Source organism: Leuconostoc kimchii IMSNU 11154, from assembly GCF_000092505.1.
GTDB lineage: Bacteria > Bacillota > Bacilli > Lactobacillales > Lactobacillaceae > Leuconostoc > Leuconostoc kimchii.
On sequence record NC_014136.1, the window covers coordinates 346,029 to 807,401 of the forward strand.

General features: G+C 37.7%; 467 protein-coding genes, 5 tRNA genes, 3 rRNA genes, 2 pseudogenes, 4 riboswitches and 3 other annotated features (2 of these 484 running past the window's edge). Of the genes and pseudogenes, 204 read left to right on the forward strand and 273 right to left on the reverse strand.

The features are described from left to right. The 35 genes from LKI_RS02135 to LKI_RS02300 form a co-directional block, all read right to left on the reverse strand. On the reverse strand, nucleotides 1-101 hold the 5' portion of the coding sequence (locus LKI_RS02135) for a phage tail tube assembly chaperone (protein ID WP_013102493.1). The gene continues 310 nt to the left of window position 1, outside the view; only the first 101 of its 411 coding nucleotides appear in the window; the start codon lies at nucleotides 99-101; its stop codon lies off the left edge, out of view. A 77-nt stretch (nucleotides 102-178) separates the two neighbouring features. Beyond that, a complete protein-coding gene (locus tag LKI_RS02140; RefSeq protein ID WP_013102494.1) occupies nucleotides 179-820 on the reverse strand; it encodes a phage tail protein in 642 nt (213 codons plus the stop codon). A gap of 3 nt (nucleotides 821-823) precedes the next feature. Then, the gene (locus LKI_RS02145) at nucleotides 824-1,201 is read right to left on the reverse strand and encodes a DUF806 family protein (protein WP_242651980.1); all 378 of its coding nucleotides are present in this window, start codon (nucleotides 1,199-1,201) and stop codon (nucleotides 824-826) included. After that, nucleotides 1,198-1,611: an HK97 gp10 family phage protein gene (locus LKI_RS02150; protein WP_013102496.1), complete on the reverse strand. Its 414-nt coding sequence runs from the start codon at nucleotides 1,609-1,611 to the stop codon at nucleotides 1,198-1,200. The genes LKI_RS02145 and LKI_RS02150 overlap by 4 nt, the downstream gene beginning before the upstream one ends. Beyond that, entirely contained in the window at nucleotides 1,601-1,972 is a 372-nt protein-coding gene (locus tag LKI_RS02155) for a phage head closure protein (RefSeq protein WP_013102497.1), read from the reverse strand. Before LKI_RS02155 ends, LKI_RS02150 begins: the two co-directional genes overlap by 11 nt. After that, the gene (locus LKI_RS02160) at nucleotides 1,965-2,291 is read right to left on the reverse strand and encodes a head-tail connector protein (RefSeq protein WP_013102498.1); all 327 of its coding nucleotides are present in this window, start codon (nucleotides 2,289-2,291) and stop codon (nucleotides 1,965-1,967) included. Before LKI_RS02160 ends, LKI_RS02155 begins: the two co-directional genes overlap by 8 nt. Nucleotides 2,292-2,301: 10 nt before the next feature. Then, on the reverse strand, nucleotides 2,302-3,465 hold the full coding sequence (locus LKI_RS02165) for a phage major capsid protein (protein ID WP_013102499.1): 1,164 nt from the start codon (nucleotides 3,463-3,465) through the stop codon (nucleotides 2,302-2,304). Between the two features lie 13 nt (nucleotides 3,466-3,478). Continuing rightward, on the reverse strand, nucleotides 3,479-4,168 hold the full coding sequence (locus tag LKI_RS02170; protein WP_013102500.1) for a head maturation protease, ClpP-related: 690 nt from the start codon (nucleotides 4,166-4,168) through the stop codon (nucleotides 3,479-3,481). Next, entirely contained in the window at nucleotides 4,165-5,307 is a 1,143-nt protein-coding gene (locus LKI_RS02175) for a phage portal protein (RefSeq protein ID WP_013102501.1), read from the reverse strand. Before LKI_RS02175 ends, LKI_RS02170 begins: the two co-directional genes overlap by 4 nt. 3 nt (nucleotides 5,308-5,310) lie before the next feature. Further along, nucleotides 5,311-5,499 (reverse strand): DUF1056 family protein, encoded by a 189-nt coding sequence (locus LKI_RS02180; protein WP_013102502.1) that lies wholly within the window; start codon nucleotides 5,497-5,499, stop codon nucleotides 5,311-5,313. Further along, on the reverse strand, nucleotides 5,496-7,379 hold the full coding sequence (locus tag LKI_RS02185; RefSeq protein ID WP_013102503.1) for a terminase large subunit: 1,884 nt from the start codon (nucleotides 7,377-7,379) through the stop codon (nucleotides 5,496-5,498). Before LKI_RS02185 ends, LKI_RS02180 begins: the two co-directional genes overlap by 4 nt. Further along, nucleotides 7,363-7,884 (reverse strand): phage terminase small subunit P27 family, encoded by a 522-nt coding sequence (locus LKI_RS02190; RefSeq protein ID WP_041773569.1) that lies wholly within the window; start codon nucleotides 7,882-7,884, stop codon nucleotides 7,363-7,365. Before LKI_RS02190 ends, LKI_RS02185 begins: the two co-directional genes overlap by 17 nt. Before the next feature lie 568 nt (nucleotides 7,885-8,452). Continuing rightward, nucleotides 8,453-8,986, reverse strand: coding sequence for an HNH endonuclease (locus LKI_RS02200; protein ID WP_013102506.1), 534 nt, complete (start codon nucleotides 8,984-8,986; stop codon nucleotides 8,453-8,455). A 6-nt stretch (nucleotides 8,987-8,992) separates the two neighbouring features. Next, nucleotides 8,993-9,496: a hypothetical protein gene (locus LKI_RS02205; protein WP_013102507.1), complete on the reverse strand. Its 504-nt coding sequence runs from the start codon at nucleotides 9,494-9,496 to the stop codon at nucleotides 8,993-8,995. A gap of 5 nt (nucleotides 9,497-9,501) precedes the next feature. Next, nucleotides 9,502-9,762 carry a hypothetical protein gene (locus LKI_RS02210; protein ID WP_013102508.1) on the reverse strand — a complete coding sequence of 87 codons (261 nt, stop codon included), beginning with the start codon at nucleotides 9,760-9,762 and terminating at the stop codon, nucleotides 9,502-9,504. 14 nt (nucleotides 9,763-9,776) lie between these two features. Further along, nucleotides 9,777-10,112: a hypothetical protein gene (locus tag LKI_RS02215; RefSeq protein WP_013102509.1), complete on the reverse strand. Its 336-nt coding sequence runs from the start codon at nucleotides 10,110-10,112 to the stop codon at nucleotides 9,777-9,779. A gap of 2 nt (nucleotides 10,113-10,114) precedes the next feature. Continuing rightward, nucleotides 10,115-10,312 carry a hypothetical protein gene (locus LKI_RS02220; protein WP_013102510.1) on the reverse strand — a complete coding sequence of 66 codons (198 nt, stop codon included), beginning with the start codon at nucleotides 10,310-10,312 and terminating at the stop codon, nucleotides 10,115-10,117. A gap of 484 nt (nucleotides 10,313-10,796) precedes the next feature. Then, complete coding sequence (locus tag LKI_RS02225; RefSeq protein ID WP_013102511.1) at nucleotides 10,797-11,216, reverse strand: DUF722 domain-containing protein; 420 nt, start codon at nucleotides 11,214-11,216, stop codon at nucleotides 10,797-10,799. Between the two features lie 99 nt (nucleotides 11,217-11,315). After that, on the reverse strand, nucleotides 11,316-11,528 hold the full coding sequence (locus LKI_RS02230) for a hypothetical protein (RefSeq protein ID WP_013102513.1): 213 nt from the start codon (nucleotides 11,526-11,528) through the stop codon (nucleotides 11,316-11,318). Beyond that, complete coding sequence (locus tag LKI_RS02235; protein WP_013102514.1) at nucleotides 11,525-11,797, reverse strand: hypothetical protein; 273 nt, start codon at nucleotides 11,795-11,797, stop codon at nucleotides 11,525-11,527. The genes LKI_RS02230 and LKI_RS02235 overlap by 4 nt, the downstream gene beginning before the upstream one ends. Nucleotides 11,798-11,799: 2 nt before the next feature. Next, nucleotides 11,800-11,952, reverse strand: a complete 153-nt coding sequence (locus LKI_RS10955) for a hypothetical protein (RefSeq protein WP_187286361.1) — start codon at nucleotides 11,950-11,952, stop codon at nucleotides 11,800-11,802. Nucleotides 11,953-12,019: 67 nt separating this feature from the next. Further along, nucleotides 12,020-12,331: a hypothetical protein gene (locus LKI_RS02240; RefSeq protein WP_013102517.1), complete on the reverse strand. Its 312-nt coding sequence runs from the start codon at nucleotides 12,329-12,331 to the stop codon at nucleotides 12,020-12,022. Next, complete coding sequence (locus LKI_RS02245; RefSeq protein ID WP_013102518.1) at nucleotides 12,315-12,536, reverse strand: hypothetical protein; 222 nt, start codon at nucleotides 12,534-12,536, stop codon at nucleotides 12,315-12,317. The genes LKI_RS02240 and LKI_RS02245 overlap by 17 nt, the downstream gene beginning before the upstream one ends. A gap of 8 nt (nucleotides 12,537-12,544) precedes the next feature. Beyond that, complete coding sequence (locus tag LKI_RS02250) at nucleotides 12,545-13,609, reverse strand: site-specific integrase (RefSeq protein ID WP_013102519.1); 1,065 nt, start codon at nucleotides 13,607-13,609, stop codon at nucleotides 12,545-12,547. Further along, nucleotides 13,590-14,255 (reverse strand): N-6 DNA methylase, encoded by a 666-nt coding sequence (locus LKI_RS02255; RefSeq protein ID WP_242651982.1) that lies wholly within the window; start codon nucleotides 14,253-14,255, stop codon nucleotides 13,590-13,592. The genes LKI_RS02250 and LKI_RS02255 overlap by 20 nt, the downstream gene beginning before the upstream one ends. A gap of 250 nt (nucleotides 14,256-14,505) precedes the next feature. After that, nucleotides 14,506-14,904, reverse strand: a complete 399-nt coding sequence (locus LKI_RS02265) for a dTDP-glucose pyrophosphorylase (protein ID WP_013102522.1) — start codon at nucleotides 14,902-14,904, stop codon at nucleotides 14,506-14,508. Nucleotides 14,905-15,045: 141 nt separating this feature from the next. Further along, nucleotides 15,046-15,219 carry a hypothetical protein gene (locus LKI_RS10960; RefSeq protein WP_013102523.1) on the reverse strand — a complete coding sequence of 58 codons (174 nt, stop codon included), beginning with the start codon at nucleotides 15,217-15,219 and terminating at the stop codon, nucleotides 15,046-15,048. Beyond that, entirely contained in the window at nucleotides 15,206-15,895 is a 690-nt protein-coding gene (locus tag LKI_RS02270) for a putative HNHc nuclease (RefSeq protein ID WP_013102524.1), read from the reverse strand. Before LKI_RS02270 ends, LKI_RS10960 begins: the two co-directional genes overlap by 14 nt. A gap of 123 nt (nucleotides 15,896-16,018) precedes the next feature. After that, nucleotides 16,019-16,660, reverse strand: a complete 642-nt coding sequence (locus LKI_RS10595; protein ID WP_013102525.1) for an ERF family protein — start codon at nucleotides 16,658-16,660, stop codon at nucleotides 16,019-16,021. Continuing rightward, complete coding sequence (locus tag LKI_RS02280; protein WP_013102526.1) at nucleotides 16,660-17,556, reverse strand: DUF1351 domain-containing protein; 897 nt, start codon at nucleotides 17,554-17,556, stop codon at nucleotides 16,660-16,662. Before LKI_RS02280 ends, LKI_RS10595 begins: the two co-directional genes overlap by 1 nt. Nucleotides 17,557-17,569: 13 nt before the next feature. Continuing rightward, on the reverse strand, nucleotides 17,570-17,755 hold the full coding sequence (locus tag LKI_RS02285) for a hypothetical protein (RefSeq protein ID WP_013102527.1): 186 nt from the start codon (nucleotides 17,753-17,755) through the stop codon (nucleotides 17,570-17,572). 94 nt (nucleotides 17,756-17,849) lie between these two features. Continuing rightward, nucleotides 17,850-17,999: a hypothetical protein gene (locus LKI_RS10965; RefSeq protein WP_013102528.1), complete on the reverse strand. Its 150-nt coding sequence runs from the start codon at nucleotides 17,997-17,999 to the stop codon at nucleotides 17,850-17,852. Then, nucleotides 17,996-18,769, reverse strand: a complete 774-nt coding sequence (locus tag LKI_RS02290) for an ATP-binding protein (RefSeq protein WP_013102529.1) — start codon at nucleotides 18,767-18,769, stop codon at nucleotides 17,996-17,998. Before LKI_RS02290 ends, LKI_RS10965 begins: the two co-directional genes overlap by 4 nt. A 3-nt stretch (nucleotides 18,770-18,772) precedes the next feature. Continuing rightward, complete coding sequence (locus LKI_RS02295) at nucleotides 18,773-19,564, reverse strand: conserved phage C-terminal domain-containing protein (protein WP_013102530.1); 792 nt, start codon at nucleotides 19,562-19,564, stop codon at nucleotides 18,773-18,775. Between the two features lie 2 nt (nucleotides 19,565-19,566). Beyond that, nucleotides 19,567-19,773, reverse strand: a complete 207-nt coding sequence (locus tag LKI_RS02300) for a helix-turn-helix domain-containing protein (protein ID WP_013102531.1) — start codon at nucleotides 19,771-19,773, stop codon at nucleotides 19,567-19,569. Between the two features lie 96 nt (nucleotides 19,774-19,869). On the opposite strand from LKI_RS02300, the gene LKI_RS02305 reads away from it, so the two are divergent. Beyond that, on the forward strand, nucleotides 19,870-20,418 hold the full coding sequence (locus tag LKI_RS02305) for a TIR domain-containing protein (protein WP_013102532.1): 549 nt from the start codon (nucleotides 19,870-19,872) through the stop codon (nucleotides 20,416-20,418). A 106-nt stretch (nucleotides 20,419-20,524) separates the two neighbouring features. On the opposite strand, the gene LKI_RS10970 is transcribed toward LKI_RS02305, so the two are convergent. Genes LKI_RS10970 through LKI_RS02315 form a run of 3 tightly spaced genes read right to left on the reverse strand, consistent with a single transcriptional unit; the run spans nucleotide 20,525 to nucleotide 21,769 of the window. Continuing rightward, a complete protein-coding gene (locus LKI_RS10970; protein WP_013102534.1) occupies nucleotides 20,525-20,698 on the reverse strand; it encodes a hypothetical protein in 174 nt (57 codons plus the stop codon). A gap of 10 nt (nucleotides 20,699-20,708) precedes the next feature. Next, nucleotides 20,709-20,969, reverse strand: a complete 261-nt coding sequence (locus LKI_RS02310; protein WP_013102535.1) for a hypothetical protein — start codon at nucleotides 20,967-20,969, stop codon at nucleotides 20,709-20,711. Between the two features lie 56 nt (nucleotides 20,970-21,025). Next, nucleotides 21,026-21,769 (reverse strand): phage antirepressor KilAC domain-containing protein, encoded by a 744-nt coding sequence (locus LKI_RS02315; protein WP_013102536.1) that lies wholly within the window; start codon nucleotides 21,767-21,769, stop codon nucleotides 21,026-21,028. A gap of 90 nt (nucleotides 21,770-21,859) precedes the next feature. On the opposite strand from LKI_RS02315, the gene LKI_RS02320 reads away from it, so the two are divergent. Next, a complete protein-coding gene (locus tag LKI_RS02320; protein ID WP_013102537.1) occupies nucleotides 21,860-22,120 on the forward strand; it encodes a hypothetical protein in 261 nt (86 codons plus the stop codon). Between the two features lie 91 nt (nucleotides 22,121-22,211). On the opposite strand, the gene LKI_RS02325 is transcribed toward LKI_RS02320, so the two are convergent. Next, a complete protein-coding gene (locus LKI_RS02325) occupies nucleotides 22,212-22,448 on the reverse strand; it encodes a DUF739 family protein (protein ID WP_013102538.1) in 237 nt (78 codons plus the stop codon). A 169-nt stretch (nucleotides 22,449-22,617) separates the two neighbouring features. Between LKI_RS02325 and LKI_RS02330 the strand changes: the two genes are divergently transcribed. The 3 genes from LKI_RS02330 to LKI_RS02340 all read left to right on the forward strand — a co-directional run bounded on the left by LKI_RS02330 (nucleotide 22,618) and on the right by LKI_RS02340 (nucleotide 25,592). Next, the gene (locus tag LKI_RS02330) at nucleotides 22,618-23,310 is read left to right on the forward strand and encodes an XRE family transcriptional regulator (protein WP_013102539.1); all 693 of its coding nucleotides are present in this window, start codon (nucleotides 22,618-22,620) and stop codon (nucleotides 23,308-23,310) included. Between the two features lie 66 nt (nucleotides 23,311-23,376). Further along, complete coding sequence (locus LKI_RS11120) at nucleotides 23,377-24,384, forward strand: hypothetical protein (RefSeq protein ID WP_013102540.1); 1,008 nt, start codon at nucleotides 23,377-23,379, stop codon at nucleotides 24,382-24,384. Between the two features lie 137 nt (nucleotides 24,385-24,521). Beyond that, a complete protein-coding gene (locus LKI_RS02340; protein ID WP_013102541.1) occupies nucleotides 24,522-25,592 on the forward strand; it encodes a tyrosine-type recombinase/integrase in 1,071 nt (356 codons plus the stop codon). A 64-nt stretch (nucleotides 25,593-25,656) separates the two neighbouring features. Here the strand turns inward: LKI_RS02340 and guaA are convergent, their stop codons facing one another. The 9 genes from guaA to leuS all read right to left on the reverse strand — a co-directional run bounded on the left by guaA (nucleotide 25,657) and on the right by leuS (nucleotide 37,699). Next, nucleotides 25,657-27,204, reverse strand: a complete 1,548-nt coding sequence (guaA, locus tag LKI_RS02345; protein ID WP_013102542.1) for a glutamine-hydrolyzing GMP synthase — start codon at nucleotides 27,202-27,204, stop codon at nucleotides 25,657-25,659. Nucleotides 27,205-27,257: 53 nt separating this feature from the next. Next, entirely contained in the window at nucleotides 27,258-28,238 is a 981-nt protein-coding gene (locus LKI_RS02350; RefSeq protein WP_013102543.1) for an IMP dehydrogenase, read from the reverse strand. A 23-nt stretch (nucleotides 28,239-28,261) separates the two neighbouring features. Next, the gene (gene guaB, locus LKI_RS02355) at nucleotides 28,262-29,434 is read right to left on the reverse strand and encodes an IMP dehydrogenase (RefSeq protein ID WP_013102544.1); all 1,173 of its coding nucleotides are present in this window, start codon (nucleotides 29,432-29,434) and stop codon (nucleotides 28,262-28,264) included. A gap of 170 nt (nucleotides 29,435-29,604) precedes the next feature. Further along, nucleotides 29,605-29,701: riboswitch (purine riboswitch) on the reverse strand. Nucleotides 29,702-29,865: 164 nt separating this feature from the next. Continuing rightward, nucleotides 29,866-30,759 (reverse strand): zinc metalloprotease HtpX, encoded by an 894-nt coding sequence (gene htpX / locus LKI_RS02360; RefSeq protein ID WP_013102545.1) that lies wholly within the window; start codon nucleotides 30,757-30,759, stop codon nucleotides 29,866-29,868. After that, entirely contained in the window at nucleotides 30,759-31,307 is a 549-nt protein-coding gene (locus LKI_RS02365) for a LemA family protein (protein ID WP_013102546.1), read from the reverse strand. Before LKI_RS02365 ends, htpX begins: the two co-directional genes overlap by 1 nt. Nucleotides 31,308-31,381: 74 nt before the next feature. Further along, complete coding sequence (locus LKI_RS02370) at nucleotides 31,382-32,299, reverse strand: hypothetical protein (RefSeq protein ID WP_013102547.1); 918 nt, start codon at nucleotides 32,297-32,299, stop codon at nucleotides 31,382-31,384. 3 nt (nucleotides 32,300-32,302) lie between these two features. Continuing rightward, a complete protein-coding gene (locus LKI_RS02375; RefSeq protein WP_013102548.1) occupies nucleotides 32,303-33,154 on the reverse strand; it encodes a hypothetical protein in 852 nt (283 codons plus the stop codon). 120 nt (nucleotides 33,155-33,274) lie between these two features. Continuing rightward, on the reverse strand, nucleotides 33,275-35,221 hold the full coding sequence (locus tag LKI_RS02380) for a putative polysaccharide biosynthesis protein (protein WP_013102549.1): 1,947 nt from the start codon (nucleotides 35,219-35,221) through the stop codon (nucleotides 33,275-33,277). Between the two features lie 66 nt (nucleotides 35,222-35,287). Further along, nucleotides 35,288-37,699: a leucine--tRNA ligase gene (leuS, locus tag LKI_RS02385; protein WP_013102550.1), complete on the reverse strand. Its 2,412-nt coding sequence runs from the start codon at nucleotides 37,697-37,699 to the stop codon at nucleotides 35,288-35,290. A gap of 360 nt (nucleotides 37,700-38,059) precedes the next feature. On the opposite strand from leuS, the gene LKI_RS02390 reads away from it, so the two are divergent. The 3 genes from LKI_RS02390 to LKI_RS02400 are packed head-to-tail and all read left to right on the forward strand — an operon-like array spanning nucleotide 38,060 to nucleotide 40,004. Further along, entirely contained in the window at nucleotides 38,060-38,686 is a 627-nt protein-coding gene (locus LKI_RS02390) for a phosphatase PAP2 family protein (RefSeq protein ID WP_013102551.1), read from the forward strand. Further along, the gene (locus LKI_RS02395) at nucleotides 38,683-39,204 is read left to right on the forward strand and encodes a hypothetical protein (RefSeq protein ID WP_013102552.1); all 522 of its coding nucleotides are present in this window, start codon (nucleotides 38,683-38,685) and stop codon (nucleotides 39,202-39,204) included. The genes LKI_RS02390 and LKI_RS02395 overlap by 4 nt, the downstream gene beginning before the upstream one ends. An 11-nt stretch (nucleotides 39,205-39,215) precedes the next feature. Beyond that, nucleotides 39,216-40,004 (forward strand): peptidylprolyl isomerase, encoded by a 789-nt coding sequence (locus LKI_RS02400; RefSeq protein ID WP_013102553.1) that lies wholly within the window; start codon nucleotides 39,216-39,218, stop codon nucleotides 40,002-40,004. 83 nt (nucleotides 40,005-40,087) lie between these two features. On the opposite strand, the gene LKI_RS02405 is transcribed toward LKI_RS02400, so the two are convergent. From LKI_RS02405 to LKI_RS02415, 3 genes are all read right to left on the reverse strand, one after another. Then, a complete protein-coding gene (locus LKI_RS02405; RefSeq protein WP_013102554.1) occupies nucleotides 40,088-40,525 on the reverse strand; it encodes a universal stress protein in 438 nt (145 codons plus the stop codon). Nucleotides 40,526-40,637: 112 nt separating this feature from the next. Next, nucleotides 40,638-41,333, reverse strand: coding sequence for a ribose-5-phosphate isomerase RpiA (gene rpiA / locus LKI_RS02410; protein WP_013102555.1), 696 nt, complete (start codon nucleotides 41,331-41,333; stop codon nucleotides 40,638-40,640). A 51-nt stretch (nucleotides 41,334-41,384) separates the two neighbouring features. Further along, nucleotides 41,385-42,119 (reverse strand): amino acid ABC transporter ATP-binding protein, encoded by a 735-nt coding sequence (locus tag LKI_RS02415; RefSeq protein WP_013102556.1) that lies wholly within the window; start codon nucleotides 42,117-42,119, stop codon nucleotides 41,385-41,387. A gap of 138 nt (nucleotides 42,120-42,257) precedes the next feature. Here LKI_RS02415 and LKI_RS10975 point away from each other — a divergent pair, with 138 nt between their 5' ends. Beyond that, on the forward strand, nucleotides 42,258-42,398 hold the full coding sequence (locus LKI_RS10975) for a hypothetical protein (protein ID WP_013102557.1): 141 nt from the start codon (nucleotides 42,258-42,260) through the stop codon (nucleotides 42,396-42,398). Between the two features lie 98 nt (nucleotides 42,399-42,496). Here LKI_RS10975 and tuf read toward each other — a convergent pair whose 3' ends face one another. The 3 genes from tuf to LKI_RS02430 all read right to left on the reverse strand — a co-directional run bounded on the left by tuf (nucleotide 42,497) and on the right by LKI_RS02430 (nucleotide 46,707). Continuing rightward, nucleotides 42,497-43,684, reverse strand: coding sequence for an elongation factor Tu (tuf, locus tag LKI_RS02420; RefSeq protein WP_013102558.1), 1,188 nt, complete (start codon nucleotides 43,682-43,684; stop codon nucleotides 42,497-42,499). Nucleotides 43,685-43,847: 163 nt separating this feature from the next. Further along, a complete protein-coding gene (locus tag LKI_RS02425; RefSeq protein ID WP_013102559.1) occupies nucleotides 43,848-44,777 on the reverse strand; it encodes a hypothetical protein in 930 nt (309 codons plus the stop codon). A gap of 109 nt (nucleotides 44,778-44,886) precedes the next feature. Further along, nucleotides 44,887-46,707: a ribonuclease J gene (locus LKI_RS02430; RefSeq protein ID WP_013102560.1), complete on the reverse strand. Its 1,821-nt coding sequence runs from the start codon at nucleotides 46,705-46,707 to the stop codon at nucleotides 44,887-44,889. A 209-nt stretch (nucleotides 46,708-46,916) separates the two neighbouring features. Between LKI_RS02430 and LKI_RS02435 the strand changes: the two genes are divergently transcribed. Continuing rightward, nucleotides 46,917-47,591: a hypothetical protein gene (locus LKI_RS02435; RefSeq protein ID WP_013102561.1), complete on the forward strand. Its 675-nt coding sequence runs from the start codon at nucleotides 46,917-46,919 to the stop codon at nucleotides 47,589-47,591. Between the two features lie 99 nt (nucleotides 47,592-47,690). Here LKI_RS02435 and rplT read toward each other — a convergent pair whose 3' ends face one another. The 8 genes from rplT to larD all read right to left on the reverse strand — a co-directional run bounded on the left by rplT (nucleotide 47,691) and on the right by larD (nucleotide 54,572). Beyond that, on the reverse strand, nucleotides 47,691-48,110 hold the full coding sequence (gene rplT / locus LKI_RS02440) for a 50S ribosomal protein L20 (RefSeq protein WP_013102562.1): 420 nt from the start codon (nucleotides 48,108-48,110) through the stop codon (nucleotides 47,691-47,693). A gap of 83 nt (nucleotides 48,111-48,193) precedes the next feature. Next, nucleotides 48,194-48,391, reverse strand: coding sequence for a 50S ribosomal protein L35 (gene rpmI / locus LKI_RS02445; RefSeq protein WP_004900365.1), 198 nt, complete (start codon nucleotides 48,389-48,391; stop codon nucleotides 48,194-48,196). A gap of 62 nt (nucleotides 48,392-48,453) precedes the next feature. Beyond that, a complete protein-coding gene (gene infC / locus LKI_RS02450; protein WP_220730313.1) occupies nucleotides 48,454-48,993 on the reverse strand; it encodes a translation initiation factor IF-3 in 540 nt (179 codons plus the stop codon). A gap of 173 nt (nucleotides 48,994-49,166) precedes the next feature. After that, nucleotides 49,167-49,802 (reverse strand): DUF1361 domain-containing protein, encoded by a 636-nt coding sequence (locus LKI_RS02455; protein ID WP_013102564.1) that lies wholly within the window; start codon nucleotides 49,800-49,802, stop codon nucleotides 49,167-49,169. A gap of 87 nt (nucleotides 49,803-49,889) precedes the next feature. Next, on the reverse strand, nucleotides 49,890-51,263 hold the full coding sequence (locus tag LKI_RS02460) for an amino acid permease (protein ID WP_013102565.1): 1,374 nt from the start codon (nucleotides 51,261-51,263) through the stop codon (nucleotides 49,890-49,892). An 81-nt stretch (nucleotides 51,264-51,344) separates the two neighbouring features. Then, on the reverse strand, nucleotides 51,345-53,309 hold the full coding sequence (gene thrS, locus LKI_RS02465) for a threonine--tRNA ligase (RefSeq protein WP_013102566.1): 1,965 nt from the start codon (nucleotides 53,307-53,309) through the stop codon (nucleotides 51,345-51,347). A 91-nt stretch (nucleotides 53,310-53,400) separates the two neighbouring features. Beyond that, nucleotides 53,401-53,608, reverse strand: a binding site (T-box leader). A 37-nt stretch (nucleotides 53,609-53,645) separates the two neighbouring features. Continuing rightward, entirely contained in the window at nucleotides 53,646-53,771 is a 126-nt protein-coding gene (locus tag LKI_RS11175; RefSeq protein ID WP_278183709.1) for a hypothetical protein, read from the reverse strand. 81 nt (nucleotides 53,772-53,852) lie between these two features. Next, a complete protein-coding gene (gene larD / locus LKI_RS02470) occupies nucleotides 53,853-54,572 on the reverse strand; it encodes a D/L-lactic acid transporter LarD (protein ID WP_013102568.1) in 720 nt (239 codons plus the stop codon). A gap of 250 nt (nucleotides 54,573-54,822) precedes the next feature. Here larD and LKI_RS02475 point away from each other — a divergent pair, with 250 nt between their 5' ends. After that, nucleotides 54,823-55,272, forward strand: a complete 450-nt coding sequence (locus LKI_RS02475; protein ID WP_013102569.1) for a flavodoxin — start codon at nucleotides 54,823-54,825, stop codon at nucleotides 55,270-55,272. Between the two features lie 49 nt (nucleotides 55,273-55,321). On the opposite strand, the gene LKI_RS02480 is transcribed toward LKI_RS02475, so the two are convergent. The 4 genes from LKI_RS02480 to serC all read right to left on the reverse strand — a co-directional run bounded on the left by LKI_RS02480 (nucleotide 55,322) and on the right by serC (nucleotide 58,905). Further along, complete coding sequence (locus LKI_RS02480) at nucleotides 55,322-56,044, reverse strand: YebC/PmpR family DNA-binding transcriptional regulator (RefSeq protein WP_013102570.1); 723 nt, start codon at nucleotides 56,042-56,044, stop codon at nucleotides 55,322-55,324. Between the two features lie 101 nt (nucleotides 56,045-56,145). Then, complete coding sequence (locus LKI_RS02485; protein WP_013102571.1) at nucleotides 56,146-56,631, reverse strand: phosphatidylglycerophosphatase A family protein; 486 nt, start codon at nucleotides 56,629-56,631, stop codon at nucleotides 56,146-56,148. Between the two features lie 13 nt (nucleotides 56,632-56,644). Next, nucleotides 56,645-57,823, reverse strand: coding sequence for a 3-phosphoglycerate dehydrogenase family protein (locus LKI_RS02490; protein WP_013102572.1), 1,179 nt, complete (start codon nucleotides 57,821-57,823; stop codon nucleotides 56,645-56,647). Continuing rightward, nucleotides 57,820-58,905 carry a 3-phosphoserine/phosphohydroxythreonine transaminase gene (gene serC / locus LKI_RS02495; protein ID WP_013102573.1) on the reverse strand — a complete coding sequence of 362 codons (1,086 nt, stop codon included), beginning with the start codon at nucleotides 58,903-58,905 and terminating at the stop codon, nucleotides 57,820-57,822. Before serC ends, LKI_RS02490 begins: the two co-directional genes overlap by 4 nt. A 261-nt stretch (nucleotides 58,906-59,166) precedes the next feature. On the opposite strand from serC, the gene LKI_RS02500 reads away from it, so the two are divergent. The 4 genes from LKI_RS02500 (at nucleotide 59,167) to LKI_RS02515 (ending at nucleotide 62,294) form a co-directional block, all read left to right on the forward strand. Next, nucleotides 59,167-59,250 (forward strand) — tRNA-Leu (locus tag LKI_RS02500). A gap of 144 nt (nucleotides 59,251-59,394) precedes the next feature. Further along, nucleotides 59,395-59,898, forward strand: coding sequence for a hypothetical protein (locus LKI_RS02505; RefSeq protein WP_013102574.1), 504 nt, complete (start codon nucleotides 59,395-59,397; stop codon nucleotides 59,896-59,898). Nucleotides 59,899-60,259: 361 nt separating this feature from the next. Further along, nucleotides 60,260-62,056 carry an ABC transporter ATP-binding protein gene (locus tag LKI_RS02510; protein WP_013102575.1) on the forward strand — a complete coding sequence of 599 codons (1,797 nt, stop codon included), beginning with the start codon at nucleotides 60,260-60,262 and terminating at the stop codon, nucleotides 62,054-62,056. Nucleotides 62,057-62,060: 4 nt separating this feature from the next. Continuing rightward, complete coding sequence (locus tag LKI_RS02515; protein ID WP_242651983.1) at nucleotides 62,061-62,294, forward strand: phosphate acetyltransferase; 234 nt, start codon at nucleotides 62,061-62,063, stop codon at nucleotides 62,292-62,294. Between the two features lie 71 nt (nucleotides 62,295-62,365). Here LKI_RS02515 and pta read toward each other — a convergent pair whose 3' ends face one another. Together pta and LKI_RS02525 are read right to left on the reverse strand one after the other, a co-directional pair. Next, complete coding sequence (gene pta, locus LKI_RS02520) at nucleotides 62,366-63,355, reverse strand: phosphate acetyltransferase (protein WP_013102577.1); 990 nt, start codon at nucleotides 63,353-63,355, stop codon at nucleotides 62,366-62,368. 109 nt (nucleotides 63,356-63,464) lie between these two features. Further along, complete coding sequence (locus tag LKI_RS02525) at nucleotides 63,465-64,124, reverse strand: uracil-DNA glycosylase (protein WP_013102578.1); 660 nt, start codon at nucleotides 64,122-64,124, stop codon at nucleotides 63,465-63,467. A gap of 45 nt (nucleotides 64,125-64,169) precedes the next feature. Between LKI_RS02525 and LKI_RS02530 the strand changes: the two genes are divergently transcribed. Then, entirely contained in the window at nucleotides 64,170-64,700 is a 531-nt protein-coding gene (locus tag LKI_RS02530; RefSeq protein WP_013102579.1) for an LURP-one-related/scramblase family protein, read from the forward strand. Between the two features lie 66 nt (nucleotides 64,701-64,766). Here LKI_RS02530 and LKI_RS02535 read toward each other — a convergent pair whose 3' ends face one another. The 22 genes from LKI_RS02535 to LKI_RS02640 all read right to left on the reverse strand — a co-directional run bounded on the left by LKI_RS02535 (nucleotide 64,767) and on the right by LKI_RS02640 (nucleotide 89,055). Further along, the gene (locus LKI_RS02535) at nucleotides 64,767-66,023 is read right to left on the reverse strand and encodes an MmgE/PrpD family protein (protein ID WP_013102580.1); all 1,257 of its coding nucleotides are present in this window, start codon (nucleotides 66,021-66,023) and stop codon (nucleotides 64,767-64,769) included. Then, on the reverse strand, nucleotides 66,016-66,756 hold the full coding sequence (locus LKI_RS02540) for an amino acid ABC transporter ATP-binding protein (protein ID WP_013102581.1): 741 nt from the start codon (nucleotides 66,754-66,756) through the stop codon (nucleotides 66,016-66,018). The genes LKI_RS02535 and LKI_RS02540 overlap by 8 nt, the downstream gene beginning before the upstream one ends. Nucleotide 66,757: 1 nt before the next feature. Then, complete coding sequence (locus LKI_RS02545; protein WP_013102582.1) at nucleotides 66,758-67,426, reverse strand: amino acid ABC transporter permease; 669 nt, start codon at nucleotides 67,424-67,426, stop codon at nucleotides 66,758-66,760. Nucleotides 67,427-67,434: 8 nt separating this feature from the next. Next, nucleotides 67,435-68,253, reverse strand: coding sequence for a transporter substrate-binding domain-containing protein (locus LKI_RS02550; RefSeq protein WP_013102583.1), 819 nt, complete (start codon nucleotides 68,251-68,253; stop codon nucleotides 67,435-67,437). Then, nucleotides 68,250-69,596: a class-II fumarase/aspartase family protein gene (locus LKI_RS02555; RefSeq protein WP_013102584.1), complete on the reverse strand. Its 1,347-nt coding sequence runs from the start codon at nucleotides 69,594-69,596 to the stop codon at nucleotides 68,250-68,252. Before LKI_RS02555 ends, LKI_RS02550 begins: the two co-directional genes overlap by 4 nt. A 113-nt stretch (nucleotides 69,597-69,709) precedes the next feature. Beyond that, nucleotides 69,710-72,007, reverse strand: coding sequence for a 5-methyltetrahydropteroyltriglutamate--homocysteine S-methyltransferase (gene metE / locus LKI_RS02560; RefSeq protein WP_013102585.1), 2,298 nt, complete (start codon nucleotides 72,005-72,007; stop codon nucleotides 69,710-69,712). 206 nt (nucleotides 72,008-72,213) lie between these two features. Continuing rightward, nucleotides 72,214-73,233, reverse strand: coding sequence for an ABC transporter substrate-binding protein (locus LKI_RS02565; protein WP_013102586.1), 1,020 nt, complete (start codon nucleotides 73,231-73,233; stop codon nucleotides 72,214-72,216). A 10-nt stretch (nucleotides 73,234-73,243) separates the two neighbouring features. Further along, nucleotides 73,244-74,017: an ABC transporter ATP-binding protein gene (locus tag LKI_RS02570; protein ID WP_013102587.1), complete on the reverse strand. Its 774-nt coding sequence runs from the start codon at nucleotides 74,015-74,017 to the stop codon at nucleotides 73,244-73,246. Continuing rightward, a complete protein-coding gene (locus LKI_RS02575; protein ID WP_013102588.1) occupies nucleotides 74,011-74,928 on the reverse strand; it encodes an ABC transporter permease in 918 nt (305 codons plus the stop codon). The genes LKI_RS02570 and LKI_RS02575 overlap by 7 nt, the downstream gene beginning before the upstream one ends. Before the next feature lie 103 nt (nucleotides 74,929-75,031). Beyond that, nucleotides 75,032-75,339, reverse strand: a binding site (T-box leader). Nucleotides 75,340-75,383: 44 nt separating this feature from the next. Then, the gene (locus LKI_RS02580) at nucleotides 75,384-76,271 is read right to left on the reverse strand and encodes a methylenetetrahydrofolate reductase (RefSeq protein ID WP_013102589.1); all 888 of its coding nucleotides are present in this window, start codon (nucleotides 76,269-76,271) and stop codon (nucleotides 75,384-75,386) included. Between the two features lie 195 nt (nucleotides 76,272-76,466). Next, entirely contained in the window at nucleotides 76,467-77,387 is a 921-nt protein-coding gene (gene mmuM / locus LKI_RS02585; protein ID WP_013102591.1) for a homocysteine S-methyltransferase, read from the reverse strand. A gap of 14 nt (nucleotides 77,388-77,401) precedes the next feature. Next, nucleotides 77,402-78,793 (reverse strand): amino acid permease, encoded by a 1,392-nt coding sequence (locus tag LKI_RS02590; protein ID WP_013102592.1) that lies wholly within the window; start codon nucleotides 78,791-78,793, stop codon nucleotides 77,402-77,404. Between the two features lie 392 nt (nucleotides 78,794-79,185). After that, nucleotides 79,186-79,902, reverse strand: a complete 717-nt coding sequence (locus LKI_RS02595) for an ABC transporter ATP-binding protein (RefSeq protein ID WP_013102594.1) — start codon at nucleotides 79,900-79,902, stop codon at nucleotides 79,186-79,188. Next, nucleotides 79,902-80,684, reverse strand: a complete 783-nt coding sequence (locus LKI_RS02600) for an ABC transporter ATP-binding protein (RefSeq protein WP_013102595.1) — start codon at nucleotides 80,682-80,684, stop codon at nucleotides 79,902-79,904. Before LKI_RS02600 ends, LKI_RS02595 begins: the two co-directional genes overlap by 1 nt. Continuing rightward, nucleotides 80,656-81,630: a branched-chain amino acid ABC transporter permease gene (locus tag LKI_RS02605; protein WP_013102596.1), complete on the reverse strand. Its 975-nt coding sequence runs from the start codon at nucleotides 81,628-81,630 to the stop codon at nucleotides 80,656-80,658. Before LKI_RS02605 ends, LKI_RS02600 begins: the two co-directional genes overlap by 29 nt. Before the next feature lie 4 nt (nucleotides 81,631-81,634). Further along, nucleotides 81,635-82,513 carry a branched-chain amino acid ABC transporter permease gene (locus LKI_RS02610; RefSeq protein ID WP_187286362.1) on the reverse strand — a complete coding sequence of 293 codons (879 nt, stop codon included), beginning with the start codon at nucleotides 82,511-82,513 and terminating at the stop codon, nucleotides 81,635-81,637. Nucleotides 82,514-82,525: 12 nt separating this feature from the next. Next, nucleotides 82,526-83,698 (reverse strand): ABC transporter substrate-binding protein, encoded by a 1,173-nt coding sequence (locus tag LKI_RS02615; RefSeq protein ID WP_013102598.1) that lies wholly within the window; start codon nucleotides 83,696-83,698, stop codon nucleotides 82,526-82,528. A 33-nt stretch (nucleotides 83,699-83,731) separates the two neighbouring features. Further along, complete coding sequence (locus LKI_RS02620) at nucleotides 83,732-84,874, reverse strand: PTS sugar transporter subunit IIC (RefSeq protein WP_013102599.1); 1,143 nt, start codon at nucleotides 84,872-84,874, stop codon at nucleotides 83,732-83,734. A 358-nt stretch (nucleotides 84,875-85,232) separates the two neighbouring features. Then, nucleotides 85,233-85,862 (reverse strand): uracil phosphoribosyltransferase, encoded by a 630-nt coding sequence (upp, locus tag LKI_RS02625; protein WP_013102600.1) that lies wholly within the window; start codon nucleotides 85,860-85,862, stop codon nucleotides 85,233-85,235. Between the two features lie 130 nt (nucleotides 85,863-85,992). After that, nucleotides 85,993-87,381, reverse strand: coding sequence for a branched-chain amino acid transport system II carrier protein (brnQ, locus tag LKI_RS02630; protein ID WP_013102601.1), 1,389 nt, complete (start codon nucleotides 87,379-87,381; stop codon nucleotides 85,993-85,995). Further along, nucleotides 87,381-88,172, reverse strand: coding sequence for a 2-keto-4-pentenoate hydratase (locus tag LKI_RS02635; protein WP_013102602.1), 792 nt, complete (start codon nucleotides 88,170-88,172; stop codon nucleotides 87,381-87,383). The genes brnQ and LKI_RS02635 overlap by 1 nt, the downstream gene beginning before the upstream one ends. Nucleotides 88,173-88,440: 268 nt before the next feature. Next, complete coding sequence (locus tag LKI_RS02640; RefSeq protein WP_013102603.1) at nucleotides 88,441-89,055, reverse strand: ECF transporter S component; 615 nt, start codon at nucleotides 89,053-89,055, stop codon at nucleotides 88,441-88,443. A gap of 90 nt (nucleotides 89,056-89,145) precedes the next feature. Between LKI_RS02640 and LKI_RS02645 the strand changes: the two genes are divergently transcribed. Further along, nucleotides 89,146-89,218, forward strand: a tRNA-Arg gene (locus LKI_RS02645). A 20-nt stretch (nucleotides 89,219-89,238) separates the two neighbouring features. On the opposite strand, the gene LKI_RS02650 is transcribed toward LKI_RS02645, so the two are convergent. The 18 genes from LKI_RS02650 to LKI_RS02735 all read right to left on the reverse strand — a co-directional run bounded on the left by LKI_RS02650 (nucleotide 89,239) and on the right by LKI_RS02735 (nucleotide 107,417). Continuing rightward, entirely contained in the window at nucleotides 89,239-89,853 is a 615-nt protein-coding gene (locus LKI_RS02650; RefSeq protein ID WP_013102604.1) for an ECF transporter S component, read from the reverse strand. 147 nt (nucleotides 89,854-90,000) lie between these two features. After that, nucleotides 90,001-90,324: a PTS sugar transporter subunit IIB gene (locus LKI_RS02655; protein ID WP_013102605.1), complete on the reverse strand. Its 324-nt coding sequence runs from the start codon at nucleotides 90,322-90,324 to the stop codon at nucleotides 90,001-90,003. A 175-nt stretch (nucleotides 90,325-90,499) separates the two neighbouring features. Beyond that, nucleotides 90,500-93,295, reverse strand: a complete 2,796-nt coding sequence (gene ileS / locus LKI_RS02660; protein WP_013102606.1) for an isoleucine--tRNA ligase — start codon at nucleotides 93,293-93,295, stop codon at nucleotides 90,500-90,502. Nucleotides 93,296-93,587: 292 nt separating this feature from the next. After that, nucleotides 93,588-94,286 carry a DivIVA domain-containing protein gene (locus LKI_RS02665; RefSeq protein ID WP_013102607.1) on the reverse strand — a complete coding sequence of 233 codons (699 nt, stop codon included), beginning with the start codon at nucleotides 94,284-94,286 and terminating at the stop codon, nucleotides 93,588-93,590. A 37-nt stretch (nucleotides 94,287-94,323) separates the two neighbouring features. After that, nucleotides 94,324-95,118 (reverse strand): YlmH family RNA-binding protein, encoded by a 795-nt coding sequence (locus LKI_RS02670; RefSeq protein ID WP_013102608.1) that lies wholly within the window; start codon nucleotides 95,116-95,118, stop codon nucleotides 94,324-94,326. Next, a complete protein-coding gene (locus LKI_RS02675; protein WP_013102609.1) occupies nucleotides 95,115-95,384 on the reverse strand; it encodes a YggT family protein in 270 nt (89 codons plus the stop codon). The genes LKI_RS02670 and LKI_RS02675 overlap by 4 nt, the downstream gene beginning before the upstream one ends. 4 nt (nucleotides 95,385-95,388) lie before the next feature. Then, on the reverse strand, nucleotides 95,389-95,847 hold the full coding sequence (locus tag LKI_RS02680; protein WP_013102610.1) for a cell division protein SepF: 459 nt from the start codon (nucleotides 95,845-95,847) through the stop codon (nucleotides 95,389-95,391). A 108-nt stretch (nucleotides 95,848-95,955) separates the two neighbouring features. Beyond that, the gene (ftsZ, locus tag LKI_RS02685) at nucleotides 95,956-97,260 is read right to left on the reverse strand and encodes a cell division protein FtsZ (RefSeq protein WP_013102611.1); all 1,305 of its coding nucleotides are present in this window, start codon (nucleotides 97,258-97,260) and stop codon (nucleotides 95,956-95,958) included. A 21-nt stretch (nucleotides 97,261-97,281) separates the two neighbouring features. Then, nucleotides 97,282-98,628 (reverse strand): cell division protein FtsA, encoded by a 1,347-nt coding sequence (gene ftsA / locus LKI_RS02690; RefSeq protein ID WP_013102612.1) that lies wholly within the window; start codon nucleotides 98,626-98,628, stop codon nucleotides 97,282-97,284. Between the two features lie 85 nt (nucleotides 98,629-98,713). After that, nucleotides 98,714-99,448: a cell division protein FtsQ/DivIB gene (locus LKI_RS02695; protein WP_013102613.1), complete on the reverse strand. Its 735-nt coding sequence runs from the start codon at nucleotides 99,446-99,448 to the stop codon at nucleotides 98,714-98,716. 31 nt (nucleotides 99,449-99,479) lie between these two features. Next, complete coding sequence (gene murG, locus LKI_RS02700; protein WP_013102614.1) at nucleotides 99,480-100,589, reverse strand: undecaprenyldiphospho-muramoylpentapeptide beta-N-acetylglucosaminyltransferase; 1,110 nt, start codon at nucleotides 100,587-100,589, stop codon at nucleotides 99,480-99,482. Nucleotides 100,590-100,591: 2 nt separating this feature from the next. Continuing rightward, nucleotides 100,592-101,938, reverse strand: coding sequence for a UDP-N-acetylmuramoyl-L-alanine--D-glutamate ligase (gene murD, locus LKI_RS02705; protein WP_013102615.1), 1,347 nt, complete (start codon nucleotides 101,936-101,938; stop codon nucleotides 100,592-100,594). Nucleotides 101,939-101,992: 54 nt separating this feature from the next. Then, a complete protein-coding gene (gene mraY, locus LKI_RS02710; RefSeq protein ID WP_013102616.1) occupies nucleotides 101,993-102,955 on the reverse strand; it encodes a phospho-N-acetylmuramoyl-pentapeptide-transferase in 963 nt (320 codons plus the stop codon). A 9-nt stretch (nucleotides 102,956-102,964) separates the two neighbouring features. Then, entirely contained in the window at nucleotides 102,965-105,145 is a 2,181-nt protein-coding gene (locus LKI_RS02715) for a penicillin-binding protein (RefSeq protein ID WP_187286363.1), read from the reverse strand. A 2-nt stretch (nucleotides 105,146-105,147) separates the two neighbouring features. After that, nucleotides 105,148-105,510, reverse strand: coding sequence for a hypothetical protein (locus LKI_RS02720; RefSeq protein ID WP_013102618.1), 363 nt, complete (start codon nucleotides 105,508-105,510; stop codon nucleotides 105,148-105,150). Between the two features lie 19 nt (nucleotides 105,511-105,529). Continuing rightward, nucleotides 105,530-106,471 carry a 16S rRNA (cytosine(1402)-N(4))-methyltransferase RsmH gene (rsmH, locus tag LKI_RS02725; RefSeq protein ID WP_013102619.1) on the reverse strand — a complete coding sequence of 314 codons (942 nt, stop codon included), beginning with the start codon at nucleotides 106,469-106,471 and terminating at the stop codon, nucleotides 105,530-105,532. Nucleotides 106,472-106,489: 18 nt separating this feature from the next. Continuing rightward, nucleotides 106,490-106,921: a division/cell wall cluster transcriptional repressor MraZ gene (gene mraZ / locus LKI_RS02730; protein ID WP_013102620.1), complete on the reverse strand. Its 432-nt coding sequence runs from the start codon at nucleotides 106,919-106,921 to the stop codon at nucleotides 106,490-106,492. 154 nt (nucleotides 106,922-107,075) lie between these two features. After that, nucleotides 107,076-107,417: a DUF3397 family protein gene (locus LKI_RS02735; protein ID WP_013102621.1), complete on the reverse strand. Its 342-nt coding sequence runs from the start codon at nucleotides 107,415-107,417 to the stop codon at nucleotides 107,076-107,078. Nucleotides 107,418-107,587: 170 nt separating this feature from the next. Between LKI_RS02735 and LKI_RS02740 the strand changes: the two genes are divergently transcribed. Further along, entirely contained in the window at nucleotides 107,588-107,794 is a 207-nt protein-coding gene (locus LKI_RS02740) for a DUF4044 domain-containing protein (protein WP_013102622.1), read from the forward strand. A gap of 63 nt (nucleotides 107,795-107,857) precedes the next feature. On the opposite strand, the gene LKI_RS02745 is transcribed toward LKI_RS02740, so the two are convergent. The 21 genes from LKI_RS02745 to pepV all read right to left on the reverse strand — a co-directional run bounded on the left by LKI_RS02745 (nucleotide 107,858) and on the right by pepV (nucleotide 132,046). Further along, nucleotides 107,858-109,555: a DAK2 domain-containing protein gene (locus LKI_RS02745; RefSeq protein WP_013102623.1), complete on the reverse strand. Its 1,698-nt coding sequence runs from the start codon at nucleotides 109,553-109,555 to the stop codon at nucleotides 107,858-107,860. A gap of 7 nt (nucleotides 109,556-109,562) precedes the next feature. After that, nucleotides 109,563-109,922, reverse strand: a complete 360-nt coding sequence (locus tag LKI_RS02750) for an Asp23/Gls24 family envelope stress response protein (protein ID WP_013102624.1) — start codon at nucleotides 109,920-109,922, stop codon at nucleotides 109,563-109,565. 261 nt (nucleotides 109,923-110,183) lie between these two features. Beyond that, nucleotides 110,184-110,384 (reverse strand): 50S ribosomal protein L28, encoded by a 201-nt coding sequence (gene rpmB, locus LKI_RS02755; RefSeq protein ID WP_013102625.1) that lies wholly within the window; start codon nucleotides 110,382-110,384, stop codon nucleotides 110,184-110,186. A gap of 87 nt (nucleotides 110,385-110,471) precedes the next feature. Continuing rightward, nucleotides 110,472-110,786, reverse strand: a complete 315-nt coding sequence (trxA, locus tag LKI_RS02760) for a thioredoxin (RefSeq protein WP_013102626.1) — start codon at nucleotides 110,784-110,786, stop codon at nucleotides 110,472-110,474. Nucleotides 110,787-110,828: 42 nt separating this feature from the next. Next, nucleotides 110,829-111,473: a thiamine diphosphokinase gene (locus LKI_RS02765; protein WP_013102627.1), complete on the reverse strand. Its 645-nt coding sequence runs from the start codon at nucleotides 111,471-111,473 to the stop codon at nucleotides 110,829-110,831. After that, nucleotides 111,473-112,129, reverse strand: a complete 657-nt coding sequence (rpe, locus tag LKI_RS02770) for a ribulose-phosphate 3-epimerase (protein WP_013102628.1) — start codon at nucleotides 112,127-112,129, stop codon at nucleotides 111,473-111,475. Before rpe ends, LKI_RS02765 begins: the two co-directional genes overlap by 1 nt. A 16-nt stretch (nucleotides 112,130-112,145) precedes the next feature. Continuing rightward, on the reverse strand, nucleotides 112,146-113,051 hold the full coding sequence (gene rsgA, locus LKI_RS02775) for a ribosome small subunit-dependent GTPase A (protein WP_013102629.1): 906 nt from the start codon (nucleotides 113,049-113,051) through the stop codon (nucleotides 112,146-112,148). A gap of 46 nt (nucleotides 113,052-113,097) precedes the next feature. Then, nucleotides 113,098-115,029: a Stk1 family PASTA domain-containing Ser/Thr kinase gene (gene pknB, locus LKI_RS02780; protein ID WP_013102630.1), complete on the reverse strand. Its 1,932-nt coding sequence runs from the start codon at nucleotides 115,027-115,029 to the stop codon at nucleotides 113,098-113,100. 2 nt (nucleotides 115,030-115,031) lie between these two features. Further along, nucleotides 115,032-115,778: a protein phosphatase 2C domain-containing protein gene (locus tag LKI_RS02785; protein WP_013102631.1), complete on the reverse strand. Its 747-nt coding sequence runs from the start codon at nucleotides 115,776-115,778 to the stop codon at nucleotides 115,032-115,034. A 91-nt stretch (nucleotides 115,779-115,869) separates the two neighbouring features. Continuing rightward, on the reverse strand, nucleotides 115,870-117,243 hold the full coding sequence (gene rsmB, locus LKI_RS02790; protein ID WP_013102632.1) for a 16S rRNA (cytosine(967)-C(5))-methyltransferase RsmB: 1,374 nt from the start codon (nucleotides 117,241-117,243) through the stop codon (nucleotides 115,870-115,872). Further along, nucleotides 117,233-118,204 carry a methionyl-tRNA formyltransferase gene (gene fmt, locus LKI_RS02795; RefSeq protein WP_013102633.1) on the reverse strand — a complete coding sequence of 324 codons (972 nt, stop codon included), beginning with the start codon at nucleotides 118,202-118,204 and terminating at the stop codon, nucleotides 117,233-117,235. Before fmt ends, rsmB begins: the two co-directional genes overlap by 11 nt. Before the next feature lie 164 nt (nucleotides 118,205-118,368). Continuing rightward, a complete protein-coding gene (gene priA, locus LKI_RS02800) occupies nucleotides 118,369-120,786 on the reverse strand; it encodes a primosomal protein N' (RefSeq protein ID WP_013102634.1) in 2,418 nt (805 codons plus the stop codon). Nucleotides 120,787-120,864: 78 nt separating this feature from the next. Beyond that, nucleotides 120,865-121,449 (reverse strand): ribosome biogenesis GTP-binding protein YihA/YsxC, encoded by a 585-nt coding sequence (yihA, locus tag LKI_RS02805; protein ID WP_013102635.1) that lies wholly within the window; start codon nucleotides 121,447-121,449, stop codon nucleotides 120,865-120,867. Continuing rightward, on the reverse strand, nucleotides 121,449-122,699 hold the full coding sequence (clpX, locus tag LKI_RS02810) for an ATP-dependent Clp protease ATP-binding subunit ClpX (RefSeq protein ID WP_013102636.1): 1,251 nt from the start codon (nucleotides 122,697-122,699) through the stop codon (nucleotides 121,449-121,451). The genes yihA and clpX overlap by 1 nt, the downstream gene beginning before the upstream one ends. A gap of 201 nt (nucleotides 122,700-122,900) precedes the next feature. Continuing rightward, entirely contained in the window at nucleotides 122,901-124,196 is a 1,296-nt protein-coding gene (tig, locus tag LKI_RS02815; protein WP_013102637.1) for a trigger factor, read from the reverse strand. A 185-nt stretch (nucleotides 124,197-124,381) separates the two neighbouring features. Beyond that, nucleotides 124,382-126,952 carry a peptidoglycan amidohydrolase family protein gene (locus tag LKI_RS02820; protein WP_013102638.1) on the reverse strand — a complete coding sequence of 857 codons (2,571 nt, stop codon included), beginning with the start codon at nucleotides 126,950-126,952 and terminating at the stop codon, nucleotides 124,382-124,384. Nucleotides 126,953-127,211: 259 nt separating this feature from the next. Continuing rightward, the gene (locus LKI_RS02825; protein ID WP_013102639.1) at nucleotides 127,212-127,988 is read right to left on the reverse strand and encodes an SDR family NAD(P)-dependent oxidoreductase; all 777 of its coding nucleotides are present in this window, start codon (nucleotides 127,986-127,988) and stop codon (nucleotides 127,212-127,214) included. Between the two features lie 117 nt (nucleotides 127,989-128,105). After that, a complete protein-coding gene (locus tag LKI_RS02830) occupies nucleotides 128,106-129,248 on the reverse strand; it encodes a nicotinamide-nucleotide adenylyltransferase (RefSeq protein ID WP_041762724.1) in 1,143 nt (380 codons plus the stop codon). Between the two features lie 43 nt (nucleotides 129,249-129,291). Further along, nucleotides 129,292-130,059, reverse strand: coding sequence for a nicotinamide riboside transporter PnuC (pnuC, locus tag LKI_RS02835; RefSeq protein ID WP_013102641.1), 768 nt, complete (start codon nucleotides 130,057-130,059; stop codon nucleotides 129,292-129,294). 67 nt (nucleotides 130,060-130,126) lie between these two features. Further along, nucleotides 130,127-130,567, reverse strand: a complete 441-nt coding sequence (gene msrB / locus LKI_RS02840; RefSeq protein WP_013102642.1) for a peptide-methionine (R)-S-oxide reductase MsrB — start codon at nucleotides 130,565-130,567, stop codon at nucleotides 130,127-130,129. A gap of 60 nt (nucleotides 130,568-130,627) precedes the next feature. After that, a complete protein-coding gene (pepV, locus tag LKI_RS02845) occupies nucleotides 130,628-132,046 on the reverse strand; it encodes a dipeptidase PepV (protein ID WP_013102643.1) in 1,419 nt (472 codons plus the stop codon). Nucleotides 132,047-132,297: 251 nt separating this feature from the next. Here pepV and LKI_RS10980 point away from each other — a divergent pair, with 251 nt between their 5' ends. The 3 genes from LKI_RS10980 to LKI_RS02855 are packed head-to-tail and all read left to right on the forward strand — an operon-like array spanning nucleotide 132,298 to nucleotide 134,199. After that, nucleotides 132,298-132,468 carry a hypothetical protein gene (locus LKI_RS10980; RefSeq protein ID WP_013102644.1) on the forward strand — a complete coding sequence of 57 codons (171 nt, stop codon included), beginning with the start codon at nucleotides 132,298-132,300 and terminating at the stop codon, nucleotides 132,466-132,468. 42 nt (nucleotides 132,469-132,510) lie between these two features. Then, entirely contained in the window at nucleotides 132,511-133,335 is an 825-nt protein-coding gene (locus tag LKI_RS02850) for an NAD(P)H-hydrate dehydratase (protein ID WP_013102645.1), read from the forward strand. Nucleotides 133,336-133,380: 45 nt separating this feature from the next. Then, nucleotides 133,381-134,199 (forward strand): exodeoxyribonuclease III, encoded by an 819-nt coding sequence (locus LKI_RS02855; protein ID WP_013102646.1) that lies wholly within the window; start codon nucleotides 133,381-133,383, stop codon nucleotides 134,197-134,199. Between the two features lie 31 nt (nucleotides 134,200-134,230). On the opposite strand, the gene LKI_RS02860 is transcribed toward LKI_RS02855, so the two are convergent. Genes LKI_RS02860 through tsaE form a run of 3 tightly spaced genes read right to left on the reverse strand, consistent with a single transcriptional unit; the run spans nucleotide 134,231 to nucleotide 135,717 of the window. Further along, on the reverse strand, nucleotides 134,231-134,764 hold the full coding sequence (locus LKI_RS02860; protein WP_013102647.1) for a 3'-5' exonuclease: 534 nt from the start codon (nucleotides 134,762-134,764) through the stop codon (nucleotides 134,231-134,233). Between the two features lie 3 nt (nucleotides 134,765-134,767). Next, nucleotides 134,768-135,271, reverse strand: coding sequence for a GNAT family N-acetyltransferase (locus LKI_RS02865; protein ID WP_013102648.1), 504 nt, complete (start codon nucleotides 135,269-135,271; stop codon nucleotides 134,768-134,770). After that, nucleotides 135,268-135,717: a tRNA (adenosine(37)-N6)-threonylcarbamoyltransferase complex ATPase subunit type 1 TsaE gene (gene tsaE / locus LKI_RS02870; RefSeq protein ID WP_013102649.1), complete on the reverse strand. Its 450-nt coding sequence runs from the start codon at nucleotides 135,715-135,717 to the stop codon at nucleotides 135,268-135,270. Before tsaE ends, LKI_RS02865 begins: the two co-directional genes overlap by 4 nt. Nucleotides 135,718-135,789: 72 nt before the next feature. Between tsaE and pncB the strand changes: the two genes are divergently transcribed. From pncB to LKI_RS02885, 3 genes are all read left to right on the forward strand, one after another. Further along, a complete protein-coding gene (gene pncB, locus LKI_RS02875) occupies nucleotides 135,790-137,139 on the forward strand; it encodes a nicotinate phosphoribosyltransferase (protein ID WP_013102650.1) in 1,350 nt (449 codons plus the stop codon). A gap of 1 nt (nucleotide 137,140) precedes the next feature. Continuing rightward, nucleotides 137,141-137,974: an ammonia-dependent NAD(+) synthetase gene (gene nadE / locus LKI_RS02880; RefSeq protein ID WP_013102651.1), complete on the forward strand. Its 834-nt coding sequence runs from the start codon at nucleotides 137,141-137,143 to the stop codon at nucleotides 137,972-137,974. A 118-nt stretch (nucleotides 137,975-138,092) separates the two neighbouring features. Next, nucleotides 138,093-138,782, forward strand: a complete 690-nt coding sequence (locus LKI_RS02885; RefSeq protein ID WP_013102652.1) for a MucBP domain-containing protein — start codon at nucleotides 138,093-138,095, stop codon at nucleotides 138,780-138,782. Between the two features lie 51 nt (nucleotides 138,783-138,833). On the opposite strand, the gene LKI_RS02890 is transcribed toward LKI_RS02885, so the two are convergent. The 7 genes from LKI_RS02890 to LKI_RS02920 are packed head-to-tail and all read right to left on the reverse strand — an operon-like array spanning nucleotide 138,834 to nucleotide 144,273. Then, the gene (locus LKI_RS02890) at nucleotides 138,834-139,925 is read right to left on the reverse strand and encodes a SepM family pheromone-processing serine protease (RefSeq protein ID WP_013102653.1); all 1,092 of its coding nucleotides are present in this window, start codon (nucleotides 139,923-139,925) and stop codon (nucleotides 138,834-138,836) included. Beyond that, nucleotides 139,925-140,401: a pantetheine-phosphate adenylyltransferase gene (gene coaD / locus LKI_RS02895; RefSeq protein ID WP_013102654.1), complete on the reverse strand. Its 477-nt coding sequence runs from the start codon at nucleotides 140,399-140,401 to the stop codon at nucleotides 139,925-139,927. Before coaD ends, LKI_RS02890 begins: the two co-directional genes overlap by 1 nt. A gap of 24 nt (nucleotides 140,402-140,425) precedes the next feature. Further along, nucleotides 140,426-140,983, reverse strand: a complete 558-nt coding sequence (gene rsmD, locus LKI_RS02900) for a 16S rRNA (guanine(966)-N(2))-methyltransferase RsmD (protein ID WP_013102655.1) — start codon at nucleotides 140,981-140,983, stop codon at nucleotides 140,426-140,428. Nucleotides 140,984-141,032: 49 nt separating this feature from the next. After that, entirely contained in the window at nucleotides 141,033-141,320 is a 288-nt protein-coding gene (locus tag LKI_RS02905; RefSeq protein ID WP_013102656.1) for a YlbG family protein, read from the reverse strand. Then, on the reverse strand, nucleotides 141,317-142,501 hold the full coding sequence (locus LKI_RS02910) for an FtsW/RodA/SpoVE family cell cycle protein (protein WP_013102657.1): 1,185 nt from the start codon (nucleotides 142,499-142,501) through the stop codon (nucleotides 141,317-141,319). The genes LKI_RS02905 and LKI_RS02910 overlap by 4 nt, the downstream gene beginning before the upstream one ends. 7 nt (nucleotides 142,502-142,508) lie before the next feature. Then, complete coding sequence (pepA, locus tag LKI_RS02915) at nucleotides 142,509-143,585, reverse strand: glutamyl aminopeptidase (RefSeq protein WP_013102658.1); 1,077 nt, start codon at nucleotides 143,583-143,585, stop codon at nucleotides 142,509-142,511. Between the two features lie 19 nt (nucleotides 143,586-143,604). Further along, nucleotides 143,605-144,273 (reverse strand): 2,3-bisphosphoglycerate-dependent phosphoglycerate mutase, encoded by a 669-nt coding sequence (locus tag LKI_RS02920; protein ID WP_013102659.1) that lies wholly within the window; start codon nucleotides 144,271-144,273, stop codon nucleotides 143,605-143,607. Between the two features lie 306 nt (nucleotides 144,274-144,579). Between LKI_RS02920 and LKI_RS02925 the strand changes: the two genes are divergently transcribed. After that, nucleotides 144,580-145,887, forward strand: coding sequence for an NCS2 family permease (locus tag LKI_RS02925; protein WP_013102660.1), 1,308 nt, complete (start codon nucleotides 144,580-144,582; stop codon nucleotides 145,885-145,887). 65 nt (nucleotides 145,888-145,952) lie between these two features. On the opposite strand, the gene recN is transcribed toward LKI_RS02925, so the two are convergent. The 20 genes from recN to LKI_RS03025 all read right to left on the reverse strand — a co-directional run bounded on the left by recN (nucleotide 145,953) and on the right by LKI_RS03025 (nucleotide 170,924). Further along, nucleotides 145,953-147,629 (reverse strand): DNA repair protein RecN, encoded by a 1,677-nt coding sequence (gene recN / locus LKI_RS02930; RefSeq protein ID WP_013102661.1) that lies wholly within the window; start codon nucleotides 147,627-147,629, stop codon nucleotides 145,953-145,955. A 40-nt stretch (nucleotides 147,630-147,669) separates the two neighbouring features. Beyond that, nucleotides 147,670-148,125 (reverse strand): arginine repressor, encoded by a 456-nt coding sequence (locus LKI_RS02935; RefSeq protein ID WP_013102662.1) that lies wholly within the window; start codon nucleotides 148,123-148,125, stop codon nucleotides 147,670-147,672. After that, nucleotides 148,118-148,960, reverse strand: a complete 843-nt coding sequence (locus tag LKI_RS02940; protein ID WP_013102663.1) for a TlyA family RNA methyltransferase — start codon at nucleotides 148,958-148,960, stop codon at nucleotides 148,118-148,120. The genes LKI_RS02935 and LKI_RS02940 overlap by 8 nt, the downstream gene beginning before the upstream one ends. Beyond that, nucleotides 148,957-149,877, reverse strand: coding sequence for a polyprenyl synthetase family protein (locus LKI_RS02945; RefSeq protein ID WP_013102664.1), 921 nt, complete (start codon nucleotides 149,875-149,877; stop codon nucleotides 148,957-148,959). Before LKI_RS02945 ends, LKI_RS02940 begins: the two co-directional genes overlap by 4 nt. Then, nucleotides 149,870-150,094, reverse strand: a complete 225-nt coding sequence (locus LKI_RS02950) for an exodeoxyribonuclease VII small subunit (RefSeq protein WP_013102665.1) — start codon at nucleotides 150,092-150,094, stop codon at nucleotides 149,870-149,872. The genes LKI_RS02945 and LKI_RS02950 overlap by 8 nt, the downstream gene beginning before the upstream one ends. Next, nucleotides 150,087-151,373 (reverse strand): exodeoxyribonuclease VII large subunit, encoded by a 1,287-nt coding sequence (gene xseA, locus LKI_RS02955; RefSeq protein ID WP_013102666.1) that lies wholly within the window; start codon nucleotides 151,371-151,373, stop codon nucleotides 150,087-150,089. The genes LKI_RS02950 and xseA overlap by 8 nt, the downstream gene beginning before the upstream one ends. Before the next feature lie 53 nt (nucleotides 151,374-151,426). Then, nucleotides 151,427-152,569, reverse strand: a complete 1,143-nt coding sequence (locus LKI_RS02960; RefSeq protein WP_013102667.1) for a CamS family sex pheromone protein — start codon at nucleotides 152,567-152,569, stop codon at nucleotides 151,427-151,429. Next, nucleotides 152,566-154,611 (reverse strand): NAD-dependent DNA ligase LigA, encoded by a 2,046-nt coding sequence (gene ligA, locus LKI_RS02965; protein ID WP_013102668.1) that lies wholly within the window; start codon nucleotides 154,609-154,611, stop codon nucleotides 152,566-152,568. Before ligA ends, LKI_RS02960 begins: the two co-directional genes overlap by 4 nt. Nucleotides 154,612-154,697: 86 nt before the next feature. Beyond that, complete coding sequence (gene pcrA / locus LKI_RS02970; RefSeq protein ID WP_013102669.1) at nucleotides 154,698-156,947, reverse strand: DNA helicase PcrA; 2,250 nt, start codon at nucleotides 156,945-156,947, stop codon at nucleotides 154,698-154,700. 99 nt (nucleotides 156,948-157,046) lie between these two features. Continuing rightward, a complete protein-coding gene (locus LKI_RS02975) occupies nucleotides 157,047-157,676 on the reverse strand; it encodes a glycoside hydrolase family 73 protein (RefSeq protein WP_013102670.1) in 630 nt (209 codons plus the stop codon). Beyond that, entirely contained in the window at nucleotides 157,677-159,404 is a 1,728-nt protein-coding gene (cydC, locus tag LKI_RS02980; protein ID WP_013102671.1) for a thiol reductant ABC exporter subunit CydC, read from the reverse strand. It lies immediately after the preceding gene. Further along, on the reverse strand, nucleotides 159,404-161,122 hold the full coding sequence (gene cydD, locus LKI_RS02985) for a thiol reductant ABC exporter subunit CydD (RefSeq protein WP_013102672.1): 1,719 nt from the start codon (nucleotides 161,120-161,122) through the stop codon (nucleotides 159,404-159,406). Before cydD ends, cydC begins: the two co-directional genes overlap by 1 nt. A gap of 97 nt (nucleotides 161,123-161,219) precedes the next feature. Continuing rightward, entirely contained in the window at nucleotides 161,220-162,233 is a 1,014-nt protein-coding gene (gene cydB / locus LKI_RS02990) for a cytochrome d ubiquinol oxidase subunit II (RefSeq protein ID WP_013102673.1), read from the reverse strand. After that, entirely contained in the window at nucleotides 162,233-163,705 is a 1,473-nt protein-coding gene (locus tag LKI_RS02995) for a cytochrome ubiquinol oxidase subunit I (RefSeq protein ID WP_013102674.1), read from the reverse strand. Before LKI_RS02995 ends, cydB begins: the two co-directional genes overlap by 1 nt. 197 nt (nucleotides 163,706-163,902) lie before the next feature. Next, on the reverse strand, nucleotides 163,903-164,199 hold the full coding sequence (locus LKI_RS03000; RefSeq protein ID WP_013102675.1) for a DUF1292 domain-containing protein: 297 nt from the start codon (nucleotides 164,197-164,199) through the stop codon (nucleotides 163,903-163,905). A gap of 138 nt (nucleotides 164,200-164,337) precedes the next feature. Next, nucleotides 164,338-164,769 (reverse strand): Holliday junction resolvase RuvX, encoded by a 432-nt coding sequence (ruvX, locus tag LKI_RS03005; protein WP_013102676.1) that lies wholly within the window; start codon nucleotides 164,767-164,769, stop codon nucleotides 164,338-164,340. Beyond that, nucleotides 164,769-165,020 carry an IreB family regulatory phosphoprotein gene (locus LKI_RS03010; RefSeq protein ID WP_013102677.1) on the reverse strand — a complete coding sequence of 84 codons (252 nt, stop codon included), beginning with the start codon at nucleotides 165,018-165,020 and terminating at the stop codon, nucleotides 164,769-164,771. Before LKI_RS03010 ends, ruvX begins: the two co-directional genes overlap by 1 nt. Nucleotides 165,021-165,152: 132 nt before the next feature. After that, entirely contained in the window at nucleotides 165,153-167,834 is a 2,682-nt protein-coding gene (gene alaS, locus LKI_RS03015) for an alanine--tRNA ligase (protein WP_013102678.1), read from the reverse strand. Nucleotides 167,835-168,091: 257 nt separating this feature from the next. After that, nucleotides 168,092-169,426, reverse strand: a complete 1,335-nt coding sequence (locus LKI_RS03020; protein WP_013102679.1) for an aspartate aminotransferase family protein — start codon at nucleotides 169,424-169,426, stop codon at nucleotides 168,092-168,094. A 64-nt stretch (nucleotides 169,427-169,490) separates the two neighbouring features. After that, nucleotides 169,491-170,924, reverse strand: coding sequence for an APC family permease (locus LKI_RS03025; protein ID WP_013102680.1), 1,434 nt, complete (start codon nucleotides 170,922-170,924; stop codon nucleotides 169,491-169,493). Nucleotides 170,925-171,421: 497 nt separating this feature from the next. Between LKI_RS03025 and LKI_RS03030 the strand changes: the two genes are divergently transcribed. Then, nucleotides 171,422-171,934 carry a DoxX family membrane protein gene (locus tag LKI_RS03030; RefSeq protein WP_013102681.1) on the forward strand — a complete coding sequence of 171 codons (513 nt, stop codon included), beginning with the start codon at nucleotides 171,422-171,424 and terminating at the stop codon, nucleotides 171,932-171,934. A gap of 159 nt (nucleotides 171,935-172,093) precedes the next feature. Here LKI_RS03030 and LKI_RS03035 read toward each other — a convergent pair whose 3' ends face one another. The 3 genes from LKI_RS03035 to gnd form a co-directional block, all read right to left on the reverse strand. Further along, nucleotides 172,094-173,476: a gluconate:H+ symporter gene (locus LKI_RS03035; RefSeq protein WP_013102682.1), complete on the reverse strand. Its 1,383-nt coding sequence runs from the start codon at nucleotides 173,474-173,476 to the stop codon at nucleotides 172,094-172,096. A 62-nt stretch (nucleotides 173,477-173,538) separates the two neighbouring features. Then, a complete protein-coding gene (gntK, locus tag LKI_RS03040; RefSeq protein WP_013102683.1) occupies nucleotides 173,539-175,077 on the reverse strand; it encodes a gluconokinase in 1,539 nt (512 codons plus the stop codon). Nucleotides 175,078-175,182: 105 nt separating this feature from the next. Beyond that, complete coding sequence (gene gnd, locus LKI_RS03045; protein WP_013102684.1) at nucleotides 175,183-176,091, reverse strand: phosphogluconate dehydrogenase (NAD(+)-dependent, decarboxylating); 909 nt, start codon at nucleotides 176,089-176,091, stop codon at nucleotides 175,183-175,185. A gap of 204 nt (nucleotides 176,092-176,295) precedes the next feature. On the opposite strand from gnd, the gene LKI_RS03050 reads away from it, so the two are divergent. After that, complete coding sequence (locus tag LKI_RS03050) at nucleotides 176,296-177,147, forward strand: MurR/RpiR family transcriptional regulator (protein ID WP_013102685.1); 852 nt, start codon at nucleotides 176,296-176,298, stop codon at nucleotides 177,145-177,147. Between the two features lie 55 nt (nucleotides 177,148-177,202). Here LKI_RS03050 and udk read toward each other — a convergent pair whose 3' ends face one another. The 4 genes from udk to ccpA form a co-directional block, all read right to left on the reverse strand. Then, on the reverse strand, nucleotides 177,203-177,844 hold the full coding sequence (gene udk / locus LKI_RS03055) for a uridine kinase (protein ID WP_013102686.1): 642 nt from the start codon (nucleotides 177,842-177,844) through the stop codon (nucleotides 177,203-177,205). Between the two features lies 1 nt (nucleotide 177,845). After that, a complete protein-coding gene (budA, locus tag LKI_RS03060) occupies nucleotides 177,846-178,559 on the reverse strand; it encodes an acetolactate decarboxylase (RefSeq protein ID WP_013102687.1) in 714 nt (237 codons plus the stop codon). A 170-nt stretch (nucleotides 178,560-178,729) separates the two neighbouring features. Further along, nucleotides 178,730-180,580 carry an acyltransferase family protein gene (locus LKI_RS03065; RefSeq protein WP_013102688.1) on the reverse strand — a complete coding sequence of 617 codons (1,851 nt, stop codon included), beginning with the start codon at nucleotides 180,578-180,580 and terminating at the stop codon, nucleotides 178,730-178,732. Between the two features lie 120 nt (nucleotides 180,581-180,700). Then, entirely contained in the window at nucleotides 180,701-181,708 is a 1,008-nt protein-coding gene (gene ccpA, locus LKI_RS03070) for a catabolite control protein A (protein WP_013102689.1), read from the reverse strand. Nucleotides 181,709-181,927: 219 nt separating this feature from the next. Between ccpA and LKI_RS03075 the strand changes: the two genes are divergently transcribed. Further along, on the forward strand, nucleotides 181,928-183,025 hold the full coding sequence (locus LKI_RS03075; RefSeq protein ID WP_013102690.1) for a M24 family metallopeptidase: 1,098 nt from the start codon (nucleotides 181,928-181,930) through the stop codon (nucleotides 183,023-183,025). 73 nt (nucleotides 183,026-183,098) lie between these two features. Here LKI_RS03075 and LKI_RS03080 read toward each other — a convergent pair whose 3' ends face one another. The 12 genes from LKI_RS03080 to LKI_RS03135 all read right to left on the reverse strand — a co-directional run bounded on the left by LKI_RS03080 (nucleotide 183,099) and on the right by LKI_RS03135 (nucleotide 192,342). Further along, the gene (locus LKI_RS03080) at nucleotides 183,099-183,836 is read right to left on the reverse strand and encodes a CPBP family intramembrane glutamic endopeptidase (protein ID WP_013102691.1); all 738 of its coding nucleotides are present in this window, start codon (nucleotides 183,834-183,836) and stop codon (nucleotides 183,099-183,101) included. Between the two features lie 2 nt (nucleotides 183,837-183,838). Continuing rightward, nucleotides 183,839-184,048: a hypothetical protein gene (locus tag LKI_RS03085; RefSeq protein ID WP_013102692.1), complete on the reverse strand. Its 210-nt coding sequence runs from the start codon at nucleotides 184,046-184,048 to the stop codon at nucleotides 183,839-183,841. Then, complete coding sequence (locus LKI_RS03090) at nucleotides 184,041-184,880, reverse strand: Cof-type HAD-IIB family hydrolase (protein WP_013102693.1); 840 nt, start codon at nucleotides 184,878-184,880, stop codon at nucleotides 184,041-184,043. The genes LKI_RS03085 and LKI_RS03090 overlap by 8 nt, the downstream gene beginning before the upstream one ends. A gap of 48 nt (nucleotides 184,881-184,928) precedes the next feature. Beyond that, nucleotides 184,929-185,378 (reverse strand): SprT family protein, encoded by a 450-nt coding sequence (locus LKI_RS03095; RefSeq protein WP_013102694.1) that lies wholly within the window; start codon nucleotides 185,376-185,378, stop codon nucleotides 184,929-184,931. After that, nucleotides 185,375-186,889: an ABC transporter permease/substrate-binding protein gene (locus tag LKI_RS03100; RefSeq protein WP_013102695.1), complete on the reverse strand. Its 1,515-nt coding sequence runs from the start codon at nucleotides 186,887-186,889 to the stop codon at nucleotides 185,375-185,377. Before LKI_RS03100 ends, LKI_RS03095 begins: the two co-directional genes overlap by 4 nt. Before the next feature lie 86 nt (nucleotides 186,890-186,975). Beyond that, on the reverse strand, nucleotides 186,976-187,455 hold the full coding sequence (locus tag LKI_RS03105) for a GAF domain-containing protein (protein WP_013102696.1): 480 nt from the start codon (nucleotides 187,453-187,455) through the stop codon (nucleotides 186,976-186,978). Nucleotides 187,456-187,745: 290 nt separating this feature from the next. Then, entirely contained in the window at nucleotides 187,746-187,994 is a 249-nt protein-coding gene (locus LKI_RS03110) for an acyl carrier protein (protein ID WP_013102697.1), read from the reverse strand. 17 nt (nucleotides 187,995-188,011) lie between these two features. Further along, entirely contained in the window at nucleotides 188,012-189,058 is a 1,047-nt protein-coding gene (gene plsX, locus LKI_RS03115; protein WP_041773492.1) for a phosphate acyltransferase PlsX, read from the reverse strand. Nucleotides 189,059-189,246: 188 nt separating this feature from the next. Next, on the reverse strand, nucleotides 189,247-190,629 hold the full coding sequence (locus tag LKI_RS03120; protein ID WP_013102699.1) for an amino acid permease: 1,383 nt from the start codon (nucleotides 190,627-190,629) through the stop codon (nucleotides 189,247-189,249). Nucleotides 190,630-191,027: 398 nt separating this feature from the next. Then, nucleotides 191,028-191,101 (reverse strand) — tRNA-Lys (locus LKI_RS03125). Between the two features lie 190 nt (nucleotides 191,102-191,291). Then, complete coding sequence (gene rpoE, locus LKI_RS03130; RefSeq protein ID WP_013102700.1) at nucleotides 191,292-191,867, reverse strand: DNA-directed RNA polymerase subunit delta; 576 nt, start codon at nucleotides 191,865-191,867, stop codon at nucleotides 191,292-191,294. A gap of 25 nt (nucleotides 191,868-191,892) precedes the next feature. Next, nucleotides 191,893-192,342, reverse strand: coding sequence for a YwiB family protein (locus LKI_RS03135; protein WP_013102701.1), 450 nt, complete (start codon nucleotides 192,340-192,342; stop codon nucleotides 191,893-191,895). A gap of 149 nt (nucleotides 192,343-192,491) precedes the next feature. On the opposite strand from LKI_RS03135, the gene LKI_RS03140 reads away from it, so the two are divergent. Then, the gene (locus LKI_RS03140) at nucleotides 192,492-193,847 is read left to right on the forward strand and encodes an HD domain-containing protein (RefSeq protein ID WP_013102703.1); all 1,356 of its coding nucleotides are present in this window, start codon (nucleotides 192,492-192,494) and stop codon (nucleotides 193,845-193,847) included. Nucleotides 193,848-193,875: 28 nt separating this feature from the next. Here the strand turns inward: LKI_RS03140 and LKI_RS03145 are convergent, their stop codons facing one another. The 4 genes and pseudogenes from LKI_RS03145 to LKI_RS10725 form a co-directional block, all read right to left on the reverse strand. Continuing rightward, complete coding sequence (locus LKI_RS03145; RefSeq protein WP_013102704.1) at nucleotides 193,876-196,260, reverse strand: Xaa-Pro dipeptidyl-peptidase; 2,385 nt, start codon at nucleotides 196,258-196,260, stop codon at nucleotides 193,876-193,878. A gap of 123 nt (nucleotides 196,261-196,383) precedes the next feature. Further along, nucleotides 196,384-197,664, reverse strand: a complete 1,281-nt coding sequence (locus LKI_RS03150; protein ID WP_013102705.1) for an MFS transporter — start codon at nucleotides 197,662-197,664, stop codon at nucleotides 196,384-196,386. Between the two features lie 132 nt (nucleotides 197,665-197,796). Continuing rightward, nucleotides 197,797-198,717, reverse strand: coding sequence for a tyrosine-type recombinase/integrase (locus LKI_RS03155; protein ID WP_013102706.1), 921 nt, complete (start codon nucleotides 198,715-198,717; stop codon nucleotides 197,797-197,799). Then, nucleotides 198,714-199,223: pseudogene (locus LKI_RS10725) on the reverse strand (restriction endonuclease subunit S); the annotation flags it as partial. The pseudogene LKI_RS10725 and the gene LKI_RS03155, both read right to left, overlap by 4 nt. Nucleotides 199,224-199,291: 68 nt before the next feature. On the opposite strand from LKI_RS10725, the gene LKI_RS03165 reads away from it, so the two are divergent. Continuing rightward, nucleotides 199,292-199,888, forward strand: a complete 597-nt coding sequence (locus tag LKI_RS03165; RefSeq protein WP_013102708.1) for a restriction endonuclease subunit S — start codon at nucleotides 199,292-199,294, stop codon at nucleotides 199,886-199,888. Between the two features lie 2 nt (nucleotides 199,889-199,890). Here LKI_RS03165 and LKI_RS03170 read toward each other — a convergent pair whose 3' ends face one another. Beyond that, on the reverse strand, nucleotides 199,891-201,435 hold the full coding sequence (locus LKI_RS03170; RefSeq protein WP_013102709.1) for a type I restriction-modification system subunit M: 1,545 nt from the start codon (nucleotides 201,433-201,435) through the stop codon (nucleotides 199,891-199,893). A gap of 294 nt (nucleotides 201,436-201,729) precedes the next feature. Between LKI_RS03170 and LKI_RS03175 the strand changes: the two genes are divergently transcribed. Both LKI_RS03175 and LKI_RS03180 read left to right on the forward strand, forming a co-directional pair. Next, the gene (locus LKI_RS03175; protein ID WP_004912700.1) at nucleotides 201,730-201,972 is read left to right on the forward strand and encodes a transposase; all 243 of its coding nucleotides are present in this window, start codon (nucleotides 201,730-201,732) and stop codon (nucleotides 201,970-201,972) included. Between the two features lie 45 nt (nucleotides 201,973-202,017). Next, nucleotides 202,018-202,824, forward strand: coding sequence for an IS3 family transposase (locus LKI_RS03180; RefSeq protein WP_187286364.1), 807 nt, complete (start codon nucleotides 202,018-202,020; stop codon nucleotides 202,822-202,824). A gap of 101 nt (nucleotides 202,825-202,925) precedes the next feature. On the opposite strand, the gene LKI_RS03185 is transcribed toward LKI_RS03180, so the two are convergent. The 7 genes from LKI_RS03185 to LKI_RS03215 all read right to left on the reverse strand — a co-directional run bounded on the left by LKI_RS03185 (nucleotide 202,926) and on the right by LKI_RS03215 (nucleotide 210,489). Beyond that, nucleotides 202,926-203,525, reverse strand: coding sequence for a restriction endonuclease subunit S (locus LKI_RS03185; protein ID WP_013102712.1), 600 nt, complete (start codon nucleotides 203,523-203,525; stop codon nucleotides 202,926-202,928). A gap of 114 nt (nucleotides 203,526-203,639) precedes the next feature. Then, entirely contained in the window at nucleotides 203,640-206,171 is a 2,532-nt protein-coding gene (locus LKI_RS03190) for a M1 family metallopeptidase (protein WP_013102713.1), read from the reverse strand. Between the two features lie 87 nt (nucleotides 206,172-206,258). Then, nucleotides 206,259-207,200, reverse strand: a complete 942-nt coding sequence (locus tag LKI_RS03195; protein WP_013102714.1) for a phosphoglycerate dehydrogenase — start codon at nucleotides 207,198-207,200, stop codon at nucleotides 206,259-206,261. Between the two features lie 2 nt (nucleotides 207,201-207,202). Next, a complete protein-coding gene (locus tag LKI_RS03200) occupies nucleotides 207,203-208,165 on the reverse strand; it encodes a sugar kinase (RefSeq protein ID WP_013102715.1) in 963 nt (320 codons plus the stop codon). 24 nt (nucleotides 208,166-208,189) lie between these two features. Continuing rightward, a complete protein-coding gene (locus LKI_RS03205; protein ID WP_013102716.1) occupies nucleotides 208,190-209,467 on the reverse strand; it encodes a hypothetical protein in 1,278 nt (425 codons plus the stop codon). An 8-nt stretch (nucleotides 209,468-209,475) separates the two neighbouring features. Beyond that, a complete protein-coding gene (locus LKI_RS03210) occupies nucleotides 209,476-210,219 on the reverse strand; it encodes a sugar phosphate isomerase/epimerase family protein (RefSeq protein WP_013102717.1) in 744 nt (247 codons plus the stop codon). 12 nt (nucleotides 210,220-210,231) lie between these two features. Continuing rightward, nucleotides 210,232-210,489, reverse strand: coding sequence for a hypothetical protein (locus LKI_RS03215; RefSeq protein WP_013102718.1), 258 nt, complete (start codon nucleotides 210,487-210,489; stop codon nucleotides 210,232-210,234). Between the two features lie 112 nt (nucleotides 210,490-210,601). Between LKI_RS03215 and LKI_RS03220 the strand changes: the two genes are divergently transcribed. Further along, complete coding sequence (locus LKI_RS03220) at nucleotides 210,602-211,588, forward strand: LacI family DNA-binding transcriptional regulator (RefSeq protein WP_013102719.1); 987 nt, start codon at nucleotides 210,602-210,604, stop codon at nucleotides 211,586-211,588. Nucleotides 211,589-211,653: 65 nt separating this feature from the next. Further along, nucleotides 211,654-213,831 carry a cation:proton antiporter gene (locus tag LKI_RS03225; RefSeq protein WP_013102720.1) on the forward strand — a complete coding sequence of 726 codons (2,178 nt, stop codon included), beginning with the start codon at nucleotides 211,654-211,656 and terminating at the stop codon, nucleotides 213,829-213,831. A 155-nt stretch (nucleotides 213,832-213,986) separates the two neighbouring features. Here LKI_RS03225 and solA read toward each other — a convergent pair whose 3' ends face one another. The 3 genes from solA to LKI_RS03240 are packed head-to-tail and all read right to left on the reverse strand — an operon-like array spanning nucleotide 213,987 to nucleotide 216,781. Then, entirely contained in the window at nucleotides 213,987-215,111 is a 1,125-nt protein-coding gene (gene solA / locus LKI_RS03230) for an N-methyl-L-tryptophan oxidase (RefSeq protein ID WP_013102722.1), read from the reverse strand. Nucleotides 215,112-215,151: 40 nt separating this feature from the next. Next, nucleotides 215,152-216,033: a tRNA (adenosine(37)-N6)-dimethylallyltransferase MiaA gene (gene miaA / locus LKI_RS03235; protein WP_013102723.1), complete on the reverse strand. Its 882-nt coding sequence runs from the start codon at nucleotides 216,031-216,033 to the stop codon at nucleotides 215,152-215,154. Further along, on the reverse strand, nucleotides 216,026-216,781 hold the full coding sequence (locus LKI_RS03240) for a glycerophosphodiester phosphodiesterase family protein (RefSeq protein WP_013102724.1): 756 nt from the start codon (nucleotides 216,779-216,781) through the stop codon (nucleotides 216,026-216,028). The genes miaA and LKI_RS03240 overlap by 8 nt, the downstream gene beginning before the upstream one ends. Before the next feature lie 88 nt (nucleotides 216,782-216,869). On the opposite strand from LKI_RS03240, the gene LKI_RS03245 reads away from it, so the two are divergent. Continuing rightward, on the forward strand, nucleotides 216,870-217,052 hold the full coding sequence (locus tag LKI_RS03245) for a DUF3042 family protein (RefSeq protein WP_013102725.1): 183 nt from the start codon (nucleotides 216,870-216,872) through the stop codon (nucleotides 217,050-217,052). Nucleotides 217,053-217,193: 141 nt separating this feature from the next. Here the strand turns inward: LKI_RS03245 and LKI_RS03250 are convergent, their stop codons facing one another. The 16 genes from LKI_RS03250 to menB all read right to left on the reverse strand — a co-directional run bounded on the left by LKI_RS03250 (nucleotide 217,194) and on the right by menB (nucleotide 234,255). Next, the gene (locus LKI_RS03250) at nucleotides 217,194-217,982 is read right to left on the reverse strand and encodes an alpha/beta fold hydrolase (protein WP_013102726.1); all 789 of its coding nucleotides are present in this window, start codon (nucleotides 217,980-217,982) and stop codon (nucleotides 217,194-217,196) included. Nucleotides 217,983-218,056: 74 nt separating this feature from the next. Next, nucleotides 218,057-219,466 carry a dihydrolipoyl dehydrogenase gene (gene lpdA, locus LKI_RS03255; RefSeq protein ID WP_013102727.1) on the reverse strand — a complete coding sequence of 470 codons (1,410 nt, stop codon included), beginning with the start codon at nucleotides 219,464-219,466 and terminating at the stop codon, nucleotides 218,057-218,059. 3 nt (nucleotides 219,467-219,469) lie between these two features. After that, complete coding sequence (locus LKI_RS03260) at nucleotides 219,470-220,753, reverse strand: 2-oxo acid dehydrogenase subunit E2 (protein ID WP_013102728.1); 1,284 nt, start codon at nucleotides 220,751-220,753, stop codon at nucleotides 219,470-219,472. Continuing rightward, entirely contained in the window at nucleotides 220,746-221,726 is a 981-nt protein-coding gene (locus LKI_RS03265) for an alpha-ketoacid dehydrogenase subunit beta (RefSeq protein WP_013102729.1), read from the reverse strand. The genes LKI_RS03260 and LKI_RS03265 overlap by 8 nt, the downstream gene beginning before the upstream one ends. Nucleotide 221,727: 1 nt before the next feature. After that, nucleotides 221,728-222,864: a thiamine pyrophosphate-dependent dehydrogenase E1 component subunit alpha gene (locus LKI_RS03270; protein WP_013102730.1), complete on the reverse strand. Its 1,137-nt coding sequence runs from the start codon at nucleotides 222,862-222,864 to the stop codon at nucleotides 221,728-221,730. Beyond that, entirely contained in the window at nucleotides 222,857-223,867 is a 1,011-nt protein-coding gene (lplA, locus tag LKI_RS03275; RefSeq protein WP_013102731.1) for a lipoate--protein ligase, read from the reverse strand. The genes LKI_RS03270 and lplA overlap by 8 nt, the downstream gene beginning before the upstream one ends. A 163-nt stretch (nucleotides 223,868-224,030) precedes the next feature. Further along, nucleotides 224,031-224,435, reverse strand: a complete 405-nt coding sequence (locus tag LKI_RS03280; RefSeq protein WP_013102732.1) for a rhodanese-like domain-containing protein — start codon at nucleotides 224,433-224,435, stop codon at nucleotides 224,031-224,033. Nucleotides 224,436-224,500: 65 nt separating this feature from the next. Then, entirely contained in the window at nucleotides 224,501-225,208 is a 708-nt protein-coding gene (locus LKI_RS03285) for an adaptor protein MecA (protein ID WP_013102733.1), read from the reverse strand. Nucleotides 225,209-225,268: 60 nt separating this feature from the next. Then, nucleotides 225,269-225,703, reverse strand: coding sequence for a transcriptional regulator Spx (gene spx, locus LKI_RS03290; RefSeq protein WP_013102734.1), 435 nt, complete (start codon nucleotides 225,701-225,703; stop codon nucleotides 225,269-225,271). 115 nt (nucleotides 225,704-225,818) lie between these two features. Then, nucleotides 225,819-225,935, reverse strand: a 5S ribosomal RNA gene (gene rrf, locus LKI_RS03295). A 94-nt stretch (nucleotides 225,936-226,029) separates the two neighbouring features. Beyond that, nucleotides 226,030-228,945, reverse strand: a 23S ribosomal RNA gene (locus LKI_RS03300). A 185-nt stretch (nucleotides 228,946-229,130) separates the two neighbouring features. Continuing rightward, nucleotides 229,131-229,203: transfer RNA gene (locus tag LKI_RS03305), tRNA-Ala, on the reverse strand. Between the two features lie 112 nt (nucleotides 229,204-229,315). Continuing rightward, nucleotides 229,316-230,865 (reverse strand): 16S ribosomal RNA (locus LKI_RS03310). The 16S, 23S and 5S rRNA genes sit together here with 1 tRNA gene alongside, the layout of an rRNA operon. Nucleotides 230,866-231,327: 462 nt before the next feature. Beyond that, entirely contained in the window at nucleotides 231,328-232,518 is a 1,191-nt protein-coding gene (locus LKI_RS03315; RefSeq protein WP_013102735.1) for a pyridoxal phosphate-dependent aminotransferase, read from the reverse strand. Between the two features lie 8 nt (nucleotides 232,519-232,526). After that, nucleotides 232,527-233,318 (reverse strand): carbon-nitrogen family hydrolase, encoded by a 792-nt coding sequence (locus tag LKI_RS03320; protein ID WP_013102736.1) that lies wholly within the window; start codon nucleotides 233,316-233,318, stop codon nucleotides 232,527-232,529. Nucleotides 233,319-233,421: 103 nt separating this feature from the next. After that, entirely contained in the window at nucleotides 233,422-234,255 is an 834-nt protein-coding gene (gene menB / locus LKI_RS03325; protein WP_013102737.1) for a 1,4-dihydroxy-2-naphthoyl-CoA synthase, read from the reverse strand. A 36-nt stretch (nucleotides 234,256-234,291) separates the two neighbouring features. On the opposite strand from menB, the gene LKI_RS03330 reads away from it, so the two are divergent. Beyond that, complete coding sequence (locus tag LKI_RS03330) at nucleotides 234,292-234,663, forward strand: PaaI family thioesterase (RefSeq protein WP_013102738.1); 372 nt, start codon at nucleotides 234,292-234,294, stop codon at nucleotides 234,661-234,663. Between the two features lie 8 nt (nucleotides 234,664-234,671). Here the strand turns inward: LKI_RS03330 and asp3 are convergent, their stop codons facing one another. The 13 genes from asp3 to LKI_RS03395 all read right to left on the reverse strand — a co-directional run bounded on the left by asp3 (nucleotide 234,672) and on the right by LKI_RS03395 (nucleotide 246,804). After that, nucleotides 234,672-235,715 carry an accessory Sec system protein Asp3 gene (gene asp3, locus LKI_RS03335; protein ID WP_013102739.1) on the reverse strand — a complete coding sequence of 348 codons (1,044 nt, stop codon included), beginning with the start codon at nucleotides 235,713-235,715 and terminating at the stop codon, nucleotides 234,672-234,674. Nucleotides 235,716-235,721: 6 nt separating this feature from the next. Beyond that, entirely contained in the window at nucleotides 235,722-237,254 is a 1,533-nt protein-coding gene (gene asp2, locus LKI_RS03340) for an accessory Sec system protein Asp2 (RefSeq protein ID WP_013102740.1), read from the reverse strand. 94 nt (nucleotides 237,255-237,348) lie between these two features. Next, nucleotides 237,349-238,827 (reverse strand): accessory Sec system protein Asp1, encoded by a 1,479-nt coding sequence (gene asp1 / locus LKI_RS03345; protein ID WP_013102741.1) that lies wholly within the window; start codon nucleotides 238,825-238,827, stop codon nucleotides 237,349-237,351. Nucleotides 238,828-239,234: 407 nt separating this feature from the next. After that, on the reverse strand, nucleotides 239,235-239,810 hold the full coding sequence (locus LKI_RS03350; RefSeq protein WP_013102742.1) for a xanthine phosphoribosyltransferase: 576 nt from the start codon (nucleotides 239,808-239,810) through the stop codon (nucleotides 239,235-239,237). A 55-nt stretch (nucleotides 239,811-239,865) separates the two neighbouring features. Further along, entirely contained in the window at nucleotides 239,866-240,789 is a 924-nt protein-coding gene (locus tag LKI_RS03355; protein WP_013102743.1) for a magnesium transporter CorA family protein, read from the reverse strand. Next, nucleotides 240,773-241,231, reverse strand: coding sequence for a GNAT family N-acetyltransferase (locus tag LKI_RS03360; protein ID WP_013102744.1), 459 nt, complete (start codon nucleotides 241,229-241,231; stop codon nucleotides 240,773-240,775). Before LKI_RS03360 ends, LKI_RS03355 begins: the two co-directional genes overlap by 17 nt. Beyond that, nucleotides 241,200-241,805: a signal peptidase I gene (lepB, locus tag LKI_RS03365; RefSeq protein ID WP_013102745.1), complete on the reverse strand. Its 606-nt coding sequence runs from the start codon at nucleotides 241,803-241,805 to the stop codon at nucleotides 241,200-241,202. Before lepB ends, LKI_RS03360 begins: the two co-directional genes overlap by 32 nt. A gap of 67 nt (nucleotides 241,806-241,872) precedes the next feature. After that, nucleotides 241,873-243,537 carry a glycerophosphodiester phosphodiesterase family protein gene (locus tag LKI_RS03370; protein ID WP_013102746.1) on the reverse strand — a complete coding sequence of 555 codons (1,665 nt, stop codon included), beginning with the start codon at nucleotides 243,535-243,537 and terminating at the stop codon, nucleotides 241,873-241,875. Nucleotides 243,538-243,668: 131 nt separating this feature from the next. Next, a complete protein-coding gene (locus LKI_RS03375; RefSeq protein ID WP_013102747.1) occupies nucleotides 243,669-244,508 on the reverse strand; it encodes a YidC/Oxa1 family membrane protein insertase in 840 nt (279 codons plus the stop codon). Then, on the reverse strand, nucleotides 244,508-244,855 hold the full coding sequence (gene rnpA / locus LKI_RS03380) for a ribonuclease P protein component (RefSeq protein WP_013102748.1): 348 nt from the start codon (nucleotides 244,853-244,855) through the stop codon (nucleotides 244,508-244,510). Before rnpA ends, LKI_RS03375 begins: the two co-directional genes overlap by 1 nt. 146 nt (nucleotides 244,856-245,001) lie before the next feature. After that, complete coding sequence (rpmH, locus tag LKI_RS03385; RefSeq protein ID WP_002816117.1) at nucleotides 245,002-245,136, reverse strand: 50S ribosomal protein L34; 135 nt, start codon at nucleotides 245,134-245,136, stop codon at nucleotides 245,002-245,004. Nucleotides 245,137-245,480: 344 nt separating this feature from the next. Continuing rightward, on the reverse strand, nucleotides 245,481-246,197 hold the full coding sequence (locus LKI_RS03390; RefSeq protein WP_013102750.1) for a YebC/PmpR family DNA-binding transcriptional regulator: 717 nt from the start codon (nucleotides 246,195-246,197) through the stop codon (nucleotides 245,481-245,483). Nucleotides 246,198-246,270: 73 nt separating this feature from the next. Next, nucleotides 246,271-246,804, reverse strand: a complete 534-nt coding sequence (locus LKI_RS03395) for an rRNA large subunit pseudouridine synthase E (protein ID WP_013102751.1) — start codon at nucleotides 246,802-246,804, stop codon at nucleotides 246,271-246,273. Between the two features lie 491 nt (nucleotides 246,805-247,295). Here LKI_RS03395 and dnaA point away from each other — a divergent pair, with 491 nt between their 5' ends. The 6 genes from dnaA to gyrA all read left to right on the forward strand — a co-directional run bounded on the left by dnaA (nucleotide 247,296) and on the right by gyrA (nucleotide 256,328). Next, nucleotides 247,296-248,642, forward strand: coding sequence for a chromosomal replication initiator protein DnaA (gene dnaA, locus LKI_RS03400; RefSeq protein WP_013102752.1), 1,347 nt, complete (start codon nucleotides 247,296-247,298; stop codon nucleotides 248,640-248,642). Between the two features lie 188 nt (nucleotides 248,643-248,830). Further along, a complete protein-coding gene (gene dnaN, locus LKI_RS03405) occupies nucleotides 248,831-249,964 on the forward strand; it encodes a DNA polymerase III subunit beta (protein ID WP_013102753.1) in 1,134 nt (377 codons plus the stop codon). Between the two features lie 140 nt (nucleotides 249,965-250,104). After that, nucleotides 250,105-250,566, forward strand: coding sequence for a S4 domain-containing protein YaaA (gene yaaA, locus LKI_RS03410; protein WP_013102754.1), 462 nt, complete (start codon nucleotides 250,105-250,107; stop codon nucleotides 250,564-250,566). Then, entirely contained in the window at nucleotides 250,548-251,666 is a 1,119-nt protein-coding gene (gene recF / locus LKI_RS03415; protein ID WP_013102755.1) for a DNA replication/repair protein RecF, read from the forward strand. Before yaaA ends, recF begins: the two co-directional genes overlap by 19 nt. Nucleotides 251,667-251,703: 37 nt before the next feature. Continuing rightward, nucleotides 251,704-253,713, forward strand: a complete 2,010-nt coding sequence (gyrB, locus tag LKI_RS03420; RefSeq protein ID WP_013102756.1) for a DNA topoisomerase (ATP-hydrolyzing) subunit B — start codon at nucleotides 251,704-251,706, stop codon at nucleotides 253,711-253,713. 65 nt (nucleotides 253,714-253,778) lie between these two features. Further along, nucleotides 253,779-256,328 carry a DNA gyrase subunit A gene (gene gyrA, locus LKI_RS03425; protein ID WP_013102757.1) on the forward strand — a complete coding sequence of 850 codons (2,550 nt, stop codon included), beginning with the start codon at nucleotides 253,779-253,781 and terminating at the stop codon, nucleotides 256,326-256,328. A gap of 175 nt (nucleotides 256,329-256,503) precedes the next feature. Here gyrA and LKI_RS03430 read toward each other — a convergent pair whose 3' ends face one another. From LKI_RS03430 to LKI_RS03445, 4 genes are all read right to left on the reverse strand, one after another. Next, the gene (locus LKI_RS03430) at nucleotides 256,504-256,770 is read right to left on the reverse strand and encodes a PspC domain-containing protein (RefSeq protein WP_013102758.1); all 267 of its coding nucleotides are present in this window, start codon (nucleotides 256,768-256,770) and stop codon (nucleotides 256,504-256,506) included. Nucleotides 256,771-256,845: 75 nt separating this feature from the next. Further along, entirely contained in the window at nucleotides 256,846-258,186 is a 1,341-nt protein-coding gene (locus LKI_RS03435; RefSeq protein ID WP_013102759.1) for a DUF4097 family beta strand repeat-containing protein, read from the reverse strand. Then, on the reverse strand, nucleotides 258,183-258,533 hold the full coding sequence (locus LKI_RS03440) for a PadR family transcriptional regulator (RefSeq protein ID WP_013102760.1): 351 nt from the start codon (nucleotides 258,531-258,533) through the stop codon (nucleotides 258,183-258,185). Before LKI_RS03440 ends, LKI_RS03435 begins: the two co-directional genes overlap by 4 nt. Nucleotides 258,534-258,643: 110 nt before the next feature. Then, nucleotides 258,644-259,537 (reverse strand): LysR family transcriptional regulator, encoded by an 894-nt coding sequence (locus tag LKI_RS03445; protein ID WP_013102761.1) that lies wholly within the window; start codon nucleotides 259,535-259,537, stop codon nucleotides 258,644-258,646. 151 nt (nucleotides 259,538-259,688) lie between these two features. Between LKI_RS03445 and LKI_RS03450 the strand changes: the two genes are divergently transcribed. The 8 genes from LKI_RS03450 to LKI_RS03485 all read left to right on the forward strand — a co-directional run bounded on the left by LKI_RS03450 (nucleotide 259,689) and on the right by LKI_RS03485 (nucleotide 265,786). Beyond that, nucleotides 259,689-260,483: a DMT family transporter gene (locus tag LKI_RS03450; RefSeq protein ID WP_013102762.1), complete on the forward strand. Its 795-nt coding sequence runs from the start codon at nucleotides 259,689-259,691 to the stop codon at nucleotides 260,481-260,483. Nucleotides 260,484-260,576: 93 nt separating this feature from the next. Then, a complete protein-coding gene (locus tag LKI_RS03455; RefSeq protein WP_013102763.1) occupies nucleotides 260,577-260,945 on the forward strand; it encodes a hypothetical protein in 369 nt (122 codons plus the stop codon). Nucleotides 260,946-261,410: 465 nt separating this feature from the next. Next, complete coding sequence (locus tag LKI_RS03460) at nucleotides 261,411-261,716, forward strand: hypothetical protein (protein ID WP_242651985.1); 306 nt, start codon at nucleotides 261,411-261,413, stop codon at nucleotides 261,714-261,716. A 22-nt stretch (nucleotides 261,717-261,738) separates the two neighbouring features. Continuing rightward, nucleotides 261,739-262,014: a hypothetical protein gene (locus LKI_RS03465; RefSeq protein WP_013102766.1), complete on the forward strand. Its 276-nt coding sequence runs from the start codon at nucleotides 261,739-261,741 to the stop codon at nucleotides 262,012-262,014. A 338-nt stretch (nucleotides 262,015-262,352) separates the two neighbouring features. Next, a complete protein-coding gene (locus LKI_RS03470; RefSeq protein ID WP_013102767.1) occupies nucleotides 262,353-262,859 on the forward strand; it encodes an MFS transporter in 507 nt (168 codons plus the stop codon). 33 nt (nucleotides 262,860-262,892) lie between these two features. Further along, the gene (locus tag LKI_RS03475; RefSeq protein WP_013102768.1) at nucleotides 262,893-263,936 is read left to right on the forward strand and encodes an efflux RND transporter periplasmic adaptor subunit; all 1,044 of its coding nucleotides are present in this window, start codon (nucleotides 262,893-262,895) and stop codon (nucleotides 263,934-263,936) included. Beyond that, complete coding sequence (locus LKI_RS03480; protein WP_013102769.1) at nucleotides 263,929-264,618, forward strand: ABC transporter ATP-binding protein; 690 nt, start codon at nucleotides 263,929-263,931, stop codon at nucleotides 264,616-264,618. The genes LKI_RS03475 and LKI_RS03480 overlap by 8 nt, the downstream gene beginning before the upstream one ends. After that, entirely contained in the window at nucleotides 264,605-265,786 is a 1,182-nt protein-coding gene (locus LKI_RS03485) for an ABC transporter permease (RefSeq protein WP_013102770.1), read from the forward strand. Before LKI_RS03480 ends, LKI_RS03485 begins: the two co-directional genes overlap by 14 nt. A 197-nt stretch (nucleotides 265,787-265,983) precedes the next feature. On the opposite strand, the gene LKI_RS03490 is transcribed toward LKI_RS03485, so the two are convergent. Further along, on the reverse strand, nucleotides 265,984-266,361 hold the full coding sequence (locus tag LKI_RS03490; protein WP_242651986.1) for a hypothetical protein: 378 nt from the start codon (nucleotides 266,359-266,361) through the stop codon (nucleotides 265,984-265,986). Between the two features lie 117 nt (nucleotides 266,362-266,478). Here LKI_RS03490 and LKI_RS03495 point away from each other — a divergent pair, with 117 nt between their 5' ends. The 4 genes from LKI_RS03495 (at nucleotide 266,479) to LKI_RS03510 (ending at nucleotide 270,962) form a co-directional block, all read left to right on the forward strand. Then, nucleotides 266,479-268,161 carry a glycoside hydrolase domain-containing protein gene (locus LKI_RS03495; protein ID WP_013102772.1) on the forward strand — a complete coding sequence of 561 codons (1,683 nt, stop codon included), beginning with the start codon at nucleotides 266,479-266,481 and terminating at the stop codon, nucleotides 268,159-268,161. Between the two features lie 81 nt (nucleotides 268,162-268,242). Then, the gene (locus LKI_RS03500) at nucleotides 268,243-268,824 is read left to right on the forward strand and encodes a hypothetical protein (RefSeq protein ID WP_013102773.1); all 582 of its coding nucleotides are present in this window, start codon (nucleotides 268,243-268,245) and stop codon (nucleotides 268,822-268,824) included. A gap of 1,492 nt (nucleotides 268,825-270,316) precedes the next feature. Continuing rightward, nucleotides 270,317-270,517, forward strand: a complete 201-nt coding sequence (locus tag LKI_RS03505) for a helix-turn-helix transcriptional regulator (RefSeq protein WP_013102777.1) — start codon at nucleotides 270,317-270,319, stop codon at nucleotides 270,515-270,517. Between the two features lie 4 nt (nucleotides 270,518-270,521). After that, nucleotides 270,522-270,962 carry a hypothetical protein gene (locus LKI_RS03510; protein WP_013102778.1) on the forward strand — a complete coding sequence of 147 codons (441 nt, stop codon included), beginning with the start codon at nucleotides 270,522-270,524 and terminating at the stop codon, nucleotides 270,960-270,962. A gap of 211 nt (nucleotides 270,963-271,173) precedes the next feature. On the opposite strand, the gene LKI_RS03515 is transcribed toward LKI_RS03510, so the two are convergent. Further along, nucleotides 271,174-272,511: an amino acid permease gene (locus tag LKI_RS03515; protein ID WP_013102779.1), complete on the reverse strand. Its 1,338-nt coding sequence runs from the start codon at nucleotides 272,509-272,511 to the stop codon at nucleotides 271,174-271,176. A gap of 111 nt (nucleotides 272,512-272,622) precedes the next feature. Between LKI_RS03515 and LKI_RS03520 the strand changes: the two genes are divergently transcribed. Further along, a complete protein-coding gene (locus tag LKI_RS03520; RefSeq protein WP_013102780.1) occupies nucleotides 272,623-273,504 on the forward strand; it encodes a LysR family transcriptional regulator in 882 nt (293 codons plus the stop codon). A gap of 72 nt (nucleotides 273,505-273,576) precedes the next feature. On the opposite strand, the gene LKI_RS03525 is transcribed toward LKI_RS03520, so the two are convergent. Together LKI_RS03525 and LKI_RS03530 are read right to left on the reverse strand one after the other, a co-directional pair. Then, entirely contained in the window at nucleotides 273,577-274,038 is a 462-nt protein-coding gene (locus tag LKI_RS03525) for a GNAT family N-acetyltransferase (RefSeq protein ID WP_013102781.1), read from the reverse strand. A 225-nt stretch (nucleotides 274,039-274,263) separates the two neighbouring features. Further along, nucleotides 274,264-274,779: a helix-turn-helix domain-containing protein gene (locus tag LKI_RS03530; RefSeq protein WP_013102782.1), complete on the reverse strand. Its 516-nt coding sequence runs from the start codon at nucleotides 274,777-274,779 to the stop codon at nucleotides 274,264-274,266. Nucleotides 274,780-275,092: 313 nt separating this feature from the next. Here LKI_RS03530 and LKI_RS03535 point away from each other — a divergent pair, with 313 nt between their 5' ends. Then, the gene (locus tag LKI_RS03535) at nucleotides 275,093-276,175 is read left to right on the forward strand and encodes a GntR family transcriptional regulator (protein WP_013102783.1); all 1,083 of its coding nucleotides are present in this window, start codon (nucleotides 275,093-275,095) and stop codon (nucleotides 276,173-276,175) included. Nucleotides 276,176-276,230: 55 nt separating this feature from the next. Here LKI_RS03535 and fba read toward each other — a convergent pair whose 3' ends face one another. Further along, complete coding sequence (fba, locus tag LKI_RS03540) at nucleotides 276,231-277,106, reverse strand: class II fructose-1,6-bisphosphate aldolase (protein WP_013102784.1); 876 nt, start codon at nucleotides 277,104-277,106, stop codon at nucleotides 276,231-276,233. Between the two features lie 496 nt (nucleotides 277,107-277,602). Between fba and araA the strand changes: the two genes are divergently transcribed. The 7 genes from araA to LKI_RS03575 all read left to right on the forward strand — a co-directional run bounded on the left by araA (nucleotide 277,603) and on the right by LKI_RS03575 (nucleotide 285,328). Beyond that, nucleotides 277,603-279,027, forward strand: a complete 1,425-nt coding sequence (gene araA, locus LKI_RS03545) for an L-arabinose isomerase (protein ID WP_013102785.1) — start codon at nucleotides 277,603-277,605, stop codon at nucleotides 279,025-279,027. A gap of 18 nt (nucleotides 279,028-279,045) precedes the next feature. Beyond that, on the forward strand, nucleotides 279,046-280,026 hold the full coding sequence (locus LKI_RS03550; RefSeq protein ID WP_013102786.1) for a glycoside hydrolase family 43 protein: 981 nt from the start codon (nucleotides 279,046-279,048) through the stop codon (nucleotides 280,024-280,026). Next, on the forward strand, nucleotides 280,023-281,285 hold the full coding sequence (locus LKI_RS03555; RefSeq protein WP_013102787.1) for an oligosaccharide MFS transporter: 1,263 nt from the start codon (nucleotides 280,023-280,025) through the stop codon (nucleotides 281,283-281,285). The genes LKI_RS03550 and LKI_RS03555 overlap by 4 nt, the downstream gene beginning before the upstream one ends. Nucleotides 281,286-281,355: 70 nt before the next feature. Next, nucleotides 281,356-282,978 (forward strand): xylulokinase, encoded by a 1,623-nt coding sequence (locus LKI_RS03560; protein ID WP_013102788.1) that lies wholly within the window; start codon nucleotides 281,356-281,358, stop codon nucleotides 282,976-282,978. Between the two features lies 1 nt (nucleotide 282,979). After that, complete coding sequence (locus LKI_RS03565) at nucleotides 282,980-283,684, forward strand: L-ribulose-5-phosphate 4-epimerase (protein WP_013975422.1); 705 nt, start codon at nucleotides 282,980-282,982, stop codon at nucleotides 283,682-283,684. A 10-nt stretch (nucleotides 283,685-283,694) separates the two neighbouring features. Continuing rightward, nucleotides 283,695-284,729, forward strand: a complete 1,035-nt coding sequence (locus LKI_RS03570; RefSeq protein ID WP_013102790.1) for an aldose epimerase family protein — start codon at nucleotides 283,695-283,697, stop codon at nucleotides 284,727-284,729. 188 nt (nucleotides 284,730-284,917) lie between these two features. After that, on the forward strand, nucleotides 284,918-285,328 hold the full coding sequence (locus LKI_RS03575; RefSeq protein ID WP_013102791.1) for a flavodoxin: 411 nt from the start codon (nucleotides 284,918-284,920) through the stop codon (nucleotides 285,326-285,328). Here LKI_RS03575 and LKI_RS03580 read toward each other — a convergent pair. Next, complete coding sequence (locus tag LKI_RS03580) at nucleotides 285,323-286,255, reverse strand: helix-turn-helix domain-containing protein (protein WP_013102792.1); 933 nt, start codon at nucleotides 286,253-286,255, stop codon at nucleotides 285,323-285,325. The genes LKI_RS03575 and LKI_RS03580 overlap by 6 nt on opposite strands. A 99-nt stretch (nucleotides 286,256-286,354) precedes the next feature. On the opposite strand from LKI_RS03580, the gene LKI_RS03585 reads away from it, so the two are divergent. Continuing rightward, nucleotides 286,355-287,548 (forward strand): MFS transporter, encoded by a 1,194-nt coding sequence (locus tag LKI_RS03585; protein WP_013102793.1) that lies wholly within the window; start codon nucleotides 286,355-286,357, stop codon nucleotides 287,546-287,548. Here the strand turns inward: LKI_RS03585 and LKI_RS10735 are convergent. Next, on the reverse strand, nucleotides 287,545-288,474 hold the full coding sequence (locus LKI_RS10735) for a helix-turn-helix domain-containing protein (protein ID WP_013975421.1): 930 nt from the start codon (nucleotides 288,472-288,474) through the stop codon (nucleotides 287,545-287,547). The genes LKI_RS03585 and LKI_RS10735 overlap by 4 nt on opposite strands. A 99-nt stretch (nucleotides 288,475-288,573) precedes the next feature. Here LKI_RS10735 and LKI_RS03595 point away from each other — a divergent pair, with 99 nt between their 5' ends. Continuing rightward, nucleotides 288,574-289,818, forward strand: coding sequence for an MFS transporter (locus tag LKI_RS03595; RefSeq protein WP_013102795.1), 1,245 nt, complete (start codon nucleotides 288,574-288,576; stop codon nucleotides 289,816-289,818). 281 nt (nucleotides 289,819-290,099) lie between these two features. Here the strand turns inward: LKI_RS03595 and LKI_RS03600 are convergent, their stop codons facing one another. The 4 genes from LKI_RS03600 to LKI_RS03615 all read right to left on the reverse strand — a co-directional run bounded on the left by LKI_RS03600 (nucleotide 290,100) and on the right by LKI_RS03615 (nucleotide 293,362). Beyond that, the gene (locus tag LKI_RS03600; protein ID WP_013102796.1) at nucleotides 290,100-290,654 is read right to left on the reverse strand and encodes a hypothetical protein; all 555 of its coding nucleotides are present in this window, start codon (nucleotides 290,652-290,654) and stop codon (nucleotides 290,100-290,102) included. A 507-nt stretch (nucleotides 290,655-291,161) separates the two neighbouring features. Then, on the reverse strand, nucleotides 291,162-291,923 hold the full coding sequence (locus LKI_RS03605; RefSeq protein ID WP_013102798.1) for an ABC transporter permease: 762 nt from the start codon (nucleotides 291,921-291,923) through the stop codon (nucleotides 291,162-291,164). Beyond that, the gene (locus LKI_RS03610) at nucleotides 291,904-292,668 is read right to left on the reverse strand and encodes an ABC transporter ATP-binding protein (RefSeq protein WP_013102799.1); all 765 of its coding nucleotides are present in this window, start codon (nucleotides 292,666-292,668) and stop codon (nucleotides 291,904-291,906) included. Before LKI_RS03610 ends, LKI_RS03605 begins: the two co-directional genes overlap by 20 nt. Next, nucleotides 292,661-293,362: a HesA/MoeB/ThiF family protein gene (locus LKI_RS03615; RefSeq protein WP_013102800.1), complete on the reverse strand. Its 702-nt coding sequence runs from the start codon at nucleotides 293,360-293,362 to the stop codon at nucleotides 292,661-292,663. The genes LKI_RS03610 and LKI_RS03615 overlap by 8 nt, the downstream gene beginning before the upstream one ends. Before the next feature lie 43 nt (nucleotides 293,363-293,405). Between LKI_RS03615 and LKI_RS03620 the strand changes: the two genes are divergently transcribed. Beyond that, nucleotides 293,406-294,104, forward strand: a complete 699-nt coding sequence (locus tag LKI_RS03620; protein ID WP_013102801.1) for an ArsR/SmtB family transcription factor — start codon at nucleotides 293,406-293,408, stop codon at nucleotides 294,102-294,104. Nucleotides 294,105-294,474: 370 nt separating this feature from the next. Here the strand turns inward: LKI_RS03620 and LKI_RS03625 are convergent, their stop codons facing one another. From LKI_RS03625 to LKI_RS03635, 3 genes are read right to left on the reverse strand one after another with little or no spacing between them, the layout of a single operon-like run. Next, nucleotides 294,475-295,434, reverse strand: coding sequence for a nucleoside hydrolase (locus LKI_RS03625; RefSeq protein ID WP_013102802.1), 960 nt, complete (start codon nucleotides 295,432-295,434; stop codon nucleotides 294,475-294,477). A gap of 2 nt (nucleotides 295,435-295,436) precedes the next feature. Then, nucleotides 295,437-296,369, reverse strand: a complete 933-nt coding sequence (rihC, locus tag LKI_RS03630; RefSeq protein WP_013102803.1) for a ribonucleoside hydrolase RihC — start codon at nucleotides 296,367-296,369, stop codon at nucleotides 295,437-295,439. Between the two features lie 30 nt (nucleotides 296,370-296,399). Beyond that, nucleotides 296,400-297,623: a NupC/NupG family nucleoside CNT transporter gene (locus LKI_RS03635; protein ID WP_013102804.1), complete on the reverse strand. Its 1,224-nt coding sequence runs from the start codon at nucleotides 297,621-297,623 to the stop codon at nucleotides 296,400-296,402. 155 nt (nucleotides 297,624-297,778) lie between these two features. Here LKI_RS03635 and rbsR point away from each other — a divergent pair, with 155 nt between their 5' ends. From rbsR to rarD, 16 genes are all read left to right on the forward strand, one after another. Further along, complete coding sequence (gene rbsR / locus LKI_RS03640; RefSeq protein WP_013102805.1) at nucleotides 297,779-298,774, forward strand: ribose utilization transcriptional repressor RbsR; 996 nt, start codon at nucleotides 297,779-297,781, stop codon at nucleotides 298,772-298,774. Nucleotides 298,775-298,895: 121 nt separating this feature from the next. Next, entirely contained in the window at nucleotides 298,896-299,834 is a 939-nt protein-coding gene (rbsK, locus tag LKI_RS03645; RefSeq protein ID WP_013102806.1) for a ribokinase, read from the forward strand. A 12-nt stretch (nucleotides 299,835-299,846) separates the two neighbouring features. Beyond that, nucleotides 299,847-300,536, forward strand: a complete 690-nt coding sequence (gene rpiA / locus LKI_RS03650; RefSeq protein ID WP_013102807.1) for a ribose-5-phosphate isomerase RpiA — start codon at nucleotides 299,847-299,849, stop codon at nucleotides 300,534-300,536. Between the two features lie 113 nt (nucleotides 300,537-300,649). Next, nucleotides 300,650-300,894 (forward strand) — a binding site (T-box leader). 86 nt (nucleotides 300,895-300,980) lie between these two features. Further along, nucleotides 300,981-301,820 carry a MetQ/NlpA family ABC transporter substrate-binding protein gene (locus tag LKI_RS03655; RefSeq protein ID WP_013102808.1) on the forward strand — a complete coding sequence of 280 codons (840 nt, stop codon included), beginning with the start codon at nucleotides 300,981-300,983 and terminating at the stop codon, nucleotides 301,818-301,820. Between the two features lie 65 nt (nucleotides 301,821-301,885). Further along, on the forward strand, nucleotides 301,886-302,647 hold the full coding sequence (locus LKI_RS03660) for a VOC family protein (protein ID WP_013102809.1): 762 nt from the start codon (nucleotides 301,886-301,888) through the stop codon (nucleotides 302,645-302,647). A gap of 89 nt (nucleotides 302,648-302,736) precedes the next feature. Next, the gene (locus LKI_RS03665; RefSeq protein WP_013102810.1) at nucleotides 302,737-303,903 is read left to right on the forward strand and encodes an amidohydrolase; all 1,167 of its coding nucleotides are present in this window, start codon (nucleotides 302,737-302,739) and stop codon (nucleotides 303,901-303,903) included. Nucleotides 303,904-303,927: 24 nt separating this feature from the next. Beyond that, a complete protein-coding gene (locus LKI_RS03670) occupies nucleotides 303,928-305,079 on the forward strand; it encodes a trans-sulfuration enzyme family protein (protein ID WP_013102811.1) in 1,152 nt (383 codons plus the stop codon). An 11-nt stretch (nucleotides 305,080-305,090) separates the two neighbouring features. Further along, complete coding sequence (locus LKI_RS03675) at nucleotides 305,091-305,906, forward strand: transporter substrate-binding domain-containing protein (RefSeq protein ID WP_013102812.1); 816 nt, start codon at nucleotides 305,091-305,093, stop codon at nucleotides 305,904-305,906. A 16-nt stretch (nucleotides 305,907-305,922) separates the two neighbouring features. Further along, nucleotides 305,923-306,636, forward strand: coding sequence for an amino acid ABC transporter permease (locus tag LKI_RS03680; RefSeq protein ID WP_013102813.1), 714 nt, complete (start codon nucleotides 305,923-305,925; stop codon nucleotides 306,634-306,636). Beyond that, entirely contained in the window at nucleotides 306,629-307,384 is a 756-nt protein-coding gene (locus tag LKI_RS03685) for an amino acid ABC transporter ATP-binding protein (RefSeq protein WP_013102814.1), read from the forward strand. The genes LKI_RS03680 and LKI_RS03685 overlap by 8 nt, the downstream gene beginning before the upstream one ends. 50 nt (nucleotides 307,385-307,434) lie before the next feature. Beyond that, complete coding sequence (locus tag LKI_RS03690) at nucleotides 307,435-308,181, forward strand: cyclase family protein (protein WP_013102815.1); 747 nt, start codon at nucleotides 307,435-307,437, stop codon at nucleotides 308,179-308,181. A 1-nt stretch (nucleotide 308,182) separates the two neighbouring features. Then, complete coding sequence (locus tag LKI_RS03695) at nucleotides 308,183-309,517, forward strand: APC family permease (protein ID WP_013102816.1); 1,335 nt, start codon at nucleotides 308,183-308,185, stop codon at nucleotides 309,515-309,517. A gap of 392 nt (nucleotides 309,518-309,909) precedes the next feature. Beyond that, entirely contained in the window at nucleotides 309,910-310,824 is a 915-nt protein-coding gene (locus tag LKI_RS03700) for a PLP-dependent cysteine synthase family protein (protein ID WP_013102817.1), read from the forward strand. Between the two features lie 10 nt (nucleotides 310,825-310,834). Continuing rightward, entirely contained in the window at nucleotides 310,835-311,977 is a 1,143-nt protein-coding gene (locus LKI_RS03705; RefSeq protein WP_041762856.1) for a trans-sulfuration enzyme family protein, read from the forward strand. Nucleotides 311,978-311,989: 12 nt separating this feature from the next. Beyond that, on the forward strand, nucleotides 311,990-312,490 hold the full coding sequence (gene epsC, locus LKI_RS03710; RefSeq protein ID WP_013102819.1) for a serine O-acetyltransferase EpsC: 501 nt from the start codon (nucleotides 311,990-311,992) through the stop codon (nucleotides 312,488-312,490). 104 nt (nucleotides 312,491-312,594) lie between these two features. After that, the gene (gene rarD / locus LKI_RS03715; RefSeq protein ID WP_013102820.1) at nucleotides 312,595-313,497 is read left to right on the forward strand and encodes an EamA family transporter RarD; all 903 of its coding nucleotides are present in this window, start codon (nucleotides 312,595-312,597) and stop codon (nucleotides 313,495-313,497) included. 528 nt (nucleotides 313,498-314,025) lie between these two features. Here rarD and LKI_RS03725 read toward each other — a convergent pair. Beyond that, nucleotides 314,026-314,766, reverse strand: coding sequence for a helix-turn-helix domain-containing protein (locus LKI_RS03725; RefSeq protein ID WP_013102822.1), 741 nt, complete (start codon nucleotides 314,764-314,766; stop codon nucleotides 314,026-314,028). A gap of 806 nt (nucleotides 314,767-315,572) precedes the next feature. On the opposite strand from LKI_RS03725, the gene LKI_RS03735 reads away from it, so the two are divergent. The 3 genes from LKI_RS03735 (at nucleotide 315,573) to LKI_RS03745 (ending at nucleotide 317,550) form a co-directional block, all read left to right on the forward strand. Further along, the gene (locus LKI_RS03735) at nucleotides 315,573-316,250 is read left to right on the forward strand and encodes a CPBP family intramembrane glutamic endopeptidase (RefSeq protein ID WP_013102825.1); all 678 of its coding nucleotides are present in this window, start codon (nucleotides 315,573-315,575) and stop codon (nucleotides 316,248-316,250) included. Between the two features lie 85 nt (nucleotides 316,251-316,335). Then, complete coding sequence (locus LKI_RS03740) at nucleotides 316,336-317,181, forward strand: CPBP family intramembrane glutamic endopeptidase (protein ID WP_013102826.1); 846 nt, start codon at nucleotides 316,336-316,338, stop codon at nucleotides 317,179-317,181. 183 nt (nucleotides 317,182-317,364) lie between these two features. Beyond that, nucleotides 317,365-317,550, forward strand: a complete 186-nt coding sequence (locus LKI_RS03745) for a hypothetical protein (protein ID WP_013102827.1) — start codon at nucleotides 317,365-317,367, stop codon at nucleotides 317,548-317,550. 144 nt (nucleotides 317,551-317,694) lie between these two features. On the opposite strand, the gene LKI_RS03750 is transcribed toward LKI_RS03745, so the two are convergent. Further along, entirely contained in the window at nucleotides 317,695-318,474 is a 780-nt protein-coding gene (locus tag LKI_RS03750) for a CPBP family intramembrane glutamic endopeptidase (protein ID WP_013102828.1), read from the reverse strand. A 131-nt stretch (nucleotides 318,475-318,605) separates the two neighbouring features. Next, a complete protein-coding gene (locus LKI_RS03755) occupies nucleotides 318,606-318,914 on the reverse strand; it encodes a hypothetical protein (protein WP_013102829.1) in 309 nt (102 codons plus the stop codon). Nucleotides 318,915-319,319: 405 nt separating this feature from the next. Between LKI_RS03755 and LKI_RS03760 the strand changes: the two genes are divergently transcribed. The 8 genes and pseudogenes from LKI_RS03760 (at nucleotide 319,320) to LKI_RS03795 (ending at nucleotide 323,671) form a co-directional block, all read left to right on the forward strand. Further along, on the forward strand, nucleotides 319,320-319,601 hold the full coding sequence (locus tag LKI_RS03760; RefSeq protein WP_013102830.1) for a helix-turn-helix domain-containing protein: 282 nt from the start codon (nucleotides 319,320-319,322) through the stop codon (nucleotides 319,599-319,601). A 266-nt stretch (nucleotides 319,602-319,867) separates the two neighbouring features. Then, nucleotides 319,868-320,011 carry a bacteriocin gene (locus tag LKI_RS10740; RefSeq protein WP_013102832.1) on the forward strand — a complete coding sequence of 48 codons (144 nt, stop codon included), beginning with the start codon at nucleotides 319,868-319,870 and terminating at the stop codon, nucleotides 320,009-320,011. Nucleotides 320,012-320,014: 3 nt separating this feature from the next. After that, nucleotides 320,015-320,665 (forward strand): CPBP family intramembrane glutamic endopeptidase, encoded by a 651-nt coding sequence (locus LKI_RS03770; RefSeq protein ID WP_013102833.1) that lies wholly within the window; start codon nucleotides 320,015-320,017, stop codon nucleotides 320,663-320,665. A gap of 287 nt (nucleotides 320,666-320,952) precedes the next feature. Then, nucleotides 320,953-321,615, forward strand: a complete 663-nt coding sequence (locus LKI_RS03775; protein WP_242651987.1) for a stage II sporulation protein M — start codon at nucleotides 320,953-320,955, stop codon at nucleotides 321,613-321,615. A gap of 586 nt (nucleotides 321,616-322,201) precedes the next feature. Beyond that, a pseudogene (locus LKI_RS10745) lies at nucleotides 322,202-322,399 on the forward strand (cysteine peptidase family C39 domain-containing protein); the annotation flags it as partial. A gap of 162 nt (nucleotides 322,400-322,561) precedes the next feature. Further along, nucleotides 322,562-323,050, forward strand: a complete 489-nt coding sequence (locus LKI_RS03785; protein WP_013102836.1) for a helix-turn-helix domain-containing protein — start codon at nucleotides 322,562-322,564, stop codon at nucleotides 323,048-323,050. A 55-nt stretch (nucleotides 323,051-323,105) separates the two neighbouring features. Continuing rightward, entirely contained in the window at nucleotides 323,106-323,381 is a 276-nt protein-coding gene (locus LKI_RS03790; RefSeq protein WP_013102837.1) for a hypothetical protein, read from the forward strand. 23 nt (nucleotides 323,382-323,404) lie between these two features. Beyond that, nucleotides 323,405-323,671 carry a hypothetical protein gene (locus tag LKI_RS03795; RefSeq protein ID WP_013102838.1) on the forward strand — a complete coding sequence of 89 codons (267 nt, stop codon included), beginning with the start codon at nucleotides 323,405-323,407 and terminating at the stop codon, nucleotides 323,669-323,671. A 125-nt stretch (nucleotides 323,672-323,796) separates the two neighbouring features. On the opposite strand, the gene LKI_RS03800 is transcribed toward LKI_RS03795, so the two are convergent. The 3 genes from LKI_RS03800 to LKI_RS03810 form a co-directional block, all read right to left on the reverse strand. Beyond that, the gene (locus LKI_RS03800; RefSeq protein ID WP_013102839.1) at nucleotides 323,797-325,350 is read right to left on the reverse strand and encodes an oligosaccharide flippase family protein; all 1,554 of its coding nucleotides are present in this window, start codon (nucleotides 325,348-325,350) and stop codon (nucleotides 323,797-323,799) included. A 204-nt stretch (nucleotides 325,351-325,554) separates the two neighbouring features. Further along, nucleotides 325,555-325,863, reverse strand: coding sequence for a bacteriocin immunity family protein (locus LKI_RS03805; protein ID WP_013102840.1), 309 nt, complete (start codon nucleotides 325,861-325,863; stop codon nucleotides 325,555-325,557). 122 nt (nucleotides 325,864-325,985) lie between these two features. After that, complete coding sequence (locus tag LKI_RS03810; RefSeq protein ID WP_013102841.1) at nucleotides 325,986-326,612, reverse strand: hypothetical protein; 627 nt, start codon at nucleotides 326,610-326,612, stop codon at nucleotides 325,986-325,988. 147 nt (nucleotides 326,613-326,759) lie between these two features. Between LKI_RS03810 and LKI_RS03815 the strand changes: the two genes are divergently transcribed. The 9 genes from LKI_RS03815 (at nucleotide 326,760) to LKI_RS03860 (ending at nucleotide 333,304) form a co-directional block, all read left to right on the forward strand. Continuing rightward, nucleotides 326,760-327,092, forward strand: a complete 333-nt coding sequence (locus LKI_RS03815; protein WP_013102842.1) for a helix-turn-helix domain-containing protein — start codon at nucleotides 326,760-326,762, stop codon at nucleotides 327,090-327,092. A 315-nt stretch (nucleotides 327,093-327,407) separates the two neighbouring features. After that, entirely contained in the window at nucleotides 327,408-328,196 is a 789-nt protein-coding gene (locus LKI_RS03820) for a CPBP family intramembrane glutamic endopeptidase (protein WP_242651988.1), read from the forward strand. A 235-nt stretch (nucleotides 328,197-328,431) separates the two neighbouring features. Next, the gene (locus LKI_RS03825; RefSeq protein ID WP_013102844.1) at nucleotides 328,432-328,872 is read left to right on the forward strand and encodes a GNAT family N-acetyltransferase; all 441 of its coding nucleotides are present in this window, start codon (nucleotides 328,432-328,434) and stop codon (nucleotides 328,870-328,872) included. After that, a complete protein-coding gene (locus tag LKI_RS03830) occupies nucleotides 328,862-329,302 on the forward strand; it encodes a helix-turn-helix domain-containing protein (protein WP_013102845.1) in 441 nt (146 codons plus the stop codon). Before LKI_RS03825 ends, LKI_RS03830 begins: the two co-directional genes overlap by 11 nt. Before the next feature lie 333 nt (nucleotides 329,303-329,635). Continuing rightward, nucleotides 329,636-330,262: a hypothetical protein gene (locus tag LKI_RS03835; RefSeq protein WP_013102846.1), complete on the forward strand. Its 627-nt coding sequence runs from the start codon at nucleotides 329,636-329,638 to the stop codon at nucleotides 330,260-330,262. Continuing rightward, nucleotides 330,249-330,434 carry a hypothetical protein gene (locus tag LKI_RS03840; protein ID WP_013102847.1) on the forward strand — a complete coding sequence of 62 codons (186 nt, stop codon included), beginning with the start codon at nucleotides 330,249-330,251 and terminating at the stop codon, nucleotides 330,432-330,434. The genes LKI_RS03835 and LKI_RS03840 overlap by 14 nt, the downstream gene beginning before the upstream one ends. A 447-nt stretch (nucleotides 330,435-330,881) precedes the next feature. After that, complete coding sequence (locus tag LKI_RS03845; protein ID WP_013102848.1) at nucleotides 330,882-331,103, forward strand: hypothetical protein; 222 nt, start codon at nucleotides 330,882-330,884, stop codon at nucleotides 331,101-331,103. Nucleotides 331,104-331,453: 350 nt separating this feature from the next. Beyond that, on the forward strand, nucleotides 331,454-331,750 hold the full coding sequence (locus tag LKI_RS03855) for a bacteriocin immunity family protein (protein WP_013102850.1): 297 nt from the start codon (nucleotides 331,454-331,456) through the stop codon (nucleotides 331,748-331,750). A 336-nt stretch (nucleotides 331,751-332,086) separates the two neighbouring features. Continuing rightward, entirely contained in the window at nucleotides 332,087-333,304 is a 1,218-nt protein-coding gene (locus LKI_RS03860; RefSeq protein ID WP_013102851.1) for an ATP-binding protein, read from the forward strand. Nucleotides 333,305-333,336: 32 nt separating this feature from the next. Here LKI_RS03860 and LKI_RS03865 read toward each other — a convergent pair whose 3' ends face one another. Continuing rightward, nucleotides 333,337-333,960 (reverse strand): TetR/AcrR family transcriptional regulator C-terminal domain-containing protein, encoded by a 624-nt coding sequence (locus LKI_RS03865; protein WP_013102852.1) that lies wholly within the window; start codon nucleotides 333,958-333,960, stop codon nucleotides 333,337-333,339. Between the two features lie 124 nt (nucleotides 333,961-334,084). Here LKI_RS03865 and LKI_RS03870 point away from each other — a divergent pair, with 124 nt between their 5' ends. The 4 genes from LKI_RS03870 to LKI_RS03885 all read left to right on the forward strand — a co-directional run bounded on the left by LKI_RS03870 (nucleotide 334,085) and on the right by LKI_RS03885 (nucleotide 338,945). Next, entirely contained in the window at nucleotides 334,085-336,838 is a 2,754-nt protein-coding gene (locus LKI_RS03870; RefSeq protein WP_013102853.1) for a YhgE/Pip domain-containing protein, read from the forward strand. 210 nt (nucleotides 336,839-337,048) lie between these two features. Next, nucleotides 337,049-337,939: an XRE family transcriptional regulator gene (locus LKI_RS03875; RefSeq protein WP_013102854.1), complete on the forward strand. Its 891-nt coding sequence runs from the start codon at nucleotides 337,049-337,051 to the stop codon at nucleotides 337,937-337,939. Between the two features lie 3 nt (nucleotides 337,940-337,942). Next, the gene (locus LKI_RS03880; RefSeq protein WP_013102855.1) at nucleotides 337,943-338,689 is read left to right on the forward strand and encodes a multidrug ABC transporter permease; all 747 of its coding nucleotides are present in this window, start codon (nucleotides 337,943-337,945) and stop codon (nucleotides 338,687-338,689) included. Beyond that, nucleotides 338,682-338,945, forward strand: coding sequence for a hypothetical protein (locus LKI_RS03885; RefSeq protein ID WP_013102856.1), 264 nt, complete (start codon nucleotides 338,682-338,684; stop codon nucleotides 338,943-338,945). Before LKI_RS03880 ends, LKI_RS03885 begins: the two co-directional genes overlap by 8 nt. Nucleotides 338,946-338,991: 46 nt before the next feature. On the opposite strand, the gene LKI_RS03890 is transcribed toward LKI_RS03885, so the two are convergent. Further along, the gene (locus LKI_RS03890) at nucleotides 338,992-339,753 is read right to left on the reverse strand and encodes a DUF975 family protein (protein WP_013102857.1); all 762 of its coding nucleotides are present in this window, start codon (nucleotides 339,751-339,753) and stop codon (nucleotides 338,992-338,994) included. Nucleotides 339,754-340,255: 502 nt separating this feature from the next. Between LKI_RS03890 and tyrS the strand changes: the two genes are divergently transcribed. From tyrS to LKI_RS03910, 4 genes are all read left to right on the forward strand, one after another. Continuing rightward, on the forward strand, nucleotides 340,256-341,503 hold the full coding sequence (tyrS, locus tag LKI_RS03895) for a tyrosine--tRNA ligase (protein ID WP_013102858.1): 1,248 nt from the start codon (nucleotides 340,256-340,258) through the stop codon (nucleotides 341,501-341,503). Between the two features lie 70 nt (nucleotides 341,504-341,573). Further along, nucleotides 341,574-342,563: a D-2-hydroxyacid dehydrogenase gene (locus LKI_RS03900; RefSeq protein WP_013102859.1), complete on the forward strand. Its 990-nt coding sequence runs from the start codon at nucleotides 341,574-341,576 to the stop codon at nucleotides 342,561-342,563. Nucleotides 342,564-342,567: 4 nt separating this feature from the next. Beyond that, nucleotides 342,568-343,431: an NAD(P)-dependent oxidoreductase gene (locus LKI_RS03905; protein ID WP_013102860.1), complete on the forward strand. Its 864-nt coding sequence runs from the start codon at nucleotides 342,568-342,570 to the stop codon at nucleotides 343,429-343,431. A gap of 195 nt (nucleotides 343,432-343,626) precedes the next feature. Then, on the forward strand, nucleotides 343,627-344,829 hold the full coding sequence (locus LKI_RS03910; RefSeq protein ID WP_013102861.1) for an MFS transporter: 1,203 nt from the start codon (nucleotides 343,627-343,629) through the stop codon (nucleotides 344,827-344,829). An 86-nt stretch (nucleotides 344,830-344,915) separates the two neighbouring features. On the opposite strand, the gene LKI_RS03915 is transcribed toward LKI_RS03910, so the two are convergent. Further along, nucleotides 344,916-345,281: a carboxymuconolactone decarboxylase family protein gene (locus LKI_RS03915; RefSeq protein ID WP_013102862.1), complete on the reverse strand. Its 366-nt coding sequence runs from the start codon at nucleotides 345,279-345,281 to the stop codon at nucleotides 344,916-344,918. A gap of 79 nt (nucleotides 345,282-345,360) precedes the next feature. Between LKI_RS03915 and LKI_RS03920 the strand changes: the two genes are divergently transcribed. The 3 genes from LKI_RS03920 (at nucleotide 345,361) to LKI_RS03930 (ending at nucleotide 348,215) form a co-directional block, all read left to right on the forward strand. Beyond that, a complete protein-coding gene (locus LKI_RS03920) occupies nucleotides 345,361-345,732 on the forward strand; it encodes a MerR family transcriptional regulator (RefSeq protein WP_013102863.1) in 372 nt (123 codons plus the stop codon). A 31-nt stretch (nucleotides 345,733-345,763) separates the two neighbouring features. Continuing rightward, the gene (locus LKI_RS03925) at nucleotides 345,764-346,618 is read left to right on the forward strand and encodes an alpha/beta hydrolase (protein WP_013102864.1); all 855 of its coding nucleotides are present in this window, start codon (nucleotides 345,764-345,766) and stop codon (nucleotides 346,616-346,618) included. Between the two features lie 220 nt (nucleotides 346,619-346,838). Further along, complete coding sequence (locus tag LKI_RS03930; protein ID WP_013102865.1) at nucleotides 346,839-348,215, forward strand: FAD-dependent oxidoreductase; 1,377 nt, start codon at nucleotides 346,839-346,841, stop codon at nucleotides 348,213-348,215. Between the two features lie 91 nt (nucleotides 348,216-348,306). On the opposite strand, the gene LKI_RS03935 is transcribed toward LKI_RS03930, so the two are convergent. Further along, complete coding sequence (locus LKI_RS03935; RefSeq protein WP_013102866.1) at nucleotides 348,307-348,966, reverse strand: SDR family oxidoreductase; 660 nt, start codon at nucleotides 348,964-348,966, stop codon at nucleotides 348,307-348,309. Nucleotides 348,967-349,130: 164 nt separating this feature from the next. On the opposite strand from LKI_RS03935, the gene LKI_RS03940 reads away from it, so the two are divergent. The 4 genes from LKI_RS03940 (at nucleotide 349,131) to LKI_RS03955 (ending at nucleotide 352,490) form a co-directional block, all read left to right on the forward strand. Beyond that, on the forward strand, nucleotides 349,131-349,904 hold the full coding sequence (locus LKI_RS03940) for a Cof-type HAD-IIB family hydrolase (RefSeq protein WP_013102867.1): 774 nt from the start codon (nucleotides 349,131-349,133) through the stop codon (nucleotides 349,902-349,904). 43 nt (nucleotides 349,905-349,947) lie between these two features. Next, the gene (locus LKI_RS03945) at nucleotides 349,948-350,520 is read left to right on the forward strand and encodes a TetR/AcrR family transcriptional regulator (protein ID WP_013102868.1); all 573 of its coding nucleotides are present in this window, start codon (nucleotides 349,948-349,950) and stop codon (nucleotides 350,518-350,520) included. Nucleotides 350,521-350,578: 58 nt separating this feature from the next. Continuing rightward, nucleotides 350,579-351,388, forward strand: a complete 810-nt coding sequence (locus LKI_RS03950) for an SDR family NAD(P)-dependent oxidoreductase (protein WP_013102869.1) — start codon at nucleotides 350,579-350,581, stop codon at nucleotides 351,386-351,388. Between the two features lie 202 nt (nucleotides 351,389-351,590). Further along, on the forward strand, nucleotides 351,591-352,490 hold the full coding sequence (locus tag LKI_RS03955; RefSeq protein WP_013102870.1) for a PhzF family isomerase: 900 nt from the start codon (nucleotides 351,591-351,593) through the stop codon (nucleotides 352,488-352,490). A gap of 83 nt (nucleotides 352,491-352,573) precedes the next feature. Here LKI_RS03955 and LKI_RS03960 read toward each other — a convergent pair whose 3' ends face one another. Beyond that, nucleotides 352,574-353,446, reverse strand: a complete 873-nt coding sequence (locus tag LKI_RS03960; RefSeq protein ID WP_013102871.1) for a YfgM family protein — start codon at nucleotides 353,444-353,446, stop codon at nucleotides 352,574-352,576. 216 nt (nucleotides 353,447-353,662) lie between these two features. Here LKI_RS03960 and LKI_RS03965 point away from each other — a divergent pair, with 216 nt between their 5' ends. Beyond that, a complete protein-coding gene (locus LKI_RS03965; protein ID WP_013102872.1) occupies nucleotides 353,663-355,351 on the forward strand; it encodes an LPXTG cell wall anchor domain-containing protein in 1,689 nt (562 codons plus the stop codon). A gap of 75 nt (nucleotides 355,352-355,426) precedes the next feature. Here LKI_RS03965 and LKI_RS03970 read toward each other — a convergent pair whose 3' ends face one another. Both LKI_RS03970 and LKI_RS03975 read right to left on the reverse strand, forming a co-directional pair. Further along, nucleotides 355,427-356,383, reverse strand: coding sequence for a D-2-hydroxyacid dehydrogenase (locus tag LKI_RS03970; protein ID WP_013102873.1), 957 nt, complete (start codon nucleotides 356,381-356,383; stop codon nucleotides 355,427-355,429). 47 nt (nucleotides 356,384-356,430) lie between these two features. Further along, on the reverse strand, nucleotides 356,431-357,135 hold the full coding sequence (locus LKI_RS03975) for an SDR family NAD(P)-dependent oxidoreductase (protein WP_013102874.1): 705 nt from the start codon (nucleotides 357,133-357,135) through the stop codon (nucleotides 356,431-356,433). Nucleotides 357,136-357,309: 174 nt separating this feature from the next. Between LKI_RS03975 and LKI_RS03980 the strand changes: the two genes are divergently transcribed. Beyond that, nucleotides 357,310-358,134 (forward strand): CHAP domain-containing protein, encoded by an 825-nt coding sequence (locus tag LKI_RS03980; RefSeq protein ID WP_013102875.1) that lies wholly within the window; start codon nucleotides 357,310-357,312, stop codon nucleotides 358,132-358,134. Between the two features lie 54 nt (nucleotides 358,135-358,188). Here the strand turns inward: LKI_RS03980 and LKI_RS03985 are convergent, their stop codons facing one another. Next, nucleotides 358,189-359,631: a glutamate--cysteine ligase gene (locus LKI_RS03985; RefSeq protein ID WP_013102876.1), complete on the reverse strand. Its 1,443-nt coding sequence runs from the start codon at nucleotides 359,629-359,631 to the stop codon at nucleotides 358,189-358,191. 283 nt (nucleotides 359,632-359,914) lie between these two features. Between LKI_RS03985 and LKI_RS03990 the strand changes: the two genes are divergently transcribed. The 4 genes from LKI_RS03990 to LKI_RS04005 all read left to right on the forward strand — a co-directional run bounded on the left by LKI_RS03990 (nucleotide 359,915) and on the right by LKI_RS04005 (nucleotide 364,789). After that, the gene (locus tag LKI_RS03990) at nucleotides 359,915-361,228 is read left to right on the forward strand and encodes a sensor histidine kinase (protein WP_013102878.1); all 1,314 of its coding nucleotides are present in this window, start codon (nucleotides 359,915-359,917) and stop codon (nucleotides 361,226-361,228) included. Beyond that, nucleotides 361,225-361,932 (forward strand): LytR/AlgR family response regulator transcription factor, encoded by a 708-nt coding sequence (locus LKI_RS03995; protein WP_013102879.1) that lies wholly within the window; start codon nucleotides 361,225-361,227, stop codon nucleotides 361,930-361,932. The genes LKI_RS03990 and LKI_RS03995 overlap by 4 nt, the downstream gene beginning before the upstream one ends. Nucleotides 361,933-362,038: 106 nt before the next feature. Next, nucleotides 362,039-363,895: an FAD/NAD(P)-binding protein gene (locus LKI_RS04000; protein WP_013102880.1), complete on the forward strand. Its 1,857-nt coding sequence runs from the start codon at nucleotides 362,039-362,041 to the stop codon at nucleotides 363,893-363,895. Between the two features lie 84 nt (nucleotides 363,896-363,979). Continuing rightward, entirely contained in the window at nucleotides 363,980-364,789 is an 810-nt protein-coding gene (locus LKI_RS04005) for a Cof-type HAD-IIB family hydrolase (RefSeq protein WP_013102881.1), read from the forward strand. Nucleotides 364,790-364,833: 44 nt separating this feature from the next. Here the strand turns inward: LKI_RS04005 and LKI_RS04010 are convergent, their stop codons facing one another. Beyond that, nucleotides 364,834-365,724, reverse strand: a complete 891-nt coding sequence (locus tag LKI_RS04010) for an alpha/beta hydrolase (RefSeq protein WP_013102882.1) — start codon at nucleotides 365,722-365,724, stop codon at nucleotides 364,834-364,836. Between the two features lie 280 nt (nucleotides 365,725-366,004). Here LKI_RS04010 and licT point away from each other — a divergent pair, with 280 nt between their 5' ends. The 3 genes from licT to LKI_RS04025 all read left to right on the forward strand — a co-directional run bounded on the left by licT (nucleotide 366,005) and on the right by LKI_RS04025 (nucleotide 370,306). Further along, nucleotides 366,005-366,862 (forward strand): BglG family transcription antiterminator LicT, encoded by an 858-nt coding sequence (licT, locus tag LKI_RS04015; RefSeq protein ID WP_013102883.1) that lies wholly within the window; start codon nucleotides 366,005-366,007, stop codon nucleotides 366,860-366,862. 107 nt (nucleotides 366,863-366,969) lie between these two features. After that, complete coding sequence (locus LKI_RS04020; protein ID WP_013102884.1) at nucleotides 366,970-368,856, forward strand: beta-glucoside-specific PTS transporter subunit IIABC; 1,887 nt, start codon at nucleotides 366,970-366,972, stop codon at nucleotides 368,854-368,856. Next, the gene (locus LKI_RS04025; protein WP_013102885.1) at nucleotides 368,849-370,306 is read left to right on the forward strand and encodes a glycoside hydrolase family 1 protein; all 1,458 of its coding nucleotides are present in this window, start codon (nucleotides 368,849-368,851) and stop codon (nucleotides 370,304-370,306) included. Before LKI_RS04020 ends, LKI_RS04025 begins: the two co-directional genes overlap by 8 nt. Nucleotides 370,307-370,649: 343 nt before the next feature. Here the strand turns inward: LKI_RS04025 and LKI_RS04030 are convergent, their stop codons facing one another. Then, nucleotides 370,650-371,189 carry a YagU family protein gene (locus LKI_RS04030; RefSeq protein WP_013102886.1) on the reverse strand — a complete coding sequence of 180 codons (540 nt, stop codon included), beginning with the start codon at nucleotides 371,187-371,189 and terminating at the stop codon, nucleotides 370,650-370,652. Between the two features lie 377 nt (nucleotides 371,190-371,566). Between LKI_RS04030 and LKI_RS04035 the strand changes: the two genes are divergently transcribed. Beyond that, entirely contained in the window at nucleotides 371,567-372,628 is a 1,062-nt protein-coding gene (locus LKI_RS04035) for a BMP family lipoprotein (RefSeq protein WP_013102887.1), read from the forward strand. Between the two features lie 311 nt (nucleotides 372,629-372,939). Here the strand turns inward: LKI_RS04035 and LKI_RS04040 are convergent, their stop codons facing one another. Continuing rightward, nucleotides 372,940-373,491 (reverse strand): ECF transporter S component, encoded by a 552-nt coding sequence (locus tag LKI_RS04040; protein ID WP_013102888.1) that lies wholly within the window; start codon nucleotides 373,489-373,491, stop codon nucleotides 372,940-372,942. A gap of 302 nt (nucleotides 373,492-373,793) precedes the next feature. Between LKI_RS04040 and LKI_RS04045 the strand changes: the two genes are divergently transcribed. The 5 genes from LKI_RS04045 to LKI_RS04065 are packed head-to-tail and all read left to right on the forward strand — an operon-like array spanning nucleotide 373,794 to nucleotide 377,650. Beyond that, nucleotides 373,794-374,183: a GntR family transcriptional regulator gene (locus LKI_RS04045; RefSeq protein WP_013102889.1), complete on the forward strand. Its 390-nt coding sequence runs from the start codon at nucleotides 373,794-373,796 to the stop codon at nucleotides 374,181-374,183. Then, a complete protein-coding gene (locus LKI_RS04050) occupies nucleotides 374,180-375,085 on the forward strand; it encodes an ATP-binding cassette domain-containing protein (RefSeq protein WP_013102890.1) in 906 nt (301 codons plus the stop codon). The genes LKI_RS04045 and LKI_RS04050 overlap by 4 nt, the downstream gene beginning before the upstream one ends. Next, on the forward strand, nucleotides 375,082-375,948 hold the full coding sequence (locus LKI_RS04055; protein WP_013102891.1) for a hypothetical protein: 867 nt from the start codon (nucleotides 375,082-375,084) through the stop codon (nucleotides 375,946-375,948). The genes LKI_RS04050 and LKI_RS04055 overlap by 4 nt, the downstream gene beginning before the upstream one ends. Before the next feature lie 25 nt (nucleotides 375,949-375,973). Next, a complete protein-coding gene (locus LKI_RS04060) occupies nucleotides 375,974-376,879 on the forward strand; it encodes an ABC transporter ATP-binding protein (RefSeq protein ID WP_013102892.1) in 906 nt (301 codons plus the stop codon). A gap of 3 nt (nucleotides 376,880-376,882) precedes the next feature. Beyond that, complete coding sequence (locus LKI_RS04065) at nucleotides 376,883-377,650, forward strand: ABC transporter permease (protein WP_013102893.1); 768 nt, start codon at nucleotides 376,883-376,885, stop codon at nucleotides 377,648-377,650. A 50-nt stretch (nucleotides 377,651-377,700) separates the two neighbouring features. Here LKI_RS04065 and LKI_RS04070 read toward each other — a convergent pair whose 3' ends face one another. The 3 genes from LKI_RS04070 to LKI_RS04080 form a co-directional block, all read right to left on the reverse strand. Next, nucleotides 377,701-378,561, reverse strand: coding sequence for an aldo/keto reductase (locus tag LKI_RS04070; RefSeq protein WP_013102894.1), 861 nt, complete (start codon nucleotides 378,559-378,561; stop codon nucleotides 377,701-377,703). 134 nt (nucleotides 378,562-378,695) lie between these two features. Further along, nucleotides 378,696-379,577 carry a metal ABC transporter solute-binding protein gene (locus LKI_RS04075; RefSeq protein WP_013102895.1) on the reverse strand — a complete coding sequence of 294 codons (882 nt, stop codon included), beginning with the start codon at nucleotides 379,575-379,577 and terminating at the stop codon, nucleotides 378,696-378,698. Continuing rightward, nucleotides 379,574-380,014 carry a MarR family winged helix-turn-helix transcriptional regulator gene (locus tag LKI_RS04080; protein ID WP_013102896.1) on the reverse strand — a complete coding sequence of 147 codons (441 nt, stop codon included), beginning with the start codon at nucleotides 380,012-380,014 and terminating at the stop codon, nucleotides 379,574-379,576. The genes LKI_RS04075 and LKI_RS04080 overlap by 4 nt, the downstream gene beginning before the upstream one ends. 193 nt (nucleotides 380,015-380,207) lie before the next feature. Between LKI_RS04080 and LKI_RS04085 the strand changes: the two genes are divergently transcribed. The 6 genes from LKI_RS04085 (at nucleotide 380,208) to LKI_RS04110 (ending at nucleotide 385,932) form a co-directional block, all read left to right on the forward strand. Next, the gene (locus tag LKI_RS04085; protein WP_013102897.1) at nucleotides 380,208-380,960 is read left to right on the forward strand and encodes an ABC transporter ATP-binding protein; all 753 of its coding nucleotides are present in this window, start codon (nucleotides 380,208-380,210) and stop codon (nucleotides 380,958-380,960) included. A gap of 1 nt (nucleotide 380,961) precedes the next feature. After that, nucleotides 380,962-382,953, forward strand: coding sequence for an FtsX-like permease family protein (locus tag LKI_RS04090; RefSeq protein WP_013102898.1), 1,992 nt, complete (start codon nucleotides 380,962-380,964; stop codon nucleotides 382,951-382,953). A gap of 7 nt (nucleotides 382,954-382,960) precedes the next feature. Further along, entirely contained in the window at nucleotides 382,961-383,614 is a 654-nt protein-coding gene (locus LKI_RS04095) for a response regulator transcription factor (RefSeq protein ID WP_041773579.1), read from the forward strand. After that, nucleotides 383,601-384,479 carry a sensor histidine kinase gene (locus tag LKI_RS04100; protein ID WP_013102900.1) on the forward strand — a complete coding sequence of 293 codons (879 nt, stop codon included), beginning with the start codon at nucleotides 383,601-383,603 and terminating at the stop codon, nucleotides 384,477-384,479. The genes LKI_RS04095 and LKI_RS04100 overlap by 14 nt, the downstream gene beginning before the upstream one ends. A gap of 87 nt (nucleotides 384,480-384,566) precedes the next feature. Continuing rightward, complete coding sequence (locus LKI_RS04105) at nucleotides 384,567-385,322, forward strand: hypothetical protein (protein WP_013975398.1); 756 nt, start codon at nucleotides 384,567-384,569, stop codon at nucleotides 385,320-385,322. 16 nt (nucleotides 385,323-385,338) lie between these two features. Then, on the forward strand, nucleotides 385,339-385,932 hold the full coding sequence (locus tag LKI_RS04110; protein ID WP_013102902.1) for an ATP-binding cassette domain-containing protein: 594 nt from the start codon (nucleotides 385,339-385,341) through the stop codon (nucleotides 385,930-385,932). A 53-nt stretch (nucleotides 385,933-385,985) separates the two neighbouring features. Here the strand turns inward: LKI_RS04110 and zwf are convergent, their stop codons facing one another. Then, nucleotides 385,986-387,446: a glucose-6-phosphate dehydrogenase gene (gene zwf / locus LKI_RS04115; RefSeq protein WP_013102903.1), complete on the reverse strand. Its 1,461-nt coding sequence runs from the start codon at nucleotides 387,444-387,446 to the stop codon at nucleotides 385,986-385,988. A 106-nt stretch (nucleotides 387,447-387,552) separates the two neighbouring features. Here zwf and LKI_RS04120 point away from each other — a divergent pair, with 106 nt between their 5' ends. The 3 genes from LKI_RS04120 to LKI_RS04130 all read left to right on the forward strand — a co-directional run bounded on the left by LKI_RS04120 (nucleotide 387,553) and on the right by LKI_RS04130 (nucleotide 390,788). Further along, the gene (locus LKI_RS04120; protein WP_013102904.1) at nucleotides 387,553-387,888 is read left to right on the forward strand and encodes a hypothetical protein; all 336 of its coding nucleotides are present in this window, start codon (nucleotides 387,553-387,555) and stop codon (nucleotides 387,886-387,888) included. A gap of 52 nt (nucleotides 387,889-387,940) precedes the next feature. Beyond that, entirely contained in the window at nucleotides 387,941-389,152 is a 1,212-nt protein-coding gene (locus tag LKI_RS04125; RefSeq protein ID WP_013102905.1) for an MFS transporter, read from the forward strand. 280 nt (nucleotides 389,153-389,432) lie between these two features. Next, on the forward strand, nucleotides 389,433-390,788 hold the full coding sequence (locus tag LKI_RS04130; RefSeq protein ID WP_013102906.1) for a Na+/H+ antiporter NhaC family protein: 1,356 nt from the start codon (nucleotides 389,433-389,435) through the stop codon (nucleotides 390,786-390,788). 657 nt (nucleotides 390,789-391,445) lie between these two features. Here LKI_RS04130 and LKI_RS04135 read toward each other — a convergent pair. The 3 genes from LKI_RS04135 to LKI_RS04145 form a co-directional block, all read right to left on the reverse strand. Continuing rightward, entirely contained in the window at nucleotides 391,446-392,435 is a 990-nt protein-coding gene (locus LKI_RS04135) for a restriction endonuclease (RefSeq protein WP_013102908.1), read from the reverse strand. Between the two features lie 137 nt (nucleotides 392,436-392,572). Further along, nucleotides 392,573-393,322, reverse strand: coding sequence for a LytR/AlgR family response regulator transcription factor (locus LKI_RS04140; protein WP_013102909.1), 750 nt, complete (start codon nucleotides 393,320-393,322; stop codon nucleotides 392,573-392,575). Nucleotides 393,323-393,336: 14 nt separating this feature from the next. Beyond that, a complete protein-coding gene (locus LKI_RS04145; protein ID WP_013102910.1) occupies nucleotides 393,337-394,164 on the reverse strand; it encodes a sensor histidine kinase in 828 nt (275 codons plus the stop codon). A gap of 621 nt (nucleotides 394,165-394,785) precedes the next feature. On the opposite strand from LKI_RS04145, the gene LKI_RS04150 reads away from it, so the two are divergent. The 6 genes from LKI_RS04150 to LKI_RS04175 all read left to right on the forward strand — a co-directional run bounded on the left by LKI_RS04150 (nucleotide 394,786) and on the right by LKI_RS04175 (nucleotide 399,855). Beyond that, nucleotides 394,786-395,694, forward strand: coding sequence for an ABC transporter ATP-binding protein (locus LKI_RS04150; protein WP_013102911.1), 909 nt, complete (start codon nucleotides 394,786-394,788; stop codon nucleotides 395,692-395,694). Next, nucleotides 395,691-396,437 carry an ABC transporter permease gene (locus LKI_RS04155; protein ID WP_013102912.1) on the forward strand — a complete coding sequence of 249 codons (747 nt, stop codon included), beginning with the start codon at nucleotides 395,691-395,693 and terminating at the stop codon, nucleotides 396,435-396,437. The genes LKI_RS04150 and LKI_RS04155 overlap by 4 nt, the downstream gene beginning before the upstream one ends. 4 nt (nucleotides 396,438-396,441) lie before the next feature. Next, nucleotides 396,442-397,191 (forward strand): ABC transporter permease, encoded by a 750-nt coding sequence (locus LKI_RS04160; RefSeq protein ID WP_013102913.1) that lies wholly within the window; start codon nucleotides 396,442-396,444, stop codon nucleotides 397,189-397,191. Nucleotides 397,192-397,275: 84 nt separating this feature from the next. Further along, nucleotides 397,276-399,087 (forward strand): DNA helicase RecQ, encoded by a 1,812-nt coding sequence (gene recQ / locus LKI_RS04165; protein ID WP_013102914.1) that lies wholly within the window; start codon nucleotides 397,276-397,278, stop codon nucleotides 399,085-399,087. A 50-nt stretch (nucleotides 399,088-399,137) separates the two neighbouring features. Continuing rightward, a tRNA-Ser gene (locus LKI_RS04170) sits at nucleotides 399,138-399,225 on the forward strand. Nucleotides 399,226-399,537: 312 nt separating this feature from the next. Continuing rightward, nucleotides 399,538-399,855, forward strand: coding sequence for a hypothetical protein (locus tag LKI_RS04175; protein WP_013102915.1), 318 nt, complete (start codon nucleotides 399,538-399,540; stop codon nucleotides 399,853-399,855). A gap of 435 nt (nucleotides 399,856-400,290) precedes the next feature. Here the strand turns inward: LKI_RS04175 and LKI_RS04180 are convergent, their stop codons facing one another. After that, complete coding sequence (locus LKI_RS04180; RefSeq protein ID WP_013102916.1) at nucleotides 400,291-400,584, reverse strand: hypothetical protein; 294 nt, start codon at nucleotides 400,582-400,584, stop codon at nucleotides 400,291-400,293. Between the two features lie 150 nt (nucleotides 400,585-400,734). After that, entirely contained in the window at nucleotides 400,735-401,313 is a 579-nt protein-coding gene (locus tag LKI_RS10600) for a helix-turn-helix transcriptional regulator (RefSeq protein ID WP_013102917.1), read from the reverse strand. 130 nt (nucleotides 401,314-401,443) lie between these two features. On the opposite strand from LKI_RS10600, the gene LKI_RS04190 reads away from it, so the two are divergent. The 16 genes from LKI_RS04190 to LKI_RS04260 all read left to right on the forward strand — a co-directional run bounded on the left by LKI_RS04190 (nucleotide 401,444) and on the right by LKI_RS04260 (nucleotide 413,048). Then, on the forward strand, nucleotides 401,444-401,644 hold the full coding sequence (locus LKI_RS04190; RefSeq protein ID WP_013102918.1) for a helix-turn-helix domain-containing protein: 201 nt from the start codon (nucleotides 401,444-401,446) through the stop codon (nucleotides 401,642-401,644). 100 nt (nucleotides 401,645-401,744) lie between these two features. After that, on the forward strand, nucleotides 401,745-402,614 hold the full coding sequence (locus tag LKI_RS04195; RefSeq protein ID WP_013102920.1) for a bifunctional DNA primase/polymerase: 870 nt from the start codon (nucleotides 401,745-401,747) through the stop codon (nucleotides 402,612-402,614). Then, nucleotides 402,614-403,870: a virulence-associated E family protein gene (locus LKI_RS04200; RefSeq protein WP_013102921.1), complete on the forward strand. Its 1,257-nt coding sequence runs from the start codon at nucleotides 402,614-402,616 to the stop codon at nucleotides 403,868-403,870. Before LKI_RS04195 ends, LKI_RS04200 begins: the two co-directional genes overlap by 1 nt. A gap of 270 nt (nucleotides 403,871-404,140) precedes the next feature. Further along, the gene (locus LKI_RS04205) at nucleotides 404,141-404,332 is read left to right on the forward strand and encodes a hypothetical protein (RefSeq protein ID WP_013102922.1); all 192 of its coding nucleotides are present in this window, start codon (nucleotides 404,141-404,143) and stop codon (nucleotides 404,330-404,332) included. A 3-nt stretch (nucleotides 404,333-404,335) separates the two neighbouring features. After that, nucleotides 404,336-404,749 carry a DUF722 domain-containing protein gene (locus tag LKI_RS04210; protein ID WP_013102923.1) on the forward strand — a complete coding sequence of 138 codons (414 nt, stop codon included), beginning with the start codon at nucleotides 404,336-404,338 and terminating at the stop codon, nucleotides 404,747-404,749. Nucleotides 404,750-404,824: 75 nt separating this feature from the next. Continuing rightward, nucleotides 404,825-405,325: an HNH endonuclease gene (locus tag LKI_RS04215; protein WP_013102924.1), complete on the forward strand. Its 501-nt coding sequence runs from the start codon at nucleotides 404,825-404,827 to the stop codon at nucleotides 405,323-405,325. Between the two features lie 316 nt (nucleotides 405,326-405,641). Continuing rightward, a complete protein-coding gene (locus tag LKI_RS04220; RefSeq protein ID WP_013102925.1) occupies nucleotides 405,642-406,118 on the forward strand; it encodes a phage terminase small subunit P27 family in 477 nt (158 codons plus the stop codon). Then, nucleotides 406,115-407,950 carry a terminase large subunit gene (locus LKI_RS04225; RefSeq protein WP_013102926.1) on the forward strand — a complete coding sequence of 612 codons (1,836 nt, stop codon included), beginning with the start codon at nucleotides 406,115-406,117 and terminating at the stop codon, nucleotides 407,948-407,950. Before LKI_RS04220 ends, LKI_RS04225 begins: the two co-directional genes overlap by 4 nt. Before the next feature lie 12 nt (nucleotides 407,951-407,962). Beyond that, the gene (locus tag LKI_RS10985; RefSeq protein ID WP_013102927.1) at nucleotides 407,963-408,127 is read left to right on the forward strand and encodes a hypothetical protein; all 165 of its coding nucleotides are present in this window, start codon (nucleotides 407,963-407,965) and stop codon (nucleotides 408,125-408,127) included. After that, a complete protein-coding gene (locus LKI_RS04230) occupies nucleotides 408,124-409,197 on the forward strand; it encodes a phage portal protein (protein ID WP_013102928.1) in 1,074 nt (357 codons plus the stop codon). Before LKI_RS10985 ends, LKI_RS04230 begins: the two co-directional genes overlap by 4 nt. Continuing rightward, complete coding sequence (locus LKI_RS04235; protein ID WP_013102929.1) at nucleotides 409,194-409,763, forward strand: HK97 family phage prohead protease; 570 nt, start codon at nucleotides 409,194-409,196, stop codon at nucleotides 409,761-409,763. Before LKI_RS04230 ends, LKI_RS04235 begins: the two co-directional genes overlap by 4 nt. A gap of 11 nt (nucleotides 409,764-409,774) precedes the next feature. After that, a complete protein-coding gene (locus LKI_RS04240) occupies nucleotides 409,775-410,917 on the forward strand; it encodes a phage major capsid protein (RefSeq protein ID WP_013102930.1) in 1,143 nt (380 codons plus the stop codon). Between the two features lie 55 nt (nucleotides 410,918-410,972). After that, nucleotides 410,973-411,272 carry a head-tail connector protein gene (locus LKI_RS04245; protein ID WP_013102931.1) on the forward strand — a complete coding sequence of 100 codons (300 nt, stop codon included), beginning with the start codon at nucleotides 410,973-410,975 and terminating at the stop codon, nucleotides 411,270-411,272. Then, on the forward strand, nucleotides 411,265-411,609 hold the full coding sequence (locus tag LKI_RS04250; protein ID WP_013102932.1) for a phage head closure protein: 345 nt from the start codon (nucleotides 411,265-411,267) through the stop codon (nucleotides 411,607-411,609). Before LKI_RS04245 ends, LKI_RS04250 begins: the two co-directional genes overlap by 8 nt. Nucleotides 411,610-411,623: 14 nt before the next feature. Then, nucleotides 411,624-411,812 (forward strand): hypothetical protein, encoded by a 189-nt coding sequence (locus LKI_RS04255; RefSeq protein WP_013102933.1) that lies wholly within the window; start codon nucleotides 411,624-411,626, stop codon nucleotides 411,810-411,812. A gap of 108 nt (nucleotides 411,813-411,920) precedes the next feature. Further along, entirely contained in the window at nucleotides 411,921-413,048 is a 1,128-nt protein-coding gene (locus tag LKI_RS04260) for a tyrosine-type recombinase/integrase (protein WP_013102934.1), read from the forward strand. Between the two features lie 162 nt (nucleotides 413,049-413,210). Here the strand turns inward: LKI_RS04260 and LKI_RS04265 are convergent, their stop codons facing one another. After that, on the reverse strand, nucleotides 413,211-413,870 hold the full coding sequence (locus LKI_RS04265) for a GIY-YIG nuclease family protein (protein ID WP_013102935.1): 660 nt from the start codon (nucleotides 413,868-413,870) through the stop codon (nucleotides 413,211-413,213). A 96-nt stretch (nucleotides 413,871-413,966) separates the two neighbouring features. Beyond that, a complete protein-coding gene (locus LKI_RS04270; RefSeq protein WP_013102936.1) occupies nucleotides 413,967-415,076 on the reverse strand; it encodes an SLC13 family permease in 1,110 nt (369 codons plus the stop codon). A 189-nt stretch (nucleotides 415,077-415,265) separates the two neighbouring features. Here LKI_RS04270 and LKI_RS04275 point away from each other — a divergent pair, with 189 nt between their 5' ends. Continuing rightward, complete coding sequence (locus LKI_RS04275; protein WP_013102937.1) at nucleotides 415,266-416,228, forward strand: cation:proton antiporter; 963 nt, start codon at nucleotides 415,266-415,268, stop codon at nucleotides 416,226-416,228. 81 nt (nucleotides 416,229-416,309) lie between these two features. Here the strand turns inward: LKI_RS04275 and LKI_RS04280 are convergent, their stop codons facing one another. Beyond that, nucleotides 416,310-417,140 carry a VOC family protein gene (locus tag LKI_RS04280; RefSeq protein ID WP_013102938.1) on the reverse strand — a complete coding sequence of 277 codons (831 nt, stop codon included), beginning with the start codon at nucleotides 417,138-417,140 and terminating at the stop codon, nucleotides 416,310-416,312. 239 nt (nucleotides 417,141-417,379) lie between these two features. After that, nucleotides 417,380-417,477, forward strand: a riboswitch (TPP riboswitch). Nucleotides 417,478-417,570: 93 nt separating this feature from the next. Here LKI_RS04280 and thiE point away from each other — a divergent pair. The 8 genes from thiE (at nucleotide 417,571) to fabI (ending at nucleotide 425,135) form a co-directional block, all read left to right on the forward strand. Further along, a complete protein-coding gene (thiE, locus tag LKI_RS04285) occupies nucleotides 417,571-418,206 on the forward strand; it encodes a thiamine phosphate synthase (RefSeq protein ID WP_013102939.1) in 636 nt (211 codons plus the stop codon). Between the two features lie 39 nt (nucleotides 418,207-418,245). After that, on the forward strand, nucleotides 418,246-418,446 hold the full coding sequence (gene thiS, locus LKI_RS04290; protein ID WP_013102940.1) for a sulfur carrier protein ThiS: 201 nt from the start codon (nucleotides 418,246-418,248) through the stop codon (nucleotides 418,444-418,446). A 23-nt stretch (nucleotides 418,447-418,469) separates the two neighbouring features. Beyond that, entirely contained in the window at nucleotides 418,470-419,117 is a 648-nt protein-coding gene (gene thiF, locus LKI_RS04295; protein ID WP_013102941.1) for a sulfur carrier protein ThiS adenylyltransferase ThiF, read from the forward strand. 18 nt (nucleotides 419,118-419,135) lie between these two features. After that, on the forward strand, nucleotides 419,136-419,912 hold the full coding sequence (locus LKI_RS04300; RefSeq protein ID WP_013102942.1) for a thiazole synthase: 777 nt from the start codon (nucleotides 419,136-419,138) through the stop codon (nucleotides 419,910-419,912). Next, on the forward strand, nucleotides 419,909-421,135 hold the full coding sequence (locus LKI_RS04305; protein ID WP_013102943.1) for an MFS transporter: 1,227 nt from the start codon (nucleotides 419,909-419,911) through the stop codon (nucleotides 421,133-421,135). Before LKI_RS04300 ends, LKI_RS04305 begins: the two co-directional genes overlap by 4 nt. 5 nt (nucleotides 421,136-421,140) lie before the next feature. Then, a complete protein-coding gene (locus LKI_RS04310; RefSeq protein WP_013102944.1) occupies nucleotides 421,141-422,346 on the forward strand; it encodes a Zn-dependent hydrolase in 1,206 nt (401 codons plus the stop codon). A gap of 219 nt (nucleotides 422,347-422,565) precedes the next feature. Continuing rightward, complete coding sequence (locus LKI_RS04315; protein WP_013102945.1) at nucleotides 422,566-424,191, forward strand: leucine-rich repeat protein; 1,626 nt, start codon at nucleotides 422,566-422,568, stop codon at nucleotides 424,189-424,191. Between the two features lie 188 nt (nucleotides 424,192-424,379). Further along, on the forward strand, nucleotides 424,380-425,135 hold the full coding sequence (fabI, locus tag LKI_RS04320) for an enoyl-ACP reductase FabI (RefSeq protein ID WP_013102946.1): 756 nt from the start codon (nucleotides 424,380-424,382) through the stop codon (nucleotides 425,133-425,135). A gap of 133 nt (nucleotides 425,136-425,268) precedes the next feature. On the opposite strand, the gene LKI_RS04325 is transcribed toward fabI, so the two are convergent. Continuing rightward, nucleotides 425,269-426,267: a YeiH family protein gene (locus LKI_RS04325; protein ID WP_013102947.1), complete on the reverse strand. Its 999-nt coding sequence runs from the start codon at nucleotides 426,265-426,267 to the stop codon at nucleotides 425,269-425,271. Nucleotides 426,268-426,375: 108 nt separating this feature from the next. On the opposite strand from LKI_RS04325, the gene LKI_RS04330 reads away from it, so the two are divergent. The 3 genes from LKI_RS04330 to LKI_RS04340 all read left to right on the forward strand — a co-directional run bounded on the left by LKI_RS04330 (nucleotide 426,376) and on the right by LKI_RS04340 (nucleotide 428,605). Continuing rightward, complete coding sequence (locus tag LKI_RS04330) at nucleotides 426,376-427,200, forward strand: LysR family transcriptional regulator (RefSeq protein WP_013102948.1); 825 nt, start codon at nucleotides 426,376-426,378, stop codon at nucleotides 427,198-427,200. A gap of 82 nt (nucleotides 427,201-427,282) precedes the next feature. Then, nucleotides 427,283-427,416: riboswitch (THF riboswitch) on the forward strand. Between the two features lie 42 nt (nucleotides 427,417-427,458). After that, entirely contained in the window at nucleotides 427,459-428,040 is a 582-nt protein-coding gene (locus tag LKI_RS04335; RefSeq protein WP_013102949.1) for a folate family ECF transporter S component, read from the forward strand. A gap of 88 nt (nucleotides 428,041-428,128) precedes the next feature. Continuing rightward, nucleotides 428,129-428,605 (forward strand): DUF805 domain-containing protein, encoded by a 477-nt coding sequence (locus tag LKI_RS04340; protein ID WP_013102950.1) that lies wholly within the window; start codon nucleotides 428,129-428,131, stop codon nucleotides 428,603-428,605. A gap of 48 nt (nucleotides 428,606-428,653) precedes the next feature. On the opposite strand, the gene LKI_RS04345 is transcribed toward LKI_RS04340, so the two are convergent. Beyond that, on the reverse strand, nucleotides 428,654-429,334 hold the full coding sequence (locus LKI_RS04345) for a DUF6198 family protein (RefSeq protein WP_013102951.1): 681 nt from the start codon (nucleotides 429,332-429,334) through the stop codon (nucleotides 428,654-428,656). 158 nt (nucleotides 429,335-429,492) lie between these two features. On the opposite strand from LKI_RS04345, the gene LKI_RS04350 reads away from it, so the two are divergent. The 4 genes from LKI_RS04350 to LKI_RS04360 all read left to right on the forward strand — a co-directional run bounded on the left by LKI_RS04350 (nucleotide 429,493) and on the right by LKI_RS04360 (nucleotide 431,371). Then, nucleotides 429,493-430,263: a (S)-acetoin forming diacetyl reductase gene (locus tag LKI_RS04350; protein ID WP_013102952.1), complete on the forward strand. Its 771-nt coding sequence runs from the start codon at nucleotides 429,493-429,495 to the stop codon at nucleotides 430,261-430,263. Between the two features lie 67 nt (nucleotides 430,264-430,330). Continuing rightward, nucleotides 430,331-430,606, forward strand: a complete 276-nt coding sequence (locus tag LKI_RS04355) for a helix-turn-helix domain-containing protein (protein ID WP_013102953.1) — start codon at nucleotides 430,331-430,333, stop codon at nucleotides 430,604-430,606. 60 nt (nucleotides 430,607-430,666) lie between these two features. Then, on the forward strand, nucleotides 430,667-430,816 hold the full coding sequence (locus tag LKI_RS10890; RefSeq protein WP_013102954.1) for a lactococcin family bacteriocin: 150 nt from the start codon (nucleotides 430,667-430,669) through the stop codon (nucleotides 430,814-430,816). Nucleotides 430,817-430,885: 69 nt separating this feature from the next. Further along, a complete protein-coding gene (locus LKI_RS04360) occupies nucleotides 430,886-431,371 on the forward strand; it encodes a GtrA family protein (RefSeq protein WP_013102955.1) in 486 nt (161 codons plus the stop codon). Between the two features lie 103 nt (nucleotides 431,372-431,474). On the opposite strand, the gene LKI_RS04365 is transcribed toward LKI_RS04360, so the two are convergent. Further along, nucleotides 431,475-432,419 (reverse strand): sugar-binding transcriptional regulator, encoded by a 945-nt coding sequence (locus tag LKI_RS04365; protein ID WP_013102956.1) that lies wholly within the window; start codon nucleotides 432,417-432,419, stop codon nucleotides 431,475-431,477. Nucleotides 432,420-432,679: 260 nt separating this feature from the next. Between LKI_RS04365 and LKI_RS04370 the strand changes: the two genes are divergently transcribed. The 18 genes from LKI_RS04370 (at nucleotide 432,680) to LKI_RS04455 (ending at nucleotide 453,662) form a co-directional block, all read left to right on the forward strand. Next, nucleotides 432,680-433,825, forward strand: a complete 1,146-nt coding sequence (locus LKI_RS04370; RefSeq protein WP_041773500.1) for an NAD(P)-dependent malic enzyme — start codon at nucleotides 432,680-432,682, stop codon at nucleotides 433,823-433,825. Between the two features lie 14 nt (nucleotides 433,826-433,839). Further along, the gene (citC, locus tag LKI_RS04375; RefSeq protein WP_013102958.1) at nucleotides 433,840-434,901 is read left to right on the forward strand and encodes a [citrate (pro-3S)-lyase] ligase; all 1,062 of its coding nucleotides are present in this window, start codon (nucleotides 433,840-433,842) and stop codon (nucleotides 434,899-434,901) included. Beyond that, nucleotides 434,891-435,184 (forward strand): citrate lyase acyl carrier protein, encoded by a 294-nt coding sequence (citD, locus tag LKI_RS04380; protein ID WP_013102959.1) that lies wholly within the window; start codon nucleotides 434,891-434,893, stop codon nucleotides 435,182-435,184. The genes citC and citD overlap by 11 nt, the downstream gene beginning before the upstream one ends. After that, nucleotides 435,184-436,095 carry a citrate (pro-3S)-lyase subunit beta gene (citE, locus tag LKI_RS04385; RefSeq protein WP_013102960.1) on the forward strand — a complete coding sequence of 304 codons (912 nt, stop codon included), beginning with the start codon at nucleotides 435,184-435,186 and terminating at the stop codon, nucleotides 436,093-436,095. Before citD ends, citE begins: the two co-directional genes overlap by 1 nt. Further along, nucleotides 436,085-437,623, forward strand: coding sequence for a citrate lyase subunit alpha (gene citF, locus LKI_RS04390; protein WP_013102961.1), 1,539 nt, complete (start codon nucleotides 436,085-436,087; stop codon nucleotides 437,621-437,623). The genes citE and citF overlap by 11 nt, the downstream gene beginning before the upstream one ends. Before the next feature lie 61 nt (nucleotides 437,624-437,684). Further along, nucleotides 437,685-439,082 (forward strand): triphosphoribosyl-dephospho-CoA synthase CitG, encoded by a 1,398-nt coding sequence (citG, locus tag LKI_RS04395; RefSeq protein WP_013102962.1) that lies wholly within the window; start codon nucleotides 437,685-437,687, stop codon nucleotides 439,080-439,082. Beyond that, entirely contained in the window at nucleotides 439,079-439,867 is a 789-nt protein-coding gene (locus LKI_RS04400) for an alpha/beta fold hydrolase (protein WP_013102963.1), read from the forward strand. Before citG ends, LKI_RS04400 begins: the two co-directional genes overlap by 4 nt. A 108-nt stretch (nucleotides 439,868-439,975) precedes the next feature. Further along, complete coding sequence (locus LKI_RS04405) at nucleotides 439,976-441,301, forward strand: 2-hydroxycarboxylate transporter family protein (RefSeq protein ID WP_013102964.1); 1,326 nt, start codon at nucleotides 439,976-439,978, stop codon at nucleotides 441,299-441,301. Nucleotides 441,302-441,557: 256 nt separating this feature from the next. After that, nucleotides 441,558-444,260, forward strand: coding sequence for a bifunctional acetaldehyde-CoA/alcohol dehydrogenase (gene adhE, locus LKI_RS04410; RefSeq protein WP_013102965.1), 2,703 nt, complete (start codon nucleotides 441,558-441,560; stop codon nucleotides 444,258-444,260). A 113-nt stretch (nucleotides 444,261-444,373) separates the two neighbouring features. Beyond that, the gene (locus LKI_RS04415) at nucleotides 444,374-446,788 is read left to right on the forward strand and encodes a YhgE/Pip domain-containing protein (RefSeq protein WP_013102966.1); all 2,415 of its coding nucleotides are present in this window, start codon (nucleotides 444,374-444,376) and stop codon (nucleotides 446,786-446,788) included. A 65-nt stretch (nucleotides 446,789-446,853) separates the two neighbouring features. Next, on the forward strand, nucleotides 446,854-447,360 hold the full coding sequence (locus LKI_RS04420) for an RrF2 family transcriptional regulator (protein ID WP_013102967.1): 507 nt from the start codon (nucleotides 446,854-446,856) through the stop codon (nucleotides 447,358-447,360). 118 nt (nucleotides 447,361-447,478) lie between these two features. Next, nucleotides 447,479-448,381, forward strand: a complete 903-nt coding sequence (locus LKI_RS04425; RefSeq protein WP_013102968.1) for an ROK family protein — start codon at nucleotides 447,479-447,481, stop codon at nucleotides 448,379-448,381. 109 nt (nucleotides 448,382-448,490) lie between these two features. Next, a complete protein-coding gene (locus LKI_RS04430; RefSeq protein WP_013102969.1) occupies nucleotides 448,491-448,946 on the forward strand; it encodes a MarR family winged helix-turn-helix transcriptional regulator in 456 nt (151 codons plus the stop codon). After that, nucleotides 448,947-450,287 carry a dihydrolipoyl dehydrogenase family protein gene (locus LKI_RS04435; RefSeq protein ID WP_187286369.1) on the forward strand — a complete coding sequence of 447 codons (1,341 nt, stop codon included), beginning with the start codon at nucleotides 448,947-448,949 and terminating at the stop codon, nucleotides 450,285-450,287. A gap of 17 nt (nucleotides 450,288-450,304) precedes the next feature. Further along, nucleotides 450,305-451,261 carry an NADP-dependent oxidoreductase gene (locus tag LKI_RS04440; RefSeq protein WP_013102971.1) on the forward strand — a complete coding sequence of 319 codons (957 nt, stop codon included), beginning with the start codon at nucleotides 450,305-450,307 and terminating at the stop codon, nucleotides 451,259-451,261. Then, complete coding sequence (locus LKI_RS04445; RefSeq protein WP_013102972.1) at nucleotides 451,262-451,621, forward strand: DUF1304 domain-containing protein; 360 nt, start codon at nucleotides 451,262-451,264, stop codon at nucleotides 451,619-451,621. Nucleotides 451,622-451,829: 208 nt separating this feature from the next. Next, nucleotides 451,830-453,077 carry a chloride channel protein gene (locus tag LKI_RS04450; protein ID WP_013102973.1) on the forward strand — a complete coding sequence of 416 codons (1,248 nt, stop codon included), beginning with the start codon at nucleotides 451,830-451,832 and terminating at the stop codon, nucleotides 453,075-453,077. A gap of 180 nt (nucleotides 453,078-453,257) precedes the next feature. After that, nucleotides 453,258-453,662: a helix-turn-helix transcriptional regulator gene (locus LKI_RS04455; RefSeq protein ID WP_013102974.1), complete on the forward strand. Its 405-nt coding sequence runs from the start codon at nucleotides 453,258-453,260 to the stop codon at nucleotides 453,660-453,662. A 53-nt stretch (nucleotides 453,663-453,715) separates the two neighbouring features. Here the strand turns inward: LKI_RS04455 and LKI_RS04460 are convergent, their stop codons facing one another. Next, nucleotides 453,716-454,048: a VOC family protein gene (locus LKI_RS04460; RefSeq protein ID WP_013975348.1), complete on the reverse strand. Its 333-nt coding sequence runs from the start codon at nucleotides 454,046-454,048 to the stop codon at nucleotides 453,716-453,718. 82 nt (nucleotides 454,049-454,130) lie between these two features. Between LKI_RS04460 and LKI_RS04465 the strand changes: the two genes are divergently transcribed. The 7 genes from LKI_RS04465 to LKI_RS04495 form a co-directional block, all read left to right on the forward strand. Beyond that, the gene (locus LKI_RS04465; RefSeq protein ID WP_041773503.1) at nucleotides 454,131-455,687 is read left to right on the forward strand and encodes an ABC-F family ATP-binding cassette domain-containing protein; all 1,557 of its coding nucleotides are present in this window, start codon (nucleotides 454,131-454,133) and stop codon (nucleotides 455,685-455,687) included. A gap of 124 nt (nucleotides 455,688-455,811) precedes the next feature. Next, the gene (locus LKI_RS04470) at nucleotides 455,812-456,792 is read left to right on the forward strand and encodes a biotin--[acetyl-CoA-carboxylase] ligase (protein WP_013102977.1); all 981 of its coding nucleotides are present in this window, start codon (nucleotides 455,812-455,814) and stop codon (nucleotides 456,790-456,792) included. A 35-nt stretch (nucleotides 456,793-456,827) separates the two neighbouring features. Next, complete coding sequence (locus tag LKI_RS04475; protein WP_013102978.1) at nucleotides 456,828-457,364, forward strand: biotin transporter BioY; 537 nt, start codon at nucleotides 456,828-456,830, stop codon at nucleotides 457,362-457,364. Between the two features lie 37 nt (nucleotides 457,365-457,401). Continuing rightward, on the forward strand, nucleotides 457,402-457,884 hold the full coding sequence (locus tag LKI_RS04480) for a P-loop NTPase family protein (RefSeq protein ID WP_013102979.1): 483 nt from the start codon (nucleotides 457,402-457,404) through the stop codon (nucleotides 457,882-457,884). Nucleotides 457,885-457,903: 19 nt separating this feature from the next. After that, nucleotides 457,904-458,073, forward strand: a riboswitch (Lysine riboswitch). Between the two features lie 77 nt (nucleotides 458,074-458,150). After that, nucleotides 458,151-459,263, forward strand: coding sequence for an alanine racemase (gene alr / locus LKI_RS04485; RefSeq protein ID WP_013102981.1), 1,113 nt, complete (start codon nucleotides 458,151-458,153; stop codon nucleotides 459,261-459,263). A 48-nt stretch (nucleotides 459,264-459,311) separates the two neighbouring features. Further along, nucleotides 459,312-460,409 carry an aspartate-semialdehyde dehydrogenase gene (locus LKI_RS04490; RefSeq protein WP_013102982.1) on the forward strand — a complete coding sequence of 366 codons (1,098 nt, stop codon included), beginning with the start codon at nucleotides 459,312-459,314 and terminating at the stop codon, nucleotides 460,407-460,409. A gap of 17 nt (nucleotides 460,410-460,426) precedes the next feature. Beyond that, on the forward strand, nucleotides 460,427-461,373 hold the 5' portion of the coding sequence (locus LKI_RS04495) for a YdcF family protein (RefSeq protein WP_013102983.1). It continues 7 nt past the right edge of the window; the window shows 947 of its 954 coding nt (coding positions 1-947); its start codon is at nucleotides 460,427-460,429; its stop codon lies beyond the right edge, outside the window.

The window sequence follows — 461,373 nt, forward strand, 5'->3', positions numbered from 1 at the left end:
GTCTCTTCTAACTTTTCGAATAAACCAAACGTTAAACGAACCCCTACTGTTTTGCGGATGCCAAACTTGTTTAATTTAATCTTTTCTGTGTTAACTGCCATTTTTAGGCTCCTTTTCTATATGTACAAAACCGCCCATTTTCATGTATTGTTTATTTATATGGCGAATTGGTTCTTTTTTATCCTTGACCACCAGCTGGCGGAACAGTTGCAGCAGTATATCCAGGGAATGTTTCTACGAACAAATCATCTAATTTGAATGCAGAAATCAAATCCGTGTACACTGCGTAAGGTTCCCCATCAAACTGTGCATCAACAATTGGATCTTGGGTGGTCAACGTCATTGTATCGTTAGAATCTGTTTCGGCAGCATTATTAGTTCCCATAGTCTTGTTGCCTTCAGTGATAATTCCGTTTGCGAATGCGTAATAAATCTTATTACGCTTGTCCAACGTACGTGTTACTGCAATAGCGGCAACGTGGGCATCTTCAATACCGTTAACAAATCGTCCCTTACCATTAGTCACCTTACCAAGTAACTTTTGCTTGGCCTCGAATCCAATATCCAAAAGTGTAAATTCTGCAGTTGGATAAGAGCGTGGATGCGTTGAACGCTTTGCTTTGTCGTTTGCATATTGCAAAGTTGGCGCTGTGTCCATAGAGTTAATTTGAATTTGTGTCGCACCTTCGGCGGTAGCTTCTGGGTGTCCATCAACCTCATAGATGCCGGTTGCGCTTAATCCATCGTCTCCTTTAATCAATTGACCTGTTTTGTCGTCAATTAAACCAAAATACGATGTAACAATACCTTGTGTTGCCATGAATTAATCCTCCAATAGATAATTTTTTTCAAAATAAAAAACCTTAGTCACTTGATCAGTTTTCGGGTCATTTATGTGTGATTTTGATTGAGTAATTACCCAATCGTTTTTTTCTAGTAATCTTGCTAATTTTATTTCAACGTCAAGTATTGGCTGATTAAAATCAGTCCCGTAAAATATTTGTACCTCAACGCCATAATTCATATTCCTGAAACGGTTATTGGCTCTCTTATCCAAATCATTAACCGTCTCCGCGATCAAGATAACAGTTGACTGCACGTCTTTTTGATATTCTTCATCAATACTTGTCGTAAAAACAGCGTCAGCAATTTTCAATGATTCAATTAAATCTTTAACCTCATAAGTTGGTAATATCATCATTTACCACCTTTCAAAAGCCTTTGATATTCAGCATATTGCGCCACTAAAACAGCATGACGTGAATTACGCCGCGTTTCATCAACAAAGTGATCTGCCGGTATAAATTTTGTCCCATCGTTGAGCAATCGAGCAATACGTGCATGGTTAATACCTTTGGCAGTGAATCCAACCAAAGAAGATCCGTCGACGATGTAATCGATATTGGCGTTTGAAACTTCTATTGAATCTGCTAAATGATCAACCTTGCTTGTATCACGATCGCCACTGTAGTGTTTTGTCTTAGTAACATCATGCAACGCTCGTTTATAAACTTCGGCGCCTACCAGCGTAATTTTTTTACGTTGTTGCAAGTTAGGCACTAGGTTATTCACTTCGTTCAACCAAACATCCAATGCAGCATCAAGTTCCATCAAACGCTCCCGACGGTTCTTTCGTGATCGTGACATAGTCAAACGCGATGGGTCCGTTTGATTCGTCAGATGATACATATTTAATATCATGAACCTTGCCAGTTTTGATGAACCTAACTTTTAGGTTATCTGTGACGCTCTCATTGTGCCTGACAGCGATTATTTTAGTTTCTTGAATATCTGTCCCAAAAATAGAATCAGACTGTGTGGTGGAACGGCTACGCGGTGCAAAACGCAACTGTTTAGTCGTGGGGACGAATACTTGTGTTTTTCTGCCTGTATTTTTGTTGTCAACTGATTTAACAGTACCGAATTCAACTTTTCCAATAAAATTACTAGGTTTTAACTTACCGCTAACCATTTGTCCTACCTACTTTCCACCTAATTTTGTTAAGCATGTACTGATAGGATTTTGGATAGGATATTTGTTGGCCAGATAAGGCACCACGCGAGTAATAATTAAAATCGACTAATGTTCTAATTGCCTGATTGAAAATAGTTAACTTGCGATATTCTTCGATGTTAATTGAAGAATCTATTGAACCGCGAGCATCTTCTTCGGCATATTCAATCAAATTATTAAGAACGTCATCATCACCATCAATAGCTAAATAATCTTGCATATCAGCCACCGTAACGCCTATTGAAGGTGCACGAGGCGAATTTGTTTCATCTGCCATAAATTACTCCTTATTTACCGTCGCTGCCTGCGGGTGTTGCTGTGTTGGTGATAAAGTAACCAGCTTTATCATCCGCTTTCTTAACACCGAAACGGAATGCAGCACCTAAGTAACGGCCATAAATCTTACTGTCCTCCCAAGCCAAGATAATTTCCTGACGGTTAGGGAATAGAACACCACGCTTTGTATCACCGATAAACGCCTTTTGGTCACCTGCGTTGCCGAACAAATCGTCGCCAATTACATAAACAGGCACACCTAACAAAGTGTGTCCAGAAGTTTGTGCTAACGATGCTATTGATTCTTGAAGCAAATAACGTCCATTCTTGTCTTTCAATGTATCAACGGCGTTGTAGAACGATTGGCTAGCGATAATTACACGAGTATAGGCTGGATCTAAATCAACATTCAAAATGTGCTTGATTTGGTCAGCCAATGTATCACTCGTAGTTGCCTTAGCAGTAAATGATTGTAACACTGGCGCAATTAATGCATTGTATGTGTTAACCTTCTTCTCGCCGATTGATTGGCCCACCAATGCTGTCAAATCAACTTTTGTATCGGCGATTGATTCTTCTGAAAGAGGAATCGCACCACGGTATGTGGCAACTGACCAATCTATTTCCTTGAAAGTTGGTTCGGCCAACTTAGGATTTTCAGCAAGTTCAGCAACAGAATTGAAACGATCAGTAGCACGTTGCAAAATTGGGTACTTACCACTTGGCGTGGTAACAGGTGTCTTGTTAACCAAAGTTGACAGGTCAACAACCGAATCAACTTCGGCAGATGGATCATAAATAATTTCTTCTGGAATCAACACGCCGACTTCTGATGAAGTAACTTGTGAAGAAACCGCATCAGAAATTTTTGAACCGCGAGAATGAATGAAGTCGTTGATGCCTTGCTTTTTCGCAGCGAGATCAGCAGTTTTATTGTCCAAAACGTTAGTCTTTTTACCATCATTTTTCGGCTCTGACGCAACGTCTTCAAAGCTCTTTAGTTGAGAGTTCAAAATATCGCGGCGTGTTTTTGAATCCGTTAATTCATCTTGAACTTTATTGATGTCTTCCAAACTTGCGGAATCGTCTTGAACCATGTTGTTCAATTTAGAATTTAAATCTGACGCCTTAGTGCTAGCATCACGAAATGCCGCTTGTAGTTGTTCTTTATTCATTTATTTTTTCTCCTCATTTACGTAAAATAGCCAACTTGGCTTGCACGAGTTTGTCGTGTTCGCTAGGCTGACTATCAGTTTTGTTGTTTTTTAGTTCTTTATTTTCATTAACCAAATCTTTAATTCGATTAATCGTCTTACGCGGCAGTACATTGCTGATTGAATTTGTCACAGGTTCGGTTTCGAACGTCATAATTTCATCAGCAAGCCCAAGTTCAATTGCATCATCGGCATTGATCCATGTCTCTTTATCCATCATGGCGAGGAACTCATCAACTGGACGACCCGTCTTGACAGCATAAGCCTTAGCGATAGCTTTATCGGTAGACTTTAAAGCATTAGACGTCTTGTCTAAATCGTTGTGATTGCCGCCCGCATAAGTGGATGCATTATGAATCATCAGTTGAGCAACGGGCGAAATTTGAACAGTATCACCAGCCATGGCAATAATCGAAGCAGCACTGTATGCGGAACTTTCAACTTGAATAATAACCCTACCCTGGTAATTTCGTAACCCGGTGTAAATCTCGTTAGCCGCATCAACCTCACCACCACCAGAGTTGATGGCAATTTCTAAATCAGAACCATCATCAGGCAATTTACTTAAAACATCAGCTGGTGATGTGACGCTCATGCCGAGCCAATCACGATAAATATTTGCATCATCATCGTTTGTGATCATGCCTTTAATGTTTAATCTCATTCACTCTCTCCTTTCTCCTGAACAGGTGGCACGTATGCAGGTAAATTAATTGGCAGCACGCCATATTTCTTGAGCATGAACTCTCCTTGCGCTTGACCCAAGGTGCCGACTTTTACCATGTCGTTAATTTGACTGACACGGGTAGCATCATCGACATATTGCAAGTCGAGTGACAAGTCATCGGCGTTCATTTTCAAAACAATTTCATCAATAACCGGTGCTACGTAACTAATTAGATTTTCGTAGTAAAGGTTTTTAATTTGCGTGCTGTTGCTGTGTTGACTCTCGGTACTATTACCACCCCCTAACATGTCTACTGGTACACCAAACGCCTTACTAATTTGGTTAGCGGAGTATTCAGCGTTGTTATTCAAAGCCTTAAATACATCTGCCTTCATTTCGAATTGGTTAAACGTAGAATTGGCATCCAAAACCATCAAGCGGCCATTATTATCGCCGTTATTTGCTTTTTCAAATGCGTCTCGTGCAGCATCGGCATCACCTTGTTCAAGCAAAGCATTACTAATTTGCAGTACGGATGTTGGCGTGATGCGGTTTTTAATTAAATTCAAACTTTGATCCGCGCTTGCTGTCGAAACCGTCAATTCTTTGGTTAAACTTTCCAAAGGCGACATCCCCACCAAGTACTGATAAGTTGCATCAGGCATCAGTCTAAAATGCAACATTTCGCCCTGGGTTAATTTTCGTTCTGGATGGTTGTTGTATTCAGCTAGAGTATAAACAGCTCCCTGATTTGAGCTGTCAATATCAATACTGATAATCGAAGATGGTGGTATTTGTTCCAAATAATCCAAATCTAACGGCACGTAAGCATTACCGCTTAGCAACAGTTGGATAACAACTCCCTGCCAAAACGAAAAGCGACCAATCAACTTTGATGGTTGATTAAGTCGCTCATTTACATATGTGTTTTCTGAATTAAATCTAGCACTCGCTATGTCACTCGCAATTCGATTAATGACACTGAATATATCACTGTTTTTAAGCGCGTTTCCGCCACCAACATATCCTATAGGTAGTCCAACGATTTTAGAAATGACGGGGTCGTATCCACGAGTAGCAGGATAACTAACGTCACTTATTTTATGGTGTCGATTTCTCGAAGTCATTAATCCCATTCATCATTCACCCCTTTCATTTTCAACAATTACAGCCATAACAACCAGACTTATTCCAGTAACGATAAAACCGGCAATGAAGTTAAAACTAAAAACGCCAATGTCAATCATTACGATGCCTGAAATAAAAAGAATGACGCCTAATAGGTTCTGCCATAATGTATTAATTAATTTTGTAAAATTTTTAATCATCCAAACATCCTCTTGAAATAATCTTTCTTTTCTTCTCGACTCAAGTCATTAAAGGGATTATAGTCCGCGTCCTTAAAGCCCTCAAAGTAGAATTGAGCGCCCGTATGTGCATTTATCAGCGCATCAGACGTGTCAATGTGGTCACTTGTTCTGTTCAATCGGTCAATTTTAACGGCACCACCTCTATCCTCAACCAAAACAGAATTTGTGAACCCGTCAATGATTAATGGGTCATTTAAAATTTCAGCATTGCCGTTAATAAATTGCCCCTGTAAGTCCTTGGTTGGGTTAGATAAAACCTGTGAAGTTGGTCTAACAGTAGATACCGGCCACTCATCATGATAATTTTCAATGCGCTTCAATAACCAATCAGACAAGTTGGGGTCAAGGGCTATCATTTTAACTTTCAAGTCGTTATCAGCAATAAAACTTTCTAACCAGTGATAAACTTGGTCCTTATCAATCGTTCCCTCAGGACTTCTAGTTATTGCACAAAAGCCCTCATTTTCCAATTCACGGTAATTAAGTCCGTCTTGTTTTTCTTTAGCCTCGATAGATTTAGCTTGAGAAAACGGAATAAAACTGAACTGTTTACAAAAGTATTCATCTTTGTTTACTTCTCGATGCGGAAAAATAAACCCAAATGATGTATTATCATTACTTTGGCTGCCATCGAAACCGATATAAACATCATGACCATAAATGTCAAAATATTCAATGATGTTTTTTTGAATATTCTCAAGAGACAAGTAACTGTTCTGAAATTTACGACTCCAAATATTCAGTGACTTGTTAACGAATGTAGCCAGCTCGCCACTTCTGTCAGCATCATCCCTGTCTTTGATCAAACTGCTAAGCTCTGATTTATATTTTTCTTCGCTTAATTCATTTAAGTTTGGGTTAGATTTATGCCAAATATCCTCATCGAATACTTCGTTTTCGCTGTCTTGGGCGTAAATAATCTGAAAGGTATTGTCTGCCTCGCGCAAATCATCTTGTTCGATAATCTTGCGCATTAAGTCTTGGTCTTTTTTGAATTTAACCTTAGCATTTGGATAAGCGGTTGAAATTTTAACAAACATACGGTTTTTAATACCGTTTTGTCCTGACGTTATTTGCCGCAAAGTTTCATTTTTATCAGGCTTTAGATTGCCAATCTCATCGTAAACAGCAATAACGTTGTGAAACGAGTCAAAACCACCGCCTTCTGATGTACCCTTACGAATAGTATTCTTACTAATACGTCCTATTACTTGCTGAGTTTGCGCATCGACATCATTCTCTTTAGCCCACGCTTGAAACTCAGGCATCTTAATGAGCCTACCGGCTTGAATCGACACATCGTTGAACAACTTAGTAGCATGTTCGCTATCATAACTAGCGACAAGGAAATCTTGTGATGTTGCTTCAGCGGCTACCATGAAGTAATAAAAGTTAACTAGCATAGATGCAATGAATGTTTTACCTTGTCTACGAGCAACGCTAATGTTAGATGTCGTGAACCTTGTACCATTTTCTTCTGTACGCCAACCTAACAAGCTATCTAATATGAAAGACTGCCAATTATAAGGTTTTAGTGTCACTCTGAAATTATCCGGATTCGGTAGTATTCGTGTGAAACTTTCGATCATGTCAACATAATCTATTTCATAATGATAGGGAAAATCACTATTTCCTTGTCTGCCCAAGTCTTGCAAATGTCTAAAACAAGCGAGTTGTGAGTCTCGACCAGTGATATATTTATCAGTAAACAATACATCATAGGCATATTGAGTAGCTGGATCATTGTATTTATCTAAATAGCGTTTGTATCGTCTTTTTTCGGACTTAACAGTTCCTTTAATATCTGTAACGCCAACTAAATTAAATGTCCGTGCCAAAGCTTAACCTCCTTATGTTGCTTACGCCCTTTTCGGATGCCAAAGGCTCGCTGGGAGCTATCTGACCAGAACGTGAGTCAAAAGATAACCCTAGGTCTATAGCCAACGATTTCATCGTCTTGATGCTATCGTTCATTATTGAGTATGCAGGATTCTTCTTACTAAAATCTGTTGTTTTATTACCCTCATTATCAAAATTATAGGCAAATATACCGTTTTCTGATATTTCTTTTTCTGCAATTATATAGGTTGCGTATGATGAACAAAACGATTCAAGATTAACTGTATCAATTTGCTTTATGGTGCCTAATTTTAGTAACTCAGGAACTATTTTTTTCCAAATTGTCACTCCGCTTCCTTTTAAATGATAAGGAGGGGTATCTTGTAGCTCGGTAAGTCCATTTTGTTTTTCCTGAAACTCTAAATTACGTTCTCGTTGGTCTGCTCTGACAGACTCATCGGTGCTAGTCGTTCTTTTTCTTCCAGCATTACGTTTATTTACCAAACAAACACCCCCTTTCACCAAAAGTTTGTGGTATATTAAAAGCATGTTTAAAACTCGTTAAACGTTGTTATATCAACGTTTTAAATTTAAAAATAGCCCATGTAAAAAGTTTTAATTTCTGCATTCGTAATAAATCAGGACGCCACTTAGTGACGCTCTCTCCATCAACCCCTACCCGGGGGTATTTTTTATATATACACGAACATTAAGCTAACATTCTCTTTATTTTTAAGCATATTGTTATACTTTTTGAGAATATTGATCAATCAACACTCCGCGCTTATATACGCTTACAGAATTGAATGCTACTGAATCACCAGCAAATATGAACGGCTCTTTTATAATAACTTTCTTACTAATTTTCAACCTTCTTAAATAACTTGAATTAACTTTAGATTTATTAAATCGTTTCGCTACTTTCATTTATATTTCCTTTCAACTCAAAATCATTTGTTTATTGCTTAATCATCAACTTACCAACATCAATCAATAATTTTTGTAAGTTGTCAATAAGAAAACGAATCAACAATGTAAACAATTGAAAAACTTATTTGAGTTATAATAACAATCAATCTTCATTCAATCTTTCATCGTGTTTCTTAATCGAATCCAATATCCAATCACGAACATCATCACATTGCCACGCCTTGCTTGTATCAATGTTCTCTATCGAAGTTCCATCATCATAAACATCATCTTCAAGCACGCCCTTGTACCAGTGACACCTCTTGCATATGACCCACAGGTTGCCCTTGTCTAGCTGCTTACGCTTATCTACCTTTCTGGGGATGATATGATCTACAACTAAGTAACCTTTGGATGTACTTGTTCGACCGCAACACTCACACGTGAACATTGCTTGTTGCTTCATTCCTAATGCTAAATGCTTCCATGTTGTCGTGTGATAGAACGCATTGGCTTCTTTGTCACGACTATGCATGTTGTAATCTTTGTTCTGTCGCTTGCGTTCATACGTTGACTTAGGTTTGAACTCTGGCTTAGGTCGATACATTCCTTTGTGCGTCTCACAGTATGGATTGTTTTGTACATAAGGTATAGTGTTGTGGCAATCAGGCTTACGACATATCTTTACTCTAGCCATTGGTTACTACCATTTTACAGGTCTTATACGCTTTGAGATCGGCGTATCGAATGTTTCTTTTGAGACTGATTGGACATATTTAAGACTGTCAAATTCCTGTGTCAGTATGATGATTTTATCTAAAGTTTCATATAATTCAAAAGCACCAACGTGCATCTTGCGAGCTTTTACGTTTCCTTTGTGGTTGTCGTAACTGAAATCATATCCTTCTGGGTCACTAAGCAACTTATCTGAATTAACAATGATAAAACTTCCATCGTGCAGGACGATGATATCCTTATCCGGATTTGTTTCTTGAAACAAAATCGTATCTTTTATATTCGTTTCATAAACGATTTCTTCCCAAGCAAAGTGATAATCACGGAAAAACTTACCACCTTTACGAGGTTCTGAAATATCAAGAATATAAACACCTCGTTCATCTGCACTGTCAACCGTATATCCCTGATCTAAAAGTATGTTTAACTGTTGAACACCTTGAAAATCTTCTACTAGAATTGCTTTCTTCATGTTACTCACCCTTTCCTACTGAATTTATTTACAATATCAACCAGCCGCTTATAAAACATATGTCTGTCTGATATTCTTTCGTTTTCAATGTGTTCATCAAGTTTGTTAGCTGGATTAGAATAGAACTCTTTAACATGCAGCTGTTCGTTAGCATTGAAATAGATATAAGTCCCATCGTGCGCTTTGATTACGCCATCATAAACATTATCAAGGTGTATGCTTTTATCTTTACTGCATTTGATTATTCCGGTTCCGGTAGTCCTCATTCGTTCTCTCCTCCTTAACCAATCATGAAGTAGCCAATGATTACTAATAAACCAATTAACCCAATATATGACATGAGCATAAGACGTTCAGCTATCTCTATGCGACGTTGTTGGCTTACGATAGTTGATTTCAATGAGCTAATCTCCGACTTAAGCGAATGAATCTCTTGCTCATTACTTTCAATACGTGTTCTCAGTTGCGTCACTTCGTATGCCGTATTTACCGCGTGTTCTTCAACATCGTCACGCAAATGCATTATTTCTAACGTATGATTTGCGGTAACGGATTGTGTGTATTCTTTGCCAGCCTCATCAATAATGTTGGTTATCGTTTCAATATCAACCGTCATAGTCATCTCCTCATCCACATCATATGGCTCTTGTAGTCTATCTGCCTGTTATCCAACACTTCTGATACAATCTGCACTCTTGCTCTCGCATGTCGTGCTGCACTCTCACGTTTCAAGTCATCAGCGTGTTGTTTGTTAATTTGTGTCGCTGTCTTGATATGGCGCTTGCGTTTGCGAGCTGTTCGTTCTGATTCATTCATGGTTAACTCCAATAAAAAAGCACCCGTTAAGGTGCTAAATAATATGTACGAGCATTCCTGCTCATATAACATTAAGTGCTAGTCCGTCTTCCTTGGCTAGCAATGTGAATGGCAGGACTCGAACCTACTGTAAGCCACACTAAGTATTACATTCACCCACAGAAATCACCTAACTAGTATAAAGTCGCTTTCAATTGAATTAGCAACTATGGCGATAACTGAATTGACAGGGTAAGGATTTGCACCTTGCAAGATAGCCTCGGAATGTTCGGCCAGCTCCGACTTTTAAAACCCAATTGTTAACTATCAACATTGTCTTTTTGCGTCTACCTATTCCGCCACCTGCCACGATAGATATTCCAACCTATCTATTTAACCCAAATACTTATCTGTTCCTTCAGGCGTGTTCTTCGTTTGATAATTATCAACACTACCATTATTGCACCTTTTTCAGGTCAAAAACTCGCAAAAAACTCGCATGTTTTCAGGGGTGTGAGTTATCCACAGCCTTAAACATTGACTCTCGATATATCTTTTTAATGGCAGTCATATCTCGATAACATTGGCTCTCTGACTTAGACAACATACGCGCCACCTGATACCAACTCCGTTTTCGCCGTCTATCGTACTTAAGTTGCAACATGGCACGTTCTTCACTCGTTAGTATTTTCAAGAAGTTAGTCATCAACCACTCGTCACGTATGAACGATTGTAAAATGTAGTCACTCTCTTGAATGATTAGACCATCATCCACTGGACGTGTATGTTTGTTCTGCGCACGGCCACCACCAATATTCTCATCAATCATATCTGGCAACTTTAACTCTTTTTTGCGTTGCACGATCTGCATGTCAATTATGCCTGAATAATAATCGCTTAAGAATTTATCAATCTTATCTGCCACGCGTTACTCCTTTCTCAACCAAATGTAGTTAACATCACTCCACCTCCAACTCAACCGCGTGTATTTTAGGTTTTGACCGCTTATTAACTTCTGATTCTGTCATAATTTTTTAGCCTCATATATTTTAAAACCATCACGTACAACAGTATATCCGTAGAAGTCTTCTAAAATATCTTTCGCGCGATTTATATCAATACGAATTGTTTTGTCATCCAGTTCGTATTCATGTCGATATTCTCTGATGTCGATGCGCCTTTTAAAATAAAAATCATGAACCAAATGACCGACACGATAATCTTTTCTAACTTTCATTTCACTACCTCTCCATTCCTGTAATGAAATCCAATCTCGGATAAACTTCTCTTAATTGTCGATAGCGACACGTTGCAATGCTTCGCGATTAAATCAAGTTCTAATACATTGTCTTCCTTAATCAACTTCCTGATTTTGCTGTTTCGCTGGTATCGCATCTGGCGCTGTTGCACTGTCCGTTTGTCAAATGCTTGTTTGTATTGCCCGCGCTGTTTCGCAGTTTGACGATACGAGTTTTCAGAATCGTCTAAATAATCTTCTAGCTTCATTGTTATTCCTCCACAACCTTAATCACGTTTGGATCTAACCATGCACGCATTGCGTTTGTTGCTGTTATATGTTCATCTTGTGCCCATTCTGCACAGTTAGTCATATTCCAACCTGCTGTATGGTACTTCCATTGACCATTTCTTGTGCCGCCCATTCAGGCATTAGATCCACCCTGTATTGAAATTCTTCAACTACTACTGGCTTCGCTCTGTATTTAGCCATTAATTTTCCTCCGTATATTTTCCAAATAACTCATCTTTTAATAAATCAAAAATTTTAGAGTGACCTACAACATCAAATTTATTACTGTTTTCAATATTTTTTAAATCATCTTTGTAAAATGCTTGATTATCAATTTCTATTTTTCCGTGCAAATGAATAGCTCTCACATATCTTCCATTAACACCCATGTAAATGAAATTTCTACTCCAGTATTGATTTTCTTTTTCAAAATATTTGTCATGTGAAGCCATGTTATTTCTAACAATGTCGCCGATTTCAGGATATGCTCTAAACTTAATCTCTCTGCTCATCTGTAACCTCCACTAATTCAATTGCGTTCTTTGATGATAGGTAATTGTTGAAGTAATCTACAAATTCTGATAATGTGATAACCCAATTTTTACCTTTTAGTAGTGAATATCCCTCGTTGACTAAATCTCCGTTTTTATATCGCGTGTCATAGTACGCATTGAAATTGTCTAGTGCACCCGGGATTATTTCTTTTATTCGTTTCATCTTTACTCCTAAGCAAATACCAACTTAACTTTATCGACTTCTCTATCTTCGATTTCTTTTTGCAGATGACCATAAATCTTATTGATCATATCCGTGTTTGAATGCCCAACCTGCTTAGCAATGTAATTTATTTGAATGCCGTTTGAGATTAGTGTTGAGATGTAGCTGTGGCGCAATTTGTGTACTGAAATCGCGCCAATGCCTCTCAATTTCAAATATTGGTGCAACTTCTCGTTGACTGTTGAATTAAAGATATGCTTATCTTTCTCATGAAGTAGTGGTAAGTCGCTATCGCTAAGATTATTTTTTTCTGAATACTCATGATATTCGAATAATAGTTTTTCGATTGTTGGATCAATATTTACGGTGCGAATGCTGGACAGATTTTTTGTCGGCATAAAGCCGCCTGTTCTGGTCTTGTAATTCCACGTCTTATTAATTGACAATTTGCCATCAGAAACATCAGATATTTGAATTCCCATAACCTCACTAATACGTGCCCCTGTATGAATTGCAACCGCTAGTATCATCAAGTAGGTTTGCTCAGATATTGGACCATTTTTAAATATTGGTTCCTTGTTTAATACTTCTTCTAGTTTGAAATCCAAATAATTTTTAAATCCCACGAACTCCTTCATATCTAGCCATTTCTTTTCGTTCTTTTTGTCGGAACGTTTTTCAGGACTCCAACTGTTTTCAACTGAGTGAATGACAATGTTTGTCTTACTAAATCCAGTGATGAAACCGTCATCAACCGCATAATTCAGTGATGAATATATCAAGTTTTTAAAATCAGTTACTGTTTGATGTTGTCTTGTCTTTCCGTACTCATCTAACATAAACTGCAATACTTGCCGATTATTCTCTAAATCAGTTAACTTCAACTCGTGTAAATTATTTTCCAACCACTTTTTTGTAAGTTGGTACTTGCAATAAGTAACTTTAGTCACGAAATCCTTTTTGTAATTTACTGCAAACCATTCAAAATATTCCCAAAATTTCATCTTGCTAACAGATGATACTATTTTCTGTTTTAAACTTTCAACTTCAACATCAGATGTCAAATATTCCATATGTGTTTAACTCACTTTCTATATGCGCTTCGTATTTCTCGCCTTCCCATTTTTGAATACCGAAATATTTTTTGACTTCATCAGAATAGGGCATGATATTCACGCTTGAAAAACCCAAAAAGTCATCATTATCATTTTGAATAAAGAAAACGCCACGCGCTTCTCTGGTCAACACATCACCGTGTACCACGGCAGCGTTTATTCCGCGTATTGCTAGGTTAAAAATCAAGAATGGTAGCGCCCTGTCTGACAATTCTTCCGCGAAGAACAGGTAATTAGACGGCTTGTAATCAAACGGACTAGTAGCCATTTGGTCTTGATGCCATTTTCTGATTAGCATGCCACCTGTTCCAGCTGTTGGTTCGTAGTAACTGTTACTAGTGCCGACAATCTTTGACAATATATCTGATATTGAATCAGGCGTAAAATCTTGTTTGTTTTTCTTCCGTTCCGCCTGTTCCTCTTCGTAATATTCATGAAATCCGTCATATGATAAATCTCTAGTATATTCGTCTAAATATCTCATCATTGCCGTTTCACGTTTTTCTTTGTCGAGAACGATCTTCATCATTTCATCTGGTAGTTTAAACGACTCTTTAACTCCAAATATCTCGTGTATTGTTTTACTGGCTGTTTTAATCATCATTTCTCCTCTATGAATTTTTCTAGTTTTAAATCAAGCGCTTTGGACAATTTAACAATTGAGCTAAAATACGGGTCGCGTCTCCTGCCACTAACGATCATAATGACGTTGTTCCCATCGTTAAATCCCCCCCTGCGAGCCACATCTGCATATCTGTAATCCAATGCCAACATCTGTTTAGCAACTAATCTACCAATATGCGTATTTTCAGGGTCTTATGAAAAGAAAATTAAATTGTCGTGTCTGAGTTCTCTCATGTTCTTGCCTCTATTTCGTAAATTTCAACTCTTGGCTCGGCTTTGTCGATGTAAAAATCGTGGTCAAATCCGTTGATGTTTTTAAAATTGTCATTATCCAGAAACGGACGTCTGTGCGTGATGGCCTTTTGCATGCCATCAAATATAAATTTTTGTGTAAATGCCCAGTTGTCTGGGTCAATTCTCTTGTCTGGTAAATACCAGTCAAACTTTAATTTGCACGGCCAATTAAATGCCACGCCATCGACCATTGCTTGAAGAAATATTGATCTTGCATACAAAGTCCCTTGCTTTTTCAACTTAGCTGCAATGAATTTATTCTTTCTTTCAGCTTCAATATATTTGTTTAGTGTCAATGGTTTCAAAACCGTTAACCCTAACGTAACTTTTTCCATTGTTTTTTACCCTCTAAAACGTTCACTGTGATATTTTAGCTTTCAAACGTCTATTTATACCAGATGACTATTTAAATGTGTTATTCGCTAGTTTAACTAGTAAATAATCGTCTTAGAACTCACACGCCATCGTTAGCTCGCTTAAATAATCTGCAACGCTTCATCAAAACCAAATTCACTACGCGTCTTTTCAGAACGTCCCTTGCCTGTGTGTTTCACAATGCTGTTGCTGTTAATGTATCGACGGCATGCAATCGCGTTGCCAATAAAATAAATAACTTGCGTCTTGATGCCAATCACTTTATGATTTTCCAAATTTCCGTCCTCTGATTTCTAGTTCTTTTAATATTTCTGGCGTGACCAACACGCCGTTAATGTGATATTTACTTTTAAATTCTGACAGTCCAACGCTGTGCAACTCCATATGATGCGCGTGGCTCAAACTAAACACCGTGTTGCCAACGTTACTGATGGCGTTTCTATCTCGTCCCATGCCAACCGCGTGTTCGCCGTGAGCTAGCTCAACTGGTCGTGAACCGTCAATAACATCAAAACCCTCAATCAGAGCCTTGTACTCCCAATGTTTTATTTCATCGGGTTCTAACGCATCTAGTGGCTTAAAACTCAATGGCACATCGTGTTCTGCCACAAAGTCCAACATGAATGTGATGAGCTCCGCTGCTACTGATTTTTCGACATCTCGTAACGAGAACTCGTCTAAGTCCTTCCATTGCTCGAACCACATCTTAAACATTTGCTTGACGTATTCCGGCATGTCGCCTGACCAATTAGAGATGTCACGGAACAGTGCGTATATGAATTTGCGTTGCTTGCTGCTAATCTCACGGTCATCAGTCACTTGTATCTCAACTAATGTCTGTTTAAACAACTGATAGGTTGCCAAGAATTGATTAGCGCTTGTTTCATCTTCAAATCTAAATATGATTTCATTACCCGCTTTTTTAGTTGGGTACGCTTGAAAAATTTTCATTTGTTCACCTCATGGGCATCTCACCCATCTGCATGGTTACGCCATGTCGAGCGGACGCAGGAAATTCTGACAAACCTCTTCCACTGGACTAATCAGTTTTACGACGATGATTAGGTCGTAAGGTTACTGTTGTTCTTCTGTTTCTGCTTTTTGATGCCACTCTGTAACTGTCGCGAGTAACTGCTTATAATTGTCTTCATGAACAAATTTAAGCGCTGGTACTCCTGCTGCTTTCAGGGCGAATGACAGTAGTTCTTTGCCGCTCATTTTGGAAGCTTCGTCAATCATTCTGACTAACAATGACAATTGTTCTTGAGTGATCAACTTCGCCTCTGGCTGCTTTGGCGGTTGGCTGTTACTTTGGCGGTTGGCTACTTTTCCTGCACTGTTGCCATCGTCATCAACATCACTCGCAATCCCAAAAGCCATGGATAGGCTGTATCGCCTGGCATAGGTTAGTGCTGACCCTTCCGCCTGCGCCGAGTTTGTGCCACGGTTCCCTAAATCATCAGCCACCCGTGAGCCAACTAAATCCAATGTCTCACCATAGCCAATAATTCGTGTTAACATTACGCCATCTTGAACAATGTTCGTGAAGAAAAAACTAGCACCTGCTTTTTTCTTGGCATTAATAATCGAATTGATGACTGCATCTAGCGTGACGTAGCTAGATTTAAACATCGGGTTGCTCGCGTCTTTCTTAGGCTGTTCAATGTTGTTCTGCGTTTCTGCCAACGCTTCAAATAGATTCTTAAAATCTGCCATCATTCACCTCTAAATTTAATACCACGTGATTTCATGAAGTCAGCTAAATCATTCAAATCAGCCACTGTGGCTTCAAGAATGTGCACTGTACGGTTATATCGTTTCTCAACCGGCTTTGGTTGAATGACTTCACCATCTTCATCAACTAGCTTGTCGCCCACTTGTTTAGCATTAGATTCACGTTCTTGTTGGCGCTTAATCTCAGCCTCTTTAGCGCGTTTATCTTCATCTTCTTTAGCTTGCCTAATTTCAATATCACGATGAATTTGTGCTTTGACGTCCGCCAAGTCGCGATAATCAAGCATTGAAACATATGGTGAAGCTTCCACGCCAACGCTACTAGCCTCAATCTCTATTTGATTGATTTTCAACGCGTGTAATTCGTCATCTTTTTTGATTTGGGTAATCTGTGCATCAATCTCGCTTAACATGTCATTACGGCTGTAAGTCTTGTTTAGCCACTTTTCATTGAACTGGATACGCGCCCAATCAACACCCTGTTCACTCGCTAGGGTTATCACATCATTCATGATTACCGCACGGCGTCGTTCTTTGATTTCGTTTTCAATCGGCAACATTTGTGATTTCAACAAATCAGATGCCTGCTTACCTTGCTTTTCAATCGACATCATCTTCTTTTTGACATCAGGCCAATTACCTAATACTCGTTCTTCAATGTTTTTTCGTTGGCTGCTGATGTCCTTAATTGTTTTGGCGATTTCGCTGCGCAAATCTTTTGCTTTGCCATAACTTTCTTCAACAACTGGAAACTCTTTGTATTTATTCAGCATCTGGTCAGTGTTTTCTACCAGTGCATCTAAATCAGGCACTTCAATATTTGCCGGCGTTAGCTCAGCTATTTCTAGTGCATTAATTGTTGCTACTTCATTTGCCATGTTGTTCTCCTGTCTAATCAATGCTTAAAATTAAATTACTAATCTCTTCGTTTAACTCTTGAATGCAGTCGTTGGCTTGATCTATCTTTTCGTATGCCTTACTGCGTTCGGATTCCAAATATTCAATACGCGACTGCATACGTTCCCAATTTCTGTCTGGCTTATCAGGCTTGTAAAAATCAATTGCATCTTGAACCATTTGCCTTATTCCTCATTTCTTGCTATATTTGAGGTATTATTTTTGTGAATAATTTATACCTCACGTCTAACCACGCCAATGGCTAGGCGTTTTTTTACTGTTCAATTTCTTCAAAGCCCCAGTCGCCACCAAAGCATTTCAATGCCCTGACGCGTGCATCTATCCAACTAAATCTATCGGACGTTTTCACGTCGCGTTCGACTATTTCGCCGTTTTCCGTGCGCACTGCTTGATATTTTGTCATCTGATATCCTCCAATCCAGCAAACAACAACACATTTTCTGTTTTCTTAGTCACTAATCGACTAATTAACTTGTCATTGTACATGCCCTCTAATTCGCTCCTGACGTTATTTGACGTCACGATGGTACTCTTAGTCCTTTTATCGTTTTCGTCCACCTCATAGCGCGCATCAGCCACTCTCATGTAGAACTGCTGTAAACGTTCGGTTGCTTGCTTGCCATTTCCAGACATGCCTACTTCTGAACCAAAGTCATCAAGTATCAAAACGTCAACCTCTTGCATCGACTTTGCGATACGATCTAATTTAGCTCTGGCACCCAAATCACTAAATTCATACATGACTGATTCACGTAACGCCACAGTACTAACAAACATCACTGTCTTGTGGCTGTATCTTTCCAATGCATTGACTAGCGCTAAGGTGATGGCTGTTTTACCAGTACCGGCATTGCCAAGAATGAAGATGTTGAAGTTATCAGACCTTAGTCGTTTGAAAATATCCGTTGCTTGATTTTTGATTTTTGTAGCCAGCTTCACGTTTGTTTGTCGTTCTGGTAACCACCTCTCAAATGTGAATGTTGCCTTTCGGTTCGATGGCCATAGACTATCGCGGTCATATACCTTACGTTTCAATGCGAGATAATCAGCTGCTGCTTTTTCTTCTGCTTGTTTGTCGATGTCCGCTAACTTAGTTGCTAGTTCTTCCTCGCTAAGTAACGTGCCACCGTGTGATTTAATCCATTCAGTTGCAAAGTCTGATACGTTATTCATAATCTATTCCTTGTAGTATTTACCCAATGCTGCTCGCATGCCTTCTTCCTGTGTCATGTTGCGCATATCAGTATTATTTGGTTTGACATTGTTCTCGTTGAGATAACCCTCAAACTTATTGCTAAATAATGTTTCTGGTCGTAAGAACTTGTTCATTTTTTGATCATTAACCCATTGACTACTCTTAACATCAATCACTGCTTTGAAATCATCTAAGCTAAACCCCTCGTTAAAACGTGCTTTAATCAGTGATTTTGTTTTTGAACCGCTACTTCGGTATTTATTTCTAGTCTTTTTATTCAAGTAATCAACAATTTCTTTGTAGGGCACGTGGTCGGGTTCGTCAGAACCAGACAATATATCTTTACTATCCTTACCTAACCTATCCTTACCTAACCTATCCTGTGCGGACATTTGGTTGTCGTCTGGTTGCGAAATGGTTGTCATTTTGTTTCTAATGAAGTAAGACCCATCTACGTCAACGTTTAAAATACTTTTTTCAGAACGGTAAATTGTTGGTTTCATTCTGTCTTTTCGTATTTTATTGTTCAAATTCCAATCTTTTACAACGCTGACACCGTTCTCAAACATGATGATAAAACCCTTAGCTTTTAATAGTGATAAATCATCGCTGTTTGCACCATAAGCTCGGCTTAACATTTTTGCATTACCGATAAACCCCTCATCATCTGCTTCCATTCCTAAGTGAAAGTACAGTAGTTGACTCGACATTGGCATATCTACAAATGTGTCACTTGTTGTAATTTCTTTGCTAAACATTCTTCTTTGCGCCATGACTACCCCTCTTCCTTACTTCTAAATTCATCTAAGCTGACATCTAATGCATCAGCTATTTTTTCCATTGTGTTGAAATCTGTACCAGCACTTTCATCATTTTTAATTCGATAAACTGTACTCATATCAACACCTGAATTTTTGCCTAGCCAATACCATGACTTGCCTTTTTCTTGTAACAATTTATTCAATTTTTCATTTATTTTCATGTACAAATACTGTCCTTTCAGTACTAGTTTTGATCTTATTGTTCTTTTATTCTGGTATGATTGAGTTATCAAATAATTTTAAAAAAGGTGCATTTAATGACTAAAAAAATTTTTTTCGTTTCGCCCATTGGATCAGAAGGTTCTGCAGAAAGACGCACCTCTGATTTTGTTTTGAAATCTATTATAAAACCAGTGTCTGAGAGATTAGATTATGAAACACTGCGTTCAGATTTAATTAACAGTACAAATACTATTGATCAAGACATTATTAACCAATTAAATAGCGCTGATTTGGTTATTGCTGACGTTACTGGTACTAACGCAAATGTCATGTTTGAATTAGGTTATCGGTTTTCATTAAAATCACCGTTAATCGTAATCGCTCAGTCAGTTGCTGAACTGCCGTTCGACATACATAATTTGCGTGTAATGATTTACGAAAAAGAGTTACCAGACCTTGAAAAAATGCAATCACAACTAGAACAAATGATTAAAGTTTTTGAAAACTTTAAGCCTGAATCAGAATCTAAAAATTTGGGTGAAGAAATGGGAGAGAAAATGGCTCTCGACGCTATTTCAAGTGGTGATTTTTCTAAAATAAAGGAATTTGCAGAATTAGCAAAGACTTTTGGTTTGGATAAATAATTATTTTTTTGAATTCAACCCATCTACAAAACCTAATAAGAAGTTGACTTGTGCCTTTAACTCGTTAATTTCTTTTTTTAATTCCATAATTTCTTTATTCATTTTCCTAATCCTCCACTACATTGTTAATTAAGAACGCTGCTTCTTTTTCTGTGTAACCATTCTTGATAAGTTCTTCGTAATCGTGTTGCGCTTCTCGCTCATTAAACCGGTTCTCATCCCATCTGAACAGTGCGATGCCTGCTGAGATGATGATGAACCATGTGATTGCTGTTGCCATTTGTTACCTCCTAAATTTCACCATCATATGTTTTTCCAACGGATACGGCTGCTTTGAACTTCTCCCAAGACAGCAACGGAATAATCCCGCCACGGTCAAATGGAATAAATGGTGCGTCTGGTCTACCCAATAGATACTTACGCAATGTTGCGATATTTGTTCGTTCGTACAACTCTAGTTGGTTCATTGTTAATGAAGGTGGCCAACCAATTTCGTGATAAAGTCGTAACTCTTCAATTCTTTCTGGTGTTAATTGATATGCTGTTGCCATAATTTCTCCTTAATTGTTTAAAAACCGATCGCGACACTCGATAAAATCAATCATGCTCATGCCGCGCCTCCTTTTTCTTGCAAAAACTTGTTCACGAAGTAAATTTGACCTTTTCCAGTAACCTTAGGCGTACTAGTTGTACGTACTGAACCATCAGGGTTATTAACTGTTCGTGTCTTTGTTTCCATAATTTCTAAGTCCATACTCTTTTGAGTTGGCAAGTTATGTTGCTCTCCTCGTACGCCTAAATATTCATGTTCGCGTAACCAAGTGAACAAACGATTTTGACCAATGTTTACGCCATTTTGTCGCAGTATTTTCGCTAACTGTCCAATCAGAATACTGTTGTTGCTCGTGTCAACTGCATCAGCAAATAGTGCTTTAGGTTTCATTTCAGCAATGATTTGGTCTTTCTGATCAAGTAATAACTGTGACGCTTTCAAGCCAAGTGCCATTTGATAAGATGGATCTTGTGAAAGTTGCTTATATCGCTTTTCAACTTGAATGAAATAATCACGAATTTGTTGACTTTTTTCAGTTTTTGACATCATAGCCACGTTCTTGGCCATGTCGACCGTGAGTGAATAATCTTGAATATTTTGAAGCTTGTCAGGGTTAGCTTTGTTATAGGGCGTACCTGTAAGTACACCCTTAAAATCAACTCCGTCAACGTACATTTCTTGGTATTGTTCAAACCAAGCGCTAAAACGTTTCTTAACACCAAGTTCTTTATATAATTCCCGAGCACTTACTCGTGCCTCGCCTTGTTCGTTTTGGTTAATCTTGATAATTTCGTTCATGTGTTTACCTTTCTAATGTTGTAAATTGTGATAAGTGCTATCCTTTAGTTACTGGCTCATTTGCCTAGTCTTATGAAAGGAGAAAAAATAATGAATGAATTTGAAAATGTTCATTTAGAACATGAGTACTCACTAGAATCTGGAACATTACACGTTGATACACCAGGTTCTAAACATTTCAAAGATATTTTTATTGAAGAGACCCCATCTCTATTAAGAAAAATATCTTTGTACGATAACGGTTTGATTATTTATTTTGAGCAGACATCTTCAAAGATTGTCTTACGTACCAATCGCCCACTCTACCAAATCGGCGACGGTAAGTTTTCAATTGAAGACCCTGAGAAGTAACAATTGAAATCGATCCCGTCTGGGTACCAGTCACTTGCGTGATTTGGTACCTTTTTCTATTGATTGTTTTTGTTGCCATGCTTTCTTCCTCCTATGTTAGTTGTTCAGTTTTCTGAACTTTAACTGTAAAAAAATAAGCCGCCATTTCGTTATCGCTAATATCAAGAACTTTGCAGATATTCAATATTTCGTCTTGACGAAACGGAACACCTTTTAATTTATTGGTTAGCGAAGCCGCTGAAATTCCAATCTCTCTGGATAGAGAGCTTTGATTGAATCCCTTCGACTTAATTCGTCCATACAGACGCTCATAATCAAACTTTATCATTTTGCACCTCCTTTACTTTTAGTTCAGTTTTCTGAACACCCTTATAGTAACACCTATATTTTCATAATGCAACAAATTTGTTTAGTTTTTCTGAACTTTTTTTATTTTATAGTTGAGTTTTACTGAACTTTAGTTTATACTTATTTATGACCTATTAAGGAGAAAAAATATGGAAAGTTTTAATTCTAGACTTAAAATAGCTATGGATCACAAAAACATAAAACCTGCAGATTTAGCAAAAATGACGGGAATTGGAAAGTCTTCTATAAGCCAATGGCTTGCTGGAAAATATTCTGCAAAGCAAGATAACATATTTGTTATCGCTAAAACATTAAATATTAATCCAAGCTGGTTAATTGGTGCTGACGTCCCAATGAATGACGAGTCTATATTAGATAAAATATATAATGTGGCTAACAAAATCAGCAAGGAACGTCAAGAAAAAGTTTACAAATACACAAAGCAACAGTACAATGAGCAAAATAAAATTGTTCAGATGCCCATAAAACGAGAAGTTGTTATATCAGGAGCCGTTTCTGCTGGTACTGGCGAGTATTTGGGAGACGGTCATGAAGAAACAGTCGCTTATGAAGGCGAAATACCACCACACGACTTTGCAGTCATCGTAAACGGCGATTCGATGGAACCTACTTTTGCAGACAAGCAAATCATATTTGTCGATAAGACTAAAGAAGTGTTCAACGGTCAGTTCATCATTGCTGATTATGATCAACAAGCCTACGTCAAAAAATTCATGAGTGATGAAAACGGCGCACGCCTTGTGTCGTTAAATCCAAAATACAATGATATGCCGTTAGATGAAAATCATGAATTATCAGTATTCGGGGTCGTCGTTCTATAAACCGCTATGCGGTGTACATATATGTGCTAAGTGTTCACATTAAACCGCTGGTGGAGATAAATAGATATGTCACAGGAGAATGGTAATTTTTATAAGAAACCGTGGTTGTGGGTATTAATTACGATCGGGGTCGTATTGTTGCTGATTGCGCTAATATCGGCAACAAACAAAAAGGACTCCAATGTTAAGGCAACGGATAGTTCAAGCAAACAAAAAGTCTATAATTTGAAAGTTAGCAGCGTCAAAGCAAATGATACGTCTGACTGGGAAATTTCAGGTACAACATCAGCGCCGGATGGAGCAAAGGTGTTTGCGACATACGGAGACTCTTCTGATACTGATTATTTTGGAGTAAACGCAGCTACTTCAAAATCTATGACTTCTTGGGCAAAGGTAAACAATGGAAAATTTACCATGCTTGTTGATCCTTTGACATTACATTATTACAGCGAATATAAAACAGATACACCCATTAAAGCGTACCTTTTTGCTGTCACTGATTTAAAGGGAAGTCTATCTAAATACAATGTAGAGTCTAAAATAAGTGACGATTTACAATACGACATTGCCAAGAATATAAAAAAGACTAATCTAGTACTGAACAAGTCACAAGCAGACTACTACAACAGCTTAGGCTCTTCTAGTTCTAGCGAGAAACCAGACGATGATGAAACTTCATCGTCAAGTAGTGAAGCTACCGATGCTAGCTCATCAGACGATGCATCATCATATCAAACAGGAATTACATATGATCAAATAGCAAGGACGCCAGATGACTACAAAGGCAAAAAAATGCAATTTACCGGTAAAGTAGTCCAAGTAATGGAAGATGATGATGAAACCCAAATACGATTAGCGGTTGACGGAAATTCAGATAACATTATTTTAGTTGGATATGATCCAGATACATTGAAAGGCTCACGAGTTTTGGAAGATGATTTAGTAACCATATCTGGAGACAGTGTTGGAACAGTTTCATATAAATCTGCTATCAGTGGCAAAATAACCGTGCCAGCGATATATGCTAAAATCGTTAACGACCAAGGAAAAGCTAGTGATGACTATGGTTATTAAAATATAAAAATAGACAAATAAAAAAGCACACCCAACCGGCAAAAGTTAGAGGTGTGCTAAAGACAAAAATAAAAACGCACGGGGCGTTCTTGATAATTATATCAGATATAAGCCCCTTTTTAAAGGAGGCTTTTTATATGGCGAGTTTTGAAAAACGTGGCAAAAAATGGCGGGCTGTTGTATCCGTTACCGGTAACAAAGGCATTAGAAAGAAAATATCGAAAACTTTCGATACCAAAAAAGAAGCCTCTGCTTGGTCTATTGAACAAGAAAACAAGTCAAACAACGGCTATGATGTGTTCAGTAGTAAAATACTTTATAGTGATTACTATATAAAGTGGGTAGAAACGTATAAGCGCCCTATCATCAGAGAATCTACGTACATAAGATATAAATCATGGATAAAAAATGTACAGAATTTGTTTGCTGGTATCCGTTTAGATCAACTAACTAATTATCGGATTCAACAATTAATCAATCAATACGGAGAAACCCATACTTTGAAATCCACACAAGGCTTTCTGGTTTCTGTCAGAAGTTCCTTGAAAGATGCCTTATTAGATGGCTATATAGATAAAGATATATTTAGCAGAGTTAGAGCAAACAGTCACTTTGAAACACATAAATCAGAAAACTATCTCAGCGCTGAAGAATTTGAGAGATTGCAGACTTTTTTGTATGAAAATCAAAATCAAATGGTTCAGAATTCAAAATTGCTAATGGTATTAATTGCTTTGGAAACTGGTGCAAGACTAGGTGAAATATTCGCGTTACGAACATCAGATATACAACCAAATAAAATCATCATTGATGAATCATATTCAGCATCTTCTCATGAATATACCGCTCCGAAAACCAATTCATCTATTCGGTCAGTCAGCATATCACAAAAATTAAATAGCGCAATAGAAAATTATATAAAGAACACCGCAAAAACTGACTTACTTTTTAAGCCGCAATATAGAGCTAATGTGGGTCACACTCTTGAAACAATTCTAAAACATGCTGGTGTACATCAAATTCGCTTTCATGGTCTGAGGCACTCACACGTTTCTTATCTATTGCATAAAGGTGTAGATATAGCTTACATATCAAAACGAGTTGGCCATTCTAATACGACTATCACGCTCCAAGTATATGCACATCTACTAAAAGAAAAAGAACAAGCGCAAGATGCACTCGTTCTCGATATACTTTCTAACCATTAAATATTTCTCTTGTCCCCAATAGTCCCCAAGAATACTATTAAACAGCTATTTTAAAGGGTGTAAATTATTCCCATTCAACCGTAGCTGGTGGCTTAGCAGTAATATCATAGACCACGCGGTTAATATGTCCAACCTCATTAACAATACGTGCTGAAATTTTCTGGAGCAATGGCCAAGGTAGCTGCGCAAAGTCAGCCGTCATGCCATCAACTGAAGTAATCGCTCTTATAGCAATTGTATAATCATAGGTACGATAATCACCCATGACGCCCACTGAACGAACACCAGTTAAAACAGTAAAATACTGCCAAACATCAGCTTCGAGACCAGCTTTTGAAATTTCATCACGCAAAATCCAATCAGAATCTCGTACAATTTCGAGCTTATCTTCTGTAATATCGCCCAATATACGAATGCCTAACCCAGGGCCTGGAAATGGTTGTCGCCAAACCATTTCATGAGGCATATCGAGTGCTTCACCAAGTTCACGTACCTCATCTTTGAATAACGTATTAAGTGGCTCGATTAACTTAAATTGTAAGTCTTCTGGTAAGCCCCCAACATTATGATGTGATTTAATTGTTTGAGCAGTATCTGTTCCTGACTCAATCACATCAGTATATAAAGTGCCTTGTGCTAAGAACTCAATACCATCCAACTTTGTTGCTTCATCATTGAACACTTGAATAAATTCATTACCAATGATTTTACGCTTTTGTTCGGGATCTGTGATACCTGCCAATTTTGACAAAAAGCGTTCTTGGGCATCCACTTTGATAATATTCAAACCAAACTGTTGCCCCATCATTTCCATAACTTGTTCAGCTTCATTTTTACGCAACAAGCCATGATCAACAAAAATAGATGTTAGTTGGCTTCCTATGGCTTTATGCAATAAAACACCAACAACTGATGAATCAACACCGCCAGAAAGACCTAACAAAACTTTTTTATCACCAACAACCTCACGAATATGCGCTATTTGTTCATCTATAAACCCACTCATATCCCAATTAGCTTCAGCATGCGCAATATCGAAAACGAAATTGTGCAAAATTTGTTGACCATGTTCAGAAAGTGTCGTTTCCGCATGAAATTGTACACCATACAATCGCCGTTGATCATCAGCAATGGCAGCAATCGGTGTTGCATCAGAACCACCAGCCACCACAAAGCCATCCGGTAAGTTCACGACATTATCTGAGTGACTCATCAAAACCGTTTGAGAATCTGGTGTATTTGCAAGTAACAACCCAGATTTTTGCTTTTGATGCAAAATTGTTTGTCCAAACTCACCATTGCCAGGATTAGCTTCGACTTTTCCACCTAAGGTTTGTGCCATTAATTGCATACCGTAGCACACACCAAGAATTGGTAGACCAAGATCAAAGATAGCCTTATCCACTGTAAAAGCATTTGCTTCATATACAGACATTGGACCGCCAGACAGAATAATTGCTTTAGGATTATACGCTTTAATTTCCGCTATTGTCATATTGCGAGACTTCAGCTCTGAAAAAACACCCATCTCACGTATTCGGCGGGTAATTAATTGGTTATATTGACTACCGTAGTCCAATACCAGGACTTTATCGGCATTTACTTCAGCCATTGTGTTACTCTCCTTCAAATTCAAAGTAAATTTCATCTTTGTCAGAATAATTATTACTTTGCATAGTTTGGTGCAATTTTAGTAATTTCAACATCATGTGGATGTGACTCACGAAGTCCATTATCAGTTATTTGAACAAATTGTGCTGTTAATTTCAAGTCTAATACGGTTGATGATCCTGTATAACCCATACCAGCTCTCAGACCACCATCTGCCTGAAAAATAGCATCATCTATAGACATATCGCCACCAGCAAATGTGCCATCTGCCTCTAAAACCTCACCCTTGAGTAGATCTGTCACTAAAACAGCGTCTGCGCCAGCTGAAATGGCTTTTACAACATCACCAGAATAGTGTACACCACCAGATGAAATAACAGCTTTATCAAAATCAGCTGCTACTTCAGCAATAGCCATTGTAGTAGTTAAAAATGGATAGAATGTGTTATTGGGTAAATCTGAATTGACCGCGCGACCAGCAATCACTGCATCAACACCATCTTGATATAGCGCACCCGCAATACCTTGGTCTTCAACAGTACCAACCGCGATAAACACTGTTGGATAAGCTTTTCGAACATCTTTTACAATAGCATTTGTTTCTGCATCCAAATCATCTTGTAAATAAAAGAATATAGCATCTGCGCCTGCTGATACAAGCTTTTCAACGCGTGCTTGCGCATCTGTGATCAACCAAACCTCAGCAGCAACACGAACTTTCCCAAGTGCATCCAAAAAGGCATTCGGATATTTTTCTAAGTCAACTGGCACAGCTTTTGCAGTTTTAACAGCCAATACTTGTGCGGCTATATCTTCTTGTTCTGCAATAACGCCCAAACCACCATTCAACGCTGTAGCTGCTACGCGTTGATCCGTTGCCACACCTTGTGCCTCAGCAATGACAGGAATATTTAAAACAAAGTTCTGGGCAAGTGTTGTTGCTAAGGATACTGTATGTGGTAAAACATTTGAAGCGCCTGGTACAAGCAATACTTGATCATAACCAAGGCCATAATTTTCATTATTTTCAGGCATATTTTTTCTCCATTATTTTAACATTAAAAGGTTGGTATGATAACTGGTTGCTTGTCTTTGGATAGCTCGGCCTCGTAATCAACCACATTGATATCGCGTACAATATAATCTTTTGATACGAGATCTGTAATTGTTTTGGCACCTATTTCAACCATATCATGACGGACTTGTGTCATGATGATGTTCAAAACATCAACCAAAGCACCCTTATATGCAACTCGTGCTTCAATACCTTCTGGTACCATTTTTTTGGCTTCATTAACCTCACCTTGGAAGTAACGATCCTTAGACCCTGCTTCCATGGCAGCGATTGATCCCATACCACGATATGTCTTGTACTTTTTTCCTTGATCTTCAAAAATAACGCCTGGTGTTTCTTCTGTGCCAGAAAACATCGAACCTAACATCACTGCATTACCACCAGCAGCAAGCGCTTTAACGATATCCTCTGGTGTCTTAGCGCCACCATCAGCAATAATTGTTTTACCACGGCGAGCAGCTTCTTTAGCTGCATCACGAACAGCTGAAATTTGTGGTACACCAATACCTGCAACAACACGCGTTGTGCAAATTGATCCCGGTCCAATACCTATTTTAACAACGTCAGCACCAGCATCATATAATGCTGCCGCGCCATCGGTTGTTGCAATATTACCAGCAATAATATTTAAATCTGGAAATGCTTCCCGTACTTCTGACACCTTACGTAACACACCTTCAGAATGACCATGTGCAGAATCCAAAACAATTGCATCAACACCTGTCGCAACCATAGCTGCCACACGCTTAACAGTATCAGAAGTTACACCTACTGCGCCTGCGACTAACAAACGTCCTTGTTCATCCACTGCAGCATTCGGGTAATTATCAGCATCCCATGTAGCTGTCTTAACGGTCTTAATCTCATCTGCTTGCTCTGCAATGGTCATATTTTTATGAACGACACCCAAGCCGCCAAGCTTAGCCAACTCTATGGCAAAACGTGATTCCGTCACTGTATCCATCGCAGCTGAGAGTAATGGTAACTTCAATTTCAAAGTTGGTGTGAGCACTGTTTCAACGTGTAACTCATTATTTTCAACATGATCAATTTGGTCATGTACTAACTTGACATCGTCAAATGTTAAGCCCATTTTTGCAAATTTATTGCGCGAGCTAAACTTAGGTTTTTCATCATCTATGAAAAATTTTTGCATGAGATCCTCCATTATTAAACGTATGAACATTGTTTTATTGTGCCATACTTGTTGTCTAGTAGCCTTTTTGTTAACACCATTGTCAACAGATCCGCCGTCATATCATTTTTGGTACAAAAAAAGCATCTGGGATACACAGATCCACAAATGCACGAATAATATCACTTTGATATTTTCTGACATTTGCGAATAGTCACGACTTTTGGGACGTGGTAGAAACTGCTGGCCATTTTCCAGCGATATATCTGCAAACAAATGATTTAGTTGTTGGTATAACTTTAACGGTTTTTATGAGAAAAATCAACCCTTAATTATTTAGTTTAAAATCATAACAATGACTCACATGAATTATTATCTACTGCATCTAAAACACACGCGAGCTAGACACAATAATCATATAAAAAGCCAGACATTAACTGTCTGGCTTAACTTTACATTTTTTCTAAACGTAAAATACGTTCTTCAATCGGTGGATGTGTCTCAAATAAGTGGGTTTTCTTTTTTAGAGGATTACTAATATATAAGGCAGCTGACGATGGATCGACATCAGCCATTGGTTTTGCCGACCCTAGCTTACGTAACGCAGAAATCAGTTCTTGTGGATTTCTGGTTAACTCAACACTACCCGCATCCGCAAGATACTCACGATTGCGTGAAATAGCCATTTGAATGACACCTGCAAGTAATGGTGCCAGTGCCATGACTAAAATTGAAAAAATCAACAAAACAACTTGTAGCCCGCCACTATTATTATCTCGATCATTACGATTGCGATTCCCACCACCAAAAAACCACCAATTACTACCGAGATTTGTTAACAGTGTAATAGCCGCCATTAACGCTAATGCAATGGTCGAAATACGAATATCATAATTTCGGACATGGCTTATTTCATGACCAATCACACCTTCTAGTTCATGACGATCCATTATTTCCAGCAACCCAGTTGTTGCAGCAACGGCTGCGTTTTTAGGACTATTTCCAGTTGCAAACGCATTTGGACTTGCATCCTGAATCACAAATACGCGTGGCATAGGTACCTGCGCAACCATAGCCATATCCTCAACGGTATGCCACAATTCCGGTGCTTGATCTGCCTGTGTAATTTCTTTACCATGATTCATTGCCATCACAACATTTGTTGAATTACTAATCATAATAAAAGTGTAGACACCACCGATAATTAAAGCACCAATAACCCCATACTCCAAAGAGCCAAGTAATAAATAACCTACTGCAGCGCCAACAATGCCCACTAAAATAAGGAAGCCAACCAATAGCACAATCGTTCGACGCTTATTTGATTGTATTTGTTCAAATAACATTAAAATTTAACCGTTGGTACTTCCTTTTCATTTTCCGGTACAGCAATAAATTCACTTGGCTTAAAATGGTGCACGCCAGCAATAATATTACTAGGAAATGATTGTAATTTCGTATTATATCCTGCAGTTGTTGTGTTAAATAATTGACGTGAATAGGCAATTTTGTTCTCTGTGTTTGTTAATTCTTCTTGTAACTTTGTAAAGTTAGCACTAGCCTTTAAATCTGGATACGCTTCTGCAACGGCAAACAGGTGTGTCAACGCACCTGTTAGTTGATCAGAAGCAGCCATTGTTTCAGCTGGTCCCTTCGCACTATTCACATGTGTTCTTGCATCTGTGACCGCTTGTAGCGTTGACTTTTCGAAGTCAGCATAACCTTTAACTGTGTTCACAAGGTTTGGAATTAAATCATTTCGACGCTTCAATTGTACGTCAATTTGACTCCACGATTCTTGTGTTTGCATACGATACTTGACCAAGCTGTTGTAAATGCTAATCCAAATAATCGCCACGATTACGACTACCACGACAATAATAATTAATGCCATATGTTTTGCCTACTTTCTTTTATTAACCCTTAATTTTCTCGACATTTTGGTGTTCATTAGATGTTGTCAGGCACCTAATCAACAAAGACCTCCCGCTTATCCTTTAAGCCAACCATTTTGAAATGATCATCGTACCATTGATAAAAAAATGGCAACTGCTGAAATAAAGTATAGATGGTAACCGCTTTGTTACTATCTATAATATCATATGTCCACTGTTCATGACCATTGTTTGTGGAATGTTGCGTCAATTGTAACCTGATCTCTCCGATTTCAATTTCAACCCCTATGACCTCATCTTTGATGCGTTTTAAAATAAATTGCTGTTTAACTGCTTCAACAAACAAGCTATCCAACAAGCTGTTTGATAAGCCTTCTTGACTCATTTTTAGGTTGGTTTGTTCAAACTGTGATAATCCTGGCAACATTAAATCATAAGATTCTTCTGAAAATTGCGCAGCGATTGCCGTTAACCTTTTTTGGAAGCTAGCTAAGGCATTAACACCAGCTAATTGAATGGCGTCTGTTTGCACGAGTTTGGCAAATTGTTGTGTATCGAGATAAAAACGTTTCTGAGCGATATCCCAATAGAGTACTCTTAAATTTTGTGCCGTTTCTTCTAAATAATAACCACCTGCAGCAAGGGGGGCTTTCATAAAACGAAATGAGGCATTAGGCCACTCTGAAAAATGTAATTCAACCACTTTTTGTCCATTAGGTAAGGACACATCAGTTTGCGATAAAGATGCCCATGTTGCAAATTTTGCAAACGCTATGGTAACCCAATGTGTACTTGGAAACCAATAATCATTGGCAATACGAACCATCTGCGACTGATGACTATCAAAAGCCAAAATTTTCTGCAAAATATCTAGTGATTCTGCCATGCTCTGTGTTTGGTCCAATGCTTTAATAAGTGATTGCCAACCCTCAAACAAATTCAAATCTTTTTTTAATTGCTCACTATAGTTTTGTATATTAAAATCATCCATACGCTATTTTTGACCTAAATGTGTCATATACGTGACATATATATTATCTAACTGTGCTGTAAAGGTTGCGACATCTTCATACTGTTCTAAAATGGCTTGTAATTCCAGATGACGTAAGGCATCTTCTTTTTCGAGTACTAATAATTCCTCCTGTTGGTCGATCAATTTTTGTTGTACTTCAGGTACCCGCTTCTGTGTTGCCACTAACAAATCACGTTTTTTAGTTAGTGCTTCCCGTGTCGCTTTATCAGAACGACCAAATAATCCCGACTTATTTGCTGTAATCTCTTCTAATTGGTCTTCAATAACTTTAAGTTCAAGTGATCGTTTTGTATCGTCATCTAAAAACACCTTTAGCCCTGTTATAATTTGAGTTAATTCGGCAATTTTTGACTGATTAAGTGTTTCTCCTTTAGGTAGTTCAGAGGTAGTTGTTAACTCTGATATCAAAATATTATCTACTTTTAAAGTGACTGAAAGTATATTTAGTGTGCCTAATTGACGATGATCCCACCAATCACCAATATAGATACGATAACTTTCTGGCTCATCTACCACGGCCTCATATGTCAAAAAATCAAATTGTGTCACGATATAGGACAGTAACTCAGGTGCTAAATATGTCGCAATGTCTTGTTGTATATCAGAAACCAAAAAAGCTTGTTGATTATTAGGACTTGAATCGCTGATTTTTAAAATCAGTTGTTCAAATTTTTTTGAATCAAGTAATTGATAAACCTGTAATGACCGATTACCTGTAATCGCTGATTGTAGTTGATTCAAATATAGAATTTTTTTATCGAGCTGATTCACAAGTTCTGGATTCAATATTGTTTGTGTATCTTGATTTGTCATATCTGCATCTCCATTTAGCACAAAACTTATTTTTAGCATACACCAACTTTGGAAATAAGCATACCCTATTAACTATTCTTTATCTACTTCATTTAAAAAGACAGAAAAAGCGATGATTAATCATCGCTTTGGTCGTAATTTTTGTGGTACATAACTTATTTTGCTACCTAATAAGTCATCCCCAAATCCCATACGTAAGTATAACAAGATCACGACAATACCACCCACACCGGCACTCAGTAATGATGTAATCGTAACAGATATTTTTGTATCAACTGGGAAAACAAAATTCCCAAATATAAACACAACTAAGTAAGCTATAATCGCCATAATCACAGCACCAATAAACAACTGCCATAATTCCTTCTCGACTGATGTAAGCGATACGCCATAGGCTTTTTTTAAGAAGTCTAACATGTACGCAATTGCTATTGCCATACCAACCATGCTAGCCATTAAAGCGCCCATGCCTTCAAAATAACGAACTAATGGTACCTGTAAAGCTATTTTAACTAACATACCAAACACAAAAGATTTTATCACAATAGATACTTCCGACAAAGCTTGTAGCACAAACGCTAATAACATAAATAGACTAAAAGCAATAGCCAGTATTGTTGAGTATTGTAACAAATAAATACCTTCTTGGTTTGAAACATCGATTGGATAAAACATTTTATAAAGCGGTCCAGCAATTGCAAACATGCCAAGTGTGCTTGGCAACATCACAAGCGCAAACAATTTAATAACCTGCTTCAATTGTTCTTGAATGTTTTCACGTGTCAGTGTTGCTTTTTTACCTGACAACATAGGTAATATTGTTGCCGCTATACTCGTTGAAAAAGGCACAATAATCATGATCAGTTTATTTGGATTAGCACTAAATAACGCAAATTGTGTTTGTAATTGCGCGTTCGTATTAGCGAAAAAATGTGCCATAATGTCAAAATAAGTATATTGGTCAACTAGCTGGAACAAAGTGATCGCTGAACCAATGATAATAAATGGCCATGATTCTTTTAAAATATTAAAAATCAACCGCAACGTTGGCGTTTGTTCCTCTGGCGCAACTTGAGGTAGAGCACTTGATAGAAAGACATGACGATACCTTAGCCAACCCCAGATCAGCACGAGCATACTAAATATGGCACCAATAAACGCAGCAAAAGTAGATTGCACAACAACGCCGCTCCAATTACCTGGATTAGCTTTTAAAATAATCACTGCAGTGACCAACATATAAATAACACGTGCAATTTGTTCCACAACTTGAGACAACGCTGAAATACTCATTAGTTGGTAACCTTGAAACACACCACGAAGCATTGACATAACTGGGAAAATTGCCACTGCTGGTGCTAACGAATGCAAAACAGGTACAAAATTAGCATTGCCCATGGAAAGCACTGGCGTAAGCACGTAAATAGCAGTACCAAATACAATTCCTAAAAATACACCTAGCCACATTGATTGACGGATTAACTGGCGCGATTGATAAACATTTTGACGTGCATTATACTCGGCCACCAATTTTGATATTGCCGAAGGGACACCAAATGTAGCAATAGCTAAAAATATAGCATATATCGTGTACCCTTGCGTAAACAAACCATTGGCACGATTGGAGTTAGATCCTAATAATGCCATCCAAGGTACAATATAAACAGCGCCTAAAATGCGCGATAACATGTTACCAGCTGATAACCAAGCAGAACCCTTTACTAATGTTGCTTGTGAATCATTCTTCACCTGCTCAGATGATGCCTCATTTTTGGGTAACACATCTGCGTCAAAGGGATCGGATATCGATTTCTGCTTCAAGTTTGGCTTTTTCTGGCCTATTTTTTGACGAGACCTTTCATTTTTTGCTTTAATTACTGCAATTTGTTGAGCGCTTGGTTCTTGAGCACGATTATCTTGCTCCGGTTGCATCTGCTGCTTCTGCTGTACGCGTTGCCGTGCTCGTGCTAGTATTTCCTCTGCACTTAATATTTGACCGTCAACATTAACTTTGTCGACATGTTGTCCACGCATTTTCAGATCATCTGGATGTTGTTCACCCGCCATTTGTGTACTCCTCTTAACTTATGTACGCTGGCATACACCAGCTTATTAGTCCTTTAAAGATTAATTTTATCCAACGACAATATTAACAAACTTTCCTGGAATGGCAATAATCTTACGAACTGTCTTTCCAGCAATAAAATTCTGAACATTATCATCTAATTTTGCAGAAGCAATCATACTATCTTTATCAATATCACGTGTAACAGTTGCCTTACCACGTACCTTACCATTGACTTGGAAAATAATTTCAACCGTGTCATCAACAAGTTGCGCTTGGTCGTACGTTGGCCAAGTAACATATGATATTGATGCCTCATTTCCCAGACGAACCCACAGTTCTTCAGCTAAATGAGGTGCAAACGGTGCTAACAATTGGATAAAGCCATTCATATAATCAAGTGGTAGTGCGTCTGATTTATAAGCCTCATTAACAAACACCATCATTTGAGAAATGGCAGTATTAAAACGCATGTTTTCTAAATCTTCAGTCACTTTTTTAACTGTTTGATTATAGATTTTGTCTAGATCACCTGGATTATAAGTCGTCACGTGGTCGCGTAGACGATCGTTGTCATCAATTAACAAACGCCAAACACGATCAAGCCAACGCCGCGATCCTGTGATGCCTTCTTCAGACCATGGTTTATTCTGTGTTAAAGGTCCCATGAACATTTCATAGACACGTAACGTATCTGCACCAAAAGCCGCAACAATATCATCTGGATTGACAACATTACCCTTTGATTTTGACATTTTTTCGTGGTTTGCGCCTAAAATCATTCCTTGATTGACTAACTTTTGGAACGGTTCTTTTGTTGGTACAACACCTAAATCATACAAGAATTTGTGCCAAAAACGAGCGTACAATAAGTGTAACACAGCATGTTCTGCACCGCCAACGTACAGGTCAACATTCATCCAATACTTTAGTTTGTCTGAATCTGCTAATACTTCATCATTATGGGGATCAATATAGCGTAAGAAATACCACGATGAACCTGCCCACTGTGGCATCGTATTTGTTTCACGACGCCCCTTAACACCGTCCTCACGTGTCACTTCTAGCCAATCAGTCAAGTTAGCAAGTGGTGACTCACCACTACCTGACGGTCTTAGCTCCGTTGCACGTGGCAATAAAAGTGGTAATTCTTTTTCAGGAACTAAAGAGGTTGTGCCATCTTCCCAATGAATAACTGGAATTGGTTCACCCCAGTAACGTTGACGCGAAAAGATCCAATCACGTAATCGGAAGTTAGTCTGGGCATGCCCAGCTTGATGTGATTCTAGCCACGATATAGTCTGATCAATAGCTGAAGCTTTATCCAAGCCATCTAAGAAACCAGAATTAATATGTGTTCCATCACCCATATAGGCTTCTTTTGTGCTGTCCCCACCAGCTATCACTGGCTTAATATTCAAATCAAACTTTTTCGCAAAATCAAAGTCACGTGTGTCGTGTGCAGGAACTGCCATAATTGCGCCTGTACCATATGACGCCAAAACATAATCAGCAATCCAAATTGGTAACTTTTCACCATTAATGGGATTAATCCCATATGCGCCTGTAAAAACACCTGTTTTATCTTTATTTAAATCGGTGCGTTCCAAATCAGACTTCGCCGCAATGTCTGCACGATAATTTGCTACAGCTTGTTTTTGAGCATCAGTCACAATATCATCAACTAAAGTATGTTCTGGTGCTAAAACCATATATGACGCACCAAATAATGTATCAGGTCGCGTTGTATAGACTTCAATCTGCTTATCAGTATTAGCGACTTTGAAAAATACCGCAGCACCTTTTGAACGGCCAATCCAATGCCGTTGTTGCTCTTTAATCGCCTCTGGCCAGTCTAGATCATCTAAGTCATCAACCAAACGATCTGCGTAAGCTGTTATTTTCAAAACCCATTGACGTAAAGCTTTACGTTCAACCTTATTACCGGAACGCTCCGACTTACCATCAATGACTTCCTCATTAGCCAAAACAACACGATCAATCGGGTCCCAATTAACCATCATATTTGACTCATAAGCTAAACCTTTTTCGTACAACTTCTCAAAAATCCATTGTGTCCATTTATAAAATTTAGGGTCGGTCGTATTAATTTCACGATTCCAATCATACGACAAGCCCAAAGATTTGATTTGCTCACGAAAATGTGCAACGTTTTGACTCGTAAAGTCAGCGGGATTGTGTCCTGTTTTCAGAGCATATTGTTCTGCTGGCAAACCAAAAGCATCCCAACCCATTGGATGCAGTACATTAAATCCTTGTGTTCGTTTAAACCGACTCATAATATCAGTTGCCGTGTAGCCTTCGGGATGCCCAACATGTAAGCCTTGACCTGATGGATATGGAAACATGTCCACAGCATAATACTTTGGTTTATTTGTCTCGTCACTTGTTGCAAAAGTTTGATATTCATCCCAATACTTTTGCCATTTTGTTTCGATTTTTTGATGCTCGTATGCCATACTAATCGTTTAGTACTATCAGGATCATAAGTTTCACTGATCTAAACAGCACTTCCTCCTCATTATTTTGATAATTAAAATTAAAAAAGTTCGCTCTACGTCACACTAAAAGTATGACATAGGGCGAATTATCGCGGTACCACCTATGTTCACGTACCAAAAATACGTCTCATCTGTCTTATCGCGACAACACGTCGAAAACTACTCTGATTTCACTTTCAAACAATTTCGCCGAGTTCCACGGGTTGATTGATAAACTTGCATTCCCGTTTATTTTCTAATACCCCTCACCATGTACTACTGCCAAATATAATGACCTAATTATATCACGTTTTATTAAAATCAGGTATACTATATATTATGCTCAATAAACAAAAATTACAACTCTTATGTGCGTCAATTGCTTTTAGTATTTTTCTAGGACTTGCGTTAGGTGTTTTTCTTCAGTCAGAATGGATTGATACAGTAAACCATTTTGGCCAACAATTAATCCAAAAACGTTCACCTATTGCAGATACTTTCTTTACTAACATCACACAACTAGGAAGCGTCACATTTACATCATTTGTAACGCTTTTACTCTCTGCGTTCCTTATTTCCCAACGCCAATACCGTTTGTTCCTTTTTTTAATCGTAAATATTGCTATTTCTGCTGGATTAATGACACAATTAGTAAAATACACCATTAAAAATCCACGTCCTTCAGCACAACTGATACCCGAATATGGTTACAGCTTTCCGTCTGGACACACAATGGTATCGATACTACTCTACGGCACAATCATTATTTTCGTTCGACTTTATATCACAAATACTTGGCTTAAGAATAGCATGCAATTTCTTTTTCTAAGCCTAATTGTTATCATTCCAGTCAGCCGAATCTACATTAATGTCCACTATCCTAGCGATATTTTAGCCGGCTTAGCACTTGGTTACAGTCTACTGATGTTATCCCACTACATTTTTAATATTGGAGAACAAACATGATCCCTACAACGCAAACTTTTATTCACCAATTAATTGAACAAGCAGTCCACGTGGGTGACATCGTTGTAGATGCTACAACCGCAAATGGTATTAATACACGATTTTTGGCGACACGTGTTGGCAACACCGGTCGAGTAATTAGCTATACAACAACAAAAGACAACGCTAACGCAACGGCAGCTTCGCTTTTCATGAGCGGCTTATCAGAACGTGTTACTTTACTGAGTAAAACGATAGACCGCCAATTTATTGCTGAGCTTGGCCTTCAAAATCAAGCACGCATTGTCATATTTGATTATTCTAGTGATTCTGAAAATAGTCATGACCGACCAGATGATTATCTCGATCAAATTGATCGTGTTATCCCTCGTTTAACACACGGTGGTCTATTAATTATTAAATTCGATGATGTGCCTGAAAACTGGTCAGTCTATTCTCAAAGCTTATTAACAGCCGATTTTCAACAAGCAAATTATAAAACAAATACAACACAAACCTATCTCATCGAAAGAATTTAAAGGATGCCAGCATGAATAAGAAAAAACAATATATCATACTTACAGCTATGGGTACAATCTTAATAATCCTTATCATTGGTATTGTGATACTAACATCACACGCTAACCAAACACCTACAAGTGATGCCAGTACTAGCACGCCTTCTCAAACAAAAAAAGATCCTAATTTAGACAAAGTTCCCTTGCCTCAATTAGACACCCAAGTGGCATCTAATGAAAGTGAAGTTAAAATCACAACAACAGATGGCGATATAACAGTGAAATTATTTAACCAGTATGCACCTTTAGCAGTGGAAAACTTTCTAACACATGCTAAGCAAAATTATTACAATAACACGATATTCCACCGAGTTATCGCTGACTTCATGATTCAAGGTGGTGATCCTAAGGGCAATGGTAGCGGTGGACACTCAATATGGTACGATAAAAATAACAGCATTGATAGTGGTCATGGCTTTAAAGATGAAATTAGCTCATCTTTGTATAACATACGTGGTGCGTTGACAATGGCTAATTCTGGTCCAAATACTAACGGATCACAGTTTTTCATTAATCAAAATGTAAAAAATCAAACACAACAGTTAGACACAAATAATTACCCTAAAAAAATAGTTGATGCTTATCAAAAGGGTGGAAACCCCTCACTTGATGGCAGCTATACTGTATTTGGACAAGTCATTTCTGGCATGGCATCCGTTGATAAAATTGCAACTGCAAAAGTAAAAACTGGTGGCGAAGGTTCTACCCCAGTTAAACCAGTCAAAATTATCAGCATCAAAATCTTAAAAGAAGCTAAATGATATAATCAAAGTAATACAAAAGAGATGTTAAACTAAGCTCAAAAATTGAGGGTGAGTTTAACATCTCTTTTGTATTGCGAAAACTATTTTTCTGATGTCCGCATAATTAATACATCAACAGCCGACGTTTGTGTAACAAATGATGGTACAGTACCTGCCATTGCACGCTGTAAACGACTTAGACCCGTTTCGCCAACTACAATCATATCATTCTTATGGTCCTTTGGAAAATCACGTGCGATTACTTGTTTAGGAGTTCCAAAACGTACGTGAATATCCGTATTAGCATGACCTATAGCCTTCGCGTAGGCATATGCTTCGTTGATCATATCTTCAGCATCTTGCTCCATTTGATAAACAATATCCGCATTCATAACAACAGTACCAAAATAGCCACCGCTCGTATCCACAACAATCAAAATATCCATGTGTGCTTCTGGTGCAAATTCATGTACACGTTTGATCAATAAGTTTGATACTTTTGATCCATCCACTGCTACCAAAATATTTTTGTATGCCATATTATTTGTTATGTTGCGCAATCTGCGCGACACGCTCCTTCACTTATCTTATTACAAATCTATTATACCGCTTCTTAATAATAAATGTAAGCGCTTTTAAATTAAGTTACATTTATTTCTGTAACGCATCACGTTTTAATTGTCTTACGCCAGAAGACGTACCAATAATAATTTCATCTGCAACACCTAAAAATAATCCGTGTTCAACTACACCAATCCTACTATCTAAATACTGCCCCAATTGATAAGGTTGATCGATTCTATTTAATACCAAGTCAACGATAAAATGACCCATATCCGTAACAACAGTTTTCCCGTCTTGTTGTCTTAAGACTGGATGTAAATGACGTTTTTTAAAATCAGCAATTAATTTACCACTACCAAAAGGAACAATCTCTACTGGCAAGGGAAAACGTCCTAATTGTTGATGTCGTTTTTGACTATCTATAATCCAAACAACACGGTTTGAATTATGAGCAACAATTTTTTCCATTAAAAAGGCTGCCCCGCCCCCCTTAATGCCATTCATACGATTATCTACTTCATCTGCACCGTCTACTGTTAAATCAATCGCTGGTGCATCATCAATATCAATGATGGTGATACCCAACGATTCGGCTCTATTCGCTGTTTTAAAAGACGTTGTTACACCAACAATTTTTAAATTTTCTTGTCGTATACGTGTTGCAAGCGCATCCAAAAAATAATTAACTGTTGATCCAGTACCTAAACCAACCGTCATACCATTTTTGATTAACTGTGATGCCGCTACCGCTGCATGCTTTTTCTCTAAACTAATATTTTCCATATCTTTATCATAACAAAAAAATCGCGAACTTATGCGCACGAAATTTAACTATTACAATATTTTATTCAAAAAATCTTTTGCACGGTCTGTTTGTGGTGACGTGAAAAAGTCTTCAGGTTTTGAAATTTCTTGCACACTACCATCAGCCATAAACCAGATTGTATCAGCTACCTCACGTGCAAAGCCCATTTCATGCGTAACAACCAACATTGTCATGCCATCCTCTGCCAACTTTTTCATAACTCCCAACACCTCACCAACCATTTCAGGATCCAATGCACTTGTTGGTTCATCAAACAGTAAGACATCAGGTGACATAGCAAGCGCTCTGGCTATTGCCACACGCTGTTGTTGCCCACCTGATAAACTAGATGGGTAAACATCATATTTATCAGCTAAACCAACTTGTGTTAACAATTTTTTTGCCAACTCAGTGGCATCATTATTAGATACCTTTTTAACTTTCATAGGCGCTAATTTCACATTTTCAATGACAGACAAGTTAGGAAATAAATTAAAGCTTTGAAATACCATCCCCATTTTTTCGCGTAATGTATCTAACTGCTTCTCACCAAGATTTGTTAGTTCATTACCTTCAAATATAACCTGACCGCTGGTTGGTGCATCTAATAAGTTAATAGCACGCAAAAAAGTCGACTTTCCAGCGCCTGAAGGGCCTAATATAGCAACTACCTCACCTTGCTTTACTTGCGTATTAATGTGATCAAAAATAAGTTTAGAGCCATATTGCTTTTTTAAGTTACTTACAGTCAATAATTCAGTCATTGTTCTATTACTCCCTTTTATATCTAACTTTAATTATACAGTAAATTCTATCTTATGCTTATTATATACATTATTTTTTTGAATAACTGTATATTATTGCATATAAATTGCGTTATACTGAAATAAAGGAGACTGTGTATGGCAAAAATTGTTAATCGCGAAGAGCAACTTGTAAACTCTTTAGATGATCTTATCTCATTACCTAATGATGATGCTAGTGCAGAAGCACGAGCTTCTGCACTAGGACGTAACACAGATGAGAAATCAAACCTAAAATAAAATATAATTGACGCATGGTGTTGACCATGCGTTTTTCATTGTACTTAAACCACAAAAAAAACACGCAAAAGCGTGCTTTCGTAAAAACAATTATAAAATTAATCTTCGATTTCTGTAACAGTTCCGGCACCAACAGTATGACCACCTTCACGAACAGTAAACTTCAATCCTTGTTCAATAGCAACTGGTGAGATCAATTCAATTTCGAATGTCACTTGATCACCAGGCATAACCATTTCTACACCTGCTGGCAATTCAACAACACCTGTAACATCAGTTGTATGGAAGTAGAATTGTGGACGGTAGTTAGTAAAGAATGGTGTGTGACGTCCGCCTTCTTCCTTAGAAAGGACATAGACTTCAGCCTTAAACTTCTTATGTGTCTTAATTGAACCTGGCTTTGCCAAAACTTGACCACGTTCAATTTCGTTACGATCAACACCACGAAGAAGTGCACCGATGTTATCACCAGCTTGTGCTTCTTCCAATGTCTTACGGAACATTTCGATACCAGTAACAGTAGTCTTTTGAATAGCTTCTTTCAAACCAACAATTTCAACTTCTGTTCCAGTAGTCAATACACCACGGTCAACACGACCAGATGCAACTGTACCACGACCAGTAATTGTGAAGACGTCTTCGACAGGCATCAAGAATGGCTTGTCAGTTTCACGCTTTGGTTCTGGAATGTATGAATCAACAGTATCCATCAATTCTTCGATAACCTTAACTTGTTCAGGATCACCTTCAAGAGCCTTCAAAGCTGAACCCTTAAGAACTGGAATATCGTCACCTGGGAAGTCATATTCTGACAACAATTCACGAACTTCCATTTCAACTAATTCAACTAATTCTTCATCATCAACTAAATCAGTCTTGTTCAAGAACACAACAAGGTAGTCAACACCAACTTGACGTGCCAACAAGATATGTTCACGTGTTTGTGGCATAGGACCATCAGTTGCAGCAACAACTAAGATGGCACCATCCATTTGTGCAGCACCAGTGATCATGTTTTTAACATAATCGGCGTGGCCAGGGGCGTCGATATGAGCATAGTGACGTGCTTCTGTTTCATATTCGATGTGTGAAGTGTTGATCGTGATACCACGTTCTTTTTCTTCAGGCGCGTTATCGATTTCAGCAAAATCAGTAGCTACGATACCTTGCTTTTCAGCCAATACCTTTGAGATTGCGGCTGTCAAAGTCGTCTTTCCGTGATCGACGTGTCCAATAGTACCGATATTAACGTGGGGCTTAGTGCGAACGTAAGTTTCCTTAGCCAATGTAGTTTCCTCCAAAATTCATTTTACAGATTACTGAAAAATGTTTATATATTTATTTTACAACGCAAGCCATCAAAAGACAACAGTTAATTGCGTTTTTCTGGCTCTTGAAGCCAAAAATTATTATACCGAATTATTAAGAAAATGTAAACCGTTTTCTATACTAATTTTCAAAGAAATTCTCAGTCAAAGTTCTGACTTTTTGATGCCATTTCTTCTGTGTTGCCATTTCAGTCAAGTTTGAACGTTGGTAATAACGATCAATGCTTGATTCAACCCAGCTCTCAGGATCTGTTACAACCTCTTCTACACGTGGGTAGAGTAAGGTTAATTCAAATCGAACTTGCTGTGCCAACATGTCCATTGCAATTGGATCATCATTTTCTAGCTTTTCATCGAGTAAATCAGCAATATCTTCAAATATTTTGAGGTTTGTTAGTATTGGTAAATCATTCAGATGAATTGTATACAATTCATCATCTAACCAACGGTACGCAACTTCTTCTGATAAACGTAATTTTTGAAGATCTTCAAGTAAGGTAGCTCGAATAATAGGCGTTGCATAAGGGTCTACTAATAGATATTTAGCGCCAACAATAAACTGAGCCACAGGTAGATGCCTAGCAGATTCATATCTATCCCGCTGCTCAATAACACTATAGTCACTCAAGTGATAAAATTGTCGCGCTATCGTTTGAAATGTGGCTGACATAGCTGATTCTGCGCGAATTTCAGCATCCCTTATTTCTTGAAGTACAGTCTGCCTCGTATCTAAATTATCCCATAGCATGGCTAATTGTTGTGCGTAAACAAAGCTTTGATTTTGAACCGCTAACGCAACGATCATTCGAAAATCGTTTTCTTCTTCCAGATAATTCATTAGAAAATCATCAGCATAAGACGAGGCTAATTGGTATTGTTCATCCATAAATAGTGCCGTCACTAACCTATAATTCACTTCATACGTAGCTACCGAACTATACAATTTCCCTAAGGTTTCCGATGCATCATGCCAATTTTCTTGCGCCATTTCAGTATGCGCCCGTGTAATCATTGCTTTTATTTCAGGTGTTACATTATTGTCTGAGGTCATAAAATATTTGTGATAATGTCAAAACAATCAAGACATTAGCGCATTACCTTTCTAGGTTCATATTAAAAACCCTTTTTGATAAACTAACATTAACTGAGTTCGTCTAAAGTTATTCTGCAGCTTTTACAATCGTTTTTTTACCGCGTTTTTTTGATGATTTTGTTGTAATTGAGTTGCTTTTTTCATTTTTTACAACTTGACGTGTACGTGTTTGCGCCCCTGTCTGCACAGATTTATGTGCCATAGGACGACGGTTTTGATTCACTTCCATAACAACTGGCATAACCATAGGGCGTCGACGTGTTTGCTCAAACAAAAAGCGTGACAGAACCTCGCGCACACCATTTTTCAGTTCGTTCCAATCAAAGTTTTTAGTTGTGGTAAGGTAAGTTTCAATCTGTTTCACCGTTATTTCAGAAGCTTCCTTCATCAAATCACGGTTTGCCTTAACATAAACAAACCCGCGAGATGTCAATTTTGGTTTAGAAACAACTTGTCGTTTCTTACGATCAATCGTGACAACAGACACAAAAATACCGTCTTCTGACAAAATTCGACGATCTCTCAAAACAACATTACCAATATCGCCAATACCTGAACCATCAATCAGTGTTTCGCCAACAGTAAAGGAGTCTTGCAATTCAAAATGATCGCTTTGCCATTTGAATTGATCCCCTTTCATGGCCATCATGATGTGATCTTCCACAATATGAACTTCTTCAGCAGCAGCTTTGGCAGACGTCATAACACGATATTCACCTTGAACGGGCATAAAATACTGCGGTTTTAACAGATTGATCATCATCTGTAAATCATTACGTGATGCATGTCCACTAGAACGCAAATCACTACTTATTTGTTTAACATCTGCACCTCTTTTAAAGAGCATATCACGCGTTTTAGCAACAACACTTTCCATTGCTGTTGATGGTGTCGTTGTAATAAACACCAGATCATCTACACCGATATGAATATATGGATCTTCTCCGTTAGCCATACGATTTAAATGCTTAATCGGTTCTCCCATACGTCCAGTTTCAAGGATAACAGTCTCTGAGATGGGCAAATTTTTAGCATTTTTCAAGTTAACAAATAGCTTACTTTCAGGAATTGGTAAATTGAGTTTACGTAAACGAATAGCTGTTCGAACGACATTTTCGATATCATTACCAGATAAAACAAGTTGTCGTTTTGTCGCTACAGTGGCATCAATAACTTGTTGAATACGCTGAATATTTGAGGCAACTGCTGCCACAATGATTCTTTTTTGTTTATTCTCTCGGAAAGTTTCAAGAATATACTCGCTAATTTTAGATTCATTAACAGAATCTAAATCATTGCCTGTACCAGCAGCATCGGCTAACAACGCAAGTACTTTCCCCCGTCCGACTTCTACAAGACGTGGTATATCAGTCTCGTAACCTGCATCTGAGGTCTGGTCAAACTTAAAATCACCAGTATAAACTACTTGTCCATAAGGTGTGCCTAACACGATACCTAGTGAATCTGGAATAGAATGCGTTGTGTTAAAAAATGACACCGTTACTTTTCCAAAATCAATTTCTGTTTTTTCGTTGATAATGTGGTAATCGTTATAATCTTTTAATGCCTCTTGTTCTTTAATAGCTAATTTTGCCAATTCAATGGTCAATTCGGAACCAAAAATAGGTGCTTGAACCTGCTGAAGAAAGTAGGGCAATGCGCCAATGGCATCTGCGTGGCCATGTGTTAAAAAGACACCTGCAATTTTGTCACTATTTTTAATAAAATACTCAAAATCAGGTACAACAACATCAACCCCAAGTTGATCTGTTTCTGGGTATTTTAATCCTGCATCAAAAATAAAAATCTCGTCTGCCACCGTAACGGCATACATGTTCTTACCGTTTTCGCGTACGCCGCCAAACGGAATAATACTCAAATCTGTCATGTTTTTTCCTTTATAAATAGACTTATACTATAAGTCATCATTTTTCGTAAATATAACAAGTGGACACTACTGGTTTCTAAAACGCTGAGGTAGTCCTATTTTTTGTCTCGATACGTAATTATATCTATTTTAACACACTTTAACGCTTTTCTGTTATCATTATGTGAGGAAAGGAATGTATAGATGCTGTTTGTCTATACTCAATTATTATGCAACGTAAACCATTTAAAAAGTCGCACCGCGCACGCAACATCGTTATCGCAACTCTAATTGCTATACTTGTGATATTTACTATTTTTGCCATAGTAGGTCATAATCAACAATCAGTACATAAGATTGCGCAAACCAAATCGACTGTCACGTCAAAAACAAAACGCGCTAAGTCAAAATCATCTCATCCTAAATCTAGTTCGTCAACAACGCTAGCCAGTGCCAGTGAGTCAACCAGTGTGGCTGAAGCGCCCGTAACTGCAAGCTCCGCCGTATCTTCTGTCATTAACACAGTCACAAATGATGCCACACAAACGCCAATTACTGACAACAGCACAGCAGACAATAACATCACAGCAACCTCTTCGTCTGATACTAACTCTGAATCTGTTTCTTCAGGTCAAGTTCAACAGTCTAATAGTTCAAGTGCTGCCTCCACAACATTTGGTAATTGGTCAGCTTCAACATATGATGCTGTTGCTATAGGAACCGTGACATACGATGAAGTACGCGCAACTTATGGTAATCCAACATACTTAACCGCCAGTGACCAATTATATGCCACATGGCAAAGTACGAGTGGTGCTAAAGTAGCAATTGTTTTCACACCGACAGGTGATGCTAATAATTTGAAACTCGTTGCTAGTAGCAAGTCTCAAAGTGGTTTACAGTAACACAAAATAAAATGGTGATCGACTTAATCGATCACCATTTTTTAGATATAAATCAAATTAATAAAACACGTAAAGCTACGTGTTTTATTAATTTAAATATTAACGATCAACCTTAACAGTTGTCTCCAAAGTTGCAGCAACACGTTCATGTACTAAGACGTTATCTGATGCTAAGGCAGCCTTTGCTTGGTCAGCTAGCTTTGAAAAAGTATCAAAATCAGTTACAGCAATCTCAGCCAACATTTTACGGTTGAGTTCTACACCTGCAAGTGTCAAACCATGCATCAACTTCGAATATGACAAGCCATTCATACGGGCTGCAGCGTTGATACGAGCAATCCATAACTTACGAAAGTTACGCTTCGTGTTCTTGCGATCACGGTAAGCATACAAATAAGACTTCCATACTTGTTGCTTAGCAACCTTAAAATTAATACGACGTTGTCCACGGTAACCCTTGGCCAACTTAACAATTTTTTTACGACGTGCGCGTGAAACTGTACCACCCTTAACTCGCATGGGTAATTCCTCCTAGAATTCTAAAAAATAACTTACTGAATTTTAAATCTAAAATATAGATAGCTGAACTATCGCAACACGAATTAGATATTTGACAACATCTTAGCGTATGTTTTAACAGTCGTTGAATCCATCATACGTGTACCACGCAATTGGCGACGTTGTTTCTTTGTCTTACCATGGAAACGGTGTGAAGTATAAGCTGAGGCTGACTTCAAGCCACCGTTTGCTGTCTTTTTAAAGCGCTTTGCTGATGCGCGGTGTGTCTTCATCTTTGGCATGTGACTAATTCTCCTACTGTGTGATTTTGTTTAAGTTTGCAAGCAAACTGATAAACCTTTAATTACTTGGCATCTTTAGGTGCCAAGACCAAAAACATTTGGCGGCCGTCCATTTTGGCACGTTGCTCAACCTTGGCAATATCGTCAAGTTCTGCAGCCATACGGTCTAATACTTGTCGTCCGATGTCTTGGTGCGTAATCATACGACCACGGAAACGTAAATTAAGCTTAACCTTGTTCCCCTGTCCAAGGAACTTGATAGCAGCTTTCTTACGTGTTTCGAAATCGCCTGAATCGATAACCGGTGACATACGAACTTCTTTAAGTTGAACGATTTTTTGGTTCTTACGTTGCTCTTTTTGTTTCTTTTGTGCTTCGAACTTGGCTTTTCCCCAATCCATGATTTTAGCAACCGGTGGTTCAGCGTTAGCTTGCACCAATACTAAATCTTGGTTTGAATCGTTAGCAATTTGTTGTGCATCTCGCGTAGACATTTCTGTCTGCTTACCATCATGGATGAGCAATACGCGGGGTGCACGAATATTATCGTTGATTAAATCAACTTGTCGTGGTTGACGTGCTATTGTCAGGCACCTCCAAATTTATTTTGCGAACTAAGCAGAAAAAAAGTGAGTAAAGAACCTAATCTTCACCCACTTCAACACTTGCAATCCATACGGATAACTGTATCTGCCAAGAAACATTGTCACTTGGCGAGAAGCGGGCGCCTCTACTTGTTCAACATGTATAATTTTATCGTATTAGGCAGTCATTGTCAAGCATTTTTTTGATCAACATTAATCAAGCGTATACCGTAATGAAAGACAACTAGAACAGCAAATTGTGCTGCAGCAAACAAAATCACAAAAGTTATCATATGATAACTCAGAGAGAAAATAATATTTTCCATTACCTCGCCAAAATTGGTAAATATATCCCAAGAGTTTAATCTTAAATAACGGCCAAGATAGATGCCAAATGACGATAATACTGAGACAATGGCTGTAATCGTGAAATAAACGATATGTGTGTGCCTTTGAAAAATTGTACGTGTCTCTATCTCTAAACTTAAGATACCTAACCCGACACCAATAAATATACCTGTCGCTAAAATAGCATAATTAAAGTATTGTGTCGGCTGATCTAAATCCGTTCCAATAGCATAAAGATGAATAAAGTCGGTCATCATGTACATCGTATTTGGAAAAAATAGCAGCCAAAGCCCACTGAAAATTACTTTAATTGACTTTAATTGTGTTGATGCCACTATAAGCGCAAAATCGAAAGGTAATAGCGCCAGAAAAACATTCCAGTTTAAAAAAGTAAAACGCGTTGGTGTGATAGCAACGAACACGAAAAACAAACATACCATGACATGAACAATAGCTATATTCAAAATTTTATTATGCATACGTTACGCCCCCTTTTTACAGTATTTATAGTGTAACATAAGCAATAAAGGCTGTTCAATCTTTTAGATTAAACAGCCTTTATCATTTTATTTCAATGCTTTTTTTGGTTGACGTGCAGCAATAGAACCAAAAACAATTAACCAAATTGTGGAACCGATTGCTGGTATTCGTGATTCTGGATTAAAAAATAACGTAATATATACAAACATAAAGAAAATTATCGCCAATGGCACAACGATTTTTGGCGCAATTACCAAAAAACCGTCTGACAAGTAATCGTCTGATTTACGATAATTAATATAAGCAATTAACACCAAGATGTAAATCATTAAAAACAAGTCTGTAGAGGCGCTAGTGACAAAACTAAATGCATTTGTCACAGCAGGAATAACAGAAATAACTGCAGATATTGCAATCATCAATGATGTGAATAAGACAGCATTAACCGGCAATTGTGTTTTTGACATCTTTCGAAATGGTTGTAAAAAAGGTGCTTTTGACTGAAATGCCAGGGCATAGAAATTACGACTTGCACTAAACAAAACTGAATTCAATGCTGAGGCAGCACTTGTTAAGACGACAAAGTTTATCAATGCAGCTGCCCACTTAATTCCAACTAATTGGAAAACCATCACAAATGGGCTTTGATTAGCTGGTATTTTCTGCCAGGGATAGATCGTCATAATGATAAATAGCGCACCGAGATAGAAAAATAGTATACGCCAAGGAATTTGATTGATTGCCTTTGGCAAAACCTCACGCGGATTTTCAGTTTCGGCAGCGGTCATACCAATGAACTCCATACCCACAAAGGCAAACATAACCATTTGAAATGCATTGATAAAGTTACCAAAACCATTTGGAAATAAGGAAAAATGATTGAAAACGTTGCCAAATGAGACATCACCAACAGGTGTCTTAAAGCCTGTAAGAGCCATCATAATTCCAGTCACAATAAGCGCCAAAATAGCGACAATTTTAATCATCGAAAACCAAAACTCCGTTTCACCGTATAGCGCAACAGCAATTAGATTAACCCCAGTTAATACCACCAACATGATAATTTGAATCAACCAGCCTGGCATGCTAGGTATCCAATATTGGATATATTTTGCCACAGCCGTTAATTCTGCCATACCCATAAACACAACTGTTAGCCAGTATGACCACCTTGCGAAAAATCCAGCACGATTACCTGCATATCTGGTAATAAAAGTTATGAACGTATGTTGCTTTGGATCAGAATACAACATCTCACCAATTGTCCGCATCATTACGAACATAAATAAGCCAATAATTAAATAAACCAATAAAATAGCAGGCCCTGCAAAATGAATTGAATTTCCTGCACCCATAAACAAGCCGGTACCTATTGTTCCACCAATAGCTATGAGTTGTACGTGCCGGTTTTGTAAGCCACGTTTTGGTGGTTTATTACTGTCTTCCGTTTCTTCTGTCATGAAAATTTGTCTCCTTTATCAATATACGCATTTTAACGTATACAAAAACCTAAAAATTTTTCTAGATACAATGTCAGATTGTTAACGTATCTCTGTCTCGCGAGAATAATTTGCAACATCAGCCAAAATATGATTCTTAAAATCAGCCAATGCTACGGTTTGTGTTTTTTCTTCACCATATTTGCGAATTGTTACAGTTTGCTCGTTAACTTCAGAATCACCAAGTACCAACGTATATGGTACCTTGTTTGTTTGTGCTTCACGGATTAAATAACCCATCTTAGCTTCTTTCTTTTCCACATTTACACGTAATCCAGCAGCTTGTAATTCTTTTTGTACTGCGTTTGCATAATCACCATGGGCAGCTAAGTTAACCGGAATAATTTGTACTTGTAAGGGTGACAACCACGTTGGAAAGGCACCCTTATACATCTCGATTAAGTAAGCAGTAAACCTTTCCATCGTACCAACAATACCACGATGCAACATCACAGGTCGGTGATTATCTTGTCCGTCAGCACCAATGTATGTCAGATTAAACCGTTCAGGCAATAAGAAATCAAGTTGAATTGTCGACATTGTTTCTTCACCACCCAAGGCTGTTTTAGTTTGAACATCAAGCTTTGGACCATAGAATGCGGCCTCACCTTCTGCTTCATAATAATCCAGTTTAAGGTCATCCATTGCGCGTTTTAGCTGTGCTTGAGACTTTTCCCACATCTCATCATCATCAAAGTATTTCTCAGTGTTTTTAGGATCACGATATGATAGACGGAAACGATAATCAGTGATGTTAAAGTCGCGATAGACTTCCATCATCATCGTCAAAATTGACTTAAACTCTTCCTCAAGTTTTTCAGGTTCAACAAAAGTATGACCATCATTTAAAGTCATTTCCCGAACACGTGATAGACCAGTTAATGCACCTGATTTTTCATAGCGATGCATCATGCCGAGTTCAGCAATTCGAATTGGTAATTCACGGTACGAACGTGGCTTGTGTTTAAAGACCATGATATGAGATGGGCAATTCATTGGACGTAGTTCTAAGAACTCGCCGTCTCCCATATCCATTGGTGGAAACATATCTTCACGATAATGATCCCAATGCCCAGAAGTTTTATACAAATTTAGATTTGATAGCACTGGTGTGTAGACGTGCTGATAACCGTTAGCTAATTCTTTATCAGTAATGTAACGTTCAACTTGACGACGAATCGTTGCACCATTTGGTAACCAAACTGGCAAGCCAGAACCAACTTCTTGACTCGTAAAGAACAGGTCCAGATCGCGACCAATTGTACGATGGTCGCGTTCCTTAGCTTCTTCACGGCGCTGTACTTCAGCATCTACATCTGCTTGTTTCCATTCCGCTATGCCATAAATACGTTGCATCATAGGATTTGATGACTTGCCACGCCAGTACGCACCTGCAACAGATGTTAGCTTAAAGTTTTTGACCCAACGGGTTGAGGGAACCAGACCACCTTTATCTAATTCCACATGATCGCCTTGGATAGCAATCGTTATTTTTTCATCCACAGGTAAATCTGTGATTAGTTCAATCTTATACGGATCTGATGCAAACATCTCTAATGCCTCTTCACGTGTCACTTGGCGTGAAACAATTGGCAGATCTTCTTTAACAATTTTATGCATCATGGCTTCAATTTCAGGAAAATCTTCTACTGAAACTTGGTTACCTATACCATTATCTGTATCATAATAAAAGCCATTATCGATAAAAGGACCAACACCAAAGTGCATATTTGAAAACTTAGGTATTCGCTTGAGTGCTTGTGCCAATAAATGTGATGCTGAATGACGTAACAAAGATAGTGCTTCATCATCACTAGTAGTTATTAATTGAAAATCGCCAGAGGATTGAATGCTATCATTCATACCCACGTAGTCACCATTTAATTTAGCCGAAACTGATTTTTTTGCCAACGATTTTGAAATGCTTTCAGCGACCTCTAATGGTTTTGTACCCTCGGCAAAGGTTTTTACTGCACCGTCTGGAAATGTAAGCTTAAGTTCTGACATTGTAATGTTCCTTTCATAACTCGTATTGTTTTTTAATAAGACTAATAATGACATTGATAAAAATAAAAACGTCCCTTTAAGCCAATAAGCTCAAAGGGACGTTTCACCGTGGTACCACCCAAGTTTAGCACGATAAACGTGCTACTTAAATGACAGCTAACGGTGTCACCCGAATGTTTTTCAAAAAATTACTAGACATCACTCAAAGGTAGTCTCTCATTCACAAACCACCCATTTCCACCAAATATGGGTTCTCTTCAGATTCATTACAATCAAGTTGTCCTTATCAACGTTATTGAGAATAATGTTATCACTATTTCAACGTTTGTGCAAGTTTTACTTTGATAATTGCTCAGCAAGTAATATCTCAAGTGCCTCTTTTGCAGTATCATCATGATCTAAAATGCCATTATCAAACGCCATTTTTAAAGCGTTATATTGTTGTTTTGTTAGTGTCATCATTTTTCTCCTTCAAACTGAATACTTTTATTATAGCCATGCGTGCATCAATTACAAGTCGCATAGCAAATCAGCATATAAAATTTAAATACCTAAATAATATTTTGAAAATAACGCTGCAAGTATGGCCCCCACAAACGGCGCAATGCCTGGAACCAAAATGCCGTATTTAAAATCAGCATTTGCTCTATTTTTCCAAGGCAATATTGCATACGCAATTCTTGGTCCCATGTCTCGCGCCAAATTCATAGCAAATCCTGTTGTACCGCCCATACCCATACCAACAGCCCAAACTAAAAAGCCAACCGCCAATGGCATCATACCTGGCACACCTTCAGAACGTGCTGAAATAGCCATAATGCTTGTCAAAAAAATAAAGGTCGCAAAAGCTTCAACGAAAAAATTACGCGGTAAGTTACGAATCGCTGGTGCAGTTGAAAAAATATTACGCACAATAACGGGATCAATATCTTTTTCAGATAGTTTAAACTGGTCGGCATACATCGTATACACGATAAGGGACCCCATTACCCCACCAAGAACTTCGACCAAACTAACAATTAAAAAATAAGGCACGCTAATATTCCCTAATACCAATTGTGCTAAAGCCATCGCGGGATTAATGTAAACATCCCCAAAAACAAACAATACAATTGAAATACCAAATCCCCATGTTGTAATAGAAAAAATGTGTCCAGAACCATGAAACTTTGTCCGGTTCAATACTTCATCGGCATGCACGCCAACACCAAAAATAATCATGAGGGCAGTCCCCATAAATTCAGCAAACAACTGATGTATCATTTGTAATCTCCTAAGTGGTCGCAAATCTGTCAAGAAGTCGCGGTATTTTATTATTATACTATTCATTAATAATAAGGCCTGTCACAGGCGCTGTAAAGCCCATGACGCGTTTTGTCAACAAACCGTCATATTTCGTGTAATCGTTCACGAAGTAAACCTGAATTAGGCTTTTGTTTAAAAATGATTTATAATTATAACAATTAAACCAAAAGGAGATCGTGTGCTGTTCGCACATGACTATGACTTACTTATGAATGCACACGTCGTATACGCTACAATTACTGGCAATAATGAAGATGTGGCCGATGTTATTATCAAGGCTTTAAATGATGCAGGCGTTAATGTCAAAAAAACAGAAATTTCTCAAACTGAAGTTGATGAGTTTGAAAATACTGATATTGCAATTGTTGTCCCTTATACTTATGATAATGGTTCTCTGCCAGATGAAGGATTAGACTTTTTTGAGGACTTAGCTGATGCTGATTTAACTAACGTTATATATGGTGTTGCCGGATCGGGAGATACTTATTATATGTCAGATTTTTGCCTCGCTGTGCCAAAATTTGAAGCGCAATTTGCTAAAACAAATGCGATTAAAGGTGCAGACGGTGTCAAAATCAACTTACGACCAGATGAACAAGACACGGTTAGACTAACTGAATTCGTAACAAACTTGATTCAATCAGCTCAAACTAATTAACAAAAGAACCATGATGCTAGGCATCATGGTTCTTTTTATGTTGAAGTGTTTAGTCAGCTGTTGTATAGACAGCCAAAACGTCTTCATTCTCTTCTAATTCATCAACTAATTTGTCTAGTTTTTCACGATCATCATCTGAAATAGTCATCGGATTTTGAGAAATCATCGTCACCTCAGAATCGGCAAACGCGTAACCTGCCTCAGTTAGCGCACCTTCAACTTGCTGAAAATCACTCGGTTGCGTAAATATCTCAAAAACGTCATCTTGTGTTTGTACATCATCAGCACCGGCTTCTAATGCAGCCTCCAAAATTGTGTCCTCATCTAAGTCAGGAAATGCCTCTCTATCAATCGCTAAATAACCTTTACGATCAAACTGAAAAGCCACGGAACCCGAAGTTCCCAAAGCACCACCAAAATGTTTAAAAGAATTACGAATACTTGATACCGTTCGATTAATATTATCCGTTGAGGTTTCTACTAGAATCGCAACACCCGCAGTGCCATATCCTTCGTATGTCACCTCTTCAAACTTTTTACCACCAGCGCCCGAAGCTTTATCCAACGCACGTTGAATGTTGTCTTTTGGCATATTAGCAGATTTTGCCTTTTCAATGACCAAACGCAAAGAAGCATTTAAATCTGGTTCAGCACCACCTGCTTTTGCTGCAACATATAAATCATGCGCCAACTTTTGAAAAATTTTACCACGCTTAGCATCTTGGGCGTTTTTACGGCCTTGGATGTTATGCCACTTACTATGTCCTGACATGCCAACATCTCCTTGAAATTATTACTGTACTAGCCATTTTAACAAAAAAAGATAACGCTTACCAGTTTTAAAGTAAAAGTTACCTTCGATATGTCTATGGTCTAGTAGGTATTGCCACCTTTTAGCTCTAAGTAAAGCATTGCTGAGCTGGCTATTAATGCTGCTAATATATCATCCAAGTAAACATTAATACTGTCAGTCTTGTCATTAATGACACCAATCAACCCCGGCTTTAAATCATCCAGTAGACCATAGTGGACAGTTGCCGCAGCTGAAAACTGTTGTGTCAAGGCGATTGCTAGAATTTCATCGACATTATGACCATTGGCATCACGTTGTAAGCGTGCTTTAAGTGGTTGACTATCAGGCATATTTTCAGCCTGTTCATCTAAATATAGTGCCGTTAAAATAATGTCAGCCACCTCGTCTTTATGTAAAACACGGGTAATAGCCTGTATTAGTACTGAATCATCGATGGTATCTTTATATTTTTCAATCAGAAACGTTCGTGTGCCTTCGGCAATGTCAGCTCGATGCACACCACGTTCGGATAATTTAGCAATTGCTGCTTCTTGTAAATCTTTCATTATTCCGCGCCTTTCAAATATTCACATTAACATAACGACGAGTCAAGATCACATGGGGTATCTCATCTAGTGCTGTTTTAACGTATGCTTGTTGCACTTCATTAAATTCATTAATGGCTACCAACGTGTATGCATACGCACCTACTGCTCGATTGCTTAATTGTTCAATATTAATGTTATTGTCACCAAAAAATTTAGAAATTTGGCTGATCATGTTTGGTACGTTTTCATGAATAATACCAATTCGGTATTTTGTCGTAAACGGTTCATCAATGTCTGGATAGTTAACTGAATTAATAATATTGCCAGTTGTTAAGTAAGTATCTAATTCCCGAGCTGCCATTAATGCACTGGTATCTTCAGCTTCAATTGTTGAACCACCAATATGTGGTGTAATAATCACTTTTGGGTGATCAAATAACGCTTCATCAGCAAAATCCGTAATGTACACCCGTAAATTGTCGTTATCTAATGCCTCTTTAGCCGCCAAATCATCAACGATGCCCCCACGTGACAAATTCAGTAACGCAGCATTCGGTTTCATAAGCGCAATACTTTCAGCATCAATGAAAAACTTATTGTCTTCAGTTAATGGGATATGGACAGTGATATAATCAGCTTGACGCAACACTTCTGCGACATTTTTTGCATGTACAATATGTCGATCAATGCGCCATGCCGTATTAGCATTCAGTCCCGGATCATACCCAATAACATCCATATCTAAGGCCAATGCTGTGTTAGCTACCTTTGAACCAACATTTCCCAGACCAATAACACCCAGTGTCTTTCCAGCAAGCTCCGTTCCCCTGTAACCACCTTTATTCACCTCAGTACGCAATGACACATCGCCCCCACGTGTCTCATTGGCAAAACCAATTGCACCGATAACCGGACGAGCAGCTAGAATTAACGACGCAATTGTTAATTCTTTCACCGCGTTAGCATTGCCTCCCGGTGTATTGAAAACAACAACCCCTCTTTTTGATAAGTCATCAATTGGAATATTATTAAACCCTGCACCAGCACGCACAATAGCACGAACGCTTTCAGGAATACGCTCGTGATGCAAATTTTGAGATCGCACTAATATGCCTTTAGGTGACTCGCCTGTGTTAATATCATAATGATGTTGCTTTAAATAATTCAATCCCGTTGCACTAATAGCATTATATGTTTTAATTGTTGTCATGCGTTCTGTTCTACTTTCTGTAAGAATGCAATTAACGCGTCCACTGCAGCAGCAGGTTGCGCGTTATAAAGTGAAGCTCTAAATCCACCAACTGATCTGTGACCTGCAAGATTAAATAATCCAGCTGCTTCAGCCTGTTGCGCAATGGCTTTGTCACGCTCAAGATTACCAGTTGTAAACACAATATTTGTTAAGGAACGCGCCGTCTTTTCAACAGGTGCTGTATAAAAATCTGACTGATCAAGATAAGCATATAGTTTTCCTGATTTTTCCAAATTTTGCCGATGCATCTCAGCCACACCACCTTGTTCAATAACCCATGACAATACCAAATCTAGCGCATAAACTGAAAATACTGGTGATGTATTATACATTGACTGTTTATCGATATGATTTTGATAACGCATCATTGGCCCAACACCTGTTAAATCTTGTTCAGCCAACCAAGATTTTTTAATGATTGCTACCGTAACACCAGCAGGTCCAAGATTCTTTTGACCGCCAGCAAATATGGCATCGAAATCTGAGACGTTATAAGGTTCTGCCAATATATTCGAGCTCATATCCGCAATAAGCCTACCCGATGTTTGTGGCAAATTAGCTTGATGAAAGGCAGCTCCCTCAATCGTACTATTTGTAACAATATGTAGATAATCAAACGCACTTGCATCAAAGTTTGATGGTAAAGTCGGTAATTTTTGATAATGTTGATCTTTTGTGCTAGCCAATATGGTCGTATTTTTACCAATTTGTCGGGCTGCTTCCTCAGCTTTTTTAGAAAAATTACCGGAATCAAGGACTGCAATGTTTTGATGTTGCGTAGCAAAGTTTAGAGGCATCATTTCAAACTGCATTGACCCGCCACCCTGTAAGAATACAACAGCATAATCATCAGGAATTTGCATCAACTGGCGCAATTTTTGTTCAGCACTTATGATTATATTTTGGAATTTTTTGGAACGATGGGATATTTCAACAATACTCATATGTGATCGTTCGTTATTTTCAAATTCTTGTTTGATTGTTGTTATGACTTCTTCTGGCATGACGCCTGGTCCAGCAGAAAAATTGTACGTTTTCATCGCGTTCTTGTGCTAATGCACATCCTCCAATATATATAATCTGATATTTTTATAGACAAAATATCTTGTTTGACGAACCCACGTCTGTAATTAATAATTAAAGTTCGTTATATCAAACAATTTTTATAGCGAACACCTCATCAACCAGTATATTTCTTAACATTGAGCCAAATTATGTCTATTATTTTATATCTTACTATACTGATGTCGAAAGTCAATCTTTTATTTCAATAAAAAGTTTAGTACAATATAGTATGTAATGCCGCTGTGGCGGAACTGGCAGACGCGTATCGTTCAGGTCGATATGAGAGTAATCTCGTGCAGGTTCGATTCCTGTCAACGGCATTTTAGCTGTTTTATCGTATTTTCCGATAAAATGGTTTTTTGTTTGAAAAAATTGCTAATAATTGATTTACGTCAAGAATAGGGTTATATTAATCAATACACGACTAACCCGTGTTGCAAAATAGATAAGGAAAATATAACTATATGACACGATTGAAAACTTTTTTTCACAAATTACTACACCATCCCAACACGTTGCCTTGGGTGATAATCAGTACGATGGTCGCTATTATGGCAAGTTACAATATCATCATTCGCTATGGCTTATCTGAAAAAATGTTCTTGCGCATTATCATTGTTTATCCAATTATTGTAACTTTCATTTACTACCTACGAACATATGTCACACTACCAATTGCACTTATGCTCCATCAACATTTTCCAAGTATAGTCACACAACGCGTACCTAAACATATCTCTGTCACATTACTTGTCATTGCATTTAATGTTTCGATAATGATGGTCTTGTTTACTGAAATGCACCGTCAACTATATCCTAGTTTCTTGCCGAGCTACTTTGCTAATTGGTTCAAAACATTTTTTGTCGCTGTACCTGTGTTTTTCTTCATCGTTCGGCCATCCATAATTTATATACTTAGTCAATTGAAAATTAAATATCCTTTGCTAAAGGTTGGAAACGAATTATAATAACAATTACAATATATTTTATACATAATAAACATCGTATAAACATGCCATAGAAACGTATTGACTATCAAAATCAATACGTTTTTTTGTAAGAATTTATTAAAAAATATATTTTTATCTAAACAAAGATTGATTGTTACATATTCGTCATACAATCACGTTATATTAAAATCAAATAATAAATAGGAAAACCATATGCAGCGATTTTATCGACAATTTCATATGAAATGGTGGCGTATCATTGTGTGGGCGTATCTTATCGGGTTACTCGTTTATGGCATTTATATTATTTTAATAAGCTTACCACGCTAATGTGGTGATACTTACCAAAAATAACCTATTTGGCGTATAATAAAGCATTATGAATAATGCAAATAAACGTCTGTCTCCCTCAGAAATTAAGACACAATTGGCACAGTCTGATACAACAATCTTAGAGATGATCCAATTTGTTTTTGGATCTGTTTTAAAGCGCCGTGGGCTCGTTATTTTAAATGTTGCACTATTAACTCTCATGGCCATTCTAAATTTCATGGTGCCACAATTCACCAAAAATGTTATTGATCACGCCCTAATGACTTCAAATAAGACCATTCTTTATCAAAATATTGTTTGGCTCATTAGCACAACAATCATTCTAGGAATCGTCAGCTTTGCTTCCACTTATATGATGCAAATGCTCTCACAGCGTGCAATTACAGATCTACGTATTGACACCTATAATTTCATATTAAAACAAGATTTCGCCTTTTTTCAAGACACCAAAACTGGTGATCTGATGGTTCGTTTAACCAGTGATATTAGCAACTTGCAAATGTTAATTAGCGCAAACACTTTTGGCATCATAGGCAATATTTTCACCTTTATCAGTGTTCTTGGTTTTCTATTTTATCAAAATTGGTTACTAGCCTTATTAGTGTCTTTAACTTTTCCAATTTTATTTATAACTATCCGTTTCTTTCGTGGGCACATTCGTGAGTCTTTTTCAAACGTGCGCTATGCCCAAAGTAAAATTAATAATCAATTACAATCAACTTTAACAGAAATTGAGCTCATTAAATCATACACAACAGAACAGAGTGAGACGCAAAAATTTGAAACTCTCGCTAATGAATCAAACGATTACTCACTATCTGCAACAAAGTGGCAAGCGATTTTTCAACCGCTTGTCACGTTTATTAACACAATTGGTACCGCCATTGTCTTGCTACTAGGTTCTTTATTTGTCATGAATGGCAAAATGAGTGTGGGTGACTTGGTCGCCTACTTAGCTTATGTTGCCATGTTACAAGATCCCATTCGATCTTTTTCAATGTTGATGAATGTTTTCCAAACTGCGCAAGTATCCTACGATCGAATTAAAAATATTTTAAGCTATCAACCGACAATTCTTGAGGTAGCTCACCCCCTTGAATTTCCAAATCCTTTACAAAAAAATATTAATTTTGAAGATGTTGTTTTTGATTATGATACAGGCACCAATATCGCTCTTAAGGGTGTTTCATTGACTATCCCAGCTGGTAAAACAACAGCACTGGTTGGCCGTTCTGGATCCGGTAAATCAACTATTATCAAGCTTTTGACACGAATGTATGATCGCACGAGTGGCTTAATTACCTTCGATAATCAAGATGTACAATCCTTTAGGTTGACTGACCTGCGTCACAATATATCAGTAGTTAGTCAGGATGTGACCATTGTTGATGGTACGATAGCTGATAATATCAGCTACGGATCAGAAAATGTTACGACAACTGACCTTTGGCAGGCCGCTGAGCGGGCTGATATTGCTGAGTTTATTCGTCAGTTGCCTGATAAACTCAACACCGCAGTTGGCGAACGTGGCGTCAAATTATCGGGTGGTCAAAAGCAGCGCCTATCAATTGCTCGTGCATTGCTTAAAGATGCACCAATTGTTATTTTAGACGAAGCAACCGCAGCACTAGATAATGAATCCGAAAAAGCTATCCAACGTGCATTAGACAATCTCATGGTGGCCAAAACGGCGATTGTTATTGCTCATCGATTGAGTACAATACATAAAGCTGATCAAATCATCGTGATGAATAATGGCTTGGTCTCTGAGGTTGGCGCACACGACATACTGCTTAGAAAAGCAGGCATTTATAAACGTCTGTATGACGCACAATTCGAATAATACTATGACAATTAAAGAACTATTTAATCTGATGGCAACACATCATTCACATACTGCAACATTGCAATTTTATGATATGGCAGATCGTTATATCTTAACTATCAATGATTGGCATTTAAATCTCAATCAATCTGTTGCTGAAGACTTAATTACACAATTAAAATCAGAAAAATTTGCAGTAATTACTAGTAAGAATGGGCACCCTGCTGTTAAATTAACACAAATACTATCGTCATAACAACTTAATGTGACATAAAAAGATGGGCACACCATAACTGGTGTGCCCATCTCTCTATTATAAATAATAATTTAGCGCACTAAAGCTTGTGCTGCAGTAATAATAGCTACCTTATAAACATCTTCTTCATTGGCCCCACGTGATAAATCAGACACTGGTTTAGCCAATCCCTGCAAAATAGGTCCAATAGCTTCATAACCGCCCAACCGTTGTGCTATCTTGTAACCAATGTTACCTGATTCAAGACTAGGAAAAATAAACGTGTTTGCATGACCAGCAACCTCAGAATCAGGTGCTTTGGCTGCAGCAACCGCGTCAACAAAAGCAGCATCAAACTGTAATTCACCATCAATTTGATGCGCTAATTCGGGTGCCATTTTTTTTGCCAACTTTGTCGCTTCAACAACTTTATCAACTAATGGTGACTTAGCCGAACCCTTCGTCGAAAAGGACAGCATAGCAACTTTCGGTTCAATGTCAAATACTTTCGCAGTTTGAGCTGATTGCACAGCGATTTCAGCCATTGTTTCAGCATCAATATCGATGTTAATTGCAGCGTCTGAAAAAACATAGCGTTCATCACCCTTCTGCATAATAAAGGCACCTGAAATACGTGATGAGCCTGGTGCTGTTTTAATGAGTTGTAGTGCCGGCCTGACAGTATCCCCCGTTGGGTGAGTAGCACCCGAAACCATACCATCAGCTTTGCCAACATAAACTAGCATCGTACCAAAATAGTTGACATCTTGTAACCATTTACTGGCAGTCTCTGCATCTGTCTTACCTTTACGGCGTTCAACTAAAGCTGCATTTAATTCTGCTAACGCCTCTGCGCCATAACGTTTAGGGTCAATGATCTCTACTCCTGATAAATCAAATTGTTGCGCTGCAGCAGTCTGAGCAATGGCTTTTTCATCCCCTAATAAAATGGGCGTCACAAGCTTTTCATTAGCTAAACGAATGGCTGCACCTTGAATACGTTTATCTGTTCCTTCTGGAAACACAATTCGCTTGTTTTTACCATTAATTTTATGTTTTAATTGTTCAAATAATTCAACCATTATCATTCCTCAACTTTTCTAGTGCATAACACTTTTACTTTACAACTTTATTGTAACAGAAGCAGTAATGATTGTCCTTGATTTTCAACATATTTGTGAAAAAAATCACTCACTCCAACCACTTTATCGGCTCTCGACTATTTTTAATTAAAAACGCATTAGCTTTTGAAAATGGCCGACTACCAAAAAAGCCACGATAAGCAGACAAAGGGCTTGGGTGCGCTGAGGCAATCACAAGATGTCTTGTTTCATCAATCAATTGACGCTTTGATTGTGCATACTTCCCCCACAAAATAAACACCTTTGGTTGGTCATCTTCAGAAGCAATTTGAATAATAGCGTCAGTTAATGGTTCCCACACACCTTTAGCATGAGCATTAGCACGACCCTCTGGTACAGTCAAAACCGCATTCAACAACAAAACACCCTGCGTTGTCCAAGATGTCAAATCATGCGAAGATCGTGTACCAACATCATCGGTCAATTCAGTTAATATATTGCGCAATGAAGGTGGCGCTGGTACAACATCAGGCACCGAAAAACTTAGTCCTTGTGCTTGTCCCAACTCATGGTAGGGATCCTGTCCCATGATAACAACTTTAGTATTTTGAAGTGTCGTAGCTACAAGTGCTGCAAACACTTTATCTTTTGGCGGAAAAACGACCGCATTTTGATAAACGCGCGCCAGAAATGCGCTAATATTCTCTATCTGATCAGATGTTAATTTTTTCTTAACATTTGGTGCCCATGATGTATGTGATAATGGCATATTTAGTCTGCTTTCGTGTTAGAATTGTTGTAAAGAGGATTGGCTATGACAAAATATTACTTAAGACAACGACATAGCGTCGACGATGGTGTCAACATTGTATTTGATGAAAACTTTCAAGCTAGCTATTTGGTTTCAGGCCGCAGTGGTAAAAAGAACGATGAAATCCACGTACAAGACATGTCTGGTGCTGTCCTTGTGCGTATTCAACAAACCTCATTTGGTATGCTGCCAAGATTTATATTAAAATACCGTGGGCACGTTGTTGGCTCAATTAGTCTTACTTTTGGACACCTTGGTGATATCGTGTACGTTCGCCATCTAAACTGGTTAATTTCTGGGAATTTTATTGCTGGTCGATATTTCATTACCCATAATACCAAAAAACTACTCAGTGTCAAGCCCGATGTGCGACCCGATGGTATTTATAATAAATTAACAATCACTTTTGATACGCAGACCCCGGTTCACATTGCAATCGCTGCATTACTTGACATATGGGGCACAAAATCAAACCCCTTAATAAAATTAAAATGGTTACCCGGACAAGGTAATCAATATGAATTAACTTCATAATAACAATTATTTTTACCTAAAAAGGTTCCAAAAAATGATGAATTTTTGGAGCCTTTCTTATATGTCTTATATGACAACAAATTGTTTAATCGCGTGCCAATTATTTTGCTCTATAGCTTCTATCATCTGTTGCACTTGCGTTTTAGAAAAGCTAAGCGCTATTTTTTCTAAAATTTGTGTCAGTGCCAATGGATTTTTAGGTGATCCAACAGGGTCAAAAATACGTGCTGATAATTGTTGTCCATTTGTCAAAGTTAACGACACCTCACTTGACAAATTTGCCGCTTCTTGGGTTTCATAAACGCGGGTAATCAAATTGCTCGGTGACTGAGATAATAACTCTACTTGGTAAGGATTTCTACTCAGTGGACTAATATCGCCTAAAACCTGCCACAAGATATATTCTATTGAAAAACGACCTTCTATGCCTGTTTTAGGCTGTTTATAGCGTAATGCAGCATCCCGACCAATACCAAAAGATACTGTCAAAGCTGTCACATTCTCACGTGTGGCATGATGATTTTTCTTAATTATTAGCAACGCATCAACAGCGCGATAAGCCGCCGAGCAGAAAGGATACTGCTTAAACCATAGTTTTTCAATTTTCCACGGTCTGCCGAACGCTTGAAACCACTGATCTAATGCTATGGTATCCAACGCATGATATTGATCAATGATACTTTTTTCGACAAACAAACCATTCAATTGACCGGTAAGATCGGTTTGTGTAAATTTAATTGCATCAATTGCAGCTCTAGCAGACAATCCAATATGAAAGGATTTAACATCCGATCCAAATTGAAATAATGAACCTTGTGCCTCTGTAATAGCTAGGCCAATGACTTTTGCCATCATGACTTCATTATCGTGTCGCAGATAACTCAAAGCAACAGCCGCACCAATCTGACCTAAATGTGAACTGGCATGATGTCCCGTTTCGTACAAATTTGGATTAACGAGATCACCAAGGCGTGCTGCAATTTCTAAACCAATGACATAGGCATCTAAAACCTCATCAATAGTCACTGAATCGTTTAAGGCAAAAATACTCGAAAAAATAACAGCACCAGGATGTCCTCTCAAATCATCCTGCATGTCATCCAAATCTAACAAATGTGCCGCAAAACCTAACTTTAATGCCTTTGTTCCGTCGTCAGAAGATGTAAAGGTTTGTTTGAGTGAGTGATACGCAGCTTCTTTTTGACCAAGGGAGACAACTGCAATATAATCTAACAGGGCCATTTTTGCTAATTTATAAATATTTTTATTGACTGTTGGTTTCTGTGATAACGCCCATGCAGCAATGTCAGTTGTTTTAAGCATAATGTATATTTTCTGTGTTTTCTGATTGCAAAAAGTTTTGTATATGCTGATTTGATTGTGTGCTAAAGAACTCATGGGTTGGTTCATTTGCGATAATTTGACCATCATACATAAAAATAATTTTATCTGAAATTTGTTTTGCAAAACGTAGCTCATGGGTAACCAAAATAACAGTTTTATCAGTTGCTTTAATGATATCAGCAATCGCTAACAATACTTCCTGAATACTTTCTGGATCTAACGCTGAGGTTGGTTCGTCCAATAATAAAATAGGCGCATTGGTCATCAAGGCGCGTGCAATACCTACGCGCTGCTTTTGCCCACCAGAGAGGGACGCTGGGTATTGTTGCGCTTGTTGATCAACATTTAATTGTTTCAACAACACGTGTGCCTTAGTTAACGCTTCTTTTTTAGTTAATTCACCAGATAACCATGCAGGGCTAGCCACATTTTCAATGGCCGTCAAATTCTTGAACAGGTTAAAATGTTGAAAAACCATACCACTATGCTGAGCCAAATCACCTTTCTTAATGTCATCATAAAATAATATTTCACCAGAAGACAAGTTTTGTAACCCATTCAGCGTTCGAATAAGGGTCGATTTACCTGCCCCTGATGGTCCAAGAAGTGTGAGTACTTGACCTTTTTCCGCTTTAAATTGAATGTCTTTTAAAATCGCTTTACCGTTAATATTGACACTTAAATCATTCACTTCAATTATTGTTTTTGTCATATTACACCTCAAATCTCTTAAAACGCCATTCAACAGCACGTTGCAGACTACTATAGGCAACAACTAATGCCCAATAGATTAATCCAACTGCCACATAAACCTCTAGATACTTAAAACTAGCACCAGCCAAAAGTTTCCCTTCACCAAACATTTCAGAAACACCTATAACAAAGACCAAAGAGGTCTCTTTTAAAATACCAATAATATAGTTTCCTACCGTCGGTAACGCATTCACAGCAGCCTGAGGCCACAACACACGTAGTACATATTGCGATTGCTTAATATGTAATGCTTTAGCTGCTTCTTGTTGACCATAATCAACTGAATGAATGGCTGAACGAAAGGTTTCTGCCATATAGGCAGCATATTTAAATCCCAGAGCAAAGATAATGATTGTCTGTGGTGATACCGTTTTCAATGCAGGAATCAATTCTGGTAACCCATAATAAGCCAAAAATATTTGAACAACGGCCGGTACAGCACGAAAACCAGAAACATAAACGCTAGCAAACCATCGCAACGGTTTGAAAGATTGTAATCCTAAATAACTTATAACACCGCCAACAATTAGTGACACAATCACAATGCCGACCGCTAAATACAAAGTCAACGGTAGTGCCTTAATTAATAGTGGAAATACGTGAAAGAAATAATGCCAATCAAATGTCATAGTTCACCTTACTTTTCTAAGTCATGGTTAGAAACATCGTAGCCAAAATACTGCTTTGATAACTTTTCAATCTCACCTTGCTTAGCTAATTCTACAAACGCTTTGTTAAATGACTTGGCGTACTTTTTACCCGCATCATCCTTTTTAAAAACAATTCCTACTTTTGTCTTCTGAATTGTGTCAGGTAATAATCGCAACTTCAAATGATTCTTTTTGATTGTTGCTGATAAAATTGGACCAGAATTCACAACGCCTGCCACTTTTTCAGACAGCACAGCCTGTGTTGCGCTGTCACGGTTTTCAAACGGTGCGACCACAATTGATTTATTAACTGACTGTAATGCTGTGATGTTATTGGAACCAGCGACACCAGCAACTTTTTGGTTATCTAAATCAGAAAGTTTTTTAGCCTTGCTGCTTGTTGGAACGGCTACCTTAGCTTCATCATTATAATAAGCGTCAGTAAATTGATACTTGGCTTGACGTTCTGGTGTAAACGAGACAGCATTAGCAATACCTTGAACACGATTAGTATCTAGCTGTCCCCATAAACCATCAAAATCGGCATTCACCCATTTTACACGATAACCTGCTAATTTAGCAGCTTTTTGAGCAACTTCAACATCAAAACCAACTAATTTATCCCCCGATTTATATGATGATGGAAATGAAGCACCCGTTGATCCCAACGTAATGGTCTGAGTTGCTTTATTAGTGGTCGTTGTTTTCTTTTCATATGATGCGTTGTTCTTAACAATCAAAAATCCACCACCTACGACGACAACTGCTATAATACCACCAATAATAAACTGACTTTGTTTACTCATACTTTTTCTCCTAAAATGTTTTGAATAATTGTTGGGATAGCAACCGTGACATCTTGTTGTGCTACAATCGCTTCTAATTCTGCTTCGGAAAAGGTAACCAATGAATTATCGGCAACACGCTGTAAAAAGTTTTCCGGTTGCGACAACGTTGCCATAGCCGCTTCGTAAATCACTTCATGTGCCGTTTGTTTACCAATTGTTTTTCCCAAATCAATCATCAGTTTTTCAGCATAAACCAATGGTCCTAATATGGCTGCATTTTCAGCAATTTTTTTAGTGTGAATTTCAATATTTGGTAAAATATGAACTAATGTGCTTAACTGTACATCCAAATAATTATGAATCTCTGGTAGCGCCAACCATAACATTTTCCAGCTACTAGCATCCCGTTCGCCTAAACTCAATAAACTATGTTGCAACAAGTTTTGTGATTGAAATATCGGTTCAACAAGTGCCCATACACCTTCAAAATTTTCAGGGTTTCGTTTGTGAGGCATGGTTGATGAACCAACCTGACCAACAAACGGTTCCGTGATTTCATTAATTTCATTGCCAGCCGCATGAAATAATTCTTTACCTAATTTTCCAGCTGTTGCACCGATTAATGTCAAAATGCTTGTGTAATTAACAATTCTATCTGGCGCTGTATGCCACGCTACTTCAGGCGTATTAAGTTGTAGTTCGTCCAATAAACGACGTTCTATCACAAGTCCTTGCTCGCCTAAAGCCGAATGCGAACCCACTGCACCAGCAAAGTTACCCGTCAAGACATCACTTTTAGACTGTTCTAGCCTTTGCAAATGGCGTTTAAATTCATCGACATAACGAGCAAATTTAAACCCTAAAGTAATAGGCACCGCTTGTACACCATGTGTATGCGCCATATACGGTGTTTGAGCGTACTTCTTGGTTAATTGCGTTAATGTTGCAATGATTTTTTGTAATCGCAACGTAATTAGCTCAATAGACGATCGAATTTGTAAAACTAAACCCGTGTCGACAATATCTTGCGTCGTTGCGCCATAATGAATATACTCCCCATTATGACCAGCCAACCGTTGCAGTTCTTGAATTAAACCTAATAATGAATGCTGCTTTGCATGGCTCACAGTAATCACATTATCAAAATCAATATCTTCAAATTTGATTTTATCAATTGTTTCAGCAGCAAGTTGCGGAATGACGTTTGCCTCACCTTCAACTTTTGCCAAAGCCTGTTCAATGACAAATTGTTGCTTTAACCGGTTTTTTTCTGACCAAATATCACGCATATCAGCCGTTCCAAAATTCCCCCCTGTAACCGCATAATCAATAGGGTGTGATCCATTATTTAATGTCGTCATAATCTACCTCGTTTTAGAATTTATGTACGGTTCTTAAAATAAAAAACTTATTTTAAGAACAAGATGGTATTACTACTAATAATGCTTCAAATCATTGTTACATTGATTACTTTTTAAGCCTCAGCCGTTAATTCTTCGAGTACAATATTGCGTGCTTTTTCCAAGTTCGTCAAAGCTGTCTTAGTTTGATCTTCTGTACGTGTTTTCAAACCGCAATCAGGGTTAACCCAAAACTGCTTCTCATCAATGACCTTCAAGCCACGTCGAATATTATCAGCAATTTCATTAACTGTTGGTATCCGTGGCGAATGAATGTCATAAACCCCTAACCCAATTTGCTTGTCATAATCAGCATCTTCAAATGCTGATATGATTTCACCATGAGAACGTGATGTTTCGATTGAAATAACATCGGCATCTAATGCTGAAATGGTATCAATAATATCTTCAAAGTCAGAATAGCACATATGCGTATGAATTTGCGTCTCATCACCAACGCCAGATGTTGTTATTTTAAATGAGTACACTGCTTCATCTAAGTAATTTTGCCAGTGACGTTCCTTAAGTGGTAATCCTTCTCTTAAAGCCGGTTCATCAACTTGAATAATTTTAATACCCGCACGTTCCAAATTCAATACTTCTTGACGCAAAGCCAAAGCAATTTGATTTTGAACATCGGCACGATCAATATCGTCACGCACAAATGACCAGTTAATAATTGTTAACGGTGCTGTCAACATCCCTTTAACAATTTTTTTAGTTTGTGACTGTGCAAATTGCGAGGCTGCGACAGTAATTGGTTCGGTGTAGTCAACATCCCCGAAAATAACTGGTGGTCGAACCCCTCTTGAACCATATGATTGAACCCAACCATTTTGAGTTGCATAAAAGCCGTCTAATTTTTGTCCAAAATATTCTACCATATCTGTTCGTTCAAATTCACCGTGGACGAGTACATCCAAACCAATGTCTTCTTGTATTTTCAACCAACGTTTTGTTTCAGACTCAATGAACGTTTGATACGCTTCATCTGATAAACGTCCTTTACGCCAAGCTGCACGTTTTGAACGCACTTCAGAAGATTGTGGAAATGAACCAATTGTCGTTGTTGGTAACTTAGGTAATTGTAATCGATTTTGTTGTGCAACCGCACGATCAGCATACTTACTTTGACGTTCAAATATTGTATCATTTAGATGTTTAATTGCTGTTTGTACTGATGTATTATTACGTGCTTTTGATTCATTCAATGCTTTTAATGCTGTCTCATTCTTAGCTAGAATCACATGTGTATCTTGCCCATTTAACGTTTGTGTTAGGGTAACAATTTCTTGTAATTTTTCATCAGCAAAAGCTAAACCGCCTAGTAACTCTGAACCAGCTGCCGTCTCATATTTGGTTGTAATCGGTACATGCAATAATGTATTAGAAGGTTGAAGCCATAATTCTGATACCACATTTTTTAATTCACGAACCAATGCCAATTTCTTTGATAAATCGGCTGTCCACACATTATGCCCATCTATCACACCGGCTGCCAAAATTTTATCTTTTGGGAAACCAAATTCACGAATATGAGCTAAGTTTTCACCATGTCCATGGACAAAATCAAGACCAATTGCTTGGACAGGTAACTCCGTAACTGCTTGATACGGGTCAATTGAATCAAAGTATGTTTGCAATTCAATATTTAATGTCGGAGCCGCTTCTTTCAATGCCTCAATCGCGCGACGATATGGTACCACGTCCGTCTCATCTTCAACTTTTACCAAGGTTGGTTCATCAAGTTGAACCCAATTAACACCCGCCTGTTGTAATTCTTTGAACACTTGTTGGTATAATGGCAAAATCGCATCCAACAACACGTTAATATCCGTCTCATTTGAGACATAATCACCATTTAATTTACCTAATTTAATCAACGTCACTGGTCCCACAATGACTGGTTTCCCATTAATTCCTAATTCATCGTGTGCTTCTTGCCAATACTTTAACCATCGATTTTCTAATAATCTGGGTGTCGTTTGATCAAATTCAGGCACTGTATAATGATAGTTAATATTAAACCATTTAGTCATATCAGCTGCAACATTATCTTTATTTCCACGTGCAATATCATAATATTCATTCAATGTCAGTGGTCTATCATAATTTCCAAATCGCGTTGGAATTAAGTTAAATGCTGTCGTCGTGTCCAGCACATGATCGTAGTTTGAATTATCAGCAACAGGAACAATATCAATACCTGCATCAATTTGCTTTTTTAAATTGTTCAAACGTAAAATTTTCGCTGTTTTTTCAAAAGTCGAAATATCAATCTCTTCTTTCCAAAAAGATTCTAACAATTTTTTCCATTCTCGTTGCTCACCCAAACGTGGGTAGCCAAGATTCGATGATTTTACTATACTCATGTGTTTCTCCTATTCAATCAACTTATTTTTAAATAATTAACCTATCATACACTTATTTCCTACACCGTATTCATGGCGCCACTGCCATTTAAGAATACAACGGTTAAAATTTTGTTACAATGCAAATAGTAAACCGTTTTGTGAGTGATCTGCATAATGAACTCCCTTCAATTTTTTATGTACGGTGACATTGTCACCTAGTGTCGTTAGTTTGAAGCAGTTGTTTTGAAGAATGATGCTTGTTGTAGTGCTTTTAAGTCAACGTTTTTATCAACAACCTTCAATTTTTGCAAGTCACCACCAACTTGAGTGAAAGCTTTTTTTGCACCTGAATAAGAAGGCTTAAATTGATAAGATTTCAACATTTTAATATTTAATTTTTTATCACCATCAATGTAATGTTGGCTAGTCTGAATAGCAACAGTCTCTTCCGGATGTTCTTCTGCCCACTTCGCACCTTTTTGTAAGGCTAAAGTATATTTAGCTGCCACTGCGGGATGATTTTTAGCAATATCATCTGAAACATAGGCAACACAGCAATATTCATCTTTAAATGCTGGATCTGTTGCGGAAGCACTTAACGTTACCAAATTATATTTTGCCTTATCAATTTCCGTATCAGGATCACCTAAAGCAATCGCATCAACTTGTCCTTTTTGTAAAACAATAGGTAACTCAGAAGCCGAATAAGCAGCCAGTTGCACTTGTGAATGTTGCGCTGACACATCTACGCCATAATGGCCTAAGTAACGTCTTACATAAGTAGCAGCTGAACCTGCAATATCTCCTACACCAACTTTTTTGCCAATAAGATCCTTAGCAGATTTAATATTACTTCCTTTTTTTACTAAGATCTGCAAACAACCAGTGTGCAAGCCAGTGGTGATTTTAATTTTTGCACCGTTTGCTAAAGGCTGCACTAAACTACCCATCATAGAATTGGAAGCATCTATTTTGCCTGAATTCACACCCTCAAAATTAGTTGTATCTGATCCTAGTTTAACAACTTTAATTTTTAATCCTTCTGCTTTGAAATACCCCTTAGCAATGGCAAGCTGCTGTGGCGCACCACATAAATCATTGTTTTCTGCTATTTTTAAAACAAAATTTTTATCAGAGCTCTCATTAGCTACTGTTTTACGTTGACCTGTTGTCAAAAACAATACAACAGTTGACAATACTAGCACTACTACCACAATTCCCGAATAAATATATTTTCTCTTCATTTTTCATTCCTCAAATATTATGAAAATCTAACACACCCAATACTTCTTCTTTCAGCGCAATAAATGTCTGATCGTCCCTTTTTCTTGGGTAATCTAAATTAATATCGATGATTTTTTTAACACGGGCTGGCCGTGGCGTCATTGCAAAAACACGTTGCCCTAAAAATATGGCCTCTTCCACATCATGTGTCACCAGAATCATTGTCGTTTTTCTTTCACGCCATATTCGTAACACATCATTTTGTAATTTCATACGCGTAAACGCATCAAGTGCACCAAATGGTTCATCAAACAATAGTACTTCAGGGTTATTTACTAATGCGCGTGCAATTGCTGCACGATGCGCCATACCTCCAGAAAGTTGATAAGGATAAGATTTTTCAAAACCTGTTAATCCAACCAATGTAATTAAACTAGCAATATTTTCTTGATCTTCAGACGTTAATTTACCTTTAATTTTTAAGCCAAATGCGATATTTTCTTGTACTGTCAGCCACGGAAACAAGTTTGGGTCTTGGAAAACCAAACCACGTTCTCGACCAGGCGATGTTATTTTTCTATCACCAACATAAATTGCACCTTCTGTTGGTATCTCAAGACCAGCAATTAATCGTAACCAGGTTGTTTTTCCACAACCAGATGGCCCAATCAAACTAACAAATTCACCCGGTTTAATTGTGGCATCAACACGATCTAGTGCAACCACAGCTGGTTTATTATAATCATGACTTGGAAAAACTTTTCTTAAACGCTCTACTCTAATCTCTTCTGTCCTTGCTACCATTTAATTAAGCCCTCTTGCCACTTTAAGAAGTGGTCACGTATTTTAAATAAAATCGTAATGATCAACGAAAATGCAATGGCCAATACGATTAATCCTGCATAAACATTAGCATATCCCATAATTTCTCGTTGCCAGTTAATGTACCATCCTAAACCGTACTTCACTCCTAACATCTCTGCTACCATCAATGTAATAAAAGATGCACAGATACCATTAAATAATCCAACAAAAATACTAGGTAATGATGCGGGTAGCGCAACTTTAAATATTTTTTGGAGCGTTGTTGCCCCCATTGTGTCAGCGACTTCCAAATAGTCAACGCGGACACTTGCAATACCTGAATTAGTTAATATGGTAACCGGAAACCACATTGATAGTGCCAATAAAAATGCACTCGCTGCAAAACTTGTTGGAAAAGCAGATAACGCAATCGGAATCAACACAGTCGGTGGAATCGGCCCTAAAAATTTAACAAATGGATCTAACCAATAATGCCAATTTGTGCTCCATCCAATAAGAACACCAGTTACAACACCTAAAATACCCCCAATAACCCAGCCGATAACAAGCAACCAAACAGAGTATCCTAAACATTTAAGCAATAACGTCGAATTATTAACTAACGCCCCAAAAATTTTATCAGGATTTGGAAAAAAAAGTGTGTTGATCCAGCCAAATTTGGCCGTTGCTAAATCATATATACCAACTAGAGTGAACACAACGCCAATTCTCGGCGAATTGTATTGAAATAATGTTATTTTTTTAGTAATTACTGTGTTAACGCCTGCTAATAACAGGCACAAAAGAAACCCGACAATCAATAGAATATTAAAATACGGTTGTGGTTTCTCAAAATTAGTCACACTATTTGGTAAGACATTGTGCACTACTAAGACAATACCAATCAACATGACACTACTCCAATTACGCAGCAAACTATTATTACTCAAATCACCAACTCCCCTTCTTTTTAAAAAAGCGACAAACAAAAATCCCGCAGATTAAAAAATTAATCTGCGGGACGAAATATCGTGTTACCACCCGGTGTTTATGTGCTCAACAAACTTTCTATTAAAAACACACCTCTTAATTAGTCGCTACCAACATCTGTATCATCTACACATGCCTTTAAGGAACCAATGTCGCTATAACGGGCTCTCCCGGGTATGATTTATGTCCGTCCTATTCAGTAAACACTGTTGACGGATACTCACCATACAACAACTCCAAGACCATTTTCTTAATTTAATCACAATTTACTCTCACCAAACGTAAATTCTCTTTGTGTGTTAAAACAATACTTATCTCTTCAACGTTACAATAATAATACCAAAAACTAATCTTTTTGTCAATAAAATTATAAAAATTAGAAATGCTTAGACTCTATTTCTTGATTAATGATTGGTAACATGCTTTTCAATACATTCGGTCGATTCATCGCGTACAAATGTATACCATCCACGCCATGATCCAATAAATCTTGAATTTGTTCAAGCGCATATTCTATACCTGCTTTTTTCAAATCATCTGAATTGTTTTCATATTTATGAATCATTTTGACCAATCTTGCTGGCAATGATGAGCCAATCATATATGTCATACGTTCAACTTGTGCCTTACTGATGATGGGCATCACACCGGCAGAGACAGGTACTTTAATATAATTATTCTTCAAAGCTTCTTGCATATGATAATAAACGTCGTTTTCAAAGAAAAATTGAGAAATCAAAAAATCAGTGCCACTCGCAATTTTTTCTTTAATCCCAGCCACACTAATACCGGTAATTGGGTTATCAACATGTCCCTCTGGATAAATCGCTGCCCCAATATTAAACGTACTAGCTTGTTTAATGTCACAAATTAAATCTTTAGCATATGGGTAATCAGCATTCACATAGTCGCTGTCTGGTAAATCACCTCGTAAAGCAAGAATGTTTTCGATACCTGCTTGTTTAATTTTTGCCAGATTGTCACGTAAACTTTCTGGTGTTTGATTCACACCAGTTAAGTGATGAAGTGCCGTAACACCAAAATGTGTTTGGATGTATTGCGCCAAATCTCGTGTCATAGTATTATCACCAGAACCACCTGCACCATATGTCACACTGATATAATCGACACCCATTTTTTGTGGGTTGACCTCATCTAGCGTTTGATAAAGTGAAGTAATCCCACTTTCCTTCTTCGGTGGGAAAATTTCAAATGATAACACTGGTGATGATTTGGTATGATAAATTTCAGATATTTTAGTCATTTTCTCGTCCTTAATAGTTATTGTTTTCAAATCATCTATTAGAACATAATATCATCCACGGCCCCACAACCTTTCAAGAATACATTTGTTGTAATCTTATCACTATGTAAGTAATATATTTTTAAATCAGTTATCATTTTCAACCTCCTTAACCACTGATACATAACAATTTTTTTAAAAATATTGTTATATAAATTAATGACGTTGGTTTATAGTCGCCTGAACAATATCATTAATGTCATCAGGGCTTGTCCGACAACAACCGCCAATTAAATTTGCACCTGCTTCTTGCCATAATGGCACTAATTCATCCCACTTGATTGGCCCATGTTGGCTAACCCAACGCTTCGTTTCAGGATCGTATTCATCACCTGCATTAGGATAAACAATTATTTTTTTACTGGTATTTGGCGTTATGTTTTTTATTGCTGGTAAAATATTTTGAGGTGCTGTACAATTGACGCCTATAGCTTTAATTTGACTAATTGATTCAAAATAAGCAACTGCTTCAGACAGCCGTGTCCCATCCCATAAATGATCCCCATTTTCTGTGGAAAATGATAAATAAGCGTTAACAGTTGGAAATTCTTGTTGTAATAAATGACCCAAAGCCTTTGCTTCCTCAAAATTTGGTATTGTTTCTAACGCTAAGACATCAACACCATCATCAATTAAACGTACAATACGTGGGCGATGAAATGCTTGAAATTCAAATTCGGATAAGTGATAATCGCCAGTGTACTCAGCGCCATTTGCAAGATAAGCACCATAAGGCCCAACAGATCCAGCAATTAAACCGTCACTTCGATTCGAGTCCGTAAGCCCAAGTTTAGCCAGTGCCACTGCTGAATCAATTAACTCATAAGCTTTTTGCTCACTCAATCCTTGATCTGTAAAAGACTTTACATGTGCTTGATAGGTATCTGTTATCGCCAAATCAGCGCCAGAATCAAAATAATTTTTATGAATTTCACGAACGTCCTCTGGTGATTGAATCAAGGCCGAAGCTGACCACCAACTATTATTGACATCAATCTGGCGCTTTTCAAGTTCACTACCCATGCCACCGTCTAATATCACAGTGCCTGATTCAATATACGATTCAAATTTTGTCATTCTGATTCTCCTATTTATTTCTTAATTAATATTGATGTTGACAAATGCCGTTTTGGCCACCACTTGAACTTTAAATAATAATAACCATAAACAATTATGATAAACGGCACTGACCATAGCAATGCTGCTCGCTGTTCAGGGTCAAAGATAACTAACAGAATCGACAACGATGAACCAATAAATCCAGCTAACGGTAAAAGTGGATAAGCCCATTTGGGATAACGCAATTCTTGTGTCCTATTTTCACGTTTTAGTAATTGATAATACTTGTAGTGTGACCAACTAATCGCTACCCAAACAAACACTACAGCCAGTCCTGAAACCTCTACTAGTATGAGATACAACGAACCAGCAGCCATGAAACTGGATCCTAAAGCTAAAATTCCTCCTACGAGACTTGCCAAAAGCGCTCTAATTGGAATGCCATTTTTGTTCACCTTTTCAAACTTAGCAGAAATTAGACCTTCATGACTAAGTGACCACAACATCCGAGTTGACGCATACAAGCCTGAATTAGCCATTGAAATAATACCTGTTAAAATAACAAAATTCATAAGATCTGCTGCATATGGTATACCAATCATACTAAATACTGTAACAAATGGACTTTGGGTAACAGCTGCTTTTTCATAAGGAATGATAGCCGCTAAAATGATAATACTGCCAATGAAGAAAATCACTTGTCGCCACCAAACGGCTTTTATTGCTTTAGCTATCGCGCGCGTTGGATCTGCAGCTTCACCAGCTGTGATGGCCATCAGTTCAGTACCACTGAACGCAAAATTAACCGCTAACATTGTTGTAAATACAGCGCCAATACCGTTCGGGAAAATACCATGGCTGAAAATATTTTGAAACCCAACATTTTGCGTTTTGCTAGAATGTAAAATACCGGTCAAAATTAAAATACCAATAATCAAAAATGCTACAATCGTGACAACTTTAATAGCCGCCATCCAATACTCGCTCTCGCCAAATATTTTCACTGAAAATATATTACTCAATAAAATAATCACCAAAAACACACCAGAAAATGCCCATACTGGAATATTTGGAAACCATCTTTGCATAATAATCCCTGATGCTGTAAATTCAGAGCCTAACGCAATGGTCCATGTTAACCAATAAGCAATGGCAACAAAAAAACCGGTGGCTGGTCCAATTAATTTCTGAGCATGATAGTGAAATGCACCTGTTTGCGGCATAGCAATAGACAGTTCAGCTACACTCAGCATCACTAAATACACTAAAATCGCACCCACCGAATAAGCTAAAATTGTACCAAAAGCGCCTGCTGTATGAATTGTGTACGCAGACGACAAAAATAATCCTGTACCAATGCCACTAGCTAATCCAATCATTTGTATCTGTCGTGCTGTCATTACACGTTTCAATTTTCCTGCCATAATATCCTCTATTCACTTCATATAATCGAAACTACTTATTAAATACCAATAAAGACAAAAAATCCCGCAGTTTGAACCTAATCAAACTGCGGGACGACTTATCGTGTTACCACCCGGTATTTGTATGTTAAAAACACACCTCATACAATCGCCGCTATTTAAATAGCGGGAATTGTTGTTGCTATAACGGGCTCACCCGGCCACCGTTTACATCGTATTGACGTATGCTCACCATGACATATCTCTCCAAGACCATTTTCATATCATCGCGCAGTCTACTTTCACCAAACATAGACTCTCTAAGTACGCTCAACATATTACTTATCTCTTCACTGTTGAGAATATAATAACAACTTTATCAGAATATGTCAAATTTTTTTATTTTCAAATCACTATCCACCTAAATAAGCTTCCCGTACTTCATGAGATGCTAATAGCTCCTCACCCGTACCAGTTGAAAGAATTTTTCCACCTTCTAATACATAACCACGATCTGCTATTTTTAAAGCCTGGTTTGCATTTTGTTCGATTAGCAGTACTGTCACACCTGTATCTCTGATCTTTTGAATAATGTCAAAAATTTTTTGAATATACAGTGGCGCTAATCCCATCGACGGCTCATCCAATAAAATCATTTTCGGTTTTGCCATTAGTGCACGGCCAATGGCTAACATTTGCTGCTCACCACCTGATAGCGTAGCCGCATCCTGATGACGTCGTTCCTTTAAAATTGGAAATTGGTCGTAAACGACATCATAACCTGCATTGTTCTGACGCTTATTTGACACAGTAAAGGCACCCAGTTGCAAATTTTCCTGCACCGTCATGCCTGGGAACACTCGTCGACCTTCAGGCACTTGAACAATCCCGCAACGTACTCTTTTTTCAGATGGCATATGATTTACAATTTGATGATTGAAAAGGATACTGCCATCTGTTACTTTTTCTAATCCAGAAATTGTACGTAAAATGGTACTTTTCCCAGCACCATTTGCGCCAATTAAAGTGACGATTTCACCACGATTCACAACAAAATCAATCCCACGAACCGCTTTAATGGCACCATAATGAACACTTAAATGCGTTATTTTCAATAATTTTTCAGCCATCAACCCTCTTCTCCCAAATAAGCCCGAATAACTGCTGGGTTATTTTGAATTTCTTTTGGTGTACCAGTTGCCAAAACTTTCCCATACTCTAAAACGTATAAACGCTCACTAACTGCCATAACCAATTTCATATCATGCTCAATTAGGACAATTGTCATTTTAAATTGAATCTGAATTTGTTTAATCAATTCTGTTAGTTCTGCTGTCTCTTGTGGATTCATTCCTGCAGCAGGTTCATCTAAAAATAAAATTTTAGGTTTTGTCGCTAAGGCCCGAACAATTTCTAACCGACGTTGTTGACCATATGGCAACGTATTAGCCAACTCATCTGCTACGCCTGTCATACCAAATATCTTTAATAAAGACAATGCTTTCTGACGGTTTTGTGCCTCATTTCGATAAAATTTTGGCGTTCTTAAAATAGCCTGTAATGGATAAGATTGATTTTTAGCAGTCATCGCAATCAGTACATTTTCTATCACCGTTCTACTTTTAAATAGTCTAATATTTTGAAACGTGCGAGCAATACCTAATTGTGAACGTTTATAAGGCGATAGTTGATTAATTTGGGATAATTTATCATGATCATCAATAAACACATCACCAGATGTTGGCTTATAGACGCCCGTTAGTAAATTAAATAGTGTTGTTTTCCCCGCGCCGTTTGGTCCAATCAATCCGATAAGCTCATTGTCATGTGCCTCTATAGTCACCTTATCTACCGCTGTTACACCACCAAATTCAACACGTAACTCATGCGCCTTTAGAATGGTCTTTGTCATGGTCTCCTCCTGAATCAAACAACATTTTTTTTAACGAAAATTCTGATCTACCAAATAACCCCTGTGGTCTAAACAACATGACAACAATTAACACAACAGCATAAACAACCATACGTAATGAACCAAAATTTTGTAATATGACATCTAGTATACCTAAAGCAACCGCAGTTACTACGGTACCACTAATTGAACCAATACCACCCAATACCACAATAATTAATATAGTAATACTTTGCATAAATGTAAAGTCTTGCGGTGAAACAGATTGTATAAAACTGGCACGTAATCCGCCAGCAAGAGCAGCTAAAACTGCACCAAGAACAAAAGCAATTACTTTATACTTAGTGGTATTAATTCCTAGAGACTCTGCTGCAATTTCATTATCACGAACAGCTATAATAGCCCGACCTATCGGGCTTCTAACTAAATTGACAACGATAATAATTGTTAGCACAGCGAGTCCAAAAACAAGTGGCCAAGTAACGAAAGATGGAATGGCAAAAATACCAGCGGGTCCACGTGTGAATTTAAAATTCATAATTAAAATTCTAATAATTTCCGAAACGCCTAACGTAGCAATTGCTAAATAATCACCACGCAAACGTAATGTTGGTATGCCTACAATTAATGCTACTATACCACTCAACATCGCACCCACAAGGAGACTGATTATAAAACCAAATATTGTTGGTACTGATGTGACTATTAACGCTGTCGCGTAAGCACCAATAGCCATAAAACCTGCGTGGCCTAAAGAAAATTGCCCGGACATCCCAATAATTAAATTTAAACCAATTGCAGCAATCAAATTAATGCCAATTAACACAATAGTGGTTAACCCATAGGGACCAATGATATCAAACATCGTCATGACAACAATTAAAATGACAATCATTAGCGCTAAGGTAGCCCAACTTAACGTATATTTTATATGCGCTTTATCCATGAACTTACACCTTTTCCCGTTTGTTTTTACCCAAAATACCCGTTGGCTTGAACAATAAAACGACAATTAATATAGCATACACAATAGCATCTTTATAGTTCGATAGTCCAACTGCTTGTGTCATGGTTTCTAAAATACCGATTAGCCAACCACCTAAAGCTGCGCCAGGAATAATACCAATACCACCCAAAACTGCCGCTACGAACGCTTTAATACCTGGTGTCATCCCCATCAATGGATCAATATTATTATAATATAGACCAATCAATACACCACCAGCCGCAGCTAATGCTGATCCAATTGCAAAAGTAAATGAAATTGTACGATTAACATTAATACCCATTAATATTGCTGCCTCTTCATCAGCCGATACTGCACGCATAGCACGACCCATTTTTGTTTTTTTAACAATAATATTTAATAAAATCATTAGAATAATCGCAGTAGATATAATAATGATTTGAATATTAGATATTTGTAAACTACCAAAATGATACTGTATTGTTTTAATTGCTTGTGGAAATGATCTTTTATCAGATCCAAAAAGATAACTCATACCATTTTCCAGAAAAAATGATACACCTAAGGCTGAAATCAAAACAGCGATTCTTGGTGAATGCCGTAACGGCCGATAAGCAATAAATTCAATTAACATACCTAAAACAGCACAAATTGCCATCGATAAAATTAATGCAATAAAGAAATTCATATGCATCACGCGAAGAAAGAAATAACCAAAGTATGCCCCTAACATGTAGATATCACCATGTGCAAAGTTAATTAATTTAATGATGCCATAAACCATTGTATAGCCTAACGCTAGTAAGGCATACACACTTCCTAGTATCACACCATTGATTAATTGTTGAATTATCATTGACAAGATAGTCACCTATTATTTCACAACTGTAGCAGTTGAATCTTTTCCATTTTGAACACCCACCATAACAATTGATTTTTTCGGATTATGGAATTTATCCATTGTCATTTTACCTGTTGTGCCTTCAAAGTTTTTAATTTTAGCCAAACCATCTGTAATTTTAGCTTTATCAATTGATTTTTCATCTTCAATTGCTTGCTTAATCATGTAAACAGCATCATATGACAATGCGGTAAATTGGGATGGCTCTTGTTGATAGTCTTTACGGTAAGACTTCACAAAGGACTTAGCTGCATCAGTCGATAATGCTTTTGTTGAGAAGTGCGCTGCGTAATAAACATTACTTGTATTTTTATTACCAGCAATTTCAGCTAATTTGGGATCCCCTAATCCATCTGGTCCAATAACAGGCACTTCAATTCCCATATCACGAGCCTGTTTTAAAATAGCTCCCGCTTCAGTATAGTAACCATTAATTATAATGGCATCAAACTTTTTATTCTTAATTTTTGTTAAAATTGCTTGGAAATCTGTATCACCTGCTTGGTATGAATCGGTTTCAACAATATTACCTGTATATGCTTTTTTAAATGCTGCTGTGATACCTGTGCCATAATCTGAAGAATTATCTTGAAAAACAATAACATTCCTAGCTTTAATCGTATCTGTAGCAAATTGTGCCATCTTTGTACCTAAATATGAATTTTTAAATTGTGCACGGAAAATATAAGGCTGAACTGCGCCATTTTTTTGTACCGTAATACTATCAGCACCAGCTGTAGGTGATATCACTGGTGTCTTGCCTTTCGTTGCTGACGGTATAGCCGCTTGAACAGCAGAAGTCACAACTGGTCCAACAATAGCATTCACTTGGTTATTGTTAATCAAATTTGTAGTAACGGAAGCCGCTTCTGTGTTATCTGACTTACTGTCTTTGTTAACCATCTTGAATTTATAAGTTTTACCATTGACCTTAACACCGCCGGCAGCGTTAATGCGTTTAACAGCGAAGTTAGCCCCCTTCTGCTCAGCTTGGCCATAAGCCGAAACATTACCAGAGGTATCAAATACCCCACCAATTTTGACAATATTAGCTGTTTTATTGCCTGTTTTCTTCATCATACCAAAACCAATAACACCACCAATTACAACAACAAAGGCAACAACTATAGCAATAATTTTTTTCATATTTTCTCTCCAAATATCATTTAAACAAACACATTAAATCATTTCCAAATGCAACTGTTCTGGTTTTGCCCAACCCATCTTGCGCATCACTCGGTAACCCACAAATGACACAACAACTGGTACAATCACACCAACGCCCATATAAGCGGCAAACGCAATTGGATTTGATCCCGCCAAAGCCAAAGGTACGATAAACGAATTAAATCCAATACCCGCCATAGCAAATGGTGCTGTAACATGAAATACTATTGTGGCAATTGGTGCTGCAATAGCTGCACCAATCATTGGTGGGATAATCAATGCTGGATTTTTGGTCAAATTTGGAAATTGAATTTTTGGTGTCACAATGCCTTGTGCAATTGTTGCACCGATTTTATTCTCTTGAAATGACATGGCTGGAAAACCAACAAATACAGCTGTTGTTCCAATCAATATCGCACCAGCTGCCTGTGGTGACGTCACACCTGTTGCACCGATAGCAACAGCTAATGCCGCCGCAGATGCAGGTGTCATTGTTAATGCACCAAATACCATGGCAACAATTGCTGTCCCAATAATCGGATTAACTGAAACACTTGATGCAATGAATTGGCCAACTGCTACTAAGGCAGGTGTCGTAATCATCGCCAAGTAATAACCACTTACCGTACCAACAATTGTTGTTGCAGCCGGTACAATAACCATGTCCAATGGCGTTTTACCACTCAACCATTTGCCAAACAAGACGGCAATAATGGCTGCCATAACAGCTGATATTGGTTGCCCGGTTGTTATAATGGCTGAACCGGCAGCTTGTGTTCCAGCATAGCCTGTTGCCGTAACACCTTGCACAGCTGTATTACTAAAAAATACTGCGTTCGCTCCAACAGTTGAAGCAGCCATCGCACTAAACATAACCATTGTGTTTGTTTTCATTTGTGAGGCTACAGCTGCACCAAAAGCGGCTGGTAACATAATTTTTGTGATAGCACCCATCTGTACCATTGGTGCCCAGTTAATAAATCCAGCAATGGTTTGCAATAACAACCCCATGCCCAAAGTTACCAAAATGGCATTGGAAACTGCAGCTGATGTTTTATAAACAATATCACGAACAGATTCTTCTGCCTCACCAACTTTTTCTTGAATTGCTTCTTTACTGATTTGCGGTTCCTTATTGATTGCATTCTGTGCCATAATCCTAATCTCCTTTTTAATCACATCTCCAACTAAGCAGTGCAATCATTAGAGTACAATAAAGCGCCCCAACGATTGCTCGTTAGGGCGCTTTACACGCATTTTTCCTAACCAGCCACTATCCTTTTTAAAGTCTAGTAGCTGATCCTGCTCAAATAACAACCAACTAGACTCAAATGAGAAGAAGGTTGAGGAGGAGACGTGTGTTATTCATTTGTTTGAAATACGTTTTAGTCATGGTGACTCTCCTTGTTTGAGCAATTACTTGCTTGTTTCTTGATGATTAAAACTATACACAGGTTAATGAAAAATGTCAATACTTTTATAAAACTAATTTTAAGTCACTTATTCTAATTATTTACATTGTTCCAAATAAACGATCACCGGCATCCCCTAATCCAGGTACAATATAGCCATGTTCGTTTAACTTTTCATCTAATGACCCAGTGTAGATATCAACATCCGGATGTGCCTCCTGAACAGCTTTTACACCCTCAGGAGCCGAAACAAGTGTAATCAGTTTGATATGCTTGGCGCCACGTTTTTTAAGTGCAGAAATCGCATCTTTTGCTGATCCACCAGTTGCTAACATAGGATCAACCAATAAAACATCCCGTTGATCAATATCTTCCGGTAATTTAATGAAATATTCTACAGGTTCTAATGTTGCTTCATCACGATACATACCAATATGACCAATCTTAGCAGCAGGAATCAGTTGTAAAATGCCATCCACCATACCTAAACCTGCACGTAAAATTGGCACAACAGCTAATTTTTTACCAGCCAATTGCTTTTTAGTTGTTGTCGCAACAGGTGTTTCTACCACAACATCTTCTAACTGTAAATCGCGACTAGCTTCATAAGTCATTAGCATAGCGATTTCATCTACCAAAGCACGAAAATCTTTGGTACCCACTTTTTTATTGCGAATCATTGTCAGCTTATGCTGAATCAATGGATGATCCATTTCAACAAATTTTCCCATGATATTATAGATTATATTTGACAAAAGGCGACTATCTTAAGTTCATCAGCAGTTTATCAAGTATATTTCCTTTCAATTTTACTAACATCATTATATCAAAAAAGCGCCCTGCACGGGGCGCATCTGACAATCAATCGTGTGATATATTAACAGATACTTCTGAGTTAACACGATTATGCTGTTTTTGATTCGCATTTGAAAAAACATAAAAGCCACAACCAATTAACGTGCCTACTAAGGCTGGAACTATCCAACCAAATCCTAACGCTGAAAATGGGACATATTGATGATATGCCGCTACAACGCCCTGAACACCATGATTACCCATAAATGGTGAATTAGCAAGAGCATCCAATAACGCTGGTAGGACAACACCGGCCACAGCACCACGATATATCATGGTTGAACGATTAAAGTAGTTCGAAAATAACGACAATAAAATGAGTACCAAAGCAAATGGATACAATAACATTAATACAGGAACTGACCAGGCTACAATATTAGTCAAGCCTGCATTTGCAGTAACAAAAGAACCAAAAGCAATCAGTCGTAAAAACGATAGGTAGCTTATCTTAGGAAAAGCCAAATGCAAATCCTGTGCAAAAGACACAAACAATCCCATCGCTGTCGTAAATACAGCTAATGTCACCAATACACCTGTTAAAGCAGTACCAAAGTTACCTGCATAGTGAGTAATAATCTGAGCAAAAGCATCCCCACCATTTGCTGCAGGTTTGAATTGTCCTAAGCTTGAAACACCCAATAAAACTAAACTTGTATAGAAAACGCCTTCAATAACAATACTTAGTAACCCTGCTTTAGCCAATACCTTAGATACTTGATGGTCGCCAAAACCAAGTCCTCTCACAGCGTACACAACAGACACAGCCAATGCTAGCAAAGCTAAGCCATCCATCGTATTATACCCATCTAGTACACCCTGTAACCCAGCATTACTTTGGTATGCTGCATTAACAACCTGATGTGTGCCACCCATTGGCATAAAGAGTGCTACAAGTAATACAACAACTAATAAACCAATAAACAATGGATTCAAATATTTACCAATGTGTTTAGTTAGTTCAGCTTGTTTAACTGTTAAAAAGTAAGCTAATCCAAAGAATAAAGCAGAAAAAACTAGCATACCTACCTGTTGATGATCTGCTGATAAAAATGGTGCCACGCCCATTGAAAAAGCTGTTGCTGCCGTACGAGGTGTGCCAAAAAATGGCCCAATAGTAAGATGAATCACAACTAAGAATAATAAGCCAAACCAATGTCCAACGGGTTTTGCCATATCGTACACGCTTCGACTGCGCGTGACACTAACAGCTAACATAGCTAGAAACGGTACAATAGTTCCCGTCACTAAGAACCCTAAAGTTGCAGGAATCCAGTTTCCACCAGCCAGTTGACCTAATTGTACTGGAAAAATCAGATTACCAGCACCGAAAAACATCCCAAAAATTAATGAAGCTATCAAAAGCAATTGACGCCATGTCAGTTTTTTATCAACCATTATTTATTCTCCTCAACCTGGAGAACGACTGTACCAAATTCCCCTGTGAAATCCACACGCCATTCTCCTGCACTTAAACGTGGTGGTAATAAGAACGTTCCCGTAGATGCTTGCGTTCCCGCCAAAAATGGCTTACCTTGTTCTGCTAACTTAGCAACTAGCCATTCTAATGATGCTACTGGATTGCCCAATACCTCACTTCCTTCTCCTTGTCCAACCTGTTTACCATCATAGATCAACGTAGCACTGACATTTGCCAATTCGTCAACAGTTAATGTATCCCCATCTCGAGGCGTGCCTGAAACAACAGCACCACCTACAGCTGTATCACTTAATACTAAGTACTTGTCTAGTTTTGGAAACCACGACTTAAAACGCGCATCAGGAACTTCTAAAGCCGGCGCCACTGTTGTATTTTTTAGTAATGCTTCTTTTGACATATCCGTTGTTAAATTCACTTTAGCAGTAAATATCAACTCCACTTCAACTAGTGGTTCATTATATGACGCTAAATCTAAGACATACGGTGATTTCACAAAACGATTAGCCACTTGTGCACCATATAATGGTGCATCTGATGCAAACAGATTCTGCGTTTCAGGAGAAGTCAGCGATACTTTATAGCCTGCTGTTTTTTCATTTTTCAATGCCATAACTGCGTCTTGTACCTCATATGCCGTGTCAAAATCTTGTACGACATTGACGTAATCGTCTTGATCTAATGGGACATTATCTTTGAATGCCTCAAACAAACTTTGCGCAAGCTTTTGTTGTTCTAATGTTAATGTCATAATATTCTCCCACGAAATAAAACAAAAAAAGAGACAAGCTGCTTTTAAAAAGCAGCTTGTCTCTTTGACAATTATCAGCTGCCCATCAAATGATTGATAGGCACCCAAAATTATCAGCACCTATCACGAAATAATGATAATGCTGATAATAATTTGTGTTGTTGTGTTAACTGATGTTGTCATTTGTTTATCTCTTTTTTTATTTAATATATTTATTAAAACATACTAATTAAAAATTGTCAATAATTAATTAAAATCACAGAATTAATTATCCTTTAATCCCAGAATTTTCGGCTAATGGCACTAAAATTTTGCCAATAATTGTAACTAAAATAGCCCCTGTAATCACTTCAAATATACCATTGAATGCAACAATACTAACTAACCACCCTAAAATATTTTCTGTTGGTACGCCCGTAAAATTAGTATGCATCACTGTAAAACCAACCGCCGTTGACAAGACAACGCCAACAGTATTAAGTAATGCGGCTAATGCTCCCAAAGAAGCTAAGCCGAAAACTTGTATTCTAGCACTTTTCCCGCGCAGTAACTGATTAAATAACCAACCAATTAAAAATCCCATTAAAAGACGCGGCACAATTGCTGTAATTGGATTTTGAAATATGAGAGAACCGATAGTCCCTGGCGTTGACCATGCTTGCCATAGCGTTATTAACCCCCAAAACGCACCCATGAACGCACCCCAACGCGCGCCTAAAATAATTGCTGCAATGGCCACCGTAAATTGAATAATTGTTGGCGCAGCCCCAACAATAAAGGCACCTAGTGGAATGTAACCTAACCATGGGACAACAACTTGTATTATCACAATAGCCATAAAAAAAATTGCCATTACTAAATATTTTGTTCGATTATTTGTCATCGTATATTTCCTTATTAAAAATTAAGATCGTATTGACCAGTTGCGTTATTGCTTGTTTTTAAATCAATTTACGGTATAATAAAATAGTTCGCACTAATAGTTTAACGGGATAAAACGGGGACCTCCTAAGTCTTTGCTCCCAGTTCGAGTCTGGGTTAGTGCATCATATAATATTTCCCCTCATCAGCCGTTAATCCCTGATCGTTGAGCGATTGGCAGCAAAATATTACCTATAAGCATCACTAATATAAATCCAACAATCATTTCAAAAATTGCATTGAAAGACACAATACCGACTAACCAATTTAAAAGATTGTGGTCAGGAATACCGGTAAAATTAGTATGCATCATCGTAAATCCAATAACTGTTAAGATAACCACACCAATTGTATTAATTAAGGCAGCTAATACACCCAAAATTCCTAGCCCAAGTGTTTGAACTGCGGCTGAACGATTACGTAAAAATAAATTAAATAACACACCAATTAATAAACCAACTAAAATACGTGGCAGCAGTGCAGTAACTGGATTTTGAAACATTAATGAACCAATGGTCCCTGGATGTGTTAACGCATTAATGAATGACAGGCTCCCCCAAAAAAAGCCAACAATGGCGCCGTACTTTGGGCCGAGTAAAATACCAGATAATGCTACTGTAAATTGTATAATCGTTGCACTAGCGCCAACAACAAACGCTCCTAAGGGCATAACCCCCAACCACGGCACAATCATTTGAACCAACACAATAGCAACAAATAATGTTGTAATAATGTAATACTTCGTTTTTCGGTTTGTCATGACCCTTATATCGGTCACTCGTAATGATGAGAACCGCTCCTCTTATTTGATAATTATATTGTATCTTAATCAGTAGGTTAAACACAATCAAAAAAAGTCGTAAGGATGGTTACTAACTCGGATTAGTCAGTTTATGGCTAACCACAATCAGTTATCTTTCAATAGCGTTTCAGCCATCTTCAGTATATTATCGCCATTCATCGTACCATAATCTATCATATTCATCACAGCCATGGGTATCTTATGAATATCAGTTTGGTTCTTAACCTCATCTTTTAAATACGAAACTTGAGGTCCTAACAGTACAACATCAGGTTGCGTATCATTTAATTTTCCCGCAACATCCGACAGAGCCACCGCAAATATTTCGTAATCTTTTCCTTGATTAGCCGCTGATTTTTTCATATTAGCCACTAAAAGTGATGTTGACATACCAGCAGCACAAACTAACATAACGCGTTTTGTTGCCATAAAGTTTTTCTCCTTAAATGTCTAGCATGCTTTCCTACTACTATTATACCGCTAATTGTATTTGCTTATGTGAGCGTTTTCTTTTTAAGAAAACTAATGGCAATAAAAAATGTTATTGTAGAGTGACTATACAATAACATTTTTTATTACTTTGATTAGCAGACAAATAGCTACGTTATTCTAAGCCTTCCGTTAGGGCTTCAGGATAAAACTCACGTACGATGTCGGCCTCATGTTGAGATAATTCAGGGAATGCCGCATCAGCACCCAAATCCTCGTGGAACATACGATCACGCGGTGATACCCCACCAATTGCATGTTTAACATCAATTAATATACCGTCATATGACTTAACATCGGTCGGCGCTTTTTCAACATCAACAATGTACAATTGAGAAACCATAAGCAATAGACGCACATCTGCATTCAAATTTTGTAATAAATCGTTTTGTTCAGAAGTAACATACAGCGTCAAAGCCGCTTCGGCATTTTTACCAATTAATTCAGCGCCACGTGCTTCTTCAAGCGCTTTATTCACAGCATCACGTAGAGACATAAATGTTGACCAATTCTCTAATAAGGCTGTTACGTTTCCTAGATCTTTCGCTTCCGGCATTTCTGACAAGTAGGCAAAATCTAACGTTTCATTTGGCAAATATTCCCAAACTTCTTCAGCCGTATGGGGCAAAACTGGTAATAACAACTTTGTTAATGCTAGCAAAGTTTCATAAAATACCGTTTGCATAGAACGCCGCGCATGTCCAGTTGGTGCTTCAACGTAAACCACGTCTTTAGCAATATCCAAATAGAAGGCTGACAAATCAACGTTGACAAAATTAATCACTCGTTTGAAAATATCATTAAATTGATAGTTATCATAAGATTGACGAACATCTTTAATAAAGTTATTCAATAACACAGAGAAATATTGATCGTGTCCCGCCCGTTCAGCGAATGGCACCGCATCAGTTGTCGCATTATAATCTGTTGTATTGGCCATTAAGAACCGCAATGTGTTTCTTAATTTACGATAACTTTCGGAAACTTGTTTTAATATGTCATTTGATACTGGCATATCTTGTGATGTGTCAACCGAAATTGTCCACAAGCGCAAAATTTCAATACCCATCTTATCAGCCACATCGAGTGGTGAAATTGTGTTACCAAGTGACTTAGACATTTTATTGCCTTTACCGTCTAGCGTAAATCCTTGTGATAGCACATTTTTATAAGGCGCATGACCAGTAGCAGCAACCGATGTGATTAGGGACGAGTTAAACCACCCACGATATTGATCTGATCCTTCCAAATACATGTCCGCAGGATAATCTAAATGATCACGTGTATTCATAACACCGGCCCAAGACGACCCTGAGTCAAACCAAACATCCATGATATCTTCTTCTTTGGTAAATTGGCCATTTGGTGAATGCTCATTTGTATAACCATCAGGCAATAAGTCTTTAGCCTCATGCTCAAACCAGTAGTTTGATCCATGTGCTTCAAATAAATCAGCCACATGATTAATAACTGCTTGATCCACAATTGGTGTTTGATCTTCCGCATAGAATATTGGTAATGGTACACCCCACACACGTTGACGTGAAATAACCCAATCACCACGGTCACGTATCATATTGTACAGTCGCTTCTTGCCCCATTCAGGATAAAAAGTCACATGATCAAGCTCATTTAATATATTTTGACGGAACTTTTCTACAGATGCAAACCACTGTGGCACTGCTCGCCAGATAATTGGTTTCTTTGTACGCCAATCAAAAGGATATGAGTGTGTAATTTTTTCTTTTGCTAAAAATAGCTGTGCATCTTTTAACTTATTAATGACGACACCAACAACATCATCATAAAACTTGCCTTCGAAATCAGGGCCGGCATTTTTCGTCATGTACCCCTTTTCGTCCACTGTCACAAATGCCTCAAGGCCATACTTCATACCAACATTGAAATCATCTTCACCAAAACCTGGGGCTGTGTGCACTAGCCCCGTACCGGAATCTAATGTCACATGATCAGCATTCATAACTAATTCTTCAGTTTCAGAATCCCAAGGATGATACGCTATTATGCGATCTAATTCTTGTCCTTTATAAGTTGCAAGAATTTCATAATTTTCCCAGCCAAATAGCGGTACAATGGCATCCAAACGGCCAGTTGCAATCACAAACTTTCGTGTTTCACCTGCAGGTTGAATAACGGCATACGTCATATCAGGGCCAAGCGTAATACCACGCGATGCTGTTACTGTAAATGGTGTTGTTGTCCAAACAACAAAATATGTATCGTTATCAAGAATACCTTTACCATCCTTGACCTGGTTGGCATAGTACAATGAAACAGAATCAATATCATGATATTCTATTTCGGCTTCTGCAAGTGCAGATTCTGATGACCATGACCAATAAACAGGTTTTGAACCTTTAAATATATAGCCTTTGCCAGCCATTTCACCAAAGACACGTAATTGAGCTGCCTCAAATTCAGGTAACAAGGTAATATATGGTTTTTCCCAATCTGCCATGATTCCTAAACGTTTGAAATCATTTCTTTGCTTGTCAACTTGCGTCAAAGCAAAATCTTTTGCTAAATTACGCCACTCTGCCTTCTTCATCGATTTACGATCATAACCAGCTTTCGTCAATTGTTGCTCAATTGGCAAACCATGTGTATCCCACCCCGGAACATAAGGTGCATAAAATCCAGCCATATTCTTATAACGAACAATAATATCTTTTGAAATTTTATTTAAAGCATGCCCCAAGTGAATGTTACCATTGGCGTATGGTGGCCCATCATGCAAATTAAAATGCGGTTTATTTTCATTTTGTGTCAATCTTTGTTGATACAAATTAATATCGTACCATTTTTGTTGACGAACAGGTTCCGTTTTTGGCAACGAGCCACGCATTGGAAAATCGGTTTTCCCTAAATTAAGTGTGTCTTTGTATTTCATTTAATTTCTCCCATCGTTTATCTTTAATTCTTATTAGCAGTTTGCGTCATGTTCAAATAAAAAAGTGTCCCTATGTCATTTCGACATAGGGACACTTTCGCGTGGTACCACCCAAGTTTAGTTATATTAAATAACCCTCAAACCAGTATTAACGGACTGCACCGTTTGAACTTACTAAAACTTCAGTTCAACAAAACTTGTAACTGATTTAAATGGCTACAGTGACGATCATCTCAAACCACCATGACTCGCTGCGCGTATGTATGCCAATCTTTTTGTGTTACGCTTCTTGTTATTTATTATTGTCGTTACTATTTTCTTCTGATTCTGGAAACACCACAACTGGACCTGAGGCAGGCTTTGCATCAGTTATTGTATCATCAAGTGCCTCTGCTTCTATCTGTTGTTGATCTTCTACAGCAGCAGATGATTCTTCAGTTGTTATTGTATTATCATTATCCACACGCTTGGCAGTAACTTGACCAAACGGTAAATGATGAACCGCTTCAGCTAATTCATCATTTTCTATTAGTTTACGCTGAAGTGTTAATAATTTCAAGAAGGAATTTTTAAAATTTTCCACTTCAGTTCGTAGTTGGTTCTGCTCATCAATCAAATCAGCATTTTCTTGTGCTAAGTTTGATGCTTCAGCTTCAGCCTTGGTACGTGCATCGCTAATAATTTTAGTGGCAGATTCTTGAGCATGAGTCAGCTGTTTCTTTACCTCAACATCAGCCTCCTGCTTTAAACGATCTGCAGCTTCTTGAGCAACAAAGATAGATTGATTAACTTGTTCACGCTTCGCTTCTAATTCATCAACTCTAGCTTTTAAACCACTATTATCATTGCGCAACTTATCGCGTTCAGCGATCAAGGTTTCATAATCACTATTGACAGTATCCAGAAACGCATCGACTTCCGACGCAATGTAAGCACGTGAGCCTTTCTTAGTAAATTCGTGGTTCAAAATTTCATCAGGTGTTAATAACATCATATCTCCTTTTAACTTCGAAATATTTCGTGTTAATTTAACGACGAATAATATTTACAACTGTCTTAATTTTATCTTTCTTAGTTAAACCATCAATCATCACCAGTTGCAGTCGTCCATAGTGACGAACAGAAACCATATCACCGACAGCAATGACATGATCTGGCTTAAGCATCGTTGCCCAATTAATACGAACTTGTTCTTGTTCAACTAATGACTTTGCCATGCGTCGTGATATATCAAAAGCAGCTGAGACAGCAGTATCGATGCGCAGCGATGAAAGTAGTAAAAACACTTCGTCCCAATCATCGCGATCTGTCACAGGAATATGGTCTAAATTTTGTTCCATCAATGTGATTCTTACACGACCAATTTTTTCAACGGTCTGTTGAATATACGTCACCATTTTAGCATCGACAACAATTTGCCATTGATCCTGATGAGATAGAATATCACCAATAACAGCACGTTCTATACCAGCACTCATAAATGAGCCAAGTATTGTTGCGTGATGTAGCTCGGTAAATTTAACTGGATACTTAATTTCTAATAAAGCTAACTCGAAATCTGACAATTCAATCTCGTAAAAACTTGGGGCGATAAAAGCGCGTTGACTTTCTGCATGAGGTACCACACCATTAAATTGAACAACTAAATCTTTTGCTCGATTAACGCATGTTTGTAAAATATATTGCTCACGTGGGTTTAAAAAACGCGTCAATATGCCTCGATATTCATCCTCACTTTGACGGATCCAATCACTTGCTTGTTGTATAAATTTTTCTTCTTCTGGTCTAAAATGTTGCGTTACTGCGACTGCACTCTCTGTCATACTACAACAAATAATAACACTAAATGTGTCAGCCCACTAATAGCAAAATTCAATGCTAATATTGCCACAATCGGAGAAATATCAATCATACCGCCGATAGGTGGTATGATCCTAAATAGATTCAAATAAGGTGAGACAATACGATGAAGCCAACGCCCTAATGTTGATTGCTGTGCACCAGGCAACCAAGACATCAAAACATAAATAACAATAGCATATTCATAATAGCGCGCAATGCGGACAATCCAGTTTAATATTTCAATCATATAGTTAGTACCTTGTATTAGGTTCTAAATTATCAGTTAGCGTCCCAGAAATTTCAAACGTTGCTGGCGTCACCAAAAAGATAGATTGCCCAATACGTTCAATTTCGCCATTCACAGCATAAATCGCGCCGCCTAAGAAATCTAAAATACGCTTAGCTTGTGATTCATCAATTTGTGTAAAGTTAACGATAACAGCCTCACCACCTAAAATTTGAGAAGCAATCGCTCGAGAGTCAGAGTACACTTTGGGCTCAAATAAAGCAATTTTGCTATTCGCATTACTTGGATCAGTCATTGTTGATTGCGATGCTTGACGGCCCAAATAAGTCGCCTGTTGTGAATTCTGTTGGATTGGTTGCTGAAATTGTTGTTGTTCCTGATAACTATTATTATCGTAGCCATCTTCATATAAATCGTCTTCATCATTACTGAAAAGGCGTTTAATCGTATCACCTAATGCCATAGTTTCTCCTTAACACGTAGATTGGTGATTGCTATGTACAATCGATGGCTTAATCATAATTCATCGATTTACCACACAATCAAGGTGTTTCCAACCCCTACTGGTATTTTAACGTTTCTTAAAAAATGGTGGTTGCTCGTTATCATCATCAGTGTTCGAGAAGTCAACGGACGTCGTATTTGATGTTGGTGTATTAAAGACATCAAAAGATTGTTTCTTAACACCGTCAAAGCGTCCATCTTCGGCAAAAGCATCTTTCGATTCACCGCTAATATTCCAATCAGCAAATGGGTCACTTTGTGTTGGGTTAACTGATGATTTAACAGGTTCCGAGTCTGGTTTTTCAAAAATAGATGTATTCTGAACGGGCTGGGTTGTGTCCCTAGTTGATGTGCCAAAGACTTTAGCCGCATTAGCTTTAGGCGCCGCGCTCTTAGTTGATGCAGGATCCACTGTCGCGTTTTGCAAGCCCGTTGCAATAACTGTGACACGAATCGAATCACCTAAGTTTTCATCAATTGATGTACCAAAAATAACGTTAACTTCTCGTCCAGCTTCTTGTGCAATAACTTCTGATGCAGTTTGTGCTTCAAACAAAGACATGTCTAACCCACCAGTAATGTTTAACAAAACATCCTCAGCACCAGACATATCTACTTCAAGTAATGGTGATGAAATTGCTTGTTTCGTTGCGTCAGCAGCACGAGTTTCACCGCTTGCTTGACCAACGCCCATTAACGCAGGACCAGCATCTTGCATCACTGTCTTGACGTCAGCAAAATCAAGATTAATAAATCCTGGGTTAGTAATCAATTCTGAAATGCCACGAACACCTTGTGCCACAACTTCATCCACCACTTTGAACGCCTCTGACAAAGGTGTTCGCAAATCAATACGATCCTTTAAACGTTCGTTGGTGATCACGATGAGTGAGTCTACAGATTCTGATAAAGCCTGCAAACCTTCAGCAGCAAATCGACCGCGCTTAGGCCCTTCCCATTTAAATGGTCGCGTCACAACAGCTACAGTCAAGGCGCCTTGTTCTTTTGCAATGCGTGCGACAACAGGTGCTGCACCATTTCCTGTACCACCACCCATTCCAGCAGTAATAACAACCATATCAGCACCTGAAATAGCTGTTGCAATCGCCTCAGATGATTCTTCGGCAGCCTTTGTACCTCGCTCTGGGTTAGAACCTGCGCCTAATCCACCTGTAAGCTTTGGTCCAATTTGAATTTTAATGTCAGCATTTGACTTATCTAATGCTTGAACATCAGTGTTGGCAACAATAAACTCAACACCACTAACACCTTCTTCTATCATGTGGTTAACAGCATTTGAACCACCACCGCCAACACCAATAACTTTAATGATTGCGCCAGTCTCTTGGGCGTCATCAATTGAAAAATCCATGAGTTATCTCCTTAAATTATATTAATCTTCGCTAAATAAGTTCTTAATCATTTGAATCACTCGCCCAAATAAATTTTTTTGAGGTTGATCATCTGATATACCATTATAATTAACGGCTTGAGCATTTGATTCGGGCAGTTCAGAATACTCGTTTGCCTGAACTGTTGTTTGTGCCATATTTTCCTGGTTATTATGATCTTCACGTCGTGACATAATAACTTGTTTAATGACTTGTTGTGTCATATTTTCACGTGAGGCAAACATAGCGTAAGACATGGCTCTCGTGTAAGATGGATGTCTCAAACCAATTTGATCAGGTACAAATAATCTGACGTTTTCGCCTAGAATTTTTTTAGCAAAATCTACAGTCCCCGGTAAAGCTGCGTTCCCACCCGTTAACACAAAACCACCGGGCATATTTAAGCCATTGACAGTGTTTAATGGATCAAAGGCACGCGTATATATTTGTTCCAATCGTGCTGCAATAATTTCAGATAAATAACGTTCATTGCTAACATGTGGTTGATTATCACCAACAACTTCGACTGGAAATTCTTTATCGACACTAGCTTGATTAGGATCAGCATACCCAAAACTACGTTTAATTTTTTCTGCTTGTATATAAGATGTTTCAAGTACCGTTGAAATGTCTTTGGTAACATTATCGCCACCCTCCAAATCAACATGATTAAATTTTAATTGACGATCATGAACAATAGAAGTTGTCGTTTGTCCGCCACCCAGATCAATCAATACTGTACCAAAATCCTGTTCACCATCATTCAAAATACTTTTTCCGACAGCAAGTGGTGCAAGTACAAATTCTTTCAAGGACAACCCAGCCTTTTGAATAGCCATTCGGCTGTTATCCAAAATTTTAGTTGGCGCAACATACGCCGTTCCACGCATTTCAAGGCGTACACCAATCATTTCATGTGGATCTTGAATGCCATCAAAACCATCAACACTAAATTCATCAGCAATTAAATCAATCACATCATGATCAGCTGATACACTATGAGACAATGCCTGATGAGCAACATTTTGTACATCCGCATAAGTAATTCGTTTATTTTGATTAGCAATGGAAACGAGGCCTTCAACATGAATCATTTCAACTTGATTTGCAGAGATGCCTGCAACAACTTCATTAATTTGAAAATTTGCTTTTTCTTGTGCTTGCGCAATCGCTTCGCGAATCGCATTAGCAGTCGCATCAATGTCTATAATGACGCCCTTACGCAAGCCATGTGATGGTGCATTACCTGCACCAATCACGTTAAATTCATTACCCGTTGTTTGCGCAATGACCACCTTGATGGACGTCGTGCCAATATCTAAACCGACCGTCACGCCTGAATTATTCATGCGTCGTGCCCCTTTACAAAATTATTTTTTAATAAAATATACCTAACAATAATAATATCATAAATTAGGTGTATTACGCTACCGATTATTGCTTCTGATGTGCTTTATTATCGGCTTTCTTTTTGGTACCATTTGCCTGTGCTGTGCCATAAGCATATGAATAAGCACCAAACTGTAAATCAACCACACCCTTACTAGGCATTTGAGCAGCAATTCCAGGATAGTAGCTGATTTTCTTCCCAAATGTACCTATTGTTGCATAAACTGTATTACCATCATTCATTATGATTAATAAGCGGTTTGCATTATCCTTGTTAGGTGAAAAATTAATTTGACTAATATTTTGTCGCAACGTTAACTCCAACTTTACAAATTCTGATACCACTGTTTTAACATCTGCCGGATTGTTAAAACCCGTATATACAGGCGCATTGCCTTCAGGGATCTCAATTTTCTTCTGGATACCATTTCGGTTAATAACGTACCACTGCTTACTTTTTTGAATATATCCCGCTGTCACTTTTTCGGCAATATCAATTGTCACGTGACTGCCTTCTTGTGTTACTTTGGCCGTGTCTATTTTATCGTCATGTTTAACAATCTTTTGCGCAATAAATTGCGTCTGTCCAGTAACTTTCCAAGACGGCGTGTTAGGGTAAATGCCAGCATATCGCTCAATTTTTTCAGATGGTATTGAAGTTGATTGGACAGTAACTGTTTTAATCGTTTGCCATGGTTGTAATAGCAACAAAGTACCCACAGCAATCGTAACAAAAACTGCTAAACTTATCCAAAGTTGTAGCGGCCATTTGATTTTCAATATTTGATTGTACCTTATACCAGTCAATGAATTAATCTTTCTTCTCTAAAATAGCATCTTGAATCAGATGATACAGCCGGTCGCCCGCATCTGTCATGCCAACTTTTACAACCTGTGCAGCCATATTATCACTTATAATTTCATTAAGCAATAATTTATCTGCAGCATTGACAAGCGACTTACCAGTTAGTTCTGTCTCTGTCAGCAGAAGTGCCGCACCATCATCGACCAAGCTTTGTGCATTTTTTGTTTGATGGTTTCCAGTCACATGCAGACTAGGCACTAAAATGGACGGAATACCTAAAGCAGTAATTTCTGCAATTGATGTCGCTCCTGCTCGTGACACAATTGCATCAGTTTTTGCTAAAACTTCTGGCATGTTATCAATATAAGGTATAATTCTAACATTATCAGCTGCCGCAATTTTCTGTTCACTGAGTTTATTTAGTACGTTATCGTAGCGCTTAGGTCCAGTAACAATAACGACCTGATATTGACGCAAATTAAAATCATTTATTGCATCAATCACTGCCAAATTAATAGCAGGTGCACCCTGTGAACCACCAAAAATAAGTAACGTTGCTTTATCATCTCGTAAACCTAAACTTTGCCAAGAAAAAGTTGACTTAATATGGGCTACTTGTTGTGCACGTGGATTACCTACTAATGTCGCTTTTCCTGCAGGAAATTGCTGTTTAGCAACATCAAAAGCCACACCAATTTTTGTTGCACCACGTGCTAAAAACTTATTAGTAACACCAGCGACAGAATTTTGTTCGTGGATAACTGTCGGAATATGCATACGTTGTGCAGCATACACAACAGCTCCAGCAACATAGCCACCTGTGCCTACCACAACATCTGGTTTAAAGTCTTTGATGATTTTCTTAGATTGCCTAACTGCTTTTAAAAATAAATTAACTGTTTTAATATTGTCCAATGACAATGATCGTTTAAAACCTTGTACAGTTAATTGTTCAAAATCCATACCTGTGGCTGGCACAATATGTGACTCAACACCACGCTCTGAACCAACGTATAAAAATTCCGCTTCTGGTTCATGTTGTTTAATGACTTCTGCGAGTGCGAGCGCTGGATAAATATGGCCACCAGTGCCACCACCTGATAAAATCACACGCATAACTATACCCCCATTACTTTCTTTACTTCAGTAACATATGCTTCGCCACGTTCTTCAAAATTATCGTATTGATCCCAGCTAGCTGCAGCGGGTGAGAGTAGCACAATATCTCCAGCTTCAGCTAATTTCACTGCAACAGGTACAGCTTGCGTCACGTCTGTGACGGTAATCACCGGTTTGTTAGCAGCACGCGCGACTTCAACAATTTTTTGTTGTGTTTCCCCAAACGCAATGACTACCTTGACATGCGTCAAATTAGGCACTAATCGTGTTAAATCATCCCCCCGATCAAGCCCACCAGCCAACCAAATTGTCGGTTGATCAAAGCTATTTAAGGCTGTTTGTGTGGCCTCAATATCAGTTGCTTTTGAATCATTGTAAAATTTAATCTGATTAGCCGACAAAACAAATTGTAATCGATGCGCTACCCCACCGAATGTTTCGAGCACTTGACGAATAGCAGAATCATGAACACCAGCCAACTTAGCAACAGTTGTCGCTGCTACAATATTTTCCAAATTATGTGGTCCTACAAGTTTAATAGCTGTTAATGGCATCACAGGATGATTAGCAATCATTAAAGAGTCGGCATTTACAGTCACCATAAATTCTGAGCTTTTACGCGAAAATTCGACAACCTTTGCATTTGTTCTTGTTATGAAATTTTGAGTGTCCTTACCTTCTGCATTAAGCACCAATGTTTGATCAACTGTTTGATTTTTAGTAATCTGAAATTTAGCCTCGACGTAATTATCACGTGATCCATGGTAATCAAGGTGGTTAGCAAAAATATTAGTAATCAGGGCAATATCAGGGCGAATATCTGGTGTTCCCAATAATTGAAAACTAGATAATTCAAGCAATAGCGTCTCTTCGTCAGTTAGATTTTCAACGACTTCACTAACAGGTGTGCCAATATTTCCAGCAGTCGTCACCTGTTGTCCATCAGACTCAAGCATGTCTCGAATCAACGAAGTTGTTGTTGTTTTTCCGTTTGAACCTGTTACAGCAATCAAACGGCCATTAAATAAACTTAATGCTACTGCAACTTCAGTTAAGATAGGAATATTTAATTTTTGGGCTTTTTTAACGATATCTGTTTGATAATCGATTCCTGGATTTTTAACCAAGAAATCAAACGATTGGTCTAATGAGCGATCATCATCATGGTTAATAAATTTAACGCCAGCTGAACGCAGTGTTTGATAAACATCATCATTATCAAAATCACCACCATTAACAACTGTCACTTGTGCCCCAATTTTAGTTAAACATTTAGCTGCTGCTTTACCAGAACGTGCCCAGCCAAATACCATGACTTTTTTATTGTTAAAATTTTGTATTCCCATGCTCCATAACCTGATTTCTAAAATTTTATGTACGCGAGTAAACTCGCCTAATGACTAATTCATGTAGAATATACCAGCAACTGCTAGAATAGCTGATATAATCCAGAATAACGTGTCAATTTGCCATTCACTCCACCCAAACTTTTCAAAGGAATGGTGAATTGGTGCCATGGGGAAAATTCGCTTGTGCCAAAAATGAAAGCCAATTGTTTGTACGATAACTGATACCGTTTCAATAACAAAAACAAGTCCAAACCAAACCAAAGAGAAAGGTATTCCAAGTAAAATGGATTCAATGGCTAATCCTGCTCCTAGTGCTAATGACCCCGTGTCTCCCATAAAAATTTTAGCCTTTGGTTTATTGAAAATCAAAAAGCCAATTAAAGCACCTAATATAGCGAAATTAAAAATAACAATCGTCTGGTTATGATCATTCATTGCAATAACTGTATAAGCACCATAAACAATGACACTAATACCAGTCAATAATCCGTCTAATCCATCTGTGAGGTTTGTGGCATTAGACCACCCAACTAACCAAAACCAAAGAAAAATAAAATAAAATATGCCAAGATAGAAAGTTCCGAAAAGTGGTATATAAAGTGTAAACGGTATGTTCATCACCCACATCAAAATCATAATCACGAGGGCACTAACTGTTTGTGCCAGAATTTTTGGTTTAAACGCAAAACCATCATCAGCGTGATTAATTAACTTGAGCGCGTCATCAATGCCGCCAATAACAGCATACGCTAAAAAGGCAACTGTCGGCAAAACCATTGCCGTAAATCCCGTCCACCCATTAGCTACGCCACCACCAATTAAAGCGCTAAGAGACGCCGCTATAACAAAAAGTGCACCGCCCATGCTTGGCGTGCCAGATTTTGCTTGATGATCAGGTCCAAGTTTACGAATAACGGCTTGTTCTTTAGATTGCTTTAAAAATTTAATGAGCATTGGCATAAATAAAACAGTGACCACGAACGCTCGGGCTAACGCCCATAAATTGTCTGACATAATTTCCCCCTACTTCTTCTCTTTTAGCCTAACACCAACTTGACTCGTTTTAACAACGAGCTGATTCTTACCAACATCTTGTCCAGTAACAAACCCAGAACCTGACCAAACTAGTTTGAAACCAGCTTCATGTGCATATGTTTGTGCATCTGTTAAACTCCATCCTGTCATATCAGGTAAATGTGTATTTCCTTTTGTTTTTATAATAACTAATTGGTTTGTGAGTGATTTCTGTTCAGGCAATAGCGACTGTGATGTGACTTTACCAGTCGAACCTACTAACGCTGATCTAAAGCCAGCTTTATTTAGTGTTTGCGTGGCTTCTTGGACCGACTGACCAACAACATTGGGAACCGTTTGTTTTGTTGTTTTTGATTTTACCGCACTGTCACTATTATTTAAAGCTTGAAGCATTAGAGGTTGAAAAACTTTATTCATTGTTTCTTGTATGCTAACATCTGGAAATACTTGTGGTTGTTTAACCGCCATGTAAAAAATATACTTTGGATCCTTTTCTGGTGCCAAAACCATAACAGAGTGAATCGCATTATTTAATCCTTGAAGATATTGGCCTTTTTCAGATACTTGCGCCGTTCCTGTTTTTGCTGCAATCTGATAACCAAATTTTCTTAAATCAAATTCTTTTGCAGTCCCCGTCTCTTGGTTCACAACATCAATCATGTATTTGCGAACCTGTTTTGCTGTACTTGCTTTAATAGGACGTGCAACATTTTCTGTCTTGCCTTGCTTGACAATAGCACCTGTGGCTGGATTAACAATCTTATCAATGAAGTACGGTTTAATTTCCTGCCCATTGTTTGCAATTGCCGAGAAAGCTTGTACCATTTGCAAGGGTGTTGTACTTATACCCTGCCCATACGCTGTGTTCGCTTGGTCGATAGGGTAGTCATAAGATATATCCCCTCGCTCTTCATCAGCCAAGCCCGCGTTAGTCGATTGCAAAAAGTGAAATTTTTCTAAATATTTAAGCCAAACAGCTGCACCAAGCTTTTGTTGCGTACGTGCAAAGGCAACGTTTGAAGAACGCCAAAAACCTTCACGATAGCTTAACATACCTTGATCTTGCCCAAAAGCATCAACCACCTTCTTACCGTCAATCAACAATGTTCCAGATTGGTATGTATCATTTGGTCGCCATTCTCCAGTATCAATGGCTGCTGATAAGGTAATAGCTTTCATGGTTGATCCCGGTTCAAACGCCCCTTGATCTAATAGATTAGTCCATAGTTCCGGATTAATCGGCTTATCATTTGGATCATAGTTAGGTCGCTGTGAGGCTGCCACAATACGACCTGTTTTTGCTTCCATTAAAACCCCTACTGCAGATTTAGCTTTGGTTGTTTTGAATAAATCATCCATCCGAGTTTCTAATGTATTCTGAAGCGACGTATCTAGAGTCAAGTAGACATCATTACCATTTTCTACCGTCTTACTACCCTGTACATTTTCTACTTGGCCATCATATTTTTTGACACCATTTTTACCGGCCAAAACATTGTTTTCAGATTTTTCGATACCCATCAACCCAGTTTGTATCGATTGACCCGTTTGTTGATCTTCATGCGTTTTCATAGCGCCAACCAAATGCGAGGCTGTACTGCCGCTAGGATATATACGTGCAGGTCGTGAAGTGAAATTAATACCAGGTAAATTCAAAGCTTGGATTTTTTTGTACTGATCAATACTTAAATTTTTACTTGCCTGTACTTTTTTAGAAATAAATTCAACCTGATAAGCTTTTTTTTCTAATCGCTCTAATATTTCTTTCTTATCCATATTGATGATTTTACTCAATTTTTCAGCTGTGACTTCTTTGTCAACGACATGTCCAGATCCGTTAATATATTTACCCGTTTTTGAGTCTTTAGCGCGAAGAACTTTTTTATCTAGTACGGCATACATATCATAAACTGTTGTGTTTTCTGCTAAAATTTGCCCATTCATGTCATATATTTTGCCACGATTAGCTGGTACTACTTGGTTTGCCATAAATGCTTGACGTGTTGCAGCATTTAAATTGTGACCATCAATGGAACCACTGGCAATAACAAAAAGACGCACACCAAGTCCTAAAGTCACAAGCACAATTGCGCCCAACAATACACCACCAAAAATTTTGGCGTTTTTTGTGACTTTTTTATTTGGCATGCGTCTCACTTTATTTTTCATAATTATTGGTTAACATTTCGAACACTGCTGTCTGACAGCGTCATATTGTATTTTTTTGCAACCTCATCCAAGTTTTTTTTGCTTGTTTTACGCTGGATATCACTACGCAAAACATTATTTGCTTCCTTCGTCTCGTCAGTTTTTGATTGCATATTTGCTGCACTTGTGCGAGCAGCATTTGTTTGCATACTTGAGAAGACAACGCCGACCATCAATACCATCACAACAGCCGACACAAAAGCGACCATCATGCGCTCTTTTCGTGTCCAGCGAGCTGCTTTGTACTTGATACGCGTTTTAGTTTTAGGTTGTGCCAAGGGTGTGGCTTCGGCAGTGGTTGAATATTGATATGCATTTTGTGCCATAACTCATGTGCTCCTAAATTTATTTGCGCTCTATACCACGCAATTTAGCGGATTCAGATCGATGGTTAATCGTCATTTCGTGCTCACTTGGCAAAATAGGCTTGCGTGTTAACAACGTATAATCTGCTTCAAACTGTCCTGGAAGGACGGGTAATCCCACTGGTAATTCTGGTGTCGATGTTTTCTCACGAAACATTTGTTTAACCAAACGATCTTCAAGAGATTGAAATGTAATCGCACTAATTCGGCCACTGGGTGCAAGCAAAGCGATTGCTTGTGTTAATGAATCTTCCAATGCCCCTAACTCATCGTTAACAGCAATTCGCAAGGCTTGGAAGGTACGCTTAGCTGGGTGACCACCTTTGCGCCGTGCAGGTGCCGGAATAGCTTCTTTAATAATATCAACTAATTCAAACGTTGTATTAATTGGTTGTGCCTCTCGATGGCTTTCAATTTTGCGTGCAATCTGCTTAGGAAATCTATCTTCGCCGTAACGGCTCAATATGCGTAATAATTCATGAAAAGACCAGTCGTTAACGATTATTTTAGCCGTTAAATTCTGACGTTGATCCATACGCATGTCCAAATCTGCATCGTAGTTATAACTAAATCCACGTTGCCCATCGTCAAATTGTACCGAACTGACACCTAAATCATAAATAATCCCATCAACCTGCGTTACACCACGCTCAGCAAGAGCTGATGTTAGCGTGCGGAAATTTTGATGAATAAGAACTAGTTTCCCTGCTTGAATATCATCAGCAAACTGCTCTCGATTATATCGAATAGCTAAATCATCTTGATCAAAACTATATAACGTGCCAGATGTCAATTGTTTTAAAATTTCTCCCGTATGCCCACCGCCACCTAACGTAGCATCGACATAGAGACCGTCTGGTTTAATATTAAGCAAAGCGACTGCTTCGTGTAAGAGTACTGTGACATGTTCAAATTCAGTCATTAAAATTATTTCCTTTAACTAGAAGTCGAAGTCAACTAGTCCCTCTGCAATTTCATCAAAATCTTCGGCAGTTGCAAGTGTATAATCGTGCCAGTTTTCTGAACTCCAAATTTCAAAGGAATCACCAGATCCTGTGACAGTCACACTTTTTTCAAGTGAAGCGTATGCTTTCAAATTAGACGGAATTATAATACGTCCTTGTTTATCAATTTCTGCTTCCATAGCACCTGCTAAAACAAAACGTTTAAATTGACGTGCTTCTTTTTTACCTAATGGTAGCTGGTTCAGTTGTTCTTCTAATTTTTCCCAGATCGGCATTGGCATGGCGCGTAAAGCATGTTCCATCCAACGTGTTACGATAAATTTATCGCCTAACTGGTTACGGAATTTTGCTGGGATAATAAGTCGCCCTTTTGTATCGAGCGTATGTGAATATTCGCCCATAAACATTAGGACTACCTCCATTAAAAATTCTATACTACTAATTTACCACATTTCACCACTTCCCTCCACCTAATTATTATTTTGTCATCATTTAGTAAATTTTAGTACACATAAAAAAGCTGTTATCTTCAGAGATAACAGCTTTTTTATGTGGTGGGGATCAGTGGGTTGTGAAACCCACAATTGTAACAATTAACAGCAAGACACCACCTAATAACCCACTCCATTCCCAAAATTTATACCAAAACGAACGCCAATGCCATTTATTTTGTAGTAAAACCCACGACAAAATTGACCCAATCAGACACCAAACGATAACAAACCATAAAATCCAACTCACACCAAAACGATAACCCATCGTGTAATGTAATAGAATCCACAAGGGAATCACACTTATATCTAACGTTTTAAGTTTAAGTTTACGCAGTCGTGTCCACTTTTTTAATACAAAAATGATTAAAATAATAACAACCGCTCCTATTGGCCCAAACCACCATTGCATAATTTTACCTCACTATACTTTATTAACAATATCGAAATATCGACAAAAAGGCAAATAGCCTATTTGATCATGTGACAGGTTTAAAAATACCAAATATATAGTATACCATTACAATTGCATATTAATCCCTCAATATGGTAAACTAAATTTGAATTATAACGAGGTGAAACATGACAGACGAACAACATTCGCGACCTGTTAATGCTAAATTACAAGCAGAAATTGACGCAAAATTAAATCAACATCGTGTACCAAAAAGCAAACCGAAATCACGCACTCGCATTGAAAAGATGATACTTACTATGTCTTGGGTCATGATTATTTTACTCGTTGGTGGTGTTTTCTACGCCGCTATTAGCTCACTGGGATGGTTTTAACATAGCCTGTACACAAAAAGAACCCTGAGAAAAATAGCATTTCTCAGGGTTCTTTTGTGTAACTTATTCGACTGAAATTAAGAACGGATACAAGGGCTGTTTGCCTTCATGAATTTCAACTTCAAGCGCATCATCAATTGACAATATTGCTTCTTGAAGTTTTTTAGCGTCTTTTTCTTTCACATCTTCTCCAAAAATCACTGTTACAATTTCAGAATCACTATCTATCATTTGTGAAACAGCTTCAATGGCAGTGTTTTGCATTTTTTTCGTGACAACTTCAATCTTACCATCAATAATACCCAGCCAATCACCATGCCGAATATTAACGCCATCAAGTGACGTATCACGAACAGCTTGTGTTACCTGAGCAGATTTTACTTCCAACATCATTGAGGCCATTTCTTCAGCGTTGTTTGATAATTCTGCCTCTGGATTATACCCCATCATTGCTGTTAGTCCTTGTTGAACTGTACGCGTTTTCACGACGCGGACTGGTACATCAACAAGATCTGCAGCTTGATCTGCAGCCATAAAAATATTTGAATTGTTTGGTAAAATCAAAACCTGCTTGGCATTAGTAGCATTAATGGCATCAACAATATCTGATGTTGATGGATTCATCGTTTGCCCACCAGAAATAACCGTGTGTACACCTAAACTCTTAAACAACTCTGCAACGCCATCACCCGCGGCAATAGCAATTACAGCCGTCTCTGAAGCGGTTACTGTTGCGGTTATTTTAGACACCTGTGCCTCTTCAGCTCGTTGTTCATCAATAACTGCTTGTTGCTGGTCACGCATGTTATCAACTTTAACTTTAACTAGCGAACCAAAATGTGTCCCCCAACTAATCACTTCACCAGGGTTTTCCGTATGAACATGGACCTTAACAATCTCATCATCATTAATAACAAGTAATGAATCGCCTAATTTTGCTAAATGATTATAAAATGTGTCATAATCAAATTCATGGTCATAAGTAGTGCCCTTACCAATTTGAACCATAACTTCCGTACAATAACCAAACACGATACTATCTGGATCTAAGCTACTATTAGCTTGAGCACCAGCGTGCAGTTCTTTGACCATTTGCTCTAATTCAGCATTGTCAGGCGTTTTCAGATCTTCTTCACTAATGTCACCACTAAGTGCCTGATAAAAAGCTTTCAAAACAAAAACAAGACCTTGCCCACCAGAATCAACAACACCTACCTGTTTTAAAACAGGTAATAAATCAGGTGTTGACGCTAAAGCACTCTGCGCCGCCTCGTTAACAGCAGACATCAATTCAACAACATCATCTGTCTCATCAACTATTTTGTTAGCCTTTGATGCGGCTTCACGAATAACCGTGAGAATAGTACCTTCTGTCGGCTTCATAACTGACTTATAAGCAACTTGGGCGCCAGTCATTAAGGCATCTGCTAAATCACGTGCTGATAGTGTCTCTTTTCCATCAACTGAATTAGAAAAGCCACGAAAAATTTGTGATAAGATAACACCGGAATTACCACGTGCACCCATTAATAACCCCTTAGAGGTTGCTTTTGCCAAGGCACCAATATTTGTATCTAACGCGTCACGTTCATACTGCGCACCACTAGCCATTGACAAGCTCATATTTGTACCTGTGTCCCCGTCTGGCACAGGAAAGACATTTAATTTATTGATCTTATCTGCATTTGCAGCAAGTGCTGTTGCCGCTGCGTTAATCATCTTACCAAATTCTACATTGGTAATCTTTGTAATTTTAGTCATGACACTCCTAGTCCGTGACACGAATGCCTTGAACAATCACATTAACTTCTGTTACATGAATGCCTAGCAACGCATCAAGATTATATCTTACTTTACCTTGAACTGATTTCGAAATTTCTGACAATTTTGTGCCATACTGTGCGACCAGATAAACATCGACGCTCACGCCATTATCTTCTTGGTAAACAACAACACCTTTACCATAATTTTCACGATTTAAAATTTGATTCATACCATCACGAAACGTTGCTTTAGAAGCCATTCCTACAACACCAGGATTTTCAATAGCCGACCCACCTACAATGGTTGCAATAACATCATTTTCAATAGTGATATCACCTATTTTAGCTTTAATTTTAATTGCCATAATAATTCAAAGCATTTTAATGTCACCAACGATTAAAAATTAAATTAGCCATGTGCATGGTACTATCTAATCTAACCTTTAATCATTGATTAACACACTTATGCATTTCCTCCTTAAAAGGTTTACTGTAACCATTTTAACATATCACAACGTTAAACGTATTTTGGCAGTTCGTTATTTGACATAAAAAAAGCCACCGCAAAGGTGGTCAATTTATGATAGTGGTATACAAATAATGATTTGCACATCACTTAAATCGCATTATACGCGTTCTATAGTACCAGTCTTCAATCCAGCCTTCAACGTACGTGCTGATAAATAAACTTTCTTTGCGGGAGCACCATTAATCTTAACAGTCACTTTTTGCAAGTTCGGCTTCCAGCTACGACGACTTGAATTCAACGCGTGTGAACGTTGGTTACCAAAGCGTGTATGTGCGCCTGTAATAGCATCTTTTGCCATGTTCGACCCTCCTTTTCGAGCTAATATTTTAAAAAGCTCTTTCTACAACATTAATAAATTTTACCAGATTATAAACACTTTGGCAAGTTATTTTGTATATTTCGACAAAATGTTTGCGAGTTGTTCCTTAGTATGGAATCCTGTGAGTCGTTCTACTACTTCGCCATCCCTTTGAACCAATAATGTTGGAATTGCACGAATACTAAATTTTGCGGGTGTATCTGGGTTGGCATCAACATCCATCTTGACAAAATCGACATTATCAACTTCTTCAGATAAGGCTTCCAAAACAGGTGATTGCATACGACAAGGCCCACACCAAGTTGCCCAAAAATCAGTGATACTAACGCCATTAGCCGTTTCTTTTTCAAATGTTGCGTCTTCTATTACTTTTACTGTCATTATTTTTTCCTCCATAGTTGTCTTTCTGACAAAGCAAGAACGTTACGTACGATCTTTTGTTTGCGTCACCATAAGAATGCCCTTATCAAAGCTAACATCTACGGTATCAGTAACAAATTCATTCGATGACCACATTTTATAAACATTTTGTGTTAGAGCAAGGGTGTATTTGGCATCAATGATTTTAAAATGCGTGACTTCCGTCAATGGCATAAAGCCAAGGTATTTTGTTCCCGAAATTTTGTGAATCGTTTTTGAACCCGAAGCTAAATAACTCACGTCGTTGACATTATCAATAATATGCGTTTTTTCTACAATGGATTCAAATTTAGAATCTGCCAGTAGCCATAAGTTACTTAGCAAATGGTCTAGACGACCACCCGTAGCACCAAATATATTAATGATATCTGGCTTTTTGGTCTGCGCATACAATAAGGCTAATTCTGTGTCTGTTTCATCTTTCTCAGCCTTGACATGGATAATTTCATTTTTTTCGAGGTGTGACTCAAGTAGCTGTAACTCATCTTGACTCAGGGAATCAAAGTCGCCAACTGCCAACAACATGGGAATACCATGTTGATACAGTCGCCAAGCGCCTCGATCTGCACCAATCCAAAGCCCTGGTTGATCAAATAATTTTTCTGGCCATAACGATGGGTCGCCACCCGCCAATATATTTATTTGCATTATTTCGTTAGTTCTTTCAAAAGATTAATTTTAGCTGCCGGATCAACCTTATCATATACATATGAACCAGCCACAAAAACGTTAGCGCCTGCTTCATAGGCAGCACCAATAGTTTCGTTATTCACACCACCATCAATTTCGATGTCAAAAGTATAACCCAACTCATCTCGAATAGCTTTTAATTGCGCAACTTTTTCAATTGTTGAAGGCAAAAATTTCTGACCACCAAAACCAGGATTAACAGTCATAACCAATACCTGATCAACCATATCTAATACAGATTCAATCGCTAATACAGGCGTGCCCGGATTGATAACAACTTCTGCTTTTACCCCTTTGTTTTTAATCATCTGTAACACCCGATGAATATGAGACGTTGCTTCAACATGTACACCAATAATGTCGGCACCTGCATCAGAAAATTCATCAACGATTTTTTCAGGATTAACTACCATCAAATGGACATCCAAAATCATATCCGTTTCTGGACGTAATTGTTTAACCCAATTAGGCCCATAAGAGATTGAGGGCACAAAACTACCATCCATTACGTCAATGTGCAGATACTCCGCACCGGCTTCTTCAACAAGCTTAACATCACGTTCTAAATTTGTATAATCCGCACTCAAAATAGATGGTGCAATAATTCCTGACATGCTACAATCCTTCTTCCTAGTAATTTCGATTATCTGTACTGTATTTTGGCTTTTGCGATTTAATCAATTCGTAGAAGGCCTTGTAACTATTATACCGTGATTGTGCAATGTCGCCAACAGATACAGCTTCTTTCACCGCGCAACCCGGCTCATTAAGATGGAAGCAGCCACGAAAACGACAAGAGTAACGTGCTTTTACAAATTCTGGGAAATAATTATCTAGATCTTCAATTGGAAAATCAAAAACTTCATATGATGAGAATCCAGGTGTATCTGCGATAAGTGCATCATCCACCTGAATTAGTGTGACTTGCCTCGTTGTATGCTTTCCACGGCTTAATGCCTTTGAAACAACACCTGTTTCAAGACCAAGTTGTGGTGAGAGATGATTCAATAACGTGGACTTACCCGCACCAGTCTGGCCCATAAATACAGACACCTTATCTTTAAGGACATCTTGTAACATATGAAATGCTACGGTATCTTGAACAGACGTTGGTAATATTGCAGTATAACCAATTTGTTGATAGGTATCCACAACAGTTTTTGTCGCCATTAATTCCGTTGATGTTAATAAATCGGATTTAGTAAAATAAATTAACGGTCTAACGTTGGCAGCTTCTAAGGCAACGAGCTGTCTATCCAGTAAATTAGGCGTAAAATTAGGCTCCTTTAACGCAGTTACAATCACCGCAACATCAATGTTAGCAACCGGTGGCCTGACTAACACATTTTCTCTTGGATGAATCCGCCAAATTAAGCCCTCATCATTTTCACTTTCAAAGTCAACAAAATCGCCCACTAATGGCTTCTGTCCCGACTTTCTAAATTCACCTCGTGCACGCGTTCGCTCGATGTGACCATCTTCAATTTGTATGTCATAATAGCCACTCAATGAGCGGATAATGCGTCCTGTTTTCATAGTTTAATTGTAACAAAAAAGCCGCTTTTAAGCGACTGAGTTTAAATTATTCTTTATCACTACTACTTGATGAGGAGTCAGTACTTGAACTATTTTTTGATGAAGATGAATTTGAACTGGAATTATTCTTAGATGAGGATGAATCACTATCACTAGATGTATCTTCATCATCAGAACTATCACTTGAAGATTGCTGTGGTCCCTGAGAAATAGTGACCAACAAAACCATATCTTTGGTGATACTAGATCCACCACGAATTGATTGACTGATTACATGGTCTTTTTTAGTATTACCATCATATTGGGTATTAAAATTAACAACAATGTCGTTTTGGCTAGCCCAATTTTGTACCTGTTCTTGCGTTCCTTTACTTGTAAAGTCAGGAACAGTAATTTTGACTGCACCGGTAGAGACTGTAAAATCAACCGTAGTTGATATTGGATCTACCTTATCATTTGCATCAATCGATTGTAACATAATTTTGCCCTCAGCAACATTATCAGAGGCACTATCTTTCCTGTTAACAGAATAGCCTTGTGCTCTCAACTGCGCTGCAGCCATCGTATAGTCTGACCCAACATAATCACCAAAACGTACTTTAGCACGTCCAGAAGAGATAATAAGGTTAATAGCATCCCCCTTTTTCGCCTCTGATCCACTACTTTGTGTGGAACGGACAACTTTTCCCTTTGCAACACGCTTTGACGTCGTTGAACTAATTGTTCCCACCGTCAGTCCTGCTTTTTTAATCCTTGTCGTTGCTTGGTCTTGTGTTAAATTAGTGACATCTGGCACGGTTACCTTATTGGATTGATAATTAAGGAAAATCAACGTTGCCGCAATCAGAATCAACATACCCAAAATTGCCCATGGCCATTTTGGCGATTTACGAAACTTAATACCGTTTTCTTGCAGCACATTACGAACAAAGTTGGGTGTACGATCAACTTTACGTGCTATATCTTTAATCGCATAGCCTTTTTTTCCATAAGTAATAATTGTTTCTTGAACTGAGGGCTCTTCAGGTACCTCATCTGGAAAAATTTTATCTGAAGAAACACCTGTTTTAAGTTGATCTTGAATTTGTGCCATGGGAATGATACGTGTTTCGTCTGTCGTTTCAGACATAGGTGCAAAACGCGTCTCATCGGAACGTCTGGGCGATAATGCTGTTTGAAGGTCCTCAGACATAGCAGCTGCACCCAGATAGCGATCTTGTGGTCGCTTAGCCGTTGATTTTAAAATCACATTTTCTAAAGCCTGAGGTATTCGTGGGTCAAAATCACGAACAGATGGCATATCTGCCGTTGCATGCTTCATCGCCACTGCAACTGGCGTATCCCCTTCGTAAGGCACCTGTTTAGTCAGCATTTCGTATAACATGACACCAAGTGCATAGATGTCTGATTTTGCTGAAGCCATTCCGCCACGTGTTTGTTCAGGAGATAAATAATGAACCGAACCAATCACAGTATTTGTTTGTGTCATGTCCTGTACTGATTTAGCAATGGCAATACCAAAGTCAGTAATTTTAACTTGTGCTTGTTCATTGATTAAAATATTTTGTGGCTTTAAATCTCGATGAATAATGCCCGCATCATGAGCTGCTTGAACTGCACTTAAAATTTGTATCATGATATCAACAACCTGTTGATAAGGAATTGGAAAATGTTGCGCAATATAGGACTTTAAATCATCCCCCGCAACATACTCCATCACCAAATATTGTGACACCTCGTATTCGCCAGTATCGTATACTTGAACAATATTATCATGTACTAATTCTGTTGCAGAAACTGCCTCCCGTTGAAAGCGTTTCGCTAGATCAGCGTCATTTTTCATATCCAGTCGCATCATTTTAAAGGTGACATCTCGGTCTAAAAATTCATCATGCGCCAAATAAACGTTGGCCATGCCCCCGCCACCAAGCGATTTGATAATTTTATAACGATTGTCTATCACTGTATCTGGTAACATAATTATTTTGTATCCTTTTTATTGCTACGACTGACCAAAAGTGCCGTGACATTATCTGGTGCGCCATGACTATTAGCTGCACGGATTAATTCGCAAGCGCGAGAATTTAAAGATGTTTCTGCTCTCATAACCTGTTTAATGCTTGAGCTATCCAAAACTTTAGTGATCCCATCTGATGTGAGAAATAGCATGTCATCCCCTAAAAATGGATATTGTTTAATTTCGACATTTGCGTGCTCATCAACACCTAAAAATCGTGTCACACTATTTGCATTGGGTACATTTTCAGCATCAGCTTGACTGACCGTGCCAGCACGGATCAATTCATTTTTAAGATTATGGTCAAATGACAACTGGCTGAACCTATCTTGATGTAATAAAAATGCTTTTGAGTCACCTAAATTACCAATAAGTACTTGTTCATCAAATAAGATAGCTAGAACAAGTGTGGTTGCCATTGTTTTCAAGTCATCAAATCGCTTCCCGACTTCAAGAATAACTTTATTTTCATGGTTTGTTGTTTCTGCTATCCACGTCGCTGCTAATTTGATTGTTTCAATCGTTGTGTTTTCCCAAGCGTGCCCAAAATGCTCTACAGCCATGGCACTGGCAACCTCACCACCCTCAGTGGAGGTTACGCCATCAGCTACAATCACCATAACAGTGCCTTTTTTATTGGTAAACGCACCAACATAATCTTGATTCTCATCTCGTTTTATACCTGGATCAGTATGAAATGCTATTTGCATAGGCGTATTTTATCTTTTCAAAATAGTATCGTCAAACTTACCGAACATCATTTTAAAATGTCGATTAATTTAATTATGCGTTCTATTTTCTTTACTTTTTTATATTTGCTGTATCAATTGACGCCCGCTTCTTAAATGTCGCAACGAAGAAACCATCGGTCTGATAATCGTTTGGATACACATGAAGTACATCTTCACCACGATTCGACTTTAAATTTTTAACAGTTTGCGTGGGTATCAGTTCAAACTCTGTATGTGCCAATAAAAACTTTGTAACAACATCATCATTTTCTTGACTCAGAATTGTACAAGTACTGTAAACCATCATACCATTGTCAGCTACATTTTGGCTAACAGAATCTAATATATCAAATTGTAACTGTGCTAAGTTCTGAACGTCTTCCAATGTTTTATCGTAGCGAATTTCAGGTTTGCGTCTCAGTAATCCAAACCCAGAACACGGCGCATCAACAAGAATACGATCGAATTTAGTGTCAATTTCGTTTGGCACTTTACGCGCATCTAATATCCGTGTTTGAATGCGATCCGCAACGTGCAATCTCTGAGCATTATTATTAATTAGCTTTATTTTATGTTCATGGATATCCAGTGCCGTAATCTTAGCATCTGCGCTTATACATTGTGCAATTTGTGTTGTTTTACCACCTGGTGCCGCCGCTGCATCTAAAATGGTTTTAACCTCTGCTGTTAGATGCATACTTTCAACTGGTAACATGGCGCTTTCGTCTTGAATAGTTAACCAACCATCATGATAAGCTTTCGAACTTGCAACATGCCCGCCAGAAACGATATAGGCATGATCAGCCACAAGTGATTTAACCGTCGTATAATTTTCAGATTCAAGTGACTTGACCACATCATCATCAGTTGCTACCACCGTATTAACACGAATAGACTGACTTGGGGCATCATTGATTGTTTCAACTAATGCGCGTGTTTTTTCTTCACCATGTTGCTTAACAAGTTCATTAATCAACCAAACAGGTAAACTTTTTTCAATTGATAATCGCTGGATTGGATCTTTAATGTCATCAATGTCTCGCAAACCTTGTCGTGCAATATTATGCAAAATAGCAGTCACAAATTTACCAGTACCGACATGACCTAATATTTTAGCAACCTCAATGGATTCATTAAAAATAGCATGCTCTGGTATCTTGTCTAAAAACTCCATTTGAAACATTGCAGTATAAAGTAACTCACGAACCCAAGCATCAATTTTCTTATTACCAATAAAAGGTGTTAACCAGTATTCAAATGTTAGTCGATGTTGAATTACACCGTACACCAGCGTTGTTAACAATCTTTTATCTGCTTCACCCAATTGATGTTGCTTAATCACTTGATTCAGTTGCAAATTAGAGTAAGCCCCATTTTTAATTTTTGCTAAAGTTTGTACTGCTAAAACTCTTGGATTATCACTATAAACACGTTTATCGCTCATTAATCGGCCCCTCTGCCCATAAATCTCCTGTTTGTAACTGACTACCAGCGCCGTTCAAATAGGCATTAACAGTCATTTCTGATTTACCTGCCGGTTGTAATTTATCAATACTAATCACTGTCTGGTTAGCTGCTGCAACTTTTAACACTTTTTTACTCTTTTCAACAATTTGTCCTGCAGATAAATCGGTTTTTTCGTCTAACGGCGTCACTTTTGTTAGTTTGATTCGCTGACCTAGGACCTGAACATACGCGGGATGTGTTGGATAAAGCCCCCGAACATGCCAATCGATTTGTTGGGCTGTTTCATGCATGAAATCTAAATTTTGTAATTCATGTGGTATGTTAGGCGAAAATGATACCTCATCTTCATTTTGGACAACTGAGTGACTCTCTCCTGATGCAATTTTAGGTAGCGTCGCCAATAATAAATCACGTCCAGCCAAACTCAATTTATCAAACATTGTTCCAACATTGTCTTGTTTAGTAATGGGGACTTTAACAACATCAATAATGTCACCGGCGTCCATTTTTTTGACCATATACATAATTGAAACACCTGTTTCAGTATCACCATTCATGATGGCATAATGAACTGGTGCACCACCACGATACTTTGGTAACAATGATGCATGCGTATTGACAGCAGCAATCTTAGCCGCTGCTAATAATTTTGTTGGTAAAAATTGACCAAATGCTGCTGTCACAATGAAATCCGGATTCATTGTTATCACTTGTTGCATCTCATCAGATCCACTAATTTTTTCAGGTTGTAAAACGAGTAGATTATGAGCTAATGCTGCAACTTTAACGGGACTAGGTGTCAATGTGTGTTTACGCCCTTGCGGTCTATCTGGCTGAGTCACAACAGCTTTAACATCATACCGTTCATCATCAATTAACGCCTCTAAAATCGGTACCGCAAATTTGGGTGTGCCCATTAATACCACCGAATAAGTCATGGCTGTGCCTCTTTCCTAATATCATCTGTCTAACATGTTTATATGGCATTTATAATTAGTAAATCGCATTAAAAACGATGCTACCTTTATTCACTAAAAAATACCCGTACTGACGAGTATTTTGTTTCTTATTCATTATACCATAGAATAATGTCACGCATTTGTTACATAAAAGAAATAGGTTCACGATCAATCGTTAATTGTAACCCATTTTTAGCTTTTTGCGCTCTGTTTTGTAATTCAGTTAATAAATTGTCCATTTCATGTCGTTGCTTGAATTTTAAAATAATTTGAAAATAATAACGATTACGTAATTTTGCAATTGGCTTAGGTGACGGTCCAAGGATGATGACATGCTCATCGGAATGTAATCTTAGCCAACGCGCAACTTGTATCATTTGCTTTGCGGTTTCATTTTCCTCACTATGGCTGGCTTGAATTTGAACAGTGTAATAATATGGCGCATAATTACCAGCATGGCGTACAGCCATTTCTTGTTGATAAAAGCCCTCGTAGTCATGATGTTGTGCATACGTAATGGCATAATGTTGTGGGTTAAAAGTTTGTACTAATACTTCCCCCAATTTCTTTGATCGACCAGCTCGGCCGCTGACTTGTGTTAACAATTGAAATGTTCTTTCGCTTGCATGAAAATCCGGTAATCCCAGGGCCGTATCAGCATTTAATACACCAACTAATGTGACGTCTGGAAAATCAAGTCCTTTTGCAATCATTTGAGTACCTAATAAAATATCGGCTTCATGGTTGCCAAATTTTTGAAGCATGCGATCCATTTGGCCTTTTTTTCGTGTCGTATCTTGGTCCATGCGTATCACGCGAGCATCTGGAAACAATTGATGAAGCTCAGTTTCAACCTTCTCGGTTCCCGTACCATAATAACGAATGCGACTTGAACCACATTGCGCACATTTTGTCGGGATTGGTTCTTCGTGGCCACAGTAATGGCATTTCAAAGTGCGTGAATCCATATGTAAAGTCATCGCTAAATTACAGTTTGGATCACGTGGTACATAGCCACAGTCGCGACACATCACAAAACTTGAAAAGCCACGCCTGTTTAACATCAGTACAGACTGTTCCTGACGATTTAATCGATCAGTTAATTTGTCTTTAAGCTGTTTTGAAAAATTAGTCTCCGGCCCATCTGCTATCATTGTTGTCATATCAACAATTTCAACAACAGGTAGTTTGGCACCACCTGCTCTATGTGTTAACCGTAATAATTCATACACGCCGCGCTGTGCGCGAGCACGGCTTTCAAGTGACGGTGTAGCCGAACCTAGGATGACTGGAATTTGATAATATGCACCGCGCCAAAGCGCTACATCACGTGCATTATATCTTGGATTATCACTCTGTTTGTAAGAAGTTTCATGTTCCTCATCCACAATAATTAGACCAATATTATCTAATGGCGCAAAGACAGCTGAACGTGCACCTACAACGATCTTAACGTCACCACGTTCAATACGACGCCATTCATCATATCGTTCACCATCAGATAAACCTGAATGCAATACGGCAGTTTGCGTGCCAAATCGCGATTTGACACGGCGAACCATTTGCGGCGTTAACGCAATTTCTGGGACTAAAAAAAGTACTGTCTTCCCTTTATTAAAAACATGCTGCGCTGCCTGTAAGTATACTTCTGTTTTGCCAGATCCCGTGATACCCTCTAGTAAAAATGGCTGATAACGCATGCTATCTGCGCTTGATACAATACGCTCAAAAGCTGTTTGTTGTTCTTCATTCAATGCCAGCGGTTGCGTTGGTGCAACGCGAGTTGCTGAAAATGGATCACGAAGCTGTTCTACACGTACTTTTTCTAACCAATTTTTAGACACAGCCTGATTAAGCGTCGCGTCACTTACCGTAATAATTTCCTGTAATTCCTTTTTTACCCACGTTTCACCTAGATGTCCCATAATGAACGACAATAAAATTTTCTGTTTTTTTGCTGATGCCCTAAGCGATTGAGATTCATTTTCTAATAAATCAATCTCATCAGTAAAACGATAGGCTGTCTGCGTTTTTATTTTTGCACGATTAGTCACGTTCACAGAAGCTGTGATACGATGCTCACGCTGTAATTGCGCGAGTTTGGCAATATCCACCTCGCTTAATTCACGCGCGCGATAAATCATATCATCTAAGCCCTTAAATAAACGATCACGTGTATCATCATCAACTTCATCAACGATCTTCAGAACACGTTCATAGTTCGCTTTTAGTGCATTAGGTAACATCATTTGTAGTATTGAAATACGAAACGCAAATGTTTCTTGTGCTAAGTAGTTTGATAAATTCAATAATTCTGTATTCAAAACAGGTGATAAATCTAGCACTCGAGCTATGAAACGTAGTTTTTCATCTTCTAATTCAGTTGTCTCATGTAATCCAACAACAAATCCCATGACATGTCGATGACCAAAAGGCACATCAACACGCATGCCTGGTTTTAACGTCTCACGGACAGCATCTGGCACAATATAGGTGTACGGTTGGTTGGTTTGCATCGTTGGCACATCAACAATGATTTGTGCATATTGCATTTTAGTCATACATTTATTGTATCAAATATATGTCATTTATAAACTTCTCAAGCAAGCAAAAAGGACTGCCTGAACAGTCCTTACATATTACATATGTGCTTCAATCCATTGCCAAACTTGGTCTTTCCCGTATTTTGTTTCCGAAGAAAAGAATTGAAAATCACTATCATCGCTATCAAATCCTAGTACTCGTTTGATATTAGATTCATATTTATTAAACTTACCCTTGGAAATTTTATCAGATTTTGTAGCCACAACTAATATTGGAATATTGTAAAAATGTAGCCATTCGTACATTGAAACATCGTCATCACTAGGCTCGTGTCGCGCATCAACTAAGCTCACAACACCACGCAACTGCTTACGAGAGGTGATATATTCCTCTATCATCCGACCAAATTCTTCACGTTGCTTCTTAGAAACTTTGGCATAACCATAACCTGGTACATCCACAAAGTATAGCTTGTCTTCAACATTATAAAAATTCAACGTCTGAGTTTTACCAGGTTGTGATGATGTTCGAGCAAAATTTTTACGTTGAATTAAAGTATTGGTTAGAGACGACTTACCAACATTTGAGCGACCCACTAAAGCTATTTCTGGTTTACCATCAGTTGGATACTGAGAAGCAGAAACCGCACTCATCACCATATCAACATTGTGTACATCCATTATTTTGTCACCTTTTTTAATTGTAATTCAGGTTGTTCACCAGACACAACACTAGCCCTTGTGATAATAACTTTTGCAACATCATCACGGCTAGGGATATCAAACATGACATCTTTCATGGCTAATTCGATAATTGATCGCAAGCCACGTGCGCCAGTATGACGCTTAATTGCTAATTCTGCCATGGCTTCTAGTGCATCTGGTTGGAATTCCAACACAACATCATCTAAACCAAGTAGTGTTGTATATTGCTTGATCAAGGCATTTTTAGGTTCAGTCAAAATACGTGTTAAATCATCAATTTTTAATTCGTCCAACACTGTAACGATAGGTAAACGACCAATAAATTCTGGAATAAGACCAAACTTAGTCATGTCTTCAGGTTGAACATGTGCCAAAATATTTTCAGAATTTAGAGCAGCCGCATTATCATTGGCATCTGATCCAAACCCTATGACTCGTTCACCTAAACGTTCTTTAATAATCGTATCAATGCCAGCAAAAGCACCACCCACGATGAACAAAATATTGGTGGTATCAACTTGAATCAACTCTTGTTGTGGATGCTTTCGACCACCTTGGGGTGGCACACTAGCAATTGTACCCTCAAGCATTTTCAAAAGCGCTTGCTGCACACCTTCACCTGAAACGTCACGGGTAATTGACACGTTTTCTGATTTTTTAGCAATTTTATCGATTTCATCAACATAAATAATACCGTGTGAAGCCGCTTCAACATCAAAGTTAGCTGATTGAAGCAATTTCAATACAATATTTTCAACATCTTCACCAACATAACCTGCCTCTGTTAACGTTGTCGCATCAGCAATAGCAAATGGCACATCAAGAATACGTGCTAAGCTTTGCGCTAAATAGGTCTTTCCAGACCCCGTTGGTCCGATTAAGGCAATATTTGACTTTTGCAGCTCAACATCTGTTGTTGGCGTGTAATTTTCGTTAATGCGCTTGTAATGATTATAGACTGCCACAGCAAGCGTTTTTTTAGCATCCTCTTGTCCAATCACATAATCATTTAATTCCGCAACAATTTCATGTGGTGTTGGCAAAGATAATGTTTTTGGTACTTGATTAACTGGTAATTCCTCGTCAATAATATTTTTAGCCAAGTCAACACACTCATTACAAATATAAATACCATTGGGCCCAGCAACAATTTTTTTTACTTCACTTGCAGATTTTCCACAAAAACTACAATAAATTTCTTCTTCAAAATCTGGTGTTTTTGCCATATTTTTATCCTTTGAATTTATTTACTAAATGCTTCTTTATAAAATTTAAAATACTATTCCATTCTAACAGATTACACTATGCTTTTAACGACAAATTACTTTTTTAAACGTTATCAGATGACTTATTGTATACAAAAAGTCATCTCCAATAACACTTGGGATGACTTTTCTATACAACTCATTATGATGTTGCGTGATAATTTACTTTGTCTTTGCAGAATCAGTAATCTTTTTAATGACTTCACGCATAGAAATATCATGCTTCAACAATGAATCTGACAAATTAGCGCGTACTTGTGCAGCTTCCATCTTGTACTGTGTTGCTAAGCTTTCAACTTCTGCATTAATTTGATCTTCAGTAGGTTCGATAGCCTCTGCTTTAACAATTGCTTCAAGAACTAAGTTTGTCTTAACACGTGTTGCTGCACCTTCTTCGAATTGCTTATGCAAATCATCTTCAGTTTGACCTGAAATTTGGAAGAACATTTCACGTGAAATACCTTGTTGTTGCAATTGTGCCAAATATTGGTCAATTTGACGGTGAACATCTTCATCAATCATAGCGTCAGGAATTTTATCGCCATCAATTGATGCATTGTCAACTGCTTTTGTAATCACTGCATCTTCAAATGCTGCTTGTGCTGACTCAGCTTTTTCTTCAGACAACTTCTTTGTTGTTTTTTCCTTCAATTCAGCTAACGTTTCAACTTCTTCGTCAACATCCTTAGCAAATTCATCATCTAACTCAGGTAATTCCTTACGCTTCAATTCATGAATTTTAACTTCAAACAATGCTTCCTTGCCAGCAAGATCTGCAGCTTGGTAATCTTCAGGGAATGTCACAGTCACGTTAACATCTTCACCTGATGTATGTCCAACCAATTGTTCCTCAAATCCTGGAATAAATTGACCAGAACCAAGTTCTAATGAAAAGTCGTTAGATTGGCCACCATCAAAATGCTCACCATCAACTGAACCATCAAAATCAATCACAACTGTATCGCCGTTTTCAGCCTTCACAGCTTCTTCTTGCAAAACTAATTCTGCTTGACCATCTTGTAAACGCTTGATTTCAGCATCAACATCAGCATCTGTTACTTCAGTGTCTGCAGCTTCAACCTCAAGGTTCAGATATTCACCTAATTTAACTTCAGGTGCCGTAGCAATTTCGGCCTTCATTGTCCATGCTTCACCCTTATTCATTGACACGGGTTCGATATTAGGACGACCAACTGGTGTAATACCAGCTTCTTCAACAGCTGCTTCATAAGCTGCTGGCAAAACGATATCCATTGTTTCTTGATACAAAGCTTCTTCGCCAAACTTTGAAAAGAAAAGTGCCTTAGTTACTTTACCCTTACGGAAACCAGGGATAGAAACTTCGTTCTTATTGCGTTGGAAAGCCTTTTCCAAACCTTCTTCAACTTGTGCGCGTGAAATTTCAAATTCTAATGTGCCTTGGTTCTTTTGATCCGCAGCTACTGTCCAGTTAGACATTGTAAGTCCTCCAAATGTTTTAAATACCTTTTAATTCTATCTTAAATACCGGTAAATCACAACAATTTTATCTTATTTGTTACAAGTAATTCATCTATTTGTATTAGAATCTCAAATTTCTAGATAGAAAAACACCATAAGCAAACTTTTCCGCTTATGGCGTTTATACAATTAACGATACTTGGTTACTGTGCTAATCGATAAACGTAATAGTAAGGGTACCCATTTCTAGCGGCATACTGATTATATTGTACTTCTTGAACAGCTGTACCTTTTTGACCTTGTGTGATATAGCAAGTTGAAATAAACAATGGATTATCTGCATTATTCGTGATAATTCCAATATGTCCGGCAGCACCGTCACTATGACCTTGCTGTCCCCAAATCACAATATCGCCACGCTTTGACATCCAGCCATCGCGGTCATTATTATCAATGAGTTGGTAAGTGTTGCCCTTTAAATAATCATGGATAGCTTCAGTATTGTACAGCCATGTATAAGGTGTACCACCCGCATCACGAATCGCCTGTACAACAGAACCTGAACAATCAGCTGTACCGTCTGTACCATTACGAGAACCGTACATTGAGTATGTTATTTTCCCTTTGCGACTTTCAAACCAATCAATTAACTTATTTGTATCAACTTTAAAGTTAACTTTGTTGATTTGTAAGTCTGTTTCAAGTACATCTTTGATTACTATACCGTTATTAAGTTTGACTGTGTATTTCCAATTTGACTGTCCGTTTTGAACAGCAGTCGCATCAATGATTTTAACATTTTGCCCAGCATATTTTTTCAAATTATGGTTGCCATTTACTGATTGATCCGCGTTGCTGGTAAGATATACGCTAGCATTCTTTGCATATTTAGCGGCTGCAGGTTTTTTAGGCTTGATTGAATCAGCATCGCCATCCTTGTTGAAATGATAAATGTTATCACCAATAGTTACCGACTGATTACGTACTTGCTTGAAATCAGCACCATAGTACTCAAATCCTGTCGAACTGTACTGACGTAAGCCCTTATAGGCATCACCGTTAGCTTTTAAATAATAATACGTATTACCCGTACGAATATAGCTACTCCGAATTTGCTTATAATTAACGTCATAGTACTCCATGTTTGAGCCATAATGACGTATACCAGTCACCGCATGCCCATTCGCGTCAAAGAACATGAGTGACCTGTTTAACCATGCATAGTTATTGCGTACTTGCTTGAAATTATTATCATAGTATTCAAGCTTGCCATTGACTTTTCGTACACCCTTAATGGCATCACCGTCACCATTGAAATAATAGGTTGTGCCATTCGTTGTGGCATAGTTATGACGCACTTGTTTAAAATCAGTGCCGTAATACTCAAAACCTGTCGAACTATACTGACGTAAGCCCTTATAGGCATCACCGTTAGCTTTCATGTAATAATATGTGTTTCCTGTACGTATATACTTATTACGTATTTGTTTATGATTCGTATCATAATATTCCATGTTTGATCCGTAATGACGTATACCAGTCATCGCATGTCCATTTGCGTCAAAGAACATGAGTGACCCATTTAACCATGTATAGTTATTACGTACTTGTGCATAGTTAGCACCGAAAAATTCTAACTGGCCATTAACTTTCCGCGACCCCTTAAAAGCGTCACCATTTGCAGTCAAATAATATCTTGAACCGCCTACTGTCGCATAATTATTGCGTACTTGCTTGAAATCAGACCCATAGACTTCAACACCACCACTGTAATGTCTCACACCAGTTATCGCGTGTCCGTCACTTGTATCGAAAAACATCAATGAGCCATTTGACCAAACATAACCATACTTCATTTGACCTGACTTAACATCGTAAAATACTGTCTTATGCGCCAGTGTCGTTAATCCTTTTGATTGCACACCACTTTGGTTAAAATGATACCAATACCCTTTAATCTGCTTTTCACCAACAACAGCCGCGCCGTTAACATAGTACTTAGTGGTGCCATTCTCATTCGACCAACCATCCTTATGGACTGGTTTATTCGTATAATGTTGTAAGTCTTGTTCTAAGACTTTGGCTATCACAACGCCATTATCTAAAGTGACCTGATAATAAAAGTTTGATGATAACCTGTGAAAGCGTGTAACCTTAGTAATCGTGCCCCCAATACCACGATAGGCGCTAATATTTTTAGCATCACCATCTTGTGTAGCATCTTTTTTAATCTCAACGCGGTTATTAATCGCAAACGCGCTTGTTTTCACAAACGCAACAACACCTGTTTCTAAAACATTAGACACCACAACACCGTTGTCTAATTTAATGTCATAAGCGTAATTTTCCTTGGCATTTTTTGGTGCAATGACCTTCGTCACAACACCCGATTGGTTATCGTAACCATTCAATTGTGTACCGTTTGATGTCTTTGCCACAACAGTCAAGGCAACCACAGAACCGGTTTTAAATTTAGACTGGGGTATTTGAACGGCACGTGTTGACGGCGTGACATTAGCACTAGTGCTCTGAGTCGAACTCGTAGCGGAAACAGAAGGCTGCGCTGTCACTGATGATGAGCTTGATTTCTTAGTACTTGGTACCTGTGACGATACCGCACTCGAACTCGGAACCGAGGCCACTTTGCTTGACGACTGTGTCGCGACATGCGCTGTACTTTCATCAGCACTAGCCGTAGATAACGTGCCTAAAACACTTCCAATAATTATTGTTGAAACGAGTAATTCTTTGACGTGCAATTTCTTATTTACCACAACAGGAAAATCTCCCTTTCTCCATCTCACATTTAACGTGATTTTTTATAACAATGTATATCATACCATAATGGTTATCCGCTTAAACTTAATTTTTATGACAAATATGATACAAAAAAAGTGCCTAAGCACTTTGGTTTTGTTGCATATAATTTATATTGAACTCGTGTCTCTAGAAGTAAGGTAAATGTTGTCTTGTAATGGTTTAAGCTCCCGTTAAGCTGACACACATCTAAAGAGTATCACAGTAGCCACTTAATTATTGAAACTTAATTCCACCATCAACTGCTAATGATTGGCCTGTAATATAATCAGCTTGATCTGATACTAAGAACGACACATACTTAGCAATGTCTTCTGGTTCTTCACCACGACCAAGTAAAATTCCGTCAATGAAAGCTTGACGTGTTGAACCGAGTGGGACATTCTTACGTTCAGCAAAACGCGCATCGATTTCGTCCCACATTGGTGTCAAAACAATCCCTGGATTGTAGGCATTAACACGAATATTATCAGCAGCTAATTCCTTTGCTGCTGCTTGCATTAATCCACGAGCCGCAAACTTTGTTGCTGAGTAGATACCTAACATTTCAAAGCCTTCCATACCAGCAATTGAAGAAGCTAAAATAATTGTTCCACCCTGCTTGCCATTTTTACGTATGGCTGCCGGCGCTGCTTGAAGTGCCCATATTTGTGATTTTAAATTGATATTTAAAATATTATCAACTTCTGATTCAGGTGTCTCTTCAATTGTATCCACCCAATCCACACCTGCGTTGGCGACAAACGTATCCAGTCGACCATAATTCTCCAAGGCAAATGATACTAAATCAAAATTAGTTTGTCGTGATTGAACATCCCCCACAAAAGCAGCTGCCTCACCACCGGCTGCCTTTATTTTGTCAATAACGGCTATTAACTTACTTTCTGTTCGACCATTAACAACAACAGCATAACCGTCTTGTGCTAACCTTAAAGCGATGCCCTCGCCAATACCTTGTCCGCCACCTGTAACAATTGCTACTTTCTTTGACATGTTATTCTCCTAACTGTTTTGTGAATTAATTAACAATTTAATTGTAGTCGCTTTTTTATCACAAGTCAATACTGAAAAAATAAAAAAACCATCCTTAGACAGTTTTTTTATTTGATATTATAAATGTTTGATATTAAATCCTGTTTTTTCCTGGATAGCTTCTAATGCCTGTAGATAGCGTGCATAATAACCGTATGGGTCTTCATTATCCCCTTTCGCATCAAGTAGCACAACTTTATCCATAAAACCATACTGCTTGATGACACGCATTAATTCATTATGAAACAACCATCTGGATTCATTATCCGCACTGGTCATATTACGGAATCCATCGTTAACATAAGGAGTCACCGGCGGAATAACAAGGATGAGATCGATCAACTCTTCACTAATCGTATTATCAAATAAAGGCTGTAATTGACGATTATCTTCATTACTTAGCCAAAGATTAGCATACACCTTGGTAACCATTGCATCAGTATCAAAAATAGTTAATCCATTATTAGCTGGTGAATTAATTTCTTTAGAATTTGCATCGTATTGCCCTTGAATTAAGCGAATATAATCTTTTACAACTAATTCATTATCACTCACATTTGAGCGTTCTTGATATTCACGTGCATATTCTTCTGAAAATGGTGAGTTACTTGTTCGTGCCAACCGTCTGACCAATGTTGATTTACCAGTTGAGGCAGATCCCATGACCGTCACCTTTTTTGCGAAATGACGTCGAAATACACGATTAATATAATCCCAGTTACCAATAGGGTCTTTCCGAATATCTGTCGCAGATATTTTTAACACGGTACGATCCATTAAACTAACATTAAATTGGCCTGTTTTTGGTAATCGCTTTTCTAATTCTAATTTATATTCAGGCTCTCCCGTGTAAAACGTAATTTTAGCGGCTGGATTAACGACATTTCGTTTAACAGTTTCTACTAGAATGCGTGTCCATTCATTCCACCCAGCAGGCATTTGAGGAATACTATCTTCATTGATATAATCCACTTTAATATCTGTTTCATCGCTAAAAGCCTCACGTAAATAGCGGAAGCGCTTTTCAACAGACAATCCCATTTGATCACCACGATCACCTGTATATCCTGAAGCAATTACAACAACACCATCATTTAATGCGGCCGCTTTATAGATTTCTGCTTGATGACCAACGTGCATTGGTGCTAACGTACCAAAAAAAACGCCAATTTTATCACCTATTAAATCATCTTTATATAGATTTCCCGCAATAGTCCTCATTTTACCACTGTACGTTGCTATCATTAAAATGATAGCTCGTCCCTTATTCTTTCTTTGTTAGTTTGCGCCACTGTATGATTCCATAAATTGCATTCACAGTTAGTGCTAAGTTCATCCCGAGCATAGCAAACGCACTCGGGTCGGCATGACCAGTCCAAGCACGCGCCCATAAAACAATTTCAACAAGGTCAAACAATAACCAAGCATACCAAGACTCGGCTAATTTTGCCGTCTGAAGTATTTGTGCACCCATTGAAATTGTAGTTGTCAAACCATCCATATATGGCTGACGTGAACCAGCCTGCTCTAATATTAACCCAACAATTGCTAAAATCACAATAAATACAGGAACAACAAACAACCATTGTCGGATTGTCATGAATTGTGTTTTAACAACATCTTGATGATCGTTCTCAACATTTTGATCACGACGCATAAAGCCGAGCCAAGCTATCACACCCACAAATTGCATGATAACCCAAAAGGCACTGAGCGCAACTTCACCAAATAACTGTGATTGGAATGCCAATGGCATATACATAGCTGAATATACGAGTCCCCAAAAATAGTTCGTAATTCGTCCCTTAGCTACCAATACAACTGTAATAATGTTCATTAACCCCGTTGCAAGGCCAAACCAATCATAATAGTGACTATGTCCAACGCCAAATCCCCAGACTGTTATCTGTAATAATACTAAGACAATAAATAACGTTGCTTCTGCCAACGTCCAGCCAAACAATAGCTCCTTAATGATATTGCGTGGGTTAAAATATTGCCAAAATCTATTCGTTCGTGAATTCTCCGTCATGTTCACTTCTCCAGAAAGCATTTCTTACATTATAACAAAGAACAGCCCAAAAACTATCACAGTTTTGTTAAGAATTAAACAATTCAAGATATTGTTCATATCCTGCCTGCGCTAATTCATTTTTCGGTATAAACTTTAGACTAGCAGAATTAATGCAATACCTTAAACCACCTTTATCAGCTGGCCCATCAGTAAACAAATGTCCTAAATGTGATTTTGCGTCACGCGAGGTCACCTCCGTACGTGTCATACCAAACGAATGATCAACATGACGATCGATATGTTGATCATCAATTGTTTGTGTGAATGACGGCCAACCACACCCAGCATCATACTTATCTGTTGAGCTAAACAATGGTTCACCACTAACAACATCCACAAAAATACCTTCATCCCACCACTGATCGTATTTACCAGTAAACGGTCTCTCAGTCGCTGCATGTTGTGTTACTTCATATGATTCAGGCGTTAATCGTTCCCGTAGCTCTTTATCCGTATATTTTGCCATGCGTTTATCCTTTTCTATTGGCCAAAAAAGCCAGAACAATCGTTCTGGCTTTTATAGTAGTTACTCATCTAAATTAGTAATTTCAGCAATTGCTTGTGCATAAATTGAAATTGAACGATACAAATCATCTAATAAAGCAAATTCATTCACTTGATGCATCGTATCGGGTGAATCTGGGAATAGTGCCCCAAAAGCGACACCACGTGCCATTAGTCGGCCATAAGTACCACCACCAATAACCTGATCATGCGCTGGTAAGCCAGTCTGTTCATGATACACACGCAAAAGCGTCTTCACGATCGGATCAGTGGGTGCAACATAATGTGGCACTTGCGCATGCCCACCAATAGTTGGTACAACAGACCAACCATCAAGTTTTGATGTCAAGCCTGCAACAATGTCGTCAGGTGTGATACCCTTTGGATAACGGAAATTAAAATTGATGAAAGCTTGCTCACCGGCAACAAACTTTTGAATGCCGACATTCATAGACAAAGCACCCATGACATCATCTGTGTAATTCACGCCGAATTTTTTACCAATCGTATCTTGATGCGCGGGTGTCCCTAAATAAGTCACAAATGATTTTGCTGTACCACCAAAATTAAGTGTCTGCAAAAAATTAGCTAAGTAAGTTCCTGCATTTTTACCAGTTTCAGGCATAGCACCGTGAACTTGCTTACCATTTAGAACAAATTTAATGTCATTGCCAGTCGTATCAGTTGTGCCTGATATTTCAGAATTGTCAGTTAAGAATGTTTGAAATGCTGCAACAATTTGATTGACGTCATCTGTCTGCACTGTTGCTCTAGCAACACCAGGAACCATGTTCGTTCTAAGTCCAGATTCAAAAGCAAGTAATTGATCAGCGTCACCATTTGTGGCATCGCCATCAAGGACAACCTGAACATTTCCTTTTTCACCGTTAATGATTGGATACTCTGCATCTGGTGAAAAACCAAAGACAGGTGCTGGTTCAACCTCAAAATAACGTGTCATGCCCAACCAATCATTTTCTTCATCTGTGCCAAAAATCAAACGAACACGTCGCTTTAACGGCACATTTAAATCTGATAAGATTTTAAAAGCATAATAGGCAGCCATTCCTGGCCCCTTATCATCTGATGCACCACGTGCAATAATTTTGTCTTCAGTCACTACTGGCACGAAAGGTTCTGTATGCCAATCCTCGCCAGCAGGCATCACATCAACATGGGCTAATATAGCAACGTATTCATCAGCATCTTTTGGCCCAATTTCAATATATCCAACAATATTATCAATATTTTTGGTTGTAAATCCATCGCGTTCAGCAATAGATAATACCTTAAGTAGTGCTTCTGTAGGTCCTGGTCCTAGCGGTGCATCTTTTGTTGCTTTTGAATCATCACGAACTGATTCGATAGCTAACAACGATTTCAAATCTTCAATATAAGCGACTTGACGCGAAGCTGTCTCTTTTTGCCAATCAATTGTCATGTTTTTAGAAAACCTTTCATTATTTAATATACTTCTCATTATACTGTTTGTTGCTATTATAGCAAGTAAAACAATTATTTTAAAATTGATACATAAATCATGACACAGATTGTAAAACATCACATAATCATATAAAATTAATGGTATGTAGCTCAGTGGTAATCAAATATCATTGAACGATGCACAATACGGGAACATTCAAATAAATATGTTTTGAAAATATAACTCACGTATTATTAAGGATACTACTTATGAATAAGACAACACTTTATGCGACACTCATCGCCATTATATTGATGTTCGTTTCTCTGGTTAGTTGGATTGTCGAACAAATGACTTTCGCAATACTTGCTGCTAATTTAGGCCTACTTATTTTAGCAGTCACAACACTTTGGGTTAACCGCAATCATTTAACACATTAAAACTTACCATATTCCTATAATATGCCAAAGAGGTGTCAGGTTTTGGAAAAATTGTCAGAACAAATACTCTATCAAGTCATCAAAAACAGAGCTAATGACTCACACAAAGGAACATATGGTCGTGTACTAATTATTGGTGGCACCAAACAATTTGGCGGCGCAGTTATTATGAATGCCCTAGCTGCAGTAAATTCCGGCGCTGGATTAGTCACTGTGGCCACTGATCCTATCAATTTTACCGCGATACACAGCCATTTACCTGAAACAATGGTGATGGATTTCAATGATGACCTAACTCACGCCATTCAAGCCAGTGACGTGATACTAATTGGTTCTGGTCTGGGTGATCGATTGGACATCGTTAAACATACTTTTTCAGCCGTCTTTGCCAAACAAATTTTAATTGTGGATGGCTCCGCACTCACGTTAGTTGCAGAGCATCATTTACCTTGGCCAAAATCACGATTGATTCTAACACCCCATCAAATGGAATGGCAACGGCTGAGCGGTGTTTCTGTTGAACAACAATCTTTTGAGGCATTTAATATACTAGCTCGCGAAAAATTTATTCAGAAGCCCATTATTGTATTGAAGCAATTTCATACACAAGTTTATACAAATAAAGGGATTTACGAGCTACCAATTGGCGGTCCATACCAAGCAACCGGTGGTATGGGCGATACTTTGGCAGGGATTATTGCAGGTTTTGCCGCCCAATTTTTACTCACACCGTTAATTGATACAACACTAGCAGCTGTTTATAGCCATTCAGCAATAGCTGACGAACTAGCACACACGCAATACGTCACATTACCAACCCAAATTAGCGCAGCACTTCCTCGTTTTATGAAACGCTACGCTAATTAACAAACCATGTGTCAACGACACGACATCTAAAAAGGGACATCATTTATGCAACTCATATCTTGGAACATTGATTCAATCAACGCTGCGATTCAACATCAATCAGCGCGTGGTGAAATGACATGGGACGTGCTCAATAAGATTGCCGCACGCAAACCTGACATTTTTGCCATTCAAGAAACAAAGCTAAAACCAACTGGCTTGACCAAAAAACAAGCCGCTGCTTTAAGTGACCTATTTCCTGATTACCATATCTACGTTAATTCTAGTACAGCACGTCCTGGCTACTCAGGAACAATGTTCTTATCACGTAACGAACCACTTGAAGTGACATTTCCTAAAATTTCTGCGCCTGATACAATGGATATTGAGGGACGTATAATCACACTCGAATTCGAGGACTTTTATGTTTCAACCGTTTACACACCAAACTCTGGTTCTGGCTTGGCCCGTTTAGACGATCGCGGTGCATGGGATGATGCCTACCGTAGTTATTTGCAGGGACTTGATAATAAAAAGCCCGTGATATTTAGTGGCGATATGAACGTTGCACATCAAGAAATTGACCTTAAAAACTTTAAAACTAATCATCATTCTGCTGGATTTACTGATCCAGAACGAGAGAAATTTTCTGCCTTACTTGAGGCCGGATTTACTGATACGTTACGTATGAAGAATCCAGATACACCAGGTATTTATACTTGGTGGGCGCAAATTAGTAAAACGAGTAAAATTAACAACTCTGGTTGGCGAATTGATTATTACTTAGTCAGTAATCGTCTTGCAGCAAAAGTATCTGACAGTCATGTCATAGATACTGGCCTTAGACAAGATCATGCCCCAATTGCATTAGAAATTAATATTTAACTGATAAATGACCGCTTAATCGATTAAGCGGTCATTTATTTTGCACAAAGGATTTAAGATTATCAACACCAAAATGATCAGCCTCGTAAATCAAAATATTTGCTGCTGCTACCGCATCATCCAATGCATTATGATGATGATCAAGTGTAATTCCAAAATTTTCAGCCACTGTGTTTAATTTGTGATTTTTAAAATCAGGCAATAACTTACGACTAGTACGCACGGTATCTAACAACATATAATGTGGTTCTTCAATACCATAGTACGCTAACGTGCCTTTTAAAATACTGTTATCAAATGCAGCATTATGTGCCACCACTAATTTATCTTCTTTAAAAAGTGGCGCGATGATTTTCCAAACTTCTGGAAATTTAGGCGCCTGCGCAACATCGCTTTCTTTCAAACCGTGTACAGCCGTATTTCGTGCACTAAAATAAGTTTCTGGTTTAATCAAACTATAAAACTTGTCGACAACTTGATTATGACGTACAACAGCAATTGCAATTGATACCGCTGAGTGCTTTTCATGATTCGCTGTTTCAAAATCCATTGCAATAAAATTCACAATTTACTCTCCTTGATAATTTAACATTTTTTCCATACGTTGTAACGTCGTTACGCGACCGTTCGGCAAAACATAGTTCACCGTATCACCACGACTTTGAAATTCAAATTGTCGATAAATATGAATCGCAGCCGCGTTATCAATTTGTACATCAAGCCAGACTTTTTCCAGACCGACTTCGTTAGCCCAATCCAGTAGCGCTGACAGCAAACTATGACCAAGTCCGGCACCTTGAAATTGTTTTAAAATTGCCATACCAACTTCGCCCCCCTCAATGGAAGCAATACCGACTGGCTGCGCTTCTGTTCCTTGTTCAGCAACTAATAACAAGGTAATTGCTGGCTCGTCACTTATTTCAGGTATAACATCGTCATCGCGCATACTAGCAATCAAAAAAGTATCCGTTTCGGTCATCAATTCCTGAATGAGATGTTGCCAAGATACAGCTTGCTCCAATGTTGCTTCAGCTAATTCAAAAGTAATCGGTTTCGTCATATCAAAAGTCATAATTGCATCTCTATTTCTGAACAGTCACCTAGCCCCTGAATGCGAATCATTCGATCATCATCGCTATCCCCACGGAAAAAGTGCAACGTTAAACGGTCATTAGGTAGTAAGTCTGCCATATACTCAGGCCACTCAATCAAAGTGACGCCATCAGTCCCAACATAATCTTCAAATCCTTGATCTTGTGCACCGGTTGCTTCTAGACGATAGGCGTCGAAATGATAAATTGGAAAATCACGTCCGTTGTATGTGTTCATAATATTAAAGGTTGGACTTTTAACCCGCGCAGTGACCCCAAGTGCCTTTGCATAGCCTTGCGTGAACGTTGTTTTTCCAGCACCCAAATCACCATATAATGCAATGACTAATCCTGGGATAGATAACTGAGCGACTTTTGCAGCAAACTGTTGCGTTTCATATCGATTGTTTGTCAAAATTTCTTTCATGTTTTAATTATATCACGGCTTTTGCACAATATTTTTGCTATAATGAGTTTAATAATTTTAAAGGAAATCACGATGATTTACTCAGATGATTCATTCACGTTACATACTGATTTATATCAAATAAATATGATTTACACATACTGGCAAAGTGGTATTGATCAAAAACAAGTCGTCTTTGAGGCTTATTTTCGGCACATGCCTTTTAACAATGGCTACGTTGTTTTCGCTGGCTTGGCACATGTTATCAAGTACCTTGATCATTTAAAATTTAGCCAAAGCGACCTAGCCTACTTAAAATCACTTAATCTATATGAAGACGCTTTTTTAGACTATTTAAAAAGCTGGCGTCTAACTGCGACACTACGGGCACCTTATGAGGGGGAAGTGATGTTTGATCATGAACCACTTCTTCAGGTTGAGGGGCCATTAATTGATGCACAATTACTTGAAACAGCATTACTCAACATCATTAATTTTCAAACATTGATTGCTACGAAAGCCTCGCGCATTGTCACTGCTGCAGAAGGTGACCCACTCATGGAATTTGGCACACGTCGTGCGCAAGAATTTGATGCGGCACTATGGGGAACTTGGGCTGCATATATCGGTGGTTTTAATGCGACATCAAATGTACGCGCAGGTAAGTTATTTGAATTACCAGTTTCTGGTACGCATGCGCATGCATTAGTCCAAGCTTACCAAAGTGATTATGCTGCTTTTAAGGCATACGCACGGACACATCACGACGTTGTTTTTTTAGTTGATACTTTTGATACCTTAAAATCTGGTGTACCTGCAGCAATTAAAATTGCTCAAGAATTCGGTAAAAAGATTAACTTTCAAGGTGTTCGTATTGATTCAGGTGATATGATCTCACTGTCAAAAACGATTCGTCAAATGCTGGACACCGCAAATTTTCCCAATGCCAAAATATACGCCTCAAATGATTTAGATGAATATGCGATTGCTGATTTAAAATCACATGGTGCAAAAATAGACGTTTGGGGTATTGGTACAAAACTCATCACTGCTTTTGATCAACCAGCACTTGGTGCTGTGTACAAAATGGTAAGCTTGGATGGTCAAGATACCATTAAATTGTCCAATGATGTTGGTAAAATATCAACACCAGGCAAAAAACAAATTTGGCGAACAACAACCGGTGATATTTTAACATTAACGACAGAAGTATCAACTGGCACCCCTATTTTACATGATATTTTTCTTACCGGAAAGCTAATATATACAAGTCCATCAATTCATGATATTCAAACATACGCCAAGAACGCTTTGTCTCAACTACCCAACGATTTCAAAAAGCTAAACCAACCAAAAAAATATGCTGTCACCTTATCACAACAATTATATGATGCTAAAACTGCAGCTATTAATCGTGTCAGACAATCAGTTAAGGAGAATTAAAATGCGCCCATTACAATCTCAAATTATTGCTGATCTTCATGTGCAGCCTATTATCGACCCTGCGCTGGAAATACGGCGATCCGTTGACTTTTTAAAACAATATTTGAAACACAATCCCCAATATAAAAGTTATGTCATTGCCATCTCTGGCGGTCAAGATTCCACATTGGCTGGTAAACTAGCTAAAATTGCTATTGATGAACTCAATGAGAAAACAGATAAAACTAACTACCAGCTTATTGCTGTCCGACAACCTTATGGTATTCAGTTGGATGCCTCTGATGCACTTTCTGCTCTAGATTTTATCCAACCTGATCAAACCCTCACGACTAACATTAAAACAGCTACCGATGCCATGACTGATGCCTTACGACAAGGTGGCCTGATTGTTGACGATATGAGTCGTGGTTCGATCAAACCTAAAATGCGTATGATCGCACAATATGCTGTTGCACGAGAAAATCAAGGTGTTGTCGTCGGCACAGATCATGCCGCGGAGGCATTTGCTGGTTTCTTTACAAAATATGGTGATGGCGGTACAGACATCAATCCTTTATGGCGTTTAAATAAACGTCAGGGACGTCAAATGCTCCAGTCACTTAGCGCGCCAACCGCATTGTATGAGAAAATACCAACTGCTGACTTAGAGGACGATAGACCACAACTACCAGATGAAATAGCCTTGGGTGTAACTTATGACCATATTGACGATTATTTAGAAGGTAGGCCAGTTCCAGTAACGGCGGCGGTTAAAATTGAATCCCTATACTTGGCTAGCGCTCACAAAAGGCATGCCCCACTGACCCTATATGATACCTGGTTCTACCATTCATGATTATCGCAGACCACTCAACCATAGACTGCAGACAAGACATCTATCTAAAATCTAGCCTACCTAAATGTTTACACGTTAGTATACTTGAGTTTGATATAATAACGTGAGAGGTTAAACTATGACAAAAGAAGCACCCATTTGGGTATATTATGAAAATATTGCAACACACGAAACACTTAAATCCCCACAACGCATAGATGGCGAGTTTAATACGAAATATACGATTGATGCGCCTGATATTTCTGAATTTACCTATGTTGACAACTCTGGTGAACTAACAGGTGTGTTTGGCACATCGCCACAGTCACTTCATCTCTATTATCGGCCGAAAAGTTGGCGTGCTGTCCATCGTGTCGATATGTATATTGCACTACAATCTGAGGTGCTCGCCCAAGAATTACCAGATGATTACGCCAATATCACAACCACACTCCTATCGCAAAGTTATTGGGCAACGCCTTTACGCGTAATTTCTGGGAACGGTCAATTTTGGTATCAAGTGGGCACCCATGCATGGGTACGTTACGATGCTTCTTTGATGACACTTTCTGATACCGCACCAAATGTTGAAAACATTAACTATATTCAAGATTTAGATATTGAAAATGATCAACCTAACGCAGTAGTTGATTTTCTGCCTGGGAAAACAACAGAAATCTTTGAAGCGCCTTATGGCCTACCAACAGGTAGCGTGGCAGATGGTGACTTTGTTGCAATTGCTAAAGAGCAGCATCACGAAAATGGACTAACTTGGTATAAAATTGCTAACAGTGGTTGGATCAATAGTATGTATATTAATAAATTATAAAAAGCAAGCGACCCTAATAAGTAGGTCGCTTGCTTTTTATAGTTACCCGATTTATGATACGCTGTCAGTTGTTTGAATGACTTTCCCTGTTTCAAGATAGTCAACTGCGTCTTGGAATGTTCTAACAGGAATCACCTTCATATGAGGTGCATATTTTTTAGCTGTATCTCGTGCTAATTGATAATTTGTTTTATGTTGTTCTTCATATTTTAAAATTTCTTTGGTTGGTGCAATATACGGTGCAAAAAACACACTTGACCCTGAATTTTTGGCAGCAATGATTTTTTTATCAATACCACCAATTTCACCTACATATCCATTAGCATTCATTGTTCCAGTACCGGAAATATTGCGATTCTTAGACAATTTATCACCCGTTAACTGGTCATATATTTGTAATGTAAACATCAATCCACCAGAAGGACCACCAATTTTTCCAGGATCAACGGTTACTTTTTGTGGTGTTGATACGGCAACATTATCCGTTAAAACAATGCCAATACCCGAACGTCCCTTAGGATACTCTGCTGACTTACTACTAGGTAATTTAATAGTCGTTCCTGACGTATGACCACTTTTACCATGACGCAGGTAATCTACTGTGACTTTAACGCCCTTTGGCTTATCTGCTAGATACTTAATAAAGCCGTCTGAGTTTTCATAATGATGACCGTCGACTGCTGTAATCGTATCACCAACTTTAATTGTCTTTTTAAAATGAGACGTATCACTGACACTTAAGACATAAATGCCACGATAAGTTGCAGTAATTGGCTTGTTGGCTTTTTTAAAAGCCACCTGCTCTGCGTTTGCAATCGCGCTTTGCATATAAAAATTTTGCACTTCGTTAAAAACTTCTGACGTTTCACCACCCGTCACATCATCTGCTTTAGCATAGGATAAATGTGGATTTAACTTTGTCTGTAAGTAACTAAAACCGTGTGCCTTGGATAGATAAACTGAGGTAATGTTGTATCTTCCTTTCGAATTATCCCGTTTGCCATCTATTTTAACAAATTGTGCTAAATCATCCGCTTCTCCAGGACTTTCAATATAACCATCAAGTGGCCAAACGAGCCACGCTAAACCAATAATAATAATAAAGGCTGTAATTATAGCAATAATTTTACTTTTTATGCGCATTAATTCAACCTTTCTTTTAAAGCATCGACGACGACTTTTGGAACGAATTTAACCATATTGTCAGCCCCCATACTACCAATTTCTTTGACCATGGAACTTGAAATATTTTGATTTTCAGGTTTCGCCAACAATAAGATTGTCTCAACATCCGCCAACGCACTATTAACTCCAGCAATATCGCGTTCATACTCAAAATCTTTACTGTTACGTAACCCGCGAACAATAAATTTAGCGCCTATTTCTACCATAAATTGCACAGTGAGGCCATGCATAATGGCTACCTCAACATTTGGTAAATCAGCTACGGTATCCGAAATTAACGAAATCTTTTCTTCAGGCGTGAATAACGCCGTTTTACTTGTGTTGCTGCCCACACCAACAACAACTTTATCAAACATCTTGCTTGCGCGCCGAATAATGTCTAAATGCCCATTAGTCAGTGGATCAAAACTGCCTGGAAATAGTGCAATACTCATTGTTTTTCCCCTCATTACTTGTATTTAGAAGCTACTATATTGATAAATAGTGACAACAGTGATGCCATACTGTTTTTGTTGAATTATTTTAAATAGCTGATCTTCAAGTGGTAAGTTAGCTACATCATTACTTTCTGCCAAAATAATAGCACCATCAACCAATAAATGATGATCAACTAAATCATGCATATCAGTGGCAATGGTTTCCTTAGCATATGGTGGATCCAAGAAAACAAGTTCAAATTTTTTATTCGCCACTGCCAAGCTTGGTAACGCGTCTTGAGCAGGTGATTTTAACACCGTAAAGTCGTCTTGAGCATGCGTTTTTTCAATGTTACTGTGAATTACCTTGATTGCCTGATATTGTCGGTCGACTAATGTTGCATGGCTCATACCACGCGATACTGCCTCAATTCCTAAACCACCTGTTCCTGCATATAAGTCTAGCACTTCCCCATCATCCAAATATGGCATGAGCATACTAAACATGGCTTCTTTTACTTTATCTGTTGTTGGTCGTGTTTTATCACCAGCAACAGCCTCTAACCTTGTGCCGCGAAAGCGACCCGAAACTACTCGCATTTTAATACATGGCGTATTGTCACTATTTCAGATTAATGTTGCTATAGTGTCAATCTACACTCTCCTCATCATAATTTTCAAAGAAAATATCATCGTGCATATCACCCAAATCCGGGTCAATATCTGGACGTGGTGAAGCAACAACCTCTTTAACAAATTTATATTGTTTAATTTTGCTTATTTTTTGATCAATGTTATCGTCGTCAACATAAATCATAGCAAATCCCATTTTACGAGAGACATAATTTAGTTGCCCAAATTTTTTTAATTGCGGTGCATGACGATTATTTTTTAAATAAACGTATAACGCGCGCCTTGGCTGTATTTCTAATGTCATTTAAAATCCTTTCTAGCAATTATATCAGCAGGATGAATCGCAACAGTCTTTTTTTGTGTTGCGGCAATGTTTAATGCCAATCCAATAGCGGCACTAAACACAATATAGGAGGAACCGCCACCAGAAATAAAGGGAAACACAACACCAGTAATTGGTAACACACCCACGACACCTCCCAAATTAACAAGTGCCTGAATAAAAAGTAACGTAGCAATACCAAACAATAACAGTCTTAAATATTGATGTTTCTGACGAATGCCAAGAATAACCATTCTTGACACTAATATCATCATTAATATTAACACAGTAACCGTTGTTACTGCACCAAGTTCCTCAGTCATCACGGCCATAATAAAGTCAGTATTTGACTCAGGTAAATACGGTTTAATGAGCGAATTACCAAGGCCAACACCAAATAGTCCGCCATGAGCAATAGCATAATAACCATATAGTAACTGCCGGCTCGTATCTACAGCATTTGGATCCCAAGGATTAACAAAACTCGTTAAGCGCGCAATCGCATAATGATTACTACTATTCAAATTAAAAAAATGATTAGCCAAACCAATAACTGTTTGTAAAAAGCCAAAACCTAAGCCCATAATAGCTGATACCATAGCAATAAAACGACGTGATACACCAGAGGCTAAAAACATTGCTAATAAAATCAGTAATGTAATCAAACCATTACCGTTATCCGGCATAATAAAAACCATCAATAATGATGCAATGGGCAGCCACCAAATTGTCATGCGACTAATTGGTTGTAGTGCGAGACGCACATGGCTTTGCCACGGATACCGTGTAAATATATTGGCAAAATATAAAATAATAGCTAGTTTCAAAAACTCAGCAGGCTGCAATGTGATTAATCCTAAATTAATCCAACCATGGGCACCATTAACAGGCGGCATCACAAATTTTGCAACGAATAACGCACCTAGGACACCAAATTGGATATTACGCATCCAGCTATCTTTTTGCAAATTTTTAAGATTGAAATGATAGAGTAACAAGGCACCAAATAAACCAATAATAACGAAAATACCTTGTTTAATAAAATTACTAAAGGCGGCAGTTGTTCCTTGCGTAGCCGAAAAAACCATAACAATTCCAAGCATACTTAGAATTGCAAATGGTACTGCTATCCAATAATCTAATTTTCGTAACTTTTTAAACATAAAAAAATTAATCACCTAAAATTGTTTTTAAATTCGACTCATCCAGATTTTTAGCGATCGCAATAACAAATGCTGTTGCTGCTTCAAAATCAGCAATTGACCAAACTGTTTGATGGGTGTGAATATAACGCGAAGCCACTCCGAGTGCAACTGAGGGTATACCCGTTAATTCACTTTGAGCAGCCGCTGCATCAGTGCCACCTTTAGATACAAAATACTGGTATGGAATATGATTATCTTCCGCTGTTGACAACAAAAATTCCTTAAGCCGTAAAGGTAAAATGACTGTTGGGTCAAAAACACGTAATAGCGTTCCTTGGTCCAACACACCTTGGTGTCCTGTTGCATCAACAAGATCATCTGCAGCACTAGAATCAATGGCAAAAAAGATATCAGGCTTCATTAGGTTGACTGCCCCATGTGCGCCACGTAAACCAACCTCTTCTTGGACGTCAGCCCCCATAATTAATGTATTTGGTGTTTGTACATCTTTCAAGGCTTCCAGTGTCTCTAAAACAGTCACCATACCAAACCGATTATCCCATGACTTTGATATAACGCGTTTCTGATTAGCAGTTTTCACTGTTTTAACATCAGGAACGATAAAGTCACCCGGCCGAACACCAAAGGCTATTGCTTCCTGCCCATCAACAAAACCAGCATCAAATAATATATCATCTACCGTAGGCAGAGTCGGTGAACTACCACCACCTCGCAACAAATGCGGTGACACAGAACTCGATACTACTGGATAGTTCCCTTTTGACGTAAATAAAGTGAATCGCTGTGACGAAATCACAGTGACATTCCAACCACCCACAGCCGCGACCTTAATGGCACCACTAGCCAAAATTTGAGTCACAATAAATCCCACTTCATCCATATGAGCAGCAAACATAACCCGAGGTGCTTGTGGGTTGCTATGGGTTTTAACACCAAAAATACCACCAAGACCATCTTGTTGAATATCTTCGACTAGTGGCTGTAATTCAGCACGGAAGGTTTGACGAAGCATATGTTCTTGCCCTGATGTCCCTTGTAATTCTGTGTATTTTTTTATGCGTGACCAAGTCTTATCGTTCAAAATGTACTCCTATATATCATTACCTTAAATACTGACGATCACCAAGCTGTAATTGGTCATTAAACGTATAACAAATTGGCTCACCATTACCAATTTCGAGACCATCAATATCATCATCAGCAATTGCTTCTAAATATTTTATCAATGCACGCAATGTACTGCCATGAGCAACAATTAACTGGTTACGACCAGCCTTTAAGCCAGGTAAAATCTCAGTTGACCAATAAGGCAGTAGGCGCTCGCTCGCCATTTGCAAACTCTCACCATGTGGCTCTATACTATCGGGATAACGTCTATCTGTTACTGTTTTTCCTAACAGCGGTGGTACAGCCGTATAGCTTCTACGCCATAATGCAACAGCATCCACACCGTATTTTAATCGTGCCGCATCTTTATTTAGACCGCGTAAAGCACCATAGTGACGTTCGTTAAGTCGCCACGTTTTATGGACAGGTAACCAAGATTGATTCATTTCTAATAAGATAATGTTAGCTGTCGTAATCGCACGTTGTAAGTATGAGGTATGTACATCATCAAACAACAACTGATGGTTTGCCAAAATATCCCCCACCTTTTTAGCCTGTTGTCTGCCTTTTAGTGTTAAAGGCACATCTGTCCAACCTGTAAATTCATTATCACGATTAGCGGTTGATTCACCATGACGAACCAACACAAGCTGTGTTACCATAAGTTAACTTCCTTTAAACAATGTTGTTTCTATTATAGCATTAAAAATTAAACAAAATGTTACTCAGCTGATCAAAAAAATTTAGCAGAACAACATATATAAAACCCATCAATTATTTTGTGCAAAACACACTAATTTAATTACATTATCAAAATGTTCGTTTATTAAGCGGTTACATGATTTTTTTATCATTAAATAACCTTATTTTAACCAAAATAAGACAGGTTAACCATTTTATTTATTAGTTTATACTGCTAAAATTAAATAGAACGTTTTAACGTTACTATATTTTTTTGGGAGACAATCATGTCCGCGATTGCAAATTATTTTAAACTTGACGAATTGAATACCTCAATTCGTACCGAATTCATTGCCGGCCTCACGACATTTACTTCAATGGCGTATATTCTCTTCGTCAATCCATCCGTTTTAGGCGCTGCAGGCATGGATAAAGGTGCCGTATTCACAGCTACAGCAATAGCTTCAGCTGTAGCAACCTTATTTATGGGTATTGTTGCTTTGTATCCAATTGCTATTGCACCAGGCCTTGGTGTGAATGCATTCTTTGCTTATTCTGTCGTGATTGGTATGGGGGTCAAGTGGGAAACTGCAATGGCCGGTGTATTCGTAGCCGCAATCATATTCTTACTACTCACATTTTTTAAAATTCGTGAAAAGATTATTAACATCATTCCTCAAAATCTAAAATTAGCAATTGCCGCAGGCATTGGTTTGTTCATTGCATTTATCGGGTTACATGATGCCGGCTTGATTGTAGCAAACAAAGATACAATGGTGTCTTTAGGTAACTTAACAACGCCCACATCCCTTTTATCTATTTTCGGCATTATTCTGACCTTCATTTTGTTAACACGTAAAACACCTGCTGCAATATTCATTGGTATGGTGGCAACTTCTATCGTTGGTATCATCTTTGGCTTAATCAAACTACCCACTTCAATTATTTCATCGGTACCTTCTCTAGCACCAACATTCGGCAAAGGTATCATGCACATTGGTGACATTAATTCGTTACAGATGGTTACTGTTGTCATTACTTTTTTACTCGTAACATTTTTTGATACTGCTGGCACCATGATTGGTTTAGCAACACAAGCTGGCTTTATGAAAAATAATGAAATGCCACGCGCCGGACGTGCTTTGATGGCTGATGCTGTTGGTATGACAGTTGGTTCAGTGATTGGCACATCTCCAACCTCTGCATATGTTGAATCATCTTCTGGTATTGCTGTTGGTGGTCGCTCTGGATTAACCAGCGTGTTCACTGGTTTGTTTTTCTTGCTTGCACTATTCTTTTCTCCTTTATTATCAGTTGTCACATCACAAGTTACTGCACCTGCATTAGTCGTTGTCGGTGTCTTGATGGCAGAGAGTTTACGTCAAATTGCGTGGGATGATTTTGCCATTGCTGCACCTGCATTTTTAATTATTATCGGGATGCCACTAACTTATTCAATTTCAGACGGTATTGCTTTAGGCTTCATCTTGTATCCAATTACAATGATCGCAACAGGTCGTGGAAAAAAGGTCCACCCATTGATGTATGCATTGGCCATATTATTCACACTATTTTTGGTCATTGTTGCCCATTAATCAGTAAGCAAAAAGCGAGTCAGTTCAATAGAACTGACTCGCTTTTAATATTGCTCTACAATTGTTTAGCCCTTGTTTGCTTGTTGACGTAAATCTTTTGCGTTGGCTAGTGCCGTTTGGGTGACATTATCACCAGATAGCATCATCGCAATCGCACGCTCACGGCCTGGTTCATCCAATGCAGTCACTCTAGTCATTGTGCGATCATTAACTGTTGCTTTAGCAATTAAAAAGTGATGCGTCGCAACTGCGGCTACCTGTGGTAAATGCGTGATTGCAAACACTTGTGAATTTTCAGCAATTGTCATCATTTTTTTAGCTATGGCTTGCGCGACACGACCTGAAACGCCTGTGTCTGCCTCATCAAACACGATTGAAATAATGTGCTGTTGCTTAGTAAAAGCTGTTTTAAGAGCTAACATCAAACGCGCCGTTTCTCCACCAGAAGCTATTCGGGCAAGTGGCGCCATTCCCTCGCCAACATTGGTTTGAACATAGAATTCAATCTTATCTGTACCAGAGGATACAAAACCCTCAATTTGATCAAAATGTACAGCAAATTCAGCGCCAGTCATCAAAAGTTCGCTTAATTGTTGGTTGACCGCTTGCTCCAATTTACGAGCCACCTGTTGTCTGGTTTCGCGTAATTTAATAGCATACTTACGCAAAACCTGACGTAAGTTATTTTGAGTGACTTGTAATTGCTCAACATCTAATTCATCCGTCGTCATGGTCGATAATTCATGGTCAACTTTTGATTTAAATAATAAAACATCAGCTACTGTTGTGCCATATTTTCGCTCTAGCGAATGTATGAGTTGCAAACGTTCATCGATACGCACAAGTTCATTTTCGTCATAAGTCAATTCACTCATTTGCTCATCAACATCGCGACCAACCTCTTGCGCTGTATAATAACTATCAGAAATAGTCTTGGATATCTCGGCATAATTATCGTCGTATTCAGCTATTTCTTGCAAGTCTTGCATTGCAGTTGCCAAAAGATCTACCGCACCACCTTGATCACCGTTTAAAGCTATCTGTGCGTTTTGCAAATGATCAGCAATTTTTTTATAATTCAATAATTTACCACGCGCATCCAGTAAATCGCCCTCTTCGTTGGGCTGCAAATCTGCTTCTTCCAGCTCTTGTTGCTGAAATTGTAATAAATCTAAACGTTGCGTGATTTCTTGTTGCGATGTCTGTATTTTTCGAATTTTTTGGGAAATCGCACGAAAATCATGAAAAAGTTTTTGGTATTCATCTTTAACGACGTTTAACGTAGAACCACCAAATGCGTCCAGTAAAGGTAAATGTTCATCAGGATTCAATAGTTGTTGTGTATCGTTTTGGCCTTGGATATCTACCAAATAACGACCAATGACTGCCAAGGTTTTCAAATTAACAAGTACACCATTAATTCGAATCATACTTCGACCATTATGGTTTAACTCACGATAAATAATCAACTCACCATCATCTATAGCTATGCCCCTTGTCAATAATTGATCAATCAAACTCTGATTTTTGGGTACACTAAAAACAGCTTGTAAGATAGCCTTTTTGCTACCATGACGAATCATGTCAGAACTGGCGCGACCACCTGTGAGCATTAAAAGTGCATCAATGATAATTGATTTTCCAGCACCTGTTTCACCAGTCAAGACACTCATGCCACCTTCAAATTGCAAATCAACTTTTTCTATAATAGCAAAATTTTCAATGATGAGATTTTCTAACATATCAATTGTCGCGGCAAAACACGCGCTTTCTTTCTAGTCATTATTTTTCAAGCAACTTCTGAATAATATTAGTCATTTGAGAGGTCACGATACCATCTTTTAATAGTACGAGAACTGAGCCATCATCACTTAATGTGCCAAAAACTTCTGGAAATTTAACTTGTTCAAATAAATTTGAAATTAATTGTCCGTTTCCGGGTTGTACCTTTATAATAATTTGACCACGCTGTGCACGTTGACTTAAGAATGATTGTTGTAATGCACGCCGTAATCGTTGCAAATGCGGTCGATCATCTTGTTTTGGTAAATGATAGTGAAACCCACCATGTACATTAGGTACTTTTATAAGCCCCAGTTCATTAATATCTCGTGAAATAGTGGCTTGAGTGACTGTTTCACCCAAAGTTTCGAAATACGCCACAATATCTTCTTGACGGCCTACAGGATTATTTTGAATTTGTGTCAATAATGTTTTCTGGCGCACTTTTTTATTCATCCGCTTTACCTTCTGTATGATTAAGCTGTGCATAAGTTTGTGATAATAACGTATCTATATTTATTTTATCATTCATTTTCCCTGAATCTTCACGCACCAATACACCCAAAAATTCAATGTTCCCTTGTCCGCCCTTAATGGGTGAATAGGTTAATTCTTCAATCGAGAAACCACTATTAATCATCATTTGGGTAACTGTCTCTAACACTTTTTTGTGTACAAGCGCATCCTTAATGATGCCATTTTTCCCAACACTTGCACGTCCCGCTTCAAATTGTGGTTTGATAAGTGCTACGACATGACCACCCATACTAATAATTTCAGACAAGGGTGGTAATATCAAGCCAAGTGAGATAAAGGAAACATCTATTGTTGCAAATTCAGGTTGTCCAAATTCAAAATCAGATAATTTAGCATACCTAAAGTTTGTATTTTCCATAACTTTTACACGCTCATCGGTACGTAACTTCCAAGCTAATTGATTTGTTCCCACATCCAATGCATACACTAACTTAGCCCCGTTTTGTAACGCCACATCTGTAAACCCACCAGTAGAAGAACCAATATCTAACACAACTTTATCTTGCACTGCAATATCGTAATCATTCAATGCTTTTTCTAATTTTAGGCCACCACGCGACACATATTTTAATTTCTCACCTTTAAAATGTAACTCAGTAGTGACTGGAATTTTTTGACCAGCTTTGTCTAATCTCTCTTCATTTTCGCCAAGAATTTCACCTGCCATAACTGCGCGTTTGGCTTGCTCCCTTGAATCAAATAATCCTTGCTGGACAAGTAAAATATCAACACGTTCTTTTTCTACAGCACTCATACATTATCTCCAATTAAGTTCAAAAAATCATCTAGCAAAGTACGATCGAATTTTGAATTATGTCTTGAAACATCAGATAGCATTTGGCGTGCATGCCTCAAATATGAATCACGTTTCTGAGTTGCTGCTGGTACACCGATTAAATGTGGTAAGGACATTATATCTTCCGTATCGTCTTGGTCAAAATCATCCAAATCATCTTGAATTTGAAAAGCAATACCAAAATCGTAACCAAAGGTCAGCATAGCTAAATTTGTATCAAACCGATCTTGTCCAATCTGATCAATATCCTGCTGGTTAGATAGCCTCGTGCCTGCCAGCGCAGAAAATCCCAATAAAGCGCCTGTTTTCGGCATATACACTTCGTCTATTAACCATGTCTCATCTATCTTTGATTGTTTTCCATGGTTATACATATCATGAACTTGTCCAATGACCATGCCCAAACTACCCGATTGAACGGACAATATTTGTGATAATTTTAATAATTCTACTGCACTGATCATCTCATCCTCAACAACAGAATCATTAGCAGTTGCCAGCACATGAAATGCACCTGTTAACAACGCATCACCAACTAATATAGCCTCTGCTTCACCAAATTGAGCATGTACACTGGGTTTACCACGCCTCACTAGATCATTGTCCATTGCTGGCAAATCATCATGCACAAGTGAATAAGAATGCACCCACTCCACCGCTGTTGCTGCTTTTAAAAAGCTCGGTGTAATTTTTTGACCAAAACAAGCCATAGCAGCTAAACTCAGCATTGGCCTAAGTCGCTTGCCACCATTAAGCACTGCGTACTTCATCATATCAGAAAACTCACTATCATTTGTTGCACGCGTTAGATCATCTTCTAACTGTTGATTTAGCTTTGGTATCCATTCTGATTGAAATTCTGCTAGTCTAGTCATTTGTTAATTCCAAATCTGTTAAGTTGTCGTTGTCATCCATTACTTTAGCTAAAGTGTTCTCTGCGTTTTTCAAAGTAGTTTGTAGCTCTTTTACTAATTCAACGCCATTTTTAAAATCTGTTAACGCACCTTCTAAAGGCCGATCGCCTTTTTCTAATTGGCTCACAATAGTTTCTAATTGTTGTAGTTTTTCTTCAAAAGATTTTGACTCACTCACTTTTCAAGACCCTCGTTTCTATAATTTTTGCTGTTGCACTGCCATTTGCCAAACGTAATTCGACCTCATCGTCCGGATGAACTTCTTTAATATTTCGAATGACTTGACCGTCTTTTTCAATCAATACATAACCACGTGTCAAAATTTTTAGCGGACTCATTAAATCTAGTTTAGCTGCTAACAATTGAACCTTTTCACGTGGTTGTTGCAAAATATTTTGTCGAATCTGCGACTGCCTTTGCGCCAAAGTTGTTAACTGATGTTGCGTTGAAACCAGTCGTTGATGTAACAACTGATTCAATGTATGTGACAGTTGATCTACACGCTGATTATATCCAGAATACAATCTGTCTGGTTGCTGAAAAATCACATGTTGTGCAACACGGTCCACACTTTGTCGCCTGTTGTCAATCAACTGCTTCATTCGTAGATTCAATCTTACTTGCAGTTCATTTAAACGTGAAACGAGTTGTGTTAACGTAACAGGTGTTGCTAATTCTGCAGCAGCTGTTGGTGTTGCTGCGCGTTTGTCAGCTACAAAATCTACTAAGGTATTATCAGTTTCATGACCCACAGAACTAATCACTGGTAACTGAGTGGCAGCAATAGTACGTGCTAACTTTTCATCATTGAATGCCCATAAATCCTCAATCGAACCACCACCTCGACCAACAATAAGTGTATCGTATTGATTAGACGCATCAATTCGTAAAATTTGTTTAATGATTGTCGTACTAGCTTTATCACCCTGCACCACTGCCGGAAATAAAACCACCTGCGCACTTGGAAATCGACGTTGCACTGTACGCACAATGTCTTCAATAACCGCACCAGTTGGTGAAGTAACGACAGCAATCCGTTTTGGAAACAATGGTATATGTTTTTTAGGCAAATCAAACAAACCTTCAGCTGATAATTTGCGCTTAAGTTGTTCATAAGCCAAAAATAGTTCGCCAATACCATCAGGCGCCATCTGTTCCAAAATAATAGCATAGGTACCACTAGGCTCATATATTTGTACACGGCCAATGGCATTAATTTTCATGCCTTCTTCTGGGTCAAATTTCAATCGACTCGCGTATGAAAACATGGCTGCTGAAATCACAGCATGCCCATTTGGATCTTTAATCGAAAAATATAAATGGCGACCACGTCGCCGACCAATATTAGAAATTTCACCTGTAACATAAACTTTTTCTAAATAAGGATCAGCATCAAATTTGCGTTTCAAATAGGCTGTGAGCGCACTTATTGTTAAATATTTATTTGCTTCAGACATAGCTAAATTATACCATTATTATGCAGACATACAAAAAGCATAGATAACTATGCTTAATCGAGAAGTGTAATTGTAAAAGTTTTGTCATTCGTATTACGCGTTAGTATAGCTTGTAATTCATTCGCTGTTTTAACTATGATACGGACTGGCACATTACTTGGTAAAAACTTTAAAGCAGATTGCGATACATAAGTTGTGAAGCTATCAATTTCTGTTTGGCTATAGAATTGCGTCGTTACGGTAACATTCATACTAGTTAATGTGCCCGCCTTAAAGTTAGCCACAGCCGTTGCTCCAGCGATGTTTGGAAAGAAGTTAGCAACATCATTTTTAAAATTAGCAAAACCATTATTCTCGTCGTTGCCTAATTTAGACGTGTCAGTTGATTCTTTCGGGAGCACAATAGATTTGTCATTAACATCTGTCCACGCCTTTAAATCTGTCCCTTTGTCACTTGTTGATTCAGCATAGAAGCTACCTGGCGCTAATGAATCTGAGGGCGAATTGGCATACATCGCAATCACAATTGGTACATCTTGTGGCACACCAGATTGCTGACGCACTTTTTGAATGATTTTAGGTGCAATTTTTCGACCATAAGCTATACGATCATTATCTGAAATATTTTGTTTATAGGTTGGCCCGAATTCCTCTTTTTGATATTCGTCCTGCGTATTCATTGCAACACCAATAACCATACCCGACAACTTTAAATTTTTGCCATCTTTTGACATAAAATCTTGTTCAGTCAGTGTTTGCACATAAATAGGATTACGTGAATCATCAGTCTTACCATTATCTTCAGGATTAATAGCATCTGGATTACTATTACTTTTACGCGCTAAGAGATTATTAACTGTGTCTGCTGATAAATATTGTCCTTCTTGAAAAATATATTGATTTGTCTTAAATTGCGTTTTTGCCAAATCTAATAAACTAGATTCAAAATTTTTCACATCAAGACTGTTAGGTTCGGAAGTAGCTGTAATACCTCTAGCAGCACTGACTAAATAGCGCCCATCTTTAATCACAGTCTGGTATTGCCCTGGTGCTCTTTGTGTGATTTGTACACCACTGCTTGTTTTTTTAGTTGTTGGTGCAATACGATTTACGTTAAAAAAATATAATCCACCAATAGCTAGAATTAGTATGGCTATGACCATTACCATATACCCACGGAAACTTATACGTCTCATTTTTTGATATCCTCTTCTTTTTGCGCAGCGATCAATTGTGATTCTGTCCAAACTGCGATTCCTAATTCATTTGCCTTGGCTAACTTACTCCCAGCATCTGTACCAGCAATCAAAAGATCTGTTTTTGAAGAAACAGCAGACGATACGCTTGCGCCATGATTTTGCAACCATTTTGAAACAGCTGAGCGATTACTTTCGGACAATTTTCCAGTTAAAACAATTTTTTTACCATAAAAGAAAGAACTTTCATCAATTACCACTTCAGATAAATATGACTGGTTAACACCAGCAGCGGTTAACTCTTTTAAAAGCTGTTGTGACTCTGGCATGTTAAAATATTGTACCAGCGATCGTGCAATGGTTTCACCAATACCATCAATATTCGCGATTTCAGAAACCGTGGCTCTAGCAATAACTGATAACGTTTTAAACTTTTCCGCAATTAAGCGGGCTGCCTTAGCACCCACCATTCTAATACCCAAGCCAAATAATAATTTTTCAAGTGAATTATCCTTTGAACGTTCAATGGCATTTAATAAATTACTAACAGACTTTTCTTTGAATTTATCTAATGCGTGCAATTGCGTTGCATTTAAACGATAAATTGAAGCCACATCCTCAATAAAACCAGCTTGCAACAATTGTGCAATGACACGTGGTCCCATGCCTTCAATATTCATAGCATTACGTGATGCGAAATGTGCTAATCCTTCCTGAATTTGTGCGGAACAAGCAGGATTAATACAGCGCAAAGCCACTTCACCTTCAAGATGTACTAGCTTTGATTCACATGCTGGGCAGAGTAACGGTATATTGTAAGGTTGGCTGTTTACTGGCCTTTTCGATAAAATGACTTGGCCGATTTCGGGTATGATATCACCCGCTTTATGCAAAGTAACGGTATCTCCCAAACGCACACCTTTATCATTGAGATAGTCTGGATTGTGCAAACTCGCACGCTGAACAGTTGTTCCAGCCAATTGTACAGGATCCATCACTGCTGTTGGTGTTACAGCACCAGTTCGCCCAACAGTCCATTCAATATCACGAAGAATCGTTAACGCTTCTTCTGGCGGGAATTTATAGGCAATCGCCCAACGTGGAATTTTAACCGTATTGCCTAAATCAGTCTGATCATCTAACTCATTAACCTTAACAACAACACCATCAATCCCATAGGATAGCTTATCACGGTCTGCACTATATTTTGAAATATAATCTGCAATATCAGGCATTTTTAAAATCACATGATTGTGATGATCAGTCGGTAATCCCAACTCATGAAATCTTTCTAACGCCTGACTTTGTGTTGTCACACCTAGTATATCAGGCTCAGCAGTATAATAGACAAAAGCAGATAATTGCCGTTGCTTCATGATTGATGTATTTAACTGTCTTAATGAGCCTGCTGCAGCGTTCCGTGGATTTGCAAAGGGTGCTAAGCCCTCAGTTTCACGTTGATTATTTAAAGTAGCAAAACTCGATTTAGACATATATATTTCACCACGTACTTCAATTGTCAATGGTTCATTTAAGATTTGTGGAATGACTTTGATCATTTTTACATTAGCTGTGACATCCTCACCTATCATCCCATTCCCACGTGTTGATGCTTGAATTAGCTTACCATCGACATAGGTTAACGCAACGGCTAAACCATCAATTTTCAACTCTAAATTATAAGCTGATTGAAACCCTAATGTTTTGGTTGTACGGGCATCCCATTCCTCTAACTCTTCTAAACTAAAAACATCGCCCAAAGATAGCATTGGTGCTGGATGCACGACTTTTTCTAATCCAGATTTTGTTATCGCACCACCAACTTTTTGTGTGGGAGAATCCGGATTAATAAATTGCGGAAATGCAGCCTCTAGTTCAACTAACCGCGCATACAAGGCATCATACACATAGTCCTCAACAAGTGGTGCATCTTGTTCATAATATGCTACACCATATTGCAACAAGGTTTCTTGATGATTCGCAATTTCTTGTTGTGCCATCGGTGTCGTTAATTGTTCAATTGGTGTAAATTCTGGTAACATATTTTTTTCCTAATCTAACCGGATCCTATGATCATTGTTACTAAGTATTGGTATATTTATACCTTTATTTAACTATATGCGTTATTTTAATCAATTTTCGTAATGGGAGCAAACGCCGCTAATAATTGTTTGACACCTTCCGACGGGAAGGCGACTTTTAGTTCTTGGTCATTTGTGTTACCAGTAACAGCAACAACTGTACCAATACCCCATTTTTTATGACTAACTTTATCACCTGCCGACCAACTTGTATTATCTCCGCCTGTCGTACCACTCACTGTTTTAATGACTGGCGTTGACTGAAAAGTTGTGGCCTTTGCCATTTGTGTCTTACGGTCAAATGGCATAGCACGCTGATAACTACTTGAATTAACAGAACCGGCAGATTGTGAATCAAGTAATTCAGGTGAAATTTCTGAAATAAACCGAGACGCATCATTAACTTGTGTGCGCCCGTATAATAACCTAGAAAAGGCATTAGTTAAAAATAGCTTTTCCTTGGCACGTGTAATACCAACATACGCCAAACGTCTCTCTTCCTCAAGAAGATCTTCGTCCATGAGTGAACGTGATAATGGAAAAATACCTTCTTCCATACCAATTAAAAAGACAACAGGAAATTCCAGACCCTTAGCTGCATGCAAAGTCATCAATGTCACTGCGCCATCACCCTCCTCAAAATCATCTAGATCTGTCATTAGTGCTGTAGATCCCAAAAAATCCGTCATTGGGTCAACTGCTTCTGGATCATCTGCACGGTACTTTTCATCAAACTCTTTTGTAACAGACAAGAATTCTTCTAAGTTTTCTAAACGTGCTTGGCTATCTGGATCACTTTTTTCAGCCAACATTTGACGATATCCAGATCGTGTCATTGCCAATTCAGCAAGTTCAGTGACATTTAAAAATTCTGATTGTTGACGTAAATCATGCATCATATCAGCAAATACTAAGAATTTAGAAGCTGCTTTAGTTGAAATTTCTGGTGCCAACTCGATACTGTCAATTGCAGTCATGTAAGACACATTAAGTCGATTTGCCAACTCGCGTAGCCGGTTTAAAGATGTCGCCCCTAGGCCACGTTTTGGTTCATTGACAACACGTTCAAAAGCAGCATTATTGTCTGGGTTCGTAATCAAATTCATATACGACATGATATCCAGAATTTCTTTACGTTCATAAAATTTATGACCACCAACCATTGTATAAGGCATGTTCGCCTTAACTAATGATTCTTCCACATTACGCGACTGCGCATTAGTACGATACAGCACAGCAAAATCACTGTACGCCATATTGTTTTCTTCGCGCATTTTTTGAACATTTGACAAAATGAAATTGGCTTCGTCACGTTCTGTTTGTGCGCGATAATAGATTATTTTATCACCCTTACCATTTTGAGTCCATAATTTTTTGGGTACACGTTCATTGTTATGGTTAATCACTGCATTAGCAGCATCCAATATATTTTGCGTCGACCGATAGTTTTGTTCTAACATCACAGTATGTGCTGTAGGATAATCTTTTTCAAAATTCAAAATATTGTTCATGTTAGCGCCACGCCAACCGTAAATGGACTGATCGGCATCACCAACGACTGCCAAATTTTGTGAGCGCTTCGCTAATAAGTTAACAATAGTATATTGTGCATCATTTGTATCTTGATACTCATCGACATGTAGATATTCAAATTGATTTTGATAGCGTGTTAATACCTCAGGCGTTGATTGAAATAAATCAATCGTCAACATAATTAGGTCATCAAAATCAACACTTTGTGCACGCTTTAACTCCTGTTGGTAAGCCGTGTAGATTTCAGCAACTGTTTCCTGAAAGGCATTATCTGCTTGTTTTGCATAGTCACGTGGCCGAAGCATATCATTTTTAGCATTTGAAATCATGCCTAAAATCGTACGCGGGTCGTATTGATTTGTATCTAAATTCAAATCTGAAATCACACGTTTCATCAGTGTTTTCTGCGCACTCGTATCAATAATTGTAAAGTTACGTGATAAGCCAATATTTTCGCCATCACGTCTCAAAATACGCACAGCCAAAGCATGAAAAGTTGATACCCAAATATCACGTGCAACATCTTCTGATAATAACGCGCTAATCCGTTCACGCATCTCTTTTGCTGCCTTATTTGTAAATGTAATTGCTAATATTCGCCACGGAAAGACATTCAAGTCTTGTACTAAATGTGCAATACGATGTGTTAATACACGTGTTTTTCCTGATCCAGCACCGGCCATAATTAAAAGCGGCCCTTGTGTTGTTTGGACGGCCTCAGCCTGCTTATCGTTCATTCCATTGATGAGTTCTTCTACTGACATATGCACTCCTAAAGTGTAAATTACGCTCCTACCATTATACCAGATTTTTTCACGAACATCAGTTCGTAAAACACAAAAAAAGCAATCATATCTCGCTCATTATTTTGGTATATCAAATCGAGATAAATGCCATTCTTCAATAATTGCAATTAACTTCTTAGCGTATGTTGGATCTGTCGCATACCCATCTTGCGTTAAAGCTACTGCTGCAGTTTGGTAATCCTTAGCTTTTAAAACATGTTGATACTGTGCAGTATTCCAACTTGTCCCATGATACAGCAGTTCCGCATGTGCCTTCATACTTTCTTGCCAAGAATCATAAGACGCAAAACGCCCCTGGATAGTTATCCACTGGCCATTTTCAAACTCTTGGGTCGGCAATACAACACTTTTTTGACTTTTATCTGCTTTAATGCCATATAAATTATTGTATTGTGTCGACAAAGTCGACGTATGCCAATCAGATTCCAAAATTGCTTGAGCAATACTGATTGATGCAATCACACCGTATTTTTCTTGCATTTCTCTAGCGTATGGTGCTAACTGATTAATCCAAACCACCTTTTGTTGATCTGCTTGACTATTTGTCGGTGATTGTTGTCGATCAAAAATTAAAGTCTGTGACCAAAACGTAGCAACAATGGCAATAATAACAATACTACTAACCCACAGCCAGAGATCTAATTTAATTAACTTTTTTTTCGTTCGTCGTTTTTTTCGTTTTGCCATTTAGTGAAAATCATCCATTGCTAATAATTTTTGAAAATATGTTGACGTTGCTTTTAATGTTTCTGGTGTGTCACTTAAAAGAAAGTGCCCCTCTGACAAAAAGTAGACGTGGTCCACTTCATCAATACCCGTTAAATGGTGGGTCACCCATATAATTGTACGATTTTGTAGCACTTTAAATATCTGTTGTAGGACTTCATACTCCGTTTTAGGATCTAAGCCCACCGTTGGCTCATCTAAAATAACAATCGGCGCCTTTTGTAACAGGACGCGTGCCAGTGCAAAGCGTTGTTGTTCGCCACCCGAAAAACGGGCACCTGCCTCCTGCATTTTTGTCTGATATTTTTCTGGCAAACTATCAATTAGCGGTTGTAACCCAGCTTGTGTTATGGCTGCTTTTACTTGATCATCAGTTGCATTAATATTACCCATTCGCACATTATTTAAAATCGTTGTATCAAATAAATAAGATTGCTGATCTAATACAGCTATGACCTTTGACAAGTTTTGTTTTAGCAACTGTACGGATTCATTACCAATTGTCACATGACCTGACTCTGGGACAATATCACCTGTCATTAATTTTAATAGGGTGGTCTTTCCCGAACCGGAACGCCCTAATATCGCAATTTTTTCACCCGCCTGGACAACTAAATTTAATTGGTGAATTATTGTTTTATCGCCATATTTAAATGTCACATGACTTAATTCAATTGTTGGTGTCATAATGTTTTTAGGTATCATCACGCTTTCCTCAGGAACTGGTAATTCATTTAAACGTATCATGCTGTCCTCATAGAATGATGCCTCACTAACACCTTGATTAACACCCAAAAAGCTATCAACTAGGGGGAAAATAGCCAAGATAAACGCTGCAATAAAATTCACAGCTATTCGACTGCCTGAAAATTGACTACCTGACCAGATGGTTGTGCTAACAACTAATATCAATACAAGTATTTGTATCCAAAAATCACGCCACCAACCAAACTTCATGCTTTCACCCTTGGTTTTAGCTAAATTTGCCATTACTTTACCCTGAGAGGCTATGAGGTCTTGTTGACGACCAGATAATACCCAATCTTGTAGACCAAGAACAGCATCTGTTGCATCAGTGTATAACTGAGATTGTAGTTGCTTTTGTTTTTTTACGCGCGCGCGATTTGCAAAAAAGCTCACGATTGGTATGATAACCATGATGACTGATAACATCGTCACCCACCATAACATAAATAGCCAGTTCACGACACCAATACCAATACTAACAAACAAATACAAAACCATACCCGCGCCAAGTGGGAATAGTGTCCGTAAATATAGGTTTTGCAAGCGATCAAGATCATCTGCTAATAAACTAAGCACCTCCCCTGTTTGCAAGCGACTGCGAATATTACTAGCTGTACTTGCAACACTTTCATACAAACGTCTACGTGATTTCGAGACAAAACGAAGCACCCAATTATGAGAAACCATTCGCTGAGCATATCGAAAAACAGGGCGAGCAATACCAAAACCTCTTGTTAACACAATCGGTACATAAATCATTAAAACATTTTCTGGTCGTTGTGCTGCGCGAGATATTAAGTATCCTGAAACAAACATCAATGAACCTGCAGCTAAAATTGTCAAAAAGCTTAACACAATTGACCAAAAAAGACCTGACTTTTGCGATTTTAAAAAAGGTATAACCCAGCGATCCCTTTTTAATAATTGTCTAACCTTACTCATCATTCGCCTCCTAGCTCATAACGTAACTGGTTCAATTGGCTGTTGACGTCTGCTAATAATAAATGTGGCTCTCCTTGCTCAACAACTTCACCATGCCGTAACACAAGAACATAATCCATTTGGTCTAACCAATGCAAGCGATGCGTGGCAAAGAATACTAAATGAGAGGCCAAAATAGGCGCCATTGTTTGTTTTAAATCATATTCTGTTTCAATATCCAAGTGGGCCGTTGGTTCATCAAACAATAATATTTTTCGTTGATTATCTAATAACATTCTAGCTAAGGTAATTCTTTGTGCTTGTCCACCAGAAACTTGACGACCACTTTCACCAATCACACTATCTAACCCATCTGGTAATTCATCAACAAACGATGATAATCCTGCACTTTTAATTGCATCCCTCACCTCGCTGTCAGTAGCATTTTGTGCATAAAATTTAATGTTTTCACGTAGCGTGTTATGAAAAATGTACGGTTGCTGTGGCATATAAAAAAACTGCTTTTGCCAATCAGATTGTGCTAAATGTGGTAGTTTTTGGTGATTAATAGTGATCTCCCCACTATCTGCTGTTAAAAAGCCACCGATAATATTCAGTAAGGTGGATTTACCTGAACCACTTTCACCAACCAAGGCAATTTTTTGATACCCATTTGCTTGTAATGTTATATTTTTTAACACTGGCTGCTGATCATAGGAAAAATTAATGTCATTTAAAGTCAGTTGACTATCAGATTGCCATGTTGTGAGTTGCAATACGCCTTGATCTGAAACATCAGGTTCCTCAATCATAGCCAAAACATCCGTTAACGCGTTCTTACCATTTAAAGTCGCATGATAATCATCAGAAAAATTACGCAACGGTAAAAAATACTCAGGTGATAAAATCAATATCGTTAGCGCTGGTAATAATAACATATGACCGTTAAGTAAATCAAATCCTAGAAAAACCGCGACAACAGCAATTGAGAGTGTCGTAAAAAAGTCTAATGCAAACGTTGATGTCATGGCAATTCTCAGTGTTCGCATGGTCGTTTTTCGGTAATCTTCAGAAATTTGATAGATTTCATCACTATAAGTATTTGCCAATCCAAGTTGCTTCAAAGTTGGTAATCCACGCAAAGCATCGACAAAGCGATTGTTCAAATTTTTAAAATTTGCAAATTCTGCATCGGCCTTGCTTTGTGCCGCTAAGCCTAAAATAATAAAAAATATAATGACAACTGGAAAAATTAATAACAAGAACAAACCTTGCTCCCACTTAATATAAAAAATGTAGGCCAATACTAGCCATGGAATAATACTTAAATCAAATACTTTAATCAATAACAATTGAAAATAATTTTTAACATTATCCAATCCGGCACCAAGCGTTGTGACAGCGTTCCCTGTACCCTGATTAGCAACAACCGTTGATCCTAGCGCTGTATATTTTTCTAACAGTTGGACACGATAATCTTCAACGGCTGCATCTGCATAGATGGCCATAAATTGATTTTTCAACACCACCAATAACTGGCGTACAATAAAAGCTACTGCAAACCAAATAATGTTATTGATCGTCATTCTGATCGGTTGACCCTGCCATAAATCAACAATCGCACGCGACATAAATACACTTTGTGCAATTATGGCTAATCCTTGAATCCCAGTCATAATCACCAAAATCATTAACGTACTAATAATACCTTTAAGTTTAAAAAGCCTTTTATCTATCATGTTAATTATCCCCACATAGTGCACAAACACTTAATGATGTCACACGCATTTAAAACAAAAAACGCCTACATACAATTGTAAACGTTTTTCTAAAAAATTACTCTATGACTTTATGCGACACAATTCGTTTACGAAATACCCAGAAACTCCAGATTTGGTAAACCAAAGTTACCGGCAAGGCAATCAATACAACAATCGTCATGACTTTCAACGTATAAGCAGATGACGATGCCGTTATCACTGTCAAACTGTGTAGCGGATTATTTGCAACCATCACACGTGGAAATAGACCAACAAACAAGAGTATGACAACTGCCATCAAAGCAAACCCTGATAAAATAAATGGTGCAATTTCTTGCTGCTTTTTAATAGCTAAAAACCAACCAATTAGCGTTGTGATAACCAAAATAATTAACAAAGCAAGTATTTGTATTGTTTTTGTTTGTATAAAGTCAGTATAAAAGTATAATAATACAGCAAACAGTGCTTCTCCAGCTAATAATACCGGATAAAGGTACTTTAATTGCACTAAAGCGCGTTGTCGTAACTTACCATCAATGCGCAACCGTGTGTAGTTCAAACCATGGATATAACTCATCAAAGATACAGCAACACCACCAACTAATGTAAACGGTGTAACATAATCAAAGAAGCCAGCTGACAAATTACCACGCGCATCAATTGGTGTACCTGATACCATGGCCGTAAAAATCATGCCTAAGAAGAATGGGACTAAAAAAGATGTTAGCGCAATAAGATTTTCCCAGACATGTGTTCCTTGAATGGTAGGCATTTGCTCACGAAACTCAAATGAAACGCCACGATAAATTAACGACAATAATACAATAAATAGCATTAAATAAAATCCTGAGAAAAGTGAAGCATACCAAAACGGAAACGCCGCAAACATTGCTGCACCAGCCGAAACCAACCACACTTCATTGGCATCCCAGTTTGGGCCAATAGCTTGATATAAGGCTTCACGATCTTTTTGATCCCGTGCATTCAACACAAACTGCATGCCAATGCCAAAATCAAATCCTTCTAGGAAGAAAAATCCAGCCCACAATGTACCGACTAAAACAAACCATACTACTTCTAATGTAGACATTATGCCTCACCTCCCTTTGCTAATTGACTATAAGGATCAATCGGTGATGACTGCTCTTCTTCTTCAGCGTATGGTCCGGCATGTAGCACACGACGTGCTAGCCAAACCATGATACCGCCAATTGTTGCAAACGTCAAAAAGTACACAATATTAGAAATCAAGAGTGAAGCGACTGACACATTTGGCGATACAGCGTCACTAATTGGCATTAAGCCATATACTACCCATGGATAACGCCCAAGTTCGGTTACTAACCAACCTGCCGTATTAATAACGAACGGCACATAGATGGCAATACCCATTATCCATAAAAACCAGCGTTGTGTTAAAATAAGCGTCGCTTTTTTACGATTCATCCATAAGGCAACCAAGGCAAGCATCAGTAAGCCACCTGCCCCTACTGCCATAACACGAAAGGCATAGAAAAGCGTATTTTCTGGCACATAGTAGTCTTTTATGTCACTATGCGTTTTACCATATTTCTTTTGAAATTCTTTTTCAAGTTCTGATGTACCCACAGTGTTACCACCCGTCAATGAATGGTTACCCAATATCGAAAGAACATATGGAATTTCAATCTTTGCAATCACTTTGTGCGTCTTAGGATTTGTGACAGAAATAAGTGACCATGGTTGGGCTTTATCTTTTCGTTTAGATGAGTCAATTGTTTTATCAACCCCTTCCATCGCAGCATATTTCATTGGTTGCATTGATTGTAATTCAAACGCATGTCTATCACCACTGGCTAATGCACCGACGACACCGATAACACCAATAACTAATGCAATGTTAATTGACTTTCGGAAAAAGATAATTTGAGCATCACCCTTTTTCAACTTCAATAGTTTAAAAGCAGACATACCAGCAACTAAAAACCCTGCCGTCACCAGCGTACCTGTCACAACATGCGGAAACTGAACCCATAATTGTTGATTTTTTAATAAGGCACTAAAACTAACTAATTGTGCGCGTCCTAAATGATTATCTATTGCATAGCCAACCGGATTTTGCATGAAAGCGTTAGCTGCTAGAATCCATAATGATGATAAAGCTGATCCAATTGTCGTTATCCAAATAAATAAGACATGAATTCCTGGCTTAAATCGATCCCATGTGAACGACCATAAGCCAATAAATGTTGACTCCGCAAAAAAAGCAACCAAGGCTTCAATCGCCAGTAATGAACCGAATATATCGCCAACATAACGTGAGTATTCAGACCAGTTCATCCCAAATTGAAATTCTTGAATAAGTCCCGTTACGACACCAACAGCGAAACTTAGCAAGAATATTTTACCCCAAAATTGCGCCATTTTCTTATAAACATCATCTTTTTTAATGACATAAATTGTTTCCATGACTGAAACCACAACACCTAGTCCGATTGACATCGGAACGAAGAAAAAGTGAAAAATCGTTGTCATAGCAAACTGAAAACGTGCTAAATCTAGGATACCTACTAATGTAACCATACCATATACTCCTCCAAACTTCTATTAGCAGCCTTATTATCACCCTAAGGTGGTCGTTTACAGCTAATCAAAAGTTTTAACTATTAAAGACAGTGAGGTAAATACCTGTTCATCTCCATTGTCTAGTTTATCACTTGATAAACTATTAAGTTGTTAAATTTTTGTAACAAAAAAAACGCATCACGCGTTTTTAATGATTATTCAAAATTAGCGTCATCTTCTAAAAATGTATTAAGTACTTCCTCAACCATATCCCATTCTTTTTCGTCTTCAATCTGGATAAGGTCTTCTTCAGTTGCATCCCCGTTTTCATCAGGGTTAAAGATGTAAGCTTGAATATCAACTTCTTCATCATCCTCAACACCCTCTGGTATAAGCAAAATGTAATCTTTACTATACTCTTCAGAATGGAACGTAAACAGTATTTCATATAAAGTTTCATCACCGTTTTCGTCAACCAACGTAATGTTTTGTATTTCTTCTTGATTTGCCATATTTAATAAAACGAGTAAACAGTATTATTGTTAAGTCAATAATGCTCTAGCCAGATAGCTGCAACTCGCATTCCCTTCAAAGTTAATAGTTCTATTATAACGTAAAAATAACGTTTCGTCATTGAAACGTTATTTTGCCTACTTTGTTAATTTACCGTTTGCGTCTAAATAATTTTGCAAAATAAATTCAGCAGCAATTTTATCAATCACCTGTTTACGCTTTTTGCGTGATATATTTGCTTCTTCAATTAACATGCGTTCAGCTTGCACAGTAGTTAACCTTTCATCCTGAAAATCGATAGGTAAATTAAACTTGTCCTGAACCATCTTAGCGTAAAGACGTGAAGCTTCAGCACGCGGTCCTTCAGAATTATTCATATTTTTTGGTAAGCCAAGTACAACACCCTTGGCTTGTTTATCTTTAATAATCTCACCAAGACGTTCTAGACCAAACTCTTTTTCGTCTTCGTTGATTCGGATAATTTCAACGCCTTGTGCTGTCCATCCCATTGGATCACTCACAGCAACGCCAACTGTCCGGCTGCCAACATCTAATCCTAGTATTCGCATTATTTTTTTAAATAAGCGCGCACAAGTTCTTCAATAATCTCGTCACGTTCATGGCGTTTAATCAAATTTCTAGCATCGTTAAGACGCGGTATATAAGCAGGATCCCCAGACATCAAGTATCCCACTATTTGATTAATTGGATTGTAGCCCTTTTCTTCTAATGCTTTATAAACAATTTCTAATGTATCGTGAATATCTTTTGGCATTTGATTGCCAAAATCAAATATTGCTGTTTCATCTCCTACAGTCATCGTACACGCTCCTTTCTCTAAAAATTTCAAATTCAAATCAAGTATGACCTATTAACGACCATCATTAAGTTCATTTTACCTAATTATTATAACCATAACATCACAATTAAGTAAAGAAAATGACATTTTACCTTAAATTTCTGCTAAGAAATCAGCCACACTAGCGAACGCAGCATCAATACCAGCTGGATTTTTACCACCCGCTTGTGCCATATCAGGACGACCACCACCACCACCACCAACTTTTGGTGCAATAGCTTTAATAAGATCGCCAGCCTTGATACCAGCGGCATTTGCATCAGGTGATGCTGCCACAATGAGATTCACTTTACCATCGACATCAGCCGCCAAAACTAAGATATCAGATGGCTTAGTTTCTTTCCAATTATCAGCCACTTGTCTTAAACCGTCTATACCAGAAACTTGTAATTTAGCTGTAATGTATGAATGGTCATTAATCGTTTCAATATGAGTAAATACATCATCAGCTGCCGCGTTTGCTAACTGTTTTTCGAGTGATTCAATCATGCGTTGCGCTGCCTTGAGTTCTGTCTGTACATCCGCCACCTTTGTCGGTACCTCTGTCAGTTTTTGCGCCTTTACCGCATTGGCAATTTCTTTTAATGCTTTTTCTTCTGATTTATATAATGCCAAAGCTTGCAGTCCAGTCACAGCTTCAATACGGCGAATACCGGCTCCTATACCAGATTCAGAGACTATTTTGAACAAACCTAGTTCTGAAGTGGCATTAACATGTGTGCCGCCATCAAATTCCTTATTAAACTCACCAATGGAAACAACACGTACTAATTCGCCATACTTTTCACCGAAAACAGCAACCGCGCCCATTTTTTTAGCAGTTTCAATATCTGTTTCTAACCATGAAACCGGCAAATTTTTGGCAATTTCTGCATTGATTAGCGTATCAATTGCATCCAAATCAGCCTCACTAACTGGGCCTTCATGTGTAAAATCAAAACGCAAATACTTGGGCTCTACCAATGAGCCTGCCTGATGGATATCACCACCAATCACATTACGCAGTGCTTGATCAAGCATGTGCGTTGCCGTATGGTTTTTAGATACAGCCGTATGACGTGCCATATCAACACGAAGATTAACCTTATCACCTAATTTAAAATCAGACAAAACTTCTACTGTATGGATATGTTGACCATTTGGCGCGTTCTGAACATCTATAATTTTTCCAATTAACGTATTTTCATCATTTAAAACATCACCAAAATCAGCGACTTGACCGCCCATTTCAGCATAAAATGGTGTTGTATCAAATACTAACTGTAGTTGACTATTTGCTACTGCTGTCTGAAGTAACGCGTCAATTCCTGTCTCATTTTGACCAATAATAGCTACAACTTCTGCACCATCAACAGCTGTCTCTGACCAACCAACATATTTTGAAGGGACTTTAAGGTCCGTTAATACAGCATTTTGCACGCCCATTGACTTATCAGTTGACCGCGCTGCACGTGCACGTGTACGTTGTGCTTGCAAGGCCTCATTAAAACCAACGACGTCAACAGTCAAACCTGCATCAGAGGCTTGTTCTTGTGTGAGTTCTAGCGGAAAACCATAAGTATCAGATAATTTGAACGCGACAGCACCAGATAGTTGTGTCTTACCAGCCAATTTAACATCCGAAATGACATCGTTCAATAACGCAAGGCCACCCGTTAATGTTGCATTAAACCTTTTTTCTTCTGCAGCAATGGTTTTTTGAATTTTAGCCGTATTTTCCGAAATTTCCGGATAATAGCTTTTCATAATTTCGCCTACAATTGGCACTAACGTCGTTAAAAACTCACCTTGAATACCTAATTTTTGTCCATGTAACACTGCTCGGCGTAACAATCTTCTAATCACGTAGCCACGCCCCTCGTTCGAAGGCAACGCACCATCACCAATAGCAAAAGTAATCGCTCGAATATGGTCAGCAATGACTTTAAAGCTTGTGTTGCTATCTGAATCTTTATTACTGTCATACACAAAATTATTGGATAATTCTGATGTGGCTTGGATAATTGGCAAAAACAAATCCGTATCAAAATTAGTTCGTCCATTTTGAAAAACAGAGACAAGACGTTCCAGTCCCATGCCAGTATCAATATTTTTGTGTGGTAATTCTGGATATTGTGAATTATCAGTTAAACCAGGCAAATGATTGAACTGAGAAAATACAATATTCCAAATTTCTAAGTAACGTTCATTTTCGCCACCAGGATACATTTCTGGATCATTGTCAGGCAAATCTTGGAACGACGTACCACGATCAAAGAAAATTTCTGAATCAGGACCAGAAGGTCCTTCGCCGATATCCCAAAAGTTATCTTCTACTTCGTAAATATGGTCGTTTGAAATATCAGTCTTTTCTTGCCAAATCTTTTTGGCCTCCTGATCTTTTGGATAAACAGTCACATATAGCAGTTCTTTGTCCAGACCATACCATTCTGGACTAGTTAACAGTTCCCACGCCCAAGGAATAACGTCATCTTTAAAGTAATCGCCAATAGAAAAATTACCCATCATTTCAAATAATGTGTGATGGCGAGCTGTCTTTCCAACATTTTCAATATCGTTGGTTCGTATGGCCTTCTGTGCATTGGTAATTCTTGGATTATTTGGTATAACTGAACCATCGAAATACTTTTTCAAGGTTGCCACACCAGAATTAATCCACAATAACGTTGGATCATCTTGTGGAATGAGATTTTTAGAAGGTACAATTTCATGACCCTTTGAAGCAAAAAAATCTAAAAACATTTGACGTACTTCTGCAGAACTGAATTCTTTCATTGATATATTCTCCCGGATTTAATTATAAAAAGACCAAAACAAAATGCGGACGTGTTACCGTGGTGCCACCGCAATTTGTAATGATCTGTCATCTTTACCTTCATAGCTCATAACGCTGAGTCGCGGTAACTTTTTAGTCACAGTAGTACAATCTGGGAGCACAAAATTACTGCCGTGTGTTTTACATTAACCAACACATTTCTGATGATCGAGCTCAAAATTTTATATATCCAGATTTCTTAGATTATTATAGCACATTACCAACCAATATGATTATCAGTTTCTGGCAAGGACAACGTTCCTGCCTCTAATTCATTAAATGCTTGGGTCAATATTTTAAACGCTTGGCTCAATTGCGCTTCCGTAATAACCAAAGGTGGCTGAAAACGTAGTGTATTGCCACGTAAACTAATCATTATAGCGCCAAGTTGGAAAATACGATAAATTAATTTCGTTGTTGCTTGATTATCTGGTTGGCCTTTTTCATCAACAATATCAATACCACCATTTAAACCGTATATACGAACATCCCCAATAAACCAGTAGCTATGCGCTGCTTGTTCAAAAAAGTCTCGCGCTAATTCACCTAGTTTTTCAGAACGCGCAACCAGATTTTCTTCTGCTAGAACGTCCAGTGTTGCCATAGCAGCAGCCGCGGTTACTGGATTACCCGCTGTTGTATAAACATTAGCCGGTGCAGACAAGCTCGACATAATCTCCTTACGGCCAACAACTGCACTAAGCGGTAAACCACTTGCCAATGATTTACCTATGCTCATCATGTCAGGCGCGATACCAAAATGATCAATCGACCACATTTTTCCAGTACGTCCTAGCCCTTGATTGACTTCATCTACTGCAAATACAATACCATGTTCTCTCGTGAATTCATAAACCAGTGACATATATTTTTGTGGTACTTTAATGATACCCCCATCCCCTTGAATAGGTTCGATAATCACTAAGGCAACTTCATCAGCTGGTAAGTAGGTCTCAAATGGCAACTTAAACTGCTTGAACAAACGATCTGAAAAGTCGTCATCACTCTCACCAACTGCTCGCTGGTTCTGATCTGGAAATGGTACTTTTATCGTATTTGGCAATAACGGACCAATTTTTCGGGTCATATTTAAGCTAACACCAGAGATAGAAATAGAGCCATAGGTTGATCCGTGGTAAGCACCTGTAAAACTAACGACGTAGGACCTATGAGTGTAGCCTCTTGCAAATTTAATGATTGCATCATTAGCATCTGAACCTGAATTACCAAAAGCAACTTGCTTTTGAAAGTTACCCGGTGTGATATCTACCAAACGTTTTGCTAATAATGCAGTCACTGGATTAGCAAAATAAGCCGGTGTATACTGAATTAATTTTTTAGCTTGATTTGAGATAGCTGCAACAACTTTTGGATGTGAATGCCCAATATTTGTTGCACTAGCGCTCGCCAATAAATCGATATAATCATTACCGTCAGCATCGGAAATAATAGCGCCTTGTCCATGATCAATCACAATATCAAAATATTTAACACGTGTTGCATCTGCTAAAATAATTTTCTCTTCGTCTAAAATTTTTTTATTTTCCGACATATACGACTCCCTCGCATCTAAATTTATGTACAATAAAAGCCCTGTCAAATCAGGACTTTTCGTCTCATTTTTTTTGAGATAGTTTACTGTGTTTAGATCCATAAATGGCATAGATAATAAGACCGATTACGAACCAACCAAAAGCATACATTTTTGCTTGATTATCTAATTCATAGAAAATAAATCCAGACCCCAAAGCTGCCAAAGCTGGCATCACTGGGTAAAATGGCATTTTAAAACCAGGTTCCTGAATATCTTTCCCTTCACGGGGACGTAAGGCATAAATGCCAAGTGACACAATGATAAAAGCAATCAACGTACCAGCAGAAATTAAACCAGCTAGTTCAGTAAAACTAAACACGGAACCAATTAAAATAGCAATGACAGACAATACTAACAAGGCATTGTTAGGCAACCCTTTATCATTTACTTTTCCTAAGAAACTTGGGAGCAAGCCATCTCGTCCAAAAGCATAAAGTAAACGTGATCCTGCTAACATCATGCCGATAATGGCTGTAAACATCCCTAATAACGCGACAACAGACAACAAGTTAGACGTGAATTCATGTCCTGAATGTAATAACGCCCAAGCGGCAGGCGCTGCATTATTAGCATATTTTGAGTAGTGGAACATTCCCACCAAGACAAGTGCAACCGCTACGAATAATATTGTAGCAATAATTAACGATCCAATAATACCACGTGGCATTGTTTTTTTAGGATCTTTTGCTTCGGCAGAACTAGATGCAATCGAGTCAAAACCTATATACGCTAAGAAGATCTGAGACGCTCCTGAAAAAATTCCTGACCAACCACCAAATTCCGTTCCTGGCTTATGTGCTGGAATAAATGGTACATAGTTCCCAGGATGTATTGCCGTTAACCCCACACCAATGAAAATCAAAATAACGATTACTTTACCAACAACCAACACATTTTCAACGCGAGCAGTTGTATTTGTACCACGCCACAATAAGACAGCTACAACTAAAACAGCAAATAGTGCAGCAATATCAATAACGCCACCGTGTCCAGCAGCAAACGATCCAGCCAAAGCAGGCGGAAGGACCAAATGATGTGATCCAAGAAATAATTTAAAGTTTGCTGACCAACCGGAAGCGACAAACGCAACAGCAATAAAATATTCCGCTAAAAGTGCCCATCCAGCAATCCAGCCAAAGACCTCTCCAAAAACAACATTGGCCCACGAATAGGCAGAACCTGCAAACGGCAACGCTGAAGCAAATTCAGCATAGGCAAACGCAGCTAACCCTGAAACAATAGCAGCAATAACAAAGGAAATTGCAACGGCTGGGCCAGCATGGTTCGCCGCTACAATACCTGGCAACGTGAAAATTGCCGTTGATACGATCGTCCCAATACCTAAAGCTAACATTTCTTTAACACCCAACGTTTTACGTAGATGCCGATCACTTGATACAAAACTAGCTGGCGTTGCTTTGTGTAACCATCCTGTCTTTGGCTTTGATTCTGACATATATTTGTCCCCTCAACTTCATAAAACTTACTTTAATATATTAACATTTTCTAATTTTGTTGTCAATGTTCCCCATAAATTTAAAGTTTATGCCCATCAAATTATTACTTTTGTTAGGCTTCAGTAATAAAATAATCAACCACAATAGCTAAAAATCATAATTTATTGAAACTAATATATCTGCAATGCAAGCTAATTTTTGTATTAAATTCGTAAAAATATGCATATTTACCATAACATATCAAATAGCCATACTTGAATAACCCACCGTTCAAAAAATATACTATACAACATCAAGCAAATAGCATGCTAAAAATTAGATTGATTCAGATCATCTTTCATAATATTTCATGCCATTTTTATCAGTTTAATATTTTTTTTCGGTTGAGATATCGTTAAAAACAAATTGTTTGACATTTCACAAAACGCTCTGTATACTTACTAATTGTAATAGATATTACGTATAGAAATTGTAAATAATAATAGGAGAATATATTATGATTCAATGGCTACGCAATTCAAAAACTGCAATGTGGATTTTAACAATCCTACGTGTTTATCTAGGTTATCAATGGACACTTGATGGCTGGTCGAAAATAACAGCTAAAGGTGGCTTTGATGCATCTGGGTTGATTATAGGGGCAATTAAAAATCCAGTATTGACACCAGATAAAACCGTCGCATTTCCCTGGTATGACTGGTTTTTAAACTTTTCAACTAACCATGGTAAATCAACAGCTGCTTTTTCTTTCTTGGTCTCTTGGGGAGAGTTATTAGTTGGTTTGGGCCTACTGTTTGGTACATTAACTTTAGCAGCAGCATTCTTTGGGCTCGTTATGAATTTTTCATACCTTGGTGCTGGTGTCGTATCAGTAAATCCCACTTTTATTTTTATAGGTGCTTTATTGTTGATTGGCGGATATAATTCTGGTAAACTCGGTTTGGATCGTTGGGTCACACCATTTTTACGCGCCAAGTTACCATTTTTGAAAAACGATATTAAGATTTAAACATTACCATGTTTTGCATAATAACTTTATAATTAAAAAACCAGTGATTATTTTTTTCAAATAATCACTGGTTTTTCTATTTTAGTTTTTTATTTATTAACGGGTGAAGATATCCCCAAAATCACTTTAACTTTCAGGATACATCATTAGTTCTTTAGGCTAAGCAAATATAGCTGTTAAAATTAAAATAATAATTAAGCCAGTGACAGAAATAATCGTTTCTAAAACAGTCCAAATTTGAAATGTTTGTTTAACAGTTAAATCAAAAAATTCTTTAAAAATCCAAAATCCTGCATCATTGACGTGAGATGCAATTAATGAACCAGCACCAATCGCTAAGGCAACAAATACGGGTAATAATGTATTACCTGGGTTAGCAGCTAAAATACCCGTCACAATTCCAGCAGCAGTCATTCCAGCTACAGTTGCAGATCCAACTGAAACTCTTAAAATAGCTGCAACAGCCCATGCAAACAAAACAATAGCAATGGGGCTCATTGCACCACCAGATTGGAAAGTAGATGCAATTTTATCAGACAAACCAGACGTTACCAATACGCCTCGTAAAGCACCACCACCACCAACAATCAATAGAATGCCGGCAACTGATGTCATACCGGCGTTTAACGACTTGCTAACCTCAGTCATTGACTTGTGTTGCAAAATACCCATTGTAAAGATGGCAAATATTAAAGCGATAGTCATGGCAACCGCTGGATTAGCAGCAAATTCAATGATTTGATCCAACAATGTTGGATTTTTAGGTGTGACACCACCTGTATAAATCAATTTATAAATCGTAGCAATGATCATAAATATTAAAGGAAATACTGAAGTTAACACAGATAATCCGAAGTTAGGTGTTGTCTTTAAGTCATACTCCTTAACTGGCCCAACAGCAGCAATTTCTGTTTTAAACTGAAAAGCGTCTGGTGCATACTTTTGTGCAAGTTTTGTAAACATAGGCCCAGCAACAATAGCTGTGATAATCGATACAATCAAACCAAATATGAGCATCATGCCAATATTTGCACCCAAAGCAGAGGCAACGGCTGTCGGTGCTGGCTGTGGTGGCAAAAATCCCTGAGCTGATGATAATGCTGCCGTCATTGAAACACCTAAGTATAGCAACGGTACGCCAGATTCAATAGCAACAGCGAACACGATTGGTATTAACAAGACCATGCCAACACCGAAAATCATCGAAATACCAATAATGAATGATGCAATTAAAACGGCCCATTGTAACCTTTTAACACCAAACCAATCAATCAATGTTTTAGCTATACGATATGAACCACCCGCATCGGCAACTAACCGACCAATCATACCTCCAAAAATAAAGATAACTGAGTTTGGTCCTAATATATTCCCAACGCCTTGAGAACCAAGAACAGCATCGGGAATTGACATTGGCTTCATACCAAGCAACAATGCCAAAATAAAAGCAGTTATAATTAACGAAACGAACGTATTTAATTTAAACTTTGCAATAAGAAGTAACAAAATCAAAATTGATACGATCAACATGACGAATTCCATGTGTTTTATGTAACGTGTTTCTCTATAACACGTTTTCTCCTAAATTAATTTATTTTAATGAATTATTTTGTATGTTTTCGTTGATAATTGGCAATATTTTCATATTCTGTTTGTAGTTGACGAGACAAACGAATAAATATTGGTGCTAATTCTCGATAAGCTTCAAAATTTTCAGGTAAGGGTTGATAAGTATTCGAAGAACCAATATATTTTGAAATATCATATAAATTATCAATTTTACCTAAGGCCTTTTGTGCAACGATAACAGCAGCCAACGAGCCAGATTCAAACGCTTCAGGTACAGTAACTGGTTGCTCAAAAATATCAGCAAACATTTGGCGCCATAATGGTGAACGGGCAAATCCGCCCGTGGCTTGAATAGAATGTAACTCTCCGACTACCTCTTCTAAAGCTAGACTAACCATATAAACATTAAAGGTAATGCCTTCAAGCACCGATCGCAACATATGTGCTCTCGTATGTCCATGGTTTAATCCGAAAAACGAGCCGCGCGCATTAGCATCCCAAATTGGTGCACGCTCACCACCTAAGTAAGGATGGAAAATGAGTCCTGCAGAACCTGCAGGAACACGTGAAGCAATTTTTGTCATCAAATCATAAGCATCGGTTCCCAGCAATGCAGCTGTTGATTTTTCAGCATCAAACATATTGTCACGCGCCCAACGGAAAACATCGCCACCATTGTTAACTGGTCCACCAACAACCCAATGCGTTTTGTCTAAAGCATAGGTAAATGTACGCCCTTTTGGATCAATAACTGGTTTATCAGAAACAACACGAATAGCACCTGAAGTACCAATTGTAATGGCCGCAACACCTGGTTTTACGGCATTAACGCCCAAATTAGATAGCGGTCCGTCACCAGCACCGTATATAAATGGTGTGTCACTAGGTAAACCAATTGCTGTGGCATATTCAGTAGCCATATGTGTTTCATAGTCATATGGCTCAACTGGTTGTGGTAATTGCGCACGATTAATACCTGTTACTTCGAGCGCTTGATCATCCCAATCGAGATTAAAGATATTAAATAAACCAGTGCCAGAGGCTAATGAAATGTCCATCTTGTTGGCATTAAACAAGCGATGGAACAAATATTCTTTAATGCCAAGATAATGTGCCGCTTTGTTATAAATATCAGCATGTTCAGCCTTAAGCCATAATAGTTTTGACAAAGGTGCCATCGGATGAATCGGTGTCCCTGTTTTCTTATAAATCTCATGTCCTAGACCTGATGCTTTTAACTCTTCCGTATACTTTACAGCGCGCGTATCTGCCCAGGTAATGACACGCGTTAATGGTTGCCAATTAGCATCAAAAGCAATAAGTGAATGCATTGCTGATGAAAATGACACGGCAGCCAATGTATCTCCCGATTCAAAATTAATTTGACCGACAACTTCATGTAAGGCGGCTATTAATGCGTCAAAAATTTCTGTTAAATCTTCTTCAGCCATATCTGGTAAATCACGATATAACGGGTAAGCTTTGTTAGCAGTTGTGACAACCTGATTTTGGTCGTTAAATAAAACTGCTTTTGTTGATGTTGTTCCTAAATCCACACCAATCATGTATTCCATATTTTTACCTCAACTCCTTGCTAACCGTTGGACAATATTCACTCAATACAGAAAAAGCTCCCTTACGGGAGCTCCTGTTCAAACACTGAACAGTTCTTTATATTATTATTTAGCAGAATCCATTGCATGTCCACCAAAGCCATTACGCAATGCTGAAACAACTTTACCTGTAAATGTATCATCTTGCAATGAACGATAACGCATTGCTAATGACAAGTAAATCACTGGTGCTGGCACTTCTAAGTCCAATGATTCTTGAACTGTCCACTTACCTTCACCAGATGAATGCATACGACCAGCGATGGCATCCAAATGTGGATCCTTGGCAAACTGTTCTTCAGCCAATTCCATCAACCATGAACGGATAACTGATCCGTGGTTCCACAACTTTGAAACAGCTTCATAGTCGTAGTCGAATTGAGAAGCTTCCAATACTTCGAAACCTTCAGCAATCGCTTGCATCATACCATATTCGATACCGTTGTGGACCATCTTCAAGTAGTGTCCTGATCCCAAACGGCCTGTATACAAGTAACCGTCTTCTTCAGCAATTGACTTGAATAATGGTTCGATAATCTTCCATGCTTCGGCGTCATCTCCACCAATCATGAAGTTACCGCCGTTACGAGCACCATTCATACCACCTGACGTCCCAGCATCAAAGAACTTGATACCTGCAGCAGTTGTACGCTTGTTTTGCTCTAAGTTGTCTTTATAGTTAGAGTTACCACCATCAATAATGATGTCGCCCTTGTCCATCTTTTCAATTAAAGTATCAATTGTTGAGTTAGTTGGTACACCAGCTGGTACCATTACCCAAACAGCCTTAGGTGAAGGCAACTTTGACAACATATCATCGATGTCTGATGCGCTCTCGATTGATGATGAATAATCAGTTGCCGCCTTAACGAAATCAGCATTCAAATCAAATGCAACAACTTCGTGACCATTGTCAACAGCGTTTTTTACCAAGTTCAAGCCCATCTTACCAAGGCCGATCATCGCAAACTTCATGGTTTACTTACCTCTTATGTTTTTTGTATTTGTATTACTCTTTAATTATATGAAAATTTTTTACATATTGCAACCCCGTTATTGTAAAAAGTTTTCTAATCTTGTATAGTTAGTATATTAATATGACGACATTTAATATACTAACTATATATTTATTGTTGTCAGTCTATTAACGCGATTGATATCATATAGGAAGTATAACTTATGGCCCGTGACATTATTGCGCAACTCCGCGCTCAAAAAAAACAATTTAATCGTACCGAAAACAAACTCATTGACTATGTTATTAATGACCCAAAGCGTGCACGAGAATCGACCATTCAGGAGCTTTCTATTGGTTCAGGCGTGTCTACAGCTACAATTTCTCGTTTTGCTAAAAAAATTGGTTTTGACTCCTTTCGCGACTTTTCAGTTGCTTTAGCAAGTGCATCGTCAACCACAAATACCGTTGGCTTCTTTGGCGAAATTACTGATGATGACGATGTTAAAGCAATTGGTCAAAAAGTGTTTGCGGGAGCAAGTAATGCCTTGAATGCTACGGTTAATAACTTGACTGCTGACTCACTTGACAAGGCCAGTCATTATTTAATTGCTGCTAAACGCGTCGGTTTTTTTGGTATTGGTGGCTCTTCTCTGGTTGCCTTTAATGCTTACCACAAATTTTTACGCACACCGCTAGATGTGATTGCCCACCCAGATTATGATATTCAGTTGATGCAGGCAGTTAAACTGAACAACCATGACACCGCAGTTGTCATCTCACATTCTGGGCGTAACAAAGATACATTATTAATTGCCCAAAAGCTCAAAGAAAATGGCGTTAAAATTATTGCGATCACCTCTTTTGCTGACTCACCATTGGCAAAAATTGCAGACCTTGTTTTATTATCTCTTGCTGAGGAAATTAATTTCCGTAGTGAATCCATGAGTTCCCTAATTGCTCAAATTACAATCATTGATACCCTATTCACCATAGTAGGTTCACAATTATCACAAAAAACACAGCATGTAGTTGATACCATGCGTCATGTCATTGAAGAAACCCGTGCACATTAAAATGCCTTGCTAGTCTTTAGCAAGGCATTTTATTTTTGTTTCACAACATCTGATTTCAAACCGTATTGTTTTTTTTCAGCATCGCCTTGGCTTGGTTTGTAAGCATATCAATTGCTACGAGGTTTTCGCCACCCTCTGGCACAATAATATTAGCATAACGCTTAGTTGGCTCCACAAACTGATGATACATCGGTTTCACAGTTGCCAAATACTGTTCAATAACGCCACGTACGGTTCGCCCACGCTCATCAATATCTCGTTCCAAGCGTCTTAAAAAGCGAATATCATCATCAGTATCAACAAATATTTTCATATCAAGCATATCACGGACTCTTTCGTCATTGAATAACAAGACGCCATCAACAATTAACACATCAGCTGGTTCAACATGCTCAACTTCTTTAGAACGTGTATGATTCTCATAATCATATATTGGTTTATTGATTGTCTCATAGCGTAACAGCCGACGCAGGTCCGAAACAAATAAATCTGTCTCGAATGAATCAGGATGATCATAATTCGTCAAAACACGCTCAGACATTGGCTTATCAGATTGTTCCTTATAATATGAATCTTGCTGTAGCAAAATAGCAGATGAACCATCTTCTATTAAGCGACGCACAAGCTCGCGACTAACCGTTGTTTTACCTGAACCTGATCCACCGGTAATACCGATAACTAATGGTTTTTGCACCATTTTACGCTTTCCTTCCTTCGCTGGCCTTAATGCCCGACGACAACCCATCCAAATCAAGTGACATATCACGGAATTCAGCATTATCAATTGGTAAGTGCTGAATAAAATCATCAAACAACTGCAATGTCCCATCTACTTCTGTTGCAGAAAAATCCAAAACATGCCCGGCAAATTTTTTGTCGTCTGACAAAAAATGTACGTGCCAACCAGCAGCAGTTGGTCCATTAAATATCTCAGGTGCATAATAGCCAACTAAGGTACCAGCGACATCATCTCTATGAAATTCGGGTTGGTTTTTTGAGACATCTAATAAACTTGGAAATGGTATTGTTTGTTTAGCAACTACACGCGTGTGCACATGTGAAAATTTGCCGTGAAATTTAATTGCTGCAAAAATATTATCTAATTGAAATTTTTCTAATTTTGAACTTAACGTGCCAAAATCTACCTCTGAAAAAGGCAAAACTTCTGTTGGCTCATGAAAATGTACAGAAACAAATGGCAATAATACATCTTGATCCGTCACTTGAACAACTTGACCATTACTTAAGGCTTGATAGACTTTACCATCCAAAATAATACCTTCACCATCCAAGCCCTCAAAAGTACCAATACCAGTATCACCGTGTGCCAATAATTCAGCAACTGAGGCTGTCCCCTGCATCTGCTTCCCCATTAACATTGCTAACGTACCGTGTTGATATAAACTACTCATCGTTTTATATTTACGTGTTTAATACACACGCTTCCTCCGTTCTTTATTACTTCTTATTTTAAGCTAATAAAAATGGATGTAAAGCCCCAAAAATATTATTAACTCGTAAATATTTTTTCGACGACCTATTTTTTCGTTTATCGGTCGGCCAGTGATCATAAAAGTACTATTTAATCAATATGCTTAACGCGTCCAACTTCTTCGACCAATAGGCGAACATACTGTCTATCTCCTATTGCACCGGGATGGACCCCGTCATCAGCAAACCAATCTACATGCTGCTCTGCGAGTCCAAACCAATCAATGACATGCAAATTCTTATAATCTTTTGCTGCATCAGCCAGCATATTGTTGTTGTCATTTTGCCACGGCCGACTTTGGACAAAGTTATTCATCCAATAAATCTGACGTTTTGAACCAAACGATTTCATCATATGATCCAAATCCTGACGCTTAATCTCACCGTTTGTTCCCAAGCCAATTAACATATTTGGTGCTAACTTACCTTGCTTTGCCATTTGATCAACAATTTTGGGCGTTTCATACGATTGACGTCCAACTTCGGCATCGACTACCATATTTTTATTAATTTCTTGCAAAAATGGTGCTGCATCAAGCATGACAGAATCTCCAATTGCTTTGAAGGGCATATCCTTGAAAGCGATGTATTGTTTTTGCTTCAATCCGTAGGTAGCAATTAATGACTTCTCGTCGGCCGTCAATTTTGTTGTCTTATCATTTACTGTGTTTGATTTTTTTTCTGCAGCAGCGTTTTGTTTAGCCACCGCAGATTGATTGTTCTTAAGTTTTTTCTGCAGCTTTGTTTCTGGATGATCCTGACCAGCCCTTGGGTCCAAAACACCCTGTCCGATAAATAAAATAAAAATGAGTACAAGTGTCAAACTGCCAAAAAAAAGGTTTCTAGACATCGTGAGTCGATGCATTGCATTTTTTATTTTAACAGTATAACGAAAACTATTTTCAACGTAACGATAACTCAACTCACTGACAATAAGTACAAGAATCACTTCAATGATTAAGTTTAAAGTTGTTGGTTTGTAATTCGGTACAAATTTTTCATAAAAAACAAATACAGGTAGTTGATACAAATAGATACTATAACTGCGTGTCCCGATATAATTCAAATATTTATTGTTAAGTGCCTTAGAAAACCATGAAGCCGGATGAGCAATGACACCGATAAGTACAGCAATTGCCACAGTAAAAAGATACATCAGACCATAATACGTCACATTCTGTTGGCCGTTTAGCCACAAAAACCCACTAATCATGATCAAAAAAACAATTAAGCCTGTATTGTTTAATATTTTCTTAGCTTGCACAGTGATATCTTTTTGTAGTTTACTAGATGGCCAGGCAAATGCTAAACTTGACCCTAACAAAATAGCAAATAACCGTGTGTCGGTACCGTAATAGGCACGATTAATATTTTCTGGTTGGTAATATATCGCCATCAAAGCCGCACTCGCAATCGACAACAAAAACAAAGTCAATGCAACATATTCTCGCTTGAAACGACATTTCAAAACACCCCAAACGACAAATGGCCAAATAAAGTAGTATTGCCCTTCAATTGACAAAGACCAAAGATGTGTAAACGGTGAAGCACCACCAAATTGCTGAAAATAAGATTCACCGTTACTGATAGCCCAAAAATTATATAGATAGACTAAATTTGCTAATAAAATACGACGTAAATTATAAATTAATTGTTGATCAAATAACAAAATAACCGTAGTTGTCATCAACAACATACCAACTAAAGCCGGATAAAGCCGCTTTAAACGACGCATATAAAATTTTAGGGGTGCAATAAAATGATTTTGATCATACTCTTGAATAAGTATATCTGTAATAAGATAGCCAGACAGAACAAAAAACAATGGTACACCAAGCCATCCCCCAACAATTTTAGATGGCATCAAATGAAACGCAAGCACGCCTATCACAGCAATTGCACGTAGTCCATCAAATCCAGCAATGTAACGTCTTTTAATCATTTGAGACAGAAACCTTCCCTAGTAATTTGTTCAAAATAAAAAGTAAACCACTTTTATTAGTTTACTTTTTTTACAAATAAATGTCAATTGTTACCGTTATATTTCTTTAAGATGAACATACTAATTACGTGTCGTCCCTCGACGTTCTAATGTGTGTGGCAATTTAATTTGCGTATCATCAATAATCTCATTATTCATTAACTTAGTCAGCATTCTCATAGCAACTGCACCTATATCATATTTTGGCTGACCAATAGACGTTACTTCAGGTCGTGTGACAAGTGTGAATTTAGTATCGTTAGAAGTAATAATTTCAAAATCTTCGGGTACTTTTTTACCATTATCACGTAAGTAGTTCATAATACCGACTGCAACTTCATCATCATAGGCAATGACAGCTGTCGCGCCAGCAGACACAATTTTCTCAGCAACTTGCAATCCTGCAGAATAATCTTGATGGGTCGCAAATAACAAGGTGTCATCGAATGCTATTTGCATCTCTTCCAAGGCTGCTTTATACCCAAAAATGCGGTGTAGACTGTTAATTGCATGTGTTACAGGACCAGTAACAATCGCAACACGATCGTGTCCATTTTTAATAACTGTTGTTGTTGCTTCTTTAATTGCCTCAACATAATCAATATTAACACTCGGCAACTTGCCTTCACCATCAACAGACCCAGCTAAAACAACGGGCGCATCGACACCTGCAATGGTATTTAACACTTCTCGCTCTAACTCATTACCCATAAAAATAATACCATCAACTTGTTTGCTAGCTAAATTGTTAACCGCCATCGTTTCACGAACAGGATCCTCGTCTGTATTAGTTAACAAAACATCGTAATGGTACATATTAGCAACATCATCAATCCCACGTGCAAGCTCTGAATAGTACATATCTGTGACGTCAGGCATAACAACACCAATAGTTGTTGTCTTTTTTGACGCTAATCCACGTGCGACTGCATTGGGATGATAACCTAATTCTTCAATCGCATCTAATACTTTACGTTTTGTTGACTCACGAACATTATTATTACCGTTCACCACACGTGATACCGTTGCTAATGAAACACCTACGCGGTGAGCGACATCATATATTGTTGCTGAGCTTTTTTTTTGCATGAGAGAACCTTCTTTTAACTTTATTTTTTCTACTTTGTAATTATTGTCATGTTAATTCATCAATATACCTCTATCTATTATATCAAAAAAAAAACAATTTGCAAACGCTTACAACACCGATTTTATAAGTTTTCATTGTTCTTACTGTTTGTTACAAGAAAAGAATTTTTCTTATAACAGTGTTAAAATGTAATTAATATAAACTACGAGGAATTTTTAATGAATACAGAAAAAATCGCTACCTTAACAGCCTGGATAAATGCGCAAAAACTCTCAGGCGCAATTTTAACCAACTTCCATAGTATCTCTTATTTAACGGGATTTGAATCCGATCCCATTGAACGTGTTTTAGCTTTAGTCATCTTACCTGATCATGAGCCTTTTTTGTTTGGCCCAGCCCTTGAAGTACACAGCATGACTGCCAGCGGCTGGTCATTTCCTGCATTTGGTTACGAGGACCAAGAAAATCCTTGGCAAAAATTAGCACAACATCTTAAAAATGCAACTTATGGTCAATCTTTTGCTATCGAAGCTGACCATTTAACACTTTCGCGTTTTCAACAGTTACAAGAAGCCTACCCCACCGCAAATTTCAATAGCGATATAACCGACCAAATTAATCATTTACGGCTCATCAAGACTGCCACTGAAATCCAACATATGGTTGATGCAGGTCGTGATGCCGATCGTGCCTTTAGTATCGGATTTAACGCCCTAACAACTGGTGTATCGGAATTAGACGTTGTGGCAACGATTGAGTATGAACTCAAAAAATCAGGTGTTTCCGCAATGAGTTTTGAAACTTTACTGCAGTTTGGTCAACATGCAGCAGATCCACATGGCGCAACATCAACACGCACTCTAAAATCAGGTGACATGGCTTTGTTTGATCTCGGCACCATGTCTGAAGGTTACGCCTCAGATGCTACACGTACGGTTGCCTTTGGAAATGTAGATGCCAAAGCAAGGGAAATTCACGCTATCACTTTGGAAGCACAATTGACTGCGCAATCACATGCGAAAATTGGTATGACTGCAGACGAATTAGACGCCATTGCTCGGCACGTCATTACAAAGGCTGGTTATGGGCAATATTTTGTACACCGACTTGGTCATGGCCTAGGCTCTTCTGTCCACGAATTTCCATCAATTATGGCAGGAAATGACGTCACGCTACAAGAAGGTATGGCATTTTCGATTGAACCTGGTATTTACATACCAGGCATTGCTGGCGTTCGTATTGAAGATTCTGGATATATGAGTCGATCTGGCTTTGTGCCTTTTACACATACACCAAAAGATTTGTTACAGTTTTAGGAAAACAAGAAGCGTCAAGAAGATACAATATCTTCTTGACGCTTTTTACTTGATCAAAAGTAGTCTGTCACAATTAATTCAGACCTTTCACAATGGCGATAACTAACAAAGGGAACATGGTTATCGCGTTATTAATAAAGTGAATGGTAATACTATCCTGTAAGTTACCCGTTTTTTTATAAACATACGCCATGACCATTCCCATAACCGTATAAATTAAATAACTTAAAGCATCAGCTAAGTTAGATGGCACAGTCCCCATATGTGGAAAAGCAAATAATAACCCTGACAAAATAATACTTGCCCACCACCACGACTGTCGGAAAAAATAGTGAATCACTAAACCACGAAAAATAATTTCTTCAACAATTGGTGCTAACACAACCCCATAGATAATCATAGCTCCCATTGTGACATTTAAATTTGAAGTTAAGTTTTGAATGGCTGTTTGATTTTCAGTCGTTGTAACGCCCGTGAATTTTATACGTAAAGCACTAATCAGCATTTCCATGACAATCATAACAACAAAGATACCAATAATGTACCACATATGTTGCCAATTGCGTATATTTGGCTTATGAAATATTTTTCCAGGTGTTGTTGCTTTCAACAACCGAAAAGCGTAATAACCAATAGCTGCATAAGCTAAAAACATCATCAAAGCCCAAAATAATTGCAACCAAGCATTTTGTTGTATTGATGCAATACCCAAAAATCCAGGTGTAACCATGACCAACAGGACGATAATAATAAAATTTAAGATACGCCGCCAAAGTTCTTTGGGCGTAGGTACTTGTGTTAACTTAAGCAAAATTAATCATCCTTTTCTTCATTTAAACGCTGCTTTTTTGTCTGCCAGAAAAGCCATGTAAAGATTATATTAATAATAATCATTAACACAATGACCAAACTAATTGTCAAGCCTAACGACCAATGCTGACTATAACTTAACCAGAAAATAATGACAAACAATATAAATGTAGAAACACCAAGTAAGACACGTGCTGTTAAGTTTTTAATCATGAACTGTACCCGAAATATGATCAATAAAATCAGCTACTGCCGCTTCATTATTTGTTGTTGTTAACACGACATCCGCAATTGCCTTAATTTCTGCCTTTGCATTTGCAACAGCGACACCAACACCAGCAGCCTTAATCTGTGCTGCATCGTTTAAATTATCGCCCAATGCTGCAGTATCCTCACGTTTAATGTTTAATATTCTTGCTAGTTCCAAACCAGTAACACCTTTATCAACGCCTTTTGGATTGAACTCGACATATCGATTGGAACTAAACGTCAATAGCACTTCGTCTCCAACCTCACTTGTCACAGATGCTGCAATTCTTTCTCGAACAGCGGGATCAGGATGTTCAAAGATAACTTTCATGATTGGCGATTCGTTGGCTAAAAATGATAAATCATCCCCTTCCACGGCTGTGTAAGGTACCTGACGATCTGACATGTATTGTTTATCTGATGGTGAGATATTGTAAATGAACAGTTTATCTAATGTGTAAATATGTGTATCAATATCCGCCTGAATCTGCCCTAATCGAAAAATTTTGCGAGCGAGCGTAATTGGCATGGCATGTTGTGCGATTACTTTTTCGCTACCATCAGGTTCTAATGCAACAATTGCTCCGCCGTTATATGACACAACGTACTGTGTTTTCTTGTTTAGGCCAAGCGTTTCCAATGTACCAAAAACTGATTTGTACGAACGTCCCGTATTTGGTACAAAGTAACCACCATTTTCTGTAAAACGTGCAATGGCGTCAATATTTTTAGGATTAATTGAACCATCATCATTAAGTAGTGTTTCATCAAGGTCAGACAAAATTAACTGTATCATATTTTCTCACTTTCAAATAGGGTTTATATTCATTATACCTGAAGGCGATTACCTATTGTCAACTTCACCTACGAAAAATATTTGTGCACCACATTGTCCACAACGATACCGATTTTCAGAAAAACGTCGTTGTCTCATAATTTGATGATCATTCTCACATCGATAACGCCATAAATGCCGTGGTACTTGCGATAATCTTGGTGCATATCGCGAACCGCCCACTGCGCTTAATAACTGTTTAAATGTTGCATCGTTATGTTGAAATCCTTTTTGTTGCAAATGTAAATGATAGTGCACTAATTCGTGCTTAACAATACCTTCAAATTCCGGTAGATTAGCCATCTGAGGATTAAACTCTAAATCATGTGTTCGCAATAAGTAGCGACCGCCGGTGGTTTTAAGGCGTTTGTTAAATCGCGCACTATGATTAAATGGTCGATTAAAATATTGTTTTGATATCTGTACGACATAAAATTGTAATTGCTGTTGCGTTATCATTTTAATAAATGGTGGGCCCTAAGGTAACTTTGAGCAACTTTTTCAGCTGACTCATGTTTCACATTAACCGCGTAGTTCATATTTTGCATCTCTGTATTGGTAATACGCCCTGCAAGCTGATCCAATGCCACGACAATTTTGGGATTATTTTTAGCAAAATCAGATTTCATTAATGCCACGCCTTGGTATACTGGGAAAAAATTTTGATCATCTGTCAACACTTTAAGGTGATACTGAGCAAGTTGTGAATCAGTCGCGTAAGCATCAACGACATTAACTTGATTCTGAGCGACTGCGCGATAACGTAATGCTGGATCTAAACTAACTTTAGGTATATTGAGATTATAAGCTTTTTCAACACCCGGCATACCGTCAGAACGGTCTAAAAATTCAGCAGTCATCCCCGCTTTTGCACTCGGTAAATGCCTTAAATCACCAATTGTATTTAATTGATATTTTTTCGCATCTTTTTGAGAAACAGCAATAGCGTATGTGTCATTGAACCGTAACGGCCTCGTCAAAAACAAATTCTCTTTTTTCGCAACTTTTTTTGCCGCTGCATAAGTGACCTGAGCATTGGCACCAATGGGTAATTTAACAGCGGGCTTGGCCAATGATGAGGTTATTGTACCAGTGAATTCTGGATAAATATCAATTTTATTGCTTTCTAGTGCTGAATACAAAAAAGTAGTTACACCAAAACTAGGTTTTAACACAATTTTTGTATTTGGCTGCGCTTGCTTAATCAAGGCAGCATACATATTAATCAGTATTTCTGGTTCTGATCCGAGTTTGCCAGCAATTGTAATGGTTTGAGAAGCTCGCGTTTGTGGCAACAAAGGTAACAAACTACCGCCAATAAATAAGAAAGCAAGTAAACTGATGACCGTTTTTTGTAACCAACCGCGTAAACGTGTCACTAGATTAATAACCAATCCACTCATGATGGCTAAAGCAGCCGATGCAATGGCACCAATTAAAATTAAATTGGTATTGTTACGATCAATCCCTAGCAGAATAAAATCACCTAACCCGCCTGCACCAATTAAAGATGCTAGGGTAGCTGTGCCAATGATTAGCACAGTTGCAGTACGAATACCAGCAATAATACTTGGCATAGCTAAGGGTAGCTGTATTTTCCTTAATAAAATATAACGTGGCAAGCCGAGCGCACGACCACCATCCAAAATATCTTGCTCAACACCGGATAAACCAAGATAGGTGTTTTGAAAAATTGGTAACAACGCATAAATAATCAATGCAATCAGTGCCGCTGGTGTCCCAATACCCACAATAGGAATTAATAAGCCAAGTACCGCCAAAGAAGGCAAAGTCTGAAAAATACCCGTAATTTGTAAAAACCATTCTGCATAACGCTTATGATGTTCAGCCCATATTGCTAAAGGTATCGCAATTAGTGCAGCAATAACAACAGCAATAACTGTTAACTGAACATGCTGCCATAGTGCCGCTAGAAATTGTGCATGTCTAGCAGTAAGTGTTTCAAACATCTATCTGCCTCTTTTTCTAAAATTAGACAGTGTTAATCGTGTCATATCAAACACTGTCTAGATTAACTGTTCATCATCATTAACTGCTAAGCAGTGATATAAGGCAGCAACGTCCTGACAAAATCTTCCAAATCAGCCTGATCTTGACGAGAAAAACGGTTCAGATCTGGCGAATCAATATCTAATACACCAATTTGACGGCCATCAGTAGTTGTAATCGGTATCACAATTTCTGAATTTGAATCTGTGTCGCAAACAATATGACCAGGAAATTGATGAACATCCTCAACCACAATCGTTTGTTGTGAAGAAAATGCCTTACCAACAACACCATTGTCAGGTGATATTAAAGCCACTGCTGGTTTACCCAAAAAAGGGCCCAAAGACATGACATTATTCACGTCATCGAACAAGTAAAAACCGACCCAATTAAGCGCGCTCATATTTTGAAATAATATCGCCGCTGCATTAGCATAATTAGTAACTGCATAAGATTGGCTAGATTCACCCTCAATCCAAGTGGCTAATAGTTGTGATATTAAGGGTGTTCCCTGCTTTTCTGACATTCGTGTGTCCTCCAAAAATTCTATCTCCATTATTTTAAGTCATTAAGATCAAAAAGCGTCCTGATACAAAACAACAGATTTGTATCAGGACGCTTAGCAAGATGTCACATGCTTATAATCTCCGCACAATTAACTGTCCGTCATCATTTTTACATGTTTATAGTTAATAAAAACATAAAAATCATAACATTTTTTATACAATATACGCGACGAACTTTAATATTAAATGTTCAACTTGAAGGTTAGTATAAACTTATTTTTAGTAAGTGTCAACTGCTAAACAGGCAGCCTTAGCTTTGATGCGCGACAATATAATCAACTGTATCTTGCAGCGTAATCAGACTTTCAGCATCATCATCTGAAATACTAACATTAAACATATCTTCAACTTCCAACACAAGTTCAACAAAATCAATTGAATCTGCATCAATATCAGTTAAAAAATTTAAATTAGGGGTAATTGCAGAACGTTTTACGTTAAAACGTTCTGCTACTTCATCAGCCATCATATTATAGATTGCTTCTTTTTCCATAGCCATATTATATCTCCCGTATACTAATCATTAAGTTGTGCATTTAATACTTGCTTACCGGACTGCAGTTCTTCCGTATGTGCTGAGATATAATTTTGTATATCAGGCACTAATTGGTTATCAAGCATTGTCTTAATTTGTCCCATGGTGTTCGCCACTGCTGCAGCCTTAGCTGAACCATGCGTTTTAACAACCGGTGCCTTGACACCTAGAATTACAGCACCACCTGCTTCATTATAGTCTAACTTCTTTTGGACTTGTTTAAATGCTGGTTTGAGCAACGCACCACCAAGTTTACCACCAACTCCTGAGGCTAGAATTGCTTGTTTAATCTGTTTTAGCATCATTAAAGCTGTTCCCTCAGTAGCTTTTAAGGCAGCATTACCAGAAAAACCATCAGCAACGACAACATCCGCCGTACCCTCAAGCAACTCACGCGCTTCAATGTTACCCAAAAAATTAAATGATGGTGAATTTTTCATCAGTTGATGGGCTATTTTGTGCACTTCATCGCCCTTATCTTCTTCAGCACCATTATTTAACAAACGAACGCGAGGTGCAGTAATCCCTAGGACATGGGTCGCATAAAAACTACCTAGAATACCATATTGATACAAATGTGACGGTTTATTTTCAGCGTTTGCACCGAGATCCATGAAGACAAATTGATCATGTTGCCCATCAAAGCTTGGCATAGCAGACGCCAACGCCGGCCGGTCAACTCCCTTAATACGACCGATTAAGAAGATGGCACTTGATAACAACGCGCCAGTATTACCAGCGCTAAACAAAGCATCTGCTTGACCTTCTTTAACTGCCATAGCAGCTCGGACCATAGAAGAGTCTTTCTTTCGCCGCATTGCTTTAACTGGCTCATCACCCATTGCGATCACTTCTGTTGTTGCAATTAATTCAATCCGATCCCAATTGTTTACTAGAGGCTTAACCTCATTTTCTGTACCATAAAGTTGAAATTCAATATTTTGGTAACGATCTCGGGCGATTTCAATCCCCTTCACAATTTCCAATGGCGCATAATCGCCACCCATCGCATCTATTGCTATTTTCATGATTGTCAAAATGTGTCAGATGCTTAACGCAATAACGGCATGACCATTAACTCTGTCTATAATAGTCACCTGCAAAACAAATTAAAAAGCTTTTGCAGGTGACTATTATCAGCTCAACACACGTTTCCTCCGTTTTTTATCTTCATCTATTCTATCATTTTTCTCAAGTTAACGTCGATATTTTAACACTATTTTCGACTATGCTGCTTATGTGTTATAAAAAAGATAACTGACATCACAATTAGGAATCCCAATCCGATTAATAATGGTATTCTGGTATCTGGATTGATGACCATGTATACCAGCGTGATAAGCAACATTAAAATTGAGAAATAGTTCGTATAAGGCGATAATGGCATTTTAAACGGATGCTCTGACATATGGTGTTTATTCTCTTTGCGAAATTTAATCTGACTCCACAAGATAACAAACCACGGCACCATACCCGGCAACGTGCTAGCAGAATATACTAGCACAAAAATGCTTGAACTACCCTGCCAGAAAAACGGCAACAATGCATTTAAAATGATACCTAACAATATTCCAGTGGAAATTGCCAATACTGGTAGTGTTGGTACACGGTGCTTTGATAGTTTTAAAAACTTAGGTGACAGCTCTTTATTCAAGGCTAACGTATATATCATACGGCTTGAACTAAATATACCAGAGTTCAAGGCAGACATTGCAGCGGTGAGCATCACAAAATTAATAATACCTGCAGCTGCTGTAATACCAACACGAGAAAAGGTTTCCACAAAGGGTGAACCAACTTGATCCAACTGATTCCATGGATAAATTGTAATAATCACAAATATGGCACCAATATAGAAAATTAAAATACGAGCAACAATTGACCGAATGGCAGCTACGATAGCATGCTTAGGATTTTGTGTCTCACCGGCTGTAATACCAATAATTTCAATACCTTGGTATGACGTCATAACAATAGCTAAAGCAAACATGAATCCCTTAAAACCACCAGCAAAGAAAGGGCCATGTGACCATAAGTTAGAAAAACCAACTGGTTTCCAACCATTACCAAACCCAAGAACAATAACCATCATGCCTAAAATAATCATTAAAACAATCGTAATCACTTTAATCATTGAAAACCAAGATTCCATATTACCGTAAGCTTTGACTGTTGTCATGTTTGCTAATGTCAATGTCACTAATACAACAATTCCCGTTATCCAGTTAGGTAATTCAGGGAACCAATAATTCATGTAAAGGCCAACTGCAATTGTTTCTGAAATACCAACAGTAATCCACTGAAATACATTCGCCCAAACAGTCAAATATCCCGCCAGAGGATGGATATATTTTGTTGCATAATTGGCAAACGACCCCACTGCAGGGTCGACATATAACATTTCCCCTAACGCACGCATCACGAGATATAGAACTAGTCCAGCCAACGCGTACGCTAAAATAACAGAGACACCAGTCCATTTAATGGTTGACGCTGATCCCATAAACAAACCAACACCAATTGTACCGCCAAGGGCAATCATTTGCATTTGATGAGATGATAAATCTCTATTCAATTCTCTTTTATCTTCTTTTACCATAATACGCCTCCACGTTTTAAAGGTCATAACATTAAAAAGCGCCCCTAGAACTTAATCTAGGGGCGCTTCTGCGCGGTACCAACCCAATTTCAGACGCCAAACTATACGCCTTTCTTCAACTAATTGGATTAACGACCAATTACACCGACGATAATTTCAGTTCATCACCTACTATTACCATGCATCAACGGTAGTTTTTCGTTAAGGACTTTCATCATTCTCACCACCATGATGTCTCTTCAAAAAGATGCCTTTACTAATTATCCGTCTCTACGCTTGGTATTAATCATACTATGATTTAACTGTCTTTGCAAACTTTGAAAACAAAATAAAAGCAAGTAACCGAAGTTACTTGCTTTTATTGGAATATCCCAAAGGTCTCCTGATAGTTATATCAGTGCTCCCTCTCGGACTCGAACCGAGGACCTTGGGATTAAAAATCCCCTACTCTAACCAACTGAGTTAAAGGAGCAAACATGCCTTAGCACATTTATATATATTACAGACATTTGTTGAAAAAAGCAACCCTTTTTCATTTTTTTGTCAATTATATTTGTAATACATCACCAAAACGTTGATACTGTGGTATTTTAAAAGAAAATAAAAAAACCGATTTTCGCGGTTTTCATGAAAACTAATATCAAAATTTGTTGTTTGTATGGTTACTTTTCAATGTCGCCATCACTTAAATCATCAAGATCATTCGTGCCAGTTAACTCAGTTAAGTTTTCATCAATTGACTCGTCGTCTCCAACAACGATTTCGTCTTCATCATCATCGTCAACTTCGACCTCTGAATCCTCAACATCGTCATCAGTGGTGCTAACATCACCAAAGTCTTCATCTTCAGGATCATCATCGTTATAATCAATAACATCATCATCAGTTGAAGCATCAGCAAAGACATTGACTTTCTTTGCCACCTTTTTACGCTTTGGTGTATCATCGTCATCATCAATTTCATGAATAGACTCATCAATCGCATCCACAGGGTACCACGCACGTAATCCCCACTCGTTGTTTCCAAGAGAAATAAATGACCCATCAGTGTTTAAATCAGTATAAAACTGTGAGAGACGTGACTTGAACGTTTCTGCATCGACTTCTAAAAACGCCTGAATTTCTTGAACCAATGAACTAAATGGCATAACATTTTTATGTTCTGCCAAAATTTCAGATGCAATTTCAACCAATGCTAATTCTTCTTTTGGATGATTGCCTAATTGTTTGAGTGCCATAGTGCACGTCCTTTCGAGTTTCTAACTAATTAAGTTTACTAGATTTTCCATTAAATTGCAACAAAATATCGTATTGACCAACCAGAGCATCATTGGCATAGAGATCATAGCCCATCGTGACCACACCCTTATCTTGTTTTACGTCAACGTCAACGACTAAAACTGTGGTATCTGTTTCTAGTTGCATTTGTCCTGCTGGGGTTTGATAGTACGCTTGTAAACGCTGCCCCTTTGCAAAAGCTAATTTAGTTAAACTATCACCGCTGCGGTTCAAACGTACTTTATCAGATTCTAATTTAAATAACACGTTTGTTGGTGTTTGCTCCGCAATCACTTCAGTGTATCTTAAAAAAATGACGTCTCTTTTAACCAAAAGTTCGCCAACAGTTTGAAATTCAAAAACCTCTGTATCACCTGTTTGATTAATACTGGTTTTGAGGTGAATGTTGACGTCATGTTTATGATTAGTGCCCATTGTCCTGTCATCTCAAATGATTGCACATCATTTAACAATAAAACCAACAATTTCATTGCCATTTTAATTAAACATGCGCAAAAAACAACTTTCATTATTATTTTCGTTAAAAATCCATTATAATATAATAAAGACAAAAAGGGCAAACTATGTTAACGGAAAAACTATCAAACGAAAAAGTATTACGTGATCCTATACACAATTTTATTCATATACAAGATCGTATCATTTTAGATTTAATTAATACGACAGAATTTCAACGTTTACGGCGTGTTCAACAACTTGGTATTACAAGCGCTGTTTTTCATGGTGCTGAACATTCTCGCTTTGGTCACTCTGTTGGTGCCTACGAAATAGCCAGACGTATTACCGAACACTTTGAACAGTACTACCGTTCAAACAACACTAGCGATGGACTGTGGCATCCAGAAGAACGTCAAGTAACACTGGTTGCCGCCCTTCTACATGACATTGGGCACGGCGCATTTTCACATACTTTTGAACATTTGTTCCACACAGATCACGAAGCAATTACACGTGAAATTATTACTGGAAACACAGAAATCAATACCGTTTTATCACGCGTTTCACCAGATTTTCCAAATAAAGTTGCCAGCGTCATCGCTAAAACTTATGACAACCCACAAGTCGTTCAACTCATTTCTAGTCAGCTTGATGTTGATCGTATGGATTATCTCTTACGTGACGCTTATTTCACGGGTACGAAATACGGTGAATTTGATATTGATCGCATATTAAGAACCATGAAACCTACCTCAAATGGTATCGCTTTTGATATTGCGGGCATGCATGCCGTCGAGGATTATGTCGTCAGTCGCTATCAAATGTATCTACAAGTCTATTTCCACCCTGTATCACGTGGCATGGAAGTGCTTTTAGAGCACTTATTACAACGCGCACACGAGCTATATCAAGCCAGTGGGACACACGAAAAAGATTTTGTTGGTCCACTCCTAACGCCTCTCTTCAACAATGATCCATTAAGCGTTCATGATTATCTACAAATTGATGATCATGTTTTCATGACTTACATTGCCATGTGGCGTCATCATCCAGACCCTATACTATCAGATCTATCAACACGTTTCTTGGATCGTCACCCACTCAAGTCAATTATTATTGACGACCAAACCGCACCATTACTAGAAGATCTTGAAAAACTTGTCAATATTGCTGGGTATAACGCAGATTATTATACTGCTCGCAATGATGCGTTCGATTTGCCATACGATGATTATAAACCAAATGTCGCCAAGCCCCGGACACAAATTGACTTTGTTTTAGATGACGGCTCACATCGTGAGCTATCTGAACTTTCACCCTTGGTATCAGCTATTAAGGGCCAAGTATCCTTTGACAAACGGTTCTATTTCCCGAGAGAAATGCTTAATATTGAACCAGATGAATTATTTTCTGATACTTTCAAAACTTTCCGCAGCTATATTCACAACAACGCATTAACGACACCAAACCCTGAAAGTTAACACCTACACGCAGTCATTAAGACAAGCATCATCTTAATGATTGCGTGTTATTTTGTGCAGGCAAAGTTAACAAACTGTGCGCCAAATCAATGGTATAAACAATGCCCTGGTTACCACGAATCGTCATTTCAAAATCAGTTGCATAGACAATCAACCCCAATTGATGCCCTGCACGTAAGTGGTATAATGTTGGCTGCAAAGTGATATTGACGGTGACATATTGTTCTGCCTTTAAGTCATCAGTTTGCCAAACATTCGTTCGGTTCTGCAAATTAATATGACCCAGGGTAATCAATTTATAATTGGCTTTTTCCATTTCAAATTCTTGTAGATCGACTTGGGCAAAATTAACACCCCGATCAATTTTAACGCCTTGATTAGTTGGCTGTGACTTCAGATAATCGTCCGCACCATAATCAAGCAACATGGCACTGATTAGCCCAATATTCTGTGATGACTTAACACGCAACGTCAAAGTTACTTCACCATCAATAAACTGATCATCAACTAATTTAGGTGTTTTAAAGTGTTGTTGTGTTTTTGATAAATCAGATGATTGACGTAATGTTTTATCACGCCATCGACTGAAATACTTTGCTGATTGCTCGAACAACTCATGACTTAACTGATCTGTAAAAGACACCTCGCCGTTGGTTGCGTGCTTAACGAGTTGTCCAGCTGCCAAATGATAAGTGCGTGTGTTGATGGTTGTTCCCCACTCATTGAATCCATGCCAGGACTGACTTTGTGTATTGTCTTGCCAAATAACATTGGGTAATTGTGTTGATACTTGAGAAGGCTGCCCTAATAATTTGGTAACCAACCACAAGTTCATCTGATCAGCAAAATCTAATGATCGATTATTATTAATATTAATGTGTTGTCCCTGGTGCAAAATTAATTTATTGTTGTACCCATTACCCCTTAACGCCTGCCAGAGACGATAAACTTGACGCGGTTTCACATTCCAGTCATTTAATCCGTGAACCAACACGATGTCTGTTTTAATATGATGACTACGATTCAAATAATTACGTGCATCCCAAAAAATATTATAGTTGCCGTTTTCACGGTCTTGTAAATTTTTAGTTTTTGTTTGAAACTGTTGCCATTGCTTTTGAGTACGTGTCCAGTCAGCAGGATCTTTCATTCGGCTGTAAACCAATTCTGCTAAAACATCCATATCTTCGCCAGGAAAACCACCTGGTGCAATAACCAACCCGTTATCGCGATAATATTGATACCAATCAGAGATCGACGCTTCGGCAATGACCGTTTCCAACCCTGCTACACCTGTTGCAGCGACTGCTGTCGCCAACGTACCTAAATAAGAACGGCCAGTCATTGCAATCTTATGATTAGACCAATCAGCTTTAATTGCAATTTGACTTGTTCTATCCGTAAAGGCTACACGATTTCCAGCTAACCATTCGACAACATTTTTCATCGATTCAACTTGGTCAGGTGATCCTGTGTCTTGCATACCATCCGAGTGCCTAGTCCCTATACCTGAGGCGTAGGCAACTGCAAAACCACGTGAGAGAAAATAATTGTTCAAATCCCATGCATGGCCTGATAAGGTGGTAAACGTTTTGGTGGCCGCTGATGCCACGCCTCTTATTTCCCTAGCAAAGGGCCGATTAACCGTTTCATCCACTTGGTAAGTCACAACATCACGTGCCACCTGCTTTGGCACTTTACGTACTAAAGGCACATTCACATGATGAACCTTAGCATCATTTTCTTTTAGCATCATCCCTTGATAATAGGGTGACGCTGTAAATAATGCAGGTAATTTTTCAGTTGTATCAGGTCGCTGAATATCAACTTGAATTAAATCAAGTTGACCATCTAAATCTGAATCCACAGACGTTTCGACCCAAACTGTTTCCTGAACCAAGTGGGTTGTATCATATGTCGCCATGGATTTGCCGTTAAAATAAATCCGTTGATTTGTAGTTTTGAAATAGCCATGGCTCGCTAGTTCGTCAATGAAAAGTAGGCCATTTTTAGTGTGCGTATTAAGTAATAAATACCATGCGTGATAAATATCAGAAACATCTGTTGTTTCCCAGCCAACCGATTTAAAGACTTGCTGTCCATCATAGGCGTTGTCTGTCAATTCTGTATCATAACCCAACAATTGTGACGCTATCGTATAAAAAATGGTCTTAGTCAGTGCTTGTTTATCTGTTATGAATGTTAAAATCGACGTGCTAGGTGTGGCAAGATGTTCGTCAAGCCACATATTTTTAGAAGATAAACTATGATATTCTGGCAAAGCATGGTAGAGTAAATGACGCAATAGTGTCGCTTTTCGCCAGCTATCATCATAAAATCCAACAGCCGATAACTCGGCTATTTCTGTTGACTTATCCACTGATTGTTTAGCAAATTGATGTATTTTCGTCATATATCTATCCTTTTAGAATTTACGCCCATTATACACCTTTCAGTATCTATCCCGACCTATTTTAATGCACCAAAAAAGTGCCACAATAACGATTTGACAATCGCCTATGACACTTCCTGAAATTTAATTTTTTCCTTGATAATATTGGTTAGCACCCAGCTTTTTAAAATCTGGAATTGTTAGCATGAATACTAAACTAATCACATACATTGCTGCTAAACTCATCATCACTGCACCAACACTATAGTTATCCATAATCCAGCCAATAACAACAGACGAAAAGGCACCTAGAGCTCGTCCAGAGCCCATGAGCGTGTTAGCAGCTGTTGCTCTGATCTCAGCCGGATACAGACGGCTAATAATGGCACCAAAACCACCATACATACCGTTAGAAAAGAAACCAACAATTGCACCTAATATGGTTAGTGTCCACATGTTATATGCAAACGTAAAGGCATAAATCATGATGGCAGAAGCGATTAAAAAGATTGTAAACGCTTGTCTTGGACCGATTCTGTCTAAAATCGTGCCAAATGTCATCATACCCACAGCCATACCTATAATAATTGGAATCATACCTAGGTTGACATAGCCCGCTGTCACAGTTGCCGTGATCCCCAATTGCTTTCGCATAATCGTTGGTAACCAGTTCATTAAGCCATAATAACCCGCAGTTTGAATAGTTAACATAATGATTAAGACAAGTGATGTATACGCACGTTTTGGTGTATTGGCTATAAATTTAAAGCTGAACTTCTTGCGCCCTGATTTATAATCTGCCTGTAGTTGTTCAAATGCTGGTGTTTCTTTTAGATGTCGACGAACAATGTACACAACGATCAATGGTAAGAAACCAATCATAAACAAACCACGCCAACCAAAGGTTGGCATAATGAGCGTGGCCAAAATTGCTGCTAGAATAGCACCAACTTGACCACCAATTGCTGTAATTGAACTGATTCTGCCAATACGATTGGCTTTAAAACTTTCAGCAATCAGCGCCATACTGACGCCGTATTCGCCACCAGTACCCATACCAAGCAAAAATCGTGAGGCATAGATCGTATGTGCATTATCTAAGAAGGCTAAAATAACAGTCGCAAACGTCACCAACATCACCGTATATGACAAAACACGTACACGACCAATACGATCGGCTAATATCCCAAACAAGACACTACCAAGTAGTGCCCCCCAGTTAGACATCGCTGCAATCACACCACCTTGCGCCCCAGTAATGTGTAATTCTGCAATCATTGGTGCTAGCGCAAAAGATAAAAATGTCGCGTCCATGTGATCTAAAGTAAAGCCTAGTGTTGTAGATCCCAACACCACCTTTTGTTCTTTAGTAAAGTTACTGGACACTGCTTTTCCTGCTGTATTATCTAACGGACTCATCGTCATATTATTTTCCTCCAAAATGGTTGCTCACTGGCAACCTTTATTTTGTCCAATAAACATTTAACCATAGATATGAGTAAAAAACAATTAAACGTTTAACATTTTATTAAAGAAAAGTGATACAACTCTTTTTTATCAAACTAAAGCAGCTAAATGCTTCATCACTTTATCATTATCTTGATTTTCTAATTCTTGAATAATATGCAAATATGTTGATTGTGTTGTGGTCATGTTTGAATGTCCCAACCTTCTAGCAACTGATGCGATACTCACGTTAGCATAAAGTAGTAATGAGGCGTGTGTATGGCGTAAACTATGAATCGAAATAACCGAAATATTAGCTTGCTTACACTTTCGTTCTAAGAAATGATTTACTGTATCATTAAAAATACGTTTATCTCCAGCAAATATTGGCTTATCATCGGGTAAGTTTTTAGCCAGTTGTGAAAATTGAATCACTGTCTGCCAATCTAATTGTATTTTGCGCACTGAAGACATGTTTTTTGTCGGCGCAAAATCACCAACAACACTTTTATAATCCCATGTTTTCGAGACATTAAGATTTTGTCTGGAAAAATCAAAATCATTGGGCGTTAAACCTAACGCCTCCGAAAATCTCAAACCCGTTTTAGCAATCAGTAATATAAAATAATCCCATGTTACGCCATCATTCAAGGTTAATTCATTTAACAAAGCACGTAGTTCAAATTGATTTAAATATTTTGTTTTGTGTTTACGATGCTTTGTCCCCTTTAGAATCGCTTTTCGAGTTGGGTCACGATCAATTAATTGTTCTTCTACTGCGTCAATAATCGCACCACGGACATGACGGTGGAAATCAAGTACTGTCTGGCGTTCATGATTTTCCGCATAATCATTAAGCAATTGCTGATACGTCAGACGCGTTAGATCAGATAATTTCAGTTCAGCTGCCAATCTTTTGATATGCCTATGCGTTAACTGGTATTTATCATACGTGACTTTACGCACGGCATCACGCTTATATAACTCCACCCACTGCTTAAAATAATCCTGTAATAATAGTTCTTGTGTCATCTTGACACCTCCAAAATAAAATTGGGCGTTTGCCCTGTTTCTATTTTGCATAATATGCAGTCGTTTAACAACTCACGCTCATTAACAGTAATCAGTTGGTCGAGGATTTTGAAGAAGGCTCCTATTTTGGTTTGTTCATCTTTATCAGGTACTTTAACTTTTATTGAACTAATTTGCGGGCCAGTCAATTGTGGAACTCCGGTCGACTCAATAAATATTTTAATTGAATTAATTGAATTTTCAAGAAAATCAACATCACCAATTTTAGGGATTAAGGTAATCAGTCGAACAGTTGGTGTAAAGTTGATATTCCTAGCTTTAGCGTGTCCTACGTCACCACGCCCAGTTATTGTAACTGCCGGTGATTTAATTTTATAGTTATCATAAAATCCAATAATTCCGTCATTTTTTAAAGCATTAGCTAAAACAGGATACTTTCCGTAACTTTTTACTTTATTCTTATCGACGTCCCCACCAGCAGAAATTTTTCCTAAATCGCCAAGGGCATGCTTTACCCAAGAGTTAGCATATCCTTGCCAAACAGAGTAGTATTTTTATACATCTAAATCGCTCGTTGGATACTGACGCTTGGGTAAAGCGTTATTTTTTAGATAATATTATAAATATAGTCGATTTCCGTGGGCGTACACCAAAAAAAATTGGAATGACTTGGAACAGCGAAGGATATTTAGCCCTCTCCGCATTAAATGTTAAAAATGGTTATATTGATCCGACCGCTGATGCACACTATGGTGATTCAAAACTCTATGATAAGTGGATGACTGGTAAAGAATTATATCAGGGACAAGTCTTGTTCACCACTGAAGCTCCAATGGGTAATGTAGCGCAAGTTCCTGATGATAAAAAGTATATTCTTAGTCAGCGTGTAATCGCTTTTAATACTCTACCTGATAAAATAACAGATGATTTTTTAGCAATTCTCTTGAGTACACCTCTGACCTTTACGAAATTGCATTCTCTTGCAAGTGGTGGTACTGCTAAAGGGGTAAGTCAAAAATCTTTGTCTCAATTAAGAGTTTCAATATCAACTTACCTAAATGAACAAACCAAAATAGGAGCCTTCTTCAAAACCCTCGATCAACAGATTACTGTTAATGAGGAAACGAAAAAATGCAGGTGCTCATCCTGCATTTTTATACACGACTATTAAATTCACTCAATTTTAACGCCTAATTCCTTGAGTGTTTCTTCTATTTCCTTCTCTAATTTCTGGATTTCGATGTCATCTTGTTTCAATTGCTGACGAACAGCTTCTAAATCAATTGGCTCTTCTTCTTCAAAAGTATCGACATAACGTGGAATATTGAGATTATAATCATTTTCTTTGATTTCATCAATTAAAGCCACATGCGCATATTTTTCAACGTCTTGTCGCTTGTCATAAGTTGAAACAATCTTGTCAATATTCTCTTCTGATAAGACATTTTGATTTTTACCCTTAGTAAATTGATTAATTGCATCAATAAACAACACATCTTTTGTTGCCTTATTTTTTTTCAAAATTAAAATAACTGTTGGTATTGATGTCGAATAAAAAATATTAGCTGGTAAGCCAATCACCGCATCAATCATGTTTGAATCGATTAGCTGCTGACGAATTTTGCCTTCCGCAGCACCTCGGAATAAGACCCCATGTGGTAAAACAATTCCCATAGTCCCTGAAGGTTTGAGATGATACAGACCATGTAACAAGAAGGCATAATCAGCCTTTGATTTTGGTGCTAGCTTACCATAATCACGGAAACGTGGTTCACTGAGACGTGACTCGTCGTTATTCCAATGTGCTGAGTACGGTGGGTTCATCACAACAGCGTCAAATTGATATGGCTCTTGCGCTGGCCAATCGTTATCCAATGTATCGCCATTACGTACATGAATATCTTCAAAACTCACACCATGCAACATCAAATTCATACGTGCCAAGTTAAATGTTGTGGTATTCAACTCTTGTCCATGATAAGCAATTGTTTTGTTTCCAGTTACCTGACCTGCAACAGTCAAGAGTAACGACCCTGATCCCATTGCTGGATCATAGACACTTCTAATCTGATTATCGCCGTCCTCATGGCCCTTGGCTACAATACGTGCTATGATTTCACTTACTGTGCGTGGCGTGTAGAACTCACCAGCCTTTTTACCAGCGCTCATAGCAAACTCTGAAATCAAGTATTCATACGCATCCCCAAGTACATCACGATCTGAATCAAAATCAATATCTTTCAACGCAGTAATTGTATCATTCATAACCTGACTAGGATTTTTGCCTAATCGATTAGAATCTAAATCAATATCTGAAAACAGCCCTTCAAAATCATCTTCAGATTTATGTCCTTTAACAGATTGTTCTAAGTTAAATAAAGCAGTCTTTAAATCAGAAACTTGAAACTGGTGATTTTGAATACGTGTTACCAAGCTATCAAATAGTTCATCGGGTTGAATAATAAAGCCATTGGCTGTGTAAAGTTCAGCAATAATATCATCGCGCTGATCTTGCCAATATTGCTTATAAATAGCGATAGGATCGCCTATCTCGCCTGTTGCATCGATCACTGCTGCCATTGTTTTATGACTTAGAAATCGGTAAAAAATCAATCCTAAAAGGTAATTTTTATATTCACTTGCATCCATTTTGCCACGTAAAACATTGGCTGAATTCCAAAGGGCCTGTTCGAGTGTTTTGGAAGTATTTTCTGTCATAATTTTCTATTCCTTGTGTCTTTCTAATTAAACTAATATTAATATGCTATATATTAATATCAATATCTTTGTTTAAAAGTTGAGCAACTAATTGCAACTTCTTTATCATGGCATCCTTTGAAAAATTAGCATAAACATGATAAGAGGTACCCGCAATCATTTTTGTTAATTTCACACCCTGATGAGATATTCTTTCCGATGTACCAATAAATCGTACAGTACTAGGTTGCTCTTATACTAAAAAAATGGACTATTTTTATTCAGTCCGTAAAATGAAAGTATAGGAGTATTTTTATGTCAATTCGTTATTCACAAGATTTCAAAGATTCATTGGTTAAACTTCACCAAGAAGGCCGTTCACTCAAATCATTAGCAGAAGAATTTGGACCATCAAAAGATTCTATTGCTATATGGGTTAAACAAGCTACCCCAATCATGATCAAGGGTCAGTCAAAGACTTTAAAAGACGTCAAGCAATTAGAGAAGCGCCTCGCTATTTTGGAGGAAGAAAACGAAATTTTATCACGTATAGCCTGACAGGCATTGAGCGGCCATCTTACTAGCCAAAAAATAGTCCGTCATGTGGGATTGCCGCTAGTTAATCAATTTTTAGCACAAGGCTACGCGCTTGTGCGTATTTTAAATGCACTTAAAATCAGATCTAGTACCTATTACAATTGGCGCCATTGGCAGCCCAGTCGACAAGAAAAGCGTAGAGAATCCCTAAAACCTTATATTTTAGACGTTTGGAAAACCTTTAAATTTTATGGCTATCGTCGTATTGCTGCTTATAGTCAACCAAACAATGACTGTCCAAAAATATCTGAATATATGACGCTCAAATTAGGGCGTGAATTAGGGATTAAATCGCGCATGCAAAAACGTTATCGCAAACCCAAAACTGTTGTGACGGTTGCTCAAAAACCCAATCTGATTAGACACTTGCATGATTTAAGCGGTGTTTGGCAAACAGATATCACTTATATTCAGTTGACTAATCACAGATGGGTCTATTTAGCGACCGTTTTGGATCCTGAGAAGAGAAAAGTATTGGGCTATAAAATTGGCGATACAATGACAGCCGAGCTAGCCACAAGTGCCTTACAGATGGCGTTAGATAAGCATCGAAAGCCACTCATTATTCATTCAGATATGGGGTCACAATACACGAGTGCTGAATTTAATATTAAATGTCAAAATTATGGCTTGAAACATTCATATTCACTCAAAGGACATCCATACGATAATGGCCGTATGGAAGCGTTTCATTCAATATTGAAGCGTGAAGAGGTTTATTTGAAGGCATACCAAACATTAACTGAAGTCCAAGCAGCCATTGGTTGGTATATCAATTTTTATAATCGCAATCGTATCTCAAATGTCGCCTAATTAACTGAATAAAAATAGTACAATTTATTGACTTCTGAGCACATCCATGTTGCGTTAAATTCTCAACAAATTTTCTCTCAAAAGGTACCTCGCCTTTTGTCTTATAAAGTGGCATTAATTATTCCTCTTTCTATTAGCTCATCAGCTAAACGTTTTTGATTCATTTCAACGCGTTGACGTAAAGTATTTAAACGATTAGTTTTCATGTACCATTTCCCTATTTGCCGTTGCTTTTCAATAGGTATCATTGGTATTTCCAAATTTTTCAAAATAGCTATTGTTACTTTTACAAAATTTGACCCCTGTAGTTGACGTGCAAGTTGCTTTTTAACCAGATGACTTTCATTTAATAGATAGATCACATAGTTTTCATCAATGATATTTTCATCTATTGGCACTAATTTAACGTAATTTTGACTAATTAAGTAACCTTGATGTTGGACGCTCACTTTAGCACTAGTTGCTGATATTAAACTAATAATCATGTCATTTTCTTCTGCTACCTCAACAGTATCTTCTGTTTTAATCGTCTTTTCAACTGCACTATCCTCTATTTCCGATTGTGATATGTCTTGTAAAAGGTGATTTTGATCATAAAAAAAATAGTTACGCGCATCAGTATTTTTACTTACCTTAATTCTAACTTGCGGTGATCCACCCTTAATCAAAAAGAGTTCTGATATTTTTTTCTTATATGTCACAGCCGTCTCCTATTTGTAATTTATTAACTAATACATAGTATATCACAAATATCCTTTCTGTGTAATTTTTTAACTATAACAAAAAAGAACCAAAATTTTGGTTCCCTTTAGTACTTAAATATTATCAGCGATCACTTGATTCACCGCGTCTTTTTCTGATGCAATTAATGCCACACGACTGCTAATCACGCGTGTATCCATTTTAATTTCACGAGTCAAGCCAGGCTGATCGCTTTTTGGATTAAAGAAGTTTTTAAATTCTTCTAAGCGCTGGCTAGTTTTCAAAACACTGGCAGCCACGGTAATGTAAGTTGTAAACTCCATATCACCACCAACTGTTGCTTCTAACCAATCCCACTCACGTCGTAACCAATCCCAAGCAGCTTGTTCGCCGTGTGTATTACGCAAAGTACCACCAAACCATCCCCGTAAGTCTTGTGGTTTAATCACATCTGCGTTTTTAAATGCCACTACCAATTGATCGACCAGTTTTGGCTCGGTCACAATCGTTATCGCCGCACGTAAATCTTGTTTGTAACTCGCATCAGAAGTTTGACGATAATTTAACAGCAAATCATCAAATAGCGTTTGATTGCCATAATTTTGAACCTCATTACGAATAATATACACACGTATTTCTGCGGGTATTTTCTGCAAATCGCTCTCATATGTTTTAAATAAGTCATGCGCCTGTGTTGTCGCTGCGCTATTGTTTGCGTACAATGCAGCTGAAACAATGTAACGACGCGTTAATTCATCATCTAAGGATTCGCCATTCTTTGCATGCCAACCTAAGCGTTCAAACTGCTGACGACTCAACTTATCATAGAACTGCTTCAAGTGCTTTTCTTCATCAGAATCAGGGGTTACAAATTGACGTAGGTCTTGTGCAACAGTATATAAGGCATCATTGACAATCTTAGAGTCACTATTAGCAAAACGGACGAGTAACGGTACAATTTCTGAAAATGCGATTTGTCGTCCCTGAGCAAGTATATGCAAGTCTTGAATCATTTGACGTTGCGTAATCGCGTCTAGTTGACCAACATTGACTAATATATCTTGTAAGAGGGTGGCATCATATTTGACGATAAAATGCGAATCATTTCTCCTATTGAGATAAAACGCTTCACCTGCCCCTCGACGTAGCGTCACATAATCCCCTAGAACGACCTTTTGTCCAGTCATTATTTTAGGCACTGTCTCGTAGTTACTGTTAACCGGTATTTGCCACAAGCGGTTATCATCCTGTCCTTCGCCAATAAAAAATTGTTGTTGTGTTAAAGTGAGCTGACCATCAAGCACCTCGGCAAAAACAACTGGGTAGCCTGGTTGTTCTAGCCATGAATCCATAACAGCTGAGACGTCCTGACCAGAAGCATCACCCAACGCTTGCCACAAGTCAGCTCCAGTTGCGTTGTCATATTTATGCGTCGCAAAATAATTCTTCAATCCTTCACGCAGCGCATCATCACCAATTAACGCACGTACCATGACTAACATACGTGCACCCTTTGCATAGACAATTGCAGCATCAAACAACGAATCAATCTCAGCTGGATGGTTAACTTGAACATGTACGGCTTGCACACCATCAGTTGCATCACGGTGTAAAGCTGCGGGTACATCAGATGTTTGAAACAATTCCCAAATGTGCCAATCTGGTTCAAGTGCATCAATAGCAACATATTCCATCATGTTGGCAAAACTCTCATTTAACCACAAATCGTCCCACCATTTCATCGTCACAAAATCACCAAACCATTGATGCGCGAGTTCGTGAGCAATGACTGTTGCCACTACCTGTTTAGCTTCCAAAGCCGTATTGTCTGGATCAAGCACCAAATACGCTTCACGATAAGTGACTAGCCCCCAGTTTTCCATGGCACCAGCTGAAAAATCGGGCAACGCCAATTGATTTGATTGTGGTAATGGATAAGGTGTTTGATAGAAATCTTCGAAAAATTCAATTGAACGCTTGGCAATATCTAATGCAAAATCAAGTGTTTTCGGATCATGGGCCTTTGTTGCATAAACACCAACATTAACGCCGCTACTCGTTTCTGTTTGTTTGTTTTGTAACTCTCCAAAGGCAAATGCTACTAAATAGGTTGACATACGAACAGTTGTGTCAAAATAGTGTACCCCATTTTCAACACGAATTTCGGGCATATTGGCTAATACGGTTTCTCCAGGTTGTTCATCAAATTTAATGGCTAAATCAAAGGTTGCCTTTGCTTCAGGTTCATCAATACTTGGAAATGCTTGGCGTGCAAAATTTGTTTCAAATTGCGTGCCAATAATTTGCTTTTTGACACCGTCAATTTCATAGTATGATGGATAAATGCCCATCATTGTATCTGTTAGTGGTGCCGTATAGTCAACAGTTACCTTTGTTGACCCTGATTTTGGTAAGGATATATTGAGGGCATCCAGTTCGCGATTAATTACAAATGGCACTGACTGACCATCAACTTGTACACCACTAACAGACAAATCTTTTTGGTGCAACGCAATTTTTGAAGTTTGCGCGACACCTGAAATGGTTGTTGTGCCACTAATTGTTTTTGATGAGCGATCAATATTCAAATAAATATCATAATGGTTCGGTTGAAACATATTATAGAATCGTGTTAATTCAGCCATAATTTCTCCTTAAAATTGTTAGAATATCTTCATTATACACGTTTAAAATAAAAACGTCCCTCATCAGGAACGTTTCAAAAATAAACATTAATCCAACTGATTCACAGCAGACTCTGGCTTTTCTCCCTGTAACACACGCACAATATCGTGTGTTGCGTCAATTGCCATCCGTGCCTTTGTTTCAATCGTGTTAGACGCAATATGTGGCGTCAGCAAAACATTATCTAATCCAACTAACGGATTAGTCACTGGCAATGGCTCTTCTTCAAAAACATCCAGAGCAGCGCCACCAATGTCCCCATTCTTTAAAGCACTCACTAATTCTGACTCAACAATAATTGCCCCACGAGCCATATTAATTAAATAGGCATCATGCTTCATCATTTTAAATTCCTTTGCACCAATAGAGTGTATTGTTTCAGGTACTGCTGGTAAATGAACCATAACATAATCAGCTGTTTTAAAAATCGTCTCGCGATCAACTATGTCAACGGTATCTGTCGATTTTGCAAATGGATCATAGGCGATTATTTTAACATCAAACCCACTTAACTTTTTAGCTACTTGTTGTCCAATACGACCAAACCCAAGAATACCTACTGTTTTGCCTGCAATATCACGACCCGGATGTGCCTTACGATAAGGCCAGTTATCTTCATGAATTGCTGCTGCGTTTTGATACAAATTTTTGCTAATCGCTAATAATTCAGAAACGGCTGTCTCAGCAACTGAGCCAGACAAGGCTTTAGGGGTATTTACCACGTAAATACCCCGCTTTGTTGCTGCATCAACATCAACCGCATCATAACCAACGCCATTACGAGCAATTACTTTTAAATTAGGCATGCTGTCCATCATATCCTCATCAAAAGGCTGCGTACCAATCAAAACTGCAGACGCTTGAGCGCCTTCATTTTTCATTGTTTGACGTTCACGTCCAGAACCAACAATCACCTCAAAACCTGCATCAGTTAAAATGTTCTTACCAACTGCCGGAATATCATCTGGTAAATATACTTGCTTTGTCATTTTTAATCCTCTTTCTGTTCTGATATTAAATATTGTGTCAACTCGTCTGGTGTTGGGTAACCATCATTGTCACCAGTGGTTTGCACCTGCAAAGCACCAACCGCATTACCGCGTTCAACTGCTTTAGCCATTGGCAGTCCTTCAATGAGTGCGGTAATCAATCCTAATGCAAACCCATCCCCAGCACCAACTGTATCAACAACCTTCTTAACTTGAAACCCTTTAACTACATAGCTATCGCCAGATTTATTTTTAACATATGCGCCTTCTGGCCCAAGTTTTACCACGACCGTCTGCGTTCTCTCACTATTTTCCAAGTAAAAGTCAGCAATTTTTTCAGGATCACGTGACCCCATTAAAATTTCGCCTTCGTTAATACCAGGCAACACAATTTCACCATATTTAGCTAAATCGTTAATAGTTTCAATCATCGTCGCTTGTGATTCCCACAGTGCTGGTCGTAAATTGGGATCAAATGTCGTTTGAATGCCCCGTTTGATAAGTTGCTCAGCAAAGTAACGAAATGCTTCTCGTGCCTGCATTGAAATAGCTGGAAAAATACCTGATAAGTGCGCTATTTTAACACCAGTAAAGTCAATACGATCAATATTTGATTTATCAAAATGTGCTGCTGCTGACTGCCGCCGAAAATTAAATGTCGCTGGATCCCCTTGATCAACTAATTCCTTTAATTGAAAAGCAGTCCAATTATGATCATCAGTTGAAATATACTGATTACCAACATGATATTTAGATATTTCTTTGATGGCAAACTGACCTAGTGGATCAGCCCCGACTTGTGAAATATACTCAGTACTATGTCCTAAACGCGTGGCGCCAATCATAACGTTAAGTTCTGCACCACCCAAAAATTTATAATAATTAATGCTGTCTACTAATCCTGCATTCAAATCAGTTGATGTAAAGGTAACAATTGGTTCACCTAATGTCAAAATTTCACTCATATTATTCTCCTTAAATTAATCGTCCTAATGACCAAAGAAAGCAAACACTAATAACTCATTCACAATCGATATCGCCCACATTACTGGAATACCCATTTTCAAATACTCTTTGGTTTCAAGTTTAGAGTATGTCAACGCCCAGGTGTTCCATGACTGGGTCAAATCGATAGAAACCGCCATAATACTTGCCGTATATAAGAGTGGTAACAGAAAGATTGGTGAAAATGTACCAGTTGCTGCTAACACCGCTGCCGTTGCTGCGCCAGCTCCCCAAACATGTAATGGTCCTCGGAATAAAGCCAGTGGTGCTAAAATACCCACTGCAATGGCCAAAACTAACGGACTATGTGGCAAAATCACTTCAATAATGCCCTTAAAGTGAGGCACATTAACAGTTGCAGCACCGGCAAACATAACCAATGCCATCAAAAAGATGATTAAGCCAGAAATGTCATTTATTGCTTGTGATACTGTTTTATTAATGAAAGCAACCAACCCCGTATACGACTTCATTTGACCAGTTAGCAGTAAAGCAATAATTGTTGCTAATAACAAGGCTGGAATCGCATCCCAGTGAAAAAACATGTTTAGGGCAACTGGTATGATTGGTACAATGAATGTCACTGGATGTGTCCGCTTGAACTCAACTTGGCTATTAGTCGCAATTGTTTCAATCTTACCGTTTTTAATACTTTTACTGTTCACTAAAATAAAAATAATCACCCCAAGCAGTTGAACACTCATGGCTGTTAGACCAAAAACTAAATAGTTACCAGAAAAGCTAACTGAGGGGAAAAAAGCTTTAATTTGATTAAACAATACCACGTTAATATACATTGGTGCGCCAATAGCCATTGTAAATGCTGGAATAGCTACTTTTTTAGGCACGCCAATTGATAACAAAATCGGAATTAAGATAACACCAATTGCAATAACTGACCCCACACCATAAGCAGATGAAAAAATTAATGCGGTAACTAATACAACCAATATGGCTGCAAAAATTGGTGCCTTACGACCAACTTTTTCGGTTTGAGCAGAGATAGACCCAGCAATACCAGAATCCACTAACACGCGACCAAACCATGAGCCAAACACAATATATATAATTGTTGAACCATAATTAAGTGCAGGTTTTGCAATGACATCTTGAATCACAACATTAAAAGGAATTAAGCCAATGATTGACCATAGTAGCGCCATAATAAAGAAGCCAATGACTAAGTTGCCACCTTTAACAATGTAATAGATAAATCCCACAAACGTCAGTAACAATAAAATACTAATAATAATATTGGTCATCATATACCTCAACTAAACACTTCAAGTGCTTGTATACCATCGCGAATGACTTGTTCATTTGCAGTTGGATACTCGATTGCCACGGGCACGTTTTGTGGTAATATATGCAAAATCTCTTGCCATGCAATATCACCTGCGTTTAAGGGCACAGTGACTACCTCATCGCCGAACCCTTTGTCATCTTTGACATGAATATATTTGACATATGATGATAATTGTTTTGCTGCTATCATCTCATCTTCCCCTACATATCGCCAATTTCCCATGTCATAAACATAGCCAATAGTCAGATTTGCCTCATGAATTGCTACCATAAATTTTTCAATGACGCGCATTTTGCCTGATGTCTGCGTCTGGTCGTTTTCAATATTTGTTTGAATACCCATTTGCAACAATGTTTCTAATGTCGCAATATCTTCTGGCAATAAAATATCAAAGTCCCCTATATTAAACTTGATGACAGACACACCTAACTGAATGGCCTCATGGTAATACGCGCTCAGTTTTGGATTAACGCGATGGTTGACAAATATATCATCGGGCACCGAATAAAAAAGACGAAGACGTTTAGATTTAGCATAAGCTGATATAGCCGGTGTTTCAGCAATAATATCGTCAAAATACTCGCGTCGTAATTCAGCAGATTGCATACCAAAACCAACAACTTTTTTTAACATGTCCAACTGTTGTCCGCCATTTTTACGATCGGATGCAAATGCTAAATGATTCAAAACAATTTGTGATTTTTTCATAGTACATACGCCTTAATATTTGTTTAAATCTGCAACGTGCTTCAATAACGCATCAAAACATAAGTCTGATAAATCAAGCGATTGTGATTTATCAAAATTTTTGCTTTCAATTGTGTTGAATTTTTCAGCAAGAAAATAAGCAGACAGGTAAGCTGCCAACTCTTTTTTAGCCATGTTCTCAAGTTCTGTTTCATCAAAATCAAAATTCACAGATGCAATAAACTGTAGAGCGAACTTCTCAGGATTAATACTTATTTTTTCTTTTGTCATCATTCATCCTCTTCTTAGTTTAACGTTTTCGGAAACCGGTTTACAAAGACTATTGTAAACGCTTCCAAGTTTTTGTCAAGCCCTTATTTTTAATTTGGCGTATAATATCTTCATGGATAAAAAAATCACAATTAACGATATTGCTGCAAAAGCTGGCGTTTCAAAAACAACAATTTCTCGTTATTTAAATGATAAATTCGACAATATGTCAAAAACGACAAAGGTTCGTATTGAACAAACAATTGCCGAACTCGATTATCGTCCGAATAGGCAAGCACAAGCCTTGAAAGCACGCAATTCTTTTTTAATCGGTGTCTCTGTTGCTGATATTTCTAATATGTACACCTCTCGTTTGCTAAAAGGTATCGGTGATTATTTTCAAAACACACATTATCAAGTTTTAATTATGGACGCCGATGACAACGTTGATCGTGAATTAAGTAATTTAGAAAAAATGATGACAGAGCAAGTGGATGGCGTTATTTTACAACCCTTAGTTCATCAACCCGATCACTATCAATTTTTAATCGATCAAAAAACACCAGTAGTACAGGTTGATCGTTACACCGAACCGTTTACTTGGCCAGCCGTTGTGTCTGATAATTTTCAAAAATCAGTTGACCTCGCTAAAATACTTAAGGCAAAACAATATGATACAATCATCGTCTTAGCAAACCGTATTACTGGTGTATCAAGCCGTATGAATCGCTATAATGGTTTAAAAGCCGGTTTAACTGGTAGTCAGATCACAGTTCACTTAATTGAAATTGATGATTTCAATTGGCAATCTCAATTAAAAAAGACCATAGTTAGCTACAATCGCACAGCTATTTTTGCGCTTAATGGTCAAGTGCTATGGTCTGCTGTCCGCTTTTTAAAAACACATCAATTACGTATTCCTGAAGACATCGGACTGATTGGCTATGATGATGATCAATTTGCAGATATGATTTCACCAGCGATTACCTCTATTTCACAAAATCCGCAAGAAATTGGACGTACTGCTGCCGAAAAACTAAATATGAGTATGACAGAGCATGCGCTTTTGCCAAAAAATATTCGAATTCCATCAACGCTTCAATTACGTGATTCCTTATGATTAATTGAAAGATATTTTCCTCACGGCTGACCCAGTAGACCATATAATAATTAACAAGGAGTAACATGAGTACTTTATACACCCTAGCTTTACTTTTGATTGGTGTCATTGCGACCAATATCATTAAGGAATTTATTCCAAAAATACCTGAGGCATTTATTTTAATTGCTGTTGGTATTGGCATGTCATTTACACCCATTTTCAAAGATTTTGAACTAGAACCTGAATTTTTTATGTTGATGATTATTGCCCCTATCATGTTTATTGACGGTCAAAAACAATCATTTACCAAAATAAAACAACGTTTTGAAGGCATTTGGCTTTTATCTGTTGTTTTAGCTGTCGTAACAACGCTTGTTGTTGGTGTCATTACCAATCACATCGAAGTCACTTGGACACTGCCCCTAGCAATTACATTAGCTGCTATCGTCACACCTACTGATGCTGTAGCCGTCAAATCATTAACAGCAGGTACTGATATGCCCGCAGGTGTTGGCGAAGCATTGGAGCTGGAATCACTTTTTAATGATGCTACCGGATTAGTGATGCTAGATTTGGCACTGTCTGTTTTATCACAAGGCACATTTTCAGTTATTCACGGGTTAGAACATTTTTTATTTGTAGCTATTGGTGGTGTTCTTGTTGGGACCATCCTAGGGTTACTTATTGTGGCATTGCGCGTTAATTTACAACAACGCGCATCAAACCCAGAAACAACAATCATCCCCATTAGTTTACTAACACCTTTCGCCGTCTACCTAATAGCTGAACACTTAGGAACTTCTGGTATCTTGGCGGTTGTTGCCACTGGCATGGTGCATAATTGGGAGTCAAGTCGCTTACGGTTGACCTCGACAACTGTGCAATTAACCTCTCGCACGATTTGGCAGACCATTGCAGATGTTTTGAATGCTATTGTTTTCCTAATTTTAGGCATTTCTTTACCTGGGGTGTGGCTATCAATCACAAAAATTGGTCTATTTGGTACATTACAACTCACAGCATTGAGTGTTCTGATTTATGTCATCATGCTGATCTTGCGATACATTTGGGCTCTGCGCGACAGTAATGATAAACAAAATCATCATAAACCAAGCAGTTTCGCACTATTTTTTGGCGACCGTAATAATAGTCAACACAAATTTTATGCTCGTATTTTTGCTATTAGTGGTGTTCATGGCACTGTCACATTAGCTATGGCCTTTTCCTTGCCTTACAAAATTGCAGGTCATGCATTTCCTTACCGAGAGACATTGATTATTGTGGCTACCTTGGTCATTTTAATTAGTATGCTTGTTAGTGCCATTGTCTTGCCATTACAGTTACCTACAAAAATCGAATCATACACAGCAATTGATATCAACAAAACACGCGATAAAATGATAGACTTCGCTTCACTTAAAATCCTTGACCATGTATCAGATCATAATGTTCGTGAAACACTATCAACACAACTTCAGTCACAAAAAAATAAATTATTCATGATGGATGATCGAAAAAACGTTTCACCCCAATTCCTTGAATTATTAGCGGACACGCAAGATTTTGCTTTAATGTATATTCGTAGTGATTCTACCACTAAAAGATACAGCACAAACGTCATTAATATATACGCTAAAATTTTACAACACACACGTAACAATGGTCCTAAGCAAACAAAATCATTCAAGCACAAGATTAAACGTACATTACGTCGATATGTTCGTGAATCAACTTGGCACCTTGCAAATGGCGTTATTACACGCGCGCAACGCGATCGTTTCCGAAAAAATAAATTAAAAACTGATCCCACATTTGCTGCCAACATCAAAAAATGGACTGATACACGCGATGAGCTCATCGCGCTCAATAGTGACCTAACTCATGCTACAGATACTTATTTAGATAATAAATTACGTGAACGCCTCGCTAACCAGAAAAGTGATAATGACCACATTTATTTCGTTCGTGAAACAATGAATCGCTTCTTTAATCGCGTAAAACGTGATTATAAGCACGAATCTGTCCCTGTTAGCAGTGCACTTTACATTAAAGCATTCCAATATGAGTATGACTTTGTGCAACAAGGTGTTTCTGAAGGTACTATTGTCCAACCTATGGCGAGTGCACTTTACAAAGAAATTAATCAAGCGCAAATGTTGCAATTAGACCAAACTGAACAATTGGCTACAGACGAATACGCCAAATTGAGGTATAATGTTGCGTCAATAAAAAATAAGGACATCCATGATACTCAAACATGAATGTCCTTATTTTTGTTAAGATTGCATAACCCTTTATACTCAACCATTATTTTCTATCAGAATAAAAATACCTATAAAATATACAATTACCATAACCATACTGCCTATGGTTTCTCTGAAAAATATTTTTTTCATATTAATTTTCCTATACATGCTTATTTTAAAAAACGTGACAAGGAAAACGCCGTTAAATTATATTTGGGTTCTATGTTTAGCACACGATCAATTAGTATTTCACCAAGTACACTCGCGAATTTAAATCCATGACCACTCAACCCCGTGACAACCTGAATATTTTTATGTCCTGGTACATAGTCAATAATAAAATGACCATCTGGTGATACATCATATGTACATGAAACGCCATGATGTAATTGGTTAACTCCACGTAAAACATGTTGCTTAAAATAAGTTATTTCATCGTAATCTTCTGAATTCTCACCAAATTGAACACGTTGTTCCCTGTTAGAAATAATTTGACCACCATTATGACGTCCAATTTTAATCATACCGTCATTCGCGGGAAACCCATAATATTGATTACCATCAGTTGTTTCTGCAGTAAAAGCAGGAAAATTAGCACGCTCTGATAAGCTTTGATCTGAATTAAACCACGATACTACCTTTCTAACAGGTTGAATTGGTAAATTGGGAATCAAATCTTTAACCCACGTACCCGCTGTTACAACAACATGTTTACCCAAAAAAACACCATCATTTGTTTGGACATGAACAAGACCATGTTCATCTGAGATTGCTAACACACGTGTATTAAATTTTTGATGGGCACCAGCTTTTTTCGCTTGATTGACGTAGGCTGAAACCGCATCCTCTGATTTCAAATAACCACCTCTTGATTCCAAAGTGGCCTCAAATCCTATAGGTAAGTTAAGTTGTTGCCATCTTTCATTTGCTGATTTAGCATCATAAATTTTTATCGGCAAATGATATTGTTCTGCTGAAATCACAATGTTACTTAAAAATTGAGATTTTTCGGCACCAATATTAAGGACGCCGGTTTCATGAAATATTTTCACTTGCGCCTGCTTCTCTAAACTTTGCCATAATTCTTGGGCACGTAGTGCAAGTGGCACATACATTGGGTTTTCGCCGTAAGCATGTCGTATAATTCTAGTATCACCATGATATGAACCTTGATCATGTGGTGGTTGACTTTCATCTACTTCTAGTACTTTTAAACCCTTCATACTAGCATAATATCCTGCACTCGAACCAACTGATCCAGTACCAACAACGATTAAATCATAAATTTCTGTCATTTTAACTCCTATGTAGGTATTCTACCCTGAATCACGCGGCTTACAAAAACGATTCGATTCGCTTAGCCAATTCTACCTTTGCTTGCGAACCATCAATCCAAATTAATCCCGGTATTTGATGCCTAAGATAGGTAAGTTGCCGTTTAGCATAGCGCCTTGAATCTTGTTGCATTTGAGATATGGCATCTTTTAATGGCAATTCGCCTTGTAGATATGGGAAAAATTCCTTATAACCAATCGCCTTACCCGCTTGAATATTTTCACCACCAACATCTAAAATAGACTGCGCTTCAGTTAACAAGCCATTCTCAATCATAATTTGCGCGCGTGAATTAATCCGCTCATATAAAATATCACGTGGCCAATCAATACCAACAACTAACGGATCGTATTTAGGACGCGTCTGGTCTACGTCATGTGCCCCATGACGCGCAATTTGAATTGCTCGAATGACTCGCTGCTTATTATGTTCATCCACTTTATTTGCTAATCTCTCGTCGCGTGTTCGTAACTCAACTATTAAATCATCTAACTCACGTTGCTTTAATACAGCAACTTCTTGCTCGTCACTTGCAACAAAATCAAGCGGCTGTTGGCCAAGCAATGTTTTTATATAAAATCCAGTACCGCCTGCAACAATTGGTAACTTATCACGGGAAACAATATCTGCAATCACGTTATCTGCTTGTTTAACAAACTCAGCAACAGAAAATTGATCTGTCATATTCACAATGTCAATTAGATGATGTGGTATTAACTTGCGTTCTTGCTCTGTGACTTTAGCTGTACCAATATCTAACTCACGATAAATTTGCATGGCGTCTGCTGAAATGATTTCACCATCGAACCTCTGAGCCATATCAATAGCTAAACTACTTTTACCAGATGCTGTTGGCCCTGCAATAACAACAATTTTAGTCATGACTATCACCTTGTATTTCCGATCGTATTCTTGTTGCCAAAGCCACTTGATTTGTGATAATTCCTCTTAAACCGGCTTTGAATACACGCCGCATATCAGCTTCATTATCAACTGTCCAAGTCCTCATGTGTTGTTTTGGGCGCCAAAAAAAATGGCCCCTTTTTTTCAATAAACGAATATCGAGGTGTATATAATCAAAAATGCCACGCCATCTTAACCAATAAACTTTGGGTGTAGGCCAAAAAACTAAAGCAGCAATATCTGCATCTGTTTGTAAATGACGGATATTTTTTAAGGTATTTAAGTTAAAACTCTGATACAAAATGTGATATTTTGGCTTGTAACGAGCAACTTGGTCAAGAATTTCCTGTTCAATACCTGGATAATCAATATGATCCGTTTTAATTTCTAACAATAATGTATCAGAAAAATCCACACGCTGTAAAAATGATAAGAATTCATCAAAAGTTGGTATACGGACACCTGGCATTTTGGGCTCTTTGTAGCTGCCCGCATCAAGTAACTTAAGCTCAGCTAATGTTAAATCTTTAACATAGCCTGTACCGTTTGTTGTTCGATCCACTTTTTCATCATGAATAACCACAAGATGCCCATCTTTTGTTCGATGAACATCCATCTCAAGCATATCTGGCTGATAAGCTAAGGCTGCTTCAAAAGCTGGTAAGGTATTTTCCGGCGCTACACTACGATAACCACGGTGCGCAACAATTTGTGTTTTACTAGTCATAAGTTTATTATACTAAATTCATTTACAAATGCGTCAAAATAGTTGATAATAGAGTTTAAGAAAACTTAAGAAAGAAGTGGTTAATATTATGAAATCATTCAAATCAGGTGTCATCGTTGGAATTTTGAGTTCAGTAGCAGTGGCCGCAACCACTGCGCTCAGCTACCGCCATACTGTTGTTAAGCCGGCACAAAAAAGTGAAGCGCATCATGAAGAAGTATCAAAACAAGCTATCCGTCGTAGTGTGGCCGCTCACCAGTCACGTTTTTAAAAAATGGGTCGTTATTTAAAAAAATTAAAATCCTAGTAAAATCTCAGGTTGAGATTTTACTAGGATTTTTTGTATTGCTTTTATAAAAAATGAATTATAATTTGCTTGAATCAATCCTTCATATAAAAAAATCGACCTGTGTTATCTGATTAATTCGGAAATAAACTCTAGGACAACCTGATTAAATTCATTTGGCACCTCAATATGCGGAATATGCCCTGCGCCAGAAACAATATGGCTATAACCAAAAGAACTCATTTCGACCACCGCCTGTGCATGGTCAGATGACCATAGCGGAGATTGACTGCCAGCAATAAACAAGTGTGGTACGCGTTCACGTCTGACAACGTCACGCCAGTCCTGCATCAAACTGTCTATCAACAATGGCTCGTTATAGTTAAAATCAAAAGGATGGTAGGCTTTGCCAATTTCACGTTTAATGTCAATAGATATTTTGGCACGCGTCAACTTAGTGTGAGGCAGCGCCTCTACCGCTTCAAGAATATGATGTTGGTCAGCTTTAAAAAGACCAAAAGGCCAACTATCATCGCGTAGCATCTTCGGTATCTGATCTTCAGTAATAACAGCACGCAAGTGCTCATCCCCATATAGTGATTCGTAAGCCCAAATTGTACTTGCACCCATCGAGTGACCAACTAATATAGGTTTTTCGATGCCTAGAAACGTTATTAATTCTGCTAAATCCTGTCCATGACGTGATATACGCATGCCATAATCAACAGTGTTGCTTTCGCCATGGTTTCGTCGATCATACGTAATGACCTGCAAACCTGATGCTACAAAAGGATCAATTTCAGGTACCCAAGTTGCTTGATTCCCAGAGTAACCAGCAATTAATATAATAGGTTGCCCTTCACCATATTTATGATAATCCAACGTAACGCCATCGTTTGTTTTAAATTTTGACATAAATTCCTAAAATACTCCTATACCAAACACGCCACCACAGTTGTGGTAGCGTGTTTATTTTCGTTATTATTTGATTAAATATGAATAGGTAAACCATCAGCTAGCTCTGCCGTATCCATGATTGCTTCACCCAGCGTTGGGTGTGGATGAATAGTTAACGAAATGTCATTGGTAGTCAAACCATTTTCAATAGCCAAGGACAGCTCTGAAATCAAATCAGATGCACTTGGACCAACGATTTGCGCGCCCAACAGCGCATTTGTCTTTTTATCACTAATCAAACGAATGAATCCAGTCGTATCATCCATTGAAATAGCACGGCCATTCCCAGCAAAAGGAAATTTTGATATTTTTACCTCTAAATTGTCAGATTTAATCGTCTCTAAATCTTCACCTGTTGTGGCTAATTCAAATTGCGTATAAGCAACAGCGGGTAATGAATAGTGTAAATCACGTGCTTGTTTGTCACCAGAAATTGCAGCAGCAGCGATTTTTCCTTGAAAACTAGCCTTGTGAGCTAATTGTGGGCCCGCCGTAATATCACCAATTGCAAAGATGTGTGGTACACGTGTTTGCATATTTTCCGCCACGTCAATGACACCGCGTTCGGTCAGCTTCACATCAGTATTGTTTAAACCAATCGCATCAGTATTTGCGCGTCGACCTACTGCTACCAATAGATAATCACCAGTAACACTTTGCTCCTTACCATCAACTTCATAGTTTAATGTGACATGATCTGCCGTTTGTACGGCTGACTTAGCCGTTGCTGAGGTCACTACCTCACCACCCTGTTTTTTAAAATCATCCAATACCGGTTTTGTCATTTCATGATCGAAACCATTTAACGTATGATCTAACCCCTCTATGATTGTCACTTTAGTGCCTAAGTTAGCATAAACACCACCTAATTCAGACCCAATAACACCACCACCAACAATAATAAGTTTTTCAGGTATTTGTTCGAGTGATAAAGCACCAGTCGAATCAATAATACGATCACCAAATGGCATACTTGGAATCTCTATTGGTCGAGACCCCGTTGCAATAATTGCATTGTTAAACTGAAGTAATTCATGACCATCATCTTGAACAATATTAACCGTCTCGTTATCATTAAACGTTGCTTCACCCTTGATAATGTCTACATGATGCTTTTTAAGCAGCAATTTCACACCAGAAGTGAGTGTGTTCACCACAGTATTCTGTTTCCAACTCTGTGTTTTCGACCAATCAAGTGTGACATTTTCTGTTTCCAATCCAAAAGGTGTTTCAGAAATTGCTTCACGGTAATGATGCCCAACGTTAATTAATGCTTTTGAAGGAATACATCCAATATTTAAGCAAACACCACCAATTTCATCACGTTCAATAATAGTCACTTTTTGACCTAGTTCAGCTGCGCGAATAGCAGCAACATAACCACCAGGTCCAGAACCGATGATAATCGTATCAACATCTCGTGCTTGTGCGCCAACAACCATAATTTAAACCTCCATCAGCATATACGCTGGATCAGCCAACAGCTGCTTTAAGTAGTTGAGAGCCGCTTGTCCTAACATCCCATCAATCAAACGATGATCGTAGCTCAAGGACAACTTCATGTTTTGCCCTACGACAATGTCATCGTTTTCATCAATCATTGGTTCTTTCACAATCGTTCCCAATCCTAAAATAGCAACTTCCTTACCATTAATAATTGGCGTAAACCATGTGCCACGCGCTGAACCAAGGTTAGAAATCGTAATCGTACTACCCCGCATTTGTTGAGATGTTATCGAACCCTCACGTACAGCCTCAGACAACTCAACAATTTCTTTAGCAATCGTCAAAATAGACTTCTGATCTGCATGCATAATAACTGGTACATATAATCCCGATGGGGCATTTACAGCAATACCCATGTTAACATCCTCATGATAAATAATTTCATTAGTATCCATATCAACACTCGCATTGATCTCGGGGAATTTCTTGGCAGTTGCTGCCAATGCTTTTACAGCATATGCTAGATACGTTAAGCGGACACCATCAGCTTGTGCCTGTGCCTTGAAACTACTGCGATGCGCAACCAGTTTACTGACTTCGACAGAATCAAAATTTGTCACCGAAGGAATCGTTGCGTTTTGCGCACCCATTGCTTTGGCAATTGCACGACGAGTTGGTGTCATTGGCTGTCGACCCTCATGCAATACTTCAGGTGCCTTCGGAGTGATATCATTTGGCTTTGTACCTTGTTGCGTTGCCACTTCCACTGGCGCGACAGCTTGACTTTCACTAACGTTCTCTTTATTAAACGATTCAACATCTGACAGTGTCACATGGCCATGACGTCCTGTTGGCGTTACCGTTGTTAAATCAATTCCTTTTTCAAATGCTAAGTGACGAACAGACGGCATAGCTAACACATGGCCATTAGCCACCTTAACCATTTGAGTCGTATCGTCTGACGTTACCAAAGGTACTTCATCTTCAGAAGAAGGCGCTGTTGTTTCGACAACAGTTTTCTCATCGCTACCAGTATCTGGTGTCCCACTACCATCAAACTCAATTAGTGGATCACCAACCTCAACGGTTGTCCCTGCATCAACATATAAATGCGTGACTTTTCCAGCATAAGGTGACAAAATTTCTTGAAGTAACTTATCGTTTTGTACTTCAGCAACAGGATCATCCATTGCGACAACATCACCAACTTTAACAAGCCATGATGTAATATCACCTTCAGCCATACCCTCACCAATATCAGGCATTGTAAAAATCTCAGTCATAATTAACAACCTCCATTACCTTAACCACAACATCATCTGGTTTAATCATCCAGTCATTTTCTGCTTGTCCAAAGGGATAAATAGAATCTGGTGCAGCAACACGACCAATTGGTGCCTTCAAATGTAATATAAAACGTTCAGAAATCTCACTCATCACGTTTGCACCTATACCAGCCATTCGTTGTGCTTCTTGAACAACCACAACGCGACCGGTTTTACTAATTGTTTCCCCTATACTTTCAATGTCAAGGGGCGAAACTGTACGTAAATCTAATACTTCAGCAGAAATACCATTTTTTTCTAACGTATCCGCCGCCTTCAAAGCAACTGGCACACCACCACCATAAGAAATAATAGATACATCCTCACCTGAACGAGCGACCGCCGCTTTATCCAACGGTACTGTGTAATATCCGTCTGGCACCTCTCCTTTTAATGAGCGATATAGATGTAAATTCTCTAAGAATACAACTGGATCGTTAGACGCAACTGCACTTAAGAGAAGCCCCTTTGCATCGGCTGGATTAGCTGGCATGACCACACGAATTCCTGGAATCTGTGCCATCATACCTTCTAAATTATCCGCATGCATTTCAGGTGTTTTTGTGCCACCACCATATGGCGCACGCACCACAATGGGCATATTTCGGGTACCATTAAAGCGGAAGCGGTTACGTGACATTTGTCCAGCAATAGAATCCATGACTTCAAAAACGAAACCAAAAAACTGTATTTCCATAATTGGACGATAATCCTGTGTCGTTAGTCCGATAGCTAACCCACCAATCGCAGATTCTGCTAAGGGTGTATTAAATACGCGATCATCACCATACTTAGCTTGGAGGCCATCTGTTGCACGGAATACACCACCGTTTTTACCAACATCTTCACCAAAAATAATGACATTATCATCTTTTTCTAACGCTAAATCCATTGCCTCTCGGGTAGCGTCAATATAACTCTTAACAGCCATGTTACTTTCCCTCACTTTCCAACTTGGTAATTTGTTCAGTCATCGCATAGCTAGGTACTTCAAGTGTATTTTTCACGAAATCAGATATTTTTTGTTTAGACACAGCATCAGCAATTTTAATTTGATCATCAATATGTTCGTTAATCTCGGAAATATAGTCCTCTTCTTGCTTACTATCCCAAATTCCCCTATCCGTCATATACTTGCGCATGCGAAGCAACGGCTCTTTTTGCCACCAAGTATCAATGTCCTCTTGCTCACGGTAGCGTAGTGGATCATCACCCGCTGTTGAATGGGCTTCCAAACGATTTGTTAAGGTTTCGATTAGTACTGGACCGTGACCACTAACGGCCCAAGCACGGGCTTCCTTTGAAGCTAAATATACGGCAACCGGATCATTGCCATCAACAACTATACTAGGCACACCTGCTGACCAACCTTTTGCCGCTAAATGTGTTGCTGCTGTTTGCAATTCACGCGGCGTTGAAATTGCAAAACCGTTGTTTTGTATAAAGAATACAGCATTAGCCTTATAAGCACCCGCAAAGTTCACACCTTCATAAAAATCACCTTGCGATGAACCACCATCACCAGTATAGGCATATGCCACAGCGTCCTTTTGCCGTTTTTTCAACCCCAAAGCTATACCGGCTGCTTCAACATACTGCGCACCAATAATGATCTGTGGCATCCAAGAATTAACAGGTTTCCCGTCCTCAGTGGTGAAAACGTTTCCCAAAACATGTCCTCTAGACCACAGAATGGCTTTCCAAATCGGCCATCCTTTCACAACAATTTCAGGAATATCACGATAACCAGGCATGAGCCAGTCATCATCATTAAAAGCATAAGATGAGGCCATTTGAGATGCCTCTTGTCCAGCCGTTGGCGCAAAGAATCCAAAACGGCCCTGTTTTGCTAATTTTGTGGAGCGAATATCAAGTTGCCGACTTAATAACATACGCTTCATGATGTTTTTGAAATCATCATCTGACAACGCTGCTCTTTCCAAAGCATCGTTGTCCACAATTTCTCCTTTGTTGTTTAGAACACTTAACGTTGGGAAAGCATCCGCTTGCTCTTGAATCTGATGATCAAAATCAAGAATTGCTTTATTTGTCGTTGTTATATCAGCCATTATTACTTACCTCATCTTTCTGAAAGAAGGTTCTTAGTAACTCGTCAATTGTAATGCTACCAAAATACTGCCCATTTTTATTGTCTTCTAGAACTTGAGAAACCGCTTGACGTGTAAATGGCAACCCAATAAATTGTGCCTTCATTTCACGCCAATCACGTACACCCAAAAAATCTCCGGTGAAATTAATGTCCGTTATTTTACCATCTTCAACATCAATTTGTGTATCAATGCTGCCACCATCAAATTTGGCATGATTATTATACATGAATTTCGGACTCATACCATAGTTCCAAGACCAATTTGAAAATTGGTCATCGCGCAATTTTAAAATATCATTTTTTTGTGTTTCAGATAACTTATACTCCCCATCTTTCCCTTCATTTGTTAAATAATATTGTAACTGCGCGATAAACTTTTCGATTGTCAACTCTTTTGGTGCATAGTCTTTAATATTTCCAACGCGTGATCGTACTGACTTAGCAGCCTTTGATATGAATTTTTCATCAGCAACATTTAATGACCGAACCATTGCATCAACGTCAGTATTCCAAAGCAATGTACCATGATGCATCAAGTAACCACCAGCATACCTTTGCGCATTACCTGAAATTTTTTTACCATCAATTTCCAAATCATTTCGACCCGATATATCAACATGAATGCCGACTGACTCCAAAGCATCCGCCATTGGTTTAACAAATTGACGAAAATCCACATGTGCACTACTGGCAACCGGTACAAAAAATGTAAAACATATATTGCCAAGGTCATGATAAACAGAACCACCACCTGATACTCGTCTAACAACTTGAACATCATGCGCGTCAATATAATCCGCGTTCACTTCCGAAAACGTATTTTGATTTTCACCCACGATTACTGCTCGTTTATTTTGCCACAAAGAAAATACTGGTTTATCAGGATGTAAATTTTTTAGCAACCAAGCATCCATAGCAATATTTGTGTAGGCATCTTGATTAAAATAATTAATAAATTGCATGATCCACGCTCCTTTTTTGAAACCGCTTACATATTACACCTTTTATTATACGCTCGTTTAAGAAAAATTAAAGTACTTCTCAACCTTTTTGTGATATACGCAGCGATAATTTTTAAGATATAAAAAAGTTGTAGTTGAATAAATTCAACTACAACTTTTGAAACTATGCTTTGGTTTTTTGACCACTGTAACGACTAAAACCCCCACGCAAAATAAATACGCTATTTTTATCATAACCTTGTTTATGTAACGCCTTACTAACTCGGGCAACATCACGCAAGCGATCATCATATAAAAAAATATCTCGATCTTTACGTAACCCTGACTTACCCTGTGTAAAATTAACAGATGGTATGTTCCGAGCACCCATAATATGTGATCTCTTATATGTTGCTGATTCACGAACATCAATAATTTGACCACTTTCAGATTTCAGCTTTTCATCAAATTCTTCAGGTTTAAGCAACTTACCACCTTGCTTCACTGATAACAGTACAAATAACCAACTACCCAGAGCTACTAAGCCCCATGCAGCAATTACTATAATAACAGTTAATATTAAATTCATTACTTACCTCTTCCAATAACGTCAATTCTTATATTATAACAAAAAAAAACGCTCTTGAGCGTTTTTTAAAAGATATCCTTAATTTTTTCTAGTGCGTCTTTATTAATAACAACTTCACCATGCTCACGTAAAACGTCATCTTTAATATCACTTTCAGTCGCAAACTCAAAAGCTAATGATTTCTGATCTTTCAACATATTATCAGTAAAATTATCTAATGGAAATTGTACTGATAAGTAAAAGGTAGAATCATAACGATATAAATTAGAAATAATTTCGGGCCCATTAATAAACTGTGAAATTGAAATCAATGATTCCAAGTCAGATAATTTCAATGTCAACTTATTTTCAACACGATTGACAGATGACTTTACAGAAGTTACAGCGTCAACGTCAGTCTCATTTAATGTCACAGTGCCATCGTCTGACTCTCTTAACTCAGTTTTACGCTCATCAGAAACATCATCAGTTTCATCATCTTTATGTTTCGCATAGGCCATTAAATTATTAATAGCATCTCCAACTTGATTTTCATCATCTATTCTAGATATAAAAAGTTCTAAGCCATTCCGATTTGGTAAAATTTGAAAGCTAACTTGGTCATCATCTCCAAAATCATGCTCAACATCAACCTCTGATAAAATATTGTAGAAAAAAGATTCGATTTTATCATGATTACCAAGCAAATCCATAACCGAAATGCCGCGTTCTTTTAAATCATTATTTTCAATCATAACACGAATTGTATTTTCATTAATTCGTTCCATTTCCATAATCAATTATTCCCCTTTCACAAAAATATATTATTAATGACCTATAAAAAATAATCTCTGCTAATCTTTTTCGACGACTAAATCCCCAGCAACATCCGCAAAATCAGCTTTAAATGTAGCACGAATAAGTTCTCGTTGACGCACATTTTTTGGCAAAAAACGACGAATTTCATCATCATTATAACCAACTTGCATACGTCGTTCATCCATAATAATCGGTCTTTTTAATAATGAAGGATTAGCTACAATTAGATCTATAAACTCATTAATTGAAATACTATCAAGGTCAAAATTCAGATTTGCATATACTTTTGACCGTTTCGAAATTAATTCTTCTGTACCATCTTCAGTTAATCGTAATAGGGCTTTTACTTCTTCAGCACGTAATGGCGTTTTATTTACATCACGCTCAACATACTCAATATTATGAGATTCAAGCCACTGCTTTGCTTTTCGGCATGAGGTACAACTTGGTGAAGAAAATACTATAACCATAAAATGTTGACCTCCTTTAAAAGCTAATAGTTACATTATAACAAATTTGCTTAATAAAGTATATCTACGCATATACAACAAAAAAGTACTCCTCTCAGAGTACTCCCTATGTATGGCACCGCATCTTCCTATCCTCGCAGCCAGCGATCCGGCAACTACTTTCGGCGTGATAGAGCTTAACTTCTGTGTTCGGAATGGGAACAGGTGTGTCCTCTATGCTATCAATACGACACCTTCTTTGAGTTTTACACTCAAAACTAAATAGTATCAAATTCTTCTTCTAAATTAAACCACTCATATCTTTTCTTGAACTTCCGTTCTTGACTTTGGTTAAGTCCTCGACCGATTAGTACTAGTCCGCTACATGCCTCACAGCACTTCCACTTCTAGCCTATCTACCTCATCATCTCTGAGGGGTCTTACTCTATTAATAGATGGGAAATCTCATCTCGAGGCGAGTTTCACACTTAGATGCTTTCAGCGTTTATCTCTTCCAAACATAGCTACCCAGCGATGCTCCTGGCGGAACAACTGGTACACCAGCGGTTTGTTCACCCCGGTCCTCTCGTACTAAGGGCAACTCCTCTCAAATTTCCTGCGCCCGCGACGGATAGGGACCGAACTGTCTCACGACGTTCTGAACCCAGCTCGCGTACCGCTTTAATGGGCGAACAGCCCAACCCTTGGGACCGACTACAGCCCCAGGATGCGATGAGCCGACATCGAGGTGCCAAACCTCCCCGTCGATGTGGACTCTTGGGGGAGATGAGCCTGTTATCCCCAGGGTAGCTTTTATCCGTTGAGCGATGGCCCTTCCATGCGGAACCACCGGATCACTAAGTCCTACTTTCGTACCTGCTCGAGTTGTTGCTCTCGCAGTCAAGCTTGCTTATGCCTTTACACGCTACGAATGATTTCCAACCATTCTGAGCAAACCTTTGAGCGCCTCCGTTACCTTTTAGGAGGCGACCGCCCCAGTCAAACTGCCCGCCAGACACTGTCCACGATCACGTTGAGTGACCAGTGTTAGAATGTTCATACAACGAGGGTAGTATCCCACTTTTTGACTCCAACTAGACTGGCGTCCAATTTTCTTCGTCTCCTACCTATTCTGTACAAGCAGCACAAACATTCAATATCAAGCTACAGTAAAGCTCCATGGGGTCTTTCCGTCCTGTCGCGGGTAACCCGCATCTTCACGGGTATTTAAATTTCACCGAGTCCCTCGTTGAGACAGTGCCCAGATCGTTACGCCTTTCGTGCGGGTCGGAACTTACCCGACAAGGAATTTCGCTACCTTAGGACCGTTATAGTTACGGCCGCCGTTTACTGGGGCTTCAATTCGTACCTTCGCCGAAGCTAAGCACTCCTTTTAACCTTCCAGCACCGGGCAGGCGTCAGCCCCTATACTTCATCTTACGATTTTGCAGAAACCTGTGTTTTTGATAAACAGTCGCCTGGGCCTATTCACTGCGGCTCATCTTTTACAATGAGCACCCCTTCTCCCGAAGTTACGGGGTCATTTTGCCGAGTTCCTTAACGAGGGTTCTCTCGCTCACCTTAGTGTTCTCCACTCGACTACCTGTGTCGGTTTGCGGTACGGGCAGTGTAATACTTCCTAGAAGCTTTTCTCGGCAGTGTGACATCTCAGACTTCTCTACTTTATTTCGATCCGCATCACAGCTTGTCCTTTTAGAAAAAAGCATTTCACTCTTCTCAAAACTTACTGCTTGCACGCACATATCCATCAGTGCGCTTCTGGTAGCCTCCTGCGTCCCTCCATCGGTCAAACGCATTACTACTGGTACAGGAATCTCAACCTGTTATCCATCGACTACGCTTCTCAGCCTCGCCTTAGGTCCCGACTAACCCTGGGTGGACGAGCCTTCCCCAGGAAACCTTAGTCATTCGGTGGACAGGATTCTCACCTGTCTTTCGCTACTCATACCGGCATTCTCACTTGTAAGCGCTCCAGCAGTCCTTACGGTCTACCTTCATTGCCCTTACAACGCTCTCCTATCGCGTACTTAAAAGTACACCCGCAGTTTCGGTAATATGTTTAGCCCCGGTACATTTTCCGCGCAATGGCACTCGACTAGTGAGCTATTACGCACTCTTTAAATGGTGGCTGCTTCTAAGCCAACATCCTAGTTGTCTATGCACTATCACATCGTTTTCCACTTAACATATATTTAGGGACCTTAACTGGCGATCTGGGCTGTTCCCCTTTCGACGGTGGATCTTATCACTCATCGTCTGACTCCCATTCATACATATCTGGCATTCGGAGTTTATCAAACTTTGGTAACCCGAGATGGGCCCCTAGGCTTAACAGTGCTCTACCTCCAGTATGCTTATAATGAGGCTAGCCCTAAAGCTATTTCGGAGAGAACCAGCTATCTCCAGGTTCGTTTGGAATTTCACCGCTACCCACAGTTCATCCGAGCATTTTTTAACATGCACCGGTTCGGACCTCCAGTAAGTTTTACCTCACCTTCATCCTGACCATGGGTAGGTCACCTGGTTTCGGGTCTACAGCATCGTACTATTCGCGCTATTCACACTCGCTTTCGCTTCGGCTCCGGTCTTTCCACCTTAACCTCGCACGATACCGTAACTCGCCGGTTCATTCTACAAAAGGCACGCCATCACCCATTAACGGGCTCTGACTTCTTGTAGGCGTCGTGGTTTCAGGAACTATTTCACTCCCCTTCCGGGGTGCTTTTCACCTTTCCCTCACGGTACTGGTTCACTATCGGTCACTAGGGAGTATTTAGCCTTACGGGATGGTCCCCGCAGATTCCGACCGGATTTCACGTGTCCGGCCGTACTCAGGATCCTGAAAAGAGTGTGCTTCATTTCGCTTACGGGGCTATCACCCTCTTTAGCCAAGTTTCCCAACTTGTTCTGCTATAAAACACTTTTGTAACTCTTATTTATCAGTCCTACAACCCCAACATGCAAGCACGTTGGTTTGGGCTCTTCCCATTTCGCTCGCCGCTACTTAGGGAATCGATTTTTCTTTCTGCTCCTGCTGCTAATGAGATGTTTCAGTTCACAGCGTATTCCGTCAATAGCCTATGTATTCAACTATTGACAACTCTTTTCGAGTTGGGTTTCCCCATTCGGAAATCTCTGGGTCATAGCGTACTTACCGCTCACCAAAGCTTATCGTAGTTAGTCACGTCCTTCATCGGCTCCTAGTGCCAAGGCATCCACCACGCGCCCTTATTAACTTAACCGTCACAACCGTAGTTGTGCTTTAAGTTTATGAGTTGGTCATTTTTCAGACCTGCGATTAAACCGTTCTTGTTTCAGAACTTTTTGTGTTGTTTCTCGGTTCAATTTAATAATTTTTAATTATTTAAAAGAATTTGTTACTATTCAGTTTTCAATGTACAACCCTTGGTCACCTCGCGGCCACCAATGGAGAATAGCGGGATCGAACCGCTGACCCCCTGCTTGCAAAGCAGGTGCTCTCCCAGCTGAGCTAATTCCCCATAGGTTCATCTTTGACCATGACACCTATTTCGGTATCACACTCAAAACTAAACAAAACTTTGATTCAAACGCTTGACACTTAAGTCCCTGTCACTTTCCGTTTATCCTTAGAAAGGAGGTGATCCAGCCGCAGGTTCTCCTACGGCTACCTTGTTACGACTTCACCCCAGTCATCTGTCCTGCCTTAGACGGTTCCCTCCTTACGGTTAGGCCACCGGCTTTGGGCATTACAAACTCCCATGGTGTGACGGGCGGTGTGTACAAGACCCGGGAACGTATTCACCGCGGCGTGCTGATCCGCGATTACTAGCGATTCCGACTTCGTGCAGTCGAGTTGCAGACTGCAGTCCGAACTGAGACGTACTTTAAGAGATTAGCTCACCTTCGCAGGTTGGCAACTCGTTGTATACGCCATTGTAGCACGTGTGTAGCCCAGGTCATAAGGGGCATGATGATCTGACGTCGTCCCCGCCTTCCTCCGGTTTGTCACCGGCAGTCTCGCTAGAGTGCCCATCTGAATGCTGGCAACTAACAATAAGGGTTGCGCTCGTTGCGGGACTTAACCCAACATCTCACGACACGAGCTGACGACGACCATGCACCACCTGTCACTTTGTCTCCGAAGAGAACACTTCTATCTCTAAAAGCTTCAAAGGATGTCAAGACCTGGTAAGGTTCTTCGCGTTGCTTCGAATTAAACCACATGCTCCACCGCTTGTGCGGGTCCCCGTCAATTCCTTTGAGTTTCAACCTTGCGGTCGTACTCCCCAGGCGGAACACTTAATGCGTTAGCTTCGGCACTAAGAGGCGGAAACCTCCTAACACCTAGTGTTCATCGTTTACGGTGTGGACTACCAGGGTATCTAATCCTGTTTGCTACCCACACTTTCGAGCCTCAACGTCAGTTACAGTCCAGTAAGCCGCCTTCGCCGCTGGTGTTCTTCCATATATCTACGCATTCCACCGCTACACATGGAGTTCCACTTACCTCTACTGCACTCAAGTTGTCCAGTTTCCAATGCCTTTCCGGAGTTGAGCTCCGGGCTTTCACATCAGACTTAAACAACCGTCTGCGCTCGCTTTACGCCCAATAAATCCGGATAACGCTCGGGACATACGTATTACCGCGGCTGCTGGCACGTATTTAGCCGTCCCTTTCTGGTATGGTACCGTCACACTAAAATCATTCCCTATTCTAGCTGTTCTTCCCATACAACAGTGCTTTACGACCCGAAAGCCTTCATCACACACGCGGCGTTGCTCCATCAGGCTTGCGCCCATTGTGGAAGATTCCCTACTGCAGCCTCCCGTAGGAGTTTGGGCCGTGTCTCAGTCCCAATGTGGCCGATCAGTCTCTCAACTCGGCTATGCATCATTGTCTTGGTGAGCCTTTACCTCACCAACTAACTAATGCACCGCGGATCCATCTCTAGGTGACGCCGTAGCGCCTTTTAACTTTATATCATGCGATACTAAGTTTTATTCGGTATTAGCATCTGTTTCCAAATGTTATCCCCAGCCTTGAGGCAGGTTATCCACGTGTTACTCACCCGTTCGCCACTCGCTTGAAAGGTGCAAGCACCTCTCGCTGCGCGTTCGACTTGCATGTATTAGGCACGCCGCCAGCGTTCATCCTGAGCCAGGATCAAACTCTCAATTTAAATGAATTTAAATTCATTGTTTGAAGATGTACTCTTCGATTAAACTGACTAATTGCTATATCTCTATAACGACTATCCGTTTATTGTTTGTTACGAATTGACTTCGCAAATTTGTTTCTGTTACTCTCGTAACAGCGACAGATTCGTTTGTTCAAAGTTTTGTTCAGTTTTCAATGTGCTACGCGTTATCTCTCTGAGACAACTATATTATCTTACCACGCTCAACTCGCTTTGTCAACTACTTCTTTTAACTCTTTCTCAGAACTTCTTGAATTAGTTGCCTCTATCGCCTCGCGTCCTTCGTAAGAACATATATTAATATACCAACTTTTTCCCCACCCGTCAACTACTTCTTTTATTATTTTTTACTTTATTTTAAATTGCTAAAATATTTTTTGAAAACGCTTTTATTTGTCGTTATTTTCAATTATTTTTGTACATTATGCATCTTATTGTTCGTGTTTATTTTTCAGAATTGAAAACGGCTAATTTCCCGATTCGTTTGGCTGCTTCAACTAATCTTTTTTCGTCTATCGTTAACCCAATACGAATGTAACCTTCCCCTGCTGAACCAAAACCAGCTGCATCTGCCACTGCCACATTGGCTTCTTCCAATAATAAGTCCGCAAAGTTTGTTGAAGTATAACCCTTTGGCACAGGCATTAACACATAAAATGCACCCTTAGGGACATAAGGTTCCCAATGATATTCACGTACAGCTGCGATAAATGCATTGCGCCGACTTTCATAAGTTTGACTCAATTCCGCCACAGCCTTTTGCCGAGCTTCCGTGTTCTGCAATGCCTCAATCGCAGCATCTTGAATTGCTGGAAAAATTGAAACAAATAAATGATCTTGAATTAAATTCAAAGCCTCAATCATATCGGCATTACCAACCGCAAAACCAACACGCCAGCCAGCCATGTTAAATGTCTTGGAAAATGTATACGTTTCAATACCGACATCTTTTGCGCCTGGTGTTTGTAGAAACGACAGTGGCTTGTGGCCGTCAAAGCCAATGGCGCCATAAGCAAAATCCGATAAGATGCCAACTTCATGTTGGTTAGCAAAGGCGACTGTCTGCTCATAAAACTCCGATGTTGCAACCGCACCAGTCGGGTTGTTGGGATAATTCATGTAGAGGAACTTAGCCGTTTTAGCTTGTTGGGCTGATATGGCTTCAAAATTGATCAAAAAATCATTTGATTGTTCAAGGGGTAGCATTTCATAGTTCACTTTCCCCAAAGATGCGCCTGATAGATAGTCTGGATAACCTGGGTTTGGTAGCAAAAGCGTTTCGCCGGGATTCATCAGTGCCCAAGGCAACTCAACTAATCCAATTTTAGAACCCGCTAAAATAGCTACCTCTGTTTTAGGATCGATGCTAACACCGTATTCAGATAAATAGAATTCAGCAATAGCCTCTTTAAACCGCAATTCACCACGAAACAACGAGTATTTATGATCTGCTGAATTAGCCGTTGCACGCTGCATAGCCTTGACAATATAGTCTGGTGTTGGCAAGTCGGGATTGCCTTGACCTAAATTAATGACATCAGCCCCAGAAGCAATTTTTGTATTTACTTTTGCCACTAATGACGCAAAAAATTGTTTTGGTAGTGTTTTTAGTAAATCTGATTGCTCAAAATGCATAATTTCTCCTAATAATATAATGTTGGTCTGCGATCTGAAAAAACAGGTATTTGACCACGAACAGCCTGTTCATCATCAGTATCTATTTCAGTAACAAGCAATGTTGGTTCACTATCGCTGGCTTGTTTGATAATTTTACCTAATGGATCAATCACGAGTGACCGACCGCCAAAAACATTATCATCGTCATATCCAACACGATTTGCTGCCACAACAAACGCCTGATTTTCAATGGCACGTGCTTGAAGTAAAGTTTGCCACTGCGCAATTCTTTGTTCTGGCCATTCTGCGGTAACAAATAACAGTTCTTGTGGCCCTTTTGCCATCATCGTTCGGACCCACTCTGGAAATCGAATATCATAACAGATGACCCCAGCAGAAGGTACCCCATCTAAATTAAAAACATTGCTATGATTGCCAGCAGCAATATATTTTTCTTCATTCATTAGTCCAAAAAGATGTACTTTATCATATTCAGAAACTTTTTGCCCATATCGATCAAAAACAAACATCGTGTTATAAAATTGGTGATCTCGTTGTGTTGCAACAGATCCCCCAACAATATTCATATGATGCCGTTTTGCTAACTGGCTTAGTAATGCTTGACTTTCATCCCCATGCTGATCAGCTAACCTATCCAGTTCTGTTAAGGCGTACCCAGTTTGCCACATTTCTGGATATAACAACACATCAACACCCATTTGTCCTGCTTTTTGCGCATAATCAATGATTGTCTGCTGATTTGCTTGTGGGTTTCCTAAGAATATATCCACTTGTGCAATACCAATTTTAAGTTTCATAACCAATCCTCTTATGTATTATTGTGCATTTTATTATATATTTTGTCAAATTTATATCATTTTTAACTCATTATTTATAATAAAAAAACACCTATCTGGTGTTTTAAGGGAATTTTGGAAATTGGTCAAAGTCCGGTTCACGTTTTTCTTTAAATGAATCTCGTCCTTCTTTGGCTTCGTCTGTCGTGTAATACATCATCGTGGCATCCCCAGCAAATTGTTGCAAACCTGCTAGACCATCTGTATCAGCGTTCATCGCTGCTTTAATAAATCTCAATGCCGTGGGTGATTTCGTTAGTAATTCATCTGCCCATTCAATTGTTGCCGCTTCAACTTCTGCCAAAGGAACCACCTTGTTAATCCAGTTCATTTGGTAAGCTTCTTCGGCTGTATAAAAATGATTCAAAAACCACACTTCTTTAGCACGTTTATGACCAATAACACGTGCCAAATAGCCTGAGCCATATCCTGCGTCAAAAGAGCCAACCATTGGGCCCGTTTGTCCAAATTTAGCGTTATCTGCCGCCACAGTCAAATCAGCTACCAACTGTAAGACATTACCACCACCAACAGACCAGCCTTTAACCATGGCAATAATTGGTTTGGGGATAATACGCATGAGACGTTGTAAATCTAGGACATTCAATCTTGGAATGCCATCAGACCCAACATAGCCACCATTACCCCGAACTTTTTGATTACCACCAGATGAAAAGGCTTGGTCACCCGCGCCAGTCATAATAATCACACCGATTGTTGCGTCATCGCGAGCAATCGTAAAGGCATCAATCATTTCGGAAACCATTCCTGGTGTAAAAGCATTATGCGTAGCGATATCATTCATCGTAATTTTAGCGATTTTACCAATATTTTGGCCATCTGCATTTGTTTCAAATAATATTTCGTCGTATGTTTTAACGGCGTTCCAAGTTGTCATGTGTTATACTCCATTCAGAAAGGGGATTTTGTTCCTATGAATATTATAGAACTTTTGGGGTTAAAAACCACCTTATTGTCATCAGAAAAAACAATTGTTGAAGTGGCAGTCAGTCAAAAACTGATGCAACCATTTGGTATTGTACATGGCGGTATTAATGCTTTGTTAGCTGAAACAGCCGCTTCATTAGGCGCAAACGAGGTCCTGACGGACAACTTAGTTCCTGTAGGCGTTGATATTCAAACACACCATTTAAAACCTGTTACTCAGGGCGTGTTGGTCGCAACTGCAACACCAATTAGCATTGGACATACCTTACAAGTCTGGTCGGTTATGATCCACGAGCAAAACACAAACACGTTAACAAGCACGAGTACTGTGACACTCAAAAATCATCTTTTAAAATGAATAACACGCTACTGCGTGTTATTTTTATTTTTTGTAAAAAAAGAAGAAATCGCACTTTTCTTAGGATGTGCCGCATCATATTCTTGCTGCCGGCGTACCTCTTCTGGCGTCGGTGTATCATAAGTCAACATGCCAAGTCTTTCATATTTAGGGTGCGGGATAGTAATCGGCACTTGATAGTTTGGCACAATAGGGTCCCCAAGATACCGTACATTGTCAACGGTCCGGGTCACTTTCAATGATGGCTCTGGTTCAAGATTAACATCATCACTAATCACAGCCTGACTCCCCTTAAACTGACTTTGATAGTATAAAGCGGCATAGCTCGATATTGGACCATACCCTACAAATTCAATTTGCCGTGCATGTGCTTGTTTGCGCGTTAATTTAACAGATGCGACTAACACGTCCTCATGGTGACGATAATAACCAGCATTCACTTCACTACTGGCAATGTATTGTACAGCTTGTTGGGTTTCTTTTATCCACTCAGACATGTAATCAATCGTACCTGATTCTGGTTCGGAAAACACAACCCGCAAGGTCTTTGCAGTTATTTTTGCTGGCATCTCAACCGCAGTATATAGTTTGGGCGCTATTTCTGTATCATTATCTCGCAAAATCCCTGCCTTTTTTTGTCGAATTACAAAATCATGAAAGACAAACTGACCATTACCCGCTGACACCAAATCAATGGTGTAAAAAGCATAATCTTCTGGCACGGTGACTGTTATTTTATCAGTATTTTGACTGTTCGTTTCTAAACTTTGGTACTGATCGTCAAAGAATGTCACTATTAAATAAGCAAACATACGTTCACTAGCATCAATACGCCTTTCAATAACATAAGTTTCTCCACGCAGTAACTGTGGGAGGTCAGATATACGTTTTTCACCTTGATACAGATGTCTAGAGTGCCAGGTTGCAATCACTTGTCCGCTGGGTAAAAAATAATGTTCATAAGTAACGTGATCTAACGCTTGAAAATCGACAGTTGCACCTTGTAGTTGGCGTAATTGTGTTTGTGGCGTCCAATATATTTTGTACTGCATAGTCAGTTATTCAACTCCTTTTCCTCGCCGCGTATGATCTTTCAAATACATTAATTGTGTCATCATAAATGTGATCATTTCAGGAAACTTTGCCATATGCGTTCCAACTTCTTGAACATGAGTCAGCGGTGTATGTTGTGCTGAAAAAAAATCTAATAATTGGGGTAAACTCTGGCCATCATACTCATCTTGCGTTAACGTCATTAATGAAACTGATATTTTTTGCCAATCGATTTGGCTAATATGATGCCAAAAAATTTGATTTAATCCATTCGTATCGTCTGGATGCATTCGTCCAGCCAAAAAGCGTCGGACATCCAACGTCCAATCTTGATTCACCGCTTGCGGAAAATCAATGTTTTCCGTTAATGTCCCAATATTAACAATCGGTTTAGCTAAGACGACGGCTTGCGGTTTAATATCTGCAGCATAGTACATGGCTGGAAAACTACCCATTCCGTATCCTGTTAAAATGACATCTTTAGGTTCTAAATGCAACGTTTTCATTGTTTTCCGAATCGTTTCAATAATTGTCTTTTCGTACGTTTCAGTCCCTATATGAAAAGCTCCACCCTGCATTCTGACATCTGAGAAAAGTAAATAAGGTGATTCTAATGTATTCATCGACTCTCGCATGTCAAATCCGTCAGCATGTGCGTGCATGCTAGAAAAATTAACAACCAATGGTGATTGACGATTCCCCGGATTAAAATAACTCAACACTTCTTCATGTTCATCTGTCAACTGCCAATCGTCGCCAGGCAATAATAAGCCCAAACCGTGTCGTGAGCGTCGTTGGTGTAAAACATGTAAATCTAATGTTCCTTGACCGCTGGCAAAGACTAAAATTTGGTAATTTTGATAATTATCTAACCCACCAACTGCCGTTAATTCACGTAAGGCATCCCCAGAAATAGCTTGCCTTTTTTGAACATGACCATCTCGATAATACACAAATTCCAATTTAACAGCGACTGTATTGGTTTGTGTATAATCGAGCCAAACTAAATTTTCAACAGTTGGTGCTAGATCACCAATAGACGTGTTGAGTGTACCGATTTGCTGCCACGCTTTCCCAAAATCACCAATAAATTGTGCTGAAAATCGCCCTTCTCGCTTAAAATGTATCCCTACCGGTGGCATAGGTATAAATTGCTGTTCACTAAATCTTGTTGCAAACCCAATTTGTTCAAAATGCAAATCATTTTGCAAATAACCTACGATTGCCTCCGGTGTTTTTTCGGATACCATGAAAGCCTGACGCTCATCTAATACAGTTTGAAAGTCAGGCGTCACTTGATTTGCAAAATAAATCGTTCGCCGCGCAGGCCAGTGATTTATTTGGCTCGATAGTAATGTGCTCGTCAGTATATCGTCTGTCAGTACAACATAGGTTTGTTCTAAAACATAGGGGTCTTTTTGATAGGCTAACCGAGTCGGTAGATCCAAAATAGTGGTGTATTGCCAGTTAATATTTGGCGCATGAATATGTGATGTCCAATCTTTGGCACCAATTTGAAGCACTGAAATATCTGTCATTTCTAATTTCCTCGACATGAGCCCTTCTCATGTTATGTATTAGGGAATAAGCGATCATTATTTAACCCTAACTGTTACATTATCAAGCCTTGACTTATATGTTTCTCTGCTTGATTTTGTTAAAAATTTGTTGCCATTTAATCCACACCATGTCATCATTATACTCAGCTGCAATGTCATGACTTGATTCCTTAACAACCGATGCCCAATGCGTGTCATTAACATAAAAATTCAGAGCATCTCTTAATTCTGAACTTTCAGTGATTAATTTACCATTTCGGTTAGGTTGTAAGTAATCGGTCTGTATGCGATTAATTTGCGGCACAGCGTTTGCAATTGCCTGTGTTTGTAAATATTGATCAGGTGTCTCCCCTAAGTCTAATAACACACGACTATTTGCCATGTACTGCATTTTTTGCGCTTCATTTTGGGGTGCTATAAATTGAAAACGTGTTGTGTACGCTAACTGACTATTTATATTTACGATACCATGAGCGTTTGCTGCTGTTTTACTAGCCGCTTTAATCATGTCATCAAATGGCTCATGTGACTGCGTCGTTTCAATTAATACTAAGACATTTGGATAATCAGCTAATAAGGCGCTAACTACCTCGAAATCAGTCACCGATATGTGGTGTGCAAACCAGTAAATTGTCGCAATTGGTTGCGCTGAGACATTGTTTGGCCGTTCCGTTACGATGTAAGGCGGTATAATTGCGAGATCTGCCTGATTTTCAGATTGTGCACCTATCTTTTCACATTGCTCTGGCGTATCTGCAACTGAAAAGTCAATAGTCCCAGTACTTTGCAATATGTCTCGTTTTTTAAGCTGGCTATCTGTACGCTCAGTTTGATAACTTAAAATAATCGGTTGTTTTGGCGTCACTTTATGAATCAAAAATGTTGTCATTTGACTCTGTGAAACTATCAAATTATCGGTTTGTGGTACTGCTTTTAAGTGATGCGCTAGGCCCGCTGCAACGAGATCAGACATATTAGTAAACGTTGTTTGTGGCGTCCATGTTTGCTGGGTCGTCACAACACCGGAAACACAGTCTTCTTGTACAGCTACGCTACCGCTCGGTGTGAGATAATCACGTCTTATAGGCTCATTGTCGTCATTAAACGTCGTCACACACGAAATAAAACCTCGGTCGTCAATGACTAATTGTTGACGACGAACATCATCTGTCAACAAATCAACACGGTCAAAACGCATGAGCGGTGACTGCTGTAACCACACAATTGCAAAATGTGTATTTTTTACCCACACATCAATACGGTCATTCATACGAATAAACCGTGCCCCAGCTGGCCATGAAAAATCTGACAACGCAACTGGCTTTTCATCTTTTAAAGTAATACGTTGAAAAAGATCATAAACCGACCAAGTCACAGCTGATTCTATTCTTTTTTGAGACAATATTTCACGTAATTGGGGCAAGTAGTCTACTAAAATTAATTCAACCTGTTGGCCTTTTGATAAGAATAGTTGTGCTTGATGAACAGCATCATTAAATTCTGGTAATGTCATACTGTACGCGTGCCAATCTGGCATGATATGTAAATTCATATATTACCTCTTAATTCTTTCATACGATTTATATTTTTAACTATTTAACTTTTAGACTAGAAATAGTCATCATCTACTATTTTCCATAACTGCTGATATTATTATACCAATTCTGCGCATAAGTTTTTATGATGCCTGGCTTTGACTTACACGCTAGATTATAAGCTGATCGTTCAAAAGACCGCACTATACTACCTATCAATGTTTTAATCATGTTAAATTGTTATCTCTGAAGATAACAAAAAACCAGTCTATACAAACTACGTATGATAATTTTTTCGACATTTTAGGTTGTCAAAACTATCAGGCGCAATTCAAACATCCTAACTGGTTTTTGTGGTAGCGATGATTTATATGATCAGCCTTTTGATCACTTCGCCTATAACAATGTTTCACGTGAAACATTGTTATGATGACATAAACTCAATTTTTTCTGAATTAAGCGATTTTATGCGTGCCAAACTCTCGACTTGTAGACCACGTTCATTTAATATTTGACGACCTTTTTGAAAGGATTTTTCAATGACAATCCCGACAGCCACAACATGCGCATGTGCCTGTTGTGCAATGGTCAATAGTCCCTCAACAGCCTGTCCATTAGCCAAAAAGTCATCAATTAATAAAACTTGTTCATCTGCTTTTAAAAAACGTTGGTCAATCATCATATGGTTTGTGACTTGTTTAGTAAAAGAATACACATCTGCTGACCATACACCATTAGGTAACGTTAACGATTTATTTTTTCTAGCAAATACCACCGGAACATGTAATGCTAAACCGGCAAAAACTGCCGGTGCAATACCGGATGATTCAACTGTCAAGATTTTATCGATTTGCTTATCAGCAAATAACTGTGCAAATTCGTCACCAATAGCAAGCATCAGTTCCGGATCAATTTGATGGTTCAAAAAAGTATCAACTTTTAATATGTCGGTTCCTAACACGCGACCATCCCGACGAATACGTTCTTCCAATAATTTCATAGTACTACCTTTCGCGTACTGCGTATAAAAAGACGAATTATCTCAACTATTAACGCTATTTTCTAAAGAACCCACTCAATGCTAATATTAAGCTGACTAACGCCATCAAAATAAGCGTGATGACCAACGTTATCCACCAGCCATCTTGTGTTGCAGCATAAGGTAGCCATTTCACGTTCTCCCCATAGAACCCACTGACAATCGTGGGCACTGTCAAAACAATAGAATAGACGGTTAACACTTTCATTGTCCAGTTTAGATCCCGATTACTTAAATTACCATAGGCATCTGACACCGAATTAATAACTGCCATTGCGAGATCTGCCATATGCTCAGCCTGACCAACTTCAACACGTACATCATCAATGTGCTCAATTTCAAAATGTGCAATTTTAGATTTAAAATCTTGCTTAAACGCATTGAGCATGACTTGATTATTAGCAAGTGAATTTTGAATATAAATCATTTGCGTTTGAAGACGTAGTAAATCATTCATTTGTTTAGTCGTACGTTTATGATGGCCTAATTGTGATTGAATCACACGCCGTTTACGATTAATTTCGGTGACTTGATCAACATAGCGTGTCATCAACGAATATAAACCCGTCATTATAAAATCAATCGCACTTATCTCACTATCATCCCCACGCCTTTGACGGTTTTTAGGATCTAATATCACAGCTTGTACATAATCCGTTACTGAATGCGAAAATGTATATAAATCACCATGAGCAAATAAAATACCAATGGGTCGCGTTTCCACAATATCGTCTCGGTATGATATAACATCAATGACCATTAAAGATTCATCAGCGGCATCATCATATTCCATGCGGACAGCCTCGTTATGATCAACCGCGTAACCCACAATTTCATTTGTGAGATGATGTTCATCGACTAATATCTGATTATCCTCTGTCGTTAGATTTGACACATGATACCATGTAAATTTTTTGAATTTTTTAACTGTTTCGATCATCTCTATATGTCACATTCCTTGGTTTTGATAAATTTGAGTGTGCAACAATGCTAAACCCTTCACGTTCATAAAATCGTTGGGCATTTTTGTTATCTGTCACAACTTTTAGTTCGAGCGGTTGTTGCGCTGTTTCCCGTGCCCAATTCAATAACACCGCACCAATTCCTTGGTTGTGTTTGCCCTCTTTGATAAATAATAAATGTAAAAAGCTATCCCATTCCGATAAAGATGCAAAACCAACGATTTCAGTATCAAGCATCGCAATTTCAACTTTTTCTCCTAAAATAGCTAAGCCAAAATCAGTCAATTTAGGTTGTTTGACCCAAGGAAAATAATTCACACGATCATCCAAATAAATGCGTGACAATTCATCCGAATCGTTTGGCTGCATGGCACGTAGTTTCAAAAATTTATTTTGCAAAATAGTTGTTTGATTGCTCATTGATATGCTCTTTTAATTTTTTATTTGACTGCCATATGGGTACATATGCTTTACCTAATACATGCTTTTTTTCAATAAAACCAAACATCCGACTATCATTTGATACCACACGATTATCACCTAATACAAAATATGAATTTTTTGGCACAATGGCTTTATTCCGATCTTTTTTTTGCCAGATATTTCGTGATGATAGCGTTTTTAAAGTCCAATCTCCCCACGTTCCAGCTGTTTGTTGAGACACATTAATATAGTTTTGGTTGATCTTCTTATTATTAACATATACATCTGAACCCCGATGCATTATTTGATCACCTGCAACACCAATCACACGCTTAACATATGCATAATGTTGTGAGTTAAGTCGCGGATCTTCATCTGTTGCATCAAAAATAATAACATCCCCACGTCTGATCGCTCCTTGTTTGTTTTCAATAATGATTTGCTTATTTTCTAAATTTGGGCTCATTGATTGCCCATCAACTGTCACTAGGGTGAACCAAAACGTCCGAATAAAAACAGCGATAATCAGTCCAACCATTATTGGTAATATCCAACTTTTGATGACATTCATAGCATGACCTCGGATATATTAAAATTCATTATAACAGTTTTTTATCTGATATGACAAAGCTCACCATTTAACGATTTGTTTTTTGTAACATCACAATATGCCATACAGCATTTGCGTACTGGGGATGTTGAGATAACTTATTCAGTAAGGCACGTGTCTCTTTTGGATAATCTGTAATATAACCTGTTACGCCCAATGCATAAGCGCTACTAATATCTGCTTTGCTGTTTAGTGTCCAAACGTACAATTTTTTATCAATTTTAATGACTCGACGGACAATATTAGCATTAGCGTTAGAGTACTCTATGGCATAAAATGCATTAAAGGGTGTACGATTGACACTGTTAACAACTGGCGACAGTAGTCCAACCGGTCTGTTCGTGTATTTGGCCAATCTTTTAATGGCATTTTGATTCATTGACTGCAACTGCGCATGATTTTGAGTCAGATAATCGCCATACTTCTTTTGAAAATCTTTTAGTTCTGCGGTCGTAATCGTCGTATTTATTTTTAATTCAATTAATAGTTTTTGATGTAGTGAATTAGCATGTTTGATATATGATTTGAATGACGTGGGTGTGATAATACGACCATTTTCTTCATAGCGTATCTTTTTTAAATCATGCCAAGATGTTTCATCAATCTTATAGTTCTTACCGCCTTTTGATTTAATGCGACTATCATGACTTAAAACGTAAACACCATCTTTTGTTTTTTGAATATCAATTTCAACATAATCAGGTTTTTTTTCAGCAACCTTACCCAAGGTCAACAGTGTGTTGGCAGCATCTTTTTCAGAAGACACGCCTTTATGGGCAATCACAAGATAGCTCTTAATGGGTGGATTGATCATTTTACCTGAAGTCCAGCTACTACAGAACCCAACAAAAATAGCAACAAGCGCTAAACTCATTGGCCAATAAAAGGTTATTCGCTGCTTATTATTCTGATTTTTAGCCACAAATAGTAAACAAATACGACTCGTTGCAAAATAAAAATAACCAATAGTAATGGCAATTAGGTTATTAGCAACGTATCTTTTCAGTGATGTTTGTAAAAAATAATCAGCTACCAATTGCAGTAGAAAAGCACTACCCATAACCAAAATAGTTAAACCAATAATTTGACCAACATATCGGGAAAATTGGCCATATTGACCCCGTGTCTGCTGCCAACTATGTTGGATATTGCTTTTCAAATGTTGTTGCGTTGTTATTGCAAAATAAGGTAAAAATCGTAGCCGATATGCTAGTAATAGTAAGCTAATGTTGACTAAAGCAAATCCGATCCCAATAATAGGCTGACCGATGGGATCAATAAACGTTTTTGGCACTGTGAAATAATAAGCAATTGGAAATTTAAACCCTATCTGGTTAAGCGGAATGACGAATAGTACCATAATGAAGATTGCTAAATGAATCTGTGGTGATTTTATGGCCTTTGAATAATTTTTTTTACTCACTATTCCCCATGACAACAGCATCACGGTACTGACGAGTAAAACCAGCATACCCCAGACCACTAGGTAGCCAACAAGCGTCGTTCCGTATGCCACCCAATTTTGTTGGAAATAGGCAATGAGCTTCCCCAAACTTCCTGTCGCAATGTGGTAAGCACTGGGCTGATTAGATTGAATGATGTCAATTAATCTTGAAGACACGTCGTTAAATATAAACAATGCCAAAATCAATCCTAATAAAATTTTGTACCCACTAACCTGACGTTTAACCATCTCAAGACCTCCAATTTTAAGTCAACTTACATACTCTAAGGATAACATTTTATCCTGTTTTTTAACCCATTTGGTGAACTAAAGCAACAAAAAAACCGTATACCTTTGATAAGATACACAGTCTGCTGTCATTAACGTTTGTTGCTACGCTTAGCTTTTTTAATTTTACGTTGCAAATCACGCTCTTTTTGCGCTTTTAATTCTCGTTGTCGACGAAGTTTAAAGGGATTTTGCAAGGCAAATGTTTGAATTGTTTGAAATAAGTTTCCAACCACCCAATATAATGATAAGGCACTTGGCACGGCCATCGCGGAAAAGAAAATAACGACTGGGAAAATATAAGGCATAGCCTTCGTCATCGCATTTTGTTCAGGTGTTGCTTGTGTTGATAGCCATGATGATGCAAATGTAAAGAGCGCAGCTAATATGGGCAACACATAATATGGATCGTTGTTTCCTAGTTGCAGCCACAAGAACTTACCTGATTTTAATACAGGTGAGTTATAAATTGACTGATATAAGGCAATCAATACTGGCATTTGGACAATTAAAGGTAACATAGAAGCAAAAGGATTGACCCCTGCATCCTTATATAGTGCTTGTTGTTCAGCCATCATCAATTGACGACTTTCAGTGTCTTTACCAGGATACTTCGCTTGTAATGCTTTAAGCGCTGGTTGCACAATTTGCATTTTCATCATAGATTGAATCTGATAAACCATTAACGGTAAAATCAAAAAACGAATCAAGATTGTAAAAACAATAATACCCACACCATAGTTATTACCAAACCAGCCGGAGGCTCCTAAGATAGCTGAAGTAAAGGCTGCAACAACCGCACTCCAGAAACTATGCGAGGCAACGTGCCCCTGAAAAGTTAAACTGGCAATGATAATAATCACTAAGGCAACAACAGCCAAAATGAGTGGCAACGGTCCAATTTTTTTCAAAATATTTATAAAACGTTTCATTAGTTTTCTACTTTCAGAATATGAGCTAATTTAAGGACGTGAATCATTTGTTCTTTAATAAATTTTTGGCTTTGTTTAGCCACAGCCGGTCTAGCAATCACTAAGACATCAATTTCTTGAGGTATCTGTGGCTTTAATTCAAGCATACTCTGTCGAATACGACGCTTAACCCAAACACGGTCATGCGCCTTCCCAATTTTCTTGCTAACAGAAATACCTAACCGGAAATGCTTTTGCTCTGGTTTATCAAGTTGGTAAATAATAAAATATTTATTAGCAACCGATCGATGTTTGTTAAAGACAATCTGAAATTCGGTTGGTTTTTTAATTCGAAAAGTTTTTCTCATTAGAATCAGTCTCTCTTGAGGATATGTAGGTGTCATTGACCGTGGCATCCTATCGTCACAACAATCAACATCCTATTGATATACATCGCGCACCGTATGCAGCTCTTTTTGTGAAATAAAAAAGCCACTGCATAGCAGCGACCTTGTTAGGCTGATAGAACCTTACGGCCCTTTGCACGACGGCGAGCCAAAACTTTACGACCGTTGCTCGTGCTCATACGCTTACGGAATCCGTGTACGCGTTCACGATGGCGTTTCTTTGGTTGGTATGTACGCTTCATGTGTGTTCACCTCCATTCGCGATTTTTACCTGCAAAAACTTTGCAATTCGATTTTAATCATAACATGAATCAACTACGTAAGCAAGAAAATTCACCTAGTTTTATGTCTAAAAATGTTTTTAGTAAATGCAATACTAACATTGTACCCTTTATTATGATGAAGGACAATAGTCTATATCTAATTAATACCTATCAAAATGCGCCACATTATGCTTTTATTTTTTTCAAATTAACATTCTTAGAATCTCCGAAAACTGCCCCTAACGATTTATCTTCTTTATAATTTATCGCAAACAGAAATAGGTGAACGTCTAAGTTTAGACGTTCACCTATTTTTTGATCAATTACAATGCCACATTATGATGAACTGTTTGCACATCTTCATCTGATTCAAGCGCATCAATCAATTTTTCAAAAGTTGTTAAATCTTCCCCTTCAAGCGTCGTTTCTGCTTGTGGTAACATTGAAATTTCTGTTGTTGAAAACGCTGACACACCACTTTGGCGAAGCGCATCAATAGCTTTGTGTAATGCGCTTGGTTCCGTATAAACAACAATTTGATCATCTTGTTGTTCGGCATCACGAACATCCACATCTGCATCTAACAATGTTTCCAAAACAGCATCTGCATCATGACCTTCAAACACAATGACACCTGTTTCATCAAACAAATAACTCACTGAGCCGGCTGCACCATACGTGCCACCATTTTTGTTAAACGCTGTACGGACATTTGTTGCCGTGCGATTCACATTTGATGTCAAAGTGTCAACGATAACAAGTGAGCCATTAGGTCCAAATCCTTCATATCTACCTTCGATAAATGTTTCATCACCAGACCCACTCACCTTTTCAAGCGCGCGTTCAATGACATGTTTTGGTACCTGTGCTTGTTTGGCACGATCAATAACAAACTTCAATGTGGAATTGGCTTCTGGATCAATGCTCCCGCCTTGTTTAGCAGCAACATAAATTTCAATACCATATTTACTGTTAACTTTAGCAGCAGCACCGTCAGTCTGCGCCTTCTTCATTTTAATGTTTTCCCATTTACGTCCCATGCGTGCACCTCATTTATATTTATATCTTTTATCATTATAACGGTTTCCCATTATTTTGCACCAGAAATTAGGGTCATTTTACAACACGGTACTGACCAGGCTTTAGATCAGCAATGTGGTAATCACCAATATGCGTGCGGATCAAGCGTAATGTCGGGACTCCCACGGCCGCTGTCATACGACGAACTTGACGGTTGCGCCCCTCTTTAATTTTAATTTGTAAAAAGCTGGTTGGCTTGTTTTGACGCACACGAATAGGCTTTTCTCTTTCCCACAACCATTTTGGATACGGTATGCGCTTCACCTTAGCAGGCAACGTCATGCCATCCTTTAACTCGACACCCGTTTCAAGTGTTTTTATTTGTGCCTTAGTTGGTACACCCTCAACTTGGACAATGTATGTTTTATATGCTTTGTTCTCAGGATCTGTTAACGCATGGTTTAATTGGCCGTTATCTGTCAATAGTAGCAAACCTTCACTATCCATATCCAGACGACCAGCGGCATAGACACGTGGTATATCAATAAAATCAGCTAGTGTTGCTCGACCTTGATCATCCGTGAATTTTGTTAAAACATTATAGGGTTTGTTAAATAGTACAATCATATGTTTAAGTATAACAAATAAATCTCACAAAAATAGAAGAAATAGTGAAGTTCTTAACCTTTTCTTTAATATTCACAAACTTATTCAAAATAGCCCACAAGCCTGTGTATTAACTGCATTTCTAAAAACATTAAACACAAGGGTGTTCACAAGTTATCCACATATCCACAAGTTGTTATTGATAAACTGTGGATAATGTTTATAACGAACCTCAAATATTGTCCTTACCTACTTTCACATGTGTACAAACTTGTTGTTTTGTGGATAACTCGCACATTTGTTCGTTCTTTTGTCCACAAACTGTTAATTCTTTTGTCCACAACTGTTGATATTATCTAAAATTATCATTATCCTGTGGAAAACTCTTTTTCTTACTGTTATAATAATCTTTGCTACTTCTTCTTGAGATAGAAAAGTTGATCGGCTAGTGACGTCATTTTATCTAAATCTGTCGTTATTTTTAGACTTGCCGAATAATAGGAGAGATTTCCGTGACAAAACCCATAACACAAGAAGAATTATGGAATCAGGTAAAGGCTAAATTCTATCAAGAAATTGGTCCTGTTTCTTTTGACACTTATATTGAACCACTTATACCCGTTACATTAACCGATTCGAGCATTATCCTAGAAGTTCCAATTGATGAAAGTACAAATATCATTGATAAATGGAATAAATCTTATGCTATGAGCTTTGTCCAATATGCTATGGAAATTGCAGAAGGTTTTATCAAACCTGAACTTCGCGTAGCCGATGCATTACCCAAATCAACTGCAATACAAACAGAAACCCTCACTTTTACACGTGAATCTGATTTAAATGAAGCTTTCACGTTTGATAAATTTGTCGTTGGGACAGGTAACGAAAATGCTTACGCAATTGCACGAGCAGTTGCCGAAGATCCAGGTAAAGTCTACAATCCTTACTTAATTTATGGTGGTGTTGGACTTGGGAAAACGCATCTGATGCAGGCCATTGGTAACGCTTATTCCAAAACAACGCCCTCGGCTCGCATTAAGTACGCCACGGCTGAAGATTTTTTAAATGATTTTACGGAGTCATTACGTGCTGGAGAAGGGGCTACGGCCGCATTTAAAAAAGAGTACCGCACAGTTGATCTGCTACTCATTGATGATATTCAATTCTGGTCTGGTAAAGAAAAGGTACAAGAGGAGTTTTTCAATACCTTTAATGTACTAACTAAGACCGGCAAACAAATTATCATGACATCGGATAAATTGCCCACTGAAATTGTTGATTTGCAATCACGCCTGACATCACGTTTCGAAGCAGGGATTTCAATGGATATTCAAAAGCCTGATTTACCAACCCGTGTTGCTATCCTTAAAAACTTGGCTGAAACCGACAATCTTGATATTCCTAATGATGTACTTGAATTAATTGCTGATAAAATTGATTCAAATATACGCACGCTAGAAGGCACTTTTCATCGTTTTGAAGCGATGCTGCGTTACCGAAATAAACCTGCAACCAAAGAAACTGCCCAAAAAATACTGGGTGATTTAAATATTAACCAAGGGTTCAAAGTGACTGTGGACCGCATTCAACAAGTTGTCGCAGATTATTACATGCAAACAATCGATGATCTTAAAAGTACAAGCCGCAAAAAAGACCTGGTTACTGCACGCCATGTTGCTATGTATCTCACACGCACATTAACCAATGAGAGCTTACCTGACATTGGTCGTTCATTTGGCGGTCGAGACCATTCCTCGGTACTACATGCAACCAACAAGATCACAGAAAAGGCTGAATCAGATCCGCGTACAAAAGAAATGCTGTTGGCATTGACAGACGAGATCAAAAACGGCAAATAATATACTGTGGAAAACAAGTTAAAAGTTCGTCAGTTTTCCCACAGCATTGTCAACAAGTTCATTTTAATAGCCGCTTATAAACAAGCAGTTATCCCCAACTTAAACACCCCTTATTATTACTATTAAATCTTTTATTTATATTTATTAAAAAGCTGCTACGCAAATTGCTAACACAAAGGAGCATAATTATGCAATTCTCAATTAATCGTCAAGCTTTCATAAAAATTTTAAATGATGTCTCACGCGCGATTTCATCGCGCACAACAATTCCAATTTTAACTAACGTGAAAATTGTGCTAAATGATGAAGAACTTGTATTAACTGGTTCAAATAGTGATATTTCAATCGAATCCCGTATTGACCAATCAGATACCAGCGCACAATTAGTTATAAAAGAAACAGGTGGCATTACGTTACCAGCAACTTTCTTTTCAAATATTGTTAAGAATTTACCTGCTGATCATATGACACTTGCAGTAGATGGTGTACGCGCACACATCACTTCTGGTGCTTCAGACTTTACAATTAATGGGCAAGATGTACGTAACTATCCACAACTGCCAGAAATGACAGATGTTCAAACATTAAGTGTTTCAGCTGCACAATTAGTTGATATTATTTCACAAACAAAAATTTCTGCTTCAACACAAGAAAGTCGACCAATTCTGACAGGAATCCATTTAGCGCTTAATGGTAATGACGTGAAGGCTGTGACAACTGATTCACATCGTTTGTCACAACGGATTGTCACGTTGACTGGAACAGAAACAACCGTTAATGCAGATGTTATTATTCCAGCTAAATCATTTAATGAATTACAAAGCTTGTTAGAAGGGCAGGATCGTGTTGATATTAAGTTAGCTGCGAACCAAGCTGTATTTGATTTAGGGCACACAACATTTTATTCACGACTATTAGAAGGAAACTATCCGGAGACTGATCGTTTAATTCCAACAGAGAGCACAACACAATTGACGATTGAAGCTAGCACGTTGCTTGGGGCAATTAATCGTGCGAGTTTGTTAAGTCATGAAAGTCGAAATAATGTGGTTCAACTCACACTGGCGGACGGTGTTGTGACATTAACGGGTACTTCTCAAGAGGTTGGTCGTGTTCAGGAAGAGTTGGCGACGACATCAGTCGAAGGTGAAAACCTAGAAATTTCTTTCAATCCTGATTACGTTCGTGATGCCTTACGTGTATTTAGTGGCAAACCTGTTGATGTTAAGTTTACAAGCAACTTGCGACCATTTACATTGACACCTGCTGGTGAGACAGATGACAAACAGCTTCAATTGATTACGCCTGTTCGAACGTTTTGAGGGTTCACAGCCCTTTTAAATATAGTTATTAATAATTAAACATTTATCCCTAAAACAGCCTAAAATCGCTTAAAAACGATTTTAGGCTGTTTTTTTAGGAAATAGCTATCAAAAAATGGTATAATACAGAGGTAACTAATATGACGAAAAATATAAAAATCACAACTGAATATATCACACTCACACAATTACTCAAAGAAGAGAATATTATCTCATCCGGTGGTCAAGCCAAGTACTATTTAATGGATTTTCCAGTACTGTTAAATGGTGAATCAGAAAATCGTCGCGGTAAAAAATTGTACCATCACGATGAAATTATAGTCGACGGCGAAACTTACATCATTGACTTAGCAGAAAATGCTGATGAGCTTATCGCGGCAGCGCAAGAAGAAAAAGAAGCGCGTGCTGTTGCTGCCAAAAAGACGGTTCGTGATGACCGTATTAAGGCACAAAAAGCTGCAGTTGCAAAGGAACGTAAGGAAGCCCGTTTTGCTGAATTACGTAAAAAGAATGGTACGCGATCAGGCGGATTTGGTAGACCAAATCAAGGAGGTCGTAGTAAAGGACCAAAGGGACCAGGTTCTTGGAACTCACATCGTTAAAACTAGTTAATTATCGTAACTATGCTGATCTAAAGCTAGACTTTAGTGATGGGGTGAATGTGTTTTTAGGTGAAAATGCGCAAGGTAAGACGAATTTATTGGAAAGTATTTACGTCCTAGCTTTGACGCGTTCTCATCGAACAAGTAGTGATAAAGAATTAATTCGTTGGCACGAAAAAGAGGCAACCATTAGCGGGCGTGTTAAGAAGAATATTAGTGAAACACCACTATCTTTACATTTTTCAAATAAGGGTAAGCGAGCACGTGTGAACCATTTAGAACAATCTAAATTATCACAGTATATTGGTCAACTTAATGTCATTTTATTTGCACCAGAGGACTTAGAATTAGTTAAGGGTGCGCCTAGTGTCCGTCGCCGATTTATTGATATGGAATTTGGTCAGATGAATCCGTTGTATTTATATAATACAACGCAGTATCGTCGTATACTGAAAGAACGTAATGCGTACTTAAAACGATTACAAATGAAACAAACAACGGATACCGTGTTTTTAGATGTTTTGACTGAACAATTGGTTGATGTTGGTGCGCAAGTTATTTTGGCGCGCCAAGCGTTCACAGAAAGATTGCAGGCCGCTGCACAGCCTATTCACGCTGAAATCGCTAACCAGCTTGAACAATTAACCTTGATTTATCAAACCAGTGTTGATTTTGAATCAGGGGATGAGTTAGCGACGGTTAAATTGGCATTTGAACAAGCGTTAAAGAAACAACAGGCGAGGGAAATTATGCAGGGATCAACGTTAGTGGGCCCGCATCGAGATGACCTACAGTTTATTGTTAACGATAATGATGTGGCGATTTTTGGATCACAAGGTCAACAGCGTACCACAGCATTGGCAGTAAAACTCGCTGAAATTGATCTCATGCAGCAAGAAACTGGAGAATATCCAATCTTGTTACTTGATGATGTGTTAAGTGAACTTGATGCTAATCGACAAACACATTTGTTACTAGCTATTCAAGATAAGGTACAAACATTCATAACGTCACCAACTTTAAGTGATGTTGCACGTCAACTCATCCACACACCGAAAATTTTTCACGTGCAACAAGGTAATATTACGTTAGAAAAGTAAGGCTGACTATAACCAGCAGGTACATAAAGGATTTAATATGTCTGAAGAAATTAATAACGAAATAGAAAATATTGATGGTATTGTCACTGACGATGAAGAAATTCGTCATGCTAGCACAGTCGAAGCGCAAGCTGGTGACTACAATGCTGATCAAATTCAAGTTTTAGAGGGCTTAGAGGCTGTACGTAAGCGTCCAGGAATGTATATTGGCACAACTACAGCACAAGGGTTGCATCACTTAGTATGGGAAATTGTTGATAATGGTATTGATGAAGCTTTGGCTGGTTTTGCCTCACATATTACTGTAACAATTGAAAAAGATAATTCAATTACAGTGACGGATGATGGTCGTGGTATTCCTGTTGACATTCAAACAAAAACTGGGAAACCAGCACTTGAAACTGTCTTCACAGTGCTACATGCTGGTGGTAAATTTGGCGGTGGCGGTTATAAGGTTTCTGGTGGCTTACACGGTGTGGGTGCCTCAGTCGTTAACGCGCTATCAACGAACTTAGATGTTAAAGTTGTCCGTGATGGGCAAGTGTATTATATGGACTTCAAAATCGGTCGTGTTAATACGCGCATGGTTAAATTGGACGAGAAGCCAACCATTGATCGTGGCACAATTGTTCACTTTAATCCAGATGCTGATATATTCCGTGAAACCACAACTTTTAACTACAATACATTATTAACGCGAGTTCGTGAGCTTGCCTTTTTAAACAAGGGTCTACGTATTTCAATTACAGACAACCGCTTGGAAACACCTGTCGTGGAAAGCTTCCACTTTGAGGGTGGTATTAAAGAGTATGTTGAATACCTAAATGCTGAAAAAACAGTTATTTTCCCTGAACCGGTCTATGTTGAAGGTGAGGAAAATGGTATTGTTGTCGAAGCTGCATTGCAATATACGACAGACATTAAAGATAGTTTACGCACGTTTACTAACAACATTAACACCTACGAAGGTGGTACGCATGAGACGGGGTTTAAGACTGCTTTGACACGTGTTATTAATGATTATGCACGCAAAAATGGTCAGTTGAAGGATAATGCTGAGAGTTTGACAGGGGAAGACGTTCGTGAGGGCATGACAGCTATCGTGTCCATCAAACATCCGGATCCACAATTTGAAGGGCAGACTAAAACAAAGTTAGGTAACTCGGATGCGCGTCAAGCTACTGATCGGATGTTTTCAGAGACGTTTAGTCGCTTTATGATGGAAAATCCAGTGGTCGCTAAGCAAATAGTTGAAAAAGGTATTTTAGCGCAAAAGGCACGTCTAGCTGCTAAACGTGCACGTGAAATGACACGTAAACAGTCTGGGTTAGAGATTGGTAATTTGCCTGGAAAGTTGGCTGATAATACGTCAAACGATCCGGCACTATCAGAATTGTTTATTGTTGAGGGTGATTCGGCCGGTGGCTCTGCTAAACAAGGACGAAACCGAGTGACACAAGCAATCCTGCCAATTCGTGGTAAAATTTTGAACGTTGAAAAAGCAACTTTAGATAAGGTGTTAGCTAACGAAGAGATCAGATCACTGTTTACTGCCATGGGAACAGGTTTTGGTGATGATTTTAACGTTGAAAAAGCCAATTATCACAAAGTGATTATTATGACCGATGCCGATGTCGATGGTGCGCATATTCGAACATTATTATTGACATTGTTTTACCGTTATATGCGACCACTTGTGGACGCGGGATATATTTATATTGCGCAACCACCATTGTATGGCGTTGCACTTGGTAATTCAAAAACACGTGAATACTTGGACACTGACGAAGAATTAGAGACCTATTTAGCGCAGTTACCTTCAAATATTAAGCCAAAAGTGCAACGCTATAAGGGATTAGGTGAAATGGATTTTGATCAGCTCGCCGATACAACAATGGATCCATTAAATCGTCGTTTATTAAGAGTAGATCCAACAGATGCAGAAGCAGCTGATAGTATTTTTGATATGTTAATGGGTGATGATGTTGCACCGCGTCGAGAATTCATTGAAGAAAATGCCGTGTTCGTAGAAAACTTAGATATTTAAATCAGTAGTTATAAATAACCAAACGATCACTCATCATTTCAAAATAACGTTATAGGGAGTAAAAAATGTCTGAACAAAACGACTCGCGCATTCATAATGCGAACCTGTCAGAACAAATGAAAACATCATTCTTGTCGTACGCGATGTCAGTTATTGTAGCGCGTGCTTTACCTGATGTTCGTGATGGCATGAAGCCTGTTCATCGTCGTATTTTGTATTCAATGATTGAGCAAGGAAATACACCAGATAAGCCACATAAAAAATCAGCGCGTATTGTTGGTGATGTGATGGGTAAGTACCATCCTCATGGTGATTCAGCAATTTATGAGTCAATGGTTCGCATGGCACAACCGTTTTCATATCGACATATGCTTGTTGATGGGCATGGAAACTTTGGATCAGTCGATGGGGATAGCGCAGCCGCTATGCGTTATACTGAAGCGCGTTTGTCTAAAGTTGCCATGGAAATGGTACGTGATTTAAACAAAGATACTGTTAATTTTATACCCAACTATGATGGCGAAGAACGCGAACCAGAAGTGCTACCAGCGCGTTTTCCTAACCTATTAGTGAATGGTGCGACTGGTATTGCTGTTGGTATGGCAACTAACATTCCAACACATAACTTAGGAGAAGTCATTTCTGCGCTTCATGTGTTAATGAATAATCCAGAAGCCACCACGCTTGACTTGATGGAAGCACTTCCTGGGCCTGATTTTCCAACAGGTGGTATTGTTATGGGGAAATCAGGTATTCGCCGTGCTTATGAAACCGGTCGTGGTCGTGTTACAGTTCGCGCTAAGGTTGACATTGAGCAAACTAAAACTGGCAAAGAACAAATCATTGTGACCGAGTTACCTTATGCTGTTAACAAAGCGCGTTTGATTGAGCGTATTTCAGAGCTTGCGCGAGATAAGCGAATTGAAGGTATTACAGGCATTCGTGATGAATCAGATCGTGACGGGTTGCGCGTGTCGATTGATGTTCGTCGTGACGCTTCAGCTAGTGTTATTTTAAACAATTTATACAAGGAAACATTGCTGCAAACTAATTTTAGTTTCAATATGCTGGCTATTAATGGTGGCAAGCCACAAACAATGAGCCTCAAAGAGATTTTAGTGGCCTATTTAAGCCATCAGCGTGAAGTTATTCGTCGCCGTACAGCATTTGATTTGCAGAAAGCGCAAGCACGGGCACATATCTTAGAAGGCTTGCGAATTGCTCTTGATCATATTGATGCCATTATTGGCATTATTCGGTCATCAGCAACGTCAGAAGAGGCCAAAACACGACTAATTGATGGCTATTCACTTTCTGATAAACAAGCACAAGCCATTCTAGACATGCGTTTAGTTCGTCTAACTGGCTTGGAACGCGACAAAATTGAGGATGAGTATCAAAAGTTAGTTGCTTTGATTGCTGATTTAAAAGATATTTTGGCGCATGAAGAACGTGTTGACCAAATTATTTACGATGAACTATTAGAAATTCAAACCAAATTTGGTGATGCGCGTCGGACAGAACTACAAGTTGGCGATGTGACAAACTTGGAAGATGAAGATTTAATTGAAGAAGAAGATGTTATTGTTACCTTAACGCGCAACGGCTATATTAAACGTGTACCGCAAGCTGAATTTAAAGCACAAAATCGTGGTGGACGTGGCGTACAAGGCATGAATGTTAATGATGAAGACTTTGTGGATCAAATGGTTGCCACGTCAACACATGATACATTATTGTTCTTTACGAATAAAGGTAAAGTTTACCGCATGAAGGGATACGAAGTACCTGAATATGGCCGTCAGGCTAAAGGTATTCCAGTCGTTAACTTACTCAAATTTGAAGGTGATGAAAAAATTCAAACGGTGATTAATGTTCGTGGTGAAGCTGGTGAAAGCAAAGATTATCTATTCTTTGTGACACGATTAGGTGTTGTCAAGCGAACTGCTGTGAACGAATTCTCAAATATCCGTACAAATGGTTTGAGAGCCTTAACATTGCGTGATGATGACGAGGTACTATCTGTTCAAATTACAGATGGCACACAGAGCATTTTAATTGCAACCAAAGATGGTTATTCAGTCAGATTCACTGAAGATGATGTGCGTATCATGGGTCGTTCCGCAGCAGGTGTCCGTGGTATTCGATTGCGTGATGGGGATGTTGTTGTTGGGTCAGATGTTGTGAATCCCAATGATAATGTATTAGTGATTACAGAAAAAGGCTATGGGAAGCAAACGCCAGTAAGTGAGTATCCAATTAAGGGTCGTGGTGGTAAAGGAATCAAAACAGTTAATATCACTGAAAAGAACGGTGCGTTAGCTGGCATGACAATTATTCATGGGGATGAAGACATTATGGTGACAACCACACAAGGTGTGATGATTCGTTTCACTGCTTCATCGGTCAGTCAAACTGGACGAGCAACTTTGGGTGTCCGGTTAATTCGCCTAGAAGACGGCGCTAAAGTTGCTACACTAGCAAAAGTAGACCATGAGGAAGTTGTGGTGTCTGCTGAAACAAGTCAAAATGTTTCACGTGAAACACCATTAGACGGCAAACAGATTGAACAAGTGGCTGAGCTATTAGATCGTGCCAATTCTGATGAAAATTAAGATGTAACATGATTTAACGAGCAACGGTAATAAAAAACGATGACGGAATTGAGTCATCGTTTTTTATTAGGATAAACCTTTTTTATTGGTAATGAGAGATGCTAGGTAGTTAAACATACTGTACCGCCTTAATTTTGGGATACTATGTTATACGAAATTGTGTGCCTTTTTACTATTAAGGACGATTATAATCATCATCAGGGGTAACATCTTTAGGCTCACGATTTGAATAGTAGTGTGTTTTTCTGGGTGCATCAGGAATGATGATCCAAGCTAAAATATAAACTAATGTGCCAGGAAATGCTGCTGAAAAAATTGAAATGAGGACAAATATGATTCGGACGATAGTAGCGTCCCAACCAAAATAGTCAGATACGCCACCAATGACACCACCGATCATACGGTTGTCACGTGAACGTGTAAATGCTTTCTTTTTTGTCATGATAAATAATGCTCCTTACTTAATAATATGTTGTCGTGTATCTGCAATATAGTAGTTAATTGCCACCTAGTTGAGTTAGTATACTTTGATTGTACCAAAGTTGGTACTAGCATCAATCGTGAATTTAGGGTCAGTACCATAGAAGCCGCGTTTGTAACCCGTAGTATTTTTGTCAAAATGAATATTATTACGATGTTCAATTGTCACAAGACCATTGTTTGAAGATAGGTCGAAATTAAAATCCTGATTTTCAGGAACTGTCACACGAATTGAACTAGAATGTGCATGTAGCTTTAGATCATCACTTAGTTTAGCTATGCGTAAACGTAGGGAACCGGAATTGGCGCTGAATTGTCCACCACCGGTAAAATTATCAACTTGAATTGATCCAGACGTTGCACTAATTTTAGCGTGAGGAATGGTTGTGTTTTTTAAGTTAACGTTACCTGATTTATCAAATATTTCTGCTTTTTCGAAATTAAGCGTATCTGCTTTAACTGTGCCTGAATGGATTTCCCAAGCGGCGTTTTTGGCTTTAAGCTGCTGACCGTCGAAACTACCAGATTGAATGACGAGATTAAATGTACCAAGTGATAAATTAGATGCAGTGACACGACCGCTATGGTTAATACTTGTGATACGACCCGTATTGAAGTTTTTTGGAAACCCAATATTGATTAATGTTCGGACATGAAATAGTAGGGGATGGTCACCCTGTGAAACTAAAACGCGATCGTCATTTTCTTCAATATGAGCAAAATATCGTGAATTATCACGGTTAAAGTACTCGTCGACAGTTATGAGATCTGTTTTATCATTGGTGTAAAAATTAACAACTGCATCTCGGTAATCAAAAACAAACTGTTTATCACTGATAGGAATTTGAGCGTTATGATGGGCGGTTGCCCAAGATGGGGACTGGTTGGTATTGCTTGCATCATCAAAATGAGATGAATGATTATTGTTGTCATCGTCAAATTTATAGTATTTTTTACCAATACGTGCACCATCATGGTCAACATGAAGCCAATCACCAAACTGCACTTTGTCATGTTTACCATCGATGACGATATCATCACCTAAACGAACACCTTGACCATCAATATGCAGATTACCAATATGAACACCATCATCTGAAATGTCTACAAAGGGTTTCTTTTTCGGCTCATCTTTGTCAGTTGATTTTTCGGTGTTATCTTGACTTAGATCGCGCAGAACAACGTCAATATCACCTAACTGATCAAAAGCATCATCAAGTGCCTCATCGTGAGACTTATCTTGTTTAGCGAAATCTTGATAGGCTTCCATGAGATCAGCAATTAACTCTTCCTTAAATTCGGTTAGTTGCGCGTTGGGCGTGTACTTTGAAAAAATAATGTCTAAACGCGTGCGTATTTCCATTTCAATTGATGTCATAGTGATACTCCTTCATGCATATTGCCAGTGATTAGTTGGCTAATAACATCCTTCGCAAATTCCCATTCCTGTAAGGCCGTTGTTAATTGTTGTTGACCAGACGTTGTAATTTTATAATATTTGCGGCGTGCCCCCTGTGTTTCGTCACCCCAATAACTGGCGATGGCACCACCTTTTTCTAAACGTCGAAACGCTGTGTACAGTGTGGCTTCATTCAGCTCATATTGCTGATGGCTTAGCAGACGAATAGATTTAGAAACTTGATAGCCATAGGAATCACCTTGGCTAAGAATATTTAGTATAATCGTGTCAGTATGACCACGAATTAGCTCTTTAGAAATAGCCATTTTATCACCTTTCTATGGATTCTAACTATATCATAAAACAAATTACTGTGGTTGTCAAAGTAATTTGTTTTATAATGTAAAAAAAGCCACCCAAAAGGATGACTTTGACGTTAGGATTTGATTAACATCTCATGGATTAATTGACGCGTGGCCTTGTCGCGTGTAAACAGGGAGACAGTTCGCATAAAAGGTTCAGCCAGTTGTTTCATTGCTAAGCGTGTCGGGTCCTGGGTTATTTTATTAACGGCGACTGATTTGGGTAGAATTGTCACATAATCAGAATTTGCAACCATAGCAATCGTAGATTCACTATAATCTATTTCAACCATATCAGGCAAAGATTTATTGTTTATCTGGTATATTTGGCTTATTCTCTGATGAATGGGACAGTATTTTGGGTACATGAGCAATTTTAAGTGATTCAAGTCAGTCGCATCTAATGTTGGCCTGTTGAGAGTGACTAGATCCTTATTTTTTTGTGAATAGACTAAATAATAGCGTTCTTCAAATAACTGTATCTCTTCGAATTGACCAGTAAATTCTTTACTAAACTCGTGGTCAATTAAAATAGCATCTAATTGACCTGAATTAAATGGTGTAATGAGGTCATAAATCTTATTAGTCAAGGTGACTTCTTTCAGGTCAGATAAATAGTGACTAAAAAAATTGGGATACATATTGGAAGCAATACTGTCTAAAGCGCCCAATTTTAAATCAGCTAGGGACACTTGAGATTCAGTCATTAAGGCGTGCATGTTTTCGAATTGTTGGATTAATTTTTTGGCCTCCAAGTAAAGGTTTTGTCCGTCTAAAGTTAAAGTCATACCTTGAGCACTTCTTAAAAAAAGTTGTTTGCCATAATAGGTTTCGAGTTGCTTAATTTTTTTACTAATAGCTGGTTGCGTCATCCTTAAAGCGTCACTGCTTTTATTGATACTGTGGGCATCATTGACAGCCACTAAAACGTATAACAGTTCTATATTAAAAGAAGTGTCAGTTATCATAAGTTTCTTCCCCCTGAGAAAACATTATCAACATATGCCATAACGTTATAGCCCCTATTATAAATCATATATTCCGCTTTGCAAGGGACAATGATAAACTTTTAACAAGGTTGTTGAGATGTTAATAATCAAACCTAAGAGGGTTTAAAGTATGTCTAAGAAATATGTGTACGGCTTGATTTTGTGTTTAATAGCAGTGTTGTCTTGGGGTGGTATGTTTCCAGTCATGGCACCAGCATTAAAAATTATGGATCCATTTTATTTTACATTATTACGTTATGGGAGTGTTGCTATCATTTTTGCAATTATTCTGGTTATTGTGGAAGGTCCCAAAGCATTCAAAACAGAAGGGCATGCCATTAAACTTTGGGTGTTTGGGACAGCGGCCTTTTCAGGATTTAGTTTTCTTGTGTTCTTAGGACAACAGCTTGCGGGACAATCCGGTTCAATTATTGCCTCTGTTATGATGGCTATTCAACCATTGCTGGGTGTTTTAGTAGGGTGGTTATATCGTGGTGCAAAGCCAACTGTAGCATCACTTATTTCAATGGTTATCGCAGCAATTGGTGTGTTTATGGTTGTGACTAAAGGGCATATTAGTGTCTTAATATCTGGACATAATACGCTGTTGGCAGTCGTATTTATCTTACTTGGCGCTTTATGCTGGGTGATATATACTGCCGGTGGTGCAGATTTTCCTGAGTGGTCGATTTTACGTTACTCAACGCTAACCGCAATTTTAGGTGTTTGTTCAGTGATTGGTGCAATAAACGGTATTTTATTTATGAACTTAGTGCCAATTGTGGCGTTTGTTATTACAATTATCAATGGTTACAAGGTCTCAGCTTTTGAGATTATTGGATGCTTGATCACAATCAGTGCGTTAATTGGTAATAATATTTATAATCGGTATGTTGCACATAAGAAATTAAATAGTAAAATTTAAGTAGCAACAAAAACAGGTTTAGTGTGAAATCAGTCGTAGCAATGGTACACAAACTTTTAAAAAAGAAATTGGTTGATTCATTTGAGGTGATAAATGTTTGAAGATGTTAGATTACAAGGGCAAATATTAATGGAAATGGCAACATTTTTAGGGGATTCGTATATCAAACCAGTATCATTAGCACTTGTTATACAGGACCTTGGAGGGACTGAGGAGACTTTTTCCAATGTACTAACAAAAACACATCAGCTAGTACATAATAACGACATTAGTCAGTATACTCTAGCCGATTTTAAAGCATTTTATCAGAAATTAGAGCCAGAAGTGTTTAAAGATGTTAGTGATGTTATTATTGTTAAGGTATTGAATGGCTTATCGTGTATGTATATTGATGACTTATACCCAATTGCAAAGAACATCACACAGATATATCAACTTGATAATAAGTTACCTGGCATTTAGAACACAAAATTCCTATAAGGCATATGTATTAATTTATTTATTTGAGGTGATAAATGTTAGAAGATGTTAGATTACAAGCGCATATACTCATGGGAATTGCTACTTTTTTAGGTGATTCATATGAATAGACCTATTTCATTGGCACTGACAATACAAGATATGGAAGGCACTTGAGGATACCTATTTTAATGTATTGGCAAAAACACACTATTTGATTCTTAATACTGATATTAGTAAGTATACTCTGGCTGATTTCAAAGCATTTTACCAGAAGTATTTAGGGATGTTAGTGATATTACTATTGTTAAGATATTAAATGCTTTAGCAATTATGCATGTTGAAGACTTGTATCCAATTGCCAAGAATATAACGCTTAAATATCAACTGGATAATAATATACCTGGCATTCAGACCATAAAATCGTATTGCTTCTAATTCTTTAGTTTAGTATTGGGTAGTTTAGGCTTGGCAGGAGTAGTGGCTTTTTCAGTTGATTTGAGCAAAGCATCCGCTGACTCTACGTCAACAATTGTGACTGCACCTTTTCCAGTTACACAATCTTTAATTCAAATGTCTGAGGGCGGGAGTGCGACTTATGGCCGTTGGGAATATAAGTATACGGCTCAACCGTACGCGCTTTTTTATAATAGTGCTAGAGATCAATGGAAGATGGTTCAAGTGACATCATATACACAACATACGGTTAATGTCATGATTGACGGATATCAAAAAACATATGACAGATGGCTTCGAGGACAGTACGCGCCATGAAATTAAAAGTTAAAGGAAATATATGTTCAAAACAGCTGATAAACGAAAATATTTACTAGATTTTCTAGAAAAACATCCAAACTTAAATCATGATGAAAAAAAAGTAATCTCAGATACTATTAATAGTCTGAACGAACCAAAAGTATTACCATATCGTGAAATGACGGCAATGACCAACGAACTTCAGAAGTTGTCACTCTATGGTAAATTATCAGATGATGGTAAAATTCTTTTAAAACAGTTAAACCGTAGTAATTGGTTTTTTGGATTGTATTATAATATTAGGTTTTTTGGATAAGCAAGTACTTTGGTTATTCCAGTAGTAAGTGTTGCTTCCAACACAGATTATATCACGTCTAATTTGATATACAGAAAAAATAGCATATGCGAAAAAAATGTATTCACCAGTTTAACAAACCTGTGGATACATTTTTTAGTCCGTTAAGAAGGAACAATGAGGTTATTAAATTAAGAGTTCTCAAATTTTTTGGGCACATTAATATTAAAATATTTAAATTTTGCATATAAAATCACAATATCTCGTCTTTGTAGCCACTTTAGCTATAAATTTACAGTAAACATTGATATAATATTACTATTGGCTTTTTGACGAACGTATTACAAAGGGGAAAAGAAATGAGTAAGAAGAACAAAGTAATCATTGCCATTGTCGGAACATTGGTTATGATGGGTATTGGCGTGATGAGCACACTTGGTGTGACAGAAGTTAATGGTGTTAAAGTAGACGAACACGCATCACAATTTATGATGATCACAGCAATTGTGTCTGGTATCGTTAGTGTAATCGTAGGCGCATTGTTTAATAAATTATTTATTTGGTTGTCACAACTTGGACAAGAAGACAAGCAGTCTGTTTCGTTTCTAACATCATGGTACGCAACAGCTATTAGTGGGTTACCATTTGCTATCGTTAATATCTTTTTAGTGACTGTACTGAGCCTATACAAGTCAGGCAATACAGTGGCTTCAATTATTAATGCTGTGGTTAGTGCAGTGATGTACACATTACTTTTACGTCAAGAAAAAGTGATTACAAAACGCACACAAATCATTTATATTGTAATTATGGTTGTACTGACTGTTGCGTTGACCGTTGTATCTGGCGCATTGCTTAAAGCATAACAAACTGAACGTACAGGTATTGAGGGGAGTAGTATGAAACGACGAACTAAAGTCACTTTAATTGTTACAAGCAGTGTTGTCGCTGTTGCTTTATTAGCAGTGACTGGGGTGACAATGTATCAGAAAACGACACACAAGTCAGAAGCAACAGTAAAAGCAGGCTACCAAACTTACACAGTGACCACATCGCCTGATTTATCAATGACTGGAAAAGTGATTGCTAGCAAGACACAAACACTGAATATACCAACTGGTAAGTTACAACAAATTAATGTTAATAATGGTCAAACTGTTAAAAGTGGGGACATTTTGCTGACTGTAACGAATACAGACATGCAAGAGGCCATTGATAATCAAAACGATATGATTTCTAAATCAAATCGTGCGGTGAATAGTGCTGCAAGTGCACTAAAAAGCGCACAACAGAGCTATAATCAAGCGGAACCAGAATCGAAAGCAGCGTTAAAAGATGGTGTTGCCCAGGCACAACAAGCGGTGACTGATGCTAACGCAGATGCTCAAGATGCACAAAATAAGCTTGTTGATCTACAAACTAAGCTCAATGTAAATGTAACGGCACCTTTTGATGGGATTGTTTCAGTTGATAATAATACAAAAGATGGGTTGCCTGCTTTAACCATGAACACGACTGAAAAAATGTTACAAGCAACCATTTCAGAGTACGACTATAATAAGGTTCACAGCGGTGACAAGGTAACTGTGACAGGCATTGATGGCACACCCAATCAAACAACAACCATTGATAAAATTGACCAAATTCCTGCAGAACAAAGTAAAGGTACCACATATTATCCTTTTTCTGCGCATGTGAATGATAACTTTTTATACGGACAAAGTGTGAAAGTGAAAGTACCACAAAATGACCTCAAGGTGCCAAGTACTGCTGTTTATAAAGGGAGTCTCTATAAAGTGATCGACGGTAAGGCTAGTCGTATTAACGCTGATGTTACTAAAACGGGGACAAGTTATATTGTTAAGTCGGGCGTTGCTAAGAATGAGAAGGTTGTATTAAACCCAGATAGTCATTTAAAAAATGGTGAGAAGATCAATGATTAATTTATCAGCGATTAGTAAAAGTTATCGTCAAGGTAATGATGATTATCAAGTGTTACATGACATTAATTTACGCATTCAAGCTGGTGAATTTGTGGCGATTATGGGACCGTCTGGTTCAGGTAAGTCAACATTAATTAACATTATTGGTTTTTTGGACCAACATTTTGATGGTGGTTATACATTCAACGATGTGGTTGTGAGTGAATTGAATCGCAAGCAACATGCACAGTTGCGTAATCAATCTGTCGGTTTTATATTCCAAAACTTTAAGCTTATTACAAATCAAAGTGTTGGTGAAAACGTTGGGCTACCATTATTGTATGCTGGTATGAAGCGTCGAGATATTGTTGCGCGTGTCAATGAAGTTTTGGCACAAGTGGGATTACCTGGTAGTTATCATAAATTACCTAAAAATCTCTCTGGTGGGCAACAACAACGTGTTGCGATTGCTCGGTCAATTGTGACAAAACCTAAATTTTTAGTAGCAGATGAACCAACTGGTGCGCTAGATTCGGTTACTTCTGCAGAAATCATTGCCTTGTTTAAGGAATTGAATCATCATGGGACAACGGTTATTATGGTTACTCATGATGAACATGTTGCACGTGAAACAAATCGATTAATCAAAATATTAGATGGTCGTATACAAAGTGATGAGGAGGTGCAACATGCAAATACGTGAATTATTTGTGAGTGCTTTTCGATCACTACTGTCTAATAAACGACGTAGTATATTGACTATGATTGGCATTATCATTGGTATCGCTTCTGTGATTACTATTTTGGCACTAGGTGATGGTGCGCGTGTGGCGATGATGAAAAATCTGCAAGCTAGCACCAGTGGGGAGCAATCCACAGAAATTAATTTTGTCTCAAAAGACGACAAAAAAGTTCCCGGATTTAGTGATGATGATTTAAATCGTATACGTGAAAATAATAAAGTCAGTCATGCGAGTGTCCAATCGGATGATCATGGTATCTTATCTATTGAAGGTGTCATTAATGGTAAAAAAATATCACCAGTTGTTTATTTGAGCCAGAATGCAAATCATGATCATTTGATTTCAGGTCAGGGCATTAGCAGAAAAGACAGTTTAATTAGCAATCCGGTTGCTTTGGTGAGCCAATCCATGGCTAAAAAAGGTTATCAGAGCGCAAAGAATGCTTTGAATGCTGGTATTGAATTGAATGGCATAACGTACACAATTGTTGGCATCATTAGCAATGATGCCATGCGTGGTAGTTATAATAACTATGATGTTGTTGTGCCACGCCAAGTGTTTGAAGCAAGCAATGCTGATGTTTCAGCAAATACATTGAAACTAACATTTACTGCTGGTGCCAATGTATCAAAAGAAACGCAAAAAATTGCGGATCAATTGAACAGCAGCGGTTCGCAACATAATGCTGGGTCATATGAATTTTATGACATGGCGGCTATGTTGAAAGGTGTTAGTGCTGTGATTAAAGGCATTACCTACTTTATAGTAGCTGTAGCTAGTATTTCATTATTTATTGCTGGTATTGGCGTTATGAACATGATGTACATTGCTGTGAGTGAGCGCACGCAAGAAATTGGAATCCGTATGGCAGTTGGTGCCTCACAACGGCAAATTTTATGGCAGTTCTTAATAGAAGCTGTCATGTTAACGTTGAGTGGTGGTATGATTGGCTATCTTGGTGGGCTAGGCATTGCCATGGGTGTTTCTGCTTTCTTACCCTTTAAAGCAAGCGTCTCCATATCTACATTTTTGTTAGCATTTGGGACGTCAACTATTGTCGGATTGGTATTTGGTATCCTACCGGCTAAAACGGCAAGTAATAAGAATTTAATTGATATTTTGAGATAAAATGTGTTTATTCATACGATAAAAGCGTTCAGATTGATAGTTATTTGCTATCAATCTGAACGCTTTTTAGATCTAATTTGTATAAGAGTCGGTTACATCGTTTTTTAAATAAGAGTTCACAACTAAAAAGATAATAATAGCAAATCCTCAAACTAACAATTTGTTAGTTTGAGGATTTTAAACAATGCTGGAACAAGTTAATTACCAGCATTATCGTAGCCTTCGTTTATATCATCATCTGGCGTCTTAGTCCAGCCAGCTTTTTCCGGATCAATCCACTGATGATGGCCATTTTGATCAGGGACATCGAAAGGACCATCGCCAAAATAATAACCGCTACCGTTTGGATCAATCCAAGCGTTGCTTGTTGGTTGCTTATCGTTTGGGTCAGCCAAGGGTCCAATTCTCATTTGATATTCGGCACCACTTGGGCGAGATGAACTCATTGCGTTGTTATTATTTTTATCTGATAGCTGATTTGTCGTTTTACGGCGGCTTATCGTTTTTGATTCATGATGATGCGTGTGTTGCTGTTGTAAGATATAGCTACCAAAAGTGACTACAAGGATAATCATAACTATTATGTTTAGTTTTGAATATTTTTTTATACGAGTCTTCTTAATTTTAAACATCATACGCCTTCGTTCTAGAAAAGTGATAACAATAGGTGATCACTTAATTAAATCATAAAATTGTCAAAAAAGATAGACGTTAGTCATTTTTTAACTTATTTAAAGAGTCTAACAGCGGATGGTATTTATCAACTTGCAACCTATAAATCAGCTTTTGCCAATGGTTTAGGTAGTAAAATAACGCGATTGGTGCAATATGCGTTATATGTTAATATGAAAGAATACTTGGCTACGAAGGGTACTACCAGACCCGCAATTACCGGTACTTTAGATAGCACGACGCAAAATATTTTAAGTCAATTCCAAAGTTTTATGATGTTAGATCCGGTTCAAAAAGGCCAACCAGATAGTACAACGATGTATTCATTGATGTTATCTAGTGGTAATCCAGCTCGAAATTTCTTTGGCATGGATACTTCTTATCAGCTAGATAGCAGCATGATTAAAGCACTTGTGGCTTATGAAGTGAATTACGTTGGTCGATATTTGACAGGTACGGTGGGCAGCGGCGCCACAAAAAGAAATAAAAACCTGACGTTGAACGAAGCACAAAATATCATTAAAGCTGGCTTGAAATTGGTGCCAATTTATCAAGATAATAATCCTGATTTGAGTTACTTTAACTATAATCAAGGCTTTAAAGATGCGCGCTTGGCAGTAGATGCTGCGCTCACTATCGGTATTCCTAATGGTCATACAATTTATTTTGCTGTTGATATGGATATGACTGACGAAGAAATTACTGCAACAGCGATTCCTTATTTCCAAGGAATTGCCGCAGGTATTAGTCATTATAACATTGGCGTCTATGGGACAAGAAACGCTAGTTCACGCGTTTCACAGGCAGTGCCTGCAGTACTTTATAGCTACGTTTCTAATATGTCAACAGGATTCTCAGGTAATCTAGGATTTTCACAACCAACCAATTGGGCCTTTGATCAATTCTTTGAAGATGGTGTCGGTGTAGGAACCCTACCAGCGTTGGATCGTGTGGCAGTTTCAAATATAGATAAAGGTGTTACGAGCTTAGTTAAAGCAACAGCCCGAGATTGGGTGGATGATACTAGTTGGGGTTTGATTAAAAACTTGATTGCTAGTGGCAAGTTAGTTTATAATGGACCAACATACACGTTAACTGAGTCTAATCCATTTTTAAAAATTGATGTGTCCTATAAAGCCGCCCTATCTGTAGGGAGTATGCCTATTTTAACGCCAACTGTTGCGATTAAAAATGGGAAAATCGATTCGTCATTATTAAATTATTTAGTTAGTGTTGGTGGGCCTATTAATGGGTTTGTTTTGTCAGGCACGCTCGATAAATATACTGCAGGTATTAAATCAGGATATATCAAGGTTGGTATCGACGGCACATATAAATTAAGTCAAGGTACGCCAGGGGTGCATATGATGGTAGAAGTAACTGGAAAAGACCCAAAGGCTGCAAAACAACCTGGAGAAATTGACTCAGCAGTTGTGTTTGATATTTATATGAACAATTCACCATTGGCGTTTGCAGCTATGGCAGAATGGACTGCTGAGGATGAGGCAAAGTTTAAGGCGTCATTAGATAGTACACTCAAAGTAACAGCCATTGCAGGTGTTGTGGCTCTTGTGGCTGTTGGCGCAGTCGCAATTTTACCGGTGACTGCAGCTACTGTTGGAGAAATAGTGACAGCAGCTATAGCTAGAAAAGGAGTTGTATCTATCTTAGAAAAATCTCTTGGTATGTTGTCAGCAGCATGAGTTTACCTCTTAATTAAACAACAAAAATGATGACTTACTATGTATAATGGTTAATAGTATAAAGTTATGAGGAAAACATAAATGATAGAAGAATATCAGCTTGAACGGCATAAACATTATTTAAAAATGAAAAGCATGTCGGTGTTGGGCGTACTTATTGCTATTTTGATGATAACACCAATGTTACTTGTGATATCCATAATTCTTATTTGGGACATTAGTAAGATAATGACAATAATAGTAACCATAATTTATCTCTTTTTGATATTTTTCTATGTAACAAACATTATGCATATGTATGATAATCTGAGAGTTTTAAAACAACCTATTTATGAAGATAATATTTTAAAATCCTCAGAAGCGGTAATTGTACATTTTTTATTTGAGCCAACGGATAAAAAATATATGGCACTTTCTGCTTTCGAGACTAATGACTCTGTTTTGATTGAATTTGCACCCTATGTGCTGTATAAAACAAATGATAAGTATAGGCCGATAATAGCTAAGATAGACAAATCAACTCCAGAGTGGGGGGAAATATCCGCTTCGGCGCACGCCATGAAAAGTTTTAATTCAATAAAGCTTGTAGCTAAAGGCAACATTGACCGACCGCTAAGGTATATGACAAATCAAGTGTTTTATATCGATAAAACCATGAGATAAGAAAAATGATATCTTAAAAATTTTTTGATCATTTTGTCGAAAAGAAAATAATTAGCAAAAATGAGTTAGTAGACCCGGTTATTGCCCTCATGGATAAAGAAGTACTCGAGGGATCCACGTGGCAAAATATAGTACAATCAAACGATGCTATGCGGAAATTAAAAGAGTTAAAAGAATTTGCACAAAAAAATGAAGCAAGTAAATTAAGGTACTTGGGAAATCAAGTTTACTATTTTAGCCATGTGGCAAAGAACGTATAATTAATTTTGTCTTGTGAGCATAGTTAATTGGGATAAGTAGAAATAACTAAAACAAGCGCAAAGAGATAATGTGCATTCAAAAATTTATTAACTATTAGACTCAGTGATGAGTTGTCGATATTTAAATCGGTGACAAATCATTGAGTTTTTGTTTGGTGTGACGATTATTTTAATAATTGATGCGACTATCATCGAAGAGTCTGAAATCCTGTGAATAGCGACTTGACATAAAAATACGCCTATACTTTCATTTTACGGACTGAATAAAAATAGTCCATTTTTTAAGTATAAGCGCACATTATAACGAACTTGAAAGAAGAGGCTTAACAATGTTTTTAATTGGAATGGTGGAAAGTATCGTATTAATTTGAATGGCCGTAGTAGGGCTTTTTTTATTTCTTATTTTTCTTGTTGTCTATCAATTTAAATACGCAATAACCAATAATAACTATAAATATGAAGTAGAATATCCCCATTGAGTGGTTAGGGAAAGACTCTTTGTTGAAATCAATCAGGAACATCACTATAGCACTGATTATCATTGTTATGACAAATTTCATATTATATTACCACCATTCAATATAACCATTATTCTTTTTCTTATCGTTGGAATCGAAGAATTTAGCTAGCATAGTACCAGGTTCGTGTAATCCAGTGCAAAGTCTAGACCATCACTAAGCATTGTTCCGAGGGCACCTAGACCCATGCCAGCCAAAGTAGACTTTAGACGGCTCATTTACTCTACTAAATTTTGGATAAGTTTTTAAAACGTAGCTCTTTCGCCATTATCCATTGTAGAACCATTAAGTGTAGATGACTGATTGTTGATATCTTCTAGGTTTTGTTGGGCTTGGGAAGTTAGATTTTTCGTCACATCCTCATTAGTACTTACTTTTGTATTTCCAATTACCATAATTTATTTCTTTTTGATATTTTTCTATATAACAAACAGTATGCATATATATGTATGGAAAATCAAGTGTTTTATATCGATAAAACCACGAGATAAGAAAAATGATATCTTAAAAAAAGCATACGACACAACTTAACAACGTGCAAAAATAACATTCACCAATAAGATTTTGGACAGCTTAATAGTGTAATCTGGTCAAGAAGTTGGTCATTCACCTATCTTATGACGACGAAATAAAATTAGATATTGACAATTAATGTAAAAGATGTTTTACTATAAGTGTAAAACATCTTTTACTTTTGTTTTATAGGAGGATGAGATGAAAAATTATATCAAAGATTTTAGATCGACCAATAAAATATCTCAGGCAGAGTTAGCAATCTTGACTGACGTGACACGGCAAACAATTAATGCCATTGAAAATAATAAGTACGATCCGTCACTCAAGCTTGCTTTTGATTTGGCCAATGTTTTGCATACATCGGTTGACGAATTGTTTGTTTATAATATGGAGGAATAGTAGTATGAGTGATAGCAAGAAAATAGTCCGTTTTACGTTCTGGATGAACAAAATATGGCAGATAGGATTTGTTTTGTTTTCTATTTTTATGATCAATAATATGCACCAATTAGCCTTGGTGATCATATTAGTGTCAGTTGTAGCATCAATTTTTGAGATGGTTCATGTCTCAAAAAAGTACCATGTTCAAGTGTTCAACCAAAAAGATGAATTGTATTTTACCAAGGATGAACGAGATAGAGACATTGCACTCAAAGTTCATAGTGCACTCATTAGTACTTTTTCTCTGCTAGTTATAGCATTGTGGCTACTATTAAGTATCTTATGGGGTATGGATAGTTTGTCAATGGCAATGCTGTTTTATGTTCTAAATGGTTGGGTTGCTTGTGCATTGATTATCCCTGATATTCAATACTATGTGTTATGGCATAAATATGATCAGTAATAGACTTAAATACGACAGTATTTATGCTTACATAGTCAGGCAAATGATGCTATGGAAGAATTAGAACAATTTTCATATAAAAATAACGAAAATAAATTAAGCTATTTAGGGAATCAGGTGTATTATGTTCATTATTCTGGAGAATAATGAACAAAGACCTCAACTCACAATTCGTGAGTTGAGGTCTTTTACGTTGTAAGACTTTATTCTATTACTGTACACGTACTTTATACAGACTAATTATAAACAGAACAACAAACCAAATGATTGATAGTATGGTGGTCATCATTGTAGCAGGCGAGAGTAGCAATATCAGGAATACACCTGCCATAAATACGATAGTCAAGTAATTTGAAAATGGTGCAAACGGCATCAAGAATTTTTTTTGACCGTTGATAAAATGATCTGATTTGCGATATTGAATATGTGTGATCAAAAGAGAGATATAAATGACAATAAAAGTAGCCGAAGCAGTTGCCGTTACCATACTAAATGCATCCTCTGGAAAGATATAATTCAAACCAATGACAGTAGCAATCAAAGCGGTTGATAGATTGATACCACGCATTGGAATATAATGGCTATTTAATTGACTAAAAAAACTGTTTTTTGGTGATAATGAAAAAATCATGCGTCCAGTTGTAAACAGGGCACTATTTAGTGATGAGGCAGCTGCCGTCAAAATAACAAAATTGATAATTCCTGCAGCTGCGGGGATACCTATACCAGAGAAGACTTGAACAAAAGGTGACGTGTTAGCGCTATAGTTTGTCCAAGGTTGGATCGTCATGATGGCTAATAAAGCACCAATATAAAAAATAAGAATACGGATAATAATCGAGTTGATTGATTTTGGAATTGTTTTCAAAGGATCTTTTGTTTCGGCAGCTGTGATACCGACAAATTCAACGCCTAAAAATGCGAAAAATGCCATTTGAAAAGCTGCTAATAAGTTGTGACCATGATTTGCAATCAAACCATGTTGCCATAAAGTTGATAATTGGGTTATACCAGCTTCACTGCGTATATGAAAAACGACCATGATTATACCGATTAAGATCATTGCGACAATTGCGATAATCTTAATTAAAGCAAACCAAAATTCTGTTTCGCCAAAGGCTTTAACAGCGATAATATTCATACTATAGAGTACACCAAGAAATAGTAATTCCCATAACCAAGCAGGTGTTTGTGGTAACCAAAACTGCATGTACTTACCAATAGCAGTTAATTCAGCCATTGCAATAATAATCCAACCCAGCCAGTAAGTCCAACCCATAATAAAACCAGCGCGATCACCTAAATATTTTTTGATAAAGCCAATGAAAACAGTTTGATTATGATCAGTTAATAAGAGTTCCCCCAAGGCGCGCATCATGGAAAATACGAAAAATCCTGTGATAATATAAATTAATAAAATAGCTGGACCAGCCTTTTGGATGGAGTCACCAGCGCCCAAAAAAAGTCCGGTGCCAATTGTACCACCCAACGCAATCATATTGATATGACGCCCAGATAATGTACGAGATAGTTGTGGTTTTTCTGTCATAATGATTTTCCCTCCTAATCACTATGTTCTATAGTAAATTATCTTGTATAATAAATAAAACTAATCTTTTTCATTTTTACATGAAAAAAAGTATTCTAAGGGGTTATTAAATTGACGTTTTCTTATCAAGTATTTGCTACAGTTGTCCGTTATCAATCATTTTATCAGGCGTCTCAAGTGCTTAATGTGACAGCCAGCGCTGTTAGCCATTCAATTAATCAACTGGAAGCACAATTAGGATTTCCGTTACTCGTACGTAGCCGTTCTGGCATAAAATTAACGCGTGATGGGGCATTAGTTTTGCCGGTTATTCAACAAATATTGAATGATGAAGCTGATTTAATTCAGATGAGTCAGAATATTAACGGGCTACGTTCAGGTTCAATAAAAATAGGGGCTTTTAGCAGTGTCTGTGTCAATTGGCTCCCAAATATTCTAAGTACTTTTTCGAAACAATATCCTGATATTGAAGTATCGATTGTTCAAGATAGTTTTGAAGAAATCAGTAAACAGGTTAAAACTGGTGAGATTGATGTGGGTTTCACGACATTACCAGTGATGGATAATTTAACTATATTTCCGTTAATCGCGGATCCAATATTTTGTGTGACACCTGTTGATTTTATACCTCAAAATAAACAAACAATTACACAACACGATATTGTGAATCAGAAATTTATTTTGCAAAAAATAGATTACGATCGGGCCACAAAGACAGTTTTGGACAATTATGATGTGACGATTAATTCCATCAATTTTTCGATTGATGACCAGTCGATTATTGCGATGGTTGAAGCTGGTATTGGATTTGGAATTTTACCAGAATTAGCGTTGAAAAAAATTAAAGGGGATGTGGCTATTTATCCTTTTCATCAGTCGTTGACACGGCAAATCGTATTAGTGACCAATAAGAGTAAAGTCATGTCGCCCTCTGTTGTTGAATTAATAACAGCTATTAAGTGTTTTGTGAAAGAGACGTATTCGGTAAGGTAAGTGGTTAAAAAATCGTATAAAAAGTGCCAATACAGTGAGATTTTGCCTCACTGTATTGGCACCTTTTATATATCAGAGTTTCTTCTGCATGTTGATGTCTGTTATGTTGAATCCGCTTTTTTGATAAACGTGAATAGCGCGACTGTTGCTACCAAAAACATGTAACCCTAATGACGTGTACCCCATATTTTTTGTTTCACGTGAAACAAGGTCGAGCGTTTTTGAACCGAAGCCTCTATTTTGATAAGCTTTATAAATTTCAAAATCAAAGATAAATGCCATGGATGAATTTTCATTGTCAGTGCCGAACCAGATGTAGCCGATGATTTCTGAATCATTGAAAATTGAGTAAAGAAAATTGTTTGGTGTTTCAAGACCATTTGGTAATAACCGACCATAAGCTAATTGTGCATTTTTTTGCGCAGCTTCTGGTGTCCAAGTGCCGGCTGCAATTTTTTCTACGGCATATTCATTGACTGCAAAACTTAAATATTTTTGAAAGTGATTAGTTTCCATTGGTCTGAGTTTTAACATGAGAATGCGCCTTTGTAAATAATGAGTTAATCTAGTATAACATAATGTATCTATACGACTATCAGTAACACAAAAATAAAAGACCACCTTTGGGAGTAAGGTGGTCTTTTATTTTAAGGGAGGATACTTCATTATGAAAAATGAGGGGGAAAATGGTATAACCAAATAATTGATTATGTGTTTATAATAAACCCAATGGATTAAATGAACATCAAAACAATAACATTAGTGTACCAATACTGCACTAATTAATGCTATCACAGCAAGCAATGCTGTAATAACGAGTGCTTTATTATTAGTCTCTTTAATCATACTTGGCTCTCTATCTTCAAGGGAATCTGTTTTAGACAAAAAGTGAAACAAAACCCATATATTTGCCCAGGCACCAATTAACATCATTACAAGAAACGGAACGGGTAATTGTCCAAAAAAGGATTGGGTTGAAAACATGAGGAAAAAAATGATATTAGTGATGGAGGCAACCCACGTCATTTTTCTAGTCGCTCTTATTTCTTGAATATGTTTCACGTGGTCAATCATATGATTATCTTCTAATAATAGCTTATCCAATGAAATACGCAATATTTTAGCTATGTAAAGAACGTTGTCTAAATCAGGCATAGTTTTCCCTGTTTCCCAGTTAGAAATTGTTTTGTTGGAAACAAAAAGTTTTTCGGCAAGTTCGGATTGTGTTATGTTTAACTCTTGGCGTTTCGTTTTAATGATTTGAGCAAATGTCATTTGATTATCTCCAGTGTATAATAAATTTGTATATCACATATCTAACATATTTCTTAGTAATAATTTTTGCAATAGAAAGCGGTTTCTAATTAGGTAGAAGCGTTACGTGATGTGTATATGAAAAAAAACACGTATGAGGACTAAAAAATTGAGCCATGTGATTGGTTTTTCTAAGCATGGTAAAATTAAGATCATATGCTTCACAGATTACAGCAAAATGTGTTACTATAATGTCTGTGTGTCAAAATAGATAAATTTAACTTGATTTTAGAACGTTGAGTTTATCTTTACTGTAGGTAAAGAGGTTAAATTTATGAAAACCAATAAATATGAAGTGATTAAACAATATATTTTAGACAAGATATTAAGTGGTGAATATACTGTTGATCAAAAATTACCCACAGAGAGTGAGTTGATGGCGTTATTTTTGGTCAGTCGATATACGGTTCGACGGGCAATATCTGATCTTGAGAATGAAAAATTTATTTATCGTATCCAAGGTGGTGGTTCATTTGTCGCTGACAGAACGGATATTTCTCAAAAAGAAGTGGTCCCACAGGTTATTGGGTTCATGTCGACGCACATAGCTTCTTATATTTTTCCTGCCATTATTGATGGTGTTGACCAAGTATTATCGAAGAATAATTTTTCTTTCATTTTAGCAAATACCCACAACGATCCAGTGAGAGAACGCGCAGCTTTGAAAAATCTTATGAGACAAAATTTGGGCGGATTAATTGTGGAACCAACGCGTAGTGCATTAGAGACGCCTAACATTGATCTTTATCTTGAGTTGGAAAAACAAGGTATGCCAATTGTTTTTATTAATGCGGCTTATAAAAACTTTCAAAGCACCTCGTTGGTCAGTGATGACCAGCATGCTTTTTATGAGGCCACGAATTATCTTTTTAAAAAGCAGCACAAACGCATTGTAGGTATTTTTCAAGTGGATGATTTACAAGGTGTCAATCGACTTGATGGTTATCTTAAAGCATATCAAGATCATTCAGATTTACTGCCTTTCTGTAAACCAATCATGTACCAGTCGGGTGATGTACTTGGTGCACTAAACCAAGTGAATGAGTTATTATTAAAAAATGAAACAGAACGTCCTACGGCAATCATAGCTTATAATGACCAATTAGCTATTAGAATTATGGATTTAATTAACGATGTTGGGTTAAAAGTACCATCAGATATATCAATTATCGGTTTTGATGATTTCCAGTTATCACAATACATGTCTCCCAGATTAACAACAATGACACATGCACAGCATGATATGGGAAGGGATGCTGCATTGTTATTATTACAAAAAATAAATCATCGTAAAGTTAATTCCATTGTTTATAAGTCAGTTATGATTGAACGAGATTCTGTTCGAACATTAAATTAAATAAAAGAAGCGCTACCTTAATCAACGTGTTAGGGTAGCGCTTCTTTTATTTAATTTAAAGGTGTCCACTGAAAACATTCAGACGGTCGGATAAACTAGATTCAATTGCAGTGACGCCAGGTGCTAATAGCTTTCTTGGATCATAATTTTTACCTATTAAATCTTGGTCTGTTAAAATAAAATTTCTGAGTGCTTGATGGAATGCCAATTGTGCCTCGGTGTTAACGTTGACTTTTGCAACACCCATGTTAATCGCTGTTTTAATTTGATCATCTGGGACACCTGAACCGCCATGGAGGACAAAGGGTACGTGGTTATGGGTAACGTCATCTAAAGCAGTTGCTAGTGTTTTTAAATGTGCGAGATTGAGACCCGGCCAATGTTCAGGGTAACGACCATGAATGTTACCAATACCGGCAGCGATAAAATCAATGTTCGTTTGAATCATAGCAATGGCATCGGCAATCGGTGCAATTTCACCATCGCCGATGATACCGTCTTCTTCTCCGCCAATACTACCAACTTCAGCTTCTACTGATATATTTTTTTCATGTGCCAAAGCCACAATTTCTCGTGTTTTGGCTAGATTTTCAGCCAAAGGTAAATGTGAGCCATCAAACATGACTGATGTGAAGCCTGCATTAATAGCGGCTTTAGCGGCGTTATAATCACCATGATCAAGATGAATTGTAATGGGAACGTCAATGTTTAAATCTTGATCGAGATCTCGAATTAAATGGGCGACGGTCTCAAATCCGCCCATATATTTAATTGCGCCCATTGAGGCGGCAATGATGGTCGGCGCGTGTTTGTCTTGCGCAACGCGCAAAATAGCTTGTGTCCATTCAAGATTATTTGTATTAAAAGCACCAATAGCGTAACCATTGTCACGGGCGCTTTGTACAATTTGTTTGCCTGAAACGATTGTCATGAATTATTTCCAACTTTCTTTTTTAAGTTGTGTCGAGTTAGTACTATGAATAGCGGTAGATATGATTTATTAATCAATTCTTATTACTGTACCAATTTTTTTGAAGCGCATTTATATAGGTATCAAAATTCGTCATTAATTAATGATAAAAAATTTAAAACTGAAGGATTAAAAAATATGCTATTTTGATATCAAGTATTTTTAAGTATAAAAATGCGAATAATATGAATACCTCCTAGTTATGATTTTGACAAAATATGCATATTTGTTAGGTTAATCAAGTAATAATAACTAATAATTGCCGCTATACCAATTATTAGTTAATTTTAGTATACCTTTACTTTTTTAATTTATCAATAAAAATATATATGTTTGACATATACGGACAAATGTTTTATTATGGCATTGTAAGCGTTTCCAAAAAGTGGTGATTCTAGAAAACCAATTAATACTGAGACGTGATACAGATAGAACAAATTTTTTTGGAGAAAAGAAAATGACAAAATCAGAAGACTATAAATTTTGGTTTGTAGCAGGATCTCAGTTTTTATATGGACCAGAAGTTTTGAAGCAAGTAGAAATAGATTCAAAAAAAATGATTAAAAATCTGAATGAATCTGGCAACTTACCGTATCCTATCGAATTTAAAACGGTTGGTGTAACTGCAGAAAATATCACAGAAATAATGAAAAAAGCCAATTATGATGATTCTGTAGCAGGAATCGTGACTTGGGCACACACATTTTCTCCAGCTAAAAATTGGATTCGTGGCACACAATTGCTCAATAAGCCACTTTTGCATTTGGCTACTCAAATGTTGAACACCATTCCTTATGACACAATTGATTTTGACTACATGAACTTAAATCAATCAGCACACGGAGATCGAGAATATGCCTTTATCAATGCACGTTTACGCTTAAATAATAAAATTATTTTTGGTCACTGGGCTGATGAAGACATTCAACTGCAAATTGGTAAGTGGATGGACGTGGCTGTTGCCTATGATGAAAGCTTTAAAATTAAAATTGTTACATTTGCAGACAAGATGAGAAATGTTGCCGTAACTGACGGTGATAAGATCGAAGCACAAATCAAGCTTGGTTGGACAGTAGATTATTGGGGTGTTGGTGCCTTGGTTGAGTATGTCAATGCAGTAGACAACTCAGATATTGACAAGCTATACGATGATTTACAAGAGCAATATGATTTTGTGCAAGGTGATAACAGCGCTGAAAAGTTTGAACATCATGTGAAGTATCAACTGCGTGAATATATTGGTATTAAAAAGTTCTTAGATGATAAAGGCTATTCTGGCTTTACAACGAACTTTGAAGACTTAGTAGGACTAGAACAATTACCAGGGCTTGCCGCACAACTTTTGATGGCAGATGGTTACGGATTTGCTGGTGAAGGAGATTGGAAGACAGCTGCATTGACGCGTCTGTTAAAAATTATGTCACATAACCAAGCCACAGCATTTATGGAAGATTACACACTAGATTTGCGTAAAGGGCACGAAGCTATTTTGGGATCACATATGCTAGAAGTTGATCCAACAATTGCTTCTGATAAGCCACGAATTGAGGTGCATCCGTTAGGCATTGGTGGTAAAGAAGATCCAGCACGACTTGTCTTTACAGGTCGCTCTGGTGATGCTGTAGATGTTACGCTAGCAGACTTTGGAGATGAGTTTAAATTGATTAGTTATGATGTTACTGGAAACAAACCAGAAGCAGACACACCATATCTCCCTGTTGCTAAGCAATTATGGACACCAAAAACAGGATTAAAAGCTGGCGCGGAAGGCTGGCTAACGGTCGGCGGTGGACATCACACAACATTAAGCTTTTCAATTGATTCTGAGCAATTAACAGATTTGGCTAAGTTGTTTGGTATCAAGTTTGTTGATATTAGGTAAATGATTATGGAGAAAAAAATGGAACAAATATATATTAATCCGTTGGTTATACAACGAGCCGATCCCCAAATATATAAACATACTGATGGCTTTTACTATTTTAGTGCTTCAGTTCCTGCATACAACTTAATTGAATTACGCAAATCTCGTACCATAAATGGTTTGGCCCACGCTGCACCTAAAACAATATGGTTGAAACATGATCAAGGAGAAATGAGCCAGCTTATTTGGGCACCAGAACTTCACTATATCAGGGGAAAATGGTATATATATTTTGCGGCTTCAGACACAACAGCTTTAGATAAAAATGGCATGTTTCAACATAGAATGTTCGTGATAGAGTCATCCTCACCTGATCCTATGTCGTCTGAAGCGAATTGGATTGAAAAAGGAAGAGTGGAAACACCATTAGATAGTTTTTCATTGGATGCCACGGTTTTTGAAACTAATGGTACCTTGTATTATATCTGGGCGCAGAAAGATCCCACAATAGCAGGTAATTCAAACTTATATATTGCTGAAATGGCTAATCCGTGGACACTTAAATCCGAACCTGTACTATTATCTAATCCTGAATTTGATTGGGAAAAACGTGGATTTATGGTGAATGAGGGGCCAGCAATTTTGCATCATGCACATAAATTTTTTTTGACATACTCTGCAAGCGCTACTGATGAAAATTATGCGATGGGGATGCTGACAATTGATGATAACCAAGATTTTTTGAATCCTGATAATTGGCTTAAGTCAAATAACCCTGTATTTCAAAGTGATTTAGAAATAGGGCAATATGGACCTGGTCATAATTCATTTACCGTATCTGAAGATGGTGAAAGCAACTTACTAGTCTATCATTCAAGGAATTATACACATATTGTAGGTGATCCATTATATGATCCAAACAGGCATACGTGTGTGCAAAAATTTACTTTCAATGGGAATGGACAACCTGTTTTTGGTAGTCCAGTGCCCTATACAGAAAGAGGTGGTCTTAAATGAATAATACTGCTATAAATAAGAAAGGTCAGTTTTGGTCCTTTCCAGTCTCTCACTTTTCGTATTTCTTTATTTGGGCAATTGTTAACGGTTATTTAACACTTTGGTTGGAGCAAGTTGCACATCTGACCGGTTCAGAGTCTGGAATGGTATTTTCTTTGATGGCTGGTATGTCGTTGCTGTATCAACCCGTTTTTGGCATATTATCCGATAGACTGATTTTTAAGAAAACACTGGTGTTTATTATTTTACTTGCCGGAGTCATGATAGGGCCGTATTTTCAGTGGGCTTTTATGCCCCTATTAGCAGGATTGAATGCGTTTGGCGTTGCTACTGTGACAGGAATTTATCTTGCTTTCATTTTAAATGGTGGCGTATCCGTTATTGAGCAGTATATTCAAAGAGCATCGCTAGCTAATTCGTTTGAATTTGGACATTCACGTATCGGTGGATCCATTGCTGGCATGGTTGCTTCATTTATTGGTGGCAGACTCTTTTTATGGGCTCCCAATGCTATTTTTTGGGCTGCGTCGTTCACAGCATTTGTTGCGGTTATTATGTTTGCCTTCTTTAATAAAATTGACCTATCTCATGCTAGTTTAGTTGAGACAACAACAGATAAGTTGAAATTATCTGATGTTAAAAACGTGTTTAAATTAAAAAATTTTTGGGTACTTGGTATTTTCTATATGGGTGCTTCTGCGCTATATGACGTATTTGACCAACAGTTTATTATTTTTTTCCATCAATTTTTTCCATCCGTGGCTGCCTCAACAACTGTTTATTCCAACACAGTAACGGCACAGATGATTATAGAAATTTTATTAATGATACCAATGCCATGGATTATCAATAAGATTGGACCTCGTAATGGGTTGTTAATCTACGGCTTTATTACGGCTTTAAGAATTATAGGAACAGCGTTGGCCCCTAATTGGATATTTATTGTTGCTTTAAGATTATTAGCAGGATTTGAAATGCCACTAGTGTTGATTTCAATTATGAAATATATTTCTGATTCGTTTGACTTGAGAATATATGCCACAGTGTATGCATTAGCAGCTAATTTCATGAAACAAATTTCCGTATTTATTTTTTCAGCATTAGCTGGAACTATGTATGACGGGATTGGTTTCCAGAAGACCTATCTGATTATGGGATTTGTCGTATTAGCAATTTCTATATTTGCAGCTATTTTTTTAAAAAAGACAACTACATCACACGATCATGAAAAATATACGAACATAGAAGTTCAGGAATAAAAATATTTGGGAACGTTAGTCAAATGAGATTGATCTGATTAACGTTTTTCTACTAAAAGGAGAAGAACTGATGATAACACATCCAGAAATTAAATCAGCTTTACAAAATGGTGAAGTTTCATTGGGTGTAGAGTTTGGCTCTACTACAGTGAAGGCAGTATTAACAACAGAAGATTTTCAAACAATTGCCTCTGGTAGTTATGAATGGGACAACAATTTTCAGGATGGCCTGTGGACTTATGCTATTTCTGATGTTTTGCTAGGGTTGCAAACCGCATATGATCATTTGAAGCAAAAAATTTTAGCAGAGTATAACATTAAAATAAATAAAATCAAAACGATGGGATTTTCTGCAATGATGCATGGCTATCTCGTTTTTGACAAAGAAAATAGACAATTAGTACCATTTAGAACTTGGCGAAATGCAATTACTGGTGAAGCATCATCTGAGTTGACAAAATTATTCAACTTTAACATTCCACAAAGATGGAGTATAGCGCATCTGTACCAAGCCATTTTAAATCAAGAATCTCATGTTAAGAATATTGATTTTATGACAACACTGGCAGGCTATGTACATTGGCAGTTAACAGGTGAAAAAGTTATTGGCATTGGTGATGCATCAGGCATGTTTCCGATTGATGAGCAATCAAAAAACTATAATCAAACAATGCTCAAACAGTTTAGTTCACTAAAATCAGTTCAACAGTATCAGTGGCAAATTGAAAGCATACTTCCAAAACCATTACAAGCTGGTCAAAAAGCTGGTGTTTTGACTCAGAAAGGGGCAAAAATTTTGGATCCAACGGGTGATTTAGAAGTTGGATCTGTTGTTGCACCTCCCGAGGGGGATGCTGGGACTGGTATGGTTGCAACCAATAGTGTCAAAAAAAGAACAGGTAACATTTCAGTTGGCACCTCAATTTTTTCAATGATTGTTTTGGAAAAAAATTTAGCACATGTCTACAACAATATTGACATTGTGACAACACCGACAGGTTTACCAGTGGCAATGGTTCATGCTAATAATTCAGCTTCTGATCTAAATGCTTGGACCAAATTATTTGGCGAGTTTGCTAATAAGCTTGGTGAAAACATTGCAGTTGATCAATTATACAAAATTCTATTTAATGCAGCCTTAAATGAGGCAGATCCAGACGCGGGTGGGCTGTCTGGTTATGGTTATTATTCTGGTGAAAATATTACAGCAATACCCGAAGGGCGTCCACTACTTGTTCGTCAACCAGATTCAAAATTTACCCTAGGCAACTTAATGCGTTTACACTTATTTACAGCTTTTGGGGCTATCAAAATTGGTATGCGAATTTTGGTGGATGAGAATGTTTTGACTGATAATATTGTGGCACAGGGGGGGGTTTTTAAGACACCTATTGTAGCACAAAAGCTCTTAGCTGCTGCATTGAATACTGATGTTACAGTTATGAAAACGGCTGGGGAAGGTGGTCCGTGGGGAATGGCTATATTAGCACTCTTTGCAGTCAATAAAAAGCGTGGGGAGTCTTTGGATGTTTTTTTGGCAAAGGAAGTATTTGCTAATCAAGATTTTGAAACACGCTCACCGGATGCAAAAGATGTGGCCGGCTTTGAAGATTTTATGAAGCGATATATTGACGGATTGGAAATTGAATTGGCAGCTGTGAAAAGTCTACCGATTAAGGAAGGAAATGAATAACATGTTAGAAGATTTAAAACAGCAAGTTTATGAAGCAAACTTAGCATTACCAGCGAATAATTTAGTAACGTTAACATGGGGCAATGTTTCACAGATTGACAGAGAAAGTGGTTTATTTGTGATTAAGCCCAGCGGCGTAGATTATGATAAGTTAACAGCGCAGGATATGGTCGTGGTTGACTTAGAAGGTCACGTCGTTGAAGGTGACTTGAACCCGTCTAGCGATACACCAACGCATGCTTTTTTATATCAACATTGGGATCAACTTGGTGGTATTGTACACACGCACTCTAAGTGGGCGGTGGCTTTTGCACAAGCAGGGATTGCGGTTCCTGCCGCGGGGACAACGCACGCAGATACATTTTATGGGGATGTACCAGTTGCTGACCGTTTGACTCAAGATGAGGTTGACGGTGCTTATGAGTTAAATACAGGAAAATCAATCGTTAGTGTTTTTGATCGAGAGGGGATAGATCCTTTAGCAGTTCCTGGTGTTTTGACAAATGATCACGGGCCCTTTACTTGGGGAAAAGATGCGATGGATGCAGTGCATAACGCCATTGTCCTTGATGTTGTTTCAGAAATGGATTTTCACACTATGCAATTGAATCCTTCTCAAGACATTCATGTACCCCAATATTTGTTAGATAGACATTATTTCCGTAAACATGGAAAGCATGCTTATTATGGACAAAGCAATCGTTGAGGAGAATGTTATGAAAATTACTGAGAGTAGCTTTGGTGGATCAGCAAAACAATATACTTTGGAAAATAACCATGGTGTGCGATTGAGCGTGACTAATTTTGGTGCTAGAATTGTCCGTTTACAAGTGCCAGTAGCTGGTGTTTATCGAGATTTAGTTTTGGGATTTGATTCTATGGCAGAATACCTCGATAAAGATCATTTCATGGGCGCAACCATTGGCCGTGTTGCTGGCAGAATTGCAGCAGGACAGTTTAATCTTAATGGGAAAGATTATCAAATCAGTATAAATGAGAACGGCAATACATTGCATGGCGGCCCAGACAGTTTTGAAACCAAGATATGGCAAGTGAAGAAGCAGGTCACTGATGACTTGGTGTCAGTGTCGTTTACTTATGATAGTTTAAATCATGAAAATGGCTTTCCAGGTAATTTGCATGTGACAGTGACCTATAGTTTGAATAATGACAATGATTGGATGTTAACATACCAAGCATTAAGTGATATGTCGACATTGTTTAATCCCACGAATCATGTCTATTTTAATTTGGATGGTAGTCCGTCAAAAAGTGTTGAGGATCATAGTTTACAAATTATAGCTGACCATTATGCACCATTGGATAATGATCGTTTAACAACCGGAAAAAAAGAGCACGTTGAAAATAGTGCGTTTGATTTTAGGAAGCTAAAGAAGCTAAAAGAAGTGTTCACTTCGAGGAATGCTCAGAATAAGTTGGTAGATGGTTTGGACCACCCCTTCTTCTTAAATGCAAAAAATGATCAAAGTAGCAACGCCAAATTAGTATCTAGCGATGAAAAAGTATCTGTTAATTTAACGACTAGCTCACCTGCAGTTGTTATATTTACTGCTAATTTTGGTAATGATTTTAGTGCCCCTATGCGAGGGACAGTGTTTAATAATCATGGTGGTATCACTTTGGAGACACAAGTTGCACCAGGTGCTGAACGCTATCCAGAATTTGGCGATATGATATGTCATAGTGATAAGGTCTATCGGGAACAGACTGTATTTGAGTTATCATTTTAAAGTAATTGAATAATGAGGAGCCTTTTAAGATTTTTACCATCAATCACTTGTAATTAAATGAATGAACGTTTATTATTAAGATATAGATGATGAATTAAATCTGTTTTGTGATTGTTCATAAAAGTGATATAGGATAAATTGTATGTAAATATCGCTTAGAATAATCAGGAAAAATTTAGGAGGTTAGCATGATTATTTATTTTTCACAAGGTGGACATACTAAGAAAGTCGCCGAGAAAATTGCTAAGAAAACTGGTGATCAATTATATGCTATTGAACCAGTAGAACCCTATCCTAGTAAAACCCTAAAGGCGGCACCTAGAATAGGACGAGAAATTGCAACACAAACTATTCCGGAAGTTAAAAAAGCACCGGTTGATGTGTTATCAGACGATGTTATTTATCTAGGGTATCCGATGTTTGGAATGGACATGGCACATGCTATGAGAGGCTTTTTACAAGTCAATGATTTATCAGGTAAGACTATCAAACCTTTCATGACGAGCGGTGTTAGTACTTTGAAAATGAGTTTAAAAACATTAAAAAAATTAGCGCCCAATAGTGTGATTGATGAAACATTTGACCCTAAAAATTTATAAACGTTTTTTTCCATTAGTATTGTTGGTCTCATCTATTGGTAAAACGATCGAAAAATCAAAAACCTGCACTAACTCATTGGCAGTTAAATAGTGTGATAAATAATTTTTCTCGTTGTTCATAAATGTTGATGATTGGTCTGAGAGATGAGATATTAGATTTGATTTTTGAATCAAAGTTAATCCCAAATTCTTTTTACCGTCTAAATATAATGCTAAACCTTGAAGGTTAAACAAGCGTGCACGATGATAATAGTCTTTTTCTTGTTGCCTGAAGTAAACGGTTAGTTTTTGAATCAATAGATCAGCCGTTTCAAGATGATTATGATCTAACATAAATAAAATCATGTTATTGTAAATGTAAAATAGCATTGAAAAATTATCATAACGAAGGTTATCATATAAGATACCTTTTTGATGCAATTCTTGAAAAAGATTAAACATGAATTTTTCTTCAAGGAAGGGAATTGCGTGTCCAAATAGATATAGCTCAAAAAAAGTCCAATTACGGATATTTTTAAAATAAGCTTCAAGAACTAATAATTCGTCATGGTTGATGCTCGCGACATTTAATGTCGCGAGCATCATTTTTATTTGAATGACTTGTAATTTGGCAAATGACCCTTGTTTATGTTGCCAAATTCTCAAATGATTTTTTAATGTTGTTGTATCACCAGTTTGATAGGCTTTTTGAAAGCTAGGCAATAAATCATTATTATTGGCGTTGTACTTTTGATATAGAAATTCAAATTCAGATAGTTGTACATTGATCCTATCTAATAGTTCGAGTAAATGGGTGAATGAAATATCTGTTAAGCCCCGTTCGAATTTGGATAAGAAAGGATAGGAGACAATATTTTTACTTGCTTCTTTTAGTGTTATGTTTTTACCAGTTCTAAATATTCTAAATACTTCACCAATTTCAGTCATTATTTAACCTATATGCACATTTCCTAATTGTTGTCTTACATTGAGTTTATCATAGATGATATTGAAAATAATCAGGTATCAGAAAAGTGAGGGTTAACATTGGCAAATCAAAAGAATTTTCATTATTTATGGCTTAGCTTTCTTGTCTCGTCTGTTGGTGATTGGTTATATCGTCTTGCCCTGCCCATTATTATTTTACAAAGAACAGAATCGCCGTATCATGCAGCGACTATCTTTGGAATTACTTTTATACCTTGGATATTATTGTCATTAATTGGTGGGAGTTTGGCAGATAACTACCCCAAAAAACAAATTTTGATATTAGGCAATACTTTCGCTATCTTTGCTAGCTTATTTTTAATTATAGTACTCAGCGTTACGCCACTTAATTTTTATTTATTATATGCTGCAGTGTTTGTTTTGGCATCTGTTGACCCTTTAATTCATCCCAGTTTTCAAAGTATTATTCCAGAAATTACTGTGTCAGAACATTTTGTAAAAACTAATGCAACGGTTCAGACGATTGATAACACATTATCCATCATGGGACCATTAGCTGGCGGGACAATAGTGATGTTGATTGGTGGTATTAATGCGTTATGGATTGATATGTTTTCTTTCATGTTAGCAGTTTTGATTTTGTGTTGCTTGCCACAACAAAAAAACACCCCACGTAGTCAACATATCATGCGAAAATTATGGCTTGATATGATTGAGGGGGCCAGATACAGTTACCATCACCGTGTTATTTTGAGTGGTGCGATGATGTTTTTAATGACTAACTTAGCTTTGAATATGTTTGAAGCAAATTTTATTTTTTATATGACTAAGGTATTGAAATATCCATTAGTTGATGCAACGCTGGCGATGGCAATTGGTGGCGTTGGATCACTTATGGCCAGTATCTTCGCTGGGCCTGTTGTTACGCGTTATAAGGCAGGTATGTTATTGTCGTCAAGTACAATATTGGCTGGTTTGAGCACGTTATTATTGCTGATGAATACAAATTATCTTTATATTGGCGTCATTTTAGGGTTAATGAGCTTTTTTGGAACGATCAATGTCATAACATACTTTACTTTGCGACAACGGACTGTGCCAAAAGAGATATTGGGTCGGGTAATTTCGGTCACACGTATGATTTCTTACGCTTCGATTCCAGTAGGTTCCTGGTTTGGTGGTTTGTTATTAAGCTGGAGGAACTCAATGTTTATAGTTATTATGCTGGCTGGGATCATTCGGACATTAGCAGGAATTTTGGCTCGTTTGTCGCCTTTGGGGAAAGAAAATTAAATGTAAAGTGAAATGACTCGGGATCCGTCTGGTTTGTCACCTTTTCTTTTTTCTGCTTGTCTTTTGATATGGTGTGCTAATTGTTGTTCTAAATCAGACGCCTTTTTGTTGTAACCTAAGGAATGATATATTGTTATTGCTGTACGAGCGCGCTGTTTGCCTTTTTCAACGTGTCCCGATTCAATGTCATACCAGCCTTTATTAAACATTAATGTGATTTTTTCAGTCACATCTATATGATCTATCAAATAGGTGTCCGCCATGTCTAATAATTGATGAGCAGCTGAAAGATCCTCGTATACAAGTGTGGAAAAAGCTGTCCAAATGACACGCATTAAGTGGGTTTGAATGTTTAACAATGAATTTTCGTATGAACGGACACGTTTGATGGCCACTTTTGTTAATAAATATAAAATATCAACTGGTAGCATAAATGAGAATAAGATGAATAGCTGCAGTTCATAAATGCCCCAAATGTCGACACTAAGTAAATAATTTTGTATAGGTTTAGCTTGTGCCGATAGCTGACTATCAGGCCATTGTTTAACGTCGTGAGTTAGTAATAATGCTAAGCCATCCGCTAATATCACCAAAAATTGAGAGGTCTGATTGTCCAAATCATTGTTTCGATCTTTTTCGATGATGTCACGAAAATACGCTAATGACTGTAACGTTAGGGGTTGATCATTGATAAGATGAATGCGGCGCGTCAAATAAGTGTCTTGATTTTCTTGAAGTAGAAATTCAAATTCAGCTTGGCTGACATGCATTTTTTCTAATAGTTTAAAAAAGCGTGAAACGGACATATTCGTTTCATGTTTTTCAAATTTGCCTATGAATGAAGCAGAAGCATTCTGGTCAGCCAATGCTGTGAGAGTCAATTTTTTTGATGTTCGTAGTTGATGAAAAGTTTCTTCAATTGTCATTTTGTATTTATGCTTATTTGTCATATATGCCGATTATTGAGAGTTATTCAATTATATCACTTAAACTAGGGAGATATAAGAAAATAGAGGAGCTCAATCATGTTACTATTACGAAGGAATAAGCTATTACGTCGTCTCACACTGTCCCAATTTATCGAATTACTTGGGGCAGCATTTTTTAATATCGCATTACTTGTTTACGCATCACAAACAAGTAATCCTAAACTGGCAACCACTGTTGTTGTCATCGCTAATACTTTACCGACTATTTTACAAATTGGGTTAGGATATATTGCTGATAAAACACATGACAAGTTGCGGTTAATGATTTTAACGCGCATTATTCAAGCCATATTGTATAGTATTTTAACGATCTTATTTGGGTTAACAACCAATGATTGGTTGCTGTTTTCGTTTATCATTTTTATTAATGTCGCCAGCGATTTACTAAGTGGCCTGACGTCATTGGCGGCGCTGCCCATTATAAAACATATTGTACCGTCACAAGATTTACTCGCTGCGCGTTCGTTGCAAGTTTCCGTCATGTCTTTGGTTAATGTGATTGGTCAGGTCATTGGTGTCACCTTGTTAACCTTTTTAGATAATAATTTTTTGTACTTTTCGTTATTTAATGCGTTATTATTTTTAATAAGTGGTATCGTTTTAATTGTTTCTCGCCTTCAGTTTAATCAAAAACTGAAGGTTACCAGCCACCAAAACGCGACTTCTACGTTGCCAGAAGCGCGCTTTTGGGTATCTATGCAGATCAATAGACGCATTATTCAAAGTAATAAAAAATTGTTGCACATTTTATTTTTATTTACCTTACTGAACTTATTAGTAGGCTCTATTGATGGGCTCATCAGCTTAACATTATTAAAATATCCTAGCATTTATATCAAAAATTATGGTTTTTCATTATCAATTGTTAACACGATGTTAGCAATTGGACTTGTTTCAGGATCTTTTTTCACTAATGATTTTTTAAAAAGAATCAAATTGAATATGTTGATCATCATTTTACTACTATTTTTAACATTACTTAGCTTAAACCTTGTTTTATCTCCAAGTATTTATGTGATCGTCATGAGTTTTTTTGGTATTGGTTATACACTTGGTAAAATTAGTCCACGTGTCAGCACATATGTCATGACCAGTGTTACGGAAAAACAATTAGGACAAATTGCCGGATTTATGAATACATTGGTAACACTTAGTGTGCCTCTTGGACAACTTATTTTCCTAACAATTGCCAATTCGGTGTCGCTCAATAGCGCATGGATAAGTATGGTTGTACCTTCAATGTTATTAATCCTTTATACGCTGTCGTATAAAGCGGCATAAAATATGTTCACGATAGCATTGTTGTGCGTCGTAAATGATTAGCAGCCTAATGCTAACTGTAGCAAGAAAGAGTTCGAACTATTGCTTCAAATAATTGAACTATTTTTCCAAATTGCGGCCGTATGGTATTGATTTTGGAATATTTCTAACTCATGAATAATATCAACACCAAAATTCTTTAAAGTTTCTTTTTGATCATTTAAATAGTGTCTTGCACTGTTTATACATTAAAAAATTAAACTATTTAAATGAGTATATCATTGATAATTAAACCAAAATATTTAATTTGTGTTTAAAATTTTAATTTTTTTAGCTTTTAAATATGGCTTTACAATATTTCTCACATATATTTCAATATCATTGACAGAATAACTATCTTCTTTTATTTTAAATGGAATAATAATAGCACTTGTCGTGTATTTATTTAATTCGTGATACAAGGTATTTTCTGTCATTTTTGTTATTTCATTCACTATTTTTAACATAGTTCCCCTTAAAGGATATGCGTTAAATAAGTCGCCCATTTTATTTGAATTTTCTCGAAAGCTAGTTCGGGCGACCACAGTGACGATAAATTCATCACAAACATCATGTAATCCAATCCATATATAGTTATATTTATTTTTTTTAGACAATAACCGATTAAATTTTTTCAGTTCATTAACACTAAATTTTGTTAATTTTTTAAACTCAATAGCATCCATTTCTTCAGTAATGGATTTTCCACATTTAGGCTGCAATTCCTTTATAAATATGGTTCCAAAATCTGCATTTTTTTGGTCATCTATTTCTTTAACTATATAATTTTTAAGCTCATTTTTATTATAGTTTGTCATTATAATCCTAACTTAAATCTGCGAATTTGTTTAATAATCATTGTAGTGGCCTGTTCTACTTAATTATTTTTGTTGTATTTCATGTAATAGTTTGTATAATGCCTGTGTATAAAATCATTCCCAAAATTCCGCTGGCTATTTGATATAACAGCGTATTGTTTTTTGCTGTTGATTTTTTGGAATGTCGTCTAATCCTTTGATCCCTAATGTTTCTATTTCTGTGGCATTTAGTAGCCTATGTTTCAAAAAATTATAAATCATGCTTTTTCTCTTTCTATTATTAATTAAATTATAAGTACTCATCAATATATAAAATTAAAGTTAAAATCAGGATTTTGATTTTTTATTCTTGATAAGTTTTGCTTGTTCGATTGAGCCTTTAATATACGTGTGTTTAACGGTGAATTATTTTTACCAGTACCTTGTTTAATAACTTCTTGAATTGGATTTAATATTTCACAGCTAACATAGATGAATTTTATTGTGCTACATATTTAGTAAGGTCAATCAGTAATTTAATTTTTTTTCAACAATCAAGATCGGTGGTACTGACAAAATAATCATAACAACTATTAACCAAACAAAATCGCCAGATAAAATTATGCCATTGGTCGATAATGAACGAATTATCGCTACAGCATGAGTTAGAGGTGAAAACCATGTTACTTTCTGTAACCAAGGTGCTAAACTGTCTGTAGGGAAAAAAGTATTCGAAAACATATACATAGGTTGGATTAGGAGCATACCATAATAATTCAAATAGTCTCTTGTAGGTGCTAGAAGGGCAAATGTTAATCCCAAAAATCCAAATAATATGCCAAGAATAACTAGCACAAATGGGATTAAAAGAGCTAGCCAACTGTGTACTGTTCCAAGAAAAGTTGCGATAATGAGAAACAATGTCCCAAAGAAAGAAGCCCTAATGCCTGACCAAAATGCCTGACCGACAATAATATCAGGTAAACTAATTGGCCCAGTGCTCATTTCATAATATGTTTTATCCATTCTCATCATAATGTACGCATTAACTGTACTTTCAGCATTTGCGGCGTTCATAGCAGTTGCAGCCACCAATCCTAGTGTTACAAAGGTGAGATAGGGCATACCATTTACCGTACCAACAAAATGTCCAAGACCAATACCCATGGCCGCTAAATACAATAATGGATCAAATAAATTTGGGAATATAGAAATTCTGAGCATTTTTGTGAAACTCATATAGTTACGTTGCATTACATGCCAAATGGCCTTAAGACTTAGTTTGTTCAATGTTTTTTGCCTCCTCATCAAATTTAGTGAGCTTGAGGTAAGCTTTTTCTAAATTTTCATAGCCTAGATCATTTGCTAGCGTTTTAACAGATCCATTGGCTATTATTGTACCGTGATCAATTATTAATACATTATCAGCCAATGTTTCAATTTCATCAACGTAATGTGAAGTCAGTAAAATTGAGACACCCTGTAATTTAAGTTCATTCAATTTTGACCAGAAAACATGACGAGATTGAATGTCGAGGCCTGTTGTTGGTTCATCCAAAATTATTAGCTTAGGATTGTTTACTAGTGATCTAGCTAAAACTAACCGTCTTCGCATGCCGCCAGATAAACTATAAACTTGTTTGTCCCAATAATTATCTAGTCCAACAAAATGAAGTAACTCGATACCTCTTTTGCGTGCTATTTTAAATGATATATCGAATAAAATAGCGTGCGCAATCATATTATCCAAAACCGTCAAGGTGGTGTCTAGTAGATCTTCTTGCATAACCACACCAATTTCCCACTTAGATCGGCGTGGGTCTTGTGCAACATTAATACCATTTATTGATATTTGGCCTGTAGTTATTGGTGTAGTAGCATAAATCATTTTAAGTGTGGTGGATTTTCCAGCGCCATTTGGTCCTAATATAGCAAGCGTTTTACCTCGTTCAAGTTCAAAAGATATACCTTTTACTGCTGTAAAATTATGATATTTTTTTGTTAACTGCTTTACTTCTAGAATATTATTAGTCATTTAATTCTCCACATATCTTACATTGATCATACCTTTTTAATTCCATATAGTCCTGCTCGTTTGTCAAAAAATTAATGTTAAAGCGTTTATTAAACGTTAATAAACTTGAAGTACCTTGAAATAAATACCGCATAATCTCATTAGCAAGGTAGTAACCTTGAAATAAGCAGGAAGGACCCAGTGCACCGTTGGGACTGCGATAATAATTTAGATTTGTATTCCCTTCTTGAGTTTGAATGACTTTTAATTCTTCTTCATATTCGGGTACACTTTCAAGATCCTGTAAGTATTGGCAGTAGTAACAAGCTGTGCTTCCCGGGATTACAGAATACACTTTGCCATGTTTTTTATTAACAATTGCAGAAAAAATTGGAACTTTGTATTTAATGGCAGCTTCATTAACCCAAAAATCAATAAATCCTGTCGGATAATCAGCCACATTAACAATAAAATCTGGATTGGATTGTTTTATAAGATTCTCTATATCACTGACTGAGTTTATTTCTTGGTTGTTTACTATAAATTCAACATTCGGGTTAAATTTTTCTGCAAAAGTTTTGGCCTCATCTGACTTTAATTTACCAAAATCATGAGTGGAGTATACATTTTTCTCTCCTACTTTATATTCGTCAGAGCGATGTGCCGGCTGTTCATCGGTGAATAAAGTATATACTATAAATATTTCTATTTTCATCGAAATATGGAATAATTAGAGCAAACGGAAAAGAGAAGAATAGATGTCGAAAAAATTGCCAAATATTACTATGATCGCTAGTGCTCTGACAAATGTCACAAAATTAACTATTTTAGATAGTTTGATGGACGCTAGGGGGCACACATTACTTGAATTAGCTAAGTCAGCAAACGTTACACCTCAAACCGCCAGTTACCACTTGAAAAAATTTATTGAACTAAACTGGGTTAGAGCAGAAAAGTCAGGCCGATTTCATTATTTCTTTTTAGAAGATGAACAAGTTGCTAAATTGATTGAAGTATTTAGTCCGGTGTCTTTTGAAGAACCAACGGTATATATGAAGCAGGCCATTGAAACTGATCATATACGGCATTTTCGTAGTTGTTATGATCATATGGCTGGATATGTTGGACAAGAAATTACCTCATCATTAATAACTCACAATTTTTTATTTGAAAATGAGCATAAATTAGAGGTGACAGAGTCTGGAAAAATGTTTTTTGAACATCAATTGAGTATCGATATTGGTCAATTGCAGAAACAAAAAAGACAGTTTATTACTTCCTGCCTTGATTGGAGCGAACGTAAACATCATTTAGGTGGTGCTTTAGGGCATTCGCTGTATCTTTTTTTTCAGGATCAGCATTTCATTTTACCAGATAAAAATTTTAAAAGAGCATTATCTTTAACTCCCAATGGCACTACATTTTTAAAAGAAACCTTTGGTATATTTTTAAAATAAAATTATTAATCAAATAAGTCCTTACATGATGACTAAATATTTTTAATCATAATACAGCTATTAGCTTGTTTTATAGATAGAAATTATACGATTTAATTTAAAATAAAACCTTTTATTAATTTGAATTTATTTTTTGAAATCTTTTTTTGATTCCAATTTGAAAAATCTATATCCAACCAATCATTTAAATCACTTCACTTTGAAACAGTGATTCTATACTGAAATTTCGAATTGTTTTCTTTCTAGGGTGTAATTCGAGATAAAACATGAAATTCTACAGTTTTAAGGATTGTATGATATTAAAGTCAAAGTTCGCCGCACAAAAAAATGTGTATTTATCAGCAATTTGATAAATACACATTTTTTATAATCAGGACTTTAACACAGAAATCATAAAGTCCATAAAATCGCGGACAAAGCGTTTAGCGTTGACGCTAACAGCAACATTTGTGGTTGTTGGTTCCAGTAATCGTTGGCGGTCACCAATTGTGCGGCCATAATCATGTGTATCTTTGTCATAAGTCACACGCATATTCAATGGAATCGTGACGACATAGCTGGGATCAATAGCCACAGCAACAGCCAATGGGTCATGTAAGGCGGCACCGCGATGATCGATATCTAATTGATCATATGCTTCAATATAGAAATCCATTAAATCTGCATATGCAATACCCGATTTTGTACCTAGGGCACGCCATTTTTGTGTATCTTTTTTTGTTAATAGGGTACGTAGCGTGACATCTAAACCGACCATCGTTAAATTTTCTTGTGTGGTGAAGACTTTGTCTGCTGCTTGAGGATCTTGGTTAATGTTGGCCTCGGTAAAAGGTGTCACGTTGCCAGGAACTGTCAGTGCACCACCCATTAATGTTGTGTTACCAATTAAGTGGGCAATTTCCGGGTCGATTTCTAACGCTTTGGCCATATTGGTGAGCGGACCAGTTGGGACATACACTAATTCATCTTGATATTGGTGTGCCATATCAATTAAAAATTGCACACCGCTAGTGGTTTCAATTTGACGCGTTGCAACGTCTAATGATAGATTGCCAACACCGTTATCTCCGTGAATGGCTTTAGATATTGGCATCACATCAAAATGATCAGTTGTAGATGAATGTGATGCCCCTAAGTAAACAGGAACATCAGTCGCACCAAGCAACTGTAGTAAGTTGAGTGTGTTTTGAGCGGCAGTATCGACAAGGGTATTACCATATGAGGCAATGACACCAATGAGGTCAACCCGGGGATCACATATTGCTAATGCTAACGCTAGTGCGTCGTCAACCCCAGTGTCTAAATCTAGAATCATTTTTGTGGTTGCCATGTTTAAACTGCTCCTTCACAATATTGGTTCATGTTTGGAATTTGTGCCATAAACCATTTTTCAAATGCTTGTGTATCAATATTAATGGCCACTTTCGCATTCACTTTACCTTGGGACCAGCGATTTTGCGTATCTGCAATCGTTGCGCCAGTAGCTGGTCCATCAGTGATGATATCAACCCAATATTCTTTGGTGGTATAAAATTCTGGATGGATCAGATAGCATATAGTGTTCACATCGTGCATGGGCTTGCCCCCGGGTTCGCTGTCCCCATAAGCTGTCATTAATTTATGAAGCATATTACCAGCTTCACCGAGATCAGCAACGGCATCAATTGTTTCTAAAGATAACAAAGCTTTTAATGTCACATCAAGACCAATCATGACAAGTGGGACACCACTTTTAAAAACAATACTAGCAGCATCGGGGTCTGTAAAAACGTTAAATTCTGCGACTGATGAGACATTGCCACCAGACAAAGATCCACCCATCAAAACAAAGCTTTTGATTTTGCTAAGTAATTCGGGATGCTTTTGAATCAATAAAGCAATATTAGTATAAGAACCAGTAGCAACGATTGTCATTGGTTCAGGTGCGTCTGATAACACTTTTGCCATAGCCTCAATTGCATCAGTCGTGAGTGGTTTGGTCGTAATTTCTGGGAATTCATAACCAGGCATACCTGATGCCCCATGAATGTATGACGCATCAACAAATGCCTTTTTCAACGGTGCGGCAGCACCACGTGCTACGGGAATTTGTGTTTGTTTAAAAAATGTTGTGAGTTTTAAAAGATTGGTAGTTGTTTTATCAACAGAAACATTGCCAGCAACACTTGTTAAAAGTTTGATATCAATTGCTGAATGAGTCAATGCAATTGATAGTGCAACAGCGTCATCAATGCCTGGATCCATATCTAAAATAATCGGTGTCATTTTCATACCCCTCTCAATAGTTGTTATTGTTTACCACACGAATAAACCAGCGGTTGCTGCTGATAGCAGTGATACTAAGATACCAGACAACAACATATAAGGTACACGTGAACTAATAAAGTCATTTTTTTCTTTATCGACCAAGCCCTTGAAAGCGCCAATGATCATACCAATTGTACCAAAGTTAGCAAAACTAGTTAAGAAGACAGTGAGCACAATACGGGCATGTTCATTTGCAAATAAGCCTTTACCAGCCATAATTGATTTTGATACTTCACCCATGACAACGAATTCATTAGTCACTAATTTTGTGCCCATGAATTGTGCTAATTTAAAGGCATCATCAATATTGAAACCAAGCAACCAAGCAAATGGGAACATGATCACACCAAATATATTTTCAAGTGTTAACCAGTGTAATCCGGTGAGGCTAAAGAGCTGATTGATAAGAGCAGCTAAAGAGACGAAGGCAATAACTGTTGCTGTGATAATTAAAATCAACTTACCAGCACCTAGAATTGAATCACCTAAGAATGAGAAAAATGGTTCTTTTTTAGTGCCTTTTTCGTTAATATTAACAATCACATCATCTGCCGGTGCCACTTTGTTAGGATTTAAAATAGAAGTAATAATGATTGCACCTAAAATGTTGAGTGGAATAGCCGTCAAAACATACTTACCGGGAACCATTTGGGTATATGAACCGATGATTGCTGACGTGACGCAGCTCATTGACATCATGGCTAGGGTAAAGTTTCGGCTTGCAGACATATGATTAAGTTGTGATTTAGATACAGCTAATACTTCAGTATTACCAAGAAACATCATTTCAATGGAGAAAAATGCTTCGAATTTTGGTTGACCAGTAATAAAGGCAAGACCTTTACCAATCCACTTAATTAACCAAGGTAAGACACCAATATATGTTAGAATATCGAATAATGGGACAACCAGTAGGATGGGCAATAAGGCAGAAGTAACAAAGTTTGGACCACCATTATTGGATGTTAACCATTCTGGTAGGGCAAAGGCAATACCCTGAGAAGCCACAGATACTAACCAATTGAAGCCATCAGCTGCGCCTTGTACGGCAAGTTGTCCAGCCTTGAACTGAGTAAAGAACCAAGCTAAGGCTAATTCAATGACTAAGACAATACCAACAGACCGCCATTGAATATTTTTCTTGTCTCTTGAGAACAGCGCCGCAATGGCGATGAACACAAAAATACCAAGTATATTAGCAAATAAAAACATAATTTCTTCCTCTCTGTAACTAGCAGATTTAATTAGTAAAACGTTTAACCAAAGACAGTGTAACATATTTTTTCTAAAATTGAAAGCGTTTACAAACATTTTTTAAGGTACAATAGATATATTAAAGTATACCACTATGACAAGGACTCGACTTCATGCGTAAAACTTCAATTAAAGATGTTGCAAAAAAAGCGGACGTCTCTATCGCTGCGGTTTCCCAAATTTTGAATAATAAAGGGCAGCGATTTTCAGATCATACAATCGAAAAGGTATTGAAGGCGCGGGATGAATTAGGGTATGTCCCAAACAGTGCTGCGCGCAATCTTAAGGGTGGACATAACCGGCTCATTGGCATCATTGTGCCATCTTTTCGGATGCCATTTTTTGCTGATATCATTCAGAGCATGCAAGACAATGCACCTGATACTGTGAATCTTGTCTTTTTAGGATCAACTGATGAGAATCTCCAAAGTGCGATTTATTCACTAGTTGCACGAGGTGTTCAAGCCCTGATTTTTGGTAAACCCATTCCAAATCGTGCTGAAGTGAACGATTTTTTGAAAAAACGACATATTCCTTATCTTGTACTAGACCAAAATGCCGATATTAATGCTCAGGATATGGTACAAACAAATGAATTCACGGGAGGGAGCCTAGTCGCTAGTCATTTACTATCTTTGGGTCATCGTAAAATTGCGTTGATACTACCTAACAATTTAACGGACAATATGAGACAACGACGCGCTGGCTTTTTAGATACGCTTTCAACGGCTAATCTCACACCTACTACAATTATAACGTCAACTTTGTCCAAACATGGTGGGTTAGCTGCAGTGCATCAGTTAATCCAAAGTCGGGCGACGGCAACGTTTGTATTAAATGACGAGATGGCGATTGGTGTGCTGCGGGGGTTAGCTTACCAAAATGTGACGGTACCAGCTGACATTTCCGTTGTTGGTTACGATGACACAGATTATGCAGAATTTATGGTACCAACTTTAACAACAGTAGCGCAGCCCGTGTTAGACATTGGTCGTTCTGCTTTGAATATGATATTAAGGCGGCTTGATCACCCTAACTTGCCCTTTCAAACTGCCTTTTTTGATGTTAAGCTTGTCGTTCGAGAGTCAACTGGACCAGTTAAACGCTAAAAACAGTTTTCCAACAGGAAACTGTTTTTTCTTGACTTTTTTTTAATTAGGACGTAAAATTAACTCAACTCTTATTAGTAAAACGTTTAACCAAAAAACATATGACTAAGGAGTTGTTAACATGAAAAATAAAGTTGTCGTGATTGGTAGTCTTAATATGGACACAATCCAAATGATTGATCGGCTACCACAACGTGGTGAGACGCTTGCTGTTAGAAATCAGGCAAGTACTTTTGGTGGTAAAGGCGCTAATCAGGCGGTGGCCGCTGCGCGTCAAGGTGCAGACGTCACGTTTATTGGTGCTGTTGGTAATGACGACCGTGGCCGTGCATTTAAACAATTGTTGGTCGACGAGGGCATCAAAACAGATTACATTTTCACTAAAAATCAACCAACCGGTTCTGCAACCATTATGTTGGAAGATGATGGGCACAATACGATTATGGTATTTGGTGGTGCCAACATGTCATTGAGTGCAGATGATATTTCACAAGCGCGTGCAGCAATTGTTGCGGCAGACGTTGTTGTGGCACAACTAGAAGTACCTATGGCAGCTGTAGCAAAGGGATTTGAAATTGCACGTGAGGCTGGTGTGTTAACCATTTTGAATCCAGCGCCGGTAACATCACATTTGACTGATGAAATCATGTTAACGACTGATTTATTAATCCCAAACGAAACTGAAGCGGCAGCGTTAGCTGATGTTCAATCAACAACAGATAGCCAAGCTCTAGAGCAGTTAACACTAAAATTACGACGCTTGGGCATGGCACATACAATTGTTACCCTTGGCGGGGATGGTGTGTACTATCATGTTAATGACCAGAGCGGTCAGGTACCAATTTTTAAAGTAGATGCGGTAGATACGACAGCTGCAGGTGATACATTTATTGGTACAGTGGCAGCGAATATCACGAAAGAAATGACTGATTTGCCAACAATTATTAAACGTAGTTGCTTTGCGAGTTCATTAACTGTTAGCCGTCGCGGTGCACTTGTCTCTATTCCAACGAAGGCAGAAGTAGATGCGGGTCTGCAACAATACAGCATGGTGAAGTGAGGTAGATTCGTTATGAACATGAAGAACGCTCAAAAAAAACAAGCAGCAGAAGCAACATTAAAATATATTGACTCTGATATGATTGTCGGATTAGGAACAGGGTCTACAGTGGCTTATTTTCTAGAGGCTTTGGCGCAATCGGATCGTCGTGTAATCGGTGTAACAACTTCTAAGATTACGAGTCAACGCTGTGCTGAACTCAATATACCAATTGTTGACATTGATGAAGTTGATCATATTGATGTGACTGTTGATGGTGCTGATGAAGTGGATACTTATCTGAATGGTATTAAAGGTGGCGGTGCCGCGCTACTCATGGAAAAAATTGTTGCTAAAAACTCACGGGAAAATATTTGGATTGTCGACAGTAGTAAAGTACATGATACCTTAGGCTCATTTCCGCTACCTGTTGAAGTGATCCCTTATGGTAGTGGACAATTGATACGTCAATTCGCTGATAAAGGTTTGTTTCCAAAACTACGGCGACAAGCAGACAATAATCAACCTGTTGTCACTGATGCGGGTCATTATATTATTGATTGCCATATGCAAACGATTAATAATCCCTATGCGCTAGCTGAATATTTGGAAAGTCAAGTTGGTGTTGTTGAACATGGCCTATTTTTAGCGATTTGCGATCGTGTTATTATTGGCGGTGAGACGCTTCAAATACAAAGTCGTCAACAAAATCAGATGATTTGAGAAGATAAATAGGCAGTGGCAAATGGATAGTATTATTAGTATCTATTCATGTGAAAAATATTAAAATTATTTTTTTGTTGACAACTAAAAATGATAGATATATAATAAAATAATTATAAACGTTGAAAAGATAAGTAAAATTTTATGTGTAATTTAAGAGAGCTAATATGTGGTGAAAGTTAGCATTACAATGAATTTGAAAATGGTCTTGGAGTGAATAGTAGTATGAGCTGTCTAGTAAATGCTACTCGGGTGCGCCCGTTACCGCGTTAGGGTATCTCTTTAGATGTACCTGTCAAGTATGAGGTAGTGATACTTTATAGAATTTGGGTGGTAACGCGACTTTTTCGTCCCATATTTCTTGTGTTTTGTACAAGAAATATGGGACTTTTTTTGTTTTCTGATGTTTAAATATTTGTTAAATAAGTGAGTGGGTAAATTGCTATGAAAAAAAATAAAAAAGTGACACTAGCCGTAATTGCTATCCTGATTATAGTAGCTGCGGTTGGATTGTTATCAAATAAATCTTCAAATTCGCCAACGACTAGCACGAAAAAAACGATTAGGTTAGGTAGCTCTCCAGGCCCCTACAGTGAATTATTTATTAAGGGGATCAAACCAATTCTCGAAAGACAAGGTTATCATGTTGTCAATAAATCGTTTAGCAATTTATTAAATGCAGATATTGCTTTGAGTGATAATCAAATTGATCTGAATGTTGATCAACATACTGCCTATCTTAAGAATTTTAATCAGGAAAAAAACGCACATTTAGTTGCATTGACTAAGATACCAACGGTTCCTACAGGCATTTATCCAGCAAATAAAAAATCACTAAACGCAATTAGTTCTGGTGACCACATTGCCATTCCAAACGACCCGGCTAACGCAGCTCGTGCCTATAATCTGCTTGTCAAAGCTGGATGGATCACACTTAAGACAGGAACTGTAGCAATTCAGGCAACAACCAAAGACATTGCGACTAATAAATATAATTTAAAAATAACAGAATTAGACTCATCAACCATTCCACGTACAGTTAAAGATTTTGATTACATTGTTTTACCTGGATCCGTGGCATATAACGCAAAAGTTTCAACACGAAAAATATTATTGGCTGAAAATATTCGTAGCGATTACCAGCTTGTTGCTGCGACTAATAAAGACAATGCCAATAAACAATGGACGCTTGACGTTAAGAAAGCCTATCAGTCGAAATCGTTCCAAAAGTATTTAGCAGCACATAATAAAGATAATTATTGGGTGGTCTCTGAAAACAAGTAAATGATTATTTCATAATCAGTAAGAAGGAAGATTCATTCACGATTGATATTTTAGGAGAATATGATATGACGTTAATAGATTGGGACCACACGATGATTAATGTATCAGATTTGTCGGAAAGCATGAATTCTTTTGCCGACGCAGGTATTGTTTTTAAGTTAGGGGGGCGGCATGAAAATTGGGGAACGGCTAATGCACTGGGATATTTTGGTATTAATTATATTGAACTGATTAGTATTTTTGATCAACAAAAAGCGAGTTTAATTCATCGCCAAAGCGCTGCAGCTGTTTATGATACGCTACAGGACTTCAATCAAGGGAGACAACGATTCAATACAATCGCAATTAGAACCAATGATTTGGAAAATATTAAGAAACGTATCGAAGCAGCTGGTGTGGACGTGGGTCCAATTTTAGAAGGCAAGCGACGTAATGAACAAAATAAATTGATAACGTGGCGTATCTTTTTTATTAATGACAATATTGATGGGTTACCTTATCCATTTTTTATTGATTGGCAAACGTCAGATAAAGAAAGAGAACAGCAATTAGTCGAACAAAAATTAATACAAAACCATCCCCTTGGTCCTTTAAAGGTCACCAAAGCGGTCTTTGAGGTAAGTAATCCGTTAAAGGTTTCACAAAAATGGGCTGATTTAGTTGACAATGCCGTCACGGAACGGCAAGGCAAGTTTGTTGTGCCGATTGGAGAAAGAACCTTAGAATTTGTAACAGGTTCTGCAAATCACCTCACGACACTTCATTTTACCGGAGCACAGCATCAGCGAACAATCAAGTTAGGGGAAGCACAACTGATTTTTGAGTGAACGCTGAGTATAAAAATAGTTGCTAATGGGTTACGTATACTAATGTTATTATTGCAAGAATTTGAGAAACAAGAGGGGGATAGTGAACCATGACAGGATTATCAAAAAGTGAATTAGAACAGCAATTAATTGGCTATCGGCACGATTTCCATCAGTATCCTGAGCTCGCTGACAATGAGGTGCGAACAACAGCTAAAATTACAGCAATTTTGCAAGATTGGGGTATAAAGATTTTGCCTACTCATTTGAAAACAGGTGTTTTTGCGGAAATTGGCATACAGTCAGGTCCAGTAGTAGGCTTACGAGCAGATATTGATGCCTTACCTATTCAGGAAAATTCTGGTGTGGCATTTAGTTCTAAAATACCTGGTGTGATGCATGCATGTGGCCATGATACGCATATAGCAGCGCTGTTAGGTGCAGCCTATTTATTAAAACAACAAGAAAAACAATTAGCAGGTAAGGTGAAACTGATTTTCCAATTGTCTGAAGAAGATAAGGAAGGTGCGTTGCAAGTGATTCAAGACGGACAATTGCAAGACGTAGATGCTATTTTGGGGTTTCATAATACACCACATCATGCGACAGGTGAAGTTGGCATTCGAGCGGGCATTGTGAATGGCGCAATTGACAAATTTAAAGTGACTTTACGCGGTTTAGGGACGCATGCTTCTAAACCGGAAAGAGGGCATGATCCAATTGTTGCCTTAGGAGCTGAAATCAGTGCCTTACAATCAATAGTTAGTCGTAACCTGAATGCTTTTGAGGCAGGTGTGCTGAGCATTACCCATGTTAATGCAGGGAACACATGGAATATTTTACCTGAGGAGGCTTTTTTTGAAGGCACAGTGCGAACTGCTAGTGCATCATCTAGAGAAATTATAAAAAAACGTTTTCTTGATGTTGTCAACTACACTGCAAAAGCGCATCAAGTAACTGCGGATATAGATTGGTATGCGGGTGATCCATCTGTTAATAATCATACTGAGTTAGTTGATATTGTAAAAGATGAGACGAGTAAATTTGCGTCTGTCTATGAGCAAGAACCTGCTTTAGGCAGTGATGATTTTGCCTGTTATCAAATAACAGTGCCCGGCGTGTATGTCAACATTGGCAATGGAGAGAATATTGATCTACACAATGATCATTTTAAATCGGATGACGGTGTGATTTTTGTAGGTAGTCAATTTTTTGAAAAAAATGCGATTCGTTTATTGCAAGATTTGAAGCATCATGCGATAAATTTGGCATTGTAAACATAAAATTTCTGGAGGTTCAAAATGGTTGATTTCAACACAGAGTTAATACATGGTGCGGTGGTTAATGATAATCATACAGGTGCTATTAATCCGCCGATATATAATTCATCAACATTTGCATTCGATGATGCGACAACACCAATAAAATGGGACTATGCAAGGTCGGGTAATCCCACGCGGGAAGCGTTGGAAGAATTGATTAAAACGTTAGAAGGTGGTTACAGAGGGTTTGGGTTTGCTTCAGGACTTTCTGCAATACATGGTGTTTTATCTATCTTTCAGCCTGGGGATCATTTAGTGGTTGGAGATACGGTTTACGGTGGTACTTTTTCACAACTCAATGATTATTTTAAACGTTGGGGGCTAGAAATAACTGCAGTGAATACGCAAGATTTAGCTGCTGTTAAAAATGCCATAAAGTCAAATACGAAAGCTATTTATTTTGAAACTTTTTCCAATCCTTTATTACGTGTGACGGATGTTGCAGCAATTAGTCGTATTGCCAAGGCGCATCACATTTTAGAAATAGTTGACAATACGTTGTTAACACCATATCTACAAAAGCCTTTGCAACTCGGCGCGGACATCGTGATTCATTCTGCTACCAAATATTTAGGTGGTCATTCAGATGTGATTGCTGGGTTAGTCGTTGTTAATAGTGAGTCATTGGCCGATAAAATTTACTTTTCTCAAAATCGATTGGGCGGTACGTTGTCTCCAGAAACGTCAAACTTAGTGCGTCGTGGTATCCAAACATTATCGGTTCGTTTGGATCGACAAATTGATAATACAAATCGTGTGATTGCCTATCTTAAATCAAATGACTTAGTGGCAAAAATTAATTATCCTAGCGTCAATCCGCAATCAGATGATTTTGAAATTGCTTCGCGTACGACAAAAGGCTTCGGTGCAGTATTATCATTTGAAATTACAGCCGGTTATGATGCCATTAAGTTTGTTAATAGCTTGAAGTTATTTAAAATCGCAGTGAGTTTAGGTGCAGTTGAGAGCCTTGTTGAATTACCTGCGACGATGACGCATTTTGAAATACCCAGGGATGAGCGATTGAAAATCGGGATTAAAGATGAGTTAATCCGCATTGCCATTGGTTTAGAGTCGGCAGATGATCTAATTAATGATTTAAAACAAGCATTTGCTCAAATACAGAAATAAAGGAATTTATCATGAAAAAGAATTGGATATATGGGTTAATCGTTGCTGTTATTGTTGTCATTGGTGGTGGCTACATCGTACATCATAATCGTGTCGTAAAAGCCGACAATAGTGGCAAAACATCGCTTGTCAAAAAAGGGACATTGACGATTGGCTTGGAGGGCACGTATGCGCCATTTTCATATCGTCAAGACGGGAAGCTTAAAGGATTTGAAGTAGACCTTGCTAAAAAAGTCGCTGAAAAATCAGGCTTGAAAGCCAAATTCGTACCGACAGCTTGGGATGGGCTGATTGCTGGTATCGGTGCTAACAAATTCGATGTTGTGTTTAACGATGTTGCGATTACACCGGAGCGTCAGGCAAAATATCTGTTTGCAACACCTTATCTTTACTCAAGAGAAGTATTGGTAGTGAAGAAAGACAATAACGAATTAAAAGGCTACAAAGATGTTAAGGGACATACGTTAGCAGAAGGTGTTGGTACAAATAACGAAACTGTTGCTAAAAAGTTTGGTGCTAAAACCATTGCCTCAAGTGAGTTTACCAATACCGTCAATTTGATCAAGCAAGGACGAGCAGAAGGAGCTTTCAATGACGAAGGTGCATTTGCCACGTACATCAAAGATAATCCTGAAGACGCAAAAATTGTAAAAGCCATTAAAGTACCAACTTCGGCTAGTCCAGCAGCAAAAATTGCCCCCCTTCTGAATCAAAAGAACAAAGGACTTCAAAAGCAAGTTAACCAGGCAATAAAGCAGTTAAGTGATGATGGGACGATCAAAAAGTTATCAGTTCAATACTTTGGTTCTGATCTAACGCAAAAGTAGTCAAGGAGATGGCATCGTGTGGAAAATAATTGTTGATTCAACACCGCAAATATTGCTAGCTGGACTGCAGTATACTGTGACACTATCAATACTTTCTTTTATATTTGGTTTAATTATTGCGACGATAGTTGCGTTACTACGTCGTGAACAACCGAGACAGCAGGGGATGACCTATATTTTATGGCGTATTACCAATAGCGTGTTACGTTTTTATGTTTGGTTGTTTCGTTCGACACCGTTACTCGTACAGTTGTTTATTATATTTTATGGTCTACCTAGTGCAGGGATACAAATAGGTGCTTTTCCAGCCGCGGTCATTACGTTTAGCTTGAACGTTGGCGCATATGCTTCAGAAACTGTGCGGGCTGCTTTAGATTCCGTGCCACAGGCACAGTGGGAAGCAGCCGCAACTTTAGGGTTATCTAGAAGACAGACGATATTTGAAATTATTTTTCCTCAAGCCATACGTATTGCACTACCACCGCTATCTAATGAATTTATTGGCTTAGTGAAAGATACGTCGTTGGCGTCGACAATTACAATTGTTGAAATGTTTGCGATAACCCAGCAAATTACTGCGAAAAATTATCAACCATTATTGATGTATTCAATTGTTGCTGTTATTTATGCTTTTTTCTCAACAATTTTGGTATTTCTTCAAAAATATTTGGAAAAAAGAACCTCTCGCTATCTCAAAGCATCGGCGCTATTAGGAGAAAACAATGATTAATGTTGATCACTTAAATAAATCATATGGGAAGCATACAATTTTATCAGATGTGTCGTTAACGATTGATGACAATCAAACGACAGTTATTCTAGGCTCTTCGGGTGCAGGTAAATCAACATTATTACGCACTTTTGATTTACTTGATGTCCCTGATTCAGGAACATTGAGAATTTCATCTGATACGATTCAATTTGAAGAGGGTTATACACATGAGCAATTACAAAAAATTCGTTCACAAACGTCCATGGTATTTCAATCTTGGAACTTATTTCCACACTTAACTGTTCTGGGTAACGTGATTAAGGGGCCGATTTCAGTGTTACAAAAATCTCGGATTGAGGCAACACAAGATGCTCGAAAATTGCTGGGGCAAGTGGGTTTAGGTGATTATGAAAATTACTATCCCATACAACTATCTGGGGGTCAACAACAACGTGTAGCCATAGCTAGGGCATTAGCGATGAAACCACAATTTATATTGCTAGATGAACCAACGTCTGCATTGGATCCGGAATCAGAGGCTAATGTATTACGAGTCCTTTCTCAATTGTCTCGCCAAGGGCAGGCATTAGTGATTGTGTCACATAATATGGCATTTGCTCGTGCCATCGCTGATAAGATTATATTTTTGGAAGCGGGAAAAGTGGCATTTTCGGGTAGTCCGGATGCATTTTTTAACTCAAACAATGAGCGTATTGAAAGATTTTTAAACAAACAATCGGTTGTGCCAACGTTAGATGCGTTGTAGACACCAATGGCATGAGCATGTCGATTAAAAAAATTATTGGAGAATAGACTATGACAAACAAATTAAACGATCTTTTAACAGAATTAAAACAATTTAAATGGGTAGACTTAACGCACGAATTTGGACCAGACAGTCCACATTTTCCGGCATTTTCCGCTGCAAAATTTGAAACATTATTTACTCACGAAGATGGTTTTTTCGTTAAACAATATACATTTCCTGGTCAATATGGCACGCATATTGACCCACCAGTGCACTTTGAGAAAAATCAAGATGTGTATGATTCCGATATCGAATTAAAAGATTTATTTTTACCATTGGTTGTCATTGATCAATCACATCAAGTTGCTCAAAATGCTGATTATATTTTAACGGTTGCAGATATTCAACAATGGGAGTCAGAACACGGTACGATTCCGCCCGATGCTTTTGTTGCCTTACGAACAGATTGGTCGAAGCGTTGGCCATCACAAGAAGCCTTTGAAAATCAAGATGATCATGGTCAAAATCATTATCCGGGTTGGTCAGTGGACGCACTGAAATATATTTATGAAGAACGCCAGGCGGTGGCCAATGGTCACGAAACTTTTGATACGGATCCTGCCATTTTGCAACCTGAAACAGGTTTTGCGGGTGAATATTACGTGCTAAGTCAAGGACACTACCAAATTGAATTATTGTCTCATTTAGATAAAGTACCCGCAACAGGTGCATTAATTTCAATATCTGTACCCAAAGCAGAAAATGCGCCTGGATTTCCTGCTAGAGTGTTTGCAATAGTACCAGAGGAAGTGTGATATGTCAGAGAGTAAAGTGAAATTATCAAGATCCTTATCTACAAAAGACCTAGTCGTATATGGCATTATATTTATGATTCCAGTGGCACCTATTGCTTTTTATGGGTCATTTTTAGCGCCAGCGCACGGGATGGTGGCTTTAGCTTATTTAATCGGTATGATTGCCATGCTGTTTACGGGATTTAGCTACGCTAGTATGGCGAAAGAGTTTCCTTACGCGGGCTCTGTGTATACTTATGTTCAGAAAGGGACTAACCCGTTGTTAGGTTTTCTTTCTGGGTGGGGTATCACACTTGATTATATTTTAATACCAGTGATTACTTATTTGATTAGTGCATCTTTTGGGCAATCATTATTACCTGGTACGCCTTTTTGGGTTTGGATTATCGGTATTGCTGTCATTAACACGGTGATTAATTTACTGGGGATTAAAGTTGTTTCTAAATTTAGTTGGCTATTGTTTGGATTACAAGCGATTGTGTTAATTGCTTTTCTAATTGGGACCATTATTGCATTAAGTAAGGGAACAATTGGTTTCAATGTTAGTTCATTGTACAATGCGAATCACTTTGATTTAAAAGGTGTGGTACAAGCTACTGGTATTGTGATTGTTAGTTACTTAGGGTTTGATGCGATTAGTACGCTATCAGAAGAGGCTAACAATCCTAGAAAATCGGTTGGTAAAGCAATTGTACTATCAATCATTTTGATTGGCTCATTATTTGTTATCGTAACAATTTTTGCAGGCTTCGTAGCGCCCAATTATAGTAAACTAGACCCTGATACTGCATTTTTAGGTATTCTGGAAAAAGTCGGTGGCAATTGGCTAGTTCATTTGGCTGAATTGACTTTGGTTTTGTCATTTGGATTAGCTGGGGGTCAAGAAGGACAGACAGCAATATCAAGAATTTTGTATGCTATGGGCCGTGACGGTGTTTTACCAAAACCATTAGCTTATTTACATCCTCGATATAATACACCTTGGATTTCAATCATACTTGTTGGTATCATATCTGCAGTACTTTCTCTATCTATTTCTTTAACAACAGTGTCTAATTTAATTAGTTTTGGTGCTTTATTTGGATTTTTATCACTTAATGTTGCTGTTATTTGGCATTTTTATGTTAAAAATCCAGATAAAAAAGGATCAACAGTTGTGAAGTATCTTGTGTCCCCATTGATAGGATTTTCTGTCAGTTTATGGATATTTTTGAGCTTGGCATCGGAGGCTAAGGTAACAGGTTTAATTTGGTTAGTTATTGGTTTTGTCATTGTTGTATACAAGACAAATATTTTTAAAAAGCCTGTACCACAGTTTGATTTTTCAGAATCATAAATAAAAATAGTACCGACCTTAATTGGTCAGTGCTATTTTTATTTATGATGACTATGTTAAGTAATAAGTGATTTAATCAATGTCATACCTTCAAAATACAACACACATGAATTTAAAAGTTGACAGTTTAAAAAATATAACGTATATTAAAGTTAATTAATCAACCAGTAGGAGTTTGTTATGACACCAAAATACCAATCAAGTCATATTAGCTGCTGCAGTACAACACGTTTTCGATGTTGTACTGCTTGTTAAGCATGGACTTTTTGGGTAAATAACAACCAAAATAGTCAGACTGCTGTCAAGGCAGGTTACTGATCGAAGGCGTGGAAATTCAGAAGAATTTTCATGCCTTTTTATTAGCCATTTTCACGAATATAAAGGAAAAAATGATGTTCATTAAAAGTATAACTGAGTTAATCGGCCAAACACCGCTCATTGATTTACAGCTTGATATTCCAAATCATAGTCGTATTTTTGCAAAGCTAGAAATGTTCAATCCCGGAGGCAGTATTAAAGACCGTTTGGGACAATTCTTAATCAATGATGGTATCGCGCGTCATGTGATTACTGCTGAAACTGTGATTATTGAGCCAACGGCAGGTAACACGGGCATTGGTTTGGCTTTGGCAGCACAGCAGCATCACTTGCGGACAATCTTAGTGGTTCCCGAAAAATTTAGTTACGAAAAACAGCAATTAATGCAGGCGTTGGGCGCTGAAATTGTCAATACACCTTCAAGTGCAGGAATTAAAGGGGCGATTGCAAAGGCTAAAGCATTAGCTGCAGAAATTGAGCATAGTTACGTGCCTATGCAGTTTGCCAACCCCGCCAACCCAGAGACTTATTATCAAACACTGGCACCTGAATTGATTCAGGATTTAAATGGTGAAAAAATCACAGCGTTTGTTGCTGGTGCAGGCAGTGGTGGCACATTTTCTGGTGTTGCCAAATATTTAAATGCTTATGATGCTACGATACAAAATATTGTTGTGGAGCCGGAAGGCTCGATTCTAAATGGTGGTCCGGCACACGGACATCGCACAGAAGGTATCGGTGTTGAATTTGTGCCACCATTTTTTGAAGATGTGCGTATTGATCGTACGATGACAATCAGTGATGAAGATGCCTTTCATCAGGTACGCGATGTCGCCGCACGATTAGGATTGTTTATTGGCAGTTCAAGTGGTGCCGCACTAGCTGCCAGTTTAAAATTGGCTAAAACGTTACCAGAAAATAGTCATATTGTGACAATTTTCCCAGATAGTAGTGAACGTTACATGAGCGATAAAATTTATGAAAAATAAGGTGAAAAAAATGAAGTTCAACACACAGTTAATCCATGGTGGTATTAGTTTCGATGAGACAACTGGGGATGTTTCAGTGCCCATTCATATGGCATCGACATTCAAACAACATAAAATTGGCGAATCAAAATATGAGTATTCGCGTTCAGGTAATCCAACACGTGAAGCAGTTGAGAAGTTAATTGCTGATCTTGAAGAAGGTGCTTCGGGATTTGCATTTGCGTCCGGATCGGCAGCAATCAGTACAATCTTCACCTTATTTTCGTCTGGTGATCATATCGTTGTAGGCAATGACGTCTATGGCGGAACATTTCGTTTAATTGATAGTGTGCTTAAACGACAAGGTTTAACATTTACAATTGTTGATACACGCGATCTTGAAGCAGTAGAAAATGCGATTCAAAATAATACCAAAGCCATTTATTTTGAGACACCAACCAACCCATTATTACGCATCACTGATATACAAGCGGTTGCTAAAATTGCAGCTGACCATCACTTATTGAGCATTGTTGATAACACCTTTGCGTCACCTTATATTCAAAAACCCATTGTTTTGGGTGCAGACATTGTTGTGCACAGTGCGTCCAAATATCTGGGTGGACATAGTGATCTGATTGCTGGTTTGGTTGTGACTAAGACAGCAGAATTAGGCCAAAAAATTGGTTATTTGCAAAATGCCATTGGTGCCATTTTAGCCCCACAAGAAAGTTGGCTATTACAGCGTGGCATTAAGACATTAGCATTGCGAATGCAACGTCATCAAAGTAATGCGCAAACTATTTTTGACTACCTGAATGCCCATCCCCAAGTAGCGCGTGTCTATTTTCCAGGCGACCCCAACAATTCTGATTATGCACTGGCTAAAAAACAAATGCATGGCTTTGGTGCGATGATTTCGTTTGAATTACAAGCAGGTTTAAATGCTGAAGCGTTCGTTGAAAATTTGAAGGTGATCACACTAGCTGAGAGTCTGGGTGCACTTGAAAGTTTGATTGAAGTGCCTGCCAAAATGACACATGGTGCCATACCAAGAGACGTTCGCATTGCCACTGGTATTCAAGATGAACTTATTCGTTTATCAGTTGGTATCGAAGATATTGATGATTTGATTGCTGATCTAGACCAAAGTTTTGATCAGCTTAGTCATTAAATTGGTGCGCATATGTTTGCAACTGCTAGGGCAATACTTAAACAAGATCCAGCTGCGCGTAGTTTGATGATGGTTATGTTAACTTACCCAGGGTTGCATGCGTTAGGCTATTATCGTATAGCACATTGGTTTCATATACATCAACATTATTTGTTGAGTGCTATCATATCTCGCTGGGCAGCGCGACGAACGGGTGTGTTAATTGCCCCAGGTGCAGTTATTGGACAACGCGTTTTCATTGATCATGGTATTGGTGTTGTCATTGGAGAAACCGCGATTATTGAAGATGATGTGACTATTTTGCACGGGGTAACAATTGGTGCACGGCATATCACTAGTGGACGACGACACCCGCATATTGAACATCATAGTTTTATTGGGGCACATGCTCAAATATTAGGACCTATTACGATTGGTAGTTATAGCAAAATTGGTGCTAATGCAGTCGTGTTAGAGCAGGTGCCCCAATATGCTACAGCAGTTGGAAATCCAGCTCAAATTTTAGAGCGGTGATTTGGTTGAAAGAATTAAAGGCAGTAAGAGTCCTTATTCATTTTCTTTTTTTCATGACGATGGTATGATAGTGATTATATCTTAGTTTGGGATGGCATACTATTATGGAAAATAAACGTTTGGGTATCACTTCAGGATTTGCAGCCTATTTTATATGGGGATTACTAGGCGTGTTTTGGGAACTGTTGAGTGTTGTGCCGGCGATGGATACATTAGCCTATCGCATTGTTTGGTCTCTTGTTACCATTAGCCTTGTACTCACAGTTCAAAAAAGTTGGCCTGAGGTCTGGCATGTCATTGTGACCTTAATTCATAATCGTAAAATTGGTTGGATTATAATGAGTGCCTTTCTGATTTCAATCAATTGGTTTTTATACATCACTATGGTAACGCATCAGCAAGCAACCGAAGCAAGTCTATCCTACTACATCATGCCCCTCATGAATGTGGCTGTAGCGGTGATTTTCTTACATGAAAAACTCTCTCGTTCTAAAATAATTGCATTGACTCTTGTGGTCATTGGTGTCATTATTTTAACCATTCAAACAGGATCCTTACCATTGAATACTTTGTTAATGGCCGCTTCATTTTGTTTTTATGGCTTGATCAAAAAACAGGTGCCTTTGCCTGCAACGATTTCATTGGCATTAGAAACAGTTATTGTTGCGCCAATAGCGTTGGTGTACTTATTATTATCGCCACATGTGATGACGCAAGATGGGTCAAAAATTACCATACTATTAATCATGAGCGGTGTTATAACAGTGATTCCGTTACTACTTTTCGCTGTGGCAAATAAAAATACTGACTTCATTACACTAAGTTTTATTCAGTATTTGAACCCCACGATTCAACTGTTGATGGCAGTATTCGTGTTACATGAGGCATTTAATTGGCACAAAGTGATTGTTTTTGCATTCATTTGGTCGGGTATATTGGTATTTATTTTCGGCAGCCTTAATAGCGCTCGAAAATTGAAAAAAGCATTAAAACCTAACATACGTTAAGGCTTTAATGCTTTTTTTATTGATCGTAAAAATATTGTTGTATGACTGATTTAAAACCGCCAAGACGACATTGAATGATTCACCAAATAAGTGATGCGTTGTTGGCATGTAGCGATTAAATACTTTAGTTTATACATCTATCGACAGGAGATTAGTTAATTAAAAAGATACCTGACAAAATAATAATAGTAACAAAAAGAATACTAATTAATTTCTGGTTAACACTAAAGCTTAGTTTATTGGTACTAAATAATGTGTGTTTGTAACCATAGTACGCCATAACGATAATGTCCCAAAAAATCATGAGAAAAATAGACAGTGTGATACTTTTCATTGATAAATCAAATGATTGGCAACACCAAAATATGACACCCATTAATAAGCCATTCAACAAAATTTTGTAAAAATTAGTTAGTCTAATCATACTTTCCTCTACTTAAATTAATTTTTAGGGATTGGATCGTTTAAATCATTATGGTCAGAAATATAAGCGACTGCCCCTAAAGTAGCGCCACCCAGTGCACCAGTTTAAAACCGCCAAGATGACATTGAATGATTCACCAAATAAGTGATGCGTTGTTGGAATTGATCTAAAGGTTCAATTTCTGGTTGGCTTAACCAAATCGAAATGAAGGTGGTCAATGTTTCGATTAAATAGGCAGTATCAAGATTGTTCTTTTTCATCTGTGGATTATATTTTTTGAGAAGTGATTGGTATTTGGCTTTAATAAATTGCGTCCACACACCTTTAATATAGGGGCGTGTGTATAGAAGATGTAAGGTTTCTCTTTTATGATAAAGTAATGGTGCCATATCGTTGATAAATATTGACAACACACTCTCATGATCAGATAACCGTTTTTCTACTCTGATTTTGATGTCTTGATCAACTTTATTGATGAGTGTATAGACTAGGTCATCATACGATGGAAAATAGTGTTGGACGCGTTCAGCTGGTAGACCAGATAATTGTTGAACCAATTTTAAAGTAGGCGCTTCATCACGACTAGTGGTCATACATTTTAAAAAGGATGACAAAATGAGTGTTTCCTCTTGGCTTGTCGTAGGGTCAATATCCTTATCCATAAAATAATTTAATGGTAAATCAAATGTATCAATAATGAGTAACATAATCTCAGCAGAGGGATAACTGCGATGATTTTCCCAGTTGGATACGGATTGGTAGGAAATATAGATTTTTGTGGCAAATTCTTGTTGCGTCAGATTGTGTGCTGTACGCAGTTGTTTAATTTGATCGCCAATAGTCATTATACTTCCTCCTTTTTTAGAAGTTAATTCAACAATTATATTATACAACATATATAGGTGGCTTCAATATAATTAGTGATACTATGCACAATAAATATAAAATTATTGTATCTGAATAATTGTTTGTTTAAAAGGTAGTAGGCTATCTTTTATATCATAAAAAGCAATAAAAGTCACTAACATATTTCAGGAAAACAGCCAATAAATATGTGAAAAATTAAGGGTTGCAATTTGATAAACTATAGATGGGAGGCTAATAGAAATTAATTCAAGAATCATAAATTGAAGTCTTCTGTGCTAAATTATTCATATAGATGATGAGTTGTTTAGCACAGAATTTTTTGATCAATAAGACAGATGGCATCATGTCATAAGTTTTTACGAAAATAACAGAAAGAGATGGGTGTAACGAGATGAAGAACGGTAAGAAAATGATAAAGCGCACAGATAAAGAAGCATTAGGTATTGTGATACTCTATTTTTTGATAAGTGGTGCAATAGCTGATCATTTTTTTCCAAACATGAGTAATTTGGGCTACTTTCTATATGTGCTATTTTTAATTGGCAGCGGTATGTTATTGTATAGCCAGTATAATAAAAGGGAAATCAAAAAATGAATATGGATTTAAATATTTTAACAGATACAGAGCTAGAAAATATTAATGGTACTATTAAATAAAAGATATTAATTGCATGTCAACAAAAGATCAGTGATAGACACGAGTTAGAAATTAGTGTCTATCACTGACCTTTTGGTGTGACAAATAAACTAGTATCCAATATATGAATAAATAGAAAGTGGAAGCATGCTAATAAAAAATATTCTATTGCCTATTATCAAAAAAGCCAAGGAATTATTTGAACTTATCTTAGTCACCATACTAATTTTCGTTATTTTAGTCATACCAGATTTTTTTCTTTTTATTGGTGACTTAAATCAATATGCTGGTATACGTTTACTATTAACTGATATCGTGGGTGGGGTAATTGCCTATTTTGGGTATCGCTATTTATTTAAGCGATCAGATGTTGTTTTTGAGCGTCCGAATAGTAGAAAAGTGGGTATAACCATCGCTATATTTATTATAAGTTGGTTATTTATAATTTATGGGTTACCTGCATTATTTGAGAGTAATCAGTTGACTGGCAGTAATCAACAAGCTATTGATAAGATATTAAATCATTTAACAAGTTGGTGGTCACTGCTGTTATTTAATTTCAATATTGTTGTTATTGCGCCGATTATGGAAGAAATATATTATCGTGGCATTATGTTTGAAGAAGCTAAGCCACTTGGGAGGGCGATGCAAATTTTGTGGCCAACACTGGTATTTGCGTTAGTGCATTCACCATCAACATTAGCACAATGGGCAACTTATTTAACGGCTGGTGGGGTTTTGATGATTGTTAGAGTTGTGACTAAAAAATTGCAGTATACAATCATGTTTCATAGTCTGCATAATTTATTAGTCTTGTTGACATAAAGAGTCATTTAAAAATCATGTTGTGATCGTTACCGGACGATTTTTTGATTTATAGCTTTAAAAAAGTAATAGAACTGGGGGAACCATGCGCGTGAACAATAAGTTTTTAAAGTATGCAGGCGGTATTCTTCTAATATTGATTTTAGAAACTGTCATACTATCATATGTTGCTTTAATCATAGGGAAATATACCATAATACCATTAGGATTACAGCAATATATTTCCTATCAGTTCTTTTACAAGGTCATAGTCATTATAGCAGCGATTATTGTTGCACGTATTTTGGGAATAACATTGTATTTTAAGTTGCCCAGTAGACAGCGTACACCTTATTTGATGTTTATGTTGCCCCTAGTGATTACGGCAACGATAACGACTATTAAAATAGTGACAGAACGACAGAATATGATTGATATATTTAAAAATTTGAGTATGGCTTTAAGCATATCAATAGCTGAGGATTTGTTTTCTTGGGGCATTGTGTTGGTATTATTGTTACGCATTTTTAGTCAAATCAGTAGTAGCAATAGGTTTAGTTATGTAATTTTAATATCAGGCGTATTGTTTGCAATACTACATTTAACAAATTTTCTGGATCAAAACGCGCTTGTTACAATAATACAGGTAATTTTCAACCTCGGTATGGGAACATTATTAGGTATGACTTATTTACGTTCGGGTAGTCTGCTTATACCGATATTAATTCATACAACATGGGATTTTCCGTTAATTTTTAATAAAGTAGCAATACAGTCTACAATGACAGGGCATCAATTTGGATCAGCAAGCTTATTCATGACATTTATATGTGCTAGTATGATAGTTTATTCATTAGTTGCTGTTAATCCGAATAATATCCATGATGAACTGAAAAATAATCTGGAACCAATGCCATTATTGAGTAGACTTAACATTGCCCATTCGACTTGAAAATTGTATAACGATGAATTAGCTTTCAAAAAGGATCATTGATGAGCACTAATGACGAATTAGTGTCCATCAATGATCCTTTTAATGTGTATAGATAAGTGGTTAGACTAAACTGCTATCAACTTGCTATGCTTAAAGCTGTATAATTGAGATAATTAATTTAATAGGAAGAAGGACACTAGAATGATGGATCAGTTTGACGCATTAAAGAAATTTCAAGTGATTAATAATCAACAATTATCTGAAGTATCAGGCGGGAAAACGTTGCGTATCACACCGTGGCAGCTATATAATTCAAAGATACATAAATATTTTGGCAATCATTCGGCGATGTGGTCAGCCACAGGCCGTATTTTTAGTAAAAAATGATGTAATCCTTCTTGCTAGTAATTGATCGCACTAAGTAAAAAGCACTTCGGTCCTATTAATATAGGACCGAAGTGCTTTTTTAGAAAGGATTATGTGATCAGTCTCAATGAAGCTATGCATGTGCGTTTGGTTGTGACATGAGCTCTAAAATTGATAATGCTTTGTTTCCTCTTTGTTGATAAAAACAAAGGTGTAAGTTAGGAAAATAATTAGTAAGATGATTGGTCCTATTAGGGATGTGAGTGCAACCGCATGCGTTGCACTAAATGCTGAATCATTTAAGAACGACGGTAAATTGAATAAGAAATGGGTTGCAAATGGGATTAATAGGCTTCGTGATCGAATATAGAGCACACTAAATAAACAGCCAAAGCCAAAAGTATAAATCAGCTGGCCGAGTGTTTGTATCGCATTTTGATGCAATAAGTTCATCAAATGAGACAATGAGAACATAGCAGCAGATAATAAGATGCTGAGTGGTACACGCCACTTATGATTTTTAAAATAAACCAGTAATGCACCAAAAATAAGGCCACGATCGATATACTCTTCGAAAAAAACACTGGTAACAACAACCAGTAAAATCATGAGATAGTGTGGCATGTGCTTCGCAATCGTAGCCAATCTGCCAGGCTCTTCAACAAAAAATAGTAATAGGCGTACAGCGTAAAGGGAGATTGGTACGACATAGACTAACTTATCTAACCACGTGTCATGTGCTGGTTTTATGAATATTTTGGTTAATTTGTATTTGTGATTAACTAAGTATAAGATGCCTATACTTAATAAAGAATTCAGAACCACAATCGTATATTTTGATAACTGTGTCGAATAGGCCAGCAAGTTCTCAAAACCAATTGTGAATACGAGGCTACCAAGCCATACTAACAAAACTTGTATCAGTAAATTTTTTCTAGATGTCATATTGTTAGTGTAGCATAAGTTAGCTGGTTTCAAAAAGTGCCATTTTGGCAATGTGAAAGGAACCCAAAACTAGTTTCTCAATATCATAAGGTATCTTTAGTGGGCGATTAGATTTGAATCACATGAAAATACTAATTATTATTCATGCTGTATTCATTATAAAATTGCTTTTTTGATACGACCCTACCATTAGTTGCATCAAAAAAATCACCTATGCGTCCCATTACAAAACCGCCGCCATAATACCCTAAGGTAGTATCAAGTAATCCTAACTTTAAATCTCGTTTTGCAGATGGGTTTATAGCTTTGACAAGAATCTTTAATTGATTGTCATACCAGACCATAGAATGGTTTTCAAAACATTGTTTAACCCACTCAGGTTGCGTACGATTTTTATTGATTTTCCAAACATCGACTAATTGATTGTGATAAAAAATCATCAGAAAATACCTCTTTTTGATTGGTTATTTCGCTTTTATGATAAATTCAATATATGTCTTGATAATATCATAATGTGCGACACATTTCAAAAACTTAGTTAGTGAGGTAAAGCGCATATCACATATGTTTAGGTGATACTCTTATTTTTTTGCCACTAGGTATTGTATTCAGTTAAATGGCGAAATGACTATTACCACAAAATCCAATAAAAGTCACTAACATATTTCATCAAAAAATTACGATGAATATGTGAAAAATCAAGGGTTGCAATTTGATAAACTGTATATTGATAGATAGTACTATACGATTATTTACATACAAGAGCGGTTTCATGAAAAAATGACGTCTATCTATTAACTTGACTGTTATGTCAAGTTTACATGGATAAGCAATTGGAGATAAACATGATTAAAAATTACAATTTTTCTTACTTAAGTGAGACAGAAATGCTAAAAGTGTGCGGTGGAGGAGCAAAACATATTGGGAATAATATTAGATATTTACGATATGCAAACAAAATAACACAGTACCAATTAGCTAAAATACTTCATGTGACACAGTCAACTATTGCCCATTATGAAAATGGCACAAGAATACCTGATATCGATAATTTAATGGACATAGCTCGAAACTTAGGGGCAGATATGAATATTATGACAAGTTTTCATGATGACGGTATGTCATAAAGGCTTGTGGGTAAATACCTGGGATGATAAGATTGCAAAATAAGAAAGGAGTATTGATTATGCAATACAAGATAAAAGAAATCGAACGGTTGGCTGAAAGCGAGCTGTCGACTATCAGCGGAGGTACGAACATGAATCCGTATGATTTTGGCGGATATCTGCTCGGAGCTATAGTTGGGAAGCCGGGATCAGATGCGGCTAAAATGCGAATAGGAAATAAGGCATACTTTGGTACTAGGAACTAGCTTAGAGAGGGTTAAATAAATATGTTTAAGATTAAAAGTTTAAGCGATAAAGAACTGGCAGGGATTGTTGGTGGTGGTTGGGGAGGTATTGGAATTGGTGTGATTAAAAACTGGCGGGGTGAAGTAAGTGCGTTCAAACGAGGGTATCGTGGAGAAAATTATTAAGCTATGAGTATCAGGGTTCGTGGAATAATTGATAGTATATTAACTATTTTCTCTTTTACCTTATTGTCTTTATGTTTAACTAGCGTAGCTTTGGTGTTAGTGGCGGGACAACATAGTTTTTATGGTCAAATTATTTTGAATATAATTGATGTCATTTTTTGTACGTTAACGATTGGCGTCTTGTATGTAGTTACGACCAAAAAATTTCAGCTAAAAATTATTGAAAAATTGCAGATCAAATCTCTATTGAAGGGGATTTTGATTACTTGTTGCACAATGTTATATGGGCGACTTATCCATATTCCAGAGACAGCTAACGATGATCGAATTAATAATATGTTAACGCATTCTGCCTATATACCGGGTATCATATTAGTAGTAGTCATCGTGATTGTTGGTCCAGTTATCGAAGAAATTATTTTTAGGGGTTGGATGGTCAAAATTTTATCAAAACAAGGATTGATTATTCAAACATTATTACCAACAGTTGCATTTGCATTATTACATGGCCCAAATACTTGGCTTCAATTTTCAGCATACTTTGTTTCCGGTGCTGGTTTTATGGTAATTAGATTGTGGACACGGTCACTACAATATAGTGTAATATGCCATATGTCATGGAATTTGTTGGCATTAGTTACTACATTTATCTAATCTCATATAAAGACAAAATATTTAATATCTCATGGAACTACTGAGTTAGTCTACACGATGTATTAAATATTTTTTTACGATCTAATTTTTGTATTTCATTTCTATAGTTGATTTATACTACAAAATTAAACAAATGTCATTAACATATTTCAGAAAAAATTTCGATAAATATGTGAAAAATCAGAGGTTGCAATTTGATACACTGTAAACGGGAGGTTAATAGAAATTAACTCAAGAGTTATTAAGTAAGTTAAGTACGGAAAACGTTTGAAATGACATCATCTGATATGAATACAGAAAAGGATATGATTTTTAAAATGCAAAATCAATTAGCTAAATGGCGAGTTATTAAACAGAAGTATACAAAAACAGTGTTATTATTATGGTTATATATCATGATATATGTTGTTTTGCTGTCTGTATATGTGTATTGTAAGATTAAATCTAATCCTAGCGAGATAAACGGCATAACAGAGTACTTGAACACTAAAGTTGTCACAAATTATAGTAGCATAGACTTTTTGAATATTATAATTATGAATGTTATATCGACCAGTTCAATTATTTTATTTTCGATAATCCCGATTCCTTACCTATATGTTCTACCGGCCCTCGGAACGATTTCAACAATGGGCCAATTAGTTGGTTATGTGGTTTATGATAAAGGCTTATTTGAAGGCCTAAAGTTAGCGATTACAGGTATATTGCCACACGGTATTTTTGAGATGACTGCGTATATTATAGTATTGATCTTAGCCAAAAAAACTAATGATATATCCATGAACACTTTAAAGCGTATATGGAAGCGACAACAGTTGAATTATAAATTTATTGGATCGATGTTGTATGATTTGCTGAAATCCTTTGTTATATATGTGTTACCAGTACTAATTGTAGCTGCAATCATCGAATCGTTCATTACACCTATAATTATTCATGTGTTTATGTGAACTTTTGTGATATTATTAAATTAATTAATAAAATACATCACGATAAATATGCGATAGTATGTTTCAATAATATTAAAAAAGGATGTTGTGAGATGCCTAATAAAAAAAATCTGTCAAGAACAAGTTTTCGGTTAATTAGAATGGTCATCATTGTAGATATCATTATTTTTACCTTCTATGTGCTGTCAAGTTTACGTCTAATTTCGTCAATACCCTATATTGGTATCATCTCTCTTGCAGCGGTACCTATAACACCGTTAATTATTGATCGCATTATAAAAAAGTCGCAACTGAAATGAATTTCGAAAATCGGATTTAATTGAATTAAAGGTTTAACTAAAAAGTGCAATGATTAATTACCTGTATTTCACAGATGATTAATCATTGCACTTTTTGCTGAGATGTTATTTAGGATGGGTGAGTTTATCTATTTTATGTATTGTTAGGTTCTGTTAACTGGAATACGCCTTGTACCACAAAGTCAAACAAATGTCACTAATATATTTCAGCAAAAAATTACGATGAATATGTGAAAAATCAGGGGTTGCAATTTGATACACTGTAGTGTGGAGGATGATAAATGTTTATCAAAAAGATTAATTACATTCCTCAAGTCGATGAACGTGATTGTGGTGTTGCAGCCTTGGCAATGATTGCCGCACATTACAAGACGCGATTATCCTTGGCACATTTAAGAGAAATAGCCAAGACAGACATGGAGGGCACCACAGCATTAGGGATTGTTAGAGCAGCACAAGCACTTGATTTTGATACCACGCCTGTGCTTGATGTTGAAATAAATGATTTGATATTTTAAGTTAGGGTGGTTGATAATCAAGAACTAATAACGACAATTAGACAGGTGTTTCTAGTTGATTTTTTGTCAATTAGAACCCTATTTCCTTTACAGAGTAGCAAGATCAATCTATTATTTGGAGTAAGAGATATGAATTTTTCAGAGTTAATTAAATCGCAGCGTAAAGAAAGGAAGATGACACAAGTCGATTTTTCTGAATTATTAATGGTTTCTAGCAAAACGATATCGAATTGGGAAAGCGGCCGAACGTTGCCAGACATTGATAATGTTATTTTGATTGCAAAGAAGCTAAACATATCTTTAGATCAATTACTTCTGGAGGATAAAAAAATGATCAATAATATTAAAGATAAAGCCAAAAAGCAAAATATTGTATTGCTTAGATTATTGACGGCAACGACATCATTGATTATGTTTGTCATTATAGGTCATGTTACTATGTGGGTGTCTATTGTGGTATTTGTGGCCATGTTAACTAATGCTGTGGCGTTAGTATACTTTAGTAATCAATTGCGATTGATTGAGGACAAAAAGCCGTTTAATCATTTTCAGCTAGTAACATTCGCAATTATTGTGCCATTATTAGCAGGTATTTATGGGATTTTCGTGCCATTTTGAAAACTAGTTATGAGAAACGACATCTAATGAAAAATAAAAAATGAGGACGGCTAACATGAACAGGAAAAAAACACAATTTTGGCAGATGGTTAATGAGATTGCCACAGACTCGAGTAGCGATATTTCTAGGCAAGAACGCGAAATTTTAGCGCATGCTAATCAAAACATGGAACATGGTATTGATGATATCAAAGTCGCAGAGGATCTTAAATATAAACTTTCAGAACAGTTTATAACGCAGGGCAGGTTGTCTGCAACACTCGTACCTATTCAATCTGAATTATTAAGATTATACTTAGGGTATGGTAGAAGAGATAACATTAGTTTGTAAATGACCTATAGCGGATGATAAACATGGCGAAACAAGAAAAACGATCATTAATAGCCTATTTGGAATCATTTGATTTGCAATCAAACGTTGAAAATGACTTATTAAAAAATGCACTGACACAATTAAACAACAAGCAGAGTGAGCAAAAGGTTCTGCACGACCTATGCAGTGGGTTCCGTGATTTGGCTATAGCTCAAAACATATCAAAAGACGGTTTAGCATTGTATACTCAGTTGCAAAAGCCTAATTTTTCAAGTGATTTTGCAAGATCTTTTAACCTTTGGATTTAATATCCTAGTGCTGTGAGGGAAAGGTTTTGGCTGTATCCAATTTGCAATTTGAATGTTTTTACACTTAAAAGGCTCTCCGCCAGTTAGATTTTATCTAGCTGACGGAGAGCCTTTTTGGGTTGATATTATTTAAAAAGATGCTTTAATACGCCTAATTTGTAGTAAAAAAAGAATATAAATGCCATGCCCACACCAACATCAGAAATTAATACCATCATTTGTGTGAAACGTGCTGTGTTATCAAAGAAACCTGCCAAAGTGCTGTTAAGTACAACAACTATGATGAACATGCCAAATGAAGTCATAGTAATGATACCCACATATTTATCGCCTAAGATATCTGATATTGACATTCTGTGGTTCAGGTACCTTAGCAGCATATAATTTACTAACACTAGGGACCCAAGCGAAGCGTACATAGGGCCAATTGCCCCCAGAGCATTGATGAGAATGGGTTGTAATATGAGTTTAACAACAAATCCCAAAGTAAAGTAATAAAGAATGAGTTTTGTTTTTAGTAAACTTTGCATAATCATTGCTAAAACCGTAGCGCCTCCCATAAAGATAGAGGTTATGGCAGATATTTGGGTCATAGGAATTGTTATGTTGGTATTGATATAGTTACCATAAAAAGCAGTGTATATTGGTCCCGAAACAGCGTACAATCCTAACGCAGCTGGTAAAACGACTGACCAAAATAAAATGATGGCTTGTTTTACCTTAATGCGCACAAGCGTTATATCAGTAATATTGGCAGTAATAAGTGGTAGTATTGTGGACGCAATAGAGACCGCTAAAGCCACAATGATTAAGATCAATTTATTAACATTAAAGTTAAAAACACCGAATAGGACATTCAAGCTGTGACTAGAATATCCGACGTGAAATATTTTCATAAAATAAAAGAAGGTATACTGATCGATCCATTGATAGACTGTTAAAAAGCTACCAATAAAAACGAAAGGGATGGACTTCTTAATGATCACTAACATATTAAAAGGATGATAGGATTTGTAACTAGATTTAATGTCTTTTAAATTAAAAATAATCAATAGTTTAAATAACAAATAAATGGTAGCTGCCAAGGCGCCAATTGCAGCAGCAAAGGTAGAGTGCACTACGGCTAATACCCAACCTTTTTTTAACACGTTTAATATGATGTATGTTGATATTAACATATATAAGACACGTATGACTTGCTCGATTATTTCTGATTTTGCAACGATATCCATTTCAAGCCGACTTTGAAAATAGCCTCTGATGACTGATAAGAAGGGAAATATGATAACCGAAATAGCTAAAGAATGTAATACAGGAATTAAATTGTTATCACCATTAGATAACAATGGCGAACTTATCCAAAGAACAGCGCTAGTACAAAGACCTTGTATCATAGAAAAATGTACTGATGAGATTAAGAAAGATGATTTTTCATTACGAGATAGACTATTAGCCATTTGAGTGACGGCAGATGGGAGACCCACAGTAGATAAGGCTAAAAAGAATTGATAAATGGTATAACCTTTTCCAAATAATGAATTAGCATTTATGGAAGCTACGCCAAACAGAATAGTCCAAGGAATGACATATGCAATACCAATCAGTCTTGATGAAACATTTGCTATGATTAACCAAGAAGCGCCAGTGGTTAGTTTGTTTTGAGTTAATTTGTTTTTCATTTTTCTACTCTTTAATCATTTAATTATAACTTTAGTAATTATATCGTCATAAAGTGAAACAGTCAACAATGTTACTGAAAATAAAATATTTTTTTCAGTAACAAATGTTTCAAAGGATTTATAAACTGCATGGCACTTAAAAAAACCAATCCGCGACGTCGCAGATTGGTTTTTTACGTGTCTTTGTATAGCATAAGTTACATTTTAAAAATTGCCACCACCACCACCAAAGTTCATACCTAATCCATAGCCAAAGCCTTGGTATTTATTTTTAAATTCCTGACTTGTTATCTTTAAATAAAGTGGGGATAGGCTTTTAGATAATTTTTGTTGCATAGCTAAAGGCGTGAATGATTGTTCTAAGTCACTAATAATCCTTGGAAAATAAAGGTGCCTTTCCAATCGCTGTTTAGCGAGCTGTAAGATGGAGCGTTCATCAGTCGTCAAATCTTCCTGTATTAACAAATTAATGACGTCATTTAATATGTCAATTTCTTTATCGTTTTTAGCCACTGTTCAGTCCCCCAATACTTATTAACTAAATTATATTACAAACGCAGCGGTTATGGCAAATCAAAGGATAAGTGAGTTTTTTATTTTACATTTATGATTAAAAAAGGCCATTAAGGCCTTTTTTAAATAGAAGTTACTTTTGTTAAAAGATTATAAAAAATATTAATTATGCCACATATGATAGAAAAAACAAGACTAAACATATTCAATGCGTTTAATGCATATAAGCCAGTTCCATCTTGAATATCAAAAAACAAATTTAGGATAACAAAGATTAACAGAAAAATAGGCAAGCCAAGATAGTAAAATCCAAAAAATTTTGAAATTTTTTTATCAGTAAACCAAAAATTAGGCACTAATAATCTTGCTGTCTTATTAGTATTTAAAAAATTACCAATTTTTTCTGCAAAATGCAAAGCAATTTTTTGGACAATCCAACCAATAATCATGCCATAGGCAAAAAATAAAGATACGAACATAGTAAAAAGTGAGAAGGCACCACTAGCAACTGATGTACTGCCATTTTTTGATCTTACAGGGAATAAAACATTTAACAAAAGCAAGCCAAGTCCAATAGGCGCAACATCGCTCAAAACTGATGAAACAGGGTTATAATAACCAACTTTTAAGTAACCATTATTACTATATTCAAAAACGTTATTATCATCATCAATTAATAGTCCATCATGTTCTCTAACACTACCAACAGGTTCTGATATGTGTGGGGTATCTATTCTTCTATAAGCCATTAACAATTCTCCTCTAAAATTTAATTCTTCAATAAAAACTATACCATAATAGTTACTTTATTACTAGTTTAGTTTCATTTTAATGAATTTAAAAAGCAACCATAATCATTTACTCTTTTCTTATATAGAGAAAGGCGTATTAGGTATATGAATCAAAATGTGATTGGTAATAAAATAAAAGAATTAAGAACATTACAAAATTTAACACAATTTGAGTTGGCAGAAAAAGCAAACTTGTCTATTTCATTAATATCAAAAATAGAAATCCAAGAAGAAAATATTAAAATAAACACTTTACAAAATATAGCAAAGGCATTAAATACAACTGTAGAATCTTTGTTAAAAAAAGACAATGAATACGCTTTAAATGAACAAGTAATAATTAATAAACTAAACAAATTAAATAACGAATCAAAACAAGATATAGAAAAGATAATTAATCAATTGATAGACTATGCAATAAGAAATGATGAAAAATAGTCACTACTTTTCATCATTTCTTAAATCAAGGACTTTCATAAGGTTAACTATCTCGTGACTTATATTATCATTGAAAATATTTAACATTAAATGAACCTACCCACTATTAAAGCCAATTCATCTGTGACGCATGTCAACAGCAGATAATCTATTTAAATAGATTATCTGCTGTTTTATTTATATGTGATTAATTAAAGCGAGGGTGCTTACCACAAAAAACGGGAAAAGTCACTAACATATTTTTGCCATAATAAGCGGAAATATGTGAAAAATGGGGAGTTGCAATTTGATAGACTATAGTGTGAGGGATGACAAATGTTTAAAAACCGGAAACAAAAATCAAGAAAAGGACTACTGATATTCATAGTGACCATGCTTGGAGAAATGTTTATACCATTTGATCCTGATGCGATTCCGTTGACCTTTATGTTGGTCATGTTAGGTATCTTATTGCTATTTATATTTTTAATCATAAAATTAGTCAACAGTATTTCTCATGGTGGCAAAATTTTCCAACAAAAGTTGACGTTATCAACATTTCAGCAAATCATGACCGGCGTGGTATTTTTATATTTTCTTTTTCTATATTTCCAAAATGGTAATGTGCAAAGCGTTTTATCGTTAGCACATAGTCCGATTAAAATTATAATAGCTTGTTTTGCCATTGCAATGGGTGCTGGTTTTTTCGAAGAATATTTTGTAAGGGGCTACTTATTTAATATTTGCCAAAGAATTTTAAACAAATATGGGTTAGAAAAAAATCGATTGACGATTATATCTGCTGTGACCAGTATTATTTTTGGTCTGATTCATTTAAGTAATTTATCAGTTGATCCGGCTCAAGCAGTATATCAGCAAGTGTTCTACGCAACATGTATCGGGTTACTTTTTGCAGCAATTAGAATTGTTACCAATAATATTTTCATAGGTGCGATATTGCATTTCCTGTTTGACTTTCAAGTCGATATTTATAAAGTGTCTTCTCCTGATACATGGTCTTCTATTATCATTGTCTTTCTGCCCATTGCTGTTATCAGTATGATTCTAATTAAGTCATTAGATCGTTCTGTAGAAAAACAGCGTGTGCCTTTCTTAAAACCTTAATCAATTCAGATTCGCCTCGCTGACGCGTTTAATTTTGGTTTTTTTAAATGATTTCAACTGGTACAATGACGAACGCAACAGTGTGGTGAATTACAACCAGAAAGTCGCTTAACCGAATAGCTCTAAATAAAATTAGTTCGAACTATTGGCTTAGGAGCATAGTTATTATGGTTGAAGTTTAAGAAGTATAAAGCACAATTATTCGTTAAATGAATAATTGTGCTTTAATTAGGATATGGTAAGTGCAAGTTATAAGCGTATACAAAACACTAACGATTATGATATCAAGGATTTCATATTTGATTGGACAGAATTGTCGGCAATAGGAATTGTTATCGGTGCCTTCAACGCAGACAAACTACTTGGTCTGATAGTATTTGTACGACACCCAGATAAACAGTATCTGTTCAATGAAATTTTCAATGTTGAAGTAATAAATTCTTACCAAAGTAAAGGCGTAGGCTCTAGATTACTAGCTTTGACTATGATTGATTCTGAAAATTATAATTTTGATGGATATGTACAACTAAAGTCTAAAACAACGGATGTACAAAATTTTTACTTACACTTAGGTGCTATTAACAACGGTGGACAGAGGATGCTATTTGAAACCGAAGCAAGTGCCAATGTAATTGATAAATATTTGCCACAAGGAGGTTATGTTAATGGATTATAAGAAGACTTTATCTAAGCTCAATGAATTGAAACAAGTGATGTTTAACAACACTGATAACACCGTTGCTTACCATAAGGCTGGACAAGAATATGATAATATTTTGTTTAAAAACATGTCATTTCGAGAATATACATTTCTAGTGCAAAATATGACACATAAACCGACAACCGAAGATGATGCTAAATTAGTTGCGGCGTCTTCGGACAATAAAAACCTTAGCGAAGTTGTAGAACTAACAGACCAAGCTCAGTTAGCATACGCAATAAAATGGTATCGTCAAGCACGTAAGATGACTCAGGGGGAAGTTGCTAGAATTACAGGCATTTCTCAAAGTCAGATAGCTAAAGCTGAGAGTGCTAAGACAGATATTCCTTACTCAGGTGCTTCAAAAATTTTAAAAGCAGTTGGGAAACCTATCAGATTTGCATAATTAAGATAATACACTAAGTACTCGTGAACGTGAGTATTTTTTGTACATTTTTACCTTGATAAATATCCATATATATGGGATTCTTTATACGTGGGTTGGCTGCTACGGATTGTTAATTAATTTGGTATTTTTGAATGTTAATAGGGATTACTTAAAAAGTACCTGTTAACCAACATGTATTTAAATTTTGGGATTAGATTGCTATAGCTTATTTGTTAACTATACTCGAAGTGTATAGTTATGGTAAAATCCACATTTTTATTATTTTTTTTGATACAATGACTTTGGATTATGTTATTTCAATTATTGTATTTGTAGAAAAGGAAAACAAAAATGAAAACAAAAATTCGTTATTTTTATTTATCGGGGTTAACTTTCGCCTCTGTAATTTCATTTAGTGTTATTTCACCAGTAACAGTAGCCTTTGCTTCTCAAAATGTTTCTTCGGGAGCACAAGTTGCTAGTAATGAAGATACTGCTACTGATAATTATTCTAAATATGATAAGTATGTTAAAGTTGTTGATAATCGCTATGTTCTTTCTATTCCTAATGATGTAAAAATTGATGAAGCTACTATAACAAAAATTAATACTCAATTGGTAGAAGTAAACGCAACAGTCGATGAATCAGGTGTAAAAATTAATCCAGTAACAAAAGTAGCTATAATTAATTCTCCTGTAACTGGCAATACTATGTTACGTTACTCAGCAGGTAGAAATGGTTTTGAAGTACATTGGAATTACGTAAAAATATTTATTAGTAGGACCGACTTAAATAAATTTAAAAATATTGGATCTGGTGCGTTAGGTGCATGGATAGGAGCCCGTGGAGGGGTAGCTGGAGCTGTCATTGGAGCTGCTGTTGGCGGTATAATTGCTGAATATGGGTCTTTCCCAGGAGGTATGTGGTTCAATTATAATTATTTTTATAGGTCTGTGACTAATTATGGATGGCAATAAAACTTTATTAATTATACTGGCAGCAGTTGGAGCTGGTATAGTTAATGAATATATTATTCCATGGGATAATATTATTCATAATAATCTAATAATATTATTATTAAAAATTGTTGTTCTTTCTGGAACATTATTCATAACAGGTAAAGTGTTAAAGATAGACAATAAAAGTTAAAAATGATTGAATTTATTTACTTACGGTTCTATAGCTTAACATAATCCATCTCATGTAAACTAAAAAGCGCCTCGCCTATACTTGATAGGTGAGGCGCTTTTTCTGTGATCGGAGTTTGTGATTTTTGCTAAAATAAATTGGTACACCTCTCAGAAAGCCGTTATTACGCTTTTAAGTGCTTTTGCAATTTAAAATTATGACAATTACTCCTATACTATATTATCTCGAATTACGCCCTAGAAAGAAAGTAGTCCGGAATTTCAGTATAGGAGCAGTATTATAGTCGTGATTTTTATAACAAGCAAATGCCATTATGGCACATTTATTTACAAACTGGCAAAGTATAATTAAAATATAGATGAATTTTTCATGAAAGAATGTTTCTAGCAAAAGGAGTATAAGAGTGATATAATTTATACAGATAGTAATATTAAAAAGGGGATAAAAATGATCAAGTTATTAAAAAGTAGTTGGGGGAATCTGCCAAATAATCAGATGTTATTTATAAAAGCTTTTGTGCAGGTTTTTACTGTGATTGGTATCGTGCAAGTATTAATGAATATTGTTTCTCATGATTTTTTGATTGCTGAGTTTGATCAGGTAGCTATTTTTTCAGTTATTTTTAGCATGATACTCGTCAAGGGAGAAGTACCTTCAAACCTCAAATAATTAACACGTGTTATTATCACTTCCAGAGACGAACAACCAAGGATTGTAATTAGTTAGCGTCATGATATGAAAAAATACAAGAAAAACCGTTATTTACCAAAATACCGTGCATTAAATATAGCGTTTATGATGTTTATCATCACAATAGTACCAGAGGTGTTCAAATTCAACATTTGGTCAATGCCGTTTGTTTGGTCATTTTTGTTATCATTAGTCCTTGCGACGATTAGCTATTTTTTATATTATTTTTATTTGACTAAAACGCAGCACGGTCGGCAATTTTTGATAAAGGCTAATGCAGAAGTTAAAAGAAATTATGATCAAACGCACAATACTCAGAAGGAGGAATCATGAGGTCAGCTATTAAATGGTATACTGGTGGACAAGAAAGAGGCAAAGCTGCGCTAGAACTGCTCACACAATTACGTCAGCAAGTAGATGGTGCGGAGTATGTTGCATTACAGGAAATTTTAGCCAGTTATTTTAAGGAAATTAAAACAGAAACAGGATCGATACCATTGATACTTAGCAGAATGAACCTTGATATATCGCGTGTCATGATTAATAATCATATCGTACTACCATCGGATGCACAAAAAACGTTAAAAAAATTAACTGAACTGAGTCAAATTAGGTATGGCTATTAATGTTAATGCGATAATTGATAGCATTATTATAACATATTTTTTAAAAAAGTCAATAATATATTTTAGCCTAAAAATCAAAAAACTTGTGTAAAATCCGTTATTTCCTTTTGCTATAATGTGTGTTAGAGGCTGATAAAAATTGAAACGAAGTTCTCACTAGGGGTACCTATACTTGAAATCTGACAATGCCATTTAAAAAGTGCATGTGAGATTGGACGGTATAGGTTTTTTTGACCACTAATTGTCATTTCTTCATCAAGGTATATGATAGTATGATGCCAAAGGGTATGATTGAGATAGGTGGTAGCATAAATAATATAACGAGAGGCGAACGTTATGGTAAATCACATGACCTTAAATCACTTTGTGACAAAAAGTGAGACGAATGAAGCATTGACACTTGATCCCAATGCGTTATTAGCGCATCATTTAATGATTGTCGGTGCGACGGGTAATGGCAAATCGACATCATTATTATCATTAGTAGAATCATTACAGCAGATTGAGCAAACAACGATTATTTTTGATGCCACGGGAGAGTACAGTCAAATACCACATGCCATTACCTATACTTTGGGTGAGAATGCTAATTTGGATTTTTCAGAAATAGACGCTCATGATGTGGCCGACATATTAGGCATCTATAGTGATCGCTTAATCCAAAAAGTGGCGATGGCAATCGAATCACTGAGAATTCAGAAAAACATCATCAAAAATACGGGGACTTACATCAAAATTAATAAAAGGTTAACTACATTTGATCAGGAACAGCAACAATTGTCAGTTTTTGGTTATGATTATGATGCCACACTGTTGATGTCACAAATGATTCAAGAATTTGCGGTACCATTTGGTGATTCAAAAGCCAATTATGAGTTATTAGGGCAAGAAATTGATTACACAGCTGTTAGATCACAGTGGGGGGAACTATTGAGTGGGCAATCTCGGGTAGGCAATCCGACTTTAAACCGTGTCTTTAATATGCATCATCATACGCATGATGTACCTCGAGCAACGCAGACAGATATATTTTATATTTTAAGGTTATTTTCAGAACACCGTAGCCAGCAGCGTACACTAGTTATTGATGTCAGTCAGTTAAAAGCGGGCAGTTCAGTTAGCCGATTAGTGTTATCACTGTTGCTAAAAAAGTTATTGCTTATTCGAATGGCTAGTGCGTCACGCTTCCCAATCACAATCTTTCTTGATGAAGCACATCGCTACATGCCAGAGAGCCAAGAACAACTTAATGATACGGGCTTATTTAAAATATTGCGTGAAGGACGGAAGTACGGTATCTATTCAGTGGTTTCCACACAATCACCACTGGATATGCCTGCACAAATCAGCGGGCAATTTGGGAGTTTACTTGTCCATCAATTAAACAATCCAGATGAATTACAACAAATAGGTGTCTTAAACAATGGGATTGATTATCATCATTTAGCTGTTGGGCAAGCCGCACTTAAAAAATACCAGGATTCTGACACAATGCTGGTTAATGTCGTGAATCCAACGACTAAACATGATACAGCCTCGCCAGAATTTAGGTAAAGTTAAAAAACGATAAATGATGTGAACTCACGTCATTTATCGTTTTTTTCATGGTAGGGGGCAAGTAGGCGACTATTAATTAAAATATCAGCCAATTCAATCGGTGATTCAGGTGTTTCTTTTTGTAACCAATGACCAATAATACTAATGATGCTGTTGACGAGCAACACATGTTGATAATCATGTGGCATCATATTCTCTTCATGGATAAAAATATTGTCATTATGCAATGTAATTTGTCTATCCATAAGCGCTTTTAATTGATATAAAAATTGTGGATCACCATTTTTAGAAAGCAATGCGTTAAGTACAATTCGGTTCTGATCAAGATAATCAAACGATTGGATAATACTTTTGTAGGGAGAATAGTCTAATCTATTGGCTGCTTGTTCATGCTTATGGCTATCTACCCAATAAATAGTCTTATCAAGATTTGTCTGCATGAGTTGCTCCATGTTTGCAATCAATTTTGTTTCGATTTTTTTTAGAAGGTCATATTTATCTAAATAATAAATATAAAAAGTACCACGACTCAGCTTAGCGACACGCGTGATGTCTGAAACAGTGATATTAGTAAATCCTTTAGTATCAATTAGTGACACTAAAGCGGATACAATTCGCTGTTGTGTCGCTTCGTTTTTTTCCTGTCGATTCATGGTCTGCTCCGTATATTATTAAACATTTTTTGACAAATTGTACATTGATTTTCTGGTTGTTAATGACTAATATAAACTATAGTTCTTTAAAAATCAACACGTTGTTCAAAAAGAGGAATATAAAATGCTTAGTATCGAGTGGAAAAAAATTTGGAAGAATAAGTTTATGGTTGTTGTTTTGATTGCCATTATGCTCATTCCTTCAATTTATGCTGTTGGGTTTTTAAAATCAATGTGGGATCCATATGGCAAGATTAAAAATTTGCCTGTTGCAGTCGTTAATGAGGATCAATCAGTTGTTTATCATGATAAAAAATTAGCAGTTGGTGATCAGTTACAAAAAAAATTGGAAAAATCAGATGCCATGAAATTTAGTTTTCCAACTAAAAAAGTTGCAGCGTCTGGGTTATCTAGTGGTAAGTATTACATGGTAATGACTATTCCAGAAGATTTTTCAAAAAATGCAACGACATTAATGGATAAACAGCCTAAAAAAATGGTGCTGAAATACAGTACAAGTGCTGGGCATAGTTTTATAGCAGAAAAATTCTCAAAGTCTGGTGCTGAGAGTATTGCTAGTGCCATTTCAACAACAATTACGAAAAATTATGCAGAAACGATGTTTAGCCAAATTCAGACAATGGGAAACGGTTTTTCGAATGCAGCTAACGGCAACAAAAAATTAGCCCGTGGTAGCGAACAATTAAAAGTTGGGAGTGATAAGCTCAACACTAATTTGCAATTACTGAGTACTAGTACATTAACTTTCAGTAATGGCTCGCATACTTTAACACAAGGCCTGGACCAATATTTTAACGGTGTGAGTCAAGTCGCATCCGGTAGTACTAAGATAAGTTCTGGGCTCAATCAATTGTCAGGTAATGTTTCCAAGTTAAACAACGGCATGGGAAAATTATATACAGGTTCTGCTCAGTTAGACTCAGGGATTGGACAGTACACGGTAGGCGTTGATCGTGTCAATCAAGGGGCTAGTGCTTTAAATCAAGGGGCACAGCAGCTAGCAGCTAGCAGTGGAACTGTTGGTTCAGGTGTCAAAGCACTTTCTGATGGCGCGGCTGCTTTGCATCATGGGGTCGTTCAATATACAAATGGCACAACAACTGCTTACAAAGCGAGTGAACAAATCTCTAGTGGTTTGGCCCAGATGAACACAGCCTTAAATAGTCAAGACTCAAAAGAAAAAATGCAACAATTACAAGCTGGCTTACAAGCGTATCAAGCTGGCTTGGCACATTTAAAAACATCGCTGAATGGGAATGACAATCAAAATAGTGATGTGGTGAATCAAATGACCACCAGTATGACCAATTTAGCAGATAACTTGACCACAATGAGCCAATACATCAGTGAGACACAAACAAAGTTGACTACTGTGGCTCAAGCACAACATCTGACGAGTGAACAGATACATGCGCTTGAAAGTGCCATGTTACCAAGTGATGCGGTGAATGCATCACTAAAATCAGCGACGCATAATCTACAAACGTTGCAATCACAATTACCAGCGTTATTACAAACAAATAATGTCACATTAAAACAAGCACAGACGAGTGTTGATAGTCTAGCTAACAGTTTTGGTAATGGGACAGAGGGTACAAAAACAGTCTATGGTGGAATCAATAGCCTAATAGCTTCTATGACAGCAGTTCAAGGCAATGCAGCTCAGCTGACAAATGGTGCAAACCAACTGACTGGTGGGTTATCACAAATTGATCAACAATCGAACAAATTACTGACCGGTGCAACGCAATTAAATAATGGATTGGGACAACTCAATGCCAATATACCAGCGTTAACAAATGGTATCAATGCGTTAGCTACAGGTAGTTCGAAACTTAATACAGGGACGCAAGCATTATCTGGTAGCAATAAGAATCTGAACACAGGTGCCCAAAAACTGACTAATGGTTTATCAGACGTGAACAAGAATATGCCAGTACTGGATCATGCAGTATCCCAATTAGCCACTGGCAGTAATCAAGCCACTCATGGCCTAAGTCAGTTGACCAATAATAATAGCAAACTATTAGCTGGGTCTCAAAAATTATCTCAAGGAGCTGTGAAAATCTCTGATGGGACTCATAAATTGGCTGACGGATCAGGGCAACTAGGAGATGGCATTTCTAAAGTAACAGATGGTAATAGCTTGTTAGCTAGTAAGCTGGCACAAGTTGGCGAAAAGGCGAGCGATGTTAAACCATCGCAAACCACTTATCGTCAGTTAGCTACGCCAACGACTACAAAACATACTGAAAAAGATAATGTGCCAAATAATGGGACAGCCATGGCACCATATATGTTGTCAGTTGCACTATTCGTTGGCGCCGTTGCCTTTAATTTTATGTTTGATTTGGTAACGCCTCTTAAATATCCTAAAAAAGCGATCAGTTGGTGGGCTAGCAAAATGTCTGTCTTGTATCCGTTTGCTTTTCTTCAAGCAGCGGTTATGTATGTGGTAGCGTTGACGATTGTTGGTATCAAACCTGTTAATTATGGGGCAACTTTTGTTGTCATTGTCGTGACTTCCTTTGCATTTATTGCAGTGGTTACTGCCTTGAATTTATGGTTTGGTAAAGTGGGTTCTTTCCTCGCTATGATTTTGATGATTGTGCAACTAGGTGGCTCGGCGGGGACGTATCCAATTCAACTATCCAATGGCTTCTTCGAAGCGATTCATCCTTATTTACCAATGACATATTCTGTCAACGCACTACGTGAATCATTGATGATTGGTAACTCTGCTATGCCAGATATTCTCGTTTTGCTTCTTATATTTGTTTTATTTACGCTGATCATGATTGGTTTTTATATGACAAAAAAGCGACATTTGAAAAAAATTAATTACCGAAAAGCTTAAAATAATTGATGTTATTTACTGGCCGTTAGTATTGAATTTAAGTTCAATATTAACGGCTTTTTATGATTAAAATTGTCCGCAACCAACAGTTGCAAGCACAGCAAATAAAGGGTTACAGTAATATTGATGTGATGGTTTCAAAAAATGCTGCTTCATGTATAATCAAATTCGTAAGTGTTAGAAATTAAATATATTCGGAGAAAATAGCACATGAAAAATGTTTTTAAATCGCAGCTGAGCTTGTTGCGACAGAAAAAGAACTTGTCACAGGAAGCCTTAGCTCAGAAATTATACGTGTCTCGACAGTCTGTATCGAAATGGGAACATGGTGATGCGGAACCAGACATTGCTAAATTAATTTCATTGGCAGAAATTTTAGCAGTTGACTTAAATTTCCTATTGTCAGGTCAGCAGAGCAATGAGGATTTGATTATACAATTGCAAAAAATAAGCAAAAAATTTAGCAAGACGGTACTCAAAGAAATTAATTTATCAGTCTATGGTCGTGACCGAATTGCACTGTTGGGTGCTAATGGCTCCGGAAAGACAACAATCGTTAATACAATTATTGGGTTGATTAAGCCTGATAGTGGGCAAGTGAAACGCTTTTTTAATCCGGTTCACGATCTAAGTGTGATGCCGCAAGAAAATGTACTCATTGAAACCTTAAAAGTACAAGAGCATGTCATGCTCTCAACGAAGATTCAAAAACAATATTCACCGTTATTTGTGACTGAAATGATTGAAAAGTTTAATCTCAATGAACAATCGCAGGTGATTATTAGCAAATTGTCAGGTGGTCAAAGAAGAAGACTAGCTTTGTTGATCAGTTTACTTAAACCATCAAAATTATTGATTTTAGATGAACCAACAGTGGGGATGGATTTGGAATCAATTGATTTTTTCTGGCACTATCTGGATCATGTAGGGGGTAGTGTGATAACAATTACACACGATTTTAATCAAATTGATCAATATTTTACGCGTGTTGTGTTGTTGAAAGATGGTGTCATTGCGAAAGAAGAATCAGTTGCAGCAATACATGCCAACAACCAAACCATTGAACAATGGTATCGTCTTAATAATCAGGAGGTTGGGTAACATATGATGATATGGTTAGATATTAAAGAAACTTGTCGAAACAAGCGTTTTTTGTTATTCACACTGATTTTTCCACTAGCGTGGTATGTGATGATGATCAGTATGGCCAAGGCATCGGGGTTTTTCACCACGGCAAACGCTTATTTGTGGTTAAGTGCTGCCTGTGCAATTGGTATTGCTGGCAATGCTGTGGTCACTTTTTCTAAAAAGATCAGTCATACCAGAAAATTTTATCAATTGCAGAACCTGACATCAGAGTATAGCATGAGACATTGGCTGATAGATCAAATGAGTGTACAAGTGATATTGAATTTTGTCATTTGTTTTGTGATAGTCATGGCTGGTTTATTGATGCAATCGCTAGTATTTAATTTGAATCTGGTTCTTATGCTAGGGCTATTTTCTTTAATGGGTATCTATTTAAGCGCTATCGGTTTTCTATTAGGTATTTTTTTAGATAGTCGGACACTTGATGCGCTCGGTATGCCTTTGAGCATGGGATTTGGGATGCTTATGATTCGACTTGATACATGGTTGTCTGGTACTGTGGTCGAGATTATCACGGTGATTCAAAAGTTTTTCCCCGGTTATTATTTGTTTGACATCGTACAAAAAATGATTTTAAATCAAAATTTTAATCATGCGTTATTACGTTTTGGGTTGAGTAGCTTAATGATTGTGATACCTTTCGTGATTATAGGCATTGTGCAGCATCAAAGTCCTGTCAGTGGGGGAATAACTAATGATTAATCTGCATCAGTATTTAAAAAGCCAGTATGAATCTGGGGTATATAGTCATTATGATGTACAAGCAAAACAGCAAGTTACTGATTATGATTTAGGCTGTCAACACGCTAGGCAAGACTTTTCAAATCATCAGTTACATCATTATCCTAGCATGTTGTTACGATTTGGAAATTTGATATTACGAGGTAAACTAATCGAAATTGTGTTATTTGTTCAAGGATACAATGATCAAAAGCGTGCTTTGCAAAACAAATCATAGCATGATAAAGCCACATAAAAAGACGAGAAATTGAATTCTCGTCTTTTTATAATATCGTTGTTTTTTCAGGTTGATTACCACGTAAAGCAACGTAGAATTCTGCTCGAATAGCCATGGTATAAGGTAACGTAAATAAGTTGGCTAAACCAAATGTTGCGAAATTCAAGAAGTACCAACCAATCAGGCTCAAATACATGATAAATAATTGGCCTTTATGGTCTGTCATTAATTGTTGAGATTGTGCGATGTAGTATTTAGCTGATTGAATATCGCGTCCAGCATGTAAGTCATCACGATATAGGTATACCGCCTGTGAGTAGGAAAAACTCTTTATGATTCCTGGAACAACGAAGAGTAATGTCCATAATAATGTATAGATGGCGCGTAAAAAGGCAATCTGAAATGCTGTGTTAGTTAACAAGCTCAGCCCTGCTTTAATTGGTGATTCAGGGGTTCTGTCAGATTCGTGCCAATCAATAAAACCACTGACTGTACTTTCCGTAAAGAAATCACTAATGGCAGCTACTAATGCAGCGAATGACATCATAATAGCGAAAAAAACGAAGCCAACAACGATAACGGTGAACCAATTGTCTTGGAGAAAGTGTCCCATGTCATTGGCTGCTTTGGTGATTGATTGTGCTGTAGGATTAACATTTTGCGAAAATGTCACATCGCGAGAATTATGATCTGACATCACGCCAAATACAGTGAATATCATCGGAACTAATGATAGTAAAAATGCGGCTTTAAAGTGAGTGGTGACACGAGACCACGCGGTTTGCTTAATTTGTCTGTTAGTTATCATATTGTTTAAATTACTCCCACTAATTGTAACACAATGGTAACAATAAAAAGAAGTATTTGCAAGTTAAAGCTGTTAATAATGGGTAAATTGTGGTGATTATCGTTGTTTATTGATATGGCAAAAGCACCGATTATTGAGCATTTCATTTTCTGGCGTGGCTAAAGGTAGTTACGTTAAACTCACACCCATGACTGATTAAGTCCTTGTTCATGTGATATTAACGTACAAAAAATTTGAAAGTTCACATATCACAGATATTATCTGGTATAATGAACGTATCATGAGTTGATAAAGAGGCAGATGAGCGCGTCAAAGAAAGTTAGTGGTTGCTGTAAACTAACCCGCCGTTGTCTTGAGTTACACAACATAAAAAAGATGACGTATGCCGCGATAAGGCATTTTAAGTGGTAGGTCCGATGACTTACAATTTAGGTGGTACCACGGTAAAAACCGTCCTATGTTTATAGGGCGGTTTTTATGATACATAAAAAGGAGAAAAAATATGAATTTTATTGAAGAATTAAAATGGCGCGGGGCATTAAACCAAGTGACCGATGAAGCAGGGTTGCTTGAAGCCATGACAAATGGCAAAATTGGTGCCTATGTTGGTACCGATCCAACTGCAGATTCATTACACCTAGGCCATTTAATTCCATTTATGGTCTTAAAGCGTTTCCAAAATGCTGGTGGCAAGGCTGTCATCATTATAGGTGGTGCGACTGGTGCGATTGGCGATCCGCGACCTACAACAGAGCGTAAACTATTGACGCAAGAACAATTGTCCGAAAATGAAAAAGGCATTACAGCACAGGTTACTAAACTATTCGGTGATCGCGATACACGTATTGTTAACAATAATGACTGGTTAGGAAAGCTAACACTCACAGACTTTTTACGTGACTATGGTAAATTGTTCTCCATTAATGTTATGTTGAAAAAAGATGTTGTGGCGTCACGCTTGGAAACGGGTATTTCTTTTACAGAATTTACGTACCAAGTGTTACAAGGTATTGATTTTCATGAATTATGGCGTCGAGAAGATGTCCAATTACAAATCGGCGGATCTGATCAATGGGGAAATATCACTTCAGGTATTGATCTTATTCATTCGCTTGAGGGAAATACAGCAAAAGCATTTGGTTTGACAATCCCTTTGATGACTGATTCAACAGGTAAAAAGTTTGGTAAGTCAGAAGGTAATGCGATTTGGTTAGATCCTAAAAAGACGTCACCCTACACATTCTACCAATTCTGGTTGAACCAAAACGATGCTGATGTTGTTAAATATTTGAAATATTTTACATTCTTAACTGTTGAAGAAATTGACGCATTAGCCAAAGAAATTGATACCAATCCTGGTGCACGTCAAGCACAGCGTCGCTTGGCACAAGAAGTGACTAAGTTTGTCCATGGTCAAACAGCTGTTGACGAAGCTGAACAATTATCAAATGCTTTGTTTAGCGGGGATGTTGCAACCCTATCAGCGGCACAAATTGCTGACGCTTTTGGTGGGGTACCAAGTTTTGACGCAACGCCTGAGAGCAAAAATGTGGTTGACTTCTTGGTTGATGGTGGTGTTGAGCAATCAAAACGACAGGCCCGTGAAGATGTGACTAATGGTGCGATTACAATTAACGGTGTCAAAGTAACAGATGTCACGACTGAAGTAACGCCAGCAACCCATTATGACGGTAAATTTGTATTGGTGCGTCGTGGTAAGAAGAAGTATTTCCTAGGTAAAGTACAATAACTCAGGGCACGCTTTTGGCGTGCTTTTAATTTAAAGTGTATAATGATGGCAATAATAAAAGGAGTTTATGATGAAAATTTTAATGTACAACAGTGTTGATAAAGAGATTCCCTATGTTAAGGATTGGGAAAGTAAAACGGGACATGAAGTGACCACTGTGCTTGAACCATTGTCGACAGACAATGTTGATCAAGCACAAGGATTTGATGCGGTTACGACACAACAAACAACAGATGTGCCAGCACCCATCTATCAAAAGTTAGCAAGTTATGGCATCAAACAGATTGCTTTACGCCAAGTTGGCTATGATGTTTTTGATTTGCCAGCTGCCTTTAGTAGTCATATCCGTTTATCAAATGTTGCTGCCTATTCACCTCGAGCGATTGCCGAATATACGTTGACGCAATTGTTTAATATTTTGCGTAACAATAAAAAATTTGATCGTGCCATGGCTACCGGTGATTATACTTGGGCAGCGGGTGGACAAGCACGAGAGATTTATCAGTTAACAGTTGCAGTGATTGGTGTTGGTCGTATTGGCACTGCTTTCGCACAAATGTTGCATGCATTGGGTGCCAAGGTGCTTGCTGTGGATCCCGTTTATCATGCGCAAAATGAGGCTTTTCTCGAATACACCACCTTGGATGATGCATTGTCACGTGCTAATGTCATTAGTTTTCACACACCATTAAATGATGAAACGCAAGGTTTAGCAGATCAAGCATTCTTTGATAAAATTCAACCAGGGACAATTATGCTTAACATGGCTCGTGGCGGTATTGTGGATATGGGTGCTTTAGAGTCAGCTTTGCTATCAGGTCAACTCTATGGCGCTGCTTTTGATGTCACGCCCAATGAAACTGAATTCATGGATCAAAAGCAAGCTGTAACAGATTTGCCAGCAAACATTCAGCGCTTGATTCAATTAGATAATTTTTATTTGTCACCCCATATCGCATTTTATACAAATACAGCGATTAAAAACATGGTTGAAATTGCACTAAATGATGCGGTTACTATGGTGAATGGTGGACACACCGAAAACGAAATTTTGAGGTGATCATATGAAAATCGGATTTATTGGAACGGGTGTCATGGGGACAGGCATCATTAATAATTTTTTGACAGCAGGTTATCAAGTAACGGTTTTCAATCGGACACAATCTAAGGCAGAAAACGTTATTTCGCATGGTGCTGTTTGGGCTGATACACCAGCTGATGTGGCGCGTGCCTCGGACATCACGTTTACGATGGTCGGTTATCCCAAAGATGTTGAGGATGTTTGGACACGAGCGGATGGTGTTTTTGCTGGTGCAAAAAGTGGTGATATTTTAGTTGATATGACGACATCCACACCAAAGTTAGCTGAACAGTTGGCTCAAAAAGGTGACAAGTTAGGCTTTCAAGTGTTAGATGCGCCTGTTTCAGGTGGTGATATTGGTGCTAAAAATGGCACTTTATCTATCATGGTTGGCGGGGCAGCGACAACTTTCGAACAAATTTTGCCAGTTCTTCAAGCTGTTGGGAAACAAATTGTTTTGGCGGGCTCGGCTGGCAAAGGGCAACATATGAAAATGAGTAACAATATAGGTGTTGCAGCCACTGTCATGACGATGGCAGAATCGATGGTTTACGCAAAAGCAGCAGGCCTAAATATGACCGATGCTTACAATGTGTGGCGTAGCGGTGCAGCAGGCTCATGGTCTGTTACAAATTACATGCCACGTGTAATGAATGGCGATTTTGCTGCCGGTTTCTATGCTAAACATCTGTTAAAAGACCTTCGTATCGCACTTGATGCGGCAGCCGACATGCAGATTGATTTGCCAGGTGCAAAATTAGCAGAAAAGCTGTTTGCTCAATTAAGCCAAGAGCACGGGGATGAAGGCGTGCAAGCGATTGTTAAGTTATGGTCAGAATTTCAATAATACGCTAATTGTTTCACGTGAAACAATAAACATTGATCATGTGTGAGAAAATAACTGAAATATATGGCATGAAATCAAAAAATCATCGAACACTCGACTGATGTCATGATGCTCAAAAAATAGATTAACTGTCTTTTTTGAGCATCATTTTTGCTTTAAAAGCTAAAGACATCAAGTCGATTAGAGGAAGTTTAAATGACAGAAATAAAACAACAGACCATGATTGGATATCAAACTAACCATTTTAAAGTACGATTAGTGATTTATTTGAGTTATATTGTACAAGGATTTGCACTAATCATCTTAGCACAGACTGTCCAGCAATTGAGTACATTGTGGCAGAGTTCTATAGCCAGCGCAACGGCCGTTGTTTCGGCCATTGGTATTGGTAAACTGATTGCTTACCCGATTTTGGGCGAACTATCTGACCACTTAGATCGTAAAAAGCTACTCACTATAGCAGCAATGACCTATATTTTATTTTTCACGTTTTTGCCACTGACACATACTATATTTTTAGCGGTTGTTGTGACCACGTTGGCAGGCTTGGCTAATGCAGCTTTAGACGCGGTTGCATATCCAACATTATTAGAAATTAATCATGGTAAATCAAGTGGCAACGTGTTAATAAAAGCGATGATTTCACTGGGTGAAGGCTTGCTACCTATTATATTAGTAACATTAATTAATCAAAATATTTGGTTTGGGTGGTTATATTGGTTAGCAACTGCAATTTTGGTTATCAATCTTGGCATTATGCTGTCTATTAAATCTGATAAATTTTATACATTAAAATCTCAAGTCACGTCAAAAGTGAGTCAAAATAAAAGTAAATGGCAGTGGGACATCACCAAAATAATTTTCTTGATTTATGGTTTTAGTTCGATGTGGCTCATGATTCATTTTACACAATGGGTCACACGCTACTTTCATGTTGTGCAGTCGTTTACGACGGTTAATTCTCATTTGCTCATGAGCTTTTATAGTATTGGATCGTTGGTTGGTGTGGGACTATTATTTTTAATAACGAATCAAAGATGGATACCCGAAGCAACATTACTTGTCGTCACAGCTATTGGGACAATAATAGGGCTGGCTGTCGTTGTTTCAAGTCGGGAAATGTGGTTTGCCAGTTTAGGGTGTTTTATTTTTGGTGTTTCTGCCGCAGGTGGGTCACTACAGTTGGGTTTGAGCCAATTAATTGCGCATAATTCAAAATTTGCTGGTCGTCTAACCGGCCTCTATTTTTTCTTCGGTAGTGTGGCTTTCTTCTTGATGCCAATTGTTACTGGATTGTTTGCCACAAAACACCTGGCAAGCATCATGTCCAGTCTATTCATTATTGCTGGCTTGAATTTGGTTATTGTCGTATTTAATGTGTTTCACGAACGCAGTTAATGAGTTCATATTAGTGTTTAAATCAATAAACCCCTGCTAATTGTACATTATGTGCAATTAGCAAGGGTTTATTTTGTTAGAAATATTTATTGGTTACTAAATACTTGTTTTGCCACGGCAATTGCGTTTAAAACGCGTGGAAAACCAACGTAAGGTAAGCAATGGATACAAATCTCAACAATTTCATCACGTGTGACGCCAACATTTAGAGCACCTTGAATATGAATGCGAAGTTGATTGGCCGTGTCACCTTGAGTAAGTAGTGCTGTCACAGTAATCGTTTCTCGTTGTTTCATATCTAAAATTTTTCGTTGGTCAGCCTCATCAAATGCTAATAAGGTTTTTTGATTCAAAAGTGGGGCGATGTCTGCTAAACTATCTGAAACCAATTGACTTGCTTCTTTGCCAATGACGGATTCGCGTATTTTTAAACCATTGTCGTAATTATCCATAATATGTTCTCCTGTTTTCATATGATAAAATAAGTATAAACTATCAAGTGAACTTTATAGCAAGAGGGGATAATATGCGATGATCAAAACGTATAAGATATCAGAAGTCGCTACTATAACAGGATTATCAATTCCCACTTTACGTTATTATGAAACATTGGGCCTGTTGAAACCAGTGCGACAAGAAAATAATTACCGGGTGTTTACTGACAAAGAGCTAAATTGGATTGATTTTATTAAACGGGCTAAAGCAACTGGTTTGCCACTGACTAAAATCATGACATATGCTAAATTACGTGAACAGGGACATGAAACGATTGAAGAAAGAGTTGCCATGTTAGATCAACAAGAGCAAATTTTACATGAAGAACAGAGTAAAATACAAGTGCATATTGATTTTCTAAAGAAAAAAAAGCAGTATTATGCACAACACATGAATGATGATGTATGACACATTAGTCACAATTAGGGGGGGAATAAAGATGACAAAATATAAAAAAATTTTAATACCAATTGCATTTGCACTAATGATCTTTTTAATAGGCTATGTACACAGTTACAAAGGTGTGACTCAGTCCACTGGTCATGCAACAAGAAGTAAAATTACACCGACGCTCTTTTTTCACGGCTATGGCAGTAGTTACAAGGCAGAGCAACAGATGACTCATTATTTGGTCGAAAAAGGTGATTCAAATACAATTATTAGAGCCAATGTTTCTAATCAGGGCAAGGTAAAATTAAGTGGCGTGATTGATAAAAAGGCAAAAAATCCTTTGGTTGAAGTGAACTATGAAAACAGTAGAAATACGAATTATCATCAAGATGGGCAATGGATGAAAAATGTCATTGTTGCGCTACAAAAGCAGTATGATATTCAGGAATTTAATGTTGTTGGTCATTCTATGGGCAATATGTCGATTGTTTTCTATATATTAGATTATTCGCATCATAACAAGTTACCTAAATTAACCAAACAAGTTAATATTGCAGGACATTTTAATGGTATTTTGAGGATGGACGATCGTGCCAATCAAATGGTATTGGATAGCCAAGGTAAACCACAAAAAATGAATGCGACCTATCAAGAATTACTGAAGTTAAGGACAGATTATCCTAAAGATCAAGTCAGTGTTTTAAATATTTTTGGTGATAAAAACGATGGCAGTCATTCTGATGGTTCTGTTAGTAATGCGTCTTCACAATCATTGCGATACTTGATTTCGAATCGGACGAAGTCTTATAAAGAATTAAAAATTACCGGAAAAGATGCACAGCATAGCAAGTTGCATGAGAATACGGTAGTTGATAAAGCGTTGAATCATTTTCTTTTTGAATAATTAGTTATAGCAAAATAACTTAATAATTGGATGCGATAATGTGGACCGAAAACTTGAGTCGTAAAGTTATCGTTTTTTATTGTTCAATAATTTACAACATAAATCATTTGATTTTTGTTTAGAATAGTTCTAAAATGATGGTTGAAGGTGTATAGCTACTACTCGTAACATAAAAGCTATTCATCTGCTGCTAATTGTTAATGTATAAGGAGGAATAGCAATGTCAAAAACAAAAATTATTATTGTTGGTGCTTCCCATGGTGGCCATCAATCTATTTTGGAGTTAACGCGTCAGTATCAAAACATTGATATTAAATTATTCGAGGCTGGCGACTTTATCTCGTTCATGTCATGCGGCATGGAACTTTACCTTGAAAACAGCGTCACTGACGTGAATGATGTACGTAATTTCCGACCTGAAGATGTTGAAAAACTTGGGGCAGAAATTTATAATAACCACGAAGTCACGGCAATTAATTCAGAAAACAAAACGGTTACAGTTAAAGATGTCAAAACGGGTCACGAAAAAAAATATAACTATGACAAATTAATCCTTAGTTCAGGTGTCACGCCTAATCAGTTACCGGTGCCTGGGAATGATTTAGAGAACGTCTATCTCATGCGCGGTAAAGATTGGGCAACAAAAATCAAAGCTAAATTGGAAGATCCAACGGTTAAAAATATAACAGTTGTAGGTGCAGGATATATTGGCGTTGAAGCTGTTGAAGCCAGTGTTAAAGCTGGTAAACATGTGACTTTAATTGACATGATTGATCGGCCGTTGGGAAATTATTTAGACAAAGACATGACACAACTTATCAATCAAGAGTTACTGAATAAGGGCGTTACAGTAGTTACTAACGTTCAAATTACACGATATGAGGGTGATGAAAATAATCAAGTAGTTGCCGTTCAGACGAATGAGGGTGAATATCCAAGCGACTTAGTGATACAAGCAGCGGGCATTCAACCAAATACTGACTGGTTAAAAGGGACAATTGACCTCGATGAAAAAGGTTGGATTAAGACGGATGAGTATCTTAGAACTAATTTACCAGATGTTTATGCTGTGGGGGATGCCGTTCTAGCTTACTCTATTCCAGCACAAACTAAAATGCCGATCGCTCTAGCTTCAGTTGTTCGTCGCGAGGCACGTTACATTGCAGCACATTTATTTGAAAAGACACCCGCAGTGCCATTTAGTGGTGTTGTTGGCTCCTCAGCGTTGAGCGTCTTTGATTATCATTTTGCTACTGCAGGTTTAAATACAACAACTGCTAAAAAAGTTGGTGTGACAATTAAAACAGCCTTTTATCAGGATACATTACGCCCTGATTATGTCCCTAATCAGATGGGTAATCCTAATGTTTATGCTAGTCTCGCTTACGATCCGCAAACACATCGTGTATTAGGTGGGGCGGTTCTTTCAACTCATGATATCACAGCACAAGGGAATGTTTTATCTCTAGCTATTCAACAAAAACTTTCCTTAGAAGATTTGGCGCAAGCTGATTTCTTTTTCCAACCTGGCTTTGACAGACAGTGGAGTTTATTGAACTTAGCTGCACAACATGCGCTTGGCGAACCACGTTTTTAAGTATTTCGATTGAATATGAATGTGTGACACATAGTAAAAAAGGTTGAAATTATATTTCAACCTTTTTTTGACTCATGGTGGTTAATAATTTTTAGAAAACGGTTGCAATAGCGCTAGATCCGCTACCTAGCGTGTAGATTTGACGGTAAGTTGATGGCATATCAATAATTGTGGTAATAACCTCTGCGACGTCTTGGCGGGGGATAGCTAGCTGACCCAAGTTTTGTTGACCCTCGGGTACAAGAGAAATATGACCCGTGCCAGGTTGGTTTTTCAAAGCACCCGGACGTAAAATTGTAAAATCTAATTGTGATTGTGTTAATATTTGATCTGCGTAGTGTTTAGCAATCATGTAGGGCTTGATACCTGTCTGATCCCAGGCACTGCGGTCATCGCTAGCTGCTGAGCTCACTAAAATGAATCGTTTAATACCAGCCAATTGTGCGGCTTCCATTGCTTTAACCGCGCCATCTAAATCAATAATCAAGGTTGCATCATCACCAGTGTTACCACCAGAACCAGCTGAAAAAATGATTGTATCAACATTTGCGGCCTTAAATTGTTCAGCCATTGTTTCAGGTAATACTGTTAAATCAAATACTTCAGGTACTAATAAAGGACTTTCAGAAAAATCTGTTACTTGGTTTAGATTTCTTAAACCGGCATGAACTGTGATCCCCTTGTCGATTAGCTTTGGTATCAATTGTTGACCAATTTGGCCGTGTGCGCCGATCAAAAAAGTTGCTGTCATATTAAACCTCTTTCTGTCATTTTGACTCAATGCTAACACGTTAGACTATATTTGTATACTAAAATGGTGGCGTTAATTAAATAATTCACCCTTGGATATCTTGTTTTGTCGTATAATTAACATATAAAGTCGTCAAGATCAGGTCTATTGAGGAGATGTTTAATATGATGATCAAAAGAGTTTTATTTTTTGACTTAGACGGGACGTTATGTCCGAATCAAGACATGCAGGTTGCACCAGAATTAATCCCTTTATTTCGTGAATTTAAAAATGAGGGCACGTTGCCGGTGATTGCAAGTGGTCGTAGTTTCTATGAAGTTGAGCCACTCCTAAACCAGTTAGAAGTCGATTCTTTTATTTTATCTAATGGCTGTTATGTGGTTTCTCAAGGACAAGTGATACAAAATTATCAGATGCCTACTGAGCTTATTCAATCTATTGTGAAAGTTGCTGAGAAAAATCAGCACGATGTTGGCTTTTTTAATCAGGTGGCGTATGCTGTGACTGGTATGAATGCTATGACACAAAGTCACATGGCTACCATACATTTAGATCATACGCCCATTGATCCGCTTTTTTACCAAAACCACACAACTAATTTTTTAAATATTTATTTAAATGATAAACAAGAGCAGATATACCATGATTTGTTTAATAAGCAGCTGAACATTATACGTTATGCGCCGTTAGCGATTGATATTTTGCCACGCGGCATTTCCAAATCACAAGCAATTAAAAAATTATTGACAAGTCATGAATTAACCGATTTGCCAACCTATGCTTTTGGCGATCAGAATAATGACTTATCAATGTTTGAAACAGTTGATTATGGTATTGCAATGAAAGATGCTATACCCGAACTCAAAAGCGTTGCTGCTTATACGGCAACGACAGATCATGGTGTTTTGGAGGGACTGAAACATTTTAATATTATTTGATTTTTTATTTTCAAGCAAGTATGTCATATTTGACATTAAATGAATGATCATTTATTATTGGATTATGAGGAAAATTGATACGAACAAACAACAGGCGATTCAACAAGCAGTTTATGATTTAGTAACGGCCGATGGGCTAACCAATTTAAGTATGAGTAAAATCGCGGACAGCGCACATGTCAGCCCAGCAACTATTTACATTTATTATGCTGATAAAAAAGATTTATTGTCACAAATGTATATGGCTGTGAAGTCATCTTTGGATCAAGGTTTGATGGAGACGATAAACCACGGCGTGGATGTCACGAGTAAACTCAAGTTGGCATTGCTGCACTTTGCTAAATTTTATGAAAAACATCCTAAAGAAATTTTATTCATGTGGACAATGCTGCATAATTCTACGGAAGTCAGTGAAGAAGCAAATGCCTTTTGTCGTCAACGTGCGGCCGTTGTTGTCGAGTTGATTAGCACTGCGATTCGAGAAGAATTATTGATTACAAGTGATATCTTAGAATTACAGGCATTGACTTTTGGTAGCTTATCCGACTATTTACAAAATGGTGGCACAAATATTGACGTGTTTGTTGATCACATTGTTGATCGGTTGATTGATTAATTTTTTTATTTTTCTGTTTAAAAGTGAACGTTCATTCAGCATATAAAGGAGTAGTAAGATGGGAAAAGTTGTTTTGATTACTGGTGCATCAAATGGTATGGGGTTTGATGCAGTCAAGTTATTTTTGGAAAATGATTGGCTTGTTTATGCAGGTGCGCGCCGTCTGGAAAAGATGGCACCATTGGCGCAATTAGGTGCTAAGACAGCGATATTAGACGTCACAGATCATCAATCTAACGTGTCATTTGTAGAAAAGGCTTTAAGCGAACAAGGGCATATTGATGTTTTAATTAATAACGCTGGTTATGGCGAGTATGGGCCGTTAGAGGAAATCCCGTTGAACACTGCGCGAAAGCAGTTAGAGACGAATTTATTTGGGGCAGCCGATTTAGCACAACTTGTTTTGCCTAGCATGCGGAAGCAAGCGTCAGGTCGTATTGTTAATATCTCTAGTATTGGTGCGAACTTATACACACCTTTGGGTGGTTGGTATCATGTGACTAAATTTGGATTGAGTGTGTGGAGTGATGTGTTAGACTCCGAAGTTAAGCCTTTTGGTGTACGTTCAGTTGTTGTTCAGCCAGGAATTACTAAGTCATCATGGAGTGATATTGCGTTTACTAATGCTAGAAATAATTTGCAACCAAATTCACCTTACGAAAAGTTGATTGGCAAGGTTAGTCAATTCTTTAAGCGTGCTAGTTCCGGTGCAACATCAGTTGATCTAGCAAAAGTCTTTTATCGCGCAGCAACAGATGTTAAGCCTAAACAACGGTATTTCAATTCAACAGCAGATCGTTTAACAGTTTACCTTGCGCGTAACCATCCCAAAATTTGGCGTGCGATCGTTAACCGCCTTGCTAAATAATAGACCAAATTAAAAGGCTAGTTATCGGTATATTACTGATAACTAGCTTTTTAATGAATCAAGTCAAGTCTGAATTGATATACTCACTGTTGCTAATTGTATGAACACGACGTGATATGCGATGTTTCGGTTAAAATATTAAATTATTATTTAAAAATAATGATATAATTTGCTTTAAGTTAATGACAGAGGGGCATAGAATATGAAAAATTATAATTTATATCAAGTTGATGTTTTTACAAAAAACAAGTTCGAAGGAAATCCAGCTGGTGTGGTGACAAATGCTGATGGTTTAAGTGAACATCAAATGCAACAGGTAGCTCGTGAACTTAACAATTCCGAAACAGCTTTTATATGTAAAAGTGAGAAGTACAATGCTGATATGCGAGTTAGATTTTTTACCCCGACCACTGAAGTACCTATTTGCGGACATGCTACTATTGGCGCCCAGTATGCTTATGCAGTTGAACACGATTTGGATAGCCAAACGATACAACAAGAAACTCAAATCGGAATATTACCAGTAGAAATCATTAAAGAGGAAGATGATTATAAAATAATTATGACACAGGGGGAAGTTTCTGTAGAAGAACCACTGAAAGAAGCATACGTTGTTAGTATTCTTAAGGCTTTAAAGTTGAATAAAAATGATTTAATTCCAGAAGCGCCAATTGCCATTGCATCTACAGGCCATTCTAAAGTGATGATTGGCATTTCCAGTAATAATACTCTGAATCATTTACAACCAAATTTTGAATTGTTAAAAGAAATCAGCAAAGAAATAAATTGCAATGGCTTTCACGTGTTTACCGTGAATCTGGGTAACGATCCGCTAATACATGGGCGTGTGTTTGCACCGATTAGCGGAATCAATGAAGACCCAGTTACTGGTAATGCTAATGGTCCATTAGGTGCTTATTTAGTAAAATACAACTTAGTAACAACCAATGGTTCTTCTCTAGAATTTAACGCTGTTCAAGGAGAAGCGATGAATCGAACTGGAAAAATGGGCGTACATGTTGATATTGAAAATGGGGCACCGGTTAAGGTACAAATAACTGGCACTGCCAATATTGCTTTTAGGACAAAAATCGAATTATGACTACTTTATTGTCTTCTGATACGTTGTAACTCATTAATATTGTCGAATTTTTTTACTCTGATGGTTTATTGTTGAATGATTGCTTATCTTACGACATCTTCATCGAAAAATGGCGCATGGGTTGCTGTTCTAGATGTCCAGTTACCGACTTTGAGATGGGCGTGCCCACGGTCAACAGGTGACACGATAGCATATTCGCGAGCATCAGGGGTGCCACTCAAATCATTGGGATTATTAGCGGTACCCTTTCTGAGTGGTGTGTTGAGATAGAATTCTGTTTCAGACTTGTCGTTGACACGTGTTGTATTTAATGTAAATGGCTCAGATGTCTTACCATATTTATTGGCTATTTTAACGGCTTCTTCTTCTGTAATATTTTGAGTAGCTTGTGTGTCCGCGTCTACTATTGACGTAGGAATATCGAATACATATGTTATGTCGGCTTGCCCATTAGATTCAACTGTAATCATACCGTACTTTGGTGTGGCTCTAATAATTGTTAAATTATAAGTTTTGTCATTGTGTTTTAAGCTGATTTTCCAGCCATTATCGCTAGGTACAATGCTAATTAAAGTGGCATTGTTTAAGTTGGGTACTGATGCGGCAACGTCTAAAATACGATTTTCATCAAATAATTGGGTTATTGGTGTAAGTTGACCAAAGGCACCGCCCAAACCACCAGTTTGTAGGACGATATGGTAATCAGTACCGCTAGCTACCAAAACACGTTCTTTTGACGCACTGCTACTACTGACTTGTTCTTTTGTTGTGCTACTTGTTTCTGATGATACTTTTGCCTTTTTTGAAGTCGCGCTGGCGGCTTTTTTAGTGGTTACAGCGCTGCTGGCCTGCTGGCCTTTATTATCTTGGTGTCCAGAGTAAAATGTAACACCTGCGATAACCGCTACGCCAATAGCGCCAGCAGATAGTGTGGTATACAATGTTTGAGTTTTCATATGTCATTCCTTTTTTATGTTGTTTATGGATTAAAATCTACGATTTGGCGTCACATTTGTGTTCGAGTGACTACTGAGATGGTTCAAAAAAGTTATATTATATAATATAAGAGACTTTTAGTAAAGCTATTACAATAACAATAGCTTTACTAAAAGTCTCTTATAAAACCTAGCCACCAGTTTGAATTTTAAGAAGAGAAAAGGGGAAAAAGAAGTATGGGCAACAAACACAAATCAGCAGTTTCAATGGCAGTCGTTTCAGGAGCAGGTTTGGTTCTCATGGGGCTAAACGCACAGACAGTATCAGCAGCAACGAACGCACCAGCCAATGTTATCCGTAGCACAAATACGGTAACAATTGATGGAAAAACATATAATATTACGCAAGAGCAATATACAAACAATGATAGTGATTCAAATACAGGTAATGAAACTTATCATCCAGCACCAGTTGTACAAGATACTCGTCCTGTAAGTGATTTCTTTGATACAGATGACAATGGTAATTCGATTGTTTCTAAAGTAGATCAACAGGAATTACAACAAAAGCAAGCGCAAGCTGAAAAATTAGTAGCCCAACAAGCCGCAGCAGAGCAAGCTAAGGCACAAGCGCAACAACAAGCGGATATTGATGAAGCGGATGCTAAGGCAGTGACGCAACAAGAATTACAACAAAAACAGCAAGCTGAAAAATTAGTAGGACAAAAAACAGTAAATGACAAGGTCGCTGTACAAAAAATACCAGATCAAAAAGATTCACAATCTAAGGTTGATGCGAAAGATCCTAAAAAGATTTATGATAAGCTACAAGCTCAATATCAAAAGGAATTTGATGCAACATATCCTGATTATAATTCTTCAGTTTTGATAGACAACAATGGTCCTGTTTCATATGAATCAAAGGTCGATAAGAAAGCTGGAGTTAGTGCCTACGGTAAGACAGATCGTATCCGTGGTATTGCAGCTATTTTGAACCAATACTATCCTGTAATTAACATTGGCGATAATGAAGGAAATCCATTTACATTTGGAAGCGGTCTAGATGATACTTGGAATTACGTTGTTTACTATCGCCAAACTGGGGAAACGACTGATACTAGTGAAGATAAGATTATCAAGGCTTTTGAATATGATAAAGTTTCAGGGCAAGTTGTTTATTCAAATCTATCAAAGTCGACCGCTTCAGCTGAATTGATTGCAAAGTATCAAGGGTTTAAGCCTGTTATTGCAAACGATATCATTGCAGCTATGATTGATAATGAAGGTGTTATCACCTATATTCATCCTAATGGTAAAGATAATACACTTGATCCAAATGTTAAAGTTGACTCAACAGGACGTTTTTTAGCGCCTGTATATCCAGTAGATATTGTTAATGCTATTGCTAATCCAGAATCACTAGCGCCAACTGTTCCTGCTACTTCTATCAAGCCTAATGAAAGTAATGGCAATGGATCTACTGAATCAAAAAATTCTGTTAATCCATTGACTCCGATTGTCCCAGTTAAGCCTACAGCACCATCAACAGAAGCCACTCCACAAGCATCGGAGCCATTAAAAACACGAGCTGAAGTACAGGCAAACATAGCAGCCCAAAAAGTTGCAGCGAAGTCAGCAGCCAAGGCCGCTAAGAAAGCAACACGAAAGGCATCAACAGCAACTGTTGTGCCGGCTACATTTGCAGTGAACGATTTGACACAAGCAGCAAATTCTAATCATGTGAACGTGTCGTCACCAGTAAATACAATTATTTCACGATCATCGGTAGCAAATACTGATAATCATGATAACTTACCAAAAACTGGTGTTTCTAATGATTCAAAGACTAACAATCTTGGCATATTCGCGTCAGTATTGGCTTTGATTTCTGCAGCAGTATTGGGATTGAAGAAAAAGTTCAATTAATAAAGTTAAGACCTTTCGGTAAATTCCGAAAGGTCTTTTTTAGTTTATTTATTAATGCCGTTTTTAATACATTTATTAAATGACATTAACCGGTTTATTTTCTAGATAGGATCTGAGATTTTCAATTGTAATATCTAGTAGCCTTTTCCGTGTTTCAAGTGGCGCCCAGGCAATATGTGGCGTGATATAGCAATTATTAGCTTTCAATAACGGATTGTTATGGTCGATTGGTTCAGTTTGCACAACATCTGTCGCTAGTGCGTAAACTTGATTATGATTAAGGGCGTTTGCCATATCAGATTCGTTAATTAATTTTCCTCTGGCAGTGTTGAGCACAATCACGCTGTTTTTCATTTTACTAATTGTTTTTTGATTAATTAAATTAATTGTTTCTGGTGTTTGGATAACGTGCAGACTGATGACATCAGAATGTTTTAACAACTCATCAAATGATACTTGCTTAGCCCAGTCATTATCCACCTGTTTAGGACGATGGTTATAAAAAATAACAGTCATAGAAAAAGCATGAGCTATTTCAGCTACTCTTTGAGCAATATGGCCGTAACCGATTAAACCAAGTGTTTTGTCCTTTAATTCAAACAATGGCTTCTCCCAGAAAGTAAAATCTGGGCCATCAGACCACTTACCCTTGTGAACAAGTTGATTATGTAGGCCAACTTGTCCAGTAACTTCCAATAAAAGTGAGAAAGTAAATTGCGCAACCGCATCACTAGCATATGTGGGAATATTAGTCACGATGATGTTGTTTTGATGCGCGGTGTCAATGTCCACAATATCATAACCAGTGCCCATAATACCAATATATTTTAGATGTGTTGTTTGATTGAGAATATCAGCATTTAAAGGTGTTTTATGGGTAATAACAATTTCCGCATCGCTTATTTTTTCTAAGATTTCTGAATGATTATCAACAGTGGTGCGGTCATACAAAGTGACGTTGCCCAAGGGTTCTAATGCGGACCAATCTAAATCTTGATTGAGTTCATAACCATCTAAAAGTACAATTTTCATGCCATTTTCTCCTTTAGGAACAGTTGAAAAAATATATCAGTAGAGCATTAATCATAATTTGCAATCGTGCCATCAAAGTTAACAACTTGACCGGATCGATTGACATTGTCCGTTATCAAGTTGACGGCTATTTCAGCAGCCACTTGAGGTGTTTTAAATCCGGGGCCTGTCAGATTGTTATTTAAATCTGTTGTGACACCACCAGGCATAAGCGCAAAAATTTCAATGGGCAGTTGCTGTTCTTTAAATTCAATGCCCCAAGTTTTGGTTAGTATATTAAGGGGTGCTTTGGCTGACATGTACGCGAAAGGATGAAAAAAACTGACGGGTTCAATTGGAATGGTAATATTTAAAATTTGCCCTTTGTTTTTCTCTAGGATAGGCAACAGTGATCGACTTAATTCATATGGGCCGATAAAATCCGTGAGATGTGTTTCTTGTAGTTCAGAAATCGAAAAGTCCCAAGCTGATTTACTCATATCTCCTGGAATACCGGCATTATTAACGAGCAAAGAAAAGTCAGGATAATTTTCTGTTATTTCTCGAGCGATTTGGGGTAATTCTTCTACTTTACTGACATCGATGGTTTGTAAGTGAACATCACCAAAGGATGTTAGTGAGGCAACAGCTTTTTCACCGCGTTCGACATCTCGAGCGCCGATTAAAACAGTATAGCCTTTCTGAAGTAGATTTTTAGCAATTTCATAGCCAATACCTTTATTGGCACCAGTTACCAGAGCAGTCTTTGTCATGGATATAGCCTCTTTTTTATATGATTTTTATGGTCATGATGACTCACCACCATTATACTACTTATTATAAGTAAGCTACCTAACTAAGGACTAATTGCTTGAACCATGATTGAAAATTAGTATTGTTCAAGCCTTTGCCGTATGATGTCTTATCACAAGAAAAGGGTACGGAAAATGAAAAAAATAGTTACGGGGTTATTAACATTAGGAATTGTGGGCGGCATGGCAATTAATACCGCCAGTGCAGCAGTAATGGGGGATGATTATCCAGCACACTTAAAAAACGCGTCGCCAGATTCCAAGGTAGATAGCTGGACCATGTATAATCGTGAATGCGTATCGTTTGTAGCATGGCGTCTGCATGCACACAATAAATTCGAACTACCAGTTGGTTTTGGTTCTGCTTGGCAGTGGGGTTCACAGGCGAAGGCAAGAGGGCATCGTGTGGATAACATACCCAGTGTTGGTAGCGTCGCGTGGTTTGCTGCCGGCCATGTTGCTTGGGTCGCTGAAGTAGCTGGTAATAACGTTGTCATTGAGGAATATAATTACAACTATAACCATAATTATCATCGTCGAACGGTTGATAAATCTGCTGTATCAGGATTTATCCATTTCAAAGACTTAACCACAACTGCAGGAACAACGCAAACTACGCCCAAATCACAAGCTAAAAATACAGCAATTAACGTGGGTAGTACTGTCAAATTTGCGGGAGTTTTTCAAGTTAATGTTGTTAATATTGCTAAAAACAGTGTTGCAAGTGATAAATTGTCAGGTGGTCGATCAACCACACTGAATTTAATTGATGCTGTACCATTGGATGAGACGACCGCCAGTGGTACTAAATCTGGGAATCAAGTACTAGCTGTCGGTGAATATTTTAAGGTTAATGGGACATACCGCGTATTAGCGATTGATCGCCCATCAAATGGGATTAAAGTTAAAATTGGCGCTTATGAGACTTGGTTAGACATCAATCAAGCCATGGTATTGTAAAAAAGTTATACAAAAAATGCGAAACAAACTGTTTCGCATTTTTTGTATAACTTATTATTTTAAATCTTGGTCACTGGTCAGCGTGATGATCTGACCATCACGCCGTACTTGTAATTGACGATTTTCAGTATCTAGGATAGTTTCAAGACCTAATTGATGTGCTTGAATGTAGGTTTTTATCAAATGATCTGGCACATTTGGAAAGTCTTCTGTTAAGGTGCTTTGCTGGCGTGTATTTAAAATATCAAGACCACGTTGCAAACCAAACGATATTAAGGACTGATTATCAATAAAAGGCACCAGTTTTGCCCCAACGGTCAGATTGGGTTGTTGGACAGCCGTGCGCGCAAAATCAAGTGCTGCTTGAAAATCAGGTCGCTGTGCAGTTGGTGCTGACTGTACAATATATGCCAGTCTACTAAACAATGTGTTGGCGTATGTCATTGCTGTTTCTGGTAGTAGATCATTTGGGTTTTGTAGTGAGACAACATGATTAAGGGCACGCGCACTATCGAGTTCATGTTTTTGCCAATTTTCTGGGTTTATGATTGCATCAAGAATAAGTAGATGTAAGAAGCTTAGGGCATTTTGTGAGATACCATCTTGTGTGAAAGGATCAATATCAAATAGACGAAATTCGATGTATTCAGCACCGTTTTGAACTAAATGAGGTAAATCACCGGGTGCTTTTAGGCGGACTGGACCATAAAATTCACTTTTGTCATATAGGTCACCTTTGGCAATATATTGTTGGATTTGTTGCACTTGCGTTTCCAGATCAACATAATCAATTTGAATTTCTGGCAGGTTAGCAAACCCAAATTCACTTGTACGCCATGAACGTACGGGTTCAATATCAGTACGATCTTTCGGTAAGTTGTCAGCTGGGTTTTCACTCACAGGTGAAGCACCGAATAAGTAAGTCAATAACCAACGATAGCTGGCAACTTGTTGCGCAATTTGAAAAAAGAGGGTGTTTTTAGCAGTCGCCCTGGAATGTATATGATGTTGTTGACTGTACCAGTCGATTAATTTTTCATCGGGTGAAAAGTTAACGTGGATACCAGCCATAATATGCTGAAAACTACCGTAACGCGCTAATAATAAATCACGGTAGTCTTGGTACCATGGGCGCTCAAAATGGGTATTTAAGAAATGGATATCATCGGCATTAAGATGTGGTGGCATTGAAAGTGGCCAAATGATTTCATCTTTAGTTAAGGCCTCAGCTAAAATAGTTTGCAGTTCATGTAAGTGTGCCAAGGCTTGCTTTGTTGAGTGCTGAGGTGATGTGACAACTTCTTCCTGACTTTCTGAAAAATCAGTCTGAAAATAAGGCTGTGTTTGACGATCGCCAAGTGCTGAGGGATGAGGATGACGAGAAAGCGTATGGGTTGATGTTTGAACACGATGTTCTTCAATTTCAATGCCAAAACGGCCCGCATAAAGCGCGTCAAGTATCGTAGGATCAATGCTATTGTGGTGTAAGTTTGCCATGTTATTTCCTCACCAAAGTTGTATTTGTTATAGTTTACCGTATTTTTGCTAAAAAAGGGGAAATACTTATAATGATTGTTGACGCAATATATGCGATGACAATCATTATTGTAGATTATTTAGTTGATTTAATCAGGTATTTGCTTTAATATTGTTAATATTATATATGATAAACGTTGTCATTAGCAACATCAAACATCACAATTTAATCGCATAAATCACGAGTAAATTGATTGCATTTTTGTGCCTATCATAGAATAAAAGACACAATGAGGATCAAAGGATGTTTCAATTTTTAAATTTTTTCAATGCGTTAACTTGGCCAATATTTGAAAGCATTGTGATGCTGATCTGGTTTAGAACGCTGATGGGACACCATCACTTTTCGCGTCGCATGTTTTTGAGTACCATGTGCTTACTATATGTGATTAACATTGTTGGCAATGGCTTTGAATCACCTTTGTTAAGAGCTAGTGTCGCATCAACGCTGTCAATTCTTGTGTTACTTTTAATGGGTTGGCAACAAAATATTGTTCGTAGTAAGCGTGTTATTTTACTGTATGCCATTGTTAGTTCCTTACTGTCATATTGGGTTATTAACTTTGAAATGACGATGATCACGCTAGTCAATGTCCCTTTTGTGGTCAAAACAAGCTTGGATTTTTTAGCCAATGTGATCGCCTTGGTAGTGGCTTTCACGGTGAGTCGTGTCAAATATAGTTGGCTTACTGAAAAATTTTTAGAGCGGCACACAACACAGTTACATTTATTGATTTTCGGTAGTTTATTTTTAAGAGTATTAAATGATTTTTTAGCTTACTTATTTGCGGTGCAACAATTTTCAGGATCACTTTGGTGGGATTTTCTTTTGTTAATGCTTATTCTAGTGATTATTTTTGTACCGGTTATTAGTAATCAGCATGAGTTGTTACAGGACAGAATTAATGCGCACGATGTGGAAATAACTGCGACTCAAAATTATGCCCAACAGCTTGAAGCGAAATATTCGGAATATCGTTTCTTTAGACATGATTATCAAAATATTTTAGCCAGTTTGGAATATGGCATTCAATCCGAAAACATGAGTGATATCAAGCATACATATTATTCAGTGATTCAAAAAAGTAACACGATTTTACCGGATGCACAGCTACTCAATTTAAAAAATATTATAGACACAACTTTAAGAAGCGCTATTTTAGTCAAAAATCAACTGGCAATTGAAAAAAGCCTTGCATTTACTGTCGATTGTAGCCAACCATTTAAAGTTAAGTCATTTGAAAATGACTTAACTTTTTATCGCGTGATCGGGATATTGTTAGACAACGCGATTGAAGCAGCAGAAAAAACGGCAGAAAAAGTGGTCACTGTACTGATGACGGATTGTGAAGAAATTGTGATTATTAATAGTTGCACGCAGGCGGTTGATCTGACCAAAATTACCGATCTTGAGTACACAACCAAAGAAAATCATAGTGGTTTTGGGTTATACTTCGTTAAGCAATATATTAAACAGCATGAGAACATTGAATTAACGACAATGATTGAGAAAAATCATTTCATACAAAAGCTGACATTGGGGGCAGAAATCCGGTGAACTATTATTTATTGGAAGACAATTTGATACAACAAAAACGTATTCAAAACATAATAGCATCATGCCATGTTTTTGATCAACCAGCAGCATTGTTGACAGCATTGCGTAAGGATGCAGACCCTAAAATTATTTTGTTAGACCTAGAAATTCAGACAGTGGCCAACGCTGGACTAAATGTTGCTAAAATGATCAGAGAGTTTGACATATTGTCACCAATCATTATTGTGACGACACATTCTGAAATGGTTTATATGAGCTACCAATATCAAATTAGCGCATTCAATTTCATTGATAAAACGCAAAATGAACAACAATTTAAGCAGCGTTTGCTGTCGGCCGTGGCAGGGGCCGAGAAGCAGAACATCCAGAAGCTAGATAACGAACAAACGGCAGTCGTTAGTTTGCCCAATGGTCAAAAGCATGAGCGTGTTATACTTAACGATATCCACTATGTGACATGCAATGATAGCAAGAGTCATATATTGACTGTCTACTGTACATATAAGCAGATACAAATTCGTTCAACGGTCAAACGCATACCAATATTACATGAAGATCTGATACAAATACATGCAGCTTATGTGATTAATAAACGCCAACTGGTGTCAATGGATACGGCGACAAGAACCATAGAATTAGCTAACAAAGTTCGATTACCTTATTCTAAGAAATATTTGAAGATCCTTCAGGGTTTGTTGAATTGATCACATGGTGATATTTTTGAAAGTATTACCAAAAACAACTATAATGGGAACTAGTTTAGAGATAGAATAAATGCGTTCATAGGTTACGCTTTGGAGAAAATGATATATGCAAGTTGCAATTATTGGTGCAGGGCCGCGTGGTCTTTCGGTTGCCGAACGCCTGATTAATTTGGCTGATGATAAAAAACAGCTAGATATTCAAATTTATGATCCATACGCGATTGGGGGAAGAGTGTGGGATCCATTTATACCGCAAAATCAGTTATTTTTAATGAATACAGTGATTGAACAGATTACGTTGTTTAATGATGAGTCAATTGAAAATGGCGGGAAACCACTATCAGGACCAAATATGTTACAGTGGCTTGAAACTGAAGCTGAGCCTTTTTTAACAGCACATACAGAGTTTGACGCACAATACCGTCACGAAATGTTAACGCTAACACAGCCGGGTGATTTTTCATCTCGTGGTATGATGGGGATTTATGCGGCGTGGTATTTTGAGTGGTTGATGCGCCGTGTACGGAGTAATCACACACTGAATTTTACCAAGCAAGCTGTCACTCAAGTGACACCAATCGGTTCTAGCTTCCAATTAGAACTAGCTGATGGCACACCGATTTTATCAGATTATGTCGTGATGGCATTGGGCCATTCTGAAAATAAACTGAATGACGAAGAAATGTTTTTTAAAAGTTTTGCACAGGATCACCAGCTACAATACGTCGCTCCGATGCATCCAGCTGAGGCGGATTTATCAGGATTTAATGCTGATGACCAGATTATTATTCGTGGTCTAGGGCTAAGCTTTTTTGATTACCTCATGGCATTAACAGTGGAAAAAGGTGGTCAATTTGTTCGTGATGATACGCAGGAGTTGGTTTACAAACCTTCAGGACGAGAACCTCATGTCGTCGCTGGGTCGCGTCGTGGTTTTCCACTTCATGCACGTGGTGTCAATCAAAAATTAGCAAGTGAGCTATACCACCCGCAATTTTTCACGTTACCAGCACTTGACGCACTGCGCGCGGCAGGTGATGGACATATTATTTATGCTGACTTTGAAAAATTAGTTGTCAAAGAATTAACTTATAAATATTTACTTAATGTCATTGATTCGGCTAGTAGCCACTTAACATATGATCAGGCTGAAGCCCTAAAAAAGGCATTAGTAACGAGTGATGACTTAACCGCAACAGCAAGAAAATTTGGGTTAGATAATATTGCGGCGTTTGATATTGACTTAATTCGTAACCCAGCACGTGATGTGTCGGACGATGCAGATTATAAAGCGTGGTTTATAGATTATTTGACAGCGGATATTGAAGATGCACGACTCGGTAATAAACAGGCACCTTTTGCGGGTACCTTTGATATTTTACGTGATATGCGTGATCGTGTGCGCTATGTTGTTGAGCGTGATTATTTTTCAGCAGATGAGTATGAGAAGTTTTTAAATCGTTTTAATCCATTAGACACATTTGTGTCAGTCGGTCCGCCTTTAGAAAGAGTTGAACAGCTACGTGCACTAATCAAAGCAGGTATTTTTGAAGTGACTGCTGCAGGCATTAATATTACGACTATTGGTGATGAATTTGTCGCACATGATATTCGTAATCAAGCATTCCATGGTAATGTGTTGATTGAAGCTAGATTGGGGGCCACCAATTTATCAATCTCTAATAATCCATTAATTGCCAATTTACGTGATAAGGGTATTTTGACCCAACCTATACGTACGCGAAGTAACGGGTCTACTTATAAATTAGGCGCTGCAGATATCGACCGTCAGACATTTGAAGTGATTAATCATGACGGAGAAACAATACCTCATTTATATATGTACGGTATTACATTAGAGGGCTTGAAATGGTTTGGAACGGTTATTCCAAGACCGGGCGTGAATACATTGATTTTACGTGAAGGGGCTTGGATAGCCGAACGTATTCTAGCACATTCATAACATTGGGCATCAGCAATACTGCGTTTCAAAAAAATTGATATGATGGCTAAATGGTTACTAAATAAAAGGAATACAGAATAGTTGATGACTAATATTCAATTGATTGCAACTGATTTAGACGGTACGTTTTTATCCAATGATAAATCATTTGATAGGGCGTTATTTCGAACAGTGCTTAAAATACTTGCACACAACAAGATACAATTTGTTATTGCGACTGGGGTGCATCAGGAACGCATTAACCGCTTACTATCAGATTTTTTAGATGTTGGTTTGTCGTTTGTCACTAATAATGGCGCGCGTGTGACGACATCTGAAGGGGAGGTTATTTTTGAGAAGACACTGTCATTAGATACACTGAAAACTGTACAAAAATTATTAACGACCTTTCCTGTCAAGCCGAGTCGTGGATTAGTCTATTCAACAGATGACACAGCGTATGTGCCACGTGAATATGCTGACGTGATGACGGCAGATAGACGTCAATATTTTAAGAAAGTCATTGTATTTGATGATGTGTCAGAAATTAATGATCCGATATTTAAAGTGACCATGAACTGGCATAACTTTGATGAGACACAATTTTATGACGTCGCTAGACAACAATTAGGACATCACGTGCATGTCACTGAAACAGGTACAGGGGCAGTAGATATCGTCCCCGCAGGTGTTAATAAAGCTGTTGGCTTAAAAATGCTGGCGGATCATATGGGTATTAGTATGACAAATATTGCGGCTTTCGGAGATGGCGCCAATGATTTAGAAATGTTATTAGCTGTCGGTCATCCTTTTCTGATGCCAACAGCTCATATCAATGGTCCATTTGAGCCAGTTATCGCCGATAATGATCATGCAGGTGTGCTTAAAACGATTTTAAAGATAATTAACAATTAAAAAATGCAACGGTATGCGTGGATAACCAGCAGCTGTTGCATTTTTTAATTGCCTGTAATAAAGGATAATTTTTCAGTATAAAGGGCATCATTATCATAATCTATTGGGCCATGAACACCATCTGGTAACCAGTGTGTTATTAGATGGTGACCAACCAAGTTATGATAAGCCTTAGCAAGCTCAACACTCTGTAAGTAAGGGACGACTGGGTCCTTCATACCAGCAATGAGCATGAGAGGTGGCATTTTGTTTGTAAAATACGTAGCTGGGTTAGCTTGAGCAACGAGGTCAGGCACATCCTTTGGGGATTGGTGTTGTAACATAATACCTTCAAAAGATTTTGCAGTACCTGTTTCAGAAAATTTTGGGGTAATGCCTAATTTTTTAAACTGATGATTAAATTGGTCTAATTGGTAGGGGCCGTATAGTGCAATAACATGTTTAATTATCGGAAATTTTGGGTTGAAAGTGACATTTTGTATGTTTCCGAGGGTGTGTTGTATGGTAAACGTAGCAGCTGCCAAAACGGCTAATTGTGCACCGCTTGATTCACCAATCAGTGTTAAATCTGTCATATCCAGATGGTACTGAGTGGCATTCAGAGATAAAAAATCTAATGCTGCTCTAATATCAGCAATCTGGTTTGGAAATTGATTTGTTAGTGGGTCATTGAGGCGGTAATTGATACTAATTATGGCAAACTGATCAGCCAAAAAACGTAAACTGGGATTGAGTTTAGCAGATGACTTCTGGCCACGGAGCAAGCCACCACCATGTATATCAACGATCACTGGAAAATTTTGGCGACCGTCTGGTAGGTAAATATCTAGTGTGTGGCGCGCGTCCGGGGCATAATTGATGTCCTTAAAAATAGTCGTTGCTGTCACTGGAATGGTTGCAGGCACAAAAATGTTCGGTTTATCTTGAAATAACATCGTTTCTCCCTTTTCATCGTGTAGACTAACTGATTTGATTATACTAAAAATATGATGTCATATAAAATAAGATTGCTGTAAATCACCAATGAAGGCATATGGGTAATTTAAACTCAGTGTTATAAACGCTTACATTATGTTGTATACTAAAGTCATGAAGGATTGTTACCGTGCGAATGGGCAAAACCTGACAGTTATTTGTTGCAAGTTTTAAAAAACTTTGTACAGATTTTGTCGGGTTTTTGTTTTAGAATTATCATTGAAAGTCTGGAAGTGATGAATGAATATCAAAAAAATTTTTAATAATAATGTTCTACTGGCAGACAATAATGGTCATGAAGTTGTATTAATTGGTAAGGGGTTAGGTTTCCAAAAAAAAGTCGGGCAACGCATAGATGAAAAGGCCATTGATAAGATTTATGCACCAACAGAAGCACGATGGTTAACGTTGTTTGATGAGTTAATTAGTGATGTTTCACCACAGTATTTCGAAATATCATCGCAAATTATTAAATCAGCTGAAGAACAGCTGCAGACTAAATTTAACGCTTATCTATTGATTGCGATTACTGACCACATTCATTTTGCCATTCAAAGAACAGAAGATGGTATTGTGATTCATAATGAATTGCTATGGGAGATACAACATTTTTATCCGCAGGAATACGCTATCGGTGTCGCAGCGCTAAAATTAATTAAGACATCGTTTGGGGTGCAACTGGCAGATGATGAAGCTGGATTTATTGCATTAAAATTTGTCGAAAATCGCACATCCGCCCAAGATAGTAATGACAGAGGTGTGAAAATGACAAAATTGATTGGTGATATTTTAACAATTGTACAGTATCAGTTGCAGGTTCATCTCGACGAAGACACAATTAGTTATCAAAGATTTTTGGTGCATCTACGATTCTTTGTGGAAAGAATTAGTAGTGATCAGAAAATTAATGCAGTGGAAGAGACGGATGATGTCTTATATCAACATATTTTTAAAAAATATCCACAAGCATTTAATTGTACACAAAAAATTGTACAGTTTGTTAAAAATACGCTAAATAAAAGTGTGACTTTGAACGAACAAGTTTATGTCACGATTCACATTCAAAGAATTATTAATGAAATCAGTCAACAGAGTTGATGGGATTGTAACTATTTAATTAGGCAAAACCCAAGTTAATTATGAAAAACGCTTTTTAGTGGTTATCATAATTAACTTGGGTTTTGTGATTAAGAAAAGGAGACATCATGGATTATAAAGTATTAGCAGAAAATATATTATCTGGTGTGGGCGGTAAGGATAATATTAACACAGGGTGGCATTGCGCAACGCGCCTACGATTCAAGTTAAAGAATGATAAGTTGGCTGACACCAAAAAAATTGAAGACCTAGATGGTGTCGTGACGGTGGTTAACTCTGCGGGACAATATCAAGTCGTTATCGGTAATTCGGTCGCTAATGTGTTTGAACCTTTAGCAGAATTGGCAGGTTTAGAAAATACAGATGATCAGATTGTTGATGAAAAAGATCAACCTAAAGAGAATGTGTTAAACAAATTAATTAGTTTTATATCTGGTGTTTTTACACCATTCTTGGGTGCCATGGCTGGTGCAGGTATTTTAAAAGGGTTGTTAGCTTTACTGTTAGCCCTAGGTTGGTTAACTGAAAAAAGTGGTGCTTATCAAATTTGGTATGCGGCGGGCGATGGGTTCTTCTACTTTCTACCAATATTATTAGCATTTACGGCAGCTAAGAGTCTTAAAGTGAATCAGTTTGTGGCAGTTGCTTTAGCAACTGCACTGGTTTATCCGACGCTTGTTGCTATAACGGGGAATTCACAGACAATCGACTTCTTTAATATACCGGTTATTCCAACTACGTATACGTCTAGTGTTATCCCGATATTGTTAGCGGTATGGGTGATGTCTTATATTCAGCCGCTACTGGACAAGCTATTTCCAGAAGCGATTCGTAATATATTTACGCCACTATTTTTGTTAATTATTATGGCACCCTTAACGCTTATTGTTGTTGGACCATTAGGTGCTAGTGTTGGTACGTTATTGTCAAACGGTATATCTGCTATTTATAATTTTGCACCAGCAGTGGCGGGTGCGCTTATGGGTGCGTTTTGGCAAGTGTTTGTTATCTTTGGCGTTCACTGGACATTCGTGCCTGTTATGATGAACAACATTGGTAAACTCGGTTATGATCCACTACTACCTATATTAAGTGTTGCTGTGGTTTCACAGGCTGGTGCAGCATTAGGTGTCTTCCTAAAAGCTAAGGATGCTAAAATGAAGTCTTTGGCGGGCTCATCAGTAGCAACTGCTTTGTTAGGCATCACTGAACCAACGATTTATGGTGTGACGTTAAAACTTAAGCGACCATTTGTTCTGGCAGCTATATCAGGTGCTATTGGTGGTGCCATTGCTGGTGGCGGTCAGGCGCACGCAAGTTCATTTACATTACCTAGTCTGTTAGCGATCCCAACATATTTGGGTAAGGGATTTGTTAGTGTTATCATTGGGTTAGGTGTAGCGTTTATATTAGGTACTGTGCTGACTTATCTTTTCGGATTTAGTAAGGATACAAATGTTGCGACAGTAGATGACCAATCGGCTGAGCAAGAAGGTCATCATCAAATTATAGCGCCAGTTGATGGCACAATTATTCCATTGAAAAATGTTAAGGACGAGGTTTTTGCTTCTGAAGCTATGGGACAGGGTATTGCGATTGTGCCAACGAGTGATATTGTGAAGGCACCTATCACAGGAACTGTGAGCGCTGTATATCCAACCGGACATGCTATAGGTATCATTTCAGAAAAAGGCGTCGAAGTACTCTTGCACATTGGTATTAACACAGTTGAATTGAATGGTCAGCATTTTAAGACACTAGTCAAAAAGAATCAAAAAGTCACTATTGATGAACCTTTGGTTGAATTTGATCGTCAAGCGATTAGTCATGCTGGCTATGATACAACTGTGATGCTCATTATTACAAACACGCCAAATTACGATATTTCCGTAACAGACAATACATTGGCGACTGATCGTGACTGGGTATTGAAGTTGACTGATCGTCATATTGAGACAAGTAATGATTATAAAGGAGAAGTACAACATGTATAAAACAACTTATGAAAACTCATTTCCCAAAGGATTCTTATGGGGTGGTGCGACTGCGGCTAATCAAATTGAAGGTGCTTGGAACCTTGATGGCAAAGGGTTAAGTACGGCTGAGGTTGTCCAAAAGGCTGATGATCGTCGTAAAATGTCTATGGGTGACGTCACTGAAGAAACGCTTGCAATAGCATTGGCTGATAAAACAGATGATTTATATCCTAAGCGACGTGGTGTTGATTTTTATCATCACTATAAAGAAGATATTGCGCTTTTTGCGGAAATGGGATTTAAAGTGTATCGCTTCTCGATTGCATGGTCTCGAATTTTCCCACAAGGAGAAGATGCACAACCAAACGAAGCAGGTTTGGTATTTTACGACAATGTATTAGCCGAATTAGCCAAATATGATATTGTGCCACTAGTGACGTTGTCACACTATGAGATGCCAGTTGTTTTGACACAGAAATATAATGGTTGGGCTGGGCGCGAAACAATTGCTGCATTTAATCGTTTTACTGAGACAGTATTCAACCGTTATCATGATCAAGTTGATTATTGGTTGACATTTAATGAAATCAATACAGGTACCTGGGGATTTCACGAAACGGGGGCCATTGATAAAGGCCTTTCGGAAAGAGAACAGTTACAGATTCGTTATCAAGCGTTACATCACCAATTTGTCGCCAGCGCTATTGCAACAAAGCAATTGCATCAGATTGATCCAAATGCCAAAATTGGATCAATGTTGGCACGGATGCAGACGTATCCTGCGACACCAAAGCCAGAGGATGTCAGAGCGGCACAATTAGAAGATGAAAAAAATCTGTTTTTTACAGATGTACAAGCACGTGGCGAGTATCCAGAATATATGAACCGTTTTTTCAGTGAAAACGGCATTGTGATTCACATGGCAGAAGATGACCAAGCTATTTTGCTTGAAAATCCAGTAGACTTTATTAGTTTTAGCTACTATATGACTAATGTGACACAGCATAATCAGGTTGATGATGGTGTGGGTAACATGGCCGTTGGCGGGCGTAATCCTTATTTGAAGGAATCAGATTGGGGATGGCAAATTGATCCCGTTGGATTACGGATAACTTTAAATGCGATGTGGGACCGTTACCGCAAACCACTATTTATTGTCGAAAATGGCCTAGGTGCTTTAGATAAACTTGAAGATGATGGTCATGTGCATGATCAGTATCGTATTGATTATTTACGTGCACATATTGAGCAAATGAAGGAAGCAATCAAGGATGGTGTTAATCTCTTAGGTTATACGATGTGGGGGCCAATTGATTTGATTAGTTTTTCGACATCAGAAATGTCAAAACGATATGGTTTCATTTATGTTGATCAAGATGATGATGGCAAGGGCACTTTGAAAAGAATTAAAAAAGATTCCTTCACGTGGTACAAAGAGGTTATTGCCTCCAATGGTGAAACACTCTAAGTTTAAATTGACATTGTAAGCGTTTGCAGAGTTAATGAAGATACGATATAATATAAGGGTAGATTAGGCGAAACGATAAGACTAATTAAACTTGTTTAAGCCATCTTCACTGGCGAACGCAGTATACCTCGTTCATTCCAAATAGTTTACTTGTATCGAATCAGAACATCTTGTAAGTGGCCGAGAACGCATACAACCATGTCCGTGGTTCAAAGTAGTAACAACATGTGAGATGAGTAGTCTCCAGTTTGTTGCTATAACGAGTAAGCTATTTTTTTGTTTATTGCATGATGATTTAATTTAAAAAGACATCCACTGTTTGTGAAGTGGATGTCTTTTTAAATTAAATATTTGTGAGATGTCCGCGCTTATCTTTAGCAATTAAGTAGTAGACGGTTGCAGCGATAGCCCAAGCCCAGACAATGTGTCCGAAGAACTCTGAGAAATGTTCAGCGAATGGTTGGTTCCAAGGTGCAGGTACTGTTCCAAAAGCTGGCATAATAATGACATGCCAAGCAATCCAAAGCACAATACCATAAGCGGCACCTTGCCAAAGACCGATGTTTGACCAGTATTGTGAAACAAAGACATACAATATTGAAAATGCGATTGCGAATGAAAAATGTAAAATGAGGGTAAACCAAAATACTTTTTGATCTTGTGAATAGTAGACAAATGACTCAACTAATTTCTTAGGAATGCCAATTTGCATAGCCATATGTTGTGGCGGATTGATTAAGTTACGAGCAATCGTGCGAGGTGGAAAAATATTCTCCCAGCCAATCTTGACCATACCAGAAACCATACCGGCAATGAAGCCAAACCAGACACTTTTTATGATAATCTCTTTCAGATTAGCTTGTGGTTTTTGTAATGTAAACATGTGTGTATATCCTTTCAAATGTTACCCTAAAATAAGTGTTGCTTATTGTAATATTGATTACAAATAGTAAGTTTAAACGCTTATATGTGAAATGTCAAACATATTTTTATTTTCTTTATAAATTGTTAATATGTTTTGATAGCAGTGATATGAGATCATTTAGTATTCTTTTTTGTAATATTTAATCTTCCGTTGTGAACAATGTGTTAATGTGGTTAACTTAAGGGGATTGTGTTGTATTGAATTTACTGTTATTATGGATAACAGTGTGTTTAGTGTTAATTTGTCATTGTGTGGTCCAGCCGCCAGTTGCAATTAGTATAAAATACAACTAATTTCTATGTATACAGAGAGATACATAGTCGGAGGAAAACAAAATGAAACGTTCTATGGTAATTAGTAGCATTATTGCTGCTGTTGTGGTGATTGGTATCGGTGTATCTGTTGCCAAAAGTTCAGGTTCAAACCAAAAAAATGCTTACTCGGTAGCGTTAGTCACGAGTACGGGTGGTGTGGATGATAAGTCATTTAATCAATCGGCTTGGGATGGTATTAAGCGCTTTGGTAAAAAGAACAACATGAAACAAGGACAATCAGGTTTTTCTTATTTTGTCTCTAATGACAATTCTGAGATTAAGTCTAACTTGCAACAGGCGGTTAAAGCAAATTATAAACTTGTGGTAGGTATCTCATTCATGGGGGGACCTGCTATGAAACAAGTCGCTAAGGCGAACCCAAAAACGAATTTTGCGATGGTTGAAGCAGATGTGCCTTATAAAAATGCTGTTTCGATTATGTTTCATTCAGAGCAGTCCTCTTATTTAGCAGGGGTAGCTGCAGCCACGGCGTCAAAAACAGGCAAAATTGGTTTTGTAGGCGGCGTTAAGGGTGAAGTGATTGAACAATTTGAGGCAGGATTTAAAGCCGGTGTTTTGGCAACAAATCCTAAGGCGACTTTTGTCTCTCAATATGCGAATACATTCACAGATGCCGCTAAGGGTAAAACGATTGCAGCTGCCATGTATGCTAGTGGTGTTGATGTTATTTTCCAAGCAGCAGGTGCAACCGGTAACGGCGTTTTTGCAGAAGCTAAGGCAGAAAATCAAAACACGACAGTGGACAAAAAAGTGTGGGTCATTGGCGTCGACATGGATCAAAAGGCTGATGGTAACTATACTGCAAAAGATGGTAAAACCTCAAACTTTACGCTAGCATCAGCGATTAAACGTGTTGATAACGCGATCGAAATTGTTGCACAACAGGGACAAAGTAAACAGTTCCCTGGTGGTAAAACAGTAACGTATGGTTTGAAAGAAAACGGTGTTGATATTGCACGAGATGCGATGCCTGATAATGCATGGCAAGCAACGCAAGAAGCTAAAAAGCAAATTTTAGCCGGTAAAATTACGGTACCTAAGAAATTAAGCGATGTTAAATGATTTTTGGACGATATATTCAGGCAAATAAGTTGGTCTATTGACGATTATTATTGATTGTTTAACATGTATTTAATGTTATCAGTTTAAGATAATTATATTGATAAGATAACTTAACTTATCATTTTAACGAAACCCTGGTAGATAATACAAAATTCTCTTTTCATTCTCTCCTAAATTTTCTCTTCTCTTTCTCAAATACATTTTTTCTCCCCTGTATTGTTTAGTTGATACAGGGTTTCGTTTGTTCTAAATATATCAAAAGCGCTAATGCATTGATCAATGCATTAGCGCTTTTTGTATGTGTCGCTATTTTAAACAGTCAGTTTTGTACGTAATTGTTGGCTTAATATTGGGTAGGTGACGAGTACAACGATCATGGTGGTTGCGCAGTTAATCAACGTGGGCATTAGCGCAGATAGGGTGGCAATCACAGCTGGTTGAAACGTTAATCCTTTAACAAGGGCCATGACAAAATTATGTATTGTGGTTGTCACAAATTTAGTGGCAATCGCAGCAGCGATAATAGTGACTAGTTTGATAGGCTTCGGTGCGACATGATAATGTGTCAGGTTCAAAACAAGGATAGCTATACCACCTACAATAAATATTTCGAAAAAGTAATATGGTGCATCTAAGATATAATTATGTGTGACATCAAACAAAGCCAAACCAATGCCGCCGGCAAAGGCACCACGTTTATAACCTAATAATAAAACAGAAAGCAAAGCTGATGCATTGCCAAGATGGACAAAAGGTTTACCAATTAAAGCAGGCATAGGGACTTGAATACTAGTTGCTACATAGGTAATTGCTGCAAAGAATGCAACAAAGACGATTGTTTTTGATTTTTGGTCTATTCTCATATTTCTTTTCATCTCCAAATAATTATTATATGGTTAACATACAATTGCACTTATTCTAACACAAATTGTGGTTAAATTAATTTTTATTATGAAAATATTCAAATAAAATGAATTGATTATACCAATAATAGGAATGGGGCATAGTTGACAGAACAAACTGTACCGTGTATTATAGTACACGTGATACAGATGATAAAACATAATTGTGTCAAGGGGAATAATGAAACACGGTCTAAATTTGATGTTTAGGTTGGCTACTTGGTAAGCCTACGCATCAAAAATTTTAAAAAGGAAGTACATGAATGGCACAAATTCAGCGGAATCAACCATTGTATGAACAACTTATGTGGCGTATTAAAGGCCAAGTTGCTTCAGGTGTGCTGACGATGGGGGAAAAGTTACCCTCGGTACGAGAGATGGCTTTAATTGAGGGATTAAATCCAAACACTGTAGCGAAGGCATATAAGGCATTAGAACATCAAAATGTGATTGAAACGGTTGCTGGAAAAGGCACCTTTGTGAGTGCCGATGAGCAACAGGTTGCAGATGAACGTTTGATTAAAGCATTGCGTGAACAACTTGGGGAAGTTGTGATTGATGCTAAGCGAGCAGCTATTTCTGCCCAACAATTAAATGATTGGATTACTGAAGCCTATGGAATACCAAAAAATCCAGAGAGGGAGAAGACATGACATTAGTTGTTGAAAATATATCTAAAAAAATCCAAAATAAGACAGTTCTGAATAATATTAATTTTGAATTGCATGAGGGTGAAGTGACAGGTTTAGTTGGTCGTAATGGTGCTGGTAAAACAACATTATTTGGCACAATTACTGGTGAATTTTTACCAGATTTTGGCCGTATTGGTCTAGATGGTTTAGATTATTATAAAATGCCTAGCTTGCATGATCAGCTATTTTATATTGATATGCCTGAGAATTGGCTTAGTTACTATTCACCCAAGAAAATTAAAACGATTATGAAAGTAGCTTATAAGAATTTTGATGAAGCTTGGTATGATTTAGAGATTAAGCGTTTTGGGCTGAACAATAGTCGGCAACTGCGTAACTATTCAAAGGGTATGCGGGCATTATTTATGATTATTGTTAGTTTTGCTAGTCGTGCACAATATGTTTTTTTAGATGAGCCACTTGATGGTTTAGACGTACTGATCAGAGATCAAGTGAAGCAAATGATTGTAACACAGGTGACTGAACATAATACCGCAGTTTTGATTGCATCACATAACTTAATTGAACTAGATACATTAGTTGATCGTATATTATTGTTGAAGGACCAAACGATTGATCGTACATTTTCTATTGAAAATAATAAAGATATCAAAAAATACCAATTAGCATTCGTTGGTGAAACTTTACCTGACTTTTTGCGTGAGAGTGGCACAATTATTGCACAGACTGGGCATATTGTGACCATTGTGTTCAATAATTTTGTAGAAGATATTGGTATTAAATTGGCAGGACCTGATTTTAAATTTGTAGAAGAATTACCAGTAAGTAGCGAAGACATTTTTCGAGCTAGTTTTGCCAAAGAAGCCTACGCGTGGCAGCAAGAGTTGGAGGCTGAAGCATGAAACAAAGTATGAAGTTGTACTTCACAATCAAGAAAAATCAGTTTATGATGGCCTTGATATTAGGCCTACTATTGGCAGTTGTATCATTAACATCAAATTTTTTATGGCAAAATATTACTGTTAAACATTTTAACGAACAATTAGGACCTGCAGTTAGCGCCGTTTGGATTCTAATTGCTGCGGCCACAGTATTAAATGATCAACTGAAACACTTAGAAACATGGTTGTATACACAACATATTTCACGCAAACAACTTTTTATTACGCGGGTATTATTGTTAATTGTTTTACCGATTGTGGTGTCTTCCTTAATGGATATCATACTGACATTAATTACGCGTCCTAAAACAGTTGTGGATATCATTGCCGATGACGTTGTTAGTGGTATTCAACTATTCTTCATGGCAAGTGTCATGGCCATTGTTTATACATTGATTGGTCCAGTTTGGATGAAAATAATGACTGCTATCTTTATGTTGATTGTCGTTATATCACCAGTGCTTGCTATAGAAAAAATTGATCATATCTTTCACACAAAAGTATTTGAACATAGTGATACGCTACAAACAGTTTTCGCAAACGTATTACTTTTGCTATTATCATTAGTCTTATTTAGTATAGGTGGTTATTTGGCGACTAAGATAAGCGCTGATACAGTTGATGATGCTATTAGGCTTCATTATTTCAGGTGGCCATTTGTCATTTTTGTTTTTGTGTCAATGTTTATCACGTTAATAGCAGGAAATCGTTCACCGTTGACAGTTGCAGTTGTGCTCAACAACATGATCATACCAGTCATTATGACAATTGTGACATTTGTGTTTGTATTCAAACCCAAGTTGAAACTCACTTGGGATAAATAATGAGGCATTAGAAAAGGGGAAAATAATGGCACTATTAGAAGTAAAAAACATTGATAAAAAGTTTGGCAAAAAAATTGGGATGTCTCATGTGAGTTTTAATGTCGAGGCTGGGCATATTGTTGGTTTGATCGGTCCAAACGGTGCCGGTAAATCAACTACAATGCGTGCAATTACTGGTTTGATGAGTTATTCGGCTGGTACGATTACATTAGACGGACAACTAGTTACTTTCGGTAACCATCAGGCACTCGACAAGGTTGGTAATTTAATTGAGTACCCATCAATTTATCCGAACTTAACAGCGTTAGAACATTTAAAGCTGTATGCAATGGATACGAAAAATCCGGCTGATTTTACTGAATTAATGCATCGCACTCAAATAGATGGTGATAATTTTGGTAAGCGTAAAGCGAAACATTTTTCTCTGGGTATGAAACAACGTTTGGGAATTGCAATATCACTTATTAGACATCCTAAGCTAGTGATTTTGGATGAACCAATGAATGGCTTGGACCCACAATCGGTCCATGATTTACGTCAACTCATCAGAGACTTAGCTAATGAGGGCGTTGCATTCTTGATATCTAGTCATTTGCTAGATGAGTTACAAAAATTAGTTGACGACGTTGTGATTATTAATCATGGCAAGATTATTGAAACTGCCACGATATCAGAATTCTTTAGTCACGACAAAACACGTTGGGTATTTGAAACAACAGATAATGCGGCAATAGTCAAGTTAGCTAAGGCACATGACTGGTCAGTGACGATTGATGACGGTCACGTACAGATTTCTGGGGCGGAAAACTTACAACAGGTGATTACAGCAATTAATGCGATAGATGTTCAAATTAAGACGGTTAATACAGTTACGGGTAACTTGGAAAAATCATTGCTAGATATGCTAGCAACGGACGATCAGGGGGAATAATAAATGTTAACTTTAATGAAACAAGAGTATTATAAAGCATTCAAACAAAATCGTTTACATATTTGGTTAGGATTGGGTGTTTTATTTCCTTTACTGATTATGGGTATTTTTAAGTCTCAACGTGGCGCTGGTACGATTGTTGATTTGGGACATGGTACTTTTTATGTTTATATGGCAGGAATTATCATTACCGCACTGAGTGTGTCACAAGAATTTGGATTTGGAACAATCAGGCCACTCTTATCACGCCGATTTAGTCGCGGTATGATCTTTACAAGCAAACTGGTGTTGAATCTTAGCATTTATATTGCGCTATTTTTGTCAGTGTTTATTGGCACGATGATTGGTCAGTTAATTTTTGCACCGAAATTTAACTTTGCAGAACGTGTTGGTTATGCAGGGAACGCTTGGCAAACAATGGGCATGACAGTGCTAAGTACGTTGTTACAAATGATATTTGTTGCAGCATTGGTACTGCTTATCACAAATTTGGTTAAGAGCTCAGGGGCTGCGATTGGATTAGGTGTTGTGATGATTGTTGGTACACCAATTTTAAGTAGTATTTCGATTATGTTGATTCAAATGGCACCAATATTAAAGTGGAACCCCTTTAATATTTTCATTGGTATGTCGATGTATGGTCAATTATCACCTAGTAATATCAAAGATATGGTACACATGTCTCAAGATACAGTTATCATTGCTTATCTGGTATATATCTTAGTCATGTATGTGATTGCTTATCTTATTTTTAAGAAGCGGTCAGTTTAAAATCATATAAAAAGCGAACGTTTCACGTGAAACGTTCGCTTTTTATATGATTAGAATGTTGCCTTGTCAGCATCTAAATGTAACTCGCCAACAGATTGTAATTTATCCAGAGATCCTATATCTTCAGGCGTTAATGTGAAGTCAAACACATCAGTATTTGCTTGAATGTATGATTCATGGGTTGATTTTGGTAAAGGTAGAAATCCTTTGTCCAATGACCAACGAATGAGAATTTGAGGAATTGACTTGCCGTACTTTTCAGCTAAGTTGCTTACTTGAGGGAGATCAACTAACTTACCAGTACCAAGCGGTGAGTAGGCTTCATTCAAAATGTTGTGCGCTGTGTTATAAGCAACAAGATCAGCTTGTTGATCGGAAGGATTAAGGAAGTTTTGATTGACCATAGGTGCAATATTTTGCGTTTGAGCCAACGCTTCGAGATGATGGATTTGAAAGTTAGACACACCAATGGCTTTAACTTTTCCAGAAGCATATGCTTCCTCGAAGGCACGCCAAGTATCAGCATTTGCAGATTTCCAAGCGTCCGAACCCTGGGCTTGTATACCTGATGGATTAGGCCAGTGGATTAAATATAGATCAAGATAGTCCAAGCCTAATTTATCAAGTGATGTATCGAGTGCTTCGAGCGCCGCATCGTGGCTATGGGCATCATTCCAAAGCTTAGATGTGACAAATAATTCTTCTCGTGGCACACCAGAGTCTTTGATGGCACGACCAACGGATGATTCATTACCATATATAGCGGCTGTGTCAATGTGGCGGTAACCAGCATCAAGTGCCCATTTGACAGCTTGATAAGCCACATCACCATCGGCCGATTGCCAAGTACCAAAGCCAAGAACAGGGATTTTAACGCCATTACTTAGTGTGTACGTATCTGTAAGGGACATAACGATTACTACCTCCAATTGTAATGTTTTTTAGGTACCAGTAGGTTCGCCGGTAATCCTGATGGATATCAGAAGAGACTGATACGTTTCAAGAGTAGTATAACATATTCAAAACAACTGGTGGTGTCACATGATTATGGCTTGATTTTCTGTATTTGTTTTAGTTCTGATAATTTCCAAGTCACGTAATTTTCACCATTTGGAATTGTTTCAGTCACATTAATCACAGGCACATCATTTTCTTTGGCCAACGATACAAGATTAGAAACTGTTGCGCTGGTTGTTTGCTTATTATTAACTAAGAAAGCGATTTTGTGGTTTGTGATCGCTGATTTCAGGTTTGTCAATGTTGCAGGAGAAGGGTCATTGCCTTCTTCAATAGCTTCTGAGAAATCAGTATCCATAACCTTGTAGCCTAAAGCTGTTAACATGTATTCAAATACGGGTTCGGTTTGGGCCACTGATTGGTTATGAGCGTCTTTTTTGAGATCGGTGATTAGAGCTGTCACTGGTTTGAGGCTAGCAATATATTTTTTTGCATTGGCCTGGTAATCTTTTTTATGTGTTGGGTCTTTTTTAGATAACGTATCAGCTAAATATTGTGCGGTTTTAGTCATTGTATCTGGGTTGTTCCAAAGATGGGGATTAATGCCAGCTTTTTCGTTCAAAACATTTTCGCCAATCCGAATAAGTTGCGTTTTTTGAGATGTTTTAGCGAGCTTATTTAGCCATGAATCATAGCCTAAACCATTAGCAAGCGCAATATCGGCACCACTGACTTTTTTAGCAACAGTTGTTGTTGGCTCATAGTCTTCAGGGGAAACGTTGGCGCTTTTGATGATAGCTGTGGCTTTACCATGATTACCAACGACGGTTTGTGCAATTTCTGCGTAAAAATCGGTTGATGCGACAATTGTGATGTTATCGGTGTTTTTCTTTGGTGAAGCACCTTTAACGGTAGCGAAACCCACAATAGCAATGAGAACAACGGCCATAATAGCGATTAATTTTTTCATGAGTGATCATCCTTTAAGTGATTAATTTGAACAAGAAATGTCATAATTGTTTCTTGTTGCTGTGGTGTGAAATTAGCAATTGTGGCATCAATTTCTTGATGTAAACTTTGATGAGAAAGTTCATGTTGTTTTGCTAATTCAACACCAGCAGGTGTAACTTTGTACTTAATACTGCGCTTGTCTACCGGATCTTGTGTTGCTGATACATAGCCATGAGCAGTCAAGTTCTTAATGGCTTTGGTAATTGCTGGCTTACTCAGCTTCATTTTGTCGGCAAGCGTGGTATTAGTAGCGTTTTGAGATTGTAGCAGCATGAGCAGATGTGCCTGTGTGGCATTGATTTGTTGTGCTGTCGTTGTGCGAATGAACTCAGAACTTGCCGCGTACGTTTGGACAAAGGTGTTGAGTTCTTGAATAATGTTGTCGGATTCTGACATAATTGGCCTCGATAGTTTACTAGTTAATTAACCAGTAAACTATACCAAATAATGATTGTCTTTGTCAACCTTATCGTTAAAAGTAGCTAATCTGACATTTTTGTCAGGTTATCGTCGCATTTGTTAGTGAAGAAGCCGCCAAGTTAGTAGATAATAATAGATATGATATGGTATATGAATTGGAGAGAATAATATGTTACTAGAGGTTAATCATTTAGCAAAGGTTTTTAAAACACGTTTTTCAAAGGAAACAACAACGGCATTGCGTGATGTTGATTTTAGTGTTGAGAAAGGTGAATATATCGCGATTATGGGTGAATCAGGTAGTGGTAAAACAACACTCCTTAATATATTGGCAACACTAGAACGGCCAACTAACGGCGCCGTATCATTAAATGGTACGAATATAAATGGGATTAAATCCAATGATTTAGCAAAATTTCGCCGCGAGCATTTGGGATTTGTTTTTCAAGATTTTAATTTACTAGATACATTGAATGTACGTGATAATATTTATTTACCTTTGGTGTTGAATCGAAAGCCAATTCAAATGATGCAAGAACGTATTGGTACATTAGCGCCGTTACTTCACATCTCGGAAATATTAAGTAAACAACCCTTTGAACTATCAGGTGGTCAAAAACAACGTGTGGCCATTGCAAGAGCTTTGATGACACATCCTGACTTAATTTTAGGAGATGAGCCCACCGCGGCGTTAGATTCAAAAAATTCAGACCGATTGTTAAAATTGTTTGAAAAAATTAATGATGAAGGGCAAACAATTTTAATGGTGACGCATTCAAGTGTTGTTGCTAGTCATGCTAAACGTGTGCTGTTTATTAAAGATGGTATGATCTATCATCAATTGTATCGTGCTGAGCGTAGTACATCAGACTTTAACAAAGAAATCAACTTAGCCATGAGTAGTGTGTTAGGAGGCAATTGATATGTTTTATCTCAAATTAGCACAACGTAATATTCGGAAATCATTTAAGAATTTCGCGCCTTTTTTATTGGCAACAGTCATGATGTTTGTTTTGAATTTTATTTTGGCTTCAATTGCTTTTTCACCAGAATTAGATAAATTAGACATTAAGTCCGTAGCTGTCGTTCTAATTATTGGTCAAATCATACTGATTCCTTTTTCGATTGGGATTGAAATCTATGCTTACCGTTTTTTGTTAAAAAAACGCTCACGAGAGTTTGGCTTGTATGATATTTTGGGCCTTGGTAAAATGCAAATTATCGTTGTTGCACTGCTGGAATTATTCATTTTGCTGGTGGTAACGTTGCTACTCGGCACAATTGTTGGGGTTATTTTATCAAAGTTCTTATTTTTAGTTTTTATTGCTTTAATCGGTGGGAACTATTTTAATTTAACCTTTTCGATGTTAAGTGTCTCTATGCCGGTTATTGTGACAGTGATTGCGTTTGTTTTATTAGCATCGATTAGTATGTGGACAATTCATCATCATTCTAGTTTAACTTTATTGCATTCGGAAAACCAAGGTGAGCGTGAACCAAAATCACGAGGATTTTTAGCGTTCTTGGGTATGTTGTTATTAGTGATAGGTTATTACTTAGCGATAACGATTAAAGTCAATTCACTTATAATCGTCATATTTGCAGGCGCTGTGCTGCTAGTGATTGCGGGAACTTACTTATTTTACGTCGCAATGACGATTTGGTATTTAAAACGGCAAAAACACGGTCGTAAATATTATCAACCAGAAAAATTTATTACAACAAATGCTTTACTCTATCGCATGAAACAAAATGCAATTGGACTGGGAAATATTACAATATTGGTCACAATGGCCATCGTGACTTTAGTGACGACCGTCATGTTACAGGCTGGATTAAAGCAAAATATGATGGCGAATATGCCATTTACAACAGAATTAAGCGCCATGAATACCGGAGATACGCGTGCTGGACATGTAACACAAGGACAATTTGACCGTATTTTGGCATTAACTGAGCAACAAACGCAAGTTGATTTGAAAAAAGGAATTCAATATGTGGATTATGGTACAACGTCGGTGAAATTGACTCGTGGTAAACATGTGACGGTTAAACATATCATGTCCAGCGATAGTCAGTCAGGTGTTACGAATGTCCAGCTTGTTTCGCGTGATACGTTAATTAAGCTTGGCAATAAATTACCAAAATTAGCGCCAAATGACATACTCATTCATAATTATGCTGGCGAATTTAATCCAAAGACGATTAACTGGTTTGGACAGTTATTACGTATTAAAGGTCAAACAGCGCACGTCAAAAATTACGCAACACAAAGTCTTGTAGGAAACAGTACAATGATTGTCACGGCAAATGATACACAAACTAAACGGTTGTATCAACGGATGACGTTTGATGCAGATGGTTACTCAATTGCACAGCGTAAACTAGTGATTGATTTGAGTAAGAACGATAGTCAAAAGGTCGTTAAAGCCTTTAAATCAGTGAACGAAAACGATAACGTAGCACCAGTATCACTGCTCGCATCTGATCGAGTTTCACTACTAAAAGAAGGGCAGGCATACTCGGGTGGTTTTCTCTTCATTGGCTTTACTCTGGGACTTACTTTTATCATTGGGGCAGCATTAATTATTTATTATAAACAAATTGCTGAAGGTGAACAGGATAAGGAAGCTTTCCGTATCTTACAAGAGGTCGGTTTGTCTAAAAGAGAAGTGTCACAAACAATTAATAGTCAAATACGTCTGTTGTTTTTTATGCCAATTGTGGTGGCTGTTGTGCATTTTGCAGGTGCGTACATGATGATTACTAAAATTATCAATGCCTTTGGTATTAACAATAACGCATTAATGTTGTCCGTTAGTGGTGGCGTTATTCTATTAATCATCTCGTTATATTATTTGATTTATAAGTTGACATCACGTAGTTATGTCAACATTGTGCAACGTCACGTATAATAAAGATATGCAGAAAATATTTATTGTTGAAGACGACGTCAGTATTGTTAACAATTTAAAAAATATATTATCATCAGAATTCAGCGTTGCGTCAACGCTGAATTTTCGTGCTGTTGTGCAAGAAATAACTGATTTTCATGCTGATTTGGTGTTGATGGATATCACGCTACCCTATTTTAATGGGTTTTATTGGACAACCGAATTACGAAAGGCAAGTAAAGTACCCATTATTTTTATTTCAAGTGCTAATGATGACATGAATCAGGTGATGGCGCTCAGTATGGGGGCAGACGATTTTGTTGCTAAGCCATTTAATCTGATTGTTTTAAAGGCAAAAGTGCAAGCACTATTACGTCGGAGTTATCATTTTAGTGCATCAGAATTGCTGTTTGCGGGGTATCGTTTAATAGATAATGAGTTGATTAGCACGGATGCTAAGGTCGATTTAACGACTACGGAAACTAAAATATTACAAACGTTGTTTGAATATGGGACAACAGTTGTACCTAAAGACGTCTTGTTGGCAAAGCTGTGGGAAAATGATGAGTTCATTGATGCGAATACACTGCATGTTAATATGGCACGGTTGAGAAAAAAAGTAGCGGTCATTAATTTTGATAAAATTCACACAGTACGAGGGGTTGGCTATGTATTGGGGTAATTATTTAAAACGGCAATTGGGGTTGTGGTTGACGGTCATTGTGGGGATGAGTCTATTTTTGTGTACTTTTTTCTTATGGCAGTTACCAATGATATCACTACTCAATGCGAGTTTACTGTTCTTGCTAATGCTTCTCGTTTATGCAACGATTGATTATCAAAAATTTCGGCACGAGCAAAGATATATCGCTGATTTAGAGATAGAAAACGAGCAAACTCGTACAAAATTGGCAAAACAAATGCAGCGAGATCAAGCATTTATGGATATGATGCGTGTATGGACACATCAAATGAAAGTACCATTAGCTAGTTTAGATTTGATCGCGCAAACGCGGTTACCTGAACTACAAAAGCAAACATTTGAACTAGAAAATTATTTGACTATTTTGCTTGAATATCTTCGCGTTCAAAATATAGCCACTGATTTCCGCTTTGAGGTTGTTAATATTCGTGAGTTAGTTAATCAGGTGGTCAAAAAATATGCCAGGCAATTTATTCATAAAAACTTAAATGTTACAATTGTTGGTAACGCAATGATTAAAACGGATGCTAAATGGCTAACGGTAGCTGTTGAACAGATTATTAATAATGCGGTGAAGTACACGGAGTCAGGTGGCTTAAGAATTGACATAACGGATCAACAGTTACGCATGACAGATAGCGGGATTGGTATATTAGCTTCAGATTTACCACGGCTATTTTCACACGGTTTCACTGGTTACAATGGTCGACTAGATAAAAAGTCGAGTGGTTTGGGGTTATACCTATCAAAATTAGTGTTGGATAAATTATCATGTGACATTACAGTGACGTCAAAGATTGACGTTGGCACGACAGTCACCATTAGCTTTTTAACCCAAAGATAGATAACATGAGCTAATTATTGTGTTATGATGATAGAAATAATTTATTTATCATTAATACATTAATTAGTTGGGAGTACATTGGGAGATATGAACGTTATCAAATCACTATGTCAAGTATATTTAATTAATATGCTGAGTAATAAGTTTGTTTTTGTGTTTAACTTACTCTTACCCACGATTTATTTTTTATACCAAAACGGCAAATATTGGTCTCGTTCTAGTGTGCCTTTCAGCCAATCGACTAATTTAGTCATTAGTTATTTTTGGGCATACATTATTATGATGACCATTTTAAATAATGTGATTGTTGCCATGATTGCACAGCGAGAAAATGGTTTTTATAAGCAATTATTTTTTATTGTTGGATCGAAATGGAAAATACTCATTGCTAATTTTTTAGTGCAGCTGGTGGTTTTAATTGGGGAATTGTCTATCTTTAATGTGGTGGTGATGACCGTTTTTCATAATTGGCACATTAACTTGATTATAGCCGGCGTGCTGTCAGCAATGATTGTAGCCGTGCCGGTAGCGCTGATGAGTAGTTTGTTATTTTTGTTAAAAGTTAAAATTGAATCGATCAATATCTTGGTATCTATTTTATTGTTGGGATTGTTTGCACTGATTAATCTACCAGAAAGTGGTGCGCTTAGTAACGTGATAAACATGCTTAACCCACTGACCTATATGGTTGAAACATCTTTCCAAATGATGTCGCTACTTTTGAACAAGACATTCGATGATAGAATGGTTTTGATATGGGTGCTTGTTACAGTGGTTTATGGTGTCATCGGGTGGTTCGGCACGTCAAAATTGTCAGTCCATTCGATAATGGACCGGGTGTAGTTCAGGAGATTAACACATGCAAATAAAAAATTATTCATTACGTTATCCTGACCGCGTACTCGCTGAGAATTTTGACGCTGAATTTTCTAATCAGGTCATTAATGTCATCACAGGTGCTAACGGTGCTGGTAAAACAACATTATTAGACTTTATTGCGGGTGTTGGTCCAAAAGCGGCCAAAGGTGATAAAGTCAATGTCCCAATGCAAGCTGAAATTGCCTATCAATTACAGCATATTCATTTTTTTACAACACTAAGTGTCGCCCAGACAATTACGATGTATCGACAACTTGGTAATCCCACAATTGAAACACAAAATCCAACGTTTCAAATGATTAAAGAGCAAGTACTAGATAAAATATGGCATGTTGAGATGGGTAAATTATCCGGCGGTGAGCGGCAGATGGTGTTGACATATGGACAATGCCTATTGGAGAAAAAGCTGTATATTTTTGATGAACCCACTAGTGGTGTTGATGTTGATAATACAAAAATCATTTTGAAAATGATTGCTTCTTTGGTACAAAAGCGTCAAAAATTAGTCATTATGACATCGCATAACTTAGAACAATTGGCTGATTTACCGGTGCGTTTGATTAAATTGGGGTGAAAAAGCGCTTAGAGAATTTAAATTCCCTAAGCGCTTTTAGTTATATATTAATTTTAACCTTTAAACACCCAAGCATCACCGTTACCGGCTAACAACTTGTCAGATGCTTCAGGTCCCATTGAACCTGACTTGTAAGTTTCAAGTGGTGCCTTGTCGTCAGCATATACAGCTGAAATTGCATCAACGAACTTCCAAGCAATTGCGACACCATTCCAGTCAGCGAAGTTTGAGCCATCGCCATTCATTGTGTCATGAATCATACGTTCGTATGGTTCTGGTGTGTTTTGCTTATCTTCATCAGAAATTGTCCAACCAAGATCAATTGTGCGTGTATTGAAAGCATCTTCAACAGACTTTGAGTTAATCTTGAATTCTATACCACCCTTAGGATCGATCAAAATTGACAAAACAGACTCTTGCGCTTCTTGTGTTGTACCAAAGTCAAATGTACCAGCTTTGAAAACAATATCGACACGTGTTTGCTTAGCAGCTAAACGCTTACCTGAACGGACATAGAATGGGACACCTTCCCAACGTGGCAAATCAAACTGTAATTCACCAGCAATAAAGGTATTATTCTTTGAATCAGCAGGAACATCCAATTCTTCAAGGTATGGCTTGAAGTCAGCTGAATCGCCGGCACCGTATTGTGCGCGAACGAAGTACTTGTTGACTTCTGCTTCATCATAAATTTTCAATGCATTGAAAGCCGCGTTTTTAGCAGCACGGATGTCTTTATCGTTAAATGATTCTGGCTTTTCCATGGCTAACCAACCAACAATTTGCATCGTATGGTTTTGAATCATATCAAGCAATGCGCCAGCTGTATCATAATAACCGGCACGCTCTTCAACGCCTAATACTTCTGACAACGTCACTTGTACGTTTTTAATGTAGTCTTTGTTCCAAGCGGCATCAAAGATTGGATTGCCAAAACGCAAAGCAGCGATGTTTTGAACCATTTCTTTGCCTAAGTAGTGGTCAATACGGAATAATTGATCGTCTTTAAAAGCATTCTCCAAATCACTTTGCAATTCTGCTGCTGTCGTGTATGATGTACCAAAAGGCTTTTCAATCATCAAACGATTATAGCCAGTATCAGCTAGTAAGTTTTCTGACTTGAGGTACTTTGCAATTGTGCCAAAGAAACGGGGAGCAACCGACATATAGAAAATACGGTTACCATCAATGTCAAACTTTGTAGCAGCTTCTTCAATGGCTTCTTTCAAAATACCATATGAAGCGGCATCCGTGACATCATGTGCACGATATGAAAAATGTGAGATGAATGTTTCAGCTTGTTCTTGGTCGTCTGTGAAGTCAGCGATTGATTCGCGAACTAATTGCTTAAATTCTTCGTCAGTTAACTCTTGACGTGCTGTGCCAACAATGGCAAAGTGTTCTTGTAGGTATCCTTTTTTATAAAGGTTGAAAACGGATGGATAAAGCTTACGTTTTGCTAAATCACCAGTACCGCCGAAAAATGTTACCAACGTTTTGATTTCTGAAGCCATGATGTTCCCCTTAATTTTAAAATTCAATTCACTATTATTATAACGCAAAATTCAGTTGAAAGTACGCGTTTTCACAAACATATTAATCATCTAAAAGGAAAAAGTCATGTTAATCGATAGTTTTACACCGCAACAACAAAAGATACTCCGGCAATTGGATGTTGGACAATATGCTGGTCAGTCACTTATTGCACATGCGCCGACTAAAAATGCGTCTAAAAATTATTATGTGATTCATGTTGATCTTAAGACAAATAATTGGCGTTATCAAACTGATGAACCACTGAAACCCGCTGAAGTTGCTGATTTATTAAAAGCTGGCGGACTAAAAACAACACCAGTACGGCACCAATATGTTTTAAATTCTACTGTGTTCAGTCGACCTATTTATCGTTTGATAAAAACCGTTGTGGGGCAGTCTAAAAAAATAATTAAACGATAATATATGCGTGCATACGTGTATGTTAAGTAAAAATAGATCAGTTGGAGGATTTATGCACAGTGACTTAATCAACAAACCGCGACCGTTAAATGAAAAATGGTTACTTTTGGGGACCTTACTATCCAGTACCGGGAATTCAATGATCTGGCCGGTTATGACACTTTACATGACAGGCGCATTAAACCAAAGTTTCACAACAGCAGGTATTGTCCTCATGATTGGTGCCGCGCTAAGCATGTTTGGCTCTTATGTTGGCGGTAAATTATTTGATCACTGGCGTCCATATCAAGCAATGGTCATGACCGGTGTCATTATTTTTTTGGCGGTTTTTAGTTTAATTTTTTGGAATCATTGGCCGGTTTTTGCTATCTTAGTATGGATAGCTAATTTTGGTATGGGCATTGAGCAGACCTTGGTTAATTCGTTTGCAACAACGTTACCTGGTCACAAAACACGTGTGATATTTAATAACATGTATATTTTTTTAAATATTGGCGTCGTACTAGGTACTTTAGCAGTGGGCTATTTATTTGATTACGGTTTTAGTCTATTGATGGTCATTTCGACAATGATTTATTTCTGTTTACTGCTAGTGATTGTAACTAAGTTCAACGTGCCAGTTGCGACTACTGAAAACGTATCATCGTCGGTTGATCAACAAATTAATGTGTCGCGTGACAGTCTGCAAAAATTTAGATTAACACCCGTTCTGACTGCTATTGGCGCGTTACTGTTTATCACTTATCTCTCGTATATGCTATGGGAAACGGTTATGGCACCGCATATGAAAACTTTAGGCATGCCCACACGAAACTATGCTGATTTGTGGATGATTAACGGTGTGACAATTATTGTGTTGCAAAAATTTGTTTCTAATTGGGCTAATAAACACCCGTATCATGTGTCCGTTATTTTAGGTAGTGTCATATTTGCTTCGAGTTTTTTCTTTTTAATTTTTGTCACAGAATTTTGGCAAATTGTGCTGGTTTTTGAACTATTGACTATTGGTGAAATGTTGCAAAGTCCGCAAGTGCCCGCATGGGTTGCTCAAATTACCCCCAAGTCAGTTGCAGGACAGGCGCAAGGCTTTGTCTCAATGATGATCAGTTCAGGACGCGTGATCGGGCCCATTTATTCTGGTATCATGATGGATCATGGTTGGATGAAAATATTATTTTTTTCGGTGTTTATTTTAATGATACTCATTACTGCCGTATTGTCATTGACGTTGGCACGACGTGTTGACAAAAATACAGTAGCATAGTAAACTAATGTTACTTGAAATTAGCAACTATTTTAGTAGAATAAACATTCGGCGTTAAGAGAAGCAGTGGTCGGTGAAAACTGCACAGGTGTTGATATTCGAAATACAGCTATCGATTTAAGCATGGCAGCACCATGTTATCAAATGCCAAAGTGATGCGTTTTTTAGCGCGTAAGCTGGGTGGTACCACGGATTTTTAAATGTCGATTCGTCCCTTCTGTCAATGTGACAGCGGGGACTTTTTTATTGTCACGATACAAAAATTGACAGGAGAAGTGGTATGGATAATAAGTTAAACACAGGAACTTCAGTGGCACTAGTTGTCGCGACAGTTATGATTTTGGCAATCGGAGTAATTGGTTTTGGGCTGGCACCCATTGCACCAATCTTGCTTGTCATTGGTATGATTATGGTGGTTGCGCGCTTTAGAGGCATTTCTTGGAAAGATAGTCAAACAGCGCTCATTAAAGGTGTTGAATCGGGATTGACGCCATTATTTTTATTCTTATTAATTGGTGCACTCATTGCCTTATGGTTGGCAATCGGAGTGATTCCAACAATGATTTGGGTTGGCTTTAAAGTATTAACACCTGCTTTTTTCTTGCCGACGGCTTTCATAACAACATCAATTATTGGCACACTAATCGGTAGCGCATTTACAACGCTATCGACAGTTGGTGTTGCGCTAATGGGCGTTGGCACATTGATGGGTATCAATCCAGCCATAGTTGCTGGGATTGTGTTGTCAGGGGCAATTTTTGGTGATAAGAATTCGCCATTATCAGATTCAACGAACTTAGCCAGTGCCATTTCCGAAACGGATTTATTTGCACATATCAAAAATCTGATGTGGACGACTGTACCAGCTTGGAGTTTAACGTTTATTGTGACGATTGTTATGAGTTTAGGGCATCAAACTCATGCAGATGCAGCACGTAAGATTACGGCGTTGCTACCTTTGCTACAACCGACATGGTGGGCAATTGTGCCACTTGTTTTATTAGTTGCAACGGCATGGTTTAAATTGCCTGCTATTCCTGCTCTGATGATCAACGTTCTAGTATCAAGTGTCATGTTTTTAACACAGCATAACTTGAAGGCTTGGGCTGACTTATTAGTGAACGGTTTTCATACGACAAGTACTAACGCAACGTTGATGTCATTGCTTAATCGTGGGGGGATGTCTGCCATGATGGGAACGATTATGATGATTATGTTGGCACTTGCCTTGGGCGGGTTGTTGAGCGGATTGGGTATTTTGAATCGTGTCATGGCACCCATTGTTAGCCATTTACAGACCCAACGTTCAATTATATTGGCAACATTATTGACGGGAATTGGCGCTAACTTCTTAGTTGGCGAACAATATTTAGCCACAATTTTACCAGGGCAATTGTTTAAAGAGAGCTTTAAAAAAGTTAAGCTATCAGCACTAGCTCTCGGTCGAACAATTGAAGACTCAGGGACAGTCATGAATTACTTGGTGCCATGGGGTGTGGCAGGTGGCTTTGCTGCACAAACATTAGGCGTGCCAGTGATTGAATTTGCACCATTTACATTATTTGCCCTATTGTCACCAGTCATGTCAGTATTGTCAGCTGTGACGGGTGTTGGGTTGAAGCAAAAAGAACAGTAAATTGTATATTGAGATGCAGTAAATAGAATAAACAGAAATTAACTCGGCTATTAAGGTTGAGTTTTTTTATTTTAATGATATAACAGTCCTTAAAGTAGCGGGTTTATATGCAGTCGAATTTATAATATTAGATTTGATAAAGCGAACACTATGGACTTTAAATAACTTAGCAAAGAAAATTAAAAGCATTTTTACATTTATAGTCACCACCGTGTCGCTTATCCAAACCAAAAAATGTCAAATAAAAAAAGAGCTGGTGTTCCTACGCACTAGCCCTTTTTACTAGAGAGGTTAGTCTCCATGTACTTTTTCCTATTAACATTATAACATTATATTATTGGTATTTCAAAACATGATATACTTAAAAAGCTGTTGTTTTCCTACTATACTGCAACGGCAAGGAGGTTTAGACTCCATGCTTTACTTTTTTCAAGAACTCACACAATTGTTCAATGCAATTTGCGTGGCAATTGTGACGTTCGCAATTAAACGTTATTTTGATGACCGCGACGGTCATTGAGATTATGTGGGCATCCTTAGGATGCTTTTTTGTTTGCCCTTATTTTGTAACCCAGCTATTCCTTTGTGTCATTGTGGGGTTGATCTTTTTTTATGATCGTAAATTAGCCAAGGTTAATCTGGTGTTAGAGCTGTATATTAGTCTTTTGGAAACATTTTTTCATTGATAACAACGACTGTTTTTTCACTAATTCCCATTCTATGTTCAAATAATAGATCTACCAATTCATCACCATCAACCAGTGTAATTAAATTAGCTCCCTGTCGAGACCTGCTAATGGCATCATTTGTATAAGTCGACGTTGTAACAAATATGCCTCTGTCAGCATTATGACCACTAATGGTACCAGCAAAGTTACTAATATCAGGTCCTGTTACAGCCCCCTTAGTAAATCGCTTAGTTTGTAAAACAATTTTATACGTCATCAGCTCTGGTGTTCTTAAATAACCTATGCCGTCAATACCACTATCTCCGGATTTTGAAGTAGTGTCCATTTTAATACCTATTTTTCGCATGAGGTTAACAATTAGTTCTTCGAATTTATATGGATTCATTTCAGTTAGTCGTTGTAATAATTGATCTCTCCATAATTCAGAATCATCTGTTTCTTCGATAATATCTGCATCTAAACTAGCAGCGTTGATGTTTGAAGATGCGAGTATTTCATCTTTCTTTTTTTGATTATTGAGCCTATTTTTTTGCCAAATAGGCGTTGATATAGAATAAACATCGTCCCAGACATCAAAATTATTTGTATCAACATCTTCTCCCATCTGTGTAAGAGCCCATACGCCCCACTGTGGTGAATAAAGTAGGCCTGCTTTTTTTAAGTTAGACATAGCCCATTGTAGACGAAATTCTAATTGACTTTGACCGTTACTAGACTTTTTTTCTCTGTCTTGATCGGTGAAAAAAGGATATTCAGAAGCTTTTTCTTTGACAAGAGCAGCCTTAGTTGGTCCGCCATAAGCCTGTAATGCTTTTAAAATGGCGACCACGCCAAATTTCTCTATATAATTCAAATTTTTTTCTGAGTTAATAAAGCTAAGCCAATTTTTAGGCATATTAGCTTCTTGTTCTGTTACTTTTCGAATAATTCCAAAATTATCATAATTCAAATCAACCATGCTCAATATATCCTTAACGTATCTATTTTTAAACTATTTTAATTATACATTAAAATAAAAATACTATTACAAAGTGAGCCTAAAATGTAGACAAAATAGAATTGCATAATCTGGGGCTGGCTCCTCGGCAATCAACATTAAATAATCCAATCAAAAGCAGCTAAATCAGACTTTATATCTTTGATTTTTGCTTGCGAAATAGGTTGTAATTGTAATTTTGAACGCAGCCGGATGCTGTAACGTTGTGTTGATGAATTGTAATCAATAGCAGTAATATCATGGATAGGAATAATGATCGAACGTGTCACCATAACAAAACCATAAGGTTTTAATTTAAGAAACAAGGCATTGATTGTTTCTGTTGTTGTTATTTTTGAATCGTCAGTTAAAAGCAGTTTAACGTGACGTAATTCTTTTTTGATTGATTTGATGCTATCAATATTAATCATTTCGATCATATTTTTATTTTTAATACCAATTTTAACATCGTTACTTTTCAGAATATGATGTTTATCAGTCTGTCGTATTTTTGTTAGCGCCTTTTGTAATCTGACAGCGTTGATTGGTTTGGTAATATAGTCAATAGGTGAAGTTTCGTAGGCATCAAGCGCATAAGAGGCTTCAGAGGTGGAGAATATAATTTTAATGTTGGGGTAGTTTGCATTAATCATTTTTGCAATGTCTAAACCATTTTCATTATGGAGCAGAATGTCTAAAAATAACAAATCTACTTGATCAGCATGTGATTGCAAGTAATGCCAAAGATGGTTGAATGAAGACGACGTTTGTACGACATTGATGTAGTCATAAAATGATAACATTGATTCTAAATTTTCAATTGCTGAGGGTTCGTCATCTAAAATGATTGTATTTATTTTATGTGGCATTGATTTCTCCTTAATTATGATAATGGTATTGAAATAGCAATCTCGACATAGCTGTTACTTGTTTCTGTAATAATTAACTCGCCAAAATATTTATCAACAATTTGCGTAATAATATACAAACCGAACCCATGTTGATCTGCGTTTTTAAATTTCGAACTAATACCTGGTTTTATCATATTTGTTTTGATCGCGTGTTTTATTTTTCCGGAATTTTTAATTGAAATAGTAACCTGTTGCTGAGATTGCGCAAAAGATAATTCTACTTGTGGCTTTTGCTTTTGATATGCTTCACTGGCTTCAAATGCGTTAGTAATTAAATTACCCAGTAATTGATTTAAATCATATAGGGACAAGGGTAGTTTAGATAAATTATTATCAAAGTAGATGGTAAAAGCTATTTGCTTTTTTTTAGCTAGTAATTCGTAACGGTATAACAACGCGCTAATTTCTGGAAATTTGAGTCCAGACAAATTTGAAAGGTAATCGTTATCCTTGATTAAGTCGTCCATGTAGTCGTTTAGTTGCTGTATCTGGTTACTCTTCAGCAATTGATGAATTGTATTGAGATGAGCATTGTATTCGTGTCGACTAGCTTTCAGTGTGTTCAAGTATGATTGTAGATCGTGGGCTTGCTGTTTAACGCTTGTTTCCTTTAATAATTGGATTTGACGTTCGTGTTGCAAAAAAAGAAAAGCAATACTCATCATTACGATGGCAAGAATGAGTATGATGACCGATTGTAAGATTGTCAGTGGCCAAGCGGTGATTAACTTCTTGAGATCACCACTGAAAATATAGAAAATCGTTAAGCTGCCAATAATGAATATGAGCGCTTTATTCATATTTTGGTGCCAAAATTGTTCCTGATCGTGTTGGACATTGCTCTTAAACAGTAGCCATCTTAATGTTATCGCGCAGACATTGAGAGCAGCAAAAAAAATGATATATGTTATCAGATTATTGAGCAGGTGTTCATTTAAACTAGTGAGAAAAACGACAAATATTAAGTATAAGCTGGAGATTACGATAAAACCTAATAGTAAATTTAAAATAGCAGGACGTGCATCTAAAATAATTAGCAGGGTTAACGAGACTAGGAACAATGGCATTAACAGCCCAAAGTGAGTGTTATTTGGATTGAAACAGAATATTGTGATTGCGGTTATGGTGAAGTAACTAATTAAATTTTTTAAAGTAAATGATTCTGGGTGTTGGGTTATCGTATACCCACAGTTAATCGCCGTTCCTAATAAAAGGACTGATTCTAATAAAAATATCAACATATGGCCTTAATCCTTGTATTTTGTTATTAATTACAACTATACAGCATTTGAGCACGGAAAATATGATGTTCAGACGTCAATATCGCTTGTTCGATCATTTTTACAATAGCTCAAATACAGTTTATGCTATCAGAATAGGTGGTGTTGATTTAGCTACAAAAACTATTATAGGAGAAACCGATGACTAATAATATATTAGAAGTGAACAATTTATCCAAAAGTTTTCAAGGTAATCGTATACTGAAAGACGTATCTTTGACTGTGCACGAAGGCGATATTTATGGTTTATTAGGTAAAAATGGCGCTGGGAAGTCTACAACGATGAAAGCTATTTTAAAGTTAATTAAACTTGATAGTGGCACCATCAAGTTATTCGATCAATATAATATAGCAGACACAAACGCGTATTTATCCGATATTGGTTCTTTGATTGAAGCCCCATCGTTTTATCCTAATTTGACTGCGATTGAAAATTTGAAGATCTTACAACGTTTAGCAGATGTCCCGCAGAGTAACATTGAAAAGGTGTTAACAATTGTTGATTTGCAGAATGTCCCCAAAAAGAAATTGGTTAAAAATTATTCTCTGGGTATGAAACAGCGCCTAGGTATAGCATTAGCCTTGTTGAAATTCCCAAAATTAATTATTTTAGATGAACCTACAAATGGTTTAGACCCTAAAGGGGTAAGAGAGATTCGAGAACTAATCGCATCACTCCCTGAAAAATATGGGACAACAGTTTTAATTTCTAGTCATATTTTGTCTGAAATTGAGAAAATAGCTAATCGGGTTGCGATTATCAATAATGGGCAGATAAAATATGAAGGTAGTTTAGCAGAACTGGAGAAAACCAGTCGATTAGTGATTAAGACGGACAATAATAGCGCAGCGGTTCGTTTGTTAGAACAACATCAGTACTTGATTAATAAACAAAATGAAGATGGTTTTGAACTAAACAATATTGACCGTGCGACGATTATTCAACTAAATCAATTGTTGGTAACGCATGATATTGGTGTCCACGAGTTGCATGTTGTCAAAAATTCATTAGAAGATATGTTTCTAACGATGACGGAAGGTGCGCAATGATAAAAAATATTTTTATTGAAGTGGCTAAAAATAGACGGCGTCCATTTTGGATTGGACTGATTTTGATTATGATTGTTGAGGTGTTTTGGTTTTATGTTAGCATGATTCGAACACAATCTTTACCTCATAAAACATTTATTTTGGATCAAAATTATTTGTTATTAATGTTAATGACGGTCAATGGTTTCTTTGCGCCATTATTTATCAGTATATTAGCATCGCGTATTGTGGCAATTGATTTTGATAATGACATGCCAAGTGTTTTGCGTGTTAATAACCAAAATCATCGACAACTATATACAGCGAAATTATGCTTTGGTAGCTTAATCGTTCTAATGTACTGGCTAATACAGGTGATGACAGTAAAATACGTTAGTCAAAATATGCATATTGTTTTTACGGGGCACCTTTTTATCATAACCATGGTTTGTTTGTTAACGGGTTTAGTCGGTACACTAGCGTTTCAAATGTCGGTATCATTTATCGTTGAGCGCCAAGTGGTGGGTATATTATTAGGACTAGCAGGCAGTTTTATTGCAATGATGACCTCTGGTATGTTGCCGCAAACTATGATGCGTTTTATACCTATGTTGTACGTGTCATTATTAAATCCTTTAGTGTTGCAAGCAAAAACAATTGTAATCAATCCATCTATATTAATCAATTTGTTTATCGTGTTTTTTGTTGGTTTAGTCGTAGTTCTTTTCACAGAATGGTATACAAATAAGACATTGGAGGTATGATATTGTGCAAAATGTAATGAGTTTGATGTATGCCGAACATTTAAAGAATAAAAGATCTATGAGCATGGCGATTCTGCTGGTTGGTTCATTTCTAGGTTTGCTGTTGGGAACATTTTTATATATTGCTAATAAACAAATTTTTATTCATAGTCATACGCAGTGGTTGGCATTGTGGGGAGAGAGTAACTTATTTGCTTCTCAAATATTTATTCCTATGTTTTTGGGTATTATTGTCGCAAATAATATTAAAAATGAAGTAGATAACAATAATTTATTTAGAATGATCGTATCGCCAATGAAAGTAACACATCTTGTCATGGCAAAATGGTTGTATGTTGCTTTTATAAGCTTAATTAATCAGGTTGTTGGTTTCCTAATATTTGTGATCATGGGTTATTTATTACATTTACCAGAATCTGTTAGCATGAGTCAATTTGTGAGTTGGGCTATTTTAGGGTGGTTTGGTAGTTTGGGTGTGATTGCGATTCAGCTTTGGATTGCATTGAAAGTTAAAAATTTCACGGCTAGTTTATTAGTTAACTTTGGTATCATCATTTTTGGTTTGATTATCTCAATTATTAATAGCACGGTAGGTGACTTTTATCCGTACAATCAAATCATGATCGGACTGCATGCTAAGTCATTGGTTAGTTTTGATCATGTTCAAATTGTTGTATTTTTGTTAGTTGCTTTTTTAAGTACGATTGTTGGTTTAATTGGTGCGAGTGGGGCTGTTAAAAGGATGCTACAGTGAAATTTTTCGAATGACGTTAGTAGTAGTGTATTTTTCATTTCATATTGATGAGTATCCATTGATACCCATGATATAATAGTAGTTATGCAAAACGTGAATCCGCAAACAATTTTAAGAGAAAAATTCGGTTATGATAACTTTCGTACAGGACAATTGGAAGTGATTGAAAAAGTACTAGCGCATCAGCATGCACTAGCCATTATGCCCACTGGTGGTGGAAAATCAATCACCTATCAATTACCAGCGATGTTATTTGATGGCATCACGTTGGTGATTTCGCCATTAATATCATTGATGAAGGATCAAGTCGATGGCTTAGATGCGATGGGAATTGCAGCAACCTTTTTAAATTCAACGTTGAGTGGTCAAGTCCAGGCACAACGCATGTCTGACTTGCGTCAAGGTGTTTATAAAATGCTTTATGTATCCCCTGAAAGGCTAGAAATTCCAAGTTTTTTTAGTTTTATTCAGCAACTACCAATCGAATTAATAGCCATTGATGAGGCGCATGTCATGTCACAATGGGGCCATGATTTTCGACCAAGTTACCTTAATATTTTACCGTTATTGGCTGAAATTCCTGGTCATCCAGCGGTTTTGGGTTTGACAGCGACTGCAACAGATCGTGTTCGTCAGAATTTACAGCAATTGTTAGAAGTACCGGATGAAAATACGATTTTAACAGGCTTTGCTCGTGATAATTTGGCGTTAAAAATTGCACATAACGTTGATAAACGGCAATATGTACAAGATTATTTACGTGAGAATAAAGAACACAGTGGCATTATTTATGCTGCTACGCGCAAGCAAGTAGATGAATTGTACGATTTTTTAAATAAAAAAGGCATCAAGGCGGGGCACTATCATGCTGGTTTACCAGAGCGTGAACGTCAAGCGATGCAAGAGGCTTTTTTGTTTGATGAAGTACAAGTGATTGTTGCAACCAATGCGTTTGGCATGGGTATTAACAAGCCAAACGTACGCTTTGTTATTCACTACTCAGTACCGGGAAATATTGAAGCCTATTATCAAGAAATTGGTCGTGCTGGGCGTGACGGGTTACCATCTGAGGCGATATTATTATATGCACCACAAGATATTCATTTACAAGAATTTTTTGTCCAAAAATCAGAAGGGACAGAAGCGCATAAGCAAAATGAATATAACAAAATTCGTGAAATGAATGCATTTGCTAACACACAAACGTGTTTACCAAGATATTTATTAGGTTATTTTGGGGAAATGATTGATCATGATTGTGGTCAGTGTTCTAATTGTTTAGATTCACGCGAAATGGTTGATGTCACAATCGATTCTCAGCGTGTGTTGGCCAATGTTGTACGCATGAACCAAAGCTTTGGAAAAGCGATGGTTGCTAAAGTTTTAAAAGGCTCACAAGATGCCGCTGTGAAGAAGTATGACTATTTGATGAAGTTACCCACATATGGCTTGATGAAAGACAGAACGATTAAAGACCTAAGCAGTTTTATTGACTACTTAACGGCTGATGGCTATCTAAGAATTGAGGGTGGTGAGTTTCCTGTCTTAAAAGTCACCGAAATGGGCGCACGTGTTTTAAAAGGTCAGCTCGTTGTGGAAAAGCGACTAAATCGACGCGTGATTGCACAACAAAAAGTCACATCAGCAGCTAAGGGACTTAAATTGTCTGATAGTGACAATCGATTGTTTGCTACATTGAAAGCTAAGCGTTTAGAGTTGGCACGTGAAGCGGGCATTGCGCCGTTTTTGATTTTCTCGGATAAAACCTTAATGAATATGGCAATTTTACGACCTAAAACGGCCGAAGAGTTTTTAGCTATTTCTGGTGTTGGTGAGAAAAAGTTTGATATTTATCATGACGCATTTGCAGAAGTACTAAAAAATGATATGAATTAATAAAGATGCTTGCTACAATCCAGTATATCTGGTATAGTAGTATCTGTTATGGAGAAGTACTCAAGCGGCTGAAGAGGCGCCCTTGCTAAGGGTGTAGACGTGTTAAAGCGTGCGAGGGTTCGAATCCCTTCTTCTCCACTAATACATTTCAAGGCGTTGCATAAGGTATCAAAAGCCTAATGTAGCGCCTTTTGTTATGGTTTATCATTTCATTAGATTGCATGGTATTTCAGACAAAATAACACAAAAATAACACATAAATTTGAACGGTGATTGAGCGACAGAACGGCATTTAAGCCGTTTTTTGTTTGTTAAAATGGTACTTTTTTAGCACATGACTTTAAATGTGGTACATAAACGGAATATATACGAATAAAAATGTATATATACAGTATAATATTCATAGAATTAACTTTTAATAGTGACGAAAAATAAAAGCGAGGTGTGATCATGGCAGATAGAACGGATAAGATGTTGAGAGATTATTTTTCAGGTAGATTGAAGCTAATGGCAGAGGTTGAACCACGATACAAGCAAGATATTGCAGACATTACATTTTGTTTGTCAGTTATCAAGCCAGAACATAGCGAAGTCATCAAACGATATTACAGTGATAAGTTTATAACGTGGGAAGAAGTTGTGAGTGAAGCAGGTAAAAGCTATTCACAGTTAAGAACATGGCGCAATGATTTTAAAACGTTATTGAATGTGATGACACAACACGGTGATGAATTTATCAAGTTGAGACGTGAAGCATTACAAGTGTAGTGTTTTTTTGTTTGACCAAACAACACACAAAAAAGCATGTGATACATAATACATAAATATACAGATTAAATGTATATATACATAATTGTTCAGTTGTGGGCAACGATTCCGCCAGATGTGGCAGAAAACATGGTTGTCCAGTTTTGGACAATTATGACTAAAACTACTTTTACTCATTTTTGAGTAAATCAAAAGCCCCACTTGTGGCGAAAGCAGTTCCCAGATAGTTGGGAAAATAGATGGTGTGGTAAATCACCACCTCAATATAGCGTAGTAGTGGTTCTAAAGTCGCAAAACACGACCTTAGACCTGATGCACTGAAACGGTGCTCCAGTTAAAAGGGGTCGGCAAAACACAGATACCTAAGGTCACGATTTGTTACTTTTAAATTAACAAAAAAGGAGTATCTGATTTAGATACCCCACAAAATTGTGCTTAAATATTTATCGATTCTAAGCTTAAAATCGCACTTGTTTTATACACCTTTGGTACTGGTTGATTATCATCATGTAACATAAACCAGTCGACTGAACCAAATAATCCTTCTAAGCCTACAATTTGGTCAGAGGTACCCAATAAATTACCATCTAAACGGGACCCAACACGCCCCCCTTCGGAATAGTATCCTGGTTCTTCGTCTGAGGTGTCAACTGATTTCCATGCTGAAATGTACGTATCATCAGTTATATACACACTGTCGTTGTTTACAAAAGTTACTTTTACTGCCATTATTTTTCTCCTTTAATTTTCTGGCGTTGTTTTGAAGCAAGTGTATAATACCATACATAATGTAATTCACAACCCCCTTAATTGTCTTCGAAAGATTTTTTCCAAATGTAGGTAAAACCACGGTGTTAATTGAACAACAAAAGCCCCTGATTAATCGTCAGAGGCTTTTTTATTTTGGGCTTCTATTTCATCTATAAATTCTTTATTGCGTATGGATTGTTCAATTCTCTTATTGATCAGTTTTTCAATATGCAGTGAATCATCCTTGTCTTTTAATTTTCTGAGTCGTTTAGCAAAATCTTCATATATTGCCATATTATTATCCGTATCAATAGCAAATAAAGCGACTACTAATCTGAGCAAGTACATAGTAGTTATAGAATGATTGACGTTACGTGAAAAGCTGGATTTAATGTATTCCACGAGTTTCTTGTCAGCTCTATTGTCATTTTTATATAATTCATCAATTATATTGAGAAGAACATCGTTGTCTGAACTTGCTAGACCTGTATAATCATTTTTTCTAATATCTGAAACGCCTTGAATATAGCCAATATATACGCCAAAATGGTCTGCGAGTTTTTTCCATGTTTCTAATTTAGGTTCACGACCACCCTTATCTGGCCACTTTTCATATAGTGAAATGGCTTGCCTAGTTACACCTAACAGCTCGGCCAGTTCTGTTTGAGATGTATTTGTTTCTTTTCTTAGTTCTGATATTCTATTCATTTTTCATACCACCTATTTATTATTATAATACACAATATTAATGACTTAGGCAACAAATAGTTGACAGCAACAAAACGTTGCGCTATACTATTTTTACAGGCAACAAAACGTTGCGCGATAGGAGGAAAATATGATTGAAATTAGTAGCATAGTTCTTTTGGAACTTAAGAGAAAACGTGGTGAACGAAACATCACAGTAACCACCTTGTCAGAGGAAACAGGGGTTAGTCGCTGGACGTTGGCTGATATTCTTGCAGGTCGTAAAAGAATTATCAAAAAGTCAACGTATCAGAAAATTGACAATTGGATTGCGGAAAATAGTGAGGAATGAACATGGTGGAATGGATAGGTCAAGTCATTGTAATGATAGTTTTGGTTGGTGGTGCGTTCCTGATGGGTGCATCAGTCAATGACAGAAAGCAGGGCAAAAGATGAGTGAAGACACAAAAAAAACCCTTGAACGGAAGTTTGGCGACCAAGTTCAAGAGACTCAAAATAGTTTTATCAATTCAGATTATATCATAAAAAGTCATGAGTTGATACAACAAGGTTTTGCGGTTTATCTGTTATCGCAAGGCACGAACACACCATATAAAGGTAGTAGAGGTCATTTAGACGCGACTAATAACGTTCGTGAGCTAACAGACATGTTCTTGAAGTATGGGGCTAACAGCAACATAGGCATCATATTGAAAGATACTGGATTAGTAGTGCTAGATATTGATAGGCATTCTGTTCAGACAAGTGGATTGAATACGTTGAGACAAGCAGGTGTGTCGGTCAGCTTTGATAATGAAGCCGTTGAAGTGACACCGAGAGGACTGCACGTTTTCTTTAAAATTCCTGATGGTTTAGACATATCGAAGCTAAAACGGAATATAGGAACAGGATTAGAGTTAATCACGGACAAGATAACCGTTGCACCGTCTGTTAAGAATGGTGAGCCATATAAGCATTTGGGTAGGTCATTCAGTGAAGCAAACGTAATGCCTGATTGGTTGATTGATTTGTCTTCTAACGTTGCCACAAGTGGTAGTACACAGACTGGACGAGTACCCAAGTATTCTGTTAAAGAACGTTGGGAGATGATCTTAAATGGTTTTGTTCAAGGGCAACGCAACAACATGTGTGTAAGTCTATCGGGATACTTGTTGAGAATAAACGTTGACCCAAATATTGCTTATGCCATTGTGAAAAAGGTAAACGCAAATTCTGATGTGCCACTTGCTGACAAAGAAGTTGAAACGATCTATCGTTCTGCATATCAGAGAGAAAAACAGAGAAGATTGGGAGGACGCTGATGGCTGATGATTTTGAACAATTACCAGATGAGCCAGAATGGTATAAAGGTTTTAACAGAACAAAAGCGGGTGCGATACGTGGCACTGTTATGAATAATGTTGTTCTTGTATTGGAAAATGACCCTTTGTTTGATGGCGTATTCAAATTTAATGACTTCACGGACGAAGAAGAAATTGCCAAGACTATTAAAATAGATGAAGCAGTCATCAATAAGGGTATTATGCAAGATGTTGATGTATTGTTCCTTATCAGTTATCTTGAGCGTCATTATGGCTTTACAATCAATCAAAATATGGGATTTTCTGCAATATCACTGGTTTCACAATTAGAGCAGAATAAATTCAATCCGAAAATTGACTATTTTGATAAGGCTGAAAGAATGTGGGACAAAGTCGAGCGTTCGAGTACCTTTTTACCTGAATACTTAGGCGCTCCAAAAAATGAAATTACAACTTTGATAACAGAAACGTTTTTTATTGGGGCAGTCGCTAAGGTGTACAATCCTATGACAAAGTTTGATTTTTCCCTTGATATTGTTGGTGATCAAGGCACTGGGAAGACAACACTACTCAAAAAATTAGGACGTGATGCCTATGTTGATACAATTCAGAATTTCAAAAACAAAGATGAGTATACCAAAATGCAACGTGCTTTGATTGTCAATGATGATGAAATGGAAGCTACGGCATCAAGTTCATTTGATGTTACAAAAAAGTTTATCACAATGGAAGAGCTAGAATATCGTCCAGCCTACGGTCATAAGAATGTAAGGCGAGCTAAGCACTTTGTTTTAGCTAGAACTTCCAACCAGATTGAATATTTGAAAGACAAAACAGGGAACAGACGCTTCTTGCCAATACTATCATCTAAAGCCAAACAAACTAAACACCCATTTACAGATTTGAATGAGAGAGATGTGATGCAATTTTGGGGTGAGATGGTGCATAAGTATAAAACCAAAGGCTTGCAATATCCTACTCGTGAACAAGAGATTGAACTTGCTAAGCATCGTGAAAACTTTGTATATATTGACGAGATTGAAAACCAGATTAACAGATATGTTGATAATAATGATTTAGAATGGGTTGCATCATCTGACATAGCATACAACGCATTAAATAAAATTGACTTAGTTAAAAATCGAAGTGTTGCCAATAAAATTAAGAATGTTATGGACAACAAAGATGGTTGGAAAATTGCGAGACGAAATGCTGGTAGAGGTTGGAAAAGAGTGACTCAAGTGACTCAGCAGTGACTCTAAAAAAATTATTGAGTCACCGCTTAATTCCTTACACATCAACGCTTTCAGAGATTAAGTGACTCGAGTGACTCTAAAATTTATTAAGTGTTATATTTTAGTATTTTGTATTTATATATATGTTTAGAAAAAAATAGAGTCATTAGAGTCACTTATCATACTAGATTGTTGGTATTGCAGGAGTTTAGGAGTGACTCTAAAAAAATATAGAGTCATTTTAGTGTCACTGATGAACGACAGGTAAATTGAACTTTAGGAGATAAAAACATGGAAGACAAAGATTTAACATTAGACTTTTTGAACGTTACTGTGGCACATTTGATGGCTGATATTGACAAAATGGAAGATTACAATAATGCTTTTTGGCAAGAAGAAATACTATCAGGTCAATTAGAGCGTGCTGCATTGACTGCTTCATTACTTAGAAATTTATTGGATAAGTTCAAGGAGGTTGGGTGATATATGGCGGATAAGACAGACGAATTGCTGACAAACTATTATAGTGGTGTGATTGATAGCCTGATATACTTACGGCGCATGGAATTGCAATGGCAACCACATGATGATGACAACATTGGGGGTTCACGAGCCATCAATAAAATAAGCAGACCATTTGAAGATTTAGTTATCAAATATGAGAGTGATCAGGTGCTTCATGAGTTGCGTAACCAGCGTGACATGATTAAACGGATTGAAGCCTCATGGGACGACACAACACGTGACATTGTCCGTATGCACTATGACAGACGTGACAGATTAACATGGTTACTTATCTCATTACGAATGCACCTATCAGAGCGAACATGCCGAAGCTATCAAAAGGCTTTCAAGGATAGCGTAAGTGAAGCATTAACTGGTTTGAACATTGCAGTATGATTGCCGTTTCTCTGCCGTTTTTCATTAATAAACCGTGGCATAATAGTAGTATGCAATATTAGATGGAGGTACTCAATGCGATTACATAGATGTGCCGAAGTTGGTTGTCGAGAGCTGATAAAAGTTGGTTATGATTATTGTGATAAGCATTACAGTAAACGACTGGCTGATTATCATGTGAAGCGTGAACAGACACAGGCATTGGCTTCCAGAACACTACGAGGTCAACAGCATGTGCTAGAGCGTAACCGTGATTATGATAGTAGTAAACGCCAAGAGTTGGGACATGAGTTCTATCACTCAAAGCAGTGGACTAAGATTAGTCAGTACATTAAGCAACGTGATATGTATGTTGATGCCATTGATGGTCGAGCCTATGATACAGGTGACTTGATTGTTGACCATATCGTGCCTAGACGGTTATTAAAGACCAAAACAGAGCAATATAACATGGATAATCTGTGGTTATTGACTAAATCGCATCACAATCACAAGACAGCGATTGAAAATAAGTTAAGTGATAATAAATTAAGCCATTTAAGCCGTGAATGGTGGTTAAAAGTGCTCAAGGATTGATTAAATTCAGTCCTTTTTGTTTGTACACGTGGTTGGTTGGGTGGGGTGTGCAACAAAAAGCAGTGGCATGCTTACGTACCGTGGATAGCGATTGAGATTGGTTGCAAGTCTCAATGAGAAAATTCTTCTTGAATTGTCAGCATGTGGGGTCTCCTTCAAAAAATAACCCCCGCATGTCACTCAAAGAGGATACCGATGTACAGAACTGGCTTCCTTTTAATAACGAACAGTTATTTTTTCGGTTTTGTCATCAAATGTCAAAAGGCTTAGTTCACCTTTTGGCGTACATAAAAAATAAAAAGTTAGGAGGTAGCGAATGCCTAGAAAAGCAAAAATTACAACTGATGATACAGACCGCTTCTATCAAAGAGAGCGCACAGAAGCACTGAAACAAGCCAATGCAGAATTAAACCAGTTACCAAAAACAGCGCCTAAGCATTTAACTGGTGTTGCTAGTCGATTATGGACTACCTTAGTGCCTGCCTTGAATAAATTGGGTTATATCACGGTAGCGGATAAGTCAACGCTAGAAGCCTTTTGTATCAATTACAGCGTTATGCGTGAAGCCTATGAAAATATCAAGGACGTTGGGGCTATCTATGAAAATGGTGGTCGATACTATAAGAACCCAGCCACAGCCGTTTTGAATGACGCCACTGGTAAGGTTAAGTCATTGGGTGGTGAGTTAGGATTAAGCCCAAGTTCTCGTGCAACCCTGATTGATTTGGCTAGTGATGATGATGGCAGTTTGAATGCTGATGCCATTGCTGACATGTTTGGTGGTAGTCAATGATTGAACAATATCAAGATGTTATCAATGATTTTGGGGCTGATGAACCAACCATCAAATATGCTGTGGGTGTCTTGACTGGTCATATCATTGCAGGAGAGAAAATCAAACTAGCCTGTGAACGCCACTTATCGGATTTACAACGGATTAAAAGTGATCCCGAATTTCACTATGTTTATGATGCAGAGCGAACGGATAAAATTATCAAGTTTAGTACATTATTGGTTGATTTAGAAACACATGAGCCGTTTAAAATCAGTCCTTATGAAGCGTTTATTGTTGGTTTGCTAGAGGGTTGGAAAGAGCCTGAAACAGGCGGTAAGCGCTTTGATAGGGCGATTATATCAATGGCACGTGCAAATGGTAAAACGGCCGTGATGGCGTTGATAAGCCTGTTTAATTTCTTATTTGGGCAACCTAAAACGAACCGACAGTTAGCGGTGGCTAGTGCTGATACGGCTCATGCTGATGCCTTGTTTAAATACATGTCTAGTCAGTGGGCTAACCTAGCAGGTGGGACGTTTTCTAAGATGGCTAAGCAGTGGGGTATTGAGTACAACCAACGTGAGATGAGAATTAAGAGCCAATCTACTACCATGCGTAAATTAAGTGCCTCATCAAGTACGACTAGTGATGGTATTGGTCATTTTAGTTATGCTGTGGTTGATGAATACCACTTATTCAAAGACCGTTCGTTTATCAACTCAATTACATCAGGACAAACGTTCCTACCGTACTCACAAACAATATTCATTAGTACCAGTGGGACAGATGTTCGCAGTCCAATGTTTGCAGACTATAAGCGGTATAGTTCATATATGGAGCAAAAGACGTGGCGTGAGATTGATAATATTCTTTTTTTAGCATGGGAACAAGACAATGATGATGAAGCCTTTGGAGACCCAAGTATTTGGCAGAAGTCTAATCCATTGTTTGAATTGGAGAGTAAACGCAAGTCAGCAATACCAAAAATGACGGCTGAACGAGATGAATTGAACTCACAAGGTCGCTTGCCTGATTTTCTTACTAAGAACATGAACAGATGGCAGAATGCAAAAGAGAATGCGTTTCTACCAGTTGATTTGCTCACACAGGCGATTATCCCAGAGTTTAATATGCAAGGCAGAGATGTCTATATTGGGTTTGATTATAGCCAGACAAATGATGATACAGCGATAGCCTTTGTATTCCCTTACACAGACGATACAGGCAACCAAAAATATCACTTGTACCAGCATTCATTTATTCCATTGGCTAAGTTGGGAACGATTGAAGCCAAAGAACAGCGTGATGGTATCAATTATCGAGACGTTGAAAGTAAGGGCTTTGCGACAATCACTCGTGATAGATTTGGGCTGATTGATGAAGATGAAGTGTTTAATTTCATGTTGTCGTTCATTGAAAAATATGATCTCCATGTTAAGGCTATCTTGTACGACCAATGGGGAACAGGGACGTTTATTAGGCGACTAGATGAAGTCAAAAATGAGTATTTGATTATTCCAGTTCGTCAGGGTATCAAGTCATTAAATGAACCCACAAAGTTCTTACAAACAGCGTTTATCAAGTCACAAATAACCATGCTTGATGATAGCGCCATGTTTGGTGCTTTATCTAATGCGGTTATTGTACAAGATAACAATGGTATCAAGATTGATAAGAACACCAACAGCGCAAAGATTGATGTGGCTGATGCCATTGTCAATGCTTTATTTGAGGGTATGTTTTACTTCACGTCATTTACGAATGCGCCTGATGAGAAGAACAAAAGCCCATTTGCTGGTATGAACGCAGATGAAGTCAATGACTACTTCATGAACGATTTTACATTTTAGAAAGGAGAGCCAATGAAAAAGATGATGACTTATGTACCCTTTGCCCTGATTGTATTGGGTATTATATCAATTACAGTTAGTGCGTTTATGATATTTAAACCGTTGGGCTTCCTAATAGTCGGGATTGGGCTGTTTATTTTGGCTTATATCCTAGTGCCAAAGGGGGCTAATCCATGAGTTTAAAAAATCCATTTGAGACAAGGCAGATGATTACACCTAGTAATTACATGCCTTTTATTTTTGCAGACAGTGGGACAAATATTGTCCCTAATGATTTAATTAGCGCTGATGTTGCTTTACACAACAGTGATTTATACAGCGTGACAAGCCTTATCAGTGCAGATATTGCAGGGGCTTTGTTCACTGGTTTAAATACTAAGTCACTGGAGCTACTAAACAAACCAAGTCATTTGACTAGCCGATACAACTTTTGGCAAACAGTCGTTTTAGAAATATTGCTATCAGGTAATGCGTTTGTCGTGATTGATGGTAAAGAATTGCGATATATCCCAAACCAGAACGTCATGCTTGATTTAACAAATGATGTCTTGAGTTATCAAATTACACCGTTTGGCGATTATCAAGGTGGCACATACAAAGCAAAGAGCGTGCTTCACTTTAAAATCATGGCACATGGTGTCAATGGTGGTGAGCTGATTGGTCATAGTCCACTGGAAAGCCTTGTGAATGAGGTACAACAGCAGGAGCAAGCCAATAAGCTATCTTTAGCAACCATAGCACGGGCTATCAATCCAACATCACTGATTAAAATACCTGATGCGGTTGTTAGTCCAGAAGCCAAAGAGAATGTCCGTAAAGAGTTTGAGAAAGCTAACACAGGCAGTAACGCAGGTCGTACTTTGGTATTAGATCAGAGTGCAGACTTCCAAAGTATATCCATCAATGCAGACGTTGCCAAGTTCTTAAACAATGCGATTTATCAACGGACGCAGATTAGTAAGGCGTTTGGTGTACCAGACAGCTACTTGAATGGTCAGGGAGACCAACAAAGTAACCTCGAAATGATACAAACCATGTATGTCAATGGCTTAAACCGCTACATTGAACCTATCGTGAGTGAAGTTCAAAGTAAGTTAGGTGATGGTATTGCACTTGATATGAGTAGCATTTTAGATTATTCAAATGCCACTTTGAAGCAAGACTTATTGAATTTTGTGGATAAAGGTATACTGGACGCCCCACAGGCGCAAAAAATTCTAATTGACAAGGGGGTTATCAATTTATGAACGATAAAGAGACACGAACCTTTGATATTAAAGGGTTAGAAGTACGTGCTACCACTAGTGATGATTTTATTGGTCAGATAGGCGGTTATGCCGTTGTCTTTAATGAACCAAGTCAAAACCTAGGTGGATTTATTGAACGTGTTGACCCCAACGCTTTTGATGATGTTGATTTTAGTGATGTAGTAGCGTTATACGATCATAATTTTGCGAATGTGTTAGGCAGAACATCAGCCAATACATTGCAGTTAGAGACTGATAAAAAGGGATTACGTTTTAGCTTAAATATTCCCAATACCACGTTAGGGAAAGACGTTTACACCAATATCCGTGCTGGTAATTTACAAGGCATGAGCTTTGGTTTCACAGTTGATGCTGATGATTGGGATAGAGGTGCAGACCAAACACCAGAACGTGTTATTGAAAAAATAGGTGCTTTATATGAAGTATCAGTAGTGGCTATGCCTGCTTATCAGGACACTACTGTGAATGTCACAAGAGCGCTTGAGAACCTGAAACAGAGTGAGGTCAAGGCTAAGGCTTTGGCAGTGCTTACAACTTACGAATAGGAGATACAAAGATGAAAGTTAGTGAAATTGAAGCCCAATTGAGTAGCTTAAAAGCCCAAAAGGCTTCCAAAGTTAAAGAGGTACGAGCATTGGCAATGTCAGATGATTCTGATACGACTGATGTTCAAAAGGGTGTAGCCAGTGTTGATGATTTGCAGAAACAAATTGATGACTTGCAAGCCCAATTAGATGCCGTTAAAAAGGCACAAGGTTTGTCAGATGATAAGCCTGATGATGCAGAACCCACAGATAAGAAAGGAAACAACAATATGCAAATTGACCCAAACAAAAAGCAAGAGACCACAGAAGTACGTGACTTCATTCATTATTTGAAGACAGCCGAAAAGCGAGCAAATGGTATCACTACCACAGAAGCAGGCGTTGTAATTCCAAAAGAGATTTTGGATATTCAAAAAGTACCGACTGATGTTCGTAATTTGTCAGCGGTTATCAATCGTGTATCTGTGACATCAGGTATGGGAACATTGCCTATCTTGCAAAAGAACACAGCACGTTTGACAACAGCCGAAGAACGAGCTGAAAACCCTGAAATTGCAAATGCAGTTTTGAAAGGTGTTGACTATAAGGCACTTACTTATCGTGGTGCTTTGCCATTGTCTATGGAAATGGTGCAGGACGCTCCTAACCTCAAGACATTGCTTAATACCTATGTTCAAGAAGCTAAAGAATTGACTGAACAATACCAAATTGGGAAGATTTTGCAAACAGCCACAGCCGTGTCAGCAAGCACAACAGATGCCTTGAAGACAGCATTTAACAAGGGATTGGCTAACTATGACCGTCAATGGATTGTGACTGAAAGTTTCTACAATGCCGTTGATTTGTTGAAAGATGCTAATGGTCGTTACTTGTTGCAAGACTCAATCGCTAGTGCATCAGGTAAGTCATTGTTTGGCTCAAATGTCTTGATTGTCGCTGATGACGTATTGGGCGCTGATGGTGATGCAAAAGCCTTTGTGGGAGACCCTAAAGCGTTTGTATTGGAAGCAATGCGTTCTGATGTTGCGGTTGAATGGGATCACAACGAAAACTTTGAGCGTATTCTTGCCGTTGCCTTGCGTGCAGACTTTAAGGCAGCCGACACTAATGCTGGTAAGTTTATCACTTATGCTGGTGTTCCAGCAGGTGAGTAACATCATGTACCCAGAGATGGGTACGTACATATTAAATAAATACAGGAGGTGGCACATGGCGTTAATTACACCACAGGAGCTACGAGATGAACTAAATATTGATGATGATAACAATGAGCTTGCAACGCTTACGAGCTTAATTAGTGGCGCTACTGCCATGATTAAGGCATCAATCCAAATGAAAATCACTGATGATGAGATTTTAGCAGTTGATGCAGAGTTATATAATCGTTTGATTAAAACATTGGCTACCTCAATGTATTATGACCGTGAGTTGAGTAATGGCTATTCAACTGGTGTTCGTATCATGCTGACGAATCTAAGAAGTGAGATTGTGGGGGCTACTGATGAATGATAAATATAAGCCAACAGATTTTAATAAGCGAGCCGTTTTTGGTGCATTTGAAATTATTGAAGATGATATAGGCAACCAGAAGCAAGGCGATTTTAAGGGTGAGTTTACACGCCATTATAAGACGACTAAACGAACCTTTGAACAGGAATATAGCGTACAAGCCACAAAATACGAAGATACAACCACGATTGTTGTTAGGCACGGTAAGCCAATTAGTGACCAGTGGATTGTTAAACTAGCAGACGGTAATTTTTATGAGATTGTCACGATTAGTCCTGATGATAGTAACAACGTTATCACTTATGATTTTGTCACGATTAAACGCAAGAAAGATTAGTTGAGGAAGATATTATGCAACAATTACAACGTTGGCCAAAGTGGTTAAACAGAAATGAAGCGCATCAATATATCAGTGTCGCTGATAACACGTTCATGAAGTATTATGTTAAGAATGGCAAGGTAAAGGCTTATCCGACAGAACATGGTATCAGATATGATCGTGATGAAATTGATGAAGCTGTGAAACATTACTACGATTAAAACGTGCAACCAGTCAAATAGTGTGAAATAATGAAAGCGTGTTAGTTTGAAATTACCACGCTTTTTTATTTTGACCTTTTGGCTCAATCATCAAAAGGAAGTAAAAAAATGCAGATAAAACAAGTTGATAGCAAACATGGTAAAGTCTATGAGGTTGTGGGCTATATTGGTAGGCATCAAGATGGAACACAAGCAAGAGCTAAGAAACGAGGTTTTGACAGTAAACGCAGTGCGCAACAGTGGTTTAATAATGAGGTGGCTTTGTTTAGCAATGGGCAGAGCAAATACAATAAAAAAACAACTCCCAACGTCATGACCGTTAAAGAGTTGTATGATATGTGGCTAGAAACATACCAGCACACCGTTGAAGAAAGTACACTCAATAAAACAATGAATGTATTCAACGTGCATATTATTCCTGCATGGGGTGATACACGTGTAACTGATATTAGGCCATTAGACTTACAACGATATATTAACACAATGCAAGGCAAAATATTACATTATCGCAAAATAACAGGATATTTAAGACGCTTGCTTAATATCGCAGTGCGTATGGATATGATACCAGTTGACCCATTTACGAAGATTGAGATGCCTAAAGAACGTAGACAAGTCAATAAGCGTAAGCAGTTTATGGACGTTGATGAATTTAAAGCCTTTGTAGAAGTTTTGGATAGCCAATACAAATACATCAATCAGCAAGCCTATACATTGCTTAGATTGGGTGCTATGACTGGTATGAGGACAGAAGAATTACTTGCCTTACAGTGGGAGCAGGTAGACTTTAATGGCGGTTATATAAGCATTGTACAGGCGCTAGGGCGTGGCTTTAATGGTGGTACGTATATCAAAGCCCCCAAAAGTCAAACTAGTAAGCGTACTCTCAAAATTGATAATAAAATGTTGGCTGTATTGTCTGATTGGTATGAAGTCAGTCATTATAATAGTAATAATGATTTTGTATTCAATAATCAGGGTAAGACATTGCAAGTCATGCGTCCTAATAAGTGGCTACATGATGTGAGCAATAAATATGGTGTAGCGGTTGGGTTGTCTATGCACAAATTACGCCATACATGGGCAACATTAGCATTAGATCAAGGGGCAAGCGTTAAACAAGTGCAGACTTATTTGGGACATGCAGATGTTTCTATGACGCTAGATGTTTATAGTGATATAACCAAGCGAGCCAGTGATGAGACTGGTAACATTCTATCTAAACTTGAACTATAATAACACATAAAGTAACACAAAACGCCTTATGTATTGGTATAAAAGGGTCTTAGTAAATCCCTTCTTCTCCACTCAGCATGTCATGGCGTTGCATCAGGTTTCAAAAACCTTGATGTAGCGCCTTTTTGTTGTAAAAAATTTATATTGTAAACGCACAATAGCTTACAGTTCAGCGTTGACTACGGGCTTGACATCTTTTAATAAGATGTGATGGTAAGAGAACCAAGCAAAGCCATTTCTATCTCGCCCAGACTGCTCTCCTGAGAGATTGTGACGATAATCGTAACAGCAAATAGCAGCGCGTGAGAGTGTATGTAGGTTTCCACAGCGGCAAAGAACCTGATTTTTACCGTCGAGTACAGTAACTTCTATTTTAGGATCGTCTTTAAACTGTAACTTGGCACCAATTGGAATCGATAGGTAATGAAAATTACGATTTGGACGTTGCCCTATTTTTCTGATGACATTTGGTTGATCGATTCCGGTAACTTTAGCATTGTAGGCATTTGGTTTAACAAACTCAGCATTGGGATCATTAAATAAGAGTAAGTCAAAAGCACTTTTAACCTGATTATAACTCGCTTTAAAGTATTCTTTTGAAAGGCTATCCCGTTTATCTGCGAGCGCAATATGCAATAATCTTTCGGCTCTTTTAAAATTAGTTATTTTGAGTGCAAATAGCAACAGAGTGGGCCTGCTATCTGGAATGCCAGTATCGTTGAATTGCTTTAATCTTTGGCTTAAATGAGCTGTTTGCCCGATTTTGATATAGCCAGGAAATGATTTGTTTTCGAGTGCATATACATAACCAATAGTCGTCATATGTCAACTTCTTTCTGGACTTTTTAACGTGAAACGCTTGGCACGTAGGCATTTTATCAGTATTTTATTTTTGAATTTACAGTTAATTCACGTTATCTATGACGCATATATTAATAATACGCCAATGACTACAAAAATAATCAGAAATAAAACATTTAGAAGTGTGAAAGTGATAAAGAATTTAAAATTAGTATGATTTCGAGAATATGCTGAATATTGTCTTAAGGCAAGTAGATTAGCTAGTGAAGCGATTAATGTGCCAAGACCACCGACTGAGACACCTAAAAATAGGGCATAAACATGATTAGTAAATTGAGATAATAATACCGCTGCCGGAACATTGCTGATCAATTGGCTTGTAATACTTGCTGATATAAATGTTGCGATTGGATTTTTAGTGCTGATCGTCATTAAATTTTGAACAAAAGCAACTCTGCTAATTGCACCAACGACTATAAAAAAATTAACGAATGTCAGTATAACAGCGTAATCAATATGTAGAAATGATTCCTTGCTTAAAAACAGACATGCTAGTATGCTGATTAGCAATGCAATATTTATGGGAATGATAGACAAAACGCCTAGTATGACAATGATACTTAAAATTATTAATATCACCAATTTTTTTGGATCAATTGTTTGATCATTGTCAAAACTAATATTAATTTTTTCAGAACGTATAAATAACGTGCTGAAGAATAATATACCAAGAGAGATAGCGCCAATCAGGAGAGACATACTTAGAAATTGAGAAACACTGAGCTTGTAAAAGGTAACCATATAAATATTTTGTGGATTACCAAAAGGCGTGACAGAGCTACCTAGATTAGCAAAGATTGTCAATAAACTAATGGTAGTCATACTTGGTAAATGCATATATTTTTTGATGTTAAAAAATATAGGAACGAGTGTTAAAATTGCGACGTCATTGGTTAATAGCATCGACCCGATAAAGGCGCATAGCATGAGTACTAGGAAAACTGTACGAGAAGAACTGCATTTGGAAACAATATAGTGGGCAATATGTTTTAAAATACCTAGTTCTTGGTAAATTGATACCGTGATTAGTAAGGCAGCCAGGGAATAAACCGTTTGAAAGTTGACATCTGTTGTTTTGACATGACCCACTAATAAGGCAATGATGGCTAAAATGAGCGTCACGAGGAACGTTTTATCAATTAGTGTTCGTTTAATCACGTTTAGCATGACATTTATACACTCCAGTTATAATTATATATCCATATCATAACAGACCAACACGAAAATTTGATTGAAACAGAGTAATGATGTTAAAATGAATAAAGTTAAATATCAATCGGTTGAGTGAAAACTTCAAGAATTGTTAGTCGGGGAGCTAACTATTTTTGAAGTTTTTTTGTTTTCAAAGGAGAAATTATGATTTATTTATCAATACTATTACTTATTGTTGTCACCATAATATTTGGCAAAATATCGGTTAAAATGGGGTTTTCATCAGTTGTTGGGCAATTATTATCAGGTGTTGTGTTAGGTGCGAGTTTTTTGAATGTGGTACAAGCGAGTGATTTAATGCATGTCATTTCAGAAACGGGTGTCTGCCTGTTAATGCTGAATTCCGGTTTGGAATCTGACCTCAAGGAGATGCGAAAGTACATCAAGGCATCGATGCATATTGCGGTACTGGGTGTGGTCGTACCGGCTATCGTATTTCCTCTAATTTGCTTATTACTAGGCTACACATTACCGATTGCTCTTTTTGCGGGTGTTGTTTTTTCTGCCACATCAATATCGATCACATTAGCAGTATTGTCTGAACAAAAGCAATTAGCTACGCCAATGGGCGCCATTATAATATCAGCAGCCGTGCTTGATGATATTATTGCGTTAGCAGCTGTCACGTTGTTTTCAATAGTTATTGGTGGCGGTACTTTAGGGATTAGTAGTTTATTACCATTAATCACTTTTGCTGTCGGTATTTTATTACGAAAATTGTCATTTTCAGTGTTTATTGGTAAAGGGACCACGAGGATAGGACAGTGGCTCTGCTATCCAGTCTTTTTTGGTTCGATTGGATTAACAATTACAGTTCAAGGATTAGGTGATAAAATTCTGCCAATTATTATTTTTAGCCTGTTAGCCGTCATCACAAAATTTGTCGGCTCATCAATTGGTGCTAGGCTGTCCGGCTTGAGTCGTCGCGTAGCTTATGCGATTGGTGCTGGCATGATATCAAGAGGTGAAATGGCACTAGTTATTATTCAAATTGGACTATCTTCACATATCATTAATTCTGCCACGTCTAGTGAGTTCATCGTGACTGTGATTATTTCAACTATCGTAGCGCCACTGATGATGAAGCCATTATTTGCAAAAGTTTAGCTAACTTATTTGTGATGAAAGTATGAGTTAAAAGCCCGATGTTTTAGACAGTGTTGCTTGTATAAAACATCGGGCTTTTAATTAATCCATACGACGAATGATTAATTGACTACCAAACGGATCGGTTAACCAGAGCTCGTTTGCTACAGGAGCAATGTTTTGATCAATTAGGTTGGTTTTAAGTAAATTAAAGTATGTGTGATCGACTGATACGGTCCAATTGAGCAAACCAGTATCATGTGCTTGGCGCAGTGTGGCATCAGGGCCTAACCAAGTATTATAGGCGTGATGATGGTGGTAGTGATTATGCGAATAGAAATGCGCACTGTCACCAACGGTTGATGTGAGTGCCATTTTCAAGGCGTCGATAAAAAACGCATCGCCACGGGTCAGATTATTACCAACAAAATGAAGATGACCGATGGCCATCTTAGCGGGGAACCCTGACCAATCAGTTTGTTTTTGTTGAAGTAATGCTTGAGCATCAACATCTTTTGTTCCCATTTGAACCAAGTCATTGTCCCATTGCCAAAGTTCTTTAGGGCGATCATGGTAAAGTTCAATGCCATTGCCATTAGGATCATTTAAATAAAAGGCCTCGCTGACATCATGGTCACCAGCACCTAAAGGATATTCAATTAATAGTAAGCGTTCAATGATACTTGCCAAGGAAGCTGTGTCAGGGAACAGTAGCGCGAAATGATACAGTCCTTGATGCGATTGGGTATTTTTATGACCATCAAATTGCAGTGTTAAAAATGGCGCATCACTTTTTGTGAAGGCATAAGAATAGACTTGGTGAGTCTCTTGGCTTTCTATCAAACCTAAAATATCGCGGTAGAAAGTACGCATCGCTGGTTCATTGTCTGCTCGTAGCGTTAAGTGTTGAATGTTATAAGTGATATTTAGCATGTTTTTTCTCTTTACTTATTATTTATAAGTAATATTAATGCTTTTTACAGGTTTTGTCTAGCAAAAAAATGACACCGATAATCATACCTTATCACTTGACGATATTGTAGAGGCGACGCATTTTATTTAACAGTATTTGCACCGAATTCATCGTCTTAATTAGTGTGTCAATATCAAGTTATTAAAAACTTGATATTGACACACACAATGACGTGGTGTACCATGAACGTATAATTAAATAAAGATATCTGGGGTGCCTAACGATTTCACAGGCTGAGAAATACCCATATAACCTGATCAGATTAGAATCTGCGTAGGAAGATATGATTGATAATATTATTTGTCGAACTGTTTTTTACGTGTTTTAACGTGAGGGGCAGTTTTTTTATGTTTTAGAATAGTTGACATAGTGAAAAGAGGATAGATAATTTTGGCTGATAAGAATATTGACTACACATTGTATTTAATTACAAACCGATATGATTATTCAGATGAGCAATTTTTGAATATTGTGTTTGAAGCTTGTGACAGCGGTGTAACCCTTGTTCAGTTAAGAGAAAAGGACGTCACAACAAAGCGATATTTTGATTTGGCAGTTGCGGTAAAGAAAATAACGGATAAATTTAAAGTTCCTTTAATTATCGATGATCGTGTCGATATTTGCTTGGCTGTCAATGCAGCTGGTGTACATATCGGGGATAATGAATTACCAGTTAAACGCGTACGTCAGTTGATTGGTAAAGACAAAATTTTGGGTGTATCAGTCAAAGATGTTCAACGCGCCAAAGAGGCTGAGGCTCAGGGAGCTGATTATTTTGGCGTTGGAGCGATTTATCCAACGAAAACAAAGGTCATTACAAAGCATACGACAATAGAAACCTTAAAAGATATTGTGAGTTGTGTTGATATACCAGTCAACGCTATTGGTGGCATTAAAGAAAATAATATTCTCAGTTTGAAAAATACAGGTATTTCTGGTGTTTGCATGGTGAGTGAAATCATGCAAGCGGAAGATGTACGTACGAAAGTGACTAATTGTTTAAAAAATGTTGAACAATTGATGTAACAATAAGTGTTCAATAAATAAAGAAAAGGTGGCGTAATTATGATTACAGTGAACGGCAAGACTGACACGTTGGCGCATGTTGGGCAAAGTATTTCGGAGTTGTTGAACTTACTCGAGGTACAAACAGCACGTGTTGTTGTTGAGCGCAATGGTGCGATTGTGACGCGAGAGGTTTATGATAGCTTATTGCTTGAAGACCAAGATGACATTGAAGTGATTTCATTTGTTGGTGGCGGTTGAGAAAAATGACGAGGATAAACAACATGGCAGAAATAAGTATTGATGGTGTAGCAGTCGATGACATTTATAAGCAAATGAAGACGCGCAATGTGGCTGGGACAGAAGATAAATTGGCACGTGCGCATGTCACAATTGCAGGTGCTGGCGGATTGGGATCTAATATTGCGATTGCATTGGCGCGTTCAGGTATTGGACATTTAACATTAATTGACTTTGATGTTGTTGATTATAGTAATTTAAATCGACAGCAATTTAAGCTGAGTCAAATTGGTGTGCCTAAAGTGATTGCCTTAAAGCAAAATATTTTAGAATTCAACCCATTTGTAGATATTACAACAGTGCAAACTCGCGTAACACATGAAAATGTTGAAGAACTATTTGAAACGAGCGATGTCATTTGTGAGGCGTTTGATGACCCAACAAGTAAAGCTGTTATTTTGCAATCGGCACGTGAATTCTTTCCAGAAAAACCGATTGTGATGGGCAATGGCTTAGCAGGGATACACAGTGCGAATCATATTGTGACTCGAAAGATGCGAAAAAATGTCTATATTTGTGGGGATCAAACAACTGCTGGGGTTGAAGGTTTGATGGCACCACGCGTCATCATATGTGCAGGGCATCAAGCAAACATGATATTACAACTGCTTGTTAACAAGATAGAGATTTAGTGATAAGAGGAAAAAATAATGGCACAAAATGATGATCTAATCATAGCAGGACACAAGTTTAGGTCTAGATTTATACTAGGATCAGGAAAGTATTCGTATGACTTAATTGATTCTGCTATAAAATATGCCGGAGCGCAGATTATTACGATGGCCTTGCGGCGTTCGAATGCTTCAGCAGACAATATTTTGGATTATATTCCAGATGATGTCACAATTTTACCAAACACTTCGGGATGTCGTAATGCTGAAGAAACAATTAGAATGGCACGGATTGCACGTGAACTAAGCGGTAGTGATTTTATTAAGTTAGAAGTGATTCCTGATACAAAGTATTTATTACCGGATAATTATCAAACTTTAAAAGCCACTGAAGTATTGGCAAATGAGGGATTTATTGTGATGCCCTACATGTTGCCGGATTTGAATATTGCCAAACAATTAGTGGATGCTGGTGCAGCAACGGTGATGCCATTGGGTGCTCCAATTGGGACTAATAAGGGTTTAGCCAATAAAGACTTAATACAAATATTGATTAATGAAATTGATGTACCAGTGATTATTGATGCAGGAATTGGTAAGCCAAGTCAGGCAGCAGAAGCAATGGAAATGGGTGCTGACGCGATTATGGCCAACACAGCCATGGCGTCTGCAGGTAACATACCGTTGATGTCTGAAGCCTTCAAATTAGCGATTGAAGCAGGACGCAAAGCTTATTTGGCAAAGCCGGGACGGGTCATTAACGATAAAGCTGAGGCGTCATCCCCAATATCAGGTATTAGTCGTACAAAAGAATGAAACAGGCTTTAAAAATAAGTGATAAAAGGTATTGGCTTAAAATTGTTGCATTGAATTTTTTTGGTTGGGTATTTATTTATGCTGATCGTACGGTATTGAATCCCATAATGCCTGAAATTCAAAAAGTCTTTGGTTTAAGTAATGTTGCGTTAGGCATGATTTCCTCTGTATTTTTTTTAACTTATACGGTATCACAAATACCTTTTGCTAGATTAGCTGACCGTGGTCATGAAAAATGGCTAATTGGTTTGGGATGTGTGTTTTTTGGTGGCATGACCATTGTTTCAGGACTAGCCACCAGTTTTGGCTGGTTTTTAGTGTTGCGTGCGTTAGTTGGTCTTGGTGAAGGGACGTTTTATGGTGCTTCATTTGGGTTATCATCACAAAACATACCTAGCAAATATCTGACAGTGGGTTTAGCATTTATTAATTCAGGGCAAGCAATTGGACAAATTACTGGGACAATCATATCAAGTTATGTTGTACTACAACATCATATGCACTGGTCTATACCGTTTATCATTGTTGGCATGCCAACGATAATTGTAGGTATTTTGTATATAACTGTTATTCATCATACACATCGTTTATCGGAGGAACAGGTAAGTACATCACAAGCGAAGGCTGTTGATAAAAAAGCACAAACGATTGATGTTTTGTTTACACGGCAGCTATTAGGCACTTATTTCATGTTATTTGCATCAATTTATGGTCAAATTACAATGTTAACTTGGTTACCTTTATTTTTAACGAATTATCGACATGTTAGTGGATCCAACGTTGCTTGGATTGCTTCAATTGTGCCTTTTATTGCTGTACCAAGCGCGTTAATTTTTGCAAGAGTAAACGATAAAATAACTAACACCAGGCGCTTGCTTTTGATTCTTGTACCTATTTCCAGTTTGTCACTGGTGATGGGCGTTATCAGTCATAGTCATGTAGTTTTAGTTTTATCGCTGATTGTGTATGGTATGACTGGAAAAATGACAATTGATCCCATGTTATTATATACGGTGAAAAAACACGCCCCAAATAATCAATTGGCCACAACGTTTGGTGTCTATAACTTTTTTGGTATGATTGCTTCTATTTTGGCGCCGACGATCATGGGATTTTTGATGGATTTGACGGGAAGTATGGTGATAGGATTTTATTTTTCAGCAATATTACTACTTATTGGCATTGCAATGTTGAGTTTAACAATGCCTAAAACAGAGATGTGAGGCATATGATTGATAAAAAATTAGTGACATTATTGCATGAATTTAAACAGATAGGACTCACATCAATGGGTGGCGTGACACGCTGTGTTTATGATGATAATTGGATATTAGCGCAAAAAAAATATGTCAAAATTGCTAATGACTATGGGCTGTATTGCTTTTGTGACAAAATGGGAACTATTTATGCAGCCACAAGCGATCATATCAGCCATAAATCAGTTATTCTCACTGGATCTCATATGGATACTGTTATAAATGGGGGTTGGTTAGATGGTATTTATGGCGTTTTGTCTAGTGTCCTGGCTGTTGGACAATTACTTCAGAAATTTGGGGCACCAAAAATACCATTGTGTGCCGTTTCTTTTTCTGAAGAAGAAGGGTCACGATTTGATACCACTTTTACGGGATCACGCTATCTGACCCATCAATTATCTCGTGGTGTTTTTGATTTGAAGGATAGCATAGGAATAATATTTGACGAAGAACGGCAAAAACGTGTGACTGAATTAAGCCAAGTGACACCGATCAGAACACCTGATTTTAAAATACGTTCATATATTGAGTTGCATATTGAGCAAGGCAATTTATTAGAGCAATCGCATACTAACATTGCCGTTGTGACAGATATTGTGGGTCAAAAACGTTTGTTGATCACAACAAACGGTATTAGTAATCACGCAGGAACAACTCAAATGTTCGGTCGCGCTGATGCCATGCAAAGAGCTGTTGACTTGATGACTCAAATTTATTCATCTTTGGGGATGATGAAAGGAGTGCGATTCACGATCGGAAAAATCATTGCTTTTCCAAATGTAGCGAATGTTATACCGGAAAAAGTTGATATCACATTAGATATCAGGCACATCGATCAACATGTTTTGGACGATGCTTTTGAGAAAGTGATTAAAATCACTGATGCTGTGGGGGCAACTTATCGGTTAACAACTAACGTTGAGGCAACGCCTATGGATAATCAGTTACAACAACAAGTCATCAATAGCATAAAACAAGAAAAACTAGTAGGAGAGAGGCTTTTTTCTGGTGCAGGTCATGATGCACAAGTCATAGCAAATAGTAAAATACCTAGTGTCATGATTTTTGTACCAAGTAAAAATGGCATGAGCCATGTGCCGCAAGAGGATACAGCTGAGTCAGATCTTTTAGCAGGGCAGCATGTGTTACAACGGTTGTTATATGAATTGGCATATTAAAGTTGATAGACTGTTTGGAAAGTTCACTTTACAAGTGGGCTTTTTTATGTTGTAGAGGTCGCAAAAATTGGTGAGATCGTAAAAATATGATAGACTAAAAGAAATAATTGCTATCTAGTTCACATGTTGAGACAGGCATTGATTATCTAAATATTTGAACTAGATTATATCATGAGAGGCGTGTGTCAAACATGCCGGAATAATTGGGGGGAATGACGTATGAAATTGAGTAGTGGCACAATAACTATTAGCGATTTTATTGGCAGAATGCATACAAACAAGCATTTCTTGAAATTGTTATTGGTTGTGTTTTTAGCATTAGTTACGATTAATTTTAATAACAAAATGGTTCAAGCGGATACCGCTTCACAGCCATCTTTAAAAATTAATAATGGTGTATTATACGGTTTTTCGGATGGGCAAGCGCAGCACATCGGTGCGACAGTAGTTATCCCAAGCAATGTTACTAGCATTGCTAATACGGCCTTTTATAATCAAGGCATCGGAAAAGTAGATTTTAGTTCAGCACATAATTTAAAATCTATTGGCGATTTTGCCTTTGCTAAAAATCATTTAAGCACGGTTAACTATCCAAATTTAGACGATAATAACTTAGGATGGTATATATTTTATGATAATGCGATTAATGTGGTCAGATTTGCTAACGGTGTGACGCATATTAATGACGGTACTTTTGCTAAAAATCCTAATTTAGCAGCTGTTAGGTTACCATCAACAATCACGGCAATAGGCGACTGGTCTTTTGCTGGCGATCGTTTAAATACAATTGATTTAACAACAATTAACGACAAGAATGATTTGAATGTTGGATCAGGTGCGTTTTATGGCAATCAAGCGTCTTATGTTCAGGTGCTACCAAATAACCATTTAAATGGTAGTGGTAAGCAACCAATTCGTTGGTATGGTTATGAGGCTTTCGGGAACAACACTGGTCAAGCTAACAATATTGCTAATCAATATGCGTTAAAGCACCAAACTTATGGTACCGGTACGCCAGGGAACATTAACTCAGCTAAAAGTTTTACCTACGATGTTCAAAATCCAACCGTGATTACAGGTATCAAGTCCGGCGTAACAACGCTTGGGAAAACCATTGTAATACCAGCTCATGTTACAAAAATTGCGGACAATGCGTTTAAATCAGTGGGCATTGTAGCGGTTGATTTTTCTAAGGCAGCAGGTCTTAAGCAAATTGGCAATTTTGCGTTCTATGATAATCAAATATCAAATACGTTGACTTTGCCTAACAGCTTGAATGCAGATATATCCGGTATTGGTTGGTATGCTTTCGCTTCGAATAATATTTCGACAATTAACTTGCCAAACAATAATATAACGGCGTTAAATGATTTTGTGTTTGCTAGTAATAAGCTAACAGGGATTAATTTGCCCAATACTTTGCAATCGATGGGGGATGGCACATTTTTGGATAATCAAATTAAGGATGTCACGCTACCATCAAGCCTACAACGTGTTGGTTCTGGTAGTTTTGCAGGTAATTCATTTAATCAGCAGCGTGCCATTGCACTAACTGCTGTTGTGAATCAAATGCCATCAGAAAAAAATATTTCAGCTGTTTTGTATCCTTTCGGTGTTGCAACGCCTCAAACCAATAGTACAATCAAAAATCGATTTGTGAGAATGGCAAATGGTGAGTGGCAGTATCTAAATAATAAAGGTCTACCATTAACAGGGCAACAAATAGTTGATGGTCATACCTATTATTTTAATCCAGATGGCACGCAAGTTAAAGGCTATTCAGTGACATTTAAAGATGGCAGTGTGCATGAATTTGATGCCAATAGTGGCGATAAATTAAAATAATAGTCAGCATAATATTTTCAATACAATAAGCCGTTAACTAACAAATTCATTTTTGTTAGTTAGCGGCTTATTATGCTGTTTGAGTCGTTGGTTTAATCATAGAAGCACTTTAGTTAACGCCGTTGACAATTTTGAAAAATTAGGTCATACTTTACATAATATAATTAAAATTAAGAGGTGTTTTGAACATGGGATTTTTAGATAATAAAAAGATTATCGTTATGGGGGTAGCAAATAAAAGCAGTTTAGCTTATGGTTGTATGCAGGCAATTATCGACCAAGGTGGACAAGTTATTTTAACGTATCAAAATGATCGTATGAAGCGCAGTTTGGATCGATTTGTTGACGATTCAGTTTTAAAAGTTGAATGTGATGTTTCTAATCCAGAAAATATAGAAGCCGCTTTTACAACTATTGTTCAAAAAGTTGGAAAAGTTGATGGTATCGTACATGCGATTGCTTATGCCGAAAAGAGTGACTTAGATAATAAAGTGACGGATGGGACACTCGCCAGCTTTTCATTAGCTCAAAATATCAGTGTCTATTCATTAATCGCTGCTGCCAAGTATGGTCGCGAAATTATGAATGACAATGGTTCAATTGTAACTCTTACTTATATGGGTTCTGAAAGAGCTATACCTAACTATAACGTTATGGGTATTGCTAAAGCAGGCCTTGAATCAGCAGTTCGTTATTTGGCACGTGATCTCGCTGATAAAAATATACGCGTTAATGCTATCTCAGCGGGTGCTGTTAAAACATTAGCCGTTACAGGTGTTAAAAGTCATAATGACTTAATCAGAATATCAGATGAACGCACTGTTGATGGTGTTGGTGTGACGATTGAAGAAGTTGGGAATACAGCGGCATTCTTGTTAAGCCCGATTGCTAGCGGTATCGTTGGTGACACGATATACGTTGACAAAGGTACCCACCTGATTTAATTAGTTGTGTAAAAGTCAGTTAATTGAACTTAGTTATTTCCAGGGCTAGGGCGTATATTTCATAGTTTAATTAAAAAAGCACATCATGGACGATTTTTTACCCATGGTGTGCTTTTTTTGATGTCAAACAAAATTAATTGAACAAAATATGAATCAAAATCACTGATAGAATAACTTGTATGGCACCAGTTACTAGGCCATATGCTAAGAATTTACCGCCGGATTTTTTGATCGTAGCAATTTTAAGATTTAAACCAATTCCCGCCAAGTTAACAACACCTGTGAAACTCGAAATTGATTTGGCACTATTATTGAGGATATGTGGTAAAGAAATAACACTATTGACACAAAGTAAAATGACAAAGACGATAATAAACCAAGGAATTTTAATACCTTTACTAGGTTTTGCAACGCTACTATCAATATTATTTTTTTGTGCCATCTTTGCAAATATCAGTACAACGACAGTGAGTAGAATAATACGCAACATTTTAAATAGTGTGGCGTAAGTCACAACAGTTGGGTTAATTAAAGCAGCAGTACCCACAACTTGACCGACTGATTGCACGACACCGCCAACTAATGCACCAAGTAATAAATTATTGTTGCCAACTAAATAAGGACCGATGACAGGGAGGACAAGAAGTAGTACGACACCTGTCAAACTGACAGTTGCCACGGCAGTTCGACGTTGATCATCAGTTGCACCGATTGCTGGTGATACCGAAGCAATCGCACTGGAGCCACAGACGGCGTTACCAGCGCCCATCAGCATGGCGGATTGCTTGGATACTTTAAAGAGACGACCACCTAGCCAAAGGACAATCACAATTGTTAACGTCATCTGAATTAAAATGAAGACGAGACCGTTAATACCTAGTTTTTCTATTGTTCGTAATGTGACAGTTAGTCCCATCAAGGCAATACCGATTTCAATTGGAAATTTTTCAGCCCATTTTATGCCTGGTGCCCACGTATCACCAGTTAAGACGGTATTTCCTAGAATAATACCTAGAAGCATGGCAATGGCCTCAGCACCTAGAAAAGGCAGCCACAAGGCCAATATTTTGGCAATAAAGGACAGGATTACCGTCGCGATGATACCATTAATCATATTAATTTTTATTCTCATCGATATTTCTCCTAAAAATTTTATCACATTTTATCCTACCGCTAAGTTTGCTATTTGTAAAATAAATATTTATAATGTGATTGATTAATAAATTAAATAGGAGAGCTTATGTTTAAGCTATTACAAACGTTTATTGCGGTTTATGAAACAAGATCATTTTCAAAAGCAGCTAGTCAACTGTTTATTTCACAACCAACAGTTAGTGTTCATATTAAACAATTAGAAGAAAAATTGACCGTACGTTTATTCGAACGTAATGGGCATACAGATCTTTACCCAACTAATAATGCCAGGCGTTTTTATCAACATGCGCTGCATTTACTAGATGATTGGCAGGCTGCAACTGCTAGTCTGACTATTGAAGCAAATCCAGTAAAAACACAAGTTGTCATCGGGGCTTCACAGACGACTGCAACTGTATTATTACCCAAAATTTTTGAGAAATTCCCCCAAGAAATACGACATCGTGTGCATTTTAAAATCGAAATGCATAATTCCGAAGAAATATTAGCAGGTGTATTGAATAAGCAATTCGATTTAGGATTAATCGAAAAGCCAATTACACATGATTTTATTGTGCGCGATAGCATTGCTGTCGATCAATTAGTTTTAGCAGGGGATCTGTCTTCTGATACTTGGCTAGTGCGTGAAAAAGGTTCAGGCGTTTACCATTATATGCAACAATACTTTAAACAAGAGTATATTGTACCGTCGCAATTTTTAACCATTAGTAATAATGACGTCATTGTTAAAATGTTGTCAGCAGGGATTGGTAAATCTATTGTGAGTATCCAATCATTACCCGAACATGTGCCATATAAAACTTTATCAACAGCATTTAATCGTGATTTTTATTTGATACATCATCAACATCAGCGTACTGATCTCAATGACATTATTATGGCTTTAGAAAGTATTGCTAAAAGTCTGTAAAAGAAAACATTAATATTGTATTACTGTTGAATGTTCGTGTTAAAGGGTGTTACAATGAGTAAGTCTATTAGGACAAATAAAAAAAGGGGTAGATATCTGCGCGTTAAGTGTGAAGGAGACGGAATGTGAGCCTTCAACGAAATAAAAATATCAGGTGTTTTGAATCAACGAAAACCAGTGATATTTTTATGCGATGCAGATATCACATTCACCACTATATTGTTTTGCGGTGAGCGCTCCACTCGGAGGTTCAGAACTATGGCAGTTCAAAATATTACTCATGGTGTCAAAGACACCTGGTCACTACCCAAGTTAGACATACGTCAATTTGTGGTACTTGCGTTGCTGATGGCGCTTGATATAGCGTTAGGCAAACTAACTGTGGGCACTAACGTGTTAAAAATTAGCTTTGTCTTTGTCGCCATGTCATTAATTGCAAAATGGTATGGGCCACTTTGGACAATGCTAATTGCAGCCATTCTAGATGTTGTCAATGCAACCATTATTACGCCTAGCGGTGCATTTTTTCTTGGTTTCACATTATCGGCTGTTAGTGCCGGTTTGATTTATGCGTTGTTTTATTATAATCAAGCGCATGTGAGTTGGTGGCGTATTCTAGGGGCAGTGGGATTAATAACGCTTGTTGTTAATATCGGTATGAATACATTGTGGCTGTTTATCATGTATTCACAGGTACAAACATGGCATACTTTTGTCACATTGTTATTACCACGTGCTATTAAATCGATAATCATGTACCCAATACAGGTTATTATTACCTATATTTTCTTGAACAATGCAGCCGTTAAGCAAGCGACAAAACAAATTTTTCATCGATGATGGCTAGAGGCAACTGAGGTTGCTTTTTTATTGCCATTAAAAATTAACAATGGTAGAATTAGAAAACGACTGTTTTAGGGGGAGAGTTATGTCAGCTTGGGGCGCACTAACAGATTTTTTTAAGCGATATACAAGTTTTCGTGGCACCAGCTCGCGTCGTGCATATAATTGGATGACTTGGTTTTGGGGTGTTATCTATGTGATGATCGCAGTGATCATCATTGGCGTTGCAGGCTTAGGTTCTTTTCTTGGTAAACATGGTGAAGTTGCGACTGATACGAGGCCACTATTAGGCACAATTATCTTAGTTCTTTTAATTTCACTCATGATGTCAATTATTGTGATTATACCTAATTTGGCACTGTATAGTCGACGATTGCATGATATGGGTTATTCTGGTTGGTGGCAAGTTGCACCTTTGATCATTAATGTGGTCATTACGCTGGGTATCATGTACTTTGGAAAATCAGAATCTGATTTGTCGTGGGGACCAAGTGTGATAAGTTTTGGATTCAATTTGTGGTTGTCGTTTATGCCCTCAAAAACAAATACACGCTACAGTTAAAAAGATATAAAAAACTGCTAATCATTAACGATTAGCAGTTTTTTTATGTTAATTACCTCTAATGTCACCGTGTACTAGGTGGGTGAAGATGTGTTTATCGGTCCAGGCAATATTGCGGCCCTGAAAGAAAAACGACAGTACTGTACCAAATCCCAACGCCACAAAGTGATGGCTAAAAGCAAAAGCTATCAACGATAGCGCAATGGCAGCGGCAAAATTACTCATTTGTGCTTTAGAGGCATTACCATGAAAATAGTCGAAGCGTAGAATGTTAGTGAGATCATCCAAAGGATGCATAATCCAATTCACACGTTGATAAATTGAAATCGCAACACCAATGGTCCAAATCGCAAAAACGTCTATTGGTATTCGTAACCACCAAGCTATTTCATGAATACCTATACTAATAAAATAGTTTGAAAAAAGGCTCACTAAGAAGCTAAATGATAAACCGAAAATAACATTTCCTATCAAGCGCAGCCAGTTGAAACTCATGGCTAGAAACATATTGAGGAAAGCAACAGCAATAGCAGTTAGTGCTAAGAAAATGCCAATTTGAAGTCCGGTGGCATTTGCTAAGTTAGCAGCACTAGCGGTCCACGGTGCAGAGCCCATAGTTGACGCCACACTGAGACCGTTTCCAAACGAATTCAGCACGAGCGAGATCATAAAAAAGCTGATCTTTTGTTTTAAACCGAGTTGATAAAATTGCCCATCAATATAGTACATACATTTCTCCCAAATGTCATAATATTCTCATTATAACTAATATTAGGATGATATGGTTGTTTTTATGTGAAGTTTTCAAAATGATATGTTTACATTTTCACAAATAAGGCGTATATTCTTATTTGTAAAGATTATTTTGTTGAAGAAAGGAAATTATTATGAGTAAAGTAGCATTAGTAACTGGTGCAGGACAAGGAATTGGTGAGGCGATTGCGCATCGTCTAGCAAATGACGGATTTAAGCTTGCGTTGGTAGGGCGTCATGTTGAAAAAGTACAGAGAGTGGCTGATAATATTAAAGCTCAAGGTGGTGAAGCGATTGCCATTAAAGCAGATGTTGCGAAGCGTGATGAAGTCTTTGCAGCAGTAGCAGCAACGCAATCAGAATTTGGTGATTTGAATGTCATTGTGAACAACGCTGGTGTTGCACCAACGACACCAATCATGGATGTTACAGAAGATGACATGAATTGGACATGGGGCATTAATGTCAATGGTGTTGTTTGGGGGACTCAGGCAGCTACTGAAGCATTTAAAGCTTTGGGACATGGTGGCAAGATTATTAATGCCACGTCACAAGCAGGTGTTGAAGGCAACCCTAATTTAACTGTTTATGGTTCAACAAAGTTTGCTATTCGTGGGATTACACAAACAACAGCCAAAGAATTAGCCCAATTTGGTATTACAGTCAATGCTTTTGCACCAGGAATTGTCAAAACACCTATGATGTGGGATATTGCTCATGAAGTCGGTCAAAATGCTGGTAAAGATGATGACTGGGGAATGGCACAATTCTCAGATGGTATTGCACTAGATCGTTTGAGTGAACCAGAAGAAATTGCTAGTGTCGTCGGTTTCTTGGCTAGTGATGATTCAAATTATGTGACCGGCCAAACAATTATTGTTGATGGTGGTATGGTGTTCCGTTGATTACTTGACTAACGTACAACATTTATGTTGTACTAGAGGGAGTTATTTAGGATAGGCTGGTGATTATATGGATTTTTCGGAATTTAATGTTATTGACAACAAAATATTGTCACAAATAAGTGGTGGTGCATCAAAGGATATTCAATATAATCTTAAAAAATATAGGACTCTGTCTGGTATTAGCCAAGATAGATTAGCAGATTTGTTATGTGTGAGTCAGGTAGCAGTTTCAAATTATGAAACTGGCAAGAGAATTCCGGATATAGATAATTTAATTAAATTATCTAATATACTGCAAACCAGTGTACCAGAGTTAATTGCACCTCATAACGAAACGTTATAATATATCTGATCATTTAATGGTAAAATTTATTTATCAATTAGAAAAAGAGGAAGAACAATCATGCAAGATGTTAAATACAGAGAACTTTCTGAAGCTGAGTTGAGTGTTATAGCTGGGGGAAAAAGTTTCTGGAGTTGGGCATCAGATGCGTCATCTTGGTTATCTGGACCACAACAACCTAATTCGCCGCTACTAAAAAAGAAGCGTTGATGAGCAATCATCGGAATAAACATTAATGTTTATTCCGATTTTGTCATTGATAAAGCATTTAAGGAAAATATGTTAAAACATTATTTAAAATCTGAAAAGATAAAATATTTATTTTGGGGCGTTGTGACGACATTAGTCTATTTTGTGGTACGTTTTATATCAATGGGACTCCTACACCAAGCTATGTTACCTGTATTGATTGCACAAATTGTGACGGTTTTGTTTGCTTTTGTAGTCAATAAATTTTTTGTATTTTCGACTGACCAAAATCGCCATATATTGGTGCAGTTATGGCGATTTATAGCTGGTAGGCTATTCGTGGCGGGAATTGATTTTCTGTTAACCTATATTATGATTGAACGGTATAGTGGTGTTTTCATTCACTTATTGCGACTGGACACCATTAACTTTCAACTATTTCCTTTTGGATTATCGTGGGTACACCGTTGGATTTATGATAGTATATCATTGAATAGTGTGATTGCTGTGTTTTTAATTCAGATCATTGCAATTGTGGCCAATTATTTTATCTCTAAATTTATGATTTTTGATTAATAAATATACTGATGTTGGTAAAAAATATAAAGTAACCTGCATACTATAGCAAAAAATGACCCAATAAGTTAGGTTTTACCTAATTTATTGGGTCATTTTTTTGTTATTTTAATGCATGTTCGTTCAAAATTCTGTAAGCCATGGCTTCACTGAGAATGATGTCAGTAATTAATTGACCGCGCAGGGCACCGATGACAGCTTGATATTTTGATTTGCCCCGAACTAAACAAATACGTTTTGGTACTTGTAATATTTGAGAAACAGATAATCTGACAATTTTATCATCGCCTTGGTTTAAAAAGCGGCCATTAATATCATATGGTCGACCAAAAATCATACCTACAACGCTTTTAACGTTTACTGAAGGAAAAATACCATTTAAATTATTATGCCAAATAGGAATTGAGTCTAGTGAGCGAATTGTTCCGACACCTGTAATTAGAAAATCCATATGATTGGCCAGCGCTAAGGTATTTTGTAACGAGGGTTCAGAGTATAAACCGCCACGCACAATGTCATTAAGAATGTAAAGCGGTGCTGGTAATGTTAAAAATTCCCCAGAAACTTTTTTGGCTGCACGTTCTACCATGCGCATAGATCCGGCGGTGGAATTATATTTCATGTTTTCACCTAAAAATTGTGTAAATTTAACACGTTCTAAGGGTGTGCTTTTTAAGCTGTCTATCATACTGTAGATTGTTTCGCCCCAAGTTAAGCCGACAACTTTATTATTCGTTTGTAATAATTCACCAACAAACTCAGCCGCAAAATTGGATAAATGAGTTGATGTTGTGATGTTATTAATGTCATCTTGCACAACATAGAAATTAACATTAGGAAACTTATCTTGTAGAATATGCTCTAATTGTGAATTACGATGAGAGTTTTCGGTAATTTCAATCTTAACCACCCCACTTTTGACAGCTTCGTTGAGGTATTTATTGACTAAATAACGGCTAATATTATATTTTTTTGAGATATCCCCGAACGGTAATTTGTTGAGGTAATAATCTTGAGAAATTTGAGAAAGCAATGCACGATCGACCATGAAACCCTCCATATAAATATAGTTTACTCGTGTTTTATTAATTAAACAATCGTTTAATTAATTGAACGTATTTTAAAAATATTAATTTAAAAAAATCAATCTATTTTAAATATTTAAAAAAGTGAATGTTTTTTGAGATTTATTTAAAAATTAGAGATAAAAATCATTGACTTGGATTTAGCTAATTACTAGAATGAGACTTGTTAATACCTGTACATGAGTACATTCAAGCAAGCACTAAATTAGAAAAGAGGCATATTTTGATAGATATGAAAGAAGTGCTGTCAGTCCATGAGGCACACACTGGGGTTTTAGATATAGAGTCACAGTTTGATATTACAACACCATCAGCATTGAGTGAGGCTTACACGCCAGGCGTTGCGGGTTTAGCGAAATTAATTGCTAAAGATGAATCGCAAAAAAATATTTATACGATGAGTGGCAAATTAATTCCAGTGATTACTGATGGTTCAGCTGTATTAGGCTTGGGTAATATTGGTCCTGCAGCTGGGTTACCTATTGTTGAAGGTAAGGCATTGATTTATAAAAACTTTGCTAATGTGAATGCTTTACCGATGGCATTGAACCAAGTTAGTGTCGATGAATTTGTCAAGGCAGTCAAAGCTATGGCACCATCGTTTGCAGGCATTCATTTAGAAGATATTGGTGCGCCACGCGTATTTGAAATTGAACGACGCTTGAGTGAGGAACTTGATATTCCTGTATACCATGATGATCAAACGGGCACGGCCATTGTTGTTCTTGCAGGCCTTATTAATGCCGCAAAAGTTGTTGGAAAAGATTTGCAACAACTAAAAGTGTTGGTTAACGGTATTGGTGCGGCAGGCGTTGCCACCACTAAAATTTTATTGGCAGCTGGATTAAAAAATATCACATTAGTCGACATTGATGGTGTGGTGCGATCAGATAATCAAAAATACAATAGTTATCAACGTGAATTAACGACTCAAGTAAATCAAAGTGATGGTAAAAAGCTTGATGACGTTATTTTAAATCAAGACGTTTTTATTGGGCTGTCAGATTCAAATGTGCTAAATGGTGGTCAAGTACGGCGTATGGCCAAGAAACCAATTGTCTTTGCATTAGCTAATCCCGTGCCAGAAATATTACCGGAAGAAGCTATTGATGCTGGTGCAGTGGTTGTGGCAACGGGATCTTCACAATGGCCGAACCAAGTGAATAACGTTTTGGTTTTTCCTGGATTATTTAAAGGGTTGTTGTCAAGTGGTCTGAAACATGTTGATATGCCATTACAGATACGTGTGGCACACGCATTGGCTAATATGATTAAAAATCCGGATACCACACATGTTGTTCCTGGTGTTTTTGGTAAAGGGATTGTGCATGCAGTGGAACAATCAGTTTTAGATTATGCAAAACAATAGTGGTAATTAAGGTCATGACAAACACAGTACAAGATATTCATATATCAAATACCACTCAAAAAAAGAATTGGCAGGCATTTTTGAGTAAACTTGGCATTACGCAATTTAATGATCAAGAGTTAGATGTTATTGAGCAAACAATTGGTATTTTTGAGAATGATCAACTAGTCGCGACGGGATCGATTGCAGGAAACGTTATTAAATATGTTGGGTCTTGTGCCATTGGCGAAATATCAAAGGGTGCGAGATTTAATCAATTGATGACGGCTTTAGATAATCGTATGGCTTTGTTAGAGCGATTTCATCAGTTTGTCTATACGAAACCATTATATGTGCAAAGTTTTGAACATATTGGCTTTAAGTTATTAGCTGATTCCAGTTCAGGTGTGCTTCTTGAGAAAGGATCACCGGACATTCAAAATTTTTTAAATACGATTCCAAAAGCGCCGCAAGGTGTGCAAACAATTGGGAGTGTTGTTGTCAATGCAAATCCATTTACGTTGGGACACCGATACCTAATTGAGAAAGCAGCCAATGAAAATGACTTAGTCTATGTATTTGTGGTGAATCAAGATGTTTCTTTATTTCGCACGGCGGAACGTTTTGATTTAGTGAAACAAGGGGTTAAAGATTTTAAAAATGTTATCGTTGTTGCCGGTGGCGACTATATCATTAGTTATTTAACTTTTCCGTCGTACTTTATAACTAATACACAGCAAGTTATCAATTATCAAACGACAATAGACGCACGCATTTTTAAGAATATTATTGCGCCAGCCTTGGCCATTCAAACGCGTTATGTCGGCAGTGAGCCACTGTCTTATACAACTAATTTATACAATCAAACATTGGTACGTGAATTAGAACCAGAGATAAAGTTAACGATTGTACGTAGGATAGCGCAAGGTAATCAGACAGAAATAATATCAGCACGTAAAGTACGACAAGCGATTGCGGAAAACGATTTTGAAACGTGGTCTGAGATAGTGCCTGAGACCACAAAAAAATTTATTAACCAACATTTAGCTGAATTGCAAATGCGCATTAGAAAGGGACAAAAGATTAATGGAAATTAAGAAAACCGCCATAGCGGGAACATTGGAATCGTCTGATGTTCAAATTATGTTAACTCAGGGAACGGATGGCATTGTATTTGATTTAGTATCAGATGTTGCTAAACAATTTGATGATGCAATTAAGCAAACAATTAATCAAGTCCTGTCAGAATATGGCATTCAAAATGTCATTGTCAAAGTGGTAGATAAGGGCGCCTTAGATATGGTCATTAAAGCGCGGACTGTTGCAGTAGTGCAACGGGCTCTCGATACTGTAGATGAACCTAAGTGGGAGGTGCTGTAATGGCTATAGAAGAAAAGTTACGTCGCACCATGATGTTTGTGCCAGGAAATAATCCGGCAATGGTTAAAGATGCGGGTATCTTTGGGGCTGATTCTATTATGTTTGACCTTGAAGATGCCGTATCGCTTTCAGAAAAAGATGCTGCACGATATTTAGTATATGAGGCTTTGCAAACAGTTGATTATGGTCGCTCTGAACTTGTTGTTCGTATCAATGGTTTGGATACACCCTTTTACCTTAATGATATTAAAGCAATGGTAAAAGCAGGAATTGATGTGATTCGTTTGCCTAAAGTTGAAACGGCAGATATGATACGAGATCTTGAAAAACTAGTCGTTGAAGCTGAGATAGAATTCGGTCGTGAAGTTGGCACAACTCATCTCATGGCTGCGATTGAATCTGCTCGTGGCGTGGTTAATGCAAATGAAATTGCACAAGCTTCCAAAAGGATGATTGGTATTGCGTTATCAGCTGAAGATTATACAACGGATATGAAAACGCACCGATATCCTGATGGCCAAGAGTTATTATATGCACGAAATGTGATTTTACATGCAGCTCGAGCTGCTGGTATTGCTGCCTTTGATACTGTGTTTACTAATTTGAATGATGAAGCAGGATTCAAACGTGAAACTGAGTTGATTCATCAACTTGGTTTTGATGGTAAATCATTAATTAATCCGCGACAAATTGACCTAGTTAATCAGGTATATCAACCATTGAAAAAAGAAATTATAACGGCTCAAAATGTCATTGCAGCTATTGAGGATGCCAAACAAAAAGGGTCAGGTGTGATTTCTATGAATGGACAGATGGTTGACAGACCAGTTGTATTACGTGCTGAACGTGTTATGCGCTTAGCTAAAGCTAATAATTTAGTTGATGAGGAGGGAAATTACATTGAAAAATAAAGTGGAACGTGACATACCTGACGACATTTTAAAACAATCAAAACGTCAAGTATTTAAAGGTGTTGACTATGGTCAACCAACGATTCAGCGGGTGGCGCCTAAAGTTAAAGCAACAACTGGTCAAAATAAAATTTTAGATTCAATAGATGACGTTGTGACGCAAACTATCAAAGATGGTATGACAATTTCATTTCATCATCATTTTCGTGAAGGCGATTATGTCTTTAATAAGGTCATGCGTAGCATTATTGACCATGGTTATAAAAATCTTACGTTAGCACCCTCATCTTTGACAAATGTGATGAATGATATTGTCGTTGAAGCCATTCAAAAGGGTGTTGTAACTGAGATTACTTCGTCTGGCATGCGAGGTAGTTTAGGCGATGCTGTGTCACATGGTATTTTGAAAAAACCTGTTGTATTTAGATCTCATGGCAATCGTGCCCGCGCTATAGAAAACGGGGAAATCAAAATTGACGTTGCTTTTCTGGGTGTACCAAACACAGACGATATGGGAAATGCTAATGGTATGGATGGTGTAGCGGCGTTTGGTTCATTAGGATATGCCTTAATTGATGCCCAATATGCGAATACATTAGTGCTAATTACGGATAATATTAAGCCTTATCCTAACACACCGGCATCTATTAAGCAGACGCAAGTTGATTACATTGTGCAAGTAGATGAAGTGGGCAATCCAGATAAAATTGGCTCAGGTGCAACGAGATTTACTAAAGATCCTAAAGAACTTAAAATTGCTAAAACAGTTAACGATGTCATTGTTAACTCAAAATATTTTAAAGATGGATTCTCATTTCAAACTGGTTCAGGTGGTGCGGCGCTTGCAGTTACAAGGTTTTTACGCACAGCGATGATTGAAAAAAGTATTAAAGCATCTTTTGCTTTAGGCGGCATTACTAAACCGACAGTTGATTTGTTAAATGAAGGACTCGTTGCCAAGGTGATGGATGTTCAGGATTTTGATAAAGGTGCGGCTGAATCAATGAAAGATAATCAATATCAACAAGAAATTGATGCTTCTTGGTATGCTGATCCAGCTAATAAAGGGGCTATGGTTGACAAATTAGATGTCGCGATTTTATCTGCTTTGGAAATTGACACAAAGTTTAATGTTAATGTGATGTCTGGCTCGGATGGCATCATTCGTGGTGCTATTGGTGGGCATCAAGACGCAGCAACGGCTAAATTAACCATTATTTCAGCGCCACTTGTTCGCGGACGCATTGCAACAATTGTGCCTGAAGTTACTACAGTTATTACACCAGGTGACTCAATTGATGTGATTGTCACAGAGGTTGGTATTGCGATTAATCCAAAACGTCAAGACCTAATAGATCAATTAAAAGATGTGCCAGGGTTACCTCTTTACACAATTGAAGCACTACAAGAAAAAGCAGCAAAAATTGTTGGTACACCAAAACCATTACAGTTTACAGACCGTGTTGTTGCAGTTGCTGAATATCGTGATGGGACATTAATTGACGTTATTAAACAAGTGAAAGAATGATTTTAAAAAACGAACCTTAAGGTTCGCGTACATAGATTTAAAAATGAGAAGAGGCAGTAACATGAACGTCTTTGCAAATGGTCAATCAGTTGACCTGATGACTGTATTAAATAATAAGGAATGGCGCAGTCACTATCAAGAAAGCTTAAAAATACAGTATCCAACGGCAATCATTATCAGTATCAAATTAAATATACCCGGACCCATTAAAAACAGTCTCCTACTCAAAGATAGTTATCATCGTGGTTTGCGTGATATTAAACATGATTTAAAGCAATTTGAAACCGTTCATGAACAACTATTTATTGAAAGGATAACTGGTCCTGAAGGATTTTTGGTGGTTTTAGGAGATTTGAAAGCGGTTAAATTAGCGACAATCTCCTTTGAGGAAAAAAGTATTATTGGGCGCTTGTTTGATATAGACATTATGACTGAAAAAGATGATCAGCAATTGTCGCGACGTCGTTTAGGGTATCCTGCACGGACTTGCCTTATTTGCGATAAAGACGCGAAAATATGTATTAAACAGGGGGCGCATACACTTGACTCAGGTTACGACGCAATTAATAACATTTGTACAGATTATATGAAAAAACAGATAACGATTCCAAAACAGTCACAAGATCAGATTGTGCGAGCCGCTATGACAGGCTTACTGTATGAAGTATCATTGAATCCAAAACCAGGGTTAGTGGATCCTGTTAGTAATGGCGCACATAGTGATATGACGGTTTTCACATTTATAGATAGCAGTCTAGCAATACAACAGTATTTTAATCAAGCTTACGCCTTAGCACATGATTTTTCAGGGGATGATTTGACGGTGATGTTTGATACATTAAGACAATTGGGCATACATGCTGAAACAGAAATGTTTGATGCAACAAATGATGTCAATACGCATAAAGGGGCAATATTTTCGTTGGGTATTTTAATTTCAGCGGTTGCTTATGGTACCCAAGTTCGTGATGTCACTGTAGATGACTTACAAAAAATCATCACAAAAATGACAGCTGTTTTGGTACAACGTGATTTTGAAAATTTATATGAAAAAAAACAAAAATTAACTGCAGGTGAAAGACAATATCAACAATACCAGTTGCTTGGTATTCGTGGTGAGGCTGCAGCTGGCTTTCCCATAGTGATGGATACGGCGTTGCCGTTTTTATTAAAATCATTAGGAACAACGAGCCAGCGTTTACTTGATACACTGATGAAAATTTCAGGCTCGATTGTTGATACTAATTTAATTAAGCGTGCAGGTAGTCCTGATATTTTAAAAGAACTCAAGCAATGGTCAACGATGTACTTTTCATTGGGTGGTAGCCAAACGCGTGCTGGGATCGCTTATTTAGAAAAATTAGATACAGAGTTTGTGCAACGGCATTTAAGCATAGGTGGCACAGCGGATAATTTGATTTCAACGATTTTCCTTGCAAGACTGGTTGGTGGCATATGACAAGTTTTGTAACAGGTGACAAAATCAAGCTATCTTATACAGATCAGGGCAAGGGTCAGGCGGTTATTTTGTTAACTGGCTACGCTGGCGTCAAAGAAGAATGGTATTACCAATCGATATATTTACTCAAATGTGGTTTTCGGGTAATTACCTTAGATTGGCGTAGCCATGGTGCCTCAACGCGTACCACAAAAAATTTAAAAATTATGCGATTAGCCGCAGACTTACATGAATTAATTGAAAATTTAAAGTTAACAAGTGTCGAATTAATAGGACACTCCATGGGCGCCAGTGTGATATGGGCGTATACAGTACTTTTTGGTGATCAAATTATTGATCGCATGGTAACAATAGACGAGTCGCCTAAATTGTTAAATGATGAGAGATGGTCAGGTGGTTTAGCTAACTTAAAATGGGACAACTTTTGGCTGATTTCTGAACAAATTCCCTTCTTAAAAATGAACAAACAGCCAATATCTGATGAGTTACGGGAAATACTGAATCGTGTTAAAAAAGAAACGCCTTTTGATGTTGATTTAGGTCATGAATTACTAATTGACCATTTATTACAAGATTGGCGTCAGGCAATTAGAGATATTAAAGTACCACAGTTATTTGTAAAAGGCGCATGTACAGAAATATGGGGTAATGATTATTCTATTTATTGTGAAAACATAAACAATGGATTTTCAAAAGTAATAACTATTGATAATGTTGGTCATATGCCGCAAGTAGAAGACCATAAGTCTTTTAATAAAGCGATTATAAACTTTTTAAAAGCGTAGATAAATAAAAATATAACTAAGAAGGTGATTGCTATAAAGCGATGAGTCTGTCGAATTTTTCAGTCTTTTGTGATTTTTATAACTAATGAATAATGGAGAATTTAAACAATGTTAGATAATAATGGCAGTAAAACTACGAGGCATAACTGGCGTAGCCGACTTGCACAATTGGATGCAAGTCAAATCAGTGGTATTGGCATGGTTGCTTATATTTTAATGGCTATTTTACTAATCGTAGCAATAGAGACGCATACTTTACCAAATACAATGATCGGGGCTATTCTAGCGTTGGTTTTGATGGGACATATTTTTTATTACTTAGGGGCACATCTACCTATTTTTAGGTCGTACTTGGGTGGCGGATCAGTATTTACTATTTTTGCAACAGCTATTTTAGCCACAACGGGTGTTATTCCCCAATCAGTCGTTCATACTGCTTCAGGTTTTATTAATGGTATGGATTTTCTGGGATTGTATATTGTATCATTGATTGGTTCATCAATTTTTAAAATGAATCGTAAAATGTTGTTAGGTGCCGCTATAAGATTCTTACCAGTTGCTTTCATTTCAATGGCAATCACATTCTTTGGTGTTGGGTTAATGGGCATGTTGATTGGTGAAGGATTTGATCACTCGGTTTTGTACGTCAGTTTGCCCATTATGGCAGGTGGTGTCGGTGCAGGTATCGTTCCTCTATCAGGCATATATGCGCATGCATTTGGACATCCAGCTGCAGCAATACTGTCTCAATTATTTCCGGCAGTTATTTTTGGTAACTTATTAGCTATTATTAGTGCAGGTTTAGTTTCTAAACTATTTATGACGAGTAAATATAATGGTCACGGAGAGCTGTTACATACTAAAAATAGCAGTGAAAAGGCCGCAAAAGAATTGAAGCCCGACTATATTCAAATGGGTGTTGGTCTTGTTATTTCAGTATCGTTCTTTGTATTTGGTACAATGCTGAGTGTCGTTTTTCCAAGTATTAATGCCTACGCCTTTATTATTTTAACAATTGTATTAATTAAGGCACTTGGTTTGTTACCCACCTATTATGAAGAATCAGTGATTATGTTTGGGCAATTAGTAGTCAAAAATATGACACATGCTTTACTGGCTGGTGTCGGATTATCGTTATTGAATATTAAATTATTATTGAGTGCATTATCATGGCAATTTGTTGTTTTATGTGTCACTAGTATTGTGATCATATCATTAGCAAGTGCTGTCCTAGGTAAAATTTTCGGGCTTTATCCAGTTGAATCAGTTATTACAGCTGGATTGGCTAACAATAGCATGGGGGGGACTGGAAACGTTGCAGTTTTGGCTGCATCAAATCGCATGCATTTGATCGCTTTTGCACAGATGGGCAATCGAATCGGCGGTGCACTCGTTTTGGTTATTGCAGGAATTTTAGTATCGTTTATGAGATGAAAGTAAATACATCTGACAGAGAAGTTATTGATAGCTTCTTTTTTTGTACTTATTGATACTAATTATAATCGTAAATAGATGTTCTATGGGTTTATTGTAAAATAATACACAATCAATAAAATTAACATAAAACGCTTACAATTATATTTATATCAACGATTTAAAAACATTTTTTAAAATACTTGCTTTTTATATTTGGGTGTTATATACTTATATTGTTAATAAATGAGCAAACGATAAAAGGAGTACATTCACTATGGTAGAAACAATGATAAAGAAGCCCGCAAAGAAGGTTTTGACACCCGAAGAAAAGGCAGAATTACAAACCCAAGCAGAAAAAATGACGGCAGAATTAGTTGAAAAATCACAAAAAGCTTTAACAGCATTTTCAACATTTACACAAGAGCAAGTTGATAAAATCGTCGCAGCAATGGCATTAGCTGGCTCAGAAAATTCACTCGTACTTGCTCATGCAGCTCATGATGAGACTGGCCGTGGGGTCGTTGAAGATAAGGATACAAAAAATCGCTTTGCCTCTGAATCTGTATACAACGCTATCAAATTTGATAAAACAGTTGGTGTAATTAGTGAAGACAAAATACAAGGGAAAGTCGAATTAGCAGCGCCACTCGGTGTACTAGCTGGTATTGTACCAACTACGAACCCAACATCAACGACGATTTTTAAAGCCATGTTGGCAGCCAAGACACGTAACACAATTATCTTTGCATTCCATCCACAAGCACAAAAGTCATCAGCACTCGCTGCAAAAATTGTTTATGATGCCGCTGTTAAGGCTGGTGCACCTGAAAACTTTATCCAATGGATTGAAAAGCCATCACTTTATGGCACAAGTGCATTAATTCAAAATAAGGGCATTGCCTCAATCTTGGCAACTGGTGGACCAGCGATGGTTAATGCAGCCTTGAAGTCAGGTAATCCATCAATGGGTGTTGGTGCTGGAAACGGTGCGATTTATCTTGATGCGACAGTTGACACTGACCGTGCCGTGTCTGATTTGCTTTTGTCAAAACGTTTTGATAATGGTATGATTTGTGCCACTGAAAACTCAGCCGTTATTCAAGCACCAATTTATGATGAAGTACTACAAAAAATGCAAGCGCAAGGCGCTTACCTAGTCCCTAAAAAAGATTATAAGAAAATTGCTGATTATGTGTTTAAGCCAAATGCAGAAGGATTTGGTGTTGCTGGTCCAGTTGCTGGTATGTCAGGTCGTTGGATAGCTGAGCAAGCTGGTGTTAAAATTCCTGAAGGCAAAGATGTCTTGCTATTCGAATTGGATCAAAAGAATATTGGCGAAGCACTGTCATCAGAAAAGTTATCGCCTTTACTATCAATTTATAAAGTTGAGAAGCGTGAAGAAGCGATTGAAACAGTACAGGCATTACTGAGTTATCAGGGTGCAGGACATAATGCTGCTATTCAAATTGGTTCACAAGATGATCCATTTATTAAAGAATATGCTGATGCTATTGGTGCATCACGTATCTTAGTTAACCAACCTGATTCAATTGGTGGTATTGGTGACATTTATACAGATGCTATGCGCCCTTCTTTGACGCTTGGTACCGGATCATGGGGGAAGAATTCATTGTCTCACAACTTATCAACATACGATTTGCTCAATATTAAAACGGTTGCTCGCCGCCGTAATCGACCACAATGGGTTCGCTTACCTAAGGAAGTTTATTATGAAGCAAACGCTATTACTTACTTACAAGAATTACCAGCAGTTAAGCGTGCCTTTATTGTTGCTGATCCAGGTATGGTGCAATTCGGCTTTGTTGGTAAGGTATTGAGCCAGTTAGAATTACGCCAAGAACAGGTTGAGACAAATATCTATGGTTCAGTTAAGCCTGATCCAACTTTGTCTGAAGCAGTTGGCATTGCACGTCAAATGGCTGCTTTCAAGCCTGATACAGTGATCCTATTGGGTGGTGGTTCGGCATTAGATGCGGGAAAGATTGGTCGCTTCTTGTATGAATACTCAACACGTCATGAGGGTATTTTGGAAGACGAAGAAGGGATCAAAAACTTATTCATGGAATTGCAACAAAAGTTCATGGATATTCGTAAGCGTATCGTTAAGTTCTACCACGCCCGCTTGACACAAATGGTCGCTATTCCAACAACGTCTGGTACTGGTTCAGAAGTCACACCATTTGCGGTAATTACCGATGACCAAACACATGTTAAGTATCCATTAGCTGACTATGAGTTGACACCAGAAGTAGCCATTGTGGATCCAGAATTTGTCATGACAGTGCCAAAGCGTACAGTAGCCTTTTCTGGATTAGATGCACTATCTCATGCGTTGGAATCATATGTATCAGTTATGTCTTCTGAATTCACACGACCATGGGCTTTGCAAGCGATTAAGTTGATTTTTGAAAACCTAACAACGTCATACCAATATGACCCTAAAAATCCAACCAAGGAAGGTCAAAATGCCCGTTCAAAGATGCACTATGCTTCAACACTAGCAGGTATGTCATTTGCTAACGCATTCTTAGGCATTAACCATTCATTGGCCCACAAAACTGGTGGTGAGTTCGGTTTGCCTCACGGATTGGCTATTGCCATTGCGATGCCACATGTGATTAAGTTTAATGCCGTGACAGGTAACGTTAAGCGCACGCCTTACCCACGCTATGAGACATATACAGCACAAAAAGATTATGCTGATATTGCGCGCTACCTTGGCTTGAAGGGCAATACAGATGTTGAATTGGTCGATGCTTTGATTGCTGCCGTTAAGAATTTGGCTAAGTCAGTTGAAGTTGACCAAACATTAACAGGTAATGGTGTTAAGAAAGTAGATCTAGAAAACAATATTGAAAAATTGACGGATCTTGTTTATAACGATCAGTGCACACCCGGAAACCCACGCCAACCTAGTTTGGCAGAAATTCAACAATTGTTGAGAGATCAACTTTAATAAACGATGAAAAACATCAAATTTTGATGTTTTTTTGTTTGCAAATTTCTTTAACCGTGTATATAATATATCCATAGACATTTAAAGTACATGGAAAACGAGGGCTCAAAGGCATGAAATTTTGGAAAAGCGCAGAGTGGCAGCGCATTGGTAAACTACGTGGTTTAAAGTTACTGTTATTGGGGATTACATTGATTCCTAGTATCTATGCAGTGATTTTTTTGTCATCACTGTGGGATGCGTATGGGAATGTAAATAATTTGCCAGTGGCCGTTGTTAACCAAGATCAATCGGCTAAGATTAATGGTAAAAATCAGCATTTAGGTTCTGATTTAGCTGACAAGTTAGTCAAAGAGCAACCCTTGAAGATCAGTGAGGTATCTAATAAGAAAGCACAGGATGGCTTGAAGCAAGGCAAATACTATATGACCATCACGATACCAAGTGACTTTACCAAGAACGCAGGGACATTATTAAGTGATCAACCTATAACGTCAAAAATTAAAATTTCGCATAATGCAGGGGCCAGCTTCATTGCCGAAAAAATGACGAGTTCAGCAGCTGACAAAATCCAAACAAGAGTGACGCGGTCGCTTCAAAAAGTCTACAATGAAACCATTCTATCAGCCACTAAATCATCACAAAAAGGCCTACAAGCGGGATCAGATGGTGCCAGCAAACTCAACAATGGTGTAGGTCAATTGTCTGACGGTACCAAAAAATTGAATGATGGCGCAGAGTCATTAACGTCTGGAACATCTACTTTGGCTCAAGGGGTAAGCCAATACACAAATGGTGTATCACAAGTCAATAATGGTGCTAATCAACTGGCTGGTGGTGCGAATTCAGCAGCTACCGGTGCTAACCAATTGGCATCAGGCACATCACAACTAGCCCAAAGTACACCACAATTAGAAGCTGGTAGCCAACAATTGGCTGCAGGTGCACAAGAACTAGCTGTACAACTGCAGAAAGTTAGTGCGCAAATTGATAGTCAGCAAAAGGCAAAATCAGCAGATCTCAATAAGTTAGATACAGGATTAGCGCAATTAACAGAAGGTTTAAAAAACATACAAAATACGTTGAATAGTAATTCAGTACCAAATGTGACTGTTGATGATGGTGCGATTAAAAAGGCAAGCAGTGATCTAAATACTGGTTTGACAAATTCAGGAGCAGCAACTGCCAAACTCAAGGGACAGCTTGAACACATGACAAAAGATCCAAAATTTGTTACGTTTTTACAACAAAATCCAGAAATAGCACAACAAATTCAGGGAATGTCTGAAACATCGCAACAATTAGGCAGCGGGCTAACCAGTAGTGTTGTGGCGGCTAAAGAGATGAATGCTGCCTTACAACCATTACAAGAAGCTTTACCATCTTTGAAAGCACTACAGTCACAACTAACCACAGCATTGCCCAAATTAGAACAATTGAGCCAAGGTGCACAAGCAACAGAAGGTGCTCGTCAAGCAATCAAGCAACTTGACGACAGTCTAACAACGATAAGTACTGGTTTGTCACAACAAGCAGTGCCAGGCGCTCAAAAACTAGCTGATGGCGCAGCCACTTTAAATGCCGGTCAAAAACAAGTCACTGCTGCCTCATCACAACTCAGCAATGGTGCTAGCCAACTAGCACGTGGTAATAGCCAGTTAGCTACTGGCACAAGTCAACTAAATAGTGGCTTGGGACAATTAGCAAGTAAAGGTGGTGCTTTGAACAATGGTGCTGGTCAGCTAACTCAAGGGGCGCAACAACTAGCGACTGGAACGTCACAAGCTGCCTCCGCATTAGGTCAAGTACAAAATGGCACGGAAACACTAGCAGCTAAGTTAGCTGATGGTGCGATTCAATTGAATGCCGTACACAATAATAAAGGCAACGTCACGGCACTCACACAACCAGTTAAAAGTTCACAAAATAATTTATCTCATGTGGCGAACAATGGCACAGGTATGGCACCGTACATGATGTCAGTTGGTTTATTTGTCGGAATGATTACATTAAGCACGATTTATGACTTCATGACTGTTGCTAAGAAACCACGTAGTGGTTTCGCATGGTGGGCAGATAAACAAACGGTTAACTTTCCAGTATGGATTGGTCAGGCACTTGTGATGACAACATTGTTGATATTAGTTGACGGCTTAAATGCTGAAAGACCTGTAATGCTCTTTGTTGTCGCGCTAGTAGCAGCATTCTCATTTAACCAATTAGTTCTGCTTTTCAATGTTTTGTTTGGTAAACTGGGTTCGGGGATCATGTTAGTTTTGATGGTACTGCAACTGAGTGCCAGTGCTGGATCGTACCCTATAGAGTTATCGAACGAATTCTTTAGGGCAGTCCATCCATGGATGCCAATGACTTACTCAGTTCATGCGTTCCGTGAAACAATATCTATTGGTGGTAGCGTCGCTACAGATTTGACGGTACTATTATCAGTTGGTATGATATCAATGGTGTTGACATGGGGTGTCTACCACTGGAAATTACAACATAATCAAATGCTATGGGCGGACTGACATTATTTGAATGGTCATATCTTGTCTGCTAAATTTAACTGATTGATTTTAAATTGGAGAACATTATGAAAATGTCAAATGCCGTTGAACAAAGTTTAGTCGTCTTAGTGATGCTTGCTTTGCAAAAAGATGAGTTGCCTGTTAAAAGTTACTTATTAAGTGATCGGCTGGAAGTGTCAGAATCATATTTGAAAAAAACGATGCGCAAATTAGTCGTGGCTGGTATTGTGCAAGCGATTGCGAGTAAGGAGGGCGGCTTTAAATTAGCGCGCCCTGTTTCTCAAATTACATTATTAGATGTCTATCAGGCAATTGAAGGTATGGGAAGCTTTATTCATTCTACGCAACTTGCTGATCGTATTTTCTTAAACCAAAAATCAAATAAACGCATAGAAGATGTTCAGCAAGCATTAGCAGTAGCTACTAATGATGTTTTGACAGTGTTCAATGAGGCGGAACAAGACTTCAAAAACCGATTAGAAAATTATACAATTGCTAAATTATTACAGCACATTAATGTTGATGCTTTTGGAAAAATTGATTGGCGACAAGTTCATCTTAATGCTGACTAACGACTTTCGGGTCGTTTTTTTTTGACTAGACGTGTTGTTAATGTAAGCGCTTTCTAAATATGCTACAATCTTCTTAACAAACAACAAAATTTAAGCGTGATGTGGAGGCTACGGTAGTATGAATTTAAATTATTTAGCGATTGATATTGGTGGGACAAATGTGAAATACGGCATTGTGAACCGGGCTGGTCAACTGATTGAAAGGCATAGTGAGCCAACACAATCTGAAAATTTAACCGTATTTTTGGCGCAATTACAACATATTATTAATAGGTACGCCAAAACAATCAAAGGGTTAGGAATTAGTGTGCCGGGTAAGGTCGATCATCATGATGAAACGATTTATGGTGGCGGGGCACTTACCTTTTTGGATAAGATAAACTTACCCAAAATGTTAGACATTCAGGTACCTGTGGGTATCGAAAATGATGGTAAAGCAGCAGCACTTGCTGAACTATGGTTGGGTAATTTAAAAGGTATTAGTAATGGCGCTGCTATCGTATTAGGAACGGGTGTTGGCGGTGGACTAGTTTTAAATGGTGAATTATTCACTGGAACACACTTTCAAGCCGGCGAGTTGAGTTTCTTGTCGTATCATTCAAATATGTCTTTTGATCATTTTGAAGGGTCCCTTGGCAGTGCTGTTAAGATGATTGAGCGTGTAGCTGTTGCTTTGAATATGCCTGACAAGCACGATGGCTTGAAAGTATTTGAAGCTATCAATCAACGTCATGAAGTAGCATGGCCAATTTTTGAGGCGTATGTTATGGAAATTGGACTATTGATTTATAATGTCCAGACAGTGGTTGACCTAGAACGTTGTGTCATTGGTGGCGGTATTTCTAGTCAACCGATTGTAACAACTGAGATTGAAAAAGCTTATCATCAACTATTTGAGCGTAATACTGTCGTGGCACAGACATTAACCAAAGCAGAAATTTTGCCAAGCCATTTTAGTAATGATGCTAATTTATATGGGGCAATTTATAACTTACTGCTAAAAATTGATATTAAAGTTTAATAATTTGATATACGATGTCAGGTTGGCATCTGTAGTATCTTTTTTAGGACTTGTAAATTATGTCGTGTACGATATAATTTATATATACAACATATATTAAGGAGTTAAGATGGCAACAGATAAACATCTTTATGATGAACTGTGTTTATCAGTTTATAATACAAATCGCTATTTTCATCGATTATATGCGCAAGTTTTAGAGCCATATGATTTATCTTATTTACAATATATGAGCTTGCTCATTATTGATAGGCGTGGTGCAGTAAATATGATGGACATTGGGACGGAACTTGAGTTGTCAAGTAATACGTTGACGCCAGTTATTGATAAGCTGGTCCAAAAAGGCTGGCTTTCAAAAATTCAAAGTAAACAGGATAAGCGAGTTAAACTTTTGTCCATAATTGTTGATAAAAAACAATTATTTCAAAAAATTCTTAATGAAGTCGATGCTATACGTGCAGTTTTACTTAAACGTAGTAATCGACCGCTAAGCGATGTCTTAGAAGACAACCAAGCGCTTAATCTTGTGTTACAGCAAATAATAGCAGAAAAGGAAGAAAAGTAGATAATGTATGATGTGATTTTTATTGGTAGTGGGCATGCTGCCTGGCACGGTGCACAGATATTAGCACGTGCTGGTAAAAAAGTGGCACTTATTGAAGAAAATAAAGTTGCGGGGACATGTACAAATTTTGGTTGTAATGCTAAGATTTTGTTAGATGGCCCAGCGGAAATGATTCATCACTTGCATCATTATCATGGTATTGGTATTAATCAGACACCAGATATTATTTGGCCAGAATTGATGGCGTACAAACATGAGGTGATTGATCCATTATCAGATGGCTTAGCTCATATGTTGTCAGTCGATGGTATTGATATTATCGCAGGTCATGCTAAATTTATGACAGCGCGGTCAATCACAGTCGCAGGTGAAACGTATACGGCTGAGCAATTTGTCATTGCAACTGGCCAACGTCCAGCTAAATTGCCAATTGTTGGTTCCGAACTAACGCACGACAGTACAGATTTCTTAGATTTACCAGATATGCCAAAATCAATGGTATTCATTGGTGCCGGTTATATTGCGATGGAATTTGCATCAATTGCACACGCTTCTGGTAGTCATGTGACACTGATTGAACATGGTGATCGCGCATTGACTGGGTTTGATGCCGATTATGCAAAAGTTGTGGTGGCCGATATGACAGAAAAAGGTATTAAATTTGCCTTTAATCATACAGTTTCAGGTGTGTCGGCAGTTGAAAATGGTCAATATCTTGTGACAACAGCACAGGGTGATAGCTACCAAGTTGATTATGTGATGGATACAACTGGACGTGTGGCGAATACAGAAAACCTTGGTTTGGAAAATATTGGGGTGCTATCTGATCGTCAAGGTATCTTAGTTGATCATCATTTACAAACGCGTGTACCTAATATTTATGCGAGTGGGGATGTTATTTCAAAGCCAATTGCACGGTTAACACCGACAGCAACTTTTGAATCACATTACATTGCTAGTATGCTACTTGGGGACAAGAAGCCAATTGCCTACCCAGCTATTCCAACAGTTGCTTTTACGCTACCGCGTATCGCACAAATTGGCGTGACAACGGATGAAGCGAAGAAACGATCTGATTTAACAGTTATTGAAATACCTTATGGTCAAATCATGCGTTTCCAGACGTTAAATGATGTGCATGCAGCCATCAAAATCGTGATGAATCAAGATAAACATTTGGTTGGTGCCGCTTTAATAGGCGACTTTGCACCAGAAGTGATCAATGCATTGGTACCAGTCATTAATAAGCAATATACAAGTGAAGACATTAAGTCTCAAATTTTTGCTTTTCCGACACATACTGGTATTGTGTTACCCATGATCGCGAATTACTTAGCTTAAAAGTTAGGAGAAAAAATATGCGAGCAGCAGTTATTAATCAATATGGAGATAAGGATCAATTAAAAGTTGTTGATATAGTCGTACCCACAATTGGAGATGATGAAGTCTTGGTTGAAAATGTAGCAGTAAGTATTAATCCAATCGATTACAAGGCACGTCAAGGGTTGTTGCAACAGATGTTTCAATGGCAATTCCCTGTTGTATTGGGCTGGGATATTGCAGGTACAATCATAGCAGTTGGTGACAATGTAGATAATTTTCATGTTGGTGAAGCAGTTTTTGCACGACCAGATACTGACCCAACAGGGAAAAATGGCGCATATGCTGAGTACACGGTAGTTAAAGCTGATAAGTTAGCGCGCAAACCGGACAATATTAGTTTTGAGGAGGCTGCAGCTGTCCCATTAGCTGGGTTAACAGCGTTACAAATGTTACGCCAACTGAAAGTAACAGCTGGTCAAAAAGTGCTTATTCAAGCTGGTGCAGGTGGTGTGGGAATTTATGCCATTCAACTTGCTAAAAAATTAGGTGCGTATGTGGCGACAACTGCTAGTGAAGCTAATCGTGAATTTGTGGTGGGACTAGGTGCTGATCAAGTGATTGATTATCGGCAGGCAAATATTGTTGATGTGCTGTCAGATTATGATGCTGTGTTTGATATGGTTGGGGATGTTGATAACGGTATTGCTATTTTGAAGCCTGGCGGTCATTTTGTTACCATATCAACAATGCTTACTGAGTCTCAAAAGCAAACGGATGGCAAAACTGTTGAAACAGGGTGGTTAGATACCAATGGGCAAGATTTAGAGCAATTGGCTAATACATTTGCTGAGGGAACATTAGATATTGTGGTTGATTCTGTTTATCCATTAACAACAACGGGTATACGAGCAGCGCATGAGCGTAGCGAAACGCACCATGCACGTGGTAAAATTGTGGTACAGATTAAAAATGCTGTACAAGAGGAGAAATAAATGTTTGGATATATTGTCACTGGATTAGTTGCCATTGAAGCTATTGTTATTATGGGTATAGAAATTTTTGGTTCAGCCCCACAACAAGCGAAAGCATTTGATTTAGACGAGTCTTTTGTTAAGATACCTGAAGTGAAGGTATTATTGGGGAACCAAGGTGTCTATAATGGCTTACTTGGCGCCTTAATTTTTGCCACAATGTTCTTATTGACAGGGCACCAACAGATTTTAATGTTGCAATTAGAAATGCTATTTGTTTTAGTTGCCGCAATATATGGTAGCCTAACGGCTACACGCAAGATTATTTTAGTTCAAGGTTTGCCAGCAGCTATTGCTTTGCTTGCACTGTACTTTAACTGAATGATACGTTAGTTCAGAATCTGTTATCTCTTGAAGTGAGCGATATAATGTAATTTGATAAAACAGTGGATAACAATGACTTTAGTGATTGTTATCCACTGTTTTATTTTAAAGATCAGGGATAAATTGTTATTTAAAAAAGATCGAATTAAAATCGTCCTTGCGGTAGAATATAAGGGTTGATAAATAAAAAAATAGGTGTTTAAATATGGCAGTTAATCAGTACAAAAAGACAATTGTTTTAGTCATTTCAACGATTTCACTTGGCTTAATCGTTGGTTTGAGCTCAATGCTTTTAGGGTTATTTTTGGATTTAGTTGAGCGTGTATTTTTAAAATACGAAGAAACTGCAAAAATACCAGCGCCACTGGGAACATTCCCCACTGATCGGTTACTGTCAGTCGTCGTTGGTGCCATAATCGTTGCCGTAATTTGGTGGTTTTTGCGAACGCAAACGAAGACACCAATTAGCATCAAAAAAGCGCTCAATGGCGAGCAAATGCCATTTTGGCAAACAATATTACATGTGATGACACAAATATTCTTTGTCGGTACAGGTGGCTCTGTTGGTCGTGAACTTGCACCTAGAGAAGCAGGTGCATTATTTGCTCAAAAATGGGCTAATCTACTGCAAAAACTACATATACCAGCGTTATCACAGTCAGACAGACAACTATTAATGACCGCAGCAGCAGGTGCCGGTTTTGCAGGGATATATATTGCGCCATTTACTGGCATGCTTTTTTCTGTCGAAGTATTACTTAAAAAATTAACCTTACGCACAGTGGCTGTGAGTTTGACAATGTCAACGATTGCCATGTTTGTAGGGTCTTTGGCGAAGGGCTTTCGACCCTATTATCTCATAGGAGATGCTAAATTTTCTGCCATCAGTTTTCTGCTGATTTTTATTTTGGCACCAATTGCTGGCGTAGTCGGTGCGCTATTTAGAAAATTATGCCAATGGGCTGAAAGTCATCAAACAACAAATAAACTCATATTTTGGCAATTACCAGCTATGGGTTTAATAACCGGATTAATCGCTTTATTATTACCTGAAATCATGGGAAATGGTCGGTCATTGGCGCAATTGGCTATGAGCAGTAGTAGTCAAAAGATGGTTAGTATTTTATTAGTTGGTGGCCTATTGAAGACATTTGTCACGGTATTGACGATTCGTGCTGGTGCGGCTGGTGGCACGTTAACACCAGCAATAGCCATTGGTGCAGTTATTGGCGCAATCGTCGGATTGTTCCTCATGCCATGGCTACCAGCAGTGTCAATTTGGCAATGTGCTGTAATAGGAGCAGGTGCGCTATTAGCAGCATCTCAGCAAGCACCATTTATGGCCATGTTGATGCTAATTGAAATTTGTCATTTGGATTCATCAGCTTTATTACCAATGGGTATGGCTATTTTAATTGCGACAGGTGTCTCGAAAAAGATGCTGGTTAAATAGCAAAATGTTAACAGTGCGCAATCTGATAAACACTAATAAATCAACGCTATAGGAGTATTAGCAATCTATCCGTGCGCACTTTAAGGTTGCTGATTGCGTTTTTTTGACGTTTAATTGCTACCTTTTTGATTAACCATGTTGCATAATTAAAGTAATCAAATAAAAGGAAACGAGGGTAGCATGATGGACATCTTATTCCCGCAGCAACTAAAAAAATACCGTACTAAGTTAGGCATGTCTCAAGAAGATATCGCTGATAAATTATTTATTTCACGACAGGCTATATCTCGCTGGGAGTCAGGGGATGCAACGCCTGACCTAACTAACCTGATTAAGCTCACTGATATATTTGACTGTTCGCTGGATAGTTTAGTATTAGGTGTGCCACAACAACAGACAGATACAAATGGTCAAGATAAAATAGATAATTCAGAATTTACATTCGATCCGCGCAAGGGTGAGTATATTCGTCGTCATCATAGTATGAATTTTTGGGAATTCTTAGCGAGTTACTGGTGGTTGATTTTTCCTGTAGGTGCTTTCTTAAGTTGGCTCGTGCCAGCATTAGTTGAACCATTTAAGTAAAATAAAACAAAAAAATCGTAAACAACGTGTCAATTGTTTACGATTTTTTTGTTTTATTGGTTAGCTTCTAGGGTAATGACATTACCTTCAGAATCTTTGATTTTAAAAGCGATTTTATGACCAAAACGCATCTCAGGTTCATCAATAATTGAGATGAAGTTATTACGCAAATGTTTACGTAAATCAGTCTGATGATCCCGAACCAGTATCTCAAGATTATGCGTTGGTGGCCCAGATATGAAGGTGATATCTTCACCATCAATCATGAGGTGTCGGCCACTTTCATGACCAGATTGTGGCAAATCGAAGACGTCGCGCCAAAATCTGTAAGCACGATTTGTATCTGTTGCGGGAACTGTTTTAATGTTAAGTTTACGTGGTTTCATAGTAATTATAGTATATATTAATTTAAAAATTTTTCAACAGACAAATGACCATATTATTCAAAAATATGTTACACTTAACTTTATGGCATTATTAGAAATCAGTGGGCTCTCAATGGCCTACGCAGAAAAAACTTTATATGAAGACGCAGAATTCGAATTGCAACAAGGCGAACATATGGGTATTGTTGGGCAGAATGGTGCAGGTAAGTCAACGCTTATCAAAATCATAACTGGTCAAGAATTACCATTGTCTGGTAAAATTGAATGGCAAAAAGGACTCAAAATAGGTTATTTGGATCAGTATGCAGAGATCCCAGATGGCATGGATTTGGTGGCCTTTTTGCATACTGCTTATCAAGACCTATATGACAAGCAAGATCGTATAACAGAACTTTATAATGATTATGCGACGTCTATGAATGATAAATTGTTAGAGCGCGCGGGACGTATGCAAGAAGAGCTTGATGCGGCCGGATTTTATGATGTGGACACGAAGATTGAGCGTGTGATATCTGGTCTTGGTTTGGAAGCCATTGGCCGTGATCGTGAATTAGATCAAATGTCAGGTGGTCAACGTGCTAAAGTGATCTTAGCGAAGTTATTGCTTGAAAATGACGATGTGATTATTTTAGATGAACCGACAAACTATTTAGACGTGGCCCATATTGAATGGTTAGAAGACTTTCTGCAAAGTTATGAAGGATCAGCGATGATTATCTCTCATGATTTTGACTTTTTGGACAAAGTGACAAATGCGATTATTGACTTATCGTTTGGTAAAATCACTAAATTCCGTGGCTCATTCAAGAAAGCCATGCGCCAAAAAGATGAGCGAGCAGAGCAACAGTTACGTCAATATGAGAAGCAACAAGGTGAAATTGAAAAAGCGCAGAAGTTTATTGCCAAAAATAAGGCGCGTGCGTCAACTTCAAAGCAAGCGAAATCACGTGAAAAGATGCTAGCACGTATGGACAAGGTTGATCCGCCATCTGAAGCACTACAAGCAAAATTCAATTTTCCTTATGTTAATTCACAATCGGCTAATGCCTTATCGGTTAATGAGTTATCTGTTGGTTATGTGACACCTGTTTTGGAGCCAGTTACTTTTTCGATTACGACTGGACAAAAGCTTGTTTTTAAGGGATTTAATGGTGCGGGTAAGTCAACATTAATTAAATCAATTTTAGGTGTTATTCCAGCACTGCACGGTCATGCAGAATTTTCACCTTCAGCAATTGTTAATTATTTCGATCAAGATTTAGAATGGGATAATGATACTAAAACGCCATTGCAAGAGATGCAAGATCGTTTTCCAACATTAGAACCTAAAGCCTTGAGGACGCGCTTAGCTGCAGCTGGTATTACCTCTGAGAATGCGCAAAAACCATTGCAACAGCTTTCAGGTGGTGAACAAACCAAAGTTAAATTAGCAATTATGGAAATGAAACCTAGTAATTTCTTGATTTTAGATGAGCCAACCAATCACTTAGATGAGGGTACTAAAAATGCATTACGTGCAGCCATAGACAAGTTCCCAGGAAATGTTATCATTGTTTCCCACGAAGTGAGCTTTACTAAGGGGTTAGGTGATCGTGAATTGAACGTTGCTGCGCTTTCCTTTAAGAAAGATACAGAATAATAGAGACCAAAAACGCCGGAAGGCGTTTTTTATGTGGTAAAGGTTGACATTTCACTTTTAGTAAACCATAATTATAAACAAGTTTACTAAAAACAACTAATCAAACATATGGTCAGGAAAAAATATGAAAACAGATGAACGAATATTACAATATTTTGCCGAACATGAGGGAGACTATTTAAGCGGGGAAACACTGGCTCAAGAATTAGATATTAGCCGCGCCGCTGTATGGAAGGCAATTAAAAAATTAACGGCACAGAGGCATAATATTACAAGTCAACATCATGTGGGTTACCTGTATCAGAGTGGTCAAGTATTGAGTGCCCCGATGATTACACAATTGGCAACAAGTCGTTGGGAAATTCGCTTACTTGATGTGGTTGATTCAACGAATGCTTATGCAAAAAAAGCGCTGACCAATGGCGATATTACTGAACCAACTATAATTATTGCTAACCACCAAACGAATGGGCAAGGCCGTTTGGGCCGTCCCTTTTTATCACCTGCGGACAATGGGCTGTACATTTCTTTTGTATTACCATTGGCCGTGGGGACCTCTGTGATACCAGGGCTACTCACGACAAGTACGGCCGTTGCTGTGGCACGTGCAATTAAAAGAACATTGGCGATTGATTTGAATTTTAAATGGGTCAATGATTTGTTGTTTAACTCGCGTAAAGTTGGCGGTATTTTAACAGAAGGTGTGATGGATTTTGAAAGTCAGCAGGTATCAGCCATTGTGGTGGGGATTGGATTGAACTTGTTACGGCCTCAAAACATGGACGTCTCACTAGAGCAAAAAGTTGGTGGTATGGTTAGTAAACTAACAGTGTCACGTAATACAATCGTTGCAGCCATACAGGATGAATTTACACAATTGTATGGGAACTATACAACAGGCACATTTTTACCGGAATATCGTGCTCACAATATTGTTATTGGTCAGAACGTGTCAGTTAAATATGGTCATGACGTGGTGACGGGTGTTGCCAAAGATATTAATGAACAAGGTCAATTATTGCTTGATACAGGGAGTGATATGATAATAATTGATTCTGGCGAGGTGCTAAAAGTTAATTTACCAGATAATGTGTACAAAGGTTGAGCTTTACAATTGAGATAAATACTAGGAGATAAGAAATGAATTCAAATACACAACGTATTGCCATTACTGCGGTACTCACAGCGTTACTATTAGCAGTCGGTCCCTTAGCGATTAATGTTGGTCCGATACCGATGACCTTGCAAACATTGATTATCGCTTTAGTTGCTTCAGTATCGTCAATGCGAGTTAGTCTGACCGCAATTGTTTTATATTTAGTATTAGGGGCATTAGGATTACCAGTTTTGGCAGGATTTAAAGGCGGCATTGTATTATTTTTTGGACCAACAGGTGGCTATCTATGGTCATTCTTACTTTTTTCACCAATTATTGGTTTATCGTTTAAAAAATGGCGAACGGTTACGGGCTTAATAGTGACAAACTGTGTGGCAACGATTCTTAATCTGACCTTAGGTACAATTTGGCTCAGTATCAGTGCACATATGTCGGCTCAAGCTGCAATAGCTGCCGGTGTAACACCATTTATGGTTTCAAGTGTTCTTAAAATTGTTATTGTAGTGGTTGTTGCCTTAGCGATTAGGCAACTACAGTCACGTACGTTGGTGGCTTTTTAATCAGAATGGTTAGGACAACTAGTTTTAGTGGTGAAAAATGAAAATTAGAATTATTGGCCCAGTAGGCAGTGGTAAAACAACGTTTGCTTACAATTTAAGCCACAAGATGAATGTACCGGTCACATCACTGGATGATCTTAATTGGATTCGAGCAGTTAATGGGGACAAACACCGTACAGTTTCAGAAAGGCAATTATTGATAAATAAGGTGTTACAGCATGACAGTTGGATTATCGAAGGGGCACAATATCGAGAGGGGCAAGCACTTTTTGCAAATGCAGACAAAATTTTTGTATTAGATCCACCATATTGGCGTAATATGATTTACATTTTCAAGCGTTGGCTAAAAAATTGGCTCTTTGGTGGTCCACCACAATATCGTCAATTACGCATCTATTTGCATTGGCAAAGGAAGTGGAAAAATACACATCGTGCGGCAATTTTTAATTTATTGCAACCATATCAGGCTAAAGTAACTGTGTGCAAAGGTTTAAAAGGTTTGACAAAAGATAAAAATTAGAATAAAATAAAAACCATGAGAAAATCATAGAGGTTGCCATAACCAAGAGTCATTCGTGGAGTATTGATAGATACTGCGAAACGAATAAAAGGGGGTGTGGCCGAAGTGCTGATACTATCATATCAGTTAACTGGGCCAATAGTTAAGAGCTATTGGACTGTCGCGATTGCGCGGGGTGCTATGACAGAAACGATTGTTTTACTGCGATCCGTGACTGCCACATCCGGCAATCATGGATTTTTATTTTATTTGAAAAGGGTGTAACCATGGTAGAGGCAATAACACGACCAACACAAATTGAAATTTCCAAACAAGCTTTAAAACACAATACGGAAGTGGTCAAAAAAACATCAGGCGCTGATAAAATATTTTTAGCTGTTAAGTCAAACGCCTATGGTCTGGGTTTAATTCCGACATCTAAAGCTGCAGTAGCTGGTGGTGTGTACGGCTTAGCAGTGGCTATTATTGATGAGGCATTAGCACTACGGCATGAACGGGTGACTGCGCCAATTTTAATTTTAGGTATTTCACCAGCAAAGTATGCTGAACTCATGGCAGTGCAGCATATTTTGACAACAGTTGTGTCCTTGTCATGGCTAAAAGAAGCCGCACAATATTTGAGTGGCGAGCAACGGCTACACGTGTCATTAGGTGTCGATACTGGTATGGGGCGCATTGGTTTTCGCGATCGAGAGTCGCTGGCTGAGGCGATTGCTTATTTGCAGGAAAATAAGCAATTATTTGACTATGTTGGTTTGGCGACACATTTTGCCGAGTCAGATTCGTCGAACAATGATTATTTCTACATGCAACTTAAAAGGTGGCATGACATGACAGATGGTTTACCAGAACCTGAATTTTATCACGTTGCTAATTCTGGTGCTGCGATGTATCACGCCGATGAAGTACCACACGAAGTTGTACGGGTAGGCACTGTTTTATATGGGGTGGAGCCTTCCCGTGGCGAATTGGCAGATGGCAAAAACTTACAGCCTGTCATGGCGTTACGCAGTGAAATGAATTTTGTGAAATTGTTACCAGCGGGTGAAGGCATTAGTTATTCACACAAATACACAACCACTGGTGATGAATGGATTGGCACTGTGCCTATTGGTTATGGGGATGGCTGGTTAAGAAAGATGACTGGGTTTAAAGTCATTGTTGACGGTCACTACGCGCCAATTGTTGGTCAAGTTGCCATGGATCAATTGATGATTAGGTTACCACGCCAATATCCAGTAGGCACGAAAGTGACTTTTATTGGAAAAGATGGTGGGCTAGAAAATACCATAGAAGATGTCGCGCAGCATGCCGGATTAGCGCCTTGGGAGATTATGACAGGCATGCAGGACAGATTACATCGTGTTTTGGTAGATTAATAGGTACTAAATTATAGTAGTGATAAAATATTAGGAGAGAAAATAAACATGACAGAGCGGAAGTATAATATTGCAATTCTTGGTGCAACAGGTGCGGTTGGTACCCGGTTAATTGAGCAACTGGAAGCATCAACAATCCCAGTTAATCAATTAAAGTTACTGGCATCTGCCAAGTCAGCAGGCAAAAAATTAACGTTCAAAGATCAGGAAATCATTGTTGAAGAAGCGACACCAGAAAGTTTTGATGGTATCGATTTGGTCTTAGCATCAGGTGGTGGTTCTGTCTCACACAAATTTGCACCTGAAGCAGTTAAACGTGGCGCTGTCGTGGTTGATAATTCAAGTTACTGGCGAATGAATGACAATGTGCCTTTAGTTGTGCCAGAGGTAAACGAAGCTGATTTGCAAACACACAATGGCATTATTGCCAATCCAAACTGTTCCACAACACAAATGGTTGTTGCACTTGAACCAATTCGTCGTGCTTATGGGTTAAGCCGTGTGATCGTTTCGACATACCAAGCAGCCTCGGGGGCTGGACAATCAGCTTGGGAAGAATTGGTAGCGCAAACCACTGCACATAATGCAGGGGAAGAAATGGTTGCCAATATATTGCCAGTAAAAGGCGCTGAAAAGCACTATCCGTTAGCATACAATCTATTGCCACAGATTGACGTCTTCGAAGATGACGGCTATACACATGAAGAGTGGAAAATGATTCATGAAACTAAGAAGATCATGTTTGGTAACAAAAATTCTAAGTCAGTTAAAGTGACTGGAACAGCGGTCCGTGTACCTGTACCTGTTGGTCACGGCGAAACGGTTTACTTTGAAACTGATCCTAATACGGGTGCAACCGTGAAGGGTATTCAAAAAGCTTTGAGTCAAGCTGAAGGTGTTATCTTAGAAGATGATCCTAAAACACAGCTTTATCCACAGCCAATTAATGCTGAAGGCAAGCGCGAGACTTTTGTTGGTCGTGTCCGACCAGATCTTGAAAATGATGATTCGTTCCATATGTGGGTCGTGTCCGACAACTTATTAAAGGGCGCAGCATGGAATACTGTTCAAATTGCTGAGCGTTTAGTTGCTTTGGATCTTGTGCGTGTGCCAGAAGGTGCTGCAAATAAATTTATAGCGGGATAGCATGGTACAATAAGGTTATGGAAACGATAATCTTAATAGTGACAATTATTTTATTATTGGTGGCGTTATGTCGTCAAATCAAGCAAAATCCCGCGACGATGAGAATCGGTACGTATGGGGTTTTTATTGTTTTTGGGGTCTTTTGGCTAGCCATACATGTCATTAATGTGACTGATAAAAATTTAAATTTGATTCTGAAAAGTGGCTACGTGATAGGGACGGTATTAGGTGTTGTGTTAATGTTGAATATGGCAACGCATAGCTGGAAGAAATCGCATGATTTTGTTTTACCCGTGTTAGTGGTTAGTTACGTCACTAGTTTGGTTATTTTCTGGGGTTGGCCATTATGGCGACTAAGTATGCCTTGGTTGATGTTATATTTTGTGTATCAGTTTATACGTTTTACGATGAGTAGTATGGTCTACAAGCATGTTACTAAAGCACCAATGACAGGGCCGTTAGTTGTTTTAGGCGGTGGATTGGTAGATGGTTATCGTGTTGGCAATATTGTGGACCAACGCATTCAAGCCGCGGTAAAAGATGCACGACGATTACCGGACTATCCAATAATGGTTTTTTCAGGCGGGCAGGGAGAAGATCAGCTGATTAGTGAGGCGGAGGCAATGCGGCAATGGGCTGTGACAACCTATGGTGTACCGGTCAAAAAAACGCTGTTAGAGAACCAGTCACATAACACTTATCAAAATTTAAAATTGACATCCCAGTTATTAAAGGGCAAAGCGTTTACATTTTACACGAGTAACTATCATGTTTTCCGTGGTGTACTATTAGCAAAAAAACAACACATTATGGCTAGTGGACGAGGCGGTTCAGTGCGATTGAGTTACCAAATACCAGCCTTTTTACGTGAATTTGCTGGTGTTATGAGTATTAATAAAAGGCAACATTTTTTATGGGGGATGATCTGGTTGATTTTTGCTTTGATTGTTAATAGTTTAATGTA

Excerpts from the sequence above, each read along its gene's own strand:
- LKI_RS10980 (WP_013102644.1), top strand. The coding sequence starts at position 132,298 with ATGAATAAGACAACACTTTATGCGACACTCATCGCCATTATATTGATG.
- LKI_RS03105 (WP_013102696.1), bottom strand. The coding sequence starts at position 187,455 with ATGTCAGAAAAGCAGGGAACACCCTTAATATCACAACTATTAGCCACT.
- rpmI (WP_004900365.1), bottom strand. The coding sequence starts at position 48,391 with ATGCCAAAGATGAAGACACACCGCGCATCAGCAAAGCGCTTTAAAAAG.
- LKI_RS03095 (WP_013102694.1), bottom strand. The coding sequence starts at position 185,378 with ATGATAACGCAACAGCAATTACAATTTTATGTCGTACAGATATCAAAA.
- LKI_RS03875 (WP_013102854.1), top strand. The coding sequence starts at position 337,049 with ATGAAAAATGTTTTTAAATCGCAGCTGAGCTTGTTGCGACAGAAAAAG.
- LKI_RS03985 (WP_013102876.1), bottom strand. The coding sequence starts at position 359,631 with ATGGCAAACTTACACCACAATAGCATTGATCCTACGATACTTGACGCG.
- lepB (WP_013102745.1), bottom strand. The coding sequence starts at position 241,805 with ATGAATGTCATCAAAAGTTGGATATTACCAATAATGGTTGGACTGATT.
- LKI_RS03215 (WP_013102718.1), bottom strand. The coding sequence starts at position 210,489 with ATGACAAAAGAAAAAATAAGTATTAATCCTGAGAAGTTCGCTCTACAG.
- LKI_RS02265 (WP_013102522.1), bottom strand. The coding sequence starts at position 14,904 with ATGGAAAAAGTTACGTTAGGGTTAACGGTTTTGAAACCATTGACACTA.
- LKI_RS03770 (WP_013102833.1), top strand. The coding sequence starts at position 320,015 with ATGAGTATCAGGGTTCGTGGAATAATTGATAGTATATTAACTATTTTC.
- LKI_RS03580 (WP_013102792.1), bottom strand. The coding sequence starts at position 286,255 with ATGACTGAAATTGGTGAAGTATTTAGAATATTTAGAACTGGTAAAAAC.
- LKI_RS02545 (WP_013102582.1), bottom strand. The coding sequence starts at position 67,426 with ATGACATTTGATTGGCATTATTTCTTTCACGTATTTCCACTATTAATT.
- cydD (WP_013102672.1), bottom strand. The coding sequence starts at position 161,122 with ATGATAGATAAAAGGCTTTTTAAACTTAAAGGTATTATTAGTACGTTA.
- LKI_RS04260 (WP_013102934.1), top strand. The coding sequence starts at position 411,921 with ATGCAGATAAAACAAGTTGATAGCAAACATGGTAAAGTCTATGAGGTT.
- LKI_RS04060 (WP_013102892.1), top strand. The coding sequence starts at position 375,974 with ATGGCACTATTAGAAGTAAAAAACATTGATAAAAAGTTTGGCAAAAAA.
- LKI_RS03880 (WP_013102855.1), top strand. The coding sequence starts at position 337,943 with ATGATGATATGGTTAGATATTAAAGAAACTTGTCGAAACAAGCGTTTT.
- rpoE (WP_013102700.1), bottom strand. The coding sequence starts at position 191,867 with ATGGCACTCAAACAATTAGGCAATCATCCAAAAGAAGAATTAGCATTG.
- LKI_RS04130 (WP_013102906.1), top strand. The coding sequence starts at position 389,433 with ATGGATAATAAGTTAAACACAGGAACTTCAGTGGCACTAGTTGTCGCG.
- LKI_RS03475 (WP_013102768.1), top strand. The coding sequence starts at position 262,893 with ATGAAACGACGAACTAAAGTCACTTTAATTGTTACAAGCAGTGTTGTC.
- LKI_RS03330 (WP_013102738.1), top strand. The coding sequence starts at position 234,292 with ATGAATATTATAGAACTTTTGGGGTTAAAAACCACCTTATTGTCATCA.
- LKI_RS02205 (WP_013102507.1), bottom strand. The coding sequence starts at position 9,496 with ATGAAGAAAGCAATTCTAGTAGAAGATTTTCAAGGTGTTCAACAGTTA.
- LKI_RS10600 (WP_013102917.1), bottom strand. The coding sequence starts at position 401,313 with ATGAATAGAATATCAGAACTAAGAAAAGAAACAAATACATCTCAAACA.
- LKI_RS02415 (WP_013102556.1), bottom strand. The coding sequence starts at position 42,119 with ATGACTGAATTATTGACTGTAAGTAACTTAAAAAAGCAATATGGCTCT.
- LKI_RS02165 (WP_013102499.1), bottom strand. The coding sequence starts at position 3,465 with ATGAATAAAGAACAACTACAAGCGGCATTTCGTGATGCTAGCACTAAG.
- recQ (WP_013102914.1), top strand. The coding sequence starts at position 397,276 with ATGCAAAACGTGAATCCGCAAACAATTTTAAGAGAAAAATTCGGTTAT.
- LKI_RS03350 (WP_013102742.1), bottom strand. The coding sequence starts at position 239,810 with ATGAAATTATTGGAAGAACGTATTCGTCGGGATGGTCGCGTGTTAGGA.
- LKI_RS03000 (WP_013102675.1), bottom strand. The coding sequence starts at position 164,199 with ATGGCAAATCAAGAAGAAATACAAAACATTACGTTGGTTGACGAAAAC.
- LKI_RS03570 (WP_013102790.1), top strand. The coding sequence starts at position 283,695 with ATGAAAATTACTGAGAGTAGCTTTGGTGGATCAGCAAAACAATATACT.
- gnd (WP_013102684.1), bottom strand. The coding sequence starts at position 176,091 with ATGAAGTTTGCGATGATCGGCCTTGGTAAGATGGGCTTGAACTTGGTA.
- LKI_RS02395 (WP_013102552.1), top strand. The coding sequence starts at position 38,683 with ATGATCCCTACAACGCAAACTTTTATTCACCAATTAATTGAACAAGCA.
- LKI_RS03020 (WP_013102679.1), bottom strand. The coding sequence starts at position 169,426 with ATGTCGGAAAATAAAAAAATTTTAGACGAAGAGAAAATTATTTTAGCA.
- pnuC (WP_013102641.1), bottom strand. The coding sequence starts at position 130,059 with ATGACGGAGAATTCACGAACGAATAGATTTTGGCAATATTTTAACCCA.
- LKI_RS03620 (WP_013102801.1), top strand. The coding sequence starts at position 293,406 with ATGTCGAAAAAATTGCCAAATATTACTATGATCGCTAGTGCTCTGACA.
- LKI_RS03445 (WP_013102761.1), bottom strand. The coding sequence starts at position 259,537 with ATGATAACTGACACTTCTTTTAATATAGAACTGTTATACGTTTTAGTG.
- LKI_RS02155 (WP_013102497.1), bottom strand. The coding sequence starts at position 1,972 with ATGGTTAGCGGTAAGTTAAAACCTAGTAATTTTATTGGAAAAGTTGAA.
- LKI_RS03890 (WP_013102857.1), bottom strand. The coding sequence starts at position 339,753 with ATGATAACTAACAGACAAATTAAGCAAACCGCGTGGTCTCGTGTCACC.
- pepV (WP_013102643.1), bottom strand. The coding sequence starts at position 132,046 with ATGACAATTGATTGGCAAAAAGAGACAGCTTCGCGTCAAGTCGCTTAT.
- LKI_RS04210 (WP_013102923.1), top strand. The coding sequence starts at position 404,336 with ATGGCGGATAAGACAGACGAATTGCTGACAAACTATTATAGTGGTGTG.
- LKI_RS03940 (WP_013102867.1), top strand. The coding sequence starts at position 349,131 with ATGATGATCAAAAGAGTTTTATTTTTTGACTTAGACGGGACGTTATGT.
- LKI_RS03505 (WP_013102777.1), top strand. The coding sequence starts at position 270,317 with ATGAAAAATTATATCAAAGATTTTAGATCGACCAATAAAATATCTCAG.
- rnpA (WP_013102748.1), bottom strand. The coding sequence starts at position 244,855 with ATGAGAAAAACTTTTCGAATTAAAAAACCAACCGAATTTCAGATTGTC.
- epsC (WP_013102819.1), top strand. The coding sequence starts at position 311,990 with ATGTTTGCAACTGCTAGGGCAATACTTAAACAAGATCCAGCTGCGCGT.
- LKI_RS10965 (WP_013102528.1), bottom strand. The coding sequence starts at position 17,999 with ATGACAAAATATCAAGCAGTGCGCACGGAAAACGGCGAAATAGTCGAA.
- LKI_RS03035 (WP_013102682.1), bottom strand. The coding sequence starts at position 173,476 with ATGGAATTCGTCATGTTGATCGTATCAATTTTGATTTTGTTACTTCTT.
- LKI_RS03135 (WP_013102701.1), bottom strand. The coding sequence starts at position 192,342 with ATGGGCACTAATCATAAACATGACGTCAACATTCACCTCAAAACCAGT.
- LKI_RS02570 (WP_013102587.1), bottom strand. The coding sequence starts at position 74,017 with ATGGTAGCAAGGACAGAAGAGATTAGAGTAGAGCGTTTAAGAAAAGTT.
- yihA (WP_013102635.1), bottom strand. The coding sequence starts at position 121,449 with ATGGATGTACACAATGTTGATATGGTGATGAGTGCGGTTTCTGCTTCT.
- LKI_RS03075 (WP_013102690.1), top strand. The coding sequence starts at position 181,928 with ATGAATACAGAAAAAATCGCTACCTTAACAGCCTGGATAAATGCGCAA.
- LKI_RS03625 (WP_013102802.1), bottom strand. The coding sequence starts at position 295,434 with ATGGCAACCACAAAAATGATTCTAGATTTAGACACTGGGGTTGACGAC.
- LKI_RS04105 (WP_013975398.1), top strand. The coding sequence starts at position 384,567 with ATGAACGTTATCAAATCACTATGTCAAGTATATTTAATTAATATGCTG.
- metE (WP_013102585.1), bottom strand. The coding sequence starts at position 72,007 with ATGAGTATAGTAAAATCATCGAATCTTGGCTACCCACGTTTGGGTGAG.
- LKI_RS02210 (WP_013102508.1), bottom strand. The coding sequence starts at position 9,762 with ATGAGGACTACCGGAACCGGAATAATCAAATGCAGTAAAGATAAAAGC.
- cydB (WP_013102673.1), bottom strand. The coding sequence starts at position 162,233 with ATGTCTACATTAGAAGTAGTATGGTTTGTTTTAGTCGGTACATTGTGG.
- LKI_RS04490 (WP_013102982.1), top strand. The coding sequence starts at position 459,312 with ATGACAGAGCGGAAGTATAATATTGCAATTCTTGGTGCAACAGGTGCG.
- LKI_RS02490 (WP_013102572.1), bottom strand. The coding sequence starts at position 57,823 with ATGACAACAATTAAAACATATAATGCTATTAGTGCAACGGGATTGAAT.
- LKI_RS02305 (WP_013102532.1), top strand. The coding sequence starts at position 19,870 with ATGACTAAAAAAATTTTTTTCGTTTCGCCCATTGGATCAGAAGGTTCT.
- LKI_RS03375 (WP_013102747.1), bottom strand. The coding sequence starts at position 244,508 with ATGAAACGTTTTATAAATATTTTGAAAAAAATTGGACCGTTGCCACTC.
- LKI_RS04360 (WP_013102955.1), top strand. The coding sequence starts at position 430,886 with ATGTTAAAACATTATTTAAAATCTGAAAAGATAAAATATTTATTTTGG.
- LKI_RS03525 (WP_013102781.1), bottom strand. The coding sequence starts at position 274,038 with ATGTTAAAACTCAGACCAATGGAAACTAATCACTTTCAAAAATATTTA.
- citC (WP_013102958.1), top strand. The coding sequence starts at position 433,840 with ATGACAAACACAGTACAAGATATTCATATATCAAATACCACTCAAAAA.
- LKI_RS03930 (WP_013102865.1), top strand. The coding sequence starts at position 346,839 with ATGTCAAAAACAAAAATTATTATTGTTGGTGCTTCCCATGGTGGCCAT.
- LKI_RS03670 (WP_013102811.1), top strand. The coding sequence starts at position 303,928 with ATGGTTGATTTCAACACAGAGTTAATACATGGTGCGGTGGTTAATGAT.
- LKI_RS04005 (WP_013102881.1), top strand. The coding sequence starts at position 363,980 with ATGACTAATATTCAATTGATTGCAACTGATTTAGACGGTACGTTTTTA.
- LKI_RS04450 (WP_013102973.1), top strand. The coding sequence starts at position 451,830 with ATGGCAGTTAATCAGTACAAAAAGACAATTGTTTTAGTCATTTCAACG.
- asp3 (WP_013102739.1), bottom strand. The coding sequence starts at position 235,715 with ATGCAGTACAAAATATATTGGACGCCACAAACACAATTACGCCAACTA.
- LKI_RS03220 (WP_013102719.1), top strand. The coding sequence starts at position 210,602 with ATGGATAAAAAAATCACAATTAACGATATTGCTGCAAAAGCTGGCGTT.
- LKI_RS04040 (WP_013102888.1), bottom strand. The coding sequence starts at position 373,491 with ATGAGAATAGACCAAAAATCAAAAACAATCGTCTTTGTTGCATTCTTT.
- LKI_RS02740 (WP_013102622.1), top strand. The coding sequence starts at position 107,588 with ATGACAGACGAACAACATTCGCGACCTGTTAATGCTAAATTACAAGCA.
- LKI_RS03755 (WP_013102829.1), bottom strand. The coding sequence starts at position 318,914 with ATGATTTTTTATCACAATCAATTAGTCGATGTTTGGAAAATCAATAAA.
- LKI_RS02825 (WP_013102639.1), bottom strand. The coding sequence starts at position 127,988 with ATGTCAAAGAAAGTAGCAATTGTTACAGGTGGCGGACAAGGTATTGGC.
- LKI_RS02865 (WP_013102648.1), bottom strand. The coding sequence starts at position 135,271 with ATGACTTTTGATATGACGAAACCGATTACTTTTGAATTAGCTGAAGCA.
- LKI_RS02540 (WP_013102581.1), bottom strand. The coding sequence starts at position 66,756 with ATGACAAAAACAATAATTGAAGTGAATGATTTAAGTGTCAATATTAAC.
- LKI_RS04345 (WP_013102951.1), bottom strand. The coding sequence starts at position 429,334 with ATGTACTATATTGATGGGCAATTTTATCAACTCGGTTTAAAACAAAAG.
- thiS (WP_013102940.1), top strand. The coding sequence starts at position 418,246 with ATGATTACAGTGAACGGCAAGACTGACACGTTGGCGCATGTTGGGCAA.
- alaS (WP_013102678.1), bottom strand. The coding sequence starts at position 167,834 with ATGAAAGAATTCAGTTCTGCAGAAGTACGTCAAATGTTTTTAGATTTT.
- LKI_RS02220 (WP_013102510.1), bottom strand. The coding sequence starts at position 10,312 with ATGAATGAATCAGAACGAACAGCTCGCAAACGCAAGCGCCATATCAAG.
- LKI_RS03190 (WP_013102713.1), bottom strand. The coding sequence starts at position 206,171 with ATGGCTGAATTAACACGATTCTATAATATGTTTCAACCGAACCATTAT.
- solA (WP_013102722.1), bottom strand. The coding sequence starts at position 215,111 with ATGACAGAAATTTATGATTTAATCGTTGTTGGTACTGGATCAGTTGGT.
- LKI_RS02940 (WP_013102663.1), bottom strand. The coding sequence starts at position 148,960 with ATGAGTGCTGTAGAAAAAGAACGTGTTGATATTTTACTTGTCCAGCAA.
- LKI_RS03575 (WP_013102791.1), top strand. The coding sequence starts at position 284,918 with ATGATTATTTATTTTTCACAAGGTGGACATACTAAGAAAGTCGCCGAG.
- LKI_RS02300 (WP_013102531.1), bottom strand. The coding sequence starts at position 19,773 with ATGAAAATAAATGAAAAATTGAATAAATTGTTACAAGAAAAAGGCAAG.
- LKI_RS04275 (WP_013102937.1), top strand. The coding sequence starts at position 415,266 with ATGATTTATTTATCAATACTATTACTTATTGTTGTCACCATAATATTT.
- rpmB (WP_013102625.1), bottom strand. The coding sequence starts at position 110,384 with ATGGCAAAAGATGCTATTACAGGCGCACATACACGCTTTGGTAACCAA.
- LKI_RS02960 (WP_013102667.1), bottom strand. The coding sequence starts at position 152,569 with ATGAGACGTATAAGTTTCCGTGGGTATATGGTAATGGTCATAGCCATA.
- LKI_RS02425 (WP_013102559.1), bottom strand. The coding sequence starts at position 44,777 with ATGACCTCAGACAATAATGTAACACCTGAAATAAAAGCAATGATTACA.
- LKI_RS03470 (WP_013102767.1), top strand. The coding sequence starts at position 262,353 with ATGAGTAAGAAGAACAAAGTAATCATTGCCATTGTCGGAACATTGGTT.
- LKI_RS03455 (WP_013102763.1), top strand. The coding sequence starts at position 260,577 with ATGTTTGAAGATGTTAGATTACAAGGGCAAATATTAATGGAAATGGCA.
- LKI_RS04100 (WP_013102900.1), top strand. The coding sequence starts at position 383,601 with ATGTATTGGGGTAATTATTTAAAACGGCAATTGGGGTTGTGGTTGACG.
- LKI_RS02885 (WP_013102652.1), top strand. The coding sequence starts at position 138,093 with ATGACAAAAGAAGCACCCATTTGGGTATATTATGAAAATATTGCAACA.
- LKI_RS04030 (WP_013102886.1), bottom strand. The coding sequence starts at position 371,189 with ATGTTTACATTACAAAAACCACAAGCTAATCTGAAAGAGATTATCATA.
- gyrA (WP_013102757.1), top strand. The coding sequence starts at position 253,779 with ATGTCTGAACAAAACGACTCGCGCATTCATAATGCGAACCTGTCAGAA.
- coaD (WP_013102654.1), bottom strand. The coding sequence starts at position 140,401 with ATGAGTATTGCACTATTTCCAGGCAGTTTTGATCCACTGACTAATGGG.
- LKI_RS02785 (WP_013102631.1), bottom strand. The coding sequence starts at position 115,778 with ATGCAAATAGCATTTCATACTGATCCAGGTATAAAACGAGATGAGAAT.
- LKI_RS04335 (WP_013102949.1), top strand. The coding sequence starts at position 427,459 with ATGGCAGTTCAAAATATTACTCATGGTGTCAAAGACACCTGGTCACTA.
- htpX (WP_013102545.1), bottom strand. The coding sequence starts at position 30,759 with ATGTTATTTGAACAAATACAATCAAATAAGCGTCGAACGATTGTGCTA.
- asp1 (WP_013102741.1), bottom strand. The coding sequence starts at position 238,827 with ATGAATTTACATATCATGCCAGATTGGCACGCGTACAGTATGACATTA.
- LKI_RS04465 (WP_041773503.1), top strand. The coding sequence starts at position 454,131 with ATGGCATTATTAGAAATCAGTGGGCTCTCAATGGCCTACGCAGAAAAA.
- LKI_RS03490 (WP_242651986.1), bottom strand. The coding sequence starts at position 266,361 with ATGATTATCCTTGTAGTCACTTTTGGTAGCTATATCTTACAACAGCAA.
- LKI_RS10740 (WP_013102832.1), top strand. The coding sequence starts at position 319,868 with ATGTTTAAGATTAAAAGTTTAAGCGATAAAGAACTGGCAGGGATTGTT.
- LKI_RS02720 (WP_013102618.1), bottom strand. The coding sequence starts at position 105,510 with ATGGCACAAAATGCATATCAATATTCAACCACTGCCGAAGCCACACCC.
- LKI_RS02485 (WP_013102571.1), bottom strand. The coding sequence starts at position 56,631 with ATGAAAGATTTACAAGAAGCAGCAATTGCTAAATTATCCGAACGTGGT.
- LKI_RS02400 (WP_013102553.1), top strand. The coding sequence starts at position 39,216 with ATGAATAAGAAAAAACAATATATCATACTTACAGCTATGGGTACAATC.
- LKI_RS02240 (WP_013102517.1), bottom strand. The coding sequence starts at position 12,331 with ATGAGCAGAGAGATTAAGTTTAGAGCATATCCTGAAATCGGCGACATT.
- LKI_RS03980 (WP_013102875.1), top strand. The coding sequence starts at position 357,310 with ATGAAAAAAATAGTTACGGGGTTATTAACATTAGGAATTGTGGGCGGC.
- LKI_RS11120 (WP_013102540.1), top strand. The coding sequence starts at position 23,377 with ATGTCACAGGAGAATGGTAATTTTTATAAGAAACCGTGGTTGTGGGTA.
- LKI_RS03785 (WP_013102836.1), top strand. The coding sequence starts at position 322,562 with ATGAATTTTTCAGAGTTAATTAAATCGCAGCGTAAAGAAAGGAAGATG.
- LKI_RS04215 (WP_013102924.1), top strand. The coding sequence starts at position 404,825 with ATGCGATTACATAGATGTGCCGAAGTTGGTTGTCGAGAGCTGATAAAA.
- LKI_RS03225 (WP_013102720.1), top strand. The coding sequence starts at position 211,654 with ATGAGTACTTTATACACCCTAGCTTTACTTTTGATTGGTGTCATTGCG.
- LKI_RS04455 (WP_013102974.1), top strand. The coding sequence starts at position 453,258 with ATGATGGACATCTTATTCCCGCAGCAACTAAAAAAATACCGTACTAAG.
- LKI_RS03855 (WP_013102850.1), top strand. The coding sequence starts at position 331,454 with ATGAGGTCAGCTATTAAATGGTATACTGGTGGACAAGAAAGAGGCAAA.
- cydC (WP_013102671.1), bottom strand. The coding sequence starts at position 159,404 with ATGAGTAAGGTTAGACAATTATTAAAAAGGGATCGCTGGGTTATACCT.
- trxA (WP_013102626.1), bottom strand. The coding sequence starts at position 110,786 with ATGACAGTAAAAGTAATAGAAGACGCAACATTTGAAAAAGAAACGGCT.
- LKI_RS02430 (WP_013102560.1), bottom strand. The coding sequence starts at position 46,707 with ATGACAGATTTGAGTATTATTCCGTTTGGCGGCGTACGCGAAAACGGT.
- thrS (WP_013102566.1), bottom strand. The coding sequence starts at position 53,309 with ATGTCAGAACTTAAGCTTACATTTCCAGACGGTGCAGTAAAAACCTTT.
- LKI_RS03140 (WP_013102703.1), top strand. The coding sequence starts at position 192,492 with ATGTTAACGGAAAAACTATCAAACGAAAAAGTATTACGTGATCCTATA.
- rsmB (WP_013102632.1), bottom strand. The coding sequence starts at position 117,243 with ATGAGCGATAAACGTGTTTATAGTGATAATCCAAGAGTTTTAGCAGTA.
- LKI_RS02580 (WP_013102589.1), bottom strand. The coding sequence starts at position 76,271 with ATGACTAAAATATCTGAAATTTATCATACCAAATCATCACCAGTGTTA.
- LKI_RS02655 (WP_013102605.1), bottom strand. The coding sequence starts at position 90,324 with ATGGCAACAAAACGCGTTATGTTAGTTTGTGCTGCTGGTATGTCAACA.
- udk (WP_013102686.1), bottom strand. The coding sequence starts at position 177,844 with ATGGTGCAAAAACCATTAGTTATCGGTATTACCGGTGGATCAGGTTCA.
- LKI_RS03465 (WP_013102766.1), top strand. The coding sequence starts at position 261,739 with ATGTTCAAAACAGCTGATAAACGAAAATATTTACTAGATTTTCTAGAA.
- LKI_RS02615 (WP_013102598.1), bottom strand. The coding sequence starts at position 83,698 with ATGAAAAAAATTATTGCTATAGTTGTTGCCTTTGTTGTTGTAATTGGT.
- pcrA (WP_013102669.1), bottom strand. The coding sequence starts at position 156,947 with ATGTCAGTAGAAGAACTCATCAATGGAATGAACGATAAGCAGGCTGAG.
- LKI_RS02140 (WP_013102494.1), bottom strand. The coding sequence starts at position 820 with ATGGCAACACAAGGTATTGTTACATCGTATTTTGGTTTAATTGACGAC.
- LKI_RS02935 (WP_013102662.1), bottom strand. The coding sequence starts at position 148,125 with ATGAATAAAAAAGTGCGCCAGAAAACATTATTGACACAAATTCAAAAT.
- nadE (WP_013102651.1), top strand. The coding sequence starts at position 137,141 with ATGCGCCCATTACAATCTCAAATTATTGCTGATCTTCATGTGCAGCCT.
- LKI_RS03835 (WP_013102846.1), top strand. The coding sequence starts at position 329,636 with ATGAAAACAAAAATTCGTTATTTTTATTTATCGGGGTTAACTTTCGCC.
- LKI_RS02480 (WP_013102570.1), bottom strand. The coding sequence starts at position 56,044 with ATGTCAGGACATAGTAAGTGGCATAACATCCAAGGCCGTAAAAACGCC.
- LKI_RS02270 (WP_013102524.1), bottom strand. The coding sequence starts at position 15,895 with ATGAAAATTTTTCAAGCGTACCCAACTAAAAAAGCGGGTAATGAAATC.
- citD (WP_013102959.1), top strand. The coding sequence starts at position 434,891 with ATGGAAATTAAGAAAACCGCCATAGCGGGAACATTGGAATCGTCTGAT.
- LKI_RS02550 (WP_013102583.1), bottom strand. The coding sequence starts at position 68,253 with ATGAGTAAACAAAGTCAGTTTATTATTGGTGGTATTATAGCAGTTGTC.
- LKI_RS02650 (WP_013102604.1), bottom strand. The coding sequence starts at position 89,853 with ATGACAAACCGAAAAACGAAGTATTACATTATTACAACATTATTTGTT.
- rpiA (WP_013102807.1), top strand. The coding sequence starts at position 299,847 with ATGAACATGAAGAACGCTCAAAAAAAACAAGCAGCAGAAGCAACATTA.
- LKI_RS02715 (WP_187286363.1), bottom strand. The coding sequence starts at position 105,145 with ATGAAAAATAAAGTGAGACGCATGCCAAATAAAAAAGTCACAAAAAAC.
- rbsR (WP_013102805.1), top strand. The coding sequence starts at position 297,779 with ATGCGTAAAACTTCAATTAAAGATGTTGCAAAAAAAGCGGACGTCTCT.
- LKI_RS04325 (WP_013102947.1), bottom strand. The coding sequence starts at position 426,267 with ATGAGAATAAAAATTAATATGATTAATGGTATCATCGCGACGGTAATC.
- LKI_RS02575 (WP_013102588.1), bottom strand. The coding sequence starts at position 74,928 with ATGTTGATTGGTATTGTCTTAGTAGTGCACAATGTCTTACCAAATAGT.
- rarD (WP_013102820.1), top strand. The coding sequence starts at position 312,595 with ATGGAAAATAAACGTTTGGGTATCACTTCAGGATTTGCAGCCTATTTT.
- rsmH (WP_013102619.1), bottom strand. The coding sequence starts at position 106,471 with ATGACTGAATTTGAACATGTCACAGTACTCTTACACGAAGCAGTCGCT.
- LKI_RS03635 (WP_013102804.1), bottom strand. The coding sequence starts at position 297,623 with ATGTTTTTATTTGCTAATATACTTGGTATTTTTGTGTTCATCGCCATT.
- ligA (WP_013102668.1), bottom strand. The coding sequence starts at position 154,611 with ATGTTACCAGAATTTACACCAATTGAACAATTAACGACACCGATGGCA.
- LKI_RS04070 (WP_013102894.1), bottom strand. The coding sequence starts at position 378,561 with ATGTCCCTTACAGATACGTACACACTAAGTAATGGCGTTAAAATCCCT.
- LKI_RS03610 (WP_013102799.1), bottom strand. The coding sequence starts at position 292,668 with ATGACTAATAATATTCTAGAAGTAAAGCAGTTAACAAAAAAATATCAT.
- LKI_RS03915 (WP_013102862.1), bottom strand. The coding sequence starts at position 345,281 with ATGGATAATTACGACAATGGTTTAAAAATACGCGAATCCGTCATTGGC.
- LKI_RS02150 (WP_013102496.1), bottom strand. The coding sequence starts at position 1,611 with ATGGAACTTGATGCTGCATTGGATGTTTGGTTGAACGAAGTGAATAAC.
- LKI_RS03600 (WP_013102796.1), bottom strand. The coding sequence starts at position 290,654 with ATGACAAACTATAATAAAAATGAGCTTAAAAATTATATAGTTAAAGAA.
- LKI_RS03025 (WP_013102680.1), bottom strand. The coding sequence starts at position 170,924 with ATGTCAGAATCAAAGCCAAAGACAGGATGGTTACACAAAGCAACGCCA.
- LKI_RS02595 (WP_013102594.1), bottom strand. The coding sequence starts at position 79,902 with ATGGCTGAAAAATTATTGAAAATAACGCATTTAAGTGTTCATTATGGT.
- LKI_RS04045 (WP_013102889.1), top strand. The coding sequence starts at position 373,794 with ATGGCACAAATTCAGCGGAATCAACCATTGTATGAACAACTTATGTGG.
- LKI_RS04080 (WP_013102896.1), bottom strand. The coding sequence starts at position 380,014 with ATGTCAGAATCCGACAACATTATTCAAGAACTCAACACCTTTGTCCAA.
- gntK (WP_013102683.1), bottom strand. The coding sequence starts at position 175,077 with ATGGAATACATGATTGGTGTGGATTTAGGAACAACATCAACAAAAGCA.
- xseA (WP_013102666.1), bottom strand. The coding sequence starts at position 151,373 with ATGTCTGAAGCAAATAAATATTTAACAATAAGTGCGCTCACAGCCTAT.
- LKI_RS04445 (WP_013102972.1), top strand. The coding sequence starts at position 451,262 with ATGTTTGGATATATTGTCACTGGATTAGTTGCCATTGAAGCTATTGTT.
- larD (WP_013102568.1), bottom strand. The coding sequence starts at position 54,572 with ATGATACATCAGTTGTTTGCTGAATTTATGGGGACTGCCCTCATGATT.
- LKI_RS04405 (WP_013102964.1), top strand. The coding sequence starts at position 439,976 with ATGTTAGATAATAATGGCAGTAAAACTACGAGGCATAACTGGCGTAGC.
- upp (WP_013102600.1), bottom strand. The coding sequence starts at position 85,862 with ATGGGAAAATTTGTTGAAATGGATCATCCATTGATTCAGCATAAGCTG.
- LKI_RS11175 (WP_278183709.1), bottom strand. The coding sequence starts at position 53,771 with ATGATGACACTAACAAAACAACAATATAACGCTTTAAAAATGGCGTTT.
- LKI_RS03395 (WP_013102751.1), bottom strand. The coding sequence starts at position 246,804 with ATGATTGTACTATTTAACAAACCCTATAATGTTTTAACAAAATTCACG.
- LKI_RS03925 (WP_013102864.1), top strand. The coding sequence starts at position 345,764 with ATGACAAAATATAAAAAAATTTTAATACCAATTGCATTTGCACTAATG.
- LKI_RS03975 (WP_013102874.1), bottom strand. The coding sequence starts at position 357,135 with ATGACAAAGACTGCTCTGGTAACTGGTGCCAATAAAGGTATTGGCTAT.
- LKI_RS03260 (WP_013102728.1), bottom strand. The coding sequence starts at position 220,753 with ATGACTGAGATTTTTACAATGCCTGATATTGGTGAGGGTATGGCTGAA.
- LKI_RS04065 (WP_013102893.1), top strand. The coding sequence starts at position 376,883 with ATGTTAACTTTAATGAAACAAGAGTATTATAAAGCATTCAAACAAAAT.
- thiF (WP_013102941.1), top strand. The coding sequence starts at position 418,470 with ATGGCAGAAATAAGTATTGATGGTGTAGCAGTCGATGACATTTATAAG.
- LKI_RS02380 (WP_013102549.1), bottom strand. The coding sequence starts at position 35,221 with ATGGCGGGTGAACAACATCCAGATGATCTGAAAATGCGTGGACAACAT.
- LKI_RS03675 (WP_013102812.1), top strand. The coding sequence starts at position 305,091 with ATGAAAAAGAATTGGATATATGGGTTAATCGTTGCTGTTATTGTTGTC.
- LKI_RS03845 (WP_013102848.1), top strand. The coding sequence starts at position 330,882 with ATGATCAAGTTATTAAAAAGTAGTTGGGGGAATCTGCCAAATAATCAG.
- LKI_RS04125 (WP_013102905.1), top strand. The coding sequence starts at position 387,941 with ATGCACAGTGACTTAATCAACAAACCGCGACCGTTAAATGAAAAATGG.
- citE (WP_013102960.1), top strand. The coding sequence starts at position 435,184 with ATGGCTATAGAAGAAAAGTTACGTCGCACCATGATGTTTGTGCCAGGA.
- LKI_RS04355 (WP_013102953.1), top strand. The coding sequence starts at position 430,331 with ATGGATTTTTCGGAATTTAATGTTATTGACAACAAAATATTGTCACAA.
- LKI_RS02510 (WP_013102575.1), top strand. The coding sequence starts at position 60,260 with ATGAATAATGCAAATAAACGTCTGTCTCCCTCAGAAATTAAGACACAA.
- LKI_RS02340 (WP_013102541.1), top strand. The coding sequence starts at position 24,522 with ATGGCGAGTTTTGAAAAACGTGGCAAAAAATGGCGGGCTGTTGTATCC.
- LKI_RS04425 (WP_013102968.1), top strand. The coding sequence starts at position 447,479 with ATGAATTTAAATTATTTAGCGATTGATATTGGTGGGACAAATGTGAAA.
- LKI_RS03665 (WP_013102810.1), top strand. The coding sequence starts at position 302,737 with ATGACAGGATTATCAAAAAGTGAATTAGAACAGCAATTAATTGGCTAT.
- LKI_RS04120 (WP_013102904.1), top strand. The coding sequence starts at position 387,553 with ATGTTAATCGATAGTTTTACACCGCAACAACAAAAGATACTCCGGCAA.
- leuS (WP_013102550.1), bottom strand. The coding sequence starts at position 37,699 with ATGGCATACGAGCATCAAAAAATCGAAACAAAATGGCAAAAGTATTGG.
- LKI_RS02890 (WP_013102653.1), bottom strand. The coding sequence starts at position 139,925 with ATGCGCATAAAAAGTAAAATTATTGCTATAATTACAGCCTTTATTATT.
- LKI_RS03830 (WP_013102845.1), top strand. The coding sequence starts at position 328,862 with ATGGATTATAAGAAGACTTTATCTAAGCTCAATGAATTGAAACAAGTG.
- LKI_RS03510 (WP_013102778.1), top strand. The coding sequence starts at position 270,522 with ATGAGTGATAGCAAGAAAATAGTCCGTTTTACGTTCTGGATGAACAAA.
- LKI_RS02925 (WP_013102660.1), top strand. The coding sequence starts at position 144,580 with ATGTCCGCGATTGCAAATTATTTTAAACTTGACGAATTGAATACCTCA.
- LKI_RS02235 (WP_013102514.1), bottom strand. The coding sequence starts at position 11,797 with ATGAAGCTAGAAGATTATTTAGACGATTCTGAAAACTCGTATCGTCAA.
- LKI_RS03865 (WP_013102852.1), bottom strand. The coding sequence starts at position 333,960 with ATGAATCGACAGGAAAAAAACGAAGCGACACAACAGCGAATTGTATCC.
- LKI_RS03090 (WP_013102693.1), bottom strand. The coding sequence starts at position 184,880 with ATGATACAGTTAATTTTGTCTGACCTTGATGAAACACTACTTAATGAT.
- LKI_RS04180 (WP_013102916.1), bottom strand. The coding sequence starts at position 400,584 with ATGGCAGTAAAAGTAACTTTTGTAAACAACGACAGTGTGTATATAACT.
- ruvX (WP_013102676.1), bottom strand. The coding sequence starts at position 164,769 with ATGCGAATACTAGGATTAGATGTTGGCAGCCGGACAGTTGGCGTTGCT.
- LKI_RS04025 (WP_013102885.1), top strand. The coding sequence starts at position 368,849 with ATGTATAAAACAACTTATGAAAACTCATTTCCCAAAGGATTCTTATGG.
- LKI_RS03725 (WP_013102822.1), bottom strand. The coding sequence starts at position 314,766 with ATGACTATTGGCGATCAAATTAAACAACTGCGTACAGCACACAATCTG.
- LKI_RS03955 (WP_013102870.1), top strand. The coding sequence starts at position 351,591 with ATGAAAAATTATAATTTATATCAAGTTGATGTTTTTACAAAAAACAAG.
- LKI_RS02995 (WP_013102674.1), bottom strand. The coding sequence starts at position 163,705 with ATGGTTACATTAGTAGGTATCCTAGATTTAGCACGTTTTCAGTTTGCT.
- LKI_RS04055 (WP_013102891.1), top strand. The coding sequence starts at position 375,082 with ATGAAACAAAGTATGAAGTTGTACTTCACAATCAAGAAAAATCAGTTT.
- LKI_RS03820 (WP_242651988.1), top strand. The coding sequence starts at position 327,408 with ATGTTTAAAAACCGGAAACAAAAATCAAGAAAAGGACTACTGATATTC.
- LKI_RS03860 (WP_013102851.1), top strand. The coding sequence starts at position 332,087 with ATGGTAAATCACATGACCTTAAATCACTTTGTGACAAAAAGTGAGACG.
- LKI_RS03320 (WP_013102736.1), bottom strand. The coding sequence starts at position 233,318 with ATGAAACTTAAAATTGGTATTGCACAAGTGGATATATTCTTAGGAAAC.
- recN (WP_013102661.1), bottom strand. The coding sequence starts at position 147,629 with ATGTTAGAAAATCTCATCATTGAAAATTTTGCTATTATAGAAAAAGTT.
- LKI_RS04480 (WP_013102979.1), top strand. The coding sequence starts at position 457,402 with ATGAAAATTAGAATTATTGGCCCAGTAGGCAGTGGTAAAACAACGTTT.
- LKI_RS04230 (WP_013102928.1), top strand. The coding sequence starts at position 408,124 with ATGAGTTTAAAAAATCCATTTGAGACAAGGCAGATGATTACACCTAGT.
- guaB (WP_013102544.1), bottom strand. The coding sequence starts at position 29,434 with ATGCAAAAATTTTTCATAGATGATGAAAAACCTAAGTTTAGCTCGCGC.
- LKI_RS04205 (WP_013102922.1), top strand. The coding sequence starts at position 404,141 with ATGGAAGACAAAGATTTAACATTAGACTTTTTGAACGTTACTGTGGCA.
- LKI_RS03900 (WP_013102859.1), top strand. The coding sequence starts at position 341,574 with ATGAAAATTTTAATGTACAACAGTGTTGATAAAGAGATTCCCTATGTT.
- LKI_RS03440 (WP_013102760.1), bottom strand. The coding sequence starts at position 258,533 with ATGGCTATTTCTAAAGAGCTAATTCGTGGTCATACTGACACGATTATA.
- LKI_RS02405 (WP_013102554.1), bottom strand. The coding sequence starts at position 40,525 with ATGGCATACAAAAATATTTTGGTAGCAGTGGATGGATCAAAAGTATCA.
- LKI_RS03750 (WP_013102828.1), bottom strand. The coding sequence starts at position 318,474 with ATGACATCTAGAAAAAATTTACTGATACAAGTTTTGTTAGTATGGCTT.
- citG (WP_013102962.1), top strand. The coding sequence starts at position 437,685 with ATGAACGTCTTTGCAAATGGTCAATCAGTTGACCTGATGACTGTATTA.
- LKI_RS02290 (WP_013102529.1), bottom strand. The coding sequence starts at position 18,769 with ATGAATAACGTATCAGACTTTGCAACTGAATGGATTAAATCACACGGT.
- lpdA (WP_013102727.1), bottom strand. The coding sequence starts at position 219,466 with ATGGTTGTTGGCGCACAAGCACGAGATGTTGATACGATTATCATCGGT.
- LKI_RS03285 (WP_013102733.1), bottom strand. The coding sequence starts at position 225,208 with ATGGAAATGGAACGAATTAATGAAAATACAATTCGTGTTATGATTGAA.
- LKI_RS10955 (WP_187286361.1), bottom strand. The coding sequence starts at position 11,952 with ATGGGCGGCACAAGAAATGGTCAATGGAAGTACCATACAGCAGGTTGG.
- LKI_RS04090 (WP_013102898.1), top strand. The coding sequence starts at position 380,962 with ATGTTTTATCTCAAATTAGCACAACGTAATATTCGGAAATCATTTAAG.
- LKI_RS04300 (WP_013102942.1), top strand. The coding sequence starts at position 419,136 with ATGGCACAAAATGATGATCTAATCATAGCAGGACACAAGTTTAGGTCT.
- rpiA (WP_013102555.1), bottom strand. The coding sequence starts at position 41,333 with ATGGAAAATATTAGTTTAGAGAAAAAGCATGCAGCGGTAGCGGCATCA.
- LKI_RS04265 (WP_013102935.1), bottom strand. The coding sequence starts at position 413,870 with ATGACGACTATTGGTTATGTATATGCACTCGAAAACAAATCATTTCCT.
- LKI_RS02600 (WP_013102595.1), bottom strand. The coding sequence starts at position 80,684 with ATGACAAAGACCATTCTAAAGGCGCATGAGTTACGTGTTGAATTTGGT.
- LKI_RS02350 (WP_013102543.1), bottom strand. The coding sequence starts at position 28,238 with ATGCCTGAAAATAATGAAAATTATGGCCTTGGTTATGATCAAGTATTG.
- LKI_RS03270 (WP_013102730.1), bottom strand. The coding sequence starts at position 222,864 with ATGGCTGATATAACAACGACAAATAAAGCAATTCTTGATTTTGATCAT.
- LKI_RS03950 (WP_013102869.1), top strand. The coding sequence starts at position 350,579 with ATGGGAAAAGTTGTTTTGATTACTGGTGCATCAAATGGTATGGGGTTT.
- LKI_RS03990 (WP_013102878.1), top strand. The coding sequence starts at position 359,915 with ATGTTTCAATTTTTAAATTTTTTCAATGCGTTAACTTGGCCAATATTT.
- LKI_RS03740 (WP_013102826.1), top strand. The coding sequence starts at position 316,336 with ATGCGCGTGAACAATAAGTTTTTAAAGTATGCAGGCGGTATTCTTCTA.
- LKI_RS03685 (WP_013102814.1), top strand. The coding sequence starts at position 306,629 with ATGATTAATGTTGATCACTTAAATAAATCATATGGGAAGCATACAATT.
- LKI_RS03430 (WP_013102758.1), bottom strand. The coding sequence starts at position 256,770 with ATGACAAAAAAGAAAGCATTTACACGTTCACGTGACAACCGTATGATC.
- LKI_RS02505 (WP_013102574.1), top strand. The coding sequence starts at position 59,395 with ATGACACGATTGAAAACTTTTTTTCACAAATTACTACACCATCCCAAC.
- LKI_RS03480 (WP_013102769.1), top strand. The coding sequence starts at position 263,929 with ATGATTAATTTATCAGCGATTAGTAAAAGTTATCGTCAAGGTAATGAT.
- LKI_RS03355 (WP_013102743.1), bottom strand. The coding sequence starts at position 240,789 with ATGATCGAAACAGTTAAAAAATTCAAAAAATTTACATGGTATCATGTG.
- LKI_RS03210 (WP_013102717.1), bottom strand. The coding sequence starts at position 210,219 with ATGAAAAAATCACAAATTGTTTTGAATCATTTAGCATTTGCATCCGAT.
- LKI_RS03825 (WP_013102844.1), top strand. The coding sequence starts at position 328,432 with ATGGTAAGTGCAAGTTATAAGCGTATACAAAACACTAACGATTATGAT.
- LKI_RS02565 (WP_013102586.1), bottom strand. The coding sequence starts at position 73,233 with ATGAAGAGAAAATATATTTATTCGGGAATTGTGGTAGTAGTGCTAGTA.
- LKI_RS02315 (WP_013102536.1), bottom strand. The coding sequence starts at position 21,769 with ATGAACGAAATTATCAAGATTAACCAAAACGAACAAGGCGAGGCACGA.
- LKI_RS03760 (WP_013102830.1), top strand. The coding sequence starts at position 319,320 with ATGATTAAAAATTACAATTTTTCTTACTTAAGTGAGACAGAAATGCTA.
- LKI_RS03745 (WP_013102827.1), top strand. The coding sequence starts at position 317,365 with ATGATGGATCAGTTTGACGCATTAAAGAAATTTCAAGTGATTAATAAT.
- LKI_RS02750 (WP_013102624.1), bottom strand. The coding sequence starts at position 109,922 with ATGGCAATTAAAATTAAAGCTAAAATAGGTGATATCACTATTGAAAAT.
- LKI_RS04225 (WP_013102926.1), top strand. The coding sequence starts at position 406,115 with ATGATTGAACAATATCAAGATGTTATCAATGATTTTGGGGCTGATGAA.
- LKI_RS04470 (WP_013102977.1), top strand. The coding sequence starts at position 455,812 with ATGAAAACAGATGAACGAATATTACAATATTTTGCCGAACATGAGGGA.
- rbsK (WP_013102806.1), top strand. The coding sequence starts at position 298,896 with ATGAAAAATAAAGTTGTCGTGATTGGTAGTCTTAATATGGACACAATC.
- LKI_RS02590 (WP_013102592.1), bottom strand. The coding sequence starts at position 78,793 with ATGGCAGGAAAATTGAAACGTGTAATGACAGCACGACAGATACAAATG.
- LKI_RS04175 (WP_013102915.1), top strand. The coding sequence starts at position 399,538 with ATGGCAGATAGAACGGATAAGATGTTGAGAGATTATTTTTCAGGTAGA.
- LKI_RS04020 (WP_013102884.1), top strand. The coding sequence starts at position 366,970 with ATGGATTATAAAGTATTAGCAGAAAATATATTATCTGGTGTGGGCGGT.
- menB (WP_013102737.1), bottom strand. The coding sequence starts at position 234,255 with ATGACAACTTGGAACGCCGTTAAAACATACGACGAAATATTATTTGAA.
- pncB (WP_013102650.1), top strand. The coding sequence starts at position 135,790 with ATGATTTACTCAGATGATTCATTCACGTTACATACTGATTTATATCAA.
- gyrB (WP_013102756.1), top strand. The coding sequence starts at position 251,704 with ATGTCTGAAGAAATTAATAACGAAATAGAAAATATTGATGGTATTGTC.
- LKI_RS03245 (WP_013102725.1), top strand. The coding sequence starts at position 216,870 with ATGAAATCATTCAAATCAGGTGTCATCGTTGGAATTTTGAGTTCAGTA.
- LKI_RS10595 (WP_013102525.1), bottom strand. The coding sequence starts at position 16,660 with ATGGCAGATTTTAAGAATCTATTTGAAGCGTTGGCAGAAACGCAGAAC.
- rihC (WP_013102803.1), bottom strand. The coding sequence starts at position 296,369 with ATGACACCGATTATTTTAGATATGGATCCAGGCATTGATGACGCTGTT.
- LKI_RS04420 (WP_013102967.1), top strand. The coding sequence starts at position 446,854 with ATGAAAATGTCAAATGCCGTTGAACAAAGTTTAGTCGTCTTAGTGATG.
- LKI_RS03050 (WP_013102685.1), top strand. The coding sequence starts at position 176,296 with ATGGCCCGTGACATTATTGCGCAACTCCGCGCTCAAAAAAAACAATTT.
- LKI_RS02200 (WP_013102506.1), bottom strand. The coding sequence starts at position 8,986 with ATGGCTAGAGTAAAGATATGTCGTAAGCCTGATTGCCACAACACTATA.
- LKI_RS03030 (WP_013102681.1), top strand. The coding sequence starts at position 171,422 with ATGATTCAATGGCTACGCAATTCAAAAACTGCAATGTGGATTTTAACA.
- LKI_RS04220 (WP_013102925.1), top strand. The coding sequence starts at position 405,642 with ATGCCTAGAAAAGCAAAAATTACAACTGATGATACAGACCGCTTCTAT.
- tyrS (WP_013102858.1), top strand. The coding sequence starts at position 340,256 with ATGAATTTTATTGAAGAATTAAAATGGCGCGGGGCATTAAACCAAGTG.
- LKI_RS04400 (WP_013102963.1), top strand. The coding sequence starts at position 439,079 with ATGACAAGTTTTGTAACAGGTGACAAAATCAAGCTATCTTATACAGAT.
- LKI_RS10985 (WP_013102927.1), top strand. The coding sequence starts at position 407,963 with ATGAAAAAGATGATGACTTATGTACCCTTTGCCCTGATTGTATTGGGT.
- LKI_RS03970 (WP_013102873.1), bottom strand. The coding sequence starts at position 356,383 with ATGAAAATTGTACTTTTAGATGGTTATGAACTCAATCAAGATTTAGAT.
- LKI_RS10735 (WP_013975421.1), bottom strand. The coding sequence starts at position 288,474 with ATGACAATTGAAGAAACTTTTCATCAACTACGAACATCAAAAAAATTG.
- LKI_RS03280 (WP_013102732.1), bottom strand. The coding sequence starts at position 224,435 with ATGAATTTAATATTAACTGTTATTATAGTAATTGCTGCATGGGGCTTA.
- araA (WP_013102785.1), top strand. The coding sequence starts at position 277,603 with ATGACAAAATCAGAAGACTATAAATTTTGGTTTGTAGCAGGATCTCAG.
- LKI_RS04145 (WP_013102910.1), bottom strand. The coding sequence starts at position 394,164 with ATGAATAAAGCGCTCATATTCATTATTGGCAGCTTAACGATTTTCTAT.
- LKI_RS03815 (WP_013102842.1), top strand. The coding sequence starts at position 326,760 with ATGAATCAAAATGTGATTGGTAATAAAATAAAAGAATTAAGAACATTA.
- LKI_RS04350 (WP_013102952.1), top strand. The coding sequence starts at position 429,493 with ATGAGTAAAGTAGCATTAGTAACTGGTGCAGGACAAGGAATTGGTGAG.
- LKI_RS03155 (WP_013102706.1), bottom strand. The coding sequence starts at position 198,717 with ATGACACAAGAACTATTATTACAGGATTATTTTAAGCAGTGGGTGGAG.
- LKI_RS03195 (WP_013102714.1), bottom strand. The coding sequence starts at position 207,200 with ATGACAAAGCAAGTATATTTACCAGATGATATTCCGGCAGTTGGTAAG.
- LKI_RS03560 (WP_013102788.1), top strand. The coding sequence starts at position 281,356 with ATGATAACACATCCAGAAATTAAATCAGCTTTACAAAATGGTGAAGTT.
- LKI_RS02285 (WP_013102527.1), bottom strand. The coding sequence starts at position 17,755 with ATGGTTCAAGATGCAATTGATTTTTACAAGCCTGATAAGCCAGACAGA.
- LKI_RS03175 (WP_004912700.1), top strand. The coding sequence starts at position 201,730 with ATGTCAATTCGTTATTCACAAGATTTCAAAGATTCATTGGTTAAACTT.
- LKI_RS03120 (WP_013102699.1), bottom strand. The coding sequence starts at position 190,629 with ATGGTAAAAGAAGATAAAAGAGAATTGAATAGAGATTTATCATCTCAT.
- LKI_RS03960 (WP_013102871.1), bottom strand. The coding sequence starts at position 353,446 with ATGAAAACTCAAACATTGTATACCACACTATCTGCTGGCGCTATTGGC.
- LKI_RS03485 (WP_013102770.1), top strand. The coding sequence starts at position 264,605 with ATGCAAATACGTGAATTATTTGTGAGTGCTTTTCGATCACTACTGTCT.
- LKI_RS04440 (WP_013102971.1), top strand. The coding sequence starts at position 450,305 with ATGCGAGCAGCAGTTATTAATCAATATGGAGATAAGGATCAATTAAAA.
- LKI_RS03200 (WP_013102715.1), bottom strand. The coding sequence starts at position 208,165 with ATGAGTGAAATTTTGACATTAGGTGAACCAATTGTTACCTTTACATCA.
- LKI_RS03150 (WP_013102705.1), bottom strand. The coding sequence starts at position 197,664 with ATGACGATGAGTCCGTTAGATAATACAGCAGGAAAAGCAGTGTCCAGT.
- LKI_RS03700 (WP_013102817.1), top strand. The coding sequence starts at position 309,910 with ATGTTCATTAAAAGTATAACTGAGTTAATCGGCCAAACACCGCTCATT.
- LKI_RS04085 (WP_013102897.1), top strand. The coding sequence starts at position 380,208 with ATGTTACTAGAGGTTAATCATTTAGCAAAGGTTTTTAAAACACGTTTT.
- LKI_RS10975 (WP_013102557.1), top strand. The coding sequence starts at position 42,258 with ATGGCAAAAATTGTTAATCGCGAAGAGCAACTTGTAAACTCTTTAGAT.
- LKI_RS02320 (WP_013102537.1), top strand. The coding sequence starts at position 21,860 with ATGAATGAATTTGAAAATGTTCATTTAGAACATGAGTACTCACTAGAA.
- LKI_RS03170 (WP_013102709.1), bottom strand. The coding sequence starts at position 201,435 with ATGACAGAAAATACTTCCAAAACACTCGAACAGGCCCTTTGGAATTCA.
- LKI_RS03100 (WP_013102695.1), bottom strand. The coding sequence starts at position 186,889 with ATGTTTGAAACACTTACTGCTAGACATGCACAATTTCTAGCGGCACTA.
- LKI_RS03550 (WP_013102786.1), top strand. The coding sequence starts at position 279,046 with ATGGAACAAATATATATTAATCCGTTGGTTATACAACGAGCCGATCCC.
- msrB (WP_013102642.1), bottom strand. The coding sequence starts at position 130,567 with ATGGCAAAATATACGGATAAAGAGCTACGGGAACGATTAACGCCTGAA.
- LKI_RS02370 (WP_013102547.1), bottom strand. The coding sequence starts at position 32,299 with ATGGATGATTTTAATATACAAAACTATAGTGAGCAATTAAAAAAAGAT.
- LKI_RS02390 (WP_013102551.1), top strand. The coding sequence starts at position 38,060 with ATGCTCAATAAACAAAAATTACAACTCTTATGTGCGTCAATTGCTTTT.
- LKI_RS04475 (WP_013102978.1), top strand. The coding sequence starts at position 456,828 with ATGAATTCAAATACACAACGTATTGCCATTACTGCGGTACTCACAGCG.
- LKI_RS03945 (WP_013102868.1), top strand. The coding sequence starts at position 349,948 with ATGATCATTTATTATTGGATTATGAGGAAAATTGATACGAACAAACAA.
- LKI_RS04150 (WP_013102911.1), top strand. The coding sequence starts at position 394,786 with ATGACTAATAATATATTAGAAGTGAACAATTTATCCAAAAGTTTTCAA.
- LKI_RS03655 (WP_013102808.1), top strand. The coding sequence starts at position 300,981 with ATGAAAAAAAATAAAAAAGTGACACTAGCCGTAATTGCTATCCTGATT.
- fabI (WP_013102946.1), top strand. The coding sequence starts at position 424,380 with ATGGGATTTTTAGATAATAAAAAGATTATCGTTATGGGGGTAGCAAAT.
- ftsZ (WP_013102611.1), bottom strand. The coding sequence starts at position 97,260 with ATGGATTTTTCAATTGATGACGCCCAAGAGACTGGCGCAATCATTAAA.
- LKI_RS04315 (WP_013102945.1), top strand. The coding sequence starts at position 422,566 with ATGAAATTGAGTAGTGGCACAATAACTATTAGCGATTTTATTGGCAGA.
- LKI_RS02330 (WP_013102539.1), top strand. The coding sequence starts at position 22,618 with ATGGAAAGTTTTAATTCTAGACTTAAAATAGCTATGGATCACAAAAAC.
- LKI_RS02310 (WP_013102535.1), bottom strand. The coding sequence starts at position 20,969 with ATGGCAACAGCATATCAATTAACACCAGAAAGAATTGAAGAGTTACGA.
- LKI_RS03840 (WP_013102847.1), top strand. The coding sequence starts at position 330,249 with ATGGATGGCAATAAAACTTTATTAATTATACTGGCAGCAGTTGGAGCT.
- LKI_RS02635 (WP_013102602.1), bottom strand. The coding sequence starts at position 88,172 with ATGACATTAACATTAGAACAACAAAAGCTTGCGCAAAGTTTGTTTGAG.
- LKI_RS03695 (WP_013102816.1), top strand. The coding sequence starts at position 308,183 with ATGTCAGAGAGTAAAGTGAAATTATCAAGATCCTTATCTACAAAAGAC.
- LKI_RS04200 (WP_013102921.1), top strand. The coding sequence starts at position 402,614 with ATGGCTGATGATTTTGAACAATTACCAGATGAGCCAGAATGGTATAAA.
- LKI_RS10890 (WP_013102954.1), top strand. The coding sequence starts at position 430,667 with ATGCAAGATGTTAAATACAGAGAACTTTCTGAAGCTGAGTTGAGTGTT.
- LKI_RS03535 (WP_013102783.1), top strand. The coding sequence starts at position 275,093 with ATGAAAACCAATAAATATGAAGTGATTAAACAATATATTTTAGACAAG.
- LKI_RS04035 (WP_013102887.1), top strand. The coding sequence starts at position 371,567 with ATGAAACGTTCTATGGTAATTAGTAGCATTATTGCTGCTGTTGTGGTG.
- LKI_RS02555 (WP_013102584.1), bottom strand. The coding sequence starts at position 69,596 with ATGACGACATTAAATAATGGATCACACCCTATTGATTATGCGGTTACA.
- tsaE (WP_013102649.1), bottom strand. The coding sequence starts at position 135,717 with ATGAAAGAAATTTTGACAAACAATCGATATGAAACGCAACAGTTTGCT.
- LKI_RS04190 (WP_013102918.1), top strand. The coding sequence starts at position 401,444 with ATGATTGAAATTAGTAGCATAGTTCTTTTGGAACTTAAGAGAAAACGT.
- murG (WP_013102614.1), bottom strand. The coding sequence starts at position 100,589 with ATGCGTGTGATTTTATCAGGTGGTGGCACTGGTGGCCATATTTATCCA.
- LKI_RS02255 (WP_242651982.1), bottom strand. The coding sequence starts at position 14,255 with ATGATGATTAAAACAGCCAGTAAAACAATACACGAGATATTTGGAGTT.
- LKI_RS03885 (WP_013102856.1), top strand. The coding sequence starts at position 338,682 with ATGATTAATCTGCATCAGTATTTAAAAAGCCAGTATGAATCTGGGGTA.
- rsgA (WP_013102629.1), bottom strand. The coding sequence starts at position 113,051 with ATGAAAACAGGACGCATTATCCGCTCATTGAGTGGCTATTATGACATA.
- LKI_RS04050 (WP_013102890.1), top strand. The coding sequence starts at position 374,180 with ATGACATTAGTTGTTGAAAATATATCTAAAAAAATCCAAAATAAGACA.
- LKI_RS03810 (WP_013102841.1), bottom strand. The coding sequence starts at position 326,612 with ATGGCTTATAGAAGAATAGATACCCCACACATATCAGAACCTGTTGGT.
- LKI_RS03690 (WP_013102815.1), top strand. The coding sequence starts at position 307,435 with ATGACAAACAAATTAAACGATCTTTTAACAGAATTAAAACAATTTAAA.
- LKI_RS03370 (WP_013102746.1), bottom strand. The coding sequence starts at position 243,537 with ATGGTTAAACGTCAGGTTAGTGGGTACAAAATTTTATTAGGATTGATT.
- LKI_RS02745 (WP_013102623.1), bottom strand. The coding sequence starts at position 109,555 with ATGACTAAAATTACAAAGATTACCAATGTAGAATTTGGTAAGATGATT.
- LKI_RS04250 (WP_013102932.1), top strand. The coding sequence starts at position 411,265 with ATGAATGATAAATATAAGCCAACAGATTTTAATAAGCGAGCCGTTTTT.
- LKI_RS03315 (WP_013102735.1), bottom strand. The coding sequence starts at position 232,518 with ATGCATTTTGAGCAATCAGATTTACTAAAAACACTACCAAAACAATTT.
- LKI_RS03065 (WP_013102688.1), bottom strand. The coding sequence starts at position 180,580 with ATGATTAAAAGACGTTACATTGCTGGATTTGATGGACTACGTGCAATT.
- LKI_RS02905 (WP_013102656.1), bottom strand. The coding sequence starts at position 141,320 with ATGACATTAGAAATACAGCCAAGGCGCGCGTTATACGTTTATTTAAAA.
- LKI_RS02640 (WP_013102603.1), bottom strand. The coding sequence starts at position 89,055 with ATGACAAATAATCGAACAAAATATTTAGTAATGGCAATTTTTTTTATG.
- LKI_RS02670 (WP_013102608.1), bottom strand. The coding sequence starts at position 95,118 with ATGACAGAGAGTGCAGTCGCAGTAACGCAACATTTTAGACCAGAAGAA.
- LKI_RS02680 (WP_013102610.1), bottom strand. The coding sequence starts at position 95,847 with ATGGCATTAGGTGATACGATTAAACGCCTTTTCAGTAATGATGAAGAC.
- LKI_RS03660 (WP_013102809.1), top strand. The coding sequence starts at position 301,886 with ATGACGTTAATAGATTGGGACCACACGATGATTAATGTATCAGATTTG.
- LKI_RS02180 (WP_013102502.1), bottom strand. The coding sequence starts at position 5,499 with ATGATTAAAAATTTTACAAAATTAATTAATACATTATGGCAGAACCTA.
- LKI_RS03705 (WP_041762856.1), top strand. The coding sequence starts at position 310,835 with ATGAAGTTCAACACACAGTTAATCCATGGTGGTATTAGTTTCGATGAG.
- LKI_RS04255 (WP_013102933.1), top strand. The coding sequence starts at position 411,624 with ATGCAACAATTACAACGTTGGCCAAAGTGGTTAAACAGAAATGAAGCG.
- LKI_RS02605 (WP_013102596.1), bottom strand. The coding sequence starts at position 81,630 with ATGGATAAAGCGCATATAAAATATACGTTAAGTTGGGCTACCTTAGCG.
- LKI_RS03870 (WP_013102853.1), top strand. The coding sequence starts at position 334,085 with ATGCTTAGTATCGAGTGGAAAAAAATTTGGAAGAATAAGTTTATGGTT.
- LKI_RS03905 (WP_013102860.1), top strand. The coding sequence starts at position 342,568 with ATGAAAATCGGATTTATTGGAACGGGTGTCATGGGGACAGGCATCATT.
- spx (WP_013102734.1), bottom strand. The coding sequence starts at position 225,703 with ATGGTTATAGTATTTTCTTCACCAAGTTGTACCTCATGCCGAAAAGCA.
- adhE (WP_013102965.1), top strand. The coding sequence starts at position 441,558 with ATGGTAGAAACAATGATAAAGAAGCCCGCAAAGAAGGTTTTGACACCC.
- LKI_RS04135 (WP_013102908.1), bottom strand. The coding sequence starts at position 392,435 with ATGGTTGATTTGAATTATGATAATTTTGGAATTATTCGAAAAGTAACA.
- LKI_RS04240 (WP_013102930.1), top strand. The coding sequence starts at position 409,775 with ATGAAAGTTAGTGAAATTGAAGCCCAATTGAGTAGCTTAAAAGCCCAA.
- LKI_RS03555 (WP_013102787.1), top strand. The coding sequence starts at position 280,023 with ATGAATAATACTGCTATAAATAAGAAAGGTCAGTTTTGGTCCTTTCCA.
- rplT (WP_013102562.1), bottom strand. The coding sequence starts at position 48,110 with ATGCGAGTTAAGGGTGGTACAGTTTCACGCGCACGTCGTAAAAAAATT.
- LKI_RS02170 (WP_013102500.1), bottom strand. The coding sequence starts at position 4,168 with ATGAGATTAAACATTAAAGGCATGATCACAAACGATGATGATGCAAAT.
- LKI_RS02215 (WP_013102509.1), bottom strand. The coding sequence starts at position 10,112 with ATGACGGTTGATATTGAAACGATAACCAACATTATTGATGAGGCTGGC.
- ftsA (WP_013102612.1), bottom strand. The coding sequence starts at position 98,628 with ATGAATAATTCAGGCGTGACGGTCGGTTTAGATATTGGCACGACGTCC.
- LKI_RS04195 (WP_013102920.1), top strand. The coding sequence starts at position 401,745 with ATGAGTGAAGACACAAAAAAAACCCTTGAACGGAAGTTTGGCGACCAA.
- LKI_RS04280 (WP_013102938.1), bottom strand. The coding sequence starts at position 417,140 with ATGCTAAATATCACTTATAACATTCAACACTTAACGCTACGAGCAGAC.
- LKI_RS04010 (WP_013102882.1), bottom strand. The coding sequence starts at position 365,724 with ATGTTATTTCAAGATAAACCGAACATTTTTGTGCCTGCAACCATTCCA.
- LKI_RS03265 (WP_013102729.1), bottom strand. The coding sequence starts at position 221,726 with ATGGCTGTTAAGAGTTATATTGACGCTACCCGAGAGGCAATGGATTTA.
- LKI_RS03205 (WP_013102716.1), bottom strand. The coding sequence starts at position 209,467 with ATGACCAATATTATTATTAGTATTTTATTGTTACTGACGTTTGTGGGA.
- LKI_RS03920 (WP_013102863.1), top strand. The coding sequence starts at position 345,361 with ATGATCAAAACGTATAAGATATCAGAAGTCGCTACTATAACAGGATTA.
- LKI_RS02830 (WP_041762724.1), bottom strand. The coding sequence starts at position 129,248 with ATGAGGACTATTGCGGGAAATCTATATAAAGATGATTTAATAGGTGAT.
- LKI_RS03565 (WP_013975422.1), top strand. The coding sequence starts at position 282,980 with ATGTTAGAAGATTTAAAACAGCAAGTTTATGAAGCAAACTTAGCATTA.
- LKI_RS04095 (WP_041773579.1), top strand. The coding sequence starts at position 382,961 with ATGCAGAAAATATTTATTGTTGAAGACGACGTCAGTATTGTTAACAAT.
- pta (WP_013102577.1), bottom strand. The coding sequence starts at position 63,355 with ATGGTTGAATTATTTGAACAATTAAAACATAAAATTAATGGTAAAAAC.
- LKI_RS02250 (WP_013102519.1), bottom strand. The coding sequence starts at position 13,609 with ATGGAATATTTGACATCTGATGTTGAAGTTGAAAGTTTAAAACAGAAA.
- LKI_RS02460 (WP_013102565.1), bottom strand. The coding sequence starts at position 51,263 with ATGACAGAAGAAACGGAAGACAGTAATAAACCACCAAAACGTGGCTTA.
- yaaA (WP_013102754.1), top strand. The coding sequence starts at position 250,105 with ATGACGAAAAATATAAAAATCACAACTGAATATATCACACTCACACAA.
- LKI_RS02945 (WP_013102664.1), bottom strand. The coding sequence starts at position 149,877 with ATGACTAGACTAGCAGAATTTCAATCAGAATGGATACCAAAGCTAAAT.
- LKI_RS02735 (WP_013102621.1), bottom strand. The coding sequence starts at position 107,417 with ATGCAATGGTGGTTTGGGCCAATAGGAGCGGTTGTTATTATTTTAATC.
- LKI_RS03965 (WP_013102872.1), top strand. The coding sequence starts at position 353,663 with ATGGGCAACAAACACAAATCAGCAGTTTCAATGGCAGTCGTTTCAGGA.
- LKI_RS03790 (WP_013102837.1), top strand. The coding sequence starts at position 323,106 with ATGAACAGGAAAAAAACACAATTTTGGCAGATGGTTAATGAGATTGCC.
- LKI_RS02145 (WP_242651980.1), bottom strand. The coding sequence starts at position 1,201 with ATGATGATATTACCAACTTATGAGGTTAAAGATTTAATTGAATCATTG.
- LKI_RS02230 (WP_013102513.1), bottom strand. The coding sequence starts at position 11,528 with ATGAAAGTTAGAAAAGATTATCGTGTCGGTCATTTGGTTCATGATTTT.
- LKI_RS04365 (WP_013102956.1), bottom strand. The coding sequence starts at position 432,419 with ATGGTCGATCGTGCATTGCTTTCTCAAATTTCTCAAGATTATTACCTC.
- LKI_RS02525 (WP_013102578.1), bottom strand. The coding sequence starts at position 64,124 with ATGCCATTATCACATACATCATGGGCACCAAATGTTAAGAAAAAATTA.
- LKI_RS04460 (WP_013975348.1), bottom strand. The coding sequence starts at position 454,048 with ATGAAACCACGTAAACTTAACATTAAAACAGTTCCCGCAACAGATACA.
- LKI_RS03500 (WP_013102773.1), top strand. The coding sequence starts at position 268,243 with ATGATAGAAGAATATCAGCTTGAACGGCATAAACATTATTTAAAAATG.
- LKI_RS03800 (WP_013102839.1), bottom strand. The coding sequence starts at position 325,350 with ATGAAAAACAAATTAACTCAAAACAAACTAACCACTGGCGCTTCTTGG.
- licT (WP_013102883.1), top strand. The coding sequence starts at position 366,005 with ATGAATATCAAAAAAATTTTTAATAATAATGTTCTACTGGCAGACAAT.
- LKI_RS02475 (WP_013102569.1), top strand. The coding sequence starts at position 54,823 with ATGAATGCACACGTCGTATACGCTACAATTACTGGCAATAATGAAGAT.
- LKI_RS03935 (WP_013102866.1), bottom strand. The coding sequence starts at position 348,966 with ATGACAGCAACTTTTTTGATCGGCGCACACGGCCAAATTGGTCAACAA.
- brnQ (WP_013102601.1), bottom strand. The coding sequence starts at position 87,381 with ATGGTTGATAAAAAACTGACATGGCGTCAATTGCTTTTGATAGCTTCA.
- LKI_RS02365 (WP_013102546.1), bottom strand. The coding sequence starts at position 31,307 with ATGGCATTAATTATTATTGTCGTGGTAGTCGTAATCGTGGCGATTATT.
- LKI_RS04330 (WP_013102948.1), top strand. The coding sequence starts at position 426,376 with ATGTTTAAGCTATTACAAACGTTTATTGCGGTTTATGAAACAAGATCA.
- guaA (WP_013102542.1), bottom strand. The coding sequence starts at position 27,204 with ATGGCTGAAGTAAATGCCGATAAAGTCCTGGTATTGGACTACGGTAGT.
- LKI_RS04340 (WP_013102950.1), top strand. The coding sequence starts at position 428,129 with ATGTCAGCTTGGGGCGCACTAACAGATTTTTTTAAGCGATATACAAGT.
- rsmD (WP_013102655.1), bottom strand. The coding sequence starts at position 140,983 with ATGCGAGTAGTTTCGGGTCGCTTTCGCGGCACAAGGTTAGAGGCTGTT.
- ccpA (WP_013102689.1), bottom strand. The coding sequence starts at position 181,708 with ATGCAAAAAAAAAGCTCAGCAACAATATATGATGTCGCTCACCGCGTA.
- LKI_RS03795 (WP_013102838.1), top strand. The coding sequence starts at position 323,405 with ATGGCGAAACAAGAAAAACGATCATTAATAGCCTATTTGGAATCATTT.
- LKI_RS10970 (WP_013102534.1), bottom strand. The coding sequence starts at position 20,698 with ATGGCAACAGCAATCACATGGTTCATCATCATCTCAGCAGGCATCGCA.
- LKI_RS03530 (WP_013102782.1), bottom strand. The coding sequence starts at position 274,779 with ATGACATTTGCTCAAATCATTAAAACGAAACGCCAAGAGTTAAACATA.
- budA (WP_013102687.1), bottom strand. The coding sequence starts at position 178,559 with ATGAGTAGTTTATATCAACACGGTACGTTAGCAATGTTAATGGGGAAG.
- LKI_RS02855 (WP_013102646.1), top strand. The coding sequence starts at position 133,381 with ATGCAACTCATATCTTGGAACATTGATTCAATCAACGCTGCGATTCAA.
- LKI_RS04270 (WP_013102936.1), bottom strand. The coding sequence starts at position 415,076 with ATGCTAAACGTGATTAAACGAACACTAATTGATAAAACGTTCCTCGTG.
- LKI_RS02765 (WP_013102627.1), bottom strand. The coding sequence starts at position 111,473 with ATGCAAATAAATATATTGGCGGGTGGCGACCCATCGTTATGGCCAGAA.
- fmt (WP_013102633.1), bottom strand. The coding sequence starts at position 118,204 with ATGACTTATTCGGTGGTATTAATGGGCACACCCAAATTTGCGGTACCG.
- ileS (WP_013102606.1), bottom strand. The coding sequence starts at position 93,295 with ATGAAATACAAAGACACACTTAATTTAGGGAAAACCGATTTTCCAATG.
- mmuM (WP_013102591.1), bottom strand. The coding sequence starts at position 77,387 with ATGACAAAATTTGAATCGTATATTGAATCAGGCACTGTGATATTAGAC.
- LKI_RS02325 (WP_013102538.1), bottom strand. The coding sequence starts at position 22,448 with ATGATAAAGTTTGATTATGAGCGTCTGTATGGACGAATTAAGTCGAAG.
- LKI_RS04110 (WP_013102902.1), top strand. The coding sequence starts at position 385,339 with ATGCAAATAAAAAATTATTCATTACGTTATCCTGACCGCGTACTCGCT.
- zwf (WP_013102903.1), bottom strand. The coding sequence starts at position 387,446 with ATGGCTTCAGAAATCAAAACGTTGGTAACATTTTTCGGCGGTACTGGT.
- LKI_RS04305 (WP_013102943.1), top strand. The coding sequence starts at position 419,909 with ATGAAACAGGCTTTAAAAATAAGTGATAAAAGGTATTGGCTTAAAATT.
- LKI_RS03010 (WP_013102677.1), bottom strand. The coding sequence starts at position 165,020 with ATGACTGTAGGAGATGAAACAGCAATATTTGATTTTGGCAATCAAATG.
- LKI_RS02280 (WP_013102526.1), bottom strand. The coding sequence starts at position 17,556 with ATGGCAAATGAAGTAGCAACAATTAATGCACTAGAAATAGCTGAGCTA.
- serC (WP_013102573.1), bottom strand. The coding sequence starts at position 58,905 with ATGAAAACGTACAATTTTTCTGCTGGACCAGGCGTCATGCCAGAAGAA.
- LKI_RS03595 (WP_013102795.1), top strand. The coding sequence starts at position 288,574 with ATGTTACTATTACGAAGGAATAAGCTATTACGTCGTCTCACACTGTCC.
- rpe (WP_013102628.1), bottom strand. The coding sequence starts at position 112,129 with ATGTCAGGAATTATTGCACCATCTATTTTGAGTGCGGATTATACAAAT.
- LKI_RS03240 (WP_013102724.1), bottom strand. The coding sequence starts at position 216,781 with ATGACTAGTAAAACACAAATTGTTGCGCACCGTGGTTATCGTAGTGTA.
- miaA (WP_013102723.1), bottom strand. The coding sequence starts at position 216,033 with ATGACTAAAATTGTTGTTATTGCAGGGCCAACAGCATCTGGTAAAAGT.
- LKI_RS02665 (WP_013102607.1), bottom strand. The coding sequence starts at position 94,286 with ATGTTATTAACACCTGATGAAATTTTGAACCACGAATTTACTAAGAAA.
- priA (WP_013102634.1), bottom strand. The coding sequence starts at position 120,786 with ATGACTAAAATGCAATATGCACAAATCATTGTTGATGTGCCAACGATG.
- LKI_RS02455 (WP_013102564.1), bottom strand. The coding sequence starts at position 49,802 with ATGCATAATAAAATTTTGAATATAGCTATTGTTCATGTCATGGTATGT.
- LKI_RS03775 (WP_242651987.1), top strand. The coding sequence starts at position 320,953 with ATGAATACAGAAAAGGATATGATTTTTAAAATGCAAAATCAATTAGCT.
- clpX (WP_013102636.1), bottom strand. The coding sequence starts at position 122,699 with ATGGCAAAAACACCAGATTTTGAAGAAGAAATTTATTGTAGTTTTTGT.
- LKI_RS03735 (WP_013102825.1), top strand. The coding sequence starts at position 315,573 with ATGCTAATAAAAAATATTCTATTGCCTATTATCAAAAAAGCCAAGGAA.
- LKI_RS02675 (WP_013102609.1), bottom strand. The coding sequence starts at position 95,384 with ATGATTGAAATATTAAACTGGATTGTCCGCATTGCGCGCTATTATGAA.
- LKI_RS04155 (WP_013102912.1), top strand. The coding sequence starts at position 395,691 with ATGATAAAAAATATTTTTATTGAAGTGGCTAAAAATAGACGGCGTCCA.
- LKI_RS04430 (WP_013102969.1), top strand. The coding sequence starts at position 448,491 with ATGGCAACAGATAAACATCTTTATGATGAACTGTGTTTATCAGTTTAT.
- LKI_RS02160 (WP_013102498.1), bottom strand. The coding sequence starts at position 2,291 with ATGGCAGATGAAACAAATTCGCCTCGTGCACCTTCAATAGGCGTTACG.
- LKI_RS04310 (WP_013102944.1), top strand. The coding sequence starts at position 421,141 with ATGATTGATAAAAAATTAGTGACATTATTGCATGAATTTAAACAGATA.
- mraY (WP_013102616.1), bottom strand. The coding sequence starts at position 102,955 with ATGTCAGACAATTTATGGGCGTTAGCCCGAGCGTTCGTGGTCACTGTT.
- LKI_RS04075 (WP_013102895.1), bottom strand. The coding sequence starts at position 379,577 with ATGAAAAAATTAATCGCTATTATGGCCGTTGTTCTCATTGCTATTGTG.
- plsX (WP_041773492.1), bottom strand. The coding sequence starts at position 189,058 with ATGAAAATAGCAATAGATGCGATGGGTGGCGATTATGCGCCATTGGAA.
- pknB (WP_013102630.1), bottom strand. The coding sequence starts at position 115,029 with ATGTTACCAGATACAGTGATAGACAATCGTTATAAAATTATCAAATCG.
- rpmH (WP_002816117.1), bottom strand. The coding sequence starts at position 245,136 with ATGAAGCGTACATACCAACCAAAGAAACGCCATCGTGAACGCGTACAC.
- tig (WP_013102637.1), bottom strand. The coding sequence starts at position 124,196 with ATGTCTAACTGGACAGTAGCTGCGGATCAAAAGAACCAAGGCACATTA.
- LKI_RS03085 (WP_013102692.1), bottom strand. The coding sequence starts at position 184,048 with ATGATTAAAAACTTAACAGCACGTGTCTTACTTGGTGTTTCTACATTT.
- LKI_RS02975 (WP_013102670.1), bottom strand. The coding sequence starts at position 157,676 with ATGGCAAAACGAAAAAAACGACGAACGAAAAAAAAGTTAATTAAATTA.
- LKI_RS03515 (WP_013102779.1), bottom strand. The coding sequence starts at position 272,511 with ATGACAGAAAAACCACAACTATCTCGTACATTATCTGGGCGTCATATC.
- LKI_RS04000 (WP_013102880.1), top strand. The coding sequence starts at position 362,039 with ATGCAAGTTGCAATTATTGGTGCAGGGCCGCGTGGTCTTTCGGTTGCC.
- LKI_RS02175 (WP_013102501.1), bottom strand. The coding sequence starts at position 5,307 with ATGGGATTAATGACTTCGAGAAATCGACACCATAAAATAAGTGACGTT.
- LKI_RS02620 (WP_013102599.1), bottom strand. The coding sequence starts at position 84,874 with ATGGCACAGAATGCAATCAATAAGGAACCGCAAATCAGTAAAGAAGCA.
- LKI_RS02515 (WP_242651983.1), top strand. The coding sequence starts at position 62,061 with ATGACAATTAAAGAACTATTTAATCTGATGGCAACACATCATTCACAT.
- LKI_RS03145 (WP_013102704.1), bottom strand. The coding sequence starts at position 196,260 with ATGACGAAAATACATCAATTTGCTAAACAATCAGTGGATAAGTCAACA.
- LKI_RS02435 (WP_013102561.1), top strand. The coding sequence starts at position 46,917 with ATGCAACGTAAACCATTTAAAAAGTCGCACCGCGCACGCAACATCGTT.
- LKI_RS02535 (WP_013102580.1), bottom strand. The coding sequence starts at position 66,023 with ATGCTTAAAACAACTGACATTGCTGCATGGGCGTTATCACAGAAACCA.
- LKI_RS02910 (WP_013102657.1), bottom strand. The coding sequence starts at position 142,501 with ATGTTTAAAAAGTTACGAAAATTAGATTATTGGATAGCAGTACCATTT.
- LKI_RS04140 (WP_013102909.1), bottom strand. The coding sequence starts at position 393,322 with ATGCCACATAAAATAAATACAATCATTTTAGATGACGAACCCTCAGCA.
- fba (WP_013102784.1), bottom strand. The coding sequence starts at position 277,106 with ATGACAATCGTTTCAGGCAAACAAATTGTACAAAGCGCCCGTGACAAT.
- LKI_RS04235 (WP_013102929.1), top strand. The coding sequence starts at position 409,194 with ATGAACGATAAAGAGACACGAACCTTTGATATTAAAGGGTTAGAAGTA.
- LKI_RS03250 (WP_013102726.1), bottom strand. The coding sequence starts at position 217,982 with ATGTCAAAATTTAAAACAAACGATGGCGTTACGTTGGATTATCATAAA.
- LKI_RS04245 (WP_013102931.1), top strand. The coding sequence starts at position 410,973 with ATGGCGTTAATTACACCACAGGAGCTACGAGATGAACTAAATATTGAT.
- lplA (WP_013102731.1), bottom strand. The coding sequence starts at position 223,867 with ATGCAATTTATTAATTATTTTAATCAAGATGCCTACACAAATATTGCT.
- LKI_RS03615 (WP_013102800.1), bottom strand. The coding sequence starts at position 293,362 with ATGAAAATAGAAATATTTATAGTATATACTTTATTCACCGATGAACAG.
- LKI_RS03360 (WP_013102744.1), bottom strand. The coding sequence starts at position 241,231 with ATGAGCAATCAAACAACTATTTTGCAAAATAAATTTTTGAAACTACGT.
- LKI_RS02295 (WP_013102530.1), bottom strand. The coding sequence starts at position 19,564 with ATGGCGCAAAGAAGAATGTTTAGCAAAGAAATTACAACAAGTGACACA.
- LKI_RS02375 (WP_013102548.1), bottom strand. The coding sequence starts at position 33,154 with ATGACAAATCAAGATACACAAACAATATTGAATCCAGAACTTGTGAAT.
- murD (WP_013102615.1), bottom strand. The coding sequence starts at position 101,938 with ATGGGAATACAAAATTTTAACAATAAAAAAGTCATGGTATTTGGCTGG.
- LKI_RS04415 (WP_013102966.1), top strand. The coding sequence starts at position 444,374 with ATGAAATTTTGGAAAAGCGCAGAGTGGCAGCGCATTGGTAAACTACGT.
- LKI_RS03110 (WP_013102697.1), bottom strand. The coding sequence starts at position 187,994 with ATGGCTATGGAAAAAGAAGCAATCTATAATATGATGGCTGATGAAGTA.
- mraZ (WP_013102620.1), bottom strand. The coding sequence starts at position 106,921 with ATGTTTATGGGCGAATATTCACATACGCTCGATACAAAAGGGCGACTT.
- LKI_RS02530 (WP_013102579.1), top strand. The coding sequence starts at position 64,170 with ATGACAAAATATTACTTAAGACAACGACATAGCGTCGACGATGGTGTC.
- dnaN (WP_013102753.1), top strand. The coding sequence starts at position 248,831 with ATGCAATTCTCAATTAATCGTCAAGCTTTCATAAAAATTTTAAATGAT.
- LKI_RS03450 (WP_013102762.1), top strand. The coding sequence starts at position 259,689 with ATGTCTAAGAAATATGTGTACGGCTTGATTTTGTGTTTAATAGCAGTG.
- asp2 (WP_013102740.1), bottom strand. The coding sequence starts at position 237,254 with ATGACAGATATTTCAGTGCTTCAAATTGGTGCCAAAGATTGGACATCA.
- alr (WP_013102981.1), top strand. The coding sequence starts at position 458,151 with ATGGTAGAGGCAATAACACGACCAACACAAATTGAAATTTCCAAACAA.
- LKI_RS03910 (WP_013102861.1), top strand. The coding sequence starts at position 343,627 with ATGACAGAAATAAAACAACAGACCATGATTGGATATCAAACTAACCAT.
- LKI_RS02920 (WP_013102659.1), bottom strand. The coding sequence starts at position 144,273 with ATGGTAACACAGCTTGTGTTGGTTCGTCATGGTGAATCAACCGCTAAT.
- LKI_RS02245 (WP_013102518.1), bottom strand. The coding sequence starts at position 12,536 with ATGAAACGAATAAAAGAAATAATCCCGGGTGCACTAGACAATTTCAAT.
- LKI_RS03435 (WP_013102759.1), bottom strand. The coding sequence starts at position 258,186 with ATGACATCAATTGAAATGGAAATACGCACGCGTTTAGACATTATTTTT.
- LKI_RS03390 (WP_013102750.1), bottom strand. The coding sequence starts at position 246,197 with ATGGGACGTAAATGGGAAAACATTAAAATGAAGAAGGCGCAGACTGAC.